This window comes from Pseudoduganella sp. UC29_71 (assembly GCF_042693265.1).
GTDB lineage: Bacteria > Pseudomonadota > Gammaproteobacteria > Burkholderiales > Burkholderiaceae_D > Rugamonas.
This window is the reverse complement of the sequence record NZ_CP170549.1, coordinates 2,790,549-3,244,770: the sequence shown is the minus strand read 5'-3', so window position 1 is coordinate 3,244,770 and position 454,222 is coordinate 2,790,549. Positions and strand designations below refer to the sequence as shown.

Genomic DNA, 454,222 nt, shown 5'->3' with positions numbered 1-454,222 from the left:
CGTGCTGGGCCTGGCCGATGTGGCCGGCTTCGACGAGGTGCGCTACTACGCATTCTCCACGGCGAACAAGCAGAGCGGCTTCAGCGGCAGCGCGATCGATGAGGTGAGGGTGGGGGTGCCGGAACCGGCGTCGGGACTGCTGATGGCCGTGGGCCTGTGGGGACTGATGGCGGTGCGCAGGAAGCGCACCGCCGGAGGGAACTAAGGCTTAGGGAACTAAGACTTAGGGAACTAAGGCTTAGGCAGCCTTGGCGGTTGCCGGCGTCACGGCGGCCGCCTCGTCATTGATCGGCGTCGGGTTGGCCAGTTCGCGGTGCATGGTCTCCACGTCCAGCTCGTTCTCCCACTTCGACACCACCACGGCGGCCACGCCGTTGCCGATGAAGTTGGTCAGCGCGCGGGCTTCGCTCATGAAGCGGTCGATGCCCAGGATCAGCGCCATGCCCGCCACCGGGATGGTCGGCACCACGGCCAGGGTGGCGGCCAGGGTGATGAAGCCGGCGCCGGTGATGCCGGAGGCGCCCTTGGAGGTCAGCATCGCCACCGCCAGGATGGTCAGCTCCTGGCCCAGCGTCAGGTCGGTGTTGGTGGCCTGGGCCACGAACAGGGCGGCCATGGTCATGTAGATGTTGGTGCCGTCCAGGTTGAAGGAGTAGCCGGTAGGAACCACCAGGCCGACCACGGGCTTGGCGCAGCCCAGCTTTTCCAGCTTGCGCATCAGCGAAGGCAGCGCGCTTTCCGACGAGCTGGTGCCCAGCACGATCAGCAGTTCTTCCTTGATGTAGTTGATGAAGCGGCCGATCGAGAAGCCGGTGAACTTGGCGATCGAGCCCAGCACGATGAAGATGAACAGGAAGCAGGTCAGGTAGAACGAACCCATCAGCTTGGCCAGCGGCAGCAGCGAGTCGATGCCGTATTTGCCGATGGTGAAAGCCATGGCGCCGAACGCGCCCAGCGGGGCCAGTTTCATGACGATGTTGACGATGCCGAAGATGGCATGCGCCAGTTCATCGATCAGCTTGGCGAGCGGCCGGCCTTTTTCGCCCAGCAGCGACAGCGAGAAGCCGAACAGCACGGAAATCAGCAGCACCTGCAGGATGTCGCCCTTGGCGAAGGCATCGATCACCGTGTTCGGGATGATGTTCATCACGAAGTCGATGGTGGACTGGTGCTTGGCTTTTTCGGTGAACTGCGCGATGGCCTTGGTGTCCAGGGTGGCTGGATCGACGTTGAAGCCGTCACCCGGACGCAGCAGGTTGGCCACGAACAGGCCGATCACCAGCGCGAAGGTGGACACCACCTCGAAGTACAGCAGGGCCTTGCCGCCGACGCGGCCGATTTTCTTCACGTCCTGCATGCCGGCGATGCCGGACACCACGGTGCAGAAGATGACCGGGGCGATGATCATCTTGATCAGTTTGATGAAGCCGTCGCCGAGCGGCTTCATGGCCACGGCGTCGGTGGGCAGGTAGATGCCCAGCAGCACGCCGCACAGAATGGCGAACAAGACCTGTACGTACAGGACTTTGTAGAATGGTTTTTTCATGATCGGTCTCCCTAATGGCTCTCCAAGTGGAGCGATCATGCGGGAAACCTTATATCCCAGCTATTGTGGGCTTCCCCATTGCGGCTAACCACATTGCGGCTAACCACATTGGGGACATCCACAATAGCGCGGCGGGCGCCGCCTGCCTTACTGCGCGACCCAGCCGCCGTCCATATTCCAGGCCACGCCGCGCACCTGCTTGGCCGCGTTGCTGCACAGGAACACGGCCAGCGCGCCCAGTTCCTCGGGCGTGACGAACTCGCCGGACGGCTGCTTGTCGGCCAACAAGGCCTTCTTGGCTTCCTCGTTGCTCAGGCTGTCCTTCAGGGCGCGCGCATCGACCTGTTTCTGCACCAGCGGGGTCAGCACGAAGCCGGGGCAGATGGCGTTGGCGGTCACGCCGGTCTGCGCCGTTTCCAGCGCCGTCACCTTGGTCAGGCCCACCAGGCCGTGCTTGGCGGCCACATAGGCCGATTTGCCGGCTGAGCCCACCAGGCCGTGCGCCGAGGCCAGGTTGATGATGCGGCCCCAGTTCTTGGCGCGCATATAGGGCAGCGCCAGGCGCGAGGTGTGGAAGGCCGAGGTCAGGTTGATGGCGATGATGGAGTCCCATTTCTCGACCGGGAAGTCTTCCACGTTGGCCACGTGCTGGATGCCGGCGTTGTTGACCAGCACATCGATGCCGCCGAACTTGTCGGCCGCGAAGGCAAACAGCGACTCGATTTCGGCCGCTTTCGACATGTCGGCGTTGTGATAGGCGGTCTGCACGCCGAATTCGCGCGCCGTGTCGGCCTGCAGGGCGGCGATTTCGGCGGCGTCGCCGAAGCCGTTGAACAGGATGTTGGCGCCTTCGGCTGCCAGCGAACGCGCCATGCCCAGGCCGATGCCGGACGTGGAACCGGTGACAAGTGCGGTCTTGCCGCGGAGGAGAGTGCTGGCCATGGAGTTCCTTTATGAGGGTGTTTGTCGGTTGGGAAATGCGTGCGCTACACTTCTTCAAGATTTTAAGCGCAACGCCGGGTAAAATGTCGTACGTTGAAAAAAAGGAATCAGCATGATCGAGGCAAAAATAAAGTCTGTACAGTGCATTTCGCCCAGCGGCCTGCACCAGATGGCCTACAAGGAGTGGGGCGACGAAGACAATCCCAACGTGCTGGTGTGCGTGCACGGCGTGACCCGTGTTTCCGACGACTTTGATAACATGGCGCGCGCGCTGGCCGGCCACTACCGCGTGGTGGCGCCGGACGTCGTGGGCCGGGGCCGTTCCGGCCGCCTGCGCAATCCCGAACTGTACCGCCTGCCGCAATACGTGGCCGACATGGTGACCCTGGTGGCGCGCGTGACCGCGCGCGGCCCGCGCCAGACCGTGGACTGGTTCGGCACCTCGATGGGCGGCCTGATCGGCATGGGTCTGGCCTCGCTGCCGGACAACCCGATCAGCAAACTGGTGCTCAACGATATCGGACCGGTGCTGGACCCGGACGCGCTGCAGCGCATCGGCGACTACATCGGCCAGGACCTGCGCTTCCCGACGTTCGAACTGGGCGCCAAGTTCGTGCGCGACGTGTCGCTGCCGTTCGGCCCGCACACGGACGCGGAATGGCACAAGCTGGCTGCCGATGTTTTGCGCCAGGACAAGGACGGCCAGTGGGTTCGCCACTATGATATGGGACTGGCCCAGCCGTTCCGCTCGGCCACGCCGGAGTCGGCGCGCGCCGACGAGGCCATGCTGTGGGCCGCCTATGACGCGATCCGCTGCCCGACCCTGCTGGTGCGCGGCGCGCAATCGGATTTGCTGTCGCCCGCCACAGCCTTAAGCATGACGCAGCGCGGGCCAAAAGCCACGCTGGTGGAGATACCGGACGTCGGTCACGCTCCCACCTTCCTGCATGACGACCAGATCGCCATTGCGAAGAAGTTTTTACTTGATCAATAACCATTTTTAGAAAGAATAGTATGGAAATCACCCGCCTGCACGTTGGCAAACGCCTGTCCGAAGTCGCCATCCACAACGGCACCGTCTACCTGGCCGGCCAGATCGCCGAAGACACCAGCAAGGACATCGTGGGCCAGACCCAGGAGGTGCTGGCCGCCGTCGACCGCCTGCTGGCCGAGGCCGGCAGCGACAAGACTTGCATCCTGAGCACCGCCATCTACATCAAGGACATGGCCCTGTTCCCGAGCATGAACGAAGTGTGGGACAGCTGGGTCGCCCAGGGCCACACCCCGCCGCGCGCCACCGTGGAAGCCAAGCTGGCCAACCCGGCCTGCCTGGTGGAAGTAGTGGTCGTCGCAGCACAGCGTTAATGGCATTCGCCGCTCCCGTCCGGCGGGAGCGGCACCGGTTTTAACTGAAGTAGCGGTAACTGAGAGGTAACATGGTTTCTATCGCAGCGCTGAATAGCGCAACGTCGGACCAGTTGGTCCAGGGCCTGTCGGCCGAAGACGGCGCGCGGGTGCTGGCCGCGCTTGACCTGGCCAGCGCAGCGTATGGCGACAAGACGTGCAGCAGCGGCCAGAGCGCGTTCGACTTCGCCGTCGGCGTGGCCAGCACGCTGGCTTTCCTGCGCATCGATGCGGAAACCCGCGTTGCCGGCCTGATGTTCGAAGCAACCCTGCTCGACCCATCCCAGGCCCCGAATATCGAACCCAAATTCGGCCCCGCCGTGGCGGAACTGGTCAGCGGCGTGCGCCAGCTGATCCGCCTGCGCGAGCTGACCCAGACCCACCCGGCCAGCGCGCCCGGGCGCGGCAAGAACGCGGCCCAGCAGGCTGTGGCCCAGGTGGAAACGCTGCGCAAGATGCTGCTGGCAATGGCCAGCGACATGCGCGTGGTGCTGGTACGCCTGGCCTCCTGCGTGACCACCTTGCGCTATTTCGCCGACATCAAGCGCTTCGACGAGGTGACCCATGCCTACGGCCGCGAAACGCTGGACCTGTACGCGCCGCTGGCCAACCGGCTCGGCATCTGGCAGCTGAAGTGGGAGCTGGAAGACTTGTCGTTCCGCTTCATCGAACCGGAAACGTACAAGCGCATCGCCAAGATGCTGGAAGAAAAGCGCATGATGCGCGAGGGCTTCGTCTCGTCCTCCATCACGCGCCTGCAGAACGAACTCAACAGCGCCGGCATCAAGGCCGAAGTGTTCGGCCGGCCCAAGCACATCTATTCCATCTGGAGCAAGATGCGCGGCAAGGAGCTGGACTTTTCGGAACTGTACGACGTGCGCGCCTTCCGCGTCATCGTGGACGACGTGAAGACCTGCTACACGGTGCTGGGCGTGGTGCACAACATCTGGACCCCGATCCCGAAGGAATTCGACGACTACATCTCGCGCCCGAAGCCGAACGGCTACCGTTCGCTGCACACGGTGGTGACGGCCGACGACGGCCGGCCGCTGGAAGTGCAGATCCGCACCCAGGAAATGCACAACTTCGCCGAGTACGGCGTGGCGGCGCACTGGCGCTACAAGGAGGAGGGCGGCTCCAACTTCCAGGGCCAGAAATACGACGAGAAAATCGCCTGGCTGCGCCAGCTGCTGGCCTGGAAATCCGACGTGGCCGACACCGTGGTGGGCCAGGAGGAGGTGCAGCGCGAGTGGGTGGAAAAGCTGAAGTCGGCCTCGCTGGACGACCGCATCTTCGTGCTCACGCCGCAGGCGCGCGTGCTGGAGCTGCCGGTGGGCGCCACGCCGATCGACTTCGCCTACCACCTGCACAGCGACGTGGGCCACCGCTGCCGCGGCGCGCGCGTGGACGGCATCATGGTGCCGCTGAACACGCCGCTGAAGAACGGCCAGACCTGCGAAATCATCACCGCCAAGGGCGCGCCCGGCACGGCGGGGCCGTCGCGCGACTGGCTCAACCCGGAATACACGGTGGCCACCCGCACGCGCTCCAAGATCCGTGCCTGGTTCCACGCCATCGACCAGCAGGAAACGCTGTCGCACGGCCGCGCCATGGTGGAGAAATCGCTGCAGCGCGAGGGCAAGACCGCCGTCAACCTGGAGGCGCTGGCCAACAAGCTCGGCTTCGCCAAGGTGGACGACATGTTCATCTCGGTGGGCAAGGAGGAATTCAGCCTGCGCCACGTGGAGCAGGCGCTGCACGACACGGGCGAGCCGGTGGAAGTGGAAGATGCGGTGGTGCTGGGCAAGAGCCGCGCTTCCAGCGTGGAGCAGGGCGCCAAGTCGGGCGTGCTGGTGGTGGGCACGGACGGGCTCATGACGCAGCTGGCCAAGTGCTGCAAGCCGGCGCCGCCGGACAGCATCGTCGGCTTCGTCACGCGCGGCAAGGGCGTGTCCATCCACCGCGCTACATGCAAGAACTTTGCTGAAATGCGCGCCAAGGCGCCGGAGCGCGTGATCGTCACCGAGTGGGGGCGCGGGGTCAACGAGACGGTGTACCCGGTCGGCATCTTCGTGCTGGCGGGCGACCGCCAGGGCCTGCTGCGCGATATTTCCGAGATCTTCTCGCGCGAAAAGCTCAACGTGATCGGCGTGAACACGCAAAGCGCGAAGGGGCAGGCGCGCATGACCTTCACCGCGGAAATCGGTTCCACGGCGCAGCTGCAGAAGGCCTTGTCGGCGATTGCCGAAGTCAGCGGCGTGCTGGAGGCGCGCCGGTCGTGACGTGTTGGCGGGTTACGGCGCTGCGCGCCTAACCCGCCCTACGGTGATATAGGCGGGGAGGCTGCGTAGGGCGGGTTAGCACGCAGTGCGTAACCCGCCGCACTACTGCGCCAGCTCCGCCTGCAAGGTGACGTGGTCGATGCCATGCCGCACCAGCAGCATGGCCTTGATGGCGGCCAGGATGGCCGGCCAGTCCTGCAGGTCGCGCACTTCGATGTGCCCGATCAGCGCCGGCTGGCCGGGCGACATCGACCACACATGCAGGTCGTGCACGGATTCCACGCCCGGCACCTGTTCCAGGTCAGCCCCTACTTGCAGGTAGTCGATCTGCCCGGGCACGCCCTCCATCAGGTGGTGGTAGGACTCGCGCAGGATGTCCACCGTCGATTTCAGGATCAGCAGCGACACCAGGATGGACAGCAGCGGGTCGATCTGCATCCAGCCGGTGTACCAGATCACCGCGCCCGCGATCAGCGCGGCGACCGAGCCCAGCAAATCCCCCATCACATGAACCAGCGCGGCGCGCGTGTTCATGCTCTTCTGGTCATGCGACAGCACCCACGCCACCGCCAGGTTCACGCACAGGCCGATCCCTGCCACCACGAACACCGTGCCGCCCTGCACCTGCTGCGGCGCGCTGAAGCGCTGCACGGCTTCAAACACGATCCAGCCCACCACGCCCAGCATCAGCAGGCCGTTGACGAAGGCGGCCAGGGCCTCGGCGCGGCCGAAGCCGAAGGAATAGCGCGCGGACGGCGGCCGCTTGGCGATCAGTTGCGCCAGCAGGGCCAGGCCCAGCGCGGCGGCGTCGGTCACCATATGGCCGGCGTCCGAGATCAGTGCCAGCGAGTTAGCCAGGAAGCCGAACACCGCTTCCACGCCGGCAAAGCCCAGGGTCAGCGCCACCGCCCAGCCCAGTACTTTCAGGCTGCGGTCTCCCGTGTAGTGCTTGTGCTTGGCGTCGCCGGCGCGGTGCGCGTGCAGGTGCGTGGTGTCGGTATCGGTGTGCATGGTCATTTGTAGGTGCCGCAAGTAATGACGTACTGGCCGACCTGGCGGAACCAGGCCGATTTTGCCTGCATCTGCCGCGTCAGCGGATGTACCCATTTATAGTCGACCGGACCTTGCTGGCCTTTGCTGGCTTTGTCCAGGATTTCGCGCACGAAGTATTTGTCGTCCTCGTCGCGGTAGTCGTACACGTTGAGGCCGACCAGGCGCGGAATGGCCCCGTGCGCCATTACCTTACCATGCTTGTTGTAAATAACGATGTAGAGGTCGCGGTAGATGAAGCGGCCCTTGGGATTGCTGGCTTCGAAGAAGGTCTTGGCCGGTCCCTGGTCCACCAGGTAGGCGGCGGTCTTGTTGATCAGGTCGAGGGCGTCGGCCGGCGTGCCGTGGTCGCTGGCGCGCGCGCCCAGCGCAAGCAGCGCGGCGGCCAGGAAAGTTAACAACTGTTTCATATTGTTGGTATTTTGCGTAACAACTGAATATAGCATAGTGGGCTAGAGCAATGTTTTCACATTTGCCCCTTGCGGAGTCGATTTTCACTCTCTATAATGCTGGTCTTCGGGCGGTTAGTTCAGCTGGTTAGAATACTTGGTCGACATCCAAGGGGTCGGGGATTCGAATTCCTCACCGCCCACCAGAACATGTAGTAAGATGGTTTTTGTAGTAAAAGCAGTACCTTAGGGCGGTTAGTTCAGCTGGTTAGAATACTTGGTCGACATCCAAGGGGTCGGGGATTCGAATTCCTCACCGCCCACCACCAACATTATGTAAGAGCGAGAAAGGCAATCCGGTTATGACACCGCGAACTACTACCAAGGTTAGTAAGTAACGCTAGTCACCGGCTTTCTTTTGCTATCACATTTGAAGAAAAACGCGGCTAGCCCGCGTTTTTTTTCGTCCGCAGTTCCCTGTCGCAGTTTCCCAATTTCGTTTCACCCACTATCCGGCATTTGTGCCGACTGGAGAGCATGATGGTTGCAGTCCGACTTCCCGATGGTTCCGTGCGTCAGTTCGACGCGCCAGTAACGGTGGCCCAGGTGGCCTCCAATATCAGCACCAGCCTGGGCAAGGCCGCGCTGGCAGGCAAGGTTGACGGCAAGGTCGTCGATACCTCCTTCCTGATCGAGAAGGACGCCGACGTCGCCATCGTCACCGACCGCGACGCCGAAGGCCTGGACGTGATCCGCCACTCGACCGCCCACTTGCTGGCCTACGCCGTCAAGGAGCTGTTCCCGGACGCGCAAGTGACCATCGGCCCGGTGATCGAAAACGGCTTCTACTACGACTTCTCGTACAAGCGCCCGTTCACCCCGGAAGACCTGGTGGCGATTGAAAAGAAAATGGCCGAGCTGGCCAAGAAGGACGAGCCGGTCACCCGCAAGGTGCTGCCGCGCGACGAGGCCGTGGCCTACTTCAAGTCCATCAACGAACACTACAAGGCCGAGATCATCGCCTCGATCCCGTCCAATGAAGACGTGTCGCTGTACACCGAAGGCAAGTTCACCGACCTGTGCCGCGGCCCGCACGTGCCGTCGACCGGCAAGCTGAAGGTGTTCAAGCTGATGAAGCTGGCCGGCGCCTACTGGCGCGGCGACTCGAAGAACGAGATGCTGCAGCGTGTCTACGGCACCGCCTGGACCAAGAAGGAAGACCAGGAGCAGTACCTGTTCCAGCTGGAAGAGGCGGAAAAGCGCGACCACCGCAAGCTGGGCAAGCAGCTGGACTTCTTCCACTTCCAGGACGAGGCGCCGGGCCTGGTGTTCTGGCATCCGAAGGGCTGGACCATCTGGCAACAGGTTGAGCAATACATGCGCAACAAATACCAGGTGAACGGCTACCAGGAAGTGAAGGCGCCGCAGATCCTCGATTCCAGCCTGTGGGGCAAGACCGGCCATTGGGACAACTACCGCGAAAACATGTTCGTGACGGAATCGGAAAACCGCTCCTACGCCCTGAAGCCGATGAACTGCCCGGGCCACGTGCAGATTTTCAACAGCAATATGCGCTCCTACCGCGACCTGCCGCTGCGCTACGGCGAGTTCGGCCAGTGCCACCGCAACGAGCCGTCCGGCGCACTGCACGGCATCATGCGCGTGCGCGGCTTCACCCAGGACGATGGCCACATCTTCTGCATGCACGAGCAGATCGAGCCGGAAGTGGTGGCTTTCCACACCCAGGCGATGGAAGTGTATGCCGACTTCGACTTCACCAATATCGACGTCAAGCTGGCGCTGCGCCCGGACAACCGCATCGGCACCGACGAGGTGTGGGATGAGGCGGAGGAAGCGCTGCGCTCGGGCCTGCGCGCCTGCGGCGTGGAATGGACCGAGCTGCCGGGCGAGGGCGCCTTCTACGGCCCGAAAATCGAATACCACCTGAAGGATTCGCTGGGCCGCCCATGGCAGGTCGGCACCATGCAGGTCGACTTCTTCATGCCGCAGCGCCTGGGCGCCGAATACGTGGCGGCCGACAACTCGCGCCAGGTGCCGGTCATGCTGCACCGTGCCATCGTCGGCTCGCTGGAGCGCTTCATCGGCATCCTGATCGAGAACTACGCGGGCGCGCTGCCGATGTGGCTGGCACCGGTGCAAGTGTCGGTGCTGAACATCTCCGATGCGCAGGCCGACTACGTGAACGATGTGGCCGCCAAGCTGCGTAAACAGGGCTTCCGCGTGCAGACCGATTTGCGCAACGAGAAGATTACGTATAAAATACGCGAACATTCCGTCCAAAAACTGCCGTACATCCTTGTTGTCGGCGACAAAGAGCGGGATGCCAATACTGTGGCCGTGCGGGCACGTGGGAATGTCGATCTGGGCGTAATGACCCTCGACGCCCTGGTTGAGCGACTCCAGCAGGACGTTGCCAACAAAGCCTGACTCCGAGGAAACTCGCATACCGGCCGTTCATCAGATTTTTAAAGGAAACTACAATAGCTACTGACAAGTCGCATCGCATCAATGGCGAAATCACCGCTCCCGAAATGCGTCTGAGCGGGGTTGACAACGAACCGCTCGGTATCGTGAGCCTGGCCGAAGCCTTCCGCCTGGCGGAAGAAGCGAACGTCGACCTGGTGGAAATCGCCCCAACGGCGAATCCACCAGTCTGCCGTCTGATGGACTACGGCAAGTTCAAGTATTCGGAGCAGAAGAAAGCCCACGAAGCGAAGCTCAAGCAGAAAGTCATCTCGGTCAAGGAAGTCAAATTCCGCCCCGGCACCGATGACGGCGATTACAATATCAAGCTGCGCAACCTCATCAAGTTCCTCGATGAAGGCGACAAGACCAAGATCACGCTGCGTTTCCGCGGCCGTGAGATGGCGCACCAGGATATCGGTTTCCGCATGCTCGAGCGTCTGAAGGCTGACCTGGAGCCGTACGGCCAGGTCGAGCAGTTCCCGAAGATGGAAGGCCGCCAGATGATCATGGTCCTGGCGCCGAAGAAGAAGAAATAAGAAGAATTTGCGGAATTTGATATATAATCGCGTTCCGCAAAATGTAGTGGCCGTCGTGAGAAGGGCCGCTGCATCAACAAGTGAAAGCAGGCCTCTAAGCGCAGCGTAGTGCTGCCACCTGCAATCCTGTTAATTTGGAGCTGCCCGTAAGAGGGCAGATGTGTTATGCCAAAAATGAAGACCAAAAGCTCCGCGAAAAAGCGTTTTCGCGTGCGTCCAGGTGGTACCGTCAAATCGGGTATGGCTTTCAAGCGCCACATCCTGACCAAGAAGACCACCAAAAACAAGCGTCAGCTGCGTGGTACCCGTAACATCAACGCGTCGGACGTCACGTCCGTACTGCGTATGATGCCTACCGCTTAATCTCACACTCATTTAAGGAGCTAATATGCCTCGAGTAAAACGTGGGGTTACTGCGCGTGCCCGTCATAAAAAAGTACTGAACCTGGCCAAGGGTTACCGTGGTCGTCGTAGCAAGGTATACCGTATTGCCAAGCAAGCAGTGATGCGCGCTGGCCAGTACGCATACCGCGACCGCCGTAACAAGAAGCGCGTCTTCCGCCGCCTGTGGATCGCCCGTATCAACGCCGCTTCCCGTGAGCATGGCGTGACCTACAGCGTATTCATGAACGGCCTGAAGAAGGCGAACATCGAGCTGGACCGTAAGGTTCTGGCCGATATGGCTGTGATGGACAAGCCGGCCTTCGCCGCGATTGTCAACACCGTCAAAGCACAAATCGCTGCCTGATATCAGCGTTTGATGCGTAGCGCTGCTTCCGGCAGCGCATGAGAGCGGGGCAAGGTGTGAACCTGTGCCCCGTTTTTAATTTCCACGACAGGAATATTGCATGAACTCCCTGGAAGAACTGGTCGTCTCGGCACGTGCTGACTTTATCGCCGCCGCAGACGCCGCCGCACTTGAAAACGCCAAAGCCAAGTATCTGGGCAAGACCGGCCAGATCACCGACATGATGAAGGGCCTGGGCAAGCTCGACCCGGACGCGAAAAAAGCGCAGGGCGCGCTGATCAATGCCGCCAAAGTGCAGATCGAAGCCGCGCTGACCGCGCGCCGCGACGCCATGGCCGAAGCCCAGCTGCAAGCCCGCCTGAACGCGGAAGAGATCGACGTCACCTTGCCAGGCCGCGGCCGCGCCGGCGGTGGCCTGCACCCTGTCATGCGCACCTGGGAGCGCGTGGAGGAAATCTTCCGCTCGATCGGCTTCGACGTGGCCGGCGGCCCGGAGATCGAAACCGACTGGACCAATTTCACCGCACTGAACAGCCCGGAAAACCACCCGGCCCGTTCCATGCAGGACACCTTCTACGTGGACGGCAACGACAGCACCGGCAAGCCGCTGCTGTTGCGCACCCACACCAGCCCGATGCAAGTGCGCTACGCGCGCAGCCACACGCCGCCGATCAAGGTGATCGCGCCGGGCCGCACCTACCGCGTCGACAGCGATGCCACCCACTCGCCGATGTTCCACCAGGTCGAAGGCCTGTGGATCGCCGAGGACATCAGCTTCGCCGACCTGAAGGGCGTGTACCTGAACTTCGTCAAGGCCTTCTTCGAGACCGACGACCTGCAGGTGCGCTTCCGCCCCTCGTATTTCCCGTTTACCGAACCGTCGGCCGAGATCGACATCGCCTTCGGCAGCGGTCCATTGAAGGGCCGCTGGCTGGAAGTGTCCGGCTCCGGCCAGGTGCACCCGACGGTGGTGCGCAACTTCGGCCTCGATCCCGAGCGCTACATCGGTTTCGCGTTCGGCTCCGGCCTGGAGCGCCTGACCATGCTGCGTTACGGCATCAACGACCTGCGCCTGTTCTACGAAGGCGACCTGCGTTTCCTGAAACAGTTCAACTGAGGCACCACGAATATGCAATTCTCTGAAAATTGGCTGCGCACTCTCGTCGATCCGAAAATGACGTCGGATGAACTGGCGCACATGCTGACCATGTCCGGCCTGGAAGTGGAAGAAGTGGAGCCGGTCGCTCCGCCGTTCTCGAACGTGGTCGTGGGCCACGTGCGCGAAATGGCCAAGCACCCGGACGCGGACCGCCTGAACGTCTGCCAGGTGGACGTGGGCACCGGCACCTTGCTCAACATCGTGTGCGGCGCGCCCAACGTGCGCCCGGGCCTGAAAGTGGTGTGCGCCATGGCCGGCGCCGTGCTGCCGCCGGGCGCCGACGGCAAGCCGTTTGAAATCAAGGTGGGCAAGCTGCGCGGCGTGGAGTCGCAGGGCATGCTGTGCTCGGCCAAGGAACTGAAGCTGTCGGAAGAGGGCTCGGGCCTGCTGGAACTGCCGGACGACGCGCCGGTGGGCCAGAACTTCCGCGACTACTACGCGCTCAACGACCTGAAGTTCACCATCAAGCTGACTCCGAACAAGGCGGACTGCCTGTCGGTGCTGGGCGTGGCGCGCGAAGTGTCGGCCCTGACCGGCGTGCCGCTGAACCTGCCGACCTTCCGCCCCGTGCCTGTCACGATGGACGAAGTGCTGCCGGTGAAGGTCTCGGCGCCGGACCTGTGCGGCCGCTTCTCCGGCCGCGTGATCCGCAACCTGAACGCCAAGGCGGCCACGCCCGAGTGGATGAAGCAGCGCCTCGAGCGCAGCGGCCAGCGCTCGGTGTCGGCGCTGGTGGACATCTCCAACTACGTGATGCTGGAACTGGGCCGTCCTACCCACGTGTTCGACCTGGCCAAGATCCACGGCGGCCTGGACGTGCGCTGGGGCAAAGCCGGCGAGACGCTCAAGCTCCTGAACGGCAACACCGTGCCGGTGGACGAGTGGGTCGGCGTGATCGCCGACGACAAGGAACTCGAATCGCTGGCCGGCATCATGGGCGGCGACGCCACGGCGGTGTCGCTGGAGACCGAATCGATCTACCTGGAAGCGGCATTCTGGTGGCCGAACGCCATCCAGGGCCGCGCCCGCAAGTACAACTTCTCGACCGACGCGGCGCACCGCTTCGAGCGCGGCGTGGACTACGCCACCACCGTGGAGCACATCGAGCGCATCACCTCGCTGCTGGTGGAAATCTGCGGCACCCCGGCCACGCAAGTCGGCCCGGTGGATGACCAGATCGTCAACGTGCCGCAGCCCAAGCCGGTGCAGATGCGCACCGCGCGCGCCCAGAAGGTCATCGGCGTGCCGCTGACCGACGAGGTGGTGGCCGACATCTTCACCCGCCTCGGCCTGCAGTTCACGCTGGACAATGGCGTGTTTTCCGTGACCGCGCCTTCCTACCGTTTCGACATCGAAATCGAGGAAGACCTGATCGAGGAAGTCGCCCGCGTGTACGGCTTCGAGAACATCCCGGCCGTGGCGCCGGTGGCGCCGAACACCATGCGCATCGCGCCCGAGAACACCCGCTCGCTGTTCGCCGTGCGCCACCAGCTGGCCGACCTCGGCTACCAGGAAGTGGTGAACATGAGCTTCGTGGAAGCCCAGTGGGAACTGGACTTCAGCGGCAACGACAACCCGATCAAGCTGCAGAATCCGATCGCCAGCCAGCTGAGCGTGATGCGCTCCTCGCTGATCGGCAGCCTGGTGGCCAATGTGCGCTACAACCTGAACCGCAAGACCAACCGCGTGCGCGTGTTCGAGCTGGGCGCGATCTACCAGCGCGACGCCTCGGTGCAGGACGGCCCGCTGAGCGTGGCCGGCTACAGCCAGCCGCAGCGCGTGGCAGCCCTGGCCTACGGCCCTGTCGCCGACGAGCAGTGGGGCCAGGCGACCCGCCTGGTGGACTACTTCGACGTGAAGGCCGACCTGGAACAGCTGTTCGCGCCGCAAACGCTGCGCTTCAGCAAGGCCGCGCACCCGGCGCTGCATCCCGGCCGCTCGGCAAACATCGAGCTGGACGGCAAAGTGATCGGCTTTATCGGCGAATTGCATCCGCGCTGGCTGCAGAAGTACGACCTGCCTCAGGCGCCGGTGTTGTTCGAAGTGGACGCCGTTGCTTTGCAGCAACGCAATGTGCCGAAGTACAGCGAGATCTCCAAGTTCCCGGGCGCCACGCGCGACCTGGCGCTGGTGGTCAAGCAAACTGTGCCGGCGCAGGATCTGCTCGACGCCTTCGCTGCCGCGCAGGCTGTCCACGCGCATGGCAAGCTGGTGCAAGCCATTGTTTTGTTTGATGAATATCGCGGCAAGGGGCTGGAAGCGGACGAGAAATCGCTTGCTTTCCGCTTTAGCTTGCAAGATACTCAAAATACCCTGCAGGACGACGTGGTGGACGCTGTGATGAGTGCGCTGGCTGAATCGGCGATGCAAAAACACGGCGCCAGGCTGCGCGCGTAAGCAGGTTCTAAGCGGGCTTTAAGCCGCCGAGGGCAATATGCCAATCCGGAATCCGGCCACCGCCGGGTTCCTGTTCTTTTTATAGGCAGGGCAGCAAAATTAATAACAACGACGTTGATACCGCCGTACTCGAATCCGCCCTGGATGCCGAGCTGCACAGCGCGATGCTGGTGGCGAAGGTGCGCCAGGAAGCGGAAAAGGACATGCCGACGCTGACCAAGGCGGAGCTGGCAGAGTTGCTGTTCGAGCAGGTTGGACTGAACAAGCGTGAAGCCAAGGACATGGTGGAAACCTTCTTCGACGAGATCCGCAATGCGCTTGAGCGCGGCGAGGCCGTGAAGCTGTCCGGTTTCGGCAATTTCCAGCTGCGCGACAAGCCGCAGCGTCCCGGCCGCAACCCGAAAACCGGCGAAGAAATTCCGATCACGGCGCGCCGCGTCGTCACCTTCCACGCCAGCCAGAAGCTGAAAAGCATGGTCGAGGAGAGCAATCCCATGGCGCGTGCCGCCTGAGTGAGGCCGCAGGATGAACGATAGGCCAGGCAAGTCCGAACTGGTGGTGTTGCCGCCGATTCCCGCCAAGCGCTATTTCACGATAGGCGAGGTCAGCGAGCTGTGCGGCGTCAAGCCGCACGTGCTGCGCTATTGGGAGCAGGAATTCACCCAGCTCAAGCCGGTCAAGCGGCGCGGCAACCGGCGCTATTACCAGCATCATGAAGTGCTGCTGATACGGCGTATACGCGAATTGCTATACGAGCAAGGATTCACCATCAGCGGCGCACGCAACAAACTCGATAGCCGTAGCGCCGACACAGCGCAGGCAGGGTATGATGGAGAGTACGAGCGCGAAGCGCCTGCGGTAGCGGCGCCACCGCCATTGGACCGGGACATGATACGCAGCGAACTGCTTGCCATTCTCGGTCTGCTTAGCTGAGCAGCGCGCCGCTGGCGCCTTTTTTTTCGCGTGCACTAGTAGTGCTACAATAATAAGATTATGATTTTGTTAGCGGAAGCGCGGGGACTTTCCCATGCAAGGAAGACACGAGGGAACACATGATACGCGTTGCCATATGTGACGATCATCAAATAGTAAGAGCCGGCTTCAAGCAGATTTTCTCGTCCGCGGACGATTTCAGTGTGGTTGCGGAAGGTAGTACGGGGCGCGAAGCGCTGGATATTGCCCGCCGCGAGATTTGCGACGTGCTGTTGCTGGACATTGCCATGCCGGATCAGTCCGGCATTGATACCCTGCGTACCATACGCCAGGGCCAACCGGACCTGCCAGTGCTGATCTTGTCCGGCTACCCGGCGCAGCAGTACGCGCTGAACCTGTTCAAGATGGGCGCCAACGGCTATCTGAACAAGGAATGCGAGGCGGACGAGCTGATCACGGCCGTGCGCACCGTGCACCAGGGCCGGCGCTACGTCAGCTCGCAGGTGGGCGAACTGCTGGCGCAAAGCTTCGACCGCGATCCCAACACGGCGCTGCATACCGAGCTGTCGGACCGCGAGTTCCAGGTGTTCCTGCGCCTGGCGCGCGGCGCCACTGTCAGCGACATCGGCGTAGCCTTGTCGCTGAGTATCAAAACGGTATCCACCTACCGCACCCGCATCATGGAAAAAATGGGCCTGCAATCGAATAGCGATCTGACCTATTATGCTATGAAGAACAACCTGCTGGATTAAGCTGGACCAGCGCCTCAACGGGCGCGCACGTTAGGAAACTGATGCGGCGCAGCAAAAAACGGCAGGGTCTATAATGGCCCTGCCATAACGGCTGCTCATCTAGCGAAGGATGCCTATCAGGATGTATTTCACCGTCGACGCGGCGCCCCATCACAAACTGCCTCTCTACAAGACCGTATTGTGCGTCACTTGCGCGCTAATACTGATCGTGAACGGCTTTAGCCTGTTTCACAACCTGCAGTCGCTCAAGGGCGCCAACTTCCTGTTAAGCCAGTCCTCGCGGGTGGCCGAACGCCTGCAATACCTCAACGTGCTGGTGCTCGACGCCGAGAGCAGCATGCGGGGGTACTTTGTATCCGGCAAGGAATCCTACCTGGGGCCAACGCGCACCGTCACGCTGGAAACCGAAACCGAATTCAAGGAACTGGAAAACCTGCTGGCCGACAGTCCGTCGCAGCTGAAGAACCTCGCCCAACTGCACAGCGTGGTGCGCCGCAAGCTGGCGCTGATGAGCGAATCTATCGAAGTCTACCGGCATGGCGGGCTGGACGAAATCGTCAACATAGCCAAGGTCAGCGACGACCGCGCTTCCATGGACGAGTTGCGCCTGCTGGTCGTTATCATGGTGCAGGAGCAGAACGAAACGCTGGCTGCGCGCAGCGCCAGCTTCTACCAGCAATACCAGAAGGCGGTGCTGCTGGGCATGGGCATCAACGCGGTCGCCATCGTGGTGCTGATCATGTTCTACCAGCTGGTGCGGCGCAGTTTCCGCAACCAGGCTGCGGTCGAGCACGCCCTGCAGATGTCGAACGACACCCTCGAATCCATGGTGGCGCAGCGTACCGAGCAGCTGTCGGTGCTGTCGCGCCACCTGATCAGCATCAGCGAAGAGGAAAAAGTGCGGCTGTCGCGCGAACTGCACGACGAGATGGGGGCGCACTTGACGTCCATCAGCATGGACCTCGGCGCCGTCATGCACCAGTTGCAGAAGACCGATCCGGAACTGGCTTCCCAGCTCAAGCGCGCACGCGCCACCTTGCTGGAAGCGGTGGAGATGAAGCGCCGCATCATCGAGAACCTGCGCCCCAGCTTGCTGGACAATCTCGGCCTGTGCGCCGCCATCGAAAGCTATTGCGAAGAATTCAGCCGCATGTCCGCGCTGCCGTGCCAGACCGACATCGCCAGCCACATCGACGGCATTGCCAAGGCGCGCGACTCCAGCCTGGCCATCGCCTTGTTCCGCATCGTGCAGGAATCGCTGACCAATATCCGCAAATACGCGCGCGCCACCAAGGTGACGGTGACGCTTCAGTGCAGTGAAGAGTTGCTGGTGCTGCGTGTGATAGACGACGGTGTGGGGATAGAGTCGAATACGCTGGTGAAGCCGATGTCGCATGGCTTGCTGGGGATGCGCGAGCGGGCACTGCTGCTGGGCGGCACCCTCACCATACGGCGCGGCCGCAATGACAAGGGTACCTGCGTCGAAGTGCATATTCCGCTGCGCGCCAAGGTTGATCTGAGCGAGCAGTGCGAGCCTAGCAGCCCGCCACGTCCACCAGCAGGCGATCGTATTCCGTCTTCGCCACCTTATAGCACTCGCCCGCGTAGCGTTCCAAGCCTGAACGATCAATGACGGTGATGTTGCCGCGGCGGTAGGTGATCAGGCCGTCGTCCTGCAGCTTGCCGGCGGCGGCGGTGATGCTCTCGCGGCGCACGCCCAGCATGATGGAAATCATTTCCTGGGTCACTTTCAGCTCATTGCTCAGCGAGCGGTCCAGGCGGTCCAGCAGCCAGCGGCACAGCTTCTGCTCGATCGAGCTGTGGCGGCCGCCTACGGCGTTCTGGGCCATCTGCGCGAACAGCGCGTGGTTGTAGCGCATCAGCAGTTGGGGCAGGGCGCCGCCCTGGTTGAACGCTTCGCGCAGGTGCTGCGCTTTCAGGCGGTAGCCGTAGCCGGCGCTCTGCACCACGGCGCTGCACATGGCGCGCTCGCCGGGGAACATCGACACACCTACCACGCCTTCATGGCCGACCACGGCGATCTCGGTGGTGGCGCCGTCTTCCATCACGTACAGCAGGGACACAATGGCAGTGGTGGGGAAGTACACATTCTCCAGCTTGCTGCCGAATTCGAACAATTCCTTACCGAATGGCAAGGTCACCAGTTCCAGGTGTTCAAACAGGGATTCCAGGACTTCACGAGGCAAGGCGGCCAGCAGTTCGTTCTGCTGTGTACCGCTATAGCTGACAACCGGCCGGGACGCAACTTTGAATTCCCGCGAGCCTACAGGCATCGTCTGGGAGAGCGACTGTTTTGCGGTATCGCTGCTAAGTTGAGTGTTGTTCATTTTATTCCTCACAGGCTAAGTACGGGGCAGCGGTGGACGCCGGCTTGCATCTCCAGGTGGGCTTCTGTTCTCGCTCCACTTTATCCATCGCGTTGTTAGCACTTTAGGTCTCTATGTACTTTACGAACATAAGACGGGGCACCGCCCCCGTGTAGGCTGCATGCATGGCTCCTTGTCAGCCTAGTCCTACTGCAACAAATGGAGGCAGGCGTGGGAACTGGGGAGGTAACAGGCCGGAAGTGCGATGGGAACCGGTTCCTACGAAGATGAAGTGGCCTGGCGTTCCCGGGCGCAGATTGACGGCGTCCCGCGCCAGTTGCGCGGGGGGCTTGGTGTCGCTCTAGAGCTCGACGTAGAGCACCATCGCGCCTTGCTCCTCCAGCGCGGGGATCAGGTGGTGCGGCGCAAGCCGGAGATGAAAAGCCCGGAACGCAGCCCCTGGTTCAGTATGTCGGGATGCAGCAGGGATTGTGCTATCGAGGCCGCCAGCGCCGGGCGGGCGAAGTAGTAGCTCATGGGAATTACCCCCAATTATCCATTGGGATAATTATGCGCCCCAAATAATCAGCCGAGCAGGCGTTCGCGCTTGCGGGAGACGATGGTCGGCTTGTTGGCGCTGCGTTCGTGGGCCGGGGCAACGGTTGCCAAGACGGCGGGGAGCGCCGATGGGGCGGGCTGGCCGTCCAGGCGGAAGCGGCTGACGGCCTGCCCCAGCTGGGCCGCTTCTTCGTGCAGGCGGTCCGCTCCCACAGACGCTTGCAACACCAGGGCGCCGTTCTGGCGCGTCATGTCGTCGATGCGGGCGAGGGCGTGGTCGACCTGCTCGATCTCGCTGCGCTGCACCGCTTCGGCGGCGCTGATCTGCTCGATGATGGCAGCGGTCTGCTGCACCGACTGCACCACCTGCGTCATGGTGGCGCCGGCCGAGTTCACCAGCGCGCTGCCGGCTTCCACTTCTTTCACCGAATCGACGATCAGTTTCTTGATTTCCAGCGCGGCGGCGGCCGAGCGCTGCGCCAGGCTGCGCACTTCGCCTGCCACCACGGCGAAGCCGCGGCCCTGTTCGCCGGCGCGGGCCGCTTCCACCGCTGCGTTCAGGGCCAGGATGTTGGTCTGGAAGGCGATGCCGTCGATGACGCCGATGATGTCGCTGATCTTGTCCGAGCTGGCGCGGATGCCGGCCATGGTGTCGACCACGGCCGCGACGCTGCGCCCGCCATGCTGGGCGATCTCGGATGCGTTTTGCACCAGTTTGCGGCCGTGCTCGGCATGCGCGGCGTTGCGCTGCACGGTGGCCGTCAGTGCGCGCATGGAGGCCACGGTGGCGGACAGGTCGCCGGCCTGCGCTTCGGTGTGGCCGGACAGGGCGGTGTTGCCGCTGGCCAGTTCGTCGGCGCCGTCGGCAATGCGGCCGGCGCCGCTGCGGATGTCGTCCACCAGCGCCACCAGCGCTTGCGTCATGGTGCCGAATGAATTGACCAGGCTGCCGATCTCGTCGCGCGCGGGGGAGCTGATTTCCAGGGTCAGGTCGCCGGCGGCGGCGGCCTGCACGGCACGGTTCAGGCTGCCCACGTCGCGGGCGAAGGACAGGTAGAAGCCGGCGAACAGCACGGCGGCCACGGCCAGCGCGGCGCCGACGGCGGCCAGCATCAGGTTGCGGCGCAGCTGGTCGCGCGCCATGCGCTCGGCCAGCAGCTGGTCCAGCGCCTTGGCGGAGGCGGCGGCAAAGCCGTACAGCTTGCCGATCGCCTCGTTGCCGGCAGCGCTGAATTCCTTGCCGCTGGTCTGGTTGTAGGAGTTGCTCACTTCGTTCTTGTTGCGTTCCAAAAAGGCCAGCGCTGCAGGGACGGCAGCCAGGTGCGGCTGCAGCGCCGGTTTCAGCGGCGGGTTGTGCAGCAGGATGGCGTCGGCCTGCGCGGGCAGGCGTTCCAGCTGGTAGCGGGCCAGCATGGCGGTGGCGTTCAGCAGTTGGTCTTCATTGCCCTCGAACAGGCCGCTGTCGATGTAGGCGGCGCCGCGCGCGGCGATCACGGACAGGTCTTCCGCCACTTCCGGCACGGTCTTCTGGAAGGCCGCGATCAGGTAGTGGGTTTGCACTTCGGGGTCCAGGCTCAGGCTGGAGCGGTCGGCTACCGTAGCGCTGAGCCTGGCGATGCGGGCCAGCAGCGCGCCGTGCAGGGCGATGCTGTCCTTGGCGTCTATCGTGGCCTGGCGCTCGGCCAGCGTGTTCCAGGCCTGGCGCACGGCGGTCCAGTCCGGCAGCGCGGCCAGGCTGGCGGCGTTCTGCTGCCAGCTGTCCAGGCGCTGGATGCGGGCGCCGATGTCGGCGCGCAAGGGGGCACCGTCCAGCGGCTGGCGCGCGGCCAGCCGCAGGCGCTCCAGCGCACGGTGCTGCTGCGCCAGCTGGCTGACTTGCTGTAGCTGGCTGATGTAGGCGACACCCAGTTGCTCGCGCTCGGTGACATCCAGCGATTTGTGCAGTTCGCGCACCAGCAGCGTTGTCACCAGCAGCAACGGGAGCAGGAAGGTCAGCGTCACCAGCATGAATTTGGGGAACAGGCGCAGGCGTTGCATCAAGGCGATGGCGGGGCGAAATAGGGTATTCATCAATGTTTTGCGTCATAAAATTGCCATGTCGCAATGGTGCCTGCCAAATGTGACGTCTTCGTGAATTAAATCCGCCGTCTTGTGAGTATTTGATAGATTTTCCGACGCGAAATGTGTCATTCTTGGTAGAATTTTCCTCGTGGGAAGTTAAATTGCATTTGATGAAGAAGTGACAAGAAGGGAGAGCCGTCATCGACGCCATACTGTACTTTTACCTGGGTAGCACGGTGCTGCTGCTGTTGCATTGCATCAGCGCCGCATATTTCGTCGCCTCAGGGAAACGCAAGTCCAAGCAGGTGAAGGCCGCGTGCTTTCTGTCGCTGGCTGCCTGTACCTGTGTGATGATCGCCTTGCTGTTCTTTGAAGTGTGCTTCGCCGGCACCATGGAGCGCGTGGATGCGCTGATGCTGATGGTGCCGCTGATCGTCTGCGTCATCGGCGACGTGCTGATGTACCGCATGTCCGTGACCAAGCCTTACACCGTCACCGACGGCAGCGGCGCCCGCGTTCGGACCCGCCGCCGTCCCATCGGCTGAGCGGCCCCCGGCACGGCTGTACAGCAGCCTTGCTTGCCCTTATAGTGCCTGCAGGCGCAGCCTTGACTGCGCGAAATCATGAGGCGGGCTATGCACGTATTACTGGTGGAAGATGACGCGGTGCTGGCCGATGGCCTGCATCGCGTGCTGAGCGGCCATGGCATGGTGGTGGACGTGCTGCACAGCGGCACCGAAGCCGACGCGCTGCTGCAACGCGCGGGCGCGGCCCATGCGGCCAACCCGGCCGAGCTGGCCGTGGTGGTGCTCGACATCGGCCTGCCGGGCATAGACGGCTTTGAAGTGGTGCGCCGCCTGCGCGCGCGCGGCAGCGCCATTCCGGTGCTGCTGTTGACGGCGCGCGACGCCATCGAGGACCGCGTGCGCGGCCTGGAGCTGGGCGCGGACGATTACCTGGTCAAGCCGTTTGCCACGCCGGAGCTGGTGGCGCGCCTGCGCGCGCTGGCGCGCCGCCACGCGCCCAAGGCGGCAGTGATGGCCATGGGCGACCTGGCGCTGGACAGCGACACCAAGCGCGCCCGCGTGAAAGACCGTTTCATCGAGCTGTCGGCGCGCGAGTGGGCGGTGCTGGAATACCTGCTGCAGCATGGCGCGCGGGTAGTGTCCAAGCAGCAGATCATCGACGCCATCCTGCCCTGGGGCGAGGACATGACGCAGAATGCGGTGGAAGTCTATATTTCCCGCCTGCGCCTGAAGATCGCCGACGCCGGCGTTACCATCCGTACCATACGCGGCTTCGGCTACATGCTGGAGCTGGCGCCGCATGCCTAGCATCCGGCTGCGCCTGCTCAAGTGGCTGATCGCGCCCATCCTGCTGATCAACCTGGCGGGCGGGGCGCTGACCTATATGCTGGCCTGGCTGCCGGCGCAAACCGCATTCGACCAGAGCCTGTCCGACGCCGCCGGTGCATTGGGGGCGCGCCTGTCCGCCGGCGGAGGCGGGTGGCGCATCGATCTGCCGCCGCAGGCCGAGCAGGTGCTGCGCAACGGCGATGCCGACGCGGTCTATTTCGTGGTGCGCGACAGCGCGGGCCGCGTGGTGGCGGGGGATAGCGATTTTCCGGCGCTGCGCCAGCAGGGCGCCGGCGCCGCGGCGCTGGCCTACGACGGCGAGATGCGTGGCGAAGCGGTGCGCATCGCCACGCTGCGCGTGCGGCCGCACAGCGCGGCCAGCGCTGACCAGCCGGCCTATGTCGGCGTGGCGCGCACGCTGCGCCAGCGCACCCAGGTGCGGCAGGCCATCTTCCGCGCGCTGGTGCTGCTGGACGGCTTGTTTACGCTGGCCTGCGTGGGCCTGATCTGGTTCTCGGTCACCAACGGCCTGCGTCCGCTGGACCGCATGCGGACCGGCCTGAACGCGCGCGCGGGCGATCAGCTGGCGCCCATCCAGCAGGAAGACGTGCCCTATGAGCTGGCGCCCGTGGTGCACGCCTTCAACGGCCTGCTGGCGCGCGTCAGCGAAGGTGCGCAGGCGCAGCAGGAATTCCTGGCCAACGTGGCGCATCAGCTGCGCACGCCGCTGGCCGGGCTGCAGACCCAGCTCGAATGGCTGGGCAACCGACACGCCGAGCCGGAAACAGCGCATTCGATCCGGCTGATGCTGCTGTCCACCGAGCGCATGATACGGCAGACCAACCAGCTGCTGGCGCTGGCGCGCGCCGAGCCCAGCCACTTTGAAAAGACCCGGCTGGAGCCGCTGGCGCTGAACACGCTGGTGGAGGAGACGGTGCAGCACTTCGTCGAGCAGGCCGCGCGCAAGTCCATCGACCTGGGCTTTGAACTGCAGACCGCCACCGTGCTGGGCGACCGCTTCCTGCTGCGCGACCTGATCGACAACCTGATCGACAACGCCATCCGCTACACGCCGGAGCACGGAACCGTGACGGTGCGCTGCATTCCGGGCGACCCGGCGGGCGGTGCGCTCACCGGCGGTACCGTGCTGGAAGTGGAGGATTCCGGCCCCGGCATCGCCCCCGCGTTGCGCGAGGCGGTGTTCCGGCGCTACGTGCGGCTGGACGACAAGGTCGCCGGCAGCGGCCTGGGCCTGGCCATCGTGCGCGACATCGCCGCCGCGCACGGCGCCCGCATCGCCATTTCCACTCCGGCGGCCGGGCAGGGCGCGCTGTTTTCCGTCACTTTCCCGCCACGATAGGCCGCTCCCGGTGCGGCTTTGTGCGCTTGTCAGGAATTTGTCAGTATTTCTTCAGGGAAATGCAAGCTAGGGGCGCTACCATGCTGTCATGACGTATGACAACATAACCGGGGAGCGCAACACGATGAAACGCACGCAGAAAGGCTTTACGCTGATCGAGGTCATGATCGCCGTGGCGGTCGTCGGCATCCTGGCCGCCGTGGCGCTGCCGGCCTATAGCAAATACGTGATCCGCGCCCGGCTGACCGAGGCGTTTACCTCGCTGGGCGGCGCGCAGCCTGCCGCCGAACAGTATTGGGCCAATAACCGCAGCTATGTCGGCTTCCAGAACGCCAGCAATTTCCCTGCCTCCACCGCCAATTTCGATTACACGCTGTCCCAGGATGCCAGCGCCTCGGCCTACGTCATCACGGCCACCGGCAAGGGCAAGGCAGCCGGCTATTCCTACACCGTGGACCAGAACGGCGGGCGCGCCACCACCGCCACGCCGGAGTGGGGCACCAGCACCAATTGCTGGATAGACCGCGCGGGTGGGCTATGCAGCAATTGATGGCTATCCGCCAGCGTGGCACCACGCTGGTCGAGCTGATGGTCGGCCTGGTCATCCTGGCGATACTGGCTGCGGTCGGCATCCCCAGCATGGTCACCTGGATCAGCGGCAACAAGGTGATCTCGGCCGGCGAGTTCTATGCCGATGGCTTTGCCATGGCGCGCCGCCAGGCTGTGCTGCACAACGCCAACAGCCGCATCGTGCTGACGCCGAACGTGAACAACGGCCAGATGAACTGGCAGGTCGACCTGTGCTTCCCGGCGCCCGGCGTGCCCTGCAACGACAGCAGCGGCACCTGGTCCACCACCACCGATGCGGCGCCGTCCGATCCTGAAGGCGTGAACGGCTTCAAGTCCGTGCTGCGTCCGGCCGATGCGCTGCCGCAAAGCGACATCCTGGTGCCCCGGCTGGAACCGGAAGGCGCGTCGGCCGTGTACTTCACCTCGCTGGGCTGGGTCGACACCGGCTATGCCGACCGCCTGAGCCGCATTCGCCTCGATCCGGCCAATTCGCACGGCAACGAAATCCCGCCGGTGGCGGTGGCCGTGTCGCTGGCCGGCATGGCCATCAAATGCAACCCCGCCCTGACTGCGCCCGATTCGCGCGCCTGCCCACCCTGAACCCGCCATGAGAACCTATCGACTCCCCAACCGGATCATCGGCAGCAAGCAGCGCGGCATTGCCATGCTGGAAGCGATGATCGCCATCGTCATCCTCGCCATCGGCCTGCTGGGCACGGTGGGCTTGCAGGCGCGCTCGTATTCGGCGCTGTCGGACGCCAGCATGCGCGCTGAAGCGACCATTGCCGGCGAACGCCTGTTCGGCATCATGAGCAACGACGTGCCCAACCTGGCCAGCTACGCGCTGGCCGAGAACGGCGCCGCCAGCGCGGCCGTGGCGCCGTGGCTGGCCGAAACCAGGTCGAAGATCCCCGGCGCCATCGTGTCGGTCAGGCTGGCGCAGCAAAACACCAGCACCACGCTGGTCCAAATCAGCATCCGCTGGACACGCAAGACCGGCGCAGCCGAAAACAAGCATGTCCTGACTTCCTACATCGCGAGGGCCACATGATGCGCCGCCCGCACCGCCCGCAGGCCGCGCGCGGCTTCTCTATTGTCGAACTGATGGTGGCCGTCACGGTCGGCATGCTGGCCATCATGTTCGCCACGCGCCTGATCGTCAGTTCCGAGCAAAACAAGTCCATCGGACTGGGCAGCTCGGACCAGATGCAGAACGGCATGCTGGCGCTGTTTTCCATCACCGAAGACGCCACCCAGGCCGGCTGGGGCATGAACGACGACCTGATCGCCGGCTGCAACACCGTGTTCTCCGACACGGCCGGCTACGCGCTGCCGGCGGCCGACCGCGGCGGCGTGTCCGTCACGCCGCTGGCGGCGGTGGTCATCCGCAACAACGCCAACGGCTCTGACGAGCTGAGCCTGAACACCGGCAGTTCGCCTTCCGGCGTCGGCTCGGTCAAGGTCAGCGACACCTATGCCGGCGCCGATACGCTGCGCATCTCCACCGCCGCGCCGTTCGGCTTCCTGAAGGACGACGCCATCATCGTGGTGCCGGAACCGCGCGGCGGCGACTGCGCGCTGGCGCAACTGACGGCCGATCCGCTGGGCGCGGTGCTCACCTTCACCGCCTTGCCGGAGGCGCGCTACAACCGCAACACGCTGGGCGCCGCCTTCGGCGCCAACCTGGCGCGCGTCTACAACCTGGGGCCGGCGCGCAACCTGGCGCTGCACACCTGGTCGGTGCAAAACGGCGTGCTGATGCTGCGCGCCTCCAACCTGGCAGGCGCCATGGCGGCGCGCTCCACGGTGGTGGAGGGCATCGTCGCGCTCAAGGCGCAGTACGGCTTCGCCAGCGGCGCCTTCAATCCGGCCACCGGCATGCAGGTGGCGCAGTGGTCCAACACCATGATCAATGCCGACGGCGACGCCGTCACCGGCAGCGCGGGCGACTACCAGCAGGTGGCGGCGATCCGGGTGGCCGTGGTGGCGCGCAGCAAGGTGCCGGAGAAGCCCGCTTCCAACGGCCAGTGCAGCGCCACCACCGACAAGCCGGTGGTATTTGCCAGCGCCAGCCCGGCCAGCGTGACGGCGGTGCCGGTGACGGTGGAAGTGGCGCAGACGGGCGACACCATCAGCTGGAAGTGCTACCGCTACCGTGTGTTCGAGACCATCATCCCGATCCGCAATTCCGGCTGGAGGCCGACATGATAAGCAAGCTTACAGGCAAGCCCGCCAGCCAGCGCGGCATCGCGCTGCCGGTGATGCTGATCATGCTGGCCGTGATGATGCTGAGCAGCATATACCTGCTGCGCTCGACCAACTCCACCACCATGACCACCAGCAACCTGGCCTACGACTCGTCGCTGGCCAAGGCGGCCGACCTGGGCCTGCACACGGCGTTCCAGTTCCTGGCCACCCAGCCCAAGTCCACGCTGGTGGCCGACATTCCCGCGGCCGGCTATGTGGCCACCATGGCGCCCACCCAGGGCGTGAACCACCCGGACTTCTGGGCCGGCGCCGCCACTGTCGAAGATAGCGCCCACAACAGGATTCAGTACGTGATCCACCGCATGTGCATGCTGCCGGGCGCCTACAACGCGGCGGCGCCGGTCAACAACTGCACGCTGACGGCGGCCAAGCAGAAGGTGGCCAGCCAGACCGGCCTGGGCAACAGCCTGTCCACCGACCGTTCCGAATATGCCCCCATTCCCGAGCTGCATTACGTGGTCACGGCGCGCATCTACGGCGCGCGCGGCGGCAACGTGGTGACGCAGTCCGTGGTGATGATGGGGCCCTGAGGCCCTTAGCGAAAGAATTGACAGGACCCGAACCATGAATAAGCTCACCTTCCAGCTCGCTTGCCTGCTCGCCGTGCTGTGTCCGCCCGCCTGGGGCGGCACCACGCAGATCGCGCAAGTGCCGCTGCTGAACATCGCCGGCACCGGCACCGTCAAGCCCAACCTGATGCTGCTGTTCGACAACTCCGGTTCGATGGAGCAGCACTACACGCCGGACTACGTGAACGACAACCTGTGCCGCTCCGGCGCCAAGCTGTCGAACGGCACCATGGCCTGTAACGTGGGCCATCCGCCGTTCATGGCGGCCGACTTCAACCGCCAGTACTACAATCCCAAGATCCGCTACCAGCCGCCGATCAAGGCCGACGGCACCTACTACAAGGAGCAGACCTCGGCCAACACCACCGGCTGGACCAAGGTGGCCAGCGACGGCTTCGGCGTCTACAACCGGAACCTGTACGCCAGCAGCGACACCGAGATCAACCTGCTGACCGAGTTCCCGGACCTGAAGTGGTGCGACCCGAACAACACCAGCGACTGCCGCGTCAACAGCGCCACCTACACCTACCCGGACGCCACCTACCGCACTGCGACGGCGATCGAGACCAGCCCGTACTACTACAACATTGCGGTAGCCGAGTTCTGCACCGACGACACCATGACCACGTGCCGTTCGACGGCCGCCGGCGGGACGGCGCCGGCCGGCTACCCGGTGCCGGTGAAGGTGCGCTGGTGCAAAGAGACCGCGCTGATCAACTGCCAGGCCAAGCGCGTCGGCAGCTACATCTATCCGCGCTACTCGACCGCCAGCGGCGGCGTGGCGGCCTTCGGCACCATCGCCATCGGCGCCTCGTCCAGCAGCAGCGCGCTGACCATCACCAGCGTCACCATTCCGGACCCGAGCACTGCGCGCACCATCACCAACGGCACGGTGACCGCACCGAACGGCACCAACACCGCGCTCAAGCAGCAGACCATGGCCAGCGCGCTGGCGGCCAGCATCATCGCCAAGACCGGGCTGACCAACCAGTACTATGCCTGCGTGAAAACGCCGATCGGCCAGACCACCGTGCCGGCCTGTTCCAGCTATGGCATCACGCTTACCGCTGAAAACGTGGTGGCGGTGATCGGCGTGGTGTGCAGCGGCACCAAGTCGGCCACCAGCTGCCTGCCGGTGACGGACAACAGCCGCGCCGGCTGGGGCATCACTGTCAACGCGCCCAGCGTGGTGGTGTCGGCGGCCGTCACGCGCGTCTCGCCGACAGCGGTCATCACTGTCAGCGGCACCACCTCCAACTCCGGCAATCCGTCGCTGAGCGGTTTGAGCTGGGGCGGCGTTTCCCTGATCAGCAACCTGGCCATCGGCAAGAACAGGACCGCCGCCCAGGTGGCGGCCAGCATCATCAGCGCCATCGGCACCAGCGGCAATATCCGCGCCTATGCGGCCGGCAACAACGTCACGCCCGCATGCGACGGCTTGAGCGGCAACAGCATTTGCCTGGTCGATACGACCGCCACCAGTAATTCCAACACGCCGTCGGTCGGCACCCTGAGCGGCATCACCTTCGGCACCAGCGCCGGCAGCGGCTACGTGGCCGCCGCGCCCCAGGTGAGCGACGCCATTCCGACCACCACCGCCGCCATCTCGTCCGGCAGCGAGCCGCCCAGCACCTTTGTGCGCGTCAACCTGACCAGCGGCGCCACCTATCCGAAGAGCGCCGACCGCGTCGATTGCGCCGGCGCCACCTGCACCTATGCCGAGGAGATGACCAACTTCGCCAACTGGTACACGTACTACAAGAGCCGCCTGCAGATGATGAAGACCTCGGTCGGCATCGCTTTTGCCGCGCTGAACAGCAACTACCGCGCGGGTTTCGTGCGCCTGTCGCAGGCGGCCGTCGGCGGCGCCATCGACATGAAGCCGACCGACTTCTCCGGCAGCGCCCGCACCACCTGGTACAGCACGCTGTACAACACCACCACCAGCGGCTCCACCCCGATCCGCGCGGCGATGGACAACGTTGGCCGCATGTACGCCAACCTCAGCCCGTACGAATACGGGGCAGGGCAGGAAGTGGTCCAGTTCCCCTGCCAGCCCAACTTCCTGATCCTGACCACGGACGGCTACTGGAACGGCAGCACCACCGACAACGTGGTCAACAACGACAACGTGGAGAACCCGTCGCGCTTCTGCACCCAGGCGCGCGGCTGCGTGGACAAGCGCGCGCAAACCCAGCCGTCGATCTCGGACGTGGCGCTGCACTGGTACAACGGCGGCTCCAGCACCGGCACCGTGTCGCTGCGCCCCTCGCTGGAACCGGACATGACCAAGCCGGGCCAGGTGCCGGCCGCCGGCGGCGAGAACACCCACCTGCACATGAACACCTACACGCTGGGCCTGGGCATGGACGGCGTGATGACTTACGAGGCGAACTACGACACCGCGCCCAAGCCGGGAGGCGACTTCTTCAACCTGATCACCGGCGCCGCCTCGGGCTGCCCGTGGAACAACAACGGCGCCTACGTGTGGCCGGACCCGCAGACCGCGAGCACCGCCAGCACCGTGCAGGAGCGGGTGGACGACCTGTGGCACGCCGCCATCGCCGGCCACGGCAAGTACTTCAGCGCCAACGAGCCCAAGGAAGTGGTGGAAGGCCTGGCCTCGGCGCTGGCCAATATGCAGGTGACGGTGGGCGCGGCGGCCGCGGCGGCTACCTCGACGCCGAACATCTCGCTGCAGGACAACGACATCTTCTCGGACACCTTCACCACCGTGAAATGGTACGGCGAGCTGTCGGACAAGAAGATCGATCCGGCCACCGGCATCGTCGGCACCACGCCGACGTGGATCAGCTCGGATACCGTCGGCCCGCAGGCCATCGCCGGCGCCGCCGGCAAGTCGGCCGCCCTGGGCGGACGCAGCATCTACATGCTGGACCCGGCCGGCACCACCGCGCTGACCGAGTTCCGCTATGCCAATATGACGGCCTCGCCACTGATGCAGGGCTGGTTCAGCAACAAATGCCTGGCGCTGGCGCAATGCACGCTGCTGTCCACCGCAGACCGCGCTACCGTCAATGACGGTGCCAATATGGTGAACTGGCTGCGCGGCGAACAGACTTACGCGAACGACGAGCTGTTCCGCGCCTACAGCCTGACCACGAACACCCCCGCCGGCCAGTCCGGTCCGGTGCCCATCGTGCTGGGCGACATCGCCTCGTCCAAGCCGGCCTACCTGCGCGAGCCGCGCAAGGGCTATCCGTCGGCCACCTACGAGGCCTACCGCACCAAGTGGACCGCCGAGCGCGTGCCGACCGTGTTTACGGCCGCCAACGACGGCATGCTGCACGCCTTCCGCGCCTCGGACGGCCACGAACTGTGGGCCTATGTGCCGCGCATCACGATGAAGAAGCTGCACGCGCTGGCCAGCACCACCTACGGCACCAACCACCAGTTCAGCACCGACGGCTCGCCCGAAGTGGCGGACGTGGAAATCGGCGGCGCGTGGAAAACCGTGCTGGTGGCCGGCCTGAACGGCGGCGGACGCGGCTACTACGCGCTGGACGTGACCGACCCGACCGCGCCGAAGGCGCTGTGGGAAACCTGCGCCGACAGCACCGTGTGCGCCCACGCGGACCCCGACCTGGGCCTGACCTTCGGTAATCCGCAGTTCGGCACCTGGCGCGGCCAGTGGGTGGTATTCGTCACCTCCGGCTACAACAACGTGCCGGGCATCGACGGCGTGGCCGGCGGCAGCGGCAAGGGCTTCCTGTTCATCATCGACGTGGCCACCGGCGCCATCCTGCAGAAGATCGACACCGGCGCGGGCAACACCACCACGCCGTCCGGCCTGGCCAAGATCACCGCCATCACCAATAACCCGGCCACCGATCCGGCCGTGACGTTTGTGTACGGCGGCGACAACCAGGGCCAGCTGTGGCGCTTCGACGTCAACGCGCTCACCGTGCGCCTGATGTCCACCACCGGCGACCTGCAGCCCATCACCACGCGCCCCGAGGTCACGCTGTGCAAGGCGACGCGCACCGACGAGACTACCGGCGAGCAGACCGACTTCGCCCAGCGCGTGGTGCTGTTCGGCACCGGCCGCCTGCTGGACGTGCCCGACACCGTCAATATCGACCTGCAGAGCCTGTACCTGGTGAAGGATGCCGACACCTGCAGCAGCACCCCCTGCATCACCGCGCGCGGCACCCGCATGGTCAAGCAGACGCTGGCGCTGCAAGGCGCCAGCAGCAACGTCAACACCTACACCATCAGCAGCAATGCGGTGAACCTGGTGACGCAGGATGGCTGGTACTTCGACTGGTCGCTGAACAAGGGCGAGCGCATGAACCTGGACCCGAAAGTGGTCTCCGGCGTGGCCAACGTGGTGACCAATATGCCGACCTCGTCCTCGTCGTGCTCGGTGGGCGGCACCAGCAACGCCTACGCGGTCAATGTGTGCAACGGCAACGCGGCGATCGACACCGTGGCCGGCAGCACGCTGTCGAACACGTCGGCGGCGGTGGGCTTCATCATCGTGCGCCTGCCGAAGGGCGAGCTGAAGATGATCACCACCACCGCCAAGGGCGAAACGCTGACCCGGCCGCTGATCGAGCTGGAGTCGACCGCCGCCCACCGCGCCGGCTGGCGCCGCATCAAGATCGATTGATGCGGCATCGATCAAGGCGAGATTGAGGGGAAGGCTGGCCCCGTGTAAAATAGCGGGTTTTACGCGGGGCCATTGTTATGGTCGCGAACATGGCCAACGACATCGACAACAGCATTCCTGATACCCAAGACGACGCCCCGGTAGCCGCCAGCGGCAAGACCCCGGCGCTGATCGCGCGCGAAACGGCGCGCCGCCGCACTTTCGGCATCATTTCCCACCCGGATGCGGGTAAAACCACGCTGACCGAAAAGTTGCTGCTGTTCTCGGGCGCGATCCAGATGGCCGGCACGGTCAAGGCGCGCAAGAGCGGCCGCCACGCCACCTCGGACTGGATGGAGATCGAGAAGCAGCGTGGCATTTCCGTAGCGTCCTCGGTGATGCAGTTCGACTTCCGCGACCACATCATCAACCTGCTCGACACCCCCGGCCACCAGGACTTCTCGGAAGATACCTACCGCGTGCTGACAGCGGTGGACTCGGCGCTGATGGTGATCGACGCCGCCAAGGGCGTGGAAGCGCAGACCATCAAGCTGCTGGACGTGTGCCGCATGCGCAACACGCCCATCGTCACCTTCATGAACAAGCTGGACCGCGAATGCCGCGATCCGCTGGAACTGCTGGACGAACTGGAATCGGTGCTCAAGATCCAGTGCGCGCCGGTGACCTGGCCTATCGGCATGGGCAAGAACTTCCGCGGCGTGTACCACCTGCTGAACGACGAGATCCTGCTGTTCCGCGCCGGCTCGGAAAGCGCCGACCAGGCGGTGGAAATCATCAAGGGCATCGACAACCCGCGCCTGCAGGAAATGTTCCCACTGGAAATGGATCAGCTGCGCATGGAAGTGGAACTGGTCAACGGCGCCTCGCATCCGTTCGACCTGGAGCAATTCCTGGCCGGCGTGCAGACCCCGGTATTCTTCGGTTCGGCCATCAACAACTTCGGCGTGCGCGAGATCCTGTCGGCGCTGGTCGACTGGGCGCCCGCGCCGCGTGGTCGCGACGCCACCGTGCGCGTGGTGGAGCCGACCGAGCAGCCGTTTACCGGCTTTGTGTTCAAGATCCAGGCCAATATGGACCCGGCGCACCGCGACCGCATTGCCTTCCTGCGCGTATGCTCGGGCCGCTTCGAGCGCGGCATGAAGGTCAAGCATCTGCGCTTGGGGCGCGAAGTGAAAGTGTCGTCGGTGGTGACGTTCATGGCATCGTCGCGCGAGCAGGTGGAAGAGGCGTACGCCGGCGACATCATCGGCCTGCCCAACCACGGCAATATGCAGATCGGCGACTCCTTCTCGGAAGGCGAGCTGCTGACGTTCACCGGCATTCCGTACTTCGCGCCGGATTTCTTCCGCCAGGTGCGCATCCGCAACCCGCTGAAGATCAAGCAGCTGCACAAGGGCTTGCAGCAGCTGGGCGAAGAAGGCGCGGTGCAGGTGTTCAAGCCGGTACAGGGCGGCGAGCTGGTGCTGGGCGCGGTCGGCGTGCTGCAGTTTGAAGTGGTGGCCAGCCGTTTGATGAACGAGTACGGCGTGGATGCCGTGTTCGAAGGCACCAGCATCAGCAGCGCGCGCTGGGTATCGTCGGACGACAAGAAGGCGCTGGCGGACTTCGAGGCGGCGCTGGGCCACAATGTGGCCTATGACGCGGCCGGCAATATGGCTTACCTGGCAACGTCCAGCGTCAACCTGCGCCTGACCCAGGAGCGCTGGCCCAAGCTGCAGTTCCACGCCACGCGCGAACACGCGGCGAAGCTGAGCTAAGCCGTACTGTTTATTTGGCAGGGGTGGCCAGCGGCTGCCCCTTTTCCACCACGTACACGCCCACCAGCTTCATCGGCACCGTGCCGGTGTTGCGGGCGTCGTGGACCACGCCGGCCTTGATCACGAAGGCTTCGCCCGCTTTCACGCGGCGCGGGGTTTCGCCGTCGATCAGTAATTCCCCTTCGCCTTCCGTCACATAGCTGATCTCGTCTCCCGGATGGGTATGACGTCCGGCCACCACGCCCGGCGCAATCTCCACGTTGGCCACCACCGCCTCGCGGCCGGGCGTGGACACGTCGGCCTTGGTCACCACGCTGCGCTTGATGCCTTGCGCCTGCGCGCCAGCCAGCGGGAGCAGCAGGGGCAGCAGCATGGGCAGCAGCAGTGCTGCCGCGTAGCGCGCGGTGTTCATGATTGTCCTTGCTGAGGATGGGATGCGTGGGGATGGTGGTAGTGCTGGTCGTTGCCGAAGAATATCGCGTCCAGTATGCTGGCCGACCAGCACAGCACGCAGGCCAGCGTGGCCGCCGTCATGGCCGGGCCGTTGGTGCGCGACGCGGCGATTTGCTGGGCGATCATCGTGATATCGAAGGGCAGGGTGCCGTTGGCCAGTTGTCCGGCCAGCACATTGACCTGCGCCATGGCGACGCGCAGGATGTATAGCGTACCCGCCAGTGTGGGCAGCAGGAAGATGCAGCCGCGCGCGTAGCGCTTGAGCACCAGTATCTGCCCCAGGCCCGGGAACAGCAGGGCCGAAATCAAAGCCGCCTTGATCGATTGCTTCATGGCCGTCCTCCTGAACAATGAGTTGTTATCTTACTCTTTTTGCAAAATCAATGGAACGTGTTGTGTGTTGCACAGCACAAAACAGGTGCCGCTTTGCGTAAACCGGGATTTGCATTACAATAACATCTATTGCCATCAAGATATCGAAATTTCTCCTATGAACCACAAGATTTTTGCCGCCGCCATCGCCCTCGCGGCGTGTGCCGCCAGCCACGCCAGCGTCATCAAAGTTGAAACCGCCACTTCCACCACTGGCGCACAAAATAACGCCAACGCTTATAAAAGCGCGGTGGAAACTGCGCTGCAAGGTGCAAGCTATGCCAGCACCTATGTCACGTCCTATGATCACCTGACGCATACCGCCTTATTCGGCGGCATGCAGAATTTCGCGTGGAAAGCCACGATCACCTTTAACGTGGACAGCGCCGCGAATTGGGCCTTCCGCGCCTCGCCGGATTTCGGCCGCGGCGGAGCGATATTCCTGGATGGTGTGGGCAAGGATTATTTCAGCGGCGATTTCTGGGATACCAGCTATTCGAACCCGTCCCAATACCTGGACTTCAGCGTTAATCAGCTGGCCAAGGGCAACCACACGCTGACTATTTACGGCTTTGAAAACTGCTGCGACGGCGCGCAACAGGCGCAATTCAAAATTGGCAATGGCCAATTCACCTCATTCAGCAATACGGACGGCCATAACGCAGTGCCGGAACCGGGCACGCTGGCGCTGGCCGGCTTCGGCATGGCGGTAATGGGCGTGGCCCGCCGCCGCCGCAAGAATGCCTGAAATCAGCACGAAGCTGCCAGAATCTGGCATGCTTCCGGCTCGATACGCCCGTTCCTGATGACAATCACGCGTTCCGCCATGGCGATGGTCTCCGGGCGGTGCGCCACGATGATGCGCGTCAGGCCCAGGGCGTGGATGGTGGCGTTGACGCTTTTCTCGTTGGCGATATCGAGTTCGCTGGTGGCTTCATCCAGTACCAGGATTTTCGGGCGGCGGTACAAAGCGCGCGCCAGCAATATGCGCTGTTTCTGGCCGCCGCTGATGCCGATGCCGTTATCGCCGGTAATGGTGTTATAAGCCATCGGCATATTCTCGATTTCGTGGTGTACCGCCGCCTGCTGCGCGCAGGCGCGTATCCGCTGCCAGTCCGGTTCCGGATCGAAGAAGCTGATATTCTCCGCCACCGAGCCGGAAAACATGCGGTCCTCCTGCATTACCGTGCCTATCATCTGGCGGTAATTAGTCAATCCCAGCCGTTTAATCGGCACGCCATCCACCAATACTTCGCCGTGCTCCGGCGCTAATAATCCCAGCAATATCTTGATCAGCGTGGTTTTGCCGCAACCGGAGGCGCCGGTAATGGCCACGCATTCGCCGGCCTCGATTTTCAAGTCCACCTGGTCGACTACCAGCGGCTCGGTGGGCGAATAGCGAAAGCCCACGCCGCGCAATTCCAGGCTGGGCGCGCTGGCCGGCAGGTCCGGTTCATCGGCGTCGTGCGGGCCTTCGGCTTCGGTTTCCGTCAGCACGATGTCGGCCACGCGTTCGCCGTGCAGGCGCAGCATGCGGAACTCCACCAGCTTGTCGATCAGCGCGCCGAGGCGCTGCGAAAACTGGTCCTGGTAGGCGATGAACGCGAACAGCATGCCCACGGTGAATTCATGGTCCAGCACGGCGCGCGCGGCCAGCCACACCACCAGGATGCGCTCGGCGCCGAACAGCAGGGTACGCGCGGTGTCGTGGCTGATGGTCAGGCGCTGCATGCGCAGCTCGGCATTGAACTGCTCGGCCAGGATGTTGAGCCAGCCGGCGCGGCGCTGCTCGCCCTTGCCGAACAGGCGCACGCTCTGCACGCCGTTGACGGTCTCGAAAAAGTGCGTGGTCTGGCGCGCCGAGTGGATGATCTGCTCGGCGGTGGCGTCGCGCAGCGCGTACAGCAGGCTCCAGCGCAGCAGGGCGTACAGCGCCACCGCGCCCACCGCCACCGCGGCCAGGGTGCGGCTGTACAGCATCATCATGGCCAGCGTACCCAGCACCATCACGCCGTCCACCAGCGCCTGGACGAAGCCGGTGGTCAGGGTTTTCTGGATGGCGCCGATCGAGCCGAAGCTGGCGATGATGCGGCCGACATGGCGCTTTTCATAATATTCCAGCGGCAGCCGCATCATGTGGGAGAACACGTTGCCGAACCACTGGAAGTTCATGCTCGCGCTGAGCGCGACCACGAACCAGCCGCGTACGGCGGTGATGGCCGCCTGGATCAGTACCAGCATGCCGAAGCCGAGCGCCAGCGTGGCCAGCAGGTCGCGGTCGGCCGACAGCAGCGCCTGGTCCACCACCCATTGCAGGAAGAAGGGCAGGCCGATGGCGATGCATTCCAGGCCCAGCGTCAGCAACAGGATCTGGCCCAGCCCGCGCCGCAGGCCGGTGATGTGGCCCATCAGGCCGCGCAGCGTGAACTGCAGTTCCTGGCGCGCCGGGCGGAAGTCGGTGGCGGGGCGCAGTTCCAGCGCCACGCCGGTGAAATGCTTGCCGAATTCGGCCAGCGTCATGCTGCGCCGGCCCACGGCCGGGTCGTGGATGACGACGTGGCGCGCCGACACCGACACCAGCACCACGAAGTGGTCCATGTCCCAGTGCAGGATGCAGGGCAGGGCCAGCTCGGGCAGGTTGGCCGGTTCCAGGCGCAGCGGCCGGCTCTCCAGCTTGAGCGCGCGCGCGATGCGCATCAGGCTCTCCAGCGTGGCGCCCTTGCGTGAAATCGGAAAGCGCAGCCGCAGCGCCGCCAGGCCGGTGCGGTAGCCGTGGTAGTCGGCCACCATGGCCAGGCTGGCCAGGCCGCATTCAGTGGCTTCCGTTTGCAGGAAGACCTGCGCCTTGCGGCGCCATCCCAGGTTGATCATTCAGCGTGCTTCTTTCTTCATAGCCGGCCCTTCATCCCCAGCAAGGGCTCCAGCGCCCATTCGGCCAGCGTGCGCTGCTCCAGCACCAGCGTGGCGCCCAGCTGCATGCCGGGCATGAGGGCGCGCCGCTGGCCGGCGGCATCGATCTGTTGCGCGTCGAGCCGGACGCGGATGCGGTAGACGGGCTCGGTGGCGGCGAGCGCGGGGGCGCCCGATGCCCCCGCTGCGCCGGCTGCGTAGCCGCCGGCGCGCTGCAGTTCGCCCAGCGGCGCCGTGGCCTGCGAGATTTCGCGCACGCGGCCCGTGAATTGCCCGAATTTCTGGTACGGGAAAGCGTCATAGCGCAGCAGCACCTGGGTGCCGGGACGGATGAAGCCGGCCGCGCGGGTGGGCACGTACAGTTCCGCTTCCAGCACGCTGTCCTGCGGCAGCAGGCTGGCCACGCGCTGGTCGGCGGTCACGGCCTGGCCCTGGTCGAGCACGATGGCGGCCACGCGGCCGGGCTGCTCGGCGCGCACCAGCAACTCGCGCCGCGCTTCGCTCTCGCTGGCCGCTTGCTTCAGCGCTTCGATATCGCGCTGCAACTGCGACGCTTCGCGCCCGCTTTGCAGCGGCAGGTCGGCGCGGCTGGCTGCCAGCGCGCCGATGTCGCGCTGGGTTGCCAGGCGGGTCACTTCCAACGCGGCAATGCGCGCTTCCTGTTCCACCAGCTCGGCGGCCTTGTCGCTGGCGGCATTGCGCGACACGGCGCCGTCGCGCGCCAGATCGGCGACGTTGCGGGTCACTTCGCGCATGATCTGCACTTTTTGGCGGCGCAGCGCCAGTTCGCTGTCGATCTGGCGCAGGCTGGCCGTGAGGTTGGCCAGGCGCTGCGCCAGTTCCTCGCCCTTGTTGCCGCGCTGCTGGCCCTGTTGTTCGAGTTCCTGCTGCAAATGCGCGATGCGCGCCTGCAGCGACTGGTTGACGGCGGCCTGGGTGGCGCCGCTGGCGCTGGTGCGTTCGCTCGACAGCAGGTAGAGCGGGTCGCCGGCGCGCACGGCCTGGCCTTCGCTGACGTACAAGCGGCTGATGACGCCGGCCTGCGGCGTGGCCAGGCGCACGCTGCCGCGCTCCGGCACCAGCATGCCGCTGACGGTTTCCTTGCGGGTGAAGCCGAAATTGAGGGCGAACGCGATGATGGCGCCGATGATGGCGCAAAACAGCAGCGTTAGCGCGGGATAGCCCCAGGTGCGCGCAAGGACGACGGTGCCGTGGAATCGTTGGGTTTTGTGGGTGACAGCCTGTTCGCGGAACAGGCTGTTCATGCTGGGATAGTCATATGGCGCTGCGGTGAGGAGCCGGGCCGGCTCGTGGCCGGCCCGGCTTGCTTCAGGGGATGCTTACGCTTGTGGCACTGGCGGCAGGGCCAGGGCCATGGCGTTCGGCTGCACGTCGTGGCCCATTTCCGGGCCCCCGGCGACGGCGTTCACTTCCATGGCCGACAGTTCGCGGATGGCTGGCGCTGCTGGAGCGGCGTGGACGTGGGTCAGGCTAGCGATGATGTTTTTCAGCATGATGAACTCCTTGGTTGATTGCGATAAGAACTGCTCGATAAAACTACTTGATGAAACTACTTCATGAAACTACTTAATAAATGAACACGCGTGCGCGGGTTCGCTTGCTACACCTTCGGTAAAATCGTTCATGGCTTGGCAGGGCGGCTGGGCGGCGCCGCCAGCGCTTGCTGGTAATAGGCTTCCTTGTAGGCCATGCGCTCCAGCCGGCCTTGCTGTTCCGCCACGCGGAGCTGGTCGCCGGTGCAGAAGTGCGCGCGCACATACGGCGCCAGCAGCGCGTAGTCGTAGCTCTGCTCGGCCCGCCCGGCCAGTACCTGCTGGGCTTGCAGGCAGGCGCTGCGCGCCGCGTCGCCGTTGCCGGTGGCGCGTTCGAGTTGCGCCTGCATCAGCAGGCCGTTGGCCAGGCGGGGCGCCGCCTGCGTCGCGCTCTTGCTGCCGGCATACAGGCGCTCCAGCACGGCCGTGCTCTCGTTCAGCTGGCGCCGCGCTGGCGCCCACTGGCGCAGCTTGATCTGGGTGGCTGCCAGCGACTGCTGCGCCACGGCGATCAGCTGCTGCAGACTGACCGGGTCCGGCTTGCCGTCGTTGCTGCGCATGCCATCCAGTTTGCCGAGCAGCGCCTGTTGCCGGGGCAGGGCCTCGTCGGCCTGGCCGAACTCGCTGTCCATGTCGAACAGCTTCATCTGCACCGTGTAAAGCCCGGTTTGCCAGTGGCGGTTGCTCGGGTCCTGCTTGACCACTTCAAGCAGCAGGGTTTCCGCATTGCGCAGTTTGGCGCGCGCCTCGCTTTGCTGGCCCATGGCCAGCAGCAGTTCGCTCTGGAAGGTCAGCGCGTTGGCCAGGCGATAGGTCCACAGGGCGTCGTTGGGCGCCGCGTTGTGCAGCGGGCGCAGCAATTCTTCCTCGCGCTGGTACAAGGCCCGCGCCTCGCTGAGCAAGCCCAGCTTGGACTTGGCTTCGGCCAGCCAGGACAAGGTGTTGGACAGGTCGGCCGGCAGCTTGGTGCTGCCGGGCTGCGCGGACAGCGCGCGCTGCTTGAGCTGTACCGAGGCGGCGAAGGCGTCCGCCGCCGCCGCGTAGCGGCCGCCTCGCATGGCGATGGCGCCGAGGTTGCTGTGCGCGTAGGATTGCTCCATCCAGCCGTCGCTGTCGTCCGGATCGGCTGCGGCCAGGCTGTCGCTGTGCACCCGGTACTCGGTGAACATTTTCTCGCCCAGCTCCAGTTCCCCGCGCAGCATATGTATCTGGCCCTGGTAGAAGGCGTTCGCGCCCAGCGTCTTGTACAGCACTTTGCGGTCGCTATTGCTGTGTTCCAGCTCCATCAGGATGCTGTGCGCGGCCTGCAGGGCTTCGGTGGCCTTGGCGAAATTGGAGCGCGCGATGTTCACCTCGGCAATAACATGCAGCGCCTTGGCGCGTTGCGACAGGGTGGTCGGGCTGGCGTCCTTGCTTTGCGCGGCGGACAGGTAGGCCAGCGCCTTGCCGCTGATGCCGTCCAGCAGGTCGAGCCGGCCCAGCGGGCGCAGCTTTTCCACGAATTCGCCCAGCATGTAGCTCATCAGGCCTTCGGCCTCGGTGCGCTGCTGCTCGGCGTCGCGCTCGGCGTTGCGGGCCGCGATGCCGAGAATCACGGCCAGCACCGCCAGCATGGTCACGCCGGCGGTCATGGCCACCTTGATGCGTTCGGCCAGCTTGACGCGCTGCACCGACACGCGCACGTATTCTTGTTCCTGCGGCGCCAGCGTGAAGCCGTCCATGTCCAGCAGCGCGCGCGCCTGGTTGACCTGGCTGCCGCGCGGCAGCAGCAGGTCGCGCGGACGGCCGGCGGCGGCCCAGCGCTCGGCGTCGTGGCCGATGCGGGTGCGCACCTGCAGCGCGTGGCGGTGCTGCTCGATCCACTCTGCCACGCGCGGCCAGCGCCGCAGCAGCGCTTCGTGGGTGACGCCGAAGCTGGCCACGTCGCTGGCCAGTTCGCTCACGAACAGGCGCGCCTCGACCAGCGCCCGCACCAGCGCCTGCGCTTCCGCGCCGTGCAGCGAGGACCAGGCCGCGCGCCGCGCGGTCACGGCGCCTTGTTCTTCCGACATGTCCACCAGCAGCGACAGCACATGCGGCAGGGCGGCGCGCTGCGACGGTTCCAGCGCCTCCACCACCTGTTCGGCGCGCGCCGCGATGGCGCCGTCGATGCCGCCGAGCTGCTCGAAGACGGCGAAACGCAGGGTGCCGTCCTCGCTGCGCTGGCGGTACAGCTCGTTCAGGCAGTATTGCAATAGCGGCAAGGTGTCCGGGCTGCCGCGCGCGGCGTCGCACAGCACGTCGTCCAGGCTGGCGCCGCTGACCGGGTCCTGCTCGAAGCGCAGCTGGGCCGCGCGCGCGGGCTGGCGCACGATCTGGGCGATGTCCGCCCCTTCCGGCGGGCTCAGGTCGAAATGGCCGCCGCGCGCCTTGAGCGCCATCAGTGCGGGCAGGGCGATCACGTCGGGATAGAAATCGTTGCGGCAGGCCAACATCACCAGCACCGCGCCGGAGCGGGCCAGCTGTTCCAGCAAGGACACAAAGCGGGTGCGCACTTCGTCGTTCACGCCGGGCGCGCGGAACACCGCTTCCAGGCGGTCGACAAACAGGCCCACGCGTGGCCGCCGTCCGCCCGTGTGCAGGCGCTCAACCACCGCTTCGCTGTGTGCGCTCTCGAGCCGCTTGGCCAGCGCTTCGGCATTGTCGCCGCTGAAGATCAGCTTGCCGTCCAGTTCGGTGTCCAGCAGGACCGCGGCCAGGGCCTGGAACAGGCCGCCTTCGGCCAGATCCGCGCAATCCATGTACAGCGTGCATTCCAGCGCCACCGGCTCGGCCACGCTGCTCAGGCTTTTCATCAGCTGCGGCAGCAGGCCGGCACGCACCAGCGAAGTCTTGCCGGAGCCGGACGGACCCAGCACCAGGGCCATCGCGCAGCCGGCCGTGGTTTGCTTGCGCACCACGTCGCGCAACTGGGCGACGGCCTGCATGCGGCCGAAGAACACGGCGGCGTGGTTTTCCTGGAAAGCCTCCAGGCCGCGGAAGGGGGAACCCTGCAGCCAGCCGCCCTCATCGGCCGCCACGTTGGCGGTCACCGCCGCGATGGCGCGGTAGCCGCGCTTGCGGATGGTTTCGATGAAACGCGGTTCGGTACTCGAATCGCCGAGCGCGCGGCGCAGCTGCGTAATGGCTTTGTGCACCGGATTGTCGCCCAGTTCCACATTGCCCCAACAGGCTTGCAGCAGCTCCTCGGCCGGGATAACGGCACCGGCGTGACGGCACAGATAGCGCAGAACGTCCATTGCACGTGGTTCCAGCTGACTACTTTCGTTTCCATTATGCAACGTATTGCTGTCTGGATTGATTTGCCATTCGCCGAAGCGAAAGCCCCTGTCGCTCATTGTGCTGCCTATGATCAAATTATTTCTTGATAAAAATCAATACCTTGCGTGTCCGGAAGATTTCAGGAAGGCGCCGGAAGGTAATCAACATTACAGTACATTCATGCCATTAGGCTAGATATTAGCATTTCCTCAAGAAAGAATATAAGATGTCAAATGTATCCATGTTTACCTTTAGCAACGCCGTCGAAGCGGGAGGCATGCGCACGATGAGCTTGCCGCCGCACGGCTCGGCCTTGCACGCGCCGGCCGCTTTGGGCGGCTACGACCTGGTCTGGGCGCTGGCGCCGGAGACGCTGCGCGCTCAGTTGTCGGGTTTGCAAAAGGCCGGCAAATTGCCGTCGGAAGTTCTCGTAGGCAACCTGGAAAAGGCCGGCCTTAAGATAGGCGGCGAAGATGCCGACCGGGTGCGCCTGGCCGTCCCGCACCTGACCCTGGACGCCAGCACGCCGCGCAGCGCCAGCCTGGAGTTGCTGTTTACGAGCGGCAACATGAGCTTCTACAACGGCTTCGGCAACCGCAGCAACGTGCTCAAGCAATCTGTTGCAGGGTGGAAACTGACCTTCAATGTCAAACTGCAGCTGGAACCGGTGGCGCTGGCCGACGCCATGCAGGGCGCCAGCCCGGACTGCGCGCGTGCGCTGATGCGTTTCGACGAAACCCGCTACCGCTTGCACGCGCTGGCGCTGGACTTCGACCATAGCGACCTGATGCATGCCGATCCGGCGCGCAGCCAGCTGGGCACGGAGAATACCGTGCTGGCTGGCAATTTTGTCAATTTCATCGGTGCCTGGCTGAGGGAGCAGGCCGCGGGCGGTTCGCCGTTCGTGCTCGGCTACGCCGCCGTGCGCGCCACGCCGGGCGAGGACGCGCTGAGCAAACTGCAGCCAGGCAGCGTCAGCGTGGCTGCGGCGGGTACGCTGAACCTGCTGCACATGCTGGGCCGCAAGGCCAGTTCGGACGGGCGCGGCGTGGCCGGCGGTCCCGGCCTGGCGGCGCTGCGTCCCGGCTATGCGCCCGGCTGCGCGGCGCGCGCGGTGCTGTCGCGCGAGGTGTTCTTCAAGCGCTTCCTGAAGCCGCTGCTGATCGATCCCATCCAGCAACGCCTGACCCAGCTGCCGGATTACCGCAACCTGCGGGTGGCGCCGGACGGCGGCCTGAACCGCGAAGAATCGTTCAATGAAAAATCCGGCGTGTCGGCCACCATGGACAATGGCGCGCGCGCCGTGTTCGTGCCGAACGCCAGCGGCTGGGGCTATCGCGACCACGTGCTGCTGCATTGGCGCGAGGGCAACCGCCTGTCGCATGTGCGCGAATCCGAGCAGGACCTGCAATTCAGCGTCACCGTGTCCAGCCAGCCGGACAGCATGGGCGTGCCGCGCCTGACGGTGGACCTGTACAGCTCGCTGATGCGCTATGAATGGGACCGCGCCAGCCAGAAGATGGCCTTGTTTAACCGCAAGGTCAACCTCGGCAAGGGCTGGGCGCGCAGCACCATGCACTGGGCCATGCGGCTGCAGTTCGTGGCGGACGACCACGGCGCGGTGCGCGTGGCGGTGACGCCCAAGCGCTCGCCTGCGGCCACCGATTCGGGTGTGGTGGGCATGTATATGGTGTCCGACGCGCTGGGGCATCTGCTCAATATGAACAAGCTGAGCAATGAATGGGAAGGCAATCCGGCCAGCCTGGCGGTGCTGCAGCAGGAAGTGGTAAGCGGATTCAGCGAGGCGGCCACGCAGTTGTTTGCGCAGATGGCCAGCCAGCTGGTGCTGCCTGCCGGTCCGCAGCCGGGCTGCCGCCGCGTTCAGCTGAATGATGATGGGAATATCGAGCTGGATATCGGCTGGTGAGAGGCCGGGAAGCTGGCGGGTTACGGCGTGCCGCCTAACCCGCCCTACAATGCGCCGCATCGTGCGCCATGTGATGGGCCATATGATGCGGTGCGTAGGGCGGGTCAGGCGCGCAGCGCCGTAACCCGCCTGCAGTGCGGCGTGTTACTCGTAATCGCTGATCGGCGCGCAGCCGCACATCAGGTTACGGTCGCCGTAGACGTTGTCGGCGCGGCCCACGGTAGGCCAGTACTTCTGCTTGCGCAGCGACGGTACGGGGAAGGCAGCCACTTCGCGGCTGTACTTGCGGTCCCAGTTGTCGGACGTGAGCACCTCGGCCGTATGCGGCGCGAACTTCAGCGGGTTGTTCGCCTTGTCGAACTCGCCGCTTTCCACCTTGGCGATCTCGCCGCGAATCACGATCATGGCGTCGATGAAGCGGTCCAGCTCGGCCTTCGCCTCGGATTCGGTCGGCTCGATCATCAGCGTGCCGGGAACCGGGAAGCTCATGGTCGGCGCGTGGAAGCCGAAGTCCATCAGGCGCTTGGCCACGTCTTCGTTGCTGATGCCGGTGGCATCGGTCAGCGGACGCAGGTCCAGGATGCACTCGTGCGCCACCAGGCCGTCGTGGCCCGAATACAGCACAGGGTAGTGCGGCGCCAGGCGGCGCGCGATGTAGTTCGCGTTCAGGATCGCGGTTTCGGTGGCCGCCGTCAGGCCTTCGCCGCCCATCATGGCGATGTACATCCACGAGATCGGCAGGATCGATGCGGAGCCGAACGGCGCCGCCGAGATCGAGCCGATGCCGTCTTCGCTGCGCACATAGCCGTTCGAGCGCTGGTTAGGCAGGAACTTGGCCAGGTGCGCGCCCACGCCGATCGGGCCGACGCCAGGGCCGCCGCCGCCGTGCGGGATGCAGAAGGTCTTGTGCAGGTTCAGGTGCGACACGTCGCCGCCGAACGCGCCCGGTGCGGCCACGCCCACCAGCGCATTCATGTTGGCGCCGTCGATGTAGACCTGGCCGCCGTGCGCGTGGATGATGTCGCACAGTTCCTGGATGCCGTCTTCGAACACGCCGTGGGTCGAAGGGTAGGTGACCATGACGCAGGCCAGGTTCTTCGAGTGCAGCTCGGCCTTGGCTTTCAGGTCGGCCAGGTCCACGTTGCCGCGCTCGTCGCAGGCGGTGACCACCACCTGCATGCCGACCATATTGGCCGATGCCGGGTTGGTGCCGTGCGCCGACGACGGGATCAGGCAGATATTGCGGTGGCCTTCGCCGCGCGACTGGTGGTACTTCTGGATCACCAGCAGGCCGGCGTATTCGCCCTGCGAACCGGCGTTAGGCTGCAGCGACACGGCGGCGTAGCCGGTGACGGCGCACAGCATCTCTTCCAGCTGGGCGATCATTTCGCGGTAGCCCACGGTCTGCTCGTTGGGCGCGAACGGGTGGATGCTGGAGAACTCGGGCCAGGTGACCGGGACCATTTCGCTGGTGGCGTTCAGCTTCATGGTGCACGAGCCGAGCGGGATCATGGTGCGGTCCAGCGCCAGGTCCTTGTCGGCCAGGCTGCGCAGGTAGCGCAGCATTTCGGTTTCGGAGTGGTAGCGGTTGAACACCGGGTGCGTCAGGTAGGCCGAGCTGCGGGCCAGCGCTTCGGGGAAGCTGTTGTTCACGCCGGCTTCCACGCTGTCGAAGTCCGGTGCGGCAGGGGCGTTGGCAATGCCGGTGGCGAACACGGTCCACAGCGTGGCGATGTCTTCGCGGGTGATGGTCTCGTCCAGCGACACGCCGACGTGGTTGGCGTCGATCTTGCGCAGGTTCACGCCGTTCGCTTCCGCGGCCGCGTGCAGGGCGGCGGCGTTGCTGGTCTTGACGGTCAGCGTGTCGAAGAAGCTGTCATTGATCGAGTAGCTCAGCGTGCGCAGGTTGGCGGCCAGGATGCCGGTGTAGCGGTGCACGCGGTTGGCGATCTGCAGCAGGCCGGCGGGGCCGTGGTAGACGGCGTACATCGAGGCGATCACGGCCAGCAGCACCTGCGCGGTGCAGATGTTGGAGGTGGCTTTTTCGCGGCGGATGTGCTGCTCGCGGGTCTGCAGTGCCAGGCGGTAGGCCTTGTTGCCTTGCTGGTCGATGGTCACGCCGACCAGGCGGCCCGGCATGGAGCGCTTGAAGTCGTCGCGGGTGGACAGGTAGCCGGCGTGCGGGCCGCCAAAGCCCAGCGGTACGCCGAAGCGCTGCGAGTTGCCGACCACCACGTCCGCGCCCCATTCGCCCGGCGGCGTGAGCATGGTCAGGGCCAGCAGGTCGGCAGCGACCACCACCATGGCGCCGGTGGCTTTTACGGTTTCCACGGCGGCGCGGTAATCGCGCACCACGCCGCTTACGCCAGGGTACTGCAGCAGCACGCCGAAGGCATCCGACACGCCAGCCAGTTCGGCCGGGTCGAAGGCCTTCACGGTGATGCCCAGCGGCAGGGCGCGGGTCTGCACCACTTCCAGGGTCTGCGGCAGCACGTCGTTGGCGACGTAGAAGGTGTTCGACTTGGACTTGCCCACGCGCTGGATCAGCGTCATGGCTTCGGCGGCGGCGGTGCCTTCGTCCAGCATGGACGCGTTGGCGATGCCCATGCCGGTCAGGTCGGTGATCACCTGCTGGAAGTTCAGAATCGCTTCCAGGCGGCCTTGGGAAATCTCAGGCTGGTATGGGGTGTAGGCGGTGTACCAGGCCGGATTCTCGAAGATGTTGCGCAGCACCACGCCAGGCGTGTGGGTGTTGTAGTAACCCTGGCCGATCAGCGATTTGAGCACCTTGTTCTGCGAGGCGATGCCTTTCAGCTTGGCCAGCGCGGTGGTTTCCGGCATCGGCTCGTAGAACTGGCCGAGCGGCAGGGCGCTCTTGTTGCGGATGGAGGGCGGCACGATGGCATCGATCAGCGCGGCGCGCGTGGCGTAGCCGAGCACGTCGAGCATTTGCTGCTGCTCGTTGGCGTCCGGGCCGATGTGGCGGGCGATGAAGGCATCGCGTGCTTCGAGTTGGGTCAGGCTGGTACGGGTCATGATGGCGGAGGGAGAAGAAGTATTCGTAGGGCGGGTTCGCGTGAAACGCGTAACCCGCCATGCATGCGGCGCCGGCGGCTCGGGCGGCTCCGGCGGGTTACGCGCGTTGCGCTAACCCGCCCTACGCAGCGCGCAGACGCTAATTACGCGTCGGTGGTCTTGCCGTAGGCGGCCGCGTCGAGCAGGCCGTTGATCGCGCCGGCGTCGGCTGGCTTGATCTTGAACAGCCAGGCGGCGTAGGCGTCGGTGTTGATCGATTCAGGGGCATCGACCACGGCGTCGTTCACGGCCACTACTTCGCCGGCGATCGGCGCGTAGATGTCGGAAGCGGCTTTCACCGACTCCACCACGGCGGCGTCGTCGCCGGCGCCGTAGGTGGTGCCGACTTTCGGCAGTTCGACGAACACGATATCGCCCAGCGCGTCCTGCGCGAACTCGGTGATGCCGACGGTCACGGTGCCGTCAGCTTCAGCGCGTACCCATTCGTGGGACTCGGTGTACTTCAGGTCTGCAGGAATATTGCTCATGTGGGGCTCCAGTTGGTTATGTTCTTAAAGGTGGGGTCAGGCTACCAGGATTTTACCGTTACGCACGAACGGCAGCTTCACAACCGTGGCGGCCAGTTTCTTGTCGCGGATTTCCACGTGCACGGTGTCGCCCACGTTCACGCCGTTCGGCACGCGCGCCAGGGCGATGGCCTGCTGCATGGTCGGGCTGAAGGTGCCGCTGGTGATCTCGCCGGTCCGCTCGCTGCCGGCCACGATGACTTTCTGGTGCGCGCGCCAGCACGCCGCCTTTTTCGCGCAGGATCAGGCCCACGAACTGGGCGTTCTGTCCCATGGCCTGCAAGGCGGCCTTGCCGACGAAGTCGCGCTCGGAGACCAGGTCGATGGTCCATGCCAGGCCGGCGTCCAGCGGGTTCACGGTTTCGTCCATGTCCTGGCCGTACAGGTTCATGCCGGCTTCCAGGCGCAGCGTATCGCGCGCGCCCAGGCCGGCAGGCTTCACGCCGGCGGCGTTCAGGGCGTTCCACAGCGCCTCGGCCTGGCCGGCGGCCACGCCGATCTCGAAGCCGTCTTCGCCGGTGTAGCCGGTGCGGGCGATCATCGCCTCGCCGAACGGGGTGTCTTGCACGAAGGCCACGTTGAATGGCTTCATGTCGGCGGTGGCGGCTTGCGAACCGGCGATCACTTCCCACACCTTGGCGCGGGCGTTCGGGCCTTGCACGGCGATCAGGGCCATGGCGTCGGCGCCATCGCGGCGCTGGGTGATGGTCACGCCCGAGCCGGTGGCTTCGTTTTGCGCCTGCATCCAGGCCACGTCTTTCTCAGCCGTGCCGGCGTTGACCACCAGGCGGAACCAGCTTTCGTTGATGAAGTAGACGATCAGGTCGTCGATCACGAAGCCTTGCGGGTTCAGCATGCAGGAGTACAGCGCCTTGCCGGATACTTGCAGCTTGTCGACGTTGTTGGCCAGCAGGCCGCGCAGGAAGGCGCGGGTGTTGTCGCCCTTGATGTCGACCACGCACATGTGGGCCACGTCGAACATGCCGACGTCGGTGCGCACCGCGTGGTGTTCCTCGATCTGCGAACCGTAGTTGACTGGCATGTCCCAGCCGCCGAAATCGACCATGCGGGCGCCGAGGGCGCGGTGAGCGTTATTGAGTGGGGTCGCTTTGAGCGTCATGGGGCAGTCCAATAGATATAGGAGTTAACAGAAGCAAAATGCACAGCACAATGCGACGAACCCCTCTGTCCTTGGTACCTGAGAGATAGCGGATGGGAATCCGCACGCCCCTTCGGTGGGCTGCCGGCGTGACGCCGCAGCCGCTCTCCAGAGTTTGACCCAGCTGCGCGGTGCGCCGCTGGCCCTTGACCGGTCCTTTTGCCTGAGAGTTTTTGGGTAGTGCCCCTTCGGCGGCAACGCGAGTTTGCCCTCTCCCGATCAAGACTGTGGAATATATGCCAGAAGGGTCGGGATGTCAATCTTGCAGGGCAGGGCGCAACTTCACGCAAAATGCATCATGGCTTCACAATGCGGCGTCAAAGTGGCCGTTCTACGCGAATAGGGGAGCTCAAATGGATCAGAAACTGGCTAAAAGCATGGCAATCGTGGTGCTGGCGGCGGCCGCCATATTGATGGTGCCGCTGCTGGCGATGCAGTTCACCGACGAGGTGGCCTGGGACCTGTTCGATTTCGTGGCCGCAGGCGTCCTGCTGCTCGGCACCGGTTTTCTGTACGTGCTGCTGACGTGGAAGGCCCGCAGCGCGCGCACCCGCATCATCACCGGCGCGGTGCTGGCCTGCGGGCTGCTCTATATATGGGCGGAACTGGCGGTGGGTATCTTCACCAACTGGGGCAACTGAGCGCGGCGCGCGACGGCATTGTTGTGCGTCATTTTCGGATCAGGTGCCGGAAGGTGGGTTCGATGTTCTTTGAATGCAGGAAATTGACGATGTCTTCCAGCGTGGCGTCTTTCAGCAGCAGGCCATCCGGCGCGGCTGCGGAGGCAGGGGCGGCGTGCACGGTGGCCTGGGCGGATGGCTCGGCCTGTGCCGGGGCTGTTGCCGCTGCGCGGGCGGCGGCCTGCTGGCTGGCCGGCAGTTGCTGCAGCCTGGCGAGCGCGTAGCGCAGTTGCTCGTCGGTGATGCTGTCCAGTCCGTCCAGCAGCGCTGCCTGGCCCGCGTGCGGCGGGGCCATGTCCAGCCCGGACTCGTCCGCGAAGGAGGCGCCGAGGCCTGGATTGATGAAGGCGGCCCATTTGCCGCTGTCCGGATGCAGGCACGGAGGCAGCTCTACCGGGGTGCCGGCCGCCTCGGCGGCCAGGTCCGCTTCGGGGAAGTAGGCGGCGTGCAGCAGGCCGAGGAAGGCCTGCGCCTGCGCCACCGGCACCGGATTGGCCAGCGACAGCCACAAGCCGTAGCCGCTGTCGCCTGAAATGCTCACGGCCGGGGCCGGCAGCTTTAGCTCGGTCTGCAAGGCATTCGCGACGCCGCACAGCAAGCTCCAGTGCTGGGCTTCGACGCTGCCGGGGAGCTTGGGGAAGGCGATCACAATGGCGCGCGTCATCCCGCCGGCCGCCAGGGTGATGGGCGCGCCGCTTTGCCCCTGCAGGCGCTGAATCAGCTCGTCTTGCTGCGCATTGCCGGGCAATAAATACAGTCTGTTTAATTCAGAGATCAGGTCTTGCATAGGTGTCCTCCGGGTCCAACCGCGCAGTGTGAACGATATCGCAAATAATTGCCACTGGCCCCGCAATGTGCGCTTGCGCACGAAACAGCGCATTTCCGCTATGAAGCCTTGCATTTTGTTAGAATCATGACATGGCTATTAGCGAGGAAACACAGATGGAAGACCAGGACAAACTGCAGGGCCACTCATGGTTCACCCTGTCCGGAGACGTCAACAGCGACATGGTGCACCGCATGTTCGATGCGGCGGCGGACATGAGTGAAGACATGGTGACCGATGCGCACGTGCTGCTGCAGTCGAACGGCGGCTATGTGAGCGACGGCATTTGCCTGTACAACTACATGAGCAACCTGCCGGTCCGTTTCCACATGTACAACGCCGGCGCGGTCGCATCGATCGCGGTGATCGTGTTCATGGCAGGCCACAAGCGCTATGCCAGCAGCACCGCGCGCTTCATGGTGCACAAGTCGCATGCCAGCGCGCCGTCCGGGGCGCGGCCCGATGCGCTGCGCATCATCGTCGAGGGCTTGCAGGCGGACGACGCCCGCACCGAGGAAATCCTGCGCACCCATGTCCAGTTCAGCGAGGAACACTGGCGCGTGCACGCCTATTCGGACTTGCACCTGACCGCCGCCGAGGCGGTGAAGGTGAACATGATCAACAAGGTGGCCGACTTCCGTCCGCCGCCGGGCCGCCGCATCACCAATATCTGAGGCGGAAACGCAACCGCCCGGCGTGCGTGCCGGGCGGCGCTGGTTGTGGACAGGGACGCTGCTAGCGGTTGCGCGAACCGCTGCGGCTGGCACTGCGGCTGACTTCGCTGCGCGCTTCTTCGCTACGCGAGCGGCGGCCGTCTTCCTTACGGTCGATGGCGCCGCCCTGGATGTCTGCACGGCCTACCGAGGCGGAGCCTGGCGTGCCGGATTGACGGCTGGCGCTGTTGGCATCACTATCTCTGCTCTGCCGTTCGCTTCTTTGCTTCGATTTCATGTCGCTGTCCTTTATACAGTGAGGGAAAAATCAAACAAAATCACTTTTTGTTTCTCGCAGGCTATTGCCATATGGCAAGAATGTGCAAGAATGCGGTATCGCGGCTGTTAACATGAAACGGACAGGCCGGCCGCGCAGCCTGTCGCATTCAGGTTAGACCATGCTTTCACATCCGACAACTCCGACAGCGCCAAAAAAAGCGGTCACGCCGCGGCACGCGCTATTGGAGAACCTGATCGAGATCGTGAAGCGGCACGTGGGCGACCAGTTCCTGGATTTCACCACCCGCATTGCCGGGGCGCTGGTGGATGTGGCGGACACCGGCGGCGACGTCCGCGAGCTGCAGGCGCGCATCCGTGCGGGCAATCTGTTGCGGAATGATCACTATCGCTACCTGAATCTGGCCATCAAGGAATTAGAGCGTTCGCTGCGGCAGGAGATTGCCGAACTGGCGCCGGGCGCCAAGGCCAAGCCGCGTGTGCTGGACCAGCCGCTGTCGCTGGTGTCGCTCGAGGAGATGGACACCAAGGTCACGCTGGGCGGCATCAGCAAACCCTTTGAAGTGCAGCATGCCGATGCGCTGGCCACGCTGAACGTGCGGCTGGCCTTCCTGCTCGACCGCGACATCCTGCGCGTGAACCAGAATCCCTTCCGTCCCGACGTGTTCCTGAACGCGCTGCAGCACGCCTGGCTGGAGTTCAACCCGGACGAAGAGGCGGCCGGGCTGTTGCTGGGCTTGCTCAAGCCGGGGTTGTTCATGGAGCTGTCGGCCATGCTGGAGGAGCTGAGCCTGACATTGCAGCGCAAGGGCGTGCTGCCCGGATCGGTGGACAGCTACAAGTCGCGCAAGGCCGACTCGCACGACGCCAGCAGCGCCAGTCCGGCGCGCAAGCGCAAGCAGCAGGCGGAACTGGCCCAGCAACTGCGCCAGTTCTTCTCCGCCACGCAGGATGCGCCGCTCGACCCGGACCTGATGATTCCCGATTTGCCGGACATCGCCAACCTCAAGGCCGGTGCCTGGGCGCAAGGCGCGGCCCAGGGGCCGCTGGGCGGCGTGCCCAATGAAGTGGCGCAGCGCGCGGCCCAGACCGCGTCCAAGCAGCCGCTGATGAACTATCTGGCACAAGTACAGCAAAGCGCCTTGCCGGCTGCCGGCTTCATGGCAGCGGCCGGGCAGGGGAGCGTGGCCGTGCCGTATCCCGGCTTCGCCGCTGGTGCGGCAAGCGGCTTCGCGCCAGCCGGGGCCATGCCGTATGCTGGCATGCCAGGCGCGCCAAGCGTTCCCGGAGTGCCTGGCGTGCACAGTGCCGCCGGCGTGCCCGGCGTGCCCGGCGCTGCCGCTTCGGCCGGCGTGGCGCCGGTGGCCGCCGTTCCGGCCGGCGGCTTTGCCGTGGCCGGCGGCGCAGCTGCGTCCGGCGCGGCAGCAGGGGCCTACTTCGTGCCGGCGGCGGGCTTCGTCCCGCCCGAGGGCATGGTCGCCATGCCTGCAGGCGCTTTCGCCGTCCCGGCATCCCTGCCAGCCGCTTGGGCCGGCGGCGCCGCGGCCGGCGGACAGGGCGGCGCGCCGGGCGGCCATCCGCCAGGCCTGCTCGGCCTCCTGAACGCGGCAGCCAGCGCGGCAGGCGTACAGGGCGTGGCCAGCCTGGGCGCCCCGGCTGGCGCAGCCGGCACGGCAGCCGAAGGCGCCACCGCCAGCACCGCGCCTAACGTTTTCTACCTGCCCAACATTAAAAAGAACGCCCCCCAAGGCAGCCTGACGCGCTCGGATGAAAGCACCATCGATCTGCTGTCGGCCATCTTCGACACGGTGTTCCGCGACCAGAACATTTCGCAGGAAATCCGCGACCTGATCCGCTTCCTCCAGATCCCGGTGCTGAAAGCCGCCCTGGTCGATAAAGACTTCTTCTTCCAGGACAGCCACCCGGCGCGGCGCATGATAGACCTGCTGTCCAGGATGGGTTGGGAGCAGCGCAAGAGCCCGGAAGATCCGCTGTTCCAGGCCATGCAGCGCAGCGTCGAGCGCGTCGGCCGCGACCATGACCTGGAGGTGTCCGCCTTCAGCGAGGCGGTGCAGGAACTGGAAGCGTCGATCAAGGCCGAGGAAGCCGCCTCGGCCGCCGCCATCGCCGAACCGATCGCCGCCGCGCTGAAGCAGGAAAAGATGGCCGTGGCCGCCAAGTCCGCCAAGAGCGCCGTCGCGCTGCGCATCGGCACCGGCGAAGTGATCGCCATGGTGGAAGCCTTCCTGGAAAACAAATGGGTGTCCGTGCTGACCATCGCCTACAGCGTGGAAGAAGGCAAGCCGGGCGCCGTGCAAAACGCCACCCAGACCATGGACGACCTGATCTGGAGCGTGAAGCCGAAAATCACCGCCGACGAGCGCAAGCAGCTGATCTCCAAGCTGCCCAAGCTGCTGTCCACCTTGAACAAATGGCTGGACGTGATCAAGTGGCAGGACGCCGACCGCCTGCAATTCTTCGCCGAGCTGGCCGAATGTCACGCCTCCATCGTGCGCGCGCCGCTGGAGCTGTCGCCCGAGCGCCAGATTGAAATCGCCATGGAAGTGGCGCAGAAGGCGGCCGAGCGCCGCCTGGAACTGGAAGCCAGGGCCGCCGAAGCGGCCGCGAAAGCCGAGCCCGAACCCGAGCTGCCGCTGGACGACGACGCCACCATCGAAGCCGACGGCCTGGCGCGCGGCATGTGGCTGGAGTTCGACCAGGACGACGGCAGCACCCGCAAGGTCAAGCTCGCCTGGATCAGTCCGCTGCGCACGCTCTACATCTTCTCCACCAGCGCGCGGCAGGAGGCATTCTCGCTCTCGGGCGAGGCGCTGGTGCAGAAATTCCGCGAACGCAGCGTGCGCGCCGTGCGCACGGAAGGCGTGGTGGCACGCGCGCTGTCGGCCGCCATGGGCGGCCTGGCCGTCAACGACGACAACCTCGATCCGCCGGCCCACGCGGCCGCCTGATCAGCCTTTCTTCAGGGCGGCGACCAAGCCGTCCGACGCATCCTCGATATAGTCCAGCACCTGGTCGAAGCCGTTCGGGCCGCCGTAATAGGGATCGGGCACGATATCCGAATCGGAATGCGTGGCGTACTGCATGAACAGGGCTAGCTTGTGGCGGTGCTGCGGCGGGTAGGCCGCCTGCAGGCGGGCGAAATTCTCGTGGTCCATGGCCAGCAGGTGGTCGTAGCGCTCGAAATCGCTGGCGGCCACTTGCCGCGCGCGCTGGGCGCTCAGGTCGTAGCCGCGCCGCGCAGCGTGGTGCGACGAGCGCGCATCGGGCGGATTGCCCACATGGTAGGCGTGGGTGCCGGCCGAATCGATCTCCAGCTCCAGCCCGGCCGCGGCGGCGCGCTGGCGGAACACGCCCTCGGCGGTCGGCGAACGGCAGATATTGCCCATGCAGACAAACAGCACGGAAGCTTTACGGTCCATACGCGTCCTCCCAGCGGTCTTTGTCTTCCGGTTCGGGTTGCGGCTCGCGCGGCGGGGCTTGCCGCTTCGCGCGTATCTGCAGTTCGGCGATCTGCGCCTGCGCCTGGCGCACCTGTTCCTGCAGGTCGATGATTTCCTTCATGATCTGCATGCGCTGGGCCGGATCGGTGGCCTCCATCAGCGCCTTGCGCAGCGCCTGTATCTTCTTCAGCAGACCCTTGATCTGCGACTGCAGCATGGCGATGCGCGCCGGCGAGTCCATGCTGCTGCCGGTCCTGTTCGAGCCCATTCCGGCTCCCGCTTGTATGTGCAAATTGTTCTCCCAAAGTCGCGGGCGGACCTGCCCGGCGCTGCCAGTATAGCAACGCCGGACGCACCCGGCGCGGGAGTTACACTTTCGAGTTACACTTTCTTGCCCGACGGGCGCAGGCGCTCGCCGACCAGCAGCGCGGCCAGCCCGGGCAGCAGCAGGATGGCGCCGACCATGTTGACGAGGAACATGAAGGCCAGCAGGATGCCCATGTCGGCCTGGAACTTCAGCGTGGAGAAGGCCCAGGTGGCGACCGAGATCGTCATCGTCACGGCCGTGAACACGGAGGCGGTGCCGCGCTGCTTGAGGGCAGCGACGAAGGACTCGCGCAGGCTGTGGCCGCGCTCGTGCGCTTCGTGCTTCATGCTTTCAAACAGATAGATGCCGTAATCGACCCCCACGCCCACGCCCAGCGCCACCACCGGCAGCGTATTGACCTTGACGCCGATGCCCAGCACCGCCATCAGCGCGTTGCACAGGATGGTGACCAGGGCGAGCGGCAGGATGATGCACAGCGTGACGCGCAGCGAGCGGAAGGTGATCAGGCATAGCAGCGTGACCGACGCGAACAGCGCCAGGTTCACCCATTTGTCCGCTTCTTCCACGGCCTCGTTGGTGGCCGCCATCACGCCCACGTTGCCGCCGGCCAGGCGGAACGTCAGCTCCGGCGTGTCATGTTCGGCCTTGAACTGCTTGACCACGTCCACGATGCGGTGGATGGTGCCGGCCTGGTGGTCGGTGGTGAAGACGGACACCGGCATGGCGGTGCAGCTCGAATTCATCAGCTCATTGCCCAGGCGGGTGGCAAAGCCCACGCCCTGCGCGATCTGCGGCGTCTCTTCCGGCAGCACGCGCCACTTGATGAAGGTCTCGGCATAGGCCTGCGTCACCTGCTTGACGAAGCCGGACAGGCCGCGCACGGTGGCCACGCCCGGCTCCTGGTTCAGCGTGAACTCCAGCTGCTCCATCGTCTCCATCACCGGGCGCTGCACGCAGGGAGATTCCTGGCCCTTGGCTTCGGCCACGATCTGCAGCAGGTCCACGCCGATGGCGAAATGGCTGGTGATCACCTGCACGTCCCGGTTGTAGCGCGAATCGGCGCGCAGTTCGGGCACGCCCTTGCCCAGGTCGCCGATCTGCAGTTCGCGCGCCTGCCACAGGCCGCCGGCCAGCAGCGCGCCGCCCAGCAGCACCGTCAGCACGCCGCCCTTGCGCGTGGCCAGCGGGCCTATCATCTCCCACAGCTTGTCGCCGCCGGTTTCCTTGCCGGCGTGGCGCTGCGCCTCGCCGGGCGAGAAGCGCAGGTAGGACAGCAGGATGGGCAGCAGCATCTTGTTCGTCACGATCATCACGGACACGCCGACGGTGGCGGTAATCGCCAGTTCGCGCACCATCTCGATCTCGATGAAGGCGATCACGATGAAGCCCAGCGCATTGGCCAGCAGCGCCATGGCGCCCGGCACGAACAGCTTCTGGAAGCTGTTGCGCGAAGCGGTGACGCCGTCCGCGCCGCGCAGCGTTTCGAGCTTCCATGCATTGGTCATCTGCACCGCGTGCGACACGCCGATGGAGAAGATGAGGAAGGGCACCAGGATGGACATCGGGTCCAGGCCCAGGCCCATGATGGGCAACAGGCCGAGCAGCCACACCACCGGCACCATGGCGCACACCAGCGCGCAGGCGCTCAGCTTGAGCGAGCCGGAGTACCAGTACAGCAGCAGCGCCGTGACCACGAAGGCGATGCCGAAGAAGCCCAGCACGCCTGCCGCGCCGGCGGCGATGTCGCCGATGGACTTGGCGAAGCCGATGATGTGCAGCGTGACCGGACCACGCTCGTACCTGGCGCGGATCTGTTCCAGCTTGGCCGCCACGTCCTGCAGGTCGAGGCGCTTGCCGGTGTCCGGATCGGTGTCCTGCAAGGTGGCCACCACCATGGCGGCGGTCAGGTCGTTGGAGACGATGCGGCCCACCCAGTCGGACTTCAGCGTGTTTTCCTTTACCCTGGCCAGCTGTTCGGGCGTGCCGGCGTAGTCGGACGAGACCAGGTTGCCGCCCCGGAAGCCGTCTTCCACCACTTCGTTGTAGCGCACGTTGTTGGTGAACAGCGAGGTGACCGAGCTGCGTTCCACGCCCTTTACATAGAACACCTCGTCGGTGACCTTGCGCAGCGTGTCCATGAAGGCGGGCTGGAAGATCTCGCCGTCCTTCTGCTTGACGGCGATGAGGATCTTATTGGCGCCGCCGAAGTCCTTCTGGTATTCGACGAAGGTCTGCATGTATTCATGCTTGAGCGGGATCATCTTGGTGAAACCGGCCTGCACGCGCAGCTGGCTGGCGGAATAGCCCAGCGCCACGGTGATCAGCACGAACAGCACCAGCAGCGGTTTGCGCCAGTGGAAGATGCGGTAGGAGATGCGGCCGATCAGGCCGCCGGCGAAGGCGCGGCGGTGCAGCGCGTCGTCGGGAGTGTGCTTGCTCATGGTTTTCCTTTCAGGCTCACGGTTTCGGCGCCGGCTTCGCCGACGGCGACCAGGCCGCCCGAGGTTTGCACCAGCTGCGCCAGGCCTTTGCCGCGCGCTGTTTTCTGCAGCGAGAAGGTAGTGCCGTTGTCGCTGCTGACGGCCAGCAGGCCGGCGTTGCCTACCAGGACCAGGCGGCCGTCGTCCAGGCGGCTGCCGCGCATCAGGGCCAGCGAGGTGCCGGATTCAATCCTGGTCCAGTTCGCGCCGTGGTCGGTGGAGCGGTAGATGTTGCCGCGCATGCCGAAGGCCAGCAGCGCGCCGTCGGCGGTGGCGAGGGCGCCGAAGTAGGAGCCGGGGTAGGGCGACTTCACCGCTTCCCATGTCGCGCCGGCGTCCGCCGAGCGTGCCAGGGTGCCGGATTCGCCGACCAGCAGCCAAACGTGGGTGTGCACGCTGCCGCCGCTGCCGCTGCCGCCGCCGCTGTTGTTGATGCCGTTGCCGGCGACGATCACTTGCGAGATGTGGCGGTCGAAGTCGGGGCCGAGGGGCTGCTTGCGGCGCCAGGTGGCGCCGCCGTCGTCCGTCTCGAGGTAGAGGCCGAAGGCGCCCCAGGCCACGTAGCGCTGGGCGCCGGCGTGCAGCACGCCGAGCAGGGCGTCCTTGCCCGCGGCTTCCACCGCCACGGTTTGCCAGCTGGCGCCGCCGTCGGCTGTGGTGAGCACGGTGCCGCCATGGCCCACGGCCACGCCGCGCTGCTCGTCGCCCATGGCGAGCGCGCTCAGGGTGCGGTTGGTGGCGGTGAAGCGCGGCTGCCAGCTGCGGCCGGCGTCGTCCGACAGCAGCACGATGCCGCGCTCGCCGACGGCCAGCAGACGCTTGCCCGCCTGGACCACGTCCTGCAGGATGATGCGGTCGGCGCGGATTTGCAGGGCGCGCGCGGCGGAGGGTTCGGTTTTGGCGGCGGCGTGGGCGGTGGCGTGGAGGGTGGCGAACGGCAGGGCGGCGAATGGCAGGGCGGCGGCCAGCATGGCGGCCAGGACGCGGTGCGTGGCGCCTGCCGCGGCGGCGCGTATCGCCGCGTGGCTGGCGGTCACAGGGTATTTCATGGTGATGTCCTCAAGCGTGCGGGGAGTGTGGTGGTGCGTGAAGTGCAACGGGCCGCAAGTGGCAGTCACTTGCGGCGCGGGGAGACGCAGGGCGGGTTAGGACGCAGTCCGTAACCCGCCAGCCTTACTTGGTGCCGGCGCGGCGCAATGCGTCCGGCTGGAAGTCGGACCAGTTGCCCTTCACGCCGAACTTCCACGGCGTCTTGATCTCGTTGTCCAGCGTGGACACGAGGTAGTTGCCGTTGGTGAGGTCATGCCAGATGTTCACGCGGTACCACGGCGCCATCGCGTCGTAATACTGCATGGTGCCGTGCACGCCGATGCGCCACAGCTGGCCCTGGCCGTCGTACGCGTCCTCGTGCACCACGGCCCAGCTGTCCTCGTCCAGGTAGAAGGTGCGCTTGCCGTAGATGTGCTTCTGGCCCTTCTTCAAGGTCGCTTCCACCTGCCACACGCGGTGCAGCTCGTAGCGCATCAGGTCCGGATTGATGGAGTTCTTCTGGATGATGTCGGCGTACTTCAGCTTCTTGTCGGACAGCTTGTAGCTGTTGTAAGGAATGTACATCTCCTTCTTGCCCAACAGCTTCCATTCGTAGCGGTCCAGCGCGCCGTTGTAGGCGTCGTACTGGTCGGTCACGCGCATCGCTTCGGTGCCGTCCGAGATATTGTCGTAGGCCAGGTCAGGCGCGCGGCGCACGCGGCGCTGGCCGGCGTTGTAGATCCACGCCTGGCGCGGCTCCTTCACCTGGTCGATCGACTCGTGCACCAGGTACACCGTGCCCTGCAAGGTGGCCGGCGCGGTGAAGAAGCCCAGGAAGGAGAACTGGTGGTTGGGCGTCTTGACGTCGAAATTGGCATCCGACACGCGCAGCTCGCGGAAGCCGACGCGGTAGAAGTCGCCGTTGGCGCGCACCGGGAACCAGTCATAGGTGCGGTCGAAGCCGCCACCCAGGTAGCGCGTCATGTGATTGCTCATGGCTTCCTGGCCGGTCTTCGGAATCGGGAAGGGCACATGCGAGCCGCCCAGGTCCGTCATCGCCGAGCCTTCCAGCTTGACCTTGGTGGCCTGTTCCCTGGCCTTGTCCATCACTTCTTTCGGGTAGGCGGCGCTGCGGTGGGTGGGGTAGACCACCATCTTGTAGCTCGGGTACTTCTTCAGCAGGGCCAGCGTGCCCGGCGCCAGCTTGTCCTTGTACTGCTCGGCGTTGGCGGCGGTGATGGTGAACAGCGGCTTGTCGGCCGCGTACGGGTCGGCGTAGCCCTGGGCGGCGTTCCAGCCGGCCGGCGCCTTGGTCAGGCCGCCCTCCCAGGACGGAATGGTGCCTTCCTTGTTGCCCGCCTTTTCGGCGCCGACCGGGGTCAGCTCCTTGCCCAGCTTGTCGGCCTCGGCCGGGGTGATGGCGGCCTGGGCGGAGAAGGCCGCCAGCAGCGCTGCCAGCAGCGTGGTGTGCATTATTTTCATGGTCTGTCTCCGGTATTGCTTAGAAAGTGGCGCTGTAGGTCAGGCCGATGTAATCGTGGTCGCGCAGCGGATCGTAGGTCGCCTTGTGGTTGAAGCGGGTGTAGCTCAGCTCCAGGCTGTGGCGCTTCTGGTAGCTCAGGCGCACGCTGGCGCCCAGCTGGCGGCGTTCTTCCAGCAGCTGGCTGTCCAGCGAGATGCCCTTCACGTCATGCGCGAAGTACAGCGACGGGTAGGCGGTGATGCCGGTGCCGGCCACGTTGCTGTATTCCAGCTGGCCGCGCAGGCGGTAGCCCCAGGCAAAGTCGGTAACGAAGCCGTCGTTCTGGCAGCCGGCCGGGCTGGGGTTGGTGGCGCCGCAAGTGGAACCGCCGTATAGCGGATGCGAGGAGGTGCCGAACATGAACGCGCGGCCGTAACGAATGGAGGCGGGGTCCTTGAAGTCCGGCACGTTGTTGGTCTGGATCGCCAGTTCGCCCACCACCACGGCCTGCTGCGCGCCCAGCACGTTGGAGAAGGTGTTCACGCCGTTGAGCTGGAACTGGGTCTTGTGGAAGCGGTCATAGCCTTGCACGTAGGTGCCGGGACCCTTGGCCACGGCGGCGCGCGCGATCGCGCCGAGCGGGCCGGCGCCCTGCAGCGCGGCGCCGATCAGGTCATTGCCGTTGCGCTGCACCGGCACATTGGGCGAGTAGCTCAGCTCGGAGCCGATGGACCAGCCGCCCAGGTTGGTCGAGGCGCTGACGGCGAAGGTGCGCACGTCCTCCAGGTATTCCCAGAACGCCGTCATCGGCTTGATGGCGGGATTGGTGGCCGGGTTCAGTGCCGGCACGCCGGCAAAGCCGGCCAGCGGCATCAGCAGCGGGATGGCGGGGTTGATGGCTTTCAGGTTGGTGCCGGTGGTGCCGGACACGATAGGCGTGCGCATGTGCACATTGGTGGCGTACAGGCCGAATTCGGTGTCGATGGCGTCCACCGGGAAGCGGTAGGCCAGGCCGTACTGGCCACCGTCGCTGGCGCGCTTGCCGTCCACGATGGGCACGTACATGCCGGCCTTGAAGGCGGCCACGCCGCTCACGCCGCCCAGCGGCACCAGGGTGGCGGCCTTGCAGGCGCCGGCGGTGGCGGAGATCGAGGTCTCGGTCACGGACCAGTAGGTGCCGCAGGAATCGATCGAGGTATTGCCGGACTGGTACTGGTAGAAGGCTTCGACGGAATGGCCGCCGCCCAGGCCCACGCTGGCGGACAGCGCGCCCAGCGGCAACAGCGCTTCCTTCAGTTCCGCGCCGGGACGGCGCAAGGTGCCCAGGTCGACCGGGTTCAGGCCGTTCACGCCCTGCACGAACAGGCTCTCGCCCCAGTTGATCACCTGGCGGCCCAGGCGCAGCTGCAGCGGCTTGTCGGCCACCTTGAAGGTGTTGTAGACGTAGGCGTCCAGCAGGTAGGCGCCGTCGAACTTCTGCAGGCGTTCCAGGCCCGCGTCGCTCAGCGTGGTGTTCGGGGTGTAGCCGTTGGCCATGTTGCCGAAGCGGGCGTTGTGGTTCTTGCCGGCATGGTCGTACCACAGCTTGGCGCGCACCAGCGCGCCCATGTCGCCGTTCTTCAGTTCCAGCTCGGTGAGCAGCTTGAACATGGTGGAGATGCGGTCGCCCTTGTCGTAGTTCAGGTTGCCCGCGTCGTTCGGGTGGCCGGCCGTGCCGCCGTTCAGGCCGATCAGCTTGCCGTTGCCGGCGGTGTAGCGGTCGGCGTCGGGGGCGGTGGCGCGCCACTGCTGGCCGGCGAAGATGGTGTTGTTCCAGGAGCCGGTCCAGCCGTCCTCCAGGTCGAATTCGGTGGCGCCAGCGCCGGCCGCGTACGCCGCCAGCGCGACCGCCAGCAGTCCCGGCAGGATGGTGTTCTTCTTGAGATGCGCTTGCATGTGTCCCCTCTTGGTATTGTGATATGCCGCATGGCGCGGCTAGCTAGCACAATAGGGGGTGAAGGGGCGGCGGCTAATCCCCCGATCGGGGGAATGACGCGCCTAGCGGCGGCGCTTGAGCAGGCCGAGCGCCTCGGCCTGCGCCACTGCCTGGATGCGGCGGTCCACGTTGAGTTTGGCGAAGATGTTCTTCAGGTGGGTCTTTACCGTTTCCGGCCCGATGCCGAGCAGGCGCGCCACCTCCTTGTTGGAGTTACCCTCGGCGATCAGCTCCAGGATGCCGCATTCGCGCGGCCCCAGCGCCTGGCGCTGCTCGGCTCCGCCGGGGCCTGCCGCGCGGCCGGGCGCCTTGCCGCCGGCATTGGGCATGCCGCCGTACAGTGCCTGCCAGGCTTCCAGCACGCGCAGCGTGAAGCCGTGCAGCGGCGTGGCGTCATCGAGGCTGTCGCGCAGGATGGCCAGCAGGCCGCCCAGGTCCGGTCCCTGGTCCAGCACCGAGCCGACGATGCCGCCTTCGGCCGCCATCGCCATCGCCTGCCGGCAGCTGCGCAGCGCGTGCGTGTGGTTGCGCTGGCCTTGCTGCGCGATGGCCAGCGCCAGGCCGGCGCGCACCGCCAGCAGCTGGCTGTCCAGCGACAGCAGCTCGGCGAGCAGCGGCTCGAGCACCTGCTGCGCGTCCTTGTAGCGGTACTGCTGCAGCGCGCAGTAGGCGTCGCCGAAGGCGGCGTACTGGCGCACTTCGCCCAGCGGATTGGTGGGCGTGTGCGGGGTCGCGACGGCCAGCTGGCGCAGGCGCTGCAGATAGGCTTGCGCTTCGGCCAGGCGGCCCTGGCTCAGGTGCAGGCGCAGGCGCTCCAGCTGCACGGCGGCCACCAGCCTGTCCCACTGCCGGCTGATGCCGATGTTCTCGGCCTGCTCCAGCAGGGCCAGCGCGCGTTCCGGTCGCCCGTGGCGCTGCGCCATGCGCGCCGCCGTCAGGAAGATGTGCTTGACGCTTTCGGCAAAGCCCAGCGTGCACAGCACTTCGAGCCGGTTGGCCAGCAGCGCTTCGGCTTCGTCCAGCCGGTTCTGCTCGTAGCGCACGTGCGCCAGCATGCCCGAGGGCAGGGCGGTCACGCCGCTGTCCGGGTTGTCTGCGCTGTAGCCGAGCGAGATGGCGGCCGTGTAGCGCTGCTCGGCCAGCGACAGCTTGCCGCGCACGCAGTCGCCCACGCCCAGCAGCACCAGGCGGTAGATGGCCGACAGGATGTTGCGGCGGCTCTCGCCTTCCGGGTAGGGCAGGTCGGGCGTGGCGTAGAAGTCGGTCCAGCGGCCGGTGCGCAGCGCGCAGAAGCGCAGGATGTTGTAGAGGGAGTTGTGCACCCAGCGGTCCGGCACGGGGTGGCGCAGGCAGTCTTCGGCGATGGCGCGCGCCTCCAGCGGACGGTCCAGCAGCGCGTAGGCGGCGGCGCGGGCGGCGCGGCTGTCCAGGCGCAGCTGCTCGCTGTCGGCATCGGCCTCGATGTCGTCCAGCAGCTTGATGGCGTCCGGGCAGGCGCAGGCCAGGATGCGCGCCCACGCCAGCGCGATGCGCAGCCGCACGGGCGGCCGCACCAGGTGGGCCGCCAGCTGGCGTTCGCAACCCACCAAGGTCAGGATGTCGCCCGCCTTCACCAGCGGCATCGCGCATTCCTCTATCCACGCATAGGCTTGCGCGGTGGCGCCGCCGTCCAGCGCGTGGCGCACGGCGGGCGACCACAGGCCTTGCCCATGGTACCAGGCGGCGGCGCGCGCGTGCAGCTCTGCAGCCAGGGCGCCGCCCTGCTGCTGCAGGCGCTGGCCCAGGTGTTCGCGTATCAGCTGGTGGTAGGCATACCACTGGCCCTCGTCGTCCAGCGCGGTGAGCAGCTGGCGCTGTTCGAGCTGCGCCAGCTGGCTGCGCGCCGCTTCGCTGCCGATCAGGGCCACGGCCAGCGCGGGCGACAGGCGCTCGGGCAGCGCGGTGCGCAGCATGAAGTCGGCCAGCTCCGGTGGCAGCTGGGTCAGCAGTTCGCACAGGTAGCCGTCGATGGAGCGCGCCAGGCCGGCCGTGGATGGCGCCTGGGCGTGGGGCGGATAGCTGCGCCGGCCCTGGCCCTGCAGCGATAACGACATCAGCCGCAGCGCCGCCGCCCAGCCCTCGGTCTGGCTGTGGATGCGCCGGCTGTCCTCGGGCGACAGTTTGTCGGTCGGGCTGGCATCCAGGAATTCCTGGGTTTCCTCGGCCGTGAAGCGCAGCTGGGCGGCGTCGATCTCGAGCAGCGCGTGGCGCACGCGCAGCGTGTCGAGCGCCAGCGGCGCACTGGCGCGCGACAGCAGTACCAGGTGCAGGTTGGACGGCGCATAGCGCAGCAGGAAGGACACCAGCGCGTGGATCTCGGGCAGCGTGAGGCAGTGGAAGTCGTCCAGGAACAGGAACACTTCCTCGCCGCAGCTCACCACTTCCTCGATCAGCATGGCCAGCGCCTGCTGCGGGTCGGCCAGCATGGACTGGGAGAACATGGCCACGCAGGCCGCGCCCAGGTCGGGATGGGCGCGCTGCAGCGCGTGGCTGGTGTAGTGCAGGAAGCGCTGCGGCTCGTCGTCGTCGGGGTCCAGCGACAGCCAGGCCACCAGGTGGCCGCGCTCGGCCAGCGTGCCGGCCCAGGCCTGCGCCAGCGTGGTCTTGCCGAAGCCCCCCGGGGCTTTCACGATTGTCAACAAGTGCGATTCGATATCGTCCGCCAGCCCGCCCAGGCGCGCGCGTGAAATCAGGCCGCGCCGGTGCTTGGGCGGCAGGGTCTTGGTGGCGATCAGCGGGGTGGCCATCGGGGCTGCCATTGGGGCTGCGATCGGGGCTTGAACGTGGGCTGGAATACTCATGCGGCCATTGTATTCCCATCGATGGGGGAGGGGCAGCCTATCCCCCATCAAGGGGATGATGCGGAAACGGGCGCGCCGTCAGAATGGATTCCAGCTCGTGCCGGTACACCTCCATCCGTGCCGCACGCGGCTAATGTAGTCTCCATTCCGCGGGAGGACTTGTTCCTCCCGTTCTTTTTCCGAGGACACCATGCACCCGCACGCAGACCTGGCGTTGGCGCCAAGCGCGCCTGGCGCAGCGGAGGAACGGGCGCGCCGCCTGTTCGCCGCCCAGCAAATGGCTTACGCAGCCGCCCCCTATCCCAGCGCCGGCCAGCGGCGCGACACGCTGTGGGCGCTCAAGCGCCAGGTGCGGCGCTACCAGGACGCGCTGGCCACCGCCATGAACGCGGACTTCGGCTACCGCGCCGTGGCCGAATCGAAGATGCTGGACTTACTTGCGTCTACGCTGGAGATCAACCACTGCCTGTCCCATGTGCGCAAGTGGATGAAGCCGAGCCGGCGCCGCACCGAGCTGCTGTTCCTGTCCAATACCATCCATGTGAGCTACCAGCCGAAGGGCGTGGTGGGCGTGATTGTGCCGTGGAATTTCCCGGTCTACCTGGCCCTCGGCCCCCTGGCGGCCGCGCTGGCGGCGGGCAACCGGGTGATGCTCAAGCTGTCCGAACTCACCCCCGCCACCAACGCGGTGCTGCGCCGCATGCTGGCCGAGGTCTTCACCGAAGACGAGGTCGCGGTGGTGGGCGAGGAGCTGGCCGATCCCACCGTCTTTACGGGCCTGCCGTTCAACCACCTGGTCTTTACCGGTTCGCCGGCCGTGGGCCGGCTGGTGATGCAGGCCGCCGCCCGCAACCTGACGCCGGTGACGCTGGAACTGGGCGGCAAATCGCCGGCGCTGCTGCTGCGGAACTACGGCGTGGCGGAGGCGGCGCGCCGCGTGGTGCATGGCAAGAGCGCCAACAGCGGCCAGATCTGCGTGGCGCCCGACTACGTGCTGGTGCCGCGCGAGTCGGTGCAGGCATTCGCCGACGCGGCGCAGCAGGCCTACGCCAGCTTCCATCCGGCCGGTGCCGAGGCGCCGCAATACACGTCCATCATCAGCCCGGCCCACCAGGCGCGCCTGCGCGCGCTGCTGGACGATGCGGCAGCCGGCGGCGCCACCGTGCTGCGCTGCGGCGGGCCGGACCGGCTGCCGCATTCCGTGCGCCAGATGCCGCTGCACCTGGTGCTGGGCGCGGACGCGGGCATGCGCGTGATGAAGGAAGAGATTTTCGGCCCCATTCTCCCCATCGTCCCCTACGACACCCTGGAGCAGGCCATCGCCTATATCAACGCGGCGGAACGCCCGCTGGCGCTGTACTGCTTCAGCCACGACGCCGCGCAGCGCGGCGAGGTGCTGCGCCGCACCCACTCGGGCGGCGTGACCATCAACGACTGGGGCTGGCACGTGATGAACCACGACGCGCCGTTCGGCGGCGTGGGCAACTCGGGCATGGGCAACTACCACGGCGAGGAAGGCTTCCGCGAACTGTCGCACGCGAAGACGGTGTTCAAGCGCCACCGCTGGTTCCCCGTCGACCTGTTTTATCCGCCATACGGCAATCTCGTGCAGCGCCTGGCGCTGCGCGTCTTCCTCGGCAAGGGCGACGCCACGGTGGCGCCGCGCATTGAATACGGCAAGGAGCAAGCATGAAGCAGCAGAACGAGGTACAGGAATTCGACTATATCGTCGTGGGCGCCGGTTCGGCCGGTTGCGTCATCGCCTCGCGCCTGACGGAGGACCCGGCTGTAACGGTGTGCCTGCTGGAGGCGGGCGGCCCGGACAGCAGTGTGCTGATCCACGCGCCGGCCGGGGTGGTGGCCATGGTGCCGCGCAAAATCAACAACTATGCCTACGAGACGGTGCCGCAGCCCGGGCTGAACGGGCGCCGGGGCTATCAGCCGCGCGGCAAGACCCTGGGCGGCAGCAGCTCCATCAACGCCATGCTGTATGTGCGCGGCTGTGCCTGGGACTACGATAACTGGGCCGCGCAGGGCAACCCGGGCTGGTCCTACCGGGACGTGCTGCCGCTGTTCAAGCGCGCCGAGAACAATGAGGACTTCGGCGGCGACGATTTCCACGGCTCGGGCGGTCCGCTCAATGTCTGCTACCCGCGCCATGCCAGTCCGATCAACCAGATGTTCATCGAGGCCGCAGCCCAGAACGGCCTGCCGCAGGTGCAGGACTATAACGGTGCCACGCAGGAAGGCGCCTTCCTGTACCAGGTCACGCACAAGAACGGCGAACGCTGCAGCGCGGCCAAGGGCTACCTGACGCCCCACCTGGGCCGCCCCAATCTGCACGTGGTGACGAACGCCGTGTCGTCCCGCATCCTGCTGGAGGAGGGGCGTGCGGTGGGTGTCGAGTACCACCACGACGGGCAGTTGAAACAGGTGCGTGCGCGCGCCGAGGTGGTGCTGTCCGGCGGTGCCTTCGGCTCGCCGCAGCTGCTGATGCTGTCCGGCATAGGCCCGGCTGCACAGCTGCAGGCGCTGGGCATCCCGGTGGTGCGGGACCTGCCCGGCGTGGGCCGCAACCTGCAGGACCATCTCGACCATGTGCAGGGCTGGAAGACGCGCAGCGATACCGAGACCTTCGGCCTGTCGCCGCGCGGCGTGGGCAAGATCGCCGCGGCCATGATGGAATGGCGCAGCAAGCGCACCGGCATGATCACCAGCCCCTACGCCGAGGCGGGGGCCTTCATGCGTTCCGCACCCGACGTGCAAGTGCCGGACCTGCAGCTGGTGTTCGTGCTGGCGCTGGTGGACGACCACGCGCGCAAGATGCACCTGGGGCACGGCATTTCCTGCCATGTGGACCTGCTGCGTCCCCACAGCCGCGGCGAAGTGACCCTGCAAAGCCGGGACGCGCGCGATGCGCCCCTGATCGATCCACGTTTCCTGAGCGACGAGCGCGACGTGGAGACGCTGTACCGGGGCGTGTGCCTGCAGCAGAAAATCATGGAGTCGGCGCCGCTCGATCCGGTGCGCGGCAAGATGCTGTACCCGGTGCGCCGGGGCGACCGGGCCGCAACCATTGCCGACATCCGCAACCGCGCCGACACCCAGTACCACCCCGTCGGCACCTGCAAAATGGGGCCGCGTGACGACGCCATGGCCGTGGTGGACGCCCAGCTGCGCGTGCGCGGCGTGACCGGCTTGCGGGTGGCGGACGCCTCCATCATGCCCACCATTGTCTCGGGCAATACCAATGCGGCGTCCATCATGATCGGCGAGAAGTGCGCCGAGCTGCTGAAGGGCTGATGGCTGGTGCTGCATCTTCCCCGCCGCAGCCACTTACCTTTCTGTAAAATTAGCGATATGCTAATGGTTTGTGGAGCGCGGCGGGAATAGCTATGGCACTCTTTTTACTGAAGGCTCCCAAGGGGGGACTGCCGGCAGAGGCGGTGATCAAACCGATGCGGCACGGCGGAATCGGCACCGCAGCCGAAAGCTGGCAGTTCGAGTGCACCGGACACAACGACGCGCGAGTGAACATCGACGCACAGCGCGGAGCGACCATATTTGTCACGGCGGCCGAGCTGCCTGCCTTCGTCCGCTTGGCCGTCGAACCGGACCGGCATTCCTCCGACCTGGACAGGGAGTTGGCCTCGGCCCTTGGGGCGCCGCCCGACAGTCCGCCGGTGCTGGCCAAGCCTTCCGCCTCCTCCGATGTCGCAGATTTCTACCTCGGCGCCGATACTTGCCCATCTTGTCGCTGCACGCATGAAAGCATGAAGCGCCTCATGTGGGCCAGAAAGATGGCCAAAGACGAATTGAAAATGGCGATCAACAAGGCGTACGCCGCAACTTGCGCGGAATTCGAGCTGGATGGCGCCCTGGTGCGCGCCGACTGCACCGACGAGGACTCGCCGCAACTCATGTCGGCAGCCTTTGGCAGGGCCAAGCAGGATGCCGCGCCGCGCTTCGATACGCTGCTGAAAGAACTTTCGGCTCTGCTGGGCCAGGAGGCGGCCCGTGCCGCGTGGGAGGTGCTGGGAACGCAGAAGATCGATGCGCACAACGTCATCGGACAGAACGCCATCAAGACCGGGACCAGCCACGCCAACCAGGGCGGCGGCAGCCATGCGGTTATCGAGAAATTCTACGCCAGGCATGTCTGCTTATCGGCCGTGGACTGCATGTGGAAAAAACAGGCCGGTCACGTCGAGGATTTGATCGGTGTCGGCGGTGTAATGAGCAGCATTTACTGCCAGACCGGTCCTGGCGGCCAATGCAAAATTTGCGAAGCTGAGCAGGGCGAATGGCATTTGCTGCAGCGCGGGCTGTTTTTCCTCGATGAGAAAGACGTCCCGCTTGAATTCGTGGGGCTGCAGTGGTGCGGCTTGTTCCTTGCCGGCCTGGACGACGAAGAGCTCGGCGCGCTGCGGCTGGAGCCGGCGTGCCATGGTGCGATCCGGCAGCAGATTCAACGGCGGCGCGAGCAATTCGTCGCCTTTCTCGAAAAATGGACATGCTGGCAGATCGCCAAGAACCTCGGCGGACTGAAGGCGCTGTGCGAAGAGCGGGCGAGGAAGGCCACGGACGGCAAGCTCGGGGCGGCCAGTGTCGAGGGTAGCGTGGGTACCGTCATCAAAGTCGTGCAAAGCACCTGTCCCGACATATTCTCCTTCCTGCTTGAGCATTGGGAGGAGTTTGGTAAAGAATACCAGAGTGGTTTCCTTGAAGTGTGCCGGCTGCCCGTTGGCCCTTCCGTGTCGGCCGCAGCCCTGATCAAGGCGTTCGAGCATTTGCAAGACAACATCGCGGATGCGGAGCGCTTGTGGAAGCAGGTGGGTGAGCGTACCGACGACGCTGCGCAGCGGGGGTATGATGCCGAAGTGGAGGTCGCCGCCTATTTGCACGCTGTCATCCGCACGCACCTCAAGTTCTGCTTCTCGAGGGGGGACGCCGAGGCGGCGATACTGCGCGGGGCGGTGAACGTTGCAGGGGCAGTTGTCAAGGATAAGACCGCGCGCGTCCCAGGGGAGGCGGGCGATATCGTGGCGATCAGCTATACCGCCAAAGGGAAAACGACAACAAAGCATGTCAGGTTAAGAGAGTAGAGGCAGCGATGCTGGTCATTCGTCAGGAGCAGATCGCGGCGCTGGCTGCGCCGTCGCGGGAGGGCATGAAGTTGCGCATGCGGGCGCAATTGCAGCGGTATTGGGCGCCGCTGTGCGAACAACTGGATGCGGACGGCGTGGCGTCCCTGATCGAACACGCCTTGGCGCGCTGCCTGCATCACGGGATCGGGGCGGAGAATGATCAGATGCGCTTTTTGAACGCGATGGCCCTGCTGGGCGCTGGCTTCGACGAGGAGTACGCCTGGGCGCGCAGCTGTCTGGCCAACCACAATGTGCGCAGCGCGTCCCGCATGGATGAGCTGTGCGAGACCATATTCCGCAAAGTGAACAGCTAATGGACACGCCGATGCCGACGCAGGACGAGATTGCACGTTTTCAGGCAATGGATGCGGCCAACCGGCCGCCAGGCTCTCCGCCAAGGCCGGCCGCCGCAGCGGTGGTGGGCTGTCCACTGCAAAGCTGGGTTGCCGTGGAGCTGCGCCGGGTGGACGGCGAGCCTGCTGCCGGCGCCGCCTATGTGTTGACCTTGCCGGACGGTAGCCGACGCACGGGCCGGCTGGACAGCCAGGGCTATGCACTTGAGCGCGATGTCGGCGACAGCGGCCGTTGCGTTGTCACTTTCCCCGACGTCTCGGGCGTGCTTCCCGCTTGATTTGCGTGCGGCGCCGCACTGGGCGCACGCTTCTTTTGGCCTGAATACGGCTATGAAATGGTATGATAGGCCACTTTTCATTGTGGCAATTCAAATCGTCCTAAAACGTGCGTCTATCTTCCATTAAATTGTCGGGATTTAAGTCGTTTGTCGATCCCACCAATTTCCAGGTGCCCGGTCAACTGGTGGGCGTGGTAGGTCCCAACGGTTGCGGCAAATCGAACATTATCGATGCCGTGCGATGGGTGCTGGGCGAATCGAAAGCGTCGGAGCTGCGCGGCGAGTCCATGCAGGACGTGATTTTCAACGGGTCCACCAACCGCAAGCCGGCCGGCCGCGCCTCGGTGGAGCTGGTGTTCGACAATAACGACGGCAAGGCGTCCGGCCAGTGGGGCCAGTACGCCGAGATCGCCGTCAAGCGCACGCTGACGCGCGACGGCACGTCCACCTACTACATCAACGGCCAGCCGGTGCGCCGGCGCGACATCCAGGACATCTTCCTCGGCACCGGCCTCGGTCCGCGCGCCTATGCCATCATCGGCCAGGGCATGATCTCGCGCATCATCGAGTCGCGCCCGGAAGAGCTGCGCGTGTTCCTGGAAGAGGCGGCCGGTGTGTCGAAGTACAAGGAGCGCCGCCGCGAGACCGAGAACCGCCTGCATGACACGCGCGAGAACCTGCTGCGGGTGGAAGACATCCTGCGCGAACTGAACGCGAACCTGGAAAAGCTGGAAGCGCAGGCCGCCGTGGCGCACCGCTTCCACCAGCTGCAGGCCGACCAGGACGAGAAGCAGAAGCTGCTCTGGCTGCTGCGCAAGAACGAGGCGCAGGCCGAGCAGGCCAAGTACTTCCGCGAAGTGGAGCAGGCCCAGACCGACCTTGAAGAGCAGACCGCCAAGCTGCGCAACGTGGAGCTGACGCTGGAGCAGATGCGCCAGTCGCACTTCGCCGTCGGCGACCGCCTGCATACGGCGCAAGGCCACCTGTACCAGACCAACTCGGAAATCGGCAGCCTGGAGGCGCAGATCAAGTTCGTGGTGGAGTCGCGCACGCGCCTGCAGAACCAGCTCGGCACGCTGACCGCGCAGCGCGACCAGTGGCAGAACCAGGCGGCCGAATTCAGCGAACAGATCGAGGAAGCGGAATTCAACCTGGAAGAGCTGGCGGCCAAGGTGGAGCAGGCGCGCATGATGGCCGAGCAGAAGGCCGAGTCGCTGCCGGTGCTGGAAGCGGCGTGGCGCGCCGCGCAGGACAAGAGCAGCGAATCGCGCGCCCGCATCATGCAGGCGCAGCAGCAGCTGGAACTGGAATCGGCGCACCAGCGCAACGCCAGCAATATCCTGAACGGCCTGGCCGTGCGGCGCGAGCGCCTGCAGCAGGAAAAGAATGGCCTCAGCCTGCCGGATTCGGCGCACCTGTCGAACCTGAAGATGCAGCTGGAGGAAAAGCAGCAAGCGCTGGAAGAGCAAACTTACCATCTCGAGGAAGCGCTGGAGCAGCAGCCCAAGCTGGAAGCCGAGCGCCAGGACGCGCAGCTCCAGGTGAATGCCGAAGCGGCCGCGAACGCGCAGCTGGAAGCGCGCCTGAATGCGCTGCGCCAGCTGCAGGAGCGCGTGCAGACGCAGGGCAAGGTGACGCCGTGGCTGCAGAAGCACGAGCTGGACGCGCTGCCGCGCCTGTGGCAGAAGCTGCAGATCGAGGCGGGCTGGGAGACGGCGATGGAAGCCATCCTGCGCGAGCGCACTTCGGCGCTGCAAGTGTCCAACATCGAATGGGCCAAGCACTTCTTCAGCGACGCGCCGCCGGCCAAGCTGGCGCTGTTCGCGCCGGGCGCCTCGGCGCCCGCCATGCCGCAGGAGCAGAACGGCCTGAAGCCTTTCATCTCGCTGCTGAAACTGAACGATCCCGGCCTGCGTGCGGTGCTGCAGGACTGGCTGCACAACGTCTTCATCGCCGCCGACGCGGACGCCGCTTTCAAGGCCCGCGCCGCGCTCCCGGCGGGCGGCATGTTCGTTACCGCGCAAGGCCACGTCATCACCCAGTCCAGCGTGCGTTTCTATGCCGCCGACGCGGAGCAGGACGGCATGCTGGCGCGCCAGCAGGAGATCGACAACATCACCAAGCAGCTGCGCGCCCAGACCATACTGGCCGACGAGGCGCGCGTCCGCTCGGTGCGCGCGGACGCCGCCGTGGCTGCGCACGCGCGCAACCTGGCCGAGGTTCGGCAGAAGGTGCAGCAGCTGCAACAGTCGGTGCACGCGCTGCAGATCGACGTGGTCAAGCTGTCCGAGATCGAGGCGCGCTTCAACCAGCGCAGCACGCAGATCGAGGCCGACCTGGCTGAAATCGCGGCGCAGGAATCGGAGCAGATGCAGGCCAAGATGGAGTCCGAGGAAAAGTTCGAGCAGCTCGATATGGAACTCGGCAACCTGCAGGGCGAGCATGAGGATGGCCAGACCGTCTTCATGGAGAAGGAACAGAAACTGGCCGACGCGCGCCAGGCCCTGCGCGACCTGGAACGCGCGGCGCAGGAAGCCGAATTCGCCGAGAAGTCCCAGCGCAGCAAGATCGACGAACTGCGGCGCAGCATCGCCACCGCCACCACGCAGGCGGCGCAAGTGGCCGACAGCCTGCTGGCTGGCCAGCGCGAGCTGGCAAGCCTGGAAGCGGGCACCGCCAACGAGGGCTTGCAGGAGCTGCTGGACCGCCGCACGCAGCAGGAGCGCGCGCTGTCCGATGCGCGCCATGAGCTGGACCAGATCACGCAGCAGCTGCGCGCCTTCGAAGACGCGCGCATGAATAACGAACGCAGCCTGCAGCCGCAGCGCGACAAGATCATGGAGATGCAGCTCAAGGAGCAGGCCGCGCGCCTGAACCAGGAGCAGTTCGCCGCGCAGCTGGCCGAAGCGGGCGCCGACGAGGCCGCGCTGACGGAGAAGCTGAACCCGGACATGAAACCGTCCTACCTGCAGGGTGAGGTGACGCGCCTGACCAACGCCATCTCCATGCTGGGCGCGGTGAACCTGGCCGCGCTGGACGAGCTGGCGCAGGCTTCCGAGCGCAAGAACTTCCTCGATTCGCAGAACGCGGATTTGACGGAAGCGATCAACACGCTGGAGGACGCCATCGCCCGCATCGACAAGGAGACCCGCGACCTGCTGCAGGACACCTTCGACCGGGTGAACGGCCACTTCTCCGAACTGTTCCCCATCCTGTTCGGCGGCGGCCAGGCCAAGCTGATCATGACCGGTGACGAAATCCTGGACTCCGGCGTGCAGGTCATGGCCCAGCCGCCGGGCAAGAAGAACGCCACCATCCACCTGCTGTCCGGCGGCGAGAAAGCGCTGACGGCCACCGCGCTGGTGTTCTCCATGTTCCGCCTGAACCCGGCGCCGTTCTGCCTGCTCGACGAGGTCGATGCTCCGCTGGACGACGCCAATACGGAACGTTTCTGCCGCATGGTGAAACGGATGTCCGAACAGACCCAATTCCTCTTCATTTCGCACAACAAGATTGCGATGGAGATGGCCAATCAACTGATCGGTGTGACGATGCAAGAGCAGGGCGTATCGCGCATCGTGGCGGTGGATATGGAAGCCGCCGCCAACTTCGCTTCCGAGGCACAAGCAGCATGACAGACCTTCAAATGAGTTTGATCGCAGCCGGCGGCGTCTTTATCGTCGGCGTATTCTCGTACAACAAATGGCAGGAGTACAAAGCCAAGAAAACCGTGGAGCGGGCTTTTTCGTCCGACCATGACGACGTCTTGATGCGTCCAGACGGCGAGCCGGGGGTGCCGCGCCATGAGCCCAGCTTCTCGCTGGACGACGACGCGGCCACGACCGCCGCCGCGCCATCGGCACGCGCCCACAGCTACGACGGCGGCGACAGCGCCGCCGCAAGCGGCACCGGTGCGGCGGCAGGCGCCGGCAGCGACGCCGGCGGCGAAGCCTACGCGCCCACTGCGCACGAAGCCGGCACGCTCACGCCGGCCGCCGAGCAGGCCACGGCGCTGGTGGACCCGCTGATCGACTGCCTGCTGCCGCTGGCGCTGGAAGCGCCGGTGCGCGGCGACAAGATCCTGCCGGTGCTGCAAAAGCTGCGCCTGGTCGGCAACAAGCCGGTGCACTATATCGGCCTGGCTGTCAGCGGCGACTGGGAACCCATCGTCCACGGCGGCGTCTACACCGAACTGCAGGGCGGCGTGCAGCTGGCCAGCCGCAGCACCGCGCTGAACGAACTGGAATACTCGGAACTGGTGACGCGCCTGCGCGCCGTGGCCGACGAGATCGGCGCCGAACCGGCCATCCCGGACATGATGGAAGTGATGGCCGAAGCGAAAACGCTGCACCGTTTCGTCTCCAGCCATGACGCCCAGCTGGGCGTGAACCTGCACACCAACGGCGCCCCGTGGGCCATCAGCACCTTGCTGGGCGCGCTGGAAAAGCAGGGCTTCGACGTGCGTCCGGACGGCCGCTACGTGATGCCGGACGGCGAAGGCGGCCACCTGTTCTCGCTGTCGACCAACGTCACGCTGGCCGAGGAAACCACGCCGCGCCTGACGCTGCTGCTCGACGTGCCCTGCGTGGCGCCCGCGCGCGACGGCTTCGGCGCCATGATCGCCTGCGCCAAGTCGCTGGCCGGCCGCCTGGACGGCACCATCGTGGACGACTACAGCCAGCCGCTGTCCGACGAAGCCCTGGCTGAAATCGCCGGCCAGGTGCGCGACTTCTACGCCGACATGGAATCGTCCGACATTCCAGCCGGCTCCACCCGCGCGCTGCGCCTGTTCTGCTAAGGGTGCGCAATGAGTGACAAGGAATACCAGGCCAAGGTTGAACGCGCGGCCTGGCTGACGGCCGAACTGAACCGCCATCTGCACGCCTACCACGTGCTCGATGCGCCCACCATCCCGGACGCCGAGTACGACCAGCTCTACCTGGAGCTGCAAAAGCTGGAAGTGGAGCACCCCGAACTGCAGAAGCCGGACTCGCCCACCCTGCGCGTGGGCGCGGCGCCGCTGCCGCAGTTCGCGCAGGTGACGCACACGGTGCCCATGCTGTCGCTGAACAACGGCTTCAGCGCGGAAGACGTGGAGAACTTCGACCGCCGCGTGCGCGAAGGCCTGGACGTGCTGCAGGTGGAATACGCCGTTGAAGTGAAGTTCGACGGCCTGGCCATCAACCTGCGCTACGAGAACGGCCTGTTCGTGCAGGCCGCCACCCGTGGCGACGGCTACACGGGCGAGGACGTCACCGCCAATATCCGCACCATCAAGGGCATTCCGCTGCGCCTGCACGGCGACAAGGTGCCCACGCTGCTGGACGTGCGCGGCGAGGTGCTGATGTACAAGCGCGACTTCGCCAAGATGAATGAACGCCAGCGCGAAGCGGGCCAGAAGGAGTTCGTCAATCCGCGCAACGCCGCGGCGGGCAGCCTGCGCCAGCTCGACTCGCGCATCACCGCGCAGCGCGCGCTGAGCTTCTTCGCCTACGGCATCGGCGCGCTGGAAGGCGCGGAGATGCCGGAATCGCACTCGGCGCTGCTGGAGTGGTATCACGCGCTCGGCCTGCCGGTGGCCAGGGAGCGCGCCGTGGTGCGCGGCGCGCAAGGGCTGCTGGACTACTACGCCGCCATCGGCAAGGCGCGCCCGGACATGCCGTACGAGATCGACGGCGTGGTCTACAAGGCCAACAAGCTGTCCGACCAGCGGCAGCTGGGTTTCGTGTCGCGCGCGCCGCGCTTCGCCATTGCCCACAAGTTCCCGGCCGAGGAAGCGACCACCATCGTGCACGACATCGAAGTGCAGGTGGGCCGCACCGGCGCCATCACGCCGGTGGCGCGCCTGGAGCCGGTGTTCGTGGGCGGCGTGAACGTCACCAACGCCACGCTGCACAATGAAGGCGAAGTGCAGCGCAAGGACGTGCGCGTGGGCGACACCGTCATCGTGCGCCGCGCGGGCGACGTGATTCCCGAAGTGCTGGCCGTGGTGCTGGAAAAGCGCCCGCAGCCGGAGCCGCCGCGCTACGTGCTGCCGAAGGTGTGCCCGGTGTGCGGCTCGCACGTGGTGCGCGAGGAGGGCGAGGCGATTGCGCGCTGCTCCGGGGGCCTGTTCTGCCGCGCGCAGCGCAAGGAAGCCATCCGCCACTTCTCCGGCCGCCGCATGATGGATATCGAAGGCTTGGGCGACCGCTATATCGACAACCTGGTCGAATGCGACCTGGTGACGCGGGTGGCCGACCTGTACAAGTTGACGCTGGACGACCTGCTGAAAATGAAGCGCCTGGCAGATGAACGGGATGGCACCACGCCGGAGACCGTCCAGCAAGGCAAGATCGCCACCAAGTGGGCGGACAACCTGCTGGAAGCCATCGCCGCCAGCAAGAATCCGCCGCTGGAGCGGCTGCTGTTCGCGCTCGGCATCCGCCACGTGGGCGAATCGACCGGCAAGACGCTGGCCGAATGGCTGGGCCGCTTCGACCTGATCCGCCGCGCGCCGGTAGCGCTGCTGCGCGTGCTGCCCGACATCGGCGGCACCGTGGCCGAAGCCATTGCCGACTTCTTCGCCGAGCCGAAGAACCAGGAAGCCATCGACGCGCTGCTGGGCGCCGGCGTTACGCCGCAAGGCGAACACGCGCCCAGCGCCAGGCTGCGCGAGAAGCTGGACACCGTCAAGCTGATGGCCGCTCTCGACATCCCCAAGCTCACCGAGCCGCGCTGCAAGCAGCTGGTGGAGCAGGAGGTGACGCTGGAAGTGCTGGCGCACCTGGGCGTGTTTACCGTGTTTGGCCTGCCCGCCGCCGTTGCGGCGTCGCTGGAAGAATGGATGGCGCAGCCGGGCAACCGCGAACAGCTGCTGGCGCTGGACGCGCTGCGCAAGGACCTGCTGGCGCAACTGCCCGAAGCGGTGGAAGTGGCGGGGGCGCTCAGCGGCAAGACCTTTGTGCTGACAGGCACGCTGCCCAACCTGAGCCGCGACCAGGCCGGCGCCATGATTGAGGCGGCGGGCGGTAAGGTGGTCGGTTCCGTGTCGAAGAAGACCGGTTACGTGGTGGCAGGCGCGGAGGCCGGCAGCAAGCTGGCCAAGGCGGAAGAACTCGAGATTCCCATCCTGGACGAAGCGGGCCTGCTGGCCCTGCTGGAGAACAATAAATGACACAAATCCGCAAAGCCGTATTTCCCGTGGCAGGCCTGGGCAGCCGTTTTCTGCCCGCCACCAAGGCGCAGCCGAAAGAGATGCTGCCCATCGTCGACAAGCCGCTGATCCAGTACGCGGTGGAAGAGGCGGTTGCGGCCGGCATCACGGACATGATCTTCATCACCGGCCGCAACAAGCGCGCCATTGAAGACCACTTCGACAAAGCCTACGAGCTGGAAGCCGAGCTGGAAGCGGCGCAGAAGACTGCATTGCTGGAGCAGGTGCGCAACATCATCCCCAAGCACATCAACTGCATCTTCATCCGCCAGTCCGAGCCGCTGGGCCTGGGCCACGCGGTGCTGTGCGCGCGCCCGGTGGTGGGCGACGAGCCGTTCGCCGTGCTGCTGGCGGACGACTTCATGGACACCGACAACGGCGCCCGCCCGGTGCTGGCGCAGATGACCGAAGTGTACTCCTACGAGCGCGCCAGCGTGCTGGCGGTGCAGGACGTGCCGCGCGAGAACACGCGCCAGTACGGCATCGTCAGCGCGTCGCCCTACCAGAGCAGGCTGGAACTGGTGTCCGGCATTGTCGAGAAACCGAAGCCGGAAGAGGCGCCATCCACGCTGGCCGTGGTGGGGCGCTACGTGCTGTCCGGCCGCATCTTCGACCACCTTGAGCACCTGGGAGCGGGCACCGGTGGCGAAATCCAGCTCACCGACGGCATCGCCGCGCTGATGAAGCAGGAGCGCGTGCTGGCCTACCGCTACGACGGCACCCGCTACGACTGCGGCTCCAAGCTGGGCTACCTGAAAGCGACGACGGCGATGGGCCTGAAGCATCCAGAGATGGGCACTGAATTCCGCAAGTATCTACAGGCACTGCAACTGGAATTGGAACAGGGGGCAAAATGACGGTACGTGAAATCCTCAAGATGGGCGACCCGCGCCTGCTGCGCGTGGCCGAGCCGGTGCGCGAGTTCGATACGCCCGAGCTGCACGCGCTGATTGCCGACATGTTCGACACCATGCACGCTGCCAATGGCGCCGGCCTGGCCGCGCCGCAGATCGGCGTGAACCTGCAGCTGGTGATCTATGGCTTCAAGAACAATGCGCGCTACCCGGACGCGCCGCAGGTGCCCGAGACGGTGCTGATCAATCCCGTGCTCACGCCGATCACGCAGGAGAAGGAAGAGGGCTTCGAAGGCTGCCTGTCCGTGCCCGGCCTGCGCGGCAGCGTGCCGCGCTACAAGAAGCTGCACTACGAAGGCGTGGATCAGTACGGCCAGCCCATCGTGCGCGACGCCGACGGCTTCCACGCGCGCGTGGTGCAGCATGAAGTGGACCACCTGCACGGCATCCTGTACCCGATGCGCATCACCGACTTCAGCAAGTTCGGCTACACCGCCGTCATGTTCCCCGACCTCGATCCGAACGACGACGACTGAGCTTCGGCGGGCGCTGGCGATTATGCAAATCACCAGCGGGCGCAATGATTTAGCTCAGATTTCGCCGTTCTGCCTCACCCCCTGATTTGTTTGGTATATGTTTCGTCGTACGCAGGTACAACAATTCATCAGGGGATTACTCACATGATGTGGACAACAGCAGTTCTTCGCAGGGCAGCGCCGTGGGCGGCCGCCGCGTTCTGCGTGATGGCAATGGTGGTGCAGCAGCCCGCCGCCGCCTACACCTGGGACAACGTCGCCATGGGCGGCGGCGGCTTCGTATCGGCCGTTATTCCCACCAAGATCCCCGGCGTGGTGTATGCGCGCACCGACGTCGGCGGCGCATACCGGTGGGACAACGCGAACGCCCGCTGGGTGCCCTTGCTGGACTGGGTGTCGGATGACTTGAACAGCTATCAAGGCGTGGAAGCGCTGGCGGTCGATCCCAGGAACGCGGCCAATGTGTACATGTACGTAGGCCTCAATTACTGGTCCGGCAGCAAGAGCGCCATCCTGCGCTCGAACGATTACGGCGCGACCTTTTCCATCACCGACGTGTCCAGCCAGTTCAAGGCGCACGGCAACGGCATGGGCCGCCAGAACGGCGAGCGCCTCGTGGTGGACCCGGGTTCCAGCAATGTGCTGTATGTTGGCACCCGCGCGAACGGCCTGTTCAAGAGCACCGACTCGGGCGCGGCCTGGTCGCAGGTGACGTCGCTGAACGTGACGACGACGCCGAACCAGAACGGCATCAGCGTCGTCATGGCCGATCCGTCCAGCGTTGCGGGCGGCGTGGCGCAGCGCCTGTTCGTCGGCGTGTCGCGCTACGGTTCGGCAGGAGCGAACTTCTATCGCAGCGACAATGCCGGCGCCTCGTTTTCCGCCGTGTCCGGCAGCCCGTCGGGCCTGATGCCGCAGCGCGCCGCCTTCGATGGCGCGGGCAACCTGTACATCACCTATGCCAACGGCGCAGGGCCGCACGGGAACAGTTCGGGAACCGAGCCGATGACCAGCGGGCAGATCTGGAAGTACACCATCGCCAACGGCGCCTGGAGCAACGTGACGCCCGCCGGCGTGAGCAGCGCCTTCAGCGGCATCAGCGTCGATCCGTCCAATGCCCAGCGCCTGATCGCCTCGACCTGCAATGTGTATCTGCCGCAGGGGAATTCGCAAGGCGACCGCATCTACATTTCCACCAACGGCGGCGCCAGCTGGACCGACGTGATCGCGCGCGGCTTCGTCAAGGACACCGCCGGCGTCAACTGGATTGCCAACCACGGTATCCACTGGGCCGGCACGGTGACGTTCGACCCGTTCAACACCAAGGCCGTGTGGGTCACCTCTGGCAATGGCATTTTTAAAACCGGCGACATCGATGCCACGCCGGCCACCTGGAGCTTCAACACCAAAGGCCTGGAAGAGACGGTGCCGCTGAATATCTACAGCATTCCGGGCGGCCCGCTGCTGTCGGCGCTGGGCGACGTCGACGGCTTCCAGCACTACAACACCAGCACCTACAGCAATCCCATGTACTCGCCGCCGATGGGCACGACCACCGGCCTGGCGGTGGCGGACGCCAGCACCAGCACGGTGGTGCGCGTGGGGGCCGCCATGTACACCTCCGCCAACGGCGGCACCAACTGGTCCCAGGTTGCGATGAACGGCACCAAGGGACAGGTCGCCTTGTCTGCCAGCGGCGCCGTGCTGCTGCATAGCCCGGAAAACTCCGCCATCACATACCGTTCGGTCAATATGGGCGCTAGCTGGTCGGCCGTCAACGGACTCAGTGTGAGCAACGCGCGCCCGCTCGCCGATCCGGTCAATACCAGCAAGTTCTACGTGCACAATTCCATCGACGGCAGCTTCATGATCAGCACGGACAGCGGCGCGACGTTCTGGAAGTTCAGCACGCTGGCCAAGGACGGCGGCGCCCTGATCCGCGCGGCGCCCGGCCGCGAAGGCGATATCTGGGTGCCGATGAACGGCGGCGGCCTGCTGCGCACCACCAGCTCCGGCTGGCAGTTCAGCGCGATCCCGAATGTCAGCTACTGCGCGGCAGTCGGCTTCGGCAAAGCGGCGCCGGGCGCAAGCTATCCGACAGTCTTCATCTGGGGCACGGTGGGCGGCGTGCGCGGCCTGTTCCGCTCGACCGACACGGGGCAGACGTGGACGCGCGTGAACGACAATGCGCACCAGTACGGCGGGCCGGGCAATGGCGGCTTCGTCGTTGGCGACATGAATACCTTCGGCGTGGTCTATATGAGCACGCCGGGCAGGGGCATCGTGGTCGGCAGGCCGTAAGGCGGGATCAAGCCGGTTCGGCGTGCTCCACCATCAATTGCACCTTGGTGGTGCCGTTGTATTCGTTGGCGTCCAGCCTGAAAGCGACGCGGGCGCGGTCGCCGATGGAGTCGGTGTGGCCGAACCAGATGGCGTCGTAGCGGGCGCCGTTTTTCTCCAGCAGCAGCTTGAGGTGGCGCTCTTTCAGGATGCGCTGGCTCACCACGCGGAATTCATCGCAGAACACGGGCGGCGCGAAGCCCTGGCCCCAGACCTGGCCGTCCATCAGCTCGATGAACTGGGTGGTGTAGTAGGCGTCTTCCAGCGGGCCGTCGGTTTCGATCACGCGTTCGAGCTGCTGTTCCGTCAGCCATGCGCGGCCGACCGCTTCGAAAGCTTCCTGGAAGGCGCCGAACGCTTCGGCGCGCAGGCTCAGGCCGGCCGCCATGGCGTGGCCGCCGAACTTGTCGATCAGGCTGGGCGCGCGCTTCGAGACCAGGTCCAGCGCGTCGCGCATGTGGAAGCCGGGGATGGAGCGGCCGGAACCCTTGATCCAGCCGTCGCCCGCAGGGGCGAAGGTGATGGTCGGGCGGAAGAACTTTTCTTTCAGGCGCGAGGCCACGATGCCGATCACGCCCTGGTGCCAGCTTTCGTCGAACACGCTGATGGTGCTGCTGGCTGCCGGCTCGAAGCGGTCCAGGTGCAGCAAGGCGGCGTCCTGCATCTCGGCTTCGATCTCGCGGCGCTTCAGGTTGATTTCGTTGAGCTGCTGCGCCAGTTGCCAGGCGCGGTCTTCGTCGTCCGTGAGCAGGCATTCGATGCCGAGCGACATATCCTCCAGCCGTCCGGCAGCGTTCAGGCGCGGGCCGAGCGCGAAGCCCAGGTCGAACGGGGTGGCGGTGCGGGCCTGGCGGCCTGCCACGCGGAACAGCGCGGCCACGCCGGGATGCATGCGGCCGGCGCGCATGCGCTTCAAGCCTTGCGCCACCAGGATGCGGTTGTTCGGGTCCAGCTTGACCACGTCGGCCACGGTGCCCAGCGCCACCAGGTCCAGCAGGTTGTCCAGCTTGGGCTGGGTGGCGGCATCGAACACGCCGCGGCGGCGCAGTTCGGCGCGCAGCGCGAGCAGCACATAGAACACCACGCCCACGCCCGCCAGGTTCTTGCTGGGGAAGCCGCAGGCCGGCTGGTTGGGGTTGACGATGACGCGCGCATCCGGCAGCACGTCGGCCGGCAAGTGGTGGTCGGTGACGACAACTTCGATGCCGCGCCGGTTCGCTTCCGCCACGCCGTCGATGCTGGCGATGCCGTTGTCCACGGTGATGATGATGTCCGGCTGCTTTTCGCGCGCGGTCAGCGCCACGATTTCGGATGTGAGGCCGTAGCCGTACTCGAAGCGGTTGGGTACGATGAAGTCCACATTGGCGCCCATGGCGCGCAGGCCGCGCAGCGCGACCGCGCAGGCGGTGGCGCCGTCGCAGTCGTAGTCGGCCACGATGACCATGCGCTTTTGCGCGGCAATGGAGTCGGCCAGGAAGACGGCTGCGGCGTCGATGTGCAGCAGGCCGGAGGGCGCGATCAGCGCGGCCAGTTCGCTGGACAGCTCTTTCGGGTCGGTCAGGCCGCGCGCGGCGTACAGGCGGGCCAGCACGGGGTGGATGCCGCCCTGGCGCAGCAGTTCCGAAGTGCGGAAGGGACAGGGGCGGGTGGCGATACGGGTCATGGGGTCAACTTCGTGAGGGCGGGCTTGCGCCAGAACTTGCGCAATGAACCCTTGGTGATGGTGAATTCGGCCAGCTTCAGGTGGCTGCTGAAGACCAGCTTCAGGCTGCCCAGCTGGCCGGATTTCAGTGCCGCCAGCAGGGTCGCGAACCATTGCTGCTCGATCTGCTGCATGTGGGCCAGCCAGGGCGACCAGTCGCCCGCCTTGCCGACCGGGATCAGTTCGCCCAGCACGACGGTGGCGTCGCCCGGCAGCGCAAGGACTTGTTCGGCCGTGGCGGCGCGCAGGGCGGGATCGGCCAGCAGCGTGAGCCAGGCGGGGCAGTTGGCCACGGCCAGCGTGCCGGCCGCGCCGTATCCGCCGGCAGCTGCCGCGCCCTGGACGGCCGGTGCGCCGGCCCACAGCCAGAACGAGTTCACCGGCTGCAGGCCGCGCTGCTGGCGGGCCTCGTTGATCGGGTGTTCGTGCCACAGCATCTGCACTTCATTCTGCAGCTTGCGGAAGGCGCGCTTGGCGTCGCCTTCGGGCATCCAGTCGGCCAGGTTGTCGTTCACGGCCGCATCCGGCGAGGCGGTGCGCAAGCCGCTCCAGTCGTCCGCGCGCATGAACCACATGTCCGGCGCGGCGTGGAGCAGCGGCTTGCCCACTTCGTCGAAGTAGGGCTTGACCAGGTCGAACAGCGCGCGCGAATCGGCCTCGTTGAGGTTTAGCGAACGCGGGTCGCCCAGCACCATGTGGGTGCGGGTAAGCTGCAGGTGCACCGGCTGCACGGCGAACCAGTAGCCCTCCTGCTGCGGCACGCCCAGCGCCTGCATCATGGCGGGCGCGAACGGCGCGGTGTCGGAGGCGCCGGCGGTGAGTGCGCGCGACAGCCAGGATTCATGCGGCAGCAGGCGGTTGCCGCCATCCTCCTCCGTGACGCGGTGCGAGCTATTGCGCTCGAGCAACATCCCCAGCGACGGCACTTGCAGGGCGCGGGCCAGGTCGGCGGCGAGTTCGGACGGGGTGAGGGCGAAGGGCAGGACGAGGGTAAGCTGATTCATAACCCGCGATTGTATCAGCCCGCCGCCCCCAGCTTGCGGGCATGGTGCGGTGTTTCACTCACGAAATGTGATTTGTATGGCACACTTCGGGCTCGGAACGTAATTCAACTTTCACAAGGCCCATGAGCATCATCAAGAATCTGCCTTTCGAATGGCTGGTCGGCCTGCGCTACACGCGCGCGGGCAAGCGCAGCGGGCGTAACAGTTTTATATCCTTTATCTCGGCAATCTCCATGGCGGGCATCGGCCTGGGCGTGGCGGCGCTGATCGTGGTGCTGTCGGTGTACAACGGCTTCCAGAAGGAAGTGACCGAGCGCATGGTGTCCGTGCTGGGCCACATCGAGATGTACGACTTGCGCGGCGGCGGCTTGCAGGACTGGAAAGCCACGGCGCAGGAAGCGTTCAAGAACCCGGAAGTGCGCGGCGCCGCGCCCTTCGTCGAAACCCAGGCCATGCTGATCCACGGCAGCGACAAGCTGCGGCCCGCCATCGTGCGCGGCATCCTGCCCAAGGCCGAGGCCACGGTGTCGGACGTGCACAAGGAGTTCAAGCAGGGCAGCTTCGACGCGCTGCAGCCCGGCTCCTTCAATATTGTGCTGGGCGTGGGCCTGGCTAAGGCGCTGGACGTGGAAGTGGGCGGCAAGGTCGCCATGGCGCTGGCCCAGCGCGGCCAGGACATGATGAGCGGCGGCACGCCGGCCATGCGCTACTTCACCGTCACCGGCATTTTCGAGGCCGGCCACAATGAATTCGATTCCGGGCTGGCCTATGTCCACCTGGGCGACGGCATGGAACTGCTGCACCTGGACCTGCCGTTCGCGCTGCGCCTGCGCGTGGCGGACGTGCAGCGCGCGCCGGAAGTGGCGCACCAGCTGAAGATGTCGGTGCCGGGCGACCTGCTGGTGCGTGACTGGTCCGCGCAGAACGCCAACTGGTTCGCCGCCGTGCAGACCCAGAAGAACATGATGTTCATTATCCTCACGCTGATCATCGCGGTGGCGGCCTTCAACCTGGTGGCCACGCTGGTGATGACGGTGACCGACAAGCAGGCCGACATCGCCATCCTGCGCACGCTGGGCGCCTCGCCGCGCTCGGTGATGTACGTGTTCATGGTGCAGGGCGCGCTGGTGGGCATCATCGGCACCGCGCTGGGCGTGGCCGGCGGCGTGCTGCTGGCCATGAACGTGGACGTGATCGTGCCCGCCATCGAGCGCATGCTGGGCATGAAGTTCCTGGCCAAGGATATCTACTTCATCAGCGCGGTGCCGTCCGACCTGCGCTGGCACGACGTGACCGTGATCGCCGCCACGGCGGTGGCGCTGGCCTTCGTCGCCACCCTGTACCCAAGCTGGCGCGCCGCGCGCGTGAAGCCGGCCGAAGCCTTGCGCTATGAGTGAACCAGAACATGTTTAAGAATTTACCTTTCGAATGGCTGGTGGGACTGCGCTACACGCGCGCCGGCAAGCGCAGTTCGCGCAACAGCTTCATCTCCTTTATTTCGCTGATCTCCATGGGCGGCATCGCGCTGGGCGTGGCGGCGCTGATCATCGTGCTGTCGGTGATGAACGGCTTCCAGAAGGAAGTCACCGGCCGCATGCTGTCCGTGCTGGCGCACATCGAAGTGTTCGATACCGAAGGCAAGGGCATGCCGGACTGGGAGCAGCAGGCCAAAAACGCCTTCCGCAACCCGGAGGTGAAAGGCGCCGCGCCGTTCGTGGAGACACAGGCCATGCTGCAGCACGGCGGCGACAACCTGCGTCCGGCCATCGTGCGCGGCGTGCTGCCGGAGCAGGAGCCGAACGTGTCGGATGTGGCCAGGCACACCAAGTACGGCGACTTCAACGCACTGCGCCAGGGCGAATTCAATATCGTGCTGGGCATCGACCTGGCGCGCGCGCTGCAGGTAAACCTGGGCGACAAGGTGACCATGGCGCTGGCCCAGGGCACGGTGACGCCGGCTGGCATCGTGCCGCGCATGCGTTCTTTCACCGTCACCGGCATCTTCCAGGCCGGACACGCGGAGTTCGACGGCGGCCTGGCCTTCATCCATATCGTGGACGCTGAAAAGATGCTGCGCCTGTCTGCTCCGGCCGGCCTGCGCCTGCGCCTGGCGGACATGCACCGCGCGCCGCAGGTGGCGGAAGAGCTGAAGAAGATCATGCCCGCCGGGCTGGAGATGCGCGACTGGTCCAAGCTCAACGCCAACTGGTTCGCGGCGGTGCAGACCGAGAAGCGCATGATGTTCATTATCCTGGCGCTGATCGTGGCGGTGGCCGCGTTCAACCTGGTGTCCACGCTGGTGATGACGGTGACGGACAAGCAGCCCGACATCGCCATCCTGCGCACGCTGGGCGCTTCGCCGCAGTCCATCATGCGCATCTTCGTCATCCAGGGCGCGCTGGTGGGCATCATGGGCGCGGCGCTGGGCGTGGCCGGCGGCGTGCTGGTGGCCTTGAATATCGATGTGATCGTGCCGTTTATTGAATCAACTTTGGGAGTGCAGTTCTTGTCTAAGGATATCTACTACATCAGCACCGTGCCTTCGGACATGCGCTGGCCGGACGTTACCAAGATCGGCGTGGTGGCGGTGGCGCTGGCCTTCCTGGCCACCATCTATCCGAGCTGGTGGGCCGCCCGTGTAAAACCTGCGGAGGCGCTGCGCTATGAATGACCAATCCATCGTCCTTTCCTGCCGTGGGCTGGGCAAGACCTTCACCCAAGGCTCGTACTCGGTGCAGGTATTGAACGGCATCGATATCGACGTGCGGCGCGGCGAGCGGGTGGCCATCGTCGGCGCCTCCGGTTCCGGCAAGTCCACCTTGCTGCACCTTCTGGGCGGGCTGGACACGCCGAGCGCCGGCAGCGTCACCCTGCTGGGCAAGGATTTTGCCACGCTGGGCGAACGCGAACGCGGCGACCTGCGCAACCAGTCGCTCGGCTTCGTCTACCAGTTCCACCACCTGCTGCCGGAGTTCTCGGCGCTGGACAACGTGGCCATGCCGCTGATGATACGGCGCGTGAAGCGCTCGCAAGCGCAGGACGAAGCGCAGAAGGTGCTGACCCGCGTGAACCTGGCCAAGCGCGTCACGCACGTGCCGGGCGAACTGTCGGGCGGCGAGCGCCAGCGCGTGGCCCTGGCGCGCGCGCTGGTGACGCAGCCTGCCTGCGTGCTGGCCGACGAACCGACCGGCAACCTGGATCACAGCACGGCGGAACAGATTTTCGATTTGATGCTGGAGCTGTCGCGTACCCTGGGCACGGCTTTCGTCATCGTGACGCACGACCCCGAACTGGCGCGCCGCTGCGACCGCGTGCTGCGCCTGACCGATGAAGGTCTGCACCCGGAGAAGTAATCATGTGGATAGACACGCACTGCCATCTGGACGCGCGCGAGTACGGCGGCGCTTCGCTGGACGTGGCGCGCCAGGCGGCAGAGCAGGGCGTGGCCATGATTGTGATTCCCGCCATCGACCGGCATAACCTGGCCGTCGTGGCGGGACTGGGCACGCAGGCCCCGAACGCCTGCTACGGGCTGGGCATCCATCCGATTTGCGTGCCCAAGTCCACCGACGACGACCTGGCCGCGCTGCGCGCCCGGGTCGAAGCATCGATGGACGACCCGCGTTTCGTGGCCATCGGCGAGATCGGGCTGGACTTCTTCATTCCCGAGCTGGCCGAGCCGGCCATGCGCGACAAGCAGGTGCACTTTCTGCGCGAACAGCTGCGGATAGCGCGCGACTTCAACCTGCCGGTGCTGACGCACGTGCGCAAGTCGCAGGACCAGGTACTCAAGCACGTCCGCCAGATCACGCCCAACGGCGGCATCGCGCACGCCTTCAACGGCAGCTTCCAGCAGGCGCAGGGCTATATCGACGTGGGCTTCAAGCTGGGCTTCGGCGGCAACATGACCTTCACGCGCGCCCTGCAGATACGGCGCCTGGCGGCCGAGCTGCCGCTGTCTTCCATCGTGCTGGAGACGGATGCGCCGGACATTTCACCGGCCTGGGTCCACCCCGGCGTGAATACGCCGCAGCAGATCCCGCGCATAGGCGAAGTACTGGCCGAGCTGCGCGGCATTAGTGTGGACGAGGTCCGCATCGCCACCGGTGCCAATGCACGCGCCATCCTGCCCCGGATGTCCAGCCTTCTGGAAGCCTGAACCGCCCGGTCGAACGGGCTTAGTGCCCGACGATCGCTTCCGTTACTTCCTTGGCGGCGACTGCAGTCGCTTCTTGCTGGGCATCGACCAGTTTTGTGAAGGCGCGCTGCTGGATCGCGGCGGCGTTTTCAGTGAGGGCCGTCATGCATGATTGCGATGCGTCTATCCAAGCGCGCGCGGCATGCTCCTGGATGATGCGGACTGAGCTCGCCCACAATTCCTGATTGGTGTGTTCGAACGCGCGCTGGTACACGGAAAAGACAGGCTCCCAGATATTGCCGGCGAATGGATTGGAAAGCAGGGTAGGCGGGGTGAAACTCGGGAAGTAAGCAAACATGGGTTTCCTTAGTAAATGAAAGGGACCGACTGGCTTGTGCGGCGCACAAAACCAGTATATTGTGCGCGGATTTTCCGTGGCGTCCGGTTCAGCTTGAACGAAGTTTGACGGCGCGTAGTACGGCCTGCCCGGGGCGCCGCGATAATTTCAGGATGCGATGCGCGATCCTGGGTTTTGTCGGCGGTGCGGCGTGGCTGCAGATGCAGGCCGCGTTGCCCGCCCATGTGCACGCTGCGCTGGCGGCCAGCGTTGCCTGTGCGGCGGCCTGTGCGGTGGCGCTGGCCCGTGTGCAGCACCGGCTGACCCGGCGTACGAGTTGGCTGCGGCATGGCCTGGCGCTGTGCGCGGGCGCGGCCATCGGCTTCTACTGGGCAGCGCTGCTGGCGCAGGCCGCGCTGTCACCGGAACTGGCCAAGGTCGACGAAGGGCGTGATGTCACGCTCATCGGCACGATCGACAACTTGCCCAACCGCTTCGATGGCGGCGTGCGCTTCAACTTCGCCGTGGAGCAAGTCGAGCTGCGCGCCATGCGGGTGCCGCCGCGTATCGCGCTGTCCTGGTACGCCGGCTACCGGGGCGAGGCGGCGCCGGTCGGCGACGTGCAGCCCGGCCAGCGCTGGCGCCTCAGCGTGCGCCTGCAGCGCCCGCACGGCAACGCCAATCCCTATGGATTCGATTACGAACTCTGGCTGCTGGAGCAGGGCGTGCGCGCCACCGGCTATGTGCGGCAGGACGGCCGCAACCAGCGCCTGGCGCCGTTCGCCCTCAGCTTTGGCAACGTGGTGGAACGCTGCAGGGCAGTGCTACGCGACCGCATCCTGCGCGCGCTGGAAGGCAAGGAGTACGCGGGCGTGATCGTGGCGCTGGTGGTGGGCGACCAGCGCGGCATACCGCAGTCGGACTGGCAGGTGTTCAACCGTACCGGCATCAGCCATCTGATCAGCATCTCCGGCCTGCACATCACCATGATCGCAGGCTTGTTCGCGCTGGCAGCGTCGGCGCTGTGGCGGCGCTCATTCTTCACACGCGCGCAGTTGCCGCTGCTCCTGCCGGCGCCGAAGGTGGCGGCGCTGGCAGGCATGCTGGCGGCGCTGTGCTATGTGCTGCTGGCCGGTTTTGGCGTGCCGGCGGGGCTTATACGTTGCGCAACACTCGATTTATAAAAGAAGCCGAAGATTTTGTTGGGATACTTATCCATCTAGTGCGCTGTCGCTAGATGAAAGTTTACTGTGGCAGATCAACAACGTTTTGCCCAAGCTGTTCGATTCTTTTCCAGCAGTAGATTTGCCCGCGAACTGAGAAAGCTATCACGTACTCGTGAGTACACCTCCGTAGGCGATTGCCAAAGGGCTCTAGGGGGGCAAGGAGGGCGAGGCTGAGGTTTTGTTTTTGGGCCGGCAATATACGTCTTCCGAAACGACGAGGCAGGTTGGAATGCGAGTGAATAAGCAAGGATGCTTAAGCGCCCAGCTGTTCACCTGCTTTGCGCTAAAGTCACGGCTGTTGCGCCATAGAATGCGCTGCTGGAATTCTCAACGTATTTACTCGGGTTTGACGGAAGAACCCAAGTTGCCACCAACAACAATCTTCCTGTTGAGGCTGGCGCGAGATTTATGCGATCTCTCGCCGCCTTGATGGCTTTCATAGCTCGCTCGCCGGGCTCGCCAGGCAGTCGTTGTGCACCGCCAAGGAGCAAGACTAGGGTATTAGATTGGTTGTGCATGACGTCCGCTAGGGTGTCTGCCAGGGTCAATTCGCCCATCCCACTGGCCGGAGCACATTCGCCCCCGCATCGTGCGCGAAGCAGCTGAGCGAGGCGCGGTAGCCCATTTCTAACCATGATATTCGCCGCATCGATCACTTCCACGAGCATCCCGCCGGCCTCCAACATTGGAGCTAGGTCCCAAAAAAATTGAGAGGACTCTTCGTTGGAACTAACCTGAACGAACACGCCGGAAGCCAGCCCGCCGTCGATTGCCCCTGGAAACAGCAATTGATCCGCTAGCTGACGCGCATTTAGAGATGGATTTTTCATGTGTTGTCGTGACTGCCTACGTATTGGAAAACACTACACCGTATTCCCGCGCGCGACTAGGTAGCGCAGCAGTCGAGGCAATTGTAATAGTGCTCGAATTGCTTCATGATGACCTCATTGAGGTCGAGGGTGGTATGAAAATTACTATCACTATTGATGACGAACTGTATTATAAGGCCCTTGAATTTACCGATTCCCCATGAATAAGGCCGATCTGTTCCACGAGGCAGTTAGGACGTTCTTCTAGGTGCGCTCTGCCAAGCGACTTAACGCTTTGGTTGGTATGATGCCAGCTATAGAGGACGTACCTCTATACCGTGGTGATACGTCGTAATAGTCCAAGTGGCGTTGTCCGGATCGTTCTCGATTATCAATACCTTCATCTGCTGCGGGAATCCCAATTAGTCTGCTTTGAATAAAAGTTGGAGTGTCGTACGCATTTTGTTTTAAACGATACCGTAGAGGAAATTGAGTGTGTCCAGCGGTGCCTTCGCGCATCCGGACCATGACGACGAACCACAGCAGACCATCAAGCTCAATGCCAGCAGCTCCGCCAGCGGCGTGATGGTGTACCTGACCGACAAAGGCGCGAAGGTTCCGACCGCCGGCGCGTCAGGCAAGCTGGTGTGGTTCAAGGGAGAAGCCGCGCTGCAGCCGGTGGCCGACAATGGCATGGAGGCCAAGGGTGCCAAACCGCCAGTAGGCAGCAAAATGCAGGCAAGCATCACCTTTGCCGATAAAACCGTCTTCATCGGCGACGTCGCCGTAAAATAAGCGGCTCCGGGCCTGCCTGAGCGCAGGCCCCACCCAGCATTTTCTCCCAATTTCGGATCATGTTATGCATATAGGCGTCATCTACGCATTGCTCGCCGCCGTCTTGTTCGGCGCCAGCACTCCATTCGCCAAGACCCTGGTCGGTCAAATGCCGCCCGTGGCCCTGGCCGGCATGCTGTATCTCGGCAGCGGCATCGGCCTGCTGATCTGCTATGGGGTGCGCGCGATCGTCAAGCGCAACGACCTGGACCAGCCGGTCGAGCTGACCCGCCGTGACGCGCCCTGGTTCGCCGGCGCGGTCGCCGCCGGCGGGGTGGCCGGGCCGCTGCTGCTGATGGTAGGACTGACCAGCATCTCCGCTTCGGCCGCCTCGCTGCTGCTCAATATGGAGGGGGTACTGACCTCGATGCTGGCCTGGTTCGTGTTCAAGGAGAATTTCGACCGCCGCATCTTCATCGGCATGCTGCTTATCGTCGCGGCCGGCGTCCTGCTGTCGTGGGACCAGGCGCCCGCCATCGGATTGCCGTGGGGTGCGATCGCCATCATCGGTGCGTGCCTGTGCTGGGGCATCGACAACAACCTGACGCGCAAGGTATCGGCCAGCGACCCGCTGCAAATCGCCGGAACCAAAGGCTTGGTGGCCGGATCGGTCAATCTGACGATCGGCCTGGCGCTGGGGGCGACGATTCCAGCGGCACCCACGGTATTGCTGGCGGGCGTGGTCGGCTTTTGCGGCTACGGCCTGAGCCTGGTGCTGTTCGTACTCGCGCTGCGCCATCTGGGCACGGCCCGCACGGGCGCTTATTTCTCTGCCGCGCCGTTTGCCGGCGCCGCGCTGTCGCTGCTGATGCTGGGCGAGGTGCCCGGAGCCTTGTTCTGGATCGCGGCGGCGTTGATGGGCGGTGGTATCTGGTTGCACTTGACGGAGTCCCACGCCCACGAGCATGAGCACCTGCCAATGTCGCACGCGCATATGCACAGCCACGACGATCACCATCAGCACGAGCATGACTTTGAATGGGATGGCGTCGAGCCGCACGCGCATGCACACCAGCATGCACCGCTGCGGCACAGCCACCCACACTATCCGGACATCCATCATCGCCATGAGCACTGAGATATAGTTTTGTAGAGATAGCGATAAATTTTGTAGTAAACGCGACTTAGCACTAAGCTAAGCGTATGACTACATCAATTTCCATCTGGCTGGCATTAATTGTCAGCCTGCCAACCAATAGCGCGACGGCCCGCATGCGTATTTGGCGCACGCTCAAGAGCCTTGGCTGCTGCGCCTTGCGCGACGGCGCCTACCTCCTTCCTGACCAGGGTTCGCTACGCCGGCAACTGGACGAGCTGGCGGCCGAAACCATCCGGGAAGGCGGCACCGCCTGGCTGCTGACGGTGCAAGCCGACTCGGACGAGCAGGGACGCATGTACCAGGCGCTGTTTGGACGGGGCGAGGACTACGCGGCCTTTTCCAAAGTGCTGCTGGCCGCCCGCCAGGAGTTCGCCAGCGCGACACCCGCCGATCTCAATCGCTCGTTACGCAAACTAAGGCGCGACTACGAGGTGATCCGCGCCATCGATTATTTCCCCGACGAGACGAGTGCGAGCACAGAAACCGCATGGCTAGACTTCGTCACTGCGGCGGAAGCCGTGCTGTCGCCGGGCGAACCGCAAGCCGTAGACGGCGCGATCGCGCTGCTCGACCGCGCTAGTTATCAAGCCCGCACCTGGGCCACCCGGCGTCATCTCTGGGTGGACAGGGCGGCTAGCGCCTGGCTGATCAAGCGCTTCATCGATCCGCAGTGCAGCTTCCTTTGGCTCGATAGCCCGGTGGACTGTCCGGCCGATGCGCTCGGCTTCGACTTCGACCAGGCCACCTTTACCCATGTCGGGGAACGCGTCACGTTTGAAGTGCTGCGGGCCAGCTTCGGGCTGGACAACGACAAGGGGCTGATGGGCCTGGGCGCCATGGTACACGCGCTCGACGTGGGCGGCAGCTTCGTGCCGGAAGCGGCCGGGTTCGAGGCCATGTTGGGCGGCGTACGCCAGCGCGTTTCCGATGACGACCATCTGATGCGGGAAATCGGCGCTGTACTGGATTTACTCTACCTCCACTTCTCCGGCGAGTCGCAGCCGGCGCGTGGCAAAAATAAGGAAATCACATGAGCGCCCAGGTATCAACACCGGAACGGGCCATCTACACCATGTGGCAGATGGTGCTCTACATGCTGCGACTGGGCACGTTGGGATTCGGCGGCCCCGTCGCGCTGGTTGGCTATATGCACCGCGACCTGGTGGAGGAGCGCAAGTGGATCAGCGAAGCCGACTACAAGGAAGGCCTGGCGCTGGCGCAGATGGCTCCCGGTCCGCTGGCGGCGCAACTGGGCATTTACATGGGCTACGTTCACTATCGCATCGTTGGCGCCACGCTGGCGGGGCTGGCGTTCGTGCTGCCCTCGTTCCTGATGGTGGTGGTGCTGGGCTGGGCTTATGTGCGTTTTGGCGGCCTGTCGTGGATGCAGGCGGTGTTCTACGGCGTTGGGGCGGGGGTGATCGCCATTATCGCCATCAGCGCCCGCAAGCTGACTATCAAGAGCGTGGGCCAGGACAAACTGCTGTGGGCCATCTACCTGCTGCTGGTCGTCGTGACAGTCGTGACCGAATCTGAAGTGGCCTGGCTGTTCATCGCCTCGGGCATGTTGGTCTGGCTGCTGCGCGCACCGCCGAAATGGTTAGGGAAGGGCAGCATGCCGGCGATCGCAATGGCGCAAGCCCCGGCCATGCCTGCCGTGGCAGCCGGCTTCGACCTGTCGCTGTTGACACAGATCGGCATCTTCTTCGCCAAGGCAGGCGCCTTCGTGTTCGGTTCCGGCCTTGCCATCGTGCCGTTCCTGTATGGCGGCGTGGTGACGGAGCACCACTGGCTTAACGACAAGCAGTTCGTCGACGCGGTGGCGGTGGCGATGATCACGCCCGGCCCGGTGGTGATCACGGTCGGCTTCATCGGCTACCTGATCGCCGGCCTGCCGGGCGCCTCGGTGGCGGCGCTGGCCACTTTCCTGCCTTGCTACCTGTTCACCGTCCTGCCCGCGCCGTATTTCAAGAAGTACGGCAAGCTGCCCGGCGTGGTGGCTTTTGTCGACGGTATCACGGCGGCGGCAGTGGGCGCGATCACCGGATCGGTCATCGTGATCGCCCGTCGCTCGATTGTCGATTTGCCGACACTGGCGATCGCATTGGTGGCGGTCGTCTTGCTGTTGAAGTTCAAGAAATTGCAGGAGCCGGTGGTCGTCGCGGCAGCAGCCGCAGCGGGGCTGGTGATCTATCCGCTGCTGCACCATTAACCCACTACGAGGAAGAACGCCATGTCAGCAACACGCCGTCAGTTCATACAAGCCTCCGCCGCCGCTGGCGCCGGAATCGTCGCCGCACAGCTGCCAGAGGCAGCCGCTAAACAGGGGAGTCGTACCATGGACCAGTTGACCGATGCCAGTGGCAAGTATGCGGTTGCGGCGCTGCCGTTTGCATACGACGCGCTGGAGCCGGTGATCGACGCCAAAACCGTTGAGCTGCACTACAACTTCCACCACAAGCCCGCGGCGGCCGCGGCCAACAAGGCCGAGGAGGCATTGGCCAAGGCGCGCGACAGCGGCGACTTCGCCCTGGTCAAGCACTACGAAAAGGAGTTGGCCTTCCAGCTATCGAGCCACATCCTGCACACCATTTACTGGAGCAATCTGTCCGGCAAAGGCGGCGTGCCGAAAGGTGAGCTGGCCAAGGCGATCACGGCCGAATTCGGTTCCTACGACAAATTCAAGGCCCATCTGATCGCCGCCAGCACCACGGTCGAGGCATCCGGCTGGGGCATGCTGGGCTACCACGCCGGCACCAAAAAGTTGATGGTGCTGCAGTGCGAGAACCATCAAAAACTGACCGCCTGGGGCGTGCAACCGTTGCTGCTGCTGGATGTGTTCGAACACGCCTACTACCTGAAGTATCAGAATCGCCGCGCCGAGTATCTGAACAACCTCTTCAATATCATCAACTGGGACAACGTGGCCGAACGCTACGACGCAGCGCGCGTCTGAGGAGAATATGATGAAGTGGATTACCCGTGAGCGGACGAAGATCGACCGCATCGCCTGCCCCTGGCTGATCAGCCGCTTTATCGATCCACACGCCCAATTCCTGTACGTGCCGGCGCAGGAAGTGCTGCAGCGCGCCGCGAGCGACGGCGCCATTCCCTACGACAATCCCGGCGTTGAACTCGGCTACGAAGGGGAGCTGTGCAGCTTCGATGCCTTCCTGAAGAAGTATGCGCTGGAGGAGCCGGCACTGCAGCAGGTCGCGCTGATCGTGCGCGGCGCCGATACCAGCCGCCTGGATCTGACGCCGCAGTCTGCCGGACTGTTTGCCCTGTCCTTAGGCCTGTCGAAGATCTACAGCGACGACCACGAAATGCTCCGGCATGGCATGGTCATGTACGACGCGCTCTACGCCTGGTGCCAGTCGTGCCAGGCGGAGGCGCACAACTGGCCGCCGAAGATGGATTAACCATGCGTGCCATCCTCCTCCCTTCGTCGTACTGGCGCTGCCGCTATTGTTGGCGGCAGCCACGCCGTTGCCGGTGAGCGTGGTCGCGGATATCCCGCTGCCGGGCCGTACCACGCGCTGGGATTATGCCAGTCTGGACTCCCTCACGCACCGCCTTTCCAAGCGTGTTCAGTGCGCGTTTTTTGAGACGGTCGATCACAATGGTGTCCCCGAAGGCGACGCGCGCGAGCACGAATTCTGGATGCTCGTCCGACGCTATCGCATCAGCTCCTTGATCATCAGCGCGTGTACTTCATCGCCCAGAAACGCGCGCACGCCTACCGCTGTGCGCAACGAAAAAGGGGCGGCGAAGCTCGTTTCCTTAGAATCCGTTCCAAAACAGACATGGATATCATTTTTATCCCACCTAGAACAAGATGTTAGCGAGGGTTGACCTTCCCACTGTTGGAAGCATTATATTGCGTGTAAGGATTGGTGCTCTGGTCCGACCGATGCGATACAATGGGACTAATTCGCTCCTGCAAAATCCGACAGTCCATTTGATCCTATATACGCTAATTGAACGATAAATAGCATTTCCTTTATGAAGACTTCTCGTCTCGGGCGCTTTCTGACGGCCATCGTCGCTATCCTCAGCATGCTGTATATGCAGCTTGCCGTGGCGGCGTATGCGTGCCCAGGGATGCCAGGAGGAGGTCAAATTACCGCGACATCGGCTCAAGCTACGGTGGCCGACATGTCGAACTGCCAAGGCATGGATGCGGCGCAGCCGGCGCTCTGCCATCTATACGGACATGGCGAGCCCTCTAAGCAGTCGCTCGATAAAACCCCAGTGTCTGACGTGCCACCGTTCGTGCCGGTCGCGCTGGTATTGGACTTGCAGTTCTTCGACGTAGCATCAGTTTCTGATGCCAAGCCTTACCTACAGGTCGCTTTGACGCGAACGACCGCCCCGCCTATCGCAATCCGAAATTGCTGTTTCCGCATTTAATTCCCCAGACTGCCTAGTTCGTCATCGCATCGTCAAAACTGGCGAGCGCGGTGCTGTCCGTCGCATTCTGGAGGAACCATGTCATCCCCGTTATTCGTGCATTTCAATGCGCGCTCGCCCCGTCTTCACATGTTGTCGACGACCGCGCTCGTGCTCTCGTTACTCACCGCCGTCCATCTTGCGCTGGCGGCGCCGCTACCGCTCACGCTGGGTGAGGCACAGCGGCAAGCTGTCGCCCGTTCGCGCCAGCTAAGTGCGCAAGATCAAGCAACCACCGCCGCACACGAAATGGCGGTCGCGGCGGGCCAACTGCCCGACCCCGTCCTCAAGGTCGGCATCGACAATCTGCCCGTCAGCGGCTCCGACCGTCTCAGTCTAGGTAGTGATTTCATGACCATGCGCCGTGTCGGCATTTCGCAGGAATTGACGCGTGCCGACAAACTGCATTGGCGCTCCACGCGCCTTGAACGTGAAGCCGACAAGGCGCAGGCACAAAAGGACGTCGCCTTGGCGGCGATCCAGCGCGATACCGCGATCTCTTGGTTAGATGTGTACTACACCGAACAGATGGCTGATGCCGTTGCCAAGCAAGCAGCCCTGTCGCGCCAGGAAATCGAGGCTGCCGAGGCCATCTACCGTGGCGGACGCGGCAGCCAGGCTGACATCCTAGCGGCCCGCTCCGCCTTGCTCACGCTTGATGACCGAGGAAGCGAAATTGGACGGCGGCTTCGCGTTGCGCAAACCATGCTGGCCCGGTGGACCGGCAGCGCGGTTGCCGTGGTTGGGGCGCCCGACATCGACAGCATCCGTCTGGATCTGGCTTCGCTTGACAGCGACCTGGCCCACCACCCGCAGATCGCGGTATTGAACAGGCAGGAAGACATCGCGCAAGCGGACGTCAATCTGGCCCAGGCGAATCGGCGAACAGACTGGAGCGTGGAGGTCGCGTTCCAACAACGTGGCTCGGCCTATTCGAACATGGTATCGATCGGCATTTCGGTGCCACTGCAGTGGGACAGGAAGAATCGGCAGGACCGCGAACTGGCCGCCAGGCTCGCGATGGTCGAACAGACCAAGGCCGAGCGCGATGAGATGCTGCGAGACCATGTTGCTGGGACTCGCGCCCTGATCGTTGAGTGGCAGAGCGGTAAGGAGCGGGTGTCCCGGTACAAACGTGAAGTGTTGCCGCTGGCCGGCGAACGCAGCCAGGCAGTGCTCGCCGCTTACCGGGGCGGAAAGGCGACGTTGGCCGAGGTGCTGGCGGCAAGACGCAGCGAGACGGAGGCACGTATGCAGGCGCTACAGCTTGAGCTCGATACCGCGCGGCTGTGGGCACAACTGAACTTCCTCTTGCCAGAGGGCGGAACCGGACAGCATGCCGCCATGAACAATCGACAGGAATCAAAATGAAGAACAAGAAAAAAATACTCGTGCTGTTGGTCGCTATAGCCGTCGCCACCGGCGGATACGCCGCCTACCGATTTGGCGTACAACAGGGGATGAAAGCCATACCCGCCAATGACGGAGCGACAGCAGCCGCTCCTGGCGGGATCGGTAAGAAGCCACTCTACTGGCATGATCCGATGGTCCCTGGCCAGAAGTTCGACAAGCCCGGGAAATCGCCTTTCATGGATATGCAACTGGTGCCAGTCTATGGCGGTACCGATGGCGACGACGGCAGTGTCACCATCAGCCCTCGGGTCCAGCAGAATCTGGGCGTACGGACGGCGATTGTCACTACCGGCAAGCTGTCCTCAGGTGTGGTGGCGGTCGGCAGCGTCGCGTACAACGAGCGCGACGTAGCGCTGGTCCAGGCTCGCAGCAACGGGTTTATCGAGCGCTTGTACGTGCGCGCTCAGCTTGATCAAGTCAAGCAGGGGCAGCCACTGGCGGAAATGTACGTACCCGACTGGATTGCGGCGCAGGAGGAGTACCTGGCGGCCAGGCGTATGCAAGGCGGCGACACCGCATCGCTGGTCGACGGCGCCCGCCAGCGCATGCGGCTGGCCGGCATGACCGACGCACAGATCCGCTTGGTTGAATCGAGCGGCAAGGTACATCCCCGCACCACTATTTCCGCTCCCGTCAGCGGCGTCATCGCGGAGCTCGGCGCCCGCGAAGGCATGACCGTGGCGTCTGGGGCGCAGCTGTTCCGCATCAACGGCCTTTCCACCGTCTGGGTGAATGCGGACGTGCCCGAGAGCCTAGCGGCCCAAGTGCGGCCTGGTGACACAGTCGAGGCGCGCGCGGCGGCGCTGCCGGGAAGTATCTTCAAGGGCAAGGTCGGCGCGATATTGCCAGAAGTGAGCACCGCAACGCGCACGCTTAAAGCACGTATCGAACTGACGAACCCCGGTGGGCAACTGATTCCCGGCATGTTCGCTACGATCACCTTCGCGTCCAACCGAGGCGCCGACGTCTCGCTGGTGCCATCGGAGGCGGTGATCCAGACCGGCACGCGCAGCGTTGTGGTCCTGGCCAAGGAAGGTGGGAAATTCCAGTCGGTAGACGTAGAACTTGGTGGTGAAAGTAGCGGCTTTTACGAGGTTCGCAAGGGTCTGACCGCCGGGCAAAAAGTCGTTTTGTCAGGCCAGTTCCTTCTCGATTCAGAGGCCAGCCTGAAGGGAACGACGACCCGGATGGGGGATGCCCAGGCTCCCGGTTCAAACCCGGAGGTGCCACTCCATCACGGCGAAGGCAAAGTGGAGCGTATCGACAAGGACGAGATCACCATTTCCCATGGCCCGATAGCCACGCTGCAATGGGGCGCGATGACGATGGGGTTCAAGGTGCCGGCGGCAGGCCTGCCGCGCAATGTCGGATTGGGCGACCGCGTCGCGTTCGACATCAAGTCGCGCCAGGACGGTGTTTTTGAGATCGTCGCCATTTCGCCAATCGCGGACGCTCCTGCCGCCAACGACAAAGGCATGGGCAGTATGACAAAGCCCAAGGCGCCAGAGGGAGTGAAGAAATGATCGCGAAACTGATTCGCTGGTCGATCACAAACCGCTTTCTGGTCTTGCTTGCGACCGTGTTTATCGCCGCTTGGGGGGTATGGTCGCTGGCGCGCACACCGCTCGACGCTATCCCAGACCTGTCCGATGTGCAGGTCATCATCCGTACGACCTATCCGGGACAGGCGCCGCAGATCGTCGAGAACCAGGTGACCTATCCGCTGACCACCACCATGCTGTCGGTGCCGGGGGCGAAAACTGTGCGCGGTTATTCCTTCTTCGGCGATTCCTTCGTCTATATCCTGTTCGAGGACGGCACCGATCCTTATTGGGCCAGGTCGCGCGTGCTTGAATACCTGAACCAGGTGCAATCCCGTCTGCCGGCGCAGGCGAAGACCGCGCTCGGTCCTGATGCTACCGGCGTGGGCTGGATTTACGAATATGCGTTGGTCGATCGCAGCGGCAAACTCGACCTGTCGCAGCTGCGCGCCTTCCAGGACTGGTTCCTGAAGTTCGAGCTCAAGGCGGTCCCGAATGTCTCCGAGGTGGCCAGCGTAGGCGGCATGGTACGCCAGTATCAGATCGTGCTCGATCCCGACAAACTGCGCGCCTATTCCATCCCGCACGGCAAGGTGATTGAGGCAGTGCAGCGCGCCAATCAGGAAACCGGTGGCTCCGTAATGGAGCTCGGCGAGGCTGAGTACATGGTGCGCGCGTCCGGCTATTTGCAGTCGCTCGACGACTTCCGGAAGATTCCGCTGATGACCACGGAAGCAGGAGTGTCGGTGCGCTTGGGTGACGTGGCACGCGTCCAGCTGGGACCGGAAATGCGCCGTGGTATCGCTGACTTCAACGGCGAGGGCGAAGTCGCTGGTGGCGTGATTGTCATGCGCTCCGGGAAGAACGCATTAGAAACCATCGAGGCTGTCAAGGCCAAACTGGCTAAGCTTAAATCGAGTCTACCGGCCGGCGTGGAGATCGTACCTGTGTATGACCGCTCCAACCTGATCAAACGCGCGGTCGACAATCTAGAGCACAAACTGATCGAGGAATTCATCGTCGTCGCGGTGGTCTGCGCCATCTTCCTGTTCCATATCCGCTCGGCGCTGGTGGCTATCGTATCGCTGCCGCTGGGGATACTGATTGCCTACATCGTGATGTCCTACCAAGGGGTGAATGCCAACATCATGTCGTTGGGCGGCATTGCGATTGCCATCGGCGCCATGGTCGATGCGGCAGTCGTGATGATCGAGAACGCCCACAAGCATATCGAGGCGTGGAATCACGCCCATCCAGGCCAGAAGCTGGCCGGGGATGCCCAATGGACGGTGATTGGCGATGCGGCGGCCGAAGTCGGCCCGGCGCTGTTCTTCTCGCTGCTGATCATCGTGCTGTCCTTCATTCCGGTGTTCACGCTGGAGGCGCAGGAGGGTCGTCTGTTCGCACCGCTGGCCTTCACGAAAACCTATGCGATGGCGGCGGCGGCCGGCTTGGCGGTGACGCTGATCCCGGTGTTGATGGGCTACCTGATTCGTGGGCGCATCCCGGACGAACAGAAAAACCCGCTGAACCGGTGGTTGATCGCGCTTTACCGTCCCTTGCTGGAAATCGTGCTGCGACGTCCCAAAGCCACGCTGGTGGCGGCCGGCACGATTGCGCTCCTGACGATCTGGCCGATGTCGCGCCTGGGCGGTGAATTCATGCCGCCGTTGGATGAGGGCGACCTGCTGTACATGCCATCCGCTTTGCCGGGCATCGGTGCGGGCAAGGTGGCGCAGTTGCTGCAGCAGACCGACCGGCTGATCAAGACCGTGCCGGAGGTGCAAAGTGTGTTCGGCAAGGCGGGCAGGGCAGAGTCCGCCACCGATCCGGCGCCGCTGGAGATGTTCGAGACGACGATTCAGTTCAAGCCGCGCGACCAATGGCGACCCGGCATGACTACTGACAAACTAGTCGAAGAACTCGACCGCATCGTTAAAGTGCCGGGGCTGTCCAACATCTGGGTGCCGCCGATCCGCAATCGCATTGACATGCTGGCCACTGGCATCAAGAGTCCGGTCGGCGTGAAGGTGGCCGGCGTGAACCTGCAGGAGATCGACCGCATCACCGGGGAGATTGAACGGGTCGTCAAAGGCGTGCCAGGCGTGTCCTCGGCGCTCGCCGAACGGCTCAACGGCGGACGATACGTCGATATCCATATTGACCGCGACGCGGCGGCACGCTATGGCCTGAATATCGCCGACGTGCAGAGCATCGTGTCGAGCGCCATCGGCGGCGATAACATCGGCGAGACGGTCGAAGGCCTGCAACGCTTTCCGATCAATGTACGCTACCCGCGCGAGGTGCGCGACTCGGTCGAGAAGTTGCGCGAACTGCCGATACTGACCGAGCGCGGCGCGCAAATACGACTGGGCGATGTGGCCACGATACGCATCAATGACGGTCCTCCGATGCTTAAGAGCGAGAACGCGCGCCTGTCGGGCTGGGTCTACGTGGACATCCGGGGGCGGGACCTCAGCTCTGCCGTTCACGAAATGCAGGAGGTCGTTGCCAAACAGGTGAAGCTGCCGGCCGGCTATTCGGTGTCTTGGTCTGGTCAGTTCGAATACCTGGAGCGCGCGACGGCAAAGCTCAAGATCGTCGTTCCTGCGACACTGCTCATCATCTTCGTGCTGCTGTATCTGACCTTTAAGCGCGTCGATGAAGCAGCGTTGATCATGGCGACCCTTCCGTTCGCGCTGGCCGGTGGCATCTGGCTGCTGTGGGCATTGGGACATAACCTGTCGGTCGCCAGCGGCGTTGGCTTCATTGCCCTGGCGGGCGTATCTGCAGAATTCGGCGTAATCATGCTGCTTTATCTAAAGCATGCGTGGGAGGCCCGGCTGACGAAAGGCTCACCAGACGAGGCTGATCTGCTGGACGCTATACGCGAAGGCGCCGTGCTGCGTGTTCGACCGAAAGCAATGACGGTCGCCGTGATCATCGCCGGCCTGGTTCCAGTGATGATCGGAACGGGCACCGGGTCCGAAGTCATGCAGCGTATCGCGGCGCCGATGGTGGGCGGCATGATCACCGCACCCTTGCTGTCGATGTTCGTGGTGCCGGCTGTCTATTTGCTGATCCGACGCAGGTCTATTCGCGCTGCGGTCGCAGCGACGACAAGGAGCGATCAGCTATGAAGCGAATCGTCGCGTTGCGCACCGCAAGATACATCGTGTTTTGTCTGCAGTGCCTGTTCCTATTGGCCGGAGCGCCGTTGACCAGCGCCGCGCAGGGGGTGCCAGGCCAGATGGAATTGCGGAGCATGCGTCCGGCAGACGCGGTGTCGCGGAATATGCCGGGAATGGGTTGCCGGTCGTTCGCCTTCTGCTGCCTGGCGCCGCCGGTCCCGGTACGGGTATCTGGCAGTTCAGAGCGATTGGAGCCCGAGAAAGTCATAACAGAGTATCTGCTTGATGCCGACAGAGATACCTTTGCCGTGGCGCTGCGAATGGCGTCTTCGCCTACGGTGGCGCTGCGTGTGATGTATTGCTGTTGGCGAAACTAGATAGCTATCGCACTGCACCGATCCAATTTGATATGAGGTGTCGCCATGAACATGCTAAGACCAGCTTTATCGATGCTCGCTGTCGCGTTTGCGCTCTCCGCATGCGCGACCGATGTTTCACCTTTGAGCAATCCACGCCACTTGCGCCATCAGCAGTACAAGGGGTCGACGATGGCTCCCATTGCTACGCCACAGGTAGCGAAATCGGAGACGCCATGCCCCTCCACGCAGGCGGAGAAATGAAGATTGCCATTTGCCGGCGGCGCGGGCCGCCGACAGATGGCTAAACGTATCACCACTTATTGCAGCCAGTGCCCAACAAAGGCCCTGTGCACTAACCAACCTAGATAGGAGTTCATCATGAACAAGCTCTTCACCACGTTGACCACGATTGGCGCCGCCATGATCCTGACAGCTTGCGCCAGTACGGCCGGACCAAAACGTCTTGTGCTGCCGCTCGATCACGGTCCGCGCGCGCGGAAACAACGCCATGGGAAAACAAGCAACGCATTCTGCGTGCCGAACAGGAAGCGAAAGCCAAGGAGAATGCCGAGAAATCATCGCAAGACCCGAATAAATAATTGCAGCCGGATTTTCCCAAGGGTTCCCCCCTTGGGAATTTTTGTGTGCAAAACGCGCACGGAGTGGCATGCAGCAGTCCCATCCCAACAAATCCTGGAGAACGGCTATGAACAAAACGACGAAACTGACGTCCATTCCCTTGTTGATGATATTCATTGGCGCCGCGTCAGCGCAATCGCAAAGTACCGATTCGGTTAAACCTGAATCCGCCCCGGCGGCGCCAGCATGGCCAGTATCGGGCATCTGGATGCCCCCCGATGCCAAAGACGCCGGCGCGCTTACGGGAGCAAGCTGGCTGTCGGGTGTGAAGGTGCGCGGCTGGATCGACGGGTATTACGTGAACAACCGCAATCGCCCTGACCGCGCCACAGTGGATGTGAATCAGGGCGCGTCGGCGGTGAAGGGATCGAATGTAAGTATTGAAGGACGGACCTTCGACATTCAACGCAACCGCCCATCACTCTCGCTTGCGGAAATCGAGATTGAGAAGATTCCCGCCCTTGGCGGATTCGGTTTCAAGCTCGACCTGGCTGCTGGAGAGACTCAGAGCACGATCACGAGCACGATACGTGGAGCGATTGGTCCAACTGCCTCGCAAAGCACCATCGTCGGCCCTGGGAAAAACATCCAGCACGCTTCCATCAGTTATCTTGCGCCGATCGGTAGCGGTTTGCGTATTGATGCCGGCAAGCTAGTGACGCATATCGGCGCTGAAACGATCGAGACGGCGAAGAACTGGAATTATTCTCACGCGTTTTTCTATACCTACGCGATTCCGTTTCAGGACACTGGCGTGCGCCTGAATTATGCGTGGAGCGACACGCTATATACGGAACTCTATGTGGTGCAAGGCTGGAACGTTACGCGCGACAACAACTCGGGAAAAACCTGGGGCCCGAGCGTCGGTTGGACTCCGGCGCCTTGGTTGTCCATCGTCGCCAACTATTTGGAGGGACCGGAGCAGAACGATAACACCGCCAACCGAAGGAAGTTGTTCGACACACAGCTGACCGTCGGTCCATTCTTTGACCGACTCACCTTCATGCTGAACTATGACCGGGCGAAGGAGGCACGTGTTCCGCCGGCCAACAGCAGCGACGCGCGCTGGTCCGGAACGACGCTATATGCCAAGTACAAGATCAACGACACCTTCGAACCGACCGTACGGATCGAAGACTATCGAGACCCCGATGGCTTCACAACGGGGCTCGCTCAGACCATACGGGGATACACACTCACATGGAATACCAAGGTGGCGGTCGCGTCAACGACATTGATCATGCTGAGGCCCGAAGTGCGTTACGACCGTTCAAATGCAGATTTCTTCACCAATGGGAATCGGTTTCGCAGCGGACGATCACAAATTACGTACGGTATAGGAGCCACGTTGATTTTTTGATCGAATGTGCACAACTGATTCCCACTCTCTCAACGGAATTCAATTTTTTCACCACTGAAAGGAAGTGCTATGAATCGCACCGCAACGTTTTCCCTGATCTTGGCGTTGGCCACATCCGGCTTTGCTAATGCACAGCAGCCCGGCAATATGAAGGGCGCGGAGAAGGACATGGACATGCAGAAATGTATGGATATGAAGGGCATGAAAGACAGCGACATGAAGGGCATGAACATGAAGGATATGGACATGCAGAAATGTAAAGCAATGATGGATGATAAAGGCGGCATGCGGCACGACAAGGATGCCAAGGCAGTGACCTACGAAGCCGAGGCCGTCGTGAGAGCGGTCGATCCATCCAATGGGCGAGTTATGCTCGCCCACGAAGCCGTCAAGACGTTGAACTGGCCCGCCATGACGATGAAGTTCGGCGTCAAAAACAAGTCGTTGTACGACCAGCTTGCGGTTGGCAAAAAGGTGCATGTTGAGTTCATGAAGGACGGTCAGAACTACGTCGTCACTGCTGTGAAGTAAGTGATAGCAGCGGCGAGCGCGGAATTCACCTTTTGCGACAACGGGCGAGGCATGTATGAATATGGGCGGACGTTGGATCCCCATCGAGGTCGCCAATCACCTCGTACTGCTCTGGGCGATTGAGGTAATACTGGTCGTTGTCCTGCTTCTCTGGCTGCGACGTCAGAAGCGCTCGCCGCGCTCGAACCAAGACAAGAATACCGCTGGCGTGTCCCGCAAGAAGATTAAGGCGCGACGAAAGTAAGGAGGCGCAGGATGGGTGTACCACGCGCAAAAGTACCGTCCATCCAGGACAGCGGTCGCGGAGATGCTGCGTCCTAGGCTATACTTTTGTTCTTAGATAATGTGGTCTATTAATTAATCATTTCACGTCCAGTGCGTATTTCCACTGGCGTTGATGCAATTTCGGGAGAACAATTTGGCCAATGCTTGCGGCGATGCTCTGGATATCGGCTTCGCCTCGCTCAACTATATTCAAGTCGGTATTTTGGGTGTCATTCAGGGAATCACGGAATTGTTACCCATTTCCTCAACCGCCCACATGCGCATAGTGCCGGCGCTACTCGGCTGGCGTGATCCGGGTTCCGCGTTTTCGGCCGCGATGCAATTGGCCGCATTGGCCGCCGTTGTGAGTTACTTTTGGCGCGATGTTGCGGCTGTGAGCACCGGCAGCGCCTCTGCTATTCGCCGCCGGGACTTCAACAGCCCATGGTTTCGCCTTGCGGTAGCGATCTGCCTGGCGACAATCCCGATCGGGCTCGCGGGGTTGGCACTGTCTTCCGTGTTGAATTCATGCGAGTCGCCTTTGCGAAGTTTAATGGTCATTGGTGTCTCGTCGGTGGCGATGGCAGTCTTGCTCGCCATTGCCGAAGTTGTTTGCCGCCATCGGCGCAATTTTGACCAGCTGCGCTTGCGTGATGCGCTTATTGTTGGTGTTGCCCAGATTGGCGCACTGATTCCTGGCGTCTCGCGGTCGGGATCGACCCTGACCGCAGCGCTGTTTCTCAACTTCCGGCGTGAAGAGGCGGCCCGCCTGTCGTTTCTTCTTGGACTGCCTGCGATCGCATTGGCTGGGCTGAAGGAGCTGTGGGTACTTCTACCACGCCCACATTCCTGTGGAAGCGTGGGCCTTGCTCGGGTTCGGCCTGCTCGTGGCGAGTATCTCGGCATTCGTTGCGATCTGGGGTCTTATGCGATTCCTGGAACGATTTTCCGCTTGGCCGTTTGTCATTTATCGGGCAGCACTGGGAATTTTTCTGATCGTATCCGTTCAGGCGGGTGTTTTACGATGAAGGGGACCCCGCCGTACTAGCGTTCAGGATCGATTCTTTGGCCATTGCTTTCCAGATGCAGCGGCGAATTTGTAGGACAGAATCTACTTGACCTTCTAGTGGCTAGAAGGTGTTAAATGCGTAATGAGAATTATTTGCGGTGCTGCCTGATACTTAAGGTTCGCTTCCTCTTTGCCATTTAACAAGGGTTTTATGTCCATTTTCCGTTATTTCATTGTGTTGAGCTTCCTCATCCTTTTTTCGCCTATGGCCGCGCATGCCGAGGGCGCAGAGGCGGAAAACAAGGCAAAGCAGATCTGGCAACTCCTTGACTACTTGGCCGTGGATTATGGTAAAGCGGTGCAAGATGGCAGCGTCAGGAGCGCCAGCGAATACGCTGAAATGCAGGAGTTCGCCAGGGCTGCGCAAGTGCAGTTAAAAGAACTGCCATCGAACGCCTCAACGCCGATGCTCATGAAGCAGGCCGATGATCTTCGCGTAACAATCGATCAAAAGGCCGCCGCTGCAACTGTCGCAGTTCGCGCCCGCGCCTTGGCTTCCGGGCTGGTGGCAGCATATCCTGTGCCGATGGCACCGAAACGCGTCCCTGATATCAAGCGCGGCGAAACGCTATTCTTGGCGCAATGCGCTGCATGCCATGGTACCACCGGACACTCCGATGGCCCGTTGGCAGCAAAGCTCAATCCGCCGCCAATCGTCCTGGCCGACCATGGCCGCGCGCGCGAACGCAGCGTTTTCGCCCTTCAGCAGATCATTTCGCATGGCGTGGACGGAACAGCGATGCCGAGCTTTGCGCAGTTGAGCGAGGAGGACCGATGGGCGATCGCCTATTTCGCGTCGTCCCTGTCGTACACCGACAAGGAACGCCAGGCCGGCGCCAGCCTGTGGTCTTCGTCCCCGGAATTGCGGGTGAGTGTGCCAAGCCTGGCCAAGCTCAGCGAGCTGACTGAAACCCAGCTTGCCGCTGAAGTCGGGGAACCGAATGCGGTCGCCTTACTGGCGTACTTGCGCAGCGCGCCAGCTAAGGCCGCCGGATTGTCGACGGATACGCTGCCATTAGCCAAGGAAAAACTGAAAGAGAGTCTGGTCGCTTTGACTCGCGGCGAAGCGGCGACGGCATCGCGGCTAGCATTGTCGGCTTATCTCGATGGCTTTGAGCCAGTGGAGCCGGCGCTGGCGGCCAAGAATAAGACGCTCTTCGAAGAGACCGAGATTACGATGGGCAGTTTCCGCAATGCAGTTGTGGCCGGCGACATTCCAAAGGCAAAAAAAATCGAAGCGCGATTGCAAAATTTGTTGACCGACGCACAGGCGGCGCTCGCCGGCGCCAACGATCCGCTCTCGGCTTTCATGGGGGCGCTCACAATCTTGTTGCGGGAAGGACTAGAAGCGCTGCTTGTCGTCGTTGCAATGATCGCTTTCCTCAAGAAAGCCGACCGTCGCGATGTACTTCCCTACGTGCATGCGGGATGGATCACGGCGTTAGTCGCCGGTGGCGCCACTTGGGGAGTCGCTACCTATCTTGTTGATTTATCGGGTGCCAGTCGCGAAATGACCGAAGGATTTTCAGCCATATTTGCAGCCGTTGTGCTGCTAAGCGTGGGTATCTGGATGCACCAGAAGAGCATGGCTGGCCGTTGGCAGGCGTATGTGCGCGACAAACTATCGTCGGCGCTTAACAAGAGCTCAGCGCTCATGCTGTTTACCCTGGCTTTCGTCACGGTGTATCGCGAAGTGTTTGAAACGGTGCTGTTTTACGCGGCGCTGTGGACCGAGGGGAATGGCACCTATATGCTTGCAGGGTTGGGTTCAGGCATCGCAATTCTGGCTGTAGTGGCCGTCGTGCTGCTGCGCTCGTCGGCTCGCTTGCCGATCAGCCAATTCTTTGCCTTCAGCTCGGCGCTGGTGGCCATTCTTGCCACCGTCTTGATGGGTAAAGGCGTCGCCGCTCTGCAAAAAGTGGGCGTATTCGCCAGCACTCCGATTGGTATCCCACGCATTGACCTGCTGGGACTCTATCCGTCGGTTCAAACCTTGCTGGCGCAATTGCTAATCGTGGCAGTCATTGTAGCGAGCGTTGCATATAACGTTCGGTCGCAGAAACGCACGGCGTAGTTGCGCGCGGGCACGCGAGGTCCGTTACTCGGACTTGTCCAGCTCCAGGAGGATGCCACACTGGCGGGCCGGACGCGCGTCTCCGCATTGAGCTCGTAGCTGTTCGAGCTGCGATTGCAAACTTTTCAGTTCCCGGATGCGGGTCGCGACCTGACCAATATGCCTGTCGAGCAGCATATTGACCTCATCGCAATTGGCCTCAGGTGCATCGCGCAATGACAGCAATATCCGGATCTCATCCAGCGCGATGTCCAGAGAGCGGCAATGGCGGATGAATTGCAGGCGCTTGATGTGCTCGTCGCCATACAGTCGATAATTTCCCGCAGAGCGAGCGGGCTGGGGCAGTAAGCCCTCCTGCTCGTAGTAGCGTATTGTCTCTGCCGATGCGCCGGTCGCGGTGGCGAGCTGGCTGATTTTAAGACTTGCGGGGTGGGACATCGGATTCACCTTGATTGAACTGGATGCTGAGTTTGCTTGACCTTATAGTTACTATAGGGTTTCTAATCTCAGTATATCGCCAATTGAATTGGCTGACACGAATGGATCATATGCATTGTTGTGATAGCAAAAACACGTGCGGCCCGGCGTTGGAGGCGGTCGAGGAAGGAACGGATACGGCGGGAGCCGAGGAAGCTGTTTTCTTGATTCAAAAGATGGATTGCCCGACGGAGGAGAAGCTCATTCGTGACAGGTTCAAAACGATGGCCGGCGTCGACAGCATGCAGTTCAATCTCATGCAGCGTGAATTGACAGTTCGGCACCGGTTGCAATCGACGCAGACGCTGCTCGAAGGATTGACTGGACTCGGCCTTGACCCGGTGCTCAAGTCGGATTCGTTAGACGTAGACGCTGTGGCGGTTCAATCGGACCGTGCGCTCGCCGGTCCCCGGGTCCCTTTGTTGCAATGGATTCTGATGGGCCTTTCTGGCGCGGCCGCAATTGGATCCGAAGTACTGGCATGGACCAGTGGGACCGACGGTTCTTGGCCGGTCGTCACGCTGGCGTTGCTCGCCATCGCCGCCGGTGGCGTCGATACGCTGCGCAAGGGGTGGATCGCGCTACGCCACTTTTCACTCAACATGAATTTTCTGATGTCGCTGGCCGTCATCGGCGCGGCCGTCATTGGCCAATGGCCCGAGGCGGCCACAGTCATCTTCCTGTTCGCAGTGGCCGAGATGATTGAGGCATTATCGCTTGACCGTGCGCGCAATGCGATTAAGCAATTGATGGCGATGACACCCGACACCGCCACGGTCCAGGGGCAGGACGGAACATGGATCGAGACGCCAGCCTCACAAGTCAAGGTCGCGGCGCAGGTACGCGTCCAGCCCGGTCAACGTCTCGCGCTCGATGGTGTGGTCACGCGTGGCCAAACAACGATCAACCAGGCTCCGATTACGGGCGAAAGTATGCCGGTAACGAAACACACTGGTGACCCGGTATTCGCAGGGACGGTTAATGAACACGGCGAGATCGAGTATCGCGTTAGCGCTGTCCAGAGTGATTCAACACTGGCACGTATCGTACGCAGCGTCGAGCAGGCTCAAGGCGATCGCGCACCGACGCAGCGGTTTGTCGATGAATTTGCCCGGTATTATATTCCGGCAGTGGTGGCGCTCGCTGTTGTGGTGGCACTCGTTGTGCCGCTCTTGCTGAGTGCCCCCTTCCAGCCATGGCTCTATAAGGCGCTCGTCCTGTTGGTGATCGCCTGCCCATGCGCCTTGGTCATCTCCACGCCGGTGACGGTTGTCAGCGCACTTGCAGCAGCGGCCCGGCACGGCATATTAATCAAGGGTGGTGCATATCTAGAGCAAGGACATAAGCTCAAGGCTATTGCGCTCGATAAGACCGGAACCATCACTCTTGGACGGCCCTCTGTGACCGATACGCGTGTGCTGGATTCTGGCGACAAGGCTGCTCTACTCCGCCTTGCCGCAAGCCTTGCCATACGTTCTAATCATCCGGTATCGGCGGCAGTGGTTGATGATTGGACCGCCGCCAATCCAGGCGACACCTTGCTCGATGTGGTCGACTTCATGGCGCTGCCCGGGCGCGGAGTCAATGGGACGATCAACGGCGAATTCTATTACTTCGGCAATCAGCGGCTGATGCAGGAGCAAGGCATCGGCGGCGGCATGCTGGACACGGTGCTTGGAGAATACGAGCGCGGCGGAAAGAGTGTCGTCGTGCTGAGCTCGACCACTACACCGTTGCTCGTTCTGGCGGTGGCCGACACCATGCGCGATACCAGTGAGGCCGCGATTGCGGCAATGCGTGGCTTGGGCCTGCATGTGGTAATGCTGAGCGGTGACAACGCTTACGCTGCTGCAGCGATGGGGAGTCAGGCCGGAATCGGTGACGTGCGTGGGAATCTGCTTCCTGAAGAGAAGCTCGCCGCCATCCACGAACTGCGTACACAGTACGGTTACATAGGCATGGTGGGCGACGGCATCAACGACGCCCCTGCGCTGGCCAGTGCTGACATCGGCTTCGCCATGGGCGCGGCGGGGTCTGACACGGCACTTGAAACTGCCGACGTTGCATTGATGGACGATGATCTCAGCAAGCTGGTCGCGTTTTTGCATCTAAGCTCACGCACACGTAAAGTACTGCGGCAAAACATCGGTTTCGCGCTGTTGATCAAGGCCGTTTTCCTAGTGTTGGCCTTAGCGGGGCAAGCGACGTTGTGGATGGCGGTATTTGCGGATATGGGGGCCAGCTTGCTGGTTGTGTTCAACGCTTTGCGTATGTTGCGTAGCCTGGATCGATTTAACACACAGCACAGAGACGGTAACGCCACTTCGGCCCTTCCTTGATATGTTATGATTTTTCCGTGAAACGATTTCTCCTTATTCTGTTGTTGGTACTTGTACCGTTCCAGTTTGCCTGGGCAACGGCGGGATCGTATTGCCAACACGAAACGGGGGCGACCAGCGTGCATTTTGGTCATCATGCCCATCAACATCAGGGTAAAGCCGATACATCGAACGCCAAAGCCAAGCTTGGCAAGATCGATATCGACTGCCCCTCGTGCCACGGTGCTGGCTGTGCATTGTTCTTAACGCACGTCGAACCCGTAACCATCCCGCTCGATAAAACCGCAGCCGAACCGCGTGTTCTGCTGTACACCTCCCATATCCCGGACGGCCCGCGTAGGCCTGACCGCTCTCCCGTCGCTTAAGCCGACGGGACATTCCTTATTGCTTTATTAGTTCGCTACCTGCGAGCTGGTGTCTCGTCGAATTCTTTTCCCATGGTCCTTGGAGAATTCGATGTACAAACTATTACTGCCGCTTGGCATAGCGGCGGCTGTCGCTGGCCAGCCGGTGATCGCATTGGCGCAAGTTCTAGCGTTGCCGCTCGTCCACGATGGGGCGCAATCGCCTGTCACCTCTGTGCAACCTACGGTGCTGAACCTTGACCAAGCGCTCGAACTAGCCGATCGCGTCAGCGTTGATATTCGTCAGACGGCCTCCAATCGCGATGCTTTATCGGGTGACTTGTCGGACGCCTCACACCTGCTATGGAACAATCCAAAGCTGAACGCGGAAAGAGTCCGCCGCGAGGTGCCCGCGCAAGGTCTGTCTACCACGCGCCAACGTGAATGGAGCGCCTCATTCGAGCAGACGTTCGAGATCGCGGGCCAGCAAGGGTATCGCCGCCGCGCCGCGCAAGCGCAACTGGCGGCGCATGGCGCAACGCTGGACGAAACGCGTCGTGCTGTGTTGGCCGAAGTGGAGACTTCTTTCGTCGAGGTACTCGCCCTGCAGGAGCGGGTCAAGACCGAGAACGACTCGTTGGGCCTGATTCAAAACACGGCACAGTCGGTGGAGAAGCGCGTGGTGGCGGGTGAAGATAGCCGCCTCGATGGCAATCTCGCCCAAGTCGAGGCGGTGCGCGCCCGTAACCAGATTGGCGTACTTCAAGAGCAATTGATCGAAGCGCGCCAGCGCCTTGCCGAATTATTACAATTGCCGGCGGGAGCACTACCCATCGCGGATGGCACACTCGATGTCGGCCAGGCCAAGCAGTACACGTTGGCCGATCTGCTGTCGCGCGCTAGTCAGCGTCCGCTGCTGCGCGCGCTGGACAGCAAGCAGGACGCTGCCCGCAACAGGTTGTCGCTGGAACGGGCCACACGTTATCCGGACGTGACGGTCGCTGTATCTACCTCGCGCGAGGGACCGGTCGGCGCGCAGGAGCGTCTGACGGGTTTGAGCATGTCGATTCCACTCCCATTGTTCCATCAGAACGCTGGCGCAATTGGCCGGGCATCGACGGAACTGAAGCAAACCACGATTGAGCGTGAGACCGCAATGCGCGACACCCAAGCCGCTGTCGCGGCGCTGTGGCAACGGATGCAAAGCCTCACGGAACGCGTCAAGGCGTTGCGCTCATCGATCTTGCCCACCCTGGAACAAAACCAGGAGTTGTCAAAAAAATCGCTGCAGGCTGGAGAAATCAGCATTGTGCAGCTTCTGTTGGTTAACCGCCAGCTGCTCGACGGCCGAAAGGACCTGATCGACGCCGAACGGGAATTGCGCGTGACCGACATCGCGCTGCGAACCGCCGCAGGCCTGCTATCACGACCATGAACTTCTTGTCCAACGCTCAGAACACAAATGGAAACCTCATCACCATGCCAAACAAACACAAATGTCGGCTCACTCTGCCGCTTGTTCTAATCTCGGCCATTTTCGCAGGCTGCAGCAAAGATAAACCGTCGGCCCCTCCTGACAAAGCGCCAAGTGCGGAGAAGGCGGAGGCTAGCGGCGACAAGGTCGTCACGCTTAGCGCCGACGAAGGCGCTACTTCCGGGGTGCGCACAGCCGTGCTGGAACAGCAAATTTTTGCCGATCAGCTTACGGTGACGGCGACCATCGAGCCTGCGCAGGACCGCTACGCGAGCATCGCGCCGCGCATATCCGGAAAAGTGGACAAGGTGATGGTCGGCCTTGGCGAGCAAGTCCGCGCGGGGCAAACGCTCGCTTTGGTCGATAGCATCGAGGCGGGCGAGGCGCAATCGGCTTATGCCCAAGCCGTGACGGAATTATCCGTGGCGAGGTCAGCAGCCGAACGCGCAGAACGACTACAAGCCGACCAAATCATCCCGCAGAAAGACGTTCTGCGCGCCCGGGCCGACCTCGAAAAAGCGAAGGCGATCGCGCGCGCTGCTGGTGATCGTCGCCACGCGCTAGGCCTGTCGGGTCGCGACGGTGAAACGAGCAAGACACCATCGATTTTTCCGGTAACGGCGCCGTTCGCCGGTACCGTCGTCGACAAGAAGGCCGTACTCGGCGAGCTGGCGCAGCCCGACAAGCCACTCTTTGCGATCGCGGACATGTCACACGTCTGGATTGAAACCAATCTGTTCGAAAAAGATTTGGCAAGAGTCAAGCCAGGTGCGCAAGCGGTCGTCACTGTGGCCGCGTATGGCAGCGAAGCGTTTCGCGGGAAAGTCACCTATGTGAGCAGCGTGATGGACAAGGAGACCCGAACAGTGAAGGCCCGCGTTGAAGTACCCAATCCAGAAGGTAAACTCAAGCTCGGCATGTTCGCCAGCGCGGCCATTTCGACGGAGGGGAGCCAAAAAGCCCTGATGCTGCCGAATGAAGCGGTGGTGCTCGTCCAGGGGCAACCAACGGTGTTCGTCAAGCGCGGCGAAGGTTTCGACACGCGAGCAGTGGAGCTTGGCGACAAGCGCCAGGGCCTGGTTGAAATCAAGGGCGGCGTCAAGACCGGTGAAACGGTGGTGACCCAGGGCGCCTATGCGCTTAAGGCCAAGCTGCTCAAGTCGCAGATCAGCGCGGATTAAGGGGACGACATGCTCAATTCTATTGTTGACCTCTCACTGCGCTATAAGGTGCTCGTCATCGTCGGCTTTCTGATTGTCGTCATGATGGGCGCGCTGGCCTGGCGCGACTTGCCGGTCGATGCGTTTCCGGACGTGACACCCATCCAGGTGAACATTTATACGGAGTCGCCGGGCCTTGCGGCCGAAGATGTCGAGAAGTTGCTGACAACGCCGGTGGAGACATCGATGGCGGGATTGGCCGGGGTGGAAGCGATTCGCTCGGTGTCGCTGTTCGGCCTGTCGTACGTCAGCGTCAATTTTAAAGACAACGTCGATATCTATTTTGCGCGCCGGCTGGTGGGCGAAAAGCTCCTGGAAGCCAAGCAGCGCATGCCGGACGGCTACGGCGAGCCAACTATGGGGCCGAACAGTTCCGGGCTGGGCCAGGTGTTCTGGTACACGGTGGAGTCGGTCGACCAGAACATGACGACGATGGATCTGCGCACGCTGCACGACTGGGATATCCGCCTGAAGCTTCGCACCGCTCCTGGTGTGGATGACGTGAGTTCTTGGGGCGGCGACGAGAAGCAGTACCAAGTGCTGATCGACCCGAACAAGCTGATTAAGTATGGCTTGAGTTTGAAAAGTGTCATGGAAACGCTGACGGCGAACAATCGCCAAGTGGGCGGCCAGTATCTGAATGTAGGACAGGAACAATATCTGGTGCGCGGTCTGGGCCTGGTAGCAAACGCAAGCGATATCGGGAACGTGGTACTGGCGACACATCGAGGCACGCCCATTTATGTGCGCGATGTCGCCCAGGTCAAGGAAGGTGCATCTTTGCGCTCGGGAGCCGTGACGAAGGACGGGAAAGAGGTGGTCCTCGGCATGGCGCTACAGCGGCTCGGTGAGAACGCCAAAAATGTTGTCGCCGAGGTCAAGCAGAAGTTGAAGTCGACGCAGCAGGCGTTGCCGAAAGGCGTAACCATCAATCCGGTCTACGATCGTACCGACCTGGTGGACAAGGCGGTCAAAACGGCGGAAAGCGCGCTGGTGGAAGGTTCCATCCTGGTGGCTGTAATCCTATATCTGTTCCTTGGCGAGATTCGCTCGGCGGTGGTTGTGATCGTCGCGCTACCACTGGCCATGCTGATTAGTTTTATCATGATGCAGCAATGGGGCTTGTCTGCCAATCTGATGTCACTGGCGGGCCTTGCGGTAGGTATCGGGATGATGGTCGACGGCGCCGTGGTGATGGTCGAAAATGGATTCCGGCTGCTATCTCATCATGCTGAATCGGGCCGTCCGATTAACAAGACGCATATCATCTTGCAGGCCGCCCGCGAGGTGATCAATCCGGTTGCGTTCGCGATCCTCATTATCATCGTGGTCTTCCTGCCGCTGTTCTCCCTCACCGGCCTGGAGGGCAAGATGTTCAAGCCGATGGCGCTGACCATCACCTTCGCCATGGTCGGGTCGTTGATCCTGACAATGACACTCGTTCCAGTGCTTTCCGCGTTGATTCTTAAAGCAAAAGAAGAGAAGGATACCTTTGTCGTCGCTGCGGCCAAGCGCCTTTACCTGCCGTTGCTCGACCGCGCTCTCGACAACAAGAAGATCGTGGTAATCGGTGCGGTTGGCTTGCTGGTGGCCTCACTCGCGCTTATCCCCTTCCTAGGCAAAGAATTCATGCCCTCCTTGCAGGAGGGCGGCATTATGTTCCGCGTCACGAGCATCCCGTCCACATCTCTGGACGAATCGATCCGTATATCCAAACAACTCGAAGCGAGTCTGAAGGAGTTTCCCGAGACGGCATCCTCGTTGGCGATGATTGGCCGGGCCGAGAAGGGAGAAACAGCGGATGTGAACTACATGGAACTGCTTGTCAACCTCAAGCCGCAGAGTGACTGGCCCAAGAAGAAGGCCATCCCGGAGTTGGCCAAGGAGATGCAAGTTGCGCTTGAACGAAAAGCGCCGACTGCAGTAATCGCCGCAACGCAGCCGATCCAGATGCGTATCGAAGAACTGATTTCGGGTGTGCGGGCGACGCTAGCCTTAAAAATCTATGGTGAGGACTTAAATACGCTCGATCGCCTGACAAGTCAGATGAAGGAAGTATTGGAAAAAGTGCCTGGTGCCGCCGACCTATCGTTGGAGGCCAACAAGGGCAAACCCCAGCTCATCATCAAGGTCGACCGTGAAGCGGCGTCCCGTTACGGTATCAATGCCGATGACATTCTCAACGTCGTACAGGCGGGCATTGGCGGAAAGGCTGTCTCTACGCTTATCGATGGATCGAAGCGCTTTGACATCCAGGTATGGCTGGGTGGTGAATTCCGGAACAGCGTGGAGGCGATATCCTCGATTCCGATTCGTAGCGAAAATGGCGCGCTCGTGCCGCTGGGGCGCGTCGCCGCGCTTGAAGTGGACGAGGGTTATTCATTCGTGCGGCGCGAGCAGTTACAGCGATATGCCGTCATCCAGATGGACGTGCAAGGGCGTGACGTGAACAGCTTCGTGCAGGAGGCACAGCAAAGAATCGCCGCACAAGTGAAGATCCCGACTGGGTATGTGATGGAATGGGGCGGCGCGTTTGAAAACCAGAAGCGTGCAATGACCAAGCTGGCCATCATCGTTCCTCTGACGATAGGATTGATCTTCATCCTCTTGTACACCGCCTTCAATTCGCTTACGTACGCCACACTTATCATCGCCAATGTGCCTTTCGCGACCATTGGCGGTGTTGTTGGGCTGTTCGTTACTGGTCAGTATCTGTCGGTACCCTCTGCAATTGGCTTCATTGCCGTATTCGGCGTTGCCATGCTCAACGGGATCGTGCTTGTGACCTTCCTCAATGAGCAACTAGAGCAAGGACTGAGTGTGCGCGAAGCCGTGCGCCAAGGAGCGGCGCTACGCCTGCGCCCAGTATTGATGACCGCGTCGATCGCCATCTTTGGCTTGGTGCCAATGCTGCTATCTTCCGGTGTTGGGGCGGAAACTCAACGACCGTTGGCCACGGTCGTCGTGGGTGGCCTCTTCACTTCCACCGCCTTGACCTTGCTCTTGCTACCGCTGCTGTACGAATGGGTCGAGAACCGTCGAGAACGTAAGGCGCTCGCGGCGTCCATGCCACAGACAACGACGGCGATAGTGTGACGTTCGGCGCCGACGACATCGGCGGCTCTACCTTTCCAGACCAGGAGGTCTAAATGAAACAGCTCAAAGCATTCATCCACCCGCACCGCGTGCGCTTCGTCACGGAAGCGCTGCGCAATTCAGGATTGTGCGACATCAGCAACGGGGTCGGCTGCTACAACCTCACTGTTTCCACCGTTCAACGCCTTTATTCGGGCAACGATCAGGGGCAACAGCACTATTCGCTCGACTTGGCCGAGCCGGTGGTGGCGGAAGCGAAGTTGGAATTGATTTGCGAGGATGGCCTGGCACCGCAACTGGTGTCATTGATCGTCCAGGCCGGCAAGCCCAGCAAGGGCTGGGTATTTACGACAACCATCGATGCGGTTGCCGAAATAGCGGGCTCTTAGAGTCGCGGGCATGAGACTACGCCCTCGACGCCTCAGAGTTCATGCGCGCGAAGGCATGTCCTCTCAAAGGAAGGGACACAACGTCCGCTTCGCGCTTGTGGCCGGAACCGCGTTGGCGATACTGCTTACGGTTGCTTGCGGTCTGCTGTGCATCTCGACCGTGCACAGCAGACTATGGTGGCTCGCCTATGTGATGGCTCTGTGTCTGGCAACGACGCTACTGGCGCACCATCGGATGGACGAACATCGCTTCTACATTGCGTACGCCACGCTTGTCTTGCTAGAAACGTCGATTTGGTTTTGGTCCGTCGAGCACATGATCATGAGTGCAGGTGATTGGATACTGGCGGGAGCGTTCTTGTTCCTGGCTATGCTTAGTTTGCTACTGCACAGACGCGGGCGTCAGCCTGGCTAACAATCCAACAACAATTTCAACAGGGTGGTATATGAAACATGCCGAGAAAATAAGACTCGTACTACCACTTGTCCTGCCCGATGTGACACATCCGCAGGACCAGTGCATTGACAAGTTGATCCAGTCGTTATCGGGCCGTCCCGGCCTGGAGCGAGTCCATCTGAAACAGGGTGAATTTGATGAGCTGCTCTTGTGCCTGCATTACGTTCCTGCGCTGATCACAGTGGCGCGGCTGCGAGAGTTAGTCCATTCGGTGGGGGCGGACTTGACGGAAAAATACGGGCATTACACTACCCGTATCAACCTCCCACTGCATGCGCGCAGTGCCCGGTTATTATCGAGCAGGCTACGCGGTATGCCTGGCGTGCTGGAGGCGGAGGTATCGGCATCGGGCGCGGTTCGCGTCGAATACGAACGCGACCTGCTGTCGCAAGCCGAGCTGGCGCAACACATCGCCGCAATTGGGGGAACAATGGAAGGCGCGAGCGGGCGCGGGCATGACGATGCGCCAGGTACTGCCCAACTTGCAGATCAGAACATTGTTGCTATTATGGGCGCCCGGATAGCCAAGTCGGGGACCACCTCCCCACATGAGAGCGAACACGCATCTGCAACAACGTCAGCGGTCGATGCCGCTGCACATGGTCATGATGCTGGGCATGTGCATGAGCATGAGCATGAGCACGAGACAGAAGCGCAGCACGCCCACGACGACGAGGCCGAAGCGCATGCAGGTCACGACCACGCCCATGGCGGTATCTTCGGCGAAAGGTCCGAGCTTATTTCCGCCGTTCTTGCGGGTGTATGCGTGTTGGCAGGATGGCTTGTCGAAAGTGCCGGCTGGGGACCCGAATGGCTGCCGGTCTTGCTCTATTGCGGTGCCTACCTCTTCGGCGGTTACTTTACGACCAAAGAGGCGATCGAGAACATCCTGGCGCGTCGCTTTGAGATCGACACTCTGATGCTGGTTGCGGCCGCCGGCGCCGCCGCCCTGGGAAAATGGGCCGAAGGCGGCTTGCTATTGTTCCTGTTCAGTCTTGGCCATTCACTTGAACACTTCGCGATGGGCCGGGCACGGCGGGCGATCGAGGCGTTGGCTAAGCTGGCGCCGGAAACCGCGCTCCTCAAACGCGGCGATGCAACCGCCGAAGTTCCAGTGGAAACCCTCAAACCCGGCGATATCGTGCTGGTGAAGCCCAATGAGCGACTGCCGGCTGATGGTGTTGTGATCAAGGGGAGTACCAGCATCAACCAAGCTCCCGTGACCGGTGAAAGTGTTCCAGTCGATAAGGAGCCTGTTGAGGACGGCGCCGCTGCGATCGCCACGTTCGAACGCACCAGCGCCAGTAGCCGGGTGTTTGCCGGAACGATCAACGGTTCTGGTGCAATCGAAGTCATGGTCGCACGCCTGGCCGCCCAGTCTACGATGGCGCGGGTGATTCAAATGGTGGCGGACGCGGAAGCCCAGCGCTCGCCGACGCAGCAATTCACCGACAAGTTCGAACGTATTTTCGTTCCAGTGGCGCTTGCGCTGGTAGGGTTGTTGATGTTCGCCTTCCTGGTCGTCGACGAATCGTTCTCGGACAGCTTCTATCGCGCGATGGCCGTTCTAGTTGCAGCCAGTCCGTGCGCTCTGGCCATCTCCGTTCCGAGCGCCGTGCTGTCCGGGGTTGCGCGCGCCGGCCGCGGTGGCGTCCTGGTCAAGGGCGGCGGACCGCTGGAGAACCTTGGCAGTTTGACGTCCATCGCTTTCGACAAGACCGGCACCCTGACCGAGGGCCGTCCGAAACTGACCGATGTCGTGCCGGCGGACGGCGTCAGTGAACAGGAGTTGTTGGCAATTGTTCTGGCCGTCGAATCGCATAGCGATCATCCCCTGGCCTCCGCATTGATCGAAGGAGCGAAGGCGAGGCTTTCGCAGGAAGAACAGGTGTCGTCGGCAGACGACGTCAAGAGCATCACCGGGCGAGGCATTCAAGCGAGTGTTGGCGGGGAAGTCGTCTACATCGCCAAGCCAATATTATTCTCCGAGCTGGACGGAGCCAGCTTGCCCGAAGCACTCGTCAAGACTAACGAACAACTGATCAAGGATGGCCGCACCACGATGATTGTTCGCAAGGGTGAACGGTATCTGGGTACCATCGGCGTGATGGACACTCCGCGCGAAGTAGCGGCTTCGGTGATGACTCGACTGCACGCGCTAGGTATCGAACGCCTGATTATGATTTCGGGGGACAACCAGCAAGTGGCCGATTCTGTGGCTAAATCGGTCGGCTTGACCGAAGCCAGGGGAGACCTGATGCCCGAACAGAAAGTGGCAGCGATTAAGCAATTGCGCGAACAGCACGGGAAGGTCGCCATGGTCGGTGACGGTGTCAACGACGCACCTGCGATGGCCAACGCAACGGTCGGTATTGCGATGGGGGCAGCGGGCTCGGACGTCGCGCTTGAAGCGGCGGATGTTGCCCTCATGGGCGATGACTTGGGGCAACTCCCCTTCGTGGTTGGCCTGTCGCGGCAAACTAGCCGCATCATTAAACAGAATTTATGGGTCAGCCTGGGTGTCGTCGCTGTCCTTATCCCAGCGACAATATTTGGCTTGAACATCGGCACGGCCGTGCTCTTTCACGAAGGATCGACCGTGCTGGTCGTGATCAATGCGCTACGTCTATTGGCGTTTCGGGATGATGACAGGGGCAGCATAGCGAATACGACCCAGCCTCCGGCATCTGCAGAGACCGCGAAAGTCGATGTCATGAAGGCGCCTACAACGTGAATACGTCTTTAAGTAGTGTCCTGATGTTTGCAGTATTCCCGGCTATCTCCGTCGTTCTGGGCGCCTTAGTGACGTTCGTGCGTACTCCTAGCGCGAAGCTACGCAGCGCGGTGCAGCATATGGCCGCCGGAGTCATCTTCTGCGTCCTGGCAACCGAGTTGCTACCCGACTTGGTCCATCGTCATATGCCATGGGCTACCCTAATGGGGTTTTCGATTGGGGTCGCGGTAATGCTTGCCTTCAAATGGGCCGGAGATCAAGGCGAGAAAGGCGAATCAGCACGAAGCAGCCGCGGACTACTGTCAGCAATGGGCGTGGATGTTGCTCTGGATGGCATGCTCATTGGCCTTTCGTTCGCCGCAGGCGAAAGACAAGGCTTGTTGCTCACCATCGCGCTTGTCCTGGAGCTTTTTTTTCTCGGTGTCTCTTGCGCCACGTCGCTTGGCAGTAGAGGGAAAACCAAGTGGGCGATCGGACTGGTGTGCATTGGGCTCGCTGTGGCGCTGCTCGCCGGTGCGGGTGCCGGTGCGGTCTTACTCAGCCGCGTCTGGCCAGTCTATGTTGATGGATTGCTGGCCTTCGGCGTAGCGGCATTGTTATATCTAGTAACCGAAGAACTGCTCGTTGAAGCACATGAGGAATCTGAGACGCCGATCCAGACGGCGATGTTTTTCCTCGGCTTCATCGGTTTGTTCACTTTGGACATGCTCATTTAACGTGACGGCAATACAATGTCCGTCCGCGTTCGGGATCACATAGCTGGGAGCCGCGTCAAGCGGCTCTCAGCATGCTTCTAGGCCATGACCGCGACTATTACTTCGGTCGTGCGGGACGCGTCAGATTCTGTAGTATCTCGGGGACTATGCCCTCATGGCAATCTCGCGGCGAGAATTCTACTTTGTCGTGGACTTCCAGTGAGATCGATCGTGGCGCCGATACCGTTATGTATTCGTGTAGCCGGCCATGAGGAATCTTTACTTCCACGAATCGGTTTGTTGCTAGCTGCTGAGGCGTTAGTGAAGTTAAGCAAGTTGGGGGCTTCCTCATAAGAGCCTCTGCTGTATATATCTTGCTGACGTAGCCGCTCCTGCTGTTCTCTCCCAGTCTAGGTTCAGGAGTGCTGCATCCGACAATTGCCAATCCAACGACAAACCCAATGTATCTTAAAGGCTGTTTCATAATTTCTCTTTCGATTAAGTGCGCACGATACCAGCGCAACGCGCAAGCGATGAAGTTCATCCGACGTCACTTTCTTCGCTCTGCAAAGGAACGGAATAAGTTGCCGTTGGCAGCTGCCCGGATGCTGATTAGAACGGAACGCTACAAGTTTTGATTGCCAGCGAGTTTGCGACCATGAAGGCTAGTCAGTGAGGATGCTGAACCGAAATGATCGGAGCACGCCGCTCAATAGATGGCTCGACAACAATCCACTAGGAATGGCTGAGGCACCAAAATACAGTTGATGAAGAGCTGGCGTCTGCCTAGATGGCGATGTTTCCGACGAAGGTCCATTTGGGCCGAAGGGGTTCCTCCGGAATGGGCGATTGATACGTGGGGTAACTTGCAATCTCCGCCGAGACGGACATAACGACTGGGAGAGAAAGTTGAATCGAGGGGGAGACAGGCACAGAGAAATTGCAAAAGACATGACAGCCGGCGCAACATCCGATCACGCTTTTTTTGTCGGTTTCAGCAGTCTGGCTATGTGCGTTTGAGGCTTGAACGCCGCTCTCAGTGGCGCTCTGTCCTGACGTCCGCGAGATGACGTCTCGTACGCCCGACATTGCCGCCCAAGTCGTCTGGAGCGGCAATAGCAACACTAAGAGCATGATAAGCAGGCGTTTCATACCGAAAGATTATACAGAAGGCCGCGGCGCGCGGCGACCAAGTCCGCAGCGCATGACCTGGTCATATCTTCTTCAGGCACTTAGCCATTCTCGTGGTGCTATTCGTACGCGTTCATCGTGATATACTAACGCCCATCATGCCCCGTCGAACTCTCTACCTGCTGATTGCACTACTCGCGCTACAGTTTAGCTGGAGCGTGGTGGCTGCCTATTGCACGCACGAGACGGGGCGCGCAGCAAATCACTGGGGCCATCATCCGGACGCCAAAGCTTCGGATGAGGTCGTGTCGTTGTTGAAGGAAAAACCTTCTGACGCCAAAAAGACTTCGGCGCACTCGCACTGTGCGTCATGCGCGCACGGCGCGTTGTCGATTTATAGCTTTGAAAGCATCTCTCATCCGCAGATCGCTGAAGCTGCTCCTGTGACCACTGAAATCACTCTTTCTTCTTACCCCACCGCTCCTCCTGAGCGCCCTCAGTGGGTAGCCGCCGCTTAATTCCGGCGGTTGTATTTGTTCGTCTTTATAGGAACATGACCTACGTCTGAAAATGATGGAGGTAACTGCACGCCGCCGGATTTCTTCGTCACTCATTTACGGAGTTATCCATGCAATCCCGATATTTTGTTATGGGAGCGGCTGTCCTATTGGCGCAGCTTATCTCCTTTAGTACCCAAGCTGCTGACCAGCAAGGCGCGTCCCTTACCATTGGCGAGTCGACACGTTCAACAGACACAAGCACTGCCCCTTTGACGCTTGAGCAGGCCATCACGCAGGCCCTGTCTACCAGTCCTCACTTACGTTCCGCCGCGCAGAGCGTGGCCATCGCAGAAGGCGCGCGTGTTCAAGCCGGTATGCGGCCAAATCCAGAGCTGTCGCTGCTACGCGAAGGCATGTCTTCGACCACCGGCCGTACCGACACCTATCAACTCAGCCAGCTGCTTGAACTAGGCGATAAGCGTGGCGCACGCATAAAGTTCGCCGAGCAAGATCAAGCCTTTGCGCGTGGCGATACCAACGTCGCTGCAGCCGAACTTCGCGCCAACGTCATTGCGGCCTATTTTGAGGCGCTGACGGCCCGAGAGCACGTTGCGCTAGCCAAGGAGTCCCTAACCCTGGCAAGTAAGGCCACCAACGCTGCCGGCCGCCGCGTTGCTGCGGGCAAGATATCTCCATTGGAGCAGACGCGCTCAAGCGTTGCCGAAGCCGGCGCCCGTCTGGAGCTGTCGCAAGCGCTGGCCGATGCGGCACTGGCCAAACGCCGCCTGGCGGCCTTCTGGGGGAGTACTCAGCCGGAGGCGCGACCGCTGGTGGCACCTGAAATCAACCTCGCTGCCATTCCGGCTTTACCGGAGTTGCAAACACGTCTGGAGGCTTCGCCACAAATGCAACGTGCGCGCATACAGATCGCACGTGAGGAGGCCCGGCTCAATCTGGCCAAAGCCGACCGCGTGCCAGACCTGACCGTTACGCTGGGGAGAAAAAAAGACAGCCTGACCAACGTTTCCCAGACCGTTGTTGGTGTGACTGTCCCGCTGCCGCTGTTTAATCGCAACCAAGGTAACCTCCTTTCCGCACTGCGCCGTGTCGACAAGGCCCGAACGGATGCGGAGATCGAGTACCTCAATGCGATACAAGCCCTGGCTGATGCCCACCAACGCGCTACTGTCTCGCAGGAACAGATCGAAAGCATGCGCAAGGAAATCCTGCCGGCTGCCCAAAGCGCCTTCGATGCGGCGGTTACTGGCTTCGAGCTGGGAAAATTCGGTTTCATTGATGTGCTCGATGCGCAACGCACACTGTTTCAAAGCCGCGCTCAATACCTGAGCGCACTGTCCGCGCGCTATCGCTCCCTTGCAGACCTGGAGCGCTTTATCGCTGTAGAAAACAACGTTGGCAATTTCCCGACTGACAGGAATACAAAATGATGTTGAATATTGACAAAAAATCTCAAAAATCCGCACTGATTATCGTGCTGATCGGCGCCGTACTGGGATCCGCTATCCTGTTCTGGAAAAAAGATGGCCCAGGCCCTGCAAGTGAAGCTGCGCACGCGGAAGAAGGTGCCAAGGAAGGCGGCAAAGGCGGCGCCCATGTCGGCGAGGAAGGTGTCATCTTGATGAACGCCAAGCAAATTCAGACTGCGGGCATCATTACCGCCAAAGCCGAACCAGCGACCATGGGGAACGTGATTCAGTTGCCAGGTGAGGTTCGTTTTAATGAAGACCTGACCGCGCACATTGTTCCCCGCACGCCGGGAGTGGCCGACTCGGTCTCCGCCGACCTCGGCCAAAATGTGAAGAAAGGTCAAGATTTAGCTGTGATCTCCAGTCCCGCGTTAGCAGATCTGCGTAGTGCCTCATTGGCAGCACAAAAGCGCCTGAGTCTTGCACAGGTCACATTCCAGCGGGAGAAGAAGTTATGGGAAGACAAAATATCGGCCGAGCAAGACTATCTGCAAGCCCAGAGCGCGCTGCGCGAAGCCGAAATTGAATCGCAGACCGCTCGCTCCAAATTGTCTGCATTGGGCGCCGGTGAGGGGGAAGGCGCGCTCAACCGCTACGTCCTGCGTGCCCCCTTCAATGGCGTGATTGTGGAAAAGCATATAGCCCAGGGCGAAGCAGTCAAGGAAGATGCCAACGTGTTCCTGCTCTCGGATCTGACCAGCGTCTGGGTAGAAGTTGTGGTGACACCGAAGGATTTGGAATTGGTCCGCGTCGGTGAAACCGTCAAGATCACTTCTGCCGCCAACGACACCTCCGCCACCGGCAAGGTCAGCTACGTAGGTAATCTGCTAGGTGAGCAAACTCGTACGGCAAAGGCGCGCGTCGTGATCTCTAATCCTAATATGGCGTGGCGTCCTGGCCTGTTCGTCAATGCAGCCATGACGCGCGGTGAAAAGAACGTTCCTGTCTCAGTCGTTGCCGATGCAGTGCAGACGATCGATGGCAAAACCGTGGTGTTCGTCAAAGTCGAAAAGGGTTTTAAGGTCCAGCCAGTCAAGATCGGCAGCAATGACGGCAAACGCGTTGAAATCGTTGAAGGTCTGTCTGTGGGAACTCAGTACGCCGCAGCCGGTAGCTTTGTAGTGAAGGCCGAGCAAGGCAAAGGCAGTGCCGGACACGAAGACTGATTAAGGAATCCACCATGTTTGAACGAATAATTCAATCTGCCATCGGCCACCGATGGCTTGTCATGCTCGCCGTGATCGCCATGGCCGCCATTGGCGTCTACAACTATCAGAAGCTGCCGATTGACGCAGTGCCTGACATTACTAACGTGCAGGTACAGATCAATACCAGCGCCAATGGCTATTCGCCGCTGGAGGTGGAACAGCGCGTCACCTTCCCAATCGAGACAGTGATGGCCGGTTTGCCCAATCTGGAGCAGACGCGCTCGTTGTCCCGCTATGGCCTGTCACAGGTGACAGTGATCTTCAAGGATGGCACCGATGTCTACTTCGCGCGCCAGCTGGTTAACCAGCGCATCCAGGAAGCGAAGGAAAACCTGCCGCGCGGAGTCGTACCGATGATGGGACCAATTTCGACCGGGCTGGGTGAGATCTACCTGTGGACGGTCGAAAGCGAACCCAACGCCAAGAAGCCTGACGGCACGCCATACACGCCGACCGACCTGCGCGAGATACAGGACTGGATTATCAAACCGCAACTGCGCCAGGTGGAAGGCGTCACCGAAATCAACTCGATTGGCGGTTACGCGAAGGAATATCACATCACACCAGACCCCGTGAAGTTGAGCTCCTATGGCCTCACTCTCAAAGATGTTGTGAGCGCCATCGATCGCAACAACAATAACGTGGGCGCCGGCTACATCGAGCGCAACGGTGAGCAGTTCCTGATCCGCGCGCCTGGCCAGGTACGCACGCTGGAGGACGTCCGCAATACCATCCTGAACAACGTCCAGGGAGTACCGATTCGCGTGCGTGATGTAGCCGAAGTAGCTATCGGCCGCGAGCTGCGCACCGGCGCCGCGACTGAAAACGGACGTGAGGTGGTGTTGGGCACAGTCTTCATGCTGATCGGCGAAAACAGCCGCGTGGTGTCGCAGGCAGTCGCCCAGCGCATGGAGGCAGTCAATCGCTCACTGCCGGCTGGCGTGAAAGCTGTACCGGTGTATGACCGCACGGTACTGGTAGACAAGGCCATCGCGACCGTGAAGAAGAACCTGCTCGAAGGGGCAATTCTGGTCATCGCGATCCTGTTCATCTTCCTGGGTAACATCCGCGCGGCGCTTATCACAGCGATGGTCATTCCACTGGCGATGCTGTTCACTTTCACTGGCATGGTGACGTACAAGGTCAGCGCCAACCTTATGAGCTTGGGGGCGCTGGACTTCGGCATCATTATCGATGGCGCCGTGGTGATTGTTGAGAACTGTGTTCGCCGCCTGTCGCATGCGCAAGAGCACCATAAGCGAGAGCTGACTTTGCGAGAACGCTTCCATGAGGTATTCGCCGCTGCCAAGGAAGCGCGTCGCCCGCTGCTCTTCGGTCAGTTGATCATCATGGTCGTGTACCTGCCTATCTTTGCTCTCGCGGGCGTTGAGGGCAAGATGTTCCATCCGATGGCCTTTGCCGTGGTCACAGCTTTGCTGGGCGCCATGATCTTGTCCATGACCTTCATCCCGGCGGCCGTTGCCTTGTTCATCGGCAAGCGTGTCGCGGAGAAGGAAAACCGCCTGATGGCGATGGCCAAGAATGCCTATGAACCGCTTCTGGCAAAGGTGATGAATAACGCGACGCCGGTCATCACGGGCGCCGTGGTGCTGATCGTGCTATGCGGCTTGTTGGCTACACGTATGGGGAGCGAATTCGTGCCGAACCTGAACGAAGGTGATATTTCGATCCAGGCGCTGCGCATTCCCGGTACCAGCCTGAGTCAGTCGCTGGAGATGCAGAAGAAGCTGGAAGCAGGCTTGAAAGCCAAGTTTCCGGAAATTGACCGCATCTTTGCCCGTACCGGTACCGCGGAAATTGCATCGGACCCCATGCCACCGAATATCTCGGACGGCTACATCATGTTCAAACCGGACTCGGAATGGCCTAGGCCGAAAAAGACCCGCGACGAACTGATCGCAGAAATCAAGGAGGAAGCCGAAAAATATGTCGGCAACGCTTATGAGTTCTCCCAGCCGATTCAACTGCGTTTCAACGAACTGATTTCCGGCGTGCGTAGTGATGTTGCTGTCAAAATTTACGGTGACGATATGGAGGTTCTCGCCGAGACCGGCAAGAAGATTGCCGATGTGCTGCAGCGCATTCCTGGAGCCACCGAAGTGAAGGTGGAACAAACTGGTGGCTTGCCTATGCTGACCGTGCAGATCGATCGCGAGAAGACCTCGCGCTATGGTCTCAATATCGGCGATGTGCAAGATGCGCTGGCGATTGCGACCGGCGGCCGTGAGGCGGGCATCATGTTTGAAGGTGACCGTCGTTTCGACATAATGGTACGCCTACCGGAAACGCTGCGTAGCGACCTGGATGCGCTACGCCGACTGCCGATTTCATTGCCTTCACAAGCAGGCGTTGCGACCTCGTTCATCCCTCTGGGCGAAGTGGCTGGACTGGAATTTGCGCCTGGGCCGAACCAGATCAGCCGTGAGAATGGTAAGCGGCGTATCGTGGTCAGCGCCAATGTGACCGGACGCGACATCGGTAGCTTCGTGCCGGAGGCTGAACAGGCGATCGCCAAAAACGTCAAGATTCCATCCGGATACTGGACGACTTGGGGCGGCACGTTTGAACAGCTTCAGTCGGCCACCCATCGTCTGCAAATTGTCGTTCCGCTGGCACTGTTCTTGGTCTTTACGCTGTTATTTGTCATGTTCAACAACGTCAAAGACGGCCTCCTGGTATTTACTGGTATTCCATTTGCGCTCACGGGCGGCATCATTGCGCTATCGATGCGTGGCATCCCCATGTCGATCTCGGCCGCCGTGGGCTTTATCGCCCTGTCCGGGGTGGCGGTCCTCAACGGCCTGGTGATGATCTCGTATATTCGCTCCTTACGTGAAGAAGGCATGGGTCTGGATAACGCAGTAATTACTGGAGCACTGACCCGTCTGCGCCCCGTGCTGATGACCGCATTGGTCGCTTCGCTGGGCTTCGTGCCAATGGCGCTGGCTACCGGTACTGGCGCCGAAGTGCAGCGTCCACTGGCGACGGTGGTTATTGGCGGCATCTTGTCGTCGACGGTCCTGACCCTGCTGGTACTACCGCTGCTGTACCGCCTGATGCACCGCAACGACGCAGAAGAGAGCGAGATCGCTGCTGATGCCGCACAAGCTGCTCACTAAGTCCAGCGAATCTTTGTGAAGCACGGCCGGCAAGTTGTCGGCCGCTTCTCACGAATCGCTGTGAAGCGAGTTAGAGGAGTTATTTACACGTGGAAAACGTTCAATCGAGGAGGTCGCCATCATGAATCCCACCGAAGCTGCGGCACATGCCGAACTGCAAACAGCCCTAATCTATGGCTCCATTGTAGTGCTTCTGATATTGGGCGGCTTTATCTGGTGGTTGAACTACACCTACAAGCAGCGCAACAAAAGGAATCGCTCCCCCCATCTGGAACTGGTCAAGCCGGCTCCAAAGGTGCGCGGGCGGCGCCGTCACAAAAAACATGGGAAGTAAAAGAGGCAATCAGCTCCAATCGCGCGCAGTCAGCAACGAAAGGGAAGGCGAGCGCCCACCCTAATCTCAGCGGCGTTTTCAGCGACTGATGTTTCGTGTGCTTCCGAACGTTAGCAGGAGATTGAATTTGGACAATGTAAAAGGCGGTGCGAATGTCTTTCTCGGATTGACCAAGGATGATTTCTGGAAGTGCGCGCTGAGGATTCCAGCACGAACCATCTTGATGATATGGGAGCACAAACGGTATCGGTTCGGCGTAGCGCCTCCTATGCATTGCCGTGGTTCCGGTCGAACAGCGGCAGTGGCACGGATACAGCGATGAGCGCTTGATTGCGTCTGATGTCATCGGCCCGCTTTATGCCGACACTGACGGTCACCTCCATAGTCTGCCGGGTCTTCTCGACCTCGGCCAGCGCGTTCCGGCGATCTACCTTCAGGGCAGCGCTGCGCACCGACGGCGATGCGTCGATCAGCGTTGCGATATACCCGAACTAGGGGACGTCTGGCATGTCGTCAATTACCCCGTCGGCAACGCCAAAACACTGCACATCTCCATTCCACATCGCGCATAAGCGGCCGCGCGCGGCGACTAAATCCGTGTTCGCCTGGGACCTTTCCAGCATGGCATTTGCCTGGGCGACCCGCGCCTTCGTTTCTTCGACAGGGGAGATTTTGCCGGCGGTAACGCGCTTGCCGGCGACCTCGCTCCCTCGCTGCGCCAGGACCACCGCTGTATCCGCGAGTACGAGTTTTTCCTGAACAACTAGCACATCGAAAAATGCGGCAATCACGTTGGCGCGGATATCGGCCACCTTGATAGCACGGTCGGCCGCAGCGGCATCTCACGCGCGCTCGCCGGCGACGATTCGTGCATTCCGCTTTCCTCTCATTTCGACTACCTGGTTGAGCTGCAACGTCGTGGTTCTGGTCGCCATTTTGAGATCCTACAGCGAATGCGCGAGTTCGGGGTTGGGGTGTGCTCCCAACTGCACCAGTGCCGCCTCAGTGGCGGCGATCTCACCAGTTGCGACGCGAATATCGCTGTTACGCCGTGTGACCAACTGGGTGGCTGAATTGAGCGACAAGATCGGAACGAATCCCCCTTCGGGCAATGGCGCTGGAACGCCACTGAATTCCGCGCCGGTACCCGCGCTCCAGGCGCACGATGCGGGCGCGTAGCCACCTGATACGTAAGCGTCCGCTCAGCGCCGTCTTGAGTGCCTTGGCAATTTGATCGATGATGGCATCACACCGCTGGGAAGCGGCGTAATCTCAGAGGGCTGCTGGCAGGCCGCAGTTCCACGGCAAGAATTCATCAACCCGGTTGACGGGATGATCGGCGATATGCGTCAGCACATGGCGCAACCAAGCTTCGGGGTCGACACCGTTCAGCTTGGCCGTCCCGATCAACGAGTAGATCGCGGCAGCGCGCTCGCCGCCGCTGTCGGCGCCGGCAAACAGGTAGTTGCGGCGGCCTATCGCTACGCCACGCAAGGCGCGCTCGGCCGCCGAGTTGTCGATCTCGATGGCGCCGTCATCGCAATAGCGCAGCAGCGCCGGCCAGAGTTTGAGCGCGTACAGGATCGCCGCCGCAGTGTCGGACTTGCGCGACAGCGTATCGAGCGTGGTGCGCAGCCAGTGTTCCAGGTCATCGAGTAGCGGGCGCGAGCGGGCTTGCCGAACCTGCCTTCGTTCGTCGGGAGGTTTGCCTCGGATATCTGCCTCGATCACATAGAGCTCGGCGATCCGGCGCAATGCCTCGGTGGTCAGCGCCGTCGGTCGCGCCGCGTGCAGGTCATGGAACTTGCGTCGCGCGTGCGCCCAGCAGGCGGCTTCGCGGATCGTTCCATTTTCAAACAAGGCATTGAAGCCAGCATACGCATCGGCTTGCAGCACGCCTTCGAACTTGGCCAGGTGGGTCTGCGGATGAATGCCCTTGCGGTCGGGCGTGTACGCAAACCAGACTGCTGGCGGTGCGGTGTCGCCCGAAGGCCGGTCGTCACGCACGTAGGTCCACAAGCGCGCCGTCTTGGTTTTTCCGTTGCCGGGCGCCAGCACAGGGATCGGGGTGTCGTCGGCATGCAGCTTCGACGCTGCCAGCACGTGGCGCCGAACGGCGTCAACTAACGGACGCAGCAGTGCGCTGGCCGAACCGACCCAGCTCGCCAACAGGGCGCGGTCAAGGTCGACGCCCTCACGGGCATAAATGACCGACTGGCGATACAGCGGCAGGTGATCGGCAAATTTCGCCACCAGGATGTGGGCCAGCAGGCCGGGACCGGCAATGCCGCGCTCAATCGGCCGGCTCGGTGCCGGTGCCTGGACGATCGCATCGCAGCAGGAACAAGCAAGCTTGGGACGCACATGGCGGATCACGCGGAAGCTGGCCGGCACGAAATCCAGTTGCTCGGCCACGTCTTCGCCCAGCGGCCGCAGGCCGCCACCGCAGGCCGGGCAGGCGTCGGCCGCTGGCGCATAGACCTTCTCGTCACGCGGCAGGTGATCGGGCAGAGGCCGACGCACCGATTTTTTGCGCGGCGCCTGGTCGGCCGCCGGCATCTCGCGCGCCGCCTCGGCCTCGTCGGCCTGCAGGTCTTCCAGTTGCAATTCCAGCTGCTCGATCTGGTGGTCCAGCTTTTCCGACTTGCGGCCGAACTGCATGCGCCGCAACTTCGCGATCTGCAGCTTGAGGTGTTCGATCTCGACGGCGCGCGTGTTCAGTTGTTCGCGCAGACCTTCCACCACCTCGTTTTGAGCGAGCAGCAGCGCCTTCAAGGCGGCGATTTCGTTGGGCAGGTCGGCTGGGCTGAGCATGCGCCGAGTTTACGCGAGGCGTATCACGTTTACAAGGCCGAGGTTGGTTTCCAAGTTCGCTCGGGGCGCCGCCAGTCTATGCCCTCGAGCAGCATCGACAGCTGCGCCTGCGTCAACGCCACCGAGCCGTTGCTGGCCTGCGGCCAGATGAAGCGGCCACGCTCCAGCCGCTTGGCCAGCAGGCACAGCCCGTCACCGGTCCACCACAGTAATTTGATGAGATCGCCGCGCCGGCCACGAAACACGAAAACGTGCCCGCTGAACGGATCTTCCTCCAGCGCCGTCTGCACTTTGGCAGCCAGCCCATTGAAGCCGGAGCGCATGTCGGTGGTGCCGGCGGCGAGCCAGACCTTGGTGCCAGCGGGCAGGCCGATCATCGTAGAACCCGATCCAACACTTGCGCCAGCGCAGCGGCATTGGGCTGGCCTTCGATCCGCACGCGGACCTGGCCCAACTCCAACACGATAATGCCGCTGGCGTCGGAGGTGTCGTTATTCGGAGCAGGCGCCGTTGGCGCCAGCACCACCGGCAACAAGCCATCATCCCGCATTAACGCAGGCACGCCGAGGCGCCCTTGCTCATAGAGACGGCGCCAGCTGAACACCTGGTTAGCGTTGACGCCGTGCTCGCGCGCGATGCGCGCGACCGAAGCGCCCGGCTCCAGCGACAGCGCCACCAATGCGCGCTTGAACTCGAGCGGGTGCTGGCGGTAGTGGCCGCGTGGATTCTTGGAAATGATCGGTTGAAAATTTGTGTCCATAATCGAAAATTGTGGGCACAACGCTGTGCCAAAATTCGATCATGGATTACGCTGGTCAGGCAGTCCAGACGGCGCTGGGAAGACGCTTACCCTGATACGCAGACGATACAAATTACGGTCGCGCGGACAGTTTGCGGCAAGCGCAATATCCGTGCGCCCCTTGTATAAACATGGGCCATGAATGATTCCTGTAAAACCTGATAGCGTGACAAAGCAGGCGCAAGTGCGCCGGATCAAGATATGGTTTAGTTCAGGAAAATATGGGAGGGCGATCCAAAGGGATGGGGCTGGCGGATGTGAAATTAGTTGCGACTATCGCTTGATGAATGTCAGGCTCGACGGCGCCAATAAAAAAATAATGCACGGGCATATCTGCCAAATTCGACAGTGACGCGTAAAGGTCGGCAGCATGACTGACCTGGGTTCTATCGGGCTTGGCCACCGGATTGGTCTGGGACGCGACCACAGATTCATGCTGAACCAGCGACTGCTCCTCCAAAACCTCATCCAGAAATGGCCAGTCACCCAGTTGCAAGACGAAGGTGAGCAAACAAAATAGCTGGCGTCCCGGAAGAATTTCAACATGGCACAAAGACTAACATAAGTCAGTTGACACCAAGTTTGCCAGGGGCCAGTTGGCGCGGAAGTCGCGACGGCCGTGTCCAGCTGGCCGTATCCAGCATTTTCGATATGCGCGACAGCGAGCAGCTGATTTAGACAAGAATCAGTGGCATGGACAAGAATTGGTGGCTTGTGCGGGAATCGGTGGCATACCGAGGAGCGGTTGGCCGCTTTGAGGTAAGAATTAGTGGCCGCATTGGAACAGGAATCGGTGGCCGTTTTTACGAGAATATGCAGCATTCCCGAAGATGGACAGCCGACCCGGATTACTGACTTACCGATTGTCAAATACGTTGAATCTGCCGGTCGATCGCTTTCAGCGCGCGCTCATTGCGCTCGCTGTAGCGGTCGGTCAGATAGTCGCTACGGCCACGCAGCAGAAGCGTCATCTTGAACAACTCCTCCATGACGTCGACCACGCGGTCGTAGTAACCTGACTGGCGCATGCGGCCAGCTTCATCGAATTCCTTGTACGCCATCGGAACCGAGGACTGGTTTGGGATGGTGAACATGCGCATCCAGCGGCCAAGAAGGCGTAGCGTGTTGACCACGTTAAACGACTGCGAACCGCCGCAAACCTGCATCACGGCCAGCGTACGCCCCTGGCTTGGGCGGATTGCGCCCATCTCCAGCGGAATCCAGTCGATCTGGTTTTTCATCACAGCCGTGACAGCGCCGTGGCGCTCCGGGCTGCACCAGACCTGGCCCTCGGACCACAGGCACAGCTCGCGCAGCTCGACGACCTTCGGGTGGTCCTCCGGCACGCTGCCCGCCATTGGCAGCTCCATCGGATTGAAAATTTTGACCTCGGCGCCGAAATGATCGAGGATGCGGGCCGCCTCTTCGGTCAGAAAGCGGCTGAACGAGCGCTCCCGCAGCGATCCATATAGCATCAGGATGCGCGGCGGATGGCTTAAATCTCTCACAGGGTCCAGTTTTCCGACCGTGGGGATGTCGAGCAGTTCGGTCTTGATGTTGGGAAGGTTCGCATTGGTCATACAATTTGTCCTTTATTGCTGTTCGGACCGAGCCGTGAAATCGCCGGGAGCCACGGTTCCGGCCACCGTGGCGTTGGCGGGCACAGCTGGATACAACCAGCAGAACACTGCAGTCGCGGCGGCGGCACCAACCAGCTGCGCAAGGACAAATCCCGGCGCGTCGACGGGACGTATTCCGGCGAAGGTGTTAGTCGCACTGCGGGCCAGGGTCACGGCTGGATTGGCGAACGACGTGGACGAGGTGAACCAATACGCAGCTGTGATATAGGCCGCCACCGCGAACGGCGTGACGGCCGGCCGGCTGCGCGAGCACCCGATGATAACGGCGATCAGGCCGAACGTGGCCACGCATTCGCTCCACCATTGCGCTGCCCCGGTCCTGGCGTGCTCCGAGGCGAAGAACAGCGGCTCACCGAACATGCCATGCGCCGCAGCCACGCCAGCGAAGGCGCCGGCAACTTGGACGGCGATGTAGGGCAGCACCTCCCGGCCGGGAAGATTGCCTTGCACGGCCTCCGACAGCGTCACGACAGGATTGAAGTGCGCTCCGGAGATGGTGCCGAACATCAGGATCAGCGCGATCAAGCCGGCGCCGGTGGCAATTGCGTTGGCCAGTAGTGCGATCGCCACGTTGCCTCCGGCCAGTCGTTCGGCCATGATGCCCGAGCCGACCACCACTGCCAGCAGCATCGCCGTCCCCAATCCTTCCGCCACGATGCGACGTGCAAAACTCATGGTTCAATACCGCCAATGCTGTCGAGTTCGCGCTTCAGGCGTGCGGGATCCTTCCGCAACTCTTCGAGTGGTAGAGCCAGGAACGCCTCGATACGCGCACGGATGATGCGGTAGGTCCGTTCGAACGCGGTGCTGATCTCTTCCTCGGTGCCCACCACGTGGCCCGGGTCGTCAACACCCCAGTGCGTGCGCAGCACCGGCCCCAGATAGGCCGGGCAGGTTTCGCCAGCGGCGCTGCTGCAGACGGTCACGACAATATCGGGCGTTACTGGCAAATCGTCCCACGACTTGCTGTAATAGCCCTCGGTGGAGATGCCCTTGCTATGCAGGAGCTCCACAGCGAGGGGATGCAGCTTACCGGCCGGCTGGCTGCCGGCGCTGATGGCTTTCAGGCCAGCCGGGGCCAGATGGTTGAAGGTGGCTTCGGAAAGGACGGAACGGCATGAGTTGCCGGTGCAGAGAAACAGGATGTTCATAGTGAGTGTGAAGTAAAAAATTTAAACGGAGGTTTCGCCAATCGCCTGGATTTCGCGCTGGATGGCGTTCTTTTCCAGCATGTGCAGCGGCAGGCTGACAAAAATGTTCATGCGCGTCATGATCTGGCGGAAGATGCGGTTGAACACCGCGTGCTTTTCCTCGATGCTGTTCACCAGGGCCGCAGCTGGATCTTCAAAGCTCCAGTGCGCCGACATCGGGTGGCCCGGCCAGTGAGGGCAGACCTCGCCAGCGGCGTTGTCGCATACAGTGATGATGAAGTCCATGTGCGGCGCGTCCGGAGTGCCGAACTCGTCCCAGCTTTTGCTGCGCAGCTCATCGGTTGGATAGCCGGTGTGAGCCAGCTGTTCGATGGCAAAAGGATTGACCATGCCACCAGGGTGGCTGCCGGCAGAGAAGCCCTTGAAGCGGCCCTTACCCATCGTTGTCACCAAGGCTTCGGCCATGATGCTGCGCGCCGAGTTGCCGGTGCAGAGGAACAGTACGTTGTAGACTTTCTCTTGCATGGGAATTCTCCAATTCAGGTAGATGTGGGTTTGGTGTCGCAGCCGGCTGGACCGCAAGGAACGCCGCCACAGCAGTTCTCGGTCAGGTAGTCGATTAGGCCGTTCATGACCACAACATCGGCCGAGTAGATCACGAAGCGCCCCTCACTGCGCGAGGTGATCAGCCTGGCGTACGTGAGCTCCTTCAGGTGAAACGACAGCGAAGAGGGCGCGATGTCGAGCTGCTCGGCTATCTTGGTGGCTGCCATCCCGTCAGGGCCGACCTGAACCAACAGTCGGAAAACGGCCAGCCGGCTCTCCTGGGCAATGGCCGCCAGCGCGGCTAAAACGTCCTTGGTTTCCATATTGATTGCTTCCATGATTCAGTAATTGTCGAAGTATGATAGCGCAGAAGCTACAACATTTCAAAGAATATCGAAGTATATTGACAGCTTGATGACATAGCTCCATGATTTGTTCTCCGATTAAGGAATAAGCCCCAGCGACGCCAACGTGACGGCCCCAAAAAGGCTCCCGCATAGTATGTGGAAGCTGCGCCAAATCTATCCCAGAGAACGCCCGCTATAGCGCTGGAAATGAGCGGAGTGATGCCGGAAGATAAATTGTAAAAGCCGAATGCGGTCCCCTCCAGCTCAGGCGGAACGGTTTGGACCACCATCGTGGCGAGCAGCCCTTGAGTCAAACCCATATGTATTCCCCATAATTAAAGGCCAGCCTGCAAGAGGGCATACGCAATAAGGCCCGTAGCGGAACTGGAATTGCCGCTGCCGGTCGGTCTGACCTACCACCCGAACGGATCGGTCGTCCTCGATCCGGATCAGGCAATTCGCGCCGTGCTGCAACTGCTGTTCGATACCCGAAAATACTTCCGACTGGTCGGCTCTGCTGGTAATGAATGTGGCGACAAGCCAGGTCGAATTTACAGTCAGTGGCATGCTGGCAAGCCGGTAGAGAGGGTGATGGCGTGAGATTGGTCAGTGCCAAGTCAGAAGAGACTCGTCTTAGTTGCTCGATTCAGAAATCTCACGGTCCACGACTTGGACGCCAACCATGACTCCATGTTGTTCAGCGTCATCGCGCGTACGACAAGCCGTGGAAGTGCAGGCACTTAGCAATATATTGCCGCCTTCAAGAATAACAAAGGCGCACCGCCAAGATCGGTCAATTGACTGTATTGGCGTCACGCAAATCGTATATCCTGCGTAGTGGACGCGAATTTCCTGATTCATTGCAGACCGATCATATAGAGAAAATCGATGCGCGGGAGGCTGCTACTCATTATCGTCAATCCATGCTTTTCCCCAGCTCGCGGAATATGTGACCGCATCTTCCATATTGCCAAAGTCCCTGACCGGCGAAAGACGCCCGGCAAAAATACATTTTTGATCTTTCAAGGAAATAACGAGATGGGCCGCAAAGCGTCCACTTGGAAGCTGTAACGGTTCGCAGTTCAGCAAAAAACCCTGATACAGCAGATGATTTTGTGATGACATGACCCCTCCAGCCACATAGTACTTACAGTTGAGTATGAATAAGCAACTGCGACTAGCATCTTTGGTGACACCGAACGGAAAACGGAAGGTGATGATGAATGCCCGGTCATAGGGGGGGGATGGCGCTCCTTAGTTCCCTATTGGTATTAGGCTTTCGTAGGCGAAGCGCGTTTGTAATCACGGATACAGAGCTCAAGCTCATGGCCAACGCAGCTATCATCGGTGACAGCAGCTGGCCGGTGAACGGGTACAGTACACCGGCGGCCAGGGGAATCCCAAGCGCGTTGTACACGAACGCAAACCCTAAGTTCTGCCACATGTTGCGCACCGTATCGACTGAAATCAAACGCGCCTGCGCTATTCCGCGAAGGTCGCCCTTGACCAAGGTCAGATGCGCACTATTTATAGCAACGTCCGTACCAGTGCCCATGGCTATGCCCACGTTCGCTTTCGCAAGAGCTGGCGCGTCATTGATACCGTCGCCGGCCATCGCCACCACCTTGCCCATCTTCTGCAGCTTCTCGACCAGTGCAAGCTTATCCTGCGGTTTGACCTCGCCGTAGTACTCCTCGATGCCTAGTCTGCCGGCAATAGCCTTCGCGGTCGTCACGCCGTCGCCAGTAGCCATGATGACGGTCAGGCCTTCCGCCCGCAGTTCTTGTAAAGCTTCCTGGGTGCTTGTCTTGATGGGGTCAGACACCGCTATCAGTCCTACCAGTCGGCTCTGAGATGCAAGATACATGACGCTCGCCCCCTCGACTCGCAGGCCTTCGGCTGCGTCTGCAAGTGGCTTCCAGTCAATACCTTCGGCGTCCATAAGAGCAGTATTTCCGAGGGCGATTTTATTCCCATTCAAAACTCCTCGAACACCGATCCCGCTGGCTGACTCAAAGGCATCGGGTTTGGTCAATACCAACTTCCTCTTGTTCGCTTCGCTGACAATGGCGTGTGCCAACGGGTGCTCACTGCCTTGGTCAATGCTGGCGGCAATCTGCAAGACGTCTTCTTCCTTGAACCCGGCGGAGGCCACCACGCTGTTAAAGGATGGCTTGCCTTCGGTCAGCGTACCCGTCTTATCGACAATAAGCGTATCGACTTTTTTGAGGTCTTCGATGGCCGCAGCGTCGCGGAACAAGACGCCCATGGTGGCCGCCCGTCCAGTAGCGGCCATGATCGACATTGGGGTGGCCAAACCCAGCGCGCATGGGCAAGCAATGATAAGGACAGCAACCGCATTCACGAAACCAAATACCCAGCTTGGCTCGGGACCGTATACGCCCCACACCACAAAAGTTAGCAACGCAATGGACACGACGACTACGACAAAGTAGCCGGCGACGCTATCGGCTAGCCGTTGCATCGGCGCGCGCGAGCGCTGTGCCTGAGCGACCATCTGGACGATTTGGGAGAGCATCGTGTCACTACCGATTTTCTCGGCACGCATGATAAGGCTGCCGCTCGTGTTGATTGTCGCGCCAATCAATCGGTCGCCGGCGCGCTTGGTAACAGGTAAAGGCTCCCCCGTCAGCATCGATTCATCCAGCGAACTCTCGCCCTCGGCAACAACACCGTCGACCGGAACCTTTTCACCAGGACGGACACGAAGAGCATCGCCAACATGCACGTGCGTTAGCGGAATATCTTCCTCAGTGCCATCCTCGCGAATCCGGCGAGCGGTCTTGGGTGCTAAACCCAGCAGCGACTTGATGGCGGCCGATGTTTGGGAACGTGCCCGCAACTCCAGTATCTGCCCCAAGAGGGTGAGCGATACGATGACCGCTGCGGCCTCAAAGTAGACTGCGATGCTGCCGTGAGCAGCGAACGTCGGTGGGAACAGTTGCGGCGTCAGTGTCGCGAGTACACTGTAGCCATAGGCAGCTATAACGCCGGTGCCAATTAGCGTCCACATATTGGGGCTCATGCGGGCAAGTGACTGCGCCCAGCGCTCGAAGAAGGGCCAGCCCGCCCAAATCACAACGGGAGTACTCAGCGCCAACTCAATCCAATTTTGCCCGGGCAATGCTCCTTGAAAAATCATATGGCCAAACATCGCGAGGACGAACACTGCGGCCGTGAACGGAAGGGTCCACCAAAACCGATGTCGAAAATCGACCAACTCTGGGTTCTCTTCATCATCTAGAGTTGGCATGACAGGTTCTAGCGCCATACCGCAAATCGGGCAGCTACCTGGTGTGGCCTGCTCAATCTCAGGATGCATCGGACACGTGTATATGGCCCCCTCTTGAGCTGGTGCCGCAGGCAGCACTTCGGCATTTTCTTTGTTAAGAAACGCCTCAGGAGTGGTGTTGAACCTTGCCATGCACTTCGCACTGCAAAAATGATAGACCACCTGTTCGTACGAAATCTCTCGTTCCCTATCCGGACCTACCTTCATCCCACAGACCGGGTCAATGAAGGGTTTATCTGATCCGGCCCCGCCTTGGATTGTTGAATGGCGATGCGCAGAGTCTGGCGCGTGTTCGTGATTTTCAACTGCGTTTCTGTTCATGAATCTCCCCTTCGTCACTATCTATTGGCTGAGCCCATTTGTCTATTTTGCAAACCCCACGGTATCCCTTTTATTTCTGATTCGAAGTACCCCTGCTGGAGGCGTGCCAAATTGACTCCCCCTTTTCGCTGTTGAATTGCCAGACGATTGGCCTCAATGATGATGCCCAGTCGGACTGTAAGTAACAACACAGAAGCGCCAAGCATCTGTATCCTTCTTAAAACCCATTTGTTCGCATGCGGGTCCATACACGTCAACACGCCGCCGAACATCCCGCTCGGCGGCGGCAGCTCGTTCCGAATCCGAGGCGCAGCCCGTGATAAATATGGTGGAAAATAGCGCCAAAACAGCAATTTTCGACATGATTCAGGCTCCTATAAGATTGACTATTTTCAACATCTCGAATGGCTGATAAGGCGAAATATATAAGCTCATAGCCTGGCTGTTTTCTATCGCCAGCAATCACTAGTACGGCGTATTTTTAAGTAGATCTTCCATATCTTTGTAGTGCCCTCGGACCTGATTCACGTGAAATTCGTACAGTATGGCGTTCTCTGCGAATTTTGCTCGTTCAGTGTCCATTTCCACTGTATTGCCATCAATTGCTCCCTGACTTGGGATGGAATATTTCACCTCTACCGTCTTCACAGTTTTTCCCGTTCGAAGAGCCTCTTGAACGTCAATGTCTCGGGCCCGATATCCTGGGGTATCTGCATTGGCGATATTTGATGCGAGCAGCACCAGACGATACTCGCGCAAGGAGAGCGCGCGTTCGTTAATTTTGTCGTCCGCATCGGGGGCTTGAGCATCCCGTAGTTGAAAATGAGCGCGAGGCGAACCAAGCTGCCCCAATAGGCCATTTCTCGGCGACGAAGCCGTTGTGTTTGATGATGATGTTTCGCTCACGCGTAGCGGCAGTTGAGTGCTCATCGAATTCTTGAACTGCACCTGGGATAGCATCTCGGAAAAGTTTGAGCTGTTGAAAGTGCTTGGCGGTTTTTGTACAGAACCACCTTCCTTGTTCAACGGCCCAACAGGCAGTGTTGAAAGTTCCATGATATTTACCTTTGTGAGTACCACCAAGGAGTGGCAGGAATTACACAACCTGCCGGATAACACCACTTACTTCGCGGACACCACAACTTGCCCCTTCATACCTGCCTCAAAGTGCCCGGGCTGCAGGCAGGCGAAATCTACTTTCCCCGCCTTTCCGAATTGCCAGACGATATTTCCAGTTTTCCCTGGCGATAACGTTACTTGGTTAGGTTCCGCATGCTCCATATCAGGAAACTTAGCCATCAACTGGGCATGCTCTTTAAGTTCACTGGCTGAGCCAATTACCATCTCGTGCTTGAGCTTGCCTGAATTTTTGACTGCGAAGCGAATAACTTCGCCTTCCCTTACCGAAATTGACGCGGGAGTAAAACGCATGGTGTCGTTCATTTCCACCGTCACTGTGCGGGTCACTTTGGCAGGATCACCCGCTTTACCAATCAGCGAACTTTCTCCCTCATGGCCGCCGTGTTGGTGTTCACCATGAGCAGGCGTTTTACCGTCTTGCACGGCGGCTACCGCTAGCGAGGACGCTGCAGCAAGTAAAAATGCCGCAATTGTGACTGTCTTAAAATTTTTCATTTGAGTCTCCGTTATTCGAAACTGCAACATCTCTACATTGCAGTTGGTGGTTGTTGGGACGTGAGAATTGCCGCAGAAAAAGGGCGCCGAGCAAAAGGAAACTTTCAATCTGTAGTGTCGCGCGGACCAACCTGACACCTCTGTGTGAACGACTCGCAGCGGGTAATCCAATGAATTTGTTATAACCTCCCAGCGCAATAGCAGCCAATACCAGAGCTATCTTTACCAACAGCGTCATGCCATAGAAGGTATGTAATAGATGGTCAGAAGTCCCCACTCTGTGCCATGCACTGAATATGCCTGTAAGAGCAATTCCAATCACGGCAACCATTGCAGCCTGCGACATCAGGTCCAGGTATCGGTCAGCAGAACCAATTTCAAAGGCTGCCACTCGCATCTCATGAAGAGCGAACCAGGCCGAGACCAGAACCGCGCCAGTCCAAAGTCCAATTGCGGAAAAATGTAAGGCCTCTGCTGCGAGCGCCATTGTCCAAAAGCCTTCTTCGCCGGCATGTCCCATAGATGCGCGAGTTACGGCGAATATAGTCAAGGTCAGTGCCACTACAATGTCGCTAGTGCGACTAGCACTGCCAGCCCACCGAATACTAAACAGGACAATCATGGCCAAGGTCGAGATGGATCCAGCATGCCCATAGTCGGTGCTGGAGACCATCATCCAAAACATGGGGCAGGCCTCTCGTAGGCCAACACCGCCCATCACCGCAGTTGCGGCCAGCAGCGCAACCGCGCTACCGACCGCACTTAGTCCCGAAGCTAGTAAGTCGAGCTTGCGAAGCGCCGCCTCAGAATCGTCACGGCTAGTGCCGTTGGACTGTATCCAATAGCGCGCAAACCACGACCCAACAAGCCAGGCAAATCCGACGTTAAGCGCAAATGCCGAACCTATCTGTAGCAACGAGACCGCATCCATTTATTTCACCATAAATTTAAAATCACCTTTACGGCGGTGACCGTCGTGACCGGCGACGGCCCAGGTCACGGTATAGGATCCGGCGGCGAGCGCAGGGACGTCCAAGCGCAGGATTGCAGGATTGGTCGTGTCAACCTTAGCTTTTCCTGGAGTGACTTCTTTACCCTGGCCATCGACTATGGTTATGGTGCTAAAGGCCTCTTCAATTTTCTCATTGAAGGTCAGCGTGATGTCCTTTGGCGCTGCCGCCAGCGTGGCGCCAGCCTCCGGATTGGAGCCCTTTAGGGTGGCGTGTGCCGAGGCAAACGGACTAGCCAAAGTTGCCGCTGCCATGGCGGCGGCAACTATCAATGTGCGCAATGCTTTCATCTTCAGTTCTCCTTGTTGAAATTACTTTGCTGCTTCGATTGCAGTGACCGTGAGGGCGCCACCAACTTTGTCCGCGACGAAACGGACTTTATCTCCCTGCTTCACCTTATCGAGCATTGCCGGGTCTTGAACCTTGAACACCATCGTCATTCCTGGCATACCCAGGTTCTTCAGTTCACCGTGCTTGATGGTCAGCTTGCCGGCCTCCTTGTCTACTTTCTTGATTTCGCCATCGCTCATTGCCGCCTGGGCTGCCGAGGCGGATGCCTGCTGCGCATAGGCGACCGAACCTACCGATGCAAACGAGAAGCCAATAACGGCTGCGAGGACTACTTTATTCAGATGATTCATGATGCTTCCTTTCAGGTTTAATAAAAAATTAGTGTCCGCCATGTCCCGACGGTTTTCGAACCGTCATCTCGACATTTGGCTTATTCATTACCGGCATAGACTGACCACCTGCGCTCGTGCTCCGCGACGGCTCGGGCAATGCGCCGGTCCATTCGTATGCCACTGTCCCAGCCGGATGTTTGTACCAGCCAGGGTCAGTGTAGTCACCGCGCTTTTGGTCCTTGCGAACCTTCAACACGGTGAACATGCCTCCCATCTCTACGCCGCCGAATGGCCCTTCGCCCATCATCATCGGCAGGGTATTTTCCGGAATTGGCATCTCCATTCCGCCCATCGAGCCCCCTTTGTCGCCCATGACCATGTAGTCGGGCACAATCTTGTTAATTTTCTCGGCCACACCGCGATGGTCCACACCAATCATCGTTGGGACGTTGTGCCCCATTGCGTTCATGGTGTGATGGGACTTGTGACAGTGGAAGGCCCAGTCGCCCAAATCAGTGGCGACAAATTCAACCGCGCGCATTTGCCCCACCGCGACGTCGGTAGTGACCTCCGGCCAGCGCGATGCTGGCGGTGTCCACCCGCCATCGGTGCCGGTGACGAAGAACTCGTGTCCATGCAAATGGATTGGGTGATTCGTCATCGTTAGGTTGCCAACACGGATGCGCACCTTATCGCCTTGACGCACGGGCATCGAGTCGATACCTGGGAAGACCCGGCTGTTGAAGGTCCACAGATTGAAGTCCAGCATCGTGTTGATTTTCGGCGTATAGCTTCCGGGCTCCACGTCATAAGCGTTCAGCAGGAAGACGAAGTCACGGTCGACCGCGTGGAGCGACGGGTCTTTCGGGTGTGTTACCCAAAAGCCCATCATTCCCATTGCCATCTGCGCCATTTCGTCCGCGTGTGGGTGGTACATGAACGTACCTGGGCGCTTCGCAACGAACTCGTAGACAAAGGTTTTACCTGGCGCGATGCCAGGCTGGGTAAGGCCGGTAACTCCGTCCATTCCGTTAGGTAGTCGCTGACCATGCCAATGCACGCTTGTGTGCTCCGGCAGTTTGTTGGTCACGAATATGCGTACGCGGTCGCCTTCCACCACTTCGATGGTCGGCCCCGGCGACTGGCCGTTGTAGCCCCACAGATTGGCCTTCATACCAGGCGCGAGCTCGCGCACCACCGGCTCCGCAACCAAGTGGAACTCTTTTACCCCACTATTCATACGCCAAGGCAGAGACCAGCCATTCAGCGTCACGACAGGATTGAACGGCCGGCCATTCGGCGGCGGCGGCGGAACTTGCGTATTCGCATTGTTCATTGACATCGCTTCGGGAAGTGATGCCGCGCCAACTTTGCTTACTGCTGCGGCACTCACTGCTACCGCCCCAGCGCCCCTGAAGAAGTCTCTACGTGAAATCATGGAATATTCCTTGTGTCGGTATTGCTCCCGCCGTTGATGGCGGATTGCAGCTTGGTCTCAGCTATCCAAAAATCGCGCTGGGTTTCGATAGCCGTGTTCACACTGTTCAATTGCTCGCGCGAGTCGGCCAGCAGTTCAAATACACTGGCCAGCATCCCGTTGTAGCGCAGCAGAACTTCGTCCGAAATTTTCTTGCGAAGAGGCACGACGTCGTCTCTGTAGTGACGCGCGATGTCGTAGGTGGTGCGGTACGCCGAATAGGCCTCCCGTACTTCCGACCGGGCTCGAACTGCCGTATCAGTGGTTCGGTGTACGGACTGCATATAGAGAGCTTCGGCGCGCGCTACTTTGGCACCGCCCCAATCGAAAATTGGAAGTTCCAACGAGACCTCGTAACCGTTCTCGCGTGGTAGACCAGTCGAGCTCTTGTTTGTATAGCCGGCGTCGAAGACATTGACAAAGGCGGTCGCTTTGGTCAGTCCAAGCGCTGACGCCGTAGCCTCAGTTTCCCGTCGAGCCGCGAGAACGTCCAAACGTTGCGACAATGCCTGAGCTTCAGCATTGTTCATCTCCTGCGGTTGAGCTGGCAGTTCAGGCAAGCGGTCGGGTAAAACGAATTCTTGTTGTTTTCCCCAGAGGCCCAACAGGCGAATGAGCTGCTCCCTGCTGGCAATGGCTTCATGGCGAGTTCTTGCAAGCTGAGTCACGGCATCCTGATAGAAAGCACGCTCACGGGCCTGGTCAAGCTTGCTCCAATTGCCTACCTTGCTCATGCTTTCAGCCAAGTCTGACGAGGCCTCTGCAGCGCCACGAACTTGTTCTGCAAACGCTGCAGATTGTGCGGCGGCCACTGCTGTGAAGTATGCACGACGCGTGTCTGCTGCCAGTTGTACCGCCTGCGCAGCGGCGAGCAATTTCGCTTGCTCAAAGCGGCCTTTTTCAATTCTTGTCCGCATTGGCAGCGTCAACAATCCCGCGATGTCAAACGTGACACTACGGTTGATTTCCGCGTCGCCGCCTCCGCGCACCCGGCTAAAGCTGAAACCAGGATTACGCATGCGGCCAGCCTGAACGAAGTCGGCTTCCGCCACCCCCAGCTCTGCAAAAGAAGCCTTCAAAGCCGAGCTATTAAGCAGTGCAATCTGAACAGCTGATTCAACGGTCAATGGCTGACTTAAAAGCTCTTGCACCTTCGGATCATTGCTGCTGGCGTCCTTTGTAAATTGCACGGCCTGGCCAACCCTGTTTTTGGTAAGCGAGGAAACGTCGCTTAGTCCGCCGTCGGACGACAGGCTTGCGCACCCTACAAGGAAAACCGCGCCCAGTCCTACAGCGGTGCGGCTGAGCAGCGGCGTATGTAGTCGCAACATGTCATTGCCCCTTCTTATTCATGTGATGACCCTTGTGTGGGTCCGCAACGGGAGCCTCGGCAGGCTTGGCGGACTCCTTTGGCGTTGGCGCCATCTGCATTGACGAGCCATCGTGCGAACCATGTTCAGCTTGGCCGGAAACGTCCTTATTGGCCTTAACCCACAACTTGTCCGGTGACGCCGTAGGTTCCACAGCTGGTTTGTAATTAGTGAAGGCAGATTGATATTGCGGCGGTGATACTGCGGCGTTGGCATCTGTCACAGCCGTCGATACTCGAACGGGCTCGGCGTAGATAGCCATAGGCGCGCTGACCACTGCAAGAAGCAGTAGGCGAAAGCGTTTCATGATTGTCCTCAAAAATGTACTGGCACCTGGAGACATTGCCCCCTGGCGAGGCGGACGTTAATCCGCAACTTCAGCGATTTTTAGGAGTGACGACGAGGCGGGCGCTCGAGAGTGGCGGGGATGTAAGCAGTCATCGCAGGCTCGACTGCGACAGTGGCGAAAGTGGAGAACGTGGTCGGCAATACCTCAGACGGGATGGCCGGGGGAGCTGCTGCACCCACGCAGCAGCTTGCGCAATGGCTACATTTGCCATGTTGGGCTCCTGCGTGGTCTGATCCATCCTCGTCACAATGTCCGTGATGCGAGTCGGCATGAGCCTCAATGGCGCTCTCGTCTCCTTGATGCGACGACGAGTGAGTTTGTTCGGAACCTGGATTGCACGACATCAAAGCAACGGCTCCCCCTTGCAACGGGAGGGCTGCTATCAGAAGCCAGAGCAGGTAACGGACGAATATGCGCATAAGACTTGAAATGGTACCTCAGACGTTCGTAGAATGCCAAGTTTGATAGGCTACACCTTCCTACTAGAGGAAGGTCAAGCGAATTCCACTAGGCCACAACATTCTTTGCATCAGCCTTGCAACAATGGGTTGCTACTGATTAAATTGCACTGTTTCAACATTTTAAAACTACTTCTGGAGACATCATGCGCCTGCCTATTTCCCTGCTCGTTTTATCCGTCATCAGCGCCCCTCTTTTCGCTGCAACTCCTACGGAGACGGTAGCAGAATTCCATGAGGCGCTTTCGACTGGGAAATCTGAGCAAGTGGGGGCACTACTCAGCCCCGAGATTCAAATTTACGAATCCGGCTACGTCGAACGCTCCCGCGAAGAATATACCGGCCACCATCTCAAGGCCGATATCGAGTTCGCGAAGGCGACTAAAAATAAGGTGCTCAAGCAAAGCGAACGCATCGATGGCAAACTCGCGGTAGTCATGCAAGAGACCGAAACGACCGGGAAATACAAGGGCAACAGTGTTCATCTATTCGGCACAGAGACCGCACTTCTCGAAAAGCAGGGCGAAAAATGGGTCATCGTTCACATCCATTGGTCGTCCCGTAAGTCGAAGTGATTTGCAACGCTGGCGGCATACCGCCAGCGGAGCGAAACTTAGTTACGATAGAGAGGATTCGGCGCTACGTACACGCGTACACCGTGGGTGTTCACACCTTCAGGCGCAATGGCGGAGAGCTCGAAGCGATCGCTGTCACGCAGCGTGTCGAACTGCCAAGTGAAGGTCTTACCCTCCAGCTCGAAGGTCACGACATCACCCTTGTCGACATTGACGGCTTTGGTCGCCGCCGAAATCACCACGGTGCGCGTAGCAGCTGGGGCCGGGGCTGCGCTGCCGAATGCCGGATTGGTGTGCATCTCACCTTGGTGAGCCATTGCAGCGAGCGGGGCCAGCGAAGCTACGACGAAAATTGCTGCGATTTTGTTTTTGATGGATTGCATGATTCGGTCCTTTTCTTGGGTTCGGGTTGCTGCGTTTGTGAAGGCGATGAAGCTATTCTACGGAGCCAACCCGCACACCCGAATGACCCGAACATTACATTTACATTACAGCCTTTCTTGCCAAATGTTCGCTGATTGCCAGCGGTAAAGCACTACGCCAGCGGTGCCGCGTACTGGGCTAGAATGCCAGGCAAGCACCTCTTCTTTTTTAGTTTTTTTGGAGTCCATTTGAACCTCGACGTCTCAGCGCCTACCTTAAAAGAACAGCAGCTCCTCATCGAACAATGGAAAGCTGATTCCGCCGCCACCTACCGCAGCTGGTTCCTCTGGGAGGAACGTCTGAAAAATTTCCGCTCAATTCGGCGTGGACTCCACGCCGTCGTGAAAGAGATTCGCGACGACACGTTTGGTAGCGCCTATCGGGGTTCCTCATTAGAGACGGTCGTGCACTCCATCGCAGAGCAACGCCAAATTTTCAAGGGTGCCGACCACGCCTTTCTATGGAAGCCGAAACTTCGTATTCCCGACATATACGAGGACCGCAGTAATCAGATGGCGTTCGCTCAGTTTCTCGATACCTGCTTGTGCTGCAGTACCGACGTCGAGGTTGTGGAGGCGGTTCGAAAACTCGACTCGCATCAAATAAAGGGCCTGGGCCCCGCTTGCGCCAACCTGCTTTATTTCTTGCACCCCACCGTGGTCCCGCCCAACAATACAGCTATCGTGAAAGGCTTCAATGCGTTTTTTGGGGCGAACGTGAAACTGGGGCGTTGGAACGAATACCTGGCAATGCGAGAGCGCGTCATTGAATTTAATACGATGCACAGAAAGTGGTTGTCGAACGACTTGGGCGCTGTAGCAGGATTTCTCTTCGATATCGGCTCTGGGCGATACTCGATTGGTGCGACCAATGCAGTTTCAGTTGATTGGGAGGCCGACCTCGCCAAAGTTCATGAAGAGAGTGCGGCTGCACATAAAGCCCGCGTGGCCGCTTCCGAGAATGACCAAAGCCATACACAGATTCAAGGGTGGCTGCGAGATTTGGGAACGTCCTTGGGCTTTCAGGTTTGGATTGCAAGCAACGACAAGGGCCGACCGTATGGAGATGGGCGCCTTGGCCACGGGTGTTTGACCGAGCTGCCGGCGGCTATACGTGCCAGCAGCGCTCACGACACTATCGCTCTCATTGATGTGCTTTGGCTCGATCCGGTCACTGGGAAAATAGCAATGGCCTTCGAAGTCGAGCACAGCACCAGTATCTACTCTGGAATCGTGCGCATGCTCGACTTGGCACTCGGTGTCCCGGAACATGAAGGCTCAACGTTCTTCCTAGTGGCACCTGATGCGCGTGAAGCCGATGTTCGAGCGCAGTTTGCGCGGCCCGCGTTCTCACGCGTCAAAGAGCTGAATGTGCGGTATATCGGATATGGTGAGCTATCGAAGAATCGGGACGCCATTGCGCGATTTGGAAACGGAGAAAAAGCAATCCTCGCCATCTCAAAATCTTTGAACAGCTGAACGGATCTTGCAGCTAGTGAAGCCCGCCTCCCGGCCCAGGGAACAACAACGAGAACTGTGTCAGTCCGCCGCGCTCGCTCTCAACACTTGCGCGCCCTCCATGCAGGCTCATAATGGACTTCACGATTGCAAGCCCTAATCCGGCAGACGATGACTGCGAAGATCTGGACCTGTCAGAACGATAGAACCTGTCAAACAAGCGGGGCAAATGCTCCGCCTCGATACCCGGCCCGGGATTACTCACCGATATCATGACTCCGTCTGCCATTTGATTAGCCTCCATCGCGATAACGCCGCCGCGAGGCGTGTATCGAACAGCGTTCGCCACCAAATTGCTCACGGCCCGCCTCAAAAGGTGAGCATCGGCGAGCACCACCCCCGTCGCAACGATATCGAAAGAAATACCTGCCTCCGATGCCGGTCCTTCAAAATACTCCGCAATCCGCGCCAACTCGGTCGCAGTATCCAGTCGCTCAGTCGTCAGAGCAATCTGGTCATGGTCAGCACGAGCCAAGAACAGCATACTCTCCACCATCCTCGCCAACCTCCCAAACTCCTCGTAATTGGACGACAGAAGGTTTTGGTATTCCTCTGACTCCCGAGGCTGTGAGAAGGCCACTTCAGTTTGCACCATCAAATTGTTCAACGGCGTGCGCAAATCATGTGCAAGGTCATCGGCAAATTGAGACAGGTTGTTGAAGCTGCTCTGCAATCGGTCGAGTACTTCGTTAAACGAATTGGCCAGTACTCTGAGCTCCTCTGGTGCCGAATCTACATTCAAGCGCATTTCCAAATTGTGAGCCGTCACTTGTTGAGCTTGGGCAGCCAAAGCGCTCACCTTATGCAGGCCCTGACGGACTAGCAAGAATCCCAGTAATGCGGTCAAGGCGGCCCCCGCAAAAACTGCGGTCATTACTTTTTTACGATAGGCCGAAAGTAGGGCAGCGCGGTCTTCTGCGGTCCGAGCGATTGCGATACTAACTATCTTACCGGTGGAACCAACCATACCTTGCGCGACAATGACGCGAAGCCGGATACCATTGGCTAGTTCTACAGGCTTCGTATCAGCCGGTGATGGCTCTGCGTCAGCGGGCAGTTGACTACCGTTTGGAACAAAAGACTGCTCTTCGGTGTTTTGCATCAGCAGACGCCCATCTTGGGTTTGCATGACGATGAGCAGTCCTCGGCGAGTGTCCACAGCATCGAGAAAACGGTGAGGCTCGTTGCGAATGGACTCTAGGCTTGAAGTCTCCTCCAATAGGTGCCTGATTTGTAGGACCCTTCCAACCAAGTCTGTGTCGTCGCGTTCTTGCAGCTGTGTGGCAAGTGCTTGGTACAAGTAAAATCCGACTGCCGAAAATACCATGACAGCCACACATGCGAACAGAGCGCCAAGCTGCATGGTAAGAGAACGGCCGGACCTACTCATCCTCTGTCTTCCAGAACATAGCCCATGCTCCGGATTGTGTGAATCAGCTTTGCAGGAAATGGGTCATCAATCTTTGCGCGCAGTCTTCGAACTGCAACGTCGACGACATTGGTGTCACTATCGAAGTTCATGTCCCAGACTTGAGATGCAATGAGCGGTCGTGACAGAACCTGTCCAACTCGTTTCGACATGAGGTGAAGAAGTGCAAACTCCTTAGCCGTCAAATCAATTCGATTGCCGGCACGCGTCACTCTACGTTTGGGGACATCAATCTCCAAGTCGCCGATTTGAAGTACTTCAGCTTCCTTGATAGGGCCCCGACGTAAGAGCGTTCGAATGCGTATAAGGAGTTCTGCGAACGCGAAAGGCTTGACCAGGTAGTCATCGGCCCCAAGTTCGAGACCCTTGATTCGGTCGTCGAGCGCGTCTCGCGCAGTTAAGAAAAGAACCGGTGTTTCTACTGTCTTGCGCAGCTCGGTCACGATTTGCCAACCGTCCAAGCCTGGGAGCATGACATCAAGCACTATGAGGTCATAGTGAGCTGTGGTGGCCGCATGAAGTCCTTCGGGGCCAGTCTTTGCCCAGTCAACGACGAAGCCTGACTCCGTGAGCCCCTTTTGAATGTACTCACCGGCCTTCTGCTCGTCTTCCACTACCAATAATCTCATATCACTTTCCCGCTGCAAGAGACCGGGCCCATTCCACCCAGATGGCAAAATGCCACCAGCGCCCTGGGGTCAGTCTACATTGGAAAAATGACGCCAGCCTAACGCCAAGATTACATTCGTGTCAGAAATGGCCGGTCAGCTACCAGCAAGCTTCCACTGCACCTTCCATTTTTTCATCTGTGCGATTTCATCCTGCTGGGCCGAAACCATTTTTTTGGATAAGTCCTTTATTTCTTGGTGCTGTGCTTTCGCTTCCGCTGATTTCGCCATTTTGACCGCGCCGGAATGGTGCTTAATCATCATATCTAAGAACATCGAGTCAAATTCTTTGCCCTTGCTGGCGGCTAGCTTGGGCATCGACATTCCCTTCATGGAATCCATCATGCCGGGCATTTCCATGTTCATTGCCTGGCTCTTACCCGGATACCACTGTTCCCGCCACGACTTCATTTGCGATATCTCACCCTGCTGATCAGAAATTATCTTCTTCGACATAGCCTTCAGTTCAGCGTGTTCAGAACGGTCTTCGGCTAGCTTAGCCATCTCCACCGCACTCTGGTGATGCATCCCCATGGTGTCCAAAAACTGCAGGTCGTACGGTGCCTTTGATGCGTCTTTTGAACTCATCATGCTCGAGTCGTCCATGTGCGTACTGGCCGAACTCATAGCTATAGGCGCGTTGGGCTTCATCTCTGCTTTGTCCTGCGCCCAAACGGCCGTCGAACAAACTAAACATCCCAATGAGATTGCCAGTATGTGATTTTTCACGATTCATCCCTTTCTTACATGTGATGCAACGAAATGGTTGCTGATGTAAGTTACCCTAACGCTCATATTTGCGGCGCGCATTGCGTTTGGGTGTACCACCTGAGTGTTCTTGCCGAGACCGCCAGCCCCCGTTCACCGATCCTCCAGCGCAGGTCCGCGAAGGGCTGCGCGTGGACTGATATGTGGGAAATAAACGACAATTTGCGCGTTTCAACCACTTCCTCAGACTGCCATCACCGCTTGCCGGCCCTATTTGTCAGATTGCTCATGCTAGACTTGGTCCATGGTTCGATTGCTAAAGCTACTGTTGCTGTATTTGATGATCGCCGCCTTGCCCGTGCAAGCGCTGGCGTCCGTCGTGCAACAGACATGTCCACCCAGCCATGCGCGGCAGGCAGCAGGGGAAACGCGCCATGGCAAGACATCTCAGCACCGCGTGAAGGTGCGCGTGGCGAAGAAGCATGCCAACATCGGCAATACCATCGCGGCCGAAAAGGCTGCGCAGCACGGAGACTCGGCTTGCGGCACCTGCGTGGACTGCTGCCTGGGTGGTGCCATCGTACCGCCGGTTCTTGTGTCGCGCACTCCGCACGATCGCACTGAAGTTCACCTGTCCTCTAATCTCTCCCTTGTCTCTGGTTTCATACCGGACGGCATAGAACGCCCCCCTCGCAATATCTTCGGTTAAGTCCGCACGTACGTCAGCGCAGCGCCAATTTGTTGGCGATGCTGTCGTGCCTGCGACGTCCGCTTCGTCTTGGCCCACCAATTCGAGCGGCGTATTTCGCTACGGTCCCAGCACCTGAAAGGATTTCCGATGTATTTGAAACGCAAGCCTATGGCACTGGCAATCAGTGCAATTTTGTCCGTCACCACCAGCCTGCCTACTTTAGCGCAGAATGCTGACGTCACCCCAGCCAACCCGGATAGTAAGCAGACGGCCACCGTGGTCGTGACCGGCAGCCACATCAGCACCAACCGGTCAATGATGACCGGTATCGGTGCTGTCACAGTGATTGATAAGGACGCAATCGAGCGCTCCGGCGCCACCTCAGTGGAGACACTGTTGCAGCGCATGTCGTCGTCGGCGGGCTTCGCCGGCAACCAGACCAATGCCTATTGGGCCGAGAACGGTTATGGTACGACGCAAGTAAACCTGCGGGGGCTTGGAGCGAACCGTACTCTTGTGCTGATCAATGGCCGTCGCGTCGTCAGCGGCGGCACGGGCGCAAACAGCTCTGTGGATCTGAACATGATCCCGGTCGCCATGATCCAGCGCATGGAAGTGCTCAAGGACGGCGCGTCGGCCATCTACGGCGCCGACGCCGTGGCCGGTGTCGTCAACCTGATTACACGCAAGGACTTCAACGGGCTCGAATTGCAGACCCGTTATGGCCAGACCAGCCGGAGCGACAGCCGCGAGAAGGCGGCCAATGTCGCCTGGGGCATCAGCGGCGAGCGCGGCTATTTGATGACGGCGCTGGACTACTCGCAAAGCGGTACCGTCAACATGGCCAGCCGCGCCCCGTGCGGGTTAGGCGAAGCCAACGGCAAGCTCGAATGCGTAGGAAGCTCCTCGACCATCGGCGGCCGTGCTGTACTGGCCGACGGGTCCCGCGTGAACTTCAACCAGACACTCGGCGGCAATGGCAATTTTTACGAACGCTACAACGGTGCCAAACACAACTTCAACAGCAACCCGTACCTGAATGCGGTCAACCCGATCAAGCGCATCAGCTTCAGCACTTTCGGCAATCTGGCGATCAATGACGAATTGCGTTTGTTCACCGAAGTCCTGTACACCAACCGCCAGTCGGAGCAGTTGGCCACGCCCGGCGCGCTGGGTGTGTACCGTCCAATAAACATTGCGGCGAACCATCCCACCAACCCGACCGGACAAAGCCTGCTGCTGCAGCGCCGCCGATTGCTGGAGGCTGGACCGCGCGTTTTCAGCCAAGAAGTCAACACGGCACGCCTGGTACTCGGGTTGGAGGGGCGCCTGGGCGAACATTGGGACTGGAATGCCGCCGTTAACTATGGCCGCAATACAGGCGTGGCGGCGACCTCCAATGTCGCCAACCTAGACCGTGTCGACCAGACCCTGAACACCGCCGTTTGCGGCAAGGCGGCCGGTGCCGCGATTCCCTGCGGTGACTACCTCGGCTACGGAGATCTCACGCCACAGGTGCTGAGCTATATCATGGGGCCGATCCGCGACCATGGTGGTAATGAACAAAAGAGCGCGAGCGCCAACCTGCACGGCAAGCTGTGGCAAATGCCGGCCGGGACCGTCGGCTTCGCCACCGGCATCGAGATCCGCAAGGACAAGGGCTGGCTGGACCCCGACCAGTTGACCGTGCTGGGCATCAGCAACACCAACCAGCAAACGCCGATTGCCGGCGAGTACGACGCCAAGGAAGTTTTCGCGGAGGCGGGCATTCCCCTGCTGGCAAACCATTGGCTGGCACAGTCGTTGGACTTCAACACGGCGGTGCGCTACTCCAAGTACCAAATGTTCGGTTCGAACACGAGCTACAAAGTCGGTCTGGACTGGCAGGTAGCACCCTCGTTCAAGCTGCGCACCAACTACTCCACGGCGTTCCGCATTCCGAACATCCCGGAACTGTATGGCGGCAACGCCGAGGGCAACTTGACCACGACAGATCCTTGCAGCGGCTGGAGCGCCTTGCCCGCGTCATCGGTACTGAGCCAGAACTGCCGTGCCGCTGGCGTGCCGGCCGGCTACACTCAGCTTGGCAACACCATCCTGACCACCACCGGCGGCAACAGCCGCTTGCAGCCCGAGAAAGCGAAAACGCTCACGGCGGGGGTGGTCTGGACGCCGCAGTTTGCGCGCGACCTGGTGCTCACGCTGGACTACTTCCGCTACCGCATCGAGAATTCCATCTCCACGGTGGATGGTTCGACCAAACTGCGCGCCTGCTACGAATCCGTTGGCCTTAGCCACCCGTTTTGCAGCAGTGCCCATCAAACCCGAAATCGGCTGACCGGCGAGGTAGACTTCCTGTCGGCACAGCCTTCCAACGCAGCCAATGAAAGCATGTCGGGCATTGATCTGGGAGCGCTGTACACGATGCGGGTGGGCTCCACGCGCGTCACGTTCAATGGCGAGGCAACATACTTGCGCAACTTCGACGTCACGCCATTCCCCGGCGGCGAAGTGCTCTCGTATGCTGGCAAAATCACTGGCGGGCGCGGCAGCTTTACGAAGTGGCGCTCGTTCGACACGCTGACAGTCGTCAACGGAGTCTGGTCGGGTTCGTACAGCTTGCAGTACACCGGCAAGGCGCGTGACATCAACGCTTCGCCAGGCGACATCGGAGACCACGCACCTGCGGTCACGTATCACAACGCGCAGCTTAAATACGCGCTGAGCAAGAACACCAGCGTGTCCTTCGGCATCGACAATCTGTGGGACAAGAAGCCGCCGTTTATCCAGAGCTGGACAGACGCGAACACCGATACGATGACTTACGACCTGCTGGGCAGACGCTGGTACGCCAAGCTGATATATCGCATGTAAGCCAATGCGGGCCGCACGCAACAGTGTGGCCCGCATATTAACGCAACACGAGGATAACTATGAAACCTGCATTTTGGTCGCGTCGCCTGCACAAGTGGCTTGGCTTGCTGGTCGGGCTACAGGCGCTTCTTTGGATGGTGAGCGGTCTGTATATGACTGCCATCTCGATTGAGATTATCCATGGTGACCATTTGGCGCACCTGGAAGAGGGCGAGCTGCGCCCTGCTGAGTTGGCCGCTTCGCCGACCCAGATCACAAGCCCATATGCCGGGGTAACCGGCTTTCGTCTAAAGCAGTCGCAAGGCAGCGAGCTTTACCAAGTTCGCTATGCAGACGGCGTGGCACTGGTGAACGCCCGGACCGGCCAGCGCTTGGCGCCTTTGGACGAGAAAGCTGTACGCGCGCTCGCCTTGTCGTATTACCAGGGAGAAGGTGAGCTGGAGCGGCTCCAGTTGCTGACCGAACTACCGGGCGAGGTCGCCAAGCGCAAAGGGCCGCTGTGGCGCGCGGAGTTCAGCGATGGCAACGGAACCACGCTGTATATCTCCCCCTCGACCGGAGATCTGGTCGCCAAGCGGCACACGCTGTGGCGCATTTTTGATTTTCTGTGGATGCTGCACATCATGGATTACGACACCCGAGACAATATCAACAACAACCTGCTGCGGGTAGCCGCCACTGCGGGCACGCTGTTCGCCTTCAGCGGCATCTGGCTATTGTGGTTCAGCTTCCGTCGGAGGGCCACCGCATGACACCGATGCTCCGCAAGTTACACAAATGGGTAGGCTTGTTGGTCGGAGTCCAGTTTCTGCTGTGGCTGGCCAGCGGCCTTATGATGAGCCTGTTCGACCATCACGCCGTGACGGGTGCGGCGCGGCGAGCACCAGTGCCTGCGGAACGCCTTTGGCCGTTAAATGGCCTGCAGGCACCTTCTGACGTGCTCGCCGCTGCGGGCCGTCCTGCCGACTTGCTTGAAACCGGCTGGCTGGGTGTGCGGCCGGTTTACAAGTTAAGCCACGAAGGGAATGGTTGGCTGGTGGACGCGGCGACCGGTAAGCCAGTGCAAGTAGCCGTCGCGGACGTGCTTGCCGCCGCCAAGGCAGACTACCGAGGAACAGCCCCTCCAGGCACTCCAAAATTGCTCGACTCACCCGGCCTGGAAGCTCGCCGGCATGTAGGCCCGGTCTGGCGCGTTGATTTCGCCGATGCCGAAGGCACCACCTTGTATCTGTCCAGCGTGGATGCCAAAGTGCTTGAACGGCGCAACGATCTGTGGCGTTGGTTCGACCTGGCGTGGATGCTGCACGTCATGGATTACAGCGGGCGCGAGGACTTCAACAATTCGCTGGTGGTAATGGCCGCAGTTGGAGGTGTCTGGATGGCACTGTCCGGCATCTGGCTGCTTGCAACGAGTTTCCGCCTGCGCGAATTCATTCCGCGCCGATGGCTGCCGGTGCGGGAGGTGGAAGTCGTCGACGGCGCGGGCAGAGCCCTGGCCACTGCGCCTTCTTTCGAAGGTGACACGGTCTACCTCGCCCTGGCTCGCGCCGGGATGAATTTGCCATCGAACTGCGGCGGTGGTCAGAGCTGTGGGCTGTGCGAGGTAAGGATCGGTCGTAATCCGCCAGCGCCGACCAGCGCAGATCGCGAGCACATTGCTCCAGCGCGCCTACGAGATGGCTACCGCCTTGCCTGCAGCCTCGAAGTTAACGGCAATCTACGGGTGGCGGTTGCTAATGGTGCGGCGATTGTCGGGGCTTCCAGCGCCACGGTGGAGAGCGTGACTGCTGTAACGCCGTATCTGCGCGAAATCGTCCTTGTGCCGGAATCCAGGGCCGGCGCTGAGTTCCGGCCAGGCTCGTACATCCAACTGCACATTCCGCGCTATAAGCTCGCGCGCGAGCACTTGCACCTCCCAGAGCATCACCGCGCCGAATGGCACGGCTTGCGCCTGCCTTCCATATTGCGCTCCTCGCAGCCGGTTCGTCGCTCATATTCGCTATCAATGCCTGTGGTGCGCGCAGACGGCAGACTTCATTTGCTGGTGCGCTTTTCACCAGGTAGCACAGATGCCGGCCATGCGCCCGGGCGAGGCTCTTCGTACATCTACTCGCTGAAGTCCGGCGACACCGTTTCGTTCAATGGCCCCTTCGGCGAGTTCGCTCTACGCCCCGGCAAGACCGAGAAAATCTTTATCGGTGGGGGGGCAGGCATGGCGCCGCTGCGTGCCATGATCCTTTCCTTGCTTGATGGCGCGGCATCGGAGACGATTCATTTCTGGTATGGGGCTCGTAGCGGCCGTGACGTTCCTTATGAAGAGGAGATGCGGACGCTGGCGGCGCAATACTCGAATTTCGATTGGCGTGTGGTGCTGTCAGAAAGCGGCGAAGCGGGACACGGCATGGTGCACGAGGTGGTGCAGCGTGAGCTGCTTGCAAAGCATCCGCATCTGCGGGATTGTGACTTTTACGTCTGCGGGCCGCCGCAGATGCTTGCCGCTACACGCAAAATGTTGGCAGACTTCGGCGTGCGCAAGGTTGCGTTTGATGATTTCAAGATATAAAAATTAGCATGACATCGGCCTGCGGGGCGGACGTACGGTGTGTCAGTCAAAACGTACGCCGGACTCTGCTCCGCAGTTTTTTCAAAAGGCAATACTGCAAGAAACCAAAGGTGTAACGATCTTAGTGATTATTCAGGACTCCAATGTCTAGGCAGTTGGCGCGACGGGCAAGCTTGTCTGGTTCGTTGCCCCATAGCGTGCCGGGTTTATCACTACGGTGACCAGTATCACTGCATCGTTATGCCCGCAGCGCGCTCACCGCCGCGGTCGGCACCGGCAAACAAGTAGTTGCGACCGCCGATGTCCGTGCGGGACATGCAACAGGCTAATGCTTCTCTGGAATGCGGGTTATCATCGACGTGCCTAAGAGCCGACATTGTTCTAAGAGAAGCTGATTCTTTGTTCGAAGATCGTCGGCGTCTCTTTTACACTTCTCCAATTCTGCCAATGAGTCCTGGAGTTCTAGCTCCGTAGCTCGGTGCACGTCCTGCAAATCGAGAAATTTCTTGCGCCAATCATCGGCACGCTCGTGAAATGCGCGCCGCACTCTGGTCCGTCCAGTGATTTTATTTTCTTTGAGCTGATCAATCCAGGTCTTCACTTGCCGGCCAAGTGCCTGCTGCTTCGGTGAGAATAGAGTGGTTAAGCTGATCTTTGCGCGTCGAGCCACTTCGTTCATAGAAATTGCCCCGCCATTTTGGGGATATATACTAGCGTTTTCCCCCATTTCCTTTTCTATTTCCCTCATCGCCTCACGCACTCTGATTTCTACTTGAGCTGTGCGCGCCTCTCCACGACGCTTTGCCGCATCTTTTTTTCGGTCGCTCATGCTCCAGCCTTCATAATTGCAATGACTTCTGGATTGTCACGCCAGCTCTCTTTTATGTCATCAAAGCGATTCAGCTCGATGGATAATTGCCGCGCATAACTTGCTACAGTTAGGAGATCGTTGTCCTTAATTGCCTGTTGCGCATTCATCAGAATGATTGGGATAATTCTCTGTGTATCGCGTCGCCCAGTCCTCTCCTCAATGCGATTGATACATTCGCTTTGACAGTTTGCGATATTCGGAATACCTTTCTTTGTACTGCACAACCCAATCTCGCCATCTGTCTTCGTACATACGACGTGTGCATTCACAAGACGCATGCATTGTCCATTATTGGTGAGCAGTACTGCGAGTTCATGTGAAGTTTCTACTTCCCAAATTTTACCCGTTCGGTGGAGTTCGCTTTCATAGCTGCTTACAGTCGAACTAAGAACAGGAGCGCCCAGACCGCCATGCCCTGCGTATGGCAGGAAAGTTGGCTTGTGCACAGCTTCATACATGTCTTCAATTAAATGCTGCGCCCGCATGACCCGAAGTTCGCGGGTGATGTCATCAATCTCCTTAGCAAAGGAGCTGTCGGTGAGCATATAACCCAGGGTCATCGTGATATCCTTGTGACCTAGGAGCCTCATCAGCACTTTTGGACTACCATCAATAGCCAAGCCTGCCAGGCGTGAAAGAGTCTTGCGGAAACGGTGCGTATGTAGATTTCTCCCTCCCGGGGTAGCTGTCATCCCTATTCGCATTGCCAATCGCGTTAAGGATGCATTGGCAACGGCCAATCGTTCTTCCGCATCTGCCCTCGGTGAGGAGCCCAACGATGCCCAAAGGTGCTCTGGCACGCCGACAGGGTATTCTTCATCTTTTATTCCCTTTCTTATTTTGGCAAGCTTCTCACAGGCTTCTATGAGCTTTACCTGTTGTGCAAGAACGTCGACTAGAATTTCCGGCGCTGGCCATTGGCGTTCTTCACCATTGATCGCGAAGGCCAGTTTGTAAGTTTTTCCGTTTGCATACGGTTGACCGTCCCGGGCCCATTCAATGGATTCTCGTGGCAGTGTCATGATCTCACCGATTCGTCCAGCCATTACCAGTAGGGTGACCCACAGGTGGGCGCTTTGTAGGGTCAATGCCAAGGTTGCGACACTCGCCCATTTACGGATCGGCCACTCGAAAGGGTCGATCTCTTCAATTGCTCGGCGAGCGCCTCGATAAGAGCCATGGCAAATTGGAAACGGCGGCGCTAGTATTGTATCTCCAGCGCTATCTCGCCAAGGGTTTGCATCAAAGTAGCTCGCGATAGATCGCGTCATCTTCATCGAATTGCTTTCAGTCTTCGAAGCAAAATTTATGTTGGCAATTAACTCAGGGAGGGAATCTAATAGATGAATGAGATTGGGGCCCAAAACCTGCACTATCCATAGTACCCGTGGCCCCATTTGGGCTAAGAATTCGTCAGGGATTGGTTGATATGGTGTGGATTCTTTCTCAGGACTCCGCGCGGCGACTTCGCCTCGGGGTGAGGTGGTATTTCCAGCGAACTCGATGGCCGGTGGCGCATCGCCCCAAAGCCCGCGATTCCGGAGCTCTGTAAGTCGCCTTAAGTGGTCCCGGGTATGACGAGAGGAGCGCAGTTCGCGCAAATCTTCAGTCGTTAGAGTGATAGCGAACTCAAAGCTCGTGTAAGTCGGTGTAGATAATCTGTTTAGGATGCCTCGTGCAACAATCGTATTAAACTTCGTATATAAAGCCGAAGCGATCGTGCTAGCATCAAGTGATTTGTGACGGTTTTTGCCAAGGCTCGACGGCCCCATCCGCATTAACAAACCTAGCCGGGTGAGCCAAATCACTCCCTCGTCCAACAAAGCATCGAGTTGCGACGACGCGGTAAGCTTGGCAGGGAGCGCGCTTAAGAGCCTCTGGCGAAGATTGATGCAGCGTAATTGTGAGCCAAAATGTTCAATCATAGATTGAGGCGTTTCCCAGAAACCAAGAGTTTCGCCATGTCCGAGGATAGCCTGGCACTGTCTTGCGCCTTCGGAGGGCAGTTGTTGAAGACCCTCCAAAGGAAATGTTCCAATCGAGTTGTCGTGGCTGTTGCATTGATCAACGGGATTTTCTAACGAGCGAGGGGGCGTCGGGGCTGATGTACTCATAATGCGGCCTATTCATCGAAGGATAGTGGCACTCCAGGAACATAATGTTTTCCATTTTTAATCGCATCAGCCCATTTCCTTCGTGAATCTATCACCAAATTGAGATCAAAGAGTCGCAGTGCCGCGAGGTTGTTTGTGAGTTCCATTGAATAACTCGCAGAAATCCATGCTTCAATCGGCAGGTTCACTTGCAGCGCAAGTAACTCCTCGACACGCATAGAAATGCCATCGTAACTCTCGGGTAAAAGCACCGCGTTTTGTGGGCACAGCAGGCAACGATTATCATTGCATGGACCTTGGCCGGAGCTTCGGATTTGGAGCGAAGGATTGTATGGATCTTTACAACCTATGTTGAGGCGACTGCGCGAAAGTGCTCGATGTTCTGTCAGGCGCTGTTCCATCTCCTGCGTCACTACTCCATGGCGGTGTAGATGCGCAAGGATCGTAAGATCCACACGGCCCTTTCCTAGCTCGCTCATCAGGATTTCGAGGAAGCGACGAACTGAGTCATCGGCTTCTTTGTTCAAAACATTATTATTAATGTAATCGGAGCTGGTGCGAAGATGAGCATGCCCCAAAGCCCGTTTCACCGCGAGAATGTTACCGCCGCTGCTTCTGAAGACAAATGTGGCAAAGAAGTCACGAAAATCGCTTGGAGTAACATGCGGAATCCTAGACTCATTCCGTTCTGTTCGTTGGGCGTTTATTCGTTCCAATATTATTTCGAGATACGAAATTTTTCTACCCTCTTTGCTTGTCTTTCCTTCCAGGTATCTCGTACCAAGCCAGCCAATGTTTCCGCGTTTGTCCACGTAAAGCCAAACGCTACGGCAACCTTGCTCAAGCCGTTGCAAAAGACCATACTGCCTAGACTGCTCTTTATATTCCGCACCGTCGCGAATAAAATCAATATAGCGGCGTTTTTCATCTTCAAGACGAACCTGAAGAACGGTGCGAAGCGATGAAACGCGTTCCATATACGTTTTTATCAAATGGCCAGGGCCAGATACCGTTTTCCAAAGTCCAATTATCGTTTGCTCCTTATTCTTGGCTCTCGCCTTATTCCCATTCAATAGGTAAGTTTCAGGAGTGAGTACAAATCGCTTATGGAGGCCACTAAAATTATCTTTCGGGTGTGAAAATAAAAAATTCTGAGTTACGTCAAGGGCTTGAAGCGTCGAAGGATTCCAGCCACTGTTGCAAAGGCATAGATGGAAAATAGCATCGGCGTCCCATTTGGTAGGGAATATGGTTTCATGTAAGCGACTTATACTGAAGCCAGACTTTTTTTTAAAATGTGATTGATCGATGCCGTCCCTCAGTTCGGCAGATGTCGGGACTTCTTTATCATATTTTTTCTGCACTGCGCGCATGTGTTGAATATGATGATATAAGTCGGCATCCTGCTGTCCTTCAGGTGCGGTGTCGGATTCGTTGAGCCGATCTGCTAGCTCCCACTTCTCTAGAACAGTCCGACATTCTCGCTTAAGCGCCAAACGTAGCACCTTGATCTGTTCCTCTGGCGGTTGGTGACGTGTTGGGTCTCCGCTCTTTGGCGTTTGCCAGTATAGCGGGCGTGCGCCGAGAGCCATACGGGTAGCATCTGCAATGGACCTGAAGATAGTAAAGGATGATCGGTCCATTTGGATTTTGTACGCGAAGTAACAATGAATCATCTCAAGCATTCGTACGTCCTCGATCCGGGCAGTACTTTCTCCTGTCTGTTCTGATGCAGCCTCTACTGCGTCAAAGAGGCGCCACCAGGCGCGCAGCGACTGAATGTAAGCGTCTACCGTCCCAGGACGAGCGGGGAGCAGGCTGTCTTTAATTGAGGGAGCCAGTTGATGGATTAATTTATGACGACCAGTAAAAGGAACAAACTTTGCGCTATTTCTTCCTCCTTCCACTTCTGTCTGCCCAGTAGCAAGTGTGTGAAGGTTAACCTCCTTAGGCTCCAATTCGTGGCGCGTCCAGAAGATCAACGGGTCATTCGATTCTGGCGCACCGGGCAATTGCACTGGGGCTGGCGTAAGCCCTGTGTGTTGCTTAAGGTGGTCCTTCTTGTAGTGACGAATACTCATATTCCATCTTCCAAATCGTCTTGACTCAGCTGCTCAACCCAGTTCTGGTGGAAATTCATGTTAATCCCGAGGCGGTCAGAAAGCCATTGTAGGTAAACTATCGTCGTTTCCTGGCTCACGTGCCTTAGTTGAGGTTGAATTGTCAATTGGATGCAAGTCTCTGCCTGTAGTTGTAAGATCTTAAACACTGACTCATCGACCTTCATGTTCAACGCGCGATCGACGATACTCCAGTATTGTTGGATATGCTTCCACAAAACGGAACAAGCCCAGAAGTCTCGAGCGAGATGCGGCGACCATCCTCTTGGCCGGTCCACGCTTCGCCAAAAATCATAAATATTATCCCCGGTGTACCGATTCCCGTTCCTTGGATTGAGAAATAAGTGCACAGCATCGTGTCTTATCCTCTCGGCTTCGCTGCGTGACTTTGCTTTGCGTGTAGCGAGCACTAGCGCCTTCGGGCGTACTCGCTCTCGGTATACATGGAGTTTCTGGGCTAGAGGCATTGGAATACGAATGATTCCGTGAGGCCCGATCTTGTCTCCGTGATCTCGGCCATATTCAGGACCTTTTGTATTAAATCGTAGGTCAATAAGCACTGCCTGATGCTCAATAGGCTTTTCAGGATTCACGATTCGCCATTCCCTCGGATCTATTGGCAACGTATCAACGCGCCACGCAGCCGCCTCGGCTCGTCGAATTGCCGTCTCGAGAATAGTCTCAGCTATAAGCGCTTCAGTTGTACATCGTAAATTTAGTCGTTGAAGCCAATCAAAAATCTCTACTTCCTGAGGGAGGCCTAACCGTCGTTTCTCTTCTCGAACTTTCCCCTTTCGAGTTTCGACTGATTTTGTTTCACGCCCATTAAAAATCGAGGGACTGTAAGAGGAGTAGGTCTTAATTATTTTAGGAATGTGGAATGGCTCTCGCAGTCCTTTATCTGCAGCCCAAGTCAGAAATTCGGCAGCTATTGACACGCGGACGTTAATGGTTCTAGGTTTCAGTCCAACGTTGTCGCGCGACCAGATGCCGGTTTGCATTTCGACCTGATAGTGCTGAATCAGGTCAATCTTATAATTCGCTTTTAGAGGATCCTTCGCGCGCACATGGCACCACTCAAGAAAGTTCGCCAGCCAATGGGCGTAATCTTTCATCGTTACCGAGCTGGGAGGGAGAGCAGATTCCTCTTTGCCACGTTGCTTCGGTTCCCATATGCCAAGCCCGCGATCAATCAGGAACTGGTTTGCGAGACGATGATATCCGGGACGGTCGTCCATGATGAAAGGAAGGTGGGCGACTCTGCCGAATCCCTTTGATTCCAGGACGCCAGGGGTTGAATAGACGACTCGAAAACCATAGGTCATGGTGGCTCCATATCGAATGGCTCCATAGTAGTCCAACATTTACAGATCTAGTGATAATTTTGCTTCCATATAACGCAGCGCACGCTGTACATGCTGGCAGTGATCGCCGTGGCGCTGTGGACGGACCGGCTCACCAGCGTTACGCATGTGCTGTGCCTGGCCGCTGGCGTGGTGGTGCTGCTCGACCCTTGGGCGGTGATCTGGCCCGGCTTCTGGCTCTCGTTCGGGGCCGTGGCAACCATCCTGTACGCGACGGTGGGGCGCGCAGAGACGCACCACCGCAGCGGCGACCTGGTGGCGCTGGGCGTCGGTGCAGCGCTCGCCGGGACCGCTGCTGGGCACACGGCCGGCGGGCCATCGCCCGCGCTGCGCCAGCCACGCCGCCTGCCGCTGACGCGCCGCCAGCGCTGGATGGCTGACCTGAAGATGGCGGCGCGCGTGCAGTACGCCGTCACGGTCGGCCTGGTGCCGCTGACGATGTTGCTGTTCGCCCAGGTGTCCGTCGTGAGCCCGCTGGCCAACGCCGTGGCCATTCCCGTGGTCAGCCTGCTGGTGACGCCGCTGGCGCTGGCGGGCGCCGTGCTGCCGGACCTGCTGGCGGCGCCGTTGCTGCAGCTGGCGCACGCGATCGTCTGGCTGCTGGCGCAGATACTGCAGTGGATGAGCGCCAGCCGCATCGCCGTCTGGACAGCGCCCACGCCGCCACCGTGGGTATTCTGCTGGGCGCTGTTCGGCACCGCGTGGATGCTGGCGCCGCGCGGCTGGCCGCTGCGCTGGCTGGGTGCCGTCGCATGGATCCCGCTGCTCACGGCCGCTCCCAGTCATCCGCCTGACGGCGCGTTCCGCGTGGTGGCGTTCGACGTGGGGCAGGGCATGGCGCTGCTGGTGGAAACCAGCGGCCATCGCCTGCTGTACGACACGGGGCCGATGTACACACCGGAATCGAACGGCGGCAACCGCGTCATCGCGCCGTATCTGCGCGCACGCGGCATCACCACGCTGGACGCGCTGATCGTCAGCCACGCGGACGCGGACCATTCGGGCGGCGCATTGTCCGTGATGGAATCCGCGCGCACGCGCTGGACCGCCAGTTCGCTGCCACTCGGCCATCCCGTGGTGCAGGCGTCGGCTCAGCATACGCGGTGCGCTGCGGGACAGGGCTGGACATGGGACGGAGTGCGCTTCGAGGTGCTGCACCCGGATGCGGCCAGCTACGCTGACAAGGCCTTGAAGCCCAACGCCCGCAGCTGTGTGCTGAAGGTCAGCGCCGGCGGCAAGTCCGTTTGCTGGCAGGCGATATCGAGGCGGCGCAGGAGACGGCGTTGCTGGAGCGCGCCCGGGGACGGCTCGCTGCGGACGTGCTGCTCGCGCCACACCACGGCAGCGGCACCTCGTCCACGCCGCCGTTCCTGCGGGCGGTGCGTCCCGCTGTGGCCTTGTTCCAGGTTGGATACCGCAACCGCTACCGCCACCCCCAGCCACTGGTCTATGCGCGCTACGGTGAAGCCGGCGCGCAGCGTATCCGCACCGATGAATCAGGCGCCGTAGCGATGGAGTTCAGTCAGACTCTGGCGGTGGAGCGCTACCGCAGCGTCCACCGCCGCTATTGGTACCAATAGCCCCAGGTGGCGCGGCGGCGCAGCCCGCCCAGTCGAGCACATAGTCGACGCCGGCGTCCTGGATATTGCCCGTAGTAGCGGTGCCGCTGGCGGTTACGAGAGGAATGCCGCTGTTTGGCAGCAGGAAGGTGAGTGCGGCTTGGACGCCATGTCGTTCGCTTCTGCGGCGTTGATGCCTTGCGACGCGTTCGGCTCAAGGAACGCCACGCTGCCTACGGTGAACGTAAGGGAATCGTTGACATTGGTCAGAGTAAGCGTCGTCGGTGAAAACGTGGCGCTGCAAAACCGAACGTCGAGCAGGGTAGGGTTGATGCCCTCGTCGGCATCTATTCGGTAGCCTGAGCCAGGCGTGAAAGACACCGCAGAGATGGAGAATGTCGTTGCCGCAGCCAGTCCGGCAATAGTCCACATGGAGATTGCAAGTAGGCCCTTTTTAAACATTGCCATCTGATCAAGAAATGTTCCTGATGGAATTCTTCATATATTTCAACGGCTTAGACCGGGTGCGCTGAAGGCTGGGTAACCAAGTGTAAAGAATGCCGACACCATCAGGGAGGAGTACTATTACCGCTTGGGCGGCGCCGGCAGGGCGCTGCGGGAGGATGGCCATGAGCGGCTCGACACTACCGGAGAACGGCATCGCGTACCAGGACTCGACGGTGCGCGATCATCCGCGCTACCAGCAGATGTTCCCGGTGCTGAGCGAGGACGAAATCGCGAGGGTGTGCCGCTTTGGCACGCTGTGCCACTACCGCCGGGGCGATCTGCTCTACCGTGCCGGCAGCATTCGCCCCGGCATGTTCCTGCTGCTCTCTGGGTGTGTGCGCATCGTCGCGCGGGATGGCCTGGGACACGAACGGCCGATCCACACGTACACCAAGCGCGGCGAGTTCACATCGGACGTGGCGCAACTGTCGAACAAGCCGGCCGTCGTCGACGCGCACGTGACCGAGGATGTGGAAGCCGTGCTGCTGCGGCCCGATGAACTGAGCGCCATGATGGTGGGCGAGGCCGCCATCGGCGAGACCATCATGCGCGCGCTGATCCTGCGGCGGGTGCTGGTGGTCGAGCGGGGCCAGGGCGTTATCCTGGTCTGCCCGCCGGGGAACCCGCGCCTGCTGGCCCTGCAGAATTTCCTGGTCCGCAACACCTTCCCCCACTCGGCGGTGGACGCGCTGAGCGACCCGGACGCCGCTGCACTGCTGGAGCGGCTGACGCCGCAGCCGGACGATTTTCCGCTGGTGTTCTGCCCCAACGGCACCATGCTGCGCAACCCCGACGAGGGCCAGCTGGCCTCCTGCCTCGGGCTGGTGCCGGATTTCCTGCCCACCAAGGTGTACGACGTCGCGGTCGTCGGGTGTACGCGGCATCCGAAGGTTTGGCGGTGGGCCGTGTTCGACGCGCATGCGCCGGGCGGCCAGGCAGGATCGAGCGCGCGCATAGAAAAACTACCTGGGCTTTCCGACCGGGATTACAGGACACGCGCAGGCGGGCCGCGCCTTCGTCCAGGCGCAGAAATTTATCGGCGCCGATCCCAACACGGCGTGGCTCGGCGCTTGCGGGGTAGCGCTGGACGGCAAGGGCTTCGTGCTGACCGGCGCGGACGCACCCGGCGCCGACGCGCATGTGCTGCCCTTGCAGTCCAGCATCGGCGGCGTATTTGCAATCGGCGATGTCCGCTCGGGTTCCACCAAGCGGGTGGCGTCGGCGGTCGGCGAGGGGGCGGCCGTGGTAGCCCAGATACACCGCTATCTGGCCGATAAGGCAGATGTTGATAATGCTGCAATTGCCCGCATGTAGGCGGTCTGCTGTTTCCGCTCCATCCCAAGCCTTGGACGCGCCGCTGACGGCAGCACGGGATGAAAATTAGAGCAACCGTTCTATTATTTTGGCCGCCGCTCTCCTTACAATGGGCCTAAGGAGACATTACAAAAATGAACAAACCCAAGCTGCACTTTTCGCATGCCAACAGCTATCCGGCCGGCACCTACCGCCGCCTGTTCGAGCTGCTGGGCCAGCACTACGACATTTCGGCGCTGGACATGCACGCCCACAATCCCGCCTATCCGGTGCAAACCGGCTGGCCGCAGCTGGTGCAGGAGCTGGTCGACGAGCTGGAAAGCCGCTATTCCGAGCCGGTGATCCTGCTGGGCCACTCGCTGGGCGGCATGCTCAGCGTGATGGTGTCGGCCATGCGGCCGGACCTGGTGCGCTGCGTGGTGATGCTGGATTCGCCCGTGGTGGCGGGCTGGCGCGCGCTGCTGCTGCGGGTGACGCGCAACTGGTCGCTGGCCAATAAATTCTCGCCCGCGCGCTTTTCCGAAAACCGCCGCAACGTCTGGCCGGACGCCGAGGCGGCCTACCAGCACTTCGCCGGCAAGGACGTGTTCGCCGCCTGGGCGCCCGGCGTGCTGGCCGACTACATCGCCGCCGGGCTGAAACCGCACCCGGACGGCGTGCAGCTGCGCTTTACGCGCGAAAACGAAACCGCCGTCTACCGCAGCCTGCCGCACCATATCGGCGCCCTGGTCAAGCCCGGCCTGAAAGTGCCGGCCGGCTTCATCGGCGGCGACCAGTCCGTGGAAAACCGGCAAGCCGGCCTGGACGCCACGCGCCGCCTGGTGGGCGACAACTTCCGCATCATCCCCGGCGGCCACCTGTTCCCCATGGAATCGCCCGACCTGACCGCCAAAGTCACGCACGAGATGATCTCGCAGTTGCTGGCCCAGCAGGGAGGGCAGCGCCAGCCGAGGCCGCGCCGGCAGGCTTGAGATTGCAAAATTGTTCTTGGAAGCAGGTCTTTCGCGTAAAATCCCGGGTGAAATGGCGTCGGCGCAAGCCGGGGCCTCCCTGCAATCTTGAGAAATGGTTTTGCGATGGCAATTAAGAGCGATAAATGGATACGCCGCATGGCGGAGCAGCACGGCATGATCGAACCCTTCGAGCCTGGCCAGGTGCGGGCGGAGAACGGCCGCAAGGTGATTTCCTACGGTACCTCGTCGTACGGCTACGACATCCGCTGCGCGGATGAATTCAAGATTTTCACCAACATCAACAGCACCATCGTCGATCCGAAGAACTTCGATTCCAACTCCTTCGTCGATATCAAGAGCGACGTCTGCATCATCCCGCCGAATTCCTTCGCGCTGGCGCGCACCATCGAGTACTTCCGCATTCCGCGCAATGTGCTCACCGTGTGCCTGGGTAAATCGACCTACGCGCGCTGCGGCATCATCGTCAACGTGACGCCGTTCGAGCCGGAGTGGGAAGGCTATGTGACGCTGGAGTTTTCCAACACCACGCCGCTGCCCGCCAAGATCTACGCCGGCGAAGGCTGCGCGCAGGTGCTGTTCTTCGAAAGCGACGAAGTGTGCGAAACCTCGTACAAGGATCGCAACGGTAAATATCAAGGCCAGCACGGCGTGACGCTGCCGAAAGCCTGATTTTTATCAAACCTGTGTCGGAAGGGAGAGGTTCTCCTGTCGAAAAGGTGTCAGAATCACAAGGATACTGACCCCTGATGACTGGAGAGCACCATGCATAAGCGTACCTTCCTGTTCAAATCCGCAGCGGCACTGGTGTTCGCCGGCGCTGCGCTGTCTGGCTGCACCACGACTACCACGTCCGGCAAGGCGGACCCCGGTGCGGTCCGCACCGAGATCGACAACGGCGTCGACAGCACCCTGAACCGCCTGTATGGCGAGGTGAAGGGCTCGCGCGAGCTGGTGGCCAAATCCAATGCTGTCCTGGTGTTCCCGCGCGTGCTGGCGGCCGGCCTGGTCGTGGGCGGCGAGTATGGCAAGGGCGCGCTGCGCATCAAGGGCCAGCATGGCGGCTACTACAGCATCGCGTCGGCCTCGGTGGGCTTGCAGGCAGGCGCGCAGTCCAAGGCCGTGGTGCTGCTGTTCATGACGCAGGAGGCGTTCGACAAGTTTCGCCAGAGCAAGGGCTGGACGGCCGGCGTGGATGCCTCGGTGGCCATCATCAAGGTGGGCGTGAACGGCGAGATCGATACGGCCACCGTCAACAACCCGGTGCAGGCGCTGGTGCTAACCAACGCCGGACTGATGGCCAACCTGACGCTGGAAGGCACGAAGATTTCCCGGCTGGAGCTGTGAGCGCCGCCGTCTAGACCCGTTCTTCGCTGTCGTGCTGCGCAATCGGCAGCGCGATCTCCACGCACAGCCCGCCGTCCTCGCGGTTGCGGGCGGCGATGCTGCCGCCGTGCGCGTGCACCACTTGCTGCGCGATCGCCAGGCCCAGGCCGTGGCCTTCCACGTCCTTCAAGGTGTCGCTGCTGCGGAAGAAGGGTTCGAAGATGGCTTGCAGGTCGGCCTGCGCCACGCCGGGGCCGCGGTCGAGCACGCGGATGTGCAGGCGGTCGGTCGCCTCGTCGGCATCCAGTTCCACGCGCACCGTGCCGCCGGCCGGGCTGTGCTTGATGGCGTTGCGCACGATGTTTTCAATGGCGCTGGCCAGCAGGTCGGCCTGGCCGTTGACCGCCACGTCGGCACTGCCGCGCAGTTCGATGGCGCGGTCGTGCGAGGCCGCTTCGAATTCGGCGTCGGCCACGATTTCGTCCAATAGTTCGGCCATGCTGATCTGCTCGTGCGTGGGGTTGATCGGCGAGGTTTCCAGGCGGGCCAGGGTGAGCAGTTCGCCCACCAGTTTGTCCATGCGCACGCTTTCGCGCTCGATGCGCTCCATGGTGGCGTGGGCCTTGTCCGGCTGCTGGTGCGCCAGGCCGATGGCCGCTTGCAGGCGGGCCAGCGGGGAGCGCAGTTCGTGCGACACGTCGTGCAGCAGGCGGGTCTGGGCGTCCATCAGGCTGCGCAGGCGGGCGGTCATGCGGTCGAAGTCGCGTCCCAGGTCGCTCAGTTCGTCGCCGCGCTTGCCGGCGGTCTGGGCGAAACGGGGCGCCAGGTCGCCGTGCGATGCGGCCTCGAAGGCTTGCCGCAGCGAGCGGATCGGGCGCGCGAAATACCAGGCCAGCAGGGCGGCGAAGAACAGGCTGGCCAGCACGGCGGCGGCGATGGGGATGAAGGGCGTCAGCGGCTGGAAGCGCGGCGGCGGGCCTTGCGGGCCGGGGCCTGGCGCCGGACTGCCGGCTGCTGCTGCTGCTGCTTCTGCTTCCATGGGGCCGGATGGGCCACGGCGGTCAGGGCCGGGCTGGCCGGGGGCGCCGGGCCGGGGCCACATCTCGGGTCCATAGCCCGCGCCGCCCGGGCCGCGCCCGTCAACGGGGAAGCGCGGATGGCCGGGGCCGCGTCCGTCGAAAGGCGCGTTGGCGATGCTGGCCAGGCTACCCAGCAGCGGCGCGCCGCCGCCCGGCATGCCGCCCAGATGCTCGCGCGATGGCAGGAACAGCACGTAGCGGTGGCTGTTGGCCGCCCTCACTTCGCGCACCACGCGCCGCGACCCGTCCTGCTTCAGCAGGCGGCGCGCCTCCAGTATCATGGCCGGCTTGACGATGCGGCCCAACAGCTCGTGCCCCTGCTCGTCCACCGCATACACGCGGTGCCGGTTCATATTCTCCAGCAGGCTTTGCAGCGCGTTCACGCCGCCGAATTCCAGCGTGGCGGCGGCCGACTCGATCGCGTCCTCCGCGCGCGGGCCGGTGTCGATGTCCTGCTGGCGCGGCGCCGAGGCGTCGCGGTTCCTGAGCCACACCGCGCCGCCTATGCCCACTGCCGCCACCACCTGGGCCAGCAAAATGGAGAAGAAGAACTTCCAGAACAGGCGGCCCACGGCTACTCCTTGATCAGCTGATAACCCAGGCGATACACGGTCTGCAGGCAGGAACGGCCATCGGCGATGGTGCCCAGCTTGTGCCGCAGGCTGCTCAGGTGCACGTCGATATTGCGGTCGAAGCGCGCCATCGGGCGGCCCAGGCCTTGTTCGGACAAGGTGTTTTTGCTGACCGGCTTGCCGGCGTTACGCGCCAGCACTTCCAGCAGGTTGAATTCGGTGCTGGTCAGCTCCAGCGGCGCGCCGGCCCACGTGGCGCGGCGCTGCTCGGGCCACATGGTGAGCTGGCCCACGGTCAGCGGCAGGTTGCCGCTGGCGCCCATCGGCGTGCCCAAGGTGCGGCGCAGGATGGCGCGGATGCGCGCGGTGAGTTCGCGCGGCGTGCAGGGCTTGGCCACGTAGTCGTCCGCCCCCAGTTCCAGGCCGACGATGCGGTCCGTATCGTCGCCGCGCGCGGTGAGCATCAGGATAGGCATGCGGCTGTGGGCGCGGATGCGGCGCAAGGTCTCCAGGCCGTTCATGCGCGGCATCATCACGTCCAGCACGGCGATGGCGTACAGGCCGGACAAGGCGGCTGCGGCGCCGGCCTCGCCGTCATGCGCGGTGCGCACCTCGAAGCCTTCCTGCTCGAGATACTCCTGGAACATGCCCACCAGTTCGATGTCGTCGTCTATTAACAGTACCTTGCTCATTGCGGCGTGCTTCGTGATTGTCGATTGCCCATCATAGCAAACAAGATGGACCCCGAAGCGGGCTTTTACCCCGATTTACACCGCCCGTCTTTACACCGATTTACGTTGCGCTAACCGCGCTTTACATGGCCCGGCCAGACAATGACTGCTCTTTTCGATTGATCCGGAGCAGACATGAAAACCAAGAAGATCTCACTGCAACACCTGCTGCTGGCCGCTGCGCTGGCGCTGCCGCTGGCCTCGCACGCCGCCAATGGCATCGGCGCGGACGACGCCCCCTTCAACGCTCCTTTCGACGCTTCCTTCAATGCGCCGCCCGGCGCGCCCGGCTCCGGTCCGCGCACCGGCGGCGGTCCCGGCATGCCGCCGGGCGGTCCGAGCATGGGCGGCCCCGGCGGTGCGGACGGCATGCGCGGCCCCGGCGGTCCCGGCCCGCATCGTGGCTTCCTGCATGGCGTGGACTTGAGCGAGGCGCAGGAGGACAAGGTGTTTGCCATCCTGCACGCGCAGGAGCCGACCATCCGCGAACAATCCAGGGCGCTGCGCAAGGCGCAGCAAGCGCTGGACGCCATGGGCAAGGCCGACAAGTACGACGACGCCAAGGCCGTGTCGCTGGCGCAAGCCGCAGCGCAGGCGATGTCCAACCTCGAATTGCAGCGCGTACGCACCGATCAGAAGCTGCTGGGCGTCTTGACCGCCGAGCAGCGCAAGCAGATGGACCAACGCCAGCCCCCGCGCCCCTAACCTTAGCAAGGAGTACAGCATGACAATCAGTTCCCTCACTTCCGGCAGCGCCGCCAGCCAGTTGAGCTATGTGAGCAAACCCGGCGTCTCCAATGCGGACGGCGAAAGCGGCCAGGTTGGCAATCGCCCGCCGCCCCCACCGGATGGCGGCGGATTCATCGACGCTGTCGCCAGCGCGCTGGAATCGCTGGGCATCTCGGACGGCGGCAGCGCCGGCACCGAGGCCAGCACCAGTGGCAACGCTGCGCAGGCGCTGGGCAGTTTCCTGCACGAGATGATGGGTGCCTTGCACGAGCAGGGCGCGTCCTCGTCCCCGTCCTCTTCCTCGTCGTCCGGCGACAGCCACGGTTACGGCCTGCCGGGCGGCGCGGGCGGCCCCGGCAAGCTGGAAGCCGACCTGCAAAGCCTGATCGCGAAGCTGGGTTCGTCCACCGAAACGGATAGCGCAGATAGCAGCAGCGACAGCACCGGCGAGGCTGGCAGTTCGCTGGAGACTTCGTTCCAAAGCCTGCTTGAGGCGCTTGGCGGCGATACGTCCGACGCCAGCGGCAAGCTGGCCAGCTTCCTGCAGGCGCTGTCGGACAAGCTGCCTAACGCGGGCACGAGCGGCAATTTGATTAACACCTCTGTCTGAATGGAGCGCGCGATGGAAGCACATGATCACAGCCTTGCGGCCGACTTGGCCCGGATGATGCAAATGGCCAGCAACCGGCGCACATCCCTGCGCTGGCTGATGGCCAGCGCGGCGGCCCTGCCGATACTCGGCTGCGGCGGCTCAAGCGGCACGGACGCCACGGCCAGCACCGGCAGCACGAGCACCGGAACCAGCACGGGCTCGACCGGCACGACCGGCACCACAGGCACCACCGGCAGCAGCGGCACCACCACCGGCGCCTGCACCGTCATCCCCGAGGAAACCGGCGGCCCGTATCCGGCCGACGGCACCAACAGCACCAGCGCCGGCGTCGCCAACGTGCTCACGCAAAGCGGCGTGGTGCGCCAGGACATCCGCAGCAGCTTCGCGGGCATGAGCGGCACGGCGGCCGGCGTACCGCTGACCATCAAGCTGAAGATTGTCAACGCCAACGCCAGTTGCGGCGCGGCGGGCGGCATGGCGGTCTACCTGTGGCACTGCGACCGTTCCGGCAACTACTCGCTGTATTCGAGCGGCGTCACCAACCAGAACTACCTGCGCGGCGTGCAGGAAGCCGATGCAGGCGGCGAAGTGGCCTTCACCACCATCTTCCCCGGCTGCTACGACGGCCGCATGCCGCATGTGCACTTCGAGGTCTACCCGACGCTGGCCAAGAGCAGCAACGCCATCAACCGCATCAAGACTTCGCAGTTCACCTTCCCCATGGCCACGCTGAACGAGGTCTACGCCACCAGCGGCTACAGCGCCAGCGTGAGCAACCTGGCCCGCATCAGCTACGCGTCCGACAACGTGTTCGGCGACGGCTACTCGCTGCAACTGGCCAGCATGAGCGGCAACGCCACCGACGGCTATGTCGCCACGCTGACGCTGGCCGTGATCGGATAGCTGCGCGGTCCAGCCCGGCTGGCCATCCTCACCGCACCCTCCGCGCGAAGTCCGCTTCGCGCGCATCTCCCCCCACGGCGGCCGCCGCGAAGCCATCTTCGGCTGCGCGGCGGCCATTCTGCCTCCAGCGCGCAGGCACGCGGCTTGCAACGGCAGGTGTACACACGCCTGACCGGAGCCACGTATGAACCGTCTGCTCGACTATATGCCCGAACTTGATATTGCCTTGCCTCCCGGCGCGCTGGCGCCGGCGGCGGCGTTCGCTTCGGCCCACGATGCGGATGCGGAAATGGCCTATGGCGCGGAATTGCTGGAGGCGGGGGCCGGCAACGGTGCCGCACTGGCGCCATTTCTGGCCGGGCTGGTGGCGCGCAGCGGTCCCGCCGGCCGGGCAGCGCTGCGCCGGCCGCTGGGGCGGGCGCTGATGAAGGCGCTGCTGCAGTCGGCCATGGCGCTGCTGCCCTTTGACAGCAAGGCGGCGCAGCAGCGCGCCGCAGCCATCTTCGGCCTGGAGCTGGAAGGACTCAGCCCTGAAGACAAAGAATTCGCGCTGGCCCGCCAGTTCATCCGCCTAGCGCGCGAGTTGATAGATGGCGCGCTGGCGTCCGGCGCGGCAGGCGCGCAGCAGGACGCGGCGGATGCCGAAAGCAGGGTGCAGGCGGCATTGCAGCAGGCGGCGCGCAAGCACGCGCCCGGGCTGCTGCATCGCGCGGCACAGCAGGAGCCGGCGGGAGGACGCTGGCAGCGCAGCGGCAAGCGCATCGTGGTCCTCAATTGTTAATCACCATCGTTAATCACCATCCACCATCGGGAGCTAATCATGCATGACATCGATCGTACCACCCTGGAATTTGGCCAGGAAATGGGTTATGAGGGCGAGCAGTACGAATTCGGCCAGGGCGAATGGAGCGGCGAGGGCGGCTTGCTGTCGGAAGCGGACGAGATGGAACTGGCCAATGAACTGCTGTCGGTCACCAACGAGGCCGAGCTGGAACAATTCCTCGGCAATTTCCTGAAAAAGGCCGCCTCGGTGGCAGGCTCCGTCATCAAGTCGCCCATCGGCCAGGCCGTGGGCGGCGTACTGAAAGGCGTGGCCAAGAAGGCGCTGCCGCTGGCCGGCGGCGCCATCGGCGGCTATTTCGGCGGCCCGCTGGGCGCCAAGATCGGCAGCGGCCTGGCCTCGGCGGCCGGCGGCGCGCTGGGACTGGAAGCGGAGGGCGAAATGATGGGCGAGGACCGCGAGTTCGAGGGCGCCAAGACCTTTGTGCGCTTGGCGGCGGACACCGTAAGCCGCGCCGCCCAGGCGCGCGGCGGCGATCCGCGCGCGGTGGCGCAGGCCGCTGCCACGGCGGCGGCGCGCCAGCATGCGCCCGGGCTGCTGGCCAAGGCTGGCGCGCAGCAGGGGCGCAGCCAGCAGGGCGGCTTCGGCGGGGCGCAGCGCGGGGCCGGCATGGGCAGCTGCGGCGGCAGCATGGGCGGCAGCGGCGGCATGGGCAGCATGGGCGGCAGCTCGGGCGGCAGCGGCGCGTCGGGCCGCTGGGCGCGCCAGGGCCGCAAGATCGTGCTGTACGGCGCCTGATCGGCCATGGCCATCAGCTCCTATGCCCGGTGGATGCTGGCGCAAGAGGCGCGCTCGCTGCTCACGCGGCTGCGCCGCGTACGGCCCTTCGTGCTGATCGAACCCATGGTGCCGGCGGCGGCCTTGCCGCCATCGGCGCAGACGGCGATCGAAGCGCATCTGGCACAGGGACGGCGCGGGCTGCATGGCATGGTGACGGCCTTCCTGGCATGGCTGCAAGGTCCGGCGGCGCGCCACGCCAGCGCCGCCGAAGCGCAGCGCCGCTTCACCTTCCTGCGCCTGAAGTTCAATGCCGGCTTGACGCAGTTCGATCTGTTCAACGACGTCATCACCCAGCGCAGTGAGCACAAGAACGGCACCTGGCTATCCGGGCTGGACGTGGTGTCGGCCGACGCCCTGGCGCTGCCCGGCAGCTACTACCGCGCGCCGCCGGTGATCTGCTACCTGGACCGGGGGCCGGGCGCGGCCATCCGCCGCGCGCGCACCCGCTTGCCCGGCGGCGGCGACAACCCGGTGGCCATCGTGCGCGTGCCGCGCGAGCGCATGGTGGGCAGCAGCATCGCCTCCTCGCTGATCCACGAAGTCGGGCACCAGGGCGCGGCGCTGCTGGACCTGGTGAACTCGCTGCGCCCGGTGCTGCAGTCGATGCAGCGCGGCGGCGGCAGCCAGGGGACGCCGGCCCATGTGTGGCGCCTGTGGGAGCGCTGGATCTCGGAAGTGGTGGCCGACCTGTGGTCGCTGGCGCGGGTGGGCGTGGTGGCCACCATGGGGTTGATCGGCGTGGTCAGCCTGCCGCGCGTGTTCGTGTTCCGCGTCAATCCCGACGATCCCCATCCGGCGCCGTGGATACGGGTAAAGCTCAGCTGCGCGCTGGGCGAGCACCTGTTCCCGCATCCGCAGTGGCGGCGCGTGGCGGCGCTGTGGGAGTCGTTCTACCCGCTCACCGGTCTGCCGCCGTCCCAGCGGCGCGTGCTGCTGCAGCTGGAAGACAGCCTGCCGGCCTTCGCCGCGCTGCTGGCGCGGCACCGGCCGGCACTGCTGCGCGGGCGCACCTTGCCGGATGTGATGGCGGTGCGTGCGCGCCAGCCGCGCCGGCTGGCGTGCCTGTTCCGGCAGTGGAGCAGGACGCCGCAAAAGATGTACGACGCCGCGCCCTCGCTGGCCTTTGCGGTGCTGGGCCAGGCCCGCGCCGACGGCCGCCTCAGTCCTGAAGACGAGAGCGTGCTGCTGGGCAGGCTGCTGACCCACTGGGCCTTGCGCAGCACGCTGGACCTGACCGCATTGTGCGGCGACGTGGCCCAGTACCGGCGCCCCGAATACCGTAGCACCATCCTTTAAGGAGATAGACATGGCAAACATCAAGAACGCGGCGGCCAAGGCGGATCTGCGCGGGGCGGTCCAGGTGACGGTGCACGACAGCCTCACCGGCGCGCCGCTGGTCAACGCCGCCATCAAGCTGTACAAGGCGCAAACCCGGCAGGGCGCGCCGATGGCGGACTGCGACGTGGAGGAAGTGAAGAAGTGGCTGCCCGACGAGGCGCTGCTGGTGAACACCGGCTTCACCGGCGCCGACGGCGCGGTGCTGTTTCCGTCGCTGGAAGCTGGCGCCTACATCGCCGCCTACGACAACATCGTACCGATGCGCATGGATGCGCTGTTTTACCAGTGCGCAGCGGTGCGCAACGGCTGCACCGAGAACGTGTGCTTCGACTTCGCCTTCAACCCTTCGGTGGAGATGACGTTCGAATCGAATTGCCGCGAGGTCGAGAACAACTGCGCCTTCGTCGGCGACAAGGCCACCGCCGAAGTGCACGTGGACGGCGATGGCCCGCTGGGCGAGGACGCGCTGCGCATCGTGGCGCGCTCGCCATGGCAGCCGCGCGGCGGCGACGGACATCATTTCAGCGCCATCATGCGCCATGCCGGGCCGCAGCGCTTCGAGGCGCAGGTGCTGTTCGCGCGGCGCGGGCGGCCGGCCGGCGCGGCGGCGCCGGGTGCGGCCGGCATGCCCATGGTGCGCAGCGGCGGCCCGGGCGCTTCGCTCACGGCGGACCAGTTGGCGGGCGTGACCGCGCCCGGCTCGATGGCGTCGCTGGGCGTGAACGCGGACTTCGACGCGGACCAGCGCGTGCCGCAGCCCATCAGCGGCAACGTCGGCGTGTCGCTCACCCGCACCGAGACCGAGCCGACCGAAGACTTGCCGCTGTGGACCCTGATCCGCAACAGCACCGAGGCGCTGTCCTTCACCAACTACCTGGCCTTCCTGGACCAGCTGTTCTGCGACGCCAATGTGGCCGTGTCGGACTTCGAGCGGCTGCGTTTCGCCGGCAAGAACGCGGCCTTTAACGCCATCAAGTCGCGCCGCGCGCTGCCGTTCAACGATTCCGACTCCTACCGCGTGCTGAAGGCGGCCACGGAGGCCTTCGTGATGGTCAATTGCGGCGTACTGAGCCTGCCGCTGGCTTTCAATCCGGCCGAGGACGCGGCCTACCTGGACCGGCGCGACATTCCCAACGGCGGCAGCCTGGCCGACGTGCTGGCCAATGAATACCTGGAGACGGTGGACGGCAACGCGCTGGCCTTGCCCTACCTGGCCGTGATCCGCCGCAAGCTGCCCGACATCCCCATCAACGTCCCCGGCAGCGGCAGCGAGGCGGACCTGTGCTTCGGCATCATCCAGGAGCGGCTGTCCAATCCCTGCCTGATAGAGCTGATCTGGTCCTACTGGATGGAGGAGGGCATGCTGGTGCAGACCATGAACGCCATCACGCAGCGCTTCCAGAACCTGCGCCCGGCCAGCGCCGCGCACGGCCTGGACCCGCTGGCCAACACCGAGATCGACATGCTGCGCCCGCTGAACAATCTGCTGTGGGGCTACACGCAGGACGAGCAGCACCGGCTGACCGTGGTGCGCCGCAACTATGAGTATGACCACCACTACGGCGTGCGGCTGGATGGCAAGGCGGTGCGGCGCTTCCGGCCGGCGGACGGCCGGTCGAAATTCCTGGAAGCCTTCCACCACTTGCTGCGCCTGCTCACGTCCTTTTACCGGCAGGACGACGACACCACCGTCAAGGCGGACGCCTTCCCGGTGCTGAACGCGCTCAAGGAAGTGCACCTGATCCTGTCGCAGGGTGCGCACAACCAGTTCGGCGATCTGCCGTCCACGGCGCGCATCGAAATGCTGATGCAGCAATGGCTGCTGGGGCGGCCGGAGTTCCGCGAGTTCCTGCCCACGCGCGTGATGGTGGCTTACCCGGAGCCGTGGATGGACCGGGTGGACGCGATGAAGAAGCTGCAGGGCTGGACCGACACCAGCGTGATGCATTTCCGCTCGCTGGCCATGTTCGGCGAGCAGTTGCTGCTGTCGATCCGTTACGGCAACTGGAGCGACATCTACGAGTCGACGCAGGCGTTCAACTGGGCACGCTTCTGGCGGCCGCAGGCGCAGGGCTACATCCATGCCTACCGTGCGGCTACCGGCGTGGACCTGTCGGTGGACGGCGCGGACGTGGCGACGGACGCCACGCTGCCATCGGTGCTGCTGCGCCAGCGGCTGGCCGCGCAGCAGGCGCGCGCCTGAGGCCGCGATGGCTGGCGCCGCCTGTGCCGGCTGTGCCGCCGGCGCGCTCGATTTCACCAGCGCGCTGTACCTGGACATGGACCATCCGTCCGGTGCGCTGCCGCCGTGGGCGGCGCTCACGCTGGGCAAGCCCGCCGCGCTGGCGCAGCCGCCCGGCGCGATCCCGCTGGCGCGCGACCTGGCGGCCCTGCTGGGCTGCGAAGCGGCGCTGGTACTGCCGTCCACGCTGCACCTGTACCTGGACCTGTTCGCCATGCTGGCGCAGGAGCCGGTTGCGCTGCTGATCGACGCCGGCGCCTATCCGGTGGCGCGCTGGGGCGCGCAGCAGGCGGTCGCACGCGGCGCGCCGATGCAGCTGTTCCGCCACGGCGACGCGGCCGGCCTGGCGCGGCTGGCCCGGCGCTGGCGCGCGCAAGGCCGGCGGCCCGTGGTGCTGGCGGACGGTTACAGCCCGGGTGCGGCGCATCCCCCACCCTTGGCCGACTACGCCGGCATCGCCGCGCGGGACGGCGGCTGGCTGGTGCTGGACGACACCCAGCCGCTTGGCCTGCTGGGCCGGCACGGCGGCGGCTCGGTGCAATCGCATGGCCTGCGTGGGCAGCGCGCGGGGCCGGACAACGCGCCCTTGCCCGGCGGCGGCACGCGCAACGATGGGCCGCACGTGCTGGTTGGCGCGTCGCTGGCGAAGGCCTTCGGCGCGCCGATTGCGGTGCTGGCCGGCAGCGCGGCCGTATTGGCGCGTTTTGAGCGGCATAGCCTGGTGCGCGTGCACGCCAGTCCGCCCAGCGTGGCGGCCATCGCTGCCGCGCGCCGGGCCTTGCGCATCAATGCCGTTTGCGGCGACACGCTGCGGCGCACGTTGCGGGCTCGCGTACGGCAGTTCCGGGCCGGCCTGGGCGCGGCGGGTATTGCATGCCGCGGTGGCATGTTCCCGGTACAGATCGTGCCGCTGGCGGGCGGCGCCGACGGCCCGGCGTTGCAGGCGGCGCTGCGGGCTGGCGGCGTGCTGGCGCTGCTGCAACGCCATCGCGGCGCGCCGGGGCTGACTTTCCTGCTGCGTGCCGGCCACAGCGAGCAGGATGTCGCGCGCGCCGTGGCGGCACTGGAATATCACATCAAGGAGCTGGCATGAATCAGCAATTCGAAACTCTGCCTTTCGAGCTGGAAGGCGAACTGGAAGGCGAACTGGAAGGCGAACGCTGCGGCCGCCCGATGGGCTTCGCGCGCAGCAGCGGACGGGGTGGCGCGCGGTGCGGCGGGCGGGCAGGCCCCGCGCGGCAGGCCCCGGTCCGGCACGGCGCCGGGCGGCTGGGACGCCCCGGCCCGCCGCGGGGACCGCGTCCCCGGCCCTGGCCCGTGTGGCCCTACTACGGTCCGCGCTACGGCGGCTGGTGGCCCTACACCTCGGTGGCCGTGCTGCCGCCTGGGCCAGGCGGCTGGTCCGACGCGGAACCGCCGCCGGACGACGGCGGCGCCTTCGATGATGGCAGCGGGGGCGCGCAAGCGGTGCCGGCCAGCGCCGACGCGGCCGAGGTTCCGCCAACCATCGCGGCAACCATAGGCCGCCTGCCCGCCGCGCAGCGGCCGGCTTACCTGGCGCTCGGCCCGCTCACTGGCGCGCTGCGCGATCCGCGCGCCACCGGCCCAGGCTTCTACCTGATCGAGTTCACCGTCAACGGCGTGCGGCGCGCCTACAGCGGCCAGACCGGCAACCTGCGCCGCCGCCTGCAGCAGCACGCGCTGTGCGGACAGATGATGGGGCTGCCGCTGGCATCGCACTCGGTGTACGTGGCGCAATCGAGCCTGCCCGAGGCGCAGCGCCGCGCCGTCGAATACCGCATCCACGACGACATGTTTCGCACCAGCGCAGGTGTGCTGACCAACCAGCGCCGCGAACTGGAGGCCGAGTTGTTCGGCCATGAATGGCGATGAGCCGGGGAGAACATCATGTACTGCAAACAATGCCACTGCACGTCGTGCAGCGCGACGGCCGCCGGCGGCTTCGAAGTGATGGAATTCGAAGCCGTGCAGGCCGGCCCGTTCAGCGCCGAGCAAGAGATGGAGCTGGCGCTGGAACTGATGTCGGTGACCAGCGAGGCGGAACTGGATCAGTTCCTGGGCGGGCTGTTCAAAGGGGCGTGGAAAGGCCTGAAGAAGGTCGGCTCGGCGATAGGCAAGGTGGCCCAGCCCCTGGGCGGCGTGCTAAAGGGCATCGCCAAGAAGGCGCTGCCGATGGTGGGCGGGGCGCTCGGCTCCTTTATTCCCATTCCCGGCGTCGGCACGGCGCTCGGCTCCGCGCTGGGCGGCGCCGTGGCCAAGGCGCTCGAGATGGAATTCAGCGGCATGGAGTACGAGCAGCAGGAGTTCGAGATGGCGCGCCGCTTCGTGCGCATTGCCGGCACGGCGGCGCAACTGGCCGCAGCCAGCGACGGCAGCCCGCAGGCCGTGCGCAGGGCGCTCAGCGAGTCCCTGCTGCAGCATGTTCCGCACTACGAAATGGCGGAAGGGCTGTCCGGCGAGGAAGAAGGCGAGGCCTACGGCGGGCGCTGGCGCAAGCGGCGCGCACAGCGCGGCTACGGCTACGGCTACGGCAACGGCAACGGCAACGGCAACGGCAACGGCAACGGCAACGGCAACGGCAACGGCGGCTTCGGCTGCTGACAGCGCGATGATCATCGACTGCCACTGCCACGCCGGCCCGGGCGACGGCTTGAGCGGCCCGTGGGACAGCAACGCGGGCCTGGGACGCTACCTGCGGCGCGCCCGTGCGGCCGGGATAGACCGCAGCGCGCTGCTGGCCACTTTCCACAGCGACTACGCGCAGGCCAACGCCGACGTGGCGCGCATCGTCGCCTCGCGCCCGCAGCAGTACTACGGCTACGCGTTTGTGCACGCAGTGCGCGACCGGGGCCGCATTGCCGCCATGGTGCGTACGGCGGTGCAGGACTACGGCTTCATCGGCATCAAGCTGCACCGGCACGATGCGCGCATCAGCGGCGAAGTGTGCGACGCGGCGCGGCTGTTCGGCGTGCCCGTGCTGTACGACCCGATGGGCGAGGTGGCCGTGGCGGAACTGCTGGCCGCGCAGTACCCGGACGTCAATTTCATCCTGCCGCACCTGGGCAGCTTTGCCGACGACTGGGGCGCGCAACTGGCGCTTATCGACCATCTGGTGCGCCACCGTAACATCCATACGGACAGCTCGGGCGTGCGGCGCTTCGATTTGCTGGAGCAGGCCGTACGCCGCGCCGGGCCGCACAAGGTGCTGTTCGGATCGGACGGGCCGTGGCTGCATCCCGGCCTTGAGCTGGAGAAGATCAGGTTGTTGCGCTTGCCGGAGCGCGATGAAAGACTGATCCTGGGAGAGAACTTCCTGCGCCTGACCGGCGGCGCGCAGCCCCGCCAGGCCGACCCTACGTAGGCGCACCGGGCCGCGGCGCACTGCAAGCCGCCTCGCCCCAGGCCTTGCGCCGCAGCTGCAGCGCGCGGTCGGTAACGCCCAGCCGCGCCGCGGCGCGCTGGTTGTTGTCGTTCTCCTGCTCCAGCACCAGCTGGATGGCCGTGTCGCCGGCCGCTTGCGTAATGCGGCCCAGCCCCAGGCCCAGGTCGACGGCATGGCGGATGGCGTCGGCGAAGCCCCGGTCCGGCCATATGGCGGCCCCTTGCGGCCGCTCGTCCGGCGGCACGTCGCCTATCGTTACCGGGCCGGGGCCGCAATGGCGGTGCCAGATGCGCGCCACCGTCTGGCGCAGGTCGCGCACATTGCCGGGATAGTCGCGCGCCAGCAGAAATGCCTTCACGGCCGGATCGAGTTCGCAGCGCGGCCCCTGCGGCGCCAGCAGGCCGATGAAGTGTTCGGCCAGCGGCAGGATATCGCTTTGCCGCTCGCGCAGCGGCGGCGGGCGGCAGCGCCATCCCGCGATGCGGTAATACAGGTCGGCGCGGAAGCTGCCATCCGCCACGCCCGCCTCAAGGTCGCGGTTGGTGGCGCACACCAGGCGAAAGCACGTCGGCTGCCAGGTGTTGCTGCCCACGCGCTTGTACTTTTGCTCCTGTATCACGCGCAGCAGCTGCGCCTGCATCGGCAGCTGCAGCTCGCCTACCTCGTCGAGAAACAGCACGCCGCCGTCCGCCAAAGCAAAGGCGCCGTCGCGCGCGCTGGCCGCGCCGGTGAACGCGCCGCGCTCGTGGCCGAAGAACTCGCTGCCCGCCAGCTCTGCGGACAAGGTGGTGCAATCGACGACCACCAGCTCGCCCGCCGCGCCGCCGAGATGATGGATCAGCTGCGCAATCTGTTCCTTGCCGGTCCCGGTTTCGCCCGTGATCAGCACCGACGACTGCGAGAACGCCGCCACCTCCACCACATTGCGCACCAGCGCGCGCCACACGGGGCTGTCGCCCACCAGGCTGGCCTGCACGGCGTCCGAGGCCATCAGCTGCTGCACCGCCTGCCAGCGCCGCAGCCGCGCCGACGCCTGCGCGGCCACCCGGGCCGCCTCCGGCACCGGCCCCTGGGTGAGCTGCGCGCCTGCCGCAGGCCACTGCAGCAAGTCGGCCGCGCCCGCTGCCAGTACGGCCCACATGGCATCCGGCGCCAGCGGCGCCGGACCGCACGCCACCGCAAGCACGGTGGCGCGCGCGGTTAGCGCGGCCAGCTGCGCGGCCAGCTGCTCGTCCCAGCGGCTAAGCAGCAGCAGGCCCAGGCTGCCAGCGGGCACCGGCGCCTGCGCGGCATGCGTGCGGATGCCAGTTTTGCCAAGCTCATCGGCCAAGCTGCGGCCGATGTCCTGCAGCGTCTGGTCGACAACGTGCAGCCACACAGCAAGCGCATCCGGGCGTTCCATAGCGGTTTTGGCGAGGGCGAGGCCAGCACTTTACGCCCAGCCGTCCGTGCCTGGTTTGACCCGCGCCAAAGGTGCACAACGAAAAATGGGGTCAGGGTTAATTAAATAATTAACCCTGGCCCCATTTGTTTTTGCGGCAAGTAGTGGTTAGTAGCGGTTTATTGCTTGACGCAGTCCACGAAGTAGTCGCGCTTGCCGTTGACTTCGCGCTTGACCAGGCCGTGCACGTCGGTCTCGAAGCCGGGGAAGCGTTCGTTGAAGTCGCGCGCGAAGCGCAGGTAGTCGACGATGGTCTTGTTGAAGCGCTCGCCCGGGATCAGCAGCGGAATGCCCGGCGGGTATGGCGTCAGCAGGATGGAGGTGATGCGGCCTTCCAGTTCGTCGATCGCCACGCGCTCGATCTCGCGGTGCGCCATCTTGGCGAAGGCGTCCGATGGCTTCATGGCCGGGATCATGTCGGACAAATACATCTCCGTCGTCAGGCGCGCCACGTCGTAGGCCTTGTAGAAGTCGTGGATCTGCTGGCACAGGTCGCGCAGGCCCATCTGCTCGTAGCGCGGGTTCGCTTGCGAGAACTCGGGCAGGATGCGCCACAGCGGCATGTTCTTGTCGTAGTCGTCCTTGAACTGCTGCAGCGCGGTCAGCAGCGTGTTCCAGCGGCCCTTGGTGATGCCGATGGTGAACATGATGAAGAAGGAGTACAGGCCGCACTTCTCGACGATCACGCCGTGCTCGGCCAGGTACTTGGTGACGATGGACGCGGGGATGCCGGTGTCGCCGAACTGGCCGTCCAGCGACAGGCCCGGGTTGACGATGGTGGCCTTGATCGGGTCCAGCATGTTGAAGCCCGGCGCCAGCTTGCCGAAGCCGTGCCATTCCTGGCTTTCCTCGGTGAAGATCCAGTCGGCCTGGGTGCCGATGCCTTCTTCGGCGAATTCGTTCGGCCCCCACACCTTGAACCACCAGTCCTTGCCCCATTCCTCGTCGATCTTGCGCATGGCGCGGCGGAAGTCCAGCGCTTCCAGGATCGATTCTTCCACCAGCGCGGTGCCGCCCGGCGCTTCCATCATGGCAGCGGCCACGTCGCACGAGGCGATGATGGAGTACTGCGGCGAGGTGGAGGTGTGCATCAGGTAGGCTTCGTTGAAGGCGTCCTTGTCCAGCTTGACCGATTCCGATTCGCGCACCAGCACCTGCGAGGCCTGCGACAGGCCCGCCAGCAGCTTGTGCGTGGACTGGGTGGAGAAGATCATCGATTCCTTGGCGCGCGGACGGTCCTTGCCGATGGCGTGCATGTTCTTGTAGAAGTCGTGGAAGGTGGCGTGCGGCAGCCAGGCTTCGTCGAAGTGCAGGGTGTCGATCTTACCGTCCAGCATTTCGCGCAAGGTCTCGACGTTGTACACCACGCCGTCGTAGGTGGACTGGGTGATGGTCAGGATGCGCGGCTTCTTGTTCTTGGCGTCGCGCGCGAACGGGTTGGCGTCGATCTTGCGCTGGATGCTCTCCATCGAGAACTCTTCCACCGGGATCGGGCCGATGATGCCGAGGTGGTTGCGGGTCGGCATCAGGAACACGGGAATGGCGCCGCACATGATGATGGAGTGCAGGATCGACTTGTGGCAGTTGCGGTCCACCACCACGATGTCGCCCGGGGCGACCGTGGAGTGCCACACCATCTTGTTCGAGGTGGAGGTGCCGTTGGTGACGAAGTAGCAGTGGTCGGCGTTGTAGATGCGCGCGGCGTTGCGCTCGGAGGCGGCCACGGGGCCGGTGTGGTCCAGCAGCTGGCCCAGTTCTTCCACCGCGTTGCAGACGTCGGCGCGCAGCATGTTCTCGCCGAAGAACTGGTGGAACATCTGGCCGATGGGCGACTTCAGGAAGGCCACGCCGCCGGAGTGGCCGGGGCAGTGCCAGGAGTAGGAGCCGTCGTTGGCGTAGTGCACCAGCGCGCGGAAGAAGGGCGGCGACAGGCCGTCCAGATAGGACTTCGCTTCGCGGATGATGTGGCGCGCCACGAATTCGGGGGTGTCCTCGAACATGTGGATGAAGCCGTGCAGTTCGCGCAGGATGTCGTTCGGGATGTGGCGCGAGGTGCGCGTTTCGCCGTACAGGTAGATCGGGATGTCCGAGTTCTTGTAGCGGATCTCTTCCACGAAGGCGCGCAGCGACTTCAGGGCGTGGTCGGTTTCTTCCACGGTGCCGCCGCCGAATTCCTCGTCGTCGATGGACAGCACGAAGGCCGAGGCGCGCGATTGCTGCTGCGCGAACTGGGACAGGTCGCCGTAGCTGGTTACGCCCAGCACTTCCATGCCTTCTTTTTCCATCGCGGCGGCCAGGGCGCGGATGCCCAGGCCGGACGTGTTCTCAGAGCGGAAATCCTCGTCAATGATGACGATGGGGAAACGAAATTTCATTACTTGTCTCCAAAAAGAAGAACCGCCCCGGGCTATTTGTGGCCGGAGCGGGCTGGGCGAAAAAAATAAGAACGGGATTCTCGCAGAAAATGCCGCCAACGGGGAAAAAAGTTACGCAGTTGGCGGCATGGTCCGGCATATCGGTGCCTGGTGCTGCCTAGTGGTGGCCGGCGGCGGCACCGCCGCCGGTCAGCGCGCCGATCGGATCGATGTGCAGGGCCGCGAACAGCCCCAGCGCGATCCCGGCGCCGGCCACCGCGTACGCAGTGTACAGCAGCCAGCGGCGATGCGTCAGCAGCGTGATGGCCGCCAGCGAAATGGCGATCTGTTCGGCCGTGGTGGCTAGCGCCCACTGGTGGTGCTGGTGCAGCGCGGCGTCGGACTTCTTGTTCCATTCGGCCGACGACGCTTCCCACTTCTCGGCGTCCTTCTTGATGTCTTCCTTCTCGCTGCGGTAACGCGCCACCTCGGCCTTGTATTTTTCCGGGTCCACGTTCGGCAAGGTCATGGCCAGCTCGGCCAGGTTCTGCTTGTTGGACTTGGCCTGGTAGTAGTTCCAGCTGTTGGCGGCCTGGGTCTTGTCGATGGCGGCGTTGTTCTTGTACAGGGCCGCCTCGTTCTGCGTGGCGCCGCCCTGGTAACCGAACAGCGCGCCCACCGTGGCCAGGATGGCCGTGGTGACGGCGATATTGCCGGAGAATTTGTCGTCGCTGTGGGCAGCATGCTCCACGGCGTGGTCGTGCGGGCCGTGGACGTGAAAACCGTGTCCTGACATGGATGTTTCCTTTTCTGGTTACGCCGGCAGGCGGCGCAAAGTTACGAATGCGTACGGCAGGCCGTTGGCCGAGGTGTAGTTCTGGCGTTCCAGCTCCTGCCATTCTGCGCCAAGTGCGGGGAAATGCGCGTCGCATTCGAACGCCTGGCCGATTTCGGTCTGGATTACCTGGTCCGCCAGGCGCCGGGCCAGCGCCTCGGCATACACCTGGGCGCCGCCGATGATGAAGGCTTCCGCCTCGCCCTGGACCAGCGCGCGCGCCTCGTCCAGCGAGTGCACGGCCTCCACGCCGTCCGCGCGCCACGCGGCGTTGCGGGTGACGACGACGTTGCGGCGGTTGGGCAGCGGGCGGCCGATGGACTCATAGGTCTTGCGGCCCATGATGACGGGATGGCCGGTGGTCAGGCGCTTGAAGTGCGCCATGTCTTCCGGCAGCTTCCACGGCAGCGTGTTGTTGATGCCGATGCCGCGCTGGGCGTCTGTGGCGACGATGATGGTCAGTAGTGTCATGGCGCTTGCGGGGCGGTGTGTGCTGGGCCCGACATTATAGCCGCGCGCGTGCGGGTGCGCAGCACTGCCGGACGGCCGGCCCGGCCCGGATGCTTCCTGGTCTGGATGCTCGCTGTCCATGACATGCCGGGTGCCCCTTTCCGCCAAGGTTGATATTGGTTCAATAGCTGTTGCGAAATTGCATCGTGGAAATAGTTAATTGTGGAGAGGACGGCCGCTTATTTTATTTGATGTGAGTATTGGAGAGAGTTGACCCTGTTTTTTTCTCGTATCTTGGCATCGCAATGACGGACTTTATTTTCCTGTGGAAATGAAATCCGTGTCCAAATGTTAAATCGGCGCGACGAAGGAGACGGGCAATGAAGCATCCACTGAGGCATGCCTTGGGCGAAGTACAGCACGCGGTGCTGGCGCTGGCCGACGGTACGCTGTTTGAAGGCGTGTCCATCGGCGCCGCCGGCCACACCAGCGGCGAGGTCGTGTTCAACACCGCCATGACGGGCTACCAGGAAATATTGAGTGATCCCAGCTACAGCCGGCAGATCGTCACGCTGACTTATCCGCACATCGGCAACACCGGCATCAATGGCGAGGACGGCGAATCGCCCCGCATTCACGCCGCAGGCCTGGTCATCAAGGATTTGCCGCTGCTGGCTTCCAATTTCCGTTCCTCGCTCAGCCTGTCGGACTGGCTGCGCGGCCAGAACATCGTCGCCATTGCCGGCCTCGACACGCGCAAGCTGACCCGCATCCTGCGCGAGCGCGGCGCCCAGAACGGCGCCATCGTCGCCGGCGCAGGGGAGGCGGGCGCGCGCGCGGACAGCGCGCTGGCGCAGCAGGCCCTGGCGCACGCGCGCAGCTTCCCCGGCCTGGCCGGCATGGACCTGGCGCGCACCGTCAGCACCGCCAGCGCCTACGAGTGGCACGCCACCGAATGGCGGCTGGGCAAAGGCTTCGGCAGGCTGGACAGGGCGCGCTTCCACGTGGTGGCCTACGACTATGGCGTGAAGACCAATATCCTGCGCATGCTGGCCGAACGCGGCTGCCGCATCACCGTGCTGCCGGCGCAAGCCGGTGCGCAGGCCGCCCTGGCCCTGAACCCGGACGGCATCTTCCTGTCCAACGGCCCCGGCGACCCGCAGCCCTGCGGCTACGCCATCGAGGCCGCGCGCGAGCTGATCGAGCACGGCGTGCCCACCTTCGGCATCTGCCTGGGGCACCAGATCATGGCGCTCGCCTCGGGCGCGCGCACCGTGAAAATGAAGTTCGGCCACCACGGCGCCAACCACCCGGTGCAGGAACTGGCCACCGGCAAGGTGATGATCACGTCGCAGAACCACGGCTTCGCAGTCGATGCGGAATCGCTGCCCGCCAATTGCCGCGTCACCCATGTCTCGCTGTTCGACGGCTCGCTGCAGGGTTTCATGCGCACCGACCGTCCGGCGTTCTGCTTCCAGGGCCACCCGGAAGCGTCGCCCGGACCGCACGACCTGGCGCCCTTGTTCGACCGTTTCGTTAATCTGATGGGAGGCCAGCAGCATGCCTAAGCGTAGCGACATTAGCAGCATCCTCATTATCGGCGCCGGCCCCATCGTCATCGGCCAGGCTTGCGAGTTCGATTATTCCGGTGCCCAGGCATGCAAGGCGCTGCGCGAGGAAGGCTACAAGATCATCCTGGTCAACAGCAATCCCGCCACCATCATGACCGATCCGGACATGGCGGACGTCACCTATATCGAGCCGATCACCTGGGAAGTGGTGGCGCGCATCATCGAAAAGGAGCGGCCGCAGGCCGTGCTGCCCACCATGGGCGGCCAGACCGCGCTCAATTGCGCGCTCGACCTGCACCGGCACGGCGTGCTGGAGCAGTTCGGGGTGGAGCTGATCGGCGCCACGCCGGAAGCCATCGACAAGGCCGAGGACCGCGCCAAGTTCAAGGCCTGCATGAACAAGATCGGCCTGGAGTCGGCGCGTTCCGGCATTGCCCACAGCATGGCCGAAGCCTGGGCCGCGCAGGAGGAGCTGGGCTTCCCGGTCATCATCCGGCCTTCGTTTACCATGGGCGGCAGCGGCGGCGGCATCGCGCACGACGCGGCGCAGTTCAATGAGATCTGCGCGCGCGGGCTGGAACTGTCGCCCACGTCCGAGCTGCTGATCGAGGAATCGCTGATCGGCTGGAAGGAATTCGAGATGGAGGTGGTGCGCGACAAGGCGGACAACTGCATCATCGTGTGCTCCATCGAGAACCTGGACCCGATGGGCGTGCATACCGGCGACTCCATCACCGTGGCCCCGGCGCAGACGCTGACGGACAAGGAATACCAGATCATGCGCAACGCCTCGCTGGCGGTGCTGCGCAAGATCGGCGTGGACACCGGCGGCTCGAACGTGCAGTTTGCGCTGAACCCGGCCGACGGCCGCATGATCGTCATTGAAATGAACCCGCGCGTGTCGCGCTCCTCGGCGCTGGCATCGAAGGCCACCGGTTTTCCGATTGCGCGCGTGGCGGCCAAGCTGGCGGTCGGCTTCACGCTGGACGAGCTGCACAACGACATTACCGGCGGCGCCACGCCGGCCTCGTTCGAGCCGTCCATCGACTACGTGGTGACCAAGGTGCCGCGCTTCGCTTTCGAAAAATTCCCGGGCGCGGACGAGCGCCTCACCACGCAAATGAAATCCGTGGGCGAAGTCATGGCCATGGGGCGCACCTTCCAGGAATCGTTCCAGAAGGCGCTGCGCGGCCTGGACATCGGCCTGGACGGGCTGCGCCGGCCCAGTACCGGCGCCGCCGTCATCGCCGAGCAGCTGTCGGCGCCCGGCCCGCAGCGCATCTGGTACGTGGGCGAAGCCTTCGCGCAAGGCATGACGCAGCGCGAGGTGCACCGCCTGTCCGGCATCGATCCCTGGTTCCTGGCCCAGATCCACGACCTGGTGGAAGTGGAGCAGTGGATACAGACGCAAACGCTGGAAGGGCTGGACAAGCCGGTGCTGTTCCGCCTGAAGCAGCAGGGCTTCGGCGACCGCCGCCTGGCTGCGCTGCTGGGCGTGTCCGAGCAGGCCGTGCGCACCCACCGCCAGCTGCTGGGCGTGCGGCCGGTGTACAAGCGCGTGGACACCTGCGCCGCGGAATTCGCCACCCGCACCGCCTATATGTACTCCACCTACGACGAGGAATGCGAGGCGCTGCCCACCAATGCGCGCAAGATCATGGTGCTGGGCGGCGGCCCCAACCGCATCGGCCAGGGCATCGAGTTCGACTACTGCTGCGTGCACGCGGCGCTGGCCATGCGCGAGGACGGCTACGAGACCATCATGGTCAACTGCAATCCCGAAACCGTGTCCACCGATTACGACACCTCGGACCGGCTGTACTTCGAATCGCTGACGCTGGAGGACGTGCTGGAAATCGTCGCCATCGAGCGGCCCATGGGCGTCATCGTGCAGTACGGCGGCCAGACGCCGCTCAAGCTGGCGCTGGAGCTGGAAGCGGCCGGCGTGCGCATCATCGGCACCTCGCCGGACATGATCGATGCCGCCGAGGACCGCGAGCGCTTCCAGCAGCTGTTGTACCAGCTGGACCTGCGCCAGCCGCCCAACCGCACCGCCCGCACCGAGGAGGACGCGGTCAGGCTGGCCGAGGAAATCGGCTATCCGCTGGTGGTGCGCCCGTCCTATGTGCTGGGCGGCCGCGCCATGGAGATCGTGCACGAGCGCGCCGACCTGGAACGCTATATGCGCGAAGCGGTGAAGGTATCGCACGACTCCCCGGTGCTGCTGGACCGCTTCCTGAACGACGCCATCGAGGTGGACGTGGACTGCGTGTCGGACGGCGCCCAGGTGGTGATAGGCGGCGTGATGGAACACATCGAACAGGCCGGCATCCACTCGGGCGATTCGGCCTGCTCGCTGCCGCCGTATTCGCTGGCGCACGACACCGTGGCCGAGATCAAGCGCCAGACCGAACGCCTGGCGCGCGGCCTGCGCGTGGTGGGGCTGATGAATGTGCAGTTCGCGGTCCAGCGCAACAAGGTCGATGGCCGCGTGCGCGACCAGATCTTCGTGCTGGAAGTGAACCCGCGCGCCTCGCGCACCGTGCCTTTCGTTTCCAAGGCCACCGGCGTGGCGCTGGCCAAGGTGGCCGCGCGCTGCATGGCCGGCCAGTCGCTGGCGGAGCAGGGCGTGACCGGGGAAATCGTGCCGCCGTATTTCAGCGTCAAGGAAGCCGTGCTGCCGTTCGCCAAATTCCTCGGCGTGGACACCATACTCGGGCCGGAAATGAAATCCACCGGTGAAGTGATGGGCTGCGGCGCCACCTTCGGCGAAGCCTATTTCAAAGCCCTGCTGGGCGCCAGCGTGCGCCTGCCGCGCGGCGGCCTGGCCTACCTGCGCGTGCGCAAGGGCGACCAGGCGCGTGCGGTGGCGCTGGCGCGCGAACTGTCGGCCTCCGGCTTCGAGCTGGTGGCCAGCCACGTGACGGCGGTGGTGATCGGCGCGGCGGAGATCCCGGTGCGCGAGCTGCAGGACGAGGAAGTAATGGCCATGCTGGCCGGTAAGCGGATCGGCCTGGTGGTGCTCACCGTGGACGTGAAGCGCAGCGCCATCGGCGCCTCGCGCGCGCTGCGGGTGGCCACGCTGGCTTCCGGCGCCGCTTACTTTACCACCATCGCGGCGGCCGAAGCGGCAATGGAGGCCATGCGCCACGCGGACGACACCACGCTGCATTCGCTGCAGGAGCTGCACCGGCAGGCCGCCCGGGCGCGCCTGGAGGAATCGGTGGCGCAGGCCGCCCGCGAGGCGATCTCCCTGGCCGGCGCGGCAGCGCGGGCGCGCCGCGAGCCAGCCGCCGCCGACCTGGTGGCAGCGGCCACCGAGCTGCCGGAGCGGCGCCGCGGTGCGCGCGAGCGCAGCGTGGGCGTGCCGCCGCTGCGCCTGTTCATCCGCCAGCCGTTCACGGAATCGGACCAGCGGCAGCAGCGCATGATCGCCGACATCCTGCAGCTGATCGACAGCGCCAACGGCCTGCCGCATCCCTTCCAGTACCTGACGGGTACGGAGGCCGAAAGCGCGGACACGTTCCGGGTCTCGTTCGAGCGCAAGCAGCAGCAGCCGTTTACGCCGAAGAATTTCCGCCGCCACCGCCTGCAGCTGCTGCAGGAGGCGGACGTGATGATCAATATCCGCGTCGGCATGAGCGAGAGCAGCGCCTTCGAGCTGGCCTACCACATCTTCCAGGGCCGCCGCACGCCGGTGCTGTTCCTGGTATGGAAGGGCGCGCCGATCAAGACCACGCTGCTGCGCGAACTGGACGACCTGTGCGACATCACCTATATCGAGTTTGACGAAGTAGAAGAATTGCGGAGCGGCTTGCACCGCTTCTTCAATAACACGGCATTAAAAATTCAAGACTAAGCAAGGAGTATCACATGTTGGCTAATATGAAGATCAAGAACCTGGTGGTCATTGCGCTGGCCATACTGATCTCACTGATCATGGCGATCGGTGCGATGGGTATCTACAGCGCGAACCGCTCCGTCAATCTGCTCAAGGAGGTGACGCTGAGCGACCAGGCCAATGCCAATGAACGCAACGCCATCCGCCTGTCGATGGAAACCAACCGCAGCCAGATCCTGCAGGCGCTGCAGCACAACACCGCCTTCGAGTGGTCCAAGCTGCACGACCACGCGCTGACGGTCCACTGGGGCATCGTCGAGGACGCCTCGGCACGCGCGGCCAAGGGCTGGGAGCACTACCTGGGCAGCATCAAGTCCGAGGAAGAGAAAAAGCTGGCGCAGGACTGGTACGACAAGAGCGCCGGCCTGGGGCTGGAGCACATCAGGGCCGCCGCAGCCGCCGTCAAGGCCGGCCAGTGGGACGACGCCGAAATGGTGCTGATCAAGAAAATCAACCCCTCCTACCGGGTCGGCGACGTGGCGCTGAAAGCGCTGGCCGACTTCAGCGAACAGCGCGCCAAGGCCAACGAGGAAGCGGTGCAGGCAGGCCTGGACAGCGCGCGCAACATGACGATAGCCGTGCTGGTGGCGGGCGTGGCGCTGTCGGTGTTTGTCGGCATGCTGCTGGTGCAAGCCATCTCGGTGCCGCTGCAGCAGGCCATGGACATCGCCATCCAGGTGGCGGAAGGCGACCTGACCGGCAAAGTAGAGCAGCGCAGCAGCAGCGAGATCGGCCAGCTGCTGACCGCACTGGACAAGATGAAGACCAACCTGGCGGCCATCGTGGCCGAAGTGCGCGGCAGCACGGACACCATCTCCAGCGCTTCCGGCCAGATCGCCGCCGGCAATATGGACCTGTCGGACCGCACCGGCGAGCAGGCCGGCTCGCTGGAGGAAACCGCGTCCTCGATGGAGGAGCTGACCGGCACCGTCAAGCAGAACGCCGAAAATTCGCGCCAGGCCAACATATTGGCGCAATCCGCCTCCGAAGTGGCGATCAAGGGCGGGGTGGTGGTGTCGCAGGTGGTGGACACCATGGGTTCGATCAACGACTCGTCCAAGAAGATCGTGGACATCATCGGCGTAATCGACGGCATCGCCTTCCAGACCAATATCCTGGCGCTGAACGCGGCCGTGGAAGCGGCGCGCGCGGGCGAGCAGGGCAGGGGGTTCGCGGTGGTGGCGTCCGAAGTGCGCAACCTGGCGCAGCGTTCGGCGGCTGCGGCCAAGGAAATCAAGGCGCTGATCGACGACTCGGTGGACAAGGTGGGCAGCGGCGCCAAGCTGGTGGACCAGGCCGGCGCCACCATGCAGGAAATCGTCACCAGCATCCAGCGCGTGACCAGCATCATGAGCGAGATCACGCAGGCCAGCCAGGAGCAGACCATGGGCCTGGACCAGATCCACTCCGCCATCACCCAGATGGACGGCCTGACGCAGCAGAACGTGGCGCTGGTTGAAGAGGCGGCTGCGGCGGCCGACGCGTTGAATGAACGCGCCCTCGGCCTGACCCGCGTGGTCAGCGTGTTCAAGCTGGAAGGCAAGCAGGCCGCGGCGCGCGCGCCGGCGGTCGCGGTGCGGCCGGTGCGCGCCGCCGCCAGTCCGGCCAAGCCCGCCGCCAAGCCGGCTGCGCCGGTGCGCAAGCTGGCTGCGAAGGCAAGCCCCAAGCCGCGCGTTGCCAACGGCGCCGACAGCGACTGGGAAGAGTTCTGATTCCTGCGCCAGCGCGGCGGCCGATCACTCCCAGGCAAGCTGCCAGTAGCCGTTCCTGGCCTGCGTCCTGCGGGCCAGCAGGGCTTCCGGCAGCCTGATATCCAGCGCGGCCAGGCGCGCCGGGTCCACCAGTACGGTGGGCTTTTCCTGGCGCAGCACCGGCAGCACTTCCGGCTTGGTGTGGTTCTTCAGTATCTTCGCCGCCTGCGTGCCGGCGAGGTAGCCCACGGCGCCGAATTCGGCGCCCACGTACAGCGCCGCGCCGGGCACGCGCACCATGGCCAGCGTCACCACCGGCAGCTTGTGCTCCGCGCCATAGTCGCCCAGGTCGATGGCCGCCTCGTAGCGGTGCAGGCCATAGTAGGTGTCCAGCGGCACGGCAAACATCTGCACGCCTTCTCCCTGCTGGTGCAGTGCCTTCAGCGCGGGCACGATATTGTCCGTCTTCGCCACCTGCCGCGCCGTCACCGCCATGCCCAGCTCGCGTGCGCCGCCTGCCGCCGCAGCCACGTTGGCCACGCCGTTTTCGTCGTCCGTGTGGACCATGCCGATGCGGCTTGCGTTCGGGAAGACGCGGTGCACCATGGTGAGCGCGTCGCGCATATTGGTGTACAGCGTGGAGCCGGTGACGCCGGGACCGCAGTCGGCCAGCGAGACGCAGCCCACGTCAACAGGATTAGCCACGGCGGTGAACACCAGCGGCACCTTAGCGTCTTCCAGTATGCCGCGCGCGTATTTGGTGGCGGGGGAGCCGATAGCCAGCACCAGGTCCGGCCTGGCGGCGGCGATGCGCTGCGCCTCCTGGCGGATGCGCATCACCACGCCCAGCTTGCTCCAGAAGCCGCCGCGCTCCGCGTCGAAGTCCACCTTCACGCGGTTCACGCGCAGGTTGCGGCCTGCTTCGATCTGGTTGGCGCGCAGCGCCCCGATAAAGCCGGCGTAGGCTTCCTGGTACGGTTCGATGTCGGTCACCTGCAGCACTTCCACTTTGAATCCGGGCTGCTGCTCCATGGCTTCCAGCGGCAGCGGCTCGATGGCGAGGGCAGGGCCGCAGCACAGCGCGGCGGCGAGGGCGAGTATTTTCATGGCGTTTCCCGGAGCAGTTTGTCGATGGCCACAATTTAAGCAGGAATCGGCCGCGCTCCGGCGCCTATCGACAGACCGTGCGAGCCAATCTGCATCCGGCGTCGGGCTGGCGCAACGCTAGGGCTGCGGCGTCTCGATCAGCTCGCGCATGATGTTGAGGAAAACCTGCAGCACCGGCGACGGATCGTCCTTGCGGTAGGCGGCGTACAGCGTGGTGCGCGGGGCCGGCTGCGCGAGCGTGCGGTACACCACGCCGGCAGAAGCCGGCCTCAATGCAGCTCTGGTACAGCGAGGCGGCAAAGCGCGATTGGTCCAGCTTGAAGGAAATGAAGCGCTCCTCGGCCAGGTCCTTCAGCGCCACGCGAGTTCCCGATGGTGAACTTCATCATCGGCCGCTCCGGCATCCAGACCGGCCACGCGCGGCCCGGACTTCGACGGCGTCCGCGCGCGCATCGCACCGGAAGCGCTGGCGCGGGCCGACGCCATCCTGGCGCGTGCAATTGTGTAGGCGGATAGGCAAACGCTGAGGTACGATGCTGCCAGCAAAACATTTTTGAGGAGCAGCAATTGAAGGCGTTGAAACTGCTGGCCGTAGCCGGCCTGATGGCAATCTCCACCCTGGCGCTGGCGGCCGCGCCCGTAGCCGCCGGCACCGCCGCCGCCGCGCCCGGCGCGGCGCAGGTGAAGGCCGCGTACGACCTGCTGGCCGCCATGCAGGCCGAGAAGCTGACCCGCACCGTGGCCGGCGGCAGCAAGTTCCCCAACGAGCAGCAGCGGCTGGCCTTCATGGCCAAGCTGGATAAAGTGCCCGCGACGGAAGTCTACAACCGCCTGGCCGCGCCAGTGGCCAAGCTGGTGTCGGCCGAGACGGCGGTGGAGATGACGCGCTTCTACCAGTCCAGCTACGGCCGGAAAGTGCTGCAGAAGACCTATAACGGCGGCCCGAGCATGTACGACGACGCACCGAAGCCGACCCCTGCAGAGAAAGCGGAACTGGCCAAGCCGGCCTACATGAAGGCCGACAAGGAGTTCCAGGCCGCGCGGCCCGCCATTCGCCATGAAGTGTTCGTGCTGGTGAGCGAGCTGGCCAAGGCAAAGTAGGGGCCGGGCAGGGACCAGGGGGGCCAGGCGCCTGGGCCCCCTGTCTATTGCCCTGCCGCCTGCTGCAACTGCCCGGGGTCAAGCACCGATACCCAGCGTCCCCGCACGCTGACGGCGCCGCTGTGCGCCAGGCGCTGCAGTTCGCGGCTGGCGGTGGTGTCCGCCATGCCCAGGAAAGCGGCGATGTCGGAGCGCGACATGACGAGCTGAAAATGCCTGCCATCGAAACCGTTGGACAGTTCTGCATTGGCCAGTTCAAGCAGAAAGGCGGCTACCCTTTGCCTTGCGTGCGGGCTGCGTTGGATCTGCGCGATGCGCTGCTGCCTGGCTATTTCCTCCAGCAATACTGTTTGTATCTGGGCGCGCAGCGCGCTGTCCTGTTGGACTGCCTGCAGCACGCGTGTCCTGGAAAATTCCAGTACGGTGCTGTTAGCGAGCGCTACCGCGCTATAGCTGCGCAGCTGAGCGTGGCGCTCGTCCAGTCCCAGGCAAGCGCCTCTGCCCAGGAAGCCAATCACGTCCTGCTCGCCCTCCAGTGATACGGTGCCGCACTTCCAGCTGCCGCTCTCGATGGCATAGAAACGGTCGTTGGCCTGGTCGCCCATATGGAACAGGAATTCATGGCGCCGCTTGTGCGTGCGCTGTTGCGCCAGCGCTGCCAGCGGAGCGGCAAGCGCTGGCGGGAGCGCGGCGGCGGGCCTCGGGATGGCGGACATGGACACGGCGCTCAGTGCCGCGCAGCTGTCGGAGGGAGCGCCGGGACGGCGGGCGTGCGCGCCAGTTCGCGCAGCACGGACTGCTTGCGCAGCTGGACGTGCTTGCCGTGCAGGGTCAAGGTTCCGTCCAGTTTCAAGCGCAGCAGGCTGCGGCTGAGCGACTCCGGCGCCATGTGCAGATAGCTGGCGATGTCCCGCCAGTTCATGGCCAGGCGCAGCATGCGGTCCGAATAGCCGCGCAACGCCTGCCGTTTGCCGATATCGAGCAGGAAGGAAGCCAGGCGCCGGCTGCAGCCGGGCTGGCGCAGGAATTGATTGCTCTTGCATTCGCGCTGCAGCGCGTCATTCAGCGCCGGCAGCAGCCGTGGCGGACTGGCGCCCGGCGAATCGAAGGTGATCGCGCATACCGAACTGTCTTCCAGCGCGACCGTGTAGCTGCCGTGGCGCAGCTGGCCGGGCGCGCCTAGGCCGAGCAACTCGCCCGCCAGGTGAAACGCCGTCACGTGCAAGGCGCCGCTGGGATGGGGCGAGACGCGCTTGAAGGCGCCGGAGCGGACAATGTAGACGCGGTCTTCGCGCAGCTGGTCCGCGCGCAGCAGGGCCGCGTCGCGCGGCACGCGTATCGTCTCGATGGCGGCGGCGTCTTCGCCGCTTGCCGGGCACGTCCTGCGCGCGGCGCATTCGGCGCACCCGCTTGCGCCCGTGTCGTCCCGGTGTCCGATCGGCATTCGCTGTCCCATGAAAACTCCCTCCAGCATGTAGTTTGAGTAAGAATATGCTGCATTGCAGTATATCTGAAACTACTGGTATTCTAGTTACATCTTTACAACAACCGGCTGGCTTGCCAGCTCGGCGCAATTGCCGCCGCGCCGTTTGGCGCGGTACATGGCCTGATCTGCTAGCTCCAGCAGCACCGCGGCGTCTGCGTCGGGGAAGGGCGCGACGGCGACGCCGACGCTGGCGCCAATGTCGAGCTGGCTACCGCATAGATGATAAGGCCGGCTGACACTGTGCGCCACGTCCGATGCGAGTGCCAGGGCTGCCGCCGGGTTGGGAATGCTGCGTAGCAGCATAGCGAACTCGTCGCCTCCCAGGCGCGCCACCACGTCCTCCTGCCGCACTGCCGCCTTGAGCCGCCGTGCCACCGCCAGCAGTAGCCGGTCGCCCATGCGGTGGCCATAGGTGTCGTTGACGGCCTTGAACCGGTCGAGGTCGATAAACAGTGTCGCCGCCAGCTGGCCGTCTGCGTGGCTGCGGCGCAGGGCGGCGCGCTGCTCGCGCAGGAAGGTGGCCTTGTTGGCCAGTCCCGTCATGGCGTCGTGGGTGGCGAGGCGGCGCAGGCTGGCGTCGGTGCGCCGGCGGCCGGTGATGTCCTGTTGCAGCGCCACAAAGCACGTGATGTTGCCCTGCTCGTCTCTCAGCGGCGTAATCACCTCGTTGACGAAGCGCGTGCCGCCGCGCTTGTGGCGCAGCACGGTCTCGCCCGACCAGGCTTTGCCCGCCCGCACCATCTCCAGGATGCGCGCGGCGCGCGCGTCCCAGCCCAGTTGCTGGCGCGATTTGCCCAGTGCTTCCTGCTCGGAATAACCGCTCAGGCGCAGGAAGGCCTGGTTGACCCATTGCAGGCGGCCGTCGTGCCCGGCAATCAGGGCTGCACTGGCGTTGACACTGAGCGCGCGCGCCAGCAGCGATTGGCATTCGGTAACAACAGTTCCGTTCGATAGCATCGTCTCACTCCGTTGCTGCGCGGGACGGCGAGGCCGCCGCCGCTGGGGAATCCACGGCAGATCAATCTGACTGAACCAAGTTTGCCAGCAGCAAGGATGAGCACTTTGTTTATAGTCACTTCTTGAGCAAAATTAATAATATTGACGGACGGGCATGCGTTTCATTGCTAAACATCAAGGCCGTGCGTCCACCGGCAGGGCGTGCTCAGTTTGCCTCCCCGCTGCAGCAACGCAAGGGCGCCAGCATGGACGGCGGCGGCTCTGGCGGCTGGTAGCGGGCCACGGTGGCGAAGATGCGCAGCACGCCATCGATCAGTTCGCTGGCTTCGTGGTCGTCCAGCCGCTCGATGTTTTGCTGCAGGGCCACCGAGGTCAGGGTCGGCGCGTCGCGCAGGCGCTGACGCAAGTCGTCAAACAGGTGGCGTACTTCGGTCGGCACCTCGTTGGGCCGCATGCGCACCAGGCTGAGGGCGCAGGCGCGCTTGAGGCGGTCCTTCTGTGCTCCGTGGCCGGCCAGATGCCAGACCGCCGAGCTGAATTCCGCGAAAGCTTGCGACATGGTGTGGTCCCTCCTCAAGCGTTGCCGCGGCCAGCCGGCCAGCGCGGCCGGCGGCGCGGGCTGCGGCGTATGGCCCGCAAGGCGGCCGGATCGAGTATCAGTATGGTGCGGCCATTGATGCTGATCATGTCCAGCGCCTGCAGCTCGCTGAGCGTGCGGCTCACCGTTTCCATTGCCATACCCAGGTAATTGCCGATTTCGGCGCGCTGCATGACGAGGTTGAAACTGCTGCCCGAGTAGCCGGCGGCCGCATGGCGGGCGGCGGTGTCGAGCAGGAAGTGGGCCATCCGGGCCTGGGTGTTGAGGCCGGAGCGCATGCTGAGCAGCGCCTGGTCGCGCGCCAGGTTGTGGCTGATGACACCGCACATGGCGGCGGCAAATTCGCAGTGCACCCGGCCCAGCCGGCTCAGCGTTTCCAGCGGTATCTCTATGACCGTGGCATTGGTCAGCGCCACCAGCTCCTGCGGGTAGCGCCGGTTCAGCATGCCGTCTATCCCCAGCAAGTCGCCGCGCATGGGAAAACCCATCACCTGCTCCTTGTCATAGACAAATGAAGACGTTTTCAAGATGCCCGATTGCACCGCGAACAGGCGGTCGCAGGTCTGGCCGGCCAGATGGATGCGCTGGCCGCTGCGCACCCGCACGCGCGGCAAGCGGTGTTCGTCGCTCAAGTCCACAATCTGGTGCTGAATACCGAGCAGGATGCACAGGTCGGCGAAGCTGGCGTCGTTCTGCGCCGGGCGGGGCAGCAGGCCTGCGGCGGACAGGCCGGGACCGTGTCCGATCGTGGGATAGGGCGTGGATAGCATGGCTTTTTCTCCTGGTTGCAGCGTTGAGCGAAAACGGCGGGCGCGCGGACATATGCTTGCGGCAGTTGTCAATAGGAAAGCGCGCAAAATTCCTGTAGGAACGATCGAGTTATTGCATAGGCGAATTACTACCTTGCTAAGATATCAGGAGGTTTGTTATTTTTTCTGCCACAGATCAAGTTGCACACCGAAAGTCTCCCGGGGCGCCTGGGCTGGCCTGGCCGGTCCAGTAGAGCATGCTGGTCAGCGCGCCGCTTTGATTACGGTGCGCCCGCCGGGTGCGCGCTATCAAACCGGCGCCGGGGTGCCCCGGCTATTGTGGGACGGCGCGGGGGCTGCCGCCTTCGCCTGACCTGTCGAGACAAAGGGCAATTATGAGAATCACAGTTTTCGGGGCCGGCTACGTCGGCCTGGTGACGGCGGCCTGCCTGGCCGAATTGGGCAACGAGGTACTGTGCCTGGAACGCGACCCTGCCAAGCTCGCCATCCTCGAACTGGGCCGGCTGCCCATCCACGAGCCCGGACTGGGGGAGCTGGTGACCTCCAACGTGGCTTCCGGGCGGCTGCGCTTTGCTGCCGATGAAGACGGCGGCGCGGCCGAGCTGCAGTTCATCGCCGTGGGCACGCCGCCCGACGAGGACGGCGCCGCCGACGTCGAGCATGTGCTGCAGGCGGCGCGCACCATCGGCCGGCGCATGACCCGCTTCCAGGTCGTCGTCACCAAATCCACAGTCCCCATCGGCACGGCCGAACGGGTGCGCGCGGCGGTGCAGGACGAGCTGGACGCGCGCCGCAGCAGCCTGTCCTTCGCGGTGGTGTCCAATCCGGAGTTCCTGAAGGAAGGCGCGGCAGTGCACGATTTCATGCAACCGGACCGCATCGTGCTGGGCGTGGAGTCCGGCGCGGCCGGCCGCCGCGCGGTCGCGCTGCTGACGGCGCTGTACGAACCGCTGAACCGGCACCACTCGCGCACGCTGTGGATGGACACCCGTTCGGCCGAGCTGACCAAGTATGCCGCCAACGCCATGCTGGCCACGCGCATCTCCTTCATCAACGAGATGGCCAACCTGGCCGATCTGATCGGGGCCGATATCGAGTCGGTGCGCTGCGGCATCGGCGCCGACAAGCGCATCGGCTACAGTTTCCTGTATGCGGGCTGCGGCTACGGGGGGTCCTGCTTTCCCAAGGATTTGCGGGCCCTGGGCCGGCTGGCCACGGACGCGGGCCAGCCGCTGCGCTTGCTGCGCGCCGTCGAGGCCATCAACGACGACCAGAAGCAGATGCTGGGCCAGCGCATGCTGGCGCGCTTCGGCAGCGATTTGCGCGGCCATGTGTTTGCCGTGTGGGGTCTGGCCTTCAAGCCGAACACGGACGATGTGCGCCAGGCCAGCGCGCTGGTGCTGATCGGGCAGCTGCTGCGGGCCAACGCGCATGTGGCGGTGTACGACCCGGTGGCCCAGGCCTCGGCCCGGCGCGCGCTGGAGCAGGACCCCTCGCTGGGACCGGAGGCGCTGGCCCGTCTGCGCTACGCCAGCGATCCGCTGAATGCGCTGCGCGGCGCCGATGCGCTGGCCATCGTCACCGAGTGGAAGCAGTTCCGCTCTCCCGACTGGCAGCAGGTCAAGGCCCTGCTGCGCCAGCCGGTGGTGTTCGACGGCCGCAACCTGTTCGAGCCGCGCCAGTTGGCCGAGGCCGGCATCGAACACCACGCCATCGGCCGGCCGCCGCGCGCGCGCGGGACGGCGGCCGAAGCGGCGCTGCCGGCGCAGGGCGGCCTCGGCGCATGAGCATGCTCTTTACCTGCTCGGCCGACGACGGGCATCCGGCCGACCTGACCCTGGCCGGCCTGCTGCGCGCGCACGGCCTGCCAGGGACGTTCTACTTCCCCATACGCAACCAGGAGGGCGGGCCGGTGCTGTCCGGCGCCGGCATGCGCGAGGTCGCCGCGCACTTCGAGATCGGCTCGCACACCCACGACCACCAGTTCCTGACGCGCGTGGGACCGGAATGGGCGGCGGCCCAGATCGTGCGCGGCAAGCGGGTGCTGGAGGATACGCTGGGCCGGCGCGTGGCCGGCTTTTGCTACCCCGGCGGCCGTTACCGGAAGCTGCACGTGGAGCAGGTGCGCGCGGCCGGCTTCGAGTTTGCGCGCAGCACCTTGAACCTGTGCCTGGATGCCGGGAGCAACCGCTACGAGATGGCCACCACCTGCCAGTTCTATCCCCATCGGCGCGCGGTCTACCTGCGCAACTTCGTGCGCGGCGGCGCCTGGGCGCGGCGCGCCGGCCTGTTGTTGTGCGCCGCCGCCGAGCCGCACTGGGAGCGCCGCATGTACGCCTTGTTCGACGCCGCCGAACGGCGCGGCGGCGTGTTCCACCTGTGGCTGCACTCGGCCGACGTGGAACGCCTGGCGGCCTGGACGGCGCTGGAGCGCTTCCTGGCCTATGCCGCCGCCCGCGTGCCGCCGGCGCGGCGCCTGCACAACGGCGAGCTGGCGCTGCGCAGTTTCGGCCCCGCGGTCCGCTGATCGCGGCGCCGCCTGGCGGCGCGCAATCTCTTTCCATTTATTTATTTGCCTTAATACTGTGTCTTTAAATAAAGGCAGTATTAATTTCCTGTTGGAATAATCTTTTATTAATTGGAGGGTAATATTTCAAGCGTACTCAAGCGATAGTATTATTCCATGGAAATTTCATAATGTGAAAAATTTCTTGCCTTTAGGCGAGAAAGCCTCCTAGAATTGGCCAAAATAAAAATCCGGGTAGTTGAATATTTTTATTAGTCATTTTCTAGGAGTAACAATTTTGTTTAAATCAGCATCCCTATATCGGACTATTCCATTGTTGGCATCTCTCGGCACCAGCATCCTGCTGGCCGGTTGCGGCGCCGGCGGGGCAGATCCAGCAGTCCAGGCCAGCGCCCAAGGCGGCCCGACGCTGCTCGCCACCACCACCACCAGCAGCACCAGCTGCGCATTTCCGAAGTTTGTGTTCGGCGCCAAATACGTGACCGGCAACATCGTCAACTTCGCCGAGAATGGCAAGAATTACATCGCCACGCACGACAATCCCGGCTGGGATCCCACCATCAGCACCTACTACTGGAGCCCTTACACCGCGTGCAGCGCGCCCGCGCCTGCCACCACCTGCAACTTCCCGAACTATGCCTGGGGCAAGAGTTACGTGACCGGCAACATCGTGACCTATCCGGACAACGGCAAGTACTACATCGCCACCCACGACAACCCCGGCTGGGACCCGACCATCAGCACCTATTTCTGGAGCCCGTACACCTGCACCAGCACGCCGACCACTACGCCGACGCCAACGCCAACGCCAACGCCAACCCCTGACCCGGCGCCAAGCGGTCCGGTGGTGACGGCGGCCAGCTGCAGCTACTCGGCGGTGTCGGCCGCGGTGAATTCGGCCGCCGCCGGTACCACGGTCAGCGTGCCCGCAGGCGATTGCAGCTGGGGCACCCAGCAGCTCAACGTGCCGGGCGGGGTCTACCTGCGCGGCGCGGGACAGGACAAGACCATCATCCGGCGTGTCGGCAGCGTGTCCAACACCAGCTACCTGGTGGCCTACAACTGCTCCAATGGACGGCGCGCGCAGTTCTCCGGCATGACGCTGATCGGCAACGGCAACGGTGCGATCCAGGACAAGGGCCTGGGCCTGCTCAATGGCTGTACCGACTTCTCGGTCTCGAACTCGAAATTCAACAAGTTCGTCTTCAGTGCCGTGTACGTCGGCGATGCGCCCAACCAGCGCGGCGTGATCTTCAAGAACAACTTCATCGACAACTACAGCCCCGATCTGCGCAACCTCGGCTATGGTGTGGTGGTGTATGGCGGCGGCGCTTGGCCGGCGCTGAGCCTGGGCTCGGCCAATGCGGTGTTTGTCGAGGATAACTATTTCTCGGGCAACCGCCACAATATCGCCTCCAATAACGGCTCGGTGTATGTGTTCCGTTACAACAAGGTGAATGGCACCGACGCGGCCAAGGATTATGCGATGACCGACGCGCATGGCCGTTCCTCGTCGCCGCGCGGTTCGCGCAGCTTTGAAATCTACAACAACACCTATACCACCAGCATCAGCGGTGGCTTGCAGCGCACGGCCATCGGCATCCGCGGCGGCGACGGTGTGATCTTCAATAACACGGTGCCGGCCACGGTCAGCCGCTCGGTGGAATTGATGGTCGAAGGTTTCGGCTGCGGCACCTACCCGGGACCGGACCAGAGCCGTTCGGTGTATATCTGGAATAACACGGCCAATCCGCAGAACGGCTACACCAGCAACGGCATCGACAACACCTGTCCTGCCTCGCTGGGCCTGAACCGCGATTACTTCCTGAGCGCCAAGCCAGGCTACACGCCGTACACCTACCCGCACCCGCTGCGCGCCGGGCTGTAAGGCGCATCCGGCTAGCGCCCGCGCCCGCCGCGGCGCTTTTTGCCGGGCCGAAAGCTGCGGCGCCTGTCCCCCATCAGGCGCCGCAGCTCGGTGATACTCAACTGGCTCACCTCGTGCATGCGCAACAGCATGCCTGCGCTGACCTTCAGCTTCCCGTGGCGGATCTTGCTGATGGTCGGCGCTTCCACTTCCAGCAGGCGCGACAGCGCCGCATCATTCTTCAATTCCAGCAGCTGCAGCAGATGATCGAACAAGGCGTTCGGATCGAACTGCGGTCCGGGCGGCGGTGTCATGACGGCCCGGCGCGGCGCCCGCGCAGCAGCTGGCGCGCCAGGCCCACCATGAATAGCGTGTTGGTCACCAGGTAGCGCCGCGCCAGCCGGCGCGGCTCGGCCCCCAGCCGGTACAGCCATTCCAGCCCGTTGTGCTGCCACCACAGCGGCGCGCGGCGCAGCGTGCCCGCATGGTAGTCGAAGGCGGCGCCCACCCCCACCAGCGGGGCGGCCACGCGGCCGCAGTGGGACGCCATCCAGTACTCCTGCTTCGGACAGCCCAGGCCGACAAACACCAGGTTGGCGCCCGAGGCGTTGATGCAGTCCACGTCGGCCCGGTCCTGCTGCGCGCTGTGCTGGCCGAACGGCGGCGACAGCGCGCCGGCGATGCGCAAGGCAGGGAAGGCGGCGGCGATGGCTTCGCGCAGCCGTGCCAGCGTGTGCGGCGTGCTGCCGTACAGGAACACGCTCTGGCTGTGCCGCTCGGCCGCCGCCAGGTAGCGCCACATCAGGTCCGGGCCGTTGATGCGCGGCTGGCGCGTGCGCGCGAAGTGGCTGACCGCCCACGCCACCGGGGCGCCGTCGGCGGTGGCCAGGTCGGCGTTGTTGATGATGTTGCGGAAGCGGGCGTCGCGCGTGCTGCACACCACCGAATGCGCGTTGCACAGGCAGACATAGCGCGGGGCGCGCTGCGCGCCCCAGTCGAGCAGCTGCGCGACAGCTTGCTCCCAGCCGAGCACGCTGATGCGCGCGCCCAGTACGGTTTGACGTTGCTCAGGCATAGTTCAGTCCCAGGTTGGCCAGCATGGCGCTGTAGTAGATGTCTTCAAGCGTGGCGAGGTTTTGCTGCGGCGTGTAGCGCAGCAGGTAGCGCGCGTAGGCGCGCCGCCCCATGGCCAGCATCTGTTCCGGGTGGTGGAAGGCCCAGGCCAGCTTGGCGGCCAGGTCGGACGCGTCGCCGGGGCGCACCAGCAGGCCGGTCTCGCCGTGCTCGACCAGTTCGCCCAGGCCGCCGTGCGCGCTGGCGATGACGGGCACGCCGCACGCGAAGGCTTCGACGGCGGCCAGCCCGAAGGTCTCCAGGCAGGTGCTGGGCGCGACCAGGAAGCTGCTGCCGCGCAGCAGCGCGCGCACCTCGGCGGGGCTGCGCCGGCCCAGGCAGTCGGCGCCGAAGGTGGGCGCCAGCGCGCCGGCCAGCGGGCCGTCGCCCACCAGGCGCACGCGCAGTCCGCCGGCGCCGCGCGGCAGGCGCTGCACCGCCGCGCACAGCACCTCCACGCCTTTTTCCTCGGCCAGGCGGCCGACGAACAGGCCGCCGGCGCGCCCGCGCCAGGCCGGCGCCGGGCCGGGCTCGACGAAGTTGGGCTTGACGTCGATGCGCATGGCCGGCAGCCCGCCGGCGATGAATTGCGCGCGGCTGAAGTGGCTCAGCGCAATGAAGCGGGTGCCGGGCCGCCGGTAGCTGCCAAGCAGGCGGTGGGTGGCCAGCGCCGCCGCCGCCGCCCCCGACTGCAGCACCGAACCGTGGTAGCAGGCGCGCGTGACGGCGCGCCACGGCGCACGGCCGACGCAGTCGCGGCACACCTGGCCGTCGCGCAGCAGCATGGCCTGGGGGCACAGCAGCCGGAAATTGTGCAGCGTCTGCACCACCGGGATGCGGCGGCGCGCGCCCAGCCAGTGCGGCGCGGGCGAGATCAGCGGAAAGGTGTTGTGCAGGTGGATCACGTCGGGGCGGGCGGCGTCGCACAGGCGCTCGATGTCGCGCACCGCGCGCGGCGACCAGAACGCCGTGAAGGCGGCCGCCATCGGCGCCTGTCCCAGTTCGGCGCTGTCGCGCTGGTAGACCTCGACCGTGTGGCCGGCCGCGCGCAGCAGCCTGGCCTCGGCCTCGGCCACCACGTCCTCGCCGCCGCGCTCGCGGTAGCGGTTGTGGACCTGCAGGATGCGCAGCGGCTGCTGCGTGGGTTCTACGTTCATGGCGGCGTCCTTCACGGTGGTGGGATACGCTCTATTTCACCCTGCTGGCGCGCGGCCGCGTTGACTGCGCTCACGCGGCCGGATGACGGCGGCCATGCCGGCGCGCGCAGCGGATTGCCGGCCAGCGCCAGGTAGCGCTGGCCAAGCAGGCGCGCCGCCGCCAGGTTGATGTGGTTGTCGTCCTTGTACAGCGCGGTGCGCCCGATCGACGTCAGGCACTCGTCCGGACCGCACATGACGCGCTTGGGATCGATGACGATCAGGGTCGGGTGGGCCGTGCGTAGCGCGTCGATCACGCGGTCCATCGAGCCTTGCTCGGCCTCGACCAGGCGGCGCGGCATATTGCAGTTGCGCGCAGCCGGCAGCCAGCCGCGCTGGCGCTGCAGCACGCAGCGCGGCAGGTCCGGCGCCACCGTGGGCGTGTCCTTGAGCAGCACCGGCACCGCGCCGGCGCGCTCGATCTGGCGCAGCGCCGGTTCCAGCGCGCGCGCGAAGTCCGCCTCGCGGCCCAGGTATTGCCAGCGGCTGGCCAGCGCCACGTAGCGGAAGTGCGGCGCCATGGCCAGCAGGTCGGCGTTGCGGCGCTGGCAGGGCGTGGCGCCGCCCGGCTGCCCCTGGTACAGGTCGATGGACGAGCAGGCGCCCTCGACGAAATAGGCCAGCTGCATGCCGCCGTCGCGCGCCAGCTGTTCCAGGAAGGGCTTGAAGTGGTTGGCGTGCGAGTCGCCGAACAGCAGCAGCGCCGCGCCGGGCGCGCGCGGGTCGCCGGCCACGCAGCGCCGCGCCAGGTAGTCCAGGGTCACGCCCTGGTAGGCGCCGGACTTGATGGCGCAGGCGCCGGCCAGGTCGCGCTCGAAGGAGTAGCTGGCCAGCAGTTCGCGCGCGGCCGGATCGAAGCGCTGCGGCACGCCTTCGCTGCTGTAGGAGTACAGGCCCAGCGCCAGGCAGGCGGCGGCCGGCGCGGCGTAGTAGCGCGCGGCGGCGGCGCGCAGGCCCAGCGTGCCGCGCCGGTGCAGCGGCTGCTCGACATGGCGCCAGGTCAGCCAGGCCAGCACGAACACCAGCAGCAGCGCGGCGGCGGTGGCCGGCGCGTCCAGCGCGCCGTAGCGGTAGCGCAGCAGCGACAGCACCGGCCAGTGCCACAGGTAGAGCGAGTACGACAGGCGGCCGATGGCGGCCAGCCAGCGCCGGCCCAGCAGGGCGCTGAGCGGGTTGGGGCGGCTGCCGGCGTACAGCAGCAGCGCCGCGCCCAGGCAGGGCGCCAGCGTGTTCAGGCCGGGATAGGGCAGCTCGCGCCGCAGCAGGGCCAGCGCGCCCAGCGCCAGCACGGCGCCGGCCGCGGCCAGCTGCGCGGCTGCGGCCGGGCTGGCCGGGCGGCGCCAGCGCACCGCGTAGGCCGCCAGTGCGCCCATCAGCAGCTCGTGGGCGCGGCAGCTGAGCAGGAAATAGCTGGCCACCGGCCCGGTGCGCCACTCGGACCAGGCCAGCCCGGCCAGCGCCAGCGCCGCCAGCACCGCCGGCGCGCGGCGCGAGCCGCGCCGGTGCAGCACCAGCAGCAACAGCGGGAACACGAAGTAGAACTGTTCCTCCACCGCGAGAGACCAGGTGTGCAGCAGCGGGAATTCCTCGCTGCGCTGGCCGAAGTAGCCCCAGCTGCTCAGCGAGAAGAACAGGTTGGACGCGAACGCCCACGAGGCGGCCAGCGAGGTGGTGTAGAACAGGTAGTCGTTCGGGATCAGCAGGTAGCTGGCCGCCGCCAGCACGGCCAGCGACACCACGCCGTAGGCCGGCAGCAGGCGCGTGATGCGGCCCTTGTAGAAGGCGGCCAGGCTGAAGCGGTCCTGCGCCAGCGCGTCGGCCAGCACCCCGGTGATCAGGAAGCCGGAAATGACGAAGAACAGGTCGACCCCGGCAAAGCCGCCGGGCAGCAGCGCCGGCGCGGCGTGGAAGGCCAGCACCGCCAGCACGGCCACGGCGCGCAGGCCGTCGATGTCGGCGCGGTAGGCAAGCGGCGCGTTCGTGGCCGCGTGCATCGCCGCCTTCATCGCCGCCTTCATGGCCGCTCCGGCGCGCTGCGCGGGCAGGCGCCCAGCAGCAGCAAGGTCAGGAAGATCACCCACATCTGGCCGCGCGGCGCGAAGAACGACGCTTCGCTCTGGTTGTGCATCAGGTAGGCCAGCGTGAAGGCCGCGCTGCAGGGCGCCAGCGCGCGCGCCTGGCGGTCCGGGTGCAGATAGCTGCGCGCCCAGCCGGCCAGCAGCAGCGCGAACAGCGCCAGCGCGGCGATGCCGCCGTTGACGGCCAGGTCCAGCGCGCCGTTGTGGTAGCTGGAGTAGGGCATGCCGGCAGTGCTGATGAGCTCGGCATGATCGTCGAAGCTCCAGCCCAGCCAGGGCTTGGCGCCGATGGCGCGGTAGGCGTCCTGCCACACCTGGGCGCGCCCGGTGAGCTGGCTGTCGCGGCCCAGCAGGTCGTACAGCCAGTCGAGCGGGACGGCGCTCTTGAGCAGCTGGAACAGGCCGCCGCCCAGCACGGCGAGCAGCACGGCGCCCAGGTACAGGCGCGGCCGGGCGGCGCGCCGCTGCCAGGAGTGCAGCAGCAGCAGCAACAGCAGCGCCACGGCCGAGCACAGCTTGGAGGTGACGCTGTCGGCGCCCAGCGCGGCGGCGGCGGCCAGCAGGCAGAACAGCAGGTGCCAGCGGCGCCGCCGCGCGCGCGGCAGGCACACCAGCACGCAGGCGTTGGCCCAGAAGGTGGTGAAGGCCAGCGCGCCCAGGGTGTTGGGGTGGGGCGTGAGGCCCTGCCAGCGCTGCTGCCAGTCGATGGCGTAGGACGGCGCGGCGGCCACCGCGGCCAGCTGCAGCGCCATGTTCAGGCCCAGCACCATGGCCAGCTGCGGCGGCAGCGTCCACGGCCGGTCGCGGTAGTGCAGCGCGGCGGCCAGCGCGATCAGGGTCACGCCGGTGCCGTGCACGAAGTTCATGGCCACCTTGGCCGGGTAGGCGCTCCACAGCACCCCGGCCAGCAACAGCAGCAGCAGGGCCGGCTGCTGCCAGTGGCGCCGCAGCAGCAGCGCCGCGCTGCGCGGATAGCGCAGCAGCAGCGCGCCGGCCATGCCGTACAGCGTGGCCAGCAGCAGCAGGTTGGCCAGCGAACTGAGCATGTTGGCGCTGGAGGCGGCCGCCGCCGTCGCCTCCGCCACGTCGGCCACCAGCATGGGGCGGGTGGGCGCCAGGCTGTAGGCGATGGGCAGGCCGGAGCTGGCCATGAAGACCAGGAAGGGCAGGGCCATCAGGCGGCGCGCGCCGGCCGTGGCGTCAGCGTGGGCCGCGTGCACGGTATTCCTCCATGTCGCGCCGCGCCAGGCAGCGCGCCAGCTGGCCGCCGGCGCCGGCCGCGCGCAGCAGCAGCGCGGCGGCCGCTTCGCGGTGCAGGCACAGCAGCAGCGGCAGCGCCAGCGCCGCGCCCAGCAGCTGCAGCACCTTGAGCGCGAACCACAGCGCGCCGCGCAGCGGCGCGTAGCGCCGCACCACCACCCGGTAGTAGGTCTGGCCGCCGCGGAAGGCGCGCCGCAGCGCCCAGCCCAGCTGCAGCCGGGCCGGCGGCACCGGTTCGCTGGCGGCCGCCTCGGCGCACCACAGCAGGCGCCGCCCGGCCAGGTGCAGGCGGTAGAACCAGTCGGTGTCCTCGCCGCCGGTCAGGCCGAAGGCGGGGTCGAACCAGGGGCCGCCGCCGGCCAGCACGCGCCGGTGCAGCATCACGTTGCCGGCGCCGCCGTAGCTCAGCGGGGTGCCGGTGGCCAGGGCCGGCTTGCTGAAGCTGGCCCGGCTCCAGGCCGGGGCGCGCGCCGGCAGCACGCTGTGCACCGGGCCGAACACGGCGTCGGCCTGGCGCGCGTGCAGGCAGTCGTACAGTGCGCGCAGCCAGCCCGGCGCCGGGGTCTCGTCGTCGTCGATGAAGACGATGCAGGGCGCCGTCGCCAGCGCCAGCGCGCGGTTGCGCGCCAGCGCGATGTTCTGCACCGGCTCAGTCTGGTAGACCAGGGGCAGCGCGTGGCGCAGCCGGAACGCGGCCGCCACCGGGTAGGCGCTGGCGCGCGCGTCGTTGTCGACCACGATGAGGCGCAGCACCAGGCCGGGCCAGGCCTGGGCCGGCAGCGCCTCGAGCAGCGCGGCCAGCAGACCGGGGCGGCGGAAGGTGGCGATGCAGACGTCGATGGCGGCGTCCGCGTCAGGGGGGCGGGGCATGGCGCAACTCCTTCCAGATCAGGATGAACAGGGTGATTTCGCCGGCCAGCAGGCCGAGCAGGGCGCCCTGCTGGCCGCACAGGGCGGTCAGCAGCGCGGTGGCCAGCAGCGTGACCGCCGCGCTCGGCACGCCGAGCAGGGTCAGCGCGCGGAAGCGGTGCTGCAGCTGCAGCAGCAGCGCGCCGCCGCTGCGCGCCACCTGGAACAGCAGGATGGCGCACCACAGCGCGGCCAGCGGCGCCAGGCCCGGCATGCTGCGTCCGGCCAGCAGCGGCGCGACCAGGTCGAAGCAGGCCAGCAGCAGCGCGCTGTAGAGCAGGGCCAGCCCCGCCAGCGTGGCGCTGAGCAGCAACGACAGCGAGCGCATGCGCTGCGGCGCCTGGGTGCGCAGCGCCGCCAGGCGCGGGATGGCGATCTTCTGCACCGCCGGCACCAGGAAGGAAAACGGCGCCACGAACAGGCGCGCCAGGTTGGCCAGGCCGGCGCCCGACGGCCCCAGCACGGCGGCCAGCACATAGGTGTAGCTCTGCGTCTGCAGCCACGTCACGCCCACGCCGCCCAGTGCCCAGCGGCCATGGCGCCAGGCGGCGCCGAACTCGGCCGCCAGCGCCGTGCGGCTATGGCGCAGCGCCAGCGGCGCGCCGGCGTAGGCCAGGGCGCAGCCGGCCGCGTTGCCCAGCGCATACAGCGCCAGCACCGCCTCGGTGCTGGGCGCCAGGCCCGCCCGGGCGCGCAGCGCCAGGCCGCCGGCCACCACCAGCACCGCCACCGCGTTGAGCGCCAGCGCAAGGCGCTCGCGCTGCAGCAGGTAGGCGTGCGCGCTGAAGAATTCGGCGGCCAGGAACAGCGCGGCGGCCAGCGCCACCAGCGGCAGCGGCGCCAGCAGCGCGCGCGGCCCGGCCGGCAGCCAGGGCAGCGCCAGCGCGGCGGCCCCGGCCAGCAGCAGCATCAGCGCGCCCAGCAGCAGCACCGCGCACAGCATGCGCGCCGCGTAGGGCGCCCGCTCGGCCGGCGCGCGGCCCGGCAGGGTCACGTTCATCTGCGTCAGCACCAGCGCGTTGCCGACCCCGACGTAGAGCATGCACAGCGCGTAGCAGGCGCCGTACAGGCCGAACTGGCCCAGCGTCATGCTGCGCGCCAGGTAGACGCCGAGCAGGAAGTTGCTGCCGCTGGTGAGGGCCTGGTTGCCCAGGCTGAGCAGCAGCGGGCCGCCCAGGCGGCGCAGCGCGAGGCGCTGCGCGTGGCGCGGCACCGGTGCGACGGAGGCCACCGCTAGCTGCCGGTGCGCGCGGCGCCGGCGCGCACCGCGGCCAGGTCGGCCTGCATCATTTCGGCCACCAGCTGCTGGAAGCCGATGCGCGGCTCCCATCCCAGCTCGCGGCGCGCCTTGCCGGCGTCGCCCAGCAGCGTTTCGACCTCGGTCGGGCGGTACAGCGACGGGTCGACCCGCACCAGCACCTGGCCGGGACGGCAGTGCTCGGCGCCGTGGCCGGGCGCCACCGCCCGCACCGTGGCCGTTTCCTGCACGCCCGTGCCGCGCCATTCAAGCACGATGCCCAGCGTGGCGGCTGCCGCGTCGACAAAGGCGCGCACGCTGTGCTGCTCGCCGCTGGCGATCACATAGTCCTCGGCGCGCGCCTGCTGCAGCATCAGCCACTGCATCTGCACGTATTCGCGCGCGTGGCCCCAGTCGCGCAGCGCGTCCAGGTTGCCCAGCGCGATATGGCTTTGCAGGCCGCAGGCGGCGCGCGCCAGGCCCAGCGTGATCTTGCGCGTGACGAACTGCTCGCCGCGGCGCGGCGATTCGTGGTTGAACAGGATGCCATTGCAGGCGTACATGCCGTAGGCTTCGCGGTAGTTGACGGTGATCCAGTAGGCGTACAGCTTGGCCGCCGCGTACGGGCTGCGCGGCACGAACGGCGTGCGTTCGCTTTGCGGCACCTGGCGCACCTGGCCGAACAGTTCCGAGGTCGACGCCTGGTAGTAGCGCGTGTGTGCGGCCAGGCCCTGGGTGCGGATCGCTTCGAGCAGGCGCAGCGGGCCGAGCGCGTCGGCGTTGGCCGTGTACTCGGCCTCGGCGAACGACACCGCGACGTCGCTTTGCGCGGCCAGGTTGTACACCTCGTCCGGGCGCAGCGCGGCCACCACCCGCTGCAGCGAGCTGGCGTCGGTCAGGTCGCCGTCGTGCAGGGTCAGGCCGCCGTCGTTTAGCAGGTGCGCGATGCGGCCGGTGTTGGGCAGCGAGCTGCGGCGGCGCAGGCCGTGCACCCGGTAGCCCTTCTCAAGCAGCAGTTCGGCCAGGTAGGCGCCGTCCTGGCCGGTGACCCCGGTGATCAGGGCGGTCAGGCCGGCGGGGCGGGGCGTGGGCGGGGAAGACAGGTTCATGCGATAACTCCGGTCGGGTGGGAAAATAGGTCAGGCGGCCGCCTCGGTGCGCAGCGCGGCGCCCACGTGGCGCGCCAGCCGCAGCGCCAGCGCAGTCAGCGTGATGGTGGGGAAATTGGCGCCGGCGGTGGGGAATACCGAACTGCCGGCCAGGTACAGATTGCCCATGCCGTGCACGCGGCAGTCGCGGTCGACCACGCCGAAGGCGGGATTGGCGTGCATGCGCGTGGTGCCCATGTGGTGCCAGGTGCCTTCGCGCTCGAGCTCGGCCGGCCACGGCCCGCCCTCGAGCGGCGGATCGAGGGTCACGGTGGCGACCCCGCCCAGGCGCAGTTCCTCGGCCACGATGGCCAGCGTGCGGTCGAAGGTGCGCTGCACGCGCGGGCCGAGGCGCCAGTCCACGCGCACGCGCGGCATGCCCAGCGCGTCGCGCTCGGTGGGCGAGAGGGTGACGCGGCTGTCCGGGTCCGGCTCGGGCTCGACGATGGCCTGCATGCGCACGCGGCGCACCAGGCTGCGCGGGTGGTACAGCCGCGTCAGGCCGTAGCCCAGCGTGTCGAGCGGATGGGCCGCCATGGTGGCCAGGTCGGCGCCCAGGCGCCAGCCGGGCTGCTCCTTGTGCAGCGCGGCCTGCTTGCAGCGGTACAGCGCGGCGGCGGCGGCCGAGCCCTCGCCCGGGAATTCGGAATTGAACCAGACGCGCGCGTTGAGCAGCCGCTCGCGCGCCTGGGTGTCCTCGCTCAGCGCCAACTGCGCCGCCACGTGCACGCCGCGCGCCGCCACGGCCCGGTTCAGGTAATGGTATTTGATGTCGAACAGCTTGTTGCGCTGCCAGCCGGCCGCGAAATGCACGCTGGCGCGCTGCAGGCGCGGGTGGTCCATGAAGTAGCGCCCGACCACGCCGGCGCCGTTGCCCAGGCCGGCCGGCGCCACGCGGTTCGAGGCCAGCAGCAGGCGCGCGTTCTCGATGCCGCCGCAGGCCAGGATGTAGCAGCGCGCGCGCACCGCCAGGCGGCGCCCGCTCAGCGTGGCCACGTCCACCTGGCGCACCTGGCGCGCGCCGGCGTCGGTGGCCAGGTTGACGGCGTTGGCGTGCAGGCATACGCGCACGTGGCGCGCGCGCGCCAGGTCGGCGCGGTAGGCCTTGCCGAAGCGGACCGGCGGGCTGAACTGGGACAGCGTGTCGCGCACGCGCCCGCTGGGCAGCGGCAGGCGGCGCACGTCGGGCCGGCCGATGCGCGCTTCCCAGTAGGCCGGCGAGAAGTTGTCCGGCCCCAGCTGCAGCACGCTTTGCGCGCGCCGGTAATAGGGCGCCAGTTCCTCGGCGCCGAACGGCCAGCCGCTGTACGGCACCCAGTCGCGGCGCTGGAAGTCCCAGGGATCGAGCGGGCGGCACCAGCCGCCCCAGCAGTTGGAGCTGCCGCCCAGGTAGCGGCTGCGGCAGCCGTCGGCGAAGCGGTAGGGCAGGCCGACGTCCTCGCCGCGGTACAGGTCGCGGTTGGCGTCGTCCGGTCCCAGGCCGCCGCTTTCGAGCAGGCAGGCCGGGATGCCCATGGCTTCCATTTCCAGCGCCAGCGTGATGCCGGCCACGCCGCCGCCGATGATGCAGACGGTGGTGTCGAGCAGGCTGTCCTGGTCCAGGGTGCGGGTATCGATCAGCATCAGTCCTCCGGGGTGGTAGGGGGCAGGGGGCGCAGCGCGTGGCGCCAGCGCCGCAGCGTGGCCTGGGCCGCCAGCAGGCGCCGCGCCAGCGGGCCGGGCGCTTCCTTGTGGCGGTGCAGCCACAGCATGGCGCGGCGGCGCAGGCTGTGGCGCCACGCGGCCAGCGCCAGCGGCGCCTGGCGCAGCATGGCCCAGGGCGAGCGGTACAGCAGCACCCGGTCCAGGTCGCGTTCCTGGCCGAGCAGGGCGCGCTTGTAGTAGTAGCGGCCCCACAGGAAGTGGAATTCGCCGGCGCCGCGCTCGATGCAGGCGGCGATGGTGCGGTAGCAGCACCAGAAGCCCAGGCTGTACTCGTCATAGGCCGGATCGTGCGCCAGCACCAGCAGGAAGTAGTTGCCGCCGACGGTGCAGGCCACGCCGCCGGCGCAGATGCGCCCGCCGATCCGCACCACGCCGATCACGGCCCCCTCGCGCGCCAGCAGGGCGATGCGGCGCGCCTCCTCGGCGTCCAGCGCCGACTGCTTGTGCTTGCCGGCCATGCGCGCGCGGTTCAGGGCCACGATGGCGTGCACCGCTTCGCTGTCGTCCGGCGCGGTCAGCTCGAATACCGCGTCCGGGTGGTCCTGCATGAGGGCGCTGTGGTAGCGCCGCAGGTTGCGGCGCGAATTCTTGCCCAGGCAGGCGTGGTAGTCGGCCTCCGACGTTGGCAGCGCGATCACCGTGTCCTCCAGGTAGTTGTAGTGCTGGCACAGGTGGCGCGCCGGCCAGCGCGCCACCTGCACCGCGCGCAGGCTGACCGCCTGGATGGCCGGGAAGTGGCGGAACACATAGTCGGCAAAGGCGTCCAGCTCGGCGCCGTCAAGCGCGACCACCTCGTTGAGCACCTGCGCCTGCCGGTCCTGCAGCACGAACACCAGCAGCACGCGCAGGCGGCTGTCCTGGTGCACGGCGTAGGCGTAGCAGCTGGCCAGGTCGTGGTCCAGCGCGAAATGCGGCAGCGAGGCGTACAGATTGCCGTACAGGCGGGCCAGCGCGGGGCCGATGCCGGCCGCGCCGCGCTGGCAGCTGACGTGGCGCGCGGCGCCGAACGGCTGCGCGGGCGGCGCGCCGGCGGGCAGGGTAGTGTGGGTCGCAATAGGCATGGGGCTCCTGGGTCTATGGCGGTCTTTGGGTCACGGGCGGGCGCGCAGCAAGCGCCAGCCCGGGCGCGCCGCCACCGCGGCCGGGCGCGCGCGGCTGTCGTTGAAGACGATGCCCTGGGCGGAGGCGCCGCCTTGCTGCAGGCGCTTGAGCGCTTCGTTGATGTCGGCCTCGGTGGTCTGGCCGGCGCCGGCCAGCAGGAACACGGCGCCGGCCAGCGCGGCGCTGGCCAGCGCGTCCGACACGGCCAGCAGCGGCGGCGTGTCCACCAGCACCCAGTCGTACTCGCGCGCCATGTTCTGCAGCAGGGCGGCAAAGCCCGGGTGCAGCAGGAATTCGGCCGGATTGGGCGGCAGCGCGCCGGTGCACAGCAAGTCCAGCCGCTCCGGCCCGGCCGGCACGATCAGCCGCGCCGGCGGCACATTGCCGGCCAGGGCCTCGGTCAGGCCGCTGCAGCGCTCGCGCCCGAAGCGCCGGTGCAGCCGGCCGGCGCGCAGGTCGGCGTCCACCAGCAGCACCCGCTTGCCGCTCAGCGCGAGCAGGGCGGCCAGGTTGGCGGTGATGAAGGACTGGCCCAGGCCGGCATGCGGCGCGCTGATCTGCACGACGCTGTTGCGCAGGTGCGGCTGGGCGCTGTGCAGCGCGGTGCGCAGCCCGCGCAGGTGTTCGATGGCGGCGTCGGCCGGCGCTGCGCAGGCCAGCAGGCGCGCGCCGCGCCGGTCCAGCTCCTGCTCGGCCATGCTGTGCGGCACGCTGGCGTACACCACGCGCTGGCCCAGCAGACGTTCGAGCTGGGCCGCCGTGTCGATGCCCTGGTGCAGCACGCGGCGCAGGCAGGCGTAGCCCAGCCCGATGGCCAGGCCGGCGGCCAGCGCCAGGCCGATCACCTTGCCGCGCTCGGGCCGGGCCGGCTTTTGCGGCTGCATGGGCGGGTCCACCAGGCGCACGTTGCTGACCTTGCCCGCCTTGACCAGGCGCAGCTGCTGGGCCGAGTTCAGCAGCGTGCTGTACAGGTCGCTGTTCAGCTTCATTTCGCGGTTCAGGCGCAGCAGCTCGCGTTCCATCAGCGGCAGGCCGCGCACATGGCCGTCGGCGCGCGCGATCTCGGCGCTGGTGGCGGCCAGCTGCTGGTCCAGCGCGCGCACCAGCGGGTGGCCGGGGGTGAAGCCGACCAGCATCTCCTGCCGCTTCTGCAGCAGTTCCAGGCGCCGCGCGCGGGCGGCGGCGGCCTGCTGCAGGCTGATCTTGGCTTCCTCGCCCAGGTCGATGGTGCCGCTGCTGTTGCGGTAGCGGTAGTACTCGGCTTCCGAGCGCTCCAGGCGCTGCTGGATGTCGGGCAGCTGCTTGTCGAGGAAGTCCAGCGATTTTTCCGCCTCCTCCAGCTTGCGCGTGACGTTCTGGTGCACATATTCGCTGCCGATCTCGCTGAGCACCTGGAACACCTGCTGCGCGTCGCTGCCCTCCAGCGTGACGCCGATCAGGCCGGACTGCTTGCCGATCTCGGCCACCGTCATGGCCTTTTGCACCCGCTCGATGGCGGCCAGCTTGGGCAGGTAGCGCACCCGGAAGCGGGCGCCGGGCCGCGCCGCGATCGAGGCCACGCGCACCGTCAGCTTGCCCTGCGGCAGGGTGAACACCTGGCGCGGCCCGACCTGGCCCCGCATGGCCAGCCGGTAGCTGCGCTGCGTGAGCAGGAACTGGCCGCCGTCCAGCACCGTAAGCATGAATTCGGCGTCCTGCAGCGGCTCGGGCGCGTACAGCTCGTCGATGCTGATCTTCTCGGCGCCCCACACATAGCCGCCGTAGCCGAACAGGCCGGGCTCGGACAGGCCGCTGCGCTGCGAGGCGATCAGCCGTCCCACCAGCGGCAGGTATTCCGGCTGGGCGTCGATATACAGGCCGAGCCGGTCCACCGACTTGCCGATCACCATGCGCGACTTGATCAGCTCCATCTCCGAGATGGCCGCCGCCTTGACCTCGAACAGCGAGGAGATCTCGCCTATCATGCTCTTGGCGTTGTTGGGCTTGTCCTCCTCCACGTGCACCAGCAGGCTGGCCTCGTAGACCGGCTGCGCCAGCGCCAGGTAGAGCAGGCTGGCCAGCAGGCAGGCCAGCGTGATGCCGAGGATGTGCCAGCGGCTCTCGGCCAGCATGCGCGCGTAGATCGACAGCTCCACCTCGGCGTCGTGGCGCGGCGGCGGGGGCGCGGGCTGCAGCGGCGGCGCGTGGCGCGGCGCCAGCGCCGGCAGGTTGGGTTCGTGGCTGCGCATGGCCCCCCCCTAGCGTCCGGTGCCGGTGCCGACCGCGGCCGGCAGCGAACCCGGGATCAGCAGGCTCAGCGTGCGGTTCCAGCTGGTCAGCCCGTTGGGCGCGACAAACACGGTGTCGCGCGCGCTCAGCTCGAAGTGCTCGGCGATGGCCAGCGCGCCGGGCTGGCGCGCGTCCAGGCGGAACACCTGGGACTCGTCGCCCACCCGCCGCACCACGTAGATCTGGCGCGCGTCGCCACTGACCGGACTGACGCCGCCGGCCTCGCCCAGCGCCTCGTTCAGCGTCAGGCGCCCGCTGTGCATCATCACTGCCTTGGGGGTGGTCACTTCCCCGGTCAGGAACACCTTGCCTTCCTCGCCCGAGGCCACCCGCACCAGGTCGCCGTGCCGCAGCACGATGGCGGTGGGATCGCCGCCGTGCCGTATCAGGGCCGGCAGGTTGACCGGATAGCTGATGCCGGCGCGCACGATGGTGATGCGGCTCTGGTCGGCGCTGGGCAGCATGCCGCCGGCGCGGTTCAGGGCCTCGACCAGGTGCATGGGCTGGTTGTCCAGCGGCTGCAGGCCGGGCGCCTTGACTTCGCCGTCCACATAGATGCGCTGGCTGCGGAAGGCCAGCACGCGCAGCGTCACCGACGGCTGGTTGAGCACGCGCGCCAGCTTGGCCGCCAGCAGCTCGCCGGCCTTCTGCTCGCTCAGGCCGGCCACGTGCAGCGCGCCGGCAAAGGGGAACTGCAGACGGCCGTCCGGCCCCACCAGGAAGCCCGGCACGGCGGCCGCGGCGGCCTGCTCGTTCGGGCTCAGCTGCGGCGCCGGGGTGGGCAACTGGGCCGCCGCCAGCTCGGGGTGGCCCCACACGGTGATCGACAGCAGGTCGCCCGGCCCGATCGCGTAAGGGGCGGCGGGGCCGGCGAACACGCTCAGGTCCTGCAGCTGGCGGCGGCGCGCCGCGTCCTGCTCGGCCAGCAACTGCGGCGTGATCAGGATGGGCGCCACCGCGGTGGCGCCGGCCGGCGCGTGCTGCACGCCTTCCATGCTGGGCAGGCTGGCGGTGCAGGCCGCGCACAGCACGGCGGCCAGCGGCCAGAGCCGGCGCAACGCGCGCCGCAGCGGGGGGGGGTGATGGCATCGGGACTCCTCGGCAATAGTGGCGTGCCCGCTTCGTGGCGGGGCATCTGCATGCAGTGTAGGGACCGCTTGCCCGGCGCCGCTTGATAGTCGTCACGCCGGCGCTTGACGGGATGGGGGCGGCGCGCGGCGCGGGCACGGAAGTGACGGTAGTCAAGACCGCCGCGCGCCAAACGGGTTCAATGGAGTGGCGGCCACCGGCCGCTTTCCTTTTCCGCCCGCCATGAGGACACCCATGCTCAGAATCGCCATCGTCACCAATATCCTGGCCCCCTACCGCACGCCGGTGTTCTCCGCGCTCGCCGCGCAGCCCGGCGTGACCGTGCGCGTGATCGCCTGCGCCGAGCAGGAAGACAATCGCCTGTGGGACTATCCGCCGCTGCGCTGCGGGCTGACCATCCTGCGGCCGCGCGTGTTCAAGTACCGCGGCCGCTATATCCACTGCAATGCCGATGTGTTCCAGGCGCTGGCGCAATGGCGGCCGGACGTGGTGGTCACGGACGGCTTCGACCCCACCCACCTGTTCGCCTTCGCCCACGCGCGCCGGCACGGCATCCCGCATGTCACCATGACCGACGGCACGGCCGATTCGGAACGCACGCTCGGCGCACTGCACCGCATGGTGCGGCGCTTCGTGTTCGCGCGCTCGCACGGCCATGTGGCGGCCAGCGCCGGCGGCCTGGCGCTGTTCGACGCCTACCGCCTGCCGGCGCAGCGCCGCTTCCTGTCCTGCCTGTGCGTGGACAACGCGGCCTACGGCAGCCCGGCGCCGGTGGCGCTGCGGCCCTACGACCTGATGTTTTGCGGGCGCCTGGAAGCGGTCAAGGACCCGCTGTTCGCGCTGGCCGTGGCGCTCGAGCTGGCGCGCCGCCTGCGGCGCCCGGTGCGCATGCTGTTTGTCGGCTCCGGCGCGCTGGACGCCCAGGTGCGCGGCGCCGCCGCGCTCTATCCGGGCCTGGTCGAGGCGCACTTCGCCGGCTTCTTGCCGCAGGCGGCGCTGCCGGGCATGTACCGCGCCGCGCGCGTGTTCCTGTTCCCCAGCCGCTGGGACCCGTGGGGCGTGGTGGTCAATGAAGCGTGCGCGGCCGGCATGGCGGTGCTGACCTCGCCGCATGCCGGCGCCGCCCATGAGCTGGTGCGCGACGGCGAGAACGGCTATGTGTGCGAACTGGACGTGCAGCGCTGGGCCGACCGCGCCCAGGCGCTGCTGCAGGACGAGGCGCACTGGGCGCGCTGCTCCGAGCGCAGCCGCGCGCTGGTGGCCGGCTACACCTTCGAGCGCGCCGGCGCCGGCCTGGCCAGCGCCTGCCGCAACGCGGTGGCCGACAGCGCGGCCGCCGAGGTGGGCGGGCGCTACCGCTCATGGCCGAGGGTATTGATTGTCGAGCGGCAGCTGCTCAATTACCGGGTCGGCCTGTACCGGCGCCTGCGCGAGCTGCTGGCCGAGCGCGGCATCGCGCTGACGCTGCTGGTCGGGCAGGGCACGCCGGCCGAGCAGATGAAGCGCAACGAGGCCAGCCTGCCGTGGGCGGTGCCGATTCCGACCAGCTATGCGCTACGCCACCAGGTCTGCTGGCAGCCCTACGGGCGCCAGGCGCGCGCGGCCGACCTGGTGGTGGTCATGCACGAGAACAAGATGCTGTACAACCTGTGGCTGATGCTGTTCGCCCGCCCCCGCAGGCTGGCGTTCTGGGGCCATGGCGCCAATTTGCAGTCGGTCCGGCCGGCCGGCTGGAAGGAGCGCTTCAAGCGCTGGACCGTGGGGCGCGCCGACTGGTGGTTCGCCTACACCGACATGAGCGCCCGGCTGATCGAGGCGGCCGGCTTCCCGCGCGAGCGCACCACGGTGGTGGAAAACGCCGCCGACACCGACGAGATGGTGGCGCTGTGCGCCGACATCGGCGCGCCCGAGCTGGCGCAGTGGCGGGCGCGGCTCGGCCTGGGCACGGGGCCGGTGGGACTGTACCTGGGCTCGCTGTACCATGAGAAGCGGCTCGATTTCCTGCTGGCCGCGGCGCGCCGCGTGCGCGCCGCGCTGCCCGGCTTCGAGCTGCTGATCGTCGGCGCCGGCCCCGACCAGGCCGAGATGCAGGCGGCCGCCGCGCCGGACCGCTGGATACATTTCCTCGGCCCGCTCACGGCGCGCGACAAATGCGTGGCGCTGCGGCTGGCCGACGTGATGCTCAATCCCGGCCTGGTGGGCCTGGGCATCCTGGACTCCTTCGCCAGCGGCAAGCCGATGTTTACCACCGACTGCGGCCTGCATTCGCCGGAGATCGCCTATCTGGAATCGGGCAGCAACGGCGTCATGACCGCGAACGACCTGGACAGCTATACGGAGGCGGTGGTGGCGGTGCTGCGCGATCCGGCGCGGCTCGCCGCGCTGAGCGAGGGCGCGCGCGCGAGCGGCAGCCGGTACACGGTGGAGAATATGGCGCGCCGCCTGTGCCAGGGCATCGAGGCGGCGCTGGCGCTGCACTGAGGCGGCAGCGGGGCCGGCCTGCAGGCCCGCAGGCCCGCAGGCGGCGCGCTCAGGTGGGCGCGCGCATGTCCTGGTAAGCGTGGTAGTGCAGCGACTGGCCGCTGAACGAACGGCGCAGCTGCACCGATAGCGGGTCGAGGCCGCGCGCGCGGGCGTGGCGGTCGCCCTCGGCGTCGGCCCGGCAGTAGCTGTGGTAGGTTTCCTGCAGGCCCGCCTCGAGCGGGACGTGGGAGCGCCAGCCCAGCGCGGCCAGCTTGCTCACGTCGAGCAGTTTCTGCGGCGTGCCTTCCGGCTGCGTGGGGTCGAAATGCACCTTGCCGTGGTAGCCCACCACTTGGGCGATCGTCATGGCCAGCTCGGCGATCGTGATGTCGGTGCCGGTGCCCACGTTGATGTGCGACTGCTGCGGGGCTGTGGCGTTCTGGTAGGCCTTGCAGCCCATCTGCATCACGTGCAGGCAGGCTTGCGCCATGTCGTCCACGAACAGGAATTCGCGGCGCGCGTTGCCGGTGCCCCAGATCACCACTTCCTTGCCCGCTCATCTTGGCCGCGTGGAAGCGGCGCAGCATGGCCGGGATCACATGGCTGTTCTCCGGATGGTAGTTGTCGCCCGGGCCGTACAGATTGGTCGGCATGACGCTGCGGAAGGTGGTGCCATACTGGCGGTTGTAGCTCTCGCACATCTTGATGCCGGCGATCTTGGCGATGGCGTAGGGTTCGTTGGTGGGTTCGAGCGCCCCGCTCATCAGCGACGACTCGCTGATCGGCTGCGGGTTCAGGCGCGGGTAGATGCACGAGGAGCCGAGGAACAGCAGCTTGTTGATGCCATGGCGCCAGGCTTCATGGATGACGTTGGACTGGATCACCAGGTTGGAGTAGATGAACTCGGCCGGGTAGGTGTTGTTGGCGTGGATGCCGCCCACGGTGGCCGCGGCCAGGTAGATCTCGTCGATGGTTTCGGCCTGAAAAAAGCTGCGCACCTGGGCCTGGTCGGTCAGGTCCAGCCGCGCGTGCGTGCGCGTGATGATGTTGCTGTAGCCGCGCCGCCGCAGCGCGCGCACGATGGCCGCCCCTACCATGCCGTTGTGGCCCGCGACGTAGATGCGCTTGTTCAATTCGTTACCCATGGCTTCCTCCTGAAGAAATGCCGGCCAGCCGGCGCCGGTTCAATAAACATCTTTCCCGGTCCAGCCCCGCAGCGCGGTCCAGACCACTATGCGCAAATCCATCCACAGCGACCAGTTGCGGATGTATTCCACATCGAACTGGACCCTTTTGCTCATCTTTTCGGCCGTGTCGGTCTCGCCCCGGCAGCCGTTGATCTGCGCCCAGCCGGTGATGCCGGGCTTGGCGCGGTGCCGTATCATGTATACCGGCAGCAGATCGCTGTACAGGTCGGTATGCTGCACCGCGTGCGGGCGCGGACCGACGATGGACATCTCGCCGCGCAGCACGTTGAGAAATTGCGGCAGCTCGTCCAGGCTGGTGCGCCGCAAAAAAGCGCCGAAGCGGGTCACCCGCGCATCGCTCTTGCAGGCCTGGCGCACCGTGGCGCCGTCGGGGGCGCTCTGCCAGTGCATGGTGCGGAACTTGTATACCTTGAACACCTGGCCATTGAGGCCGGTGCGCGCTTGCAGGAACAGGGCCGGCCCCGGGGAACTGAGCTTGATGCCGGCCCAGATGCAGGCCAGCAAAGGCGACAGCAGCAGCACCGCGGCCAGCGCGAACAGCTTGTCGAACAGGTACTTGCCCAGCTTGCTCAACTCGCTGGTGTCGGGGCAGTTCAGGGTCAGCGCAGGCGCGCCCAGGAATTGCTCCATATTGCTGCGCAAAAGCTGCAGGCCCTGCAAGTCCAGTATCCAGCGCAGTTCCACCAGGGTGTTGCGCAGCAGGTGCTGCAGGGCGCGCACCTGGGCGGCCTGGCCGATGGGCAGCGCAATCCAGATCTCGTCGATGCCGCAGCAGTGCGCATAGCCGGGCAGGGCGCTCGCCGCTGGCAGGCGCTCGGCGCCCGGCGGCAGCGCCGCCTGCGGCTCGGACGGCAGCGTGCACACGGCCTGCAGGTGGTAGCGGCATTTGTCTTCCAGCTGGGCGCGGCGGTACAGTTCGTTGGCGCTGGCGGCGTCGCCGACGATCACCACGCGCACCGTGTTCAGGCCGTGCCGGCGCGCCAGCGGCAAGGCCCAGCGCGCCGCCAGCCGCGCCGCCGTCAATGCGGCCGCGCCCGCCAGCGACCAGCACATCAGCCAGCGGCCCGACAGGGGGGCGGCGGCCAGCGCGAATGCCAGCGCCACCGCCATCACGATGCCGCACCACGCCATGGCCACCTGGACGGCGATGGAGCGCAGCGTGCGCTGCGCGGTCGGGCCGTACATGCCCAGGCGGGGAAACAGCGTCAGCGCCAGCGCGCCGCAGGCCAGCGCGGCCAGCGCGTGCAGCCGCTCGTGCGGCAACAGGCTGAGCCGGAACACCAGCGCATTGGCGCAGGACAGCGCACCGGCGATGGCGGCCAGGTCGGCCAGGCGCATCAGGATCACAAGGCGCGCCGGGCTGTTGGTAATGGTTTTCAACATGGCGCCGCAGGCGCTGGTCGTGCTCTGTTTCATGGTGGTCATCCTGAGGCAGTAAACGCCGCGTTGGGGCCGCGTTGGAGGCCAGGCCAGGCTGGCCCTGGCGCTACCCAATATACGGTCAAATGCCGGGTTCGATTTGCCCAAACGCGCAAGTCTTGATAGTGGTCACTTGGCACGGGCAGCCAGCTCGCCGCTGCGCTGACGCAAGGCCGGAACACTGTGGTTCAATAACGGCTGGACCTGTCGGAATGGGCGAGCATGGGATCGTGGGAAATAGTGAGTGCGGCCGGCGAGCTGGTAGTCACGTGCGCGCTGGCGGGCGGCATCGCGGCGGCGCTGGCGGCGCGGCGCGCCTGGCGCCGTTTGCATTGCTGGTGCCTGCTGTTCGGCGCCGCGATGACGCTGGTGGTTGCCAGCAAGCTGGCCTTCCTGGGCTGGGGACTGGGCGTGCCGGCATTGCACTTTACCGGCATCAGCGGGCACGCCGCGCGCGCGGCGGCAGTGTTCCCGGCGCTGGCCTGGGTGCTGATGCAACCGGGCTGCCGGCGCCGCGCCGGCGTGGCGACCGCTGCCTTGCTGGCGCTGCTGGTGGGCGTGGCGCGCGTGCAGGTGCAAGCGCATTCCGCGTCGGAAGTGCTGGCCGGCTGTTTGCTCGGATGGAGCGCGGCCGCCGTGTTCATCTGGCAGGCGCGCGGCTGGCAGCCGCCGCAGCGGGGAGCGGCGTCGCTGGTCCTGTGCCTGCCGTTTGTGCTCCTGCTGGGCTGTGCGCGGCCAGCACCGACCCAGGCCTGGCTGCGTTCGGCCGCGCTATTTCTCTCGGGGCGCGAGCCGTCCGCCGCGCGCGCGCCGGACTGGACAGGCCAGCCGGCGTCGCGGCCCGCCCTGTTTTCGCCATCGCGCAGCCAGGCTAGTCTTCCACGAAAGCCTTGAGCCTGGCCAGGGTGCGGTCCCACTGCGCGGACACCTGCTGCAAATAGGCCTGCGCCTGCGCGAGCGACGCCGGTTCGAATTCGAACCGGCTCTCGCGTCCGGTGCGCACGCTGCGCACCATGCCGGCGTCCTGCAGCACGCGCAAATGCTTGGTGATGGCCTGCCGCGTCAGCTGCGAGCCGTCGGTCAGCTCGGCGATGCTGCGCGGCTGGCCGGCAGCGAGCCGCTCCACCAGCCATAGCCGCGTCTCGTCCCCCAGCGCCGAAAACAGCAGCGCCGGATGGGGCGCGGCCTGGCCGCGCGCCGCGTCAGTCCGGGTGGGCATCGAGATGGCCGGCGATATTCCGCATCTGCGCTTCCCAGCCGCCTTCGTTCATGTGGAAGGCCTCGAAGCGGCGCTCCTCCGGCAAGGCGTCGAAGCCCGATTCCGTCACCGTCAGCAGCGTGCCCGCCGGCGAGGGCGCCAGCCGGAATTCCACCAGGGTGGAGGGTTCGTTCGAGTAGTCCTTGTCGGGATCGATCGCGTACGGGTGCCAGGTGAACGAGAACAGCCGGTCGCCTTCGATGGCCTGCGTCACCGTGGTCCACTTGAGATGCTCGTAGCCGGGCACCGTGAGGCGCCCATGGCTGGGCTGCCCGGCCACGAACGGCCCGTCCAGCTTCACGCCGAACCACTGGCCGAATTCGGTGTGGTCCGTGAGCGCGCGCCACACGCGGGAAACCGGCGCCTTCAATTCAATTCGCTTTTCAATGTGATTGGCCATATGCCACCTCCTGGTTGCATATTAGCTGGCGCTCCGCCCATGTGCAACCATTAAGTTGCGCATCATTGAAAATACCGTTAGCATATTGGCCAGATTGCCAATAGTATGTCTGTTTGACCGATCTGATTGGCGATTGGCCCATGATTTGCGGAGGCAGCAATGAAGATATACCTGGTTGTGCTGGATACCCTTGCCGATTGGGAGATCGGCTACCTGACGGCGGAACTGAACAGCAAGCGCATGATGACCCGCCCGGACGCGGCATGCGACATCGTGAAAGTGGGCCTGACTGCGGCGCCCATCGCCACCATGGGCGGCATCACGATGGTGCCCGACGTCTGCTACGACACGGTGCGGATGGAAGCGGAGGACTTGCTGCTGATGCCAGGCGCCGACAAATGGCAGGCGCCGGAGTACGCGCCGCTGCTGGACTTCGCCCGGGACATGGTCGTGCGCGGCTATCGCGTGGCCGCCATTTGCGGCGCCACCATCGGCCTGGCGCAGGCCGGCGCGCTGAACGAGAGGCGGCACACCAGCAACGACAAGGGCTACCTGAAAACAGTCTGCCCGGGCTACACCGGCGAGCAGCGCTACGTGGCGTCGCCCGCGGTCCGCGACGGCAACCTGATCACCGCGTCCGGCCTGGCGCCGCTGGAATTCTCCTACGAGGTGATGAAGATGCTGGGCCTGTTCCGGCCCGAGACCCTGGAGGCCTGGTACAAGCTGTATTCCACGCGCGAGCCGCAGTATTACGAGGCGCTGGTGGCGTCGATGAGCTGAGCGCGGGGCGGCTCAGCCGCGCCAGGCCGGAGGGCGCTTTTCCAGGAAGGCGTCGATGCCTTCGCCGGCGTCTTCTTCCATCATATTGCGCGCCATGACGTCGCCCGCATACTGGTAGGCCTCGCCCAGCGCCATCCGCTGCTGGCGGTAGAACATGGCCTTGCCGTGGCGGATGGCGGCGGGACTCTTGCCGACGATATCGGCCGCCTTGCGCGCCACGGCCACGTCGAGTTCAGCGTCCGGCACGGCCTCGTTGATCAAGCCGAAGTCCGCCGCCGTCGCGGCATCGATGAAGCGCCCGGTGACGAGCATGTCGAATGCGCGCTTGGCCGGGACATTGCGCGACAATGCGACTGCCGGGGTAGCGCAAAACAGGCCGACGTTAATGCCCGAGACGGCAAAGCGCGCGCTGCCGGCGGCGATGGCAAGGTCGCAGCTGGCGACCAGCTGGCAGCCTGCCGCCGTGGCCACGCCCTGGACGCGCGCAATGACCGGCACCGGCAGGGCCTGTATCGCCTGCATCACTTGTGCGCAGCGCGCGAACAATGCCTGGTAGTAGTCCAGGCTGGGCTGGGAGCGCATCTCGCGCAGGTCGTGTCCGGCGCAGAAGGCTTTGCCGGCGCCTGCCAGCACCACGCAGCGCACGGCAGGATCGGTGGCGACGGCGTCCAGGGCCTGCTGGAGCGCGGCCAGCATGGCCTCGGACAGCGCGTTGTACTGCATCGGCCGGTTCATGGTGAGAGTCACCACGCCGCCCAACTCTGCGCGCAGCACCAGGGGGTGCTTGTTCGGTCTGCGTAGTCATCAAGGCTCTCCGCTCTCTCCGCTGAATGATAGCTGCATTCAACCAGATCTTTGCGCGCGCTGCAACTGCTGGACGAAGGGTTCGGGCGGCATGAAGCCGACCAGGCGGCCGCGCGGAATCTCCTTGCCATTGGCGTCGAACAGGATAATGCCCGGCGGGCCGAACAGGCTGAACTTCTTCATCAGCGCGCGGTCGTCCGCGTTGTTGGCGGTGACGTCGACCTGGATCAGGCGCATCTTCTTCATCTCGGCGCTGACTTCGGCGGTCGAGAAGGTCAGGCGCTCCATCTCCTTGCAAGCCACGCACCAGTCGGCGTAGAAGTCGAGCAGCACGGGTTCCTTTGCAGTGGCCAGCACGCTGTCCAGTTCGGCCACGGTGCGGATGCGGGTGAAGCGCGGCTCTTCGGCGCCGGCCGCCGCCAGGCCGGCCGCGTTGGCGCTGCCCCCGCGCAGATGGGCCAGCGGCTGCAGCACGTCGCGGCCGGCGCTGGCCGCGCCCACCAGTTCGAACAGGCCGCCGACCAGGAACAGCAGGCCGAGCGCCTTGGCCGCGTAGGCTGCGGGCTTGCTGCCGGGCGGCAGGCTCTGGCCGACGTGCAGGAACACGGCGCACAGGATGGCCAGGCCGCCCCACAGCGCCATCATCACGGCGACCGGGAACACCGGCGACACCATCCAGACGGCGACGGCGATCAGCAGCAGGCCGAATACCTTCTTCACGCCGTTCATCCAGGCGCCGGCGCGCGGCAGCAGGCTGCCGGCCGAGAAACCGGTCAGCAGCAGCGGCACGCTCATGCCGCAGGCCATGGAGAACAGCGCCCAGCCGCCGATCCAGGCATTGCCGGTCTGGCTGATGTAGAGCAGGGCGCCGGCCAGCGGCCCCGCTACGCAGGGGCCGACGATCAGCGCCGACAGCGCGCCCATGGCAAACACGCCAATGACGCGTCCGCCGCGCAGCTTGCCGCCGGTTTCGCTCAGGCGCGATTGCAGGCCGCTGGGCAGCTGCAGCTGGTAGACGTCGAACATGGACAGGGCCAGCGCCACCAGCAGGGCGCCAAAGGTCAGCAGCACCCAGGGCTTTTGCAGCGCGCCGGCCAGGCCTTCTCCGGCCAGCCCGGCGCCCACGCCCAGCGCGGTATACACCAGCGCCATGCCGATGCAATAGGCCGCCGCCAGCATCAGCCCGCGCCCGCGCGACACGTTGCCTTCGCCGACGATGATGGAGGACAGGATGGGCACCATCGGCAGCACGCACGGCGTGAACGAGAGCAGCAGGCCGAACACGAGGAAGGCGCCGCCTATGCGCCACAGGCTGCCGCTGCGCAGGGTACGCTGCGCCAGCGTGCTGTCATCTTCGGGTACGGCCGTCGTTGCCGTTCCTGTTGCCGTTGCCGCCGCTGCAGGCGGTGAGCCTGCGGTTCCGGCGCCGGCGCCGCCCGCAGCTGCGGCCGCCGGGCTGGCGCCACCGGCCGGGACTGCCGTGGCGGCGCGGTCGTCTGTGGCGCTTGCCGCCAGCGCACCGGGGCGCGCCGGGTCAACCTTGAATGCCAGCTGCTGCGGCGGATAGCACAGGCCCGCGTCCGCGCAGCCCTGGTAGCCGACGGTCAGCGTGAACGGCGCGGTGCCGGCGTCTTTCAGCGGCAGCGTCGCCACCAGCTCCCGCGTGTAGATTTCCATCTCCTTGTTGAAGTTCTCGTCGAAAGTGCGGACGCCGGGCGGCAGGTCCGGCTGGCCCAGCGCCGTGCCGCCGTTGAAGGCCAGCCGTTCGCGGTACAGGTGGTAGCCCGGCGCGATGGCCCAGCGCAGCACCAGCGTGCTGTCGCCGCGCAGTTCGCCGCGCAGCTGGAAAGCCTGCTCGGGCGCCAGAAAGTCGTCGGCCGCCGCCGCTGCGCCTGGCATGCCGGCGAAGGCCAGCACGGCCCAAAGCGGCAGCAGCCACTGGGCCAGCCATTTCGGCAGCAGCCATTTGAATACTCGTTGCATCACATCCTCCAATATCGATTCACCACTGGCGCGTGAGGCCAAGCTGGATGCTGCGCGCGCGCATCGCGTCCAGGCCGGGACTGCCGTTGGCGAAGGCGCGCCAGGCGCCGCGCTGCTGGTAGGCCTCCACCTTCAGGTCCACCGTCCAGTAGCGGCCGATCTCCTTGGCCACCTTGATCCCCAGCGTCACAGCCCCGAAACCGGACAGGCGCTGGTCCGCCGACGAGAACTGCGTGCCGCCGAATACATAGCCGGGCGGGAAGGGCGCGCCCAGCGTGGCGTCGTACACCGGGTCGAAGTAGAAGCTGGCGGCGCGCTGCGTGTGATAGCGCACCGAGGGCGTTATGCGCCAGCCGTCCGCCAGCGGCAACACGTGCTCCGCGCCCAGCGTGTGCGCGCGGATGCCGAAGGTGTCGGTGTAATAGCGGTAGCTCAGGCGCGTGGTGCCGCCGCTCCCTTCGTGATAATGGTTCCAGCGCGCCAGCAGCGTGTTCTGGTTGCGCTCGCGCGGCCGGTTGTCGAGCATCTTGTAGGGATCGGAGTAGTAGCCGTGGCCCTGGGTACGGGTCAGCGTGAGCTGGGCGATGTCATGCGGCGTCAGCACCTGCGTCACGCCCGCCATCACGTTCACGGTCTGGCGCGACTCGCCGCTGACGATCAGGTTCACCGGATCGATCGCGTCATCCGATCCGCCGATGCCGAACGACCAGGTAGTGTTCTTGTCCGCGCTGGAGACGGTGCCGGTCAGTGACAGCGCGCGCGACACGTAGTCATGCTCGGTGGAGTAGGCCGCGCCGACGGTGACGCTGCCGTTGGGCAGATAGCGGGTAATCGCGATGTCGCCGGCGCGGCGCGTGTCCTTCATGCGCGAGGCGCCCGATATGGCGGTGTGATAGCGCGGCGAGGCGCCGGAGACGTGGTCCGACGTCAGCGACCCGGCCAGCGACCACGCGCCGGCGATGGGCGTGACCAGCGACACGGAAGGCGAGTCCACGTGCACGCGGTCCAGGCCGGACTGGCTTTCTTCATAGTTCAGGTATTTCACGCTCAGCGTGCTGCGTTCCGGCGGCTCTTCGGCCTGCGCGGCCAGCCCGGGCAGCAGCAGTGCCGCAGCCAGCAGCGCGTTGCCCAGCGGAGGGCGGTCAGGGTTTTCTGTCGTCATGCTTGTCCTTCGCTTGTCAATTGCAGCCGCAGCCGCCGCCACCCACGCCGCTGCCGCCCGAAGCGGCTTCCTTGCTGGTGTAGATGTGGTCGCTGTACCGGGTCTCCAGCAGATCGCCTTCGATCAGCATCTCCGGCTTGGCCAGCGCGCCTTTCTCCCAAGCCTGGACCGGTTTGATGGGCGTGATGGCACTGCAGCCAGCCGAGGTGGCGCAGACGGCGGCGACGGCGACGATGGCGAGGATCGCGGCCGGCGCCGAGCGGTTCAGGCGCGGCCTCATTTCTTCGCCCCCAGCGCCGCGCGGATGCGGCTTTCCAGTTCCGCGCGGTCGCCGTCCCGGAAGCCGTTATGTTCGTACAGCACTTTGCCGTCCGGCCCGATCAGCACACTGCTTGGCATACCCTTGATGCCGTACTGGCGCGGCGCCGCACCTGCCGGATCGAACGCCACCACGAAGCTGGCCGGTGTCGTGGCAAGGAAGCTGTGCGCGTCCGAGGTCTTGGCGTCGACGTTGATGCCGACCACCTGGAAGCCTTGCGCACCGTATTTGGCCTGCATCTCGTTCATCCACGGGAAGGAGTGGCGGCACGGGCCGCACCAGGAGGCCCAGAAGTCGAGGTACACCAGCTTGCCCTGGTATTGGTCCAGCCGCACCGTGCCCGTGGTGCCGGCCAGTTCGAACAGCGGCGCCGGCTGGCCGGGGGAGACCGCCGCGCACGCCGGCTGTGCCAGCAGCAGGACGGCGGCAAGGGCGGCTGCCACGGCGGCCGGCTTTCGTATCGTGTCGAGGTTCATGCTGCCTCCTTGTGTACGCGTTGTTGCTGGCCCGGCTGGCGCGCCTTGCGGCGCCAGCCGATCACGCCCAGTGCCAGCAGCACCAGGAAGGCCAGCATCGGATCGTTGCCGTCCTGCGCGGCGGAACAACCGCCGCCGCCGCGGTTTTGCGGCTGCGCGGCGGTGGCCGGCGCGGCGCTGGCTTGTCCGGCCAGCGCGATGGACCAGCTGGCCGAGCCTTCGCCAGCCAGCTTGACATCACCGCTGCTGGCGCCCGCCGCTGTGGGCGCGTAGCGCACCGCCAGTTCGCAGGAAGCGCCCGGCTGCAGCGTGAACGGCGCAGCCGCGCAGCTGGCGCTGTCGGTGACGGCCGAGAATGCGCCGGTAAAGCTAGTGCTGGCCACGTTGAGGGCGGCGCCGCCGGTGTTGGTCAGCGTGAAGCGCTTGACGGGGGCGGTGCCGCCCACTGTCACGGCGCCGAAGTCGAACGATTGCGGCGAGATGGTCAAGGCGGCGCCCGCTGGCACCGCCACGCCGCTGCCAGCCAGGCTGAGATTGAGCTGTACGCCGCCGTCCGTGACTAGCACCAGGCCTGCGCTGCGCGCGCCCGCCGCAGTGGGCTTGAAGGTGCTGTCGATGGTGCAGGTGGCCGCAGGGCTGAGGGTGCCGTTCACGGCGCAGCTGCCGCCCAGCGCGAAGTCGGCCGGATGGGAGCCGCCCAGCAGCAGGGCGGCTATCTTCAGGGCCGCGCTGCCGTCGTTGCGCAGCACGGTGCTGTGGACCGGCGAGCTCTTACCCACCTGGGTGTCGGCGAACGCCACCGGCCCGCTGTCGGACAGCACGGGCTTGGCCACAGCCGCCGTGGTGCCGGCGCCGCTGATGCTCACTTGCAGGTCCGGCGCATTGGATCGCACCAGCAGCGTGGCGGCCACGTTGCCGGCGGCCGCTGGCGCAAAGGTCACGGGAACCACGCAGCTGGCGCCGACTGCCAGGCTGGCGCCGCAAGTGCCCGCGCCGGCCGTGACGCTGGCCGCGCCGGTGGCGGCGATGGAGGTGATGCCGAGCGCCACATTGCCGCTGTTGGTCAGCGTGACGTTCTGCGTGATGGCGGCGGCGCCCACGGTCTGGGTGCCGAACGCCAGCACACTTGGATTGGCGGTGATGGCCGGCGCTGCCGCAGCGCCGCTGCCGCTGATGCCGATGGCCGCGCTGCCGTTGGATGCGTTGGAGGCCAGCACGATGTTGGCGGTGAAGCTGCCCGCTGCGGTCGGCCGGGCCTGCAAGGCCAGCGTGCAGCTGGCGCCCGCCGCCACCGGCGCCGCCGTGGAACAGCTGCCGCCCAGCGTGATGAAGCCGCTGTTGGCGCCGCCCAGTGCGATGCTGGTGAAGCTGAGCGGGGCCTGGCCGCTGTTGTTGACGGTGACGGTCTGCGTGGCCGAGGCGGTATTCAGCAGCACGGCGCCGAAGTTGACGCTGGTGGGCGACAGGGCGATGGTGGGCTGGGGCACGGCGGCGCCGGTGCCGCTCAGCGCGAGCGTGCTGGCGCCGCCGGTGGCGTTGTGGGAGACGGTGAGCGTGGCCGAGCGCGTGCCGGCCGCCGCCGGCGTGAAGGTGAGGATAAGCGGGCAGTTGGCGCCGGCGGCGAGCGTGCCGCCTGCATTGCAGCTGCCGCTGTTCAGGGCGTAGTCGCCTGCTGCGGCGCCGCCCAGGACGATGCTGCCGACGTTGAGCGTGGCCGAGCCGGTGTTGGCGAGCGTGGCGGACAGCGCGGCGCTGCTCTGGCCGACAGTGGTGCTGCTGAAGGTCAGGCTGGCCGGGCTGAGCGACGCCGCCGGCGCGGCCGTCACGTTGGGGTCGCCAATGAAAGCGGCCAGGTCGGCCAGTTCGGCAGCGCTGAATTTGCCGTTGAACAGCGCGCCCATGCCGCCCTTGTTGGCCGCGAACGCGGCGCTGATCACCGATGGCGCATTGGCCGCGCGCAGGATGCCGTTCACGTTGTTGGCCGGGCTGGGGCCGTGGCAGGATGCGCAACTCGCGCCGCCGCTGACCGGGCCGTTCAGATACAGGGTCTTGCCATTGAGGGCGCTCGGCGTCTGGGCCGATGCGGCGCCCAAGCCGGCGCCGAAGCCGAACATCAGCAGTGCCCCGAGGGCGGCGTGTCGCAGTTGCCGCAGCAAGCCGGTGTGGTGCGGTGTGGATCGGGTCATCGTTGCTCCTGGTTGGTTCATCTTTAAAAGTAGGCGTTGCAGAAAATCAGGGCATAACCATTGCATAAGGCATGCGCGGCGGCGCACAGCCGCCAGTCCCGCCAGCGCTGGTACAGCAGGCCCAGGGCCAGTCCCGGCGGGAACACGGCAGCAGCCGCAAACCAGCCGGCGCCCAAGTGCAGCAGGCTGAAGCAGATGGCCGGCCCCACCACTTGCAGCGCCGCGCCGTTTGCGGTGCGCGGCACGGTGCTGCGCCGCATCAGCCATTCCTGCAGCCCGGCGCGCACCACCCATTCCTCCAGCAAGGGCGCCGCCACCAGCAGCCGCAGCAGTGTGGCCGGGTCCGTCTTGAGCAGAGATGGGCCGCACAGGGCCTGGAACGCGAGCAGATTGGTCATGTCACTCGGTCAATACTGCCAAGGAGGAAAAAGGTTCAATCGGGCGTGTAAAATAATTGAAGAAAGTGTTGAACCTCTTTTGTGCGCGCGCGTATAAACCGGCAGACAGGGAGAGACGTGCTGATGCGGAATATGGGGAGGGCGGACAACGGCGAGCCGCAATTGTTGCGGCAGATCGCGGCAGGGGACCGGACGGCGTTCCAGGCGCTGTATCGCCTGTACTTCCCCCGGCTGGCCCGGTTCCTGGACCGCATGGTGCGCAACGCGCCGCTGCTGGAGGAAATCATCAACGACACCATGCTGGTGGTATGGCAAAAGGCGCAGACCTATGATCATAGCTGCAAGGTATCGACCTGGATTTTTGCCATCGCCTACCGCCAGGGGCTGAAAGCGGTGAACATGCTGGACGAGCCGGTGGAGTCGGATTTCGAGCAGCATGCCGGCTGCGCCAGTCAGGAGCCCGAACAGGCCGCCTTGCAGCAGCAGCTGCAGCAGGACGTGGGGCGGGCGCTGGACGCACTGCCGCTTGAGCAAAGGGTGGTGGTGAGCCTGGCTTATTATCACGACATGGCTTACCAGGAGATCGCGCAGACGATGGATTGCCCGGTCAATACGGTGAAGACGCGGATGTTTCACGCCCGCCAGCGCTTGCGCGGCATGCTGTCCGCCCATATGGAAGAGGTCTCATGAGTACCAACGAACAAGCGAACACGCACGGCGCGGTGCAGGCCTTGCTGCCGTGGTTCGCCAACGACACCCTGGCAGCGGACGAGATAGCGCTGGTGCGCGATCATCTGGCCGGCTGTCCGCAATGCTGCGACGACGCCGCCTGGCAGCAGCGCCTGCGCGCCGCTGAACCCGCACTGCCTGCAGGACTGGACGCGGACCGAGCGCTGGCGCGCCTGATGCCACGGCTGGAGCGCCATTCGGTATCGGACATCACGCTGCAAGGCACGCCCGCAGCCGCGTCACAGCCAGGCCCGCAGTCCCTCACGCAGTCAGGCCCGCAGCCATGGTCGCAGTCCGCACCGCAGTCCGCATCGGTACCCGGGCGGGCTGCCCGCCCGGCCGTGCAGCATGGCGGCGAATCCGGGAGCTGGCTGCATCTGCTGGCCGCGCGCTGGCAAGCGTTCCGGTCCAGCGGCGGCGGCTGGATGCCTTGGGCGTTGGCCGCGCAGGGCGTGGTGATCGCCGGCCTGGTGTTGCAGCTGCTGCCGGACAGTTCTGCCGATTACCGCGCCCTGAGCAACGGCGGCAACGCTGCGCCCCCGTCGTCCGGCAATGTGGTGGTGATGTTCCATGCCGACACGCAGCTGGGCCAGGTGCAGCAGATCCTGCAGGCCCAGGGCGCCCGCGTGGTGGATGGCCCCACCGTCACCGGCGCGTATGTGCTGGAGGTGCCGGATGCGAACCAGGCGCGGGCGCTGGCCGCGCTCAAGGCCCGTCCCGAAGTCCAGCTTGCGGAGCCGCTTAACGCAGGGCGCGCGCCATGAAGCGCGTGCTGACATGGCTGCTGGGCTGCGCGCTGCTGACTGCCGGCGCCGCCATCGCTGCCGCCGCTGCAGAGCCAATGCCGCAGGCCGTGCCGAAGCCGCAAGCCGAGCCGGTGCCGCTGGCTGAGCGGGCGCCGCAGGCCGGACCTCCGCAGGGCAATCTGCCGGCCCAGCTTCCGGCAACGGCGCCCCAGCCGGCGCGCCAGATCCTGGTCATGCTGCGTCTGCCCGCGCCGCATTTCCGGCCCGACGCCTACTACCCGCCCGACTACCGCGACGACGCCGGCCGCGCCGCGCGCCGCCGCACCGCCGAAGCGCTGGCCAGCCAATACGGCCTGCGCCTGCTGGAGGAGTGGGCCATGCCGGTACTGAACGTGGACTGCTACCGCATGGCCGAACCGGACGGCGCCGAACCGGGCAAGGTGGTCGAAGCCCTGTCGCGCGATCCGCGCGTGAAATGGGCGCAAACGATAGAAACCTTCTCCGCGCAAGGCGGCAGCGACCCGCTGTTCCCGGTGCAGCCGGCCGCCCAGCAATGGCAGCTGGCCGACATGCGCAAAGCCGCCACCGGCCGCAACGTGACGGTGGCGGTGATCGACAGCGGCGTGGAGGCTGCCCATCCCGACCTGGCGGGCCAGCTGGCATTCCAGGAGAACTTCGTCGACGGCCAGGCATACACCGCTGAAAGCCACGGCACCGGTGTCGCAGGCGTTATAGCGGCACGCGCGGGCAACGGCGTTGGCATTGAAGGCGTGGCCCCGGATGCGCGCCTGATGGCCTTGCGTGCGTGCTGGGAGCAGCCCGACGGCGCGACCCGCTGCAACAGCTTCACGATCGGCAAGGCGATGAATTTCGCGTTGACGCACGGCGCCCAGGTCATCAACCTCAGCCTGTCCGGCCCGCCGGACCGCCTGCTGCGGGAACTGATCGACGCGGCTTGCGCGCGCGGCGTGCGGGTGGTCAGCGCGGTGGACCCGGCCAGCGCCAACGGCGGCTTTCCCGCCTCGCATCCCGGCGTATTCGCCGCCACCTCGCTGGTGGCGCAAATGGTGGCCGGCCGTGTGCTGCTGGCGCCAGGGCGCGACATTCCCACCGCCGTGCCCGGCGCGCGCTGGGGCATGGTGTCCGGATCATCCTATTCAGCGGCGCACATCTCTGGCATGATGGCCTTGCTGAGCGAACTGCGGCCCGCGCTGGCGCTGCCGCAGCTGCGCGCCGGCATCCTGTCGCACGCCGCCGGCCAGAGCTTGCCTGCGGGCGTGGACTTGTGCGCAACCGTTATGCAACTGACCGGAAAATGTACATGTTTATGCAGCAGCACAGCCCTGGCGAAGACTTCCCGCGATCCATGACCTGGATTGCCGGCCGCGGAGACGCGGTTGCGTAGAGCGTGGCCGTTCCTGCTGCTGTGCTGCGGGCCGGTCCAGCACGCGGGCGCGCAGCTCAGCGGCAGCGTCGCGCTGGTGTCGGACTACGTCTATCGCGGCGTCAGCCTCAGCGACGGCGCGCCCGCGCCCCAGCTCAACCTGAACTACGATGGCGCCGAAGGCTGGTATGTGGGCGGCTTCGCCTCCCGTTTCAAACTCCAGGACGACACGCGCAGCGGCGTGCAGCACATCGCCTACGCCGGCTATGCGCAGCGCCTCGGATCGGGACTGACGCTGGACGGCGGCGTTTCCCGCTACGGCTACACGCGCGCCTCCGGCCTGAACTTCAACGAGCTGTACGCCAGCCTGGCAGGGGACAAGCTCGGCGCGCGCATCTCCTATTCGCCCGACTACCTCGGCCAGCGCGCCCGCACGGCCTACCTCGAGCTCAATGCGAACTACGCGCTGGGCGCCAGCTACAACCTGTATCTGCACGCTGGCTCGTTCAACTACCTGTCCGGCGCGCCGCTCTACAGCCGTAGCCACACGCTGGACGGCCGGATGGGGCTGGGGACGGCATGGGCGGGGCTGCGCTGGCAGGTGGCCTGGGCCGTCAGCGAGGGCCGGCGCGGCGGCTACGCACCGGCCTACGGCGCCAGCCCGGGTTCGCACAGCAGCCTGATACTCAGCGCCACTCGTCCGTTCTGACCGTCAATACAGCTCGATGCCGAAGCGGCGCACGGCCAGCGCGAAGCCGGCAAAGCAAAGGAGGGTAATGGCGGTGCATGCCAGTAGCGCGGCCCAGAATCCGAGGCGGGGCAGCAGCAGCGGAAACGCCAGGAACATGGGCAAGGTGGGGATGACGTACCAGAAGGTGTACCAGGCGTGGTTCGCTATCTTTTGTTCGCTCTGGTGCTCGAGATGCAGCCAGACCAGCGCAAGCAGGGTGACCAGCGGCAGGGCGGCGATCAGGCCGCCCAGCCGGTCGCTGCGCCTGGCGGCCTCGGATACCGCTACGACGATGGCCGATGTCAGCAAGTACTTGATGATCAGCCAGGCCATGTGGTTCAGACTGCCATGGGCGCGGTGAGCGGCGCGTGATGCTGGTAGCCTTCCAGCGAGAAGTCGGAGGGCTCGATCTGTTCCAGCCACTCGGGTTCGTACTTGCCGGTCCTGGCGTAGTCGGGCACGCGGTCGGAGATGACCAGCTTGGGCGCGGGGAAGGGTTCGCGCTTGAGCTGTTCCTGCACCATGTCCAGGTGGTTTTCGTAGATGTGGGCGTCGCCGATGAAGTAGGTGAACCAGCGCGGCGTGTAGCCGGTCAGGCGGCCCACCAGCGCGAGCAGGGCGGCGCCTTCGGCCAGGTTGAACGGCGTGCCCAGGCCGATGTCGTTGCTGCGCACGTACAGGCACAGTGAGATTTCTTTGGTGGTGGCGTTGGGGATGAACTGGTACAGCAAGTGGCAGGCCGGCAGCGCGACCTGGTCCAGCACGGACGGGTTCCAGCCGTGGAACAGGATGCGGCGGCTGCCGGGATTGTTGACGATGGTGTCCAGGCATTCGCGCAGCTGGTCGATGGCCTTGTACATCAGCACCTTCTGCACGCCGCCTTCTTGCAGCGGGGCGACCTGGCGGTAGCCGTGCTGCTCGGCGTCGGCGATCTGTGCGGTGGCGGCGGCGTCGAGCAGCTTGTAGCCGGGCCATTCGCGCCACTGCACGCCGTACACGGGGCCGAGGTCGTCGGTGCCGGTGCGGTAGGGGTTGTCCAGCCATTGCTGGTTTTCGTTGGCGTTCTGGTCCCACACTTTGCAGCCCAGCGCGCGGAAGTCGGCGGCGCTGCGCGAGGCGCGCAGGAAGGCGCACAGTTCACCCACCACGGATTTGAATGCGAGTTTCTTGGTCGTCACGGCGGGGAAGCCGTCCTTCAGCAGGTCGAAGCGCATCATGGCGCCCGGCACGCTGAGCGTGCGGATGCCGGTGCGGTTGTCCTGCCAGCTGCCGGTTTCAAGGACGGTTCGGATCAGATCAAGGTATTGCTGCATAAGTTCTCCAACGTGGTGCGTGTTCTTCAGTGCGACAGATTGTATCAGGGGCTTAGCGTTTCACGCTGCCGCGGCCGGTCTTGCGGCTGGGCGCGATGGCTTGCGCGCGGCCTTCGGCGCGCGCCGCCGATTTGGCTCCGCGCCCGCCGGCAACGATGACGCTGCCCTTCGGGGCGCCAGCCGCAGCGTCGCGTCCCGGGCCTCTGCCCTGGCCACGGGCCGGTGCGCGCGCGCCGCCGGCCGCTTCGGCCATGGCGCGCAGAGCCGCCGCATTGCTGCCACGGCTGCCGGGGGCGGGCACTTTGGCCGCCGGCGCGCCGGCCTTGCCAGCGGCGCCGGCGCGTGCCTTGCCGTCCGCGCCGCCGGGTTTGCCGCCCCTGCCGCCCGCAGCGCCTGCCTGCGCGGCGCCGGCAGGGCGCGGGGCGGCGGCGCCTTGCGCGGCCAGCGCGGCCTTGCCGCCGGCCGGGCCGGTAAAGGGACGCTTCTTCTTGCCTGCCACCGCTTCCTTGGCGGCCGGCTTGGCGCTGCCGGTTTCGGGTACGCGGTGGTCGGCTTCGAAGCCCGGTTCTTCCTCGCGCCGCAGCACCTGCCTGGTGAGCTTTTCGATGGCGGACAGCAGGTCCACCTCGTCCGCGCACACCAGCGAGATCGCCACGCCGTCGGCGCCGGCGCGGCCGGTGCGGCCGATGCGGTGCACATAATCTTCCGCCACGGTGGGCAGGTCGAAGTTCACCACCAGCGGCAGCGCCTCGATGTCCAGGCCGCGCGCGGCCACGTCGGTGGCCACCAGCACCTGCACTTCGCTGGCCTTGAAACGCGCCAGCGCGCGCAGGCGGGCCGGCTGCGGCTTGTCGCCGTGGATGGAATCGGTGCTGACGCCGTGCGCCGCCAGCGTTTTCACCAGCGCGTCCACACCCTTGCGCGTCTTGACGAACACCAGCACCTGCCCCCAGCGCTGCTTCTTGAACAGGTGCAGGAACAGTTCCGCCTTGTGCGCCTTGTCGGTGGTGATGATCCACTGCTTGACCGACTTGGCGGCGGTGTTGCGCGGGCTGACCGAGATCGATATCGGATCGTTCAGCAGGATTTCCGCCAGGCCGCGTACGTCGTCGGAATAGGTGGCCGAGAACATCAAGGTCTGGTGTTCGTCGGGCAGGGCCAGCAGGATGGCTTCCAGGTCGTCCGCGAAGCCCAGGTCCAGCATGCGGTCCGCCTCGTCCAGCACCACCGATTCCAGCTGCCCGAACTGCACCGCCCCTTGGCGGTACAGGTCCAGCAGGCGCCCGGGCGTGGCCACCATCACGTCCAGGCCCTTGTTCAGCTTGGCGATCTGCGGTTCGATCGGCACGCCGCCGTAGGCCACGTGGCAGCGCATTGGAATGTTGCGGCCGTAGCTGCGGAAGCTCTCGTACACCTGCTCGGCCAGTTCGCGCGTGGGCACCAGCACCAGGCAGCGCACCTGGTTCGGCTCGGCGCGCTCGCCTTTGTTCAGGCGCTGCAGCAGCGGGATGGCGAAGCCGGCGGTCTTGCCGGTGCCGGTCTGCGCGGCGGCCATCAGGTCGCGGCCTGCCAGTACGGCGGGTATGGCCTGCTTCTGGACCGGGGTGGGCGTGGTGTAGCCTACCGTGTCCAGCATGCGCAGCAGGGGATCGATGAGGCCTAGGGATGCGAAAGTCATGGGGATCTTTATTGTTATTGGTCGGGAGCGGCCAGTTCGGCGCTCCACAGGGTAAGGATGTCGTGCAGGCGCTGGTCGCTGATGGCGAGCAGGTTGTCGCCCACATACCATTCGGTGGCGCTATGGCCCGGCAGCTGCGCGTGGCCGATGCGGTTGAACAGCCACACGCCGTGCTTTTCGGCGAAGGCGTTGCGGATGGCGAGGGCGCGCTCGCGGCTCACCGGCATATGCAGGTGCAGCAGGTTGGCCTGCGGACGCTGCGGATTCGGCACCAGCAGCGGGTGGCTGCGCAGGGTGTCGAACAGCGCCTCGGTGCGCTTGAAGTACAGCGGCATGGCGGCCAGGCGCGCGTCGAACTGCATGGCGGCCGCCACCACGTAGGGCGTACGGTGGATCACGTTGCCGCCCTGGCGGCGGAACCATTCCTGCGCCTTGGCCACGAAGCCGGTCGCACCCAGCAGCATGGCGCCGCCCAGGCCGCCTATGCCCTTGTAGAGCGACACGTAGACCGTGTCGAAGCCGGCGCAGATCTCGTGCAGCGGCCTGCCGTAGGCTGCGGCGGTCTCCCACAGGCGGGCGCCGTCCATGTGCAGGTGGATGCTGCGGGTGCGGCAATAGTCCTTGATGGCTTGCAGCTCGTCCCAGCTGGGGCACTGGCCGCCGATTTCGCGCGCCGGCAGTTCCAGCGAGACGGCGCCGATATGGTCGGGCAGGGCTTTCAGCTCGTCCAGCGTCCACGGACGGTGCGGATCGCCGATCTGCAAGGCCTGGAAATGGCCCAGCAGCTGGTGGTTGCCGCGTTCATGCCGGAAGATGTGCGCCGTCGGATGCAAGGCCGCCAGCGGGCTGCCGCGCTCCATGCAGGCCAGGCGCAGCGCCGTCACCTGCGCCATGGTGCCGGTGATGCAGAAAGCCGCAGCGTCGAAGCCCAGCAGGTCCGCCACCTTGCGCTCGAAGGACTGGATCAGCGCGCCTTCGCCGTAGGTGTCGTGCGCCACGTCGTTGGCGGCGCACCACGCGGCCATGGCGGCGAAGGTCTCGGCCGGCGCGGGTTGGCGATGGCCGGGCAATACGGTGTGGCACATCTGGCGCAGTTCGGCGTCGGTCACGGGCAATCTCCTGAAAGAACGTGATTTTACAGGAGTGGCGCGGCAGGCCAGGGCTGCCGCACGAATTGTGGCGCCTGAGCCGCCTTAGTGGGCGATGTGGACGTTGTGGAACTGCAGCGCCGCCAGGTTGGCGTAGATGCCGCCCAGCGCCACCAGCGAAGAATGGGTGCCGGTTTCGACGATCTTGCCGTCTTCCATGACGATGATGCGGTCGGCGCGCTGCACGGTGGCCAGGCGGTGCGCGATGATGACGGTGGTGCGGCCCTGCATGGCCGCTTCCAGCGCGCCTTGCACCAGGCGTTCGGATTCCGCATCCAGCGCGCTGGTGGCTTCGTCCAGCAGCAGCAGCGGGGGGATTTTTCAGCAGCGCGCGCGCGATGGCGATGCGCTGGCGCTGGCCGCCGGACAGGCGCACGCCGCGCTCGCCCAGGAAGGACTGGTAGCCGTTCGGCAGGCGCTCGATGAATTCATGCGCGGCAGCCAGCTTGGCGGCCTGGATCACTTCGGCGTCGGTGGCGCCGGCGCGGCCGTAGCGGATGTTTTCCATCGCGTCGGTCGAGAAGATCACCGTGTCCTGGGGCACGATGCCGATGGCGTCGCGCAGGGTGTGCAGGTCGAGCTGGCGGATGTCCACGCCGTCGAGCTTGATGGAACCGGCCTGCGGGTCGTAGAAGCGCAGGAACAGCTGGAACAGCGTGGTCTTGCCGGCGCCGGACGGCCCCACCACGGCCACGGTTTCGCCGGGCTTGATGTCCAGCGACAGGTGCGCCAGCGCGGCCGTTTCCGGGCGCGACGGGTAGTTGAAGGTAACGTCGGCCAGGGTCAGCGCGGCGCCGTTGGCGGCGCGCGGCGGCAGCGCCAGCGGATGGACGGGCGACTGGATCTCGGACTTGACCGACATCAGCTCCAGCAGGCGCTCGGTGGCGCCGGCGGCGCGCTGGGCTTCGCCCATCACTTCCGACAGGGCGCCGATGGCGCCGGCCACGATGGACGCGTACAGGATGAACTGGCCCAGGTCGCCGCCCGTCATGGTGCCCTCGAACACGGCGTGCGCGCCCAGCCACAGCACGAACACAATGGTGCCGAAGACCAGCACGATGGCCAGCGCGGTCAGCATGGCGCGCGCGCGGATGCGCTTCATGGCGGTGACGAAAGCGCCTTCGACCGAGGCGCCGAAGCGCTCGGTCTCGATTTTTTCATGCGTGAAGGCCTGCACGGTGGGCATGGCGTTCAGTATTTCGCCGGCCACGGCGGAGGCGTCGGCGATGCGGTCCTGCGAGTCGCGCGAGAGCTTGCGCACGCGGCGTCCGAACATCACGATGGGCAGCACGGTCAGGATCAGCAGCCCGATGATGATGGACGAGAGCTTGACGCTGGTGACGAACAGCATGGCCAGGCCGCCGATAAACAGCAGCACATTGCGCAGCGCCATGGAGATGCTGGTGCCCACCACGGCCTGGATCAGCGTGGTGTCGGTGGTGATGCGCGACAGCACCTCGCCGGTTTGCGTGGTTTCGAAGAATTCCGGGCTTTGCTTCACCACGTGGCGGTACACGGCGCTGCGGATGTCCGCCGTGACGCGCTCGCCCAGCCAGGACACGGTGTAGAAGCGCGCCGCCGTGGCCAGCGCCAGGATGGTGGCCACGCCGAACAGCGCCAGGAACACCATGTTCACGTGTTCGATGCTGCGCACGCCGGCCGATGCGCCGAAGCCCATGTCTATCATCTGCTTGAAGGCGGCTGGAATGGCCAGCGTGGCGCCGGCGGCCACCACCAGGGCCACGCCCGCCATGGCGAACTGTGCGCGGTAGGGGCGCAGGAAGGGCAGCAGGCCCTTGAAGGCGGCCAGGCTGCCTTTCTTCAGTTCGCGGGAGTCGCTCGGAGTGGATGGCGCGGCGGCGGTGCTGGTATTGCTGTTGATACTGTCGGTCATCGTGTTGTTATTCGTAAGCGTATTCATAGTTTCATGGCACTGGCATAGCCGGTCAGTTCCAGGTAGCCGCGCCCGGCGCGGGCGCCGTCACGGCTCACCGTGGCCGCGCCTTCCCAGTACACCGCGCCCGTGCTGCGGCGCGAATCGAGCTCCTGGTCTTCCTGCAGGGGCGCAATCTGCCACAGCGTGCTGCCTGTGGCGAGCTGGATGGCGACGGGATACTCGGCATTGGTGCGGGGCGAACGCCACCGCCGTTGCGGGGTAAAACTGACCTGGTCCGGCGCGTAATGCGTGATCTTACCGGATGCATCGCGCCATGTCGCGTGCGCCCATAGTTTAGCACCTGTTTTGCTGCGGATCTGGAATGCCATCAGGGCGCCGCCGTCGTCCAGGTTGGCGCTCATCCAGTCCCAGCCCGCCGCGTCGTCGCCGAGCACCTGCTGCGACCACTCGTGGTCCAGCCAGGTGGTGCCGGTAACGGCCTGCGGCTGGGCGCCGCTGCGGGTGATGGTGCCGCTGGTGCTCATATGCGGCTGGCTATAGTAATAACTGGCCTGCAGCGGGTCCGGACCCTTCTGCGAGTAGCCCCGTTCGCCCTGCAGCAGCACCGGCTGGGTGGGCGTGAGGGTGAGGTTGAGCGTGAAGCCGGCGGCCGCCAGCGTGACCCGGTAGCTGCCGTCGGGGCGGCGCGCCATGCGCCAGTCGTCCAGCTTCACGTCGGTGTCGCCGCTGTTGGCGTAGGCCAGGCCGAAGCCGGCGCGGGCGCTGCGCTGGTCGTGCAGCAGCTTGCCCAGCGAGGGATCGGAGAGCGCCGCATGGCCGATGATGAGCTGCTGCGGCGCGAACTTGCTGGGGTTGGCGCGGTCGAAGCCGGTGGCGCGGCGGAAGAAAGTGACCTGGTAGCCGAGGTCGTTGCCGTCCGGCGTCTTCAGCCAGCCGGTGGCGTACCACCATTCGGTCCTGTAGTCGGGGTGGGCGCCGTAGTCCTGCGGGAAGGCCAGCGTTTGCCCGGCGGGCAGCGGCGTCACGGGCGCGAAGTGCGGCGGCGCGGCCAGCGCGGGGCTGGACAGCAGCAGTGCGGCGGCGGCCAGGGGGAGCCACGCCGCCAGCCATGAGGCCAGCCATGCCGGCACGGCCCGCCAGGCGGCGAAAGGAGCGAAAGGAGCGAAAGGAGCGAGGGGCACGGCGCGCATCACCAGTCCTCCCGCACGGCGCGGATGGGCGCGCCGGACAGGGCCTGGCGGCCGGACAGCAGGGCCGTCAGCGCGGCGGCAAGCAGCAGCGCGGCGGCCACGGTGCCCAGCAGCGGCAGGGGCAGGTGCATCTGCATGGTCCAGTGGAAGGACTGCGGGTTGACGACGAACACCAGCACCAGGCTGATGACCCAGCCCAGCACCGCGCCGGTGGCGATGCCCAGGCCTGTCAGCGCGCCGCCTTCCAGCGCGAGGATGGCCAGGATCTGCCGCCGCGTGACGCCGATATGGCGCAGCATGCCGAATTCCTTCGAGCGCGCCAGCGTTTGCGCCGAGAAGGTGGCGGCCACGCCGAACAGCCCGATGATAATCGCTATGGCCTCCAGCAGATACGTGACCGCGAAGCTGCGGTCGAATATCTTCAGGCTCATGGCGCGCAGCTCCGACAGCGCGCTCAATTCCAGCGCCGCCCCGAACGGCAGCGCCCGCAATGCGGCTTTCACCGCTGCCATGTCGCCGTCCTTGGCCAGCCAGATGGCCGTGCTGTTGATGTCCATGTCGCCCGTGATGGCGCGGTAGTCCGCCAATCGCATCTGCACCGCGCCCGACGAGCGGGCATAGTCGCGCCAGATGCCGGCGACGAAGAATTCATGCAGCCCGCCCTGCAGCGGCAGTTTGAGGATGCTGCCCGCCGTGACGCCGTACAGGTCCGACATCGGCTCCGACACCCACACAGGCCGCAGGCCGGCCGGCACCGGCAGCGTGGGGCCGGCCATGGCCAGCACTTTTTCCGCATTGGCCGGCTCGATGTCGCGCGCCATGAGCAGCACGGGCGGGCGCTCCGGCGCCAGGCTCACGCCGCGCAGGCGCAGGAAATCCACCCTGGCCACGCCGGGCAGGGCGCGCATCTGCGCCTGCTCGCGCGGATTGAGCCCGGCCGTGCCGCCGCCGCTGGCGCTGCTGGCGTACAGATCGGCCGGCAGGATTTGCAGCAGCCAGTCGTCCAGCGACACGCGGAAGCTGGACACCATGATGGCCATGGCCACCATCAGGCTGAAGCTCGACAGCACGCCGCCCAGCGCTATGCCGGCCTGGCCGGACGCGTTGGCCAGCCGCGCCAGCGTGAGTGCCAGCACCGGCGAACTGTCCGCGCGGCCGGCCGTGGCGGCGCTCCAGCGCGCGTGCAGGAAGCGGAACACGGTGGACGACAGGCGCGGCATCAGCGCGATGGCGCCCACCAGCATCAGTGCGATCGACAGGTAGCCGAAGATCGGCAGCTCCAGCAGCGGCGGCAGCTGCGACAGCAGCGCCGCCACCGCCAGGCATGCCAGCCCGGGCCAGGCCCGCGCCAGGCGCGCCATGGCCGTTTCCTCGCTGCCGGATTTGAGCGCCACGGCCGGCGTGGCGCGCGCCGCTTCCATGGCCGGCGCGGCGCAGCCCAGCATGGCCACGCCCACGCCCATGGCGAAATACAGCAGCGCGGCCACGGGCGTGAACTGCACCTGCGGCTGCACGCCGGCGAAATAGCCCGCGCCCAGGTCGCCGCCGAACAGGCGCAGCGCAGCGGCGGCCAGGCCGTAGCCGGCCGCGATGCCGATCAGGGAGCCGGCCATGCCCAGCGTCCAGCCTTCCAGCAGGATCTGGCGCAGCAGGCTGCCGCGCTCCATGCCCAGCACGCGCAGCAGCGCGAACTGGCTGCGGCGCCGCATCACGGACAGCGCCTGCGTGGAAAACACCAGGAAGGCGCCGGTGAACAGCGCCACCAGCGCCAGCACGCTCAGGTTCACGCGGTAGGCGCGGCTCATATTGTTGTTGCGGCTGTTCTGGTCCTCGTCGTTCGGGCTGCCGACGTGGAAGCGGCCCGGGTAGTCGCGCTCCAGGTCGCGCGCCAGGGCCGCCTTGAAGGCTGCGCGGTCCACGCCGCTGCGCAGCTTGAGGTCGACCCGGGACAGCTGTCCGAGCCGGTTCAGGCGCCACTGCAGCGCGCCGATGTCCATCACGCCCAGGCGCTGGCCGGCGCGCACGCGCTGCAGGGCGCCCGCCACGCGCAGCCGCACCGCCTGCGTGCCCGATTGCAGCGCCAGCACGCCGCCTTGCGGCTTGAGCCAGGCCTGCGCAGCCGCAGAGAGGAAGATGGCGTCGTCGGCGAAGGCGTCGGCTACCTGCTCGCCGTCGGGCGTGCCCAGCAAGTCGGGGGTGACGTAGCCGGCGCGGAAGGGGTCCAGGCCGATGATCTGCAAGGCGGCGCGCTGGCCCGGCACCGAGGCTTGCACGTCCAGGATGGGCGAGGCCACGGCCACGCCGGCGCGCTCGGCCAGGCGGGGATAGATCTGCTCGTCGAACGTGGCCTCGGAGCCGGTCACCTGCACGTCGGCCTGCCCGGACAGGCTTTGGATGGCGGACGAGAACTCGTTGAACGCGGCCGCGTTGATCAGGTGGATGGCAAAGCCGAGCGATACGCCGATGGCGATGGCCGCAATGGCGGTGATGGCCCGCACCGGATGCGCGCGCCATTCGCCCAGCAGCAGCCAGCGCGCCAGTTTGCTCAACTGCCGCACGACAGCTTGAGTTTGTCGGCTGCGCGCTGCGCCTTGATGCGGGCGCGCTCCTCGTGCTGGGGCTGGACGCGGCGCAGGTCCTCGTCGGCCCATTTCTTGTCCAGCCTGAGCTTTTCGCATTTCTGGTGGCGGGCGGCCGCCACGCGGCTGGCTGCGGCGTTTTCACGCTCATCGGCCGCCTCGCGCTTGTGGCGTTCCTTTTCCAGCGCGTCGGCCTGCTTTTTGGCGCGTTTCAGCTCGGCGGCGGCGGACTTGTCGGCCGCGGGCGCGTCCGGCACGGCGATCACGGTGCCGCCGGGGCAGGGCTGTTCGGTGTACGTGACTTTGCCGTCCGCCGTGCATTTGTGGACCGTCTGCGCGCCGGCGGCGCCGGCGCAGAGCATCAGCATAACGGCGGTGGCGCGCAGCTTCACAGGATCTTCCCCGGGTTCATGATGCCTTGCGGGTCCAGCGCCGTTTTGATGGCGCGCATCAGGTTCAGCTCCAACGGCGACTTGTAGCGCGCCAGTTCCTCGCGCTTCAGCGCGCCGATGCCGTGTTCGGCCGAAATGGAACCGCCGAAGCCGGCCACGCTGTCGTGCACCACGCGGTTCACCGCGTCCTGGTTGGCCAGGAAGGCTTCGTTGCTGATGCCTTCCGGGGGCGCCACGTTGAAGTGCAGGTTGCCGTCGCCCAGGTGGCCGAAGCACACCAGCTGGCAGCCGGGGAAGGCCTGCTGCAGCAACGGCGCGGTGCGCTCGATAAAGGCGGGAATACTGGAGACGGGCAGCGAAATGTCGTGCTTGATGTTCTTGCCGGCCTTGGCCTGGGCCAGCGGAATATGCTCGCGCAGTTGCCACAGCCCGCGCGACTGCGCCACGGAGGTGGCCACCACGGCGTCCTCGATGACGCCATTTTCCAGCGCAGCATCGATGGCGCGCTCCAGCAGACCCACCGCATGGCCTTCCGATTCGCTGCTGGACAATTCCAGCAGCACGTACTGCGCGTGTTCGCCGTTGAAGGGGCGTGGCAGCAGCGGGAACTGCGCGGCCACCAGCTGCAGGCAGAACGACGACATCAGCTCGAAGCCGGTCAGGCTGGCGCCGCAATGGTCCTGCATCAGCGCCAGCAGGCGCAGCGCGGCGGCGGGCGAAGCCAGCGCCGCCAGCGCGGTGATGCTGGCCTTCGGCAGCGGGTACAGCCTGAGCACGGCGCCGGTGATGATGCCCAGCGTGCCTTCGGCGCCGATGTACAGGTCGCGCAGGTCGTAGCCGGTATTGTCCTTGCGCAGGCCGCGCAGGCCGTTCCAGATCTCGCCCTGCGGCGTCACCACCTCCAGGCCCAGGCACAGCTCGCGCGCGTTGCCGTAGCGGAGCACCCCGGTGCCGCCGGCATTGCTGGACAGGTTGCCGCCTATGGTGCAGCTGCCCTCGGCCGCCAGCGACAGCGGGAACAGGCAGTCGTGCGCGGCGGCTTCGTCCTGCACCTTCTGCAGGACGCAGCCCGCGTCGACCGTCATGGTGCGGTTCAGCGCGTCGGTTTCGCGGATGGTGTTCAGGCGCGCCAGCGACAGCACCACCGCCTCGCCGCTGCGGTCCGGCACGCCGCCCAGCACCAGGCCGGTGTTGCCGCCCTGCGGCACGAGCGGGATGCCCCAGCGCGCACACGCACGCACCACTTCGGCCACCTGCTGCACGCTGCCCGGCCGCAGCACGGCCAGGGCCAGGCCGGTGTGGCGGCCGCGCCAGTCGGTGAGGAAGGGCGCCATGTCGGCCGCGCTGGTAAAAACGTGGCCGTCGCCCAGCAGGGTGCGGCTATGGGCCAGGAAGGCCTGCCGCATGGCGGTGGAGGGCGCGCTCATTTCGTCGAGTTGACGCGGTTGACCTTGTCCAGCAGGTCCTTGGTGAGCTGCTTGGCGGCCTTCTTGTAAGGGCGCACATACATGACCGCGCAGATGAAGTACACCGCCACGATCAGCGCTTCGCCCCAGCCCAGCCATGCGGACAGCTGCCCCAGGTCGCTCCAGCCGCGCACCACGCCTTCGGTGAAGTACAGCAGGATGACCATGGAGGTCCATTGCAGCGTGTAGACGTCGCGCTTGATGATGCCGGCCAGCGGGAACAGCAGCGGCGCCGCCTTCAGCGCCAGCCACGAGCCGCCCGGCTTGAGCGGCGCGAGCCACACTTCCCAGGCCACGCACCAAAGGATAAGCAGCACCATGCTGGCGACGGCGCCCCGGTGGAAGAAGGTTTGCGACTTGGTTTCCATCATGTCCCCTGCAGCTTGCGTGTAACCTCCGCCAGACGGCGGCCCTGTGCCGTGGCCAGGCGCTTTTCATCTTCCGTCAAGGGCTTGTTGCCGTCAAGGCCGGACCAGTGGGTTGGGCCGTAAGGCGAACCGCCGCTCGCGGTGGTCATCAGTTCGGCATTGGTGTAGGGCAGGCCCATCACCATCATGCCATGGTGGAGCAGCGGGATCATCATGGTCAGCAGCGTCGACTCCTGGCCCCCGTGCAGGCTGCCGGTGGACGTGAACACGCAGGCCGGCTTGCCCGCCAGCGTGCCGGACAGCCATTCGGCCGAGGTGCCGTCCCAGAAATACTTCATGGCCGACGCCATATTGCCGAAGCGGGTGGGCGACCCCAGCGCCAGCGCCGCGCACTCGCGCAGGTCGTCCAGCTCCACGTAGGGCGCGCCTACGGCGGGCACGTCCGGCGCGGTGGCCTCGGCCACGGTGGACACGGCCGGCACCGTGCGCAGCCGCGCTTCGCAGCCCGGTACCGAGTCGATGCCCTGGGCAATCAGCTCGGCCAGTTTGCGCGTGGCGCCATGGCGTGAATAGTATAAGACGAGAATTATCAGATCAGGTGTGGTCATCTTGGTATTATAGGGCGCTTTGGCCCCCGGCAGGCACGCCGGCGGCTTGCTATAACCGGGCTTTCAACACAGGATTCAATGTTTTCCAAGTATATCTATCCGTTTTTGGCGGTTCTGCGGGACTTATCGTGGCACGAGATCCGCGACATGTTCCTGTTCGCGCGCCGCCGCCTGAAGGAGGAGAGCCTGCAGCAGGTGGCGGGCAGCCTCACGTTTACCACCGTGTTTGCGCTGGTGCCGCTGCTGACCATTGCGCTGGCCATCTTCACCACCTTCCCCATGTTCGCCGCCCTGCGCAAGGCGCTCGAGGTGTATTTCGCGCAGAGCGTGATGCCAAAGCAGATCGCCACGCCCATCCTGAACAACCTCACCATGTTCGCTGCCAAGGCCACGCGGCTGTCGGCCGTGGGCGCGGTGGCGCTGGTGCTGACGTCGGTGGCCATGATGGGCATGATAGAACGCGTGTTCAACCGCATCTGGCGCGTGAAGGCCGAACGCAGCTGGGCGCGCCGCATCCTGGTGTACTGGGCCATCCTGACCCTGGGGCCGGTGCTGGTGGGCGTGTCGCTCAGCATGTCCACCCACGTCTACATCGCCACCAGCGACCTGGTGGGCGACCTGCCGCTGCTGGGGGCGCTGCTGTACACCACGCTGTCCATCGCGGCCACCACGGCCGGCTTCACCTTGATGTACGTGGTGGTGCCGAACCGCCAGGTGGACTGGCGCGACGCGCTGTGGGGCGGCCTGATGGCGGCGCTGTTCTTCGAGCTGGCCAAGCGCGGCTTCGCGGTCTTCATCACGCAGTTCCCGACCTACTCGCGCATTTACGGCGCGCTGGCGGCGCTGCCGCTGTTCCTGCTGTGGATCTATCTGTCCTGGCTGATCACGCTGGTGGGCGCGCTGTTTACGGCGGCGCTGCCGGTGGTGAAGTACGAGCGCTGGTGGCACGAGGCGATGCCGGGCGGGGAATTCGTCGATGCGATGGCGATCCTGAAGGTGCTGCACGTGGCCGGCCACTGCGGCGACACCGCGCTGGTGAATTCGGCGGCCATCCGCCAGGCCACGCGCATGGGCTACGATGAAATGGATGCGCTGCTCGACCGCATGCAGGCGCAGGGCTGGGTGGGCAAGGTGAAGGCCGAGGCGCCGTCGCGCGTGCAGTGGGGCAAGCGCGTGAGCGAGGGCGCGGACAACTGGGTGCTGCTGGCGAACCCGGAGAAGCTGACCGTGGCCGACGTGTACCGCGTGTTCGTATTCGGCGGCGTGGCCGTCAACAGCGGCATGCCGGACGACGAGGAGGACGAGCGCGACCGCCAGGCCGCGCGCGATGCGGCCAGCCTGGCGCGCCAGGTCGAGGAGTCCGTCGAGAGGGGATTGGGGCGCACGCTGGCCGAACATTTCGGCCCGCTGGACTGCCGGTAGGCGGCTGCCCCGGGCAGGGCTTAGTGCGTCTTGCCTTTTTCTTGCTGCACCAGGATGAAGGGGCTGACCACGCTGGCCCACAGGCTGGCGTTGGTGTCGTGCCAGCGCTGGGCCTGCTCGTCCGAGACCTTGGCGATCTGGCCGGCGGCCATCCATTGGGTGATGCTGGCCTTGTCGTCGTGCGAGATGCGCACGGCCACGTCGACCAGGTCCAGTTCATCGGCAATCCACACCACCGTGCCGGAGGCAAAGTGCTTGACCAGCTCGCTCCACGGCAGGCGCGCCGTCTCGCGGTTGATCTTGGCGTGGAGTTCGATATCTTTTTCAGGTTTGGTTTGCATAGTGAAGCTCAAATGGTTGCGATGCGCGGTTCCGGCGCTCCCTCCCATGTTAACCGATAGGCGGCTCCTTTGCGAACATTGCCCACCAGCGCAGGCCGGAAACAGGCCAGGTTGGTGCCGCCGGGCCGCCGCACGCTGGGGAAGATCACGCCTGTGGAGCCGTCCTCCAGCAGCCGTTCGGCCAGCCGCTGCGACTGCACGTAGCTGGCCGGGTCCAGGCAGTCCGCGTGGTCCTCGGCGCGGCGCAGGTCGTGGAACTGCGCGGTGAAGTCGGCCAGCATGCACTGGTAGCTCACGCTGTCGTGGAAGTAGTCGATTTCGGCGTATTCCACCGTCTTGTGGAAGGTGATTTCAGCCAGCGCGGTGTCGATGTCGAAGGCGCAGTACCAGGCCCCGCGCTCGCCGTCGTTGAAGCGGCTGCCTTCCGGGCGCGCGTAGGTAAAGGCGGCGTTGATGATGCGGTAGTTCGGCACGCGGAACACCAGTTCGTCGATGCCGATGCCGGGTGCGCCGCCGTGTTCGGCGATCAGGCGCGCGTTGGTGGCGTTATCCAGGTCGAACAGGTCGTGCAGCTCCTCGTCGCTGCCGGCCAGCGGGGCCAGCACCGAGTCTTCCACGTCCGCGAAACGCGACTGGATCAGGCGGCAGGTATCGAACTGGCGCAGCAGCGTCAGGGGAGGCAGGGGCGCCGCCATCAAAGCCCGCCGCGCCGCGCATCGACCAGCTTGCGTACCGTTTGCATGGCCAGCAGGCCGCCGCCCAGCATATAGGCCAGCGGCGTGCGGCCGCCGAAGATGATGTTCTTGTTGGGCAGCGTGATCCAGCGGTCGGCCAATTCATCGCCGTACAGGATGTGCAGCGACTTGTAGATGCCCACCAGATAGGAAATGCGCGTGATGCGGTCCACTTCCAGTACCCGGTCCGGGTTCTTTTTCCAGTCGTAATAGCTGCTGCTGGACAGGCCGCCCAGCAATTCGCGGGCGTCGTTCTCGCGCACGGACCAGGCTTCCACCAGGCGGAAAAACGCGGTCAGCGCCGATTTCGACAGGCGCTCGCGTTCTTCGCGGGCATTCAGGTCCACCGGGATCACCGGTTCAAAGCGGCTTCTTGGGTAGGCGTAGGCGGCTTGCATAAATCCTCCGTTTCTGGATTATTTATACTCCGGTTTCGGACGAAAAGCAAATTCGAAAAATTCGATAATAGACCCGCAATTTTTCCGTTTTTCTTTTCGGTCCGGCAGGTCCATACTTCACTTCATCGGCACTGCACACAAGGAAACACGCAGAAGGCCTTCGAAAAAATCGATGTATAACCTCAAGGAGAACTACCATGCCATTCGCAAAAGCCCAACCAGGTAAAGAACTGCTGAACGCCAACGATCATACCCTGATCATGATCGACCACCAGTCCCAGATGTCCTTCGCCACCAAGTCCATCGACATCAACGTGCTGCGCAATAATGCCGCGCTGGTGGCCAAGGCGGCGCGCGAATTCAAGGTGCCCACCATCCTGACCACGGTGGCGGCAAAAAGCTTCTCCGGCCCGATTTTCGACGAAATCCAGTCCGTGTTTCCGGAGCAGCAGCCGATCGACCGCACCAGCATGAACACCTGGGAAGACCAGCGCATCGCCGACCGCGTCAACGAAATCGGCCGTGGCCGCATCGTGCTGGCCGGCCTGTGGACTTCGGTGTGCATCGTTGGCCCGGCACTGTCCGCGCTGGACCAGGGCTTTGAAGTGTACGTGATTGCCGACGCCTCCGGCGACGTGAGCGACGAAGCGCACGAGCGTGCCATGCAGCGCATGATCCAGGCCGGCGCCAAGCCCATCACCTCGCTGCAATACCTGCTGGAGCTGCAGCGCGACTGGGCGCGCAGCGAGACCTACGACGAAACCGTGGCCACCTCCATCGCGCACGGCGGCGGCTACGGCCTGGGCCTGATCTACGCCAAGTCCATGTTCAACGCTTCCGAAGGCCATTAAACCGGCGTAGTATCGAAGGCTCGCCGACTCCTGGGGAATATCGATGAGCCTTGCCAAATTCGCCTTCACGACCGCGCTCGCGCTGGCTACCGCCGGCGCGGGCGCGGCGCCGTCCAACGCCGAGCTGAAGCAGCAGGTGGCCGACACCGAGCGCGCCTTCGCCGCCACCATGCAGCAGCGCGACCTGGCTGCCTTCACCAGTTTCCTGTCCGATGAAACCGTGTTCTATTCCGGCCCCACGCCGCTGCGCGGCAAGGAGCAGGTGGCGGCTTTCTGGAAGAAGTTCTATGACGGCAAGGAAGCGCCGTTCTCGTGGGAGCCGGACCAGGTCGAGGTCATCGATTCCGGCACGCTGGCCCACTCGTCCGGTCCGGTGTACGACCCGAAAGGCAAGCTGATCGCGCGCTTCAACTCGGTGTGGCGCCAGGAGGCGCCGGGCAAGTGGCGCATCGTGTTCGACAAGGGCCAGGATATCTGCGACTGTAAAAAATAGCTTCCTCAGCGCTTATTGTTTAGCAGCTTCTAGTAAAAACCGAAAAAAAACAGCACCCCCTGTAGGACTGCGGCCCGTGGCGCCTCGGTCCGTGCGGCGACGCACAGAAGCGGACCGGTCAGCGGGCAATCATGGAGGCAACCAAACAGGAGGCCACCATGAACCCATCCATTGCAAGCCTGAGCCGCGCGCTGCTGCGTTCGGCGCTATTTGCGGCCGTCATCGGCCCGGCTTACGCGGCCGGGCAGCAGGAGGCCGCTCCACTGGCCGACACGGTGCCCATGGCTGTGGCCACGCCCGCAGCCGAAACCCGCGCGCCGCAGCCACGCCCGGCCATTACGCGCATCGTGCTGAGTGCTCAGGAACTGCCAGCGGCCGCTCCTGCGCGGCCCGCATACCCGGCCCAGGCCCGCGCGCCGGAACGCCAGCTGGAACGCGACGCGATCACGCTGCGCGCTGCCCGCACCGCCATGCTGCAAAACGACGCCAACCACCAGCAACAGCGGCTGGCCTCGCTGCGCTAAGCCTGCTCAGAAAGTATAGCTGGCGTACACGGCCGCCATGGGCGACGTGGTGCGGCGCGTCAGCGGGCTGTTGGCCGCGTCGCGCAGCAGGCTGGTGGCGCCGAGCACGCCGGTCACGCCCCAGTGGTCGTCCAGCTTGCGCTGCCAGCTCATCGTCACTTCCGCCTGGTACATGCCGGCCTTCGGCTTGTACACCTTGTAGCCCGACTTCAGCGCCTGCTGCGCGCTCACGCCGTAGTAGGCTTGCGCATACTTCTTGTCCGCCATTTCAAAGCCCAGGCTCAGCGTCACCGTATCGGCCTCGTTCCTGACCAGCGTGCCGCTCAGGCCGGCGCCGTAGGTGCTGCCGGTTTCACGGGCGCTCAGCGCCTGGGCCGTATGCACGCTCACGTTCAGGCCGTCGAAAATCGCATAGCCCAGATTCAGGTTGGCGGTGGCGCTGCCTTTCACGTCGCCCATGCCGCGCAGATATTTGCTGGCCTTGCCGCCGAAGGGCAGCTTGCCGTCCTCCTTGCGCGGGGCGCGGTAGCCCAGCGCCGCGCTGTAGCTGAACGGGCCGGCTGCGCCGCCGTAGCCCAGGCCGCGCAAGGTGCTGGCGTACAGGCCGTTGGCCATCGTATAGTCCACGGCCAGCATGGGCACCACCATGTTTTCGTCCGAGCCCGAATAGCGCGGCGCCAGCGCCACGCCGGCGCCGATGGTGGTGACTGCTTCGTCGGCGGCAAAGGCGCCGCCGCTCAGCAGCACGAACAGGGCGGGGATCAGTTTCAGATTGCAGGTCTTCATAGTTTTCCAATTTTTGGGAATGAGTTGGGAAGGACTGCAGTGTGCGCACTTGGCATGAAGCCAACCTGAGCCATTGATGAAGATTCCATGAAGACAAGGCTTTAGCTGATCTTCAGTTTGCCGTGCTCTAATATGCTCCATGAAAATCCTGTTAATTGAAGACGACCTCGACCTGGGCAACGGCGTGCGCATCGCGCTGGGCGACCAGGGTATGGAGGTGGTATGGACCCGCCAGCTGGACGACGCGGCGCGCCACCTGGACAGCGGCGGCTGCGACCTGGTGCTGCTGGACCTGGGCTTGCCGGACGGCGACGGCATCAACCTGCTGACCCGGCTGCGCCGCGAGCGGCGCGATTTGCCGGTACTGATATTGAGCGCCCGCGACGCGCTCAGCGACCGCTTGCGCGGCCTCGATTCGGGCGCAGACGACTATCTGGTGAAACCGTTCGAGCTGGCCGAGCTGCTGTCGCGGGTGCGCGCGCTGGCCCGCCGCAGCTACGGCTTCGACGGCGAGACGCTGGAACTGCGCGGGCTGGAAATCCATGCGCCCACGCGCCGCGTCACCGCCGGCGGCAAGCCGGTGGAGCTGACCGCCTCCGAGTACGAACTGCTGAAAATGCTGATGATGCGAGCCGACCGCGTGGTGACGCGCCGCATGCTGGAAGAGCAGGCCTTGCCCGGCGCGCAGGCCAACGCCAGCAATTCGCTGGACGTGCACATGGCCAACCTGCGGCGCAAGATCGGCGAGGGCTATGTGCGCACGGTGCGCGGGGTCGGGTATGTGATCGACGCCAAGGCCCCGGCCGGCGCGGGCCGCCCATGAGCGCCCGCGGCCTGTGGCACCGCATCGCCCAACCCAGCCTGGTGCGGCGCCTGCTGCTGGCGCAACTGCTGCTGCTCACGCTGCTGTGGACCTTGTTCACCGGCTTCATCACTTACGAAACCGGCAACGACCAGGCCGCCATGCATGAGGACAATCTGTTCAAGACCGTGCTGGCCGTGGCCGACAACCTGGCCGGCCAGCCCGAACGCCAGCGCGAGACGCTGGCGCTGCTGGACGCTGCCGCCACGGCCGGCTACGGCGTGGGCGACCCGGTGCTGACGGTGAGCATGCTGGTCAGCCAGGGAGGCCGCGAGATATTCCGTTCGCCCAAGGCGCCGGCGGGGGCGCGCCATGCCAGCGTGCTGGACGAAGTGGTCATCATGGGCAGCGGCGAGCGCCGCTGGCGGGCGCGCACCATGCGCGCTCCGGCCACCGGCTCGCAAGTGACGGTAATGATGCCGGCCGGCGGCTGGTTCGTGTTCGTGACGCTGAACTCGCGCGGCTTCTATCTGCTGCCGCTGGTACTGAGCCTGCCTGTGCTGCTGCTGCCGGCCTGGCTGTCGATCCGGCTCGCGCTGCGCCCGTGGAGCAGGGTGGCGCGCGAAGTGGCCACGCGCGGGCCGAACAATCTCGCCGCGCTCGGCTATACCGACCGCCACCGGGAACTGGCGGACATGGTGAACAGCATCAACACGCTGATGCAAAGCGTGGCCGAAAGCCAGGCCCGCGAGCGCAGCTTCATCGCCGACGCGGCGCACGAGCTGCGCACGCCGCTTGCCGCCATGCGGGTGAACGTGGAAGCCTTGTTGGCCCAGGCCGAATCCGGGCGCGACAAGCAACTGCTGAGCGGCATCGTCAGCAGCGCGCGGCGCGCCACCCGGCTGGTGAGCCAGCTGCTGACGCTGATGCGCAGCGACGCCACCGGCGGCGAGGCGGCCGAGCGCGTAGCGCTGGACGAATTGCTGCAGGACAGGCTGGCGGTGCTGTCCGGCCTGGCGGCGGTGCGCTGGGTGGAGCTGGAACTGTCGGCCGAACCCGGCTTTACGGTGCTGGGCCAGCGCGAAAGCCTGATTTCGCTGGTGGACAACCTGGTGGAAAACGCCATCAAATACGGCCCGGACGGCGGCGTGGTGCGCGTGGCGCTGCGGCGCGCCGGGCAGGGCGCTTGCGCACCGGAGGCCGTGCTGTCGGTGGAGGACCAGGGGCCGGGCATTGCGCCGGCGCTGCGCCAGCGCGTGTTCGACCGCTTCTTCCGCGATCCGGCGCAAACGCAGAGTGGCAGCGGCCTGGGCCTGGCGATCGCGCAAGCGGCCGCGGCCCGGCACGGCGGCCGGATTGCGCTGCTGGACGGGGAGGGGCGCGGCTTGCTGGTGGAGGTGCGTCTGCCGCTGGCGCGGCAAGGCTAGCCCTGGTCCGGGCCGGCCCGGGCTTATCGCTTGTGGTTGGCGCGTGTCGTTAGCGCTTGTGGCGGGAATTCATCTTGTCGATCAGCTTGGCCAGGTCATCCTTCATGCCCTCGGACATGTTCAGGAACTGGCAGCCGATCTGCACCTGCTCGCCGAGCAGGAAGGAGCGGTAGGTGCGCGACAGGCGGATTTCCAGGTCGGCGATGATGACGGCGTCCGGCCCCAGTTCCAGGCGCACGCGCTGCAGCTTGCGGCCCACGTGCAGGCCCTGCGCATCGCGCGGCGCGCAGCGCATGCCCACGCCGCCTTGCGAAAAGTCGTACAGCTGCAACTCGTAAGGCTTGCCGTTCAGGACAAACGAGGCCGTGAAGTACACGCCCAGCGGCGTTTCCAGGCGCGCGGTGGCGCGCCGGTTCAGCACCTGGCAGCGTTCCGGGAACTCCAGCGGAATCAAGTGCGGCTGCTCCGGCAGCGAATTCCAGGCCGGATCGGACAGCGTGAATTGCAGCTTGGCGCTGCGCAGCCAGGCCACGAAAGTGGCTTCGCCCGGCGGCAGCTTCTCGCCCTCGTTCAGTTCCAGTACGAAGCGGGGCTGATCGTCCGACACCGACTGGATGCGCGCCATCACCACTTCCGCGCTGCTGGCGGGGTAGATCGACACCGCGTCGCCGTTCTCGGCCAGGATGGCCAGCGAATCGCCGATATCGTCCACATCCGTCATCTCGTGCGGTTTGGAACCCGCCGCAATCGGTTCCACGGCGTCCTGCAGCCGGGGTGGACCTTTGCGGAATTCGTTAGGGATAGGATCGTTCACAGCTGCGTGTCTCTTTGATAATGGGCGTTTAACGGCCGGTCCGGGTAGTTTACAAGCATATCAGGACTTTGGCTTGCCAAATAGCAAGGAAATGGAGCGCCGGCCAATAACTGTGGTTAAAACTGCTCGTCCGCCCGCAGGTAGCGCCACTGGCCTTCCGGCAGGTTGCCGAGCTTGACCTTGCCGATGCGCACGCGCTTCAGGCCCACCACGCGCAGTCCCACCATTTCGCACATGCGGCGGATCTGGCGCTTCTTGCCTTCGCGCAGCGTGAAGCTGAGCTGGTCGTCGTTCTGCCAGCGCACCTTGGCTGGCAGCAGCGGCTTGCCGTCCATCCACAAGCCATGGTTCAGTTTCCTCAAGTCCGAGTCCGGCAGCTTGCCTTCCTTGGTGTACTGTACCCGCACCAGGTATTCCTTGTCGACGCTGGTGTGCTCGCCGATGAGGGTCTTGGCAACGCGGCCGTCCTGGGTCAGCACCAGCAGGCCGACCGAGTCGATGTCCAGGCGGCCGGCAGGCACCAGGCTGCGCAGCTGGGTGGGGTGGAAGTTTTCCGGCGCGTCGTCCTCGGCCCAGCGGTTTTCCGGCTTGATCAGGGCGATGGCGGGCGTGTAGCCGTCCTCGGCCTGGCCGCTGACGAAGCCGACCGGCTTGTTGATCAGGATGGTGACGCGCTTGGACTGCTCGGCGGCAGCCTGGCGCTCGACGGTGACGCGCTGGCTCGGGTAGATCTTGGTGCCCAGTTCGGACACCACCTGCCCGTCCACGCGCACCCAGCCGCGCGCGATCCATTCATCGGCTTCGCGGCGGGAGCACAAGCCCAGTTCGGACATGCGTTTGGACAGGCGTAAAAGTTCTTCAGACATTTTCTTCGTTCGTTGTGGCGGATGACGCCGCGCTAAGCCGCCCTACGGCACACGGCGCGGGGCCGTGAGGTAGGGCGGCTTAGGCGCAGCCGTAAGCCGCCGTGGTTAAACCTTCAGCGCTTCCAGCAGGTCGGTTTCCAGCTGGAGCTGGTTGCGCGCGTTGTTGAGCGCGGCGCCGTCGACGAGGAACACGTCCTCGACCCGCTCGCCCAGGGTCATCACCTTGGCCGTGTGCAGGTTGATGCGGTATTTGGTCAGCACATTGGCGATCGAATACAGCAAGCCGGTGCGGTCGTTGGCCGCCACCGACAACAGATAGTACTGGCCCCGTTCGTCCGGCCGCAGATCGACGGTCGGCTGGATGGGGAAGGTGCGCGACAGGCGCGACAAACGGCCCTTGGTCGGCGCCGGCAACTCGGCCTGCGACTGCAGCAGTTCGCACAGCTCATGCTCAATCAGGCTGATGATGTCGCGGTAGCTCTTGGCGAAATTCTGCTCCGTCACCAGGAACGTGTCCAGCGCATAGCCGTGGCGCGTGGTGTGGATCTTGGCGTCCAGGATGCTGAAGTTCTTGCGGTCGAAATAGCTGCAGATGCGCGCGAACAGGTCCGGCTGGTCCTTCACGTAGACGGCCACCTGCAAGCCTTCGCCGATCGGCGCCAGGCGGCATTTCACCACCGGCCGCGCGCTGTCGAGGCGGTCGTACAGCGCGCGCGTCTGCCAGGCGATGTCGGACGCGTCGTGGCGCAGGAAATAAGCCATGTCGAGCTGCTTCCACAGCGCCTCGTGCGCGTCCGGCGGCAGGCCGTACAGGCGCAAGGTGGCCAGCGCCTCTTCCTGGCGGTTCTTCAGTTCGCGGTCCGCCGAGTGCGGCTCGCCGCCCAGCACGCGCAGGGTTATGCGGTACAGGTCCTCCAGCAGCTTGGCCTTCCACGCGTTCCATACCTTGGGGCTGGTGCCGCGGATGTCGGACACGGTCAGCAGGTAGAGCGCGGTCAGGTGGCGCTCATCCTTCACCACCTTGGCGAAGGCTTCGATCACGTCCGGGTCCGACAGGTCCTGCTTCTGCGCCACTTGCGACATGGTCAGGTGGTGCTCGACCAGGAACGTCACCAGTTCCGTGTCGGTGTCGTTCATGCCGTGGTCCTGGCAGAACTGCGCGGCGTCGGCCACGCCCAGCTTGGAGTGGTCGCCGCCCCGGCCCTTGGCGATGTCATGGAACAGCGCCGCCACGTACAGCAGCCAGTGGTTGGGGAAGTTGGCCATGAGCTGGCTGCAGAACGGGTATTCGTGCGCGTGCTCGGTCATCGTGAAGCGGCGCATATTGCGCACCACCATGAGGATATGCTGGTCCACCGTGTAGACGTGGAACAGGTCGTGCTGCATCTGGCCCACGATCTTGCGGAAGTTGGGCAGGTAGCGGCCCAGCAGCGACAGCTCGTTCATGCGGCGCAGCGCGTGCAGCATGCCCACAGGCGCCTGCAGGATGCGCAGGAAGTAGGCGCGGTTCACCGGATCGTGGCGGAAGGCCGCGTCGATCTTGAAGCGCTCGTGCCACAGCGCGCGCGTGGTGCGGGCCGTCATGCCTTTCAGCGTGGGGCGCTCGGTCATCAGCACGAACACTTCCAGCATGGCCGAGGGCGTCTGCACGAAGGTGTCGTCGGCCGCGATGTCGATGAAGCCGTTCACTTCGTTGAAGCGGGCGTTGATCGGCGTCTGCTCGCAGGGCTGCGGGAACAGCTGCGCCTCGATGTTCTGCAGCAGGATGGTGTTGAGCTGGGTTACCGTCTTGGCGGCCCAGTAGTAGCGCTGCATCAGGAATTCGCTGGCGCGGCGCATGTGGGCGCCGCTGCCCTGCGCGGTCAGGCCCAGCGTTTCGGCGATGGCGGTCTGCACGTCGAACACCAGTCGGTCCTCGCGGCGGCCGGCGTGCAGGTGCAGGCGCACGCGGATGTCCTTGAAGGCGCGCTCCTTCTCCATCAGCTGCTTGGCTTCGGTTTGCGTGATCAGCCCGCTGGTGGCCAGGGTGCGCCAGGAACTGGCCAAGCCGGCCGCCTTCACCATCCACAGGATCACCTGCAGGTCGCGCAGGCCGCCGGGGCTTTCCTTGCAGTTGGGCTCCAGGCTGAAGGGCGTGTCCTCGTACTTCGCGTGGCGCTGCTTCATTTCCAGCATTTTCGCGTGGAAGAAGGCTTGCGGGTCCATCTGCGCGTGGTAGCGGGCCTGCATCTCGTCGAACAGCGCCTGGTTGCCGCACACCAGGCGCGCTTCGAGCAAGCTGGTTTGCACCGTGATGTCGGCCTGCGACTCGCTCATGCACTCGTCCACCGTGCGGATGCTGGAGCCGATTTCCAGGCCCAGGTCCCACAGCAGCTGCACCAGCTCTTCCAGGCGGGCGCGCGTGTCCGCGTCCGGCGTTTCGTGCAGCAGGATCAGCAGGTCGACGTCGGAATAGGGGAACAGCTCGCCGCGCCCGAAGCCGCCCACCGCCACCAGGGCGGTCTCGGGCGGCAGCGCGGCCTCCTGCCACGCGGTGCACAGCACGCCGTCCACCACCTGGCGCAGGTTGCGCAGCAGTTTTTCGGGCATGCCGTCCTCGCGGAACCCGGCGATGACGGTCTGGCGGCCGGCTTTGAGCTGGCTCTTCAGCTGCTCACGCAGCTCCTTCTTCATGGCGGCAGCGGGCATGCGCAGCTCAAGCGGCGGCAGGGGCTGCGGCCGGCGCTGCTGGTGCTGCTGGTGTTGCCGATGCTGCGGACTGTGCGGCGATGATGGCCGGCGGCGGCGGGGTGCCGGCCGACATGGTCAGCACTTCGTAGCCGGTTTCAGTCACCAGCACGGTGTGTTCCCACTGCGCGGACAGGCTGCGGTCCTTGGTCTTGATGGTCCAGCCGTCGCCCATCTCGCGGATTTCGCGGCGGCCGGCGTTGATCATCGGCTCGATGGTGAAGATCATGCCCGGCTTCAGTTCGTCCAGCGTGCCGGGGCGGCCGTAGTGCAGCACTTGTGGTTCCTCGTGGAAGACCTTGCCGATGCCGTGGCCGCAGAACTCGCGCACCACGCTGTAGCCCGCTTTTTCAGCGTGCTGCTGGATCACGTGGCCGATGTCGCCCAGGTGCGCGCCCGGCTTGACCTTGGAAATGCCCAGCCACATGCACTCGTAGGTGATGTCGGACAGGCGCTTGGCCAGGATGGATGGCTCGCCGATGAAGAACATGCGGCTGTTGTCGCCGTGGTAGCCATTCTTGATGACGGTGATGTCGAGGTTGACCACGTCGCCGTTTTTCAGCACCTTGTCGCCCGGGATGCCGTGGCAGATCACGTCGTTGACGGAGGTGCAGATGGCTTTCGGATAGGGCGTGTAGCCGGGCGGGCAATAGTTCAGCGGCGCAGGGATGGTGCCCTGCACGTTGACCATGTACTCGTGGCACAGGCGGTCGAGTTCACCGGTGGTGACGCCGGGTTTGACGAAGGGGGTGATGTAATCCAGCACTTCGGAGCCGAGGCGGCCGGCAATGCGCATGCCTTCGATATCTTCGGCGGTATGGATGGTAATAGCCATGGGGTAGGTAATCTGTGTGAAATGTATAGGTGAAATTATAAACGACCCACCATCTTCACGCGGGATTCATGTCATTGTAATATGAGCAACATTCACCCGGGCTGCCGTGCTGAGCCACTTCCATGAAGGAACTTATGCAATTCAAGCAATGGATTCTTGCCGCCGCGCTACGACATCGGCGCCAAGTTGCGGCCGCTGCATGAAGTCTCAAGGGCGTCAACGGCGAACCGTATGATGGCATCAAGGCCTGCTTTCATGACGCAAGCGGAGCAATCCTGGTGAACGGCAGCGCGTACGCCGACGCGGCCGAGGGACATTGCAAGGTGCTTTTCGATAACCCTGCGCTGGCGCCGGCGGCCAGCATCGAATTTTCCGGCCCGCTCGACGTCGTCAGCTTTATCGACAGACGGTATTACTCGTCCAAATAGTAATCGGGGGAGGAATTACCGTAGATAGTAGCCGGACACCTTCCAGGAGCCATCCTTGGTGCGCATGGGCGTCACGGTCTCGACCGCAGTCGGCCGGTTGGCGAACTGGCTGGCGAAAACGATCACCACGTAGTCGCCTGCGGGCGCACCGGGCAGGTCTTTCGTGAAAGTGGCAGACTGCACCGTGCGGCGCTTGAGCTGGCCGAGCGGTGCCCGCAGGCCCTGCAGGGCTTGCGTCCAGTCGGCCTGCGTGACTGCCTGTTGAAGTGGCTCCGCCGCTTCGGCCCAGGTCGATGCGTGGTGGTTGCTGTCCGCCAGCGCAAGCCAGGTTTCAGCGGCGGCTTTGGCCTGCTCTACATCCGCAGCGCTTTGCGCCTGGGCCGTCAAGCAAAAAGCCATGCTCGCGCAGGTGAGGAATCGTACGATGTTTTTCATTGATATCCTTGTCATCCAACGGGATTGTCAGGATAGCATCTCTCTTGCGCTGGAAAATGCGTAGATTCTCACTCAGAACAGCTTGGGCAGGCCGGCCTGTTATACGTGTTGATCAAGGAAGACCGGGTTGCCGTCGGGGTCCATCAGGATGGCGTAGGCGGGGCCGGTGGTGGTGGTGTCGGCTTCGGCGGTCAGGGTCACGCCTTGGGACTTGAGATGGCGCTGGATGTCGCGGATGTCGGTGAACTCGGCCAGGGGCTGGGCGTTCTGGTCCCAGCCGGGGTTGAAGGTGAGCGTGTTCTTGTCGAGCATGCCCTGGAACAGGCCGATGATGTGGTCGCCGTTCTTGAGGATGATCCACTTGTTGGCCAGGTCGCCGCCGAAGGGCTGGAAGCCGAGCTTTTCGTAGAACGCCACCGATGCTGCAATGTCCTTGACTGCCAGGCTGATCGAGAATGCGCCGAGGTTCATGCCGTCTCCAGAAGTGTGGTTCGGATGATAATACTACAGCGTTGCCTCGCAGACATGGCCGGAAGCTGCCGCTTGTGGCAAGATGGTCATCTTCCAATTTGAGAGTTTAGTCATATGCGCATATATGTTTTCGCGCTGGCCATGGCGCTGATGGTGCTGCGCTGCGCACAGGCCGCAGCGCCGACCATCGAGCTGACGCCGGTGCAGGTCGCGCCGCAGGTGTATTACTTCCAGGGCCAGGCCGGCATGGCGAGCGCGCAGAACAGGGGATTCATGTCGAACTCCGGCTTCGTCGTCACGCGCGAAGGCGTGGTGGTGTTCGACGCGCTGGCCACGCCGGTGCTGGGCGCAGCCATGGTGAAAGCCATCGCGCGCGTGACCGCGCAGCCGGTGCGCCGGGTGGTGGTGAGCCACTATCACGCAGACCACTTCTACGGCCTGCAGGCGTTCAAGCAGCAGGGCGCGGAGATCTGGGCGCACAGTGCGGGCAAGGCCACGCTGGCTTCGGACTTCACGCAGACACGGCTGGCCGAGCGCCGCACCTCGCTGGCACCGTGGGTGGACGACGCGACGCGCCTGCTGCCTGCGGACCGCTGGCTAGAGTTCGGCAAGGACAAGACCATCAGGTTTGAACTGGGCGGCACGCATTTCACGCTGCTCGACGTGGGCGGCGCGCATTCGCCGGAGGACGTGATGCTGTACGTGGAGGAACCGCAGGTGCTGTTCGCGGGCGACCTGTTCTTCACCGGCCGCATCCCCTTCGTGGGCGACGCGGACAGCAAAGCATGGCTGCAGGCACTGGCGCGCTTTCCCGCCGGGCCGAAAGTGGTGATCCCGGGCCACGGCCCTGCGTCCACCAATCCGCAGGCCGACCTGGCGCTCACGACCAGCTATTTGCTCTACCTGCGCGAGCAAATGGGCAAGGCGGTGGCGGACATGCAGACCTTCGACGAAGCCTACCAGGGTGTGGACTGGAGCCGCTTTGCACAGTATCCTGCATTCAAGGACGCCAACCGCATCAACGCTTACGGCACTTACCTGCTGCTTGAGCGCGAGAGCCTGGGCAAACAATAAAACCAATTCGAGGAGAATCACATGAAGCTGCTGCGCGCATTTGTGGCTGTACTGTTTGCGATGTTCGCCGCCACCGGCATGGCCGCCGCGCCGATCAAGGTGGTCTACCACATCAGCAATAGCGACGTGGCCACCGGCGCGTTGAACAATATCCGCAACCACCTCAACGCCAGTCCGTCCGCCAAGATCGTGGTGGTGACGCATGGCGCCGGCATCGATTTCCTGCTCGATGGCGCGAAGAACACCAACGGCAATCCCTACGACATCCCGGTGCAGGAGCTGGCTGACCGCGGCGTGGAATTCCGCGTCTGCCAAAACACGCTCGACGCGCGCAAGCTCGACAAGTCCAAGCTGCTGCCGGAGGCGAAGACCGTGCCGTCCGGCGTGGCCGAAGTGGCGCGGCTGCAAGCGGAGGAGGGCTTCGTCTACCTGAAGCCTTGATATAATTGATCTCCCTACCGTTGACGAGAATTCCGTGGATAACCGCTTAAGCAAAGAGCAGATGGCCGAACTGTTCGAGGAAGTATCGAACGTCTTCTTCTTGCTGTCCGAACCCACGCGCCTGAAAATCCTGCACAGCCTGTGCCAGGGGGAGCGCGCCGTGAACGAGATCGTGGCCGAGATCGAGGCCAGCCAGGCCAACGTGTCGCGCCAGATCAATATGCTGTACCGCGCCAAGATCCTGGCCCGCCGCAAGGAGGGCACGCAGGTCTACTACCGCATCGACGATCCGGCCACGCTGGGCATTTGCCAGAGCGTGTGCGCGCGCGTGAGCGCAGACATTCTGGCCCGCAGCGGCACCCGGCCCGACGCGCAGTCCGCCTTCGAGGCCGCCGCTGCCGCGTGATGTCCTGTTCCGTGTTTTTTTGCCACATCACGAAATTTCATATCGCAAATATGCGTGATTAGTCATATACTCCAGTTTAAGTTGCAAACAAGAACGAGGAGACGGCATGGCCGGCGAAGCACCGAAGAGCGGGCGCATCCTGCGCGCCCCTGAGAATTTCGTGGATAGCCAGCTGGCGCTGGATATCACCAGCAAAGGCTTGAACGACCAGCGGCGCAGCTTCCTGCGCAAGAGCTTCCTGGCTGCCGGCGCGGCCATGGCCAGCGGCCCGGCATTCAGCCAGGCGGCAGCTGGCGGCGATCCCGCCATCCTGAAACTGCCGGAGCATTCCACGTCGCTGGGCAAGCCGGTGGCGACCAATCCTTACGGCATGCCGTCGCGCTTTGAAAGCGCGCTGCAGCGGCGCGAGTCGCCGGGCCTGACGCGCGTGAATGCGGCCTCGGTGTCGTTCACGCCGCTGCAAAGCCTGTTCGGCATCATCACCCCCAGCGGCCTGCATTTCGAGCGCCACCATCAAGGCTGGCACGACATCGACCCGAGCCAGCACCGCCTGATGGTGAATGGCCTGGTGCGCCAGCAGAAGGTCTACACGATGGACGACCTGATGCGCCTGCCGTCGGTATCGCGCATGCACTTCATCGAGTGCGGCGCCAACACCGCCATGGAATGGGGCAATGTGGCCGTGCCGTCGGTGCAGTATTCGCACGGCATGCTGAGCTGCAGCGAGTTCACCGGCGTGCCGCTGTCCGTGCTGCTGGAGGACTGCGGCTACGACAAGAAGACCGCCCGCTTCGTGCTGGCCGAAGGCGCGGACGGCTCCGGCATGACGCGCACCATTTCGATCGAGCGCGCGCTGGACGACGTGATCGTGGCCTGGGCCATGAACGGCGAGATGCTGCGGCCCGAGAACGGCTATCCGCTGCGCCTGGTGGTGCCGGGCGTGCAGGGCGTGTCGTGGGTGAAGTGGCTGCGCCGCATCGAAGTGGGCGACCAGCCGTACGCCACCAAGGACGAGGCGATTCACTACGTCGATGCCATGCCGGATGGGATGTACCGCCAGTACACCTCCATCCAGGAATGCAAATCCGTCATCACCACGCCGTCGGCCGGCCAGCGCCTGCTGGATACGGGCTTCTACAACATCACCGGCCTGGCCTGGTCCGGACGGGGCAAGATCAAGCGCGTGGACGTCTCCGCCGACGGCGGCCGTAACTGGCGCACCGCGCGCCTGGAGTCGCCCGTGCTGTCGAAGTGCCTGACGCGCTTCAATATCGACTGGACCTGGGACGGCGCGCCGGCGGTGCTGCAGTCGCGCGCCATCGACGAAACCGGCTACGTGCAGCCGAAGATCAACGAGTTACGTGCTGTACGCGGCACGCGCTCCATTTATCACAACAACGCCATCCAGTCGTGGCAAGTGGCAGCGTCCGGGGAGGTGTCGAATGTCCAGGTTTATTAAAGCCGCCGTGGCGCTGCTGTGCGCCGCCGCATCGTGCACGCTGCTGGCCGCGCCGCCGTACGCCAACGTGGGCCGCGCCGCCACGCCGCAGGAAGTGGCCGCGTGGGACATCGACGTGCGGCCGGACTTCAAGGGCTTGCCCAAGGGCTCGGGCAGCGTGGTCAAGGGCATGGAGGTATGGGAGGGCAAATGCGCTTCGTGCCACGGCACGTTTGGCGAGTCCAACGAAGTGTTTACGCCGATAGTCGGCGGCACGACCAGGGAAGATGTCAAGTCCGGCCGCGTGGCGTCGCTACGGGACAACAAGCAACCGCAGCGCACCACCATGATGAAGGTGGCCACGGTGTCCACACTGTGGGACTATATCAACCGCGCCATGCCGTGGACCGCGCCCAAGAGCCTGACCACGGAGGAAGTGTACGCGGTGACCGCGTACATCCTGAACATGGCCGAAGTGCTGCCGGATGATTTTGTGCTGTCGGACCAGAATATCGCCGAGGTGCAGGGCCGCATGCCGAACCGGAACGGCATGACCCAGGCGCACGGCATGTGGGATGCGAAGGGCAAGCCGGACGTGCGCAGCACCGCTTGCATGACTAACTGCGGCGACGTTAAGCTGCGTTCGGAGCTGCCTGCGGCGGCGCGCAATGTGCACGGCGATCTGTCGGCGCAGAACCGCAGCTTCGGCGCGGTGCGCGGGGTCGATACCACCAAGCCGGCTTCGCAGCTGGCGCTGGCGGCGAAAGCGTCCGTGCCGGGCATGTCGGCGGCCAGCGTGGCCACGGCGGCGCCGGCGGGAGCGGCCGGCGGGCAGCCTGCGTCGGCAGCGGCGGCAGCGGCGGCAGCAGCGGCAGCAGCGGCACCGGCGCCTGGCGTGGCCAAGGCGGCTCCCGGCGGCATGGCGCTGGCCAAGCAGAACGCATGCCTGGCTTGCCACGGCGTCGGCAACAAGATCGTCGGCCCGGCGCTGCGCGACATCGCGGCGAAGTACAAGGGCGACGCGGCGGCGGCCCAGCGCCTGGCCGCCAAAGTGAAGTCAGGCAGCTCCGGCGCCTGGGGACCCGTGCCGATGCCGGCCCAGTCCCACCTGAAGGACGAAGACATTGCAGCGATGGTCGGCTGGATACTGGACGGCGCCAAATAGGCGGCATCCGCGACACAGCCGGATTAACACAAGTGGAGACAACTATGAATCAGAATCGACGGGATGCCCTGCGCATCGGTTCCATCCTCGGCCTGGCGATCACCGCCGGCCTGCTCAAGCCGAGCGACGTGTTCGCCGCCGACTGGCAGGCCAATGTGTTCGACGCCAAGTCGCTGGAAGCAGCGCTGAAAGCCATGGGCGGCGACACCTTCACCACCAGCAAGGACGTGGCCGTGACCGGCCCGGACATCGCCGAAAACGGCGCGGTGGTGCCGGTGTCGGTGTCGAGCAGCGTGCCGAACACCGAAATGATCGCCATCCTGGTGGAAAAGAACCCGAACCCGCTGTCGGCCAGCTTCAATATTCCGGCCGGCACCGAGCCTGCCGTGAGTACCCGCGTGAAGATGGGCGGCACCTCGAACGTGCACGCGCTGGTCAAGGCCGATGGCAAGTGGTACGTCGCCAGCAAGGAAATCAAGGTCACCCTCGGCGGCTGCGGCGGCTGATTAACCAGAATAAGGAAGAACATCATGGGCAATCCAATGCGCATCCGCGCCAACGCCACCGGCGACACCGTTGAAGTCAAAGTCCTGATCCGCCACGACATGGAAACCGGCCAGCGCAAGGACGCGTCCGGCCAGGCCGTGCCGGCGCACTTCATCCAGACCCTGGTGGCCACCTGCAAGGACAAGGTAGTACTGGACGCGCAGTTCGGCACCTCGGTCTCGAAAGACCCCTTCCTGTCCTTCAAGTTCAAGGGCGGCGCCAAGGGCGACAAAGTCACCGTCAAATGGACCGACAACAAGGGCGACAGCCGCACCGACGAAGTCGTTGTCGCGTAAAGTCAGCAACACCCGGCAGCAAGTGGCGCAGACCACCCACCTGATAAGAAATGGAGATGTGATGAAACGTACGAGCTCCTACCTGATGGCCGCCCTGGCCGTGTCCGCGCTGGGCACGGCATTGGCGCAGACATCGGCCACCGATGAAATCGCGAAGTACCGGCAGCTGCTGGCCGACGGCAATCCCGCCGAGCTGTGGGAAATGCGCGGCGAAGAGCTGTGGAAGAAGAAGGACGGCCCGCGCGAGGCCACGCTGGAGCAGTGCGACCTGGGCAAAGGACCCGGCGTGCTGAAAGGCGCCTACGTCGAGCTGCCGCGTTATTTCAAGGACGTGAACAAGGTGATGGACCTGGAGCAGCGCCTGATCCATTGCCGCACCACCTTGCAGGGACTGACGCTGGAGCAGGCCACCAAGACGCCGTTCGGCTCCACGGCCAACCAGTCGGACATCGAAGCGATGGTGTCCTATATCACGGCGCAGTCCAAGGGCATGAAGATGGCGGTCTCCACGCGCCACCCGCAGGAGAAGGCGGCCTACGAAATCGGCAAGCAGATGTTCTTCTACCGAGGCGGCGCGCACGATTTCGCCTGCGCCACCTGCCACTCGGCGAACGGCCAGCGCATCCGCCTGCAGGAGCTGCCGAACATCCTGAACAAGAGTAACGCGCAGGCGGCCTACACCACCTGGCCGGCGTACCGCGTGTCGCAGGGCGAAGTGCGCACCATGCAGCACCGTCTGAATGACTGCTTCCGCCAGCAGCGCTTCCCGGAGCCGGTGTACGGCTCGGACCTGATCACCGCGCTGACCATGTTCCTGGCCAAGAACGCCGAAGGCGGCACCTACAACGCACCGGCGCTGAAGCGCTAAGGAGAACCGCATGAAATACAGCGTATTGATGTTGGCCTCCGCCGCGGCCTTCGGCCTGGCCGCGCAGCCGTCGCTGGCGGCGGATTATGCGAAGCAGACGCAGGAACTGATGAAGGCGGACTTCCGCTCGAAAGGCCCGGCCACGGTGGAAGGCGTGCTGCAGCAGGACGAGGCGCAGAAACTGTGCAGCGCCTACCCGACGCCGGAAAAGCGTCCGAAAAAACTGGCCGCCAAGCTGGAAGCCGAGCAGCTCAAGCTGGTGAAGTATCCGTCCGACGGCCAGTACATGGGCCGCTGGCAGGAAGGCGAGAAAATCGCCCAGAACGGACGCGGCATGCAGTCGTCCGACAAGGCCGGTGCGCCGAACGGCGGCAACTGCTACGCCTGCCACCAGCTCAGCAAGGCTGAAATCTCGTTCGGGAACATCGGCCCGTCGCTGTACCAGTACGGCAAGCTGCGCGGCGACAGCGAGGCGATCTTGAAATATACCTGGGCCAAGCTGTATAACTCGCAGGCTTTCAGCGCCTGCTCCAATATGCCGCGCTTCGGCCACAAGGGCATCCTTGACGAGCAGCAGCTGAAGGACGTGATGGCGCTGCTGCTGGACCCGGCTTCTCCGGTCAACAAGGACTGAGTTCCATGAGTTTGAATCGACGCGAATTTATCCAGGTGCTGGGCATTGCCGCCGCCGGCGGCATGGCGCTCAATTCACGGGGCGCGCTGGCCGCGCAGTCGGCGGACGCGCTGTATTCCCTGCCGCGCTTTGGCAATGTGCACTTCCTGCACTTCACCGACTGCCACGCGCAGCTCAAGCCGGTGTACTTCCGCGAACCCAGCGTGAACATCGGCCTGGGCGAAGCGGAGGGCAGGATGCCGCACCTGGTGGGGGACCATCTGCTGCGCGCATCCGGCCTCAAGCCGAATACGCCGCAGGCCTATGCTTTCAGCAGCCTCAATTTCGAGCGCGCCGCAGCCACCTACGGCAAGGTGGGCGGCTTCGCGCACCTGGCCACGCTGGTCAAGCGCATGAAGGCGTCGCGCCCCGGTGCCTTGCTGCTGGACGGCGGCGACACCTGGCAGGGCTCGGCCACGGCCTTGTGGACCAAGGGCCAGGACATGGTCGATGCCTGCCTGGCGCTGGGCGTGGGTGTGATGACCGCGCACTGGGAAATGACGCTGGGCGACAAGCGGGTGCAGGAGATCGTCGACAAGGACTTCAAGGGCAAGGTCGACTTCGTGGCGCAGAACATCAAGACCAACGACTTTGGCGACCAGGTGTTCAGTCCGTACACGATGAAGGAGATGAACGGCGTGCAGGTGGCGGTGATAGGCCAAGCCTTCCCGTACACGCCCATCGCCAACCCGCGCCACTTCATCCCCGACTGGAGCTTCGGCATCCAGGAGGAGAATATGCAGAAGACCGTGGACGAGGCGCGCGCCAAGGGCGCCAAGGTGGTGGTGGTGCTGTCGCACAACGGCATGGACGTCGATTTGAAGATGGCTTCGCGCGTGCGCGGCATCGACGCCATCATGGGTGGGCATACGCACGACGGCATGCCGGCGCCGGTCATCGTCCGCAACGGCGGCGGCAAGACGCTGGTCACCAACGCGGGCAGCAACAGCAAGTTCCTTGGCGTGCTGGACTTCGACGTGCGCGGCGGGCAAGTGCAGGGCTTCCAGTACCGGCTGCTGCCGGTGTTCTCCAACCTGCTGCCGGCGGATAAGGAGATGGATGCGCTCATTACCCGCATCCGCGCGCCGTACGAGGGCAAGCTGAATGAGCGTCTGGCCATGACCGAAGGCACGCTGTACCGGCGCGGCAATTTCAACGGCAGCTTCGACCAGTTGATCGTGGATGCGCTGATGGACGTGAAGCAGGCCGAGATCGCGTTCTCGCCGGGCTTCCGCTGGGGCACGTCGCTGCTGCCGAACAGTCCTATCCTGATGGAGCACCTGATGGACCAGACGGCCACCACTTATTCGCACACCACGGTGTCCGAGCTGAGCGGCGCCACCATCAAGACCATCATGGAGGACGTGGCCGACAATCTGTTCAACCCGGACCCGTACTACCAGCAGGGCGGCGACATGGTGAGGGTAGGGGGCATGACCTACGCCATCGACCCCAAAGCCAAGATGGGGGCGCGTATCCAGGACATGCGCCTGAACGGCAAGCCGATCGACGCCGACAAGGTGTACAAGGTTGCGGGCTGGGCGCCGGTGGCCGAGGGCGCCAGCGGCGAGCCGGTGTGGGACGTGGTGGGGACGTGGCTGCGCAGCCAGAAGACGGTCAAGCCGCGCAAGCTGAACGCGCCGCGCCTGATCGGCGTGCAGGGCAATCCGGGCATATTGGCATGATGCGCACGGCGCTGGCAGGGCTCGCGGCGGGGCTGCTGGCGGTGGTGCCATGCGCTGCCAGTGCTGCCGGCGCCGCCGTGGCCGGGAGCTCCGGCGCTGCATCCGCCCCCTCGACGGGCCACGCAGCTGCTGCGTCCTCGTCCGCTCCGCGCCTGCCGGGCTTCAGGGCGCTGGACGGCAAGGCGATTTCTCCGGCGCGGCTAGCGGGCAAGACCACCGTGGTGGCCTTCTTCTCCAGCACCTGCCCGTTCTGCATGAACGAGGCGCCCAAGCTGCAAAAGCTCTACAGCGACAACCGGCAGGTGCTCAGCGTGGTCTCGGTCAACATCGAGGCCGGCGACCCGGCGCAAGCCGCCAAGGCCGCCGCGTGGGTGCGGAAATACGGCCTGACGCATCCCGTCACGCTGGACTACCGCGCCTTCGAAGCGGTGCTTGGAACGCCCAAAGGCATCCCGGCTCTCTACGTGTTCGACCGCGATGGCAGGCTGGTTCGATCCGAAATCGGCGAAATGCTCGACGAAGACTTCGACGACATTGCCCGCGACGCCCGCAAGCCATGAAGAAAGCGCTGGCAGCCATCACGCTTGCCGGATGGGCGAGCTTCGCATGGCCTGCCGCGCGAGGCGACGCGGGGGCAACGCAAACCACGCAAGCCGCGCAACCCAGGCAAGCGGCCGATGCTGCAGCGCCCGTGCCGCTGGCAACCGACCTGCAACGCGACAGCCGCCAGGCCGCGCGGGCAGGCGAGCCGCTGATACTGTTCTTCACGCTGCCGGACTGCCGCTACTGCCATACCGTCCGCCATAGCTACCTCGCGCCACTGTTGCGCAGCCAGGGCGAAGGGCAGGGCGTCTACGTAATCCGCGAAGTGGAAGTCGGCGGCAGCCGCGCCGCGACTGGGCAGGACGGCGCCGCCACGACACACGGCGCGCTGGCAAAGCGCTTCGGCGTCCGCTTCGCCCCGACGGTGCTGTTTGTCGGCCCCGCCCGCGAAGCGCTCGCGCCGCCGCTGCTGGGCGGCGACACCGCCGGCATGTACGGCGCCTACCTCGACGCCCGCCTTGCCATCGCCCGCCAAGCCGCCGCCACCCGCGCCGCCGCCACCGCCGCCACCGCCGCCACCGCCACCCGCGCCGCCACCGCCGGCGCCGCGCCGGCAGATCTTACTGCATCCGCTCACGAAAGGACCACCCGATGAAGAACGCCCTTGCTGGCTTGCTGGCCGCCGCCATGCTGACGTCCCATCCGGCCGCGTCGGCCGCAGACGCCAGTTACGCCATCCGCCTGATGACGCCCGAAACCGCCCTGAAAGCCGCATCGGCCGCGCTGGCTGCCTGCCGCGCCGGCGGCTTCCAGGTGGCGGTCGCCGTGGTGGACCGCAGCGGACAAATCCAGGTAGTCCTGCGCGACCGCTTCGCCGGCGCCCACACGCCCGATACGGCCGTCAACAAAGCCTGGACCGCCGCCAGCTTCAAGATGAACACCACCGAACTGGCCAAGGCTACGCAATCCGGCACGCCCTCCAGCGGTATCCGCGCCATCCCCCGCGTGGCGGCCATCGGCGGCGGCCTGCTCATCGAAGCGGCGGGTGCCCCCTACGGCGCCATCGGCATCTCCGGCGCCCCGTCCGGCGACCAGGACGACAAATGCGCCCGCGCCGGCCTGGACGCCATCCTGGACGACCTGAACATGTAATCATCGCTGGCGCCTGCACAGCGCCACCTCGCAGCCCTTGCGCAGTTCGTGCCGAGCCACTATCCTCGCGGTTTGCCAGCCAGATAGAGGCGCGACCATGCGCAGCACCCTCCGAATCCATGCCATCGCCCTGGCGGCCGCCTGCTGCCTGACCTCGGCCGCCTGCACCACGGCTGGCGCGGTGCGCCCTGAGCCGGCCGCGCAGCCCGCAGGGCAGGGCAAGCCCAGCGCCGCGCTGATATGGGCGCGCAAGGTCCAGCCTGGCGTCACCGTGACGGAAATCGAGGAAGCCTTCGCCAGCGTCGCCGCGGAAGACAATATCCGCGCAGTGGGCGAGCTGCCGCTGTCGAAGGAACTGGAACTGCGCTCGAACAAGCCCGAGAAATTCCTCAAGGTCTATTCCTATTGCGACCCCGGCGCCGCCCGCACCATGGTGGACTTCAACCCCGGCATGGCCGCGCTGCTGCCATGCCGCATTTCCGTAGTCGAACAGGAAGACGGCTTGTGGATCTACACCATGAACATGGATATGTTGATTAACATGCAAGGCGAACTGCCGCCCCATGTCGCCGACACCGTGCGCCGCGTGCGCGCCACCATCGTCAAGATGCTGGACCGCGCCGCCAGCGGCGAGTTTTGATCAGGACAAGCGGCCGAAGGTCAGGAACAGCCACGCCGCCGTGATGACGACCATGCCGGAAATGGTGACGCAGGACCAGGTGAAGAACCAGGCCGACAGCAGGGTCGCCTGCAGCGCGCGCTCGAACAGGAAGCCGAGCGCGAAATCGAACGCCGCCACTACCGACCAGCGCCGCAAGTAGACCGGCAGATAGCGGCTCATGATGCGGTTGTGCTGCAGCGCCGCATGGCGCTCAAACAGGTCGCGCGCCGCGCTCACGTCCCGGAACAGCCAGTCAAAGAACATGAAACGGTAAAGCAGGGTCCGGAACGGCATGGTTGGGACTGGATTTTCCTGCAAGTCGGTTTGTGGTGCGTCCTGGCTCATGAGCGCTCCAAATGGGATGCTGTTTTGCCCATCATACGCCTGCCACGCAACAGCGCGCGCGCGTAATTGCACTCTACACAAGCTCCAGGGCCCCAAACCCGTCGCCGGACTTGCCTAAAACCGGGTTTTCAGAGTAGAATTTCGGGTTGCTTGAATTCGGTTTTGAGCAATGTAGCAAATCCTTAAATTTTTTAAACGCGAATCCGGTCGCCAAGGGTGCCTGTCACAGGGTGACTGATCGGATTCCAGACCCAAACCCTGGAGCTAATATGTCCGTAACTATGCGTGAAATGCTGGAAGCCGGTGTCCACTTCGGTCACCAAACCCGTTTCTGGAACCCAAAGATGGCTCCGTTCATCTTCGGCCACCGCAACAAAATCCACATCATCAACCTGGAAAAAACCATGGGCATGTACCAGGAGGCGATGAAGCACGTTCGCCAACTGGCATCGAACCGTGGCACCATCCTGATGGTGGGCACCAAGCGTCAAGCGCGCGAAATCATCGCTGCTGAAGCGCAACGTGCTGGCGTTCCTTACGTTGACCAGCGTTGGCTGGGCGGCATGCTGACCAACTTCAAAACGATCAAGACCTCGATCAAGCGCCTGAAAGACATGGAAGCGCAAGTCGAAGACGGTTCCGTTGAGAAGCTGTCGAAGAAAGAAGCGCTGATGTTCCAACGCGAGATGGTCAAGCTGCAAAAGTCCATCGGCGGTATCAAGGAAATGGGCGGCGTTCCTGACGCAATCTTCGTCGTGGACGTTGGCTACCACAAAGGCGCCATCACCGAAGCCGCTAAGCTGGGCATCCCAGTGATCGGCGTGGTCGATACCAACCACTCCCCAGAAGGCGTAACCTACGTCATTCCAGGCAACGACGACTCCTCGAAAGCGATCACGCTGTACGCTCGCGGTGTAGCCGACGCCATCATCGAAGGCCGCGCCAATTCGGCCGCCGACGTGCTGGAAACGATCAAGACCGCCGCTGGCGACGAGTTCGTAGAAGTCAGCGAACAAGCCTAATTGACTGCCTGCCGCAAGGCGGGCTTTCAAGCAGCAAATCAGCAGTTTAAAAGGGGTGGCTTCAGCTCCCCCTTTTTTTTAACGACAGCGTATGGGCGTGCGGGCTTGCGAGCCACCCCATACCACTCACCGAACACACAGGAGAATTACATGGCAGCTATTACTGCAGCGATGGTAGGCGAACTGCGCGCGAAAACCGACGCGCCTATGATGGAATGCAAAAAAGCGCTGACCGAAGCCGGCGGCGACATGGACAAAGCGGAAGAACTGCTGCGCGTTAAGCTGGGCGGCAAGGCTTCCAAGGCTTCCTCGCGCATCACCGCCGAAGGCGTGGTGGCAACCTACATCGCCAACGGCGTTGGCGCCCTGATCGAAGTCAACTCGGAAACCGACTTCGTTGCCAAGAACGACGACTTCCTGAACCTGGCCAACACCGCCGCCCGCCTGGTTGCCGAAAACAACCCGGCCAATGTGGAAGCCCTGCTGGCCCTGCCAGCCGGCGAAGGCAAGACCCTGGACGAAGTGCGTACCGCCCTGATCGGCAAGATCGGCGAAAACATGTCGATCCGCCGCTTCCAGCGTTTCGAAACCACCGCCAAGCTGGCCTCGTACCTGCACGGCACCCGCATCGGCGTGATGGTGGAGTTCGAAGGCGCGGACGACCAGGTTGGCAAGGACGTGGCCATGCACATCGCCGCCATGAAGCCAGTGTCGCTGTCGGCTGACCAGGTGCCTGCCGAACTGATCGAAAAAGAGCGCTCGGTAGCCCAGGCCAAGGCCGACGAAGACGCAGCCCAGGCTGCCGCTGCCGGCAAGCCAGCCCAGTCGCCAGAGATCGTTGCAAAACGCCTGGAAGGCTCCGTGCAGAAGTTCCTGAAAGAAGTGTCCCTGCTGAACCAGGCCTTCGTGAAGAACGACAAGCAGACCATCGAAGCGATGCTGAAAGCAAACAACGCAACCGTGAAAGCATTCACGATGTACGTGGTTGGCGAAGGCATCGAGAAAAAGGTAGACGATTTCGCTGCTGAAGTTGCAGCGCAAATGGCTGCCTCCAAAGGCGCATAATTAAAAGCGGGCCGCAAGGCCCGTTTTTTTAAGCCCAAGCCACTTGCTTGTTGCCAGTTTGCAAGCGAGTGGTGCAGTACGCGGCGGTACGAGTATCATTATGCATCGCATAAACTTGCCTCCGCAGCCTCACCCGAATAAAACCCAACTAAGGAGCCCCAGCTCATGTCAAAACCAGCCTACAAGCGCGTCCTCCTCAAATTGTCCGGTGAAGCCCTGATGGGCGACGATGCCTACGGCATCAACCGTGGCACCATCGAGCGCATGGTGGCCGATGTGGCCGAGGTAGCGAAAATGGGCGTGGAACTGGCAGTAGTGATCGGCGGCGGCAACATCTTCCGCGGCGTGGCGCCCGGCGCCCAGGGCATGGACCGCGCCACCGCGGACTACATGGGCATGCTGGCCACCGTGATGAACGCGCTGGCCCTGGCCGACGCCATGAAGCACGCCGGCGTGACCGCGCGCGTGATGTCGGCCATCGGCATCGACCAAGTGGTCGAGCCCTATGTGCGCCCGAAAGCGCTGCAATACCTGGAAGAGGGCAAGGTGGTCGTGTTCGCCGCAGGCACCGGCAACCCCTTCTTCACCACCGACACGGCCGCCGCCCTGCGCGGCTCGGAAGTCAGCGCGGAAATCGTGCTGAAAGCCACCAAGGTGGACGGCGTGTACACCGCCGACCCGAAAAAAGACCCGAACGCGACCCTGTTCCAGTCGATCACGTTCGACGAAGCCATCGCCAAGCACCTGCAAGTGATGGATGCGACCGCATTCGCACTGTGCCGCGACCAGAAACTGCCGATCAAAGTGTTCTCCATCACCAAGCCCGGCGCGCTGATGCGCGTGATTATGGGCGAGGATGAGGGTACACTGGTTCACGTTTGATTATTTACCAAGATACTTCAAGATACTTTTCAAGATATACAGGAGCACAGCATGTCCGTAGCTGACGTTAAAAAGAACGCGCAAGACCGCATGGCCAAGTCGATCGAGACCCTGAAGGGCGATCTGGCCAAGGTCCGTACCGGCCGCGCCCACACCGGCATCCTCGACCACGTGATGGTGGAGTACTATGGCAACCCGACCCCGCTGAGCCAGGTGGCCAACCTGACCCTGGTCGATGCCCGCACCATCGGCGTGACGCCGTTCGAGAAGAAGATGGGCGCCACCATCGAGAAAGCCATCCGCGACGCCGACCTGGGCCTGAACCCGTCGTCGCAGGGCGACCAGATCCGCGTGCCGACCCCGGCCCTGACCGAAGAGCGCCGCAAGGAGATGGTCAAGCTGGTCAAGAGCGAAGGCGAAGACGCCAAGATCGCGGTGCGCAACATCCGCCGCGACGCCAACGAATCGCTGAAGAAGCTGGTCAAGGACAAGGCGATCTCGGAAGACGACGAGCGCCGCGGTTCGGACGACATCCAGAAGCTGACCGACAAGGCCATCGTCGACATCGACAAGCTGCTGGTGGAAAAAGAGAAGGAAGTGCTGACCGTTTAAGGTCCAGCGCGTTTCTGGTATAAGGGACGGGCCGCACCAGGCGGCCTGTCCCCATTATGGCGACACCTTTTTGGCTTTAGAGTTCATGAAATATTCGAGTTCGACGACTGCGGTTCCGGATGCGCCCAAGGTGCCTCGCCACGTTGCCATCATCATGGACGGCAATGGACGCTGGGCGACCAAGCGCTTCCTGCCGCGGGTCGCCGGCCACGTCAAAGGCGTGGAAGCGGTGCGCAAGGTGGTGGAGGGCTGCGCGCTGCGCGGCGTGGAATACGTCACGCTGTTCGCCTTCAGTTCCGAGAACTGGCGCCGCCCGGAAGAGGAAGTGTCGCTGCTGATGCGCCTGTTCGTCACGGCGCTCGAGCGCGAAGTGTCCAAGCTGCACGCCAATAACATCCGCCTCAAGGTGGTGGGCGACCTGAGCCGCTTCGACGAGAAGCTGCGCGGCATGATCGCCGCCGCCGAGCGCAAGACCGCCAACAACACCCGCCTGACCGTCACCATCTGCGCCAACTACGGCGGCCGCTGGGACATCATGCAGGCGGTCGGCAAGATGGTGGCGGCCCACCCGGGCGCGACCGACTTCAGCGAAGAACAGCTGGCGCCGCACCTGGCCATGGCCTACGCGCCCGAGCCGGACCTGTTCATCCGCACCGGCGGGGAAGAGCGCATCTCGAACTTCCTGCTGTGGCAGCTGGCGTATACCGAACTGTTCTTTACCGACACCTACTGGCCCGATTTCACCATCGAGAGCCTGGACGCGGCCATCGCGTCTTACCAGAACCGGGAACGCCGCTTCGGCCGCACCGGCGACCAACTGGCTGAGAAGACCACCTGATGCTCAAAACCCGGATTATCACCGCTGTCGCCCTGCTGGCGGTCCTGCTGCCCGTGCTGTTCTTCAACTACTACCCGGCCGTGGCCTTGGTGGTGCTGGCCTTCTTCGGCGCGGCGGTCTGGGAAAGCTTCCGGCTGTTCAAGATGGGGCGCCCGCTGCTGGCGGCCGTGGTCTGGGCCGCCGCCTTCGGCTACACCTTCTTGCTGCACGGCCTGAGCGGCCCGATCACCTTCTGGCTCGCGCTCGGCTTCGCCATCTGGCTGCTGCGCTTCACGCCCACGCTGTACACCGGCCTGCCGCCGGCCGAAGGCATGGGCAACACTATGCTCAGCCTGGTGTACCCGATCACGCTGGTGAGCTGCTTCGTGGCCATCCTGGCGCTGTACCTGAAGTCGCCGCTGTTCCTCATTTCCGTCATGGCCCTGGTGTGGATTGCCGACATCGGCGCCTATTTCAGCGGCAAGGCCTTCGGCAAGCGCAAGCTGGCGCCCACCATTTCGCCGGGCAAGTCCTGGGAAGGCGCCATCGGCGGCTGCATCGCCGTGGTGCTGCTGTCGGCCGTGAGCGTATTGCTGGCGCCGTCCGTGCCCTGGCTGCAGGACACCTTCGTGGTGAGCCTGCAGGCCAAGCGCGGCTGGGGCCTGACCATCGTTATCCTGGTTGTCATCTGCGCCTTCAGCGTGATCGGCGACCTGTTTGAATCCATGCTCAAGCGCCGCGCCGGCTTCAAGGACAGCAGCAACCTGCTGCCCGGCCACGGCGGCGTGCTGGACCGTATTGACGCCCTGGTGCCGGTGCTGCCGCTGGCCGCCCTGATCGCAGGCTGGGCATAAGGAGTACCATGCAACGCATTACCATACTCGGCGCCACCGGCTCCATCGGCGTCTCCACGCTGGATGTGCTGGCGCGCCACCCGGACCGCTATTCGGTCTACGCCCTGAGCGCGCATAGCCGCGTGGAAGAACTGGCCGCGCAGTGCGCGCAGTTCAAACCGGCGCGCGCCGTGGTCGGCAGCGCCGCCGCCGCCGCCCAGCTGCAGGCGCTGCTGCAGGCCCAGGGCCTGCGCACCGAAGTGGAATACGGCGAAGAGGCGCTGTGCGCCATCGCCAGCGCCGCTGACACCGATACCGTGATGGCCGCCATCGTCGGCGCCGCCGGCCTGGCGCCCACGCTGGCCGCCGCGCGCGCCGGCAAGAAGGTGCTGCTGGCGAACAAGGAAGCGCTGGTCATGTCCGGCCAGCTGTTCATGGACGCGGTGCACGAGAGCGGGGCGGTGCTGCTGCCCATCGACAGCGAGCACAACGCCATCTTCCAGTGCCTGCCGCAGCACTACAGCCGCGTGCCGGGCGCCTCCGGCGTGACCAAGATCCTGCTGACCGCGTCCGGCGGCCCCTTCCTCAAGCGCGCCGTCGATACGCTCGACAGCGTGACCCCGGACGAGGCCTGCAAGCACCCGAAATGGTCGATGGGCCGCAAGATCTCGGTCGACTCGGCCACCATGATGAACAAGGGCCTGGAAGTGATCGAGGCGCACTGGCTGTTCGGCGCCAGCGCCGGGCAGATCGAAGTGGTGATCCATCCGCAGTCGGTGGTGCACTCCATGGTGTCCTACAACGACGGCTCGGTGCTGGCCGAATTGGGCAACCCGGACATGCGCACCCCGATCGCGCACGCGCTGGCCTACCCGGAGCGCATCGCCTCCGGCGTGGCCCAGCTGGACCTGGCGCAGGTGGGCACCCTGCAGTTCGAGCGTCCCGATTTCGTGCAGTTCCCCTGCCTGGCGCTGGCGTTTGAGGCGCTGAAGGCGGGCGGCACCGCGCCGGCGCTGCTGAACGCGGCCAACGAGGTGGCGGTGGCCGCCTTCCTCGACAGCCGCATCGGCTTCCGCCAGATCGACCGCGTCATCGCCAGGGTGATGGACGAACTGCCGCACGGCGCCGCCGCCAGCATCGCGGCCGTGATGGAGCAGGACGGCCTGGCCCGCGCCGCCGCCGAACGCATGATTGCCGGCTTGCGCACACCATGAATCTGCTCACGACCCTGCTGGCTTTCGCGGTCGCGCTGGGATCGCTGATCATTTTCCATGAGCTGGGCCACTACTGGGTGGCGCGCTGGTGCGGCGTGAAGGTGCTGCGCTTCTCGGTCGGCATGGGCAAGGTGGTATGGTCGCGCCGTATCGGCCCGGACCAGACCGAGTGGGCCGTGTCGGCGCTGCCGCTGGGCGGCTACGTCAAGATGCTGGACGCGCGCGAGACCGACATCGGCCTGCTGTCCGACGCGGACAAGGCGCGCGAGTTCACGCGCCAGAATGTGTGGAAGCGCATCGCCATCGTGGCGGCCGGCCCGATCGCCAACTTCCTGCTGGCCATTGTCCTGTTCGCCGGCCTGTACATGGCCGGCATCGCCGAGCCTTCCTCTAAAATCGCGCCGCCCGCCGCCGACACCGCCGCTTTCGCGGCCGGCCTGAAAGGCGGCGACATCGTCACGTCCGTCAACGGCGAGCGCGTGCGCGTCTGGTCCGACCTGCGCTGGGCCGTGATCCAGAGCGCCATCGACAAGCACGGCATGCAGCTGGAAGTGGACCGTCCCGGCAGCGGGCGCCACACGCTGAGCATCCCGGCCAGCGCCATGGCCGGCATGGACCTGGAGTCCGACGTGGCCGGCAAGCTGGGCTTCGGCCTGGCCCGTCCGCCCGCGCTGCTGGGCGAGATCATGAAGGGCAGCGCCGCCGAACGCGCCGGCCTGCGCAGCGGCGACCTGATCGAAGCGGTCGACGGCAAGCCGGTGGAAGACTGGATCGCCTTCCTCGCCATCGTGCGCGGCTCGAACGGCAGAATCCTGCAGTTGCAGGGCTTGCGCGGCGGCCAGCACTTCGAGCTGAGCGTGACGCCGGACGTGGAGCGTAAAGGATCTGTAACAGTCAGTAAGATCGGCGCTTACGCCGGACAGGGGCCGGATATGATCGAAGTGACCGCCGGGCCGGTGGAAGCGGTGGGCAAGGGCGCCGTCAAGGTGTGGGACACCAGCGTGCTGACCCTGAAAATGATAGGGAAAATGGTGGTCGGCGAGGTCTCGTGGAAGAACGTGACCGGCCCTATCACCATAGCGGATTATGCCGGGCAGACCGCGCGGATCGGCGTTGCCAGCTACCTGAGCTTCATCGCCTTTATCAGCATCAGTCTCGGGGTGATGAATTTGCTACCGATTCCCGTTCTTGATGGTGGACTTTTACTGTATTATTCGCTGGAAGTTTTAACCGGGCGTCCGGTGCCGGAGCGTTTTGGCGAGATAGCGCAGCGCCTGGGCGTTGGTCTGCTGGTGACTTTAATGGCACTCGCGGTATTCAACGACGTGGTGCGCCTGCTTTAATGAGTTTATGTAGTTCTGTGATTTGAGCCATTGAATACCACCAATGAAATTATATTCTGACCGTATTGCCTTGCCTTCCTTTCGCCGCAGCCTGATCGGCGCCGCCGCCCTGGCTCTCTGCTCCGGCAGTGCGTTCGCCATCAACCCATTCGTCGTCAAGGACATCCGTGTCGAAGGCATCCAGCGTACGGAGGCCGGCACGGTCTTCAGCTACCTGCCGGTGCGCGTGGGCGAGACCTTCGACGACAAGAAGAGCGTGGCCGCCATCAAAGGCCTGTACGGTTCGGGTATTTTCAAGGACGTGCGCCTGGAGCAGGACGGCGACGTGCTGGTGGTGATCGTCGAGGAACGTCCCGCGATCGCCAAGGTGGACTTCACCGGCACCAAGGAATTTGAAAAAGACATGCTGGTCAAGGCGCTGAAGGACATCGGCGTGGGCGAGACCAAGACCTTCGACAAGGCATCGGTGGACCGCGCCGAGCAGGAATTGAAGCGCCAGTACCTGTCGCGCGGCCTGTACGGCGTGAAGGTCACCACCACGGTCACGCCGATCGAGCGTAACCGCGTGAACATCGTGTTCGCGGTGGACGAGGGCGAGATCGCCAAGATCAAGCAGATCAACCTGGTGGGCAACAAGGCCTTCTCGGACAAGGAACTGCGCGAGAACCTGGCGCTCAACACCGGCGGCTGGTTCAGCTGGTACACCAAGGCCAACCAGTACTCCAAGACCAAGCTGACCGGCGACCTGGAGTCGCTCAAGTCCTTCTACCTGAACCGCGGCTACATCGAGATGCAGGTCGAATCGACCCAGGTGTCGATCACCCCGGACAAGAAGGACATCTACATCACCATCAACATCAGCGAAGGCGAGAAGTACAAGGTCGCCGACTACAAGTTTGAAGGCGAGATGTTCGGCCGCGAGGAAGAGCTGCGCCAGCTGGTGCTGCTGCGCAAGGGCGAAGTGTATTCGGGCGAGCGCCTGACCGCCACCAACAAGCTGATCACCGACCGCCTTGGCACCTTCGGCTACGCCTTCGCCAACGTGAACGTGGACCCGCAGATCGACCGCGAGAAGCGCGAAGTGAGCTTCACCTTCCTGATCGACCCGGGCAAGCGCGCCTACGTGCGCCACATGAACATCGCCGGCAACACCAGCACGCGCGACGAAGTGATCCGCCGCGAGTTCCGCCAGTTCGAATCGTCCTGGTACGACGCCAACAAGATCAAGCTGACCCGCGACCGCGTGGACCGCCTGGGCTACTTCAAGGACGTGACCATCGACACGCCGGAAGCGCAAGGCACCTCGGACCAGGTGGACGTGCAGCTGACCGTGGTCGAGAAACCGACCGGTAACTTCCAGATCGGCGGCGCGTTCTCGCAGGCCGAGAAGTTCACCTTCTCGGCGTCGATCCAGCAGGCCAACTTCGCCGGCTCGGGCAACACCGTCGGCATCAACCTGAACACCAGCAAGTACAGCCGCACCATCGAGTTCTCGAACACCAATCCGTACTACACGGATGATGGCGTGAGCCGCTCGTTCGACCTGTACCTGCGCACGCTGAACCCGCCCGCGCTGAACATCGGCTCCTACACCATCAAACAGCACGGCGGCCGTATCAGCTGGGGCGTGCCGTTCTCCGAAGTGGACACCGTGTTCTTCGGCGCCGGCCTGGAGCGCTCGTCCATCACCACCGACGAGACCAGCCCGATCCGCTACCAGGACTACGTGCGCGACATTACCGGCAGCCCGACCGGCACCGCCAAGACCATCGCCGTGCCGCTGACCGCCGCCTGGGCGCGCGACAGCCGCGACAGCGCCCTGACCCCGACCATCGGCCAATACCAGCGCATCAACCTGGAACTGGACGTGGTGGGCGAGTCGAAGTACTTCCGCGCCGTGTACGAGCACCAGCTGTTCAAGCCGCTGCACCCGAAAATCACGCTGGCCCTGAAGGGTGAGATCGACTACGGCCACGGCATCGGCGACAAGCCTTACCCGGTGTTCAAGAACTTCTACGGCGGCGGCATCGGTTCGGTGCGCGGCTACCTGAGCTCCTCGCTCGGTATCGTCGACACCCGCTACGGCGATGCGCTGGGCGGCGCCTCGCGCCTGATCGGTAATGCCGAACTGCAAATGCCGTTCCCGGGCTCCGGCCAGGACCGCAGTCTGCGCTGGTTCGGCTTCCTCGACGGCGGCCAGGTTTACCAGGAAGGCCAGAAGATGCGTCTGTCCGAGCTGCGCTTCTCCACCGGCCTGGGCGTAAACTGGATTTCCCCGGTCGGCCCGCTGAAGTTGAGTTATGCTAAGCCTTTGAACGCCAAACCTGGCGACCGCCTGGAACGTTTCCAGTTCCAGATGGGCAATGGTTTCTAAAGGGTTCTAACATTGATTCGGAGAAACACGTTGAAGACTGCTTCCGCTACCGCATCGGCTAAGGCCGCCAAGTATCTTGCCGTGCTTGCACTGGGCTTGAGTGCTTTGGGGCCGGCGCAAGCGCAGTCGTCCAAGATTGCGTGGCTCAGCACCGAGCGGATTTATAACGAGTCGCGCCTGGCCAAGCTGGCCGGCGACAAGCTGGCCGAGGAATTCAGGGCGCGCGAGAAAGCCATGCAGGACCTGGCCTCGCGCCTGAAGACCGCCTCCGAAAAGCTGGAAAAGGAACTGCCGGCACTGGGCGAAGCGGACCGCGTGAAGCGCCAGCGCGAGTACTTCGAACTGGACAAGGAATTCCAGCGCCGCCAGCGCGAGTTCCGCGAAGACCTGAACCAGCGCACCAACGAAGAGCGCGCCGTCATTTCCGACAAGGCCACCCTGATCATCAAGCAGCTGGCGCAGACCGAGGGCTTCGACATCGTGCTGCAGGACGCGGTATGGGCCAGCCCGCGCATCGACATCACCGACAAGGTGCTGGCGGCGCTCGACAAAAACAAATAGTCACACAGATATAGATTGGAACACCCCGATGGGCACTCGACTAGGAGAATTGGTCGAACGCTTGGGCGGGCAGCTGGTAGGCGATGCGGCACTGGAAGTGTCCGGCATCGCGCCACTGGCGGACGCCGGCGTTTCGCACATCAGCTTTCTCAGCAATAGCAAATTCCGGGCGCAGGCCGGCCAGAGCAAGGCCGCCGCGCTGATCGTCTCCGCACAGGACGACGAGACCGTGGCCGCGACCTACCAGGGCGCGCGCATCATCGTCAAAAACCCCTATGTGTACTTCGCCCGCGCGGCGCAATACTTCGAGTCGCTGACGGCCATCGTGCCGGAGCCGGGCATCCACGCCTCGGCCGCCGTGCACGCCACGGCTAAAGTGGACCCGACCGCGCATATCGGCCCCTTCGTCAGCATCGAAGCGGGCGCGGTGATCGGCCCGGGCGCCGTGATCGACCACGGCTGCTTCATCGGCCGCGACGCGCAAGTGGGCGAGGGCACGCACTTCTTCGCCAATGTGACCTTCCATGCGCGCTGCATCATCGGCAAGCGCGGCATCATCCATTCCGGCGCCGTGATCGGCACCGACGGCTTCGGCTTTGCCAACGAGGGCGGCGTCTACATCAAGATCCCGCAGACCGGCCGCGTGGTCATCGGCGACGACGTGGACATCGGCGCCAACACCACCGTGGACCGCGGCGCGCTGGCCGACACCATTATCGAAGACGGCGTGAAGCTGGACAACCAGATCCAGATCGGCCACAACTGCGTGATCGGCGCGCACACGGCGATGGCGGGCTGCGTCGGCGTGGCCGGCAGCGCCATCATCGGCAAGTACTGCACCTTCGGCGGCGCCGCCATGGTGCTGGGCCACCTGAAAATCGTGGACGGCGTGCACGTCTCGTCCGGCAGCATGGTATCGCGCTCGATACTGGAGCCGGGCCAGTACACCGGCTTCTATCCGTTGGCAAAAAACGCCGATTGGGAAAAATCGGCCGCCATTGTTCGCAATTTGCCGGGAATGCGCGATAAAATCCGCGCGCTGGAAAAAAACATTAAAACTAAAGAATAATCATGACCACTACCGAATCGAGCAAGCCCGTGAACACCCCGAAGACGATGGACATCTGCGAAATCAAGGCCTACCTGCCGCACCGCTATCCGCTGCTGCTGGTGGACCGCGTGTTGAACTACGAAGAGAACAAGTCCATCACCGCCATCAAGAACGTCACCGTCAACGAAGAGTTCTTCAACGGCCATTTCCCGCACAAGCCGGTCATGCCGGGCGTGCTGATGATCGAAGCGATGGCGCAGACCGCCGCGCTGCTGTCGTTCAAGTCGATGGGCATCAAGCCGGACGAGAACTCGGTGGTCTACTTCGTCGGCATCGACGGTGCGCGCTTCAAGCGCCCGGTGGGGCCTGGCGACCAGCTGAAGATGGACGTGGAGATCCTGCGCGTGGCGCGCGGCATCTGGAAATACAAGGCAGTCGGCAGCGTCGACGGCCAGACCGCCGTGGAAGCTGAACTGATGTGCACCATCCGCAGCACCACCGACGCGAGCCAGCCAGCGGGGCAGTAATGAGCAACATCCATCCAACCGCCATCGTTGATCCGAAGGCGCAGCTCGACAGCAGCGTGACGGTCGGCCCGTACTCGGTGATCGGTCCGCACGTGAGCATCGCGGCCGGCACCAAGGTGGGGCCGCACGTGGTCATCGAAGGCCATACCAGCATCGGGCGCGACAACGTGTTCTTCCAGTTCTCGTCCATCGGCGCCGCGCCGCAGGACAAGAAATGGTCCGGCGAGCCGACCCGGCTGGAAATCGGCGACCGCAACACGATCCGCGAATTCTGCACCTTCAACACCGGCACGGTGCAGGACAAGGGCGTGACCAGGCTCGGCAACGACAACTGGATCTCGGCCTATGTGCACCTGGCGCACGATTGCATCGTCGGCAACAACACCATTTTCTCGAATAACGCGCAGATCGCGGGCCACGTGGAGATCGGCGACTGGGTCATCATGAGCGGCTTCGCCAATGTGCACCAGTTCTGCAAGATCGGCGCGCACGCCTTCGTCGGCATGAGCACCAGCCTGACCCAGGACGTGCCGCCATTCGTGCTGCTGAACGGCAATCCGGCGGCGGCGCACGGCGTCAACATCGAAGGCCTGAAACGCCGCGGCTTCACGCGCGAGCAGATCAACGCCATCCGCGCCGCGTACAAGACGCTGTATCGCTCCGGCCTCACGCTGGAGGAGGCCAAGGCGGCCATGCTCGAACAAGAGAACGCCCTGGCCGAGGACGTGGCCGTGCACGCGCGCGCCATGCGCGAATTCCTCGATACGGCGAACCGTGGCATCGTCCGCTGAGATCTCGGTAGCAGTCGTCGCCGGCGAACCGTCCGGCGACGTGCTGGCCGCGCGCCTGCTGTCCGGCCTGCGGCCGCAGCTGCCGCAGGCGCGCTTCCACGGCATCGGCGGCCCGGCCATGATGGAGCACGGCTTCGAGTCGCAATGGCCGATGGACAAGCTGACCGTGCGCGGGCTGCTGGCCGTGATCCCGCGCTACCGCGAAATCAAGGGCATCCAGAACGCGCTGCGCGACCAGCTGCTGGCCGAGCGGCCGGACGTCTTCATCGGCGCCGACTATCCCGGCTTCAACCTCGGGCTGGAAGAGCAGCTGAAGGCGGCCGGCATCCCCACCGTGCACTACATCGGGCCGCAGATCTGGGCCTGGCGCGGCGGCCGCATCAAGAAGATCATCCGCGCCGTGTCGCACATGCTGGTGGTGTTCCCCTTCGAGGAGGAAATTTACCGCAAGGCCGGCGTGCCGTGCAGCTACGTCGGCCACCCGCTGGCCGAGCTGGTGCCGCTGGAGCCGGACGAGGCCGGCGCACGCCGCCGGCTGGGCCTGCCGGAGGACGCCAACGTGGTCACCATCATGCCCGGCAGCCGCATGTCGGAGATCAAGTACAACACCGTCGCCTTCATGAAGGCGGCGCGTTTGCTGAAGAAGCGCGACCGTTCGCTGCAGTTCGTGGCGCCGATGGCGGGCGAGAAGCAGCGCCAGTACTTCCTCCGGCTGGTGGCCGAAGCGGGCCTGCAGGACGTGGAAATCAAGCTGCTGGACGGCCAGTCGCACACCGCCATCGCGGCGGCGGACGCGGTGCTGGTCGCTTCCGGCACGGCGTCGCTGGAAGTGGCATTGTTCAAGAAGCCGATGGTGATCGCTTACAAGATGATGGGCCTGGAATGGCAGATCTTGCGCCACTTTGGCTACCAGCCGTGGATCGGCCTGCCCAACATCCTGGCACGCGACTTCCTGGTGCCCGAGCTGCTGCAGGACGCAGCCGGCCCGGAAAACCTGGCCGAGGCCATGTGGCGCCAGCTGAGCGACGCGCCGCACCGCCTGCACCTGGCGGAACGGTTTACTGAAATGCACCACAGCCTGCTGCGCAATAGTGCGCAGGAAAGCGCGGCGGCAGTGATGAAAGTACTGAAAAAATGAATAACCCACAAGCCGGCCTGTTTGACGACCTGCCGCGCTCGCTCGATGAAATCATCTGCGGCGTGGACGAGGCCGGCCGCGGCCCATTGGCCGGGCCGGTGTTCGCGGCCGCCGTGATCCTGCACCCCGAGCGCCCCATCGACGGGCTGCGCGACTCCAAAAAGCTCACCGAAGCCAAGCGCGACATGCTGGCGCCGCTGATCAAGACGCACGCGCTGGCCTGGGCCATCGCCGAGGCGTCGGAAGCGGAAATCGACAAGCTCAATATCCTGCAAGCGAGTATGCTGGCCATGAAGCGCGCCGTGGAAGCGCTCAGCACCAAGCCGACGCTGGCCCTGATCGACGGCAACCACTGCCCGCGCATGCGCATCCAGACCATCGCCATCATCGGGGGCGACGACAAGGAAGACGCCATCTCGGCCGCGTCCATCCTCGCCAAGACTGCCCGCGACGCCGCCCTGGTGCAACTGCACGCCGCCTACCCGCAGTACGCCTTTGACCAGCACAAGGGCTACGGCACCGCGCTGCACTTGGAGCGCCTGCGCGAGCACGGCCCGTCGCCGGTGCACCGCCGCTCGTTCGCACCCGTGCGGGAGCTGCTGTTCATTAATAATTTGTTATGAAAACCATCACCTCGCGCGACAACGCGCAGTACAAAGACCTGAAACACCTGGCCACCAGCTCGCAGGCGCGCAAAAAGGCCGGCCAGACGCTGCTGGACGGCGTGCACCTGTGCCAGGCCTACCTGGAGCTGCGCGGCATGCCGGTACAGTGCATCGTCAGCGAATCCGCGTTGAACAACCCGGAAGTGGCTGACATTGTCGGCAAAATCGAACACCAGCGCGGCCACACCATCGCCTTGCCGGACGCGCTGTACCACGCCGTCAGCCAGGTCGAGCACGGCGTCGGCGTGATGTTCCTGATCGACACGCCCGAGCGCGCCGTGCCGGACGCCATGACCGTGTCCGCCGTCCTGCTGGACAATGTGCAGGACCCCGGCAACGTCGGCTCCATCCTGCGCAGCGCTGCTGCGGCCGGCATCAAGCAAGTGTATTGCAGCAGCGGCACCGCGTTCTGCTGGTCGCCGAAAGTGCTGCGCGCCGCCATGGGCGCGCATTTTGTGCTCGACATCTTCGAAAACGTGGACCTGGCGCCGCTGATGGCCGCCTCGCAGATCCCCACGCTGGCCACCAGCGGCTACGCCACCACGCGCCTGTACGACGCCGACCTGAGCAAGCCCGTGGCCTGGGTGTTCGGCCACGAAGGGCAGGGCGTGGCGGACGACCTGCTGTCGCTGGCCACGCACACCGTGGTCATTCCCCATCTTGGCCAGGTGGAATCCCTGAACGTCGCCGCATGTGCGGCGGTATGCTTTTTCGAGCAAGTCAGGCAGAATCAGCAGTAATTTGTTTCTGTGGAGCAGTTATGGACATTGCGCAGTTGCAGTTTCTGGTAGCCGAAGGGGACCCCATCCAGCGCCAGGCGCTGGTGGACATGCTGCGCCGCCTGGGCGCCGCCCAGGTAGTCGACGCTCCCGACGGCCATGGCGTGCTGCGCCACCTCAGCGCCGACTTCATCCCGGCCGTCAATATCGCCATCCTGGACCTGGCCCTGCCGGGCATCGACGCGCTCGAATTGATACGCCGCCTGGCCGAGACCGGTAGCCGTGCCGGCATTATTGTTGCAGGGGCACAAAAGTCCGATGTGCTGTTTTCCATCGAAACCATGGCCCAGGCCTACGGCGTGGACCTGCTGGGCGCCATTGCCAAACCGGTGGGCGAACAGCGCCTGCAGACCCTGATCGGCAACTACCAGGGCGCGCGCGCCGCTCCGGATGCCAATTCGGGACCGGTATTCAGTTTTGCCGAAGTCGGGCGCGGATTGCAGGCCCGCGAATTCGATCCTTTCTTCCAGCCTAAAATCGAACTGGAAACCGGCCTGGTAAAAGGGCTGGAAATGTTTGCGCGCTGGCGGCACCCCGAACTGGGCGTACTGGGTCCGGCCGCATTCATGCGCGCGCTGGAGGAAAACAAGCGCATCGATTTTCTCGACTGGAGCATGATAGAGAAATCGGTCGCCGCCTGCCGCACGCTGCACGATAAAGGCATTCCGATTTCCGTGTCGATTAATGTGGACCAGGCCACGCTGGCGCATCCGCAATTCATGGCGCAGATTACCGCCTGCCTGGACCGGTATCGGATATTGCCGGATTATATTACCTTTGAAATGACCGAATCGGCGGTGTTATCGGCCGAGCCGCATTTTCTGGAGCGGCTGCTGCGCCTGCGCATGCAGGGATTCGGCCTGGCGATAGACGATTACGGCACCGGCCGTTCGAACCTGCAATTGCTGGCGGCGGTGCCATTTACCGAATTGAAAATCGACCGCAGTTTTGTCGATGGCGCATCGCGCCGCCGCGCGATTAGCACCGTATTAAAATCCTGCCTGGGTTTGGCGCGCAGCCTGGACCGCCGTTCCGTTGCGGTGGGCGTGGAAACCAAGCAGGATTGGGATTTCCTCCAAGGCCTGGGCTGCACGTATGCCCAGGGCTATTACATCGCCAAACCCATGCCGGTGGAAGAATTCCCCGATTGGCTGAACGACTGGCGGCAGTTCTTCTGATACCTCCGACAATGGCAGGTTACGGCGCGCGCGCCTAACCCGCCCTACGCACCCCACGTTGCTTACCGTAGGGCGGGTTAGCCCATCGGGCGTAACCCGCCAAGCGCCGCCGCACGGCCAATTTATGCCAACTATTGGCATAATCAAGCCAGATTCGGGCTCGAAGGACGAAAAAAAGCCCGCACAGTATGCGGGCCGCAGCCATCCGGCTATTTAATATTCACGCCGGTTCGGCTTGATCTCCTGCAGGATGGTGGTCGAAATTTCCTCGATCGACTTGGTGGTGGACGACAGCCAGCGTATGCCTTCGCGCTTCATCATCGTCTCGGCCTCGTTCACCTCGTAGCGGCAATTCTCAATCGACGCATATTTACTGCCCGCGCGCCGCTCGTGGCGTATCTCGGACAAGCGCTCCGGCGTAATGCTCAAGCCGAATATTTTCGACTTGAACGCATACAAGGACGACGGCAATCTACCGCGCTCGAAATCGTCCGGAATCAGCGGATAATTGGCCGCCTTGATACCGTATTGCATCGCCAGATAAAGACTGGTCGGCGTCTTGCCCGAACGCGAAACGCCAACAAGGATCACATCGGCCGACGCCAGGTTTTTATGCGACTGCCCATCATCGTGCGCCAGCGAGAAATTAATCGCCTCAATGCGGTTCTTATATTCCTCGCTGTCCACGATATTATGCGAGCGGCCGATAGTGTGCGTCGATTTAACGCCCAATTCCTGTTCCAGCGGCGCCACGAAAGTCTGAATCAAATCCATATGCATGCCGTTGCATTTACGGATCACTTCCGACAATTCCGTTTTCACCAGCGTGGAAAAGATAATCGGCCTTTGGCCGTCGACCGCCGCCACTTCATTAATCTTGCGGGCCGCGTCATATGCCTTGTCCAGCGTATCGATAAACGGCAAACGCACCTGGCGGAAGCGCAAGTCGAACTGCGTCAGCACGGAGTGGCCAAAAGTTTCTGCCGTGATACCGGTACCGTCCGAGACGAAAAACACGGTGCGCGCGGCGGCGGGGAGGGGCTGGCGTTGTTCTTGTGTCATGGGGAAGAGCTTAGAGCTTAGTTGTGAATCGTCAATTTGCGCCGCAGGCTGTAGAATGCACAGCAACGGTAAGATTGTGCTGCACGATGCTAAGAATAACAAGAATCAATATCGGCCAGCCTGCGTAAAGATTTCTATCATCAGTAAAGGTGTCACTATGACTAACGCAGCACTGAAGGAGCAGCAGAACGGCGATGCCGTCTATGTCGCTTCGTTTGAAAACTTGCGCATGACGGATGTGGAGTCCGTCGGCGGCAAGAACGCTTCCCTGGGCGAGATGATCAGCCAGCTGGCTGGCGCCGGGGTCCGGGTTCCGGGCGGCTTCGCCACCACGGCCCAGGCCTTCCGCGACTTCCTGTCGCACAGCGCGGATGGCGGCAAATCGCTGGCCACCCGCATCGCGGACCGCCTGGCCGACCTGAACATTGACGACGTACGCGCACTGGCCCAGGCCGGCGCCGAAATCCGCCAGTGGATCATCGACACCCCGTTCCAGCCGCGCCTGGAAGCGGAAATCAAGGAATTCTACGACCGCCTGGTAGCCGACTCGGAAACCGAGATGTCGTTCGCCGTGCGTTCCTCGGCCACCGCCGAAGACTTGCCGGACGCTTCCTTTGCAGGCCAGCAGGAGACCTTCCTGAACGTGGTCGGCATTGAAAACGTGCTGGACGCCATGAAGCACGTGTTCGCTTCGCTGTACAACGACCGCGCGATCTCCTACCGCGTGCACAAGGGCTTCACGCACGCCGAAGTGGCGCTGTCGGCCGGCGTGCAGCGCATGGTGCGCTCGGACGTGGGCGCGGCAGGCGTGATGTTCACCATCGACACCGAATCCGGCTTCAAGGACGTGGTCTTCATCACCTCCAGCTACGGCCTGGGCGAAACGGTGGTGCAGGGCGCGGTCAACCCGGACGAGTTCTACGTGCACAAGCCGATGCTGGAGCAGGGCAAGTCGCCTGTGATCCGCCGCAACATCGGCTCCAAGCTGATCAAGATGGAATTCACCAACGAGGCGAAAGCCGGCCGGTCCGTGAAGACCGTGGACGTGCCGATCGAAATGCGCAACCGCTACTCGCTGAACGACGAGGAAATCGTCGAACTGGCGAAGTACGCCGTCATCATCGAGAACCACTACCAGCGTCCAATGGACATCGAGTGGGGCAAGGACGGCCGCGACGGCAAGCTGTACATCCTGCAAGCGCGTCCTGAAACCGTGAAGTCGCAGCAGAAATCCACCGATGCGCAGCAGCGCTTCAGGCTGAAGTCGACCGGCACCGTGCTGACCTCCGGCCGCGCCATTGGCCAGAAGATCGGCGCCGGCCCGGTCCGCGTGATCACCGACCCGTCCGAAATGGAACGCGTGCAGCCGGGCGACGTGCTGGTGGCCGACATGACCGACCCGAACTGGGAACCGGTCATGAAGCGCGCCTCCGCCATCGTCACCAACCGTGGCGGCCGTACCTGCCACGCGGCGATTATCGCGCGTGAGCTGGGCGTGCCGGCCGTGGTGGGTTGCGGCGACGCGACCGAAGTACTGAAGGACGGCACCTTCGTGACCGTGTCCTGCGCCGAAGGCGACGAGGGCAAGATATACGATGGCCTGCTGGAAACGGAAGTGTCGGAAGTGGCGCGCGGCGAACTGCCGCCGCTGAAAACGAAGATCATGCTGAACGTGGGCAACCCGCAGCTGGCCTTCGACTTCCAGTCGGTGCCGAACGCCGGCGTGGGCCTGGCCCGCCTGGAGTTCATCATCAACAACAACATCGGCGTGCACCCGAAAGCCATCCTGGAATACCCGAACATCGACGCCGACCTGAAGAAGGCCGTGGAGTCGGTGGCGCGCGGCCACGCTTCGCCGAAGGCGTTCTACGTGGACAAGCTGGCAGAAGGCATTGCCACCATCGCCGCCGCGTTCTGGCCGAAGAAAGTGATTGTGCGCATGTCCGACTTCAAGTCGAACGAGTACAAGAAGCTGATCGGCGGTTCGCGCTACGAGCCGGACGAGGAAAACCCGATGCTGGGCTTCCGCGGCGCGGCGCGCTACCTGTCGGCCGACTTCGCCGGTGCGTTCGAGATGGAATGCCTGGCCATGAAGCGCGTGCGCAACGACATGGGCCTGACCAACGTCGAGATCATGGTGCCGTTCGTGCGTACCCTGGGCCAGGCTGAGAAGGTAGTCAACCTGCTGGCCAAGAACGGCCTGAAGCGCGGCGAAAACGGCCTGCGCCTGATCATGATGTGCGAAGTGCCATCGAACGCGGTGCTGGCCGACCGCTTCCTGGAGTTCTTCGACGGCTTCTCGATCGGCTCCAACGACCTGACCCAGCTGACCCTGGGCCTGGACCGCGACTCCGGCATGGAACTGCTGGCGGCCGACTTCGACGAGCGCGATCCTGCCGTGCAGGCGCTGCTGCAGATGGCCATCCAGGCTTGCCTGAGGCAGGGCAAGTACATCGGCATCTGCGGCCAGGGTCCTTCGGACCACCCTGAGCTGGCGGTGTGGCTGATGGAGCAGGGGATCGAGTCGATGTCGCTGAACCCGGACTCGGTAATCGATACCTGGCAGAAACTGGCAGCATTGCAATAAAACAAGTTGACGTAAGGGGGATTTGAGTTAGACTGAGGCTATTGGAACGTTTAGCAAAAAACCATCAAAACCTTACACATTGCAGCAAGAACCCTCGTCGCCTTCCCGGGCAACGGGGGTTTTTTATTTTTCACAACGAGGAGGCATCATGTCTGACTGGAGCATGTGGCTATTGGCCGCAGGCGTGCTGGTGGTGCTGGAGCTGCTGACCGGTACCTTTTACCTGCTGATGATCGCCATCGGGCTGACGGCGGGCGCGGCTGCGGCGTTCGCCGGCGCGTCCGGGCCGGTGCAGACGGTGACGGCGGCCGTGGTGGGCGTGCTGGCCACCGGGCTGCTGTACCGCAGCAAGTACGGGCGCCATACCGGCGTGGATGCGTCGGTCGATCCCAACGTGAACATGGACATCGGCCAGACCGTCAGCGTGCCGGCGTGGCAGGACGGCATGGCGCGCGTGATGTACCGCGGCGCGCTGTGGGACGTGGAGCTGGCGCCCGGTTCGCCGGCGGCGCCGGGGCTGTACACGATACGCGAAGTAAGAGGCAGCCGGCTCATCGTCGGCGCCTGATCCCAGCAACAAGCTGGAAACAACTGGAGAACTCAATGGAAATCGGCATAGGCAACGTCAGCTTCGTCATCTTCATCCTGGCGCTGGTATTCGTCTTCAAGACCATCAACGTGGTGCCGCAGCAGCACGCCTGGGTGGTCGAGCGCCTCGGCAAATACCACGCCACCCTGGGGCCGGGCCTGAACATCGTGGTGCCCTTCGTGGACCGCATCGCCTACAAGCACGTGCTCAAGGAAATCCCGCTCGACGTGCCGCCGCAGGTCTGCATCACCAAGGACAACACGCAGCTGCAGGTGGACGGCATCCTGTACTTCCAGATCACGGACGCGATGCGCGCCTCGTACGGCTCCTCCAACTACATCGCCGCCATCACGCAGCTGGCCCAGACCACCTTGCGTTCGGTGATCGGGCGCATGGAGCTGGACAAGACGTTTGAAGAGCGCGAGCACATCAACACCGCCATCGTCAACGCCATCGACGAATCGGCGGCCAACTGGGGCGTGAAAGTGCTGCGCTACGAGATCAAGGACCTGACGCCGCCGACCGAGATCCTGCACGCCATGCAGGCGCAGATCACGGCCGAGCGCAGCAAGCGCGCGCTGATTGCCGCCTCCGAAGGGCGCAAGCAGGAGCAGATCAACATCGCCACCGGCGAGAGGGAAGCATCGATCGCGCGCTCCGAAGGCGAGAAACAGGCTGCCATCAACCGCGCGCAGGGCGAAGCGGCCGCCATCATCGCCATCGCCGACGCCACCGCCGGCGCGCTGCGCGAAGTGGGCGCCGCCATCCAGTCGCCGGGCGGCTCGGACGCGGTCAACCTGAAAGTGGCCGAGAAATACGTCGCCGCCTTCGCCGAGCTGGCCAAGACCAACAACTCCCTGATCGTCCCCGCCAACCTGGGCGACATGAGCGGCCTGATCGCCACCGCCATGCAGGTGGTGAAGACGCAGAAGAGCTGATTGCCGCGCATGCCGGTAGAAGCGCGGAACCGCTCAGCGCGCTGCGCAAGGGTTAGGCGGACTGCGGCAAGCCTTCGATGATGCGGAAGTCGCGTTCGGCGCCGTCGCCCAGCGCTTCCAGCGATGCGGCGTAAGCCGGGCTGGCGTAGGCTGCGCGCGCCGCCTCCACGGAGGGGAACTCGATGACCACCGTCAGCTGCTGCACGCCGGCTTCCTGCACCTCGGGGCGCGTGTTGAACGCCAGCGCGCGTCCGCCGGCGGCTTCGATCGGTGGCCGGGCCAGTTCGGCGTAGGCCTTCACTTTCGCCTGGTCCGAGATGGAGCGGTAGGCGACTATCCAATATCCCTTGTTCATGTTCTCTCCTTGATTGTCTTGACTACCATTTTTACCATTTGCCGACATGGGCGCCGCCGTCCACGCGCAGCACTTCGCCGCTCACTTGGCTGGCCTCCGTCAGATACACCACGGCGCTGGCAATGTCCTCAACGCTGGCGGTGGCATTGTTCGGCGCCAGCGATTTGAGGAAGTCGGCCGGGATGCCGTTGGTCAGCGGGGTGTCGACAATGCCGGGCGCGACCACGTTGACGCGGATGCCTTCGGCTGCGAACTCGGAGGCCAGGCTGCGGGTGACGGCTTCGATGCCGCCCTTGGTGATCATGGGCACGGCGGCGGTGAGCGCGCGGTTCGGACTGCCAACCAGCGTGCTGGAAATGCCGACGATACTGCCGCCGCGCTGCTGCGCCACCATCTGCTTGATGACCAGCTGGCTGATGTACAGGTAGCCTTCCAGGTTGGTGTGGGAGAGTGCGGCGAAGTCTTCCGGCGTGTAGTCGAGGAAGGGCTTGGCGATGAAGATGCCGGCATTGTTCACCAGGCCGTCGATGCCGCCGAACTGTTCGATGGCGGTGGCGGTTACCCTGGCGGCGGTGGCGCCGTCGCCGATGTCGCCGTCCACCAGCGCGAGCTGGGCGGACGACTTGAAGGCTGATTTGCTGACGTTGCGCGAAGTGGCGACCACGTTGTAGCCGCGCTTCAGGAATGCTTCCACGATGCCAGCGCCTATGCCTTGCGATGCGCCGGTAACGATGATGGTTTTGTTCTGTTGCGCCATGTTGAAACTCCTGTGGGTTGTTGGTGAGAAGGACTTTACTTCCAACAGCCCGGCCAATAAAGGCAGCGCCAGGAGCTTCTATTATTACATCGTGTAACGAATATCCCTGGCGGCGCTGCGCACTTCAAGATACTCGGACACCCAGTACAGCAGCGCCAGGCCGGGGAAGGCGGCGCCGGCCAGCAGGGCGGCGTGCCAGCCGTAGCTGGCGTAAATCCAGCCTCCCACCGCCGAGCCCAGCGCGCCGCCGGCGAAGAACAGCGCGAAGTACAGGCCGTTCAGGCGGCTGCGCACCTCGGCGCCCAGGCTGAAGATGGCGCGCTGGCCCAGCACCAGGTTGGCGGCCACGCCCATGTCGAGCACGATGGAGGCGACCGTCAGGATCGCCAGTGCCACGTTGCGCATGGCGGCCGAATCCGGCGCAAACAGCGGCAGCAGGAAGCTCACCATGCCCAGGGCCAGCGCGGCGGCGGTGGCCATCAGCGTGTGGCCGGAGTCCGCCAGCTTGCCTGCGATGGGCGAAGCGATGGCGCCCGCCATGCCGACCAGGGCGAATACGGCGACGCCGGTCTGCGACAGGTGGAAAGCCGGGGTGGACAGCATCATCGGCGTCACGGTCCAGAACAGGCTGAAGGCGCCGAACAGGCCTGCGTGGTAGGCGGCGCGGCGGCGCAGCACCGGCTGGCTCAGGAACAGGTGCCACAGCGACGCCATCAGCTTGCGGTAGGGCACGGGCGAGGCGGGCATGCGTTCCGGCAGCTTGCGGCGCAGCACGGCCGCCAGCACGACGATGGCGACGGCGGCGCCGCCGAACACCACATGCCAGCTGGAGGCGTCCGCCACCAGGCTGGCCACGGGGCGCGCCAGCATGATGCCCATCAACAGGCCGCTGACGACCTTGCCCACGGTCTGGCCGCGCGTGGCCTCCAGCGACAGGTGAGCGGCAAACGGCACCAACACCTGCGCCGCCACCGAGCCGAGGCCGATGGCCAGCGCGGCGGCCAGGAAGGCCCAGGCGCTGGTGCTGCTGGCTGCTGCAGCCAGTGCGACAGCGGTGAACAGCAGCGCGCCGACCACCAGCTTGCGGTTCTCCAGCAGGTCACCCAGCGGCACCACGAAGAGCAGCCCCACCGTGTAGCCCGCCTGCGTGAGCGTGACGATCAGCCCGGCAGCTTCCGGCGACAGGCCAGTAGCGGCGCTGATCGGGCCGACCAGCGTCTGCGCGTAATACAGATTGGCGACGATCAGCCCGCAGGCGATTGCCAGCAGCCAGACCATGCCTTTTGAAATGTCCTTGTTCATATGTGCCTCTCGGAAAGGGTATGCGATGAGCCCATTCTAGAGAGAAGCCATAGGAAGATAATTGGGGCATAATCCTCATACACTTTTCACTAAAGATGAACAATGGACCGTCTCAAAGCCATGCAAACCTTCGTCCGCATCGTGGAAGCGAACAGCTTCACGAAAGCGGCCGAGACGCTGAACCTGCCGCGCGCGGCGCTGACGGCCACCCTGCAGAACCTGGAGGCCTTCCTTGGCACCACGCTGCTCCAGCGCACCACGCGCCGCCTGTCGCTCACGCCGGACGGGGCGGACTACTTCCGCCAGTGCGTGGAGATCCTGGGCGCGGTGGAAGCGGCGGAAGCGGGCTTTCGCGGCGCCAGCGCGGGCAAGCCCAAGGGCAAGTTGCGCATCGACCTGCCCGGCACGCTCGGCCGCCGCCTGGTACTGCCGCGCATAGCCGAATTCACCGCCGCTTACCCCGACGTGGAGCTTGTGCTCAGCCTGAGCGACCGCATCGTGGACGTGGTGCAGGAGGGCATAGACTGCGCGCTGCGGGTCGGCCAGCTGCAGGACTCGTCGCTGGTGGGGCGGCAGATCGGCAGCATGCGCTTTCTCACCTGCGCCGCGCCCGCCTACCTGGAACGCCACGGCGTGCCGCAAACATTGGACGATCTGCGTGCGCACCGCGGCGTGATCCACTTCTCGGGCCGCACCGGCCGGGCGTTCGACTGGGACTTCCTGGTGGAGGGCAAGGTGGCCAAGGTGAACATGGCGGGCGCCATCTCCGTCAACGACGCCGACGCCTACCTGAGCTGCGCCCTGCAGGGTCTCGGCCTGGCGCAGGTCGGCGCCTACCAGGCGCGGCCGCACCTGCACGCGGGCGAACTGGTGGAGGTACTGCCCGCGTGGCCGCCCACGCCGATGCCGATTTCGCTGCTGTACCCGCAGGGCCGCATGGCCGCGCCCAAGCTGCGCGTGTTCGCCGAGTGGCTGGCCGGCGTGTTCCAGCAGGAGCCGGATTGCCGTATCATCTCGTCAAATTAACAAAGGAATCATATGGGCACTTGGTCAACCTCGGCATTCGGCAACGACTTCGCGCTGGATTGGGCGCAGGATCTGCAGGAATCCAAAGACTTGTTCTTCATCGAGGACACGCTGAACAACGTGCTGTCGCCGGACAGCGCGGACTACCTGGAGGCGCCGTTCGCAGCCGAAGGGCTGGCCGCCATCGAGGTGCTGGCACGCCTGTACGGCAAGCCGGGCGAGGACGACGAGAACACGGAGGACGTCGATGCCTGGGTGGAGGAGGTCAGCAAAAAGGCATCGAAGCGGCGCACCGACCTGATCGAGAAGTCCCAGCGCGCCATCGAGCACATCCTGTCGGAGCGCTCCGAGCTGCGCGAGCTGTGGCAGGACAGCGAGCACTACGCGGACTGGCGTGCTTCGGTGGAAGCGCTGAAGGCGCGCATCGGCGCTTGAGCGGCCGGCGTGTGTATCGATCGATAACACGGTAAAACGACGCCCGCGCGTGGATTCATTGCTATTGCCGCTGGACAATGGCAGAGTGTAGCTTGTCGTCAATAAAACAGAGATTATTGTGGGGACCACGCTCTACACGGCCAGCGTGCCGGTGTTCATTCATTATTTGCAGCAGCTGCACGCCACCCTGCGCGTGGCGGAGAACCATGAGCGGCGCACGGGCAGGCCGCTGGTACGCGCCGCCCTGGCCGAAGGCATGTTCCCGTTTGCCCAGCAAGTGACGACTGCGTGCAGCTTCGCCGTGCGCGCCTGCTGCCCGCTGCTGGCGGCGGACCTGCCGGTGCTGGCCGGCGGCGACCAGGACTGGGACCAGCTGCGCGCCCGCATCGCGGCGACGGTGGACTTTCTCGAGGAAGTGCCGGAGGAGCGCATCGACGCGGCGGAGAACATGCAGGTGGTGACCACCGCCGGCCTGGTGTCGCCGGTGTTCTCGGGGCGCGACTACGTGGTGTCCTACGCGCTGCCCAACTTCTTCTTCCACCTCGTCACCGCCCACGCCATCCTGCGCAACCACGGCGTACCCGTGGGCAAAGAGGATTTCGACGGCTACCACCAGTACCAGGCAGGCTTCAGCTTCCCGCAGGCGAAGTAAGTCGCTTTCGGTTAGCATGGCGGCATGCAGATCTTTTCCGAATACGAAGCAGACGCCGGCGCCGCAGCGCTGGGCGCCTTCCTGGCGCATCACCGCAAGGTGCTGGTGCTCACCGGCGCCGGCCTGAGCACCGCTTCCGGCATTCCCGACTACCGCGACAAGGACGGCGTGCGGCGCGGCCGCCCTCCCGTGCAAGGACCGGAGTTCCGCCGCTCGGACGCCGTGCGCCGCCGCTACTGGGCGCGCAGCATGGTGGGCTACCCCACGCTGGCGCAGGCCGCGCCGAACGACGGCCATCGCGCGCTGGCGGCGCTGGAGCAGGGCGGCAGGGTGGGCACGGTCATCACGCAGAACGTGGATGGCTTGCACCAGCGCGCCGGCAGCCGCAAGTTGATCGAGCTGCACGGGAATATCCATGGCGTGGTGTGCCTGGAGTGCCGCGCGCAATACGACCGCGCGGCCATTCAGCAGCAGCTGCTGCGCGATAACCCGCAGCTAGCCGACAGCGACGCCCAGCCGCTGCCCGACGGCGACGCGCAACTGGAGCCGGAAGCGCTTGAGCACTTCCATGTGCCGCACTGCGCACTGTGCGCAGGCGTGCTGCAGCCCGATGTGGTGTTTTTCGGCGATACCATCCCCAAGCCGCGCACCGAGGCTGCCCTGCAAGCCATGGCGGATGCCGATGCACTGCTGGTGGTGGGCTCGTCGCTGATGGTGTTTTCGGGCTACCGCTTCTGCAAGCTGGCTGCGGAAACCGGCAAGCCGATTGCGGCCATCAATGCAGGCGTGACGCGGGCGGACCATCTGCTGGCGCTGAAGGTCGCGGCGTCGGCGGAGCGGGTCCTGCCGTTGCTGGCGGGCCGCTAGCGGACCCGCCGCCGAATTGGCGCTTAGTGCTGCATCAGCATCGAGCGGACGATGCCTTCCTTGGCCAGCGCGTAGTCGTGGGCGGCCAGCACGAAGTTGGTTGAAGGCTGGATGACTTTCACGTTGACGAACACCATGTCGCTGGTTTCGGCATAGGAGCCTACCACCACCGCCTGCGCATTGTGGGTCTGCGCCACCTGGCCGATTTCGCGCGTGAGCATCAGTTCGCCCTGGCCTCGCTTCAGGTAGACATTGTTACGCAGCTTCATCTCCACCATGTTCAGGTTCCCCTGCGACATGCGGGTGGAAATCTGTTCGGACACCAGGCGCCCCAGCGTGGTGGTCTGCTCCAGCGCGTCGATATTGACCACGGTGGCCATGATCAGCGGCTTGTCCGCCAGCAGTTTGCCGTTCAGCTGCGACAGCAGCGCGTCCGCCGCCTTGTAGTTGGAGGCGATGAACTGGTTGGACGACACGGTGGCGTAGTTGGTTTCTTCCTTGGGCGGGGTGCTGGAGCAGGCGCCCAGCAGCAGCGGCAGGGCGGTGGCGAGCGCCAGGGCGCTCAGCGGCGCGAGTTTGCGCATTATCGGTCACCCTTTACTTGGTACGTTTTCATCAATTTCGCTTCCACCGGCACGTCCGGCGGGATGCCGTACAGCGAGCGGTCGCCGTCGGCCACGTAATAGGCCGTGCTGTTGCGGGCGTAGTAGCGGTACTGGTCGGAGACGGACACCGTCACCAGCAGCTCGGTCTGCGGCGTGGCGCCGGCGGTAAACTTGGCATGCTGGTACTGGTAGGCGTCGAAGGCGGCCACGCCGGCCAGTACGCCCACCACGGGTTCCACGGCGGTCAGGGCCAGCACGCCGGCGGTGATGGCGGTCGGTTCGCCCGGATAGCGGAACTGCGAGCGGCCCGGCGAGAAGGTGTAGGCCTGCACGTCGATGTCCACCTTCAGCGAGCCGGCCGGGGTGCGCGAGACGACATGGCCGTCGCGCACCAGCGCGGACACCAGCTGCGCGGCCAGCGCGCGCTGGAACGGCGAGGCCTGCGGCGGCGGTTCGGCGATGTAGAAGGGGCGCGGCGGGCTCTTTTTCAGGTCGGCCGCCAGGCTTTTTTCTATGTGCTTGGCGATGGCGCCCCAGTGCGCCGCAGCCTGCAGCGTGTACTGGTTCGACGTGGGGAAGTTGCTGGCGACGGGCGCCGGGCTGTATGGCGTCTGGGGTATTTGCTGTCCCGCGCAGCCGGCCAGCACTGCGCCGGAAATCAAGATCGCTGCGGTTTTCGTCACCATGGGTCTTCCTCGCCGTTGTTAAAGAGTCTTGCCACGGCAGTTTACCATGGCAGTTTCTAGATAGAAACTAGATAGACGCGTGGACGGGAGGAAGTGGCGCCGGCGTGGCACATTAACGACGGTGCTGTTTCATGGCGGAAGCCACTTCGCGCGAGGCGTCGCGGTCCTTTTCGGTGGCGCGCTTGTCGTGCTGCTTCTTGCCCTTGGCCAGGCCGATCTCGCATTTCACGCGGCCGCCCTTGTAGTGCAGGTTGAGCGGCACCAGCGTGTAGCCGGAGCGCGTGGCCTTGCCGATCAGCTTGTCGATCTCGTTACGGTGCAGCAGCAGCTTGCGGGTGCGCACGGCTTCCGGGCTGATGTGGGTGGACGCGGTGGGCAGGGCGCTGATGTGGGCGCCGAACAGGTACAGCTCGTCGCCTTTGATGGTGACGTAGGCTTCCTTGATCTGCACGCGCGCGTCGCGGATTGCCTTCACTTCCCAGCCTTCGAGCACCAGGCCCGCTTCATAGCGGTCCTCGATGAAGAAATCGTGAAAGGCTTTTTTGTTATCGGCAATAGTCATGGGTGGTGGGTAAAACAGTGCGGGTCGGTTAAACTACGGTTTCGCCGCGCGCGGAGCGCGGATAAACCAACATCATAGCAAACGGTAACACAATGGCAGTAGTGCACAAGTCGGTTATCCTGGGCTACAGCGCGGAACAGATGTTCGAGCTGGTGGCCAAGGTCGAAGATTATCCCAAATTTCTGCCATGGTGTGGCGGCGTCGAGGTGCGCGAGCGCGGCGTAAACACAGTGGTGGCCAGCCTGGCCATCCATTATCACGGCATCCACCAGAGTTTTACCACGTCCAACGAGAACACGCCGCCGCACAGCATGAAGATGAAGCTGGTGGACGGCCCTTTCAAGACCCTGGACGGCACCTGGACCTTCAAGCCGCTGCGCGAGGACGCCTGCAAGGTCGAACTGGACCTGCACTACGAATTCTCCAGCCGCCTGCTGGAACAGGTGGTGGGGCCGGTGTTCGGCATCATCGCCAACAGCATGGTCGATTCCTTCTGCAAGCGGGCTGACACGGTCTATGGCGGCTGAACAGATCAACATCCAGGTGTGCTACGCCACCGACACGCTGCAGTTCCTGCGCGAGCTGCGGCTGGAGGCGGGCGCCACCATCCAGCAGGCGCTGGACGTGAGCGGCCTGGCGCTGGAAGTGCCGGGCATCGACCTGGCCAATATGGCGGTCGGCATCTACGGCAAGAAGAAGCCGCTGGACACCGTGCTGCGCGAGCACGACAGGGTGGAAGTGTACCGCCCGCTGATCGCCGATCCGAAGAACGCGCGCCGCCGGCGCGTGCGCAAGCCCGAATAGCGCGGCGCGGGCATGCGGCTGGCCGTCCTGCTCTTTTTGCTGCCGCTGCTGCTGGCCGGGACCGCCTTGTGCGTGTTCAGGGTCTGGTTCAAGCTGTGCTGCGTGCGCACCGAAGGCACTGTGGTGGGAACGGAAGCAAGGCCGTGGAAGAGCACTGATCCGGACAACGAGGGCATCCACTATCACAGCATGATCGAATTCCAGGCCGGCGCCGGCACCCACCGCTTCCTGAGCCACTGGCAGCATAACGAGCCGCAGCCTGCCGGCTTGCAGGTCCAGGTGGAGTACCGCGCCGCGCGTCCGGAGATGGCGCAGGAAAATGGCGGCTGGCTGCTGACCATCCTGGCGCTGCTGATGGGCGCCTGCATGGCCTACTTCGCCGCCCGCGTGCTCGCGGACTTGCTGCGCTAGGCCACGTTAGCTTGCGCCAGCCTGCGCCGGGCTGCCTCAGCGCGGGATGCGCACCGTGAAGACGGTGCCGCGCTCCGCGTCCGACTCCACTTCCAGCGTGCCGCCGTGGCCGGCCGTGATTTCGCGCGCGATAAACAGCCCCAGGCCGATGCTGCGCGGCGAGCGGCCGTTGCCGCCGTCGTCGCTGGGCAGGCGCACCAGCGGGTCGAAGATGGCCTGGCGGGCCTCCGGCGGAATCAGCCGGCCGTAGTTCTGCACCGTGACGGTGACGGCATCGGCGCCGCCGGTCGCCGTCATGATGACCGGGGCGCGCTCGTCGCGGTACTGCGCGGCGTTGTTCAGCAGGTTGGACAGCACTTGCTGCATGCGGTGGCGGTCCAGCAGCGCATGCAAATCGCCCGAAGCGCTAAATTCAAACGGACAGGCTGGATGGACGGCGCGCGCATTTTCCAGCGCCGGCTGGCAGATCTCGGCCAAATCCATCTTCTCGGCGGCAATCGGGATTTCGCCGTCGAGCTGCGCGCGCGCGTATTCCAGCAGGTCGTTGATCATCGACGTCATCGAGGGCCACGCTGCGCTGCACTTTCCTGCCCACTTCGCGGCTCCTGTCCTGGTCCAGTGCGGAGGTGATCATGTACGAGGCGGCCAGCGAGATGGTGGCCAGCGGGCTGCGCAAATCGTGGCCGAGGATGGCCAGGAAGGTGTCGCGCGCCGCTGCCGCGCGCCTGGAGTAGGTCACCACGGATTCGGCCAGCGCCTGGTCGATCGCCTCGTTGAAGCGCACCATGTCGCTGGCGGTGGTGTCCGTGACGGCCGACAGGTTCGGCAGCCAGAGCCGCAGCACGGTGGCGCGCAAGGCGCGGAATTCGGCGGTCAGCTGGATCAGCGAGTAGCCGCTTAGCTGGCGCAGTGTGCCGTGCGTGGCGGCTGCGCTTTCCTGTCCGGCCGGCTCCGGCGCGAGCCCGCGCGATTTTTCCTGCTGCTGGCGCGGCGTCTGGGCGGTTTTGATTTCGGCGGCGATGGCGGTCAGGATGAGTTTCGCGTGGTCGCGCAGCGCCAGGGAAGTCATGTGGTTGGCCGATGGCCCCTGGGTGCGGGCAAACGCTTCCCATTCAACCAGGATGCTCTCGAGGTGCTGCGTAATGAACTGGGAGAGGCGCATGACAGGGGCTCAGGTGTTGATGAAAGGGAATTCGCTTGCTGCAAATTCATCATAACCCATATGTGTGAGACGGCGCACCGTCAAGTGGTCCAGTGGCGGGTAGCGTGGGACGATCTGCAACTTTGCCGGGAGCTTGTCATGAATCAGCTCAAACCCGCCACCGAACTTGCCGCCGCCGCGAGCAAGCCCTATCCGAACGACAGCGAAGCGTACCGCGCCGCGCGCACGGCGCTGCTGGCCGAGGAGATTGAACTGCGCCGCCATATCGAGCGCGTGGCCGAGCAGCGGCGCGCCTTGCCCTTGGGCGGCGAGGCGCGCGGCTACCAGTTCAAGGATGAAAATGGCGCCACCGTGCCGCTGGCCGCGCTGTTCGGCAAGCATGACACGCTGGTGACGTACTTCTGGATGTATGGGCCGCAGCGCGAGCGTCCGTGCCCGATGTGCACGGCTTTCCTCGGCGCGCTGGACATTCCGGCGCGCGACATTACGCAGAAGGTGGCGCTGGCGGTGCTGGGGCGCTCGCCGGTGGAGCGCCAGCTGGCTTTCGCGAGGGAGCGCGGCTGGCGCAACCTGAAGTTCTACGCCACTGTCGGCGACGATTTCGCGCGCGACTATCGCGGCCTGGCGCCGGACGGCAGCGAATGGCCGGCGCTGGATGTGTGGGTGAAGAGGGATGGCAAGGTGCATCACTTCTGGGGCGCCGAGATGGGCGGCACGCAGGACCCCGGCCAGGACCCGCGCCTGGCGCCCGATCCCACGCCGCTGTGGAACATCCTGGACCTCACGCCGGCGGGACGGCCCGGCGACTGGTATCCGGAGCTGGAATACCGCTGATCCGCCGCCGCGGCGGCGGCCGCGCCCGCCGCTAGCGAGTGGACCGATCGCGGCCCCGGACGTCCAGCGTGCGCGCGGGCAGGCGCACGTGGACGGCGGCGGCGGGCGCATCGGAGGCGCCCGCCAGCGTGACGAGGTAGTCGCCCTCTGCAATGCGCCAGGTCTTGCTGGCGCTGTCGTACACGCCCAGCAGGCGCGGATCGACCGTCACCGTGGCGCTGGCGCTGGCGCCCGGCTGCAACGCGAGTTTGTCCCATCCGCCAAGGCGCTGGGGCGCTTCCCAGCCGCCCGCGACCGGCGCCACGTACACTTGCGGCACGGCCTTGCCTGCGCGCCTGCCCGTGTTGCGCACGGTGAAGCTGACCGACAGCGCGCCGTCCTTCACCCGCGCCGACAGGCCGCCGTAGGCGAAGCTGGTATAGGACAGGCCGTGGCCGAACGCGAACAGCGGCTTGCGGCCCGTGAGGTCGTGCCATTTGTAGCCGACCGCCGCGCCTTCGATGTTGTAGTCGGCGCGCTGCTGGTCGGCCTCGATGGCGGGACGCGGCAGCTGGGCTTCGGAGGCAGGGAAGGTAGCGGGCAAGCGGCCGGAGGGATTCACCTCGCCGCTCAGCACGCGTGCGATCGCCGTGCCGCCGCGCGTGCCGGGATACCAGGCTTGCAGCACCGCGCCCACGCTGTCCAGCCAGGGCATGGCGACCGGCCCGCCGGTTTCCAGCACCACCACCGTGCGCGGATTGGCGCGCGCCACGGCGGCGATCAGCTCGTCCTGGCCGTTCGGCAGGGACAGCGACGGCGCATCCACGCTTTCGGCGGTCCACTGGGTGGCAAAAACGATGGCCACGTCGCTGGCGGCCGCCAGCGTGGCGGCGGCAGCGATATCCTTGCCGTCCAGGTAAGCCAGGCGCGCCTTGCTGCGCGCGGCCAGCGCCTGCATGGGCGACGACGGGTGATAGACCATCGGCCCGGGAAATGCGCCGGGCCTTCGTTCGGCACCGCCATGCCGCCGTGCGGGTGCACCTGCGACGAGCCGCCGCCCGACAGCACGCCCTTGTCCGCGTGCCCGCCGATGATGGCGATGGAGCGCGTGCCGGCCGCAAGCGGCAGCAGCGCGCCGCTGTTCTTCAGCAGGACCATGGCTTCCTCGCTGGCGGCCTGGGTTATCGCCGCGTGCGCGTCGAAGTCGATGCCCCCGACCGGTGTGGTCGGCACAGGGTCGTCCATCACGCCGTGCTGGAACATGGCGCGCACGATGCGGTGCGCCATGTCGTCCAGCCGCGCCGCCGGCACGTGGCGGTTGCTCACCGCTTCGCCCAGCGCGTCGCCGAAGTAGGCGGATTGGTCGAAAGGCCAGCCGGATTGCTGGTCCAGCCCGGCGTTGGCGGCTGGGATCGTGGAGTGCGTGGCGCCCCAGTCCGACATCACGTAGCCCTTGTAGCCCCAGTCCTGCTTCAGCACTTCGTTCAGCAGGTAGGGGCTTTCGCAGGCGTACACGCTGTTCACGCGGTTATAAGCGCACATGACCGAACCGGGATCGCCGCGCTCGATGGCGATCTGGAAGGCCAGCAGGTCGGACATGCGCGCCGCCGCGTCGCCCAGCTCCGAACTCACGGTGAAGCGGTTGGTTTCCTGGCCGTTGTAGGCGAAGTGCTTGGCCGTGGCGATGATGTGGTTGGACTGGATGCCGCGTATCTGCTCGCCCGCCATCACGCCTGCCAGCAGCGGATCGTCGCCGGCGTACTCAAAGTTGCGGCCGTTGCGCGGGTCGCGCATCAGGTTCACGCCGCCGGCCAGCATCACGTTGTAGCCGGACAGGCGGGCTTCCTTGCCTATCATGGCGCCGGCGGCATAGGCCAGCGCGGGGTTCCAGGTGGCGGCGGTGGCCAGGCCGGAGGGCAGAGACGTGCGCTCATATGGCTGGGTGGAGCTGCTTTGCGTGGCCACGCCCATGCCGGCGTCGGCCTGCCACTGCGGCGGCACGCCGACGCGCGGCACGCCCGGCACGTAGCCGGCCGAATCGCGCCGCGCTTCCTTGGGCGCGATGTGGTTCTTTTTCGGGAAGTCGGTGGCGAAGTAGCCGAAGACGAGCTGCAGCTTTTCCTGCTGCGTCATCGCCGCCACCATGCGCGCGGCGCGCTCGTCGGCGCCGGGCGCGGCCTGCACGGGGCAGGCCAGCGCCAGGGCCGCCGTCAGCATCCCGGCAGTGGAACGTGTCGCGCGCCGGGCCTTCATGCCGGAACGAACACGCTGAGGTGGTAGGTGGCGCCCGGCGCGATGTCCTTGATGTGCGCGGAAGGCAGGAACTGCCCGGCGTGCATCACCATGACCTCTTTCACGTCGGTGCGGCGGATGTTGAGCACGAACTTCGCGCCCCGGAACAGACGCGTCACCTTGATGCCGTCCCAGCCCGCCGGCAGCTGCGGGTTGATGCGCAAGCCTTCGGCGTCGCCCTGCAGGCCGCACAGGCCCTCGATGAAGCAGCGGTAAGCCCAGGACACGGTGCCCGTGTTGAACAACTGGCTGGAACGGCCCGCCTGCTTCGGATACTGGTGGTAGGCGCCACGGTAGTAATTGGGGATGAACACCGGCAGCTGGCCGCGCTGCAGGTAGTCCGCTTCGCTCGGGCCGGGTATCATCTGGCGCAGCAGCTTGTAGGCGCGGTCCTTCTCGCCCACGGTGTACAGGCTGTAAATATAGAACACGGACGCGTGGTTGTACACGGCGCCGTTCTCGGCCGAGCCGGGGTGCTTCTGCGTGACCCGGCCGACGTCCTCACGCATGGCGCTGAAGGGCGGCGCGAACATGGCCACGCCGTACGGGGTGCCGAGCTGCTCGTCCACCTGCACCAGCATCTTCGCGCGCTGCTCGGCGCTGGCGGCGCCGCCGAGGATGGACCACGCTTGCGGATTGAGCCAGATGCGGCCTTCCTTGTCCTTCTTCGTGCCGAAGGTGACGCCGTCGTCCGTGATGCCGCGCGAGAACCAGTCGCCATCCCAGAAGTGCGTGTTGGCGGCGGCGTTCACCGCGGCGGCGCCGGCGCGGTAATGCTCCGCGCGGTCATCGCGGCCGGTTTGGGCGCACATGTCCGCCCACAGGTTCAATGCGTAGGCGGTGGCGACGGTCAGCCAGCCCGAAACGCCTTTGCCCTTGTAGCCCACCATATTCATCGGATCGCACCAGTCGCCCTGGGCGATGAAGCTCAGGCCGCGCTCGTCGCGCGCTTCCAGCAGCCAGTCCATGGCGCGCGAGATGCGCTCGAACACGGTCTGCCGCATACCGTCCTCGCCGCGCACTGTCTCGCGCAGCAGGGCGTAGTCGGCGGTTTCGTCCAGGTAGGTCTTCAGGCAAACCGGCAGCCACACGCAGTGGTCGGTGTGCGGCACCTGATTGATGTACTTCAGTTCCGCGCCTTCCACCAGCAGTATTCCGTCCGGCATGGCGCCGTTGGCTTCCTGCTGCGACAGCGCGTGCAGGAAGGCCGCGCGCGTCACCTGGGGCTTGATGAAGCTCATGCCCATATTGTCCTGCAGGTAGTTGCGCGTCTGCGGATCGGTGGTCAGGCGGTTCACGTCGCCGTGATAATAGACCTGGCGCGGCAGCCAGTTGTTGACGAAATTATCCAGCTCCGCGTCCGGCGTCTCGATTTGCAGCACGCCGCGGCCTTGCTCGATGTACCAGGCGTAGTCGCGCTTGGCTTCGGCGAAGCCGGCCTGGCTCAGGTACTTGCTGCGCATGGCGCGGATTTCCGCGTCGTCGAAGGCCGGGCCGAAGATGAAGCGCAGTTCGCGTTCCGCATTGCCGTCCAGCGTCAGGCGGTATTGCACGGCGGCGGTCGGCGTTTCATAGCGCGCGTCGCTGCGCTCCAGTTCTTCGCGCTGCACGCCGGACGGCGCGTGCAGGCCGCCTTCGCCCTCGAACGCCTGCTGCATGGTTTCCCACGAATCCGGCGGCGTCTCGCACAGGAAGTAGGTGCGGTCCTTGAAAAACTTGTTCTTGAAATAGTCCGCCACTTTTTGATAAGGCGTGACGCAGCTGGCCACCACGCCGCCCAGGTCCAGGCGGTATTCGGCGGACTGGTTCATCCACGACATATAGCCGATCGGGAAATAGGGGTAGACGCTGATCTTGCGCTGGCGGCCGGACAGGTTCACCACCTTGACCGACCACAGTTCCACCACGTCCTGCGTCGGCAGGCTCAAGGTCAGTTCGACGCGGATGCCGAGGTGCTCGACGGTCCACTCGATGTCGCTCTTGCCGACCGAGAAGCGGAAGCTGTCCACCGGCGCGCGCACCGGCTCGTAGGGCGCCGAGAACACCTCGCCGGTTTCCTCGTCCTTGATATAGACGAAGCGGCCCGGATGGTGGGCGTAGTAGTTCTGCTCCGGCTGCATGAAGGTCTTGGCCTCCAGGTTGGGCGCGTAGGCGTACTTGGCGGGTTCCGGCTGCATGAACTGCGCGGTGGCGTAGCCGCGGCAGGTCACTTGTATCATCATTTTCTGGTTCCACAGGAAGCCGCCGGCTTTCGGCATGGCCGTTGGGCTGGTCAGTTCGTAGCGGTCGCCATCGTGGGTAGGGCGTAGCATGGGTATCTCCGGGATTTCAGGTGGCCTTGCGGGCGGCCAGTTCGGACTGGATTTGCGCCAGTTTTTGTTTATCGAGGTTATAGAAGAGCATCACGGCCACGGCCAGCGCGGCGAAGAAGGCCGGGATCAGCGACATCAGCCACACGATGCCCGCCTGCGAGCCGGTGGTCTGCGCCGCGTTCGGCACATAGCCGAGCGCCGTGAACAGGGAGCCGATGACCGCCACCGCCAGCGCCGTGCCCAGCTTCTGCGAGAAGGTGGCGGCGGCGAAGGTCATGGCGGTGGCGCGGCGGCCGGTGCGCCATTCGTTGTAGTCGGCGGTGTCCGCATACATCGAGAACGCCAGCGGGGACTTGGGGCCGAGCACGAAGCCGAGCGCGATCTGCAGCGCGAACATCAGCCAGACCTGGTCCTTGCCGATGAAGAAGAAGGCGCTGGACAGCACGGTGGTGCAGCTCATGAGGATGATGAGCAGCTTCTTCTTGTCCACGTGGCGCGTCATCAGCGGCGTGAGCGAGGCGCCCGCCGCTGCGGCGATCATGTAGGCCGGCACAAAGCTGGCCATCAGCTCCGGGCGGCCGACGTAGTACTTGAAGTAGTACACCGCCGTGGAGGTGCGCAGCGTGATGGTGATCATGATGATCAGCGCCAGGAAGAACAGGACCAGCCAGGGGCCGTTGCGGCTCAAGTCCTTAATGTCCTGCGCCACGTTGCTCTGTTGCGTGGCGGCGGGCGCGATGCGCTCGCGCGTGTTGAAGAAGGTGAGCGCGAACAGCGCGGAGGCGGCGATGCCCCAGGCCAGCATGGTCAGCTGCCAGCCCTGCTTGTCGTCGCCGCCGCCCAGCAGGCGCACCATGAAGGGCGTGGCGGCGGTGACCAGCGTGCTGCCGGCAAAGGCGAAGATGAAGCGCAGGCCGTTGATGGTGGAGCGCTCCTGCGGGTCGCCGGACATGACGCCGGAAAGCGCGTTGTAGGGGATGTTGATGCCGGTGTAGCACACCATCATCAGCAGGTAGGTGCCGTAGGCCCAGGCGATTTTGCCGTCGTGGTCCAGGTCCGGCGTGGTGTAGGTGAGTACGGCGGCGGCGCCCAGCGGCAGCGCCATCCACACCAGGTAGGGGCGGAATTTGCCGAAGCGCGTGGTGGTGCGGTCGGCCAGCGCGCCGATCAGCGGGTCGGTGAAGGCGTTGACGATCTTGATCATGAACAGCATGGAGGCCGCAGCGGCGGCCGATATGCCGAAGACGTCGGTATAGAAGAACAGCAGGAAAGTGGCGATATTGGTCCAATAGAAATTGAAGCCCATATCGGCAATGCCGTAGCTGAATTTCTCGCGCCACGACAAGGGAGTGTTGAGTACTGCAGCCACGGATTGCTTTCGGTGAGGGGAGGCGGACAGTTTAATGTATCGGCGGAGCGGCGGCTTACGCTAGCGCTAAGCCGCCCTACGGTGCATGGCCCATGGTCCATGGTCCACGGCATCACGGATGCCGGGGCACGTCGTAGGGCGGGTTAGCTCAGCGTAACCCGCCGTTGCGTGAGCCGATCAGAAGTCGGCCGTCAGGCGCACGCCGTAGGTGCGCGGCGCCAGGTACATCGCTTGCCATACCGGACGGTCGCTCGCTGCCGGCGGCAGGTTCACGATGTTGACGGTGGTCTTGATGTCCTTGTTTTCCAGGTTCTGCACGAAGGCTTCCACCTGCCAGTGCTTGTCGCCGGCCGGCTTGTAGCGCACGGTGAAGTCGCTGCGGGTATAAGCCTTCTGGCGGTCCGGCGCACCGTCGTTGAACACGTCGAGCCAGCTCGCGGTCTCGTAGTGCGCGTTGATGCGCGGCGAGATGCGGGCGCCGCTATCCAGGTTGAAGTGGTGCTGGTAGCCCACGTTCAGCGAGAAGTGCGGAGCGTGCGGCAGCTCGTTGCCCTTCAGGTCGCGCACCTTGCTGCCGTTCGGGCCGGGCAGGGTGTTGTAGCTGGAGTTGTTCGGGTCCGCCGTCAGCAGCGTATCCATCTCCGTGCGCTGCAGCGACATGGCCAGGTTCAGCGTGTCCACCGGCGTCAGGCGCGCGGTCAGCTCGCCCTCGATGCCCTTGGCCGTGGCGCCTTTCGCGTTGGCCGTCAGCAGGAAGCTGGCGCCGTTCGGGAAAGTGGTCGGCACCGAGATCTGGTAGCCCTTGAAGTCCGCGTAGTAGATCGACGTGGCCCAGGTGACTTTACCGCCCATCAGCTTGCCCTTGGCGCCCAGCTCGTAGCTGGTCAGCGTTTCAGGCTCGGTGTGCACGCCGCCGTCGGTCAGCACGCCGGACTTGTAGCCGGTGCTCACGCTGGCGTAGGCCATGATGTCCTTGGTAACGTCATAGTCCGCCTTCAGCAGCCAGGTCGGCTTGCTCCACTTCTGCTGGCCGTCGTTGTTCAGCGCCGGCTTGCCGTCCGGGCCGATTACCGATGGATTCGGCACGAAGCCCACGTTGCGCGGATCATCCTGCGGCGTGATCGGCAGGCAGGGCTTGCCGTTGGCAGGCTGCGTGGTCGGGCAGTAGAAGTTTACGCCGCCGCGGTTGTGCTTCTCGTCCCAGGTCTTGCGCAGGCCGCCGGTGATGCGGAAGGTGTCCGACACGTTCCACGTATCCTGCGTGAACAGGGCATGCGACTTCACGTCCTGGTTAGGCTGCACGAAGCTGTTCTGCGTCAGCGCTGGCCAGCCGCAGGTGGTGCAGCCGTAGCCGACTTGCGTGCCGGACCATGCCGGCTGGTCCAGGCGGATGGCGGCCTTTTCGTGGAACACATAGGCGCCCACCAGCCAGTCCACGGTCTTCTTGCCGGAGGACTTCAGGTTCAGTTCAGCGCTGGCATTGGTGTAGTGCTCGGCGTTGATGCGGGTGTTGCGCAGCACGCCGCCGGTGGTATTGCTGGTCGGGACGGTGTAACCGCCGCGCGCGTCGAACTGCATGGCGCCGTCGGTGCGCTGGGCGCCGGCGATGAAGGCCAGGTCGATGTCCTGGTTCACGTTCCAGTCGGTGCGGGTACGGATGGTATCGACCTTGCGGTGCAGGTAAGGCGCGATCTGGATCAGCGCGGACCACAGCTTCTCGCCCGGACGCGGCTCCTGGTTCAGGTTCATGGACGGCGTGCCGTCGTCGCGGAAGGTCTCGAAGGACAGGTCGGTGCGCAGATTGCCGGTCGGCTGCCAGGCGGCCGACAGGCGCAGCGCCTTCTGGTCCTGCGCGTTGTACTTGTCGCCGCTGGTGATGAAGGCGTTCTTGTCCAGGCCCGGCGTGTTCGGCGGCTGCTGGTAGTCCACATAGCCGTTGTGCGACTCGCCGGCGTAAGCGACGCGCAGCGCGAAGGTGTCCGATACCGGCAGGTTGTACATGAAGCGCGTGCCGGTGCGGTTGTAATTGCCCAGCGTGATCTCGGCGCTGCCCTCGGTCATGCCGAACTTCGGCTTGGCGCTCACCATGTTCACCGCGCCGGCGGTGGAATTGCGGCCCCACAGCGTGCCTTGCGGGCCGCGCATCACTTCCACGCGGTCCATATCGTACAGCAGGGCGGTGGCGCCCTCGGCGCGCGGAGAATACACGCCGTCCACGTAGACCGACACTTCCGGGTCGGCCTGCTCGGTCTTGGCGCCATCGTTGCCGATGCCGCGCATGGTCAGCAGCAGCACGGCGTGGTCGCCCTGGCTGGTGGCCTGGAAGCTCGGGGACAGGTGGGTCATGTCCTCCAGGTTCTTCACGTGCGCATCGTCCAGCGCAGCGCCGCTCAGGGCGGTGACGGCCAGCGGGGTTTTCAGCAGCGAAGTGGAACGCTTGGTGGCGGTGACGATCACCTCCGCCACGTTACCGTTGTCGGCAGCCTTGGCGGCCGCCTGCGCGGCTGGCGCCTCGTCGGCCGCGTAGGCGCCGGAAACGTGGGCGGCCATGGCCACCAGCGACGTGGTGAGAATCTTGTTACGGGTATTAAGCATCTTGTCTCCCTGGAGGATCTAGTTATGGATTGCTGTTGAGGATGTCGGTGATGAGGTGCGCCGGGTCCTTGCGGATATCCAGCGTGACGCCGGCTTCGTCCGCTTGCAGCGGCTCCAGCACGTTCAGTTGGCTGTCCAGCAGCGACAGCGGCATGTAGTGATTGATGCGGGCCAGCATGCGGGTGGCGATCAATTCGCGGTCGCCGTTCAGATGGGCAAAGCGCAACTCCGGATCGCCCTCGCGCAGCAGATCGCGGTAGCGGCGCTTCAATGCCGAGCAGGACAGCACCAGGCTCTCGCCGCGCTCGCGGGCATTGCGGATTTCCGCCATCAGCTGCAGCAGCCACTCCGCGCGGTCGGCGTCGTTCAGCGGCGTGCCGGCCGACATCTTGGCGACGTTGGCAGGCGAATGAAACGCATCGCCCTCCAGGAAGCTGGCGCCGATCGCCTCGGCCAGGCGGCTGCCGACGGAACTCTTGCCGCAGCCACAAACTCCCATCACCACCCAGCGGGTTGGTCTCGTTTTTTCAGTCATAGTCAGCCCTATTTGGTAGCGCTATCTGTTAGCGCTATCAGTGGGCCGAAGTTTAACGCGGCGGCAAAAAATGTAAAGAGAAATCGATGCTGCGCCGCACAAAATCACGCAGCCTGAGCCGCATTCGGGGTCTGACCCCGAATGCGGCTGCAGCTCGGCTTGCGGCGGGAGGCGGAGGGCGGCGGGGTCAGGCGCTTTCGCGGGCCATGAGGGTGAAGCCGAGGTCGATCTGGGTGGCGGGCGGTTGTTCGCCGCGGATGACGCTGCGCAGCAGGCTGGCCGCTTCGAAGCCGACACGGTAGCGCGGCGTGCCTATGGTCGTGACCGAGGGGTTCATCCAGGCGGAGGCGGGCAGGTCGTTAAAGCCACAGATGGCCAGTTGCTCCGGCACATTGATGCCGCGCCGCTGGCATTGGTAGATGGCGCCGTGCGCCAGGTCGTCATTGCAGCAGAAGATGGCGTCCAGGTCGGGCGCGACCGCCAGCATGCGGCCAACCAGCTCGGCGCCCAGCGCGATGGTGGACGGGTCGGCCACCATCAGCTCGAGCTTGGGATCGGCCAGGCCGGCTTCTTCCATGGCCTTGCGGTAGCCTTCGGCGCGCTTGATGGTGCGCTCGTCCAGCTGCGCGCCCATGAAGCCGATGCGCTTGTAGCCTTTGTCGATCAGGTAGCGCGCCATGGTGTAGCCGGCCTGCACTTGCGAGAAGCCGACCGACAGCTGGGCCGGATCGGCCGACAGGTCCATCATCGACACCACCGGCGTGCGCGAGGTGTCCAGCATCTTTTGCACGCCTTTGCTGTGCGACATGCCGGACAGCAGGATGCCGTCCGGATTGGACTGCATATAGACGTTGAGCAGCTTCTCTTCCTCGGCGTCGGAATAACGCGTATTGCCGATGAGGATCTGGTAGCCGTAGGGGTCGAGCGCGTCTTGTATGCCTTGCAGCACGGCCGTGAACACGGCGTTCGACAGCGACGGCACCAGCACCACGATCACGTTGGAGCGCGAGGAGGCGAGGGCGCGCGCGGCGCGGTTGGGCACGTAGCCCAGTTCTTCCACCGCCAGTTCCACGCGCGAACGCAGCATGGGCGATACCAGCTCGGGCTGGCTGATGGCGCGCGAGGCGGTCATCGTGGCCACGCCTGCGCGTGCTGCGACCGCAGCCAGGGTTACTCGGCCGCTGGCGCGGCTCTTGCCGTTATATGGTTTGGTCATCCTGTTTTTTCTTGGTATTTGATAGCGGTAACATAATTTTATACCGCCGGAACGTCTTTATTTGGAGCAATCTGCCAAAATTTTCTGGTTGCGCCTGGAACGTTCGGCGCGCTGGTCGTCGCTGAGGAAGACGCGCTGGCCGTTCTTGTCGAATTCGCTCATGCGGGCGCCGGAGTCGAGCGCGGCCTGGTTGCTGCGCGCGCTGTCGCAATTGGCGGCCTGGTCGGCCTTGCGCGCCGCTTCCTGCGCCGCCTTTTGTTCGGCAGCCTGGCTTTCGGCCTTGCGCTTGGCGAAGTCGGTATTGCGTTCGGCCAGCGTGGGCGGGCGCTTGACCTTGGCGTCGGCGGCATCGGGCGCAGCTGCGGCTTCCTCCGCCGGCGCGGCCGACGGCACGCCGTGGCCGCGCGGCTGCTTCAGGATGCGGCTCTGCGGCACCGATGGCGGCGGCGGCTGGTCGGACAGCTGTTTCATGCCTTTCTCGTCCACCCACATGTATTGGGCGTGCGACAGCACGGGCAGCGCGCTCAGCGCACCCAGCGCACCCAGTGCCAGCAGCAGCGGCAGGGCGCGGGCCGTTCGGTAATGTTTCATAGTGGCTAGATCCCTTTATTCCTTGCGGCAGATTTCCATGCTTTGCCAGTGCTGTCAACCCGCGCTGCCAATTTTCCCCGGGGTAAAGACGTAGGGCGCGACTTACTGTATAATCGACTTTTGCGCCTATAGGAAATCGTACTATGCGTTTACTTCAAAAAGCACTCACCTTCGATGACGTGCTCCTCGTCCCTGCGTACTCCAATATTCTGCCTGCGGATACGTCTCTCAAAACTCGCCTGACCCGCAATATCTCGCTGAATATTCCGCTGCTGTCGGCTGCGATGGATACGGTAACCGAAGCCCGCCTGGCCATCGCCATGGCACAGGAAGGCGGCATCGGCATCATCCACAAGAATCTGAAGCCGAAGGACCAGGCCCGCGAAGTAGCGCGCGTCAAGCGTTTCGAAGCAGGCGTGCTGCGCGATCCGATCACCATCCCGCCGGACATGAAGATCCGCGAAGTCATCAAGCTGACGGAGCAGTATGGCATTTCCGGCTTCCCGGTAGTAGAGGATAAACAAGTAGTTGGTATCATCACCAACCGCGATTTGCGCTTCGAGCAGGAACTGGACGCTGAAGTGCGCGCCAAGATGACCCCGCGCGACAAGCTGGTCTACGTCAAGGAAGGCGCCGACACCACCGAGGCCAAGCGCCTGATGAACAAGCACCGCCTGGAGCGCGTGCTGGTGGTGGACGATGCCTTCAACCTGCGCGGCCTGATCACCGTCAAGGACATCCAGAAATCGACCGAACACCCGAACGCCTCCAAGGACCAGCACGGCAAGCTGCTGGTGGGCGCAGCCGTGGGCGTGGGCGCGAAAGATGAAGAACGCATCGAGCTGCTGGTCGCGGCCGGCGTGGACGTGCTGGTGGTGGACACCGCCCACGGCCACTCGCAAGGCATCCTGGACCGCGTAAAGTGGATCAAGACCCGCTTCCCGCACGTGGACGTCATCGGCGGCAACATCGCCACCGCAGCGGCCGCCAAGGCGCTGGTGGAATACGGCGCGGACGCGGTCAAGGTCGGTATCGGCCCCGGCTCCATCTGCACCACCCGTATCGTCGCCGGCGTGGGCGTGCCGCAAATCACCGCCATTTCCAACGTGGCCGAAGCGCTGGCCGGCACCGGCGTGCCGTGCATCGCCGACGGCGGCATCCGCTTCTCGGGCGACATTTCCAAGGCACTGGCGGCCGGCGCATCGACCGTGATGATGGGTTCCATGTTCGCCGGCACCGAAGAGGCGCCGGGCGAGGTGATCCTGTACCAGGGCCGCTCCTACAAGTCCTACCGCGGCATGGGTTCGCTGGGCGCGATGTCGGACGGCTCGGCCGACCGCTACTTCCAGGACGCCACCATGAAGGCCGACAAGTTCGTGCCTGAAGGTATCGAAGGCCGCGTCGCCTACAAGGGCAGCGTGCTGGCGATCATCTTCCAGCTGGTGGGCGGCGTGCGCCAGTCCATGGGCTACTGCGGTTGCGCCACCATCGACGAGCTGCGCGAGAAAGCGGAATTCGTCGAGATCACGTCGGCCGGCATGCGCGAGTCGCACGTGCACGACGTCCAGATCACCAAGGAAGCGCCGAACTACCGTTCCGGCGACTAATCCTCTCAAACGCCGGCGGCCTACCGCCGGCGTTTTCTCATTTCCTCTCAGTTTCAGCGCTCATCCATGCATTCTAAAATCCTCATTCTCGATTTCGGTTCCCAGGTTACCCAGCTGATCGCTCGCCGCGTGCGCGACTCCGGCGTGTTCTCCGAAGTCTATCCCTACGACATCGGCGACGACTTCGTGCGCAATTACGGCGCTTCCGGCGTGATCCTGTCGGGCAGCCACAACTCCACCCTGGAAGGCGACTCGCCGCGCGCGCCGCAAGCCGTGTTCGAGCTGGGCGTGCCGGTGCTGGGCATCTGCTACGGCATGCAGACCATGGCGGCCCAGCTGGGCGGCAAGGTCGAGAACGGCCTGGTGCGCGAATTCGGCTACGCCGAAGTGCGCGCGCGCAACCACACCAAGCTGCTGGACGGCATCAACGACTTCGTCACGCCGGAAGGCCACGGCATGCTGAAAGTATGGATGAGCCACGGCGACAAGGTGCTGGACATGCCGCCAGGCTTCAAGCTGATGGGCGACACGCCCAGCTGCCCGATCGCCGCCATGGCGGACGAGGAGCGCAACTTCTACGGCGTGCAATTCCACCCGGAAGTGACGCACACCGAGCAGGGCAAGGCCATGCTGGGCCGTTTCGTGCACGAGATCTGCGGCTGCAAATCCGACTGGAACATGCCGGACTACATCTCCGAAGCCGTGGAAAAGATCCGCGCGCAAGTGGGCAGCGATGAAGTGATCCTGGGCCTGTCGGGCGGCGTGGATTCGTCCGTGGCCGCCGCGCTGATCCACCGCGCCATCGGCGACCAGCTGACCTGCGTGTTCGTCGACCACGGCCTGCTGCGCCTGAACGAAGGCGAGATGGTGATGAATATGTTCGCCAAGAACCTGGGCGTGAAGGTGATCCGCGTGGACGCCACCGACCAGTTCATGGGCCACCTGGCCGGCGTGACCGATCCCGAGCAGAAGCGCAAGATCATCGGCCGCGAGTTCGTGGAAGTGTTCCAGGTGGAGTCGGCCAAGCTGGTCAACGCCAAGTGGCTGGCGCAGGGCACCATCTACCCGGACGTGATCGAGTCGGCCGGCAAGGGCAAGAAGGGCCAGACCATCAAGTCGCACCACAACGTGGGCGGCTTGCCGGACACCATGAAGCTCAAGCTGCTCGAACCGCTGCGCGAACTGTTCAAGGACGAAGTGCGGAAGCTGGGCGTGGCGCTGGGCCTGCCGCATGACATGGTGTATCGCCATCCATTCCCGGGGCCGGGCCTGGGCGTGCGCATCCTGGGTGAAGTGAAGAAGGAATACGCCGACCTGCTGCGCCAGGCCGACGCCATCTTCATCGAAGAACTGCGCAACACCCCGTACGAGTTCGTGGCCGGCCAGGCTGTGAACACGGAAGAGCTGCCGAAGAACTGGTACGAGGCGACGTCGCAAGCGTTCGCGGTGTTCCTGCCGGTGAAGTCGGTAGGCGTGATGGGCGACGGCCGCACCTACGAATACGTGGTGGCGCTGCGCGCCGTGCAGACGCAGGACTTCATGACCGCGCACTGGGCGCACCTGCCGCACTCGCTGCTGGGCAAGGTTTCCAACAGGATCATTAATGAAGTTCGCGGCCTCAACCGTGTCGTTTACCGATATCTCGGGCAAGCCGCCTGCGACTATCGAGTGGGAATAATTCCCCGTCTGGCTGCAGCACGCAGCACGCGGCATTAAACTAAGACTAAGCCCCTGATTTTCAGGGGCTTTTTCTATTTTGGCGTGGCGAAATCGGGCAAGGATCGGCAGGAGCAAGCGCGCGCGATTGCTGGTACCGGCGATGGTATGGCGCGGACGGCTGGCGCGCCGCGTCCCGATACCATCAACGCGGATTTCCGCGGTTGATGGTACCGAAATCGCGTAAGTGCTTGATGCGGAAGGAAAAAAGGGCCGATACCATCACGTTTTTTGTTGATGGTATCGGAGTGCGATTTTGGCGCTGACTTGGACGCCGAACGCGCGTTTTACGGTGTCCTAACTCGTTGATTTATAGGGGGAAATGTCTAACATGATGGTATCGAGTGGGAGGCGGAAATGCTGACGGACACAAAACTGCGAAATTTGAAGCCCGGCCCACGCGCGTACAAGGTGGTGGACAGGGATGGCCTCTACGCGATGGTGCTCGCTTCCGGCGTGGTCTCGTTCCGGTTCAACTACCGCTTCAACGGGCGCCAGGAGACGCTGGTGCTCGGTCGCTATGGAGCCGGTGGACTGACCTTGGCAGAAGCGCGCGAGAAGCTCGATGCGGCCAGGAAGCTGGTCGCGGCCGGCATGTCGCCCACGCAGCACAAGCGGCGCCAGAAACAGCGCCTGGAAGGGGAGGAAACGTTCGGGCAGTGGGCCGAGCGCTGGCTGGGCAACTACCGCATGGCCGAATCGACACGCGACATGCGCCGTTCGGTGTACGAGCGCGACCTGCAGCGGCCCTTCGGCCGCTTGCTGCTGCGCGAGATTACGCACGAAGAGCTGCGCGCGGTGTGCGACGCGATCGTGGCGCGCGGTGCGCCCGCCACCGCGGTGCACGCCCGCGAAATCGTCATGCTGGTGTTTCGTCATGCCGGCCAGCGCGGACACGACCTGCCCAATCCCGCCGACAAGGTGCCGCCATGCTCCATCGCCACCTTCCAGGCGCGCGACAGGGCCTTGAGCAGCGCGGAGATCCCCTGGTTGTACACATACCTGGAGAAGGTGCAGAGCGCGCCGACCTTGCGCCTGGCGATCAAGCTGCTGCTGCTGACGATGGTGCGTAAATCCGAGTTGACGGATGCGACGTGGGACGAGATCAATTTCTCCAGCGGCATCTGGACGATCCCGGCCGAGCGCATGAAGCGCCGCAATCCCCACAACGTCTACTTGTCAACTCAGGCGGTCGACATCTTCATCGCGCTGCGCACCTGCGCCGGCGGCTCCCGCTATGTCCTGCCATCGCGCTACGACGCCGATCTGCCCATCTCGAACGCGACGTTGAACCAGGTGACAACATCGGTGTCGCGTGTCGCGCGCGCCGCCGGCCGGCCGCTAGCCGACTTCTCGCCCCACGACCTGCGCCGAACGGCATCGACCCAGCTGCACGAGGCGGGCTACAACACCGACTGGATCGAGAAGTGCCTGGCGCACGAGCAGCGCGGCGTTCGGGCGGTGTACAACAAGGCCGAGTATGCGGAACAGCGGCGCGGGATGCTGCAGGACTGGGCCGACATGATCGATGCATGGGTCAAGGCCGCTTGAGCCCGGGCGCGGGCTGCGGGACGGCGGCAGCCTGCTGCTGCGCGATCCAGGCGTCCACTTCGCCGAGGTCCCACGCGACGGAGCGGGCCGTGATCGAGAATCGCTTGGGGAACTTGCCGCAGCGTTCCAGCTCCAGGATCGTGCGTTCGCCAAGGGGGACCTTCTGCAGCAGCTGTTTGCGTTTGATGAGGACGCGGCCAGGTGCCATCATCTCCGTGGTAGTTAGCAGGCGGGCATTCATACTTCTCTCCTTCGATCGTTGAATGGAAAACGTTGCGCCGACTGAGTCGTCAGTCCTTGGCGGTTCGACGTATGGGAAATGTTCGCTCACAAATCGCCGAAGGCAACGGAGCAATCAGGGACGATCGTATTAAGGATTAGTATGCGGCCCTGGCTTGAAGGCATGCTCAGGGAGGCTAGTTCCCGAACCAGATGCATCGCTTCTTTGAAAAGCTCGCCTACTTCGGCAGGGCCAGCTACTGCAGTTGCAATCTAGTGCGCTCCGTTCTGCGTGTCAAACATCGTGCACCGGAATTGCGCTCGCACTGAATTTATAGCAACTGCAAGCAGGGTACGCACGACGCTGGGTGCCGGCGACCCAACAATGAGGAGACGCATGGACGCGAGCGCGCCCGGGAATTGAGGCGACGCGTTTGCGTGCACGTCAATCTATGAAAAATGGGGTTGCGTGGCGGCAACGAGGGAAATGCCATCTGCGATGTCGCGGATCTCGATTTGCTGTCTTCTACATCTAATACGAATGCTCGCCTATCGCGCCAGGGCCAGCTGCTGATCTTGCAATCTAGACGTGACGTTGCGTATCGGAATTGCGCTGGTGCCGTGCCCCGACGCGCAGTTGAGCAGCATCGGCGCAAAGGCCGAGGTGGTAGGCCTACTTCTCAACTCCGAAGTAAATATTTATGCGTAGAGAAGATGAGTGTCGGCAAGGCCCTCTACCCGCTAATTTAAGGTAATATTGTCATAACTCAAAACTTATTGGCGGAGATTAAGTGATAGAACAACGCGCTTCTGCGAAAGCCTTTTTAGATCATCAACACAGGTTCCGGGGGCTTATTGCTGCGTTCAAATCGCAAAAATTCGTTCCAGACCCAACACGTGCGCCTGCGAGATTGTTCCGTTCGGGTGTACGCGGCTTGTTGTTAGATGCAAGAGCTGGGCTTCATCAAACGCAGTATCTGGATTTTTTGACTTGGACACGCTTTCAAACTAAAAAGCAAGTGCCTGAATTAATGAAAATTCCAGTCGGATATGACGAATTAACAGGGGTTCACGTTAAAGCGCCAGAAGTGAATTTGGAAAAGGAACTTATGTGGATTGCAACGTTGATTAACGTTGACACCCATATCATAAATGATTTTCGACTAAATGTTGATCAAGTTGAAATCCTTCTTGAGAAAAGCTCATTTAATGAGGCTATTGGCGAACTTGCGAGGATTGAAGAAAAATACGGAGTCGCTTTATGGTTAGTTCAGTTGCGAATATGTCTTGAGCAACTTTCCGGTGGTCTTGAGAAACAAAAAAGATATACATCGAAAGTTAGATCCATTTACAAAAATGGTCTTCTAGGGTTTATTACTTATAATACTAGTGTAAGGAACGAAGACAGAACGACGTTGGCGAAGTTTTTTGACGATATTCGTGTGAAAATTAGCAAGCACAAATATTATGACGAACCTATAAAAAAATACGTTCGATACAGGTTGACAAGCGAGTTGCCCGACGACGAAGAAGGTTTGGCCGACGTCCTTCGAGTCGAGCAAAGTCATTCTATAATTGACATTTATGAGACATTTGTTCTTGTTCTGCAAAGGATTGTGAATTGCGAAGACATGTTGGCAATGCAAATGGTAATCAGCAGGGTTTTGAGGCTGCTGGACGATATTCATGACCCTCGTTTGAAGAAAATTGCGATAGCGATCGGTGAATATGGCGCCATGGCGAAGCTTCCATTGCGGAATAATTTACTCCTAGAGAACGTGCGTTCGGGTAGCAAGGCAGACATACGTAGCTCGTATAAGGAGATTCAACGTAACTCTCAAAGTGATCCGTGGGACATAATTTATATTGCAGCCGGGATATCAAGTAATAGCGATAAGCAACTGATTTCCGCTACTCCCCGAAATATATCGAGGCTCCTCGCACGTGTCCTCTGTCGAGCCGATGACAATGACGCATTTCAGAAATTAGTAAAGCTCGTGGAAAACCTTAAAGGGATTCCAAAATTTGAAGCGATTCGTGAACTGCTTACGCAACTACGACAAAGTAGACCAGATAAGATTTGGCGACCATGGTTGATAGGGCTGAATTCGCGCACGGTCGGACTAGAGGATATAACTCCATTTTGCCTGGATGAATCTGCTAAAGAACTAGTAGTAAGTGAGTTGGTCAAGAATTCTGGGAAAACTTTTTGGATGGGTTTTCTGTGCCCAGATCAGGTTTGTAGTCCAGATGAAAATGAACTAGAGCTAATTTTCAGAGCTGGCGGCTTTGTAAGAGAAAATCGTTGGCAAGAAGCTATAGATTTAATAAAGAAAGCCGAGAATGCAGTTTTGGATGAAGCGTTAAGGGCGATTGCAGCATCGTTGTCTTTGCATGCAGCATACATGTTGGGGAAAAGGCAAACCGTAATCGAAATTGTTGCAGACGAGGGGGCGCGTGGCAGTATAAGTCTTGCGCTCACACCTGTTGAATCTTCTTTATCTAATTACGTTTGGGATGACTATAAGTTGGTATCGTCGCCCTTAACTCCGCTTATAGCACTGCATTTGCTATGGGTGACGACTGAAAGTGAGTTTACTCTATCGTTACTCCGCTTTGCTACTGGAAACTTCTTGAGAACGTCCGGAATTAAAGTTCCAAGTAAGCTCTACGATAGCGCAAGCCTATATCCAAGTTATCAGTTGATTTACTTCTTGCGGTTTGTTTGCGTCCCGCAAATCATTGATGCATCGCGTGTGTTGAAAGGAACCAAGCATGTAATGGATGAGCGGCAAGCAATTTGTGCTGCGTTAAGATTATTAGATGAACGGAATTCCGATTTATATCAAAGCGAGATCTTGGAAATTTCCAATCAACTGGCTCTTGATGAAGGCCGGTGGATAGTTGATCGAACCAGAATCCACGTGGACGTTCCTTCTCTGGCGCGGTGGGCATCTAGAGAGATATCTGAAGATTTTGCGCGCTATAAAGATCTTCGTGATGTCTCGGTTGACGCTTTGCAGGACTTTGACGATGTAATTAAGGAGTTGAACGACGTAAAAGCCGCGGCGAAAACCGTTTTTATACCGGAAGACGAAGCGGACGCGGTACTTGTAAGTATGCTAGGTCGTCTGCGTGAAGAATTTCTAAATAATCCGACTTTCGGTCTTGATTTTTACTTGAGCCAAAGAATCCGACATCAATCCTTTGTAGGATTAATTCGAGGACCTCTAGAGTTTGCGCAATTAATCACGACCCGTGAGGGTGAAGCAAAGGCCTACCGTAGAAATCAATTTTGGCTGGATAAATTTGAAGGGCTCGATATTGAGGCGCTCAACGCAATTAATACGGCGTTCGTGAAATGTGCAACGAATTTTGATGAACTGTTGCTCTCTGCGAAAAATGAGCACTTCCAGGTTTCAGCTGAGGACAGGCCACGCGGTTTGCTTTTCCTAGATCTTTCGATTCCGTTGATTAACGTCGCTCGGATCGTAGCTAGAATGGATCTGAGTGTGGATGATTTTATCAGAACAACTGTGTCAGTGTTGTGGGGGGCACTTGAACCGTCTCTCGCTTCGATACGTAAATTCATTACCATACTCCTGAAGACTGCTATTGTAGCTATATTTGACGAGTTACGGGCCTCCATAAGAAAGATTGCCGCTCCTGATTCCTCAGCATTCCTGGAACTGGACATGCAAATAGGGCAATGCTCGTTGGAAGTCCAGCGCGCTCTGGATGATGCCGCAACTTGGTTTAGTCGGGCTGATGTAGAGGCACAAAAGAGGCTTTTTAAGCTGGATCAGATTGTAAAAATTGCGATTGACTCCGCGTTGAAGAGTCAACGCGGGTTTCATCCGAACCTGGAACTAGATATTAAATCCGAGGACTTCCAGATGCATGCATCAGCATTAGTCTTTGTTCATGATGTGTTGTTTATTGCGCTGGACAATGTGCGCGCGCACTCTAACATGAAATCCCCAAAGATTAGAATTGAGGTCGTGCCAGACATGGAAACTGGAGTCTTAGTAATCTGCGTACGCAGCGAGGCAAAAGACACTGCACGAATTACTAATGAAGGGAAGTTGCATGAAATTTCTGCTCTTATTAAAAATGGCAATGTGGGAAGAAGAAGTAGCCGTGAGGGAGGTAGCGGAATATTGAAATTGGCTGCGGTAACTAAGCAGTCAGCTAAAGGCGATTTGAAATATGGGTTCATTGAAAATGGGTGGTTTGAGTTGCAAGTCAGGTATTCTATGATTCTTCAATCTCCGTTATCAAAAGGAGAGATCAATGTCCTTTAGTATTCTTTTGGTTGAGGATGAAGCTCCGAAGCGGGCTCACATCGAGAATTTTTTGAAAACGCTGAGTTTAGAATTGATCGTAGATTGCGTTTCTTCAGTAAACTCTGCATTGGATTATCTCGATCATAATCTTCCTGATTTGATGTTGTTGGACATGTCTTTGCCAACTTTTTCAATAGGGGAAAGAGAAAGTGGAGGCAGGCCGCAGGGGTTTGGAGGGATCGAGGTCCTGCGTCACATGAGTTTTTCTGGGTATTCTTGCCCGACAATTGTTATAACGGGGTATGAAGCCTTTCTGCGAGAGACGGGAAACGCCGTTAATCTTAGCCAAATTCGAGAAGAGCTTGCCTCTGAATTTCCGACGACTTTTCGAGGCGTGCTGCACTACAACTCGACATATGACGAGTGGAAACTGAGGTTGGTTGACGCTTTGGTGGAATTTGGTGTTGTTGATCAGGAAAGAGGTTGGTTTTGAATATACTAATTGTGGATGATAATCCGAAGCGCTATTCTAGATTGCTCGGCAAGTTGACCGAAATAGGGATCGACAGGTCAAACGTATCAATTGTAGGTTGTGCCAACGATGCTAGGGATAAACTTGAGAGTGAACAGTTTGACTTGATGATTTTGGATATCCTTTTGCCGCTATGGCCAGAAGATGAACCTAGTACGCGTAGCTCACTTGAGCTTCTGATGGAAATACATAGTCAAGAAAATTTAAATCGCCCCAAAAGAGTACTTGGAATAACAGCCGATCTTCAATTAAATAGCGCTGCTGCTGAGTCATTCAGGCAGCACACATGGACTGTAGTTGAGTATTCTGCGGATAGCGATGAGTGGATCAATCGCGCGATTAATTGTGTGAGTTACAGCCTTAATGACGGGAAAAACGAAAGAACTGCTCGTCCAGAATATAGTGTGGACTTGGCTGTTATATGTGCTTTAGAGCGTCCGGAGCTGGAAGAGGTCTTAAAGCTAAACTGGAACTGGTCTTCGCCGCGCCCACTTGACGATGTAACCTTTGTTCGGGATGGTTATTTTTATGTTGGATCAAAGAAAATTACCGTATGTGCAACCTTTGCACCGCGGATGGGGATGGTTTCTACTGCATTAAGGAGTGCATCTATTATTTCCATGTTGCGCCCTCGTTTAATTGCAATGTGTGGGATTTGCGCTGGGGTTCGAGGGAAAGTTAACATGGGTGATGTTCTGCTTGCTGATCCAGCTTGGGACTTTCAAAGTGGTAAGCGAGTTAAAGATAAAATCAATACAAGTTTCTCGATTTCGCCTCATCAACTTCCTGCACCAGCGATTATCAGAAGTCATGTTGAACAATTGCGATCTCAAAGACAGGAGTTGATTAATCTATCGACAGCCTACGGTAGTGATGCGCCAAGCGTTCCGCAGATCTTCATAGGCCCTGTAGCGTCCGGGTCAGCGGTGCTGGCGGATGGGGAAGTAATTAACGACATCAAGCAACAACACCGTGATTTGGTCGGAGTCGAGATGGAAATTTACGGGATGTACGCCGCAGCTCAAACCTCATCTCAACCACAGCCTCTTGCTTTCGCATTGAAGTCCGTATGCGACTTTGCAGACCCGGATAAAGGGGATGATAATCAGCGTTTTGCTGCGTACACAAGCGCAAACGTCCTTCGTCTGTTGATGGAGAAATACGGCCCCAGACTCTTGGTTTAGAATTGCAGATTCCACTTACTGCCGCGTTGGGTACAAGGACTTTCATGTGGAAGTTGGTTGTAAATCGGACGCGGTGATAAATCGCTGCTCGACAGCATGAGTACGGATGCAATGACGCAGCGGATTCCTGCTCAGGTGATGTTCTCTCAGTATTATCACCTGAGCAGGAATTCACTGGGTCATTACAGGATCGTCGTCCGCTTCGCATTCGTCAGCCGTCATTCAGTCGCCGTGTGCTGTGATCTCTTTCTTCGCCATGGTCGTGGGACATGGTGTTCGCCCGGCGCTCCAAAGACGACCTGATGATGCGGACCGCTTTAGTTGTCCCACGGACGGCTCTTTTGATCCTCGACTTCTCGACAATCAATTGGCTTGGCGTCATGGCCTCGTCAATGCACAAGGTTTCCAGCATGGGCATGAGCTGGTCCACCTTTTCAATTAGCTCCAGCAGTCGCCGATCCAGCATCGAGAACACCTTGGCTTCGAACAGCAGTGGCTCCACATCGTAGGTGGCGAGGGCGCTGATGCCGTGCGCCGTGCACTTCGCTTCCGCATCGACCAGTGCCTGGTTCAGACGCGTGAGCCGGGTGTCCAGCATGGTCCGCAGTTCCTGCTCGATGCGCTCCACCTCGGTGTCGGCCACCTTCATGCGGGCAAACACGGTGATGTAGTGGAAGTTGATCTGCGTGATTTCAAAGCAGCGCAGGTACAGGCGCTTGCCTTCCGGGCTCGACAGGGTAATGCTCACCTTCCTGCTGGCCGATTCGATGCGGTCCGTTTTTGCCGCCGCTTGGCGCGCCAGCAGTTTGCGATTGGCGGCGCTGTGCTCCGCGCTGACGAGAATCGGGGTGTCGGCATGCGAGTTCATTGGGTCACCTTCCGAAATAGGGACGTTGCCAGAGGGTAGTTGGGTATTACGGTGGCTCATAGTGGAAACGTCGGAGAAAACCATACCGTTTTCGCCTTGCTCCGACTAGCATCCATCAGGGCGCGTATTGGTGCAAATCCGGTGCACAAGATTTGACGCGCACGGTCTCGCCGGCTAGATTGCCTTAAGCGGCACCTCTTGCGTTCCCATCTGCAAAAACGGCATTGTGCGGACGGTGGCGCCGACTTCAGATTTTCCCGATGGTAGCTGGCAGCCCATCGAACGCGGCTCGTCGCGGCAGCATAGCCAGCATGTCAATCAAGGGTAACCAACCCCTGTCACCCCCCCATGGGACAAGCTCCCGTGCGGGCGATTGTCCCGTTCATTCATTTTTGTTACGGAGGCAATCATGGAAGAAGTCTTCCTGAGCAATCATTCCGATTCCAACGTGGCCCCAGTTGCGCCCGACGACCAACTGGACGAGGGCCCGGTCGACGAGTTCACAGAGGAGGAGGTCGTGTGCCTGCACTGGTGGCTGTTGCGCAAGGTGCGCCTGCTTGGTGTGGTCAGTACGCCCTTGGCGGAAAAGTTCGAGATCGTGCGCTGGGTGTTTACCGATCCGTCGCGCGACCGCCAGCCATTCTCGTTCGTGAACTGCCTGCGCGTGGTCGCGTGCAGCCCGTTGTCTCAGTTGCCCTATGCCGGGGCGTACGATGCGGAAGAGGTGCGAGCCTGGATCGGCGCCCAGCTGCGGCGCTGGTTCGAAGCCTCGTTGGCAACTTATCCGGCCTGGGTGCGGCAAGCCGTGATGGCCAACCCGGAGTGGATCGCCGATCATCTGGCGGCCAATCCGCAGTGGCTCAACGAGCAGATGCGTCGCCACGATGAACGGGGCGACCTGTTCTCGCAGGACCAAGCCGCTTGAAGTCGAGGAGGCGCCATGACAACCGACCAAGAGCAATTTGAGCAGCGCTTTCAGGCGGCGCGCGCCAGTGCCTATGGGCGCTGGACATCGCTGCTGTGCGCACTGGGCGTGGATGAGAAGGTGCTGAACCGGCGCAACCAGCCATGTCCGATCGCGGCATGCGGTGGCACCGACCGGTTCCAGTACACGGATAAATTTGGCGACGGCAATTACATTTGTCGCGCCTGCGGCGCCGGCGGCGGCTTCAAGCTGCTGATGGGCTATTTCGGATGGGGCGCAGGCACCGCGTTGCGCCATGTCGAGCGCAGCCTCGGGCTGTTGCCTGCGTCGCCGCAGGTGCCGGCCGCGGTCAAGGATGCGCGCCGGCTGGTGCATCGGATATTGGCCGAAACTCACGCGATAGTTGCAGGTGATGAGGTGGACCGCTATCTGCGTTTTCGGGGCTTGGGCATGGATGGCTACCCGGAGACGCTGCGCATCCATCCGGCGCTAGGCTACTACGAACTGGACCAAGGGACCGGCAAGGCGCGTCTGGTGCGCCATTTTCCGGCCTTAGTTGCGGTGGTGCAGGACCAGGGCGGGCAGGTGGTCTCGCTGCTGCGCACGTACTTGCAGGACGGCCGCAAGGCGCTGGGGACGCAGTCCAGGAAGCTCTTGTGCGGCGGCGTCAACGGAGCGGCCATCAGATTGGGCGAGCCGGATGGCGAGTTGGCGGTTTGCGAGGGCGTGGAGACTGGCCTGGCCATTTTGCAACGCACCGGGCAGCCGGTGTGGGCCGGGATTTGCGCCAGCAATCTGGAACGCGTCTGGGTGCCCGATCAGGTGACACGGCTGCGCATCTACGGCGACAACGATGCCGGTGCCATGTTCGATGGCCAGGCCGCCGCATATGGGCTGGCGCGGCGCTACATGAAATGCTGCCGTCACGGGGAAGGCCGTCAGGCCGAAGTCTTCATTCCCCGTGTCGCTGGCGCCGACTGGGCCAACGTGTCCGAACGCTGTGCCGCGCAGGATGGCTTGGCGGCGTAGGCCGCGGAGCGAGGTTGATGGAGCAGGCCGCAAGGCCAACAAGGTGGCGCATCCGCGCCGATGCGGCAGCCATGCCGCGTGTTGCAACCCTGCGGGGGACCGCCCCGGCAGGGAAGGTCCGTCCGCATTTTTTTGATGACTGGAGAGAATCATGAAAACAGGACGTTCCCTGATGAACCTGGCAGCCGAACTCGAACGCCAGGCGGCGGCCAAGCGCGATCTGATCGTGCCGGCCAAGAAGATGCGCGGTGAGACCACCGCTGCCGGGCAGTTTCGTCTGGTGATCGACGAGGCCGGCGGCGAAGCACGCTATCCGCTGTGCGACTTTGTGTGCGGCCAGTTGGCGAAGAAGCTCGAGATACCGCTGACCTACTTCAAGCGCATGCGGGAGTCTTACCCGGAACTGCTGGACCAGAACGTCAACGGCTGGCTGCGCATCAATAGCCCCGACAGCTATCTGGTGCGCACCCTGGACGGCCACGCCCGCGCATTCCTGTCCACGCGGTATCGCCGGCTGGACAACTTCGATCTGGCGAAAAGCATCGTCCCGGTGCTGCAGCAGCTGCCCGGTGCGCGCTTCGAGTCGGTCGAACTGACGGCCAGAAAGCTGTACATCAAGGTGGTCAGTTCGAAAATCCAGTGTGAGGTGGCGCCGGGCGACGTGGTGCAGGCCGGGGTCATCGTCAGCAACTCGGAAATCGGTTGCGGCACGCTGCGGGTCGAACCGCTGCTGTTCCGCCTGGTGTGCAGCAACGGGCTGATCGTGGCCGACCGCGCCATGCGCAAGAACCACGCCGGACGCAATCTAGTATCCGACGACGAGGTGCTGGTGTACCAGGACGACACCCTGGAGGCCGATGACAAGGCCATTTTCCTCAAGGTGCGCGACCTGGTGCAAACAGCCGTCTCCGATGTGACGTTCGAGCTGATCTCGGAGAAGATGCGCAAGACCATGGGCATCAAGCTGGTCGGTAACCCGGTCAAGGCGGTCGAGCTGCTGGCCAACCGCTATGCCTTGAACGAGGGCGAGTGCGCCGGCGTGCTGCGGCACCTGTTCGGCGAGCGCGAGCTGACCGGCTACAGCCTGGTCAACGCGGTCACGGGCTACTCGCAGGAGGTCGACGATTACGATCGGGCGACCGAGTTCGAGGAGTTGGGTGGCAAGTTGTTGGCGCTCTCGGCCGCTGAATGGCGACCGATCGCCGAAGCGGCATAGCTTGTGGTGGGGTAGGGAAGGGCCCGGTCTGTCGGGCGCGCTTAGTTGGCGCGCCCGGCGCGGGCCCGGACCTGCAGCGGCGGTAACGGCGCGCGGAGCTGGAACTAGACTGCGCTGACGCGGACCACCAGCAGCACGCGTCCCAGTACCGTCAGTTTGGCATCCGCGCCGTCGGCGTCCTTGAGTAGGCTGTCGGCGTAGCTAGTGTTCTCGCAGCGCAGCAGCAGGCCTTCGCCGATGCGCCGTTCGACGTGCCTGACCAGTGTGTGACCGTTGTAGGCGAGCAGGTAGATGCCGTTGCAGCTGACGCGTCTCTGGCTATCATCGTAGAAGAACGGGGTGCCGTCCGGGATGAGCGGGGCCATCTCCGTTCCCTGCATGATGCCCGCCCTACCGGCGGATGTCGCGCCGATCTTCGGCAGCAGCGCGCCGACCCAGTCGGCCGAGGGCGGACCGTCCGGATAAAGTTCGGCCAGGAGTGGCCGGGGCAAGCGGTCGTAAGGGCAGTCCAGCCGGTGTTGCAGCAGGCCGAGCAGCCAGTGTGCATCCACGTTGAGCTGCAAGGCCAGCACCGCCAGCGAGGCCAGGTCCGGCAGGCCTGGTTGGTCGGCGTCGATCCAGCGCGCCACCGTCTGCACGGCGCGGCCGGTCAGGCGACTGAGGTAGCTTGCATGCTGGTGCGCTGGAATGTCGCGTGCAGCCAACTCAGCAATAAGCCGGTTGCGCAGGCCCGGCACCAAGTGCAGGTCGAGGTTTTTGGCCTGCTCGCGGGCGAGCGGTGCGCGGCGCTGGTCTGGCTCCATGAGGCACTTTGGTCCTATTTGCAGGGTCGTTCGCGGGCTATATGTAGCAGTTGCTCACTGTCGCAGGCGGTGCATTTCAAGTTGCTATATGGCCTTAGCATCTACTGTCCTGGCCCATGTCGTCAAGCGGCCTTCGTTTTTGCAGTGCACAGTGTGAGCAGTTGCTATTGACCCGTAAAACGGTGCGGTGTAGCCTGCTTTCGCAGGTGGCGGCGTATGCTGCATCGCATCGCGAGCGCGCAGCGTTTGCCGTTGTTTTTTGAAAACCAGTGATGTGACCACGCCCGCACGCGCGGGCTTTACGGAGTAGCCATCATGGATAACGCCATACACCTGACGGATGTGCAGCAGTTGAACCTGAACTTCCTGTTGACTATCCAGGCGGGCCTCAAGCACGACCGGGTTGCCGCCAGCTACAAGTTCCACCTCGACCCGGATTGTGCGGCGCTCCTGGGTGCCATGAACGCCAGCGACCTGGTCGCGCTGGCGGCGAACATGCCGCACGAAAGCCTGTTCCAGCCCATCGGCAATCTGACCTCTCTGCTGGCCGCGCCGCACGGCCTGGCCGTGACCCTGTGCACGGTGGGCGCGGACCGGCGCAATGTCACCGCGCCGCGCGCGGCGATGGGCATGGCGAACGCGTGAGGCCGCCAGCATGGCCGCCCCAGAAGCCGATCAACTCATTCGCGCGCTGCATCTGGCCCGCGAATGCATCGCGCTCGGTGCCCGCCTGGGCACGGCATCCCAAGTGACCGGCCTGCGCGCATCGATGCTGCGCACTTATTTTTTCCGCCACGGCGGCGCCGTCAACGGGCGCCGGCCGGAATCGAGCGAGTGGGTCCATTGGGGCAATTTGTGCCTGCGCGCCGAAGCGTCCGAGTTCGCCAGCATCTTCTCGACCCTGCATGAGCAGTACCGCTGCCTGCCGGCCGACGCGCTGGTCATCGCTTACCGGATGTACGCCGAGCGTTGCCCGCGCAAGCCGACGGTCTCGTTCGACCGAGCTTTCGCGCTGGTGTGCGACCTGCTCGGCATCTGGCTGCGCAAGGAGGCCCGTCTGGCGATGCACCGCTGCCCGCAGTGCCGGGCGCGCTACGTGGCGGAAATCGGCGCGCCGCCGCCGCGTGATCCCGGCTGCGTGTTCTGCCATCTGCTGCAGCGCTATCCGCTTGATCCTCGCGTGCAGGCGCACTATGTGGCAAGGCGGGCGGACTTGCCTGCGACCTTGGTCCTGCCGGACGGCGCCGGTCCGGAAAAAGCGGCGTAATCTCCTGTTTTTTGCATGGACGCGCACCAAGGCCGGGCCGACACTGGAAGCCCGCCAATTACGGAGCCTTGCCATGTCGATCGCGAACTGGGGTGGACGGCTGTGGCGCGGCGCCGCGCGCGCTGGAGCGTCGGGTGCGAACCCGAAGTCCATCGGCGCTGACGTTCCTTCGCATGGCGCGGGCCTGCGCGCGTGCAGCGTGGAGGACTTGCTTGCCGATCATAAGGATGTGATCGCCCGCATCAAACTGTGCTACGGGTGCGACAACGCCACCTTTCATGCCGACTTGCTGCAGCCAGTGCAAAACTATGCGGCCTACGTCAACGCGCTGCCCGCCACGCGGGCGAGCTACTACAGTGGCCCCGGCGGCCTGCTGCGTCTTGGCCTGGAGACGGCGTTCTACGCGCTGCAGGCGACCGATTCCCAGATCTTCGCAGGCCGCCAGACCATCTCCAGCCGGCGCGTGTTGGAGCCGCGCTGGCGGCGCGCCGTTTTTCTCGCCGGCCTGTGCGGCGAACTGTACCGTTGCCTCGGCCAGGTGAAGGTGCGCGATGCGCAAGGCGACGCCTGGCAGCCCTACCTGGCGCCGTTGACCGCCTGGCTGCGGCAGCGCCGGTGCGCGAGCTTCACGGTGCACTGGTCGGCCGGGCCGGAGCGCCGGGCACTTGGGGTGTTCGCGCTGCCGATGATTGTCCCCGGTGCCATGCTGGAAGACCTGGCGCACGGCAACGAGGTGATCGTTCCCAATCTGCTCGCTTCGGTGTCGGGCATGGCCACCTACCATGAGCACAACCTGATGGACCGGCTGGTGCGCCATGCCGCGGCGCTGGTCATTGCGCGCGAGCGCCGCCTGTCGGGAGAAGATGCGATCGAGGACGACGTGCCGGTGCATCTGGCGCGGCATCTGGTCGAGGCGATGCGCGAACTGGTGCAATCGGATCATAACTGGCTGCCGAACGCGCCGCGCTCGCGCCTCTGGTACGGCCAGGACGGTCTCTACCTGGTGTGGCCGAATGGCGCGGCGGACATCATCCGGCTGCTGGCCGACGAGCGACTTCCCGGTGCGCCGGACAATGCCCCGGCGGTACTGGCTATCCTTGTCGCGGACGGCATTGTTGCGGAGACTGGTCCGGGCCAATCCATCGTGCTGGTGCAGCCGCCGGGGGCGCATGAGCCAATGGAGGCGGTGCGGATCGTGCCGCCCAGCTTGCTGCTAGCCGACGTGGTGCCCCCGCCAAGGCCGCTGGAACCACGATTGGCGGTGCCGCCGGACACGGCGCAACCGCCCGGGAAGCAACCGGAAAGCGACCAGCCGGATAGCCTGTTGGCCGAGGCACAGTGCGCGTCACCGGTGTCGGAAACGTACCCGGCGCCGGCACCCGCGCGCAAGCGGCCTGCAAAGCCGCATGCTGGCGGGGAGACCGGGCAGACGCAACTGCCGCTGCCGGACATCCAGTCTTCTGGCGAGGCGGTACAAGGGATACGTCCCGTTTCGCCTTCGCGGCGTGAAGGCAGGCCTAGGTCTGCCGAGCACGGGGCGCATGTCTTGGATCGGGTGACGTCAGGCACCGGCCAGCCTGCATTGTGTGCCCCGCTGCGTTTGAATCGGACGGTTGCCGGCGTGCTGTCCGCCATTGTGGGCACGTTGCATGGGGACCGTCCGCAATGCCATGTTGTCGATGGCGCGCTGTTCGTTCCGCTGGCCGCGCTCGCCGCGCATGGTGTCGATGCGCGCCAGGCGTGGCGCTCCCTGGACGACGCGGGCATGCTGGTGCAAGACGACAGCGGCGAGGGCGTGCAGACGGAACAGATCGCGGGAAGCCGCATCCCGGGCGTACGCATTGCCGCCCGGTTCGTGACCGGCCTGCCGACGGCGCCGGACAAGGCCGGCTGAGCCAGGGCAGGGGGGGCGGCGATGCTGATGCGCGATTATGAGATGCCGTGGCGCAGCCCGATGGAGCTGCTGGCGAGCGCCGTGTGGTGCGCCGCCAGCCTGGGCATCGTGGTATTCACGCCCGACCCGGTGCCGCGCCCGCTGGGCCTGGCGCTGCTGGCGGTGATGCTGCCGATGGCGTTGCTCAGGGCGCGCCAGGGCCTGCGCATCATCGCGGTGCGCGCGGCGCTGTCGGGGCGGGCGATGGAAATGATCACCACCAAGCGCCTGGCCAAGCTGGCCCCCGAGGTGGAACTGGTGGTGTTCGGCTTTGGCTTCGAGTGGCAGCCGGTGCACTCGCAGCGGCTCTACGAACTGGCCAAGGTCGATTACCGCGACCTGCGCATCCCTGCGCCGATGCTGCGGCTGCTGGGCTGCATCGACAATCCGCAGCCGGATGACGAGATCGGGCTGCCTTACATCCATGGCGTGGAGCGCCGTGAAACGCTGCTGGCGCGGCCGCTGCACAATTTCGAGGGCGGCACCCTGGTGGTGGGGACCACGCAGTCGGGCAAAGGCGTCTGCCTGGGCTGGCTGATCACGCAGGCGATCCGGCGCGGCGACGTGGTGATCATCCTCGACCCGAAAAACTCCAAGCGCCTCAAGCGCCTGGTGGAACGGGCCTGCGCCGACTACCGCGAGCCGGACGCCTTCCTGTGGTTCCATCCGGCGTTTCCGGAGACCGGCGCGCGCCTGGACTTCACTTTCAACTGGCAAAAGCCGACCGAAATCGCTTCGCGCATCCAGTCCATCCTGCCGCCGGACACGGCCGGCGCCTTCTCGGCGTTCGGCTGGGACGCGGTCAACGTGGTGACGCAGGGTATGGTGCGCCTGGAGAAGCGGCCCAACCTGATGAAGCTGACCCGGTATATCGAAGCGGGGATCGAACCGATTCTGGAGGAAACCCTCAAGCGCTGCTTCGAGGAGTTGCTGGGACGGGGCTGGCGCACCGAGCCCGACCTGGTGCGCTTGCTGGAAAAGACGCGCAAGGGCGCCATCAAGTCGCCGTCGCCGGTGGCCAGCTCCGAACTGGTGGCGTTCGTCGAGTACTACGAGCGCCACGTGCACGAGTCGCGCCACGACAAGGTGATCGACTCCCAGGTACGGGTGTTCCGCCACAACCGTGAGCACTACCAGAAGATCACGGCCAACCTGTTGCCGATCCTGTCGATGCTCACTTCGGGCGAACTGGGGCGCACGCTGTCGCCCGACCCGTTCGACGCGGCCGACGAGCGGCCCATCATGAATCTGGAGAAGATCGAGCGCGGCGGGCATGTGCTGCTGATGTGCCTGGACTCGCTGCCCGATCCGGCGGTAGCCTCGGCCATCGGCGCGATGTGCCTGGCCGATCTGGCTGCGCGCTCGGGGATCCGTTACAACCTGGGCGGCTACCGGCGCATATCCCTGTTTGTCGACGAGGTGTCGAACGTGATCAACCAACCGCTGATCGAGATCATGAACAAGGGTGCCGAAGGCGGCATCTACACCACGGTGGCCATGCAGACCATCGCCGACCTGGCCAAGCGCCTGGGCAGCCAGGAGGCGGCTCGCATGGCGCTGGGCAACCTGAACAACCTGATCGCCTTCCGCACCAAGGACCAGCCCACGCAGGAATTCATCAACGAGACCTTCGGCCAGACGGCGATCCACAACATGAAGGTCGGCCGCAACACCGCGCGCGACGGACACTTGGGCGACTTCACCATGGTGGAGTCGACCCAGATCGCGGAGGAGTTGAACGAGCTGGTGCCGACCTCGCTGCTCGGAAAACTGCCGAACCTGCAGTTCTTCGCGTCGGTATCTGGAGGGCGACTGTGCAAGGGCCGCTTTACCTTGCTCGATCCGGGTGACTCTCCTGCCGCCGCCGGCAGCGCGCAGGCGGCGCCATGATCCGGATCGTCTCGATTGCCTCGCTACTGGGGCTGTTGGTGCTGGTGCTGTATCTGCCGTCGGCGACGCCGGCATCGGCATTTGTTAATCGGGTTCGGGCCGAACATGGCCTGCATGGGACGGCATGGGGCCAAGCGCATGCGCAGGCGGCGCTGGCGCGCGCCTTGTCGGCGGTGGAGCGGCCGGTAGCCGCACCCTTGATGCCCATCTACCCAAGTGGTCAGGGCAGGGCGGGCACCGCCGCCGGCCGCCAGCTGGACACCGTGGGCCAGCGCATCGTAGGCAGTGGCTACCTGCGTTCGCTCAATGCGCTGTTGCTGCTGGCGGTGTTTAGGCTGGCAGCATTGGCGCAGCTGGCGCCGGGACTGCTGATGCTGGCCGGCGCGTGCCTGGCCGATGGCCTGGTGCGGCGCTGGGTCAAAAGCCGGGAGTTCTCCAGGCACCATCCCGAAATCTGGATCGTGAGTGTTTGCCTCGGGTGGCTTGCGGTATGCGGCGCGGTAATCTGCTCGGCGCTGCCGATCGCGGTGCCGGTGGCGCTGCTGCCGCTGCTGGCAAGCGTGCTCTGCGCGTGTATAGGCATGGCGATCGCCAACTATCCGGCGGGTGGCGGGCGAGGCTGATCGTCCAGCATAGCTTTAGCACGAAACAAAGGCCAGCTACGACGAGGAATATGATCGCCCGGAACTTGACACCTAAGCGGCCGCTCCGCTAAAAATAGGTCACAAATTATTAAGCCAGTTAATGGAGACAATTCTTTCGATCATGGATTCTATTATTGCTCGCCGCATTATTGTGTTGTGGAAATTTCATCTTAGGCTTGCCACTTCGCCGCTCAATGTCCCTATGCAGTGACATCACGTAACAAGTCCACCTGCGCGGTTCCGTCCTCTCTGACAGCCCTGCTGCCTGTAGCCTTCATCGGACAACAGAGCATTCTCAAACGTACGCGCGTCGAAGCGCAGGCAATCCGTACAGCGTGCCAGAAACGCCGTTTCCGACGCTGGCGCCAAAGGGCACGGACGAGCCGCAGTGATGGCGGCGCTGCCAATCACTTGACCAACGGGTAGGGTAGGTGATACCGTTTGTAATACAAATGAACGACAACGGTACAGCGCCCATGACCCAGCCCAAATCCGCACTCATGTCCTTACGCATGACGCCCGAAGGCAAGGCACTACTTGCACTGTGCGCGGAGCGCGAGCACCGCAGCATGGCATCCATGGTGGAACACATGGTGCACACCTATGCCGCCCATGAAGGCATCGCGCTGCCGGCTCCCAAGGCAGCCAAGCCTGCCAAGAACACAACCAAGAAACTCTAATGTCCAAATTAGCCGACCTCATCTGGAAAAACGCCGAGCTGCTGCGTGGCGCTTACAAGGAAAACGAATACCGCAAAGTCATTCTGCCGTTCACCATCCTTCGTCGTCTTGACTGCGTATTGCAGCGCACCCGCGAAGCGGTGCGCGCACGCCATGCCGCAGTGCACGGCAAGGGGTATGACCTCGACAAGATGCTGACCCCTGTCAGCGGCTACCCATTCTTCAATACGTCCAAATTCACGCTCCCCAATATCGCGGAGACTCCCGACGATGTGCGCGACAATCTCGAAGCCATGATTAACGGCTTCTCGCAGAACGTGCGCGACATCTTCGACAAGTTTGGATTCACCGCTACTCTGGACAAGCTGGCTGAAAAGAATCGCCTGTACCTCGTGGCGCAGCGCTTTGCAGAAACCGATCTAGACCCCGCGAAGGTGTCGAACCACGACATGGGGCAAGCGTTTGAAGAGCTGCTGCGGAAGTTCAACGACGTTTCCCCGGCGGGTGAACAGTACACCCCTCGCGACGTGATCGAACTCATGGTTACGTTGCTGTTCAACGGTGATGATGACATCCTTTCCGTGCCCGGTGTGGTGCGCACCATGTATGATCCCACGGCAGGCACCGGGGGCATCCTGAGCGTGGCAGAAGAGCACCTGCGCAAGTTCAATGACCGCGCAACCTTGAAGCTATTCGGGCAGGAGCTGGAAGACGAAACCTACGCCATCTGCAAGGCAGACATGTTAATTCGCGGGCAAGACCCGGCCAACATCGCCAATGGCGACACGTTGGAAATTGACAAGCACCATGGAAAAACATTCGAGTACCAAGCCGCCAACCCACCCTATGGCGTGGAATGGAAACCCGCCGAAGATGCTGTAAAGAGAGAGCACGCTAAGGGGGCTGCTGGGCGTTTTTCGCCTGGGCTGCCAGCCATCCGCGATGGGCAAATGCTATTTTCCCTGCACCTGTTATCCAAGATGCAACCCGTGGTTGCGGGCAAGGGCGGTGGGCGCATCGGCGTAGTCCACAACGGCTCCCCACTTTTCACTGGGGACGCGGGCAGTGGCGAAAGCGAAATCCGCCGCCACATCTTGGAGCACGACTACCTCGATTGCATCGTGGCGCTGCCCACGGACATGTTCTACAACACCAATATCACCACGTACCTTTGGTTCATGACGAACCGCAAGCCTGCCGAGCGCAAGGGCAAGGTGCTGCTGATTGACGCCAGCGCCATGAGCACGCTGATGAAGAAGAACCTGGGCAAAAAGCGGCGCGAGTTCACCCCCGATTGCGTGGAGCGCATCGCCAAGGTGTATGCCGAGTTCCAATCCATGGAGTGGAAAGAGAACCCCGAAGGCAAGACCGGGCGTGTGCTCAAAGCCAAGGTGTTCGACCGCGACCATTTCTTCTATCGCCGCCTCACCATCGAACGTCCCTTGCGCATGCGCTTCCAGGCCAGCGAACAGGGATTGATGATTCTTCGTTACGACACCGCTTTTGGCAAGCTGCCGCAGGAGCAAAAAGACCTGCTGACTCAGACAATCCAAGGCATGGATGCGCAGGCTTCGTACATGGATGCGGACTCGTTCCGCGAGGCACTGCACGTCTCTGCCGCCACCGTGGCGAACGCCCAAGGCTTGACAGGCAAGGCCGCCAAACTGGCGGCCAAATCCGTGGAACTGGCACGCAAATACCTGGGCTCCAAGGACAAGACCGCCGAGCCCACTACCAACGAGAAGGGCGAAATCCTGACTGATTCGGAGTTGCGCGATGCCGAGTACGTGCCATTCAACGACGACATCGAAGCGTACTTTGACAGTGAGGTGCGCCCGCACTGGCCGGATGCGTGGATCAACCACGACGTGAAAGACGCCAAGGACGAAAAAACCGGCGTGGTGGGCACGGAAATCAACTTTAACCGAGAGTTCTATGTGTACACGCCCCCGCGCAGCCGTGAGGCCATTGCAGCGGACATTGAAGCCAAAGAGCACAAATTCATGGCGCTGTTGCGCGGTATCAAGGGCGAGGTGAGCCAATGAAGCCGTATCCGAGCTACAAGCCATCGGGGGTGCAGTGGCTGGGGGATGTGCCCAGCCACTGGCGTGTCAATAGGCTTAAAGAGATTTGCAGACTCCGCCCAAGTAACGTGGACAAGCTTACGGTCGAGGGGCAAGTGTCAGTCAGGCTGTGCAATTACGTCGATGTCTACAAAAACGAGCGCATCACCAGCACTATTGAATTCATGGATGCCACAGCGACCGCGGAGCAAATAGAAAAATTGAGCCTCAAACGGGGTGATGTTGTAGTGACGAAAGACTCTGAGTCACCTTGGGATATCGCTGTCCCGACAGTGATTGCAGAAGACATTCCGGGACTGGTTTGCGGTTACCACCTTACAAAACTGGACCCCGTGCGCGCACAGGGAGACTATTTGGCTTGGGGATTGCGTTGCTATCAGGTGAACTTGCACTTTGCCCTAAGCGCAAACGGTATCACTCGATACGGCCTCGGGTCGAGTGCACTGGCCGATGGAAATATTCCAGTTCCCCCGTCCGATGAACAGCAAGCCATTGCCGACTACCTCTATGTCGAAACCGCTCGCATCGACACCCTCATTCATGAGAAGGATGAACTGATTGGTTTGTTGAAGGAGTGGCGGCAGTCGGTGATTGCGGAATACACGTCAGGAGCAAGCCAGTCTCAGCCCAAAAAGGCTACTGGAAATGTGCACATGCCATGGATTCCATCGGACTGGTCCATGGTGCGCCTGGGGAAGTACGCGCGCATTGGCAATGGTTCGACTCCCCTGAAAGACAACGCCAGCTATTGGGAAGGCGGCACCTTCCCTTGGCTCAATAGTGCGGTGGTCAACCGCGATGCCGTGGATGAAGGCAGTGAATACGTTACCGACGTGGCACTGCGTGCTTGCCATTTGCCTATCGTTGAAGCTGGGGCGTTGCTGGTTGCATTGACTGGTCAGGGTAAGACGCGCGGGCAAGTAACTGTTTTACGCATCCAAGCCACCATCAACCAGCACCTGGCATATCTCGCTCTGGATGACTCGCGTTTCGACTCCAACTTTCTGTTCTGGGCACTGACTGGTATGTACGCTGCTTTGCGAATGGTCAGTGATGGGCAGGGCGGAACCAAGGGCGCTCTAACGTGCGATGACTTGGCACGGTTTGAAGTGCCCATGCCTTCCCTGTCGGCGCAGCGCGAAATTGCAAAAGCGGTATCGAGCGAGACCGGCAAGATTGACGACCTCATCGCCCACACCAATGACGAAATCATGCTACTGAAAGAGCTCCGTGCCGCGACCATCACTGACGCAGTGCTGGGGCGCGTTGACGTTCGCACCGCACCAAAGCAATAACGAGAAATACGAAAAGGACACCCATGGCAGCCATCCATACCGAAGAGCAGTTTGAAGACGAAATCTGCGAAGTCCTGAAAGCCCAAGGGTGGCTGGTGGCTGGACCATTGCCCTTCCAGAAGGGCTTTGCCTATGACAAGGGCTACGACCGCCGCACGGCGCTGTATCCCGAGGATGCGATTGCCTGGGTGAAAGACACCCAGGCCGATGCTTGGGAGAAGTTTGCCAAGAACCACACCAAGAACCCAGAAGCCGTATTCATCGAGCGGCTGGTGCTGGAGCTGGACAAGGACCGCCCCACCATCAAGAAGGAGACCCCGCAGCTATGGGGTTCCCTCTATATACTGCGCAAGGGGTTCAAGGACATCAACGCCATGTTCAAGATGGCGCAGTTCGCCCCAAGCAATCAGCAGAACCCGACCACCTGGGAGCACTACAAGAAGAACCGCCTGCGTGTGGTGCGGCAGTTGCATTACTCGCTGCACAACCAGTTCTGCATTGATTTTGTACTGTTCCTCAATGGCCTGCCCCTGGCCACCGTTGAGCTGAAAACCGACACCACGCAGAACATCGAAGACGCGGTGCGGCAGTACAAGTACGACCGCAACCCCATCGACGTTGCGACCAAGCAGCCCGAGCCTTTGCTGTCGTTTGGTCAGCGGGCGTTGGTCCATTTTGCGGTGAGTACCGACGAAGTACGCATGGCGACGAAGCTGGCGGGCGCGGCCACGCGCTTTTTGCCGTTCAACCGTGGTAACCCCGACGGCATGGGCGGCGCGGGCGACGGCAACCCGCCCGATGATAAATTGGGCTACTCCACCGGCTACCTGTGGCATGAGGTGTTCCACCCCGACGCATGGCTGGCCGTCATGGGAAAATTTCTGTCCGTGGAGGTGTCCGAGCACAAGGATGCCAAGGGCAAGAAGGTGTTCAGCACCTCGCTGTTGTTCCCGCGCTACCACCAGTGGAATGCAGTCAACAAGCTGCTAAATGCCACCCTGGCCGAAGGCGTGGGGCACACCTATCTAGTGCAGCATTCGGCGGGTTCGGGCAAGTCCAACACCATCGGATGGCTGGCGCACCGCCTCGCGTCCCTGCATGACGCCAACGACCAGAAGGTGTACAGCAGCGTGATTGTGATTACGGACCGCAGGGTGCTGGATTCGCAGTTGCAAGACACCATTTACCAGTTCGACCATCAGCAGGGCGTGGTCGAAAAAATTGACGAGAACAGCACCCAACTGGCGAGCGCCTTGGACAAGGGCAAGCTCATCATCATCACCACGTTGCAGAAGTTCCCATGGGTCCTGGACAAGGTAGGCGGCTTGGGCGACAAGCGCTTTGCTCTCATCTTGGACGAAGCCCATTCCAGCCAGGCGGGCAAGAGCGCGGTGAAGTTGCGCGAGGTTCTGACCAAGCGCAAAGCGGATGCCAAATCGGATGGCACTACGGCAGCGGTTGTGGTCGATGGCGATGACGACATCACCGATGAAGACGTACTGAACACTATCATGGCTTCGCGTCAGCGACCGCCCAATGTCTCGTACTATGCATTCACGGCAACGCCCAAGCCTAAGACCATGGAACTGTTTGGACGGACGGGCGCGGATGGTACGCCCGAGCCCTTCCATGTGTACTCGATGCGCCAAGCCATCGAAGAGAAATTCATTTTGGATGTGCTGCGGGGCTACACCACGTATGGCTTCGCTTTCAAGTTGGAGCAGGCAGGCGACGACAAGGCCGTGAAGTCGGGCAAAGCCAAGGCCAACCTGTTCCGCTACGCGCAGTTGCACCCCACCAGCATCGCGCAAAAGGTTACGGTTATCGTGGAGCATTTCCGCGAGCACGTTATGCACCAGTTGGGCGGGCAAGCCAAGGCGATGGTGGTGTCGGACAGCCGCGTGGCGGCGGTGCGCTACAAGAAGGCGTTTGACGATTACATCAAGAAGATGAAGTACACCGACTGCAAGGCGCTTGTGGCGTATTCGGGCGAGGTGACGGACGAAGACTCCAAGGTGCTAAAAGCCAAGGAAGGCGACCTCAACGACCACAAGGAACACGACGACGGCATCAAGGAGGCGTTCAAGACCGACACCTATCAGGTGCTGATCGTGGCATCTAAGTTCCAGACGGGCTTCGACCAGCCCAAGCTGTGCGCCATGTACGTGGACAAGCGGCTAGACAACGTGCTGGCGGTGCAAACCCTGTCGCGCCTGAACCGGATGTATCCCGGCAAGGAAACCACCTTTGTGCTGGATTTCCGCAACGAGGCGGAAGACATCCTGAATGCCTTCCTGCCGTTCTACCGTACGGCGAAGTTGTCCGGGGTAACGGACCCCAATTTGGTCCATACGCTGCGCCAGAAGCTGGACGACGCTGGGATTTACCTTTGGGAAGAGGTGTTGGACTTTGCAAAGGGCTACTTCGACCCCAAGGGCAAACAAGCGACGATTCAATCGCCCTTGAAGAAGGCACACGACAGGTTCAAGGCGCAAACTATGGAAGTGCAAGACCTTTTCCGGGGGGACGTTTCCTCTTATGTCAGCGTCTACGATTTCCTGTCGCAAATGCGTTCCTACGACGATGCCGATCTCGAACGCCTCCATGCGTTTTGCCGCATGCTGCTGCCACGTTTGCAGGGCAAGGCGGGAGGCGACGAAGCGTTGGACCAGTCCGTTCGATTGGCGGGATACAAGGTGGTCAACGAGCAAAAACACAGGCTCGACATGGAGGCGGGCAAGGCCGAACCCATGAAGCCCATGGGACCGGGAGGCGGCCAAACTTGGGACGACCCCGAAGACCGGCTGTCCGCCATCATCAAGAAGATGAACGAGGTGTTTTCCGGCAACCTGTCGGACGCCGATTTCAAGGGCTACGCCACCACGTTGATTGGCAAGATGGTGAACGACCCCACCTTGCAAGAGCAGGCGCATGCCAATGAGACGGTGGATGCCTTCGCCAACGGTGCCTACGAGACCAAGCTAAACAATGCCGTGGTGGACGCCTTGGATAACCACAGCGCCATGGCCGACCAAGCCCTACGGCATGAGAAGGTGTTCAAGGGGCTGGCGAACCTGCTGGTGGAAGAGGTTTACCGGCAGTTGAGGGAGAAGAAAGAGGAAGCGCTGTAAGAGAGGCTTGTCTCCCTCAGCTTTTTGAATACTGCGGAACTGGAAGAACTACAGAGAAGCGCGAGCGCTAACCACGCAGCTGCGCCGGCCACTAGCCGCTGCCGCCAGAACTGCCGCGCATCGAGCACCGGCACAAACGGCGTCCCGCCAGTGCGAAGCCTGCGGCCGCCACCTGGTCAAGATCGGCGAAGACGCCAGCGTGCAGTTGGACGTTGAACCGGCGCGTTTCTTCGTGCACCGCCATATTGGCCCGCTATACGCCTGCCGTGGCTGCGAAACAGTGACTGCGGCGCCGATCTCGCCAGTGGTGATCGACTGCGGCATGGCGGCGCCAGGTCTGCTGGCGTGGGTGACGGTAAGCAAGTTCGTCGATCACTTACCCTTGTACCTGTTGGAGCAAATCGCGGCCCGCCAGCACGTGCCACTGCCGCGCTCCACACAGGCAGAATGGCTTGGCAGGGTGGGCGTGGCGATGCAGCCACTGTGCGACCGGTTGGCGCAGTTGTTGCGCCAGCGCCAGTGCCTGCATGCCGATGAGACGCCGGTGCGCCAACTTGATCCCGGCCAGGGGAAAATACGGCAAGATTACCTGTGGGCGTATCGCTCCACCAGCCTCGACCGGGCGCGCGGGCGCCCATTCTCGCGCCTTCCTGGAAGGATGGCGCGGCCACCTCATGGTTGACGACTATGCCGAGTACAAATCGCTATTCTCCGATGGCGTGACCAAGCTCGCTTGCCTGGTACACGTACGGCGGAAATTCTTTGGAGCTGCATGCCGTTAATGGCAGCCCGGTTGCCGCCAATGCGCTGCAGCGCATCGGTGTCTTGTACGCCGTCGAGCTGCAGGCGGCCAGCTTGACGCCAGAAGCACGGCTGCAGCTTCGCCGGTCGCAGGCCGTGCCTGCTTTGGCCGACCTGCATACCTGGCTGCTGGCGATGCAGCGGGCGGTGGCGTTAGGTAGTGCACCGGCAAGGCCATTGAGCATTCTATCAAGCGCTGGCCGGCACTGGTGCGCTACGCCGACTCAGGCACTTTCCTGATCGACAATAACGCCGTCGAGAATGCCATACGCCCGATCGCCATCGGAAAAAAGAACTGGCTGTCCCTTTGACAGCTCGGAGCGCGCCGTCCGACGCGCTGCCGCCGTCCAGTCTTTGCTGGGTACTGCCAAGCTCAATGGCCTCGATCCGCTGCATTAGCTGGCCAGCATATTAGAACGTCTCTCGACGTGCCCTAACAGCCAGATCGATTCGTTGCTGCCATTTCCGAACTCTACGCAGTCCTAAATCCGCTGAACAGGTGGGACGGCTGGACGCTTGCCTCAAGTCTGCGATATCGTAACAACCACCCGCTTTTGATAGTTGTCACATCCCAGCGGCCCTCCACACCGATAACTAGAGCAGCGTCAACCAACATCTTCCTTATTGAGATCTAGGCTGCGGCTTGCGTCGGGGCGCGGGGATTGGACTGACAAATTGACCTTCAAAATCAAAACAATGAACCTTGCTGGGGCTCGGCCTCGGTGGCTCTTTGCACTTGAGTGTCTTCCTGTTCTAGTTCGACAGCCTCGGATGCCGTCGTCTTCGCTTTAGGGGCCGCGTACGCGTTCAATTCTTCAGGGCGGTACAACTCAATGAGCGCGCGTGCAAATTCCGGATTTTTGGAGCTGAGCCAATCGTCGTAGTGTTCAGGCCGCAGGATGGCCACGCCGCGCTTCTCCTCGTTTGGGCGATGAAACCGTTTCAGCAGGGGATGGTCATCGGCATTCAGGGTGAAGTGGGTGAAGCTATTGGTAATGGTTCCGTCTTCCTCTTCCCAGGTGCGCCACATACCGGGCAGCCCGAAGGGCTCCTTGCTGGCCAGTTCGAGCGCCCAGCGCTCGTGAACGCCGGTCTCCCAGTTCGGTTCGAACACGGTGAGCGCCGGCACAATGCATAGGTGCTGAGCGAGCCAGAAGCGCTTGTAGTTGACCTTGCTCCCGACTTCTTCGGCGCGAGCGTTCATGGTATCCATGGCAATGCGCTTGGGCTTGGGCAGTGCTTTGCCCTCGGCTCTGGCCTGCTGAAGCTTCGCTTCCTCTTCCTTGGTTAGCTTTTTGAAGGGCCGATGGCGTTGCGGGACGAAGCCATAACTTCCGACCATGCCTTTTCGCTGGCGGTGCTCGTCATGCACGATAAACAGCCCCTGGTAGTCGCGATACATCTCTTCGCGCCAGTCCTCATTCATTTCCATGGGCGTGCGAAACCATTCGAACGCCAGCTGACGACAAACGGTGACGTAGTTCACACACATGGTTCCTCCGGAGTGGCTGGGCGCTGGTTGTGTTGCCTGGATACGAAAATTACCACATTTGAGAAGTGCCTGGGCGGTGGCAATGCGCGAGGGCATCGTTGGCCAGTATGCGTTGGTTCACGCCCTCGCGTCCATCGACGACAAGGAACGTTCTCATGCTGTTCTTGAATTGCTGTATCAGTGAAAATCCCGGCTACGGGTGTCCAGCTCGCCGAGCAGGTGGCTCAGATCCACCAGGCGTTTCGCGACCAGGTGACGTACGTTGCTTTCAGACTGCCACACCCCGTACACTCCAAGCAACTGTGCGCTCATGACCTCACGGCGGAATTGCTCAACCAGACTCGGCCAGCAGATGACGTTCACCGTACCGGCCTCGTCCTCGAGCGTGATGAAGACCACGCCGGCCGCCGTGCTTGGTCGTTGACGCACCGTGACGATCCCGCAGCCCCGCGCCAACTGGCCATTCGAAAATCCAGCCAGCACATCGCTCGGGATAAACCGCAACTTCGACAGGCGCTCGCGCAGGAAACTTAAGGGATGGCGCCCGAGCGTCAGTCCGACATACCGGTAGTCAGCCGCCACATTTTCCGCCTCGGTCGGTGCATCCAGTTCGATCGCATCTTCACGGATTGCCGCCGGACGAAGAAGGCCCTTGTCCGGCACGCTGGCGGCCGCCTGCCACATTGCCTGGCGACGGTTGCCTGACAGGGATGCCAACGCATTGGCACTGGCCAACGCCCCCATGTGCCCGGTATGCAGGTTGGCTCGGGCCGCCAGGTCGGCCGTGCTGTTGAAGGGTTCGATGGCACGGGCCTCCTCGATGCGCCACGCCGCATCCTGCTCCAGGCCCTTGACGTTGTTCAGGCCAAGGCGTACAGCCGGTTGTGGCCCTGTAGTGGGCGTCTCCAGCATGGCCTCCCAACCGCTGACACACACGTCGACCGACCGGACCTCAACGCCATGCCGGCGCGCATCCTGGACCAGGGACGAGCGTGAATAGAACCCCATCGGCTGGCTGTTGAGCAGCGCCGCCAGGAATGCCGCCGGCTGATGGCACTTGAGCCAGCTGGAGGCGTAGGCCAGCAGCGCAAAGCTGCTCGAGTGCGATTCAGGAAAACCATACTCCGCGAAGCCGCGAATTTGGCCGACGATGGAGTTGGCGAATTCAACGGTATAGCCACGCGCAGTCATGCCGTTTAACAGGTCGGCTTCGAATTGCTCCAGATTGCCTTTCTTTTTCCAGGCGGCCATCGCCCGGCGCAGCGCATCGGCTTTGCCCGCCGAGAAGCCGGCGGCCACCATGGCGATGCTCATCACCTGTTCCTGGAAGATGGGAATGCCCAAGGTCCGCTCCAGCACGCCTTCGATTTCCGGGCTCGGGTACGTCACAGGGTCCAGGCCCTGGCGACGGCGCAGATAAGGATGAATCATCCCGCCCTGGATCGGGCCGGGGCGGATGATGGCCACCTCGATGACCAGGTCGTAGAACGTCCGCGGCTGCAGTCGCGGCAGCATCGACATCTGGGCGCGGCTTTCGATCTGAAAAACGCCCATCGTGTCGGCCTGGCAGATCATGTCGTAAGTGGCCGGGTCCTCGGCCGGGATGTCGCCCATCTCGAAACGCGCACCGCGCTGTTCGGAGACCAGCTCCAGCGCGCGCCGGATGCACGACAACATGCCCAACGCCAGCAGGTCGATCTTGAGCAGGCCCACCGCATCAAGGTCGTCCTTGTCCCATTGCACCACGCTGCGCTCTTCCATCGCCGCCGCCTCGATGGGCACGAGGCGCGACAGCTTGGTGTGTGAGATCACGAAGCCACCCGGGTGCTGGCTCAAGTGGCGGGGCACGCTCATGAGCGCGTCGGCCAGGTCGTTCCATTTTTCGGCGATGGACGATTCGGGGTCGAAACCGCAGTCCAGCAGGCGTTGCTGCAGGTCCGCGCGGCCCCCCCACGAGCTCGAAGCTTTTGCGACTTTGTCGACCACGCTCAAGTCCACGCCGAGCGCTTTGCCGACGTCCCGCAACACGGATTTCGGCCGATACGAAATGACAACAGCGGTCAACGCCGCGCGCATCCTGCCATATTTTCGGTAGACATACTGGAGCACCTCTTCGCGGCGCTGATGTTCGAAATCGATGTCGATATCGGGTGGTTCGTTCCTTTCTTTCGACATGAAGCGCTCGAACAGGAGCGTCCCGCGCGACGGGTCGACCTCGGTCACTCCGAGGCAGTAGCATACGGCCGAATTTGCGGCCGAACCACGGCCTTGACACAGAATTTGCTGAGACCTGGCAAAGCGCACGATGTCGAAGACGGTCAGGAAATATGGCTCGAACTGCAGTTCCCCGATGATGTCCAGCTCGTGCTCCAGCTGCGCCTGGACATTCTCAGGAATCCCGCCCGGGTAACGCCAGTCGGCGCCGATGTAAGCTTCCTTGCGCAGATAGGAAGCGGGCGTTTCACCTTCCGGGACCAGTTCATGCGGATACTCATAACGCAACTCGTCGAGGGAGAAGTTGCAAAGCTGCGCCAGGCGCACGGACTCATCCAAGGCCTCGCGGGGGTAGAGGTTGCCCAGTCGCACGCGCGAGCGCAGGTGCTGCTCGGCGTTCGGTGGCAGCTTATAGCCGCATTGCGCCACAGGCACCCCGTGCCGGATGGCCGTCATGGTGTCGTGGATAGGCTTATAGGAGCGCACATGCATGGCCACATCGCCCGTGGCGACGATGGGCATGCTGAACTCGTCCGACAAGGCCTGCACCAGCTGGCGGTGCTTCGCATCCTTATTCCTGTGGTGCAGGGTCAGTGCGATGCGCACCCGGCCTGGTGCGCATTGCACCAGCCACGCCGCCTGCCGCGTCACTTCCTCGTAGGCGCCGCAGTATTGGGGGGCGAGGATGAACTGGCAGTCGGGCAGGCCGCGCAGATGCACTAGGTCGCCGACCGGCGTGGCGATATCACGGGGCCGAACCAGGTAGTGCCCCTTTTCGGCACGCATCCGTCCGACCGTGATCAGTTCACTGAGGTTGCCGTACCCATTGCGGTTCATCGCGATGATGATGATACGGAACGGGGCACTGCCGTCTTCGGGCGTCACGTCGAGTTGGCTGCCGATGAGCAGCTGCAGGCCCAACTCTTTCGCGGTGACATGGGCGCGCACGACACCGGCCAGTGAACACTCGTCGGTAATGGCCAGCGCCAGGTACCCAAGTTGATGGGCGCGCTCAACCAGCTGCTCGGGAGCGGACGCGCCGCGCAGAAAGGAAAAATGGGTATAGCATTGCAGCTCCACGTAATCTGGCAGCCCGGCCGCGGCGGCTGTTGGTCTGGATGGAATGGTGTGCATGGGTCACGCAAACAGCCCATGCAAGTACCACCGGGGGTCTTCGGCGACGCGCTCAAAATAGATCCAGTAGCACGCGGCATTGGCCGCTTGCGCAATGTAGTAGTCACGCGCGGCGACCTGGTCGTTCCACCAGCCTGCCTCCAGGCGTTCGGGCCCATCGATGATTTTTAGCGGGCTGACATAGAACGGACGCTCGTCACGCATCAGCAGCCTGATAGGCTTTGGCAAAAGCCAGAAGGGCCGGCCCTCCAGAATTTCTTCGATCTGTGTTTTCGGACGTTTCGCCGTCGCCGGCATCCACGCGTTGCACACCTCGGGCCGGTAGTCCTCCAGGTCGGCGGGCACCAGCACATTGTCAGCGCCCAGCCTGGCCGTCAACAGCTCAAGCAGGCGTGCGTAGTCCTGCGGTGATCCGCCGGGTTCAGGGAACAGGCTTGCGTTTGGCGGCAGCATCGATTCAATCTTCACCGCATCGAGCCGCAGTGCGATCACGGGCCGTTCTAATATTGTTTTTGCCAGGCGCTCCTTGAGCAGGCGTAACAGATGGGCCTCGTGCCATACCGGCTCGGCGAGTGCCACCTCCAGTACCGTTGGCGCGATCGCGCAATGACCGCGCTCATGCTCCAGGGCGAGCGTGAATACCCGCACAGCACGTTGCAGCGAGGCGAGCCAGCCAACGAGTTGCAGGATGAGTCCGGTGGCGCCGTGCAGCAGCGCTTCGGCGTTCTCAACACGGTCGAAGGTTTCGATGCGGGCGGAGAAATGCAGGGGCGGCTTGATCCATTCGTGCATCTCGGGCGCTTCGCCGTAGGCGCGGTCCAGCGCCGCCAAGAGCTCCTTGCTGGTGCGACGAAGAAGACCCGCACGCGGAAGCCTTCGCAAGGCACCGATCCGCTTGGCGCCGATGTCGCTCAGCCAATCATGGAACGTGACAGCGGCCGGCACCAGAGCGCATGGCAGCAAGTCCAGCCGTTGCTGCATGGTCGCCACGGACAGGACGCGGCGGCGGAACACGACACTTTTCATCCGGGCGCTACGGGCGAGCAGCCATGCGCCCTCAGCCGTTGGGGCCGCCCCGAGCCGCACGGTAAAGCCCAGCGCTTCGATGCTTTTCGTCACACGTGCGCATAAAGCGTGGGGACCGCGAAAGAGCGCGAGGCTCGCACTGACCTCCAACAGCACCGAGAAATCCGGTTGAAACGTGACTTCCGGCGTGTACTGCATCATCGCGGTAGCGATGGCATTCAGGGCAAGGTCCTCTTTGGCAAGGTCGCGTTCAAGAATAGCCGTATCCGGCGATACAGCCATCACGCCTCCGCTGCGCATGCCAAGCTTCACACCCGTCTGGCTGGCTTCCATCGACATGGATACGACTATACCTTTGTCGGTTACTGCATACAGCCCCGGCTCAGACCAACAAGGGCGCAGCGACTCGAGTGGGAGAAGTGGCAGGTGTGCGCTGAGCAGGAGTTTCATGTTCTTTGTCCCACAGCTGGCGACCAGCGGGCATATCAATCAGGGGTACGAAAATAGGGGATTCACAATGCGGGCCCCGTCGCTTGATGATGTCCACCGAGATGCCACCGAGCGCGGGCCGCAGCGCAAGACGCAGCGGTGAAGGGGACGCGTCGGCGGCCGCAGTCAGTGGTCGAACCAGCCATAGCCAGGTATCCGTGGACTGCGCGGCCAGGTTGAGGCGCCGCAGTGCTTCGGGGCGCACGTTCGACTGCCAAAGCACAACGCCACCGCAACTTCCGTTCTTCAGGATTTGCTCCGCTGACCAGAGCGCATCTGCCGAGTTCTGAGGGCGAAGCCAAAGTACGTTCTGTTCATTCATCCGCCACGACCGGCATGCCATCGCGTGGGGAAGATACGGCGGCTGTATCAAGGCGACCCTGTGTTGTCGAGACAGCGACGCCAGTGTGGGCTTCAGCAACTGCATCTCGCCGATACCGTGTTGCTGGACCAGCAATTCGACGAGTGCCGACCTCGGCCACCCGTCGTTGGGCAACTGGCTATCCAGAACGGGATGGCCGGTTGTGGTCGTCGTGGCACGAGATACGGCAAGTTCGCTTGCACGCCACACGCTAGAACGCACAGCTAGGTCCAGAGCAACTTGAGCAACAGGTGCAACGGTAAGTGGTGGAACAAGCATGATAACTCCGATACTGTGTTTTTATACAGTCTTTTGTGAAGTATAGTCGGCTAGCTGGCCAACTAGCAAGAGGATTTTCATTGCATAAAAGTAATTCCCCGAGCATCATCTTTGCTTAGGACCGGCGAGCGAGCTCCACGCGTGTGGTGCCCAGCAGAATCTGCTCAGATTGCGCGGCTGACAAAAATGCTGCTGCTGGGGCCACATCCGACAAGCGCGGTGTAGGCGCTGGCCCGTGCCACGCTGCACCTGAACTGGAAGATCGCCGCTTACAATTTGCAGCGCCTTTGCTACCTGAAGGAGGTCAAGTTCGAGGCGTTCTGACGCCCGAAGTCCACCTGCCCTTCCGGAACAAGCCACGCATACATCAAATGGGCGTTGAATGCTCCGTTGAACTCCATCAACGGCTCACCGGATACCGTCGCCGGCATGCTCGTCGCTGATTTTCCAGTAATTCGCGGTGCCCAACAGTTGACGGCTCATTGCCGCAAGCGGCGCCTCGGCGCGACTATTGGCCGCAGGATGTGAGTATTCGAGAGAATATTTGTGAGAGGCTCTGCTAGAATCTTTTGCAATATTGGCACATGCCATAGCCTCGGAACATCACTCATGGTCGAGTTCGATTTTGCGGCATTGCGGAACCCCGAAATGCTGCTATTACACCTGCGCCACGAGCCGGAGTCGGTGCCCGCTATTGCACAAGCCCTGACTGGGCTGCGTGGCAAGACGGCGACGATAGATGGCCAGGCCCAGTGTGCTTGGCACGCGGTATTTAATCAGATTCAGGCCACAGGGCAGCATCGACGCAGAGGCGAAGCGACACTGCACACGCTGGCAGTGCTCGCCGCCGAGATGAACTTGTGGCGCAATGCAGCCGGACTGTTTTTTCAGTTGCTGCAGCTTGAACAAGAAGCGCTGGTGCGTAGCGCCTTGCAGTTCAATCTCGGCGTCGCCTACCTGCACTGCGGGGCGTACCGCGCGGCGGCGCGATATCTGCATCGTGCCGCCGCAGTCCCATACATCGATGTAAAACAAAGCCCTGCACGATCCCGGCTGCTTCGGCTCGCTGAACTTTCGTCCCAGTGCCGGGCACTATTGGGTTCCCAGCGCATCCGCCTGGCAGAGGGTAGTGCCGCTGTCACAGCGTCTCCCTGCGCGCTCAGCGCGACACTGTTTGGTAGCCATCACGCGCTCGCTCTCTGGCGCTTGCAACGTGATCCCGAACTGGCACGGCGCGCCGGAGTTGATTGCCTGTCCAGTATTGCGGCTGCAGAAATTTGGATCGGCGATGCGCGTGCGCACCAAACGGTGCTGGCCATAATGCATCCCGTCTGTGGCCTGATTGGCGTCGCCGCGCTTCTTGTTCCGCTGCTGGAGATCATGCACAACGCGGGCGCTGCGCGGTTCTATTTCTGGATAGGCAGCGACTTTCAAGGCCAGGGGTTTGGTACCCAGGCCATGGAACTTTTGTACCTCGTGGCCCTGCGCCAGGGAATTCGGCATTTATTTAGCACCGTGCATGTCGACAATCTCGGCTCCCGGCGCGTTCTGGAGAAATGCGGTGGCCGCGCCCTGGCATTTGGGTTAATGGGCGCTCGCCCGGGGCATTGCTTCTTTCATGTGGGAGACGATCAAGGCGACGCAGCTCTGCACGCCTGCCTGGCCGAACTGCTGGCCGCGAACCAAGCGAATGAGCAGCTGCTGCCGTATATGGCCGAACGGCGTGATCAGCATCCGGATGCCGCCGATGGGGTTCCATGCTAATCGTGCGCCAAACACAGCTGGTGGCCCTGGGACGGGTGTCCGAGGAGCAGGCGATCGACGAGCTCTGCCACCATTTGAACACCTACTACCCCCAGCTGACGGCCAGTTTGTCGTCAGCTCAACAACGCACGCTGGTGCAATCCGTAATGCAACTAGCTGCAAGCTATAAGTTGCGTAGCCAGCGCGATATCTGCCGCTTTCTTAACCTGGCTGCGACATATGGCTCGTCGTTCAACAGCGATCCCCAATTGGGATGGATGCTCGCCTGCCTGGTCGATCATGGAGTTGATCGTCCTTCAGATCGCCTGGATCTCCTGATTCGACAATGCCAGCACCGGAACGCCATGGCAGAACTAAGCGATCAGCAACGTGCGCTGTTTGACCGGACGGCCCAGCAGGCCTACGCCGCCAGGGAACTTGAATATGCCGAAGCCTGGTTGAGCAGGGAGTTGCATCTCCCGCCCCCTATCGTCGCATGAGCCACCCTACCTTCCCGGAGCAGGCATGACTTTAGGCGACGCAGATCAAGCCGCGCAACGACAGCAGTCGCGGGTACCTGGGGCTGCGGTTCAGCCGTGTCCGCTCGTGCGCGTCCGCATCCGGGTACGGATCATCGGCGAGGATGCTGAGGGTTTGGATGGGATCGCCGCTGTGCTAAGCAGTCCGGATGGGCACGAACTGCGTTCGCGCACTGGACCCGATGGTGTCTGCCTTTTCGATGGGCTGGATCCGGGCATTTATCAGCTCGGTCTGCCGTTGCTGGACCAGGACGCGTGGCAGGTATTGTCGCTCGCCCAGCTGGCGCCTCAGGAAGCACGCAGCGATATCCTGGCTGACTGGAAGCCAGCGATGCCCGCCGATCTGGGTGCGCCGGTCCAGCATAAGATAGTTGATGGCGAGTGCGGTTCGATGTTGGCCTATCGGCATGGCCTGCTTCCCACCACAGTTTGGGAGCATGAAGCCAATACAGCGCTGCGCGACAGCCGCGAGAGCCTTTATATCCTGGCGGCGGGGGACTTGCTCACCGTCCCCGCACGGCGCCCGCGCATGGCCGAAGTCGCTGCCGGCAGCGATGTGACACTAAGGCGCCTGGGCGTGCCCGAGCGCTTGCGTATCCGATTCCTGTCCTTTGACGACTCGCCACGCGCGGGCCTGTCCTATCTCCTGACCGTGGAAAGCGAAAGCGGCGCAGTGGTCCCTGTTCGCAGCGGGCTAACGGACGAGGATGGCTTTGTTGACGCCGGCATACCGCCCGACGCCGTTACCGCAGAAATCGTACTCGGGTACGGCAATCAGCGGGAGACGCATCGGTTTGCACTTGGTAAAGCCGCGCCGATCACCACGGTGCAAGGCTGGCAGACCAGACTGGCGAACCTTGGCTACTACACCGGCGATCACAGCGGCGTGCTTAACCCCGGAACCAAGCTGGCCATCGCACAATTTCAGCGCGACCGTGCCTTGCCACCGAGCGGAGAAATGGATGGCCCAACCGCCGCGTCGCTGGCCGCATTTTCGTTGTCCTGATTTTTCTTGATCCATCCGATGCGAGCGACGGAACTCTAATGGCAACCCCAAGCACTCTCAAGTCGCCGGATAGGCTGTACAAGTCGTCCAGCAGCGATTTAGGCCCCCTCTCGCTTCAAACGCAGTCTCCTGCAAAGGGCGTAGGTCGTTGGGAGCCATCAACTGTCAAAGTCGCAAAAAGCCATTTGCGCGTCATGTGCTGGAATGTGATTGACGTTGGCGGCGGCATCGGCGGCATTTGGAAGCCTTTGCCTGATATGGAGCGGTTTGACGGACCGAACGCTGAGCGTTATGAGAAGTGGCGGGCACATCAGCTGTCATTGACCTCCAGCGATAGAGGTCCGCTCCGAGGGGGAATGGATGGCGACCTGGAGAAAAATTGGTTGAGGTGGTTGCACCTCGCCGACCTCGCGCGACACATCGTCACCTGCGACGCGCATGTCACCGTGCTGTTGGAAATTCTGACCAGCAACAAAGGAGGTGGGGCCTTTGATCCGACAACTGCGAACAACCGGATGGCGCTTGAGGTCCTGATTGGTATTGCGGAAGGCAGTCGCTTCGGCGCGGTCCAGGCGAAGTTAGAAGACTATCTCGTGCGGTTGGATGAGAAAATTGAGAGGGAGCGCCATTATTATCTCGAAGATTTTTACATTAATGAGAAACCGTGCCGTATAAGCGAGGCCAGGGAAATGCTGAAAGATGATCTGGCGTCGTTCTATAAGCAGAGATTGACGGAGCTGAGAACCGAGGGGAAGGGACTTGGCGAGAAGCTTCCTCCTGCATCAAGTACTGGAGCCGTGCTATACGATTTTCACGCCATGTTATTCTCCAATGACGTGAAAGATTGCGCGGCCAAACTCATGAACTTCATGAAAGTAATGAATCCGGATACAGTCACCAGCAGCAACTCCACCGTGACCTCGCCCAGTTCAGTTGCCATGGTGGACACAGATGAGGTAGAGTATGGCTTGCAGGTACTTGAGTCTCTCAACAAGATACTCGCGGAAGTCTACCTTGACCCGGAATGGAAATTCATCGCGGCAGACGATGCGCAGGGCGAAACGATCGCCGTTTGCGTGCGCAAAAGTTGGACACTTCATGGCGACATCGTCAAGCATGGCACGGGTGACAAGTATCGTCCCATGTATCAGTTTTCGCTGACCAACGGTACTCACCAAGCGGTCGTACACGCTGCCCATGCTCCCGCGCCTAGCCATCTTCCCGAGTCTTGTGGCTGGTATGCGACCCAGGGCAAGCGCGTGCGGGCCGCACGGGAGGTGGATACGACATCCGTGTTGCACGTCATGTGCGGCGACTTCAATCTCGACGACACCGAGCCCGCGGCACAGGCGATTCAATCCACTTTCTTTGCCGGTATGCTCCCCCCGCTTGAACAGCATAAGAATATGCTGAGCTCCTTTGCCTTGACAGAGAAGTTGAGTGATCTCAGACAGCAAAAAATAGCAAAAGAGAGGGCTGAACTAGCCGGACTAAGCGGGCGCCGAGTCTTCGCATGTGCATACGACAAGGCCCTATTGGTGGGGCTGCCCAAAGTCGGATTTACCTGCACTTACAACATGGATATAGCGCCAACCTGGAAAACACTCGACGACGGTCGCCGCTATAGCGACCACGCCTGGGTAGTCGGCGACTATGAATTTTTCGAGGGTATAGCTGACATGCTGCCGATGGACCGCGACTGGGTAGGTAATCTGCCGGGCACAAGCGTGCCCAGCCCATCCAGCATCTCAAGCACAACAACCCCGAGCAGTACTGGCACGCTATCGCTATCCAGCAGGACCATCTCGCTCAATCGGTCAAGTACACGATCGTCGGACATCTCGAGTACATCAAGTACATCGAGCACCGCGCAAGGCCCGGACCCCGAACGTAAACTAGCAGAGGTCGCAAAGAGTGAAACATCCACCGACTAGGCCGAACTCAAAATGAGGGCCAAATTCCTTCCATTCCAAGGTGTCGACTTAGCGCGGAGCCGATACGATTATCGCATCAAGTCCCAATGCAAGTATTCATCGGGAGGTGCACACCATGACTACCGCCTACGTTTCAATCGACCACACGCTGCGGCTGGGGCCATGTGATCCGCTGGCCATGCCTGCGAATGCGCGCAGTGGCGACACTGTGGGTACGCGCGTCTGGCTGGACGAATTCACCTGGCTGGAGGCGTTGTTTAACGATGCCGCCAACCGTTCGCCCAAGCTGCGCTATCCGGACCTGATCAGCGCCTGCGTGTCGCTGGTGTTCAAAGCGCCGATGCCCGAGCAACGCATCTTCGCCTTCCTGCACACGCGGCTGGTACTACGTGACCAAGAAACGGCACGCCGGCAGGAAGACATGTGGCGTACCCAATACCGGCTGCTGCTGGCGCTCCAGAAGTCCGAGCAGAACCGTCATCCTCATCCGCAGTTTAAGCTGGACCACTTTACCACTGCGTGCGTTGCACTGGCGATGGAAGAAAAAGGAGCGAAGGAAAAGCTATTCGAACAGGCGCGCCGCAACATCGCCCTGCGCGCTGCACCATATTCCACCTGACGTGTCCCGCGCCGCAACGGCGCGCACCTTGCTGTTCACCGCGCCCGGCTAACGCCGGCATACCCGAAGCCACCTGGTTCCTCGCGAGAGTGCGGGGCTGATTCCATGTCGGGCTATGCCGCGAGGTGAAGATGCGCACCCTCATTCATTCCATATTGCCGCTGCTTGTCATGCCGGGACTGGCGAATGCCTGCTGGGAACAAGCAGCGCGGCAACGCAACGTGCCTGTCGTCTTGCTGCAGGCGATGGCCGACGTCGAATCCGGCATGAACCCGGCCGCCGTCAACAAGAGTCATTTTCAGCGCACCGGCACGGTCGACATCGGCTACATGCAGGTCAATTCCGATGCACGCATATTGCGTAACTTGGGCGTTACCCAGCGCGCGCTGTTCGATCCCTGCACCAACATTGACGCTGGTGCGCGTATTCTCGCTGAGAAGATGGGGCGCTATGGGCGCACATGGGAAGCCGTTGGTGCCTACAATGCCTCGTGCGTCACCATGACCGCAGAGCAATGCCTGCGCGTGCGCATGCGCTATGCATGGCGCGTGTACCGGTCGCTGGTGCGGCGAACAGCGCCGGTGAGCGGCGATGCCGCCCGGCTGGCAAGCTCCGCCACCGTTTCCTCTGTGAGCGCGCGATGACGCGCCGCACTGCGTTGATGGCGGTGATCGCCGCCGTCTCGGCGAGCGGGCCGATGCTGCTTGCAGGCTGCGCAGGCGCGGCGACGCGTACCGACACAATGCCGGCGCGCGCGGACCATCCGGCGACGCATTTTCGCATCGCACAGTTCAATCAGGGCCATGTCCGCTATTTCGCACTCTGTCTTGAACCGGCATGCCCATCGGTGACGCCCAAGACGCCATCCGAGGCTACAGATCCTGCAGCCCACACTGACACCGAGGCGAGAGCATCTTTCACGGGGACGCCCGAAGCCGTGCCCGACACGCTGGTGATCCAGTTCCCGAGCGGCTCCGCTGCGCTTGGTCCCGGCGAGGCGAGGGCGTTGTCCCAGCTGTCCGGGGCGATGCACGGTACCGGACGGATCGCGATCGCCGGGTGCACGGACAGTACGGGAAACGATGCGGTCAATCACCGTCTCGCGTGGGCGCGGGCGCGCGTCGTCGCCGACCATTTGCGTGACCAGTTGGGTGTGGCGCCCGGGCGCCTGTCGTGGGAAGGGCGCGGCGCGTGCTGCTACGTGGGGGGACAATCTCACCAGCATTGGCCGCCAGGCCAACCGGCGCGCCGAAGTCACATGGCATTCCTTCCTGGAGAGCCAGCCATGAGCGTCGCACATGCATTGCATACGAAGCGTCCGAACGTGCCGCGCCGGCCGTCGACGCGATCTCGCGGCAGGCGTTTCCCGCGCGGGCGTCAGCGCCGCTGGGCCATGGTGCGGGGACCGCCTGCGCCTAACCGGCTGCCAAGAGACGCGCATGGCGCCGCATCAAAGAGCGTGTCGAATGTGAATTTCAAGGAGGACTGAATGAGTACGTTGAGTTCGTGGGCACCGCTGCCCACATCCTGGCGCCTGCCGCGCAAAGGCCTGAGTGCCGTCGCATTGATGGCGCTGATGCTGCTGGGGCTGCTGGTAGCCGCTCCAGGTCAGGCGATCGATCTGGTCGCGTTTTCCGGCCTGACCGGCCCACTGGTGTCCGCGCTGGCGCAGATGGCCGATCTGGCGCCGGGTATCAAGGCGATGGTCGGCTTCATCGGCTTCGTGGTGGCGCTGATCTCGCTGGCGGCGCTGCGCAACTTCGGACCGGTGCTGTTCTATATCGGTCTGGCCATCTTTGCCGCGGTCGGTCTCGTGATTGCAGGCGCCATCATGGGCGCGGTGATCTAGTAGGGCAGGGAGGACGGGATGCTTGCCGATACCTACATTCCACGCCGGTTGGACGATCAATGGAAGATCGGATTATGGGACGTCGATGTGGCGGCGCCCGTCCTGTTCATGCTGTTCGTTGGCTACTTGGCCAACACGCTGTGGGGCTTTGCCGTGGCCAGCGCCATCGGCCTGTATTTTGCCCGTCTGATGGCGCGCACCAAGGCCGACAAGCATGCCGCCTATGCCTTGCACTGGCTGTATTGGTATTTGCCCACCAATCCCGTGAGCTCGATGCGCGCCACGCCGCCGTCGCACATCCGGCGCATGGTGGGCTAAGGAGGGAACATGGACAACACCCGCTACCAGGACGATCTGCGGGACCTGCGCGCGCGTATCCGCGCCCATCGCCTTGCCTTGGGCGTGCTGTGCCTGTGCCTCTTGGTCACGCTCCTGATCACGTATTCGCTGGTGGGCGCGCAGCGCGTGGTGGTGACGCCGCCGCACGTGACCAAATCGTTCTGGGTGTCAGGCGAGCGGGTCGGCAGCGCCTACCTGGAGCAAATGGGTGGCTATGTCGCCTGGCTGATGCTGGACCTGACGCCCGCGTCGGCCGGCTGGAAAAAGGATGCCCTGTTGAGCTTCGTGGCGCCGGAAGACTATGAGGCGCTCAAGCTGCAGATGGAGCTGGAAGCCGAACGCCTGCGCAAGATCAACGGCTCCACCTACTTCCAGCTGCAGCAACTTGAACCCGACGAGGAGACGCAGACGGTGCTCATGACAGGACGGCTGCGCACCCTCATCAACGGGCAGGAGACGTCGCTGCTGCAAAAGCGCTTTCGGGCTAGTTTCCAGTTTCGCGGCGGGCGCACCCATCTGAAAACATTCAAGGGGGTTGGCAATGAACAGTAAGCATCCAGCCATGCTGCTCGCACTGGCATGCTGGGCGGGTGGCGCTTATGCCGCGCAGCCGCGCGAGGTGCGCGATGGCGAGACCATGGAGGCGGCGATCGCCGCCGATGCGCCGACCCGCGTCCGGCTGGAAGGGCAACGTATTGTCAACGTGGTGGGCAACATCCATTCCACCAGCAACTGCGATACTGCGTCGCCGGCAGGCAACGCGCCGCTGGCCACGTCGCCCTTGGCCGCGCCCGCCGTCAATCCGCGCGGCGACGTCATCCTCAACTGCGACCTGGACAAGGGCGAAATCTATGTGCGCCCGGCCGCAACCGGCCATGCCGGCCAGACCCGCCCGATCAGCCTGTTTGTGTCGTCGCCGCGCGCGACCTACACGCTGCTGCTGCGCCCCGCCCAGATGCCGGCCGACAGCCTCGTTTTGCGCGACCGGCGCAGCGAAGTAAGCGAGCCCGCTGCCAAGGCCGCACGGCCGCAGGCCACCAGCCACGTGCGCGCGTTGAAATCGATGTTGATGTCGATGACGCAAGGGCGGCTGGCGGACGGCGTGCGCGCCCAGCAGCTGGATGTGATGCAAGCGTTGTGGCGGGAGGCCGAGTTCAGGCTGATTCGGCGCCACGAGGCGCGTGCGCTGCTGGGCGAGACCTACCGGCTGCGCAACACCAGCGCGGCGCCCATGGTGCTGGCCGAGCAGGAATTCGATCAAGACGGCGTGCTGGCGGTCGCCATCGAGCGGCACAACCTGCCGCCGGGCGCCGTCACCTTGGTGCATGTGATCCGCGCACAGGAGGGCACGCCATGAGCCTCCGTGAAAAATGGCGTACCGCAACCGGCCGTCTGAGTACCCGGCAGCGGCAGTATCTGATGGCGGCCGGCATCCTGGCCGGCGGGATCGGGACACTCTGGCTGGTGCTGACGCTCGCCGGCAGTGACAAGGCCAAGGCGGCGCCGCGCGCGGACCGCGCCAAGGAGAAAGTGGTGGTCAAGCCCGAACAGGAGGGCGTCACACCGCTGCGTGTCGACCCGCTCGACCAGTGGGTGGGCACGGCCGGCAAGACCTTGGCGCAATACAAGGTGGACAAGGATGCGCAGGACCGGTTCAATCTCGACCGCAAGGCGGGGGAACAATCGCTGATGCAGCGCCTGGCCGAACTGGAACGGCGCCAGCAGGAGCAAGGCCCGGGCGGCTCGCCTGGGCCGGCGGTGGCAACGCCGCAGGTGCCGACGCCCGCTGCGGCATCCCCGGTGCCTGCACCCGCTGCCGTGTCGGCCGCATCCCCGCGCTCAGCCATGCCGCCGCCGGATATGCCGGGATTCCCGCCAGGCTCACCGGTGGCGCCCGTCGTTGGCCCCGGCATGGGGCCGAGCGCCCAAGCAGCGCTGGCTGAACCGCCGCCGGTACTGGTCCGTGTCAGTCTGGCCGTGCCGGCCACCACCGCCGGGAGGGCGCCAAGCGGCGAGGCCGATACACAGGATGCGCAAGGGGAGCGGGAGGAGGAAGGCGGCGTACTGGAGAGCTATTTACCGGTCGGCTTCATTCGCGGCGAAACCTTGAGCGGCATTGCCGCACCGACCGGCGGCCAGGCGCAGGCCAACCCGCTGCCGGTGCTGATCCGGCTGCTGGACAACGCCGTGCTGCCGAACCACTATCGCGGCGAAGTGAAGGAATGCTTTGTCATCGCCTCCGGCTACGGCAGCATCAGCGCCTCGCGCGCCTATCTGCGCACGGTGAACCTGTCCTGCGTGCGCCGCGACGGCCGCACCCTGGAGGTGAAGATCGACGGCAACGTCCACGGCGAGGACGGCATGCTGGGCTTGCGCGGGCGCCTGGTTACCATGCAGGGCCAGATGCTGGCCAACGCGCTACGCGCTGGCATCGTCAGCGGCATCGGCCAAGGCTTCGCCCAAGGCGGCGCGACCTACTCGGCAACGCCGTTCGGCACGCTCACCACCGGGCCCGAGGGCATGGATGAGCGCATCCGGCGTGGCGTCGCGGGCGGCGTCGGCCGCGCGCTGGACAACCTGGCGAACTACTACATCAAGCTGGCCGAGGAGACCTTCCCGGTCATTGAAGTGTTCGCCAAGCGGCAAGTGGACATTGTGCTGACCAAAGGCATTCGGCTGCCACGGCTGGGCAAGGAGGCGCGCGATGACAGTACGGATTAAGTGGCTGCCGCTGGTGCTGGCGGCGGCGCTGCAGCCAGCCATGGCAGGCCGGACGGAGGACGCGTTGCTGGCCAGCCTGCGTCAGGCCCATCCGGCGACCCGTTTCGACCGCGTGGCACCGACCCCGGTTCCGGGCCTGTACGAAGTGTGGATGGGCGAGAACGTCGCCTATGTGCGTCGCGGGCATGTGCGCTACCTGGTGTTCGGCCACCTGTTCGACACCCGCCGGATGCAGGATGTGACGGCGTCCCGCAAGGCCGGCGGCATAGCCAGGCAGACGCCCCTTGTGGTCGATGGCAGCGCATCGGATGGTGCAGTGGACCTGCCTACAATACCGGTCGAAGACGCCATTGCGCTGGTGCGCGGTACCGGTGCGCGGCGGCTGCTGGTGTTTACCGACCCGGCCTGCGCCTACTGCCGCCAGCTCGACGCCGCCTTGCGGCGCCTGCGCGACGTCACCGTCCTGCACTACCTGTTGCCCTATCAGGGGCGCCAACTGCCCGAGGCGATCTGGTGCGCCCAGGACCGCGACGCGGCGTACGCGCGCGCCATGGCCGATGGCGCCATGCCAGCCGGCCCTGCGCAGCCCTGTGCCAGCCCGCTGGAGCGCAATCTCGCGCTGGCGGCCCGGCTGGGCGTGCAGGCGACGCCCACGCTGGTGTTCGCCGACGGCAGGCGGATCGCCGGGGCGTTGGGCAGCGACGACATCGAAGCCGGATTGGCGCGCGCCGCCGGCGGGATTGATCAGGCTGACAGCCTGGCAAGGAGCGGACATGGAACACATCGGCAGTAGCAAGATCATGGCGCGCAAACTGCGCGCGCTGGCCCTGCTGTCACCATTGGCGCTGGCCGGCTGCGGCAATCTGTCGGGCCTGGACGGCTCGCCCAAGTTGAGCTGCAAGGCGCCGGAGGGCGTGCACTGCGCTTCCGTGTCCGCCAACTACCACAGCCGTTCTGTCTCAAGTGTCGATGGCGCGTCTCGCCATGAGGCCGCGTTGGCCCGGCCGCTGGCGACGGAAGCGCCGCAGACTGCCGCGCCGCCGGGGCTGGACCCGGTTGCCCTGCGCTCGCCGGTGCGGGTGCTGCGGCTGTGGATCAAGGCCTGGGAGGACAGCGACCGCGATCTGGTCGACCAGTCCTACGTTTATGTACGCATCGACGACGGCCAATGGCAGCTGGCGCACGCCCAGCGCGCCGCGCGCGAAGCCTACGCGCCGCTGCGTCCGCCGCCATCGCGGCCGTCCGGCCAAATGGAAGCCGCCGCCACGCCGACGGCGGCCAGCGACGGCGCCGAGGTGGCGCGCGCCGCCGCCGCAGCCGCGCCGCCGGCCGCGGCGCCGCTGCGCCAATAGTTAGCCAGGGAGGACATCATGCTTGAGACTGCAGAAGGGCCAGCCCAGCGCGGCCCGCGCCACATCCTCGACTGGCTCGGCCTACGTGCCGGCAACGACTCGCCGCCGGAGCAGTTCGCGTCCTGGCTGCCCTATGGCGCCTACATCTCCGACGTGCAGCTGTTCGTCAACCGCAACGGCTGCCTCGGCTTCGTGCTGGAGGTGCTGCCGCAGTGCGGCGCGGACGAACGCATGGTCGAGGTGCTGGTGAGCCTGTACATCAACTGCCCGGTGGGCACCGGCATCCAGTTCCACCTGTTCGGCGCGCCCCACGTGCGCAACATCCTGCGCGAGTACGCCAACTTGCGGGTGGAGGATGCCGACCAATACGAGCAGGGCAGCCGCTACGGCCGCCCGGCGCGCAACAGCAACCTGTACCGCTCACTGGCGCGCCAGCGTGTGCAGCACCTGCTGGCCGGCACCATGCGCTCGCTGAGCGCGGCCCATCATTTCACCATGCGCGACTTTCGGCTGCTAGTCTCGGTGACCTTGCCGGGCCACGGCGCGGACGAGCGGCGCCTGGGCACGCTGTGCGCGCTGCGCGATTCGATGTCGGTGACACTGGCCTCGGCCTCGCTGCCGAACCGGCATTGCGACGCGGACGGCTTGATCAACTGGTGCGCGCAGTTCACCAACCCGGACCGCATGGCGCGCACCGATCTGCCGCAGCTGCACTACGACGAGGGGCGCGAGATCCGCGACCAGATCGTCGACTTCGACACCATCCAGGATGCCGGGCCGGAAGGGCTGCGCCTGTCCAAGCTGGCCGGCGGTACGCCGCTGGAAGCGCGCTTTCTGTCGATCAAATCGTTCCCGCAGCGCTTTGCGCTGTGGCGCATGGGCAGCCTGATCGGCGACCTGATGCAGCCCCCACTGCAGTACAGCGCACCGTTCCTGCTGACCATGGGGGTACATATCCTCGACCACGCCGAGACGCGCAGCGCCATTGCCACCAACCATTTCCGCGCCAACCAGAACGCCAGCAGCAAGCTGGCCGATATCATGCCCGACGTCGAGCAAAAACGGGAGGACTGGAAGGCGGCCGCCAACGCGGCGGACGCGGGCGGGCGCCTGGTGTCGATGTACCACCAGCTGGCCATCTTTACTTCGCCGGAGGACGCGCCGCAGGCGTGCGAGACAGCACGGGCGATCTGGCGCGCCAGCGGATTTGAACTGAACGCCGATGTCTTCAAGCAGCGCCAGGCGCTCCTGGCCAGCCTGCCGATGACACTCTCGCCGGCTTTTCACGGCGACCTGCGCAAGATGCGCCGCGTGACGCGCAAGACCACGGCCAACGCGATCCACCTGGCCCCCTTGATCGCCGAATGGCGCGGCACCAGCACGCCGACGCTGGTGCTGGCCGGGCGGCGCGGCCAGGTGACCACGCTCGACCTGTTCGACAACGACCTGGGCAACTTCAACGCCGCCGTGGTGGGCGCGCCCGGATCGGGCAAATCGGTCTTCCTTAACGAACTGGCGTGGTCGTACCGCTCGGTGGGCGCCAAGGTCTGGATGATGGACCTGGGCCGCTCGTTTGAAAAACTGTGCCGCAAGGCCGACGGCGCCTATATCGAGTTCACCGCGCACAGCGACATCAACCTCAATCCCTTCTCGGCCATCAACGACATCTGCGACGACATGGACATGCTGGTGCCGGCGATCGCCAAGATGTGCTCGATGCAAAGCCGGCTGGAGGAGGTGCAGTACAAGGCGATCTCGGCGGTGCTGCTGCGCCAGTGGCAAAAATATGGGCGCGACATGACGATGACGGCCATGCGCGACGCGTTCAAGAGCGGCGCGATCCCCGACCTGGGCATTCGCGACGATCAGCGCATCCGCGACTTGGCCATCATGCTCAATCCCTATTCGAAGGATGGCCAGTACGCCCGCTTCTTCGAGGGCAGGAACAACGTCGATTTTACCAACGACTTCGTCGTGATCGAGAACGAGGAATTGAAGCGCCGCCCCGACCTGCACGCCGTGGTCAACATCCTCATGATGTACCAGATCACGGGGGAAATGTATTTGACGCGCAACCGCAAGAAGCTGCTCATCATGGATGAACTCAAGCAGCAGCTGGGCGAGATCGGCAGCGACGATCCGCTGAAAGCTGCCGTGGTCGAGGAGGCGGCGCGCCGGGCGCGCAAGTACGGCGGCGCGCTGGTCACCGCCACCCAGGGCGCGGACGACTATTACGGCTCGGCGCAGATGGAAGCTGCGTTCGACTGCTCGGACTGGGTGTTCCTGCTGCGCCAGAAACCCGAGTCGATTGAGTTGCTGGACCGCAAGGGGCGCTTGCTGATGGACGCGGCCAAGAAACGCCTGCTGAACTCCCTGCGCACCGAGGCCGGCGCCTACGCGGAAATGTACGTCTCGTCGCCGGTCGGCGAGGGCGTGGCGCGCCTGGTTCTGGACCCCGCCACCCACCTGCTGTTCTCCAACAAGCTGGAGGACAACAAGCCGATCGACGCCTTGCGCGCGCAGGGCTACAGCATCGACGAGGCGATCACGCGCATCCTGGCCGAACGGGGGCACGCATGAAACCGGTGCTGGTAGGCGTGCTGGCCGCCGTGCTGATCAACGCGGCCGCGCTGGCCGGCTACCACCAATGGCTGGTCAAGCCCATCCCCGTGGTCGGCGTGGTCGACGCCTGGCAAGTATACCGGGAAGAGCAGACGCGCCACTTGCGGGCCATTTCGTCCAGCACCGACGCGCCGGCGCGCGACAAGGCGCTGGCCGCCGCGGACCGGTTTGTCGCCGCCTATCCGGCCCGCCTGGCCGAACTGCAGCGCGACTGCGCCTGCCTGGTGGTGGACCGCTCGGCCATCGCGGCACTGCCGGCCGGCGTGGCCGACCTGACGCCGCTTCTGCGGCAGCGGGTGCGGCCATGATGGCGCGCCTGGCGTACCACCTGCGCAGGATGCGCGCTAACTGGCCGTGCTACGCGCTGCTAGCGGCGGTGTGGCTGCTGGCCTGCGTGCGGGTGTTGGTCGATCCCGTCCCCCGCCTGCCCATCCTGTTCAATGTCACGCGCAGCCTACCGTACCTGGTGGCGGTGGTGGACTACCGCGCGCGCGGCGTGGCGCGGGGTGACTACGTGATCTTCTCGTTCCGGGGCGAGGCCGTGCGCCACGTGCCGGGCCTGCGCGGGCAGCCCTTCTTCAAGCGGGTCGCCGGCGTGGCCGGGGATCGCGTCGAGGTGCGCGGACGCGCAGTGCTAGTCAATGGCGTCGACGCCGGGCTGGCCAAGCGCTACGCCGTCGTGTCGCGCGTGGCGCTCGAACCGATTGCCGCCACGGTGATCCCGGCCGGCTACCTGTACATGCAGGGCATGGATGCCGACAGCTTCGATTCGCGCTACCGCCTGTGCGGGCTGGTGGCCGAGCGCGATGTGCTGGCCGTGGTGCGGCCGCTGTTCTGAGGAGCGAGCGATGACGAGGCGGTATAAGGGATGGTGGATGCGGGCGGGACTGTCAGCTTGGGCGGCTGGGGCGGCAGTGGCGGGCCCGGGCGCGCAGGCCGCATCGTTGGGCGCGATCGGACCGGTGTATCGCATCGCCGAGGAAGACCTGCTGGCAATGATCGAACGCCGCCTGCGGGAAAAGGAGGCGAACGGCGAACTGGCGCAGCTGCGCGGCCACGCCGTCGAGCGTGCCCGGCAGGGCGTGCTGCGCCCAGCGCCGCTGGGTCTGCCGGTGGCGCGCACAGCGCGCACCTTCCACTACGATCCGAGCTATGCGCTCGAGCGCAACATCGTCGACGCGTCGGGCAAGCTGCTGTTCCCGGCCGGCACGCGTGCCAATCCGCTCGACATTGTGCCTCTGACGCGCCGTTTGCTGTTTTTCGACGCCCGTGACGTGCGCCAAGTGGCATTGGCGGCCAACTTGCTCGGCACGTACGCCGGTGCGGTCAAGCCGGTGCTCACGGGCGGCTCCTACCTGGAGCTGATGCGGCGCTGGCGCGTGCCGGTCTACTACGACCAGCGCGGCCTGCTGGTGCGGCGCCTTGCCATCACCCACGTGCCGGCGCTGGTGTCGCAGGACGGCAGGCGGCTGCGTATCGACGAGCTGGTACCGACCGAGGCGGCAGCGGCCAGGGAGGAGCCGCCATGAACATGATTGCACACTGCCTGGCCGGCTTCTTCGGTCGAGCTGTCGGGCGCAGCCTACGGTCCGCCCGGATGGCAGGCGCCATCGCGCTGGCCGCGGCCTGCCACAGCCCGCCAGCGGGGGCGGTCGGCATCTGCAACGGCCGCTTTCCAAACCCCATCGCCGACATCTGCTGGAGCTGCCTGATGCCCATCACCCTGGGCGGCGGCACGCTGGCCGACCTGGGCGGGCAGGGCGATATCCCGAACCCGGCCGATCCCCTGTGTTCCTGCGGCGTGAACCCGACGGTCGGGCTGTCGATCGGCTTCTGGGAGCCGGTGCGCCACGTGGAGGTGGTGCGGCGCCCGTTCTGCCTGGTGTCCCTGGGCGGCGTCGACCTGAACCCCGGCATCGCGGCGCCCGATGCCGGCCGCGCGGTGGACGCCAGCGGCGAACAGAACAGTTTTTATCAGGCCCACTTCTACGCCAACCCGGTGTTGTACTGGCTGCAGGTGGTGGCGGACTTTCCCTGCCTGGAGCGCGGCGGGTTTGACCTGGCCTACCTGACCGAGGTCGATCCGCTGTGGAACGACGACGAGCTGACGTTGATCCTCAATCCGGAAGCGGTGCTGTTCGCCAACCCGGTGGCGCAAGCGGCCTGCGCGGCCGATTGCGTCGCCGCCACCGCCGGCTTCGGCCGTCCCGAGCTGTTCTGGTGCGCCGGCTGCCAGGGGGCGCTGTATCCGCTGGACGGCCATGTGCCGTACCACCTGGGCGGTGTGCGCACCGCCGAGTTGCTGGCGCAGCGTCTGACGGCCAAGCTGCACCGCGAGCTGGTAGCCTGGGGCCGTCACGGCGAGCCGGGCCTGTGCGGACCGTACTTCCTACCGGTGATGGACAAGCGCGCCTACAAGAGCCAGCTGACCTACCCGATCGCCGCCACCACCAAGGATGCCGGACGGTGCTGCCAGCCGTTCGGGCGTAGTACGGCGCTGTGGGGCGCCGGCAAGGAGTATCCGGTCCGAGGCGAGGATTTCGCGTTCATGCTGTTCAGAAAGGGGAACTGCTGTGTCGGATTCTGACTGCATCGTGTGCAATAGCGCGCGGCCGGCGCTGGGGCTGCTTGCCGCGCTGTGTCTGGCCATGTCGGCCGGCCCGGCAGCTTCGGCCGAAGCTACACCGAATGCCGCCACCCATCACTTTGACCGGCTGCCGCGCCCTCAATCCGGTGCCGGGATCGACCTGGCGCAGGTGGCGCGCGGCTATGAGGCCGCAGGCGTGGGCACGGTGCCCGCGAACACGGGACCGCGCCTGTCGGTGTTCATCAGCCTGTCCATGCCGGAAGGGACGCTGCGCCGGTTGGCGGCCGACGCCCCGCGCGCCGGCGCCGTACTGGTGCTGCGCGGGCTACTGGACGGCTCGATGACGAAGACCGCCGCGCGCATCCGCCAACTGACCGGCGGCGGCCAGGCCGTCGTTCAAATCGATCCGAAGGCGTTTGCCCGTTTCGGGATCTCGCACGTGCCGGCCGTCGTGCTGGCGCGCGAAGCGGCCGCAGCGACCGCCTGCCAGGAAAATGGCTGCGCAGCCCCCAACGGTTATGTGTCGGTGGCGGGCGACGTGACGCTCGGCTATGCGCTGGACCATGTGGCGCGCAGTGCTCCGGCGTTCGCGCTAGAGGCGCGCCGGCTGCGCGCCAGGCTGGAGCCGTGACCATGCGCCGCCTGACCGCCTGGCTGACCCTGTGCGCCCTGTTGACGGGACAGGCCCGCCTGGCGCTCGCCCAGCAGGACGACCTGGCCGCCGCGCGCGCGGCGAACCTTGCGGCGCGCGGCACGGTCAACGCCGCGTCGGCCGCCGCCGTGGTGCCGGGCTACAGCGACACGGCGCCGCAGTCGGCGCTGTACGGCCAGGCCAACCTGGCAAGCCAAGCGCGTGCCCAACTGGCGCAGTGCGCGCTGCATCCGGACCCGCAGGCGTGCGAGGCGGGCCGGCATGCGGTCGCGTCCGCCGCTACGCCGCGTCCGGCCTTGGCGCCCGGTGACGCCCAGATCGCCGGCGCGGCGGCCGTGGCGAGAAATCCGCTCGGCTCTGAATCGGCGCTGGCGGGCCTGTACGCGGGCTGCCCCGGACCGGGGCCGTGCCCGGCCAACACCTTCTGCCTGGGCGCGCGGTGCTTCGACACGGCCCAGGTACAAGATCCCGACTTCGCACTGGCCATGAGCTACCTAGAGGCCGCGCGCGAGGCCGGCGTGTATCTCGATCCGGCCACGCTGCGCGTGTTCGCCGGGGAGGACAACCGCTGCCGCGACCGGCTGCTCACCAATTGTTGCCAGAGCAACCGCGCCGGCGCCGGCTACAGCAACGGCTCGCTGTTCGGCGTGGGCTCGCATCTGGTATTCGACGTGTTGATGAACGCCAACAACCGCAGCTTCATCGCGGCCGGCATCAAGTCCATGCTGACCAGCTATGGTTTCAGCGGCACCTTCACCAGCTACGGCGTAACGGTGGCTGTGAACGGGGTCGCGCTGCCGGCAGGTTCCGTGACCATCGCCGCCGGCGAGAGCATCGCGGTGGCGTTCAACCCCTGGTCGCTGGCGATTACCGTGGTGTTCGCGGTGGTGACCGCCATGATGTCCTGCAACGCCGAGGAGGGGCAGTTGGCGATGAAGGAAGGCGCGCGCCTGTGCCGCAGCGTGGGCACCTGGTGCTCGCAGTGCATCCGGGTCCTGGGGCGCTGCGTGCGCTGCATCGAACGCACCACGTCCAAGTGCTGCTTCAACTCGGTGCTGGCGCGTCTCGTCAACGAACAGGGCAGGGCGCAGCTGGGCATGGGTTGGGGGGCACCGCAGAACCCGGCCTGCGGCGGATTTTCCGTCGCCCAGCTGCAGGCGCTCGACTTTTCCCGTTTCGACCTGTCCGAATTCTATGCCTCGATCGTACCGGCGCAGACCAACGTCGGCGCCCTGCAGGGCGCGGCCGCCGTCAGGGCGCCGCAATGCTACGCGCGGGGTGGGAAATGCTGAATCTTCGATACCTGGCCGCTGGCTTGGCCGTGTTGCCGCTGGCGTTAGCGATGGATGCGCCGGCGCGCAGAGCTCCAGTGGAGCAGTTCGCGCCGCTGCTGCGCGCCGCGCTCGACGCGCCAAACGGCATGGCGCACGGCGTGCTCGCCGGTTCGGTGGCGGTCGCCTTCAAGCGCCAGTTCGGCACCGGCGGGGATGTCGACATCGACGTCTCGACTATTGTGCGCTACGCCCAGCGGGGATGCGCCCGCCTGCGCGTCGACGTGTCGCAGGAAGGCGTGAAACTGTCCACCCAGGCGACGCCCCAGCAACAGCGGGTGCGCTTCGAACTGAACTACTGCAGCGACGGCCTGCCGCCGCGCAGCCTGGCGACGGGGGAGGCGCGATGACACGGCGAACCCTTCTGGGTGTGTGCCTGGCGCTGGCCGCCTGTTGCTGCGCTGCGCAGGTCTTCGATAGCGGCGAGGCGGCCGATGGCGAGCGCGCCGGCCTGCCCGATCCGCGCACCGGCTGGCATTTTCATCTCGATCCGCTGGCGCCGCCCCGTAAGGTCGCGTCGCGCCTGCCGAGCACCGGCGACGGCGAGCAGGCTGCGTTGGCCAGGTTTCGGCAATTGCAAAGGGAGGTCGAGGAGCGCCGCGCGCTGGCGGTGATCCAGCCGACCGAGCCGAACGTGCGCCGTTACATGGAGCTGGAAGCGAAGGTGGTCTACAACGCCTCGCGGTTTGCCGATGTCGCCCAGCGCATCGCCTGGTCCCATCCCGAACTTGATCCCGCCACGCAGGGCCGGCCGGTGAACGCCACCGCGCTCGAAGTGTTCGAGCAGGCCCGCATCCGCGAACGCAATGCCGTGCTAGCGCAGGTGGCCAGGGAGCACGTGCTGATGTTCTTCTTCCGGGGCGATTGCGGCTACTGCCACGCGATGGCGCCGCTGCTGCAGGCCTTCTGTGATCGGCACGGCATTCGCCTGGTGCCGATCAGCGTGGATGGCGGCGCGCTGGCGGGCTTCCCACAGGCGCGCAGCGACAACGGCGCGGTGCGTGCGCTGAAGGTGCAGCAGGTGCCGGCACTGTTCCTGGCGCAACCGTTCTCCGGGCGCATCGAGCCGGTGGGCTTCGGGGTCTTGTCCGAAGCGCAGCTGGCCGAGCGGATCGTCGCGCTGTTCGAGGGCCGGGATGGAAAGGGAACGCCGCCACCCGTGTTTTGGGGCGATCAACGATAGGAGGAAGTCATGAGAAGCATTGCGAATTGGATTTGCACCGCGGTCGGGGCCGGCGCGCTGTGCGCCGGCGCCAGCGCCGGGGACCTGAACGCGGCCATCAACACCATGTTCAACGACCTGGGGGCGATCGGTAACTATACCGCGCCGGGCGCCTTCAAGGGGCAGGTCTTCAATACCTACAGCGGCGGCAGCCTGATGCTGCGCAATCAGAACCGGACGTACCAGTTGATGGCCATCGACTTTCCGGCCGTGAAAGCCGGCTGCGGCGGCATCGACATCTATGGCGGCTCGTTTTCGCACATCTCGGCGGCCGAGTTCAAGAACATGCTGAGAAATATCACCGCCGCGCTGCCGGGCGTCGCGTTCCAGCTCGCTGTCGATTCGGTGTCGCCGCTCTTGGGCGGCGTGACGAAGTGGACCAAGAACCTGGAAAGCATGCTGACGCAGGCGAACATCAGCACCTGCAACACGGCGAAATCGCTGGTCAGCTCGGCGATGGAGGCCACCGGCGTGAGCGGCGACCGGCTTTGCGAGGACCTGGCAGTGACGCTCGGGCTGGAATCCGATTATGCGGCGGCGAAGGTGCGCTGCCAGACGGCCAAGCCGTCAGTGCTCGCCACCGCGCGCGCGTCATCCGATTCCCAAGTCCGAAACAAGGCACCGTTCGTTGGAAATTTGACTTGGAAGGCGTTGAAGCTGGCGGGCACCAACCTGGACGATCAGGAGAGAGAACTGATCATGAGTCTGGTGGGTACAGTGATCTTCTACGAGGATGGTCGCGATCCGGAACCCTTCGCACCGACGATCACATCCATTAATCGGCTTCTTTACGGCAGTGGCGGTACGCCAGGCGGCAATGTCGTCCAGGAGCTACTACGATGCAACAACTTTACCGAATGCGACGCGGTCACTATTCAGAGCAATTATTCTCACACGCCATTTACCCTGAAGGTTGAGAATCTGATGCGCTCCATTGCGAACAAAATTCTTACGCGTACGCCGATTCCGAACAATTCACCAGAGGTTGGCTTTGTGAATCAGACCACGGAGCCAGTCTATAGGATGCTCTCCATAACCACTGTTGTGCCGACGGCAGATCTTTCGGAAGACCTGATCGCCAGATTTCGCGAACTGATTGCCGCTGACTATGCCTACGTCTTCCTTGAGAAAAACCTTCGTCGAGGAATATTCGCGCTGGAGAAGGATTACTTGCTTGATCTGCCACAGGCTGAACGCGCTAGAGAACTGCGTACACGAGCGCAGGATTTGCTTACTCAGCTTTCGCAGGAGAAGGCACAACTCCACCAAAGAGTGGGGTCGATAAATGCAATAGCATCCAGCCTTGAGCAAATGGAGCGGCAAATGCGAAGCGCAATGCCCCAGCACATCCTCGATATGCTGGGCCGTCGCGCGGCCTACATGCAATAGTTGATCACGGGAGCCTGCGATGTGGGAAGTATATGCCTACCAAAATAATGACAGCTTGTTCGGTGTTCTGAATGCAATCGCGGCCATCTGCGGTTCCGGTTCATATGCGAGTGCCCTCGGCGTGGTTGCATTCTGCGGATTCTTCGCGGCGCTTGCGGCATACGCAATTGCACCGCAGAAGTTGCATGGCTGGTACTGGCTGGCGTCGATCACGCTAGTATTTTCGGTGCTACTCGTTCCCAAGGTGACCGTGGGAATCGTGGACAAGACGGGTGGGAGCGCAGTGACGGTTGTCGATAATGTGCCATTTGGCCTTGCCGTGTTTGGATCGGTATCGAGCACGGTCGGAAATACCCTGACTGAGCTGTACGAGACGGCGATGCAGGTGCTGCCAGGCGCCGCTGGCCTTCCAAGTGAACTTGCATACCAAAAGAACGGCTTGGTTTTCGGGAATCGCTTAATCCGTGAGACCAGTCGGATTGTGTTTCAAAATCCGAACTTCAGAACTGATCTGATCAACTTCATTAATAACTGCACCATGTATGACTTGGCGTCAGGGGCGCTGCAGCCTGAGGCATTCGCTACGTCGGGTGATATCTGGCCCCTGATGGCGTCGCCAAATCCGGCTAGGTTCACGCCAGTATCCGACGGAGCGGGAGGGATGGCAGTAGCGCCTTGCACCGAAGCATATACTAACCTTAACAGCAGATTGCCTGCCCAGTTGAGTCGCGCTCAAGCCTTGCTGTCGAGCCGGATGAATCCTACCCTGAGCGGGCCGTCGGCCGCGGCGGTAATCGCTGGGCAGATCCAGCAGGCCTACATCAAGAACGGAATCGCAGATGCAGCCGCGTCGGCTGCCGACATCATTCGCCAGAATGCTTTAATTAATGCGATGAGCGATGCATCCCTACTGGCCGGACAGAAAGTTAACGACCCCGCATCGGTGCTGCTTGCTGTTGGACGGACCCAAGCGGTGGCGCAGACGAACGCGGCCTGGATTAACAATGGGAAGGTCGCAGAACAGGCGCTACCGGTGATTCGTAACACAGTGGAGGCATTGGCGTACGCGATCTTCCCGATCGTGATTCTGCTCCTCATGCTGTCCGGCGGCCGCGAGACCGCGGTGGCGCTGAAGAATTACATTTCGTTGTTAATTTGGATCCAGTTGTGGCCCCCTCTGTATGCAATTCTAAATTACATGGCAATGATGTATGCGGCGAAAGATCTGGCTGCTGCGGCCAGTGTCGGCGGTGGCGCCTCCGCGCTGTCATTGCTGACGGCCCCGTCGATCTATTCGAACGCCATCTCGGGCGAAGCGGTAGTTGGCTACATGACGATGAGTATTCCAATGATTGCCTGGGCAGCGCTGAAACGCATGGAAACGCTCGGCAGTGCCTTGGTATCTGGCGCACATTCGCTTCAGTCCATGTTGACTTCGACGTCATCTGCCGCAGCAACCGGCAATGTGTCGATGGGGAACATGAGCATGGATCAGGTCAATCTCGCGCCGGCGCGTTCTTCCGCCTTTTTTGGAAGCAGACAAAACGACAGCAGCGGCACCACATATACCTCAAATGTGTTGAGTGGGCTGACTGCTGCCAAGGCGCTGGCCAACGAGGGGCCAGTGTCGCGCATAGTGGACGCCAAGATATCCCAGCAGCACGTGGAAGCGTCTTCTAGATCGGTCGCTTCAGCGCAAGCCGAATCTGTGGCTGCGTCTAACGAGAAAGCTGCAGCATTGAGTAATGCTCTGGTAAGTGCGAATGCACGAATACATGCGCATGGTCGTACGGAAGGTTCTAGCGTGTCAAGCGATGAGAGCGTTGGAGAGCGAATAGGCGAATTGGTGCAAATTGCCAGGTCTGTGGCGGCCACCACTGGCGCGAGCGAACAGCAGGTAGCATCAGTAGCATTTGGCGGCGCCTCGCATCTCGGAGTTGGCGTAGGGGGGGCCATGAAGAGCTTATCTCCGTTTGATGTGGGCGGGCAGGTCTTCGGCGAAGGGCGAAAACACTACTCTTCATCGGTGCAGAAACAGGACCAACTTATCAACAATGCGCTGAGCAGCGAGGATAAAGCGAAGTTCAAAGCATTCTCGGACACAGTTTCAAGAAACAAGAACTATCTTCAATCTGTCCTGGGGGAGAATCGAAATGGAAAAGAAATTGCCGCACGACTGACTGAGAGTTTGTCTCGCAGCGAGAGAGCGGACGCAAGTCTGCGCAAACAGGTGGAGTTCTCCGAGAGCGTTGCGAATGCATTTCAACGGGGAGAAACAGTTAGCAAAGACTTAGCCAAAGATCCGCAGAATGTCTCGTTGTTCGAGAAATTACTCCACTCGGATAAAGTGGGCAGTGCCGCAGAGTTAGTGAAGTTGGAATCCTTTCTCGGAAGCGTTACACGTGTTCCTGCGCCGGTTTCGAAGTCAAGTCGTTTACCTAGCTCATTTGATGAAGTTAAATCGGATTATCGTGAAGCAAAGAGTGCACTGGATCGTGGCACGATCTCAAAATTAACTACGACGGCAGAGGCTTATCGTGATAAGGTAAAAGACGCGCCGGCAGGAAATACACGTTCCGAGGAAAATGAGACATCGTCGGCGCGAAGCGAGGCAATACGCAATGAGATAAACCAGAGTGAGGCGAATTTGAAGGAGAAAGCAAAAGAGCGCGAGCAGAAATTTGAAGAGGAGCAGGTGGGCCGGACAAGAGATAACCACGTGTCAACTGAACGATCGCTGTTCAATAGTGTCAATGAACAAGTTAAAGGCGATCCAGATATTGTTTCGAGAAAATTGAAGGAGCTACTAAACAAGATTGAGACAAAATGGAAGTGACCTTTACCAGCGGCGTTCGTTGCTGTGAATTCGAAGCCGCCCGCGTGAATCGTGACCAAGTAGGGAGCTGGCGGCAAGGCGTGTGTCGACCTTGCTGCACAAAAATTGGAGCAGCCAATACACCAAGGCTAGGGCTAAGTATAGCGTGATAAAGGCTGCAGCGATAATAGTGCCCGCGATCCGAGGGGCCGTCGCAAGACGGAACTCGACCATTGCCCATCCGCTCGCCAATCCGATGCTTGAAATTAAAATAATGTGTCTTAGCATGTGCATGATGTCCTCTCTACTTGGAGAAGAAAATGTTGATCCTTCAAGCTATGCTTCTTGCTGTCACGCTAGTTGTCGGTTCTAATGCTCACGCCGTTTCGTTGGCAGGGCGACCAACGGATGAAACTGTCTGCGATCTCTCGCCACTTACGAACTATCGTTTGACTCGAAAGACATTTGTGCCGCAAGGCACAAGCAGGGTTTGGGAAATATATTCACGACTTGCTCTGCAGTTCATCACTTCCGAGTGTAGAAATGGACAAGTTTTAATTCTGCACTCAGACCTTGGCAGTTCGGTTGATGAACGATCCTTCCGAGATGTAACGGGCGAGCTCTGCAGTCCGGCTGATGTGACTCGCGACTCCGCTGCCACTAGGGAGTATCCGCATGCGTTTCAGGTTAAGTGCAAGCTGGCGAAAATTCAAGATGCCAAGCAGCGCTTGGCCGCTGCGGAAGGCATCCAGACGGTAGATGAAATGATACAAGAGCGGGCACCGGCACAACGCAGCGTCGATGCAGGCGAAAACGCGCCGAAACCCAAGGAATGCAGCCAGAAGATCGGCCTTGGCCAGGTTCTGCTCGGGCTCGGAGGAAATTGCAGATAGGGTACGGGGGAAACGATGACTACCGAAAAAGATGAGGCGGCGCTGATCGCACCGCAAGAGGTCGTGTTGCAATTGCTCACGGATCTGCATGCCCAGCAACTTGCTATCCGGGAGGAGCAGCGCCAGAGCGCCCGCGAACGCAAGTCGGAGCGCCGATGGAGTATCGGAATTAAAGCCTTGTTGGTCCTGGCACCAGTCGCCGCCGGCGCAATGTTCCTGGTGAACGTCTCACGCTTTTCCTTCGGCCCGTTTCGCGACGTGGTCGGGGTCGTGCGCATCCAAGGCGAGATTGCACAGGGCACCCTGGCCTCTGCGGACAAGGTCATACCGGCGCTGGAGGACGCGTTTTCCAGCGCGCACGTCAAGCACGTGGTGCTGTCCATCGACAGCCCAGGGGGCGCCCCTGCGGAAGCCGAGCGCATCACCCGCGCCATCTCGGTCATCAGGCAAAAACATCCGAAGCCCGTCACTGCGATTATCGGCAACATGGGCGCTTCCGCTGCGTACATGACAGCGATGCATGCCGACCGCATCGTGGCCGGCAAGTATAGTCTTGTCGGGTCGATCGGCGCGATTATCGCGCCGTGGCAGCTGGACCAGGCGATCGCGCAGTTTCACGTGTCGCAGCGCGTCTACGCGTCAGGGAAATTGAAGGCCTTCCTGAATCCCATTACGCCGGTGTCGGAGGCGTCCGACGCGAAGGCTCAGCAATTGGTTAGCCACGTGGGAGCGATGTTCGTCAACGAACTGATCGCGCAACGAGGGGCGCGGTTAAAGGCTGGTATCGACTACGGCACCGGAGAGGTATGGAGCGGCGAAGAGGCCCGGTCGCTTGGCTTGGTGGATGAGATCGGCAGCCTTGAGTCGCTGGTACGGACTGCACCGGACCTGAAACCCTTTCATTTTGGGCCGCATGAGTCGACGATCATGCGTTTCGCTTCCGCTGTTGGCCGAACAGTGGCAGCAACGGTAATTGGCGTGTCACTGCGCGATGCCGGGCAAGAGCTCCGATAGCCATCCGCGACAGCTTCGAGGGGAGCTGGCTCGCTGCCACCTTGGGGAGCAGCTAGCAGCTAGAGTTCTACCTTGTGCGCCACCGACGATGCGTGTACTGGTTCACACCCTGACCTGACACTTGATGTCCGACCGACGACTGGCAGCCGCCGCCCCGAAGCGGACGATCATGCGGCCCGAATGCTACTCCGTACACTGTCAAAAAGCTCTTTGGAGATGTAGTTGAGTGTCGCCCTCGATAGTGCTGGGCGTCAGCGGCGAGAGTTCTGGCTGATCGGCGCCGGTCGCTCTCCTGGCGCAGTGTGCCGGTTTCGGATGAAACAATTGGTGAGAGTTGTTATAAAAAAGATATCTATAATCACTGACGGAACCCGACCCGGCAGCCGCACCTGGTTCCCCCGACGAAGTGCGCTTCATGACCGCCAGAAAGGCTCCCCGTGTCCATTCCAAAATTTACACTTGCCCTGAAGACCATCGAGTCCCTTGATGACAGCACGGAGGTCGGCAACGACGAGCCGTACTTGCTGATCGTTGGCGCTGATTTCACCCACACCAGCGCGCTTGTCATCGACACCACGCGCTACGGGCCGTTTTTACTGGGGCGGTCGGAGATGGCGACCACCTTTTCGATGCCCTTCGGTACGCCGGCGGCGGCGTATGACATCCTGGACACGCTGCCGGGCGTGGTGCGCCGTCCGTTCTGGGGCTTGAAGAGCCACATGCCGACGCCGATCGCCGACATCAACAAGATGGCGTTCGTGATGCTCATGATGGAAAACGACGACGGTGATCCGCAACAGATTCGCAATCTGGTCCACGGCGCGGCCGTCAAGGCACTGAACCATCTGGCCGGTAGCCCCGCAGTGCCGCCGAACGGTCTGAAGAAGAACGATGTCATCGACGCCGTCATCAACGCGGTCAACAAGCTAAGGAGTTCCGGGGGGCTCGATGGCGGCTTGAACGATGACGACTTCGTCGAGGTGAAGCACTTGATAATCGACGAGCAGGATTTCAAACTGCCGCTAGTGGGGCGGCGGGACCTGTTCCATCGCGTGTTTTCAAACCCCTCGGGCACGGAGGGCATGTTCAGGGTGATCGTGGAAATGGCGTTTTCTTGAGCGTAGCACCGAGTGTCCGCCCCAGCCCCAGACTGTGCGCTTGGTACGCCACGTCTCGTCGACCGTCAAGGTCCGCGTCCTGATGACCAACCTGCTCGACGAGACCGAATTCCCCGAGGCCGAGTTCGGCGACCTTTACCACCAGCGCTGGCGCAAGAAGAAGCACTTAAGCGGATTAGCACGGACTCTGGAGCATGTCTCCAGTCTGTCGCAGTTGGCCGCGATGCATGACTTCGCTGCGAAAATCCTATGCGATAACTTACAAGTTGTGGTCACTGCGGCTGCGTATACCGCCGTGCCCGCTGTCCACTTAGCTTATGGCAGGCGCGAAAAGTTCCATGCTTGCAGCGGCATGGACGGGATCGTGCTCGCCATTCTGCGGTTGCGGTGCGACCGACGTGGTCGTTGCGGGGGCAGGTATCTGGGCCATGAGGCCTGCATGGGCGAGCGTCCGCAGCCGGTTGGCGCGCTTTGCGCCCTTGGTAAATCGGGCCAGCTCGTCATAGAGCGGCGGATTATCAGCGCGATCCAGTTCAAAGTTGATGCGCAGGCCCTTACTCATCGCCGCCGCTCCCGGCTTCGTTGATGTCGACGCGTACGCCGGCGCTAGTGCCTCCGCCCACCAGGGCGCGGGCCAGTTCCATTCCTGCTTGCTGAAATCCTTTCACGTTGGCGTAGATCGGATCCTTCAACTCGTGGATCGCATGGTTCGGGAAGGCGGCCTTGAGTGCTGCCCGGTAGAAGAACGCGCCGCCACCAACCAGGATGATGTTCCTGATATCGCTCGCGTCGCCGACGTAATGCATCATCTCGGCCACCGCCTGTTCCGGAATTTTCCTCGCCAGTGGCAGGTGGCGCGTCAGGTCGTACTCCTTCTGAAAGACCACAGGCTTCTTCCCGGTGCGCAGCGCCGCATCGACGGTGTCATAGTCCCGGTAATGCGAGCCTGTGCTGCGGCTGATGCCCTCGATCATCGTCTGCAGCACATCGTGCATGCCGCGCGGGACCGAGTGGCTGCGCTTGTCGATCTGCTGCATGCCTTGCGTGACTAGCCAGTCGAAGGTGCGCCGGCCTGGATCGACGATCAGGCTGCGCTCCTTGCGCAGTTGCGCCACCTTGCTGTGCGTCAGGCCGTAGTGCATCAGCGCGCCGGCAGGCTGGGCGATGGCCTTTGCGCGCACCACTTTCACGCGCCGGCCCTTGGACAGTTCGTGCTCGCCGGCGAGTCGGCGCTCCAAGGCGGTGACCAGCGACTTGAGCTTGTACGTGGCAACCGGCAGGCCCACTACCAGCAGGTCGATGCGTTCGAGCTGCATGTAATGCAGCGCACCGAGCAGCAGGGCCAGATATTCCGGCGTGTCGCAATAACGGTCGTGTTGCAGGACGTTGGCGTTGAACACATCGGCCGCGAGGTGGACGTCGGGGCCGACTTCGTACACCAGACCGCCGGCGGGAATGCAGACGGTTTTCCGGCGTGCGCCCCATGCTTCGGCTTCCTGTCCCGCTTCCGATGGATGTGCCTGGGACGGGAACATGTCGCAGCGCAGCTCGCCGTTCTTGATGCCGCTGATGAACTTGGTATTGCCTCGTCCGACATCGACCGCCCTCACGATAGGTTCCACGGCGCGCGCTCCTTTCTGGTTGAACAGGGAAAGCATAGTGGGAGCAGGGCGCGCTGATCCATGTGAAAGGCTTCCTCTTAAGGCCGCATTTCGATTTTTGCTACTGGTCCAGTACGGTTCTGGAACTGCCCGGTCAGTTGGGCCGTTTCGGGTTCGCCCACGCGGCGCTGCGGTGCGCTGCGTCAGTCCGTGCCGGCCAGTTCCCGGTTTGCGAAGGTGCGCGCACGAGGCCGACCCAGACGCGCGAATCTGGTCCGGCGCTTCGACAGATTTACAATCAGAGGAGTTCGCAGGCCCCGGCATGTCATAGCGGAACAAGGCCCTGTTTCGTCACCTACAAAATATTTCACGCATCAATCCACAATTTTTCGCGCCCTCCGCGCACCTTGACATTGCCCGATTTGCCTCCTATCCTGCCTCCACTGTCTGGACCCGCTTCCATGAGCATCGTGCTCTCAATGCGGCGCAGGCTTGCGATACAGCCCGTTGCGGTCGTTACCCGTCCCCAGGTCGGCGATGCCGATACTCCATTGTGCCTTCGTGCACAGATTGCGCCAGTAGCGTCGTCGGCAATGACCGAGGCCTTTGGTGCACCATCCTTCCGATCTTTCTTTGAGCACGCGGGCATCGATGTCCTGAACGCGTGGCCAGGCACCATTGCCTGCCCGCGCCGCACGCCGCATTGGCGTGCCGACACGCACCGGCAAGTCCGGTGGTAGGGGAACGGCGACGCCGTCTCTCCCGATTTTTCAATACGTCCCTCAGCTCGTACGGCCACCGCGCAGGCGGTGCCGCGTTGTGACGGCGCCATCCGAAGCGTCGAACAGCGTGGTACGTACGGCAGCACGAAGCGGCCTGGTGGTAGGGCCGGGGATAACCGTGCGAGGAGGCGACACGTGTTTTGCGCGGCGATTGCCGCCACGTGATGTCCTTGCCGCGCCCAGCGCGGCACCGTCCGCCCAGGAGGCGGGGCGCGAGACAGAAGGCGAAATCCGCTGTCCGTCCACATATTCATTTTTACGACACCGATCTATCCCAAGCGCCGTGCCGGACCGGGACCGGCAGGCGCAGCAGCAGTTCCCGGCATTTGCCGCGCATGGCCCGCGTGGCACGGTGGTTGGGCAGGCCAGGCAGGGCGCCAGCCAGGCAGTGGCGGCGCCGCTCGATCGCATATAGCGCGCCGAAAGTGTGCCGTCTTGGCGGATGTTCGCTACGCGGGCTCGGCGCGCGCAGCAGGGAAGGGAGTCACGCATGGGCCAATACCGGGACTGGCGGGAACAGCTGGCCGCCATCATCGACCAACGCAATGAGATGCACGCCTCGCGCAACAAGGTGGTCTCGCACAACACACGCGCGGCGCGCCGCCAGGCGCTGTTCCGCATGTTCGCGCTGCTGCGCCGGTTGGGCTTTACCACGGCGCCGGACAATTTGGGTGAACGCCACATCGCCGCCCTGGTGCGCTACTGGTGCGCAGCGCCAGGGAAGGACAGGCCTGTTCGCCCGCATCCCTGCAGCGCGGCCTACATCCAGCAGCAGCTCTCGATCCTGCGCGTGTACGCCGGCTGGATCGGCAAGCCGGGCCTGGTGCGCACGGCGCAGGCTTATACGCATGAGCCGGCGCTGGTGGCGCGGCACTATCCGGCCGAACGCGACCGCAGCTGGGACGGCAGCGCCGTCGACACGCAGGCGCTGATCGAGCAGGTCGCGGCGCGCGACCGCCACGTTGGCGTCCAGTTGCGCCTGATGCTGGCATTTGGCATGCGGCGCAAGGAAGCGGTGATGTTCTGGCCGCACGTGGCCGAGGTGCCTTCCTACGCGCTGCCAGAAGGTCATCCGGCGGCCCTGCGTTGGGTCAGCTTCCTGCGCATCAAGCGCGGCACCAAGGGCGGCCGTTTGCGCTACACGGCGGTGCTCAGCGACGCGCAGCGCCAGGCGCTGGGCGAGGCCAGGGAACTGGTGACGACGCGCCACGGCCACGTCGGCTGCCCAGGCCTGTCGCTCAAACAATCGCTGGACCGATTTTCCAACGTGGTGCGCGGTGCCGGCATGACGCGCCAAGAGCTGGGTGTGACCGCACACGGTTTGCGCCACCAGTTCGCCAACGACTTGTACTTCGAGATCGCGCGGGTACGCTCGCCGGTGCGCGGTGGCGATCCGGCGCTCGACCCGGCCGTGCGGCGCGACGCCTACCGTCAGGTGGCCGAGCAGCTGGGACATCACCGGCCGCAGATCAGTACCGCCTATCTGGGCTCGGTACGCAGGAGAGGAGGGAAGGACGATGCGTGATGCAGAATCGGGAAGGGGCAGCGCCGGCCGGCGTCAGGGCGGCAGGGCGTATGGGCAGGGGGACAGGCGGAGGCCGATCGGCTGGGACGCGGCATGGGCGGCACGCTTTCGCCGCTGGGGCGACACGCTCGGCAAGCTGGCGATCCGCTGCCTCTCGCGCTGGGTGAACGCGACCAGGCTGGCCTACCTGCCGGGGCACCAGCGCAATGTACGCCAGTCGCGCCGCGTGCTGCGCACCGTGCGCGCCTTCGAGGAGCCGGGTGCCGGCGGCCGCACGCTGGCCTACCTGCGCGCGGTCGACCCGCTGGTGTTCGAGGAGGTGGTGATGTCGGCGCTGGAGGACGCGGGCCTGCTGGTGCTGCGCGGCACGCGCTACAGCGGCGACGGCGGGATTGATGGCGCCGTCTGGCTGCTTGGGCGGGGCTGGCACGCGGTGCAGGCCAAGCGCTATCTGCACCACGTGTGCTTGGCGCATGTGTGCGCCTTTGGTGACGTCATTGCTCGTGGAAACTACGATGGCGGGCTGTTCGTGCACACCGGGCGTAGCGGGGCGGCGTTGTACCCGCAGATGGCTGCGGCGCGTATCGGGCTGTGGAGCGGGGACCGGTTGCTGCGGCTGATACGGGAGCGGCATCTCGACGGCCGATCAGGTCGGGCGATGAGGTGAACTATGTAAAGTTCCCAACCCGCTTGAGTTCGTGTTCTATTGCGCGCGAATCTTCGAACCGCGCGCAGTCATAGATCACGTAGAAGGAAGGAAACCCGTCGCCTACATCGATGGCGCAGGCAGCTACCTGCAAACTGGTGTACTGCGCCGGATGGTGTTTTTCGAAGACACGTTGGTATCGATCTGCTGTCAGGCTGTTGTGGACGGGGCGGTTCAAGTGAGGCTCGTCGGCCTCGGTGACATACCCAAATTTTTTTAAACGTTCGTGCAGTGCGGCGAATGCCGCGGCGTCATCGATAAAGCGTGTCGTGAAATGGTCGGCCATGATCGTTAAGTTGTCCGGGAGTTCAATTTTGGCCCTGGTCTGAGGGCCGACTTCAGATTATATTGCAATGAAGCGTCGATTGGGCTTGCGCGGCAGAAGCGTGCATCTTCCTGTGGGAGGAGCGTATGACTCAGACGTAACGGCGTAAGCGTATTCCCAGCACCGTCTGGACTACCTGACAGGCGGCCTTCATGATCGAATTCTGGCACAGCATTTGTGCCCACCAATTTCGATTATGGACACAAATTTTCAACCGATCACTTCCAAGAACGCGCGCGGTCACTACCGCCAGCACCCGCTGGAATTCAAGCGCGCATTGGTGGCGCTGTCGCTGGAGCGGGGCGCCTCAGTGGCACGCATCGCGCGCGGGCACGGGGTCAACGCCAACCAGGTGTTTAGCTGGCGCCGGCTTTATGAGCAAGGGCGCCTTGGCGTGCCTGCTTTGATGCGTGACGATGGCCTGTTGCCGGTGGTGCTGGCGCCGACGGCACCTGCTCCGAACAGCACGCCCTCCGATGCCAAAGGCGTTATCGTGCTTGAGCTGGGCCAGGTTCGTGTGCGGATCGAAGGCCAGCCCAACGCATCCACGCCGGCGCAAGTGTTGGATCGGGTGTTGCGATGATCGGGCTTCCTTCCGGCACGAATGTCTGGCTCGCCGCCGGCATCACCGACATGCGTTCCGGCTTCAACGGCCTGGCTGCCAAAGTGCAGACGGCGCTGGAGGAAGACCCATTCAGCGGACACGTGTTTGTGTTCCGGGGCCGGCGCGGCGACCGCATCAAATTGCTGTGGTGGACGGGCGATGGCTTGTGCCTGTTGGCCAAGCGGCTTGAGCGAGGGCGCTTCATCTGGCCGCAGGCCAGCAACGGTTCCGTCGCGTTGACGCAGGCGCAGCTGTCGATGCTGCTGGAAGGGATAGACTGGCGGCGGCCGGAACGCACTTGGAAGCCAACGTCGGCCTTGTAAACGTAACTAGGGTCGCGTAAACTCGGCGCATGCTCAGCCCGGCCGACCTGCCCAACGACATCGCCGCCTTGAAGGCGCTGCTGCTCGCCCAAGACGCGGTGGTGGAAGGTCTGCGCGAACAACTCAATACGCGCGCCGTCGAGATCGAGCACCTCAAGCTGCAAATCGCGAAGTTGCGGCGCATGCAGTTCGGCCGCAAGTCTGAAAAGCTGGATCACCAGATCGAGCAACTGGAGTTGCAATTGGAAGACCTGCAGGCCGACGAGGCCGAGGCGGCGCGGGAGATGCCGGCGGCCGATCAGGCGCCGCGCAAGAAATCGGTGCGCCGCCCTTTGCCCGAGCACTTGCCGCGTGACGAGCAGGTCTATCCGCCAATTGCCGATGCGTGTCCCGCTTGCGGTGGCGGCCTGCGGCCGCTGGGCGAGGACGTGGCGGAACAACTGGAATTCGTGCCGGCCAGCGTCCGCGTCATCCGGCATGTGCGGCCCAAGTTGGCGTGCTCGTGTTGCGACACCATCGTCCAGGCGCCGGCACCGAGCCGGCCCATCGAACGCGGTGTCGCCGGTCCCGGTCTGCTGGCGCATATCCTGGTGGCCAAGTTCGCCGACCATCTGCCGCTGTACCGCCAGTCCGTCATCTATGCCCGCGAAGGTCTCGACCTTGATCGCGCCCTGCTAGCGAGCTGGGTTGGTGCCGCCAGCGCGCTGCTGCGACCGCTGGTCGATGCCATTCGGCGTCACGTGCGGGCGGCATCGAAGCTGCATGCCGACGACACCCCGATTCCGGTGCTGGTCCCCGGCAATGGCAAAACCAAGACGGCGCGCCTTTGGAGCTAAGTGCGCGATGATCGGCCCGCCGGCGACACCGTGCCGCCAGCAGTCTGGTTTGCCTACACGCCCGACCGCAAGGGCATCCATCCGCAGACCCACTTGGCCCAGTTCAAAGGTGTCCTGCAAGCCGATGCCTATGCTGGCTTCAACGCCTTGTTTGACGACGGCACGATCCGCGAAGCAGCCTGCTGGGCGCACGCGCGGCGCAAGTTCCACGACCTGCACGCGGCGCGAGCGATAGCGCTGACTACCGAAGCATCGCGTCGGATCGCGGAACTCTATGTGATCGAGGCAGAGATCCGGGGCAAACCTCCCGATGAACGAAGGCTGGTGCGGCAAGCCCGCGCTCGCCCGCTGCTCGATGACCTGGAACACTGGCTGCGCGCCACGCTCGACACGCTGTCGCGCAAGTCCGACACGGCGGCGGCGATTCTGTACGCACTCAAACTCTGGCCGGCGCTGGTGCGCTACTGTGACGACGGCATTATCGAGATCGACAACTCGGCGGCAGAACGCGCCTTGCGTGGCGTGGCCATTGGCCGTCGCAACTACCTGTTTGCTGGCGCCGACAGCGGCGGCGAGCGCGCAGCTGCGGTCTACTCGCTGATCGGCACGGCCAAGCTGAACGGTGTCGCACCCGAAGCCTGGTTGCGTCACGTGCTGACGCATATTGCCGATCATCCCGTCAACCGGGTCGATGAATTCTTGCCTTGGAACTGCGGCTTGTCAGCAGCTCTCTGAGATTACGCCGCTTCCCAACGGTGTGATGCCATCATCATCGATCAATTTGCCGAAGCGCTCAAGACGGTGCTGCCCCGAAGCTTACCGATGTGACGATGAGCGCAGTGGCCGTTTCCACCGCGATGTGGCGTTCCAGTAGTTGTAAATTTGCAAAAATAATAGCAGTGTGAGTATTGGATAGTTTTGCTTGATCAAATTGCAATAGCATTATCGGATAACAAAGAGAAGGTCCGATCGCTGTCCAGACTGGGGATACTATGACCACTTCGAATGAACGGGCTGGCAAAGCCACCGTGGTTGCCGCTGCGCGCCTTAATGTCTCGAAACCGCTTGCCGGCATGTTGGGCGGCGCACTGCTTCTGCTGTGCGGCTGCTCGTCGCCGCCTAAAGGTACTTTTACGTATTACCTACCAAAAGCCGAGACCACGGTCAAAGTGACCCAGACCATCGGTTGCAACGCTGCAGGCGACCGGCTTGTGCAGGTCGTGACCGTGACGCCGACCACTACCTACCAAGGCGACCCTACCGCTCCGGTAACGCTCTCGCCAAGCAAATCAGGTAGCCCACTCGCAAATACCGATCTGACATTTGAACTCACCGGCGATGGCCGATTGGCTGGCGTGAACATCGCAACCGTGGGCCAGGCGGGCGAAGTGATTAAGGACGTTCTCTCGGTAGTCAAAATCGTCGCCGCCGCTGCAGGACCTGCGGTGGCTCCCGCATACAACGCAAAAGAGGCGTGCAAGGTCGTTGCACTGTATGCGGCAAAAGCCGATGCGGAGGAGAAGAAGGAGCCTAAGAAGGAAGCGGCGAAGGACGATAAGAAAAAGGAAGCGAAGAAGCCGGCGCCAGCAGCGCAAGAGCAGGCAGCAGAACCCACTGCCGTTACGATCGCTTATGAGGGGAAGATTACATACAAACGCAGTTCGGCATCTGACAAACAGGTGGTTATCGACGGCGGCGAGATAGCGGAGATTAAGCCTGAATCGAATAACGCTATGCTCTTCGGGAAGCTTAAAGACCATATTCCTGGTTTAGGCTTTACGGCTAAAGTTAAGTCTACTTCGAAGTTTCCGGTGGCGACCTGGATCGGTGCCGACACTGACGTGAAAATTGCTCTAAACGGCGTAACCTCAGCGCTCATTCAGGTCAGTGGACTGCCGGGCGACATGAGCGTAAAGGATCCATTGGCGGTGTACTGGGAAGGCACCGTGCCAGTCCCGCTTAACACCGAGGCCGATCGAATCTATGTGCCTGTGCCGGATGCAGCTGTGTTTGGTTCACGCAAGTTCGAAATGGCCCTGACTGAGTACGGCACAATTAGCAAAATATCCTATGGCACGACAAATGCCGTGTCCGAGGGGAGTGCTGCGGCCGCAGCGATTGGCACCTTCTTGGCAGAGAAGAACGCAGCGAAGACGCCGGGCCAGCAGGCCGCGGCACTCAAGGACAAGAACGATCTGAAATATCAGCAGCAGCGCGAAGCGAAATGTCTAGCGAAGCCGGAAGACTGTCCAGGAGAATAATATGGGCGTGGTTCGTCTGAACTCATTGGAGGATATATGAATACCGCTTCGCGACTAATTCTGTTACTCGTTTGCGCGGTTGGCTGGCAAGTAGCCGCCGCTCAGGTGATTGCGCCGCAGAACTTGGAAAGGCAGGATATTGCTTCGCGTATTGAAACGCTGAGAGCCGTGGCAAGGCAGGCCAAGGAAATCGCGTTGACCCAATACCGCGAAATTGGAGGCAAGCCGGCGCAAGAGGCTGAAAAGCTCCAAAATTTGCGTCCCGATCAGTTTTTGGAGCGCATCGCTGTCCAGCCCCCAGTGGGGCCGTCAACCATTGCCGCGCCGGCGCCCAAGAACTCCGGTCCCGTTCCAACGGTCAACAATAGCGTAGATGGCGGGCCGACGACCGGTGATCCAGCGGTCGCGCTGCTGTTGGCCAGGGCCGCAGGGGCGAGCGAGTATTACCCCCGATGCACTGGTACATTGGTAAGTCAGAACGTCATCCTCACCGCTGCGCACTGCATTTGCTTGTCGGATAGGCCGCTCGATAACTACCCAACTGGCGACCAGTGCATAGGCGGCGCACCACCACGCGGGCCAGCGCCACTCAATGATCCTACAAACTGGCGCGTTTTCTTCCAGCATGTCGGGCTTCGAGAAGTAAAACTGGTCATCACCGATAACCAGTATCGCTTCGATAATGGCGGCGTGCGCAATGATCTGGCGCTATTGGTACTCAAGGATCCGGTGCGCGATATCGTTCCAGCACCGCTTCCTACGGCGCCCGCCGCTGCGGCGTCATGGACGTCTGGGGATATTATCGGGTTCGGTTACAGCGCCATTGGCCCTGACGGCACGGTTGTCAGCGCCACCATTCTGGAAGCGCTCACGCAGCCTGGCCTGAAGTCCCGAGGCCGCGTTAAAGCCAGCAGCTGCACCGGCTATGACTACCTTGATCCAGCCAGTAGCTTGTGCTCCCTGTTTGAACCCAACGGCGGCGGCTCAACATCGACAGTTTGCAGGGTGGACTCAGGTGGTCCGTTGTACGATGCCGGCGGCGTCACAATTGGCGTAACGTCGGGGCGTAGTGACGATAACTGTAACTCCGGCGGGACGATCGCGTTCCAGATGGCGACCTCCTATGCAACGCACCAGGCGTGGATTACAAACCAGCTCAGCACCGTAGGCGTCCCGACTCAAGGTGGTCGGTGGCCTCCCTTTGGCGAGAACCTGGCCGGTGTCATAGAGCGGCGCAATGTTGGGCTCTTCGCCCCCGACGGGCGGTATGCGTCCATTGGATGGCTTCAGCAAGGCGGCGGAAAGAAGGTGCTGGCAACGATCAACTCCTCTGGCGAGATTAAGAGGTTTGAAGTGCAGACCCGGCAGGGAAAGGTGCTTTGCAGAGGTAGGGCCGGAGCAACGTGGAACGTGCGCCAAGTCGACTACTGCGTCGCGACTATTCCGGTGGGCGCCGAATATCGAATCGTCGCTCAAGGCAACCCAGCGGAGCTGCTCCAGTACAACCTTATCGTCCAGTAAGCTGGTCACGTATGTGCGAGCGTCGAATGCGACGTTTGTTCATCGGCAAGCCCGGCACCGGCAAGAGCCACATCGCCAAGGCCGACGCTTACGTAACGGCCATCACAGCAGCTGTCCGTGACTACTTTGGTCGTCCCGCGCACATGGAAAAGGGGTTTATCGGGCCGGACGAGACATGACCCTGTTTACACCTGGAGACCCAAACCCATGGAATATGACATCGATTTTTCGATCTTCGAATTGCCAAACCACCCGTATGGAAATGTGACGGGCGAGTTGGAATTGAAGTTCCTGCCATCAGTGGGTGCTGCCGTCCGAATTTTGGACGAAATGCTAGAGCTGCGTGTGCAATTCATCAAGGTCGTCAATGGGCGAACCATAATAGGATTTGATGATGTGGTCGCAGATTCTCCAAGTCACGCAGCCCGGCTTGCTGAACGGCTGGAGCGGGACGAGGGACTATTTTGCCCCAAGTATGACTCGCCATAGTGAGAAGATTACATTGAATTACTGATGCTCTGGCGTTCCCCCGATAATCCCCCATTCTTGCGGGTAATCAAAAATGGACGGGGGGGGACGATGGCGGCCAAGTCGACAACCGGCGTCAGCTTATTCGAAGTTGTCGGAGCTCAGGACAGTGAGTCCGTTTCCTGCCTTGTGCGCGTTGAATGCGACGCCTTTGATGCGATCAAGATTGTTCTCGAACGCGTCCATCGGCGGCAAATTCTGGCCGGCGCCCAGTATATCCAGGGCAGTGCGGCTGATGTGAAATGCCCGCCAAGTGTCGGCGTCGAATAGCTCGAAAGCGATGAAGTCGCCAGTGGCGCTTTCGTTGACGTTGCGTAAATCGGGATCGTTCAGCATAGGGCCTCCGCCACGAGAAAGGCTAGCTTATCATGCTCTTCGATCGCGCTCGCGCGCAAACGCAAGAAGCGGGGGCGCCGAGGTTTCGGCACCGGCCGCCGATGTCTGTGCCGTGCGCGCCTGCACAGCTTGTGCGGGGCAGCAGCGTTCGGTCACGCGGGGCCCGCAGAACAATACCGACTGCGTGATCGGCAGGCGCGGGGAGTAGCGGGACTACTTTCGCAAGGACTCGATCTGGCCCCGCATCTCCCCAAGCAGTGTTTTGTGTCCCAGCTGGTCGTCCTGGAACGCGCGTTCACCAATCGGCGGGATCTTTTGCTCAAGCAGGGACGACCACAGCCCGGACTGGATCGCCGAGCCTTCCGGTGTCGCGATGGCAATTCCCGCATACACGATGGCGTCGCCCGGTCGCCAGCCATCGGACTTGTCTTCCCGCATCGACGTGTAGATCGTCCAGCCCTCGTAGCGTGTCTCGTGGCCCCGCATCATATATCCCCTCCTTGCTGAAAGAAAATTCTAGCGTCCGCCCCATTCGATTGCCGCCCCGCACGGCTCAACTGCAGCTGGCCGTCGCCGCGCGCGGCCAAGCGGCCTGTGCAGGCGATCAGATGCACCCCGCTGGCGGATCGTATCTTTGCGCAAAAGCGGCGTGGATGAGGGCGCAAGAGCTGACCCCATAACAATGGCACGCGGAGGGGGCGCATCCGCAGCGCTCCCGACGCAACTTGGGTGGTCGCTTTTTCTATTGAACTTCCGCCGGCTGTGCTGCGGGACTGCAAGGAACGCTCCGAATTAGCGCGGATGGCGGCGCCGGGCGTAAGACGGATGGGCGCGGCCCACTCGCTCAAGCGCATAGGGCGGGAAGGCCTGTTCGATACGGAAGTGCTTGCCTTCCCAAAGACAAAATACTGCTGGCCCGGCCCCATCTTGAAAAGGGTACGCCTCCACCGTGCACACCACCTCGATTTCCGGACCGCCGCACTTGAGACAGACGAGGTCGCCTTCACAGAACTCATCCATGAGTGTCCTCACAAATGACCAACAGTTGATATCAAAAGTATAGTCCAGTCTGCGCACATTTGTATGCAGGACATAGTTTCATTGCGCACACTGCCGATCAGCGTGCGCGCCCCTGCCAAACAGGCGGCGCGTTGGCGCTGTCGCCGTCTGCCGGAGCGACGTTGCTGCACACGGCAAAGACGGCCCCTCATCTATGGAATGATGTCGAGCCTGACTACCGCCGAGGACAGATCGATGAACCGAAGTAGCACGTGTTACTGTCGCGAAAAGCCTGCACCTCGACGTCGCTACCCTTCAGTTTGTGAATGCGGCGGCGAAGCGTCGGAATCGTTGCGGGATGAAGAGTATTGGCGGGGACGAGGGTGTCCGTTGCCACCACGATGTACCGTTTGTTGTTGGCGTCGGCTGTCATGATTACCCTGCTCATCCATGCTCCCTTTCATTGCGCTGAGCCAACAGTATGGCCGACGGCAAGGCCTCCGAATCGATTGAATTGTCACCGCGCTTCCCGGCATTCGGGCGCTGCGGCCTCGATGGAGTAACCTGCCTCGCACTCGGGCGACCCGGCCGAACGGCCAATGCGGGGCATCCGCAGATGACATACGCCCGCGCGCCACGCTGTGCATCCTGCAGCGCCATCTTGGCAAGCTCAGCGCGACGGTCGCGGAATAGGCGCCCGACCGGATCGACACCTGCTGTCCCGGCACCGGCGGTTCCCGCCGACGGCGTATGAGCGGCATCGCAATCACGCCATCTTGGAGCGGCAGGGCAACCGCGATCCGCTCATCGATTCCCCGCTGGGGCACAACGGATCGCCTTCAAATCAGGAGTGGCTTGGTACCGCGCCGGCTCGCTGAAACAGATCGGCCGGTAAGGCACCGGTGTTGCAAGCAGACGTTGGCAGGCCGGCACGCGCGGCGGCAACGCGGCTGCCAGAGTGTACTGTGGGCAGCAAATGATACCGGTGCGTGCGCGGGTTTTGCGGTGCACGGCGCACCCAGAGTGCCTTGAAATAGGCGCAGCCTGATGCAATGATGAAGACGCTTATTGTGGGAATCGTTCCCGCACTGCTCCCGGGGCGCGCCATCGCGGTGCCTGTCCGGGACCTTGGCTGAACAAGGCGTTGCGGTCGTCACCCGTCTTCATCTTGCCGGTGTTGCTGCCGGCATGACCCTGCGCTGCCTGTGCAGGATCGTCTCTGTATTGCCAATAGGTTGGCGCTGGTACTTAGTATCAGCGTTGGTGGGAGCGGCACGTCGCGCTTCTTGGTTGAGGCCCTGATTCGTCAGAATCACGGGCCTTTTTTTCGCCCGCTTGCGCGGGCTCACCCAGTGGCGCCGTTCCGGCGCACGGCGGGACGCTTCCCGCCCATGGGAATGGCCGTCTCCGCTTTCACGTAGAAAAGGAGAGGCACCATGTTCCACATGGATGAAAAGGGGCGCCCATCGCGCCCCGTATGCGCGTTGCTGGACGGCGTTGACGCCGGATCGCCGCGCGCGAAGAAGACGGTCCTGCCGCGCACGGCCATCGCGCTGGAGCGTTGGCGCGTACGCGGCGACGCGTTCGTGGCCAGCAAAGCTGTCCTGCTGAGCACGCCCGCGCCTGGCGCCCTGGGCGCACTGATCGCGCGGCTGCTGTCATGCGCGTGCGCACTATTGCCATGAGCACGGTTGTGTATGGCGGGTGCGTCGAGCCGGAGGGATATGCGCTGGAGGACGTGTCGTATGAAGACGTCTGTCCGGCCTGCGCCCAGCCGGGCGCGCGCTACCGCCGTTGGGAAACGGCCGACGGTGCCCTCAACCAGCACTGGGAGGTCTGCTGCCGCGCTTGCGGTCACGAGGACGGCGACATGTTCCGGGGCCAGCCGTAGACGGATCGCTTGCCGCCCGGGTGATCGGTGGCGCAGCTGGCGCCGCCGTGGAAATGAAAGAGGATGGACTGTGTGTTGAACCGGCGGGGCATCGATGTCCCGCGAGGGCCTGGTGCCGCGCCATATTTTATGGAGGTCACCATGAGCAAGGAATGGGATCGCAGCGAGCGCAGCGTGCGCCGCATGGGCCGCGAAGAGGAGCGGGTGTGGGCGGAGTTTTACCGGTGCGCCGGTGATCCGGCCATCGCGGCCGAGCTCATCGCGCATATGGATCAGGACGAGCAGGCCCGGCGGCAGCACGCCGGCTTGTACCTGCGCTGCCGTCAGTCGCTGCGCCGGGAGAAGGAGCGGCGCCAGCGGGCGCAGGCGGTCGGTAGGGTACTGCGCAAGCTGGCGCGCGGGCTGTTCGGCATGCCGCTCGCCGCGTTGAAGCGCGGTGGCCGGTTCTGCGTCGACGCCGGCGCGGTGCTGTTCGCTCGCCGCGACGAACCTGCGGCCGGTCAGCTGCGCAAGCTGGGCAAGCGCTCGACGCGTGCCATGCCGGCGCCGGAGGAAGCGCAGGCGCGGGCCGGCTCAGACGGCCGCTAGCTGGTGGCCCTCCAGGCACCCGAGATAGGCATCGTCGATCATCCGGTGCAGTGTTCGGGTGGCCCTGGAGGTGCCCCAGTAGTGGCGCTTGCACTTGTTGATGTAGCGGTGCAGATCGTCCAGGCGCCGGATCGGGCCGGGGGCGAAGCCGGTGATGTGGGTCAGGTAGTCGATCTCGGCCTGGGTCAGGCGAATATGGGGTCCTAGTCGCAGCATGGGTCTTTGCCGTGGCGTGAGCTGTTGATGGAAATGCGGTGCAGGCGCGCTTGCGCGGGCACGGTTCGCTGGTAACCATGGTAGGCATGGATTCCGGCGTGTTCAACCGCCGAACGCGGCGGATCGGCGCTTTTGCCGCGAACGGGCAAGCATGCGAAGAAGGAGGTCATCATGAAACGCATGGAGTGGCAACGACAAGGGGGCGGGGCGATCGCGCGGTACGACGCGCTATGCGCGCCGCTGTTGGCGTGGCTGGAGGAGCTGAGGCCGGGCAGGCGGCTGCGGGCGCGGGACGGTACGCCGTTCATCCGCACCAACCGCACCTGCATCTGCTTTTGCAATTTGAACGATGGTTCCTTGTGCTCGGCCAGGGACATTTGCCGCGACTACGGCGGCGTAGCCTGGGACGAACTGAAGGTGATGGAGGGAACCGAGCATGGTGAGTGTCGATAGTGCAGCCAACGCACGCTCGCGCGACGGGGCCGGCGCGTCGCAGGAAGGCGAGGTTGTCCCTGGACTGGACGAGTGGATTGCGCTGGAGCAGTGGCGCGCGAACTGGAGGCCGTCGTGCAATCCGGTGGACGGCACGGCGGAATTGGCGGCCTTGTTTCGCCGTACGGCGCGCCAGGGATACGCCGCCTACGTCGCCGGCGTCCGGGCGATGCCGGCGCTCTTTGCGCTGGACGGTGCCCTGGCATGCCTGTGGCAGCAGGGCTACGCCTGCGCACGGGCCGATGCGGCAATTGGCATCCTGGCCAGGCCCGCATGGGCATAGCCGTGGATGGGCCGACGAAAAAGGTCGGCCTCAAATTGGGAAAACAGGAGAGGGCGGCGCAGACTTGCCGCCCTCTTCTATCCCGCGTCACCGCAGTGCGCGCTCGGGTGGACAATCGGCCTGGGTATTGCGCGGCATCTATTCTTGGATGGGCTTGCGGTGGAGATGCGGCGCTGCCAGCACCCTGACAGCGATGTCGTGCTCGACCCCATGTTGTTTCATGTAATCGAGCGCCCGGCCTATTCCGTCAGTGGCAGCGATCAATAGGGCGGTATCTACCTCATGCGCAATATGCGTATCCAGGCGCAGTTGGCAATTCGGGTGTGCTGTAAGTCTGAGTTCGGGCATCGCTCTTCACCTGGTTCATGGAGAAGGCGCTTCGCCGGCTTGGCAATCCCGTGAACGGGGGGGCGAAGCACGCATGTACAAGGATGTCGATGGCGTGCAATTCTGTAACAGGGGCGGGCATCCGATCTGTGCGATGGATGAGGACCCAATGGTGCGTTGAACGCCATCGGCATGAGCATACACCGATTCGTCCGCACGAAACAGACACGCATGCTTGCGCCAGTGTCAGCGCATTCCGGCCAAACCGAGGCTCGCTGCTGCCTATCCGCCTGAAAGCCAAGGGGGCCGCTTGAGGACCCCCAGCCTGCAGTCGGGCCGGCTGCGCGGCGAAGGCCTCGCTCGTGCAGACGGGATGCTTGTACCGTCCACGCAGGTCGATTGCGGCGCCGAATCGGACCGCGTGGGGCATCGCTCACCCTGCCAAGGGTAGGCCGAACACCGACGCCAGCGTCGCATGGCGAAACTGCCCGAAATTCGCCGCGAGCTCAGGACGAATCCAGATGCTCTTCTGGGTAAAGTGCCGCACGGGAAGCAGGTAGTAGCTGGCGATATCGGCATTGTCCTGGTCGAGGATGGCGTACAGGACAAAGTCGCACGGAAAGCGCGTCTTGAGCGTCATGCTCCATCGCATCAGCGTTGCCGTATCATGTCGGCAGCACGCAACGGCGACCTTCACCGTCACCGTGTCGTTGATGATGAGACTGCTGCCACGCCCCCGCGCTATGTGCGCCCCCGCTTGCACGGCGGTCGCTTCGACCTGGAGTAGCAGCTCGCGCCGCAGTTGCATTACCGCGCCCTTCGACAGCGCGCCACGGCGTGTCCGCTGCTGCGGGACGCCTGCCAGCTGGTACGCGTGGCTAAGCGCGCCGAACAGGCCGCGCAGGTAGTTCGGGTTCGGCAGTGCGGACTCGGCGGTAATGATGCGTGCGCTCATGGCACCGCGCTCTTGGTAAAGTGCGGCAAGGCGCGCAAGGATCGCCTCCCGCATCGGCATCGTTTGTCGCCGTGCCCGTTCCGTTTGTGCGGCGGCAAAGGTCTCGCGACTCACAATGGCGCCCACCCCGCCTTCCAGGCGCACCCACTGTTCTGGCTCGGTAGCAACACGCCGTGTGGCCAGTTTGGCGCTGCTGCGGTTATAAACCAGCGCCCCGGCATATTTTTCACTGGTGAGAATGTTCCGGACGTTGTAACTATTCCACTCGGTGACGAACCGGTTCACGATGCCACGCTCGGTCAGCATGCGCGCGATGGCGCTATCGCCCTGTTTCTCTTCCAGGTACAAGCGGTAGACTTCACGCACGGTGGCAATTTCCTCGGGCGGCCCCGGGACAAGGCGTACCCGGTCGGTCACTGCGGCCTTGCGTTCGCCAGGTTCCAGCAGGCGCCGGTCCTTGCCCTCAAGCGTGACGCACATCCTGCGCAGGCCGTACCCCGCGACACCGCCGGCCTTGAATCCCCCTGCGACAAACCGGCACAGCGCCCGATGTACCTTATCGGACAGGTCGCGGCTGTACTCGGCGGCCATGGTCCGTTTCAGGTTCTTGACAATGGCGGCGTAGGGGGACGCATCGGCCAGGAACGACTCCGCCACGTACACGGTGTCGACGCCAGCCTGGCGGCACAAAAACTCGTAGTGCGCGGCCTCGTCGACATCCTGGAACCTGCCCCAGCGGCTAACGTCATAAACCAGAATCAGACTGAAGTCCCGGCTGCCCCCCAGCACGTCGGCGAGCAGTTGGCGCAGGCCGGGCCGGCCCTGCAAGTTCAGTCCGCTACGACCGGCATCGCTATAATGATGCACAATGGTGATGCCGTTGATCTGCGCGTAGTGCGCGATAAAGGACAACTGGTGCTCAATGGAACAACATTGGCTGTCGGTGGACATGCGGGTATAGGTGACGGCGCAGTAGCCTATGCTGGTAGGGTTCATGCCGGCACCCAGGTGTGGATAATGCCTGCTTGTGCCGCCGATTTGACCATCGTAGCAACCTCCCCGCGTCGCAGCGCTGAGTCCACGATGGCGGCGACACCGATGCGTATGCGTGACAGCACGCCTCCTTTGGCGACGCTGAGCGCTGCGCTGCGCTGTCGAGATCCGGCTATAGGTTGCGGCGCGCCGCAGCGGCGCATCGTCATCCGCGTGGCCCAGTTCACTAACATTTTTGCATGCTCCCAGCTTGCGCGTTGAGCCAGTGCTATCGCCTCAGGCTACCCCCACGCTAATCAGCATAGGCGCAGGCAACCGTTTCGCTAGCTCGGCCGCTTATGCACCAGAGCGGCCAGCGCAAGCTCGATGTCTACGCCATTGCCGAAGAGGAAGCAAGCGGCATAGTAGACGCCGTGCATATCCCGCAGCGATTGCGCGACCAGACAAAGTCTATGTAATCGAATATCCATGCGCCGATCCTACCGGCTCGGCGCCTCGCCGCTTTGCGCTACCTCAAACCTCGTGACCGCCGTCGGTTCCCGAGGCGCAAACGCGCAAACGGGCTGAGAAACTGGCGCGGAAAAAGCAGCAACGTAGAGCGCCGCGCCGTCTGCGCCAACGCCTTTGGTCCGTACTCGATGGCGCGCCTGGGCAGCTGTGTCAGAAGACAACCCCGTTTGCCTGTTACTGCTCAACCGTTCCACGGTGGCGGCCGAGTCCATCGAATGCCAGGGATGCTGCGGCCAGTTTTGCTGATTCATGGGACGGTAAGAATGAGTGGCAACGATTATCACTCGGACTCCTTTGCCTGGGCACAACCGAAAGATTCGCATCATTACTGAAAACGCGGTCGCAAGCTGGGTGCCTTCCAGGCAGAACAGGTCCGCGAATCCATGCCTGATGAAAAGCAGAAAACCGTCAATGGTCGTCCGATCATACGGCAGTCCTGTCGTTAAGTCCTTTGATCCGAATCGAACATGTCAAATTGTGCAAATTCAGGTAAGTCGCGCGACATGTCAGCGGGACACGGTGCACTTGCGGTGTACCATGACACTGGTCCACAAGGAGGCTGCAATGCGCACAATGAAAGCGGCGGTGTATGTCCGACCTGGCGTGATATCGCTTGTCCCCAAACCGATTCCCGCTGCGGGCCCCGGGAGCGTTGTGGTGAAGATCACCACAACAACGATTTGCGGAACCGATGTGCATATTCTCAAGGGCGAGTTTCCCGTCGATGCGGGCAGGACCATCGGCCATGAGCCAGTCGGCGTCGTCACCGAAATCGGTGCCGGCGTGGAAGGGTACACGGTAGGACAGCGCGTGGTAGTGGGCGCCATCACACCCTGCGGCCAATGCCACACATGCCTCGACGGACATCCTTCCCAATGCGGCGGCAAGGCGGCGGGGGGCTGGCGCTTCGGCAATACGATCGACGGCTGCCAAGCCGAGTATCTGCTGGTCCCCCATGCCATGGGCAATCTCGAGCCGATCCCTGACGGATTGACCGATGAGCAGGTCTTGATGTGTCCGGACATCATGAGCACCGGCTTCGGTGGCGCTGAAAGCGGCGGCATAAAGATCGGCGATACCGTCGTCATCTTTGCTCAAGGCCCGATCGGCCTGTGTGCGACGGCTGGCGCCAAGCTGCGCGGGGCCAGCATGATCATCGCTGTCGACGGGGTGCGGGGGCGACTCGACATGGCCAGGGCGTTGGGTGCGGACATCACCATCGACTACACGCAAACTGATCCGCTGACGGAAATCATGCGACTGACACGGGGCTGCGGCGTGGATGTTGCAATCGAGGCGCTGGGGAGCCAGGCAACGTTCGAGCAATGCCTGCGCGCGCTCAAGCCGGGCGGAACCCTGTCGAGCCTTGGCGTCTATTCCGGCAAACTCTCGCTCCCTTTGGATGCCTTCGCGGCCGGACTGGGCGATCACCGGATTGTAACTACGCTTTGCCCCGGCGGCAAAGAGCGCATGCGCCGCCTGATGAATGTTGTCGCCTCCGGACGCGTCAATCTTGAGTCCATGGTGACCCATCGTTTCAAGCTCGATGAGATCGAATACGCCTACGACTTGTTTGCAAACCAGCGCGACGGAGTGTTGAAAGTGGCCATCACGCCCTGACCTCTCTCTGGCTTTCGCCGCGTAGCGAACTCTGGACAGGCCCTGCCCGGTACCGCCCCCAACCAAGGCATGTATGAGCGTCCGCAACCTGAAATACCTGTTCGCACCACGGTCTGTAGCGGTGATCGGCGCGTCGCAGCGGCCGGGCAGCGTAGGGGCCACCGTGTACCGGAACATCATGGCTGGCGGCTTTGGGGGGGCGATCTATCCTGTCAATCCCAAGTACAGCAGCTTTGGCGAGCAGCAGGTATACGCCGCTGTTGGCCAATTGCCGGGCGGCCCGGACCTGGCCGTGATCTGTACCCCTGCCGCCACCGTGCCCGGCCTGATCGCCGAGCTGGGCGCGCGCGGCTGCCGCGGCGCCGTCGTGTTGAGCGCAGGGCTGGGCGAGACTTCGCCCACCGGCGGCACCCTGCTTCAGGCCATGTTGGACGCGGCGCGGCCCCACCTGCTACGCATCCTGGGACCTAACTGCGTGGGCCTGCTAGTGCCCGGCATCGGCTTGAACGCCAGTGTCGCTCCGGTCGCCGCGCTGCCGGGACGGCTGGCCTTTGTGTCCCAGTCGGGCGCGCTGGTGATGGCGCTGCTGGACTGGGCAGGGGCGCGCGGCATTGGATTCTCCCATTTCGTTTCGCTGGGCGACGGCAGCGATGTGGACTTCGGCGACCTGCTCGACTACCTGGCCGGTGATCCTGGCACCGACGCCATCCTGCTGTACGCGGAAAACGTGCGCGAGGCGCGCAAATTCATGTCCGCGGCCCGTAGCGCGGCAAGAGGCAAACCGACCTTGATCGTCAAGGCTGGCCGTGCGGCAGAGGCGGCGCACGCGGCCGTTAGCCATACCGGCGCGCTCGCCGGCGCCGACCTGGTGTATGAGGCGGCATTGCGGCGGGCAGGCATGTTACGCGTACACAGCACTGCCGACCTGTTCGATGCTGCGGTGTTGCTGGCGCGGCGACGGCCGCTGCGTGGCGAGCGGCTGGCGATCATGACCAACGGCGGTGGCCCGGGCGTCCTGGCGGTGGATGCGTTGATCGCGGGAGGCAGAGAGCTCGCACGGTTACCACCTGCCACGCTTTCCGCTCTCGACGCGGTGTTGCCGGCCGCGTGGTCGCTGGGAAACCCGGTTGACATCATCGGCGACGCGCCAGCCACGCGCTACGCCGATACGCTCAAAATACTGCTCCAGGGCGATGCCTCGGACGCAGTGCTGTTGATCCATGCCCCCACCGCCATTGTCGGCAGCGCGGAGATCGCGGAAGCGCTGGTGCCGCTGATGTGTGCGGCTGCGCGGCCGGTGCTGGCATGCTGGATAGGCGGCGACAGCGTGGCGCATGCGCGCAAGCTGTGTCTGGATGCCGGTCTGCCCGTGTTCGACACGCCCGAAGCGGCGGTACAAGCCTTTATACATCTGGCGCAGTACCAGCAGAACCAGCGCCTGCTAATGCAGGTTCCTGCTGCGGCTTGCGCCTTGGTGGACAGGACGGCAGCACAAACGCTCGTGCGCGCCTTGCTGGCGCGTGGCGTAACGCACATGGCGGCGCAGGACGCGTTCTCCATCCTGGCCGCGTACCGCATACCGGTGGCGCCGTCCGTGCAGGTGGCCAACTTGGCCGAGGCGATAGCGGCAGCCGCCCGCATAGGCTATCCCGTCGCGCTAAAACTCCATGCGCCGGTCATCAGCCACAAGTCCGATGTTGGCGGCGTGGTGCTCGATATTGCCGATGCGAGTATGCTGAAAACGGCCATGGCCGGCATCCGCCAACGGCTGGAACTTCATCAACCTGGCGCACAGTTGGCCGGTTACATGGTGCAGGCCATGGTTCGGCGTCCGCAGGCATGCGAGTTGATGGCCGGTATCACCGCCGATCCGGTGTTTGGCCCAGTGGTGCTGTTTGGCCAAGGCGGGGTTGCGGTGGCGGTAACTGCCGACCAAGCGGTCGCGCTGCCACCGCTGAACCGCGTGCTGGCAGGCGATCTGGTCGGACGCACCCGTGTGGCGCGGCTACTCGCTGGCTACCGCGACCGCCCGCCCGCCGACCTTGCGGCGCTGTATGATGTGCTGATCCGGCTGGGCCAGCTGGCTGCGGACATTCCCGAGTTGGCCGAGCTTGACATCAACCCGTTGCTGGTCGACAGCGCCGGCGTCGTGGCGCTTGATGCGCGCATCCGCTTGGCGCCAGTCGCAGCTGGCGTTTCAGGGTATGACAGACTGGCGATCTTGCCGTACCCGGACCAGCTGGCGCGCAGCGTACCATGGCGGGGCGAAGAACTGTGCATACGGCCCATCCGGCCCGAGGACGGCCCCGCCCATCAAGTCTTCTTCGCCGCGCTCAGCACCGAGGACATACATTTCCGCATGTTTGGGGCATTGCGTGAGCTGTCACCCGCGCAGCTCGCCCGTTTCACGCAAATCGACTATGCGCGCGAGATGGCCTTCGTGGCGGTCCGCACCGACGCCGGCGGCCAGTCCGAAACATTAGGCGTGTCGCGGGTGGCGATTGACCCGGACAATATCTGCGGTGAGTTTGCCGTCACCGTGCGCACCGACTTGAAATGTGGTGGGCTGGGACGGCTGCTCATGGAGTGCCTGCTTGACTATTGCAAGGCGCGCGGCCTCGTTGAGGTGCGCGGTACCGCATTGCAGGACAATGAACGCATGCTTTGCCTCGCCCGTGCGCTGGGCTTTTTGGTAGGGTTCGACGCCAACGAAGGTCCCACAATGACGCTGCCAATGCGGCACTGGCGTAGGGATGGGGGCAATCATCAGCTGTTTCAAACTTGATCGCCAGTGTGCGCGTGAGTGTGTGCGGCAGATTGCTTCCCTGCTGGTTGTGTTGATCGGTATCGTGACAGCGGTAGGCGGCCAATACTTCGTTTGGAGACCGGCCGGTATGGCGGCTTTCTCGGGGCCGATGTGTAGTTCAGCTACTGAAAACGAACAGCGCCGCCAGTCCCCTTCACGGTTCACTGCAATCGGATAGCGGAATGCATGGGGGCGCACCGCCGAAGACCTCGCAACCGCTCTTCCCGTTGCGCTTGACGTGGTACATGGCGTGGCCCGCGCACTGGAACAGCTCGGCGAGGCTGCGGCCGTGCTTGGGATAGAGGGCCACGCCGATGCTTGCGCCCAGCGCGTATTGCTTGCCGTTGACCGCTATGCCCTCCGTCAGCCGTGCCAGGAGTTTCCGCGCGATCTCGGTAGCCTGCACCTCGTCGTCGAGCTGCGTGGCGATGACGACGAAGTCGTCGGCGCCGACCCGGGCGCAGATGTCGGTGCGCCTGGTGCTGCCCTTGAGCCGCGCGGCCACCGCCTTGAGCATCTTGTCGCCCACCGCGTGGCCCGCCGTGCCGTTGATGGGCTTGAAATTGTCGAGATCGATGGAGTACACCGCGACGACGTGGTGCGGGCGGGTGGCGAGTACCAGCGCCTGGTCGAACAGTGCGGTCATAGAGCGCTGGTTGTGCAGGCCGGTCAACGGGTCCTGGACGGCCAGTTCCAGCGCCTTCGATTCCGCGTCCATCAGCCTGGTCTGGAATTGTGACAGCACCGCTGTCAACAGCACGAAGTACAGCGCCAGCACCAGCACCGTTCCCAGCAAAAACGCGTTCCCGGACCAGCTCGGGAACAGTTCGATCAGGGCGGGCGCGGCCAGCCAGTGTGCGGTCAGTGCGACACTGGCGGTTGAGCCACCGCCAGCGGCCAGCGTGGGAAGCCGGCGCGCTGGCGCATGGCGATCCAGCCCAGGTAGTAAATGAGCGCCGCGTTGACGGTGCAGTATCCCATGGCGCGCGCAAAGGGGGGGCAGATCCGCCACCAGCGCGACAAGCAGCGATAGCTCGGCGGCCAACGCGGCCAACCAGAACCGCCCGGTCTTGGTGTCCAGATTCAGGAAGCGGGTCAGGCCGGTCAGCAGGAAAGGCTACTCCAGGACGTTGAAGACCACGTAGACCGCCAGTGGCATCTTCTGGGGTGGCCCGTACGTCAGGAAGAACAGGCTTAGACGGGCGAGCAGGGCGCATGATACTAAGGCCGCCCACGAGCTGGCCCCCGGATTGGTACGCGGAATCCGGCTGGTCCAGACGAAGAGCAGCATGAAGACGAAGTAGCTGGTACTGCCCAGTGTATGAATGACCTCGTGCGACATCGTCGCATTTCCCCCAGCGAGCGGCACAAAGCGATCCATTTATCCGTGCGGCAACGGCATGGCTTTTTTACCCAATGAGCAGCATAAGCAGATATTACTCCCGCGCACTGGCCCGTGCGATGGTGCAAGCTGATATGGGCCCGCTTGGTGGCTTGTTGATTGGTAGTGGGGGCGTTGTTATTTTTCCACTCGGCCAGACTGGCGGTAGGCGTGCGATCGGCAGGCTTTCTGATGGGCGCCTACCCGATTTTCAGGAGCCGTGGGCGACAGGGCAGCAGAACGCCGAACGCAGCTGTGAGCGAATGGCTAGGGTTCCGCCGCAACGTCGTCAATGTGCTGTGATGTTATCGGAGCGACCGGCCTACCGGTCAGTATTCCCTGGAACTGGCGTTGTTCAGGGCCGACTTTCATGCCTGCGCTGCCGATGTCGTAGAAACGGATATCCTTGCTGTGCGCGCTTGCGCGCACCTTGACCACGGAAAGGACGCGCTTGAACTGTCCATCGAGCTCGACGTAGCGGTGCATGATGATGGCGTCGGCCAGGAAGGCATTGCCGTAGGAGCTGAAGCTCAGTTGATCATAACGATCTTCCAGTTCGGCCGTCATCAGGACCGTCACGCCCATCGCCGTGAGCACTGCCACCATCCGGTACAGTGATTGCCGGAAGTCGTCGCGCGACGACGATGCCAGCGCCAGTTCAAAGCTGGACAGGGAATCGATCACCATGCGTTTCGCGTCCAGCTGTTTGATCAGCGCCACCATGTCGGCCAGCACCGCGTCGATGGACAAGTCCAGCGTGCGCGTGTTGATCATGCCGACCCGCCCGCTTTCGATCAGGGCATCGAGCTGCCGGCTCAGCAACTGGTTGGGGCTCTTCTCGAAGGCCGCAATGACGCCAGCTTCGCCCACCCGCACGCCCTCGCTCAAGAACTGCGTGGCGAGCACCGACTTGCCCGAACCCGACGGTCCCACCACCAGCATGGAATAGCCGGCCGGCAAGCCGCCGCCGAGCATGGTGTCCAGTTCCGGCACGCCCATGGACAAGCGGACGTTGCTGGCGATGGTCGCTGCGGCGCCTTCCTGGATCATCGCGCGCGGGAAGATCTCCACGCCGGTGTCGCAAATGCGGAACGTGTGCACGCCCAGGCTTTGCGCCTGGCCGCGCATTTTGACCACTTGGATCTTGCGCAGCAACGTGTCGCGCTGGACCAGTTGCGACATCCAGATAATGCCATCGGCGACGGTGAAGACAGGACTGGATTCCGCCTCCGGCGCCAGGTACTCGCCAATCAGGAAGGTGGTGGCCAGCCAGCTGGTCATCTGCATGCCCAGACGCTGCACGAATTTCTGCAAACCCGCACCGCCTTGTTCCATGGCGCGGGCCGACTGGGCCACCGAACGGAAGGAGTCGACAAACACCAAGCTGGGAGCGAATTCCCGTACTTCATCGGCAATACGCGCCAACACGCGTTCGAAGTCCCCCTCGAGCAGTTCGGCCGCCAGGTTGACGAACTTGACCGAATGATTCAGTTTGGCCAGGTCGAAGAACGCAAACTGTTGCTGGTAGCGCAGCATTTTCAACGGCGGCTCGCCCAGTACCGTGAAGAACAAGGCCCGCCGCTCGGGGCCTGCCAGCGAGAACATGATCTGGTGCGCCAGCGTCGTCTTGCCGCTGCCCGGCGTGCCAGCCAGCAGGTTGAATGAGTATTCGGGTATGCCCCCGCCGAGCAGCTCGTCCAGGCCGGGCACCCCCGTGCTCAGGCGCTGGATGTTGACTTTGTTATTCATGTTTCGGTTCCCTTAGCGGCGGTGTCGACAACGTCCGGACCCCAGGCCGAGCGCAAGATGGCAGTGGTCAGCGATTCTCCGATCAGCAAGGTCAGCGTGTCCGTGAAAATAATGAGCAAGGCAATGCTCGCTGCATCGGCCTCGTCAGGGTGTTGTTCCAGGCTGGCATACCAGCGTTCGAGGGCCACCCCGTCGCCTGTTCGCAGCCAGGGATGGGCCGTGCTGGCCAGATGCACGCTACGCGCGAACAGCGCGTCAAATGCGCCATCGCCGATAATCGGGCACAACTGCTTAGCCAGCTGTTGCCACAGCACGACGTTGTGTGCCACTGCCGCCTTGGAGCGGTGCATCACGCAGCGCTGTATCCACTGGTGCCGTTTATCGTTAATTGCCATAGCAAGAGGGGCGGGGTATAGCAATCGTTGTCGTGGCCGACCGTGTATAGGCGAACGGCATGGCGCAGGTCAGGTATCGCATGCGCTGGCCAGCGCTTACGCGACGCGCGCGCCGGGCCGCGCAAGCAGCTGGGCAAACTGATCGGCTGGCAACGGCCGGCTGAACAGGAAGCCCTGGCCCTCGTCGCACCGGCGCGCACGCAGGAATTGCAGCTGCGCTGCGTCCTCGACGCCCTCGGCCACCACGCGCTGGCCAAGGCTGCTTGCCATGGCGATGACGGCACTGACGATGACGCCGCCACCCGGCGCCACACCAATGTCGCGGACAAAGGACTGGTCGATCTTCAGCACATCGATGGGGAACTGGTTCAGGTAGCTGAGGCTGGAATAGCCGGTGCCGAAGTCGTCGACGGCCAACAGCACGCCAATCTGCTTGAGCTCGCGCAGCACGGCCGCGCTGGCATCGGCGTCGCGCATGAGCACCCCTTCGGTAATTTCCAGTTCCAGCTGGCCTGGCGGCAAACCGCTGTCGGCCAGGATGGTGCGCAGGTTGGCCAGAAAGTCGGGATGGCGAAATTCGAGCGCCGACAGGTTGACCGAGATGACGCCGCAAACCAGACCGGCACCGCGCCATGCCATGGCCTGGCTGCATGCTTCGCGCAACACCCAGCGGCCGATGGGCACGATCAGGCCGCACTCCTCGGCAACCGGAATGAAGCGCAACGGCAGCACATCACCGAGCAGCGGGTGGTGCCAGCGCAATAGCGCTTCCGCACCGGTAAGCCTGCCGTTCTCCAGCGCGATCCGGGGCTGGTAGTGCAGTTCAAACTCACCGCGCTGCAGGGCTTGGTGCAAATCGGCCTCGGTGCGCTGACGCTCGCTGGCACGCGCATTCATCTGTGAGCGGAAGAAGTTGCAGGTATCGCGCCCGCTGTGCTTGCCATGGTACATGGCCACATCGGCGTTGCGGATCAGGCTCTCGGCGTCCCCGCCATCGTCCGGGAACACGCTGACGCCGATCGTCACGCCGATATAGGCCGTAAGGCCGCCTAGCTGGTATGGCTCGCCGATGGCACGCCGCATCTTGTCGGCAATTTCCGACACCGCCCGTTCATTGGCCACTTCCGTCAGCACCACCACAAATTCGTCGCCGCCCAGCCGGCAAACGGTGTCGCTCGCTCGGATCACCTGCAGTAGGCGCTGGCTGACGGTTTGGAGCAGCAAGTCCCCGGCCGCGTGCCCGAGCGAGTCGTTGACCACCTTGAAGCGGTCCAGGTCGGCAAACAGCACGGCCAGCCGCGCGCCTTGGCGCCGCGCGATGGCGATTGCCTGCCCCAGCCGTTCCATCAGCAAGGCGCGGTTCGGCAGGCCGGTCAGGAAGTCGTGGTGCACCATGTGCACCATCTGGTCCTTGGCCAGTTGCACCGCTTCCGTCATGGTCTGCGCCTGCAGCGCCGTGATGACCAGGTGTTCATTTGCCTGGCGTAGCCGCACCATGTGAAGCTCGAGCGCCTGCTGCACGTCGCCCGCCTCGCGCACATGCCGTTCAAGATTGGCCGCCCGGTTCTCGCGGTGCGCCACCGCCGCCTCGCGCTGCCGGCTCGTGATATCGCGCAGGCTGGCGGCATGTTCCCGTGCGCGCACCGCTGTTTCGCGCGCCGCCACCTGATCTTCCCGTGTGACGGTGACGCGTTCCCGCGCCTTGCCGGCGGCACGGCGGTCCTGGCCGCCCTCACGCCCGCCGAATCGGCGCTCGTTGGCGGCGTTGCGGTCATTGTCAGGATCCATGATGAGTTCTTATAGGGAGCAACGAGATTGCGGTCAATGGCACGGTCCCGATGGCAGGCGCCGCTTGCATTCGCCCCACGCGGCTTCGAGCACGCCGGCGGTCAACGACGCGCCGATCAACTCCAGCAACAGATCGTGCAGCGTCACAAACAGCATCCGGCTGGCCGCCAGCACAGCGGCCGGTGGCTGCCCGACCATCCTGCTCGCCAGTTGCCGCCAGTCCACTGGCATCGTACCTGAGCCGTCGGCCGCTTGCAGCCAGGGAAAGGCGTCTTGGCACATGCCCAGGCAGCGTCCAAGGAGCGTCGCGACACCTTGCGCCCCTAGCAGCGCGGACAGTTCGTCGCTGACGGTCTGCCACAGTGTTTGTACGCGCTGCACCGGCTCCGGCGCAGGGCACGCCTCCAACCAATCCAGGATCGCATCGGGATACATGGCGCCTGCGCACATCGTTGCCTTCCCCATCAATACCGCTAGCGCGCTGCGCAACACGGCCGTCGCACTGAACCGCCGCGCGCGGCAACGCGCCGGCCGCACTCAGTTCACTATACTGCAGTCTCGCGCGCTTCGGCACTTTATCGCACCGTGCCACCTGCAAGGTGCTCTCCGGGAACAACACCGCCAAACGCGCCCGCGTTTGGGGCGCATGAACTCGCCCCTCCGGTGACCATTGACCACCGGGCCGTCCCCCGATGTCCAACCTGTTGTTCTGCAGCGGTTTCATACCCTGCAACTGGCCGCCCCGGGCGCGTCTCATGGTGGGCCGGGCGCTGCAATGTGGAGCCGATGCGGTAACCTCAGCAGTACCGGCAGCGCCGTGTGTGCCGCGACGCGGTGGTATTGCAGATAGCAGGAAGCGATGCCGGTGCCCCACGCACGTTGCAGCAGCAGGGATTCTTCGATGCGCTGTGCCTGTTCGTCGTGCTCGCGTTGGCACGCATCGCCATCCGTCCCTACGCGGCTCATAGCTCAACCTCTGCCAGCCGGCCCAGGTCCACGGCAAAGTACTCGGTGTGGCCGAAGGACTTGGAATAGTCCAGCACTGAAACGAATAGTGGCTCTAGCATGATGAACAGCATGCCTGGCCACGGCAAGGCAGTAGTATCGGAGATCACGCCGGAAAACTCAGGATATTTTTTCAACAGCAGCTCGCTGGCATGGCGAAGCTCGCGCGGCTTGTGCAGCATGCTGGCCTTGGCGTCGATCGACACGCCGCGAATGTCGGCCCACGAATGGTAGGGTGTGTTGACGGCGTAGGCGACGTTGGCGTGCTCCCGGATGTCGTGGGCTTTCTGACTATCGAGTGAAATGGCACAGTAGGTGCGTAGGCCGTCGCTGGCGTAGCTAACCGTGCTGGCATGCGGTGTACCATCCGGACGGATGGAGGCAAGTACCAGTTCTTTGCCGCGATCGAGTATGTCGGCGACCCAAAGGGCCTTGTCTAGACTGATGTGATCCATGATGCTTCTCCTGCAGGAAGATGGTCCTGCGGCCGCCGCGTCAGGTGCGGCCCATGTTCTGCTTCGAGGGCACGGCAGCTTTGGCGGATGCGCGCTAGCATGGGCTAATGTGGCGCACATTCGCAATGGGAAGCGTGCCATGGATGGCCGACTGTCGTGCTAAACCGTACCAGCGACAAGCGCGTCATTCGAGTGTACGCGTATCCTGCTTGGCGCCACGTTCATTAGCGTAGGTGTTCAGGCGCACCGGGGGGGACTGACCTCTTTCCTTGTGTCTTGCGCAACCCGGTGGCCCATCAGCGCAACTACACTTTCTCCGCTTTGGCGTACCCTTTCAACGTCCAGGCGACTGCCCGCACAATGGGCTGCGCCACGCAAAGTGCGCTTGCTCGTGCGGCCGGCTGCCACGTTAGCCAGCTCGCAGGCCGGCATGGCTGGCGTCCAGGGGGGAGGGCCAACGAGCTCAGTCCAGCTTGTCCGTCTCCATCATGCCTAGGGCTACGTTGTGCGCCATGGTTTGTGCCATGCCGGGGTCGCCGCAGGGCGTGTTCAGGGTCGCGTCCGCAATGCTGATGTCGCCCTTCCAAACGCGAAATGTGCCGAACCATTCGCCCGGCTTCGATCCCGCATGGGAGCCATACTCCAGCCGATAGTTGCCAGGGAAGCGTCGCTCGGTGAATGCCGCATGTTTTGCATCGTTCATGTTTCCTCTTCTGATGTGGTTGCAACAATAGGATGCCCACCTGCCAGCCATGCGTAGTGGTAGCGCTGGTAGAGCAAGCCTGCGCAGGGGGGACGGTGAAAGGGCCACCTGCCGGTGACAATTATTTTTACTGCGGCAGTGGTTGGGGGAGTGCCGGGTAGCGTGTTGCACGCAAGTGGGTCGCCGGCACGGGGACCCAGTTCGCTAAGTCACACACGTGCTGGCGATCAAAATGCGGTGACGTGAGCACCTTGATCGCCACGTACTGGTCAACCCGACGCTGTCGCATGTAATCCAGGGCCCGGCCGATCCCGTCGAGTGCAGCAATAGACAGTGCGGCATGCACTTGGCCTGCAATCTGCGCATTGATGCGCAGGCCGCGATCCGTGTGCTCCGCAGATCGGTTTCGGACATCGCTTCCTCCTGACTTGCACGAAGGTGGCGCTCTGCAAGCGGCGAGCCGGTCAGCCGCCTTGGCCGGAGCATGGTCTTCTTAGAAGGATGTCTTGCCGCTGCCGACGCCGGCAATCTGCAAGACGGCGTGGGCGGACGAACCGCTTCGGTCACCAATATACACCCGGACCGCGCACGCAGGCGGACGCGTGGCCACAACAGTGGACTGGTCGATGGCTTGGAAACAGAAATGTCCACGGGACCATCGGCTGGGAAGGTTCCATCCAAGCCCGCCTCAAGCGCTAATTCCTGATGAGCCTTTTGCTTGGCAAGCTGCAAAGCGCCTGGCGGGACCGTCGGTTCTGCTGTGGTCCTGATGTCCATCGTACGCCTCGCCTCGGAGTGTGACCTGGGGGCCGACAAGAACATCCGGTCGTGCGCGTTTCAAGTGCCTCTCGCGCTCACTCTTGGCGCTGGACGGGCCCGTGCATGGTGTCGTCGTTGACAATGCCTTGGCGCGGCTGTTGGTTGCCAAGCCAAGTGTTCCAACGCCGCTGTGCCGGCGTGGCTTGCCTTCGTGGTGCCGTGCCGCAAGGCTGCGCAGGCGTCGATGGGGAAATGGCGTCTGTGCTGCCGGTTGCTGTGTCCATCCTCAGTCTCCTCGCTGCATGGGCAACCGACAGGATCGCACATGGCCATGGGCCTATGCAGCATGCGCCCAATTAGTCGAACTGTATAGGCCGGTTTGCCTGCAGGACAGGGAAAACACAACAGATGGCGAGTTTAGTACGCTATTTGGCAAGCAAGTAGTCGAGCCGCCTCGACAGCAAAGCCAGCCGCGCCCGCAAATGCGCTTCCAGAATTTGTTGGTACAGCCAATGCTCTGCCTGCTCTGCGGCAAGTATCGGGCCTGAGCGCTGCGCGACGAGAAAGTTCGATTCTGCCACGGTCAGCCCGGCCAGCACCTCCTCGCCCTCTGCGTCAACGATCAGAGCGCCTAGCCTGATCAGCAAACCGCGTTCCTGAGTTGAAAGATCGAGCATGGGGTTGCTCCTAACGGGAAAAATTGAAATTCTACGCTGATCGTAGGCGGCGTATCGCACGCACACCAACCGCCGCTGGCGGTGGATGGCCCGGTTTTTCGCCCCTGCGCGAGTTGATGTACGCTTGAAGAAATCGCGGGCGAAAACCCAGGCTGCGGGTTCGTGGGGGGGCTGGCGCGTCAGAATGCTCAGTGCCGCGAGGCGAAAGCATCGACCCAACAACTTATGCAGACGCAAGTGGCGGCGGGACATTTTCCGCTAACATCCGGAGATCATGCGCGGCGCCGTTCGACATGGGCCTGTGCGGTTACGCTTACTGCGCGAGCCGCCTTGCCTTGCGGTCGTGCACTGCACCCATGCTTCGAACAAGACTGCCAATATCGGCGTACACTGGCGCCATGCAATGGGCGGAGGACCTCGCCATGATAGAAATTGACCCCAGCCAGACGTTTGGCGGCCTGCCACTTACCGCGGGGCAGGATGCCGCCATCCGGCACTACATCAAGCAATGCCGGCAGAATCATCACCCCATCGATGCGAAGGAATTGACCGCGATGCTCAAGGATATGCTGGATCCGCCAGCCGATGCCGAGCAAGACGACTTCCTTACCCAAGCCATCGACCACATTGTCGCTGCCGAACGTGCTGCGGCGTCGGTGGACGAAGCGATGAATCCCATCGAGGCGAGCGAGGAGCGTAATGCGGCCATGGAGTCCGAGTCGATGAAGGGCTGCTAGGCGCGACGCGAGTGCGCCGGTTACAAGCCGGGGGCGGCGGTTGCCCGCCGGCGGCCGGCGCTTCGCGGGTGCGCAGCACGTCTTGGTTCTGCGGCGGCATCGGTCGCCTGGTGCCCGGTCGGTGCTTTCATCCGTTGGCCGATGCCACGTACCGGTCCAGATCGATCACCGCGTCGGCCAAGGTTGCCAGCTCCGGCGTGTGCGAGATGAAGAATTCCTGCGCGTAGTTGCCCACGCGCAGCACCTCCCGTTTCATCGCCATGAAGCGCCGTTTATGCTGCGCGTCGAACGCGCCGTCGGCCTCGTCCGAGAACAGCGTGGCGCTGCGCCGGCCATCGGCTTGCGCCAGGTACAGCGCCATGGCGCGGGTCAGGCACTCGTTGATCCAGATCCGCTCGCCGCCGCTCATCTTCGCCACGCTCTTGGTGCTGTCGCTATACGCGTCGTGCACCGTGATGTCGAAACCTTCGCGCAGCCCGCCCTTGGCGGTGGCCAGTTGGGTTTGCAGCGACACGGAAAAACGCGGGCCGTAGCAGGCCAGCAGCAACTGGTTGGCCAGCGCCGACAGTGCCGGTCCCGCGTCGTCGATGGCCAGCGCGATGATGCCGTCGTTGCCCAGCGCTTTGGCCAGCAGCGACCAGTCCTCCAGGTGCCGCTCCAAACGCTGCGTCTGGCGTTGCTGGGCTTCGCAAGCCTGGTATTGCGCGGCGTGCTGCCTGGCCAGGTCCCGTGCGCGGTCCTGTTCGCGCAGGGCGCCCAGGTGGGCCTGTGCTGCCAGTTGCAGGCGCGCCAGGGCCTGTTCGCAGTCGCCGGCTGCGCTGGCGATGGCGCGTTCGTCGCAGGCCGGTGGCAACGCCGCCAGCAGCGCATCGATGCGTTCGGCCACCTGGCTTGGCAGCGCCGCGAAGTCGCGCCGCCGCTGCAGCGTGCTGATCCTGTTCTGCTGTTCGGTGTAGGCCTTGTCGTCCTCGGCCCGCTCCGCGCTCGCCTGTTCAGCATGCGCGATGAGCCGAGCCTCGGCATCTGCCAGCATGGCGCCCGACTGCGCCAGCGCGTCGCGCCGCGCGGCTTGCCGCTCGCATTGCGCCAGGCGCTCGCGGCTATGCGCCAGCCGTGCTTCGGCAGCCTTGGCGAGCAAGCGCGCGCGTGGCACGCCGGCGGCCTGCGTGTGTAGCGAGCTGATCTGGTCTGCCAGCGCCGCATGCTGCGCGTTCAGGCGCGCCACCACCGCGCCGGCGTCCGGCAGCAGCGCGTGGGCCGTATGCGCATCGGCCAGCAGCTTGCACCCCGCCTGCAGCGCCATGCCGGCGCAGGGCACCGCGGCCGTCAGCGCGAAGCGCCGCCGCAACTCTTGCGCCGCCAGCGCAGCCTGGCCGGCTTCGCGCTCGATGCCCGCGCGCTTCGCTTGCGTCAGCGCCAGGTCCGCCGCGGTCCGTTCGCCCTCGGCCAGCGTTTCCCGCGCCTCGGCCAGACGGGCGTTGCGCCGCTCCAGCAACGCTTGCATGACCGGTAGCCGCCGGGCGGCCCGTCCCGCCTGGCGTGCCTGCTGTAGGGCCGCTTGCAGGGTGGTACAATGGGCTCGCAGCGAGGCGAGCGTGGTTTCGCGGCGCGTGGCCCGTTGGGCATGGCGCTGCGCCATGTCGTCGAACGCAGCCTGTTCGCGCCTAAGCTCCGCATCGAGGGCCGCGAGGGCGAGTTGCCGCTCTGTGAGCGCCGCGTCGCGCTCGCCCAGCAGCTGGGCGCGGCGGGCGTCGTGGCTGGCGGCCACGACCTGCTCGGCGCGCAGAGCGGCCAGGACGGTGCGCTTGGCGTCGAGCCGGGCGGCAGCGACGTTGTGGTTCTGCCGCGCCAACTCGGCCTTCGCGGCGGTGTCGCCCAATGCCCGGAGCTCGGCCGCGAGACCGGCCAGGGTGTCGCGCTGCGCCCGCTGGCGCTGGCGCAGCTCTTGCAGGGCGCCGCGCAACAGGCGCATGACCTCGCCCGCGCGCTCGCCGTGCGCGCGCACCGCGTCCAGGCGCAGCAGGTCCGCCAGCAGTTGCTTGATCTCGCCGTTGCGGTAAGCCGACAGCTGGCGCCGCTGCTGGGCGGAAAACGCGGTGCTGAAAAACGTCGCCGCCGAGCCGGCGACGCCTTCGACGCAGCGGCTGTAGGTCTCCATTTTGCCGTCCGACACGGTGCCGTCGGCCAGGTGCACCGGGGTCCATCCGTCTGCGTCCAACTGGTGCAGATAGGCCTCGGTGCGGCGCTTGCCGGCCAGACGCATGACGAGGTGGCTTCGGTAGCGCACGCCGTCCATGGCCCATTCCAGCTCCTTGTGGTTTTCCGGCAGGTAGACTTCGTCGTAGTAGGAGAATGCCCCCAAGCCGTCGGCGCCGGCGCGCGAGGGCATCACGGGGTAGGGCGTCATGTTCTCGAGGATGGTGCTCTTGCCGCACCCGTTGCGCCCGGTCAGCGCCACCAGCGCCGCGCCGCCGGCCTCCCGCTCGAAGTCGATGGTGATGGTCTCGCGGCCCAAGCCGTCGCGGATGCCGCAAAAGCCGGTCAAGGTTTGTTTCAGGGGGATCATGGTTCGCTCCTTTCATGCCGGTGCAGAATCGGCGGCAGAAACTACCGCCGTCCGGTCCCATGGTGCGTCCAGGTCGGCCACGGCCAACGCCGCGCCGTCGCTCTCCTGGGCGAAGAGCCGCGCGGCGATCGCGTCCGGCGCCAGCTGCTCCAGGATCTCCAGGCAGGCCAGCAGCGGCGCCGCATCGATTGCCGCCGCCGCAGCCCAGGTGCGCAGCTGCGCGCGCAGGTCCGTCGCGTGCGCAATACCCGCCGCGCGCGTGCGCGCCACCGGCAGCACGCGTCCCTCCAGCTTGATCCCGGCCGCGTCCGCGAGCGCGGCGGCAATCGCGGCGCGGTCCACCGTGTGCGCGGCCTCCTCGGCCACGCACCAGCGCACCCGCACCCACGCGCCGGCCAGCTCGTGTGCGCGCGCGAAGGCCGACAGGGCGGCCAGGTCGGGCGCGCCGTCGAACATCAGCTCGTGGGTGCGCCGTGCCGGCGTGGGCACGAGCGTGGCCTGTGCCCCGTCGGCACCGACCTGCCACATCAGGAAACCCTTCTCGCCTTCCTCGCCGTAGTGCAGCCGTCCGATCGAGCCCGGATAGGCGATAACGTGTACGCCGTCGTCCCAGCGCTGGTGCTTGTGGATATGCCCCAGCAAAAAAGCGCAGGCCTGCGCGGCGAACAGCGCGTCCGTGGTGAATTCGTGGTCCAGGCCAGCCATCGGCACGCCATGCTCGGTGACGCAGCCACGCACCGTGCCATGCGATATCCCGATCGCGGGCACGCCGGCCGCGCGCGCCGACAAGTGGATGGGCGCCAGGCCTGCCAGCAGCCGTGCCAGGTGCTCGCCCATGGCGGCGGCCACGTCGCCGGCGCCCACGCTGGCGGCCAGCGCGGCCTTGTTCAGCGTGGGCAGGCAGCTGCACAAAAGGCGCGTTCCGGCCGGTGGCGTGTCGAAACGCCAATCGGTTGACGCCAACCAGCGTCCGTTGGCCAGCAGCGCCACCTGCGACAGGCGCTCGGCGACGTATACCGGATGCCGTCCGCCGAGCAGCGCAAACAGGCGCAGCAGGCCGGCCGGCTCGTGGCTGAACGTGCCCTGCAGCATCAGTACCGGGCAATGCTCCGCCAGGCGCCGGATCTGCCGTGCCAGCGCGGCCAATGCGGGGGAATGGGCGGGCAACGCGTGATCGGTGCTGTCGCCCGTGATAATGGCCACGTCCGATCCGCGTCCGATGGCCTGGTCCACGGCGAACGCGAAGCAGGCGTCCACCTCGGCCAGGGTCTCGTCGGCGTAGTGCAGGTCGGAGAAATGGGCAATGGTGATCATGCTGGACTCCTTATTCCTGGGCGCCGATTTCGGCATCGATGCGCGCGAGCAAGCCGGCCGGATCGTCCTGGAACCGGGCCAGCTCGGCCAGCACGCGCTTGACGCCCTGGGCGTTGCGCCGCCAGCCCGCGCCCCATGCCCAATCGAGATAGGCGTCCAGCCGGGCGCGCGGTACGCCCAGATCGGCGGCCAGCGCATACACCGCGTCGGTGCTGTGCTCCGCACCGGCTTGCGTCAGGGCGCGCGTCGCGCCGGGCGATACCTCCTGCACTGGCGACAGGCCGGCGCCAGCTGCCTCCGGCGCACCGGCCGGCTCCTCCGCGCGCCGGTCTGCTGTGGCGGGCGGCGCGTGCGCGGGGTGTTCGTTGGCTTGCAGGGCGCACGCCGTGGCATCGGCCATGCGCAGCGTGGCCTCCTCGTCCTGCTGGGCCAGCAGGGCCGCCACGTCGACCGGCGCTTCCAGCTCGATGATCCAGTGCGCGCTGCGCACCGGTTGGCCGGTTTTGGCGTCCAGGTGCGACACTTCGCGCAGCTGCTTGGTGAAGTAGAAGGGCGTGCACTGGCGGTCGAGGAAGCCGCCCAGGCGCCCGCCGCGCATGAAGGTGATGGCTTCGAAGCGTTCGATGGCGCGCGACAGGGCGTAAAAGCTGTTCGTGTGCAGCTCGAAGGCGTCAAGCGAGCGGATGCCCGGGATGTAGAAGATGAAGCGGCCCGACAGGTTGCACTGCCGGCTCTGGAATTCAGGGCAGCGTTCCGGCGCGCACAGGCCGCCGTTCTCCGGGCGCGGTTGGGTGCCGCGCCCGCCCAGGCTGCGCAGCGCACGCCCGCTGCGCTCGTCGAGCCTGGCCGGCGAGAACATCACGCAGCGCCGGGTCTGGCCGTCGCTGGAATATTCGCTCCAGTAGCGCTTCTCGCTGCGCGCCCAGCACGCCAGTTCGTGCGGCATCACGCTTTGCCAGGCGTCGGCGGGGAAGATGACGGGGAAGCGGTACAGGCGTATCTCGCCGTCGCCGCGGTCTTCGCCGTAGGCGTGCAGAATCTGGCCGGCCAGCGCCGGATTGGGAAAGTCGTTGGGGCGCACGGTGAACCAGGCGACGTTCTTGGGCACGAGCGGCGTTTTTACGTCGGGGAAGCGTTCGGCGATCTGTCGTTCTATCTGTTCGAACGTGGCTTGCTGGGCCAAGCCATCATCGTACAAGGCGCGTATCGCCGGGTTGGCGGCGGCCGCCTTGGTGAGCACCTTGATGCCGGCGCGGATCTTGCCGGCCGTCGGGATGCGTGGTTGCCGGCGCCCGAGGAGAGTGGTAGGGCAGGGCGCGTTGGGCGCAGCGGTCAGGTGGTTGGTCATGCTTGCCTCCGGGAGTCTCGATGGGGAAACAAGTCGATGTTCTCACCGGGGCGAAGGCATGCAAGCGGTTGCGGGGCCGGCGTCAGCGAGCTGTGCGGCCGGCGCGTCGCCACCTGCGGCGGCGCGGCGCGCTTGAGCAGCTGGTGCGCCGCCGCGCGCTTGACTCCCAGCGCGACGGCGATCTCCTGTGTCGAGACGCCCCGCGCCTGCATGCGCAGCGCGGCCATGCGACGTGCGCACGCGGTATGGACACCGGCCAGGCCCGCATGGCTGAAAATGCGCCGGTAGATCTCGTGGATCTCCTTGCACACTGCCTGGGTGGTGCGGCCTTGGCCTCGCCGCACCTGGAATTGCCGGCCATCGCGCGACAGGAACAGCGCGCCTAGGGGATCAAGTCCCCGGAAGCTGGCCGCTTCCTGGGCGTGCGCCTTGGCGTTCGTGCGTTCAGCCAAGTACGCATCGATGGCCGCGATCAACTCCTCCCCCTCGAACCGCAAGGGGCGGTCCGCGCGGTTGGCCGCGATCTCTGCGCGCAGCACCGACTCCCGCCTGACGTGTCCGCCCGCATCAAGATAGTCCCGCACGGTCAGTTGGGCGATTTCCAGTGGCTTGGCGCCGGTCGAGAAGAGCATGTGCACCAGTGCCTTGTCGCGCAGCGGGCTGTGGCTGTGTCGGTCGATCTTTTTTAGCAGCATGCCGATCTGCGCCGGCGTCAGCGTGGCAGGCGCCTGGTGCAGGACCGGCGCCGCACCTGGACGGAAGTGTTCCAGCGCTTCGAGGTAGGCGTGGCGGTGGTGGCGCAGCAGGCTCGCCGTGGGCGACGCATCCTCATCGACGTCGAGCACGCCGACGATCCGCTGCAACGTTCGGGCAAGATGGCGCACCCTGACCGAAACGGTGCTCTTGGTCACGCCATGTGCGGCGGCGATCTGCTCGTATGAGATGCCTGCGGCGGCGGCGCGCAGCATGGCTTGCGCGCAAGCCAGGAAAGCCGGTTCCATGATCGTCTCCTGTGACTGAAGCTTCACAGGATCTTCCAATCAAGGCCTGCGTCAAGCCAGCGCAAATGCGGCATAAAATTGTTGCTTTTTCGGTGGGGCAAACGCGGACGCATACGGCATCGCCGATGCTTCCACTTCGCTAATTGCCCGATGCCCGCTACGGTGTGGTGGGTGTAGCGCCGGATGGCGGGCCTGCCCAGGGGGCGCAATCCATGCTAGTCTTGATCGTGGCGACGGTATCGGGGTATGGCGGAGGGACCTATGGAGCGACGCAATTCTGCCGCGCGCGATCAACGACGCGATGCCAAAACCGCGGCAATTGTGCAGCACGCGCTCGCGTTGCTGGCCGTGGCAGGCGTGAACGAGGCGCAACGGTATCTTCGGCAGCGGGCGGTGCCTGTAAGCGTTGTCGAGCGGGTGCTCGCCCATGGACGGCGCAGAGTGGCACTGCACGGCAAGTGAGTTGGTGCCGGGGGCGCAATACTCGCACCCTGCGTCCACTTTGCAAGAATCCAACCTGATGCGCCCGTGTGATCGCGTCGAGTCAGCGCTTATGCGATTCTCGTGTGCGACATCCAGAGGTCAGGTCCGCGTTGTCGATCGTCTTCTGGTTGCGCCATGCGTCCGAATGACCATGGCACCGCTTGAGCGGCTCACCGACCACTGCGACGTCGTGCGCAGAGGTACCCCATGGCGCCGTTTCCAGTACCGTCCCATGGTGGGCCAGTGCGAGCGCAAGGCAGGGCAGCGGAAGCGCGGAAGCGGTGACAAGCGCTGGACGGCTGCGGTTCTGGTGGGGCTGCAGAACGAAACAAGAGAATGGCACATGTATGTCGTTAAATGACGCGCTCAAAAGGAAGCGAGCTTGTTCCGAATTTCCTTCCTTTCTTGATACCCCCTATCCACGGTTGCTGCTCGATAGCGCGGCGTTTCGGCCTGTGTCATTTTTTCGGTCGGCACGGCGGGGCGATATCGGGTCGGCGTCAACAAGCATCACGCGCAACAGCTGCCGGTGCGTTGCGTGGCGCGGTAGTCCCTTTGCTGGCCTGCGCGCATTGACAACGTAATCTGACCGCTATTCGCAGCATGATGTCAGCCGCCTTTTCGGTCGCGCCGTCAACGACTTGGCGCGGCGCACAATACTCGGCGCCGGCACCATGGTGCCCGCCGTCGATCGCGCTATCGGCTGTTCAACGCCGAGACAATCAGATAGGGTGAAGGCGGCATAGTTTGAAGTCGAGTCGGACGAACCGACGCACCGGGCAATATGAGGGCAGCCCGCGCGTCGCCCTGTTTGTCAACGCGCGGGAAGAGCGGGGCGTGCCGCGAGTGTCGATGCGGCGAACCCCACCAACATGGCGGCGGTCAGCCGCACCCATGTTCCTAGCATGATGAGAGTAATTGGGTTGTGCACATTTGCCGGAATAAGTGCATGGACTTGAGCAGAACCCTGCTATATTGAACCCATCCCTCCTCCTTGCCACCGGCCTGTTCGTCATTCAGTGCTGTTCGGCGCCAATCTGCGAGCCCGCTCGGCAGTCCCTGTATCAGATTCCACCCTCATGCTGAGCTGTAATTCTATGGGAAACGCATATGCATACGACCGGGTTTGGCAGAGGTGACCACGAGCGCTTTGGGCCCTCGCCAGGGACCATCGAGTACAGGCGGCAGGCGAGCCTGCTCAAAACAGGCGCCTTGCAGGATGCCATCTTCAATAGCGCTTACTTCTCCAGTATTGCCACCGACGAGCGTGGTGTGATCCAGATCTTCAACGTGGGCGCGGAGCGCATGCTGGGATACAAGGCGTTGGACGTGTTGAACCGCATCACGCCGGCCGACATCTCCGACCCGCTTGAGCTCATCGCGCGGGCCGCCGCCTTGAGCGAGGAACTGGACACGCCGATCGCGCCCGGCTTCGACGCGCTGGTATTTAAGGCCTCGCGCGGCATCGAGGACATCTACGAGCTGACCTACATCCGCCAGGACGGCAGCCGCTTTCCGGCCATCGTGTCGGTGACGGCCTTGCGCAACGCGCGCGACGACATTATCGGCTACCTGCTCATCGGCACCGACAACACCACCCGCAAGCGTTTCGAACGCGCGCTGGAGGACAAGAACATCGAGCTGGAGCACGCCAGCCGCATGAAGTCGGAGTTCCTGGCGACGATGTCGCACGAACTGCGCACGCCCCTCAATGCCATCATCGGATTTTCCGAAGCGCTCAAGGATGGCCTGATGGGCGAAACGTCGGCGCTGCAGCACGAATCGATCAACGACATCTTCAGCAGCGGCCAGCATCTGCTGTCGCTGATCAACGACATCCTCGACCTGTCCAAAGTCGAGGCCGGCATGATGGCGCTGGAACTGGAAGCGGTCGACCTGCAAAGCCTGCTGCAAAACAGCCTGACCATCGTGCGCGAAAAGGCAGCGGCCCAGCATATCGCCCTCGAGCTCGATATTGGCGAAGGGCTGGGCATGGTGCAGCTGGACGTGCGCAAGACCAAGCAGATCGTCTACAACCTGCTGAGCAACGCCGTCAAATTCAGCGCCAGCGGCGGACCGGTGCAGCTGTGCGCGCGCCGCGTGCCGCGCGCCGCAGTCGGCACCCTGGGCGGCGCCTGGCCCGCGCATCACTTCCCCCAGGCCAGCAACGAATACAACGATTTCGTGGAAATTTGCGTCACCGATCACGGCATCGGCATCTCCAAGGACAACATGGGGCGGCTATTCCTGGCGTTCAGCCAGATCGACAGCAGCCTGGCGCGCAAGTTCGAGGGCACCGGGCTGGGCCTGGCCATGGTCAAGCAGCTGGCCGAATTGCAAGGCGGATCGGTGGCGGTGGCCAGCCTGGAGCGCGAAGGCTCGCGCTTTGCGGTGTGGCTGCCGTTGCGGTCGCCTGCCCAGCCGACGCCTTCGGCATGAAGCGAGGAGCTGTCATGGCCAAAGTACTGGTGATCGAAGACAACGCGGCCAACATGAAACTGGCCTCGCTGCTGCTGCGCAATGCCCGCCACAGCGTGCTGTGCGCGGTGGACGCGGAAGCCGGGCTGATGGTGGCCCGCACCGAACTGCCCGATCTGATTCTGATGGATATCCAGCTGCCCGGCATGGATGGGCTGGCCGCCACCGCCATCCTGAAACATGACCGGCTGACTGCGGATATTCCCGTCATTGCGCTCACGGCCATGGCCATGAAGGAGGACCAGGAAAAGAGCCGGCAAGCGGGGTGCGACGCCTATATCGCCAAACCGCTAGGCTACCGCCAGCTCTACGCGACGATTGACGCGCTGCTGATGGACGGGAGCAAGCCATGAGCATTGCCACCCCCACCATCCTGATCGTGGACGACGAGGCGCAAAACCGCCGCCTGCTGGCCGTGTTGCTGCGCCCCGAGGGCTACCATACCGAGAGCGCGGCCAGCGGCGAAGAAGCGCTGGACGCGGTGGCCCATTCCGCGCCCGACCTGATCCTGCTCGACATCATGATGCCCGGCATCGACGGCTACCAGGTCGCCAGCATCCTCAAGGCCAACCCGGCCACGGCCAACATCCCCATCATCATGGTGACCGCGCATGCCGAGCGCAGCGCCCGCCTGGCCGGGCTGGAAGCGGGGGCGGAAGAATTCCTGACCAAGCCGGTCGACCGCACCGAGTTGTGGCTGCGCGTGCGCAATCTGCTGCGCCTGAAGGCCTTCGGCGACCTCCAGGAGCACAGCTTCGTGCTCGAGCAGCAGGTCGCCGCGCGCACCGCCGATCTGCAGCGCTTCCGCACGGCGATGGACGCCACCGCCGACGCCATCATGCTGGTCAGCCGCGACACCATGCGCTTCGTGGAAGTGAACGCCACCAGTTGCAAGATGCTGGGCTACACGCGCGCCGAGTTGCTGGCGTTAGGACCGGTGGCGCTGGGCGCGGTCACGCGCGAAGAGTTGGAGCGGATGTACGACACGGTGATCGCCGGTCCCGCCGATAAGAAACTGAGCGAGGCGACGTTGCATTGCAAGGACGGCACGCAGGTCCAGGTGGAGGTGAACCGCCAGGCCATGCCATCGGGGAACGACTGGATCATCGTCAGCGTGGTGCGCGACATCACCGAGCGCAACCAGGCGCAGCAAAGACTGCAGCACCTGGCGCATCACGACGCGCTGACCGGTCTGCCGAACCGCAGCTACTTCTACGAGACGCTGCGCAAGACGCTGGCACTGGCGTGTGAGCATGGCTGGAAGGTGGCGGTGATGTTCATCGATCTGGACCACTTTAAAAACGTCAACGACACCTTGGGCCACGCGGTCGGCGACGAGCTGCTGATCCAGTTCAGCTGCCGCCTGGTGGCGTGCGTGCGCGCGCGCGACACCGTCGGGCGCCTGGGCGGGGACGAGTTTGCCTTGATACTGGTGATGGAGCAAGGCCACCAGGGAGCGGCCCAGGTCGCCACCAAGATCCGCGACGCGCTGCACCTGCCCTTTAATCTGCAGGGATGCGAGGTGATCATGACCGCCAGCATCGGCATCACGGTGCAGCCCGACGACGGCAGCGACCCGGATGTGTTGATCAAATACGCCGACACCGCCATGTACCAGGCCAAGCATGCCGGACGCAACACCTACCGCTTCTTCACGGCGCAGATGAATGTCGACGTGCTGCAGCGATTGGACCTGGAGAACGCGCTGCGCAAAGCCATCGAGAAGGACGAGTTCGTGCTGTACTACCAACCCAAGGTGGCCATGGCCAGCGGTGCGGTGGTGGGCCTGGAAGCGCTGCTGCGCTGGAACCGGCCCGGCTATGGACTGGTGACGCCGGCATTGTTCATTCCCGTGCTCGAGGAGAGCGGCCTGATCGTCCGGGTTGGCAGCTGGGTCATCGCCACGGCCTGCCGCCAGATCAAGGAGTGGCAACTGGGCGAGGTCGGGCCAGTGCCAGTGTCCGTCAATGTCGCGGGCCGCCAATTCCGCGAAGGGGACCTGGAGGCCGATGTGGCGCGCGCGCTGGCCGACACCGGCATTCCCCCCGGCTTGCTGGAACTGGAGCTGACCGAAACGTCACTGATGGTGAACACGGAGCGCACCATCGCCTGCCTGCGCAATTTGCGCCAGCGCGGCGTGCAGGTGTCGATCGATGACTTCGGCACAGGGTACTCCAGCCTGGCCTACTTGCGCCGCTTCCCGATCGACAAGCTGAAGATCGACATCGCATTTGTCCGCGACGTCACCAGCAATCCGGACGATGCGGCCATTGTGGGCGCCATCATCACCATGGCCCACAGCCTGAACCTGGTGGTGATTGCCGAGGGCGTCGAGACGCCGGCGCAGCAAAGCTATTTGCTGCGCCACCATTGCGACCAAGTGCAGGGCTATCTGATCAGCCGGCCCTTGCCTGCCGCGCTGATCACCCAGCTCATGGTGCTGCGCAAGACCCGGCATCAGCCGGCCGCCTCCCAGCCGGCGCGGCAGACGCTCCTGATCGTGGATGACGACTCGTTCATGCTGGAACTGTTGGCTAGCCAACTGGGTGGCGAGCACTACCGCGTCCTGCAGGCGGAGTCGGCAGCCCTGGCGTTCGACGCCCTGGCACAAAACGACGTCCAGGTGATACTGTGCGACCAGCGCCTGCCCGCCATGGACGGCACGGCGTTCCTCGACAAGGTCAGAGCCATCTATCCGGAGACATTCCGGATCGTCCTGTCGGGCGAAGCCGACTTGGAACAGATGATGGCCGCGGTCAACCAAGGGGCCATCGACCGCTTTTATACCAAGCCGTGGGATCAGGCGGTACTGCAGAGCAGCATACGGCAGGCATTTTCGCATGCGCGGCAGCGTAGGGCAGCGTTAAGCGCGGATGCGCTGGCCAGGTAGCTGTTCACTGTTGCGGCAAAGCATTGCTTGATGGTTTTGCGTGAGTGAATCCGCGTATCCTTTCGTTGCCCGTAGTGCTACCATGAATTACCGTCGAGATTGCGCCGCACATCTGCGGTCCCTCTGGGCGTCGTGCCCGGAGTACGGAGGTCGCTATGATGCACGATTTTTTATCCAATAATCGTGACGAGCTTACGCAGCGCTGCAGGATTAAAGTGGGAAGCCGCGTTGGGCGGTCCGCGACGGAGGGCCAATTGAAGGATGGTATCCCGTTGTTTCTGGAACAGCTGATCCTTACCCTTGAGTTGGAGCAGACCCAGAACCCGCTGGACAGCCGCCTAATTTCCGGCCCGGCCGGCGGCGGCGCGGCGCTATCGGAAATCAGCGTGTCATCCGCCCAGCATGGCAAAGCGCTGCTCGGCCTGGGGCTGACGGTCGATCAGGTGGTGCATGACTACGGCGACCTGTGTCAAGCCATTACCGACCTCGCGATCGAGCGCGACGCACCATTTCAAGTGGACGAGTTTCGGACCTTGAACCGTTGCCTGGACAATGCGATTTCCGACGCAGTCACCGAATTTAGCTACCAGCGAGACATCTTGCTGGCCGACGCTTGCGCCAGCGCGTCCAACAAGCGCATGGGTTTTTTCGCCCATGAGCTGCGTAACCATTTGGGCACCGCCTCGTTGGCCTTTTCGGCCGCCAAATCCGGGAATCTGACGCTCGGCGGCGCGACGGGCGCCATTCTTGAGCGCAGCCTTCAGAGCCTGGACCGTCTGATCGTCAGTTCGCTGGACGAGGTCCGGGCGATGGGTGAATCAACACATGTTCTCGGTGTGTTCCCGCTCTCGGACTTTATTGACGAGGTGTCGGGGGCGGCCGCGCTATCCGCAAGCAAGTACGGCTGTACCCTTACCGTCTCGCATGTCGATGTCGAACTGGCGCTAGCCGGAAACCGCGAGTTGCTGTTTGCCGCGGTGGCGAACTTGCTGCAGAATGCGTTCAAGTTCACGCGGTCCGGGACCGAGGTCAAACTATCGGCATACGCTGCGGGCGATCGCATCCTGATCGATGTCGCCGATCGCTGCGGCGGACTGGCACCGGGGATGAGCGAGCGGATGTTCCTGCCCTTTTCCCAATGCGGGGCGAACAGGATCGGACTGGGCCTCGGGCTGACCATTGCCCGGCAGAGTGTCGTCGCCAGCGGCGGCGACGTGGTGGTGCGAAATGTGCCGGGAGTGGGATGCGTGTTTACGATCAGTTTGCCCAGAAATAAAGTATCCACATGAGGCGTCGCCGCTGCCGCAGGCATGGCCGCCCACATGTCGCGGAGGGCGTGAGCCTTCATGGCGCGAGCCGTGCTAGAACCCGCGTCAGTCAGCGCTCGTGCTCATTTTGCTCCGCTGAGGTGCACTCTGTGGGTCCATTTGCCAGGCAAGGCAGGGGCGGGGGTCCGCCTCGTGCAGGAGTGCGCCTACACCGCCGCGGGTACTTCGGTCTATGCGGCGCGGAGGAGGCGCATGCTGGATGCGGGCGAGGGGGCAGTGGCGCGGCGAGCAGTAGCCGTGCCACAGTGGCGTCAGTAGCGCAATTCGGCACCGTCCGAACAGCGTCTGGGGAGGTGGAGCGGTGGCCCGTGTGGCCACGACACGGTAGTTCTGCTGCACGACCGCAAAGGCGAGAGGAAGTTATGCCCAGTACGGAAACTGCACCATGCCGAAATCGCGAATTACGTATAGATACGCACCTTGCAGCCGAGGTCAATGCCGCGCTGTTCATTGCGGCAGTCGAAGGCATTGGCGGGGCGATCGAGTACATGCGACGTCATGCGATTGACCATCAGGTGGCGATGAGGGTGCTCGCGTCGCCGCATTTGCACCGCAAGCACATCTGCGATTGCGCAGGCGTGCCAACGCACTAGCCGTCGGTGTGGCATCGCATCACTGCCATGCGTCGGCATCCACGCCACGCCAGATGCTCACCGGCACGGCGCCACTCGGCCGCCGGTGCAGCGCGGCTTATCCGCCGGTTCAGTCGAGCGGCGGCAGGGCGCAGACCTTGGCGCATACTGTGGACGCGGACTCCGGCGCCCGGAAGGTCTGAGGCCCGAATTGGCCGCGTGACTGGCGGCGTCCGTGCCGCCGTCCTGGCTGGTGGGTGCAAGCTGATTGCCACCATCGGCTTAGGTGCAGCGCATGCCGGCACGGCGCACATGGCTACGAAGCCACAAACCGCTTATATCCGGTATTTCGCACGTTGCGGGGTGGGTGCAGACGCGGGCGCATCGAATTGCGTGATAGTCAACGATTCGTTAACATGGGAAATCGTCAATTGACTCGTGCTGGGAGACGACATGCTGCAGATTTCTGAATTGCAACGAAGTGTGCTTGTCAGCGCAGGGCGTCTGAACACAGTCCAGGGCTTGGAGTCACTCGTTGGTCTGACGTTTGAGGAAACGGTGTTTTACCTTAGTTTCATGGAAGTGATGTCTGAGCACGGGATGAGGGGGACTAAAAGCGCACGCCACTTCGAACAGCTCGAGCGGCGCCACCGGCATGCGCTCGATCTGAGAAATAACGGCAGCGTGGATCTTGAGTTCGCTGTCCCCCCTTTTGTTGCCCTGTAGTGGCGGGCGTTAGTGCCGACTTGGCGCGCAATGCGCCAGCGTCCTTGCCACGCGATCGCAACATGGCGTGGTGATAACCGACCCAAGGGGGCGACGTTGCTGACGCGTGTATTGGTATTACTGCGGATTCTTCTGATGCCTTCCGTCCGGTTCGCCCAATTCATTGACTAGGCGCCAATGCCACGTCGGGTGAGCGGCGCCATGGATGGTGTGAGGATGGGGCGCCTCGCTGGACTTGCTTCGCCGTCCTATTGTGGCATGTCAAGGCATCGAAGATTCATACTGCTAACCTGTGCCTTTACTTGGAGGATTCGGTGACTTCGGTGCGTACAATCGATTTTGATCTCTCTATCGTGTTTGTGCGAGCGGCCTACGCTGCGGTACGCGGCGCCCTCGCCGAAACCCACGGCAATGCGTTCGCGCAGGCGTTTCTCAACGAGCATATGGATGCCATCCAGCGCGCCGCTTGGCGGCGCTTGAATGGCTGTAGGGACCAGGAGGTCCTACAGGCGCTCGCCGTGCTGCGCCGCATTGGCTAAGTTCAACGCGACAGGCAATGACCGGTTGCGCCATGGGGGCAACTTGGCGCGGCCCGCGATATCGCGCACTGCCGTTTTGGTCAACGACGTCATGTCTACGATGGGCGGAGTGTTCGCTATCGGCGTTGCGACGGGGCTCGTGCCGTTGTCCGTTGCCATGCTGAGCCGGGACGTCGAGCGCGCCTGCTGCCGGGTAGCGCCCCCACCGAAAGGAGTAAGGCAGGCTGCTATGGTCGGCCCGTACGCTGCGCGGTTTGCATCGTGGTGTTTTGGGTGCAAGCACAGCAGGTTGACGATGGATGTACCGAAGACCCGAAGGCGCAGTACGGCGCCCTAAGTGGGCCGCTTGCGTCTCCCGACCCGCACGTGGCCGGTCCAGCGCTGGTGTCGGGCGGACGGAGCGGCTAGTCATTGCAAGGCGGCGTCAACTGGGGCCTTGGTTGCAGGCGATTGTCCGCCACTGGCCTCTATGCGCTCAGATTTGGGTTGCGTGGTGCACTACACGCGTTCAGTAGACACGGCGGCAATGCCGGTACGATGGATAACGGCAGTTAAGTTATGCTCGGAATGGCAGGTTCTTGCGTTTGGCGTGACGCTATCGCGGCCGAATCCGGCAACCAGGCCGAATCTGTTGGTGTGCTTGAGGTTTCAAGCTCGTCGAAGCCGATCCGGCCGCAAGAGGATCGACAGGGGGGAATTGATGCAGATGAGAACGAGTTTCGAGCCTTTGCATGGGGACGGTGGACAGCGCGGTAATCTTCTTTGCTGAAGCGATGACGGATCCGTTCACGCTCGTCTCTACACCGGCCCGGAAATCTGGGAGACTCTAATCTTTGAGCGAATGGACCCATAAACAAGAAATCTGCACAATGTTCCCCCCGAGGCAATGGACCGCGCCGTGCGCATAGTCGAGGAATCGGCCAGCCAGCACGATTCGCAGTGGGCCGCGATCACGTCCATCGCCAACAAGATCGGCTGTACGCCGGAAACACTGCGGTGCTGGGTGCGGCAGCATGAAGCGGATACTGGCTTGCGTGCCGGACCGACAACGGCCGAGCAGGAGCGAATCCGAGCCCTGGAGCGAGAAGTGAAGGGGCTGCGCAAGACCAACGAGATCCTGCGCCTGGCCAGCGCTTTTGCGCCCAGGCGGCGCTCGACCGCGGCTTCAAGCCTTGATGGCTTTTATCGATCAGCACAGCAGCATGTATGGTGTTGAGCGGCTTTGCAGGCTGCTGCAAGTGGCCCCCTCCAGTTACTGGCGGCACGCCGCCCTGCGGCGCAAATCAGTGCTGCGCTTCGCCCGCGCTCACCGTGGCGACTTTTTGAGTGCTCATATCCAGCGTGTGCGGGAAATCAACTTCCGGGTCTACGGCGCCGAAAAGGTCTGGCGCCAGCGGCTGCGCGAGCGCTTTGAGGTGGCGCGCTGCACCGTGGAGCGATTGATGCCCCGGGCTGGGCTGCGCGGTGTGATACGCGGCAAGATCGTGCGCACCACGGGCAGTGATGCAGCCGCGCCATGCCCCTTGGATCGGGTGAATCGTCAATTCCCGGCTGATCGTCCTAACCAGATGTGCGTGTCCGACTTCACGTGCGTCTCGACCTGGCAGGGTTTGTTTATGTAACCTTCGTCATCGACGTGTTCGCGCGCCGCATTGTGGGCTGGCGCGTGAGCAGCGCTGTGCGCACAGGCTTCGTGCTCGATGCGCTGGGGAGGCCCTGTACGCCAGGCAGCCCGAACGCGACGACGCCTTGATCCACCATAGCGATAGGGTTCGCAATACGTATCGATCCGCTACAGCGAACGTCTTGCCGAGGCGGGTATTGAGCCAGCGGTTGGCAGCAAGGGCCACAGCTACGACACGCCTTGGCCGAAACGATCAACGGTCTGTACAAAGCCGAGCTGATCCACCGCCGCGCTCCCTGGAAAACCCGCGAAGCCGTCGAATTGGCCACGCTGGAATGGGTGTCTTGGCTGACCATCACCGGTTGCTCGAGCCGCTTGGCCACATCCCGCCGGCGGAAGCTGAAATGAATTACTATCGTCAACTTTCGGGTCAAGCCATCTCGACCTGACTCAAACCCTGGAGCCACTCAAAATCCCGGGCCGGTTCAGTTGCGCTGTGCCCTGAAGTGCGCACATGTGGGTCTTTAGCGATTATGCGTATCTTCCAGCGATGCATGATCGGTATTGAAGCCGGCGTACAGTCCGAAGTCTGCCTGGCAACGCGAATCGAGGCAACTCGGCCTGTGGCGCATACTTGCCGCGCGATGTGATGCGCGGCGTCAGCGCTGCTTGGAATCGGGGCACTAAGTGTGCGACACGAGCTTTAGTGTATGCTGAACTCGCCGTTCCCTCACGCATTGTTTGCACTGCTTCAGAGGCACATCGTCTGGGCTGCGAACCAAGCCAGCGCGCTTGCCCTTGATACGCGTGCTTTTTTTCGGAGACTACAATGCCATCCCAAGCTCCCGCCAAGTCGCAGGCCAACGATGCTTCAGGCGACCATTTGCGTTTTCATCGCGCGCAGCAGCATTTAGCGCCCACCTTTGGCAACGACCGCTTTGCCAAGCACGCCGAGGCGTTTGCACGGTTCTTTGGCACCCCTCTGTTCTTGGGCGCTCAAACGGTGATCGTGGTGCTGTGGATCGGTGCAAATGTCGTCGGGCTGGTGCAATTCGATCACTACCCGTTCATTCTGCTCAATCTGGCGTTTAGCCTGCAGGCGGCGTACGCTGCCCCCTTGATCCTGCTGGCCCAAACCCGCCAGGCGGCGCGCGACATGGGCATGACCGAGGCCGATGCGCGGCACCGCGAGGCGTTGGCGATCACAGCGGGAAGAGAGGCTCGTGACATGCACGCTCTATTGCGTCAAAACACGGAGCTGACAACCTTGACCAATTTGTTGGCCGCACGGATCGAAACACTGACCGTGGAGTTGCATCGCCATGTGCTACGAAGCGGCGATAGTGGAGTACCGTCGTCAGCCGTGCCGGCTTCAACGCCCCCCCCTGATTGAATGCCGAGAAGGCAGCGCGGGAATGCTAGGTGCCGTACAGGCGCTCCCCTTGCGGGGGTTGACGGCCGCGATATTGTTCTTGCCAGGAGTTCTGTTTGATTTTCCAGCTCGTCAGTACGCCAGCAAGCCAGCCTTTCGATGTCTGCTATTGGCGAGGACGCCTAGTCACAGGGGCGACGGTATGAAGGGACGACGAGATGGTCTCGGCCGACGCCTGGCTTGGCTGCTGCCGTGCAGGATGTTTGTCCTTGCGCTCGCGGGATCTAATGCGCCCACAGGATGGCAGGGACATGTCCCGCAGTACGGTGCGCGTTACGCCGCCTAGCGCCAGTTCGCGCAAACCGCTGTGGCTATGTGCTCCCATCACCAGCCGATCCGCTCTTACTTCGGCGGCCAGTGAGAGCATTGCAATGCCGACATCGCAAGAAGTTTGACGCTCAAGAACCTCAACTGCGACCTCCTGACGCGCCAGATAGCGTGCTGTTGATTTGCATCTAAAACTGACCCACTTTGCCGCATAATTTGCACCAGAATCTGACCCACGTTTAAGACACAATCCTGCTCATGACATTGAGTGTGGAATTGGAGTGATCGGCGTGGCATTACTAGGCATTATTCGACGCTGGCACATTCGCGACCAGGTCCCACTAAGAGGAATCGCCAGACGCCTTGGCATCTAAAGAAACACTGTCCGGCGCTATCTGCGCTCGGAAGTTACAGAGCCGTCCTACTCGGACAGGCGCTCACCCAGCGCAATCGACAAGTACGCTTTCCAGCTATCCGGGCTACTAAAGACCGAGGAGGCCAAGTCACGCAAGCAGCGGCCACTTTGAAGCAACTTCATGAAGAACTAAGAGAGTTGGGCTTTGAGGGGTCTTACGACCGGGTCGCGGCGTTCGCGAGGGTATGGCGGGCGGGTCAAACTGACAGGGTCAATTCAGCTAGCAAACGGACAACTTGTCCAATGCGCAGAGTAGGGCGCGCCAACAATGCAGCGCATTAGTGTAATATTATTACTGCAAATCGTGTTGGATTCCGGTACTGTGAACGCGTTTTTTTGATGGTATCAGCGATGGTATTGCCTCTTTGTTGGATCAGAAATTAAAGCTGAATCAAGGGCTTACGTCTGTCGTGAATAATAGAATGGGAATAATTCCCCGTCTGGCTGCACCACGCAGCACGCGGCATTAAACTAAAACTAAGCCCCTGATTTTCAGGGGCTTTTTCTATTTTGGGGTGGAGAAATCTGGCAACGATCGGCAATCGCAAGCGCGCGCGATTGCTGGTGCCGGCGATGGTATGGCGCGGACGGCGCGCGCGCCGCGTCCCGATACCATCACGTTTTTCGTTGATGGTATCGGAGGGCAATTTTGGCGCCGACTTGCGCGTCGCGCGTGCGTTTACGATGTCCTAACTTATTGATTTAATGAGAAAGATAGCTAACATGATGGTATCGTGCAGGAGGCGAACATGCTGACAGACACCAAACTGCGAAATTTGAAGCCCGGCCCCCGCGCGTACAAGGTGGTGGACCGGGATGGCCTGTACGCGATGGTGCTCGCTTCCGGCGTGGTCTCGTTCCGCTTCAACTACCGTATCAACGGGCGCCAGGAGACGCTGGTGTTCGGGCGCTATGGGGCGGGTGGTCTGACCTTGGCGGAGGCACGCGGGAAGCTCGATGCAGCCAGGAAGCTGGTCGCGGCCGGCACGTCGCCCACCCAGCACAAGCGGCGCCAGAAGCAGCGCCTGGAAGGGGAGGAGACGTTCGGGCAGTGGGCCGAACGCTGGCTGGCCAACCACCGCATGGCCGAGTCGACGCGCGACATGCGCCGTTCGGTGTAGGAGCGCGGCCTGCAGCGGCCCTTCGGCCGCTTGCTGCTGCGCGAGATTACGCACGAAGAGCTGCGCGTGGTGTGCGACGCGATCGTCGCGCGCGGCGCGCCCGCCACCGCAGTGCACGCGCGCGAGATCGTGATGCTGGTGTTTCGCCATGCCGGCCAGCCCGGACACGGCCTGCCCAATCCTGCCGACAAGGTGCCGCCACGCTCCATCGCCACCTTCCGCCGCGCGACAGGGCCTTGAGCAGCGCGGAGATCCCCTGGTTGATGGTACGCAAATCCGAGTTGACGGATGCGACGTGGGGCGAGATCAATTTCTCCAGCGGCATCTCGACGATCCCGGCCGAGCGTATGAAACGCCGAAATCCCCCACAACGTCTATTTGTCAACTCAGGCTGTCGACATCTTTATCGCCTGCGCACCTGCGCCGGCGGCTCCCGCTATGTCCTGCCATCGCGCTACGACGCCGATCTGCCCATCTCGAACGCGACGTTGAACCAGCTGGCGACATCGGTGTTGCGTGTCGCGCGCGCCGCCGGCCGGCCGCTAGCCGACTTCTCGCCCCAAGACCTGCGCCGAACGGCATCGACCCAGCTGCACGAGGCGGGCTACAACACCGACTGGATCGAGAAGTGCCTGGTGCACGAACAGCGCGGCGTTGGGCGGTGTACAACAAGGCCGAGTATGCGGAACAGCGGCGCGCGATGCTGCAGCACTGGGCCGACTTGATCGACGAGTGAGGGCGCGGCCAGTGATCCGCTTGGGTTCGATGGACACTTTGGGTGCGAGGGTTTGGTCGGTTTGATCCGCTTGGATTCCATAGACACTTCGGGTCCGGGAATTCGGTCGGTCAATGGCCCATTTCAAGCCCTTCAGAAACCGTACTCCGAGCGAAAGCCGTGGGGGTTTGGTCGTCGAGAGCCATGTGAGGCCGAATCTCGTTGTGGTCCACGCGCCAGGCCTCCACGATAGCCTGAACCTCGGCCAAGGAGGTGAATCAGTGGACGTTGAGGCATTCATCACGCAGCGATCCGTTGAACGTTTCAATGTAGCAATTGTCGGCATCCTGCAGATGCTAAATTATTGATTTTAAAGAATTGTTATGCTATTTCGGCAGGGCGGGAGAGCATCGGTGTTGACTCAGAGCTTGAGTTCGTTAGACTAACAAGGCAAGGCTTGCAGGTGCATTTTTTGTACGGTAGTATTCCGTACAAAAGGAGTCCCTCATGACGACTGTTTCTGCTCGCCTCGATCTTCGCCTTGAATCCCGTGAGAAGGATCGTATTGTCAAAGCTGCTGCGCTGCGAGGTATGGCAGTGTCGGCTTTCGTACGCGATGCCGTGCTGCGGGAAGCGGATATGGCCATCGCAGCAGAGAGCGTTGCCACGCTGTCCGAGCAGGAGTCGCGGCGCTTCCTTGCGGCGCTGGATGAACAATTCCGCCCTAATGACCGCCTGAAAAAGGCGATGGATGCCGCATCCCGTCTCACGCAGCGCTGAAGCATGTCGCTGGCCTTCAGCGTCCTGGATGCCTCTCACCATGACCGCGACGAGTTCACTTGCGGAGTCGCCGCACTGGATGACTACCTGCGCCAACGTGCTGGACAACATCAGCGGGATGGTATCGCCACCACCCACGTTCTGATCGACGACGCGCAACCCAATCGCATCCTCGGTTACTGCACCCTATCCGCTGCGCAGCTTCGCCTGCAGGAATTGCAGGAGCAGGATCGCAAACGTCTGCCCACATATCCCGTGCCGGCGATACGCGTGGGACGCCTGGCTGTGTCTCAATCCGAGAAAGGGAAGGGCTACGGGAAGTTGCTGTTGGGGCACGCTGTCAACTTGGCGCTGTCCGTGCGGAAAACACTGGGCGTGCGCGTGCTGATCGTGGACGCGAAGGACTCCCAGGTGGCGGCGTTCTACGAAGGCTTCGGGTTCCGGCACACGGCGGATAGCGCGCTGATGTTGTATTTGCCGATTGGCCGCGCATGACACTGGCAGCATGGGCAAAGCCAGGCGCCCTGCCTGCCATGCGGCAGGACAGGGCGCCTTCGAGCAGTACTAGAACTTGTACTGCAGGTTGGCGAACATGGAGCGGCCGCGCGGGTCGCCGTAGGTCGGGTCCCAGGTCACTTCGAAGTAGCGCGACTGGTTGGTGAAGGGCGGCGGCGTGTCGAACATATTGATCACGCCGGCGCGCAGCTTGAGGTTCTTATTGAACGCGTAGCTACCTGTCAGGTCCCACAGCGAATAGGCTTTCACGTCGCGGTCGTTCCAGCCCGGGTCGGCCAAGCCGGGAATGTTCTGGTCGCGATAGCTGGAGAAGAAGGTGTTGCCCAGGCTGAGATTGATGGCGCCCTGGGTCCAGTCGAGATTCAACTTGTGGCGCCAGCGCTGCACGGCCTTGTCGTCGCGGAACACGCCCAGGCCATCCGTCATCGGCGAATTCGGATCGGACTGGAACTTGTACTGGGTGATCAGCGTGCCGTTCAGGCTGGCGCTGAAGCGGCCCAGCGAGGTGGCGTCGCCATGCCAGTTCAGCGCAATGTCCAGGCCGGACGTATTGAGCTTGCCACGGTTCTCTTTCTTGAACTGCAGGAAGGACACGAAACCGTCTTCGTCGCGCACCACGATATTCGGGTCGTTGTAGTAGATCGGATTGTCGAACACGGTCTGCTCGCCGATCTCCGAAATGATGTCGGTTTTGCGGATGATCCAGTAATCGAGGCTGGCGTTCCAGTTGCGGTTCGGCTCCAGCACCAGGCCGGCTGAAAACTGCTTGGATTTCTCCGGCTTCAGCTGCGGGTTGCCGTAGCGGTCCAGGTCGAACTGGGCGATTTCGCCCGAGACCGGGTCGTTGACGAAGCTGGCCGTGGTACCGGAACGCACCGGCAGGAACAGTTCGGCAATCGACGGCGCGCGGAAGCCGGTGCCGTAAGAGGCGCGCGCCAGCACTTCCTTGTTGGGACGGTAGCTGACGGCCACTTTCGGGTTGGTGGTCTTCAGTTCCGGCGTGGTGACGTTGGTCAGCGGATCATGCACGCCCTTGTAGCGGTCGTGGCGGATGGCGAACTGGCCTTCCCATTCCTTGGTGAACGGCGCATTGATCTCCGTGTAGAAGCCGGCGATGTCGCGCGAGTTGGACGAGTCGGCCAGCAATTCGTCGGAGCTGGCGCGGTCGCCTTGCACGTCGTTGGTGCGCAGCGCATCGGTGGAGCTGAACGCGGTCTTCTCGCGCCGCAGTTCGGCACCCACGGCCAGCATGACGTCGCCGCCGCCCATCGCCATCAGCGCGCGCGTCAGCTTGCCGTCCACGCTGTCGCTGGTGCCTTTGGAAATACGCGCGGCGCCATTGATCTTGATCGAATCCATGAACTTTCGGCCGGCGTCATTCGTGGCCGGGACAAAGGGGTTGTAGGCGCCGCTGGCCATGCCGGCCAGCATTTTGCTGCGCGATACCCAGCCGTCGATGTCCAGGTCGGTGGCCTTATTCACGCTGTGGTTGTAGGCGGTATCGTATTCCCAGTCGCCCACCTTGCCGGTCGCGCCCAGCACGAAGCGCGACGCCTTGCTGGTCACTTCCGACGTGCGGCGGCCCGCGTCCGTCAGGCGGAAGCGGAAGTTGACGGGAGTGGTGATGCCGGTCTTGGCTTGCAGATCGGCCGGCAGGAAGATGCCGGTACTGGTGCCGTTGATGGCGCCGGAGGTGGCGGGCGAGGCGGCGTAGCTGGTCTCGGCCTTGCTCAGCAGGACTTCGGCAAACACTTGATGCGCGTCCGTCACCAGGAAGGTGCCGCGGCCGATAAAGCTTTGCTTCTTGGAGTCCGGATAGACTTCCGAGTCGCCCATGTAGTTGAAGGAGCAGCCTTCCGTGCCGCCCGGGCCGAGCGGGCGCACGACGTTGGGGCCGCCGTTCACGCAGGAGTCCTTGCCGAAGTTGACGCGCCGGCCGGGCGACGGCGCCCAGGTGCCGCCGGGGCCTGAGCCTTTCAGGTAGCCCGACTTGTTCAGCGTCGCCAGCTGGGCGGCGGTCAGGTCGACGTTGGCGGGGAAGGAGTAGCTTGACAGCTGCGGCGACAGGCGGTCGGGCAGGCTGTACTCCTGCATGAATTTGCGTTGCGAGCTGGCCAGGCGGTCCGTTTTCTGCACGTCCAGCGCGCCGAACAGGTTGAAGCGGTCGGTGCTCAAGTCGCCAATGCCGCCCGACAGCGAGGCCGATTTCTTGCCGCCGCCGCCTTCGTCGGTGCCCAGCACGTACACGCTGGCGTCGCCGCCGCGATAATCCTTGCGGGTGATGAAGTTGATCACGCCTCCCATGGCATCGGTGCCGTAAATCGCCGACGCGCCGTCCTTGAGCACTTCCACGCGCTGGATGGCGCCGGCCGGGATGTTGTTCAGGTCCACGCCGGAATTGTCGCCGGGGCTGGCGAAGTTGGCCATGCGGCGGCCGTTCAGCAGCACCAGCGTGCTCGAGACGCCCAGGCCGCGCAGGTTGGCGCCGTTGAAACCGCGCTGGCCGCCCATCACGTCGCTGACACTGGCGCCATCGGTCAGGCCGCCCACGTTCGAGGAAATTTTTTGCAGCAGTTCGGCCGCAGTGGTCACGCCGGACTTGTCGATATCCTCGCGCTTGATGATTTCAACCGGCAGCGCTGCTTCGCCTTCAATGCGCTTGATACTGGAGCCGGTGATTTCCACGCGCGGCATGGTTTGCGCGTAAGCGCTCAAGCCCATGCTGCCAAGCGCGAGCAATACAGCGTGGGTGCAGCGGGAGCGGCGGAATGCAGACGCCTTGTGCGTGCCAGGTATTTTCATGCGATCAGTCCTCTTAAGTGGGTAGTCCTACTATTCGTATGCAAGCAATATGTTTGTGCCGCCCCTGGGTGGTGATGGAACAGTTTCAGTGTATGAGCGTAGCGCTGCTTGCGCGCGCCGGAACTGGCGCGGGTCGCTCAGTGTGAAAGTAGTGTCGCATTTGCAATGAAAGTTAGCTATCATCTGTTGCGGACTTTCCACAGTGCGACATGCAATTGCCAATGTGCGCAAACGGGGCCGCGTGTCCGGCTACGGCTGCCAGATCAATGGCAACATAGCCGCAATTCCATAGCGGTGAAGGAGCTTGCCCGTGAAATCAGTATCGGTACTGCTGCTGTGCGCGGCGCAACTGAGCGCTTATGCCGCAGAGACGGCGCAGGCGCTGGCCTTCCAGCCGGTCGCCGGCACGGTGATACCGATGGGCGGCGCCGTGCGCTCCGACAACGAGGCGGTGCGCCAGCGGCTGGTGGACTTGGCCGGCGGTTCGGAGGCGCGGTTCGTGGTGATCCCCAGCGCGTCGTCGCGTCCTGAAATGTCGGGCGCGGACGCGGTGGAGCAGTTGCGCCGCCGTGGCGCGAAGGCGGAGTTGCTGAAGGTCGCGCCGCGCTGGGCTGGCGAGACGCTGGAGTCCGCGCGCCAGGCGGCGGCCGACCCTGCCAACGTGGCCAAGATCCGCGCCGCCACGGGCGTGTTCTTTACCGGAGGCGCGCAGGAGCGCACGGCGGACGTGCTGAATCCCGACGGCGTAGCCTCGCCCGTGCTGCAGGCCGTGCGCGAGCTGCAGGCGCGCGGGGGGCGTGGTTGCCGGTACCAGTGCCGGTGCCGCCATCATGAGCAGCACCATGTTCCGCGACGCGCTCAATCCCGTGCAGGTGATGAAGGGCGTTATGCGCGATGGCAAGGAAATCGACCGGGGGCTGGGCTTTGTCGGCGACCAGCTGTTCATCGACCAGCATTTCCTCAAGCGGGGCAGGGTGGGGCGCATGCTGGCGCTGATGCTGGCCAAAGGCTACAAGGTGGGGCTCGGGGTGGACGAGAACACCGCTGCCATTATTCATGGCAGCGAAATTGAAATCGTCGGCGGCAGCGGGGCGCTCTTGCTGGACTTGCGCCAGGCGACGCAGGAAGCGGGGCCGGTGAACGTGCGCAATGTGCGGATTTCCTATCTCGATAATGGCGACCGTTACGACCTGGCCAAATTGAAGGGGCAGGTGCTGGCGGCCAAACAGGCCCGGGGCGAGATCAAGTTCCGCCAGCCGGGCTTTGTGTCGGATCTGGAATATATCCGTCCCGCTTATACCGACATCCTCGGTGAAAACACCATCCTGCGCGCACTGACGCAGCTGGTGGACGGCCCGCGCGATCATATTCGCGGCCTTGCCTTCGACCTCGAGCAGTTACCCGATGCGCCAGTGGCCGATCCCGCCCCCGAGCTGGGTTTCGAGTTCATGCTGCGGCGTGATGAGCGCACGCATGGCTGGGACAATGAGGGGCTGGACAACAATGACTACTCCATCTTCGATGCGCGGCTCGACGTGCGGCCGGTGCGCCTGAAAACGCCTTTCTATCAGGCGTGGTAATGAGGCCGGGACATTGGATCGCCACGCTGCTGCTGGGTAGCCAGTTCGCCGGTGCGGTGGCGCAGCCGGTGCCGCCGGCCCCGCTGGACTCTTATCACGCGCAGCTCGATGCCGCCGCAGCGAGCGTGCTGCCGGAAGTGGTGAGCTGGCGGCGCGACCTGCACGCCCATCCGGAACTGGCGTTTCACGAGCGCCGCACGGCCGACCTGGTGGCGAAAGAACTGAGCCGCATGGGCTACGAAGTCACGCGTGGCCTGGCCGGGACGGCCGTGATCGGCTTGCTGAAGACGGGGCGTCCCGGCCCCGTGGTGGCACTGCGGGCCGATATGGACGGCTTGCCAGTGAGCGAAGAAACCGGCCTGCCGTTTGCCTCGCGCGAACGGGTGCAAGTGGACGGCAAGGAGGTCGGCGTGATGCACGCCTGCGGCCATGACATGCATGTGGCCATGCTGCTCGGTGCGGCGCGGGTGCTGGCCGGGATGCGCGGGCAATTGCCGGGCGCCGTCAAGCTGGTGTTCCAGCCTGCCGAGGAGGGCGTGGCCAACGAGCCGAATGGCGCCGAGCGCCTGGTCAAGGCGGGTGTGCTGGACAACCCCAAGGTATCGGCCATGTTCGGCCTGCACGTCGGCATTACGCCGCAGCCTACGGGCACCATCTCCACCCGCGCGCGCGGGCTGATGGCCGGCAGCGATACCTTCGAGATCGTGGTGCAGGGCCGCCAGACCCATGGCGCCTTGCCATGGAACGGAGTGGACCCGGTGGTGGTGGCCGCGCAGATCGTGCTGGGGCTGCAAACCATCGTCAGCCGCCAGACCAATCTGACGGTGGCACCGGCCGTGATCACGGTCGGCACCCTGCACGCCGGCCAGCGCGCCAACATCGTGCCCGGCGAAGCCAGAATGCGCGGCACGATACGCAGTTTTGATCCGGCCGTGCGCGAGCAGTTGCTGGTCCAGGTCAAGCGCACGGCGGAACATCTGGCGCTGTCGGCCGGTGCCACGGCGGCGGTGAGTTTCGATCCGGGCTATCCCGTGACGTGGAACGATCCCGCGTTGACGGAAAAAATGCTGCCCAGCCTGCGCCGCGTGGCGGGGGCACAGTTGCTGAACGATGTAGCGCCGAGCACCACGGCGGAAGATTTTTCCTATTACGGCCGGCACGTCCCTGCCATGCTGTTTTTCCTCGGCGTGAATCCGCCCGGAGCCGATCCGGCACAGTGGGCTGCCAACCACTCGCCGCGTTTCAATCCCGATGAGGCGGCCTTGCTGACGGGCGTACGCGCGCTCGCCAGCCTGGCCGCCGATTATTTGCGGGACGGCGCAGCGTCAGGAAAATAAGGCATGGGGAATCCGTACTCCGTTTCATTGATCTTGCTGCCCGGCTTCTCGCTGTTCACGCTGGGGGCGGTGCGCACTGCGTTCACCACTGCCAATCAGGTGGAAGGGGAGGCCTTGTACCGGCTGCGTCAATATAGTCCGGAAGGCGAAAGCGCCGTGTCTCAATGCGGGCTGGCGCTGGAGGCGGAGCCGCTGGCCAGATTGCATGCCGAGCAGCCCGGCCTGCTGTTGCTGATCGCGGACGAACGCGTCGACGAGCGCCTGGGCGAACAGGCTCGCCACCAGCTGGGGCAGCAGTTGCGCAGCCTGGGGCAGGACAGTGCCTGGGTACTGGGCGCCTGCGGCACGGGCGCACAAGTGCTGGCGCAACATGGGCTGCTCGATGGCTACCGGGCCGCGATCGACTGGCAATTGCAGGCGGAGGCAGAGCAGCGCCATCCCGGAACGGTGTTCACGGCGGGGCTATATGAGCTTGACCGCAACCGCATCAGTGCCGGTGCCGGCGCTGCGGTGATCGATTTGCTGCTGCACTGGCTGGGCAAGCGCCACGGCAGCATGTTTGCCGCCGAAGTGGCGGTCGCGCTGGGGCTGGAAAGGCTGCGCGGCGGCGATGAGCGCCAGCCGGTGCCTGCGTCGGCACAGCCCTTGGTGGGCTCGACCAGGCTCAAGGATGCGCTGGAACTGATGGCGGCCAATCTGGCCGAACCGCTGCAGGCGGAAGATATCGCGCAACTGGTTGGGGTGTCGCGCCGCCAGCTCGAACGGCTGTTCCGCCAGCACCTGGATACCTTCCCGTCCCGCTACTATCTGGAATTGCGGCTCAAGCATGCCCGCCGCCAGCTGAAACAGACCACGCTCTCGATCCAGCAGGTGGGCCTGGCCTGCGGCTTCACGTCGGGCTCGCATTTTTCTACCACCTACCGTAACTATTTTGGCTGCACTCCGCGGGAGGAGCGTGCCCGGCATACCATGCCGCTAGTCGAGATTGAGAACGCCGGAGAGGAGATGGAATGAACCACCTGGACTACCTGCTGCGTCCGGCAACCATGGATGATCTCGACGTCATCGAAAAATTCTCCAGGGCCGCGACATTCAGCATCCGAACCCTGAAGCCGGATCGCACCCGGCTGGCGGCGCGCGTCGAACGTTCGCTGCTGGCGTTTGCCGGCAGCGAACCGCTGAACGGCGATGAAATCTACCACTTCGTGCTGGAGGATATGCAAGCCGGGCGGGTAGTCGGCACCAGCGGTATCGTCGCCAGGGCGGCCTCCAATGGCCGCTTCTACTGCTATCGCAACGAGTTTCTCGCGCACGGCAGCGAGGAACTGGGCATCAGCAACCGCGAGCACACCTTGCGCCTGTGCGAAGACCTGTCCGACCACACTTTGCTCAGTTCCTTCTTTATCGAGCCGGAGTACAGCGACACGCTGGCGCCGCAACTGCTGTCGCGTGGCCGACTGCTGTTCATCCGCAACTACCCGCACCTGTTTGCGGAGCGCATCGGGGCAGAGAATCCCGGCCTGTGCGATGACGAGGGCAATAGCCCCGTGTGGGATGCGCTGGGGCACCGCTTCTTCAAAATGCCCTTGCCCGAGGCCGAGCAGCGTACCGGCGGGCGTTCCAAGAGTTTTATCGCCGAGCTGATGCCGCGTATGCCGGTGTATGTGTCGCTGCTGTCCAAGGAGGCCCAGTGGGCCATGGGGCAGTTGCATCCGGACGCCGAGCTGCCGTTCGGCATACTGGTGGCCGAAGGGTTCGATGTGGATTCCTACGTGGACATCTTCGACGGCGGACCCATCGCGGAGGCGCGCGTCGGCATGCTGCGCTCCGTGGTCTCGGCGCTCAACGTGGCGCTGCGCGGTGATGCGGGCGGTGAGGGCGAGGCCTGCCTGGTCGCCAATATGGAGCGCACAGCATTCCGCGCTACGCTGGCGCACGGCAAATTCCTCGACGACACCTTGCAGATGCGGCGTACAGCGATCCAGCGGCTCGGGCTGGCCGAAGGCGGACGAGCCTGCGCCGTGCGGCTGAATTGAGAGGCGGGGGCGTGCCTCTTTTTCCGGTTTTTACTAAAAGCTGCTAACCGCTACTACCTCGTGCTACTCGTCGATATTCAGGAGCCACAGCCAACGCGGTCTTTGAGCACCGCTTCGCAGGGCAGCAGCCGGTGGGCCTCATCCAGCTCCTCGGCGTGATGGATGCCCCATTCGATCAGGGATTGCAGGATGGGCCGGAAGCTGGCGCCGAGCGGCGTGAGCAGGTATTCGATGCCTTGCCGGTCATCGGCGCGGGCTTGCCGGGTGACCATGCCATGCTCCTCGAGCGCGCGCAGTTGTTCGATGAGCACCTTCTGCGAAATGCGGGCTATGCGGTTTTCCAGTGCGCAGGTGCGTTGTGCGCCATCCAGCAGCGCGTGGAGGATGACGCCTTTCCAGCGCCCGGACAACACGGCCAGCGTGCGCTCGACAGGCAAGCCCGGCAATCTCTTGATGATCTTCATGCGACCTTACTTACCAACTGGTGTGTAGATGGGACGGCTACCGGAAAGTAAGCTTCCTTTCACGATCAACCCCTCTGAAGGAAGAGATATGATAAACCTGTTTGACCAGCACGTGCTGGGCGGCACCTTGTCGCTGAAGAACCGCATTGTGATGGCGCCCATGACCCGCACCCGCACCTCCGACGGCGACATTCCCAACAGCCTGATGGCCACCTACTACGGCCAGCGCGCGGGCGCCGGCCTGATCGTGGCCGAGGCTACCGACGTCGCGCCGTCCAGCAAGGGCTACGCCATGACCCCCGGCATCTACACGGAAGCGCAGCGGCAGGGCTGGCGCCTGGTCACCGACGAAGTGCACCGCCGGGGCGGCACGATATTCTTGCAGATATGGCATGTCGGCCGCATGGCGCACCAGTCGATGATGCCGAACGGCGAAGCCCCGTGGGGCGTAACCGAGGAGCGGGCCCAGCATTCGGATGTGTTTGCCCATGGCCCGGACGGCAAGTTGAGCTTCATCCGCGCCGGCGCGCCCCGGCGCCTTGAAACGGAGGAAGTATCGGCCCTGGCCGGCACCTTTGCGCAGGCCTTTGCGAACGCCAGGCACGCCGGCTTCGACGGCGTCGAAATCCACGCAGCCAACGGCTACCTGTTCGATCAGTTCATGAACTCGATACTCAATACCCGTGGCGACCGCTATGGAGGCGGCAGCGCCGAAGACCGCGCGCGCTTCCTGCTGGAGGTCGTCGATGCGGCGGTGCGCGAGTTCGGCCCGGGCCGCGTCGGCGTTCGCCTGGCGCCGTTCGGCACATTCAACTCGATGCCGGCCGACCCGAAAACGGAGGAAACGCTGCTGTACGTGGCCGGCGAGCTGGGCCGGCGCGGCGCCGCCTATATGCACCTGGTCTACGAGCTTATGCCATCGGGGAACATGGAGAGCGCCGAATTCAGGCAGCAGCACGTTGACCATGCGGTACTGGCGAGGGTGCGGGCCACGTTTCCCGGTGCGATCATCTGGTGCGGCGGCTTCAGCAGCCGCGCAAGCGCGGAGGCTGCGCTCGACACAAAACTGGTGGACCTGATTGCCTTTGGCAGGCCGTACATCGGCAACCCCGACCTGGCCGAGCGCCTCAAGCACGGCTGGCCCCTGGCCGACGCGGACCGCGCGACCTATTACACCCGGCGCGGCGAAGCCGGATACACGGACTTCGCCCCGTATCCGGCAGACGGGGCTGAACGCGCGGCGGCGTGAGCCGAGGCCCGCTTGTGGCGCGCATCAGGCGTACGGTAGAATTCGGCTCTCTGACCACGGGTGGAACCGCGAAGAACTAATGACTGAGTTTGATTTGTTCGGGGACGTCCCCGCACCTGCGCCGCGCCCACGGCAATCCCGCGCGCCAGCTGCGGCGCGCCAATCGGGCAAGCGGCATTCGTGGTTTTTCGCGATCCGTCCCAGCACCGAGGACGCCGCCCGCATAGATGCGTTTGCGCAGGCGCTGCATGGCGCCCTGGGCCTTGCCGGCAGGCGCATCGGGCCGGAGCGCCTGCATATCAGCCTGGATGAAGTAGGGGACGATGTGGACGAGGCCATGGTGCAGGCGGCCTGCCGTGCGGCGGACGCGGTGCGCCTGCCCGCGATGACGGCCCGTCTCGACGCGGCCGTGACGTTCTCCGGACCCAGCGGGCCGTTCGTGCTGCTGGGCGCGGCCGGGCTGGATGGCGTGCGCGAACTGCGCACGGCACTCGGTTGCGCGCTGGCCGACCACGGCTTCAAGCCGCCGCGCGCTTTCGAACCGCACATGACGCTGTCCTACGATCCGCACAATCGCGTGGAGCGCACGCGCATCGATCCCATCGAGTTCCGGGTGGCGGGGTTTGCGCTTATCAAGAGCCACCTGGGGCAGTCCCGGCACGAAGTCGTGCGCACCTGGACGCTGGGCTAAGCAAAAGCGGACAGAAGGAATTCTCCTACGAGCCCCTTATCGGCGCGCCTACGGCGTCCGCTTTCCATCGTCCTAAGATACTCATACCAGCCACGACAGCACATTCATGTTGGATGACGCGACGGGCTAGGAGAACATTTTAGGAGATGAAAATGGCATCGAATCAACAGAACGACGACGATAAAGCTTCCGGCCGTTCGGGCAATCAGGGCGGCACTCAAGGCAGCAATCAGGGCGGTAACCAGGGCGGTAATCAGGGCAGCAACCAGGGTAGCCAGGGCGGCAGCAAGCAAAGCGGTGACACCAGCAATCGCGGCTTCGCTTCCATGGACCCGGATCAACAGCGCGAGATCGCGGCGGAAGGCGGCCGCGCCGCGCACGCTTCGGGCAACGCCCACGAGTTCACTTCGGAAGAAGCGCGCAAGGCTGGCGCAATGAGCCACAAGAACGACGGCAACCAGCAGAGCGGCTCCAGCCAGGGTAGCTCGCGCTCGGGCGGCCAGTCCGGCTCGTCGGGGTCGCAATCCGGGTCGCAATCCGGATCGCAATCCGGATCGGGCTCCGACTCCGACTCCGGTTCCGGTTCCCGCTCCAACTGACCGGCAGTGTAGTAGCGGCGCGCCCAGCGCGCCGTGCGGCTGGCGCCAGCTGGCCGTCATAAATTTTTTGTCCCGTGCGCACGCTGCCACGAAATCGTATATGATGAGCGTCATATTGAGTTGCGATGGCAGGCCGCGCATCTATGGAAGCGTCCCAGTCCGCCGGAGCCATTTTTTTTAATCTTGAATATGATGAGCATCATATTTTGACTCTTCCAGGGAATCCAACAATGTCTACTTCTTCTCGCAAAATTGCCGTGGTAACCGGTGCGTCGTCGGGCATAGGCGCCGTGTACGCCGACCGGCTGGCCAAGCGCGGCTATGACCTCGTGCTGGTGGCGCGCCGCGCGGAGCGCCTGCAGGCGCTGGCCGCCGCCATCACCTCGGCGCACGGCGTGCGGGTGGAAACGCTGGCGGCCGACCTGGAAACCGACGCCGGCCTGGCCAGCGTGGAGCAGGTGCTGGCCAACAATCCTGCCGTCTCCCTGCTGGTGAACAATGCCGGCCTGGCGCGCCTGTCGCCGGTAGGCGGCGCCGCCGTTGCGGACTCGCTGTCCCAGATCGCCCTCAACATCACCGCGCTGACCCGCCTCACGCACGCCGCCTTGCCCGGCATGAAGGCGCGCAA

At 63.7% G+C, this 454,222-nt stretch carries 403 protein-coding genes, 2 tRNA genes, 14 pseudogenes, 2 riboswitches and 1 other annotated feature (2 of these 422 only partly in view); of the genes and pseudogenes, 249 read left to right on the top strand and 170 right to left on the bottom strand.

Annotated elements, in window-relative coordinates:
* Positions 1–205: the 3' portion of a PEP-CTERM sorting domain-containing protein gene (locus ACFJI2_RS14210; RefSeq protein WP_377705603.1), read on the top strand. It extends 464 nt beyond the left edge of the window; only the last 205 of its 669 coding nucleotides appear in the window; the start codon falls outside the window, past its left edge; it ends in the stop codon at positions 203–205.
* Between the two features lie 33 nt (positions 206–238).
* Here the strand turns inward: ACFJI2_RS14210 and ACFJI2_RS14205 are convergent, their stop codons facing one another.
* Together ACFJI2_RS14205 and ACFJI2_RS14200 are read right to left on the bottom strand one after the other, a co-directional pair.
* On the bottom strand, positions 239–1,549 hold the full coding sequence (locus tag ACFJI2_RS14205) for a dicarboxylate/amino acid:cation symporter (protein ID WP_377705840.1): 1,311 nt from the start codon (positions 1,547–1,549) through the stop codon (positions 239–241).
* A 144-nt stretch (positions 1,550–1,693) separates the two neighbouring features.
* On the bottom strand, positions 1,694–2,488 hold the full coding sequence (locus ACFJI2_RS14200) for a 3-hydroxybutyrate dehydrogenase (RefSeq protein ID WP_377705602.1): 795 nt from the start codon (positions 2,486–2,488) through the stop codon (positions 1,694–1,696).
* Between the two features lie 112 nt (positions 2,489–2,600).
* Here ACFJI2_RS14200 and ACFJI2_RS14195 point away from each other — a divergent pair, with 112 nt between their 5' ends.
* The 3 genes from ACFJI2_RS14195 (at position 2,601) to ACFJI2_RS14185 (ending at position 6,174) form a co-directional block, all read left to right on the top strand.
* Entirely contained in the window at positions 2,601–3,482 is an 882-nt protein-coding gene (locus ACFJI2_RS14195) for an alpha/beta fold hydrolase (protein ID WP_107868556.1), read from the top strand.
* Between the two features lie 20 nt (positions 3,483–3,502).
* A complete protein-coding gene (locus tag ACFJI2_RS14190; protein WP_107868557.1) occupies positions 3,503–3,853 on the top strand; it encodes a RidA family protein in 351 nt (116 codons plus the stop codon).
* A gap of 71 nt (positions 3,854–3,924) precedes the next feature.
* Positions 3,925–6,174 (top strand): RelA/SpoT family protein, encoded by a 2,250-nt coding sequence (locus ACFJI2_RS14185; protein WP_377705601.1) that lies wholly within the window; start codon positions 3,925–3,927, stop codon positions 6,172–6,174.
* Between the two features lie 102 nt (positions 6,175–6,276).
* On the opposite strand, the gene ACFJI2_RS14180 is transcribed toward ACFJI2_RS14185, so the two are convergent.
* Complete coding sequence (locus ACFJI2_RS14180) at positions 6,277–7,191, bottom strand: cation diffusion facilitator family transporter (RefSeq protein ID WP_377705600.1); 915 nt, start codon at positions 7,189–7,191, stop codon at positions 6,277–6,279.
* Complete coding sequence (locus ACFJI2_RS14175) at positions 7,188–7,634, bottom strand: cache domain-containing protein (protein ID WP_377705598.1); 447 nt, start codon at positions 7,632–7,634, stop codon at positions 7,188–7,190. The genes ACFJI2_RS14180 and ACFJI2_RS14175 overlap by 4 nt, the downstream gene beginning before the upstream one ends.
* 108 nt (positions 7,635–7,742) lie before the next feature.
* Between ACFJI2_RS14175 and ACFJI2_RS14170 the strand changes: the two genes are divergently transcribed.
* From ACFJI2_RS14170 to ACFJI2_RS14115, 12 genes are all read left to right on the top strand, one after another.
* Positions 7,743–7,819: transfer RNA gene (locus ACFJI2_RS14170), tRNA-Val, on the top strand.
* Between the two features lie 43 nt (positions 7,820–7,862).
* Positions 7,863–7,939: transfer RNA gene (locus tag ACFJI2_RS14165), tRNA-Val, on the top strand.
* Between the two features lie 214 nt (positions 7,940–8,153).
* A complete protein-coding gene (gene thrS, locus ACFJI2_RS14160) occupies positions 8,154–10,061 on the top strand; it encodes a threonine--tRNA ligase (protein WP_028833834.1) in 1,908 nt (635 codons plus the stop codon).
* 29 nt (positions 10,062–10,090) lie between these two features.
* Positions 10,091–10,636, top strand: a complete 546-nt coding sequence (infC, locus tag ACFJI2_RS14155) for a translation initiation factor IF-3 (RefSeq protein ID WP_377705838.1) — start codon at positions 10,091–10,093, stop codon at positions 10,634–10,636.
* Between the two features lie 165 nt (positions 10,637–10,801).
* On the top strand, positions 10,802–10,999 hold the full coding sequence (gene rpmI / locus ACFJI2_RS14150; RefSeq protein ID WP_028101212.1) for a 50S ribosomal protein L35: 198 nt from the start codon (positions 10,802–10,804) through the stop codon (positions 10,997–10,999).
* 25 nt (positions 11,000–11,024) lie between these two features.
* Positions 11,025–11,384, top strand: coding sequence for a 50S ribosomal protein L20 (gene rplT, locus ACFJI2_RS14145; protein WP_028833836.1), 360 nt, complete (start codon positions 11,025–11,027; stop codon positions 11,382–11,384).
* A 100-nt stretch (positions 11,385–11,484) separates the two neighbouring features.
* Positions 11,485–12,501 carry a phenylalanine--tRNA ligase subunit alpha gene (gene pheS, locus ACFJI2_RS14140; protein WP_107868562.1) on the top strand — a complete coding sequence of 339 codons (1,017 nt, stop codon included), beginning with the start codon at positions 11,485–11,487 and terminating at the stop codon, positions 12,499–12,501.
* Between the two features lie 12 nt (positions 12,502–12,513).
* Positions 12,514–14,940 carry a phenylalanine--tRNA ligase subunit beta gene (gene pheT / locus ACFJI2_RS14135; RefSeq protein ID WP_377705596.1) on the top strand — a complete coding sequence of 809 codons (2,427 nt, stop codon included), beginning with the start codon at positions 12,514–12,516 and terminating at the stop codon, positions 14,938–14,940.
* 164 nt (positions 14,941–15,104) lie between these two features.
* Positions 15,105–15,452, top strand: coding sequence for an integration host factor subunit alpha (locus ACFJI2_RS14130; RefSeq protein ID WP_057157010.1), 348 nt, complete (start codon positions 15,105–15,107; stop codon positions 15,450–15,452).
* 13 nt (positions 15,453–15,465) lie between these two features.
* The gene (locus ACFJI2_RS14125) at positions 15,466–15,873 is read left to right on the top strand and encodes a MerR family transcriptional regulator (protein ID WP_107868564.1); all 408 of its coding nucleotides are present in this window, start codon (positions 15,466–15,468) and stop codon (positions 15,871–15,873) included.
* 119 nt (positions 15,874–15,992) lie between these two features.
* Complete coding sequence (locus ACFJI2_RS14120; protein ID WP_056391326.1) at positions 15,993–16,625, top strand: response regulator transcription factor; 633 nt, start codon at positions 15,993–15,995, stop codon at positions 16,623–16,625.
* A gap of 121 nt (positions 16,626–16,746) precedes the next feature.
* Positions 16,747–18,258: a CHASE3 domain-containing protein gene (locus ACFJI2_RS14115; RefSeq protein ID WP_107868565.1), complete on the top strand. Its 1,512-nt coding sequence runs from the start codon at positions 16,747–16,749 to the stop codon at positions 18,256–18,258.
* Here the strand turns inward: ACFJI2_RS14115 and ACFJI2_RS14110 are convergent.
* The 3 genes from ACFJI2_RS14110 to ACFJI2_RS14100 form a co-directional block, all read right to left on the bottom strand.
* Positions 18,161–18,973 carry a Crp/Fnr family transcriptional regulator gene (locus ACFJI2_RS14110; RefSeq protein ID WP_107868566.1) on the bottom strand — a complete coding sequence of 271 codons (813 nt, stop codon included), beginning with the start codon at positions 18,971–18,973 and terminating at the stop codon, positions 18,161–18,163. The genes ACFJI2_RS14115 and ACFJI2_RS14110 overlap by 98 nt on opposite strands.
* A 390-nt stretch (positions 18,974–19,363) precedes the next feature.
* Positions 19,364–19,489, bottom strand: coding sequence for a hypothetical protein (locus tag ACFJI2_RS14105; RefSeq protein ID WP_377705594.1), 126 nt, complete (start codon positions 19,487–19,489; stop codon positions 19,364–19,366).
* A gap of 48 nt (positions 19,490–19,537) precedes the next feature.
* The gene (locus tag ACFJI2_RS14100) at positions 19,538–21,580 is read right to left on the bottom strand and encodes a methyl-accepting chemotaxis protein (protein ID WP_377705593.1); all 2,043 of its coding nucleotides are present in this window, start codon (positions 21,578–21,580) and stop codon (positions 19,538–19,540) included.
* 227 nt (positions 21,581–21,807) lie between these two features.
* Here ACFJI2_RS14100 and ACFJI2_RS14095 point away from each other — a divergent pair, with 227 nt between their 5' ends.
* From ACFJI2_RS14095 to ACFJI2_RS14050, 10 genes are all read left to right on the top strand, one after another.
* On the top strand, positions 21,808–22,116 hold the full coding sequence (locus ACFJI2_RS14095; RefSeq protein ID WP_377705592.1) for a hypothetical protein: 309 nt from the start codon (positions 21,808–21,810) through the stop codon (positions 22,114–22,116).
* 90 nt (positions 22,117–22,206) lie between these two features.
* The gene (locus tag ACFJI2_RS14090; protein ID WP_377705590.1) at positions 22,207–22,905 is read left to right on the top strand and encodes a response regulator transcription factor; all 699 of its coding nucleotides are present in this window, start codon (positions 22,207–22,209) and stop codon (positions 22,903–22,905) included.
* The gene (locus tag ACFJI2_RS14085; RefSeq protein ID WP_377705588.1) at positions 22,898–24,286 is read left to right on the top strand and encodes a sensor histidine kinase; all 1,389 of its coding nucleotides are present in this window, start codon (positions 22,898–22,900) and stop codon (positions 24,284–24,286) included. The genes ACFJI2_RS14090 and ACFJI2_RS14085 overlap by 8 nt, the downstream gene beginning before the upstream one ends.
* 124 nt (positions 24,287–24,410) lie before the next feature.
* The gene (locus tag ACFJI2_RS14080; RefSeq protein ID WP_377705587.1) at positions 24,411–24,836 is read left to right on the top strand and encodes a type IV pilin protein; all 426 of its coding nucleotides are present in this window, start codon (positions 24,411–24,413) and stop codon (positions 24,834–24,836) included.
* Complete coding sequence (locus tag ACFJI2_RS14075; protein WP_377705586.1) at positions 24,836–25,456, top strand: Tfp pilus assembly protein FimT/FimU; 621 nt, start codon at positions 24,836–24,838, stop codon at positions 25,454–25,456. The genes ACFJI2_RS14080 and ACFJI2_RS14075 overlap by 1 nt, the downstream gene beginning before the upstream one ends.
* 7 nt (positions 25,457–25,463) lie before the next feature.
* Positions 25,464–25,907: a prepilin-type N-terminal cleavage/methylation domain-containing protein gene (locus ACFJI2_RS14070; protein ID WP_377705585.1), complete on the top strand. Its 444-nt coding sequence runs from the start codon at positions 25,464–25,466 to the stop codon at positions 25,905–25,907.
* The gene (locus ACFJI2_RS14065; protein WP_377705584.1) at positions 25,904–27,064 is read left to right on the top strand and encodes a PilW family protein; all 1,161 of its coding nucleotides are present in this window, start codon (positions 25,904–25,906) and stop codon (positions 27,062–27,064) included. The genes ACFJI2_RS14070 and ACFJI2_RS14065 overlap by 4 nt, the downstream gene beginning before the upstream one ends.
* Positions 27,061–27,654 (top strand): hypothetical protein, encoded by a 594-nt coding sequence (locus ACFJI2_RS14060; protein ID WP_377705583.1) that lies wholly within the window; start codon positions 27,061–27,063, stop codon positions 27,652–27,654. The genes ACFJI2_RS14065 and ACFJI2_RS14060 overlap by 4 nt, the downstream gene beginning before the upstream one ends.
* A 34-nt stretch (positions 27,655–27,688) precedes the next feature.
* Entirely contained in the window at positions 27,689–32,326 is a 4,638-nt protein-coding gene (locus ACFJI2_RS14055; protein WP_377705582.1) for a PilC/PilY family type IV pilus protein, read from the top strand.
* An 89-nt stretch (positions 32,327–32,415) separates the two neighbouring features.
* Complete coding sequence (locus ACFJI2_RS14050; RefSeq protein ID WP_107869274.1) at positions 32,416–34,083, top strand: peptide chain release factor 3; 1,668 nt, start codon at positions 32,416–32,418, stop codon at positions 34,081–34,083.
* Between the two features lie 10 nt (positions 34,084–34,093).
* On the opposite strand, the gene ACFJI2_RS14045 is transcribed toward ACFJI2_RS14050, so the two are convergent.
* Positions 34,094–34,456, bottom strand: a complete 363-nt coding sequence (locus ACFJI2_RS14045) for a cupin domain-containing protein (protein ID WP_377705836.1) — start codon at positions 34,454–34,456, stop codon at positions 34,094–34,096.
* Between the two features lie 35 nt (positions 34,457–34,491).
* A complete protein-coding gene (locus ACFJI2_RS14040; RefSeq protein ID WP_377705581.1) occupies positions 34,492–34,869 on the bottom strand; it encodes a hypothetical protein in 378 nt (125 codons plus the stop codon).
* On the opposite strand from ACFJI2_RS14040, the gene ACFJI2_RS14035 reads away from it, so the two are divergent.
* A complete protein-coding gene (locus ACFJI2_RS14035; protein WP_377705580.1) occupies positions 34,868–35,656 on the top strand; it encodes a CCXG family PEP-CTERM protein in 789 nt (262 codons plus the stop codon). The two genes, ACFJI2_RS14040 and ACFJI2_RS14035, sit on opposite strands and share 2 nt — an antisense overlap.
* 2 nt (positions 35,657–35,658) lie before the next feature.
* On the opposite strand, the gene ACFJI2_RS14030 is transcribed toward ACFJI2_RS14035, so the two are convergent.
* From ACFJI2_RS14030 to ACFJI2_RS14015, 4 genes are all read right to left on the bottom strand, one after another.
* Entirely contained in the window at positions 35,659–37,779 is a 2,121-nt protein-coding gene (locus ACFJI2_RS14030) for a peptidase domain-containing ABC transporter (RefSeq protein ID WP_377705579.1), read from the bottom strand.
* Positions 37,780–37,796: 17 nt separating this feature from the next.
* On the bottom strand, positions 37,797–39,083 hold the full coding sequence (locus ACFJI2_RS14025; RefSeq protein ID WP_377705577.1) for an HlyD family secretion protein: 1,287 nt from the start codon (positions 39,081–39,083) through the stop codon (positions 37,797–37,799).
* 75 nt (positions 39,084–39,158) lie between these two features.
* Positions 39,159–39,332, bottom strand: a complete 174-nt coding sequence (locus tag ACFJI2_RS14020) for a hypothetical protein (protein WP_377705576.1) — start codon at positions 39,330–39,332, stop codon at positions 39,159–39,161.
* Between the two features lie 128 nt (positions 39,333–39,460).
* Positions 39,461–42,748 carry a winged helix-turn-helix domain-containing protein gene (locus ACFJI2_RS14015; protein WP_377705575.1) on the bottom strand — a complete coding sequence of 1,096 codons (3,288 nt, stop codon included), beginning with the start codon at positions 42,746–42,748 and terminating at the stop codon, positions 39,461–39,463.
* A gap of 164 nt (positions 42,749–42,912) precedes the next feature.
* Between ACFJI2_RS14015 and ACFJI2_RS14010 the strand changes: the two genes are divergently transcribed.
* Entirely contained in the window at positions 42,913–44,598 is a 1,686-nt protein-coding gene (locus ACFJI2_RS14010; RefSeq protein ID WP_377705574.1) for a hypothetical protein, read from the top strand.
* A 144-nt stretch (positions 44,599–44,742) separates the two neighbouring features.
* Here the strand turns inward: ACFJI2_RS14010 and gcvP are convergent, their stop codons facing one another.
* From gcvP to gcvT, 3 genes and pseudogenes are all read right to left on the bottom strand, one after another.
* A complete protein-coding gene (gcvP, locus tag ACFJI2_RS14005; RefSeq protein WP_377705573.1) occupies positions 44,743–47,634 on the bottom strand; it encodes an aminomethyl-transferring glycine dehydrogenase in 2,892 nt (963 codons plus the stop codon).
* A gap of 143 nt (positions 47,635–47,777) precedes the next feature.
* Complete coding sequence (gcvH, locus tag ACFJI2_RS14000) at positions 47,778–48,161, bottom strand: glycine cleavage system protein GcvH (RefSeq protein ID WP_057157031.1); 384 nt, start codon at positions 48,159–48,161, stop codon at positions 47,778–47,780.
* Between the two features lie 36 nt (positions 48,162–48,197).
* Positions 48,198–49,320 (bottom strand): annotated as a pseudogene (gcvT, locus tag ACFJI2_RS13995) (glycine cleavage system aminomethyltransferase GcvT).
* A gap of 55 nt (positions 49,321–49,375) precedes the next feature.
* A riboswitch (glycine riboswitch) is annotated at positions 49,376–49,481 on the bottom strand.
* A 19-nt stretch (positions 49,482–49,500) separates the two neighbouring features.
* Positions 49,501–49,587, bottom strand: a riboswitch (glycine riboswitch).
* A gap of 125 nt (positions 49,588–49,712) precedes the next feature.
* On the opposite strand from gcvT, the gene ACFJI2_RS13990 reads away from it, so the two are divergent.
* The gene (locus ACFJI2_RS13990) at positions 49,713–50,000 is read left to right on the top strand and encodes a hypothetical protein (RefSeq protein ID WP_377705572.1); all 288 of its coding nucleotides are present in this window, start codon (positions 49,713–49,715) and stop codon (positions 49,998–50,000) included.
* A gap of 28 nt (positions 50,001–50,028) precedes the next feature.
* Here ACFJI2_RS13990 and ACFJI2_RS13985 read toward each other — a convergent pair whose 3' ends face one another.
* Positions 50,029–50,826, bottom strand: a complete 798-nt coding sequence (locus ACFJI2_RS13985) for a hypothetical protein (RefSeq protein ID WP_377705571.1) — start codon at positions 50,824–50,826, stop codon at positions 50,029–50,031.
* Between the two features lie 155 nt (positions 50,827–50,981).
* Here ACFJI2_RS13985 and ACFJI2_RS13980 point away from each other — a divergent pair, with 155 nt between their 5' ends.
* Positions 50,982–51,539 carry an ATP-dependent Clp protease proteolytic subunit gene (locus tag ACFJI2_RS13980; protein ID WP_107868586.1) on the top strand — a complete coding sequence of 186 codons (558 nt, stop codon included), beginning with the start codon at positions 50,982–50,984 and terminating at the stop codon, positions 51,537–51,539.
* A 61-nt stretch (positions 51,540–51,600) separates the two neighbouring features.
* On the opposite strand, the gene ACFJI2_RS13975 is transcribed toward ACFJI2_RS13980, so the two are convergent.
* Positions 51,601–51,816, bottom strand: a complete 216-nt coding sequence (locus ACFJI2_RS13975; protein WP_377705569.1) for a hypothetical protein — start codon at positions 51,814–51,816, stop codon at positions 51,601–51,603.
* A gap of 160 nt (positions 51,817–51,976) precedes the next feature.
* On the opposite strand from ACFJI2_RS13975, the gene ACFJI2_RS13970 reads away from it, so the two are divergent.
* Entirely contained in the window at positions 51,977–54,784 is a 2,808-nt protein-coding gene (locus ACFJI2_RS13970; RefSeq protein ID WP_377705568.1) for a DUF1631 family protein, read from the top strand.
* Here ACFJI2_RS13970 and ACFJI2_RS13965 read toward each other — a convergent pair whose 3' ends face one another.
* The 7 genes from ACFJI2_RS13965 to ACFJI2_RS13935 all read right to left on the bottom strand — a co-directional run bounded on the left by ACFJI2_RS13965 (position 54,785) and on the right by ACFJI2_RS13935 (position 65,348).
* Positions 54,785–55,255, bottom strand: a complete 471-nt coding sequence (locus ACFJI2_RS13965) for a low molecular weight protein-tyrosine-phosphatase (protein WP_377705567.1) — start codon at positions 55,253–55,255, stop codon at positions 54,785–54,787. It lies immediately after the preceding gene.
* A complete protein-coding gene (locus ACFJI2_RS13960; protein WP_377705566.1) occupies positions 55,245–55,544 on the bottom strand; it encodes a FlxA-like family protein in 300 nt (99 codons plus the stop codon). Before ACFJI2_RS13960 ends, ACFJI2_RS13965 begins: the two co-directional genes overlap by 11 nt.
* Before the next feature lie 113 nt (positions 55,545–55,657).
* Positions 55,658–58,045, bottom strand: a complete 2,388-nt coding sequence (locus ACFJI2_RS13955) for an RND family transporter (RefSeq protein ID WP_377705565.1) — start codon at positions 58,043–58,045, stop codon at positions 55,658–55,660.
* Positions 58,042–59,133 carry a WD40/YVTN/BNR-like repeat-containing protein gene (locus tag ACFJI2_RS13950; RefSeq protein ID WP_377705564.1) on the bottom strand — a complete coding sequence of 364 codons (1,092 nt, stop codon included), beginning with the start codon at positions 59,131–59,133 and terminating at the stop codon, positions 58,042–58,044. Before ACFJI2_RS13950 ends, ACFJI2_RS13955 begins: the two co-directional genes overlap by 4 nt.
* Positions 59,134–59,257: 124 nt before the next feature.
* Complete coding sequence (locus tag ACFJI2_RS13945; RefSeq protein WP_377705563.1) at positions 59,258–60,595, bottom strand: DUF1329 domain-containing protein; 1,338 nt, start codon at positions 60,593–60,595, stop codon at positions 59,258–59,260.
* Between the two features lie 19 nt (positions 60,596–60,614).
* Complete coding sequence (locus ACFJI2_RS13940; protein WP_377705562.1) at positions 60,615–62,510, bottom strand: DUF1302 domain-containing protein; 1,896 nt, start codon at positions 62,508–62,510, stop codon at positions 60,615–60,617.
* A 102-nt stretch (positions 62,511–62,612) separates the two neighbouring features.
* Positions 62,613–65,348: a LuxR C-terminal-related transcriptional regulator gene (locus ACFJI2_RS13935; RefSeq protein WP_377705561.1), complete on the bottom strand. Its 2,736-nt coding sequence runs from the start codon at positions 65,346–65,348 to the stop codon at positions 62,613–62,615.
* Between the two features lie 232 nt (positions 65,349–65,580).
* On the opposite strand from ACFJI2_RS13935, the gene ACFJI2_RS13930 reads away from it, so the two are divergent.
* The 11 genes from ACFJI2_RS13930 to ACFJI2_RS13880 all read left to right on the top strand — a co-directional run bounded on the left by ACFJI2_RS13930 (position 65,581) and on the right by ACFJI2_RS13880 (position 82,054).
* The gene (locus ACFJI2_RS13930) at positions 65,581–67,083 is read left to right on the top strand and encodes a coniferyl aldehyde dehydrogenase (RefSeq protein WP_377705560.1); all 1,503 of its coding nucleotides are present in this window, start codon (positions 65,581–65,583) and stop codon (positions 67,081–67,083) included.
* The gene (locus ACFJI2_RS13925; RefSeq protein ID WP_377705559.1) at positions 67,080–68,693 is read left to right on the top strand and encodes a GMC family oxidoreductase; all 1,614 of its coding nucleotides are present in this window, start codon (positions 67,080–67,082) and stop codon (positions 68,691–68,693) included. Before ACFJI2_RS13930 ends, ACFJI2_RS13925 begins: the two co-directional genes overlap by 4 nt.
* A gap of 92 nt (positions 68,694–68,785) precedes the next feature.
* Positions 68,786–70,495, top strand: coding sequence for a hypothetical protein (locus tag ACFJI2_RS13920; protein ID WP_377705558.1), 1,710 nt, complete (start codon positions 68,786–68,788; stop codon positions 70,493–70,495).
* Between the two features lie 8 nt (positions 70,496–70,503).
* A complete protein-coding gene (locus ACFJI2_RS13915; protein ID WP_377705557.1) occupies positions 70,504–70,851 on the top strand; it encodes a hypothetical protein in 348 nt (115 codons plus the stop codon).
* Positions 70,851–71,168 (top strand): hypothetical protein, encoded by a 318-nt coding sequence (locus ACFJI2_RS13910; RefSeq protein WP_377705556.1) that lies wholly within the window; start codon positions 70,851–70,853, stop codon positions 71,166–71,168. Before ACFJI2_RS13915 ends, ACFJI2_RS13910 begins: the two co-directional genes overlap by 1 nt.
* A 107-nt stretch (positions 71,169–71,275) precedes the next feature.
* Positions 71,276–74,803 (top strand): chromosome segregation protein SMC, encoded by a 3,528-nt coding sequence (gene smc, locus ACFJI2_RS13905; RefSeq protein ID WP_377705555.1) that lies wholly within the window; start codon positions 71,276–71,278, stop codon positions 74,801–74,803.
* Positions 74,800–75,966, top strand: coding sequence for a cell division protein ZipA C-terminal FtsZ-binding domain-containing protein (locus ACFJI2_RS13900; protein WP_377705554.1), 1,167 nt, complete (start codon positions 74,800–74,802; stop codon positions 75,964–75,966). The genes smc and ACFJI2_RS13900 overlap by 4 nt, the downstream gene beginning before the upstream one ends.
* A gap of 9 nt (positions 75,967–75,975) precedes the next feature.
* Positions 75,976–78,324 (top strand): NAD-dependent DNA ligase LigA, encoded by a 2,349-nt coding sequence (gene ligA, locus ACFJI2_RS13895; protein WP_377705553.1) that lies wholly within the window; start codon positions 75,976–75,978, stop codon positions 78,322–78,324.
* Entirely contained in the window at positions 78,321–79,220 is a 900-nt protein-coding gene (galU, locus tag ACFJI2_RS13890; protein WP_377705552.1) for a UTP--glucose-1-phosphate uridylyltransferase GalU, read from the top strand. The genes ligA and galU overlap by 4 nt, the downstream gene beginning before the upstream one ends.
* On the top strand, positions 79,217–79,753 hold the full coding sequence (gene def / locus ACFJI2_RS13885) for a peptide deformylase (protein WP_377705551.1): 537 nt from the start codon (positions 79,217–79,219) through the stop codon (positions 79,751–79,753). Before galU ends, def begins: the two co-directional genes overlap by 4 nt.
* 144 nt (positions 79,754–79,897) lie before the next feature.
* Positions 79,898–82,054 (top strand): exo-alpha-sialidase, encoded by a 2,157-nt coding sequence (locus ACFJI2_RS13880; protein ID WP_377705550.1) that lies wholly within the window; start codon positions 79,898–79,900, stop codon positions 82,052–82,054.
* Positions 82,055–82,061: 7 nt separating this feature from the next.
* Here the strand turns inward: ACFJI2_RS13880 and recJ are convergent, their stop codons facing one another.
* Positions 82,062–83,756, bottom strand: coding sequence for a single-stranded-DNA-specific exonuclease RecJ (gene recJ, locus ACFJI2_RS13875; protein ID WP_377705549.1), 1,695 nt, complete (start codon positions 83,754–83,756; stop codon positions 82,062–82,064).
* Positions 83,753–84,799 carry a hypothetical protein gene (locus ACFJI2_RS13870; protein ID WP_377705548.1) on the bottom strand — a complete coding sequence of 349 codons (1,047 nt, stop codon included), beginning with the start codon at positions 84,797–84,799 and terminating at the stop codon, positions 83,753–83,755. Before ACFJI2_RS13870 ends, recJ begins: the two co-directional genes overlap by 4 nt.
* A gap of 122 nt (positions 84,800–84,921) precedes the next feature.
* Here ACFJI2_RS13870 and ACFJI2_RS13865 point away from each other — a divergent pair, with 122 nt between their 5' ends.
* From ACFJI2_RS13865 to ACFJI2_RS13850, 4 genes are read left to right on the top strand one after another with little or no spacing between them, the layout of a single operon-like run.
* Positions 84,922–86,196, top strand: coding sequence for a lipoprotein-releasing ABC transporter permease subunit (locus tag ACFJI2_RS13865; RefSeq protein WP_377705547.1), 1,275 nt, complete (start codon positions 84,922–84,924; stop codon positions 86,194–86,196).
* Positions 86,197–86,204: 8 nt separating this feature from the next.
* Positions 86,205–87,470 carry a lipoprotein-releasing ABC transporter permease subunit gene (locus tag ACFJI2_RS13860; protein ID WP_107869277.1) on the top strand — a complete coding sequence of 422 codons (1,266 nt, stop codon included), beginning with the start codon at positions 86,205–86,207 and terminating at the stop codon, positions 87,468–87,470.
* Positions 87,463–88,152 (top strand): lipoprotein-releasing ABC transporter ATP-binding protein LolD, encoded by a 690-nt coding sequence (gene lolD, locus ACFJI2_RS13855; RefSeq protein ID WP_107868608.1) that lies wholly within the window; start codon positions 87,463–87,465, stop codon positions 88,150–88,152. Before ACFJI2_RS13860 ends, lolD begins: the two co-directional genes overlap by 8 nt.
* A 2-nt stretch (positions 88,153–88,154) precedes the next feature.
* Positions 88,155–88,958: a TatD family hydrolase gene (locus tag ACFJI2_RS13850; protein ID WP_377705546.1), complete on the top strand. Its 804-nt coding sequence runs from the start codon at positions 88,155–88,157 to the stop codon at positions 88,956–88,958.
* Positions 88,959–88,977: 19 nt separating this feature from the next.
* On the opposite strand, the gene ACFJI2_RS13845 is transcribed toward ACFJI2_RS13850, so the two are convergent.
* Positions 88,978–89,295, bottom strand: a complete 318-nt coding sequence (locus tag ACFJI2_RS13845; RefSeq protein WP_377705544.1) for a hypothetical protein — start codon at positions 89,293–89,295, stop codon at positions 88,978–88,980.
* Positions 89,296–89,447: 152 nt separating this feature from the next.
* Between ACFJI2_RS13845 and ACFJI2_RS13840 the strand changes: the two genes are divergently transcribed.
* Positions 89,448–90,458: a ComEC/Rec2 family competence protein gene (locus tag ACFJI2_RS13840; protein WP_377705543.1), complete on the top strand. Its 1,011-nt coding sequence runs from the start codon at positions 89,448–89,450 to the stop codon at positions 90,456–90,458.
* Positions 90,459–90,769: 311 nt separating this feature from the next.
* On the opposite strand, the gene ACFJI2_RS13835 is transcribed toward ACFJI2_RS13840, so the two are convergent.
* Positions 90,770–91,330 carry a hypothetical protein gene (locus ACFJI2_RS13835; RefSeq protein ID WP_377705542.1) on the bottom strand — a complete coding sequence of 187 codons (561 nt, stop codon included), beginning with the start codon at positions 91,328–91,330 and terminating at the stop codon, positions 90,770–90,772.
* Between the two features lie 474 nt (positions 91,331–91,804).
* On the opposite strand from ACFJI2_RS13835, the gene ACFJI2_RS13830 reads away from it, so the two are divergent.
* From ACFJI2_RS13830 to ACFJI2_RS13750, 17 genes and pseudogenes are all read left to right on the top strand, one after another.
* Complete coding sequence (locus ACFJI2_RS13830; protein ID WP_377705541.1) at positions 91,805–92,104, top strand: hypothetical protein; 300 nt, start codon at positions 91,805–91,807, stop codon at positions 92,102–92,104.
* 64 nt (positions 92,105–92,168) lie between these two features.
* Positions 92,169–93,221 (top strand): DMT family transporter, encoded by a 1,053-nt coding sequence (locus ACFJI2_RS13825; protein ID WP_377705540.1) that lies wholly within the window; start codon positions 92,169–92,171, stop codon positions 93,219–93,221.
* A gap of 65 nt (positions 93,222–93,286) precedes the next feature.
* The gene (locus tag ACFJI2_RS13820) at positions 93,287–94,276 is read left to right on the top strand and encodes a chromate resistance protein ChrB domain-containing protein (protein ID WP_377705539.1); all 990 of its coding nucleotides are present in this window, start codon (positions 93,287–93,289) and stop codon (positions 94,274–94,276) included.
* Entirely contained in the window at positions 94,273–95,454 is a 1,182-nt protein-coding gene (locus ACFJI2_RS13815; protein ID WP_377705538.1) for a chromate transporter, read from the top strand. The genes ACFJI2_RS13820 and ACFJI2_RS13815 overlap by 4 nt, the downstream gene beginning before the upstream one ends.
* A 21-nt stretch (positions 95,455–95,475) precedes the next feature.
* Positions 95,476–95,541, top strand: a pseudogene (locus ACFJI2_RS13810) (twin-arginine translocation signal domain-containing protein); the annotation flags it as partial.
* A 39-nt stretch (positions 95,542–95,580) separates the two neighbouring features.
* The gene (locus tag ACFJI2_RS13805; RefSeq protein WP_377705835.1) at positions 95,581–96,198 is read left to right on the top strand and encodes a superoxide dismutase; all 618 of its coding nucleotides are present in this window, start codon (positions 95,581–95,583) and stop codon (positions 96,196–96,198) included.
* A 10-nt stretch (positions 96,199–96,208) separates the two neighbouring features.
* Positions 96,209–96,664: a chromate resistance protein ChrB domain-containing protein gene (locus tag ACFJI2_RS13800; RefSeq protein WP_377705834.1), complete on the top strand. Its 456-nt coding sequence runs from the start codon at positions 96,209–96,211 to the stop codon at positions 96,662–96,664.
* Between the two features lie 49 nt (positions 96,665–96,713).
* Positions 96,714–97,097: a hypothetical protein gene (locus ACFJI2_RS13795; RefSeq protein ID WP_377705537.1), complete on the top strand. Its 384-nt coding sequence runs from the start codon at positions 96,714–96,716 to the stop codon at positions 97,095–97,097.
* Positions 97,098–97,247: 150 nt separating this feature from the next.
* A complete protein-coding gene (locus ACFJI2_RS13790) occupies positions 97,248–97,655 on the top strand; it encodes a hypothetical protein (RefSeq protein ID WP_377705536.1) in 408 nt (135 codons plus the stop codon).
* Between the two features lie 78 nt (positions 97,656–97,733).
* Positions 97,734–99,065 (top strand): TolC family protein, encoded by a 1,332-nt coding sequence (locus tag ACFJI2_RS13785; RefSeq protein WP_377705535.1) that lies wholly within the window; start codon positions 97,734–97,736, stop codon positions 99,063–99,065.
* Positions 99,062–100,630 carry an efflux RND transporter periplasmic adaptor subunit gene (locus ACFJI2_RS13780; protein ID WP_377705534.1) on the top strand — a complete coding sequence of 523 codons (1,569 nt, stop codon included), beginning with the start codon at positions 99,062–99,064 and terminating at the stop codon, positions 100,628–100,630. The genes ACFJI2_RS13785 and ACFJI2_RS13780 overlap by 4 nt, the downstream gene beginning before the upstream one ends.
* On the top strand, positions 100,627–103,788 hold the full coding sequence (locus ACFJI2_RS13775; RefSeq protein WP_377705533.1) for an efflux RND transporter permease subunit: 3,162 nt from the start codon (positions 100,627–100,629) through the stop codon (positions 103,786–103,788). The genes ACFJI2_RS13780 and ACFJI2_RS13775 overlap by 4 nt, the downstream gene beginning before the upstream one ends.
* A 728-nt stretch (positions 103,789–104,516) precedes the next feature.
* Positions 104,517–104,936, top strand: coding sequence for a hypothetical protein (locus tag ACFJI2_RS13770; RefSeq protein WP_377705532.1), 420 nt, complete (start codon positions 104,517–104,519; stop codon positions 104,934–104,936).
* Entirely contained in the window at positions 104,845–106,137 is a 1,293-nt protein-coding gene (locus tag ACFJI2_RS13765) for an outer membrane beta-barrel protein (RefSeq protein WP_377705531.1), read from the top strand. The genes ACFJI2_RS13770 and ACFJI2_RS13765 overlap by 92 nt, the downstream gene beginning before the upstream one ends.
* A gap of 69 nt (positions 106,138–106,206) precedes the next feature.
* Complete coding sequence (locus ACFJI2_RS13760; protein WP_377705530.1) at positions 106,207–106,668, top strand: copper-binding protein; 462 nt, start codon at positions 106,207–106,209, stop codon at positions 106,666–106,668.
* 397 nt (positions 106,669–107,065) lie between these two features.
* Positions 107,066–107,980, top strand: coding sequence for an undecaprenyl-diphosphate phosphatase (locus ACFJI2_RS13755; protein WP_377705529.1), 915 nt, complete (start codon positions 107,066–107,068; stop codon positions 107,978–107,980).
* Positions 107,981–108,152: 172 nt separating this feature from the next.
* Positions 108,153–110,075: an FTR1 family protein gene (locus ACFJI2_RS13750; protein WP_377705528.1), complete on the top strand. Its 1,923-nt coding sequence runs from the start codon at positions 108,153–108,155 to the stop codon at positions 110,073–110,075.
* Positions 110,076–110,099: 24 nt separating this feature from the next.
* Here ACFJI2_RS13750 and cadR read toward each other — a convergent pair whose 3' ends face one another.
* On the bottom strand, positions 110,100–110,513 hold the full coding sequence (cadR, locus tag ACFJI2_RS13745) for a Cd(II)/Pb(II)-responsive transcriptional regulator (protein WP_008448020.1): 414 nt from the start codon (positions 110,511–110,513) through the stop codon (positions 110,100–110,102).
* Between the two features lie 110 nt (positions 110,514–110,623).
* Here cadR and ACFJI2_RS13740 point away from each other — a divergent pair, with 110 nt between their 5' ends.
* From ACFJI2_RS13740 to ACFJI2_RS13680, 13 genes are all read left to right on the top strand, one after another.
* Positions 110,624–112,891 carry a heavy metal translocating P-type ATPase gene (locus ACFJI2_RS13740; protein WP_377705832.1) on the top strand — a complete coding sequence of 756 codons (2,268 nt, stop codon included), beginning with the start codon at positions 110,624–110,626 and terminating at the stop codon, positions 112,889–112,891.
* A 17-nt stretch (positions 112,892–112,908) separates the two neighbouring features.
* Positions 112,909–113,256, top strand: coding sequence for a cation efflux protein, CzcI family (czcI, locus tag ACFJI2_RS13735; RefSeq protein WP_377705526.1), 348 nt, complete (start codon positions 112,909–112,911; stop codon positions 113,254–113,256).
* A gap of 91 nt (positions 113,257–113,347) precedes the next feature.
* Positions 113,348–114,670 carry a TolC family protein gene (locus ACFJI2_RS13730; RefSeq protein WP_377705525.1) on the top strand — a complete coding sequence of 441 codons (1,323 nt, stop codon included), beginning with the start codon at positions 113,348–113,350 and terminating at the stop codon, positions 114,668–114,670.
* A complete protein-coding gene (locus ACFJI2_RS13725; protein ID WP_377705524.1) occupies positions 114,667–115,890 on the top strand; it encodes an efflux RND transporter periplasmic adaptor subunit in 1,224 nt (407 codons plus the stop codon). The genes ACFJI2_RS13730 and ACFJI2_RS13725 overlap by 4 nt, the downstream gene beginning before the upstream one ends.
* 9 nt (positions 115,891–115,899) lie before the next feature.
* Entirely contained in the window at positions 115,900–119,025 is a 3,126-nt protein-coding gene (locus ACFJI2_RS13720) for an efflux RND transporter permease subunit (RefSeq protein ID WP_377705523.1), read from the top strand.
* Positions 119,026–119,078: 53 nt separating this feature from the next.
* Positions 119,079–119,414 (top strand): P-II family nitrogen regulator, encoded by a 336-nt coding sequence (locus tag ACFJI2_RS13715; RefSeq protein WP_377705522.1) that lies wholly within the window; start codon positions 119,079–119,081, stop codon positions 119,412–119,414.
* Positions 119,415–119,860: 446 nt separating this feature from the next.
* Positions 119,861–122,605, top strand: coding sequence for a heavy metal translocating P-type ATPase (locus tag ACFJI2_RS13710; protein ID WP_377705521.1), 2,745 nt, complete (start codon positions 119,861–119,863; stop codon positions 122,603–122,605).
* A gap of 23 nt (positions 122,606–122,628) precedes the next feature.
* Complete coding sequence (locus ACFJI2_RS13705; protein WP_377705520.1) at positions 122,629–123,321, top strand: ZIP family metal transporter; 693 nt, start codon at positions 122,629–122,631, stop codon at positions 123,319–123,321.
* 1,268 nt (positions 123,322–124,589) lie between these two features.
* Positions 124,590–124,949 carry a hypothetical protein gene (locus tag ACFJI2_RS13700; RefSeq protein ID WP_377705519.1) on the top strand — a complete coding sequence of 120 codons (360 nt, stop codon included), beginning with the start codon at positions 124,590–124,592 and terminating at the stop codon, positions 124,947–124,949.
* Positions 124,950–125,059: 110 nt separating this feature from the next.
* Positions 125,060–126,379, top strand: a complete 1,320-nt coding sequence (locus ACFJI2_RS13695) for a TolC family protein (RefSeq protein WP_377705518.1) — start codon at positions 125,060–125,062, stop codon at positions 126,377–126,379.
* Positions 126,376–127,584, top strand: a complete 1,209-nt coding sequence (locus ACFJI2_RS13690; protein WP_377705517.1) for an efflux RND transporter periplasmic adaptor subunit — start codon at positions 126,376–126,378, stop codon at positions 127,582–127,584. Before ACFJI2_RS13695 ends, ACFJI2_RS13690 begins: the two co-directional genes overlap by 4 nt.
* 14 nt (positions 127,585–127,598) lie before the next feature.
* Entirely contained in the window at positions 127,599–130,766 is a 3,168-nt protein-coding gene (locus tag ACFJI2_RS13685) for a CusA/CzcA family heavy metal efflux RND transporter (RefSeq protein ID WP_377705516.1), read from the top strand.
* Between the two features lie 121 nt (positions 130,767–130,887).
* Positions 130,888–131,100, top strand: coding sequence for a hypothetical protein (locus ACFJI2_RS13680; RefSeq protein ID WP_377705515.1), 213 nt, complete (start codon positions 130,888–130,890; stop codon positions 131,098–131,100).
* A gap of 491 nt (positions 131,101–131,591) precedes the next feature.
* On the opposite strand, the pseudogene ACFJI2_RS13675 reads toward ACFJI2_RS13680, so the two are convergent.
* The 11 genes and pseudogenes from ACFJI2_RS13675 to ACFJI2_RS13625 form a co-directional block, all read right to left on the bottom strand.
* Positions 131,592–131,927: pseudogene (locus ACFJI2_RS13675) on the bottom strand (TolC family protein); the annotation flags it as partial.
* Between the two features lie 445 nt (positions 131,928–132,372).
* Positions 132,373–133,914, bottom strand: coding sequence for an IS66 family transposase (gene tnpC, locus ACFJI2_RS13670; RefSeq protein WP_377700834.1), 1,542 nt, complete (start codon positions 133,912–133,914; stop codon positions 132,373–132,375).
* 29 nt (positions 133,915–133,943) lie between these two features.
* Positions 133,944–134,291, bottom strand: coding sequence for an IS66 family insertion sequence element accessory protein TnpB (gene tnpB / locus ACFJI2_RS13665; RefSeq protein WP_377700833.1), 348 nt, complete (start codon positions 134,289–134,291; stop codon positions 133,944–133,946).
* On the bottom strand, positions 134,288–134,674 hold the full coding sequence (tnpA, locus tag ACFJI2_RS13660; RefSeq protein WP_377700832.1) for an IS66-like element accessory protein TnpA: 387 nt from the start codon (positions 134,672–134,674) through the stop codon (positions 134,288–134,290). Before tnpA (ACFJI2_RS13660) ends, tnpB (ACFJI2_RS13665) begins: the two co-directional genes overlap by 4 nt.
* 250 nt (positions 134,675–134,924) lie before the next feature.
* A complete protein-coding gene (locus ACFJI2_RS13655) occupies positions 134,925–135,224 on the bottom strand; it encodes a hypothetical protein (RefSeq protein WP_377705514.1) in 300 nt (99 codons plus the stop codon).
* 355 nt (positions 135,225–135,579) lie between these two features.
* On the bottom strand, positions 135,580–136,293 hold the full coding sequence (arsH, locus tag ACFJI2_RS13650) for an arsenical resistance protein ArsH (RefSeq protein WP_377705513.1): 714 nt from the start codon (positions 136,291–136,293) through the stop codon (positions 135,580–135,582).
* A 12-nt stretch (positions 136,294–136,305) separates the two neighbouring features.
* Entirely contained in the window at positions 136,306–137,028 is a 723-nt protein-coding gene (locus ACFJI2_RS13645) for an aquaporin (protein ID WP_377705512.1), read from the bottom strand.
* Positions 137,025–137,504 (bottom strand): arsenate reductase ArsC, encoded by a 480-nt coding sequence (locus tag ACFJI2_RS13640; protein ID WP_377705511.1) that lies wholly within the window; start codon positions 137,502–137,504, stop codon positions 137,025–137,027. Before ACFJI2_RS13640 ends, ACFJI2_RS13645 begins: the two co-directional genes overlap by 4 nt.
* Before the next feature lie 21 nt (positions 137,505–137,525).
* Positions 137,526–138,029: an arsenate reductase ArsC gene (locus tag ACFJI2_RS13635; protein WP_377705510.1), complete on the bottom strand. Its 504-nt coding sequence runs from the start codon at positions 138,027–138,029 to the stop codon at positions 137,526–137,528.
* 14 nt (positions 138,030–138,043) lie between these two features.
* On the bottom strand, positions 138,044–138,373 hold the full coding sequence (locus ACFJI2_RS13630; protein ID WP_377705509.1) for an ArsR/SmtB family transcription factor: 330 nt from the start codon (positions 138,371–138,373) through the stop codon (positions 138,044–138,046).
* A 50-nt stretch (positions 138,374–138,423) separates the two neighbouring features.
* A pseudogene (locus ACFJI2_RS13625) lies at positions 138,424–138,732 on the bottom strand (hypothetical protein); the annotation flags it as partial.
* A gap of 55 nt (positions 138,733–138,787) precedes the next feature.
* On the opposite strand from ACFJI2_RS13625, the gene ACFJI2_RS13620 reads away from it, so the two are divergent.
* Entirely contained in the window at positions 138,788–138,997 is a 210-nt protein-coding gene (locus tag ACFJI2_RS13620) for a hypothetical protein (RefSeq protein ID WP_377705508.1), read from the top strand.
* A 303-nt stretch (positions 138,998–139,300) separates the two neighbouring features.
* Here the strand turns inward: ACFJI2_RS13620 and ACFJI2_RS13615 are convergent, their stop codons facing one another.
* The 10 genes from ACFJI2_RS13615 to ACFJI2_RS13570 all read right to left on the bottom strand — a co-directional run bounded on the left by ACFJI2_RS13615 (position 139,301) and on the right by ACFJI2_RS13570 (position 148,453).
* Complete coding sequence (locus ACFJI2_RS13615; protein ID WP_377705507.1) at positions 139,301–139,522, bottom strand: hypothetical protein; 222 nt, start codon at positions 139,520–139,522, stop codon at positions 139,301–139,303.
* A 106-nt stretch (positions 139,523–139,628) separates the two neighbouring features.
* Complete coding sequence (locus ACFJI2_RS13610) at positions 139,629–142,031, bottom strand: heavy metal translocating P-type ATPase (protein ID WP_377705506.1); 2,403 nt, start codon at positions 142,029–142,031, stop codon at positions 139,629–139,631.
* Positions 142,032–142,496: 465 nt separating this feature from the next.
* A complete protein-coding gene (locus tag ACFJI2_RS13605) occupies positions 142,497–143,087 on the bottom strand; it encodes a flagellar basal body rod protein FlgB (RefSeq protein WP_377705505.1) in 591 nt (196 codons plus the stop codon).
* A gap of 66 nt (positions 143,088–143,153) precedes the next feature.
* Complete coding sequence (locus ACFJI2_RS13600; protein ID WP_377705504.1) at positions 143,154–143,666, bottom strand: plastocyanin/azurin family copper-binding protein; 513 nt, start codon at positions 143,664–143,666, stop codon at positions 143,154–143,156.
* Positions 143,653–144,597, bottom strand: a complete 945-nt coding sequence (locus ACFJI2_RS13595; protein WP_377705503.1) for a copper resistance D family protein — start codon at positions 144,595–144,597, stop codon at positions 143,653–143,655. The genes ACFJI2_RS13600 and ACFJI2_RS13595 overlap by 14 nt, the downstream gene beginning before the upstream one ends.
* On the bottom strand, positions 144,598–144,966 hold the full coding sequence (locus ACFJI2_RS13590) for a copper resistance protein CopC (protein ID WP_377705502.1): 369 nt from the start codon (positions 144,964–144,966) through the stop codon (positions 144,598–144,600).
* A gap of 21 nt (positions 144,967–144,987) precedes the next feature.
* Positions 144,988–145,317, bottom strand: coding sequence for a copper-binding protein (locus ACFJI2_RS13585; protein WP_377705500.1), 330 nt, complete (start codon positions 145,315–145,317; stop codon positions 144,988–144,990).
* 28 nt (positions 145,318–145,345) lie between these two features.
* Positions 145,346–146,737: a multicopper oxidase family protein gene (locus ACFJI2_RS13580; protein WP_377705499.1), complete on the bottom strand. Its 1,392-nt coding sequence runs from the start codon at positions 146,735–146,737 to the stop codon at positions 145,346–145,348.
* Complete coding sequence (locus ACFJI2_RS13575; RefSeq protein WP_377705498.1) at positions 146,734–148,107, bottom strand: TolC family protein; 1,374 nt, start codon at positions 148,105–148,107, stop codon at positions 146,734–146,736. The genes ACFJI2_RS13580 and ACFJI2_RS13575 overlap by 4 nt, the downstream gene beginning before the upstream one ends.
* Position 148,108: 1 nt before the next feature.
* On the bottom strand, positions 148,109–148,453 hold the full coding sequence (locus ACFJI2_RS13570; RefSeq protein ID WP_377705497.1) for a hypothetical protein: 345 nt from the start codon (positions 148,451–148,453) through the stop codon (positions 148,109–148,111).
* Positions 148,454–149,099: 646 nt separating this feature from the next.
* On the opposite strand from ACFJI2_RS13570, the gene ACFJI2_RS13565 reads away from it, so the two are divergent.
* Positions 149,100–149,528 carry a YybH family protein gene (locus ACFJI2_RS13565; RefSeq protein WP_377705496.1) on the top strand — a complete coding sequence of 143 codons (429 nt, stop codon included), beginning with the start codon at positions 149,100–149,102 and terminating at the stop codon, positions 149,526–149,528.
* A gap of 38 nt (positions 149,529–149,566) precedes the next feature.
* Here the strand turns inward: ACFJI2_RS13565 and ACFJI2_RS13560 are convergent, their stop codons facing one another.
* Positions 149,567–149,911: a CzcE family metal-binding protein gene (locus tag ACFJI2_RS13560; protein ID WP_377705495.1), complete on the bottom strand. Its 345-nt coding sequence runs from the start codon at positions 149,909–149,911 to the stop codon at positions 149,567–149,569.
* A 228-nt stretch (positions 149,912–150,139) separates the two neighbouring features.
* On the opposite strand from ACFJI2_RS13560, the gene ACFJI2_RS13555 reads away from it, so the two are divergent.
* A complete protein-coding gene (locus ACFJI2_RS13555; protein ID WP_377705494.1) occupies positions 150,140–151,429 on the top strand; it encodes a type II restriction endonuclease in 1,290 nt (429 codons plus the stop codon).
* Between the two features lie 13 nt (positions 151,430–151,442).
* Here ACFJI2_RS13555 and ACFJI2_RS13550 read toward each other — a convergent pair whose 3' ends face one another.
* From ACFJI2_RS13550 to ACFJI2_RS13540, 3 genes are all read right to left on the bottom strand, one after another.
* Positions 151,443–152,831: a heavy metal sensor histidine kinase gene (locus tag ACFJI2_RS13550; protein WP_377705831.1), complete on the bottom strand. Its 1,389-nt coding sequence runs from the start codon at positions 152,829–152,831 to the stop codon at positions 151,443–151,445.
* A gap of 23 nt (positions 152,832–152,854) precedes the next feature.
* Entirely contained in the window at positions 152,855–153,526 is a 672-nt protein-coding gene (locus ACFJI2_RS13545; protein ID WP_377705493.1) for a heavy metal response regulator transcription factor, read from the bottom strand.
* A gap of 135 nt (positions 153,527–153,661) precedes the next feature.
* Positions 153,662–154,294 carry a DUF305 domain-containing protein gene (locus ACFJI2_RS13540; protein WP_377705492.1) on the bottom strand — a complete coding sequence of 211 codons (633 nt, stop codon included), beginning with the start codon at positions 154,292–154,294 and terminating at the stop codon, positions 153,662–153,664.
* Between the two features lie 307 nt (positions 154,295–154,601).
* Here ACFJI2_RS13540 and ACFJI2_RS13535 point away from each other — a divergent pair, with 307 nt between their 5' ends.
* The 4 genes from ACFJI2_RS13535 to ACFJI2_RS13520 all read left to right on the top strand — a co-directional run bounded on the left by ACFJI2_RS13535 (position 154,602) and on the right by ACFJI2_RS13520 (position 160,401).
* Positions 154,602–154,982, top strand: coding sequence for a hypothetical protein (locus ACFJI2_RS13535; protein WP_377705491.1), 381 nt, complete (start codon positions 154,602–154,604; stop codon positions 154,980–154,982).
* Positions 154,983–155,132: 150 nt separating this feature from the next.
* Positions 155,133–157,838 carry a TonB-dependent receptor domain-containing protein gene (locus ACFJI2_RS13530; RefSeq protein WP_377705490.1) on the top strand — a complete coding sequence of 902 codons (2,706 nt, stop codon included), beginning with the start codon at positions 155,133–155,135 and terminating at the stop codon, positions 157,836–157,838.
* 59 nt (positions 157,839–157,897) lie between these two features.
* Complete coding sequence (locus tag ACFJI2_RS13525) at positions 157,898–158,590, top strand: PepSY domain-containing protein (protein ID WP_377705489.1); 693 nt, start codon at positions 157,898–157,900, stop codon at positions 158,588–158,590.
* Positions 158,587–160,401, top strand: coding sequence for an NADH:ubiquinone reductase (Na(+)-transporting) subunit F (locus ACFJI2_RS13520; protein ID WP_377705488.1), 1,815 nt, complete (start codon positions 158,587–158,589; stop codon positions 160,399–160,401). Before ACFJI2_RS13525 ends, ACFJI2_RS13520 begins: the two co-directional genes overlap by 4 nt.
* A gap of 325 nt (positions 160,402–160,726) precedes the next feature.
* On the opposite strand, the gene ACFJI2_RS13515 is transcribed toward ACFJI2_RS13520, so the two are convergent.
* Genes ACFJI2_RS13515 through ACFJI2_RS13500 form a run of 4 tightly spaced genes read right to left on the bottom strand, consistent with a single transcriptional unit; the run spans position 160,727 to position 166,831 of the window.
* A complete protein-coding gene (locus ACFJI2_RS13515) occupies positions 160,727–161,230 on the bottom strand; it encodes a hypothetical protein (RefSeq protein WP_377705487.1) in 504 nt (167 codons plus the stop codon).
* A complete protein-coding gene (locus ACFJI2_RS13510; protein WP_377705486.1) occupies positions 161,227–163,386 on the bottom strand; it encodes a hypothetical protein in 2,160 nt (719 codons plus the stop codon). The genes ACFJI2_RS13515 and ACFJI2_RS13510 overlap by 4 nt, the downstream gene beginning before the upstream one ends.
* An 8-nt stretch (positions 163,387–163,394) precedes the next feature.
* Positions 163,395–165,467, bottom strand: a complete 2,073-nt coding sequence (locus tag ACFJI2_RS13505) for a hypothetical protein (protein ID WP_377705485.1) — start codon at positions 165,465–165,467, stop codon at positions 163,395–163,397.
* Positions 165,464–166,831 carry a hypothetical protein gene (locus tag ACFJI2_RS13500; protein WP_377705484.1) on the bottom strand — a complete coding sequence of 456 codons (1,368 nt, stop codon included), beginning with the start codon at positions 166,829–166,831 and terminating at the stop codon, positions 165,464–165,466. Before ACFJI2_RS13500 ends, ACFJI2_RS13505 begins: the two co-directional genes overlap by 4 nt.
* Before the next feature lie 90 nt (positions 166,832–166,921).
* Between ACFJI2_RS13500 and ACFJI2_RS13495 the strand changes: the two genes are divergently transcribed.
* Positions 166,922–168,379 carry a ComEC/Rec2 family competence protein gene (locus ACFJI2_RS13495; RefSeq protein ID WP_377705483.1) on the top strand — a complete coding sequence of 486 codons (1,458 nt, stop codon included), beginning with the start codon at positions 166,922–166,924 and terminating at the stop codon, positions 168,377–168,379.
* A 164-nt stretch (positions 168,380–168,543) separates the two neighbouring features.
* Here ACFJI2_RS13495 and ACFJI2_RS13490 read toward each other — a convergent pair whose 3' ends face one another.
* The gene (locus ACFJI2_RS13490) at positions 168,544–168,861 is read right to left on the bottom strand and encodes a hypothetical protein (RefSeq protein ID WP_377705482.1); all 318 of its coding nucleotides are present in this window, start codon (positions 168,859–168,861) and stop codon (positions 168,544–168,546) included.
* 191 nt (positions 168,862–169,052) lie between these two features.
* Between ACFJI2_RS13490 and ACFJI2_RS13485 the strand changes: the two are divergent.
* The 4 genes and pseudogenes from ACFJI2_RS13485 (at position 169,053) to ACFJI2_RS13470 (ending at position 172,568) form a co-directional block, all read left to right on the top strand.
* Positions 169,053–170,250, top strand: a pseudogene (locus tag ACFJI2_RS13485) (cyclic nucleotide-binding domain-containing protein).
* A gap of 134 nt (positions 170,251–170,384) precedes the next feature.
* Entirely contained in the window at positions 170,385–171,221 is an 837-nt protein-coding gene (locus ACFJI2_RS13480; RefSeq protein WP_377705481.1) for an alpha/beta fold hydrolase, read from the top strand.
* Between the two features lie 105 nt (positions 171,222–171,326).
* Positions 171,327–171,893 (top strand): dCTP deaminase, encoded by a 567-nt coding sequence (gene dcd, locus ACFJI2_RS13475; protein WP_107868613.1) that lies wholly within the window; start codon positions 171,327–171,329, stop codon positions 171,891–171,893.
* Positions 171,894–171,986: 93 nt separating this feature from the next.
* Complete coding sequence (locus ACFJI2_RS13470) at positions 171,987–172,568, top strand: YSC84-related protein (RefSeq protein ID WP_377705480.1); 582 nt, start codon at positions 171,987–171,989, stop codon at positions 172,566–172,568.
* A 10-nt stretch (positions 172,569–172,578) separates the two neighbouring features.
* Here ACFJI2_RS13470 and ACFJI2_RS13465 read toward each other — a convergent pair whose 3' ends face one another.
* The gene (locus ACFJI2_RS13465) at positions 172,579–174,198 is read right to left on the bottom strand and encodes an ATP-binding protein (protein WP_377705479.1); all 1,620 of its coding nucleotides are present in this window, start codon (positions 174,196–174,198) and stop codon (positions 172,579–172,581) included.
* A gap of 2 nt (positions 174,199–174,200) precedes the next feature.
* Positions 174,201–174,890, bottom strand: coding sequence for a response regulator transcription factor (locus ACFJI2_RS13460; protein WP_377705478.1), 690 nt, complete (start codon positions 174,888–174,890; stop codon positions 174,201–174,203).
* 174 nt (positions 174,891–175,064) lie between these two features.
* Between ACFJI2_RS13460 and ACFJI2_RS13455 the strand changes: the two genes are divergently transcribed.
* From ACFJI2_RS13455 to ACFJI2_RS13405, 11 genes are all read left to right on the top strand, one after another.
* Positions 175,065–175,634, top strand: coding sequence for a Spy/CpxP family protein refolding chaperone (locus ACFJI2_RS13455; RefSeq protein ID WP_377705477.1), 570 nt, complete (start codon positions 175,065–175,067; stop codon positions 175,632–175,634).
* 19 nt (positions 175,635–175,653) lie between these two features.
* Positions 175,654–176,268, top strand: coding sequence for a hypothetical protein (locus tag ACFJI2_RS13450; protein WP_377705476.1), 615 nt, complete (start codon positions 175,654–175,656; stop codon positions 176,266–176,268).
* 12 nt (positions 176,269–176,280) lie between these two features.
* Positions 176,281–177,174 carry an intradiol ring-cleavage dioxygenase gene (locus ACFJI2_RS13445; protein WP_377705475.1) on the top strand — a complete coding sequence of 298 codons (894 nt, stop codon included), beginning with the start codon at positions 176,281–176,283 and terminating at the stop codon, positions 177,172–177,174.
* Between the two features lie 184 nt (positions 177,175–177,358).
* Complete coding sequence (locus ACFJI2_RS13440; RefSeq protein ID WP_377705474.1) at positions 177,359–177,955, top strand: hypothetical protein; 597 nt, start codon at positions 177,359–177,361, stop codon at positions 177,953–177,955.
* Positions 177,956–177,994: 39 nt separating this feature from the next.
* The gene (locus tag ACFJI2_RS13435; RefSeq protein ID WP_377705473.1) at positions 177,995–178,753 is read left to right on the top strand and encodes a hypothetical protein; all 759 of its coding nucleotides are present in this window, start codon (positions 177,995–177,997) and stop codon (positions 178,751–178,753) included.
* 6 nt (positions 178,754–178,759) lie between these two features.
* On the top strand, positions 178,760–180,091 hold the full coding sequence (locus ACFJI2_RS13430; RefSeq protein WP_377705472.1) for a hypothetical protein: 1,332 nt from the start codon (positions 178,760–178,762) through the stop codon (positions 180,089–180,091).
* A 10-nt stretch (positions 180,092–180,101) separates the two neighbouring features.
* Positions 180,102–182,336: an 8-amino-7-oxononanoate synthase gene (locus tag ACFJI2_RS13425; RefSeq protein WP_377705471.1), complete on the top strand. Its 2,235-nt coding sequence runs from the start codon at positions 180,102–180,104 to the stop codon at positions 182,334–182,336.
* Positions 182,337–182,343: 7 nt separating this feature from the next.
* Positions 182,344–183,468: an aminotransferase class I/II-fold pyridoxal phosphate-dependent enzyme gene (locus ACFJI2_RS13420; protein ID WP_377705470.1), complete on the top strand. Its 1,125-nt coding sequence runs from the start codon at positions 182,344–182,346 to the stop codon at positions 183,466–183,468.
* Positions 183,465–184,268 carry a GIY-YIG nuclease family protein gene (locus tag ACFJI2_RS13415; RefSeq protein ID WP_377705469.1) on the top strand — a complete coding sequence of 268 codons (804 nt, stop codon included), beginning with the start codon at positions 183,465–183,467 and terminating at the stop codon, positions 184,266–184,268. Before ACFJI2_RS13420 ends, ACFJI2_RS13415 begins: the two co-directional genes overlap by 4 nt.
* Before the next feature lie 15 nt (positions 184,269–184,283).
* The gene (locus ACFJI2_RS13410) at positions 184,284–184,997 is read left to right on the top strand and encodes a hypothetical protein (RefSeq protein ID WP_377705468.1); all 714 of its coding nucleotides are present in this window, start codon (positions 184,284–184,286) and stop codon (positions 184,995–184,997) included.
* 7 nt (positions 184,998–185,004) lie between these two features.
* Complete coding sequence (locus ACFJI2_RS13405) at positions 185,005–185,757, top strand: amidohydrolase family protein (RefSeq protein ID WP_377705467.1); 753 nt, start codon at positions 185,005–185,007, stop codon at positions 185,755–185,757.
* Here ACFJI2_RS13405 and ACFJI2_RS13400 read toward each other — a convergent pair.
* From ACFJI2_RS13400 to ACFJI2_RS13385, 4 genes are all read right to left on the bottom strand, one after another.
* Positions 185,750–187,180, bottom strand: coding sequence for a sigma 54-interacting transcriptional regulator (locus ACFJI2_RS13400; RefSeq protein WP_377705466.1), 1,431 nt, complete (start codon positions 187,178–187,180; stop codon positions 185,750–185,752). The genes ACFJI2_RS13405 and ACFJI2_RS13400 overlap by 8 nt on opposite strands.
* A gap of 158 nt (positions 187,181–187,338) precedes the next feature.
* Positions 187,339–189,594, bottom strand: coding sequence for an arginine/lysine/ornithine decarboxylase (locus ACFJI2_RS13395; RefSeq protein ID WP_107979251.1), 2,256 nt, complete (start codon positions 189,592–189,594; stop codon positions 187,339–187,341).
* Between the two features lie 157 nt (positions 189,595–189,751).
* Complete coding sequence (locus ACFJI2_RS13390; protein ID WP_377705464.1) at positions 189,752–190,369, bottom strand: DUF4337 domain-containing protein; 618 nt, start codon at positions 190,367–190,369, stop codon at positions 189,752–189,754.
* A gap of 18 nt (positions 190,370–190,387) precedes the next feature.
* The gene (locus ACFJI2_RS13385) at positions 190,388–190,879 is read right to left on the bottom strand and encodes a dihydrofolate reductase (RefSeq protein ID WP_377705463.1); all 492 of its coding nucleotides are present in this window, start codon (positions 190,877–190,879) and stop codon (positions 190,388–190,390) included.
* A 359-nt stretch (positions 190,880–191,238) separates the two neighbouring features.
* On the opposite strand from ACFJI2_RS13385, the gene carA reads away from it, so the two are divergent.
* From carA to ACFJI2_RS13370, 3 genes and pseudogenes are all read left to right on the top strand, one after another.
* Positions 191,239–192,426 carry a glutamine-hydrolyzing carbamoyl-phosphate synthase small subunit gene (gene carA, locus ACFJI2_RS13380; protein WP_377705462.1) on the top strand — a complete coding sequence of 396 codons (1,188 nt, stop codon included), beginning with the start codon at positions 191,239–191,241 and terminating at the stop codon, positions 192,424–192,426.
* Positions 192,419–195,622: pseudogene (carB, locus tag ACFJI2_RS13375) on the top strand (carbamoyl-phosphate synthase large subunit); the annotation flags it as partial. The gene carA and the pseudogene carB, both read left to right, overlap by 8 nt.
* Positions 195,623–196,302: 680 nt before the next feature.
* Positions 196,303–198,042: a methyl-accepting chemotaxis protein gene (locus ACFJI2_RS13370; protein ID WP_377705461.1), complete on the top strand. Its 1,740-nt coding sequence runs from the start codon at positions 196,303–196,305 to the stop codon at positions 198,040–198,042.
* A 24-nt stretch (positions 198,043–198,066) separates the two neighbouring features.
* Here ACFJI2_RS13370 and ACFJI2_RS13365 read toward each other — a convergent pair whose 3' ends face one another.
* Both ACFJI2_RS13365 and ACFJI2_RS13360 read right to left on the bottom strand, forming a co-directional pair.
* Positions 198,067–199,128 (bottom strand): ABC transporter substrate-binding protein, encoded by a 1,062-nt coding sequence (locus ACFJI2_RS13365; RefSeq protein WP_377705460.1) that lies wholly within the window; start codon positions 199,126–199,128, stop codon positions 198,067–198,069.
* A 117-nt stretch (positions 199,129–199,245) separates the two neighbouring features.
* A complete protein-coding gene (locus ACFJI2_RS13360) occupies positions 199,246–199,401 on the bottom strand; it encodes a hypothetical protein (protein ID WP_377705459.1) in 156 nt (51 codons plus the stop codon).
* Positions 199,402–199,695: 294 nt separating this feature from the next.
* On the opposite strand from ACFJI2_RS13360, the gene ACFJI2_RS13355 reads away from it, so the two are divergent.
* Positions 199,696–200,229 (top strand): hypothetical protein, encoded by a 534-nt coding sequence (locus tag ACFJI2_RS13355; RefSeq protein WP_377705458.1) that lies wholly within the window; start codon positions 199,696–199,698, stop codon positions 200,227–200,229.
* A gap of 44 nt (positions 200,230–200,273) precedes the next feature.
* Here the strand turns inward: ACFJI2_RS13355 and ACFJI2_RS13350 are convergent, their stop codons facing one another.
* The 5 genes from ACFJI2_RS13350 to ACFJI2_RS13330 all read right to left on the bottom strand — a co-directional run bounded on the left by ACFJI2_RS13350 (position 200,274) and on the right by ACFJI2_RS13330 (position 204,040).
* Positions 200,274–200,945 carry a Crp/Fnr family transcriptional regulator gene (locus tag ACFJI2_RS13350; protein WP_377705457.1) on the bottom strand — a complete coding sequence of 224 codons (672 nt, stop codon included), beginning with the start codon at positions 200,943–200,945 and terminating at the stop codon, positions 200,274–200,276.
* A gap of 11 nt (positions 200,946–200,956) precedes the next feature.
* The gene (locus tag ACFJI2_RS13345) at positions 200,957–201,673 is read right to left on the bottom strand and encodes a helix-turn-helix domain-containing protein (protein ID WP_377705456.1); all 717 of its coding nucleotides are present in this window, start codon (positions 201,671–201,673) and stop codon (positions 200,957–200,959) included.
* Positions 201,674–201,760: 87 nt separating this feature from the next.
* Complete coding sequence (locus ACFJI2_RS13340; protein ID WP_377705455.1) at positions 201,761–202,672, bottom strand: diguanylate cyclase domain-containing protein; 912 nt, start codon at positions 202,670–202,672, stop codon at positions 201,761–201,763.
* A 205-nt stretch (positions 202,673–202,877) separates the two neighbouring features.
* Positions 202,878–203,231, bottom strand: a complete 354-nt coding sequence (locus ACFJI2_RS13335) for a hypothetical protein (RefSeq protein WP_377705454.1) — start codon at positions 203,229–203,231, stop codon at positions 202,878–202,880.
* Positions 203,232–203,245: 14 nt separating this feature from the next.
* Positions 203,246–204,040, bottom strand: a complete 795-nt coding sequence (locus ACFJI2_RS13330) for a helix-turn-helix domain-containing protein (RefSeq protein WP_377705453.1) — start codon at positions 204,038–204,040, stop codon at positions 203,246–203,248.
* Between the two features lie 374 nt (positions 204,041–204,414).
* Between ACFJI2_RS13330 and ACFJI2_RS13325 the strand changes: the two genes are divergently transcribed.
* The 3 genes from ACFJI2_RS13325 (at position 204,415) to ACFJI2_RS13315 (ending at position 208,455) form a co-directional block, all read left to right on the top strand.
* Positions 204,415–205,827, top strand: coding sequence for a UDP-glucose dehydrogenase family protein (locus ACFJI2_RS13325; protein ID WP_377705452.1), 1,413 nt, complete (start codon positions 204,415–204,417; stop codon positions 205,825–205,827).
* Positions 205,824–206,567 carry a polysaccharide deacetylase family protein gene (locus ACFJI2_RS13320; RefSeq protein ID WP_377705451.1) on the top strand — a complete coding sequence of 248 codons (744 nt, stop codon included), beginning with the start codon at positions 205,824–205,826 and terminating at the stop codon, positions 206,565–206,567. The genes ACFJI2_RS13325 and ACFJI2_RS13320 overlap by 4 nt, the downstream gene beginning before the upstream one ends.
* Positions 206,568–206,880: 313 nt before the next feature.
* Positions 206,881–208,455, top strand: a complete 1,575-nt coding sequence (locus tag ACFJI2_RS13315) for a hypothetical protein (protein ID WP_377705450.1) — start codon at positions 206,881–206,883, stop codon at positions 208,453–208,455.
* An 11-nt stretch (positions 208,456–208,466) separates the two neighbouring features.
* On the opposite strand, the gene ACFJI2_RS13310 is transcribed toward ACFJI2_RS13315, so the two are convergent.
* From ACFJI2_RS13310 to ACFJI2_RS13255, 12 genes are read right to left on the bottom strand one after another with little or no spacing between them, the layout of a single operon-like run.
* Complete coding sequence (locus ACFJI2_RS13310; protein WP_377705449.1) at positions 208,467–208,748, bottom strand: hypothetical protein; 282 nt, start codon at positions 208,746–208,748, stop codon at positions 208,467–208,469.
* Complete coding sequence (locus ACFJI2_RS13305; RefSeq protein WP_377705448.1) at positions 208,745–209,509, bottom strand: WecB/TagA/CpsF family glycosyltransferase; 765 nt, start codon at positions 209,507–209,509, stop codon at positions 208,745–208,747. The genes ACFJI2_RS13310 and ACFJI2_RS13305 overlap by 4 nt, the downstream gene beginning before the upstream one ends.
* Entirely contained in the window at positions 209,502–210,704 is a 1,203-nt protein-coding gene (locus ACFJI2_RS13300; protein ID WP_107979550.1) for a glycosyltransferase family 4 protein, read from the bottom strand. Before ACFJI2_RS13300 ends, ACFJI2_RS13305 begins: the two co-directional genes overlap by 8 nt.
* Before the next feature lie 11 nt (positions 210,705–210,715).
* Positions 210,716–212,761 (bottom strand): acyltransferase family protein, encoded by a 2,046-nt coding sequence (locus ACFJI2_RS13295; protein WP_377705447.1) that lies wholly within the window; start codon positions 212,759–212,761, stop codon positions 210,716–210,718.
* On the bottom strand, positions 212,758–214,041 hold the full coding sequence (locus tag ACFJI2_RS13290; RefSeq protein ID WP_377705446.1) for an O-antigen ligase family protein: 1,284 nt from the start codon (positions 214,039–214,041) through the stop codon (positions 212,758–212,760). The genes ACFJI2_RS13295 and ACFJI2_RS13290 overlap by 4 nt, the downstream gene beginning before the upstream one ends.
* Entirely contained in the window at positions 214,022–214,951 is a 930-nt protein-coding gene (locus ACFJI2_RS13285; protein ID WP_377705445.1) for a glycosyltransferase family 2 protein, read from the bottom strand. The genes ACFJI2_RS13290 and ACFJI2_RS13285 overlap by 20 nt, the downstream gene beginning before the upstream one ends.
* Complete coding sequence (locus ACFJI2_RS13280) at positions 214,935–216,221, bottom strand: hypothetical protein (RefSeq protein ID WP_377705444.1); 1,287 nt, start codon at positions 216,219–216,221, stop codon at positions 214,935–214,937. Before ACFJI2_RS13280 ends, ACFJI2_RS13285 begins: the two co-directional genes overlap by 17 nt.
* A gap of 2 nt (positions 216,222–216,223) precedes the next feature.
* A complete protein-coding gene (gmd, locus tag ACFJI2_RS13275) occupies positions 216,224–217,336 on the bottom strand; it encodes a GDP-mannose 4,6-dehydratase (protein WP_377705442.1) in 1,113 nt (370 codons plus the stop codon).
* A gap of 30 nt (positions 217,337–217,366) precedes the next feature.
* Positions 217,367–218,998, bottom strand: coding sequence for an FAD-dependent oxidoreductase (locus tag ACFJI2_RS13270; RefSeq protein WP_377705441.1), 1,632 nt, complete (start codon positions 218,996–218,998; stop codon positions 217,367–217,369).
* The gene (locus tag ACFJI2_RS13265) at positions 218,998–220,140 is read right to left on the bottom strand and encodes a GNAT family N-acetyltransferase (protein ID WP_377705440.1); all 1,143 of its coding nucleotides are present in this window, start codon (positions 220,138–220,140) and stop codon (positions 218,998–219,000) included. Before ACFJI2_RS13265 ends, ACFJI2_RS13270 begins: the two co-directional genes overlap by 1 nt.
* Before the next feature lie 30 nt (positions 220,141–220,170).
* The gene (locus tag ACFJI2_RS13260) at positions 220,171–222,408 is read right to left on the bottom strand and encodes a GNVR domain-containing protein (RefSeq protein ID WP_377705438.1); all 2,238 of its coding nucleotides are present in this window, start codon (positions 222,406–222,408) and stop codon (positions 220,171–220,173) included.
* A gap of 9 nt (positions 222,409–222,417) precedes the next feature.
* Positions 222,418–223,506 (bottom strand): polysaccharide biosynthesis/export family protein, encoded by a 1,089-nt coding sequence (locus ACFJI2_RS13255; RefSeq protein ID WP_377705437.1) that lies wholly within the window; start codon positions 223,504–223,506, stop codon positions 222,418–222,420.
* A 265-nt stretch (positions 223,507–223,771) separates the two neighbouring features.
* On the opposite strand from ACFJI2_RS13255, the gene ACFJI2_RS13250 reads away from it, so the two are divergent.
* Positions 223,772–226,018 (top strand): glycosyltransferase, encoded by a 2,247-nt coding sequence (locus ACFJI2_RS13250; protein WP_377705436.1) that lies wholly within the window; start codon positions 223,772–223,774, stop codon positions 226,016–226,018.
* Between the two features lie 49 nt (positions 226,019–226,067).
* Here ACFJI2_RS13250 and ACFJI2_RS13245 read toward each other — a convergent pair.
* Positions 226,068–227,145, bottom strand: a pseudogene (locus ACFJI2_RS13245) (GDP-L-fucose synthase family protein).
* Positions 227,146–227,184: 39 nt separating this feature from the next.
* A complete protein-coding gene (locus ACFJI2_RS13240) occupies positions 227,185–228,624 on the bottom strand; it encodes an undecaprenyl-phosphate glucose phosphotransferase (RefSeq protein WP_377705435.1) in 1,440 nt (479 codons plus the stop codon).
* Positions 228,625–228,849: 225 nt separating this feature from the next.
* On the opposite strand from ACFJI2_RS13240, the gene ACFJI2_RS13235 reads away from it, so the two are divergent.
* Positions 228,850–229,521 carry a phosphatase PAP2 family protein gene (locus ACFJI2_RS13235; RefSeq protein ID WP_377705434.1) on the top strand — a complete coding sequence of 224 codons (672 nt, stop codon included), beginning with the start codon at positions 228,850–228,852 and terminating at the stop codon, positions 229,519–229,521.
* Here ACFJI2_RS13235 and ACFJI2_RS13230 read toward each other — a convergent pair.
* Together ACFJI2_RS13230 and ACFJI2_RS13225 are read right to left on the bottom strand one after the other, a co-directional pair.
* Positions 229,499–229,846, bottom strand: a complete 348-nt coding sequence (locus ACFJI2_RS13230; protein WP_377705433.1) for an ArsR/SmtB family transcription factor — start codon at positions 229,844–229,846, stop codon at positions 229,499–229,501. The two genes, ACFJI2_RS13235 and ACFJI2_RS13230, sit on opposite strands and share 23 nt — an antisense overlap.
* Positions 229,830–230,285, bottom strand: coding sequence for an SRPBCC family protein (locus tag ACFJI2_RS13225; RefSeq protein ID WP_377705432.1), 456 nt, complete (start codon positions 230,283–230,285; stop codon positions 229,830–229,832). Before ACFJI2_RS13225 ends, ACFJI2_RS13230 begins: the two co-directional genes overlap by 17 nt.
* 159 nt (positions 230,286–230,444) lie before the next feature.
* Here ACFJI2_RS13225 and ACFJI2_RS13220 point away from each other — a divergent pair, with 159 nt between their 5' ends.
* Positions 230,445–231,065: a type 1 glutamine amidotransferase family protein gene (locus ACFJI2_RS13220; protein ID WP_377705431.1), complete on the top strand. Its 621-nt coding sequence runs from the start codon at positions 230,445–230,447 to the stop codon at positions 231,063–231,065.
* 12 nt (positions 231,066–231,077) lie between these two features.
* Here the strand turns inward: ACFJI2_RS13220 and ACFJI2_RS13215 are convergent, their stop codons facing one another.
* From ACFJI2_RS13215 to mrtJ, 7 genes are all read right to left on the bottom strand, one after another.
* A complete protein-coding gene (locus ACFJI2_RS13215) occupies positions 231,078–231,842 on the bottom strand; it encodes an enoyl-CoA hydratase (protein WP_377705830.1) in 765 nt (254 codons plus the stop codon).
* A 66-nt stretch (positions 231,843–231,908) separates the two neighbouring features.
* Positions 231,909–233,852, bottom strand: a complete 1,944-nt coding sequence (gene dsbD, locus ACFJI2_RS13210) for a protein-disulfide reductase DsbD (protein ID WP_377705430.1) — start codon at positions 233,850–233,852, stop codon at positions 231,909–231,911.
* Between the two features lie 19 nt (positions 233,853–233,871).
* Positions 233,872–235,014 (bottom strand): DUF3570 domain-containing protein, encoded by a 1,143-nt coding sequence (locus tag ACFJI2_RS13205; RefSeq protein ID WP_377705429.1) that lies wholly within the window; start codon positions 235,012–235,014, stop codon positions 233,872–233,874.
* A 16-nt stretch (positions 235,015–235,030) separates the two neighbouring features.
* Complete coding sequence (locus ACFJI2_RS13200) at positions 235,031–235,294, bottom strand: DUF4266 domain-containing protein (protein WP_377705428.1); 264 nt, start codon at positions 235,292–235,294, stop codon at positions 235,031–235,033.
* Positions 235,291–235,809: a TlpA family protein disulfide reductase gene (locus ACFJI2_RS13195; RefSeq protein WP_377705427.1), complete on the bottom strand. Its 519-nt coding sequence runs from the start codon at positions 235,807–235,809 to the stop codon at positions 235,291–235,293. Before ACFJI2_RS13195 ends, ACFJI2_RS13200 begins: the two co-directional genes overlap by 4 nt.
* Positions 235,806–237,995 carry a choice-of-anchor D domain-containing protein gene (locus ACFJI2_RS13190; RefSeq protein ID WP_377705426.1) on the bottom strand — a complete coding sequence of 730 codons (2,190 nt, stop codon included), beginning with the start codon at positions 237,993–237,995 and terminating at the stop codon, positions 235,806–235,808. The genes ACFJI2_RS13195 and ACFJI2_RS13190 overlap by 4 nt, the downstream gene beginning before the upstream one ends.
* A 23-nt stretch (positions 237,996–238,018) precedes the next feature.
* The gene (mrtJ, locus tag ACFJI2_RS13185; RefSeq protein ID WP_377705425.1) at positions 238,019–238,393 is read right to left on the bottom strand and encodes a JDVT-CTERM system glutamic-type intramembrane protease; all 375 of its coding nucleotides are present in this window, start codon (positions 238,391–238,393) and stop codon (positions 238,019–238,021) included.
* A gap of 123 nt (positions 238,394–238,516) precedes the next feature.
* Here mrtJ and ACFJI2_RS13180 point away from each other — a divergent pair, with 123 nt between their 5' ends.
* Genes ACFJI2_RS13180 through ACFJI2_RS13165 form a run of 4 tightly spaced genes read left to right on the top strand, consistent with a single transcriptional unit; the run spans position 238,517 to position 241,961 of the window.
* On the top strand, positions 238,517–239,083 hold the full coding sequence (locus ACFJI2_RS13180) for a sigma-70 family RNA polymerase sigma factor (RefSeq protein ID WP_107979551.1): 567 nt from the start codon (positions 238,517–238,519) through the stop codon (positions 239,081–239,083).
* The gene (locus ACFJI2_RS13175) at positions 239,080–239,886 is read left to right on the top strand and encodes an anti-sigma factor (RefSeq protein WP_377705424.1); all 807 of its coding nucleotides are present in this window, start codon (positions 239,080–239,082) and stop codon (positions 239,884–239,886) included. Before ACFJI2_RS13180 ends, ACFJI2_RS13175 begins: the two co-directional genes overlap by 4 nt.
* Positions 239,883–241,238, top strand: coding sequence for a S8 family serine peptidase (locus ACFJI2_RS13170; protein ID WP_377705423.1), 1,356 nt, complete (start codon positions 239,883–239,885; stop codon positions 241,236–241,238). The genes ACFJI2_RS13175 and ACFJI2_RS13170 overlap by 4 nt, the downstream gene beginning before the upstream one ends.
* 27 nt (positions 241,239–241,265) lie before the next feature.
* Positions 241,266–241,961: a TorF family putative porin gene (locus ACFJI2_RS13165; RefSeq protein ID WP_377705422.1), complete on the top strand. Its 696-nt coding sequence runs from the start codon at positions 241,266–241,268 to the stop codon at positions 241,959–241,961.
* 3 nt (positions 241,962–241,964) lie between these two features.
* On the opposite strand, the gene ACFJI2_RS13160 is transcribed toward ACFJI2_RS13165, so the two are convergent.
* The 11 genes and pseudogenes from ACFJI2_RS13160 to wrbA all read right to left on the bottom strand — a co-directional run bounded on the left by ACFJI2_RS13160 (position 241,965) and on the right by wrbA (position 254,621).
* Positions 241,965–242,315, bottom strand: a complete 351-nt coding sequence (locus ACFJI2_RS13160) for a DUF3147 family protein (RefSeq protein ID WP_377705421.1) — start codon at positions 242,313–242,315, stop codon at positions 241,965–241,967.
* 5 nt (positions 242,316–242,320) lie between these two features.
* The gene (locus ACFJI2_RS13155; protein WP_377705420.1) at positions 242,321–243,295 is read right to left on the bottom strand and encodes a thymidylate synthase; all 975 of its coding nucleotides are present in this window, start codon (positions 243,293–243,295) and stop codon (positions 242,321–242,323) included.
* A gap of 52 nt (positions 243,296–243,347) precedes the next feature.
* Positions 243,348–244,973, bottom strand: a complete 1,626-nt coding sequence (locus ACFJI2_RS13150; protein ID WP_377705419.1) for a DEAD/DEAH box helicase — start codon at positions 244,971–244,973, stop codon at positions 243,348–243,350.
* A gap of 14 nt (positions 244,974–244,987) precedes the next feature.
* Positions 244,988–246,082, bottom strand: coding sequence for a threonine aldolase family protein (locus ACFJI2_RS13145; RefSeq protein WP_377705418.1), 1,095 nt, complete (start codon positions 246,080–246,082; stop codon positions 244,988–244,990).
* Between the two features lie 84 nt (positions 246,083–246,166).
* Positions 246,167–248,015, bottom strand: a pseudogene (locus tag ACFJI2_RS13140) (ABC transporter transmembrane domain-containing protein).
* Between the two features lie 23 nt (positions 248,016–248,038).
* Positions 248,039–249,208, bottom strand: coding sequence for a lipocalin-like domain-containing protein (locus ACFJI2_RS13135; protein ID WP_377705417.1), 1,170 nt, complete (start codon positions 249,206–249,208; stop codon positions 248,039–248,041).
* Positions 249,208–251,766 carry an ABC transporter permease gene (locus tag ACFJI2_RS13130; RefSeq protein WP_377705416.1) on the bottom strand — a complete coding sequence of 853 codons (2,559 nt, stop codon included), beginning with the start codon at positions 251,764–251,766 and terminating at the stop codon, positions 249,208–249,210. Before ACFJI2_RS13130 ends, ACFJI2_RS13135 begins: the two co-directional genes overlap by 1 nt.
* Positions 251,754–252,179: a DUF4124 domain-containing protein gene (locus ACFJI2_RS13125; RefSeq protein ID WP_377705415.1), complete on the bottom strand. Its 426-nt coding sequence runs from the start codon at positions 252,177–252,179 to the stop codon at positions 251,754–251,756. The genes ACFJI2_RS13130 and ACFJI2_RS13125 overlap by 13 nt, the downstream gene beginning before the upstream one ends.
* On the bottom strand, positions 252,176–253,606 hold the full coding sequence (locus ACFJI2_RS13120) for an FAD-binding oxidoreductase (protein ID WP_377705414.1): 1,431 nt from the start codon (positions 253,604–253,606) through the stop codon (positions 252,176–252,178). The genes ACFJI2_RS13125 and ACFJI2_RS13120 overlap by 4 nt, the downstream gene beginning before the upstream one ends.
* Positions 253,603–254,013 carry a DUF2069 domain-containing protein gene (locus ACFJI2_RS13115; protein WP_107869285.1) on the bottom strand — a complete coding sequence of 137 codons (411 nt, stop codon included), beginning with the start codon at positions 254,011–254,013 and terminating at the stop codon, positions 253,603–253,605. The genes ACFJI2_RS13120 and ACFJI2_RS13115 overlap by 4 nt, the downstream gene beginning before the upstream one ends.
* The gene (gene wrbA / locus ACFJI2_RS13110) at positions 254,013–254,621 is read right to left on the bottom strand and encodes an NAD(P)H:quinone oxidoreductase (RefSeq protein ID WP_377705413.1); all 609 of its coding nucleotides are present in this window, start codon (positions 254,619–254,621) and stop codon (positions 254,013–254,015) included. Before wrbA ends, ACFJI2_RS13115 begins: the two co-directional genes overlap by 1 nt.
* 78 nt (positions 254,622–254,699) lie before the next feature.
* Between wrbA and ACFJI2_RS13105 the strand changes: the two genes are divergently transcribed.
* Positions 254,700–256,043, top strand: a complete 1,344-nt coding sequence (locus ACFJI2_RS13105; RefSeq protein ID WP_377705412.1) for a YihY family inner membrane protein — start codon at positions 254,700–254,702, stop codon at positions 256,041–256,043.
* Positions 256,044–256,063: 20 nt separating this feature from the next.
* Here ACFJI2_RS13105 and ACFJI2_RS13100 read toward each other — a convergent pair whose 3' ends face one another.
* From ACFJI2_RS13100 to ACFJI2_RS13090, 3 genes are read right to left on the bottom strand one after another with little or no spacing between them, the layout of a single operon-like run.
* Positions 256,064–256,384, bottom strand: a complete 321-nt coding sequence (locus tag ACFJI2_RS13100; protein ID WP_132132017.1) for a DUF2288 domain-containing protein — start codon at positions 256,382–256,384, stop codon at positions 256,064–256,066.
* An 8-nt stretch (positions 256,385–256,392) separates the two neighbouring features.
* Positions 256,393–257,079: an RES family NAD+ phosphorylase gene (locus tag ACFJI2_RS13095; protein ID WP_377705411.1), complete on the bottom strand. Its 687-nt coding sequence runs from the start codon at positions 257,077–257,079 to the stop codon at positions 256,393–256,395.
* On the bottom strand, positions 257,079–257,516 hold the full coding sequence (locus ACFJI2_RS13090; RefSeq protein ID WP_377705410.1) for an MbcA/ParS/Xre antitoxin family protein: 438 nt from the start codon (positions 257,514–257,516) through the stop codon (positions 257,079–257,081). Before ACFJI2_RS13090 ends, ACFJI2_RS13095 begins: the two co-directional genes overlap by 1 nt.
* A gap of 197 nt (positions 257,517–257,713) precedes the next feature.
* On the opposite strand from ACFJI2_RS13090, the gene ACFJI2_RS13085 reads away from it, so the two are divergent.
* From ACFJI2_RS13085 to ACFJI2_RS13075, 3 genes are all read left to right on the top strand, one after another.
* Complete coding sequence (locus ACFJI2_RS13085) at positions 257,714–258,367, top strand: hydrolase (RefSeq protein WP_107868687.1); 654 nt, start codon at positions 257,714–257,716, stop codon at positions 258,365–258,367.
* Between the two features lie 43 nt (positions 258,368–258,410).
* Complete coding sequence (locus ACFJI2_RS13080; RefSeq protein ID WP_377705409.1) at positions 258,411–258,860, top strand: YybH family protein; 450 nt, start codon at positions 258,411–258,413, stop codon at positions 258,858–258,860.
* Between the two features lie 158 nt (positions 258,861–259,018).
* Positions 259,019–259,384 carry a hypothetical protein gene (locus ACFJI2_RS13075; RefSeq protein ID WP_377705408.1) on the top strand — a complete coding sequence of 122 codons (366 nt, stop codon included), beginning with the start codon at positions 259,019–259,021 and terminating at the stop codon, positions 259,382–259,384.
* Positions 259,385–259,390: 6 nt separating this feature from the next.
* Here the strand turns inward: ACFJI2_RS13075 and ACFJI2_RS13070 are convergent, their stop codons facing one another.
* On the bottom strand, positions 259,391–260,170 hold the full coding sequence (locus tag ACFJI2_RS13070) for a MipA/OmpV family protein (protein ID WP_377705407.1): 780 nt from the start codon (positions 260,168–260,170) through the stop codon (positions 259,391–259,393).
* A 139-nt stretch (positions 260,171–260,309) separates the two neighbouring features.
* Here ACFJI2_RS13070 and ACFJI2_RS13065 point away from each other — a divergent pair, with 139 nt between their 5' ends.
* Both ACFJI2_RS13065 and ACFJI2_RS13060 read left to right on the top strand, forming a co-directional pair.
* The gene (locus tag ACFJI2_RS13065; protein WP_377705405.1) at positions 260,310–260,993 is read left to right on the top strand and encodes a response regulator; all 684 of its coding nucleotides are present in this window, start codon (positions 260,310–260,312) and stop codon (positions 260,991–260,993) included.
* Positions 260,990–262,399: a sensor histidine kinase gene (locus ACFJI2_RS13060; RefSeq protein ID WP_377705404.1), complete on the top strand. Its 1,410-nt coding sequence runs from the start codon at positions 260,990–260,992 to the stop codon at positions 262,397–262,399. Before ACFJI2_RS13065 ends, ACFJI2_RS13060 begins: the two co-directional genes overlap by 4 nt.
* A gap of 49 nt (positions 262,400–262,448) precedes the next feature.
* Here ACFJI2_RS13060 and ACFJI2_RS13055 read toward each other — a convergent pair whose 3' ends face one another.
* From ACFJI2_RS13055 to map, 4 genes are all read right to left on the bottom strand, one after another.
* Positions 262,449–263,213, bottom strand: coding sequence for a flagellar brake protein (locus tag ACFJI2_RS13055; protein ID WP_377705403.1), 765 nt, complete (start codon positions 263,211–263,213; stop codon positions 262,449–262,451).
* A gap of 116 nt (positions 263,214–263,329) precedes the next feature.
* The gene (locus ACFJI2_RS13050) at positions 263,330–264,079 is read right to left on the bottom strand and encodes a pseudouridine synthase (protein WP_181259839.1); all 750 of its coding nucleotides are present in this window, start codon (positions 264,077–264,079) and stop codon (positions 263,330–263,332) included.
* 105 nt (positions 264,080–264,184) lie between these two features.
* On the bottom strand, positions 264,185–266,767 hold the full coding sequence (locus ACFJI2_RS13045; protein WP_377705402.1) for a [protein-PII] uridylyltransferase: 2,583 nt from the start codon (positions 266,765–266,767) through the stop codon (positions 264,185–264,187).
* A gap of 7 nt (positions 266,768–266,774) precedes the next feature.
* Complete coding sequence (map, locus tag ACFJI2_RS13040) at positions 266,775–267,641, bottom strand: type I methionyl aminopeptidase (protein WP_377705401.1); 867 nt, start codon at positions 267,639–267,641, stop codon at positions 266,775–266,777.
* A 278-nt stretch (positions 267,642–267,919) separates the two neighbouring features.
* On the opposite strand from map, the gene ACFJI2_RS13035 reads away from it, so the two are divergent.
* Entirely contained in the window at positions 267,920–268,069 is a 150-nt protein-coding gene (locus ACFJI2_RS13035; RefSeq protein WP_377705400.1) for a hypothetical protein, read from the top strand.
* Between the two features lie 15 nt (positions 268,070–268,084).
* Here ACFJI2_RS13035 and ACFJI2_RS13030 read toward each other — a convergent pair whose 3' ends face one another.
* Together ACFJI2_RS13030 and ACFJI2_RS13025 are read right to left on the bottom strand one after the other, a co-directional pair.
* Positions 268,085–268,468, bottom strand: a complete 384-nt coding sequence (locus tag ACFJI2_RS13030) for a DUF4019 domain-containing protein (protein ID WP_377705399.1) — start codon at positions 268,466–268,468, stop codon at positions 268,085–268,087.
* Between the two features lie 135 nt (positions 268,469–268,603).
* Positions 268,604–268,975, bottom strand: coding sequence for a VOC family protein (locus tag ACFJI2_RS13025; protein ID WP_107868697.1), 372 nt, complete (start codon positions 268,973–268,975; stop codon positions 268,604–268,606).
* 114 nt (positions 268,976–269,089) lie between these two features.
* Between ACFJI2_RS13025 and ACFJI2_RS13020 the strand changes: the two genes are divergently transcribed.
* The 14 genes from ACFJI2_RS13020 (at position 269,090) to ACFJI2_RS12955 (ending at position 279,902) form a co-directional block, all read left to right on the top strand.
* Entirely contained in the window at positions 269,090–270,049 is a 960-nt protein-coding gene (locus tag ACFJI2_RS13020; protein WP_377705398.1) for an MBL fold metallo-hydrolase, read from the top strand.
* 27 nt (positions 270,050–270,076) lie between these two features.
* Positions 270,077–270,490, top strand: coding sequence for a DsrE family protein (locus ACFJI2_RS13015; protein ID WP_377705829.1), 414 nt, complete (start codon positions 270,077–270,079; stop codon positions 270,488–270,490).
* Positions 270,491–270,524: 34 nt separating this feature from the next.
* Positions 270,525–270,896 carry an ArsR/SmtB family transcription factor gene (locus ACFJI2_RS13010; RefSeq protein ID WP_377705397.1) on the top strand — a complete coding sequence of 124 codons (372 nt, stop codon included), beginning with the start codon at positions 270,525–270,527 and terminating at the stop codon, positions 270,894–270,896.
* 106 nt (positions 270,897–271,002) lie between these two features.
* Entirely contained in the window at positions 271,003–272,355 is a 1,353-nt protein-coding gene (gene soxC / locus ACFJI2_RS13005) for a sulfite dehydrogenase (RefSeq protein ID WP_377705396.1), read from the top strand.
* Entirely contained in the window at positions 272,339–273,499 is a 1,161-nt protein-coding gene (locus ACFJI2_RS13000) for a c-type cytochrome (RefSeq protein ID WP_377705395.1), read from the top strand. The genes soxC and ACFJI2_RS13000 overlap by 17 nt, the downstream gene beginning before the upstream one ends.
* 44 nt (positions 273,500–273,543) lie before the next feature.
* Positions 273,544–274,005 (top strand): thiosulfate oxidation carrier protein SoxY, encoded by a 462-nt coding sequence (gene soxY, locus ACFJI2_RS12995; RefSeq protein WP_132132048.1) that lies wholly within the window; start codon positions 273,544–273,546, stop codon positions 274,003–274,005.
* Positions 274,006–274,029: 24 nt separating this feature from the next.
* The gene (gene soxZ, locus ACFJI2_RS12990) at positions 274,030–274,341 is read left to right on the top strand and encodes a thiosulfate oxidation carrier complex protein SoxZ (protein ID WP_107868704.1); all 312 of its coding nucleotides are present in this window, start codon (positions 274,030–274,032) and stop codon (positions 274,339–274,341) included.
* Positions 274,342–274,402: 61 nt separating this feature from the next.
* Entirely contained in the window at positions 274,403–275,209 is an 807-nt protein-coding gene (soxA, locus tag ACFJI2_RS12985; protein WP_132132050.1) for a sulfur oxidation c-type cytochrome SoxA, read from the top strand.
* Positions 275,210–275,219: 10 nt separating this feature from the next.
* A complete protein-coding gene (gene soxX / locus ACFJI2_RS12980; protein ID WP_377705394.1) occupies positions 275,220–275,843 on the top strand; it encodes a sulfur oxidation c-type cytochrome SoxX in 624 nt (207 codons plus the stop codon).
* Positions 275,844–275,848: 5 nt separating this feature from the next.
* Positions 275,849–277,567 carry a thiosulfohydrolase SoxB gene (gene soxB, locus ACFJI2_RS12975; RefSeq protein ID WP_377705393.1) on the top strand — a complete coding sequence of 573 codons (1,719 nt, stop codon included), beginning with the start codon at positions 275,849–275,851 and terminating at the stop codon, positions 277,565–277,567.
* Positions 277,564–278,127 (top strand): TlpA family protein disulfide reductase, encoded by a 564-nt coding sequence (locus tag ACFJI2_RS12970; RefSeq protein WP_377705392.1) that lies wholly within the window; start codon positions 277,564–277,566, stop codon positions 278,125–278,127. Before soxB ends, ACFJI2_RS12970 begins: the two co-directional genes overlap by 4 nt.
* Positions 278,124–278,765, top strand: a complete 642-nt coding sequence (locus ACFJI2_RS12965) for a thioredoxin family protein (protein ID WP_377705391.1) — start codon at positions 278,124–278,126, stop codon at positions 278,763–278,765. Before ACFJI2_RS12970 ends, ACFJI2_RS12965 begins: the two co-directional genes overlap by 4 nt.
* Positions 278,762–279,262, top strand: a complete 501-nt coding sequence (locus tag ACFJI2_RS12960) for a heme-binding protein (protein ID WP_377705390.1) — start codon at positions 278,762–278,764, stop codon at positions 279,260–279,262. Before ACFJI2_RS12965 ends, ACFJI2_RS12960 begins: the two co-directional genes overlap by 4 nt.
* A gap of 97 nt (positions 279,263–279,359) precedes the next feature.
* Positions 279,360–279,902 (top strand): DUF302 domain-containing protein, encoded by a 543-nt coding sequence (locus ACFJI2_RS12955; protein ID WP_107979299.1) that lies wholly within the window; start codon positions 279,360–279,362, stop codon positions 279,900–279,902.
* Here ACFJI2_RS12955 and ACFJI2_RS12950 read toward each other — a convergent pair whose 3' ends face one another.
* Positions 279,903–280,268, bottom strand: coding sequence for a hypothetical protein (locus tag ACFJI2_RS12950; protein ID WP_132375450.1), 366 nt, complete (start codon positions 280,266–280,268; stop codon positions 279,903–279,905). It lies immediately after the preceding gene.
* A gap of 269 nt (positions 280,269–280,537) precedes the next feature.
* Here ACFJI2_RS12950 and rpsB point away from each other — a divergent pair, with 269 nt between their 5' ends.
* From rpsB to ACFJI2_RS12865, 17 genes are all read left to right on the top strand, one after another.
* Positions 280,538–281,290 (top strand): 30S ribosomal protein S2, encoded by a 753-nt coding sequence (gene rpsB / locus ACFJI2_RS12945; RefSeq protein ID WP_132132062.1) that lies wholly within the window; start codon positions 280,538–280,540, stop codon positions 281,288–281,290.
* A gap of 150 nt (positions 281,291–281,440) precedes the next feature.
* Positions 281,441–282,355: a translation elongation factor Ts gene (gene tsf / locus ACFJI2_RS12940; protein WP_377705389.1), complete on the top strand. Its 915-nt coding sequence runs from the start codon at positions 281,441–281,443 to the stop codon at positions 282,353–282,355.
* A gap of 165 nt (positions 282,356–282,520) precedes the next feature.
* Positions 282,521–283,237: a UMP kinase gene (gene pyrH, locus ACFJI2_RS12935; RefSeq protein ID WP_107868713.1), complete on the top strand. Its 717-nt coding sequence runs from the start codon at positions 282,521–282,523 to the stop codon at positions 283,235–283,237.
* 51 nt (positions 283,238–283,288) lie between these two features.
* Positions 283,289–283,849, top strand: a complete 561-nt coding sequence (frr, locus tag ACFJI2_RS12930; RefSeq protein ID WP_107868714.1) for a ribosome recycling factor — start codon at positions 283,289–283,291, stop codon at positions 283,847–283,849.
* Between the two features lie 85 nt (positions 283,850–283,934).
* Positions 283,935–284,687: a polyprenyl diphosphate synthase gene (gene uppS / locus ACFJI2_RS12925; protein ID WP_107868715.1), complete on the top strand. Its 753-nt coding sequence runs from the start codon at positions 283,935–283,937 to the stop codon at positions 284,685–284,687.
* A complete protein-coding gene (locus tag ACFJI2_RS12920) occupies positions 284,687–285,520 on the top strand; it encodes a phosphatidate cytidylyltransferase (protein WP_377705387.1) in 834 nt (277 codons plus the stop codon). The genes uppS and ACFJI2_RS12920 overlap by 1 nt, the downstream gene beginning before the upstream one ends.
* An 8-nt stretch (positions 285,521–285,528) precedes the next feature.
* Entirely contained in the window at positions 285,529–286,713 is a 1,185-nt protein-coding gene (gene ispC, locus ACFJI2_RS12915) for a 1-deoxy-D-xylulose-5-phosphate reductoisomerase (protein WP_377705386.1), read from the top strand.
* Positions 286,710–288,056, top strand: a complete 1,347-nt coding sequence (gene rseP, locus ACFJI2_RS12910) for an RIP metalloprotease RseP (RefSeq protein WP_377705385.1) — start codon at positions 286,710–286,712, stop codon at positions 288,054–288,056. The genes ispC and rseP overlap by 4 nt, the downstream gene beginning before the upstream one ends.
* Positions 288,057–288,099: 43 nt before the next feature.
* On the top strand, positions 288,100–290,430 hold the full coding sequence (gene bamA / locus ACFJI2_RS12905) for an outer membrane protein assembly factor BamA (RefSeq protein WP_377705384.1): 2,331 nt from the start codon (positions 288,100–288,102) through the stop codon (positions 290,428–290,430).
* Positions 290,431–290,460: 30 nt separating this feature from the next.
* Complete coding sequence (locus ACFJI2_RS12900) at positions 290,461–290,991, top strand: OmpH family outer membrane protein (RefSeq protein ID WP_082616125.1); 531 nt, start codon at positions 290,461–290,463, stop codon at positions 290,989–290,991.
* Positions 290,992–291,019: 28 nt separating this feature from the next.
* Positions 291,020–292,060 (top strand): UDP-3-O-(3-hydroxymyristoyl)glucosamine N-acyltransferase, encoded by a 1,041-nt coding sequence (lpxD, locus tag ACFJI2_RS12895; protein WP_377705383.1) that lies wholly within the window; start codon positions 291,020–291,022, stop codon positions 292,058–292,060.
* A gap of 2 nt (positions 292,061–292,062) precedes the next feature.
* Positions 292,063–292,569 carry a 3-hydroxyacyl-ACP dehydratase FabZ gene (fabZ, locus tag ACFJI2_RS12890; protein WP_377705382.1) on the top strand — a complete coding sequence of 169 codons (507 nt, stop codon included), beginning with the start codon at positions 292,063–292,065 and terminating at the stop codon, positions 292,567–292,569.
* Complete coding sequence (gene lpxA, locus ACFJI2_RS12885) at positions 292,569–293,360, top strand: acyl-ACP--UDP-N-acetylglucosamine O-acyltransferase (protein ID WP_377705381.1); 792 nt, start codon at positions 292,569–292,571, stop codon at positions 293,358–293,360. The genes fabZ and lpxA overlap by 1 nt, the downstream gene beginning before the upstream one ends.
* Positions 293,344–294,498 (top strand): lipid-A-disaccharide synthase, encoded by a 1,155-nt coding sequence (gene lpxB / locus ACFJI2_RS12880; RefSeq protein WP_377705380.1) that lies wholly within the window; start codon positions 293,344–293,346, stop codon positions 294,496–294,498. The genes lpxA and lpxB overlap by 17 nt, the downstream gene beginning before the upstream one ends.
* Positions 294,495–295,121 carry a ribonuclease HII gene (gene rnhB, locus ACFJI2_RS12875; protein ID WP_107868724.1) on the top strand — a complete coding sequence of 209 codons (627 nt, stop codon included), beginning with the start codon at positions 294,495–294,497 and terminating at the stop codon, positions 295,119–295,121. The genes lpxB and rnhB overlap by 4 nt, the downstream gene beginning before the upstream one ends.
* Entirely contained in the window at positions 295,118–295,903 is a 786-nt protein-coding gene (locus ACFJI2_RS12870) for a TrmH family RNA methyltransferase (RefSeq protein ID WP_377705379.1), read from the top strand. The genes rnhB and ACFJI2_RS12870 overlap by 4 nt, the downstream gene beginning before the upstream one ends.
* A 20-nt stretch (positions 295,904–295,923) precedes the next feature.
* On the top strand, positions 295,924–297,120 hold the full coding sequence (locus ACFJI2_RS12865; protein WP_377705378.1) for an EAL domain-containing protein: 1,197 nt from the start codon (positions 295,924–295,926) through the stop codon (positions 297,118–297,120).
* Positions 297,121–297,333: 213 nt separating this feature from the next.
* Here ACFJI2_RS12865 and ACFJI2_RS12860 read toward each other — a convergent pair whose 3' ends face one another.
* Positions 297,334–298,182, bottom strand: a complete 849-nt coding sequence (locus tag ACFJI2_RS12860; RefSeq protein WP_107868727.1) for a pyruvate, water dikinase regulatory protein — start codon at positions 298,180–298,182, stop codon at positions 297,334–297,336.
* Between the two features lie 157 nt (positions 298,183–298,339).
* Between ACFJI2_RS12860 and ppsA the strand changes: the two genes are divergently transcribed.
* The 3 genes from ppsA to ACFJI2_RS12845 all read left to right on the top strand — a co-directional run bounded on the left by ppsA (position 298,340) and on the right by ACFJI2_RS12845 (position 302,296).
* A complete protein-coding gene (gene ppsA / locus ACFJI2_RS12855) occupies positions 298,340–300,769 on the top strand; it encodes a phosphoenolpyruvate synthase (RefSeq protein ID WP_377705377.1) in 2,430 nt (809 codons plus the stop codon).
* A gap of 148 nt (positions 300,770–300,917) precedes the next feature.
* Positions 300,918–301,337 carry an NfeD family protein gene (locus ACFJI2_RS12850; RefSeq protein ID WP_377705376.1) on the top strand — a complete coding sequence of 140 codons (420 nt, stop codon included), beginning with the start codon at positions 300,918–300,920 and terminating at the stop codon, positions 301,335–301,337.
* Between the two features lie 35 nt (positions 301,338–301,372).
* The gene (locus tag ACFJI2_RS12845; protein ID WP_107868730.1) at positions 301,373–302,296 is read left to right on the top strand and encodes a stomatin-like protein; all 924 of its coding nucleotides are present in this window, start codon (positions 301,373–301,375) and stop codon (positions 302,294–302,296) included.
* A 52-nt stretch (positions 302,297–302,348) separates the two neighbouring features.
* Here ACFJI2_RS12845 and ACFJI2_RS12840 read toward each other — a convergent pair whose 3' ends face one another.
* The 3 genes from ACFJI2_RS12840 to ACFJI2_RS12830 all read right to left on the bottom strand — a co-directional run bounded on the left by ACFJI2_RS12840 (position 302,349) and on the right by ACFJI2_RS12830 (position 304,710).
* The gene (locus ACFJI2_RS12840) at positions 302,349–302,651 is read right to left on the bottom strand and encodes a DUF1330 domain-containing protein (RefSeq protein WP_377705375.1); all 303 of its coding nucleotides are present in this window, start codon (positions 302,649–302,651) and stop codon (positions 302,349–302,351) included.
* 31 nt (positions 302,652–302,682) lie between these two features.
* Positions 302,683–303,408, bottom strand: a complete 726-nt coding sequence (locus tag ACFJI2_RS12835; protein ID WP_377705374.1) for an SDR family NAD(P)-dependent oxidoreductase — start codon at positions 303,406–303,408, stop codon at positions 302,683–302,685.
* 84 nt (positions 303,409–303,492) lie between these two features.
* Complete coding sequence (locus ACFJI2_RS12830; RefSeq protein WP_377705373.1) at positions 303,493–304,710, bottom strand: MFS transporter; 1,218 nt, start codon at positions 304,708–304,710, stop codon at positions 303,493–303,495.
* Between the two features lie 102 nt (positions 304,711–304,812).
* Here ACFJI2_RS12830 and ACFJI2_RS12825 point away from each other — a divergent pair, with 102 nt between their 5' ends.
* The 4 genes from ACFJI2_RS12825 (at position 304,813) to ACFJI2_RS12810 (ending at position 307,690) form a co-directional block, all read left to right on the top strand.
* A complete protein-coding gene (locus tag ACFJI2_RS12825; RefSeq protein WP_377705372.1) occupies positions 304,813–305,736 on the top strand; it encodes a LysR family transcriptional regulator in 924 nt (307 codons plus the stop codon).
* A gap of 12 nt (positions 305,737–305,748) precedes the next feature.
* On the top strand, positions 305,749–306,171 hold the full coding sequence (locus ACFJI2_RS12820; RefSeq protein WP_377705371.1) for a DUF4259 domain-containing protein: 423 nt from the start codon (positions 305,749–305,751) through the stop codon (positions 306,169–306,171).
* Positions 306,172–306,289: 118 nt separating this feature from the next.
* Positions 306,290–306,823 carry a DUF1993 domain-containing protein gene (locus tag ACFJI2_RS12815; protein ID WP_165930341.1) on the top strand — a complete coding sequence of 178 codons (534 nt, stop codon included), beginning with the start codon at positions 306,290–306,292 and terminating at the stop codon, positions 306,821–306,823.
* A 24-nt stretch (positions 306,824–306,847) separates the two neighbouring features.
* The gene (locus ACFJI2_RS12810) at positions 306,848–307,690 is read left to right on the top strand and encodes an NAD-dependent protein deacetylase (RefSeq protein WP_377705370.1); all 843 of its coding nucleotides are present in this window, start codon (positions 306,848–306,850) and stop codon (positions 307,688–307,690) included.
* 23 nt (positions 307,691–307,713) lie between these two features.
* Here the strand turns inward: ACFJI2_RS12810 and ACFJI2_RS12805 are convergent, their stop codons facing one another.
* The 3 genes from ACFJI2_RS12805 to smpB all read right to left on the bottom strand — a co-directional run bounded on the left by ACFJI2_RS12805 (position 307,714) and on the right by smpB (position 309,543).
* Positions 307,714–308,274 (bottom strand): FlgO family outer membrane protein, encoded by a 561-nt coding sequence (locus tag ACFJI2_RS12805; RefSeq protein ID WP_377705369.1) that lies wholly within the window; start codon positions 308,272–308,274, stop codon positions 307,714–307,716.
* Positions 308,274–308,981, bottom strand: a complete 708-nt coding sequence (locus ACFJI2_RS12800; RefSeq protein ID WP_377705368.1) for a hypothetical protein — start codon at positions 308,979–308,981, stop codon at positions 308,274–308,276. Before ACFJI2_RS12800 ends, ACFJI2_RS12805 begins: the two co-directional genes overlap by 1 nt.
* A gap of 112 nt (positions 308,982–309,093) precedes the next feature.
* Positions 309,094–309,543: an SsrA-binding protein SmpB gene (gene smpB / locus ACFJI2_RS12795; RefSeq protein ID WP_107868740.1), complete on the bottom strand. Its 450-nt coding sequence runs from the start codon at positions 309,541–309,543 to the stop codon at positions 309,094–309,096.
* A 92-nt stretch (positions 309,544–309,635) separates the two neighbouring features.
* On the opposite strand from smpB, the gene ACFJI2_RS12790 reads away from it, so the two are divergent.
* Genes ACFJI2_RS12790 through ACFJI2_RS12780 form a run of 3 tightly spaced genes read left to right on the top strand, consistent with a single transcriptional unit; the run spans position 309,636 to position 310,758 of the window.
* A complete protein-coding gene (locus tag ACFJI2_RS12790; RefSeq protein ID WP_377705367.1) occupies positions 309,636–310,070 on the top strand; it encodes a type II toxin-antitoxin system RatA family toxin in 435 nt (144 codons plus the stop codon).
* Entirely contained in the window at positions 310,060–310,347 is a 288-nt protein-coding gene (locus ACFJI2_RS12785; RefSeq protein ID WP_377705366.1) for an RnfH family protein, read from the top strand. Before ACFJI2_RS12790 ends, ACFJI2_RS12785 begins: the two co-directional genes overlap by 11 nt.
* A 12-nt stretch (positions 310,348–310,359) precedes the next feature.
* On the top strand, positions 310,360–310,758 hold the full coding sequence (locus ACFJI2_RS12780; RefSeq protein WP_377705365.1) for a DUF3592 domain-containing protein: 399 nt from the start codon (positions 310,360–310,362) through the stop codon (positions 310,756–310,758).
* A 36-nt stretch (positions 310,759–310,794) separates the two neighbouring features.
* Here the strand turns inward: ACFJI2_RS12780 and ACFJI2_RS12775 are convergent, their stop codons facing one another.
* Both ACFJI2_RS12775 and ACFJI2_RS12770 read right to left on the bottom strand, forming a co-directional pair.
* Positions 310,795–311,151, bottom strand: a complete 357-nt coding sequence (locus ACFJI2_RS12775) for a sensor histidine kinase (protein WP_377705364.1) — start codon at positions 311,149–311,151, stop codon at positions 310,795–310,797.
* Between the two features lie 19 nt (positions 311,152–311,170).
* A complete protein-coding gene (locus tag ACFJI2_RS12770) occupies positions 311,171–311,920 on the bottom strand; it encodes a hypothetical protein (protein WP_377705363.1) in 750 nt (249 codons plus the stop codon).
* Between the two features lie 138 nt (positions 311,921–312,058).
* Between ACFJI2_RS12770 and ACFJI2_RS12765 the strand changes: the two genes are divergently transcribed.
* A complete protein-coding gene (locus tag ACFJI2_RS12765) occupies positions 312,059–312,754 on the top strand; it encodes a DUF899 family protein (RefSeq protein ID WP_377705362.1) in 696 nt (231 codons plus the stop codon).
* 31 nt (positions 312,755–312,785) lie between these two features.
* Here the strand turns inward: ACFJI2_RS12765 and ACFJI2_RS12760 are convergent, their stop codons facing one another.
* The 8 genes and pseudogenes from ACFJI2_RS12760 to ACFJI2_RS12725 all read right to left on the bottom strand — a co-directional run bounded on the left by ACFJI2_RS12760 (position 312,786) and on the right by ACFJI2_RS12725 (position 323,643).
* Positions 312,786–313,691 carry a glycoside hydrolase family 3 C-terminal domain-containing protein gene (locus tag ACFJI2_RS12760; RefSeq protein ID WP_377705361.1) on the bottom strand — a complete coding sequence of 302 codons (906 nt, stop codon included), beginning with the start codon at positions 313,689–313,691 and terminating at the stop codon, positions 312,786–312,788.
* Between the two features lie 137 nt (positions 313,692–313,828).
* Positions 313,829–314,704: pseudogene (locus ACFJI2_RS12755) on the bottom strand (glycoside hydrolase family 3 protein); the annotation flags it as partial.
* Between the two features lie 278 nt (positions 314,705–314,982).
* Positions 314,983–317,337 (bottom strand): GH36-type glycosyl hydrolase domain-containing protein, encoded by a 2,355-nt coding sequence (locus tag ACFJI2_RS12750; protein ID WP_377705360.1) that lies wholly within the window; start codon positions 317,335–317,337, stop codon positions 314,983–314,985.
* A 16-nt stretch (positions 317,338–317,353) separates the two neighbouring features.
* Complete coding sequence (locus ACFJI2_RS12745) at positions 317,354–318,706, bottom strand: MFS transporter (RefSeq protein ID WP_377705359.1); 1,353 nt, start codon at positions 318,704–318,706, stop codon at positions 317,354–317,356.
* A 177-nt stretch (positions 318,707–318,883) separates the two neighbouring features.
* Entirely contained in the window at positions 318,884–321,301 is a 2,418-nt protein-coding gene (locus ACFJI2_RS12740) for a TonB-dependent receptor (protein WP_377705358.1), read from the bottom strand.
* Between the two features lie 22 nt (positions 321,302–321,323).
* Positions 321,324–321,836, bottom strand: a complete 513-nt coding sequence (locus ACFJI2_RS12735; protein WP_377705357.1) for a gluconokinase — start codon at positions 321,834–321,836, stop codon at positions 321,324–321,326.
* Positions 321,837–322,023: 187 nt separating this feature from the next.
* Positions 322,024–323,052 carry a LacI family DNA-binding transcriptional regulator gene (locus ACFJI2_RS12730; protein ID WP_377705356.1) on the bottom strand — a complete coding sequence of 343 codons (1,029 nt, stop codon included), beginning with the start codon at positions 323,050–323,052 and terminating at the stop codon, positions 322,024–322,026.
* Between the two features lie 57 nt (positions 323,053–323,109).
* Positions 323,110–323,643, bottom strand: a complete 534-nt coding sequence (locus tag ACFJI2_RS12725; RefSeq protein ID WP_377705355.1) for a DUF4124 domain-containing protein — start codon at positions 323,641–323,643, stop codon at positions 323,110–323,112.
* Between the two features lie 143 nt (positions 323,644–323,786).
* On the opposite strand from ACFJI2_RS12725, the gene guaB reads away from it, so the two are divergent.
* From guaB to ACFJI2_RS12710, 3 genes and pseudogenes are all read left to right on the top strand, one after another.
* Complete coding sequence (gene guaB / locus ACFJI2_RS12720) at positions 323,787–325,250, top strand: IMP dehydrogenase (RefSeq protein WP_056390746.1); 1,464 nt, start codon at positions 323,787–323,789, stop codon at positions 325,248–325,250.
* A gap of 66 nt (positions 325,251–325,316) precedes the next feature.
* Positions 325,317–326,928 (top strand): annotated as a pseudogene (guaA, locus tag ACFJI2_RS12715) (glutamine-hydrolyzing GMP synthase).
* Between the two features lie 395 nt (positions 326,929–327,323).
* Positions 327,324–328,517: a tyrosine-type recombinase/integrase gene (locus ACFJI2_RS12710; RefSeq protein WP_377705354.1), complete on the top strand. Its 1,194-nt coding sequence runs from the start codon at positions 327,324–327,326 to the stop codon at positions 328,515–328,517.
* Here the strand turns inward: ACFJI2_RS12710 and ACFJI2_RS12705 are convergent.
* Positions 328,504–328,758, bottom strand: coding sequence for an AlpA family phage regulatory protein (locus ACFJI2_RS12705; RefSeq protein WP_377705353.1), 255 nt, complete (start codon positions 328,756–328,758; stop codon positions 328,504–328,506). The two genes, ACFJI2_RS12710 and ACFJI2_RS12705, sit on opposite strands and share 14 nt — an antisense overlap.
* A gap of 769 nt (positions 328,759–329,527) precedes the next feature.
* On the opposite strand from ACFJI2_RS12705, the gene ACFJI2_RS12700 reads away from it, so the two are divergent.
* From ACFJI2_RS12700 to ACFJI2_RS12690, 3 genes are read left to right on the top strand one after another with little or no spacing between them, the layout of a single operon-like run.
* On the top strand, positions 329,528–333,040 hold the full coding sequence (locus ACFJI2_RS12700; protein WP_377705352.1) for a hypothetical protein: 3,513 nt from the start codon (positions 329,528–329,530) through the stop codon (positions 333,038–333,040).
* Positions 333,030–333,515: a response regulator gene (locus tag ACFJI2_RS12695; RefSeq protein ID WP_377705351.1), complete on the top strand. Its 486-nt coding sequence runs from the start codon at positions 333,030–333,032 to the stop codon at positions 333,513–333,515. The genes ACFJI2_RS12700 and ACFJI2_RS12695 overlap by 11 nt, the downstream gene beginning before the upstream one ends.
* A complete protein-coding gene (locus ACFJI2_RS12690) occupies positions 333,512–334,738 on the top strand; it encodes a hypothetical protein (protein ID WP_377705350.1) in 1,227 nt (408 codons plus the stop codon). The genes ACFJI2_RS12695 and ACFJI2_RS12690 overlap by 4 nt, the downstream gene beginning before the upstream one ends.
* A 211-nt stretch (positions 334,739–334,949) precedes the next feature.
* On the opposite strand, the gene ACFJI2_RS12685 is transcribed toward ACFJI2_RS12690, so the two are convergent.
* Entirely contained in the window at positions 334,950–335,606 is a 657-nt protein-coding gene (locus ACFJI2_RS12685) for a hypothetical protein (protein WP_377705349.1), read from the bottom strand.
* Between the two features lie 409 nt (positions 335,607–336,015).
* Here ACFJI2_RS12685 and ACFJI2_RS12680 point away from each other — a divergent pair, with 409 nt between their 5' ends.
* The 3 genes from ACFJI2_RS12680 (at position 336,016) to ACFJI2_RS12670 (ending at position 338,776) form a co-directional block, all read left to right on the top strand.
* Positions 336,016–336,531: a hypothetical protein gene (locus ACFJI2_RS12680; RefSeq protein WP_377705348.1), complete on the top strand. Its 516-nt coding sequence runs from the start codon at positions 336,016–336,018 to the stop codon at positions 336,529–336,531.
* Between the two features lie 15 nt (positions 336,532–336,546).
* Positions 336,547–337,560 (top strand): toprim domain-containing protein, encoded by a 1,014-nt coding sequence (locus ACFJI2_RS12675; RefSeq protein WP_377705347.1) that lies wholly within the window; start codon positions 336,547–336,549, stop codon positions 337,558–337,560.
* A gap of 151 nt (positions 337,561–337,711) precedes the next feature.
* A complete protein-coding gene (locus ACFJI2_RS12670) occupies positions 337,712–338,776 on the top strand; it encodes a DUF932 domain-containing protein (RefSeq protein ID WP_377705346.1) in 1,065 nt (354 codons plus the stop codon).
* Positions 338,777–338,880: 104 nt separating this feature from the next.
* Here the strand turns inward: ACFJI2_RS12670 and ACFJI2_RS12665 are convergent, their stop codons facing one another.
* Positions 338,881–339,579, bottom strand: a complete 699-nt coding sequence (locus tag ACFJI2_RS12665) for a helix-turn-helix transcriptional regulator (RefSeq protein WP_377705345.1) — start codon at positions 339,577–339,579, stop codon at positions 338,881–338,883.
* Between the two features lie 315 nt (positions 339,580–339,894).
* Here ACFJI2_RS12665 and ACFJI2_RS12660 point away from each other — a divergent pair, with 315 nt between their 5' ends.
* From ACFJI2_RS12660 to tnpC (ACFJI2_RS12615), 10 genes and pseudogenes are all read left to right on the top strand, one after another.
* Positions 339,895–340,224 (top strand): flagellar transcriptional regulator FlhD, encoded by a 330-nt coding sequence (locus ACFJI2_RS12660; RefSeq protein ID WP_377705344.1) that lies wholly within the window; start codon positions 339,895–339,897, stop codon positions 340,222–340,224.
* 10 nt (positions 340,225–340,234) lie between these two features.
* Complete coding sequence (locus ACFJI2_RS12655; protein WP_377705343.1) at positions 340,235–340,846, top strand: FlhC family transcriptional regulator; 612 nt, start codon at positions 340,235–340,237, stop codon at positions 340,844–340,846.
* 73 nt (positions 340,847–340,919) lie between these two features.
* A complete protein-coding gene (gene mobH, locus ACFJI2_RS12650; protein ID WP_377705342.1) occupies positions 340,920–342,740 on the top strand; it encodes a MobH family relaxase in 1,821 nt (606 codons plus the stop codon).
* Between the two features lie 27 nt (positions 342,741–342,767).
* Positions 342,768–344,669 (top strand): conjugative transfer system coupling protein TraD, encoded by a 1,902-nt coding sequence (gene traD / locus ACFJI2_RS12645; RefSeq protein WP_377705341.1) that lies wholly within the window; start codon positions 342,768–342,770, stop codon positions 344,667–344,669.
* A complete protein-coding gene (locus tag ACFJI2_RS12640; RefSeq protein ID WP_377705340.1) occupies positions 344,666–345,292 on the top strand; it encodes a DUF4400 domain-containing protein in 627 nt (208 codons plus the stop codon). Before traD ends, ACFJI2_RS12640 begins: the two co-directional genes overlap by 4 nt.
* A 473-nt stretch (positions 345,293–345,765) precedes the next feature.
* Entirely contained in the window at positions 345,766–345,993 is a 228-nt protein-coding gene (locus ACFJI2_RS12635; protein ID WP_377705339.1) for a hypothetical protein, read from the top strand.
* On the top strand, positions 345,993–348,038 hold the full coding sequence (locus ACFJI2_RS12630) for an N-6 DNA methylase (protein WP_377705338.1): 2,046 nt from the start codon (positions 345,993–345,995) through the stop codon (positions 348,036–348,038). Before ACFJI2_RS12635 ends, ACFJI2_RS12630 begins: the two co-directional genes overlap by 1 nt.
* Positions 348,035–349,372: a restriction endonuclease subunit S gene (locus tag ACFJI2_RS12625; RefSeq protein ID WP_377705337.1), complete on the top strand. Its 1,338-nt coding sequence runs from the start codon at positions 348,035–348,037 to the stop codon at positions 349,370–349,372. Before ACFJI2_RS12630 ends, ACFJI2_RS12625 begins: the two co-directional genes overlap by 4 nt.
* Positions 349,373–349,395: 23 nt before the next feature.
* Positions 349,396–352,503 carry a type I restriction endonuclease subunit R gene (locus ACFJI2_RS12620; RefSeq protein WP_377705336.1) on the top strand — a complete coding sequence of 1,036 codons (3,108 nt, stop codon included), beginning with the start codon at positions 349,396–349,398 and terminating at the stop codon, positions 352,501–352,503.
* Positions 352,504–352,598: 95 nt separating this feature from the next.
* Positions 352,599–353,790, top strand: a pseudogene (gene tnpC / locus ACFJI2_RS12615) (IS66 family transposase); the annotation flags it as partial.
* A 202-nt stretch (positions 353,791–353,992) separates the two neighbouring features.
* On the opposite strand, the gene ACFJI2_RS12610 reads toward tnpC (ACFJI2_RS12615), so the two are convergent.
* From ACFJI2_RS12610 to imuA, 4 genes are all read right to left on the bottom strand, one after another.
* Positions 353,993–354,790, bottom strand: coding sequence for an SOS response-associated peptidase family protein (locus ACFJI2_RS12610; RefSeq protein WP_377705335.1), 798 nt, complete (start codon positions 354,788–354,790; stop codon positions 353,993–353,995).
* A gap of 183 nt (positions 354,791–354,973) precedes the next feature.
* Positions 354,974–358,144, bottom strand: a complete 3,171-nt coding sequence (locus tag ACFJI2_RS12605) for an error-prone DNA polymerase (RefSeq protein ID WP_377705334.1) — start codon at positions 358,142–358,144, stop codon at positions 354,974–354,976.
* A gap of 3 nt (positions 358,145–358,147) precedes the next feature.
* A complete protein-coding gene (locus ACFJI2_RS12600) occupies positions 358,148–359,620 on the bottom strand; it encodes a Y-family DNA polymerase (protein WP_377705333.1) in 1,473 nt (490 codons plus the stop codon).
* The gene (gene imuA / locus ACFJI2_RS12595) at positions 359,553–360,299 is read right to left on the bottom strand and encodes a translesion DNA synthesis-associated protein ImuA (protein ID WP_377705332.1); all 747 of its coding nucleotides are present in this window, start codon (positions 360,297–360,299) and stop codon (positions 359,553–359,555) included. Before imuA ends, ACFJI2_RS12600 begins: the two co-directional genes overlap by 68 nt.
* A 609-nt stretch (positions 360,300–360,908) precedes the next feature.
* Here imuA and ACFJI2_RS12590 point away from each other — a divergent pair.
* The 29 genes from ACFJI2_RS12590 to ACFJI2_RS12450 all read left to right on the top strand — a co-directional run bounded on the left by ACFJI2_RS12590 (position 360,909) and on the right by ACFJI2_RS12450 (position 388,630).
* On the top strand, positions 360,909–362,063 hold the full coding sequence (locus tag ACFJI2_RS12590; protein WP_377705331.1) for a GNAT family N-acetyltransferase: 1,155 nt from the start codon (positions 360,909–360,911) through the stop codon (positions 362,061–362,063).
* Complete coding sequence (locus ACFJI2_RS12585; RefSeq protein ID WP_377705330.1) at positions 362,057–362,542, top strand: hypothetical protein; 486 nt, start codon at positions 362,057–362,059, stop codon at positions 362,540–362,542. Before ACFJI2_RS12590 ends, ACFJI2_RS12585 begins: the two co-directional genes overlap by 7 nt.
* A gap of 25 nt (positions 362,543–362,567) precedes the next feature.
* Positions 362,568–363,587: a peptidoglycan-binding protein gene (locus tag ACFJI2_RS12580; protein ID WP_377705329.1), complete on the top strand. Its 1,020-nt coding sequence runs from the start codon at positions 362,568–362,570 to the stop codon at positions 363,585–363,587.
* Positions 363,588–363,625: 38 nt separating this feature from the next.
* Complete coding sequence (locus ACFJI2_RS12575; protein ID WP_377705328.1) at positions 363,626–365,521, top strand: hypothetical protein; 1,896 nt, start codon at positions 363,626–363,628, stop codon at positions 365,519–365,521.
* Positions 365,522–365,636: 115 nt separating this feature from the next.
* Positions 365,637–366,140, top strand: a complete 504-nt coding sequence (locus ACFJI2_RS12570; RefSeq protein ID WP_377705327.1) for a hypothetical protein — start codon at positions 365,637–365,639, stop codon at positions 366,138–366,140.
* A 131-nt stretch (positions 366,141–366,271) separates the two neighbouring features.
* The gene (locus tag ACFJI2_RS12565) at positions 366,272–366,784 is read left to right on the top strand and encodes a lytic transglycosylase domain-containing protein (RefSeq protein ID WP_377705326.1); all 513 of its coding nucleotides are present in this window, start codon (positions 366,272–366,274) and stop codon (positions 366,782–366,784) included.
* On the top strand, positions 366,781–367,629 hold the full coding sequence (locus tag ACFJI2_RS12560) for an OmpA family protein (RefSeq protein WP_377705325.1): 849 nt from the start codon (positions 366,781–366,783) through the stop codon (positions 367,627–367,629). The genes ACFJI2_RS12565 and ACFJI2_RS12560 overlap by 4 nt, the downstream gene beginning before the upstream one ends.
* Positions 367,630–367,989, top strand: a complete 360-nt coding sequence (locus tag ACFJI2_RS12555; RefSeq protein ID WP_377705324.1) for a hypothetical protein — start codon at positions 367,630–367,632, stop codon at positions 367,987–367,989.
* 18 nt (positions 367,990–368,007) lie between these two features.
* A complete protein-coding gene (traL, locus tag ACFJI2_RS12550) occupies positions 368,008–368,307 on the top strand; it encodes a type IV conjugative transfer system protein TraL (RefSeq protein WP_377705323.1) in 300 nt (99 codons plus the stop codon).
* Positions 368,308–368,316: 9 nt separating this feature from the next.
* On the top strand, positions 368,317–368,880 hold the full coding sequence (gene traE, locus ACFJI2_RS12545) for a type IV conjugative transfer system protein TraE (protein ID WP_377705322.1): 564 nt from the start codon (positions 368,317–368,319) through the stop codon (positions 368,878–368,880).
* A complete protein-coding gene (locus ACFJI2_RS12540) occupies positions 368,870–369,685 on the top strand; it encodes a type-F conjugative transfer system secretin TraK (protein WP_377705320.1) in 816 nt (271 codons plus the stop codon). Before traE ends, ACFJI2_RS12540 begins: the two co-directional genes overlap by 11 nt.
* Positions 369,682–371,049, top strand: coding sequence for a TrbI/VirB10 family protein (locus ACFJI2_RS12535; protein ID WP_377705319.1), 1,368 nt, complete (start codon positions 369,682–369,684; stop codon positions 371,047–371,049). The genes ACFJI2_RS12540 and ACFJI2_RS12535 overlap by 4 nt, the downstream gene beginning before the upstream one ends.
* Positions 371,033–371,842, top strand: a complete 810-nt coding sequence (locus ACFJI2_RS12530; protein ID WP_377705318.1) for a DsbC family protein — start codon at positions 371,033–371,035, stop codon at positions 371,840–371,842. Before ACFJI2_RS12535 ends, ACFJI2_RS12530 begins: the two co-directional genes overlap by 17 nt.
* Positions 371,823–372,401, top strand: coding sequence for a TraV family lipoprotein (locus ACFJI2_RS12525; RefSeq protein WP_377705317.1), 579 nt, complete (start codon positions 371,823–371,825; stop codon positions 372,399–372,401). The genes ACFJI2_RS12530 and ACFJI2_RS12525 overlap by 20 nt, the downstream gene beginning before the upstream one ends.
* A gap of 18 nt (positions 372,402–372,419) precedes the next feature.
* Positions 372,420–374,981, top strand: a complete 2,562-nt coding sequence (gene traC, locus ACFJI2_RS12520; protein ID WP_377705316.1) for a type IV secretion system protein TraC — start codon at positions 372,420–372,422, stop codon at positions 374,979–374,981.
* Positions 374,978–375,331, top strand: coding sequence for a hypothetical protein (locus ACFJI2_RS12515; protein WP_377705315.1), 354 nt, complete (start codon positions 374,978–374,980; stop codon positions 375,329–375,331). Before traC ends, ACFJI2_RS12515 begins: the two co-directional genes overlap by 4 nt.
* 29 nt (positions 375,332–375,360) lie before the next feature.
* A complete protein-coding gene (gene traF, locus ACFJI2_RS12510; protein WP_377705314.1) occupies positions 375,361–375,861 on the top strand; it encodes a conjugative transfer signal peptidase TraF in 501 nt (166 codons plus the stop codon).
* A 10-nt stretch (positions 375,862–375,871) separates the two neighbouring features.
* Positions 375,872–376,552, top strand: coding sequence for a type-F conjugative transfer system protein TraW (gene traW / locus ACFJI2_RS12505; protein ID WP_377705313.1), 681 nt, complete (start codon positions 375,872–375,874; stop codon positions 376,550–376,552).
* 68 nt (positions 376,553–376,620) lie between these two features.
* On the top strand, positions 376,621–377,610 hold the full coding sequence (locus ACFJI2_RS12500; RefSeq protein ID WP_377705828.1) for a TraU family protein: 990 nt from the start codon (positions 376,621–376,623) through the stop codon (positions 377,608–377,610).
* Positions 377,597–378,241: a type-F conjugative transfer system pilin assembly protein TrbC gene (gene trbC / locus ACFJI2_RS12495; RefSeq protein ID WP_377705312.1), complete on the top strand. Its 645-nt coding sequence runs from the start codon at positions 377,597–377,599 to the stop codon at positions 378,239–378,241. Before ACFJI2_RS12500 ends, trbC begins: the two co-directional genes overlap by 14 nt.
* 2 nt (positions 378,242–378,243) lie before the next feature.
* Entirely contained in the window at positions 378,244–379,554 is a 1,311-nt protein-coding gene (traN, locus tag ACFJI2_RS12490; RefSeq protein WP_377705311.1) for a conjugal transfer protein TraN, read from the top strand.
* Positions 379,548–379,943 (top strand): hypothetical protein, encoded by a 396-nt coding sequence (locus ACFJI2_RS12485; RefSeq protein ID WP_377705310.1) that lies wholly within the window; start codon positions 379,548–379,550, stop codon positions 379,941–379,943. The genes traN and ACFJI2_RS12485 overlap by 7 nt, the downstream gene beginning before the upstream one ends.
* Entirely contained in the window at positions 379,940–380,776 is an 837-nt protein-coding gene (locus ACFJI2_RS12480) for a conjugal transfer protein TraF (RefSeq protein ID WP_377705309.1), read from the top strand. Before ACFJI2_RS12485 ends, ACFJI2_RS12480 begins: the two co-directional genes overlap by 4 nt.
* A gap of 9 nt (positions 380,777–380,785) precedes the next feature.
* On the top strand, positions 380,786–382,204 hold the full coding sequence (locus tag ACFJI2_RS12475) for a conjugal transfer protein TraH (RefSeq protein ID WP_377705308.1): 1,419 nt from the start codon (positions 380,786–380,788) through the stop codon (positions 382,202–382,204).
* Positions 382,205–382,223: 19 nt separating this feature from the next.
* Positions 382,224–385,040 (top strand): conjugal transfer protein TraG N-terminal domain-containing protein, encoded by a 2,817-nt coding sequence (locus tag ACFJI2_RS12470; RefSeq protein WP_377705307.1) that lies wholly within the window; start codon positions 382,224–382,226, stop codon positions 385,038–385,040.
* A gap of 299 nt (positions 385,041–385,339) precedes the next feature.
* Positions 385,340–385,912, top strand: a complete 573-nt coding sequence (locus tag ACFJI2_RS12465; protein ID WP_377705306.1) for a hypothetical protein — start codon at positions 385,340–385,342, stop codon at positions 385,910–385,912.
* Positions 385,913–385,927: 15 nt separating this feature from the next.
* A complete protein-coding gene (locus ACFJI2_RS12460; protein ID WP_377705305.1) occupies positions 385,928–386,926 on the top strand; it encodes a S49 family peptidase in 999 nt (332 codons plus the stop codon).
* A 437-nt stretch (positions 386,927–387,363) separates the two neighbouring features.
* Positions 387,364–388,044, top strand: coding sequence for a hypothetical protein (locus tag ACFJI2_RS12455; protein ID WP_377705304.1), 681 nt, complete (start codon positions 387,364–387,366; stop codon positions 388,042–388,044).
* Positions 388,045–388,126: 82 nt separating this feature from the next.
* Entirely contained in the window at positions 388,127–388,630 is a 504-nt protein-coding gene (locus ACFJI2_RS12450; RefSeq protein ID WP_377705303.1) for a hypothetical protein, read from the top strand.
* Here ACFJI2_RS12450 and ACFJI2_RS12445 read toward each other — a convergent pair.
* Positions 388,599–389,666: a PRTRC system protein D gene (locus ACFJI2_RS12445; RefSeq protein WP_377705302.1), complete on the bottom strand. Its 1,068-nt coding sequence runs from the start codon at positions 389,664–389,666 to the stop codon at positions 388,599–388,601. The genes ACFJI2_RS12450 and ACFJI2_RS12445 overlap by 32 nt on opposite strands.
* Before the next feature lie 1,251 nt (positions 389,667–390,917).
* Between ACFJI2_RS12445 and ACFJI2_RS12440 the strand changes: the two genes are divergently transcribed.
* Complete coding sequence (locus ACFJI2_RS12440; protein WP_377705301.1) at positions 390,918–391,952, top strand: integrase domain-containing protein; 1,035 nt, start codon at positions 390,918–390,920, stop codon at positions 391,950–391,952.
* Positions 391,945–392,619 (top strand): restriction endonuclease, encoded by a 675-nt coding sequence (locus tag ACFJI2_RS12435; RefSeq protein WP_377705300.1) that lies wholly within the window; start codon positions 391,945–391,947, stop codon positions 392,617–392,619. The genes ACFJI2_RS12440 and ACFJI2_RS12435 overlap by 8 nt, the downstream gene beginning before the upstream one ends.
* A 1-nt stretch (position 392,620) precedes the next feature.
* Here the strand turns inward: ACFJI2_RS12435 and ACFJI2_RS12430 are convergent, their stop codons facing one another.
* Positions 392,621–392,944 carry a hypothetical protein gene (locus ACFJI2_RS12430; protein ID WP_377705299.1) on the bottom strand — a complete coding sequence of 108 codons (324 nt, stop codon included), beginning with the start codon at positions 392,942–392,944 and terminating at the stop codon, positions 392,621–392,623.
* A 235-nt stretch (positions 392,945–393,179) separates the two neighbouring features.
* Between ACFJI2_RS12430 and tnpA (ACFJI2_RS12425) the strand changes: the two genes are divergently transcribed.
* From tnpA (ACFJI2_RS12425) to ACFJI2_RS12395, 7 genes and pseudogenes are all read left to right on the top strand, one after another.
* Entirely contained in the window at positions 393,180–393,566 is a 387-nt protein-coding gene (gene tnpA / locus ACFJI2_RS12425; protein WP_377705298.1) for an IS66-like element accessory protein TnpA, read from the top strand.
* On the top strand, positions 393,563–393,910 hold the full coding sequence (gene tnpB, locus ACFJI2_RS12420) for an IS66 family insertion sequence element accessory protein TnpB (RefSeq protein ID WP_377705297.1): 348 nt from the start codon (positions 393,563–393,565) through the stop codon (positions 393,908–393,910). Before tnpA (ACFJI2_RS12425) ends, tnpB (ACFJI2_RS12420) begins: the two co-directional genes overlap by 4 nt.
* 29 nt (positions 393,911–393,939) lie before the next feature.
* Positions 393,940–395,481, top strand: a pseudogene (tnpC, locus tag ACFJI2_RS12415) (IS66 family transposase).
* 257 nt (positions 395,482–395,738) lie between these two features.
* Positions 395,739–397,007 (top strand): hypothetical protein, encoded by a 1,269-nt coding sequence (locus tag ACFJI2_RS12410; RefSeq protein ID WP_377705296.1) that lies wholly within the window; start codon positions 395,739–395,741, stop codon positions 397,005–397,007.
* Positions 397,008–397,043: 36 nt separating this feature from the next.
* The gene (locus ACFJI2_RS12405; protein ID WP_377705295.1) at positions 397,044–398,528 is read left to right on the top strand and encodes a trypsin-like serine protease; all 1,485 of its coding nucleotides are present in this window, start codon (positions 397,044–397,046) and stop codon (positions 398,526–398,528) included.
* A gap of 26 nt (positions 398,529–398,554) precedes the next feature.
* The gene (locus ACFJI2_RS12400; RefSeq protein ID WP_377705294.1) at positions 398,555–398,707 is read left to right on the top strand and encodes a hypothetical protein; all 153 of its coding nucleotides are present in this window, start codon (positions 398,555–398,557) and stop codon (positions 398,705–398,707) included.
* A 28-nt stretch (positions 398,708–398,735) separates the two neighbouring features.
* The gene (locus ACFJI2_RS12395; protein WP_377705292.1) at positions 398,736–399,017 is read left to right on the top strand and encodes a hypothetical protein; all 282 of its coding nucleotides are present in this window, start codon (positions 398,736–398,738) and stop codon (positions 399,015–399,017) included.
* A 120-nt stretch (positions 399,018–399,137) separates the two neighbouring features.
* On the opposite strand, the gene ACFJI2_RS12390 is transcribed toward ACFJI2_RS12395, so the two are convergent.
* The 3 genes from ACFJI2_RS12390 to ACFJI2_RS12380 form a co-directional block, all read right to left on the bottom strand.
* On the bottom strand, positions 399,138–399,392 hold the full coding sequence (locus tag ACFJI2_RS12390; RefSeq protein WP_377705291.1) for a hypothetical protein: 255 nt from the start codon (positions 399,390–399,392) through the stop codon (positions 399,138–399,140).
* Positions 399,393–399,605: 213 nt separating this feature from the next.
* Complete coding sequence (locus ACFJI2_RS12385) at positions 399,606–399,881, bottom strand: hypothetical protein (protein WP_377705290.1); 276 nt, start codon at positions 399,879–399,881, stop codon at positions 399,606–399,608.
* Positions 399,882–400,626: 745 nt separating this feature from the next.
* Positions 400,627–400,824 (bottom strand): hypothetical protein, encoded by a 198-nt coding sequence (locus ACFJI2_RS12380; RefSeq protein ID WP_377705289.1) that lies wholly within the window; start codon positions 400,822–400,824, stop codon positions 400,627–400,629.
* A gap of 208 nt (positions 400,825–401,032) precedes the next feature.
* Between ACFJI2_RS12380 and ACFJI2_RS12375 the strand changes: the two genes are divergently transcribed.
* The 3 genes from ACFJI2_RS12375 to ACFJI2_RS12365 all read left to right on the top strand — a co-directional run bounded on the left by ACFJI2_RS12375 (position 401,033) and on the right by ACFJI2_RS12365 (position 402,870).
* Positions 401,033–401,269 (top strand): endonuclease, encoded by a 237-nt coding sequence (locus tag ACFJI2_RS12375; protein WP_377705288.1) that lies wholly within the window; start codon positions 401,033–401,035, stop codon positions 401,267–401,269.
* 558 nt (positions 401,270–401,827) lie between these two features.
* Positions 401,828–402,076, top strand: coding sequence for a hypothetical protein (locus ACFJI2_RS12370; RefSeq protein WP_377705287.1), 249 nt, complete (start codon positions 401,828–401,830; stop codon positions 402,074–402,076).
* A gap of 347 nt (positions 402,077–402,423) precedes the next feature.
* The gene (locus ACFJI2_RS12365; protein WP_377705286.1) at positions 402,424–402,870 is read left to right on the top strand and encodes a hypothetical protein; all 447 of its coding nucleotides are present in this window, start codon (positions 402,424–402,426) and stop codon (positions 402,868–402,870) included.
* Here ACFJI2_RS12365 and ACFJI2_RS12360 read toward each other — a convergent pair.
* Positions 402,856–403,086, bottom strand: coding sequence for a hypothetical protein (locus ACFJI2_RS12360; protein WP_377705285.1), 231 nt, complete (start codon positions 403,084–403,086; stop codon positions 402,856–402,858). The two genes, ACFJI2_RS12365 and ACFJI2_RS12360, sit on opposite strands and share 15 nt — an antisense overlap.
* Positions 403,074–403,463 (bottom strand): hypothetical protein, encoded by a 390-nt coding sequence (locus ACFJI2_RS12355; RefSeq protein ID WP_377705284.1) that lies wholly within the window; start codon positions 403,461–403,463, stop codon positions 403,074–403,076. The genes ACFJI2_RS12360 and ACFJI2_RS12355 overlap by 13 nt, the downstream gene beginning before the upstream one ends.
* Positions 403,464–403,522: 59 nt before the next feature.
* Between ACFJI2_RS12355 and ACFJI2_RS12350 the strand changes: the two genes are divergently transcribed.
* Positions 403,523–403,861 carry a hypothetical protein gene (locus ACFJI2_RS12350; protein ID WP_377705283.1) on the top strand — a complete coding sequence of 113 codons (339 nt, stop codon included), beginning with the start codon at positions 403,523–403,525 and terminating at the stop codon, positions 403,859–403,861.
* Between the two features lie 760 nt (positions 403,862–404,621).
* On the opposite strand, the gene ACFJI2_RS12345 is transcribed toward ACFJI2_RS12350, so the two are convergent.
* Positions 404,622–406,139 (bottom strand): recombinase family protein, encoded by a 1,518-nt coding sequence (locus ACFJI2_RS12345; protein ID WP_377705282.1) that lies wholly within the window; start codon positions 406,137–406,139, stop codon positions 404,622–404,624.
* 320 nt (positions 406,140–406,459) lie between these two features.
* Positions 406,460–406,606 (bottom strand): hypothetical protein, encoded by a 147-nt coding sequence (locus ACFJI2_RS12340; protein WP_377705281.1) that lies wholly within the window; start codon positions 406,604–406,606, stop codon positions 406,460–406,462.
* A 604-nt stretch (positions 406,607–407,210) separates the two neighbouring features.
* On the opposite strand from ACFJI2_RS12340, the gene ACFJI2_RS12335 reads away from it, so the two are divergent.
* Together ACFJI2_RS12335 and ACFJI2_RS12330 are read left to right on the top strand one after the other, a co-directional pair.
* The gene (locus ACFJI2_RS12335; protein ID WP_377705280.1) at positions 407,211–408,266 is read left to right on the top strand and encodes an NAD(P)-dependent alcohol dehydrogenase; all 1,056 of its coding nucleotides are present in this window, start codon (positions 407,211–407,213) and stop codon (positions 408,264–408,266) included.
* Between the two features lie 73 nt (positions 408,267–408,339).
* Positions 408,340–411,051, top strand: coding sequence for a bifunctional acetate--CoA ligase family protein/GNAT family N-acetyltransferase (locus ACFJI2_RS12330; RefSeq protein ID WP_377705279.1), 2,712 nt, complete (start codon positions 408,340–408,342; stop codon positions 411,049–411,051).
* 175 nt (positions 411,052–411,226) lie between these two features.
* Here the strand turns inward: ACFJI2_RS12330 and ACFJI2_RS12325 are convergent, their stop codons facing one another.
* The 9 genes from ACFJI2_RS12325 to ACFJI2_RS12285 all read right to left on the bottom strand — a co-directional run bounded on the left by ACFJI2_RS12325 (position 411,227) and on the right by ACFJI2_RS12285 (position 419,984).
* Positions 411,227–412,126, bottom strand: a complete 900-nt coding sequence (locus tag ACFJI2_RS12325) for a diguanylate cyclase domain-containing protein (protein ID WP_377705278.1) — start codon at positions 412,124–412,126, stop codon at positions 411,227–411,229.
* A gap of 63 nt (positions 412,127–412,189) precedes the next feature.
* Positions 412,190–412,453, bottom strand: a complete 264-nt coding sequence (locus ACFJI2_RS12320; RefSeq protein WP_377705277.1) for a hypothetical protein — start codon at positions 412,451–412,453, stop codon at positions 412,190–412,192.
* 267 nt (positions 412,454–412,720) lie between these two features.
* A complete protein-coding gene (locus tag ACFJI2_RS12315; RefSeq protein WP_377705276.1) occupies positions 412,721–414,202 on the bottom strand; it encodes an ATPase domain-containing protein in 1,482 nt (493 codons plus the stop codon).
* On the bottom strand, positions 414,199–414,552 hold the full coding sequence (locus ACFJI2_RS12310; RefSeq protein WP_377705275.1) for a hypothetical protein: 354 nt from the start codon (positions 414,550–414,552) through the stop codon (positions 414,199–414,201). Before ACFJI2_RS12310 ends, ACFJI2_RS12315 begins: the two co-directional genes overlap by 4 nt.
* 141 nt (positions 414,553–414,693) lie before the next feature.
* Complete coding sequence (locus tag ACFJI2_RS12305) at positions 414,694–416,385, bottom strand: putative bifunctional diguanylate cyclase/phosphodiesterase (RefSeq protein WP_377705274.1); 1,692 nt, start codon at positions 416,383–416,385, stop codon at positions 414,694–414,696.
* A 33-nt stretch (positions 416,386–416,418) separates the two neighbouring features.
* Complete coding sequence (locus tag ACFJI2_RS12300; RefSeq protein ID WP_377705273.1) at positions 416,419–416,820, bottom strand: hypothetical protein; 402 nt, start codon at positions 416,818–416,820, stop codon at positions 416,419–416,421.
* A 527-nt stretch (positions 416,821–417,347) separates the two neighbouring features.
* Entirely contained in the window at positions 417,348–417,845 is a 498-nt protein-coding gene (locus tag ACFJI2_RS12295; protein ID WP_377705272.1) for a pyridoxamine 5'-phosphate oxidase family protein, read from the bottom strand.
* Positions 417,846–418,308: 463 nt separating this feature from the next.
* Complete coding sequence (locus ACFJI2_RS12290) at positions 418,309–418,548, bottom strand: hypothetical protein (RefSeq protein ID WP_377705271.1); 240 nt, start codon at positions 418,546–418,548, stop codon at positions 418,309–418,311.
* Positions 418,549–419,732: 1,184 nt separating this feature from the next.
* Positions 419,733–419,984, bottom strand: a complete 252-nt coding sequence (locus tag ACFJI2_RS12285) for a hypothetical protein (protein WP_377705270.1) — start codon at positions 419,982–419,984, stop codon at positions 419,733–419,735.
* A 422-nt stretch (positions 419,985–420,406) separates the two neighbouring features.
* On the opposite strand from ACFJI2_RS12285, the gene ACFJI2_RS12280 reads away from it, so the two are divergent.
* Complete coding sequence (locus ACFJI2_RS12280; protein WP_377705269.1) at positions 420,407–420,721, top strand: hypothetical protein; 315 nt, start codon at positions 420,407–420,409, stop codon at positions 420,719–420,721.
* A 127-nt stretch (positions 420,722–420,848) separates the two neighbouring features.
* On the opposite strand, the gene ACFJI2_RS12275 is transcribed toward ACFJI2_RS12280, so the two are convergent.
* Genes ACFJI2_RS12275 through ACFJI2_RS12260 form a run of 4 tightly spaced genes read right to left on the bottom strand, consistent with a single transcriptional unit; the run spans position 420,849 to position 426,950 of the window.
* Positions 420,849–423,287: a DNA repair protein gene (locus tag ACFJI2_RS12275; RefSeq protein WP_377705268.1), complete on the bottom strand. Its 2,439-nt coding sequence runs from the start codon at positions 423,285–423,287 to the stop codon at positions 420,849–420,851.
* A 12-nt stretch (positions 423,288–423,299) separates the two neighbouring features.
* Entirely contained in the window at positions 423,300–424,601 is a 1,302-nt protein-coding gene (locus ACFJI2_RS12270) for an exonuclease SbcCD subunit D (RefSeq protein ID WP_377705267.1), read from the bottom strand.
* 10 nt (positions 424,602–424,611) lie between these two features.
* The gene (locus ACFJI2_RS12265; RefSeq protein ID WP_377705266.1) at positions 424,612–425,949 is read right to left on the bottom strand and encodes a hypothetical protein; all 1,338 of its coding nucleotides are present in this window, start codon (positions 425,947–425,949) and stop codon (positions 424,612–424,614) included.
* Positions 425,946–426,950: a helix-turn-helix domain-containing protein gene (locus tag ACFJI2_RS12260; RefSeq protein ID WP_377705265.1), complete on the bottom strand. Its 1,005-nt coding sequence runs from the start codon at positions 426,948–426,950 to the stop codon at positions 425,946–425,948. The genes ACFJI2_RS12265 and ACFJI2_RS12260 overlap by 4 nt, the downstream gene beginning before the upstream one ends.
* A 261-nt stretch (positions 426,951–427,211) precedes the next feature.
* Between ACFJI2_RS12260 and ACFJI2_RS12255 the strand changes: the two genes are divergently transcribed.
* The 9 genes and pseudogenes from ACFJI2_RS12255 to ACFJI2_RS12215 all read left to right on the top strand — a co-directional run bounded on the left by ACFJI2_RS12255 (position 427,212) and on the right by ACFJI2_RS12215 (position 438,983).
* Positions 427,212–427,412: a hypothetical protein gene (locus ACFJI2_RS12255; protein ID WP_377705264.1), complete on the top strand. Its 201-nt coding sequence runs from the start codon at positions 427,212–427,214 to the stop codon at positions 427,410–427,412.
* A 1,233-nt stretch (positions 427,413–428,645) separates the two neighbouring features.
* Positions 428,646–429,872: a sensor histidine kinase gene (locus ACFJI2_RS12250; protein WP_377705263.1), complete on the top strand. Its 1,227-nt coding sequence runs from the start codon at positions 428,646–428,648 to the stop codon at positions 429,870–429,872.
* Between the two features lie 14 nt (positions 429,873–429,886).
* A complete protein-coding gene (locus tag ACFJI2_RS12245; protein WP_377705262.1) occupies positions 429,887–430,264 on the top strand; it encodes a response regulator in 378 nt (125 codons plus the stop codon).
* Positions 430,261–432,801 carry an EAL domain-containing protein gene (locus ACFJI2_RS12240; protein ID WP_377705261.1) on the top strand — a complete coding sequence of 847 codons (2,541 nt, stop codon included), beginning with the start codon at positions 430,261–430,263 and terminating at the stop codon, positions 432,799–432,801. Before ACFJI2_RS12245 ends, ACFJI2_RS12240 begins: the two co-directional genes overlap by 4 nt.
* A 155-nt stretch (positions 432,802–432,956) precedes the next feature.
* Positions 432,957–434,090: a sensor histidine kinase gene (locus ACFJI2_RS12235; protein WP_377705260.1), complete on the top strand. Its 1,134-nt coding sequence runs from the start codon at positions 432,957–432,959 to the stop codon at positions 434,088–434,090.
* Between the two features lie 1,064 nt (positions 434,091–435,154).
* Positions 435,155–435,427, top strand: coding sequence for a hypothetical protein (locus ACFJI2_RS12230; RefSeq protein WP_377705259.1), 273 nt, complete (start codon positions 435,155–435,157; stop codon positions 435,425–435,427).
* 314 nt (positions 435,428–435,741) lie between these two features.
* Positions 435,742–435,966 (top strand): hypothetical protein, encoded by a 225-nt coding sequence (locus ACFJI2_RS12225; protein ID WP_377705258.1) that lies wholly within the window; start codon positions 435,742–435,744, stop codon positions 435,964–435,966.
* An 886-nt stretch (positions 435,967–436,852) separates the two neighbouring features.
* Positions 436,853–438,039, top strand: a pseudogene (locus ACFJI2_RS12220) (IS3 family transposase).
* Positions 437,098–437,213, top strand: a sequence feature (AL1L pseudoknot). (Overlaps the previous pseudogene by 116 nt.)
* 380 nt (positions 438,040–438,419) lie before the next feature.
* Entirely contained in the window at positions 438,420–438,983 is a 564-nt protein-coding gene (locus ACFJI2_RS12215) for a DUF1003 domain-containing protein (RefSeq protein WP_377705257.1), read from the top strand.
* A gap of 145 nt (positions 438,984–439,128) precedes the next feature.
* On the opposite strand, the gene ACFJI2_RS12210 is transcribed toward ACFJI2_RS12215, so the two are convergent.
* Both ACFJI2_RS12210 and ACFJI2_RS12205 read right to left on the bottom strand, forming a co-directional pair.
* Positions 439,129–439,539: a universal stress protein gene (locus tag ACFJI2_RS12210; RefSeq protein ID WP_377705256.1), complete on the bottom strand. Its 411-nt coding sequence runs from the start codon at positions 439,537–439,539 to the stop codon at positions 439,129–439,131.
* A 545-nt stretch (positions 439,540–440,084) separates the two neighbouring features.
* Positions 440,085–440,351: a hypothetical protein gene (locus ACFJI2_RS12205; RefSeq protein WP_377705255.1), complete on the bottom strand. Its 267-nt coding sequence runs from the start codon at positions 440,349–440,351 to the stop codon at positions 440,085–440,087.
* Positions 440,352–440,453: 102 nt separating this feature from the next.
* On the opposite strand from ACFJI2_RS12205, the gene ACFJI2_RS12200 reads away from it, so the two are divergent.
* From ACFJI2_RS12200 to ACFJI2_RS12190, 3 genes are all read left to right on the top strand, one after another.
* Entirely contained in the window at positions 440,454–440,825 is a 372-nt protein-coding gene (locus ACFJI2_RS12200; protein WP_377705254.1) for an Arm DNA-binding domain-containing protein, read from the top strand.
* Between the two features lie 66 nt (positions 440,826–440,891).
* On the top strand, positions 440,892–441,065 hold the full coding sequence (locus tag ACFJI2_RS12195; RefSeq protein WP_377705253.1) for a hypothetical protein: 174 nt from the start codon (positions 440,892–440,894) through the stop codon (positions 441,063–441,065).
* A gap of 23 nt (positions 441,066–441,088) precedes the next feature.
* A complete protein-coding gene (locus ACFJI2_RS12190; RefSeq protein ID WP_377705827.1) occupies positions 441,089–441,550 on the top strand; it encodes a tyrosine-type recombinase/integrase in 462 nt (153 codons plus the stop codon).
* Between the two features lie 121 nt (positions 441,551–441,671).
* Here ACFJI2_RS12190 and ACFJI2_RS12185 read toward each other — a convergent pair.
* Positions 441,672–441,881: pseudogene (locus tag ACFJI2_RS12185) on the bottom strand (transposase); the annotation flags it as partial.
* A gap of 166 nt (positions 441,882–442,047) precedes the next feature.
* Between ACFJI2_RS12185 and ACFJI2_RS12180 the strand changes: the two are divergent.
* Together ACFJI2_RS12180 and ACFJI2_RS12175 are read left to right on the top strand one after the other, a co-directional pair.
* Entirely contained in the window at positions 442,048–442,320 is a 273-nt protein-coding gene (locus ACFJI2_RS12180) for a DUF1778 domain-containing protein (protein WP_377705252.1), read from the top strand.
* 3 nt (positions 442,321–442,323) lie between these two features.
* Positions 442,324–442,815: a GNAT family N-acetyltransferase gene (locus ACFJI2_RS12175; RefSeq protein WP_377705251.1), complete on the top strand. Its 492-nt coding sequence runs from the start codon at positions 442,324–442,326 to the stop codon at positions 442,813–442,815.
* A gap of 69 nt (positions 442,816–442,884) precedes the next feature.
* Here ACFJI2_RS12175 and ACFJI2_RS12170 read toward each other — a convergent pair whose 3' ends face one another.
* The gene (locus ACFJI2_RS12170; protein WP_377705250.1) at positions 442,885–445,638 is read right to left on the bottom strand and encodes a TonB-dependent receptor; all 2,754 of its coding nucleotides are present in this window, start codon (positions 445,636–445,638) and stop codon (positions 442,885–442,887) included.
* A 357-nt stretch (positions 445,639–445,995) separates the two neighbouring features.
* On the bottom strand, positions 445,996–446,307 hold the full coding sequence (locus ACFJI2_RS12165; protein WP_377705249.1) for a hypothetical protein: 312 nt from the start codon (positions 446,305–446,307) through the stop codon (positions 445,996–445,998).
* A 161-nt stretch (positions 446,308–446,468) separates the two neighbouring features.
* Here ACFJI2_RS12165 and ACFJI2_RS12160 point away from each other — a divergent pair, with 161 nt between their 5' ends.
* Genes ACFJI2_RS12160 through ACFJI2_RS12145 form a run of 4 tightly spaced genes read left to right on the top strand, consistent with a single transcriptional unit; the run spans position 446,469 to position 450,591 of the window.
* Positions 446,469–447,218: a hypothetical protein gene (locus ACFJI2_RS12160; RefSeq protein WP_377705248.1), complete on the top strand. Its 750-nt coding sequence runs from the start codon at positions 446,469–446,471 to the stop codon at positions 447,216–447,218.
* Complete coding sequence (locus tag ACFJI2_RS12155; RefSeq protein WP_377705247.1) at positions 447,218–448,555, top strand: amidohydrolase; 1,338 nt, start codon at positions 447,218–447,220, stop codon at positions 448,553–448,555. The genes ACFJI2_RS12160 and ACFJI2_RS12155 overlap by 1 nt, the downstream gene beginning before the upstream one ends.
* 3 nt (positions 448,556–448,558) lie before the next feature.
* On the top strand, positions 448,559–449,569 hold the full coding sequence (locus tag ACFJI2_RS12150; RefSeq protein WP_377705246.1) for a GlxA family transcriptional regulator: 1,011 nt from the start codon (positions 448,559–448,561) through the stop codon (positions 449,567–449,569).
* Positions 449,566–450,591 (top strand): arginine N-succinyltransferase, encoded by a 1,026-nt coding sequence (locus ACFJI2_RS12145; protein WP_377705245.1) that lies wholly within the window; start codon positions 449,566–449,568, stop codon positions 450,589–450,591. Before ACFJI2_RS12150 ends, ACFJI2_RS12145 begins: the two co-directional genes overlap by 4 nt.
* Positions 450,592–450,668: 77 nt before the next feature.
* Here ACFJI2_RS12145 and ACFJI2_RS12140 read toward each other — a convergent pair whose 3' ends face one another.
* Positions 450,669–451,055 (bottom strand): winged helix-turn-helix transcriptional regulator, encoded by a 387-nt coding sequence (locus ACFJI2_RS12140; RefSeq protein WP_377705244.1) that lies wholly within the window; start codon positions 451,053–451,055, stop codon positions 450,669–450,671.
* Positions 451,056–451,143: 88 nt separating this feature from the next.
* Between ACFJI2_RS12140 and ACFJI2_RS12135 the strand changes: the two genes are divergently transcribed.
* The 4 genes from ACFJI2_RS12135 to ACFJI2_RS12120 form a co-directional block, all read left to right on the top strand.
* On the top strand, positions 451,144–452,304 hold the full coding sequence (locus ACFJI2_RS12135) for an alkene reductase (RefSeq protein ID WP_377705243.1): 1,161 nt from the start codon (positions 451,144–451,146) through the stop codon (positions 452,302–452,304).
* A gap of 79 nt (positions 452,305–452,383) precedes the next feature.
* On the top strand, positions 452,384–452,995 hold the full coding sequence (locus ACFJI2_RS12130; RefSeq protein ID WP_377705242.1) for a 2'-5' RNA ligase family protein: 612 nt from the start codon (positions 452,384–452,386) through the stop codon (positions 452,993–452,995).
* A gap of 152 nt (positions 452,996–453,147) precedes the next feature.
* A complete protein-coding gene (locus ACFJI2_RS12125) occupies positions 453,148–453,594 on the top strand; it encodes a KGG domain-containing protein (protein WP_377705241.1) in 447 nt (148 codons plus the stop codon).
* 230 nt (positions 453,595–453,824) lie between these two features.
* Positions 453,825–454,222: the 5' portion of an SDR family NAD(P)-dependent oxidoreductase gene (locus ACFJI2_RS12120; RefSeq protein ID WP_377705240.1), read on the top strand. The gene runs 400 nt beyond the window's last position; only the first 398 of its 798 coding nucleotides appear in the window; it begins with the start codon at positions 453,825–453,827; its stop codon lies beyond the right edge, outside the window.

Excerpts from the sequence above, each read along its gene's own strand:
- ACFJI2_RS13070 (WP_377705407.1), bottom strand. The coding sequence starts at position 260,170 with ATGAAGACCTGCAATCTGAAACTGATCCCCGCCCTGTTCGTGCTGCTG.
- ACFJI2_RS13390 (WP_377705464.1), bottom strand. The coding sequence starts at position 190,369 with ATGTCAGGACACGGTTTTCACGTCCACGGCCCGCACGACCACGCCGTG.
- ACFJI2_RS13790 (WP_377705536.1), top strand. The coding sequence starts at position 97,248 with ATGAAGACTTCTCGTCTCGGGCGCTTTCTGACGGCCATCGTCGCTATC.
- ACFJI2_RS12835 (WP_377705374.1), bottom strand. The coding sequence starts at position 303,408 with ATGGCGCAACAGAACAAAACCATCATCGTTACCGGCGCATCGCAAGGC.
- ACFJI2_RS12525 (WP_377705317.1), top strand. The coding sequence starts at position 371,823 with ATGGAACACATCGGCAGTAGCAAGATCATGGCGCGCAAACTGCGCGCG.
- ACFJI2_RS12240 (WP_377705261.1), top strand. The coding sequence starts at position 430,261 with ATGAGCATTGCCACCCCCACCATCCTGATCGTGGACGACGAGGCGCAA.
- ACFJI2_RS13435 (WP_377705473.1), top strand. The coding sequence starts at position 177,995 with ATGCATGACATCGATCGTACCACCCTGGAATTTGGCCAGGAAATGGGT.
- ACFJI2_RS13150 (WP_377705419.1), bottom strand. The coding sequence starts at position 244,973 with ATGACTTTCGCATCCCTAGGCCTCATCGATCCCCTGCTGCGCATGCTG.
- ACFJI2_RS13300 (WP_107979550.1), bottom strand. The coding sequence starts at position 210,704 with ATGAACGTAGAACCCACGCAGCAGCCGCTGCGCATCCTGCAGGTCCAC.
- ACFJI2_RS12760 (WP_377705361.1), bottom strand. The coding sequence starts at position 313,691 with ATGCAGGCGCTGGCCGCGCGCAGCAAGGCGCGCCTGGCTTACCTGGAC.
- ACFJI2_RS13680 (WP_377705515.1), top strand. The coding sequence starts at position 130,888 with ATGAATCCCACCGAAGCTGCGGCACATGCCGAACTGCAAACAGCCCTA.
- ACFJI2_RS14055 (WP_377705582.1), top strand. The coding sequence starts at position 27,689 with ATGAATAAGCTCACCTTCCAGCTCGCTTGCCTGCTCGCCGTGCTGTGT.
- ACFJI2_RS13870 (WP_377705548.1), bottom strand. The coding sequence starts at position 84,799 with ATGAATCAGCTTACCCTCGTCCTGCCCTTCGCCCTCACCCCGTCCGAA.
- ACFJI2_RS13365 (WP_377705460.1), bottom strand. The coding sequence starts at position 199,128 with ATGAAAATACTCGCCCTCGCCGCCGCGCTGTGCTGCGGCCCTGCCCTC.
- ACFJI2_RS12565 (WP_377705326.1), top strand. The coding sequence starts at position 366,272 with ATGCGCACCCTCATTCATTCCATATTGCCGCTGCTTGTCATGCCGGGA.
- ACFJI2_RS12345 (WP_377705282.1), bottom strand. The coding sequence starts at position 406,139 with ATGAACCCTACCAGCATAGGCTACTGCGCCGTCACCTATACCCGCATG.
- ACFJI2_RS13945 (WP_377705563.1), bottom strand. The coding sequence starts at position 60,595 with ATGAAAATAATGCACACCACGCTGCTGGCAGCGCTGCTGGCGGCCTTC.
- ACFJI2_RS12540 (WP_377705320.1), top strand. The coding sequence starts at position 368,870 with ATGAACAGTAAGCATCCAGCCATGCTGCTCGCACTGGCATGCTGGGCG.
- ACFJI2_RS14175 (WP_377705598.1), bottom strand. The coding sequence starts at position 7,634 with ATGAAACAGTTGTTAACTTTCCTGGCCGCCGCGCTGCTTGCGCTGGGC.
- traF (WP_377705314.1), top strand. The coding sequence starts at position 375,361 with ATGCGCGCTAACTGGCCGTGCTACGCGCTGCTAGCGGCGGTGTGGCTG.
- ACFJI2_RS14195 (WP_107868556.1), top strand. The coding sequence starts at position 2,601 with ATGATCGAGGCAAAAATAAAGTCTGTACAGTGCATTTCGCCCAGCGGC.
- ACFJI2_RS13835 (WP_377705542.1), bottom strand. The coding sequence starts at position 91,330 with ATGAAAAATCCATCTCTAAATGCGCGTCAGCTAGCGGATCAATTGCTG.
- mrtJ (WP_377705425.1), bottom strand. The coding sequence starts at position 238,393 with ATGACCAATCTGCTCGCGTTCCAGGCCCTGTGCGGCCCATCTCTGCTC.
- ACFJI2_RS13520 (WP_377705488.1), top strand. The coding sequence starts at position 158,587 with ATGACACCGATGCTCCGCAAGTTACACAAATGGGTAGGCTTGTTGGTC.
- ACFJI2_RS12920 (WP_377705387.1), top strand. The coding sequence starts at position 284,687 with ATGCTCAAAACCCGGATTATCACCGCTGTCGCCCTGCTGGCGGTCCTG.
- ACFJI2_RS12655 (WP_377705343.1), top strand. The coding sequence starts at position 340,235 with ATGGCCGCCCCAGAAGCCGATCAACTCATTCGCGCGCTGCATCTGGCC.
- ACFJI2_RS13385 (WP_377705463.1), bottom strand. The coding sequence starts at position 190,879 with ATGACACTACTGACCATCATCGTCGCCACAGACGCCCAGCGCGGCATC.
- ACFJI2_RS13450 (WP_377705476.1), top strand. The coding sequence starts at position 175,654 with ATGACAATCAGTTCCCTCACTTCCGGCAGCGCCGCCAGCCAGTTGAGC.
- ACFJI2_RS14065 (WP_377705584.1), top strand. The coding sequence starts at position 25,904 with ATGATGCGCCGCCCGCACCGCCCGCAGGCCGCGCGCGGCTTCTCTATT.
- wrbA (WP_377705413.1), bottom strand. The coding sequence starts at position 254,621 with ATGACCACACCTGATCTGATAATTCTCGTCTTATACTATTCACGCCAT.
- tnpC (WP_377700834.1), bottom strand. The coding sequence starts at position 133,914 with ATGCTCAGCCCAGCCGACCTGCCCAACGAAATCGCCGCCTTGAAGGCG.
- ACFJI2_RS12410 (WP_377705296.1), top strand. The coding sequence starts at position 395,739 with ATGACCACTTCGAATGAACGGGCTGGCAAAGCCACCGTGGTTGCCGCT.
- ACFJI2_RS13705 (WP_377705520.1), top strand. The coding sequence starts at position 122,629 with ATGTTTGCAGTATTCCCGGCTATCTCCGTCGTTCTGGGCGCCTTAGTG.
- ACFJI2_RS12600 (WP_377705333.1), bottom strand. The coding sequence starts at position 359,620 with ATGAAACTCCTGCTCAGCGCACACCTGCCACTTCTCCCACTCGAGTCG.
- ACFJI2_RS13755 (WP_377705529.1), top strand. The coding sequence starts at position 107,066 with ATGCAATTTCGGGAGAACAATTTGGCCAATGCTTGCGGCGATGCTCTG.
- ACFJI2_RS13515 (WP_377705487.1), bottom strand. The coding sequence starts at position 161,230 with ATGAGCGACCGAAAAAAAGATGCGGCAAAGCGTCGTGGAGAGGCGCGC.
- ACFJI2_RS13440 (WP_377705474.1), top strand. The coding sequence starts at position 177,359 with ATGAACCGTCTGCTCGACTATATGCCCGAACTTGATATTGCCTTGCCT.
- ACFJI2_RS13850 (WP_377705546.1), top strand. The coding sequence starts at position 88,155 with ATGTGGATAGACACGCACTGCCATCTGGACGCGCGCGAGTACGGCGGC.
- ACFJI2_RS13765 (WP_377705531.1), top strand. The coding sequence starts at position 104,845 with ATGAACAAAACGACGAAACTGACGTCCATTCCCTTGTTGATGATATTC.
- dsbD (WP_377705430.1), bottom strand. The coding sequence starts at position 233,852 with ATGCAACGAGTATTCAAATGGCTGCTGCCGAAATGGCTGGCCCAGTGG.
- ACFJI2_RS12725 (WP_377705355.1), bottom strand. The coding sequence starts at position 323,643 with ATGAAACATTACCGAACGGCCCGCGCCCTGCCGCTGCTGCTGGCACTG.
- ACFJI2_RS13985 (WP_377705571.1), bottom strand. The coding sequence starts at position 50,826 with ATGCAAGACCTGATCTCTGAATTAAACAGACTGTATTTATTGCCCGGC.
- cadR (WP_008448020.1), bottom strand. The coding sequence starts at position 110,513 with ATGTCCCACCCCGCAAGTCTTAAAATCAGCCAGCTCGCCACCGCGACC.
- ACFJI2_RS13235 (WP_377705434.1), top strand. The coding sequence starts at position 228,850 with ATGGGATCGTGGGAAATAGTGAGTGCGGCCGGCGAGCTGGTAGTCACG.
- ACFJI2_RS12390 (WP_377705291.1), bottom strand. The coding sequence starts at position 399,392 with ATGCTGAACGATCCCGATTTACGCAACGTCAACGAAAGCGCCACTGGC.
- gcvP (WP_377705573.1), bottom strand. The coding sequence starts at position 47,634 with ATGACCCGTACCAGCCTGACCCAACTCGAAGCACGCGATGCCTTCATC.
- ACFJI2_RS13335 (WP_377705454.1), bottom strand. The coding sequence starts at position 203,231 with ATGTCGCAAGCTTTCGCGGAATTCAGCTCGGCGGTCTGGCATCTGGCC.
- ACFJI2_RS12820 (WP_377705371.1), top strand. The coding sequence starts at position 305,749 with ATGGGCACTTGGTCAACCTCGGCATTCGGCAACGACTTCGCGCTGGAT.
- ACFJI2_RS12750 (WP_377705360.1), bottom strand. The coding sequence starts at position 317,337 with ATGCTACGCCCTACCCACGATGGCGACCGCTACGAACTGACCAGCCCA.
- ACFJI2_RS12275 (WP_377705268.1), bottom strand. The coding sequence starts at position 423,287 with ATGATCCCCCTGAAACAAACCTTGACCGGCTTTTGCGGCATCCGCGAC.
- ACFJI2_RS13425 (WP_377705471.1), top strand. The coding sequence starts at position 180,102 with ATGGCAAACATCAAGAACGCGGCGGCCAAGGCGGATCTGCGCGGGGCG.
- ACFJI2_RS12295 (WP_377705272.1), bottom strand. The coding sequence starts at position 417,845 with ATGGATCACATCAGTCTAGACAAGGCCCTTTGGGTCGCCGACATACTC.
- ACFJI2_RS13415 (WP_377705469.1), top strand. The coding sequence starts at position 183,465 with ATGAATCAGCAATTCGAAACTCTGCCTTTCGAGCTGGAAGGCGAACTG.
- ACFJI2_RS13095 (WP_377705411.1), bottom strand. The coding sequence starts at position 257,079 with ATGGCGGCGCCCCTGCCTCCCCTGACGCTGCTGCGCCAGTTCGATACC.
- ACFJI2_RS13965 (WP_377705567.1), bottom strand. The coding sequence starts at position 55,255 with ATGGACCGTAAAGCTTCCGTGCTGTTTGTCTGCATGGGCAATATCTGC.
- ACFJI2_RS12125 (WP_377705241.1), top strand. The coding sequence starts at position 453,148 with ATGGCATCGAATCAACAGAACGACGACGATAAAGCTTCCGGCCGTTCG.
- ACFJI2_RS12825 (WP_377705372.1), top strand. The coding sequence starts at position 304,813 with ATGGACCGTCTCAAAGCCATGCAAACCTTCGTCCGCATCGTGGAAGCG.
- ACFJI2_RS13500 (WP_377705484.1), bottom strand. The coding sequence starts at position 166,831 with ATGACCTATGGTTTTCGAGTCGTCTATTCAACCCCTGGCGTCCTGGAA.
- gmd (WP_377705442.1), bottom strand. The coding sequence starts at position 217,336 with ATGAACCTGTCTTCCCCGCCCACGCCCCGCCCCGCCGGCCTGACCGCC.
- ACFJI2_RS13400 (WP_377705466.1), bottom strand. The coding sequence starts at position 187,180 with ATGGAACGCCCGGATGCGCTTGCTGTGTGGCTGCACGTTGTCGACCAG.
- ACFJI2_RS13545 (WP_377705493.1), bottom strand. The coding sequence starts at position 153,526 with ATGAGATTATTGGTAGTGGAAGACGAGCAGAAGGCCGGTGAGTACATT.
- ACFJI2_RS12635 (WP_377705339.1), top strand. The coding sequence starts at position 345,766 with ATGAACGACAACGGTACAGCGCCCATGACCCAGCCCAAATCCGCACTC.
- ACFJI2_RS13510 (WP_377705486.1), bottom strand. The coding sequence starts at position 163,386 with ATGAGTACATCAGCCCCGACGCCCCCTCGCTCGTTAGAAAATCCCGTT.
- ACFJI2_RS12290 (WP_377705271.1), bottom strand. The coding sequence starts at position 418,548 with ATGAACGATGCAAAACATGCGGCATTCACCGAGCGACGCTTCCCTGGC.
- ACFJI2_RS12190 (WP_377705827.1), top strand. The coding sequence starts at position 441,089 with ATGGTACGCAAATCCGAGTTGACGGATGCGACGTGGGGCGAGATCAAT.
- ACFJI2_RS12800 (WP_377705368.1), bottom strand. The coding sequence starts at position 308,981 with ATGGTGACGAAAACCGCAGCGATCTTGATTTCCGGCGCAGTGCTGGCC.
- ACFJI2_RS13690 (WP_377705517.1), top strand. The coding sequence starts at position 126,376 with ATGATGTTGAATATTGACAAAAAATCTCAAAAATCCGCACTGATTATC.
- ACFJI2_RS12530 (WP_377705318.1), top strand. The coding sequence starts at position 371,033 with ATGACAGTACGGATTAAGTGGCTGCCGCTGGTGCTGGCGGCGGCGCTG.
- ACFJI2_RS12380 (WP_377705289.1), bottom strand. The coding sequence starts at position 400,824 with ATGACAGCCGACGCCAACAACAAACGGTACATCGTGGTGGCAACGGAC.
- traW (WP_377705313.1), top strand. The coding sequence starts at position 375,872 with ATGACGAGGCGGTATAAGGGATGGTGGATGCGGGCGGGACTGTCAGCT.
- ACFJI2_RS13800 (WP_377705834.1), top strand. The coding sequence starts at position 96,209 with ATGAAGTGGATTACCCGTGAGCGGACGAAGATCGACCGCATCGCCTGC.
- traD (WP_377705341.1), top strand. The coding sequence starts at position 342,768 with ATGCGCGATTATGAGATGCCGTGGCGCAGCCCGATGGAGCTGCTGGCG.
- tnpB (WP_377700833.1), bottom strand. The coding sequence starts at position 134,291 with ATGATCGGCCTGCCCGCTGGCACCAAGGTCTGGCTCGCCGCCGGCACC.
- pheT (WP_377705596.1), top strand. The coding sequence starts at position 12,514 with ATGCAATTCTCTGAAAATTGGCTGCGCACTCTCGTCGATCCGAAAATG.
- ACFJI2_RS12580 (WP_377705329.1), top strand. The coding sequence starts at position 362,568 with ATGACTTTAGGCGACGCAGATCAAGCCGCGCAACGACAGCAGTCGCGG.
- ACFJI2_RS13195 (WP_377705427.1), bottom strand. The coding sequence starts at position 235,809 with ATGAACCTCGACACGATACGAAAGCCGGCCGCCGTGGCAGCCGCCCTT.
- ACFJI2_RS12705 (WP_377705353.1), bottom strand. The coding sequence starts at position 328,758 with ATGAATGCCCGCCTGCTAACTACCACGGAGATGATGGCACCTGGCCGC.
- ACFJI2_RS14080 (WP_377705587.1), top strand. The coding sequence starts at position 24,411 with ATGAAACGCACGCAGAAAGGCTTTACGCTGATCGAGGTCATGATCGCC.
- ACFJI2_RS13320 (WP_377705451.1), top strand. The coding sequence starts at position 205,824 with ATGAGCATGCTCTTTACCTGCTCGGCCGACGACGGGCATCCGGCCGAC.
- ACFJI2_RS12215 (WP_377705257.1), top strand. The coding sequence starts at position 438,420 with ATGCCATCCCAAGCTCCCGCCAAGTCGCAGGCCAACGATGCTTCAGGC.
- ACFJI2_RS13260 (WP_377705438.1), bottom strand. The coding sequence starts at position 222,408 with ATGCGCAGCCACGAACCCAACCTGCCGGCGCTGGCGCCGCGCCACGCG.
- traN (WP_377705311.1), top strand. The coding sequence starts at position 378,244 with ATGCGCCGCCTGACCGCCTGGCTGACCCTGTGCGCCCTGTTGACGGGA.
- ACFJI2_RS13180 (WP_107979551.1), top strand. The coding sequence starts at position 238,517 with ATGCGGAATATGGGGAGGGCGGACAACGGCGAGCCGCAATTGTTGCGG.
- ACFJI2_RS12145 (WP_377705245.1), top strand. The coding sequence starts at position 449,566 with ATGAACCACCTGGACTACCTGCTGCGTCCGGCAACCATGGATGATCTC.
- soxC (WP_377705396.1), top strand. The coding sequence starts at position 271,003 with ATGGCCGGCGAAGCACCGAAGAGCGGGCGCATCCTGCGCGCCCCTGAG.
- traC (WP_377705316.1), top strand. The coding sequence starts at position 372,420 with ATGCTTGAGACTGCAGAAGGGCCAGCCCAGCGCGGCCCGCGCCACATC.
- ACFJI2_RS13330 (WP_377705453.1), bottom strand. The coding sequence starts at position 204,040 with ATGCTATCCACGCCCTATCCCACGATCGGACACGGTCCCGGCCTGTCC.
- ACFJI2_RS12475 (WP_377705308.1), top strand. The coding sequence starts at position 380,786 with ATGAGAAGCATTGCGAATTGGATTTGCACCGCGGTCGGGGCCGGCGCG.
- ACFJI2_RS13560 (WP_377705495.1), bottom strand. The coding sequence starts at position 149,911 with ATGCAATCCATCAAAAACAAAATCGCAGCAATTTTCGTCGTAGCTTCG.
- ACFJI2_RS12675 (WP_377705347.1), top strand. The coding sequence starts at position 336,547 with ATGACAACCGACCAAGAGCAATTTGAGCAGCGCTTTCAGGCGGCGCGC.
- ACFJI2_RS12535 (WP_377705319.1), top strand. The coding sequence starts at position 369,682 with ATGAGCCTCCGTGAAAAATGGCGTACCGCAACCGGCCGTCTGAGTACC.
- ACFJI2_RS14075 (WP_377705586.1), top strand. The coding sequence starts at position 24,836 with ATGGCTATCCGCCAGCGTGGCACCACGCTGGTCGAGCTGATGGTCGGC.
- thrS (WP_028833834.1), top strand. The coding sequence starts at position 8,154 with ATGGTTGCAGTCCGACTTCCCGATGGTTCCGTGCGTCAGTTCGACGCG.
- ACFJI2_RS12585 (WP_377705330.1), top strand. The coding sequence starts at position 362,057 with ATGCTAATCGTGCGCCAAACACAGCTGGTGGCCCTGGGACGGGTGTCC.
- ACFJI2_RS13575 (WP_377705498.1), bottom strand. The coding sequence starts at position 148,107 with ATGTTGCGACTACATACGCCGCTGCTCAGCCGCACCGCTGTAGGACTG.
- ACFJI2_RS13080 (WP_377705409.1), top strand. The coding sequence starts at position 258,411 with ATGAGCCTTGCCAAATTCGCCTTCACGACCGCGCTCGCGCTGGCTACC.
- frr (WP_107868714.1), top strand. The coding sequence starts at position 283,289 with ATGTCCGTAGCTGACGTTAAAAAGAACGCGCAAGACCGCATGGCCAAG.
- ACFJI2_RS13610 (WP_377705506.1), bottom strand. The coding sequence starts at position 142,031 with ATGAACAGAAACGCAGTTGAAAATCACGAACACGCGCCAGACTCTGCG.
- ACFJI2_RS13710 (WP_377705521.1), top strand. The coding sequence starts at position 119,861 with ATGAAACATGCCGAGAAAATAAGACTCGTACTACCACTTGTCCTGCCC.
- ACFJI2_RS13530 (WP_377705490.1), top strand. The coding sequence starts at position 155,133 with ATGGCACTGGCAATCAGTGCAATTTTGTCCGTCACCACCAGCCTGCCT.
- ACFJI2_RS13770 (WP_377705532.1), top strand. The coding sequence starts at position 104,517 with ATGAACAAGCTCTTCACCACGTTGACCACGATTGGCGCCGCCATGATC.
- ACFJI2_RS13310 (WP_377705449.1), bottom strand. The coding sequence starts at position 208,748 with ATGACACCGCCGCCCGGACCGCAGTTCGATCCGAACGCCTTGTTCGAT.
- traL (WP_377705323.1), top strand. The coding sequence starts at position 368,008 with ATGCTTGCCGATACCTACATTCCACGCCGGTTGGACGATCAATGGAAG.
- ACFJI2_RS13225 (WP_377705432.1), bottom strand. The coding sequence starts at position 230,285 with ATGGCCAATCACATTGAAAAGCGAATTGAATTGAAGGCGCCGGTTTCC.
- map (WP_377705401.1), bottom strand. The coding sequence starts at position 267,641 with ATGGCTATTACCATCCATACCGCCGAAGATATCGAAGGCATGCGCATT.
- ACFJI2_RS13550 (WP_377705831.1), bottom strand. The coding sequence starts at position 152,831 with ATGCAGCTTGGCGCTCTGTTCGCATGTGTGGCTGTCATGGTATTTTCG.
- ACFJI2_RS13170 (WP_377705423.1), top strand. The coding sequence starts at position 239,883 with ATGAAGCGCGTGCTGACATGGCTGCTGGGCTGCGCGCTGCTGACTGCC.
- ACFJI2_RS13805 (WP_377705835.1), top strand. The coding sequence starts at position 95,581 with ATGGACCAGTTGACCGATGCCAGTGGCAAGTATGCGGTTGCGGCGCTG.
- ACFJI2_RS12845 (WP_107868730.1), top strand. The coding sequence starts at position 301,373 with ATGGAAATCGGCATAGGCAACGTCAGCTTCGTCATCTTCATCCTGGCG.
- ACFJI2_RS13270 (WP_377705441.1), bottom strand. The coding sequence starts at position 218,998 with ATGCTGATCGATACCCGCACCCTGGACCAGGACAGCCTGCTCGACACC.
- ACFJI2_RS13295 (WP_377705447.1), bottom strand. The coding sequence starts at position 212,761 with ATGAAGGCGGCGATGAAGGCGGCGATGCACGCGGCCACGAACGCGCCG.
- ACFJI2_RS13935 (WP_377705561.1), bottom strand. The coding sequence starts at position 65,348 with ATGGCAGCCCCGATGGCCACCCCGCTGATCGCCACCAAGACCCTGCCG.
- ACFJI2_RS13825 (WP_377705540.1), top strand. The coding sequence starts at position 92,169 with ATGCATATAGGCGTCATCTACGCATTGCTCGCCGCCGTCTTGTTCGGC.
- ACFJI2_RS13920 (WP_377705558.1), top strand. The coding sequence starts at position 68,786 with ATGGCACTCTTTTTACTGAAGGCTCCCAAGGGGGGACTGCCGGCAGAG.
- ACFJI2_RS13190 (WP_377705426.1), bottom strand. The coding sequence starts at position 237,995 with ATGACCCGATCCACACCGCACCACACCGGCTTGCTGCGGCAACTGCGA.
- ACFJI2_RS14015 (WP_377705575.1), bottom strand. The coding sequence starts at position 42,748 with ATGAGCGACAGGGGCTTTCGCTTCGGCGAATGGCAAATCAATCCAGAC.
- ACFJI2_RS13250 (WP_377705436.1), top strand. The coding sequence starts at position 223,772 with ATGCTCAGAATCGCCATCGTCACCAATATCCTGGCCCCCTACCGCACG.
- rpsB (WP_132132062.1), top strand. The coding sequence starts at position 280,538 with ATGTCCGTAACTATGCGTGAAATGCTGGAAGCCGGTGTCCACTTCGGT.
- ACFJI2_RS13750 (WP_377705528.1), top strand. The coding sequence starts at position 108,153 with ATGTCCATTTTCCGTTATTTCATTGTGTTGAGCTTCCTCATCCTTTTT.
- ACFJI2_RS12575 (WP_377705328.1), top strand. The coding sequence starts at position 363,626 with ATGGCAACCCCAAGCACTCTCAAGTCGCCGGATAGGCTGTACAAGTCG.
- ACFJI2_RS13495 (WP_377705483.1), top strand. The coding sequence starts at position 166,922 with ATGCTGGCAGTGATCGCCGTGGCGCTGTGGACGGACCGGCTCACCAGC.
- ACFJI2_RS12200 (WP_377705254.1), top strand. The coding sequence starts at position 440,454 with ATGCTGACAGACACCAAACTGCGAAATTTGAAGCCCGGCCCCCGCGCG.
- ACFJI2_RS14045 (WP_377705836.1), bottom strand. The coding sequence starts at position 34,456 with ATGCTGCTGCCCCTGCTGCTCCCGCTGGCTGGCGCGCAGGCGCAAGGC.
- ACFJI2_RS13285 (WP_377705445.1), bottom strand. The coding sequence starts at position 214,951 with ATGCCCCGCCCCCCTGACGCGGACGCCGCCATCGACGTCTGCATCGCC.
- ACFJI2_RS12640 (WP_377705340.1), top strand. The coding sequence starts at position 344,666 with ATGATCCGGATCGTCTCGATTGCCTCGCTACTGGGGCTGTTGGTGCTG.
- ACFJI2_RS12500 (WP_377705828.1), top strand. The coding sequence starts at position 376,621 with ATGGCAGGCGCCATCGCGCTGGCCGCGGCCTGCCACAGCCCGCCAGCG.
- soxZ (WP_107868704.1), top strand. The coding sequence starts at position 274,030 with ATGGGCAATCCAATGCGCATCCGCGCCAACGCCACCGGCGACACCGTT.
- ACFJI2_RS12620 (WP_377705336.1), top strand. The coding sequence starts at position 349,396 with ATGGCAGCCATCCATACCGAAGAGCAGTTTGAAGACGAAATCTGCGAA.
- ACFJI2_RS13840 (WP_377705543.1), top strand. The coding sequence starts at position 89,448 with ATGCGATGCGCGATCCTGGGTTTTGTCGGCGGTGCGGCGTGGCTGCAG.
- ACFJI2_RS13030 (WP_377705399.1), bottom strand. The coding sequence starts at position 268,468 with ATGGCTTTTTGCTTGACGGCCCAGGCGCAAAGCGCTGCGGATGTAGAG.
- ACFJI2_RS13115 (WP_107869285.1), bottom strand. The coding sequence starts at position 254,013 with ATGGAAACCAAGTCGCAAACCTTCTTCCACCGGGGCGCCGTCGCCAGC.
- ACFJI2_RS13025 (WP_107868697.1), bottom strand. The coding sequence starts at position 268,975 with ATGAACCTCGGCGCATTCTCGATCAGCCTGGCAGTCAAGGACATTGCA.
- ACFJI2_RS13630 (WP_377705509.1), bottom strand. The coding sequence starts at position 138,373 with ATGGAAACCAAGGACGTTTTAGCCGCGCTGGCGGCCATTGCCCAGGAG.
- ACFJI2_RS12730 (WP_377705356.1), bottom strand. The coding sequence starts at position 323,052 with ATGACCAAACCATATAACGGCAAGAGCCGCGCCAGCGGCCGAGTAACC.
- ligA (WP_377705553.1), top strand. The coding sequence starts at position 75,976 with ATGAGTGACAAGGAATACCAGGCCAAGGTTGAACGCGCGGCCTGGCTG.
- ACFJI2_RS12350 (WP_377705283.1), top strand. The coding sequence starts at position 403,523 with ATGGTGAGTGTCGATAGTGCAGCCAACGCACGCTCGCGCGACGGGGCC.
- ACFJI2_RS13265 (WP_377705440.1), bottom strand. The coding sequence starts at position 220,140 with ATGCCTATTGCGACCCACACTACCCTGCCCGCCGGCGCGCCGCCCGCG.
- ACFJI2_RS12560 (WP_377705325.1), top strand. The coding sequence starts at position 366,781 with ATGACGCGCCGCACTGCGTTGATGGCGGTGATCGCCGCCGTCTCGGCG.
- lpxA (WP_377705381.1), top strand. The coding sequence starts at position 292,569 with ATGAGCAACATCCATCCAACCGCCATCGTTGATCCGAAGGCGCAGCTC.
- ACFJI2_RS13410 (WP_377705468.1), top strand. The coding sequence starts at position 184,284 with ATGTACTGCAAACAATGCCACTGCACGTCGTGCAGCGCGACGGCCGCC.
- ACFJI2_RS13350 (WP_377705457.1), bottom strand. The coding sequence starts at position 200,945 with ATGTCCGCCATCCCGAGGCCCGCCGCCGCGCTCCCGCCAGCGCTTGCC.
- ACFJI2_RS13100 (WP_132132017.1), bottom strand. The coding sequence starts at position 256,384 with ATGCAAACCAAACCTGAAAAAGATATCGAACTCCACGCCAAGATCAAC.
- ACFJI2_RS14200 (WP_377705602.1), bottom strand. The coding sequence starts at position 2,488 with ATGGCCAGCACTCTCCTCCGCGGCAAGACCGCACTTGTCACCGGTTCC.
- ACFJI2_RS12170 (WP_377705250.1), bottom strand. The coding sequence starts at position 445,638 with ATGAAAATACCTGGCACGCACAAGGCGTCTGCATTCCGCCGCTCCCGC.
- ACFJI2_RS12340 (WP_377705281.1), bottom strand. The coding sequence starts at position 406,606 with ATGGATATTCGATTACATAGACTTTGTCTGGTCGCGCAATCGCTGCGG.
- carA (WP_377705462.1), top strand. The coding sequence starts at position 191,239 with ATGAAGCATCCACTGAGGCATGCCTTGGGCGAAGTACAGCACGCGGTG.
- ACFJI2_RS12770 (WP_377705363.1), bottom strand. The coding sequence starts at position 311,920 with ATGCGCCTCTCCCAGTTCATTACGCAGCACCTCGAGAGCATCCTGGTT.
- ACFJI2_RS12625 (WP_377705337.1), top strand. The coding sequence starts at position 348,035 with ATGAAGCCGTATCCGAGCTACAAGCCATCGGGGGTGCAGTGGCTGGGG.
- ACFJI2_RS13990 (WP_377705572.1), top strand. The coding sequence starts at position 49,713 with ATGGATCAGAAACTGGCTAAAAGCATGGCAATCGTGGTGCTGGCGGCG.
- ACFJI2_RS13845 (WP_377705544.1), bottom strand. The coding sequence starts at position 89,295 with ATGTTTGCTTACTTCCCGAGTTTCACCCCGCCTACCCTGCTTTCCAAT.
- ACFJI2_RS13730 (WP_377705525.1), top strand. The coding sequence starts at position 113,348 with ATGTACAAACTATTACTGCCGCTTGGCATAGCGGCGGCTGTCGCTGGC.
- ACFJI2_RS12460 (WP_377705305.1), top strand. The coding sequence starts at position 385,928 with ATGACTACCGAAAAAGATGAGGCGGCGCTGATCGCACCGCAAGAGGTC.
- ACFJI2_RS13640 (WP_377705511.1), bottom strand. The coding sequence starts at position 137,504 with ATGAACATCCTGTTTCTCTGCACCGGCAACTCATGCCGTTCCGTCCTT.
- ACFJI2_RS12320 (WP_377705277.1), bottom strand. The coding sequence starts at position 412,453 with ATGGATCGCTTTGTGCCGCTCGCTGGGGGAAATGCGACGATGTCGCAC.
- lolD (WP_107868608.1), top strand. The coding sequence starts at position 87,463 with ATGAATGACCAATCCATCGTCCTTTCCTGCCGTGGGCTGGGCAAGACC.
- ACFJI2_RS12660 (WP_377705344.1), top strand. The coding sequence starts at position 339,895 with ATGGATAACGCCATACACCTGACGGATGTGCAGCAGTTGAACCTGAAC.
- ACFJI2_RS13345 (WP_377705456.1), bottom strand. The coding sequence starts at position 201,673 with ATGCCGATCGGACACCGGGACGACACGGGCGCAAGCGGGTGCGCCGAA.
- ACFJI2_RS12850 (WP_377705376.1), top strand. The coding sequence starts at position 300,918 with ATGTCTGACTGGAGCATGTGGCTATTGGCCGCAGGCGTGCTGGTGGTG.
- ACFJI2_RS12155 (WP_377705247.1), top strand. The coding sequence starts at position 447,218 with ATGAGGCCGGGACATTGGATCGCCACGCTGCTGCTGGGTAGCCAGTTC.
- ACFJI2_RS14020 (WP_377705576.1), bottom strand. The coding sequence starts at position 39,332 with ATGCTGAAAAACATCATCGCTAGCCTGACCCACGTCCACGCCGCTCCA.
- ACFJI2_RS14190 (WP_107868557.1), top strand. The coding sequence starts at position 3,503 with ATGGAAATCACCCGCCTGCACGTTGGCAAACGCCTGTCCGAAGTCGCC.
- ACFJI2_RS13020 (WP_377705398.1), top strand. The coding sequence starts at position 269,090 with ATGCGCATATATGTTTTCGCGCTGGCCATGGCGCTGATGGTGCTGCGC.
- ACFJI2_RS13325 (WP_377705452.1), top strand. The coding sequence starts at position 204,415 with ATGAGAATCACAGTTTTCGGGGCCGGCTACGTCGGCCTGGTGACGGCG.
- ACFJI2_RS12360 (WP_377705285.1), bottom strand. The coding sequence starts at position 403,086 with ATGCTGCGACTAGGACCCCATATTCGCCTGACCCAGGCCGAGATCGAC.
- ACFJI2_RS12370 (WP_377705287.1), top strand. The coding sequence starts at position 401,828 with ATGTTCCACATGGATGAAAAGGGGCGCCCATCGCGCCCCGTATGCGCG.
- ACFJI2_RS12270 (WP_377705267.1), bottom strand. The coding sequence starts at position 424,601 with ATGATCACCATTGCCCATTTCTCCGACCTGCACTACGCCGACGAGACC.
- ACFJI2_RS13060 (WP_377705404.1), top strand. The coding sequence starts at position 260,990 with ATGAGCGCCCGCGGCCTGTGGCACCGCATCGCCCAACCCAGCCTGGTG.
- ACFJI2_RS13595 (WP_377705503.1), bottom strand. The coding sequence starts at position 144,597 with ATGGATGCGGTCTCGTTGCTACAGATAGGTTCGGCATTTGCGCTTAAC.
- ACFJI2_RS13155 (WP_377705420.1), bottom strand. The coding sequence starts at position 243,295 with ATGCAGCAATACCTTGATCTGATCCGAACCGTCCTTGAAACCGGCAGC.
- ACFJI2_RS13925 (WP_377705559.1), top strand. The coding sequence starts at position 67,080 with ATGAAGCAGCAGAACGAGGTACAGGAATTCGACTATATCGTCGTGGGC.
- ACFJI2_RS13090 (WP_377705410.1), bottom strand. The coding sequence starts at position 257,516 with ATGCAAGCCGCCTACGCCTACCCAAGAAGCCGCTTTGAACCGGTGATC.
- ispC (WP_377705386.1), top strand. The coding sequence starts at position 285,529 with ATGCAACGCATTACCATACTCGGCGCCACCGGCTCCATCGGCGTCTCC.
- ACFJI2_RS13240 (WP_377705435.1), bottom strand. The coding sequence starts at position 228,624 with ATGAAACAGAGCACGACCAGCGCCTGCGGCGCCATGTTGAAAACCATT.
- ACFJI2_RS13715 (WP_377705522.1), top strand. The coding sequence starts at position 119,079 with ATGAAACAGCTCAAAGCATTCATCCACCCGCACCGCGTGCGCTTCGTC.
- ACFJI2_RS12280 (WP_377705269.1), top strand. The coding sequence starts at position 420,407 with ATGATAGAAATTGACCCCAGCCAGACGTTTGGCGGCCTGCCACTTACC.
- ACFJI2_RS12260 (WP_377705265.1), bottom strand. The coding sequence starts at position 426,950 with ATGGAACCGGCTTTCCTGGCTTGCGCGCAAGCCATGCTGCGCGCCGCC.
- ACFJI2_RS14105 (WP_377705594.1), bottom strand. The coding sequence starts at position 19,489 with ATGAGCTACTACTTCGCCCGCCCGGCGCTGGCGGCCTCGATAGCACAA.
- ACFJI2_RS13430 (WP_377705472.1), top strand. The coding sequence starts at position 178,760 with ATGGCCATCAGCTCCTATGCCCGGTGGATGCTGGCGCAAGAGGCGCGC.
- ACFJI2_RS12310 (WP_377705275.1), bottom strand. The coding sequence starts at position 414,552 with ATGCACCGCTCCAAGGCGGCAGTGGCACACAACGTCGTGCTGTGGCAA.
- ACFJI2_RS13635 (WP_377705510.1), bottom strand. The coding sequence starts at position 138,029 with ATGCAAGAGAAAGTCTACAACGTACTGTTCCTCTGCACCGGCAACTCG.
- rseP (WP_377705385.1), top strand. The coding sequence starts at position 286,710 with ATGAATCTGCTCACGACCCTGCTGGCTTTCGCGGTCGCGCTGGGATCG.
- ACFJI2_RS13880 (WP_377705550.1), top strand. The coding sequence starts at position 79,898 with ATGATGTGGACAACAGCAGTTCTTCGCAGGGCAGCGCCGTGGGCGGCC.
- ppsA (WP_377705377.1), top strand. The coding sequence starts at position 298,340 with ATGACTAACGCAGCACTGAAGGAGCAGCAGAACGGCGATGCCGTCTAT.
- ACFJI2_RS12160 (WP_377705248.1), top strand. The coding sequence starts at position 446,469 with ATGAGCAGCACCATGTTCCGCGACGCGCTCAATCCCGTGCAGGTGATG.
- ACFJI2_RS12950 (WP_132375450.1), bottom strand. The coding sequence starts at position 280,268 with ATGAGCCAGGACGCACCACAAACCGACTTGCAGGAAAATCCAGTCCCA.
- ACFJI2_RS13525 (WP_377705489.1), top strand. The coding sequence starts at position 157,898 with ATGAAACCTGCATTTTGGTCGCGTCGCCTGCACAAGTGGCTTGGCTTG.
- rnhB (WP_107868724.1), top strand. The coding sequence starts at position 294,495 with ATGAATAACCCACAAGCCGGCCTGTTTGACGACCTGCCGCGCTCGCTC.
- ACFJI2_RS12960 (WP_377705390.1), top strand. The coding sequence starts at position 278,762 with ATGAAGAACGCCCTTGCTGGCTTGCTGGCCGCCGCCATGCTGACGTCC.
- ACFJI2_RS12435 (WP_377705300.1), top strand. The coding sequence starts at position 391,945 with ATGCGTGATGCAGAATCGGGAAGGGGCAGCGCCGGCCGGCGTCAGGGC.
- ACFJI2_RS13200 (WP_377705428.1), bottom strand. The coding sequence starts at position 235,294 with ATGAGGCCGCGCCTGAACCGCTCGGCGCCGGCCGCGATCCTCGCCATC.
- ACFJI2_RS13955 (WP_377705565.1), bottom strand. The coding sequence starts at position 58,045 with ATGAGCAAGCACACTCCCGACGACGCGCTGCACCGCCGCGCCTTCGCC.
- ACFJI2_RS13645 (WP_377705512.1), bottom strand. The coding sequence starts at position 137,028 with ATGAGTTTTGCACGTCGCATCGTGGCGGAAGGATTGGGGACGGCGATG.
- ACFJI2_RS12140 (WP_377705244.1), bottom strand. The coding sequence starts at position 451,055 with ATGAAGATCATCAAGAGATTGCCGGGCTTGCCTGTCGAGCGCACGCTG.
- ACFJI2_RS14070 (WP_377705585.1), top strand. The coding sequence starts at position 25,464 with ATGAGAACCTATCGACTCCCCAACCGGATCATCGGCAGCAAGCAGCGC.
- ACFJI2_RS14125 (WP_107868564.1), top strand. The coding sequence starts at position 15,466 with ATGAACGATAGGCCAGGCAAGTCCGAACTGGTGGTGTTGCCGCCGATT.
- ACFJI2_RS13050 (WP_181259839.1), bottom strand. The coding sequence starts at position 264,079 with ATGTCTGAAGAACTTTTACGCCTGTCCAAACGCATGTCCGAACTGGGC.
- ACFJI2_RS13975 (WP_377705569.1), bottom strand. The coding sequence starts at position 51,816 with ATGAAATCGAAGCAAAGAAGCGAACGGCAGAGCAGAGATAGTGATGCC.
- ACFJI2_RS13045 (WP_377705402.1), bottom strand. The coding sequence starts at position 266,767 with ATGCCCGCTGCCGCCATGAAGAAGGAGCTGCGTGAGCAGCTGAAGAGC.
- ACFJI2_RS14010 (WP_377705574.1), top strand. The coding sequence starts at position 42,913 with ATGTTTACCTTTAGCAACGCCGTCGAAGCGGGAGGCATGCGCACGATG.
- tnpA (WP_377700832.1), bottom strand. The coding sequence starts at position 134,674 with ATGGACACAAATTTTCAACCGATCATTTCCAAGAATCCACGCGGCCAC.
- recJ (WP_377705549.1), bottom strand. The coding sequence starts at position 83,756 with ATGACCCGTATCGCCACCCGCCCCTGTCCCTTCCGCACTTCGGAACTG.
- ACFJI2_RS13685 (WP_377705516.1), top strand. The coding sequence starts at position 127,599 with ATGTTTGAACGAATAATTCAATCTGCCATCGGCCACCGATGGCTTGTC.
- ACFJI2_RS13505 (WP_377705485.1), bottom strand. The coding sequence starts at position 165,467 with ATGAGTATTCGTCACTACAAGAAGGACCACCTTAAGCAACACACAGGG.
- ACFJI2_RS12710 (WP_377705354.1), top strand. The coding sequence starts at position 327,324 with ATGCTGACGGACACAAAACTGCGAAATTTGAAGCCCGGCCCACGCGCG.
- ACFJI2_RS13605 (WP_377705505.1), bottom strand. The coding sequence starts at position 143,087 with ATGGAACTTTCAACACTGCCTGTTGGGCCGTTGAACAAGGAAGGTGGT.
- ACFJI2_RS14090 (WP_377705590.1), top strand. The coding sequence starts at position 22,207 with ATGCACGTATTACTGGTGGAAGATGACGCGGTGCTGGCCGATGGCCTG.
- ACFJI2_RS12515 (WP_377705315.1), top strand. The coding sequence starts at position 374,978 with ATGAAACCGGTGCTGGTAGGCGTGCTGGCCGCCGTGCTGATCAACGCG.
- ACFJI2_RS13570 (WP_377705497.1), bottom strand. The coding sequence starts at position 148,453 with ATGAAACGCTTTCGCCTACTGCTTCTTGCAGTGGTCAGCGCGCCTATG.
- rplT (WP_028833836.1), top strand. The coding sequence starts at position 11,025 with ATGCCTCGAGTAAAACGTGGGGTTACTGCGCGTGCCCGTCATAAAAAA.
- ACFJI2_RS13460 (WP_377705478.1), bottom strand. The coding sequence starts at position 174,890 with ATGAGCAAGGTACTGTTAATAGACGACGACATCGAACTGGTGGGCATG.
- ACFJI2_RS12860 (WP_107868727.1), bottom strand. The coding sequence starts at position 298,182 with ATGACACAAGAACAACGCCAGCCCCTCCCCGCCGCCGCGCGCACCGTG.
- ACFJI2_RS13900 (WP_377705554.1), top strand. The coding sequence starts at position 74,800 with ATGACAGACCTTCAAATGAGTTTGATCGCAGCCGGCGGCGTCTTTATC.
- ACFJI2_RS12785 (WP_377705366.1), top strand. The coding sequence starts at position 310,060 with ATGGCGGCTGAACAGATCAACATCCAGGTGTGCTACGCCACCGACACG.
- ACFJI2_RS14030 (WP_377705579.1), bottom strand. The coding sequence starts at position 37,779 with ATGATCAACCTGGGATGGCGCCGCAAGGCGCAGGTCTTCCTGCAAACG.
- ACFJI2_RS12450 (WP_377705303.1), top strand. The coding sequence starts at position 388,127 with ATGACCAACCTGCTCGACGAGACCGAATTCCCCGAGGCCGAGTTCGGC.
- ACFJI2_RS12810 (WP_377705370.1), top strand. The coding sequence starts at position 306,848 with ATGCAGATCTTTTCCGAATACGAAGCAGACGCCGGCGCCGCAGCGCTG.
- ACFJI2_RS12135 (WP_377705243.1), top strand. The coding sequence starts at position 451,144 with ATGATAAACCTGTTTGACCAGCACGTGCTGGGCGGCACCTTGTCGCTG.
- ACFJI2_RS13490 (WP_377705482.1), bottom strand. The coding sequence starts at position 168,861 with ATGTGGACTATTGCCGGACTGGCTGCGGCAACGACATTCTCCATCTCT.
- ACFJI2_RS13175 (WP_377705424.1), top strand. The coding sequence starts at position 239,080 with ATGAGTACCAACGAACAAGCGAACACGCACGGCGCGGTGCAGGCCTTG.
- smpB (WP_107868740.1), bottom strand. The coding sequence starts at position 309,543 with ATGACTATTGCCGATAACAAAAAAGCCTTTCACGATTTCTTCATCGAG.
- ACFJI2_RS12830 (WP_377705373.1), bottom strand. The coding sequence starts at position 304,710 with ATGAACAAGGACATTTCAAAAGGCATGGTCTGGCTGCTGGCAATCGCC.
- ACFJI2_RS12405 (WP_377705295.1), top strand. The coding sequence starts at position 397,044 with ATGAATACCGCTTCGCGACTAATTCTGTTACTCGTTTGCGCGGTTGGC.
- ACFJI2_RS13160 (WP_377705421.1), bottom strand. The coding sequence starts at position 242,315 with ATGGCCTGGCTGATCATCAAGTACTTGCTGACATCGGCCATCGTCGTA.
- traE (WP_377705322.1), top strand. The coding sequence starts at position 368,317 with ATGGACAACACCCGCTACCAGGACGATCTGCGGGACCTGCGCGCGCGT.
- ACFJI2_RS12365 (WP_377705286.1), top strand. The coding sequence starts at position 402,424 with ATGAGCAAGGAATGGGATCGCAGCGAGCGCAGCGTGCGCCGCATGGGC.
- ACFJI2_RS12485 (WP_377705310.1), top strand. The coding sequence starts at position 379,548 with ATGCTGAATCTTCGATACCTGGCCGCTGGCTTGGCCGTGTTGCCGCTG.
- ACFJI2_RS13695 (WP_377705518.1), top strand. The coding sequence starts at position 125,060 with ATGCAATCCCGATATTTTGTTATGGGAGCGGCTGTCCTATTGGCGCAG.
- ACFJI2_RS13420 (WP_377705470.1), top strand. The coding sequence starts at position 182,344 with ATGGCTGGCGCCGCCTGTGCCGGCTGTGCCGCCGGCGCGCTCGATTTC.
- ACFJI2_RS14115 (WP_107868565.1), top strand. The coding sequence starts at position 16,747 with ATGTATTTCACCGTCGACGCGGCGCCCCATCACAAACTGCCTCTCTAC.
- ACFJI2_RS13135 (WP_377705417.1), bottom strand. The coding sequence starts at position 249,208 with ATGCGCGCCGTGCCCCTCGCTCCTTTCGCTCCTTTCGCTCCTTTCGCC.
- ACFJI2_RS12955 (WP_107979299.1), top strand. The coding sequence starts at position 279,360 with ATGCGCAGCACCCTCCGAATCCATGCCATCGCCCTGGCGGCCGCCTGC.
- ACFJI2_RS13980 (WP_107868586.1), top strand. The coding sequence starts at position 50,982 with ATGGAAGACCAGGACAAACTGCAGGGCCACTCATGGTTCACCCTGTCC.
- ACFJI2_RS13820 (WP_377705539.1), top strand. The coding sequence starts at position 93,287 with ATGACTACATCAATTTCCATCTGGCTGGCATTAATTGTCAGCCTGCCA.
- rpmI (WP_028101212.1), top strand. The coding sequence starts at position 10,802 with ATGCCAAAAATGAAGACCAAAAGCTCCGCGAAAAAGCGTTTTCGCGTG.
- lpxD (WP_377705383.1), top strand. The coding sequence starts at position 291,020 with ATGGGCACTCGACTAGGAGAATTGGTCGAACGCTTGGGCGGGCAGCTG.
- ACFJI2_RS12965 (WP_377705391.1), top strand. The coding sequence starts at position 278,124 with ATGAAGAAAGCGCTGGCAGCCATCACGCTTGCCGGATGGGCGAGCTTC.
- ACFJI2_RS14050 (WP_107869274.1), top strand. The coding sequence starts at position 32,416 with ATGGCCAACGACATCGACAACAGCATTCCTGATACCCAAGACGACGCC.
- ACFJI2_RS13785 (WP_377705535.1), top strand. The coding sequence starts at position 97,734 with ATGTCATCCCCGTTATTCGTGCATTTCAATGCGCGCTCGCCCCGTCTT.
- ACFJI2_RS14110 (WP_107868566.1), bottom strand. The coding sequence starts at position 18,973 with ATGAACAACACTCAACTTAGCAGCGATACCGCAAAACAGTCGCTCTCC.
- ACFJI2_RS14035 (WP_377705580.1), top strand. The coding sequence starts at position 34,868 with ATGGCCGTCCTCCTGAACAATGAGTTGTTATCTTACTCTTTTTGCAAA.
- ACFJI2_RS12480 (WP_377705309.1), top strand. The coding sequence starts at position 379,940 with ATGACACGGCGAACCCTTCTGGGTGTGTGCCTGGCGCTGGCCGCCTGT.
- ACFJI2_RS14040 (WP_377705581.1), bottom strand. The coding sequence starts at position 34,869 with ATGAAGCAATCGATCAAGGCGGCTTTGATTTCGGCCCTGCTGTTCCCG.
- bamA (WP_377705384.1), top strand. The coding sequence starts at position 288,100 with ATGAAATTATATTCTGACCGTATTGCCTTGCCTTCCTTTCGCCGCAGC.
- ACFJI2_RS13740 (WP_377705832.1), top strand. The coding sequence starts at position 110,624 with ATGCATTGTTGTGATAGCAAAAACACGTGCGGCCCGGCGTTGGAGGCG.
- ACFJI2_RS12245 (WP_377705262.1), top strand. The coding sequence starts at position 429,887 with ATGGCCAAAGTACTGGTGATCGAAGACAACGCGGCCAACATGAAACTG.
- ACFJI2_RS12685 (WP_377705349.1), bottom strand. The coding sequence starts at position 335,606 with ATGAACTCGCATGCCGACACCCCGATTCTCGTCAGCGCGGAGCACAGC.
- ACFJI2_RS12315 (WP_377705276.1), bottom strand. The coding sequence starts at position 414,202 with ATGAATAACAAAGTCAACATCCAGCGCCTGAGCACGGGGGTGCCCGGC.
- ACFJI2_RS13340 (WP_377705455.1), bottom strand. The coding sequence starts at position 202,672 with ATGCTATCGAACGGAACTGTTGTTACCGAATGCCAATCGCTGCTGGCG.
- ACFJI2_RS13580 (WP_377705499.1), bottom strand. The coding sequence starts at position 146,737 with ATGATTTCACGTAGAGACTTCTTCAGGGGCGCTGGGGCGGTAGCAGTG.
- ACFJI2_RS13470 (WP_377705480.1), top strand. The coding sequence starts at position 171,987 with ATGCATAAGCGTACCTTCCTGTTCAAATCCGCAGCGGCACTGGTGTTC.
- uppS (WP_107868715.1), top strand. The coding sequence starts at position 283,935 with ATGAAATATTCGAGTTCGACGACTGCGGTTCCGGATGCGCCCAAGGTG.
- ACFJI2_RS12395 (WP_377705292.1), top strand. The coding sequence starts at position 398,736 with ATGGAATATGACATCGATTTTTCGATCTTCGAATTGCCAAACCACCCG.
- ACFJI2_RS13725 (WP_377705524.1), top strand. The coding sequence starts at position 114,667 with ATGAACTTCTTGTCCAACGCTCAGAACACAAATGGAAACCTCATCACC.
- ACFJI2_RS13960 (WP_377705566.1), bottom strand. The coding sequence starts at position 55,544 with ATGGGCTCGAACAGGACCGGCAGCAGCATGGACTCGCCGGCGCGCATC.
- ACFJI2_RS13120 (WP_377705414.1), bottom strand. The coding sequence starts at position 253,606 with ATGAGCGCGCCCTCCACCGCCATGCGGCAGGCCTTCCTGGCCCATAGC.
- ACFJI2_RS12385 (WP_377705290.1), bottom strand. The coding sequence starts at position 399,881 with ATGATGCGGGGCCACGAGACACGCTACGAGGGCTGGACGATCTACACG.
- ACFJI2_RS14060 (WP_377705583.1), top strand. The coding sequence starts at position 27,061 with ATGATAAGCAAGCTTACAGGCAAGCCCGCCAGCCAGCGCGGCATCGCG.
- imuA (WP_377705332.1), bottom strand. The coding sequence starts at position 360,299 with ATGCTTGTTCCACCACTTACCGTTGCACCTGTTGCTCAAGTTGCTCTG.
- ACFJI2_RS13970 (WP_377705568.1), top strand. The coding sequence starts at position 51,977 with ATGCTTTCACATCCGACAACTCCGACAGCGCCAAAAAAAGCGGTCACG.
- ACFJI2_RS12175 (WP_377705251.1), top strand. The coding sequence starts at position 442,324 with ATGTCGCTGGCCTTCAGCGTCCTGGATGCCTCTCACCATGACCGCGAC.
- ACFJI2_RS12440 (WP_377705301.1), top strand. The coding sequence starts at position 390,918 with ATGGGCCAATACCGGGACTGGCGGGAACAGCTGGCCGCCATCATCGAC.
- ACFJI2_RS14025 (WP_377705577.1), bottom strand. The coding sequence starts at position 39,083 with ATGAACAGCCTGTTCCGCGAACAGGCTGTCACCCACAAAACCCAACGA.
- ACFJI2_RS12150 (WP_377705246.1), top strand. The coding sequence starts at position 448,559 with ATGGGGAATCCGTACTCCGTTTCATTGATCTTGCTGCCCGGCTTCTCG.
- ACFJI2_RS12630 (WP_377705338.1), top strand. The coding sequence starts at position 345,993 with ATGTCCAAATTAGCCGACCTCATCTGGAAAAACGCCGAGCTGCTGCGT.
- ACFJI2_RS13230 (WP_377705433.1), bottom strand. The coding sequence starts at position 229,846 with ATGCCCACCCGGACTGACGCGGCGCGCGGCCAGGCCGCGCCCCATCCG.
- def (WP_377705551.1), top strand. The coding sequence starts at position 79,217 with ATGACGGTACGTGAAATCCTCAAGATGGGCGACCCGCGCCTGCTGCGC.
- ACFJI2_RS13590 (WP_377705502.1), bottom strand. The coding sequence starts at position 144,966 with ATGAAAGCATTGCGCACATTGATAGTTGCCGCCGCCATGGCAGCGGCA.
- ACFJI2_RS14130 (WP_057157010.1), top strand. The coding sequence starts at position 15,105 with ATGCTGGTGGCGAAGGTGCGCCAGGAAGCGGAAAAGGACATGCCGACG.
- ACFJI2_RS13915 (WP_377705557.1), top strand. The coding sequence starts at position 70,504 with ATGCTGGTCATTCGTCAGGAGCAGATCGCGGCGCTGGCTGCGCCGTCG.
- ACFJI2_RS13305 (WP_377705448.1), bottom strand. The coding sequence starts at position 209,509 with ATGCCTGAGCAACGTCAAACCGTACTGGGCGCGCGCATCAGCGTGCTC.
- ACFJI2_RS13600 (WP_377705504.1), bottom strand. The coding sequence starts at position 143,666 with ATGAAAAATTTTAAGACAGTCACAATTGCGGCATTTTTACTTGCTGCA.
- ACFJI2_RS13585 (WP_377705500.1), bottom strand. The coding sequence starts at position 145,317 with ATGAATCATCTGAATAAAGTAGTCCTCGCAGCCGTTATTGGCTTCTCG.
- soxB (WP_377705393.1), top strand. The coding sequence starts at position 275,849 with ATGAGTTTGAATCGACGCGAATTTATCCAGGTGCTGGGCATTGCCGCC.
- ACFJI2_RS12355 (WP_377705284.1), bottom strand. The coding sequence starts at position 403,463 with ATGTCCCTGGCCGAGCACAAGGAACCATCGTTCAAATTGCAAAAGCAG.
- ACFJI2_RS13205 (WP_377705429.1), bottom strand. The coding sequence starts at position 235,014 with ATGACGACAGAAAACCCTGACCGCCCTCCGCTGGGCAACGCGCTGCTG.
- ACFJI2_RS13000 (WP_377705395.1), top strand. The coding sequence starts at position 272,339 with ATGTCCAGGTTTATTAAAGCCGCCGTGGCGCTGCTGTGCGCCGCCGCA.
- ACFJI2_RS12865 (WP_377705378.1), top strand. The coding sequence starts at position 295,924 with ATGGACATTGCGCAGTTGCAGTTTCTGGTAGCCGAAGGGGACCCCATC.
- ACFJI2_RS12665 (WP_377705345.1), bottom strand. The coding sequence starts at position 339,579 with ATGGAGCCAGACCAGCGCCGCGCACCGCTCGCCCGCGAGCAGGCCAAA.
- ACFJI2_RS13860 (WP_107869277.1), top strand. The coding sequence starts at position 86,205 with ATGTTTAAGAATTTACCTTTCGAATGGCTGGTGGGACTGCGCTACACG.
- ACFJI2_RS12740 (WP_377705358.1), bottom strand. The coding sequence starts at position 321,301 with ATGCTTAATACCCGTAACAAGATTCTCACCACGTCGCTGGTGGCCATG.
- tsf (WP_377705389.1), top strand. The coding sequence starts at position 281,441 with ATGGCAGCTATTACTGCAGCGATGGTAGGCGAACTGCGCGCGAAAACC.
- ACFJI2_RS13220 (WP_377705431.1), top strand. The coding sequence starts at position 230,445 with ATGAAGATATACCTGGTTGTGCTGGATACCCTTGCCGATTGGGAGATC.
- ACFJI2_RS13480 (WP_377705481.1), top strand. The coding sequence starts at position 170,385 with ATGAACAAACCCAAGCTGCACTTTTCGCATGCCAACAGCTATCCGGCC.
- galU (WP_377705552.1), top strand. The coding sequence starts at position 78,321 with ATGACACAAATCCGCAAAGCCGTATTTCCCGTGGCAGGCCTGGGCAGC.
- ACFJI2_RS12465 (WP_377705306.1), top strand. The coding sequence starts at position 385,340 with ATGTTGATCCTTCAAGCTATGCTTCTTGCTGTCACGCTAGTTGTCGGT.
- soxY (WP_132132048.1), top strand. The coding sequence starts at position 273,544 with ATGAATCAGAATCGACGGGATGCCCTGCGCATCGGTTCCATCCTCGGC.
- ACFJI2_RS12680 (WP_377705348.1), top strand. The coding sequence starts at position 336,016 with ATGGAAGAAGTCTTCCTGAGCAATCATTCCGATTCCAACGTGGCCCCA.
- ACFJI2_RS12670 (WP_377705346.1), top strand. The coding sequence starts at position 337,712 with ATGAAAACAGGACGTTCCCTGATGAACCTGGCAGCCGAACTCGAACGC.
- ACFJI2_RS12605 (WP_377705334.1), bottom strand. The coding sequence starts at position 358,144 with ATGCACACCATTCCATCCAGACCAACAGCCGCCGCGGCCGGGCTGCCA.
- ACFJI2_RS13910 (WP_377705556.1), top strand. The coding sequence starts at position 70,851 with ATGGACACGCCGATGCCGACGCAGGACGAGATTGCACGTTTTCAGGCA.
- ACFJI2_RS14180 (WP_377705600.1), bottom strand. The coding sequence starts at position 7,191 with ATGACCATGCACACCGATACCGACACCACGCACCTGCACGCGCACCGC.
- pheS (WP_107868562.1), top strand. The coding sequence starts at position 11,485 with ATGAACTCCCTGGAAGAACTGGTCGTCTCGGCACGTGCTGACTTTATC.
- ACFJI2_RS13065 (WP_377705405.1), top strand. The coding sequence starts at position 260,310 with ATGAAAATCCTGTTAATTGAAGACGACCTCGACCTGGGCAACGGCGTG.
- fabZ (WP_377705382.1), top strand. The coding sequence starts at position 292,063 with ATGACCACTACCGAATCGAGCAAGCCCGTGAACACCCCGAAGACGATG.
- ACFJI2_RS12335 (WP_377705280.1), top strand. The coding sequence starts at position 407,211 with ATGCGCACAATGAAAGCGGCGGTGTATGTCCGACCTGGCGTGATATCG.
- ACFJI2_RS13455 (WP_377705477.1), top strand. The coding sequence starts at position 175,065 with ATGAAAACCAAGAAGATCTCACTGCAACACCTGCTGCTGGCCGCTGCG.
- ACFJI2_RS13085 (WP_107868687.1), top strand. The coding sequence starts at position 257,714 with ATGCCATTCGCAAAAGCCCAACCAGGTAAAGAACTGCTGAACGCCAAC.
- ACFJI2_RS13395 (WP_107979251.1), bottom strand. The coding sequence starts at position 189,594 with ATGAAATTTCGTTTCCCCATCGTCATCATTGACGAGGATTTCCGCTCT.
- ACFJI2_RS12970 (WP_377705392.1), top strand. The coding sequence starts at position 277,564 with ATGATGCGCACGGCGCTGGCAGGGCTCGCGGCGGGGCTGCTGGCGGTG.
- ACFJI2_RS13720 (WP_377705523.1), top strand. The coding sequence starts at position 115,900 with ATGCTCAATTCTATTGTTGACCTCTCACTGCGCTATAAGGTGCTCGTC.
- ACFJI2_RS13950 (WP_377705564.1), bottom strand. The coding sequence starts at position 59,133 with ATGAAATACCCTGTGACCGCCAGCCACGCGGCGATACGCGCCGCCGCG.
- gcvH (WP_057157031.1), bottom strand. The coding sequence starts at position 48,161 with ATGAGCAATATTCCTGCAGACCTGAAGTACACCGAGTCCCACGAATGG.
- ACFJI2_RS13930 (WP_377705560.1), top strand. The coding sequence starts at position 65,581 with ATGCACCCGCACGCAGACCTGGCGTTGGCGCCAAGCGCGCCTGGCGCA.
- soxA (WP_132132050.1), top strand. The coding sequence starts at position 274,403 with ATGAAACGTACGAGCTCCTACCTGATGGCCGCCCTGGCCGTGTCCGCG.
- arsH (WP_377705513.1), bottom strand. The coding sequence starts at position 136,293 with ATGACCAATGCGAACCTTCCCAACATCAAGACCGAACTGCTCGACATC.
- ACFJI2_RS13865 (WP_377705547.1), top strand. The coding sequence starts at position 84,922 with ATGAGCATCATCAAGAATCTGCCTTTCGAATGGCTGGTCGGCCTGCGC.
- ACFJI2_RS12400 (WP_377705294.1), top strand. The coding sequence starts at position 398,555 with ATGCGACGTTTGTTCATCGGCAAGCCCGGCACCGGCAAGAGCCACATC.
- ACFJI2_RS12870 (WP_377705379.1), top strand. The coding sequence starts at position 295,118 with ATGAAAACCATCACCTCGCGCGACAACGCGCAGTACAAAGACCTGAAA.
- ACFJI2_RS12805 (WP_377705369.1), bottom strand. The coding sequence starts at position 308,274 with ATGCGCAAACTCGCGCCGCTGAGCGCCCTGGCGCTCGCCACCGCCCTG.
- dcd (WP_107868613.1), top strand. The coding sequence starts at position 171,327 with ATGGCAATTAAGAGCGATAAATGGATACGCCGCATGGCGGAGCAGCAC.
- tnpA (WP_377705298.1), top strand. The coding sequence starts at position 393,180 with ATGGACACAAATTTTCAACCGATCACTTCCAAGAACGCGCGCGGTCAC.
- ACFJI2_RS14085 (WP_377705588.1), top strand. The coding sequence starts at position 22,898 with ATGCCTAGCATCCGGCTGCGCCTGCTCAAGTGGCTGATCGCGCCCATC.
- ACFJI2_RS13370 (WP_377705461.1), top strand. The coding sequence starts at position 196,303 with ATGTTGGCTAATATGAAGATCAAGAACCTGGTGGTCATTGCGCTGGCC.
- ACFJI2_RS14100 (WP_377705593.1), bottom strand. The coding sequence starts at position 21,580 with ATGAATACCCTATTTCGCCCCGCCATCGCCTTGATGCAACGCCTGCGC.
- ACFJI2_RS13700 (WP_377705519.1), top strand. The coding sequence starts at position 124,590 with ATGCCCCGTCGAACTCTCTACCTGCTGATTGCACTACTCGCGCTACAG.
- ACFJI2_RS13775 (WP_377705533.1), top strand. The coding sequence starts at position 100,627 with ATGATCGCGAAACTGATTCGCTGGTCGATCACAAACCGCTTTCTGGTC.
- ACFJI2_RS12130 (WP_377705242.1), top strand. The coding sequence starts at position 452,384 with ATGACTGAGTTTGATTTGTTCGGGGACGTCCCCGCACCTGCGCCGCGC.
- mobH (WP_377705342.1), top strand. The coding sequence starts at position 340,920 with ATGTCGATCGCGAACTGGGGTGGACGGCTGTGGCGCGGCGCCGCGCGC.
- ACFJI2_RS12180 (WP_377705252.1), top strand. The coding sequence starts at position 442,048 with ATGACGACTGTTTCTGCTCGCCTCGATCTTCGCCTTGAATCCCGTGAG.
- ACFJI2_RS14120 (WP_056391326.1), top strand. The coding sequence starts at position 15,993 with ATGATACGCGTTGCCATATGTGACGATCATCAAATAGTAAGAGCCGGC.
- ACFJI2_RS13405 (WP_377705467.1), top strand. The coding sequence starts at position 185,005 with ATGATCATCGACTGCCACTGCCACGCCGGCCCGGGCGACGGCTTGAGC.
- ACFJI2_RS12590 (WP_377705331.1), top strand. The coding sequence starts at position 360,909 with ATGGTCGAGTTCGATTTTGCGGCATTGCGGAACCCCGAAATGCTGCTA.
- pyrH (WP_107868713.1), top strand. The coding sequence starts at position 282,521 with ATGTCAAAACCAGCCTACAAGCGCGTCCTCCTCAAATTGTCCGGTGAA.
- ACFJI2_RS12735 (WP_377705357.1), bottom strand. The coding sequence starts at position 321,836 with ATGACTGAAAAAACGAGACCAACCCGCTGGGTGGTGATGGGAGTTTGT.
- ACFJI2_RS13615 (WP_377705507.1), bottom strand. The coding sequence starts at position 139,522 with ATGTCATCACAAAATCATCTGCTGTATCAGGGTTTTTTGCTGAACTGC.
- ACFJI2_RS14185 (WP_377705601.1), top strand. The coding sequence starts at position 3,925 with ATGGTTTCTATCGCAGCGCTGAATAGCGCAACGTCGGACCAGTTGGTC.
- ACFJI2_RS12470 (WP_377705307.1), top strand. The coding sequence starts at position 382,224 with ATGTGGGAAGTATATGCCTACCAAAATAATGACAGCTTGTTCGGTGTT.
- ACFJI2_RS12300 (WP_377705273.1), bottom strand. The coding sequence starts at position 416,820 with ATGTATCCCGATGCGATCCTGGATTGGTTGGAGGCGTGCCCTGCGCCG.
- soxX (WP_377705394.1), top strand. The coding sequence starts at position 275,220 with ATGAAATACAGCGTATTGATGTTGGCCTCCGCCGCGGCCTTCGGCCTG.
- ACFJI2_RS13815 (WP_377705538.1), top strand. The coding sequence starts at position 94,273 with ATGAGCGCCCAGGTATCAACACCGGAACGGGCCATCTACACCATGTGG.
- ACFJI2_RS12780 (WP_377705365.1), top strand. The coding sequence starts at position 310,360 with ATGCGGCTGGCCGTCCTGCTCTTTTTGCTGCCGCTGCTGCTGGCCGGG.
- ACFJI2_RS12430 (WP_377705299.1), bottom strand. The coding sequence starts at position 392,944 with ATGGCCGACCATTTCACGACACGCTTTATCGATGACGCCGCGGCATTC.
- ACFJI2_RS12255 (WP_377705264.1), top strand. The coding sequence starts at position 427,212 with ATGGAGCGACGCAATTCTGCCGCGCGCGATCAACGACGCGATGCCAAA.
- ACFJI2_RS13760 (WP_377705530.1), top strand. The coding sequence starts at position 106,207 with ATGAATCGCACCGCAACGTTTTCCCTGATCTTGGCGTTGGCCACATCC.
- ACFJI2_RS13075 (WP_377705408.1), top strand. The coding sequence starts at position 259,019 with ATGAACCCATCCATTGCAAGCCTGAGCCGCGCGCTGCTGCGTTCGGCG.
- ACFJI2_RS13105 (WP_377705412.1), top strand. The coding sequence starts at position 254,700 with ATGTTTTCCAAGTATATCTATCCGTTTTTGGCGGTTCTGCGGGACTTA.
- ACFJI2_RS12790 (WP_377705367.1), top strand. The coding sequence starts at position 309,636 with ATGGCAGTAGTGCACAAGTCGGTTATCCTGGGCTACAGCGCGGAACAG.
- ACFJI2_RS12230 (WP_377705259.1), top strand. The coding sequence starts at position 435,155 with ATGCTGCAGATTTCTGAATTGCAACGAAGTGTGCTTGTCAGCGCAGGG.
- ACFJI2_RS12265 (WP_377705266.1), bottom strand. The coding sequence starts at position 425,949 with ATGACCAACCACCTGACCGCTGCGCCCAACGCGCCCTGCCCTACCACT.
- tnpB (WP_377705297.1), top strand. The coding sequence starts at position 393,563 with ATGATCGGGCTTCCTTCCGGCACGAATGTCTGGCTCGCCGCCGGCATC.
- ACFJI2_RS13780 (WP_377705534.1), top strand. The coding sequence starts at position 99,062 with ATGAAGAACAAGAAAAAAATACTCGTGCTGTTGGTCGCTATAGCCGTC.
- ACFJI2_RS12330 (WP_377705279.1), top strand. The coding sequence starts at position 408,340 with ATGAGCGTCCGCAACCTGAAATACCTGTTCGCACCACGGTCTGTAGCG.
- ACFJI2_RS12235 (WP_377705260.1), top strand. The coding sequence starts at position 432,957 with ATGATGCACGATTTTTTATCCAATAATCGTGACGAGCTTACGCAGCGC.
- ACFJI2_RS12305 (WP_377705274.1), bottom strand. The coding sequence starts at position 416,385 with ATGGATCCTGACAATGACCGCAACGCCGCCAACGAGCGCCGATTCGGC.
- ACFJI2_RS13445 (WP_377705475.1), top strand. The coding sequence starts at position 176,281 with ATGGAAGCACATGATCACAGCCTTGCGGCCGACTTGGCCCGGATGATG.
- ACFJI2_RS12570 (WP_377705327.1), top strand. The coding sequence starts at position 365,637 with ATGACTACCGCCTACGTTTCAATCGACCACACGCTGCGGCTGGGGCCA.
- ACFJI2_RS12555 (WP_377705324.1), top strand. The coding sequence starts at position 367,630 with ATGAGTACGTTGAGTTCGTGGGCACCGCTGCCCACATCCTGGCGCCTG.
- ACFJI2_RS13565 (WP_377705496.1), top strand. The coding sequence starts at position 149,100 with ATGCGCCTGCCTATTTCCCTGCTCGTTTTATCCGTCATCAGCGCCCCT.
- ACFJI2_RS13940 (WP_377705562.1), bottom strand. The coding sequence starts at position 62,510 with ATGCAAGCGCATCTCAAGAAGAACACCATCCTGCCGGGACTGCTGGCG.
- ACFJI2_RS12695 (WP_377705351.1), top strand. The coding sequence starts at position 333,030 with ATGTCCTTTAGTATTCTTTTGGTTGAGGATGAAGCTCCGAAGCGGGCT.
- ACFJI2_RS12840 (WP_377705375.1), bottom strand. The coding sequence starts at position 302,651 with ATGAACAAGGGATATTGGATAGTCGCCTACCGCTCCATCTCGGACCAG.
- guaB (WP_056390746.1), top strand. The coding sequence starts at position 323,787 with ATGCGTTTACTTCAAAAAGCACTCACCTTCGATGACGTGCTCCTCGTC.
- ACFJI2_RS12765 (WP_377705362.1), top strand. The coding sequence starts at position 312,059 with ATGAATCAGCTCAAACCCGCCACCGAACTTGCCGCCGCCGCGAGCAAG.
- ACFJI2_RS12285 (WP_377705270.1), bottom strand. The coding sequence starts at position 419,984 with ATGCTCGATCTTTCAACTCAGGAACGCGGTTTGCTGATCAGGCTAGGC.